Source organism: Pseudomonas mendocina (assembly GCF_900636545.1).
Lineage (GTDB): Bacteria > Pseudomonadota > Gammaproteobacteria > Pseudomonadales > Pseudomonadaceae > Aquipseudomonas > Aquipseudomonas mendocina.
Genome location: NZ_LR134290.1, coordinates 340754 through 802126, shown reverse-complemented (window position 1 = coordinate 802126; position 461373 = coordinate 340754). Strand labels below are relative to the sequence as shown.

413 protein-coding genes, 2 tRNA genes, 1 other RNA gene, 3 pseudogenes and 2 riboswitches (2 of these 421 only partly in view) are annotated in these 461373 nt (G+C 63.4%); of the genes and pseudogenes, 204 read left to right on the top strand and 215 right to left on the bottom strand.

Annotated features, from left to right (window positions below):
- The 7 genes from dnaB to rnr all read right to left on the bottom strand — a co-directional run.
- Positions 1–425: the 5' portion of a replicative DNA helicase gene (gene dnaB / locus EL191_RS03695; RefSeq protein ID WP_004423263.1), read on the bottom strand. Its footprint begins 970 nt before the window's first position; only the first 425 of its 1395 coding nucleotides appear in the window; its start codon is at positions 423–425; its stop codon lies beyond the left edge, outside the window.
- A gap of 118 nt (positions 426–543) precedes the next feature.
- Positions 544–990 (bottom strand): 50S ribosomal protein L9, encoded by a 447-nt coding sequence (rplI, locus tag EL191_RS03690; protein WP_013713867.1) that lies wholly within the window; start codon positions 988–990, stop codon positions 544–546.
- Positions 991–1011: 21 nt separating this feature from the next.
- A complete protein-coding gene (locus tag EL191_RS03685; protein WP_041976579.1) occupies positions 1012–1893 on the bottom strand; it encodes a DUF2232 domain-containing protein in 882 nt (293 codons plus the stop codon).
- Between the two features lie 36 nt (positions 1894–1929).
- Positions 1930–2160: a 30S ribosomal protein S18 gene (rpsR, locus tag EL191_RS03680; RefSeq protein WP_003246847.1), complete on the bottom strand. Its 231-nt coding sequence runs from the start codon at positions 2158–2160 to the stop codon at positions 1930–1932.
- Between the two features lie 28 nt (positions 2161–2188).
- On the bottom strand, positions 2189–2611 hold the full coding sequence (gene rpsF / locus EL191_RS03675; RefSeq protein WP_003246846.1) for a 30S ribosomal protein S6: 423 nt from the start codon (positions 2609–2611) through the stop codon (positions 2189–2191).
- A gap of 175 nt (positions 2612–2786) precedes the next feature.
- Positions 2787–3539 carry a 23S rRNA (guanosine(2251)-2'-O)-methyltransferase RlmB gene (rlmB, locus tag EL191_RS03670; protein ID WP_041976576.1) on the bottom strand — a complete coding sequence of 251 codons (753 nt, stop codon included), beginning with the start codon at positions 3537–3539 and terminating at the stop codon, positions 2787–2789.
- Positions 3536–6019, bottom strand: a complete 2484-nt coding sequence (rnr, locus tag EL191_RS03665; RefSeq protein WP_041976574.1) for a ribonuclease R — start codon at positions 6017–6019, stop codon at positions 3536–3538. The genes rlmB and rnr overlap by 4 nt, the downstream gene beginning before the upstream one ends.
- A 207-nt stretch (positions 6020–6226) precedes the next feature.
- On the opposite strand from rnr, the gene EL191_RS03660 reads away from it, so the two are divergent.
- Both EL191_RS03660 and EL191_RS03655 read left to right on the top strand, forming a co-directional pair.
- Positions 6227–6313 (top strand) — tRNA-Leu (locus EL191_RS03660).
- An 83-nt stretch (positions 6314–6396) separates the two neighbouring features.
- Positions 6397–6483, top strand: a tRNA-Leu gene (locus EL191_RS03655).
- A 112-nt stretch (positions 6484–6595) separates the two neighbouring features.
- Here the strand turns inward: EL191_RS03655 and EL191_RS03650 are convergent.
- From EL191_RS03650 to EL191_RS03590, 13 genes are all read right to left on the bottom strand, one after another.
- Positions 6596–8530, bottom strand: a complete 1935-nt coding sequence (locus EL191_RS03650) for a methyl-accepting chemotaxis protein (protein WP_041976572.1) — start codon at positions 8528–8530, stop codon at positions 6596–6598.
- A gap of 220 nt (positions 8531–8750) precedes the next feature.
- Positions 8751–10046 (bottom strand): adenylosuccinate synthase, encoded by a 1296-nt coding sequence (locus EL191_RS03645; RefSeq protein WP_013713862.1) that lies wholly within the window; start codon positions 10044–10046, stop codon positions 8751–8753.
- Between the two features lie 57 nt (positions 10047–10103).
- Positions 10104–11291 carry an ATP phosphoribosyltransferase regulatory subunit gene (locus tag EL191_RS03640; protein ID WP_013713861.1) on the bottom strand — a complete coding sequence of 396 codons (1188 nt, stop codon included), beginning with the start codon at positions 11289–11291 and terminating at the stop codon, positions 10104–10106.
- A 37-nt stretch (positions 11292–11328) separates the two neighbouring features.
- Entirely contained in the window at positions 11329–11514 is a 186-nt protein-coding gene (locus EL191_RS03635) for a DUF2065 domain-containing protein (protein WP_013713860.1), read from the bottom strand.
- 105 nt (positions 11515–11619) lie between these two features.
- Positions 11620–12489 (bottom strand): protease modulator HflC, encoded by an 870-nt coding sequence (gene hflC, locus EL191_RS03630; RefSeq protein ID WP_013713859.1) that lies wholly within the window; start codon positions 12487–12489, stop codon positions 11620–11622.
- Positions 12489–13658 carry an FtsH protease activity modulator HflK gene (gene hflK, locus EL191_RS03625; protein WP_013713858.1) on the bottom strand — a complete coding sequence of 390 codons (1170 nt, stop codon included), beginning with the start codon at positions 13656–13658 and terminating at the stop codon, positions 12489–12491. The genes hflC and hflK overlap by 1 nt, the downstream gene beginning before the upstream one ends.
- Positions 13659–13755: 97 nt before the next feature.
- On the bottom strand, positions 13756–15057 hold the full coding sequence (gene hflX, locus EL191_RS03620) for a ribosome rescue GTPase HflX (RefSeq protein WP_017363287.1): 1302 nt from the start codon (positions 15055–15057) through the stop codon (positions 13756–13758).
- Positions 15058–15071: 14 nt separating this feature from the next.
- Complete coding sequence (gene hfq / locus EL191_RS03615; protein WP_013713855.1) at positions 15072–15332, bottom strand: RNA chaperone Hfq; 261 nt, start codon at positions 15330–15332, stop codon at positions 15072–15074.
- 100 nt (positions 15333–15432) lie between these two features.
- Positions 15433–16404: a tRNA (adenosine(37)-N6)-dimethylallyltransferase MiaA gene (gene miaA, locus EL191_RS03610; RefSeq protein ID WP_013713854.1), complete on the bottom strand. Its 972-nt coding sequence runs from the start codon at positions 16402–16404 to the stop codon at positions 15433–15435.
- Positions 16405–16457: 53 nt separating this feature from the next.
- Entirely contained in the window at positions 16458–18329 is a 1872-nt protein-coding gene (mutL, locus tag EL191_RS03605) for a DNA mismatch repair endonuclease MutL (RefSeq protein ID WP_013713853.1), read from the bottom strand.
- 8 nt (positions 18330–18337) lie between these two features.
- Positions 18338–19765, bottom strand: coding sequence for an N-acetylmuramoyl-L-alanine amidase (locus EL191_RS03600; protein ID WP_197721705.1), 1428 nt, complete (start codon positions 19763–19765; stop codon positions 18338–18340).
- A gap of 10 nt (positions 19766–19775) precedes the next feature.
- The gene (gene tsaE / locus EL191_RS03595; RefSeq protein ID WP_013713851.1) at positions 19776–20243 is read right to left on the bottom strand and encodes a tRNA (adenosine(37)-N6)-threonylcarbamoyltransferase complex ATPase subunit type 1 TsaE; all 468 of its coding nucleotides are present in this window, start codon (positions 20241–20243) and stop codon (positions 19776–19778) included.
- Positions 20231–21730: a bifunctional ADP-dependent NAD(P)H-hydrate dehydratase/NAD(P)H-hydrate epimerase gene (locus tag EL191_RS03590; protein ID WP_041977154.1), complete on the bottom strand. Its 1500-nt coding sequence runs from the start codon at positions 21728–21730 to the stop codon at positions 20231–20233. Before EL191_RS03590 ends, tsaE begins: the two co-directional genes overlap by 13 nt.
- A gap of 61 nt (positions 21731–21791) precedes the next feature.
- On the opposite strand from EL191_RS03590, the gene queG reads away from it, so the two are divergent.
- A complete protein-coding gene (queG, locus tag EL191_RS03585) occupies positions 21792–22856 on the top strand; it encodes a tRNA epoxyqueuosine(34) reductase QueG (RefSeq protein WP_041976569.1) in 1065 nt (354 codons plus the stop codon).
- 85 nt (positions 22857–22941) lie between these two features.
- Here queG and orn read toward each other — a convergent pair whose 3' ends face one another.
- On the bottom strand, positions 22942–23484 hold the full coding sequence (orn, locus tag EL191_RS03580; protein WP_041976567.1) for an oligoribonuclease: 543 nt from the start codon (positions 23482–23484) through the stop codon (positions 22942–22944).
- 16 nt (positions 23485–23500) lie between these two features.
- Complete coding sequence (locus EL191_RS03575) at positions 23501–24310, bottom strand: class I SAM-dependent methyltransferase (RefSeq protein WP_041976565.1); 810 nt, start codon at positions 24308–24310, stop codon at positions 23501–23503.
- A gap of 88 nt (positions 24311–24398) precedes the next feature.
- On the opposite strand from EL191_RS03575, the gene rsgA reads away from it, so the two are divergent.
- The gene (gene rsgA, locus EL191_RS03570) at positions 24399–25430 is read left to right on the top strand and encodes a small ribosomal subunit biogenesis GTPase RsgA (protein ID WP_041976563.1); all 1032 of its coding nucleotides are present in this window, start codon (positions 24399–24401) and stop codon (positions 25428–25430) included.
- Here rsgA and motB read toward each other — a convergent pair.
- Positions 25424–26428, bottom strand: coding sequence for a flagellar motor protein MotB (gene motB, locus EL191_RS03565; RefSeq protein ID WP_041976561.1), 1005 nt, complete (start codon positions 26426–26428; stop codon positions 25424–25426). The two genes, rsgA and motB, sit on opposite strands and share 7 nt — an antisense overlap.
- A gap of 3 nt (positions 26429–26431) precedes the next feature.
- Positions 26432–27283 carry a flagellar motor stator protein MotA gene (gene motA / locus EL191_RS03560; protein WP_013713844.1) on the bottom strand — a complete coding sequence of 284 codons (852 nt, stop codon included), beginning with the start codon at positions 27281–27283 and terminating at the stop codon, positions 26432–26434.
- Positions 27284–27402: 119 nt separating this feature from the next.
- Between motA and EL191_RS03555 the strand changes: the two genes are divergently transcribed.
- From EL191_RS03555 to EL191_RS03535, 5 genes are all read left to right on the top strand, one after another.
- Complete coding sequence (locus tag EL191_RS03555; protein WP_041976558.1) at positions 27403–28926, top strand: HDOD domain-containing protein; 1524 nt, start codon at positions 27403–27405, stop codon at positions 28924–28926.
- A gap of 43 nt (positions 28927–28969) precedes the next feature.
- Positions 28970–29785, top strand: a complete 816-nt coding sequence (locus EL191_RS03550) for a rhodanese-like domain-containing protein (RefSeq protein WP_013713842.1) — start codon at positions 28970–28972, stop codon at positions 29783–29785.
- Positions 29786–29853: 68 nt separating this feature from the next.
- On the top strand, positions 29854–30714 hold the full coding sequence (gene asd, locus EL191_RS03545; RefSeq protein WP_013713841.1) for an archaetidylserine decarboxylase: 861 nt from the start codon (positions 29854–29856) through the stop codon (positions 30712–30714).
- A 167-nt stretch (positions 30715–30881) separates the two neighbouring features.
- A complete protein-coding gene (locus EL191_RS03540; protein WP_013713840.1) occupies positions 30882–32684 on the top strand; it encodes a hypothetical protein in 1803 nt (600 codons plus the stop codon).
- A gap of 62 nt (positions 32685–32746) precedes the next feature.
- The gene (locus EL191_RS03535; RefSeq protein WP_041976556.1) at positions 32747–34816 is read left to right on the top strand and encodes an EAL domain-containing response regulator; all 2070 of its coding nucleotides are present in this window, start codon (positions 32747–32749) and stop codon (positions 34814–34816) included.
- A 64-nt stretch (positions 34817–34880) separates the two neighbouring features.
- Here EL191_RS03535 and serB read toward each other — a convergent pair whose 3' ends face one another.
- Positions 34881–36095, bottom strand: coding sequence for a phosphoserine phosphatase SerB (gene serB / locus EL191_RS03530; protein WP_013713838.1), 1215 nt, complete (start codon positions 36093–36095; stop codon positions 34881–34883).
- A 174-nt stretch (positions 36096–36269) separates the two neighbouring features.
- Between serB and EL191_RS03525 the strand changes: the two genes are divergently transcribed.
- A complete protein-coding gene (locus EL191_RS03525) occupies positions 36270–37802 on the top strand; it encodes an AhpA/YtjB family protein (protein WP_041976554.1) in 1533 nt (510 codons plus the stop codon).
- A gap of 15 nt (positions 37803–37817) precedes the next feature.
- On the opposite strand, the gene EL191_RS03520 is transcribed toward EL191_RS03525, so the two are convergent.
- The 4 genes from EL191_RS03520 to EL191_RS03505 all read right to left on the bottom strand — a co-directional run bounded on the left by EL191_RS03520 (position 37818) and on the right by EL191_RS03505 (position 41247).
- Positions 37818–38726, bottom strand: coding sequence for a hypothetical protein (locus tag EL191_RS03520; protein WP_013713836.1), 909 nt, complete (start codon positions 38724–38726; stop codon positions 37818–37820).
- A gap of 143 nt (positions 38727–38869) precedes the next feature.
- Entirely contained in the window at positions 38870–39679 is an 810-nt protein-coding gene (locus EL191_RS03515) for an aldo/keto reductase (protein WP_013713835.1), read from the bottom strand.
- Positions 39676–40851 carry an NAD(P)/FAD-dependent oxidoreductase gene (locus EL191_RS03510; RefSeq protein WP_041976552.1) on the bottom strand — a complete coding sequence of 392 codons (1176 nt, stop codon included), beginning with the start codon at positions 40849–40851 and terminating at the stop codon, positions 39676–39678. The genes EL191_RS03515 and EL191_RS03510 overlap by 4 nt, the downstream gene beginning before the upstream one ends.
- Before the next feature lie 63 nt (positions 40852–40914).
- Entirely contained in the window at positions 40915–41247 is a 333-nt protein-coding gene (locus tag EL191_RS03505; protein WP_041976549.1) for a DMT family transporter, read from the bottom strand.
- 89 nt (positions 41248–41336) lie between these two features.
- Between EL191_RS03505 and EL191_RS03500 the strand changes: the two genes are divergently transcribed.
- Positions 41337–42224 carry a LysR family transcriptional regulator gene (locus EL191_RS03500; RefSeq protein ID WP_013713832.1) on the top strand — a complete coding sequence of 296 codons (888 nt, stop codon included), beginning with the start codon at positions 41337–41339 and terminating at the stop codon, positions 42222–42224.
- 43 nt (positions 42225–42267) lie between these two features.
- Positions 42268–43533 (top strand): lipid IV(A) 3-deoxy-D-manno-octulosonic acid transferase, encoded by a 1266-nt coding sequence (gene waaA, locus EL191_RS03495; protein WP_041976547.1) that lies wholly within the window; start codon positions 42268–42270, stop codon positions 43531–43533.
- A gap of 209 nt (positions 43534–43742) precedes the next feature.
- Here waaA and EL191_RS03490 read toward each other — a convergent pair whose 3' ends face one another.
- A complete protein-coding gene (locus tag EL191_RS03490; RefSeq protein ID WP_013713830.1) occupies positions 43743–45185 on the bottom strand; it encodes a TolC family outer membrane protein in 1443 nt (480 codons plus the stop codon).
- A 223-nt stretch (positions 45186–45408) separates the two neighbouring features.
- Positions 45409–45515, top strand: a riboswitch (TPP riboswitch).
- A gap of 96 nt (positions 45516–45611) precedes the next feature.
- Here EL191_RS03490 and thiC point away from each other — a divergent pair.
- The 10 genes from thiC to EL191_RS03440 all read left to right on the top strand — a co-directional run bounded on the left by thiC (position 45612) and on the right by EL191_RS03440 (position 56907).
- A complete protein-coding gene (thiC, locus tag EL191_RS03485; protein ID WP_041976545.1) occupies positions 45612–47495 on the top strand; it encodes a phosphomethylpyrimidine synthase ThiC in 1884 nt (627 codons plus the stop codon).
- 104 nt (positions 47496–47599) lie between these two features.
- Positions 47600–48199, top strand: a complete 600-nt coding sequence (locus tag EL191_RS03480) for an NUDIX domain-containing protein (RefSeq protein WP_041976544.1) — start codon at positions 47600–47602, stop codon at positions 48197–48199.
- Positions 48190–48642, top strand: a complete 453-nt coding sequence (locus tag EL191_RS03475) for a DUF1249 domain-containing protein (protein WP_026042178.1) — start codon at positions 48190–48192, stop codon at positions 48640–48642. The genes EL191_RS03480 and EL191_RS03475 overlap by 10 nt, the downstream gene beginning before the upstream one ends.
- A gap of 214 nt (positions 48643–48856) precedes the next feature.
- Positions 48857–49672 (top strand): 3',5'-cyclic-AMP phosphodiesterase, encoded by an 816-nt coding sequence (gene cpdA / locus EL191_RS03470; RefSeq protein ID WP_041976541.1) that lies wholly within the window; start codon positions 48857–48859, stop codon positions 49670–49672.
- Positions 49673–49732: 60 nt separating this feature from the next.
- A complete protein-coding gene (locus tag EL191_RS03465; protein WP_041976539.1) occupies positions 49733–50344 on the top strand; it encodes a YqiA/YcfP family alpha/beta fold hydrolase in 612 nt (203 codons plus the stop codon).
- Positions 50345–50359: 15 nt separating this feature from the next.
- The gene (parE, locus tag EL191_RS03460) at positions 50360–52258 is read left to right on the top strand and encodes a DNA topoisomerase IV subunit B (protein WP_041976537.1); all 1899 of its coding nucleotides are present in this window, start codon (positions 50360–50362) and stop codon (positions 52256–52258) included.
- Positions 52258–53241, top strand: coding sequence for an esterase-like activity of phytase family protein (locus EL191_RS03455; RefSeq protein ID WP_041976535.1), 984 nt, complete (start codon positions 52258–52260; stop codon positions 53239–53241). Before parE ends, EL191_RS03455 begins: the two co-directional genes overlap by 1 nt.
- 35 nt (positions 53242–53276) lie before the next feature.
- Entirely contained in the window at positions 53277–53762 is a 486-nt protein-coding gene (locus tag EL191_RS03450; RefSeq protein WP_394298141.1) for a retropepsin-like aspartic protease family protein, read from the top strand.
- A 7-nt stretch (positions 53763–53769) separates the two neighbouring features.
- Complete coding sequence (gene parC / locus EL191_RS03445; protein ID WP_041976531.1) at positions 53770–56019, top strand: DNA topoisomerase IV subunit A; 2250 nt, start codon at positions 53770–53772, stop codon at positions 56017–56019.
- 165 nt (positions 56020–56184) lie between these two features.
- Positions 56185–56907: a PqiC family protein gene (locus EL191_RS03440; protein WP_013713819.1), complete on the top strand. Its 723-nt coding sequence runs from the start codon at positions 56185–56187 to the stop codon at positions 56905–56907.
- Between the two features lie 51 nt (positions 56908–56958).
- On the opposite strand, the gene EL191_RS03435 is transcribed toward EL191_RS03440, so the two are convergent.
- From EL191_RS03435 to msbA, 6 genes are all read right to left on the bottom strand, one after another.
- On the bottom strand, positions 56959–58170 hold the full coding sequence (locus tag EL191_RS03435; RefSeq protein ID WP_041976528.1) for an acyl-CoA dehydrogenase family protein: 1212 nt from the start codon (positions 58168–58170) through the stop codon (positions 56959–56961).
- Positions 58171–58183: 13 nt separating this feature from the next.
- Positions 58184–59464, bottom strand: a complete 1281-nt coding sequence (locus EL191_RS03430) for an acyl-CoA dehydrogenase family protein (RefSeq protein ID WP_041976525.1) — start codon at positions 59462–59464, stop codon at positions 58184–58186.
- A 149-nt stretch (positions 59465–59613) separates the two neighbouring features.
- Positions 59614–61035 carry a bifunctional D-glycero-beta-D-manno-heptose-7-phosphate kinase/D-glycero-beta-D-manno-heptose 1-phosphate adenylyltransferase HldE gene (hldE, locus tag EL191_RS03425; RefSeq protein WP_041976523.1) on the bottom strand — a complete coding sequence of 474 codons (1422 nt, stop codon included), beginning with the start codon at positions 61033–61035 and terminating at the stop codon, positions 59614–59616.
- A gap of 55 nt (positions 61036–61090) precedes the next feature.
- Complete coding sequence (locus EL191_RS03420; protein WP_041976520.1) at positions 61091–62473, bottom strand: PIG-L deacetylase family protein; 1383 nt, start codon at positions 62471–62473, stop codon at positions 61091–61093.
- Positions 62474–62478: 5 nt separating this feature from the next.
- A complete protein-coding gene (locus tag EL191_RS03415) occupies positions 62479–63375 on the bottom strand; it encodes a GNAT family N-acetyltransferase (protein ID WP_013713814.1) in 897 nt (298 codons plus the stop codon).
- The gene (gene msbA, locus EL191_RS03410) at positions 63375–65213 is read right to left on the bottom strand and encodes a lipid A export permease/ATP-binding protein MsbA (RefSeq protein WP_041976518.1); all 1839 of its coding nucleotides are present in this window, start codon (positions 65211–65213) and stop codon (positions 63375–63377) included. The genes EL191_RS03415 and msbA overlap by 1 nt, the downstream gene beginning before the upstream one ends.
- Before the next feature lie 153 nt (positions 65214–65366).
- Between msbA and EL191_RS03405 the strand changes: the two genes are divergently transcribed.
- Complete coding sequence (locus tag EL191_RS03405; protein ID WP_041976516.1) at positions 65367–65939, top strand: BUD32 family EKC/KEOPS complex subunit; 573 nt, start codon at positions 65367–65369, stop codon at positions 65937–65939.
- A gap of 126 nt (positions 65940–66065) precedes the next feature.
- Here EL191_RS03405 and EL191_RS03400 read toward each other — a convergent pair whose 3' ends face one another.
- The 16 genes from EL191_RS03400 to glnE form a co-directional block, all read right to left on the bottom strand.
- Complete coding sequence (locus EL191_RS03400; protein ID WP_232005507.1) at positions 66066–67091, bottom strand: O-antigen ligase family protein; 1026 nt, start codon at positions 67089–67091, stop codon at positions 66066–66068.
- A gap of 5 nt (positions 67092–67096) precedes the next feature.
- On the bottom strand, positions 67097–67855 hold the full coding sequence (locus tag EL191_RS03395; RefSeq protein ID WP_013713810.1) for a glycosyltransferase family 2 protein: 759 nt from the start codon (positions 67853–67855) through the stop codon (positions 67097–67099).
- Positions 67856–67858: 3 nt separating this feature from the next.
- Complete coding sequence (locus tag EL191_RS03390) at positions 67859–68731, bottom strand: DUF6625 family protein (protein ID WP_013713809.1); 873 nt, start codon at positions 68729–68731, stop codon at positions 67859–67861.
- A gap of 2 nt (positions 68732–68733) precedes the next feature.
- Complete coding sequence (locus EL191_RS03385; RefSeq protein WP_041976510.1) at positions 68734–69690, bottom strand: glycosyltransferase family protein; 957 nt, start codon at positions 69688–69690, stop codon at positions 68734–68736.
- 17 nt (positions 69691–69707) lie between these two features.
- The gene (locus EL191_RS24640) at positions 69708–70418 is read right to left on the bottom strand and encodes a CatB-related O-acetyltransferase (RefSeq protein WP_013713807.1); all 711 of its coding nucleotides are present in this window, start codon (positions 70416–70418) and stop codon (positions 69708–69710) included.
- A gap of 23 nt (positions 70419–70441) precedes the next feature.
- Positions 70442–71575 carry a glycosyltransferase gene (locus tag EL191_RS03375; RefSeq protein WP_041976507.1) on the bottom strand — a complete coding sequence of 378 codons (1134 nt, stop codon included), beginning with the start codon at positions 71573–71575 and terminating at the stop codon, positions 70442–70444.
- Positions 71562–73316, bottom strand: a complete 1755-nt coding sequence (locus EL191_RS03370; RefSeq protein ID WP_013713805.1) for a carbamoyltransferase family protein — start codon at positions 73314–73316, stop codon at positions 71562–71564. Before EL191_RS03370 ends, EL191_RS03375 begins: the two co-directional genes overlap by 14 nt.
- A 12-nt stretch (positions 73317–73328) precedes the next feature.
- Positions 73329–74774: a lipopolysaccharide kinase InaA family protein gene (locus tag EL191_RS03365; RefSeq protein ID WP_013713804.1), complete on the bottom strand. Its 1446-nt coding sequence runs from the start codon at positions 74772–74774 to the stop codon at positions 73329–73331.
- Positions 74774–75517 carry a lipopolysaccharide kinase InaA family protein gene (locus EL191_RS03360; RefSeq protein WP_041976504.1) on the bottom strand — a complete coding sequence of 248 codons (744 nt, stop codon included), beginning with the start codon at positions 75515–75517 and terminating at the stop codon, positions 74774–74776. The genes EL191_RS03365 and EL191_RS03360 overlap by 1 nt, the downstream gene beginning before the upstream one ends.
- The gene (locus EL191_RS03355; RefSeq protein ID WP_041769330.1) at positions 75514–76248 is read right to left on the bottom strand and encodes a lipopolysaccharide kinase InaA family protein; all 735 of its coding nucleotides are present in this window, start codon (positions 76246–76248) and stop codon (positions 75514–75516) included. Before EL191_RS03355 ends, EL191_RS03360 begins: the two co-directional genes overlap by 4 nt.
- The gene (gene rfaP / locus EL191_RS03350; RefSeq protein WP_041976501.1) at positions 76248–77054 is read right to left on the bottom strand and encodes a lipopolysaccharide core heptose(I) kinase RfaP; all 807 of its coding nucleotides are present in this window, start codon (positions 77052–77054) and stop codon (positions 76248–76250) included. The genes EL191_RS03355 and rfaP overlap by 1 nt, the downstream gene beginning before the upstream one ends.
- Positions 77051–78175 (bottom strand): glycosyltransferase family 4 protein, encoded by a 1125-nt coding sequence (locus EL191_RS03345; RefSeq protein ID WP_041976498.1) that lies wholly within the window; start codon positions 78173–78175, stop codon positions 77051–77053. Before EL191_RS03345 ends, rfaP begins: the two co-directional genes overlap by 4 nt.
- A 9-nt stretch (positions 78176–78184) precedes the next feature.
- Positions 78185–79189: a lipopolysaccharide heptosyltransferase I gene (gene waaC / locus EL191_RS03340; RefSeq protein WP_041976496.1), complete on the bottom strand. Its 1005-nt coding sequence runs from the start codon at positions 79187–79189 to the stop codon at positions 78185–78187.
- A 1-nt stretch (position 79190) separates the two neighbouring features.
- Complete coding sequence (gene waaF / locus EL191_RS03335; protein WP_041976494.1) at positions 79191–80234, bottom strand: lipopolysaccharide heptosyltransferase II; 1044 nt, start codon at positions 80232–80234, stop codon at positions 79191–79193.
- A gap of 60 nt (positions 80235–80294) precedes the next feature.
- Positions 80295–81218: a branched-chain amino acid transaminase gene (locus EL191_RS03330; protein WP_041976492.1), complete on the bottom strand. Its 924-nt coding sequence runs from the start codon at positions 81216–81218 to the stop codon at positions 80295–80297.
- A 63-nt stretch (positions 81219–81281) separates the two neighbouring features.
- Entirely contained in the window at positions 81282–84224 is a 2943-nt protein-coding gene (gene glnE / locus EL191_RS03325; RefSeq protein WP_041976490.1) for a bifunctional [glutamate--ammonia ligase]-adenylyl-L-tyrosine phosphorylase/[glutamate--ammonia-ligase] adenylyltransferase, read from the bottom strand.
- A 271-nt stretch (positions 84225–84495) separates the two neighbouring features.
- Between glnE and aceE the strand changes: the two genes are divergently transcribed.
- The 3 genes from aceE to EL191_RS03310 all read left to right on the top strand — a co-directional run bounded on the left by aceE (position 84496) and on the right by EL191_RS03310 (position 89709).
- Positions 84496–87141 carry a pyruvate dehydrogenase (acetyl-transferring), homodimeric type gene (gene aceE / locus EL191_RS03320; protein ID WP_041976487.1) on the top strand — a complete coding sequence of 882 codons (2646 nt, stop codon included), beginning with the start codon at positions 84496–84498 and terminating at the stop codon, positions 87139–87141.
- 11 nt (positions 87142–87152) lie between these two features.
- Positions 87153–89111 (top strand): dihydrolipoyllysine-residue acetyltransferase, encoded by a 1959-nt coding sequence (gene aceF / locus EL191_RS03315; protein WP_041976485.1) that lies wholly within the window; start codon positions 87153–87155, stop codon positions 89109–89111.
- A 157-nt stretch (positions 89112–89268) separates the two neighbouring features.
- Positions 89269–89709 carry a CopD family copper resistance protein gene (locus EL191_RS03310; RefSeq protein WP_026042185.1) on the top strand — a complete coding sequence of 147 codons (441 nt, stop codon included), beginning with the start codon at positions 89269–89271 and terminating at the stop codon, positions 89707–89709.
- Positions 89710–89737: 28 nt separating this feature from the next.
- Here EL191_RS03310 and EL191_RS03305 read toward each other — a convergent pair whose 3' ends face one another.
- Complete coding sequence (locus EL191_RS03305; RefSeq protein WP_041976482.1) at positions 89738–90244, bottom strand: hypothetical protein; 507 nt, start codon at positions 90242–90244, stop codon at positions 89738–89740.
- A gap of 164 nt (positions 90245–90408) precedes the next feature.
- On the opposite strand from EL191_RS03305, the gene EL191_RS03300 reads away from it, so the two are divergent.
- The 4 genes from EL191_RS03300 to EL191_RS03285 all read left to right on the top strand — a co-directional run bounded on the left by EL191_RS03300 (position 90409) and on the right by EL191_RS03285 (position 95356).
- Positions 90409–93114 (top strand): putative bifunctional diguanylate cyclase/phosphodiesterase, encoded by a 2706-nt coding sequence (locus EL191_RS03300; RefSeq protein ID WP_041976480.1) that lies wholly within the window; start codon positions 90409–90411, stop codon positions 93112–93114.
- Between the two features lie 50 nt (positions 93115–93164).
- The gene (gene msrA, locus EL191_RS03295) at positions 93165–93818 is read left to right on the top strand and encodes a peptide-methionine (S)-S-oxide reductase MsrA (RefSeq protein ID WP_017363347.1); all 654 of its coding nucleotides are present in this window, start codon (positions 93165–93167) and stop codon (positions 93816–93818) included.
- Between the two features lie 16 nt (positions 93819–93834).
- Positions 93835–94032 carry a putative motility protein gene (locus EL191_RS03290; RefSeq protein ID WP_041976478.1) on the top strand — a complete coding sequence of 66 codons (198 nt, stop codon included), beginning with the start codon at positions 93835–93837 and terminating at the stop codon, positions 94030–94032.
- A gap of 70 nt (positions 94033–94102) precedes the next feature.
- Positions 94103–95356 carry an HD-GYP domain-containing protein gene (locus EL191_RS03285; RefSeq protein ID WP_041976476.1) on the top strand — a complete coding sequence of 418 codons (1254 nt, stop codon included), beginning with the start codon at positions 94103–94105 and terminating at the stop codon, positions 95354–95356.
- A 102-nt stretch (positions 95357–95458) separates the two neighbouring features.
- Here the strand turns inward: EL191_RS03285 and EL191_RS03280 are convergent, their stop codons facing one another.
- A complete protein-coding gene (locus EL191_RS03280) occupies positions 95459–96313 on the bottom strand; it encodes a 23S rRNA (adenine(2030)-N(6))-methyltransferase RlmJ (protein WP_013713787.1) in 855 nt (284 codons plus the stop codon).
- Positions 96314–96431: 118 nt separating this feature from the next.
- Between EL191_RS03280 and EL191_RS03275 the strand changes: the two genes are divergently transcribed.
- From EL191_RS03275 to EL191_RS03225, 10 genes are all read left to right on the top strand, one after another.
- On the top strand, positions 96432–97478 hold the full coding sequence (locus tag EL191_RS03275; protein WP_041976473.1) for an NAD(P)H-dependent flavin oxidoreductase: 1047 nt from the start codon (positions 96432–96434) through the stop codon (positions 97476–97478).
- A gap of 133 nt (positions 97479–97611) precedes the next feature.
- The gene (locus tag EL191_RS03270) at positions 97612–99417 is read left to right on the top strand and encodes an acyl-CoA dehydrogenase (RefSeq protein ID WP_041977152.1); all 1806 of its coding nucleotides are present in this window, start codon (positions 97612–97614) and stop codon (positions 99415–99417) included.
- 162 nt (positions 99418–99579) lie between these two features.
- Entirely contained in the window at positions 99580–101325 is a 1746-nt protein-coding gene (locus EL191_RS03265) for a potassium/proton antiporter (RefSeq protein WP_017363353.1), read from the top strand.
- A 107-nt stretch (positions 101326–101432) separates the two neighbouring features.
- Entirely contained in the window at positions 101433–104783 is a 3351-nt protein-coding gene (gene mscK, locus EL191_RS03260; protein WP_041976471.1) for a mechanosensitive channel MscK, read from the top strand.
- A gap of 18 nt (positions 104784–104801) precedes the next feature.
- Complete coding sequence (gene selO, locus EL191_RS03255) at positions 104802–106265, top strand: protein adenylyltransferase SelO (RefSeq protein WP_041976468.1); 1464 nt, start codon at positions 104802–104804, stop codon at positions 106263–106265.
- Positions 106266–106522: 257 nt separating this feature from the next.
- Entirely contained in the window at positions 106523–108313 is a 1791-nt protein-coding gene (locus EL191_RS03250) for an SLC13 family permease (RefSeq protein WP_013713781.1), read from the top strand.
- Positions 108314–108435: 122 nt separating this feature from the next.
- On the top strand, positions 108436–109713 hold the full coding sequence (locus tag EL191_RS03245; protein WP_041976465.1) for a bifunctional O-acetylhomoserine aminocarboxypropyltransferase/cysteine synthase: 1278 nt from the start codon (positions 108436–108438) through the stop codon (positions 109711–109713).
- A gap of 203 nt (positions 109714–109916) precedes the next feature.
- Entirely contained in the window at positions 109917–110351 is a 435-nt protein-coding gene (gene trxC, locus EL191_RS03235; RefSeq protein WP_041976463.1) for a thioredoxin TrxC, read from the top strand.
- A gap of 143 nt (positions 110352–110494) precedes the next feature.
- Positions 110495–110938 carry a PaaI family thioesterase gene (locus tag EL191_RS03230; protein ID WP_041976461.1) on the top strand — a complete coding sequence of 148 codons (444 nt, stop codon included), beginning with the start codon at positions 110495–110497 and terminating at the stop codon, positions 110936–110938.
- Positions 110939–111059: 121 nt separating this feature from the next.
- Entirely contained in the window at positions 111060–111857 is a 798-nt protein-coding gene (locus tag EL191_RS03225) for a universal stress protein (RefSeq protein ID WP_041976459.1), read from the top strand.
- Between the two features lie 46 nt (positions 111858–111903).
- Here EL191_RS03225 and EL191_RS03220 read toward each other — a convergent pair whose 3' ends face one another.
- The gene (locus tag EL191_RS03220; RefSeq protein WP_013713776.1) at positions 111904–112674 is read right to left on the bottom strand and encodes a ParA family protein; all 771 of its coding nucleotides are present in this window, start codon (positions 112672–112674) and stop codon (positions 111904–111906) included.
- Between the two features lie 247 nt (positions 112675–112921).
- On the opposite strand from EL191_RS03220, the gene EL191_RS03215 reads away from it, so the two are divergent.
- From EL191_RS03215 to EL191_RS03105, 23 genes are all read left to right on the top strand, one after another.
- Positions 112922–113638: a beta-ketoacyl synthase chain length factor gene (locus EL191_RS03215; protein WP_041976457.1), complete on the top strand. Its 717-nt coding sequence runs from the start codon at positions 112922–112924 to the stop codon at positions 113636–113638.
- Between the two features lie 44 nt (positions 113639–113682).
- Positions 113683–114420, top strand: coding sequence for a lysophospholipid acyltransferase family protein (locus tag EL191_RS03210; RefSeq protein ID WP_013713774.1), 738 nt, complete (start codon positions 113683–113685; stop codon positions 114418–114420).
- The gene (locus EL191_RS03205; RefSeq protein WP_013713773.1) at positions 114401–114661 is read left to right on the top strand and encodes a phosphopantetheine-binding protein; all 261 of its coding nucleotides are present in this window, start codon (positions 114401–114403) and stop codon (positions 114659–114661) included. Before EL191_RS03210 ends, EL191_RS03205 begins: the two co-directional genes overlap by 20 nt.
- Before the next feature lie 12 nt (positions 114662–114673).
- On the top strand, positions 114674–114940 hold the full coding sequence (locus EL191_RS03200; protein ID WP_013713772.1) for an acyl carrier protein: 267 nt from the start codon (positions 114674–114676) through the stop codon (positions 114938–114940).
- Positions 114941–114944: 4 nt separating this feature from the next.
- On the top strand, positions 114945–115490 hold the full coding sequence (locus EL191_RS03195) for a COG4648 family protein (protein WP_041976454.1): 546 nt from the start codon (positions 114945–114947) through the stop codon (positions 115488–115490).
- Positions 115487–117151 (top strand): acyl-CoA synthetase family protein, encoded by a 1665-nt coding sequence (locus tag EL191_RS03190; RefSeq protein ID WP_041976451.1) that lies wholly within the window; start codon positions 115487–115489, stop codon positions 117149–117151. The genes EL191_RS03195 and EL191_RS03190 overlap by 4 nt, the downstream gene beginning before the upstream one ends.
- Positions 117144–117890: a glycosyltransferase family 2 protein gene (locus EL191_RS03185; RefSeq protein WP_041976449.1), complete on the top strand. Its 747-nt coding sequence runs from the start codon at positions 117144–117146 to the stop codon at positions 117888–117890. Before EL191_RS03190 ends, EL191_RS03185 begins: the two co-directional genes overlap by 8 nt.
- Positions 117887–118834 carry an LpxL/LpxP family acyltransferase gene (locus tag EL191_RS03180; protein WP_041976446.1) on the top strand — a complete coding sequence of 316 codons (948 nt, stop codon included), beginning with the start codon at positions 117887–117889 and terminating at the stop codon, positions 118832–118834. The genes EL191_RS03185 and EL191_RS03180 overlap by 4 nt, the downstream gene beginning before the upstream one ends.
- Positions 118815–120356, top strand: coding sequence for an HAL/PAL/TAL family ammonia-lyase (locus EL191_RS03175; RefSeq protein ID WP_041976443.1), 1542 nt, complete (start codon positions 118815–118817; stop codon positions 120354–120356). The genes EL191_RS03180 and EL191_RS03175 overlap by 20 nt, the downstream gene beginning before the upstream one ends.
- A gap of 89 nt (positions 120357–120445) precedes the next feature.
- The gene (locus EL191_RS03170; RefSeq protein ID WP_041976441.1) at positions 120446–120871 is read left to right on the top strand and encodes an acyl-CoA thioesterase; all 426 of its coding nucleotides are present in this window, start codon (positions 120446–120448) and stop codon (positions 120869–120871) included.
- A gap of 47 nt (positions 120872–120918) precedes the next feature.
- Complete coding sequence (locus EL191_RS03165; RefSeq protein ID WP_041977149.1) at positions 120919–121545, top strand: outer membrane lipoprotein carrier protein LolA; 627 nt, start codon at positions 120919–120921, stop codon at positions 121543–121545.
- Entirely contained in the window at positions 121529–123856 is a 2328-nt protein-coding gene (locus EL191_RS03160) for an MMPL family transporter (RefSeq protein ID WP_041976439.1), read from the top strand. The genes EL191_RS03165 and EL191_RS03160 overlap by 17 nt, the downstream gene beginning before the upstream one ends.
- A complete protein-coding gene (locus EL191_RS03155; RefSeq protein ID WP_041976436.1) occupies positions 123853–125001 on the top strand; it encodes a cation:proton antiporter in 1149 nt (382 codons plus the stop codon). The genes EL191_RS03160 and EL191_RS03155 overlap by 4 nt, the downstream gene beginning before the upstream one ends.
- On the top strand, positions 124988–126235 hold the full coding sequence (locus EL191_RS03150) for an NAD(P)/FAD-dependent oxidoreductase (protein ID WP_041976434.1): 1248 nt from the start codon (positions 124988–124990) through the stop codon (positions 126233–126235). Before EL191_RS03155 ends, EL191_RS03150 begins: the two co-directional genes overlap by 14 nt.
- Before the next feature lie 156 nt (positions 126236–126391).
- A complete protein-coding gene (locus EL191_RS03145) occupies positions 126392–127111 on the top strand; it encodes a class I SAM-dependent methyltransferase (RefSeq protein ID WP_017363371.1) in 720 nt (239 codons plus the stop codon).
- Positions 127111–127605: a hypothetical protein gene (locus EL191_RS03140; RefSeq protein ID WP_041976432.1), complete on the top strand. Its 495-nt coding sequence runs from the start codon at positions 127111–127113 to the stop codon at positions 127603–127605. Before EL191_RS03145 ends, EL191_RS03140 begins: the two co-directional genes overlap by 1 nt.
- Positions 127605–128807 (top strand): beta-ketoacyl-[acyl-carrier-protein] synthase family protein, encoded by a 1203-nt coding sequence (locus tag EL191_RS03135; protein ID WP_041976430.1) that lies wholly within the window; start codon positions 127605–127607, stop codon positions 128805–128807. Before EL191_RS03140 ends, EL191_RS03135 begins: the two co-directional genes overlap by 1 nt.
- Positions 128804–129277 (top strand): ApeP family dehydratase, encoded by a 474-nt coding sequence (locus tag EL191_RS03130; RefSeq protein ID WP_041976427.1) that lies wholly within the window; start codon positions 128804–128806, stop codon positions 129275–129277. The genes EL191_RS03135 and EL191_RS03130 overlap by 4 nt, the downstream gene beginning before the upstream one ends.
- Complete coding sequence (gene fabG / locus EL191_RS03125) at positions 129270–130013, top strand: 3-oxoacyl-ACP reductase FabG (RefSeq protein ID WP_041976425.1); 744 nt, start codon at positions 129270–129272, stop codon at positions 130011–130013. The genes EL191_RS03130 and fabG overlap by 8 nt, the downstream gene beginning before the upstream one ends.
- Positions 130013–131239, top strand: a complete 1227-nt coding sequence (locus tag EL191_RS03120) for a beta-ketoacyl-ACP synthase (protein ID WP_041976424.1) — start codon at positions 130013–130015, stop codon at positions 131237–131239. The genes fabG and EL191_RS03120 overlap by 1 nt, the downstream gene beginning before the upstream one ends.
- Before the next feature lie 26 nt (positions 131240–131265).
- Entirely contained in the window at positions 131266–131655 is a 390-nt protein-coding gene (locus tag EL191_RS03115; protein WP_169746328.1) for a hypothetical protein, read from the top strand.
- Between the two features lie 98 nt (positions 131656–131753).
- Positions 131754–132194: a hypothetical protein gene (locus tag EL191_RS03110; protein WP_041976419.1), complete on the top strand. Its 441-nt coding sequence runs from the start codon at positions 131754–131756 to the stop codon at positions 132192–132194.
- Between the two features lie 64 nt (positions 132195–132258).
- On the top strand, positions 132259–132852 hold the full coding sequence (locus EL191_RS03105; RefSeq protein WP_013713753.1) for an Sbal_3080 family lipoprotein: 594 nt from the start codon (positions 132259–132261) through the stop codon (positions 132850–132852).
- Between the two features lie 6 nt (positions 132853–132858).
- On the opposite strand, the gene EL191_RS03100 is transcribed toward EL191_RS03105, so the two are convergent.
- Positions 132859–133413, bottom strand: coding sequence for a methyltransferase family protein (locus EL191_RS03100; RefSeq protein ID WP_013713752.1), 555 nt, complete (start codon positions 133411–133413; stop codon positions 132859–132861).
- Between the two features lie 63 nt (positions 133414–133476).
- Between EL191_RS03100 and EL191_RS03095 the strand changes: the two genes are divergently transcribed.
- The 6 genes from EL191_RS03095 to EL191_RS03070 are packed head-to-tail and all read left to right on the top strand — an operon-like array spanning position 133477 to position 137850.
- The gene (locus tag EL191_RS03095; RefSeq protein ID WP_041976417.1) at positions 133477–133881 is read left to right on the top strand and encodes a hotdog family protein; all 405 of its coding nucleotides are present in this window, start codon (positions 133477–133479) and stop codon (positions 133879–133881) included.
- Complete coding sequence (locus EL191_RS03090) at positions 133874–134758, top strand: ABC transporter ATP-binding protein (RefSeq protein ID WP_041976414.1); 885 nt, start codon at positions 133874–133876, stop codon at positions 134756–134758. Before EL191_RS03095 ends, EL191_RS03090 begins: the two co-directional genes overlap by 8 nt.
- A 5-nt stretch (positions 134759–134763) precedes the next feature.
- Positions 134764–135945, top strand: coding sequence for an ABC transporter permease (locus EL191_RS03085; RefSeq protein WP_232005529.1), 1182 nt, complete (start codon positions 134764–134766; stop codon positions 135943–135945).
- Entirely contained in the window at positions 135927–136193 is a 267-nt protein-coding gene (locus tag EL191_RS03080; RefSeq protein ID WP_013713748.1) for an acyl carrier protein, read from the top strand. Before EL191_RS03085 ends, EL191_RS03080 begins: the two co-directional genes overlap by 19 nt.
- Positions 136190–137299, top strand: a complete 1110-nt coding sequence (locus tag EL191_RS03075) for a beta-ketoacyl synthase N-terminal-like domain-containing protein (RefSeq protein ID WP_041976406.1) — start codon at positions 136190–136192, stop codon at positions 137297–137299. The genes EL191_RS03080 and EL191_RS03075 overlap by 4 nt, the downstream gene beginning before the upstream one ends.
- The gene (locus EL191_RS03070; RefSeq protein ID WP_041976404.1) at positions 137296–137850 is read left to right on the top strand and encodes a hypothetical protein; all 555 of its coding nucleotides are present in this window, start codon (positions 137296–137298) and stop codon (positions 137848–137850) included. Before EL191_RS03075 ends, EL191_RS03070 begins: the two co-directional genes overlap by 4 nt.
- 78 nt (positions 137851–137928) lie before the next feature.
- Here the strand turns inward: EL191_RS03070 and EL191_RS03065 are convergent, their stop codons facing one another.
- Genes EL191_RS03065 through EL191_RS03050 form a run of 4 tightly spaced genes read right to left on the bottom strand, consistent with a single transcriptional unit; the run spans position 137929 to position 141418 of the window.
- Positions 137929–138930, bottom strand: coding sequence for a BtrH N-terminal domain-containing protein (locus tag EL191_RS03065; RefSeq protein ID WP_041976401.1), 1002 nt, complete (start codon positions 138928–138930; stop codon positions 137929–137931).
- A complete protein-coding gene (locus EL191_RS03060) occupies positions 138927–139334 on the bottom strand; it encodes a hypothetical protein (RefSeq protein WP_017363388.1) in 408 nt (135 codons plus the stop codon). Before EL191_RS03060 ends, EL191_RS03065 begins: the two co-directional genes overlap by 4 nt.
- Complete coding sequence (locus EL191_RS03055) at positions 139324–140481, bottom strand: beta-ketoacyl-ACP synthase III (protein ID WP_041976399.1); 1158 nt, start codon at positions 140479–140481, stop codon at positions 139324–139326. The genes EL191_RS03060 and EL191_RS03055 overlap by 11 nt, the downstream gene beginning before the upstream one ends.
- A 19-nt stretch (positions 140482–140500) precedes the next feature.
- Positions 140501–141418 (bottom strand): hypothetical protein, encoded by a 918-nt coding sequence (locus EL191_RS03050; protein WP_041976397.1) that lies wholly within the window; start codon positions 141416–141418, stop codon positions 140501–140503.
- A gap of 32 nt (positions 141419–141450) precedes the next feature.
- On the opposite strand from EL191_RS03050, the gene EL191_RS03045 reads away from it, so the two are divergent.
- Positions 141451–141933, top strand: a complete 483-nt coding sequence (locus tag EL191_RS03045) for a DUF2141 domain-containing protein (protein WP_041976394.1) — start codon at positions 141451–141453, stop codon at positions 141931–141933.
- Between the two features lie 36 nt (positions 141934–141969).
- Here EL191_RS03045 and hemE read toward each other — a convergent pair whose 3' ends face one another.
- The 5 genes from hemE to EL191_RS03020 form a co-directional block, all read right to left on the bottom strand.
- Complete coding sequence (hemE, locus tag EL191_RS03040) at positions 141970–143037, bottom strand: uroporphyrinogen decarboxylase (protein ID WP_041976391.1); 1068 nt, start codon at positions 143035–143037, stop codon at positions 141970–141972.
- A 104-nt stretch (positions 143038–143141) separates the two neighbouring features.
- Positions 143142–143582: a cyanase gene (gene cynS / locus EL191_RS03035; protein ID WP_041976388.1), complete on the bottom strand. Its 441-nt coding sequence runs from the start codon at positions 143580–143582 to the stop codon at positions 143142–143144.
- A complete protein-coding gene (locus EL191_RS03030) occupies positions 143575–144483 on the bottom strand; it encodes an ABC transporter ATP-binding protein (RefSeq protein ID WP_041976387.1) in 909 nt (302 codons plus the stop codon). Before EL191_RS03030 ends, cynS begins: the two co-directional genes overlap by 8 nt.
- Before the next feature lie 4 nt (positions 144484–144487).
- Positions 144488–145324: a nitrate ABC transporter permease gene (gene ntrB / locus EL191_RS03025; protein ID WP_041976385.1), complete on the bottom strand. Its 837-nt coding sequence runs from the start codon at positions 145322–145324 to the stop codon at positions 144488–144490.
- Positions 145324–146691, bottom strand: coding sequence for a CmpA/NrtA family ABC transporter substrate-binding protein (locus tag EL191_RS03020; RefSeq protein ID WP_041976382.1), 1368 nt, complete (start codon positions 146689–146691; stop codon positions 145324–145326). The genes ntrB and EL191_RS03020 overlap by 1 nt, the downstream gene beginning before the upstream one ends.
- Positions 146692–146959: 268 nt before the next feature.
- On the opposite strand from EL191_RS03020, the gene EL191_RS03015 reads away from it, so the two are divergent.
- Entirely contained in the window at positions 146960–148891 is a 1932-nt protein-coding gene (locus EL191_RS03015; protein WP_041976379.1) for a sigma 54-interacting transcriptional regulator, read from the top strand.
- On the opposite strand, the gene EL191_RS03010 is transcribed toward EL191_RS03015, so the two are convergent.
- From EL191_RS03010 to EL191_RS02965, 10 genes and pseudogenes are all read right to left on the bottom strand, one after another.
- Positions 148876–150294 (bottom strand): FAD-dependent oxidoreductase, encoded by a 1419-nt coding sequence (locus EL191_RS03010; RefSeq protein WP_041976377.1) that lies wholly within the window; start codon positions 150292–150294, stop codon positions 148876–148878. The two genes, EL191_RS03015 and EL191_RS03010, sit on opposite strands and share 16 nt — an antisense overlap.
- Before the next feature lie 34 nt (positions 150295–150328).
- Positions 150329–154777, bottom strand: a complete 4449-nt coding sequence (gltB, locus tag EL191_RS03005) for a glutamate synthase large subunit (protein WP_041976374.1) — start codon at positions 154775–154777, stop codon at positions 150329–150331.
- 241 nt (positions 154778–155018) lie between these two features.
- On the bottom strand, positions 155019–156620 hold the full coding sequence (locus tag EL191_RS03000) for an AAA family ATPase (protein ID WP_041976371.1): 1602 nt from the start codon (positions 156618–156620) through the stop codon (positions 155019–155021).
- Between the two features lie 10 nt (positions 156621–156630).
- Positions 156631–157734, bottom strand: coding sequence for a 3-dehydroquinate synthase (gene aroB / locus EL191_RS02995; RefSeq protein ID WP_017363395.1), 1104 nt, complete (start codon positions 157732–157734; stop codon positions 156631–156633).
- Between the two features lie 51 nt (positions 157735–157785).
- Positions 157786–158304, bottom strand: coding sequence for a shikimate kinase AroK (gene aroK / locus EL191_RS02990; RefSeq protein ID WP_026042192.1), 519 nt, complete (start codon positions 158302–158304; stop codon positions 157786–157788).
- 5 nt (positions 158305–158309) lie between these two features.
- Positions 158310–160390 (bottom strand): annotated as a pseudogene (pilQ, locus tag EL191_RS02985) (type IV pilus secretin PilQ).
- A gap of 54 nt (positions 160391–160444) precedes the next feature.
- Positions 160445–160972 (bottom strand): type 4a pilus biogenesis lipoprotein PilP, encoded by a 528-nt coding sequence (gene pilP, locus EL191_RS02980; RefSeq protein WP_017363397.1) that lies wholly within the window; start codon positions 160970–160972, stop codon positions 160445–160447.
- The gene (gene pilO, locus EL191_RS02975) at positions 160969–161592 is read right to left on the bottom strand and encodes a type 4a pilus biogenesis protein PilO (RefSeq protein WP_017363398.1); all 624 of its coding nucleotides are present in this window, start codon (positions 161590–161592) and stop codon (positions 160969–160971) included. Before pilO ends, pilP begins: the two co-directional genes overlap by 4 nt.
- Positions 161579–162163, bottom strand: coding sequence for a PilN domain-containing protein (locus EL191_RS02970; RefSeq protein WP_017363399.1), 585 nt, complete (start codon positions 162161–162163; stop codon positions 161579–161581). Before EL191_RS02970 ends, pilO begins: the two co-directional genes overlap by 14 nt.
- Positions 162163–163227: a pilus assembly protein PilM gene (locus EL191_RS02965; protein ID WP_013713726.1), complete on the bottom strand. Its 1065-nt coding sequence runs from the start codon at positions 163225–163227 to the stop codon at positions 162163–162165. Before EL191_RS02965 ends, EL191_RS02970 begins: the two co-directional genes overlap by 1 nt.
- Before the next feature lie 181 nt (positions 163228–163408).
- Here EL191_RS02965 and EL191_RS02960 point away from each other — a divergent pair, with 181 nt between their 5' ends.
- On the top strand, positions 163409–165820 hold the full coding sequence (locus EL191_RS02960; RefSeq protein ID WP_041976365.1) for a penicillin-binding protein 1A: 2412 nt from the start codon (positions 163409–163411) through the stop codon (positions 165818–165820).
- A 175-nt stretch (positions 165821–165995) separates the two neighbouring features.
- On the opposite strand, the gene EL191_RS02955 is transcribed toward EL191_RS02960, so the two are convergent.
- From EL191_RS02955 to rpmE, 4 genes are all read right to left on the bottom strand, one after another.
- The gene (locus tag EL191_RS02955; protein WP_041976362.1) at positions 165996–167264 is read right to left on the bottom strand and encodes a malic enzyme-like NAD(P)-binding protein; all 1269 of its coding nucleotides are present in this window, start codon (positions 167262–167264) and stop codon (positions 165996–165998) included.
- A gap of 104 nt (positions 167265–167368) precedes the next feature.
- Positions 167369–168805, bottom strand: coding sequence for a M48 family metalloprotease (locus EL191_RS02950; RefSeq protein ID WP_041976358.1), 1437 nt, complete (start codon positions 168803–168805; stop codon positions 167369–167371).
- Positions 168802–169602 (bottom strand): thermonuclease family protein, encoded by an 801-nt coding sequence (locus EL191_RS02945; protein ID WP_041976355.1) that lies wholly within the window; start codon positions 169600–169602, stop codon positions 168802–168804. The genes EL191_RS02950 and EL191_RS02945 overlap by 4 nt, the downstream gene beginning before the upstream one ends.
- A gap of 26 nt (positions 169603–169628) precedes the next feature.
- The gene (gene rpmE / locus EL191_RS02940) at positions 169629–169841 is read right to left on the bottom strand and encodes a 50S ribosomal protein L31 (protein ID WP_003459015.1); all 213 of its coding nucleotides are present in this window, start codon (positions 169839–169841) and stop codon (positions 169629–169631) included.
- A gap of 158 nt (positions 169842–169999) precedes the next feature.
- On the opposite strand from rpmE, the gene EL191_RS02935 reads away from it, so the two are divergent.
- From EL191_RS02935 to EL191_RS02890, 10 genes are all read left to right on the top strand, one after another.
- On the top strand, positions 170000–172219 hold the full coding sequence (locus EL191_RS02935; protein ID WP_041976352.1) for a primosomal protein N': 2220 nt from the start codon (positions 170000–170002) through the stop codon (positions 172217–172219).
- A gap of 191 nt (positions 172220–172410) precedes the next feature.
- A complete protein-coding gene (gene argS, locus EL191_RS02930; RefSeq protein ID WP_041976350.1) occupies positions 172411–174150 on the top strand; it encodes an arginine--tRNA ligase in 1740 nt (579 codons plus the stop codon).
- The gene (locus tag EL191_RS02925) at positions 174151–174825 is read left to right on the top strand and encodes an SPOR domain-containing protein (protein ID WP_013713719.1); all 675 of its coding nucleotides are present in this window, start codon (positions 174151–174153) and stop codon (positions 174823–174825) included.
- A gap of 238 nt (positions 174826–175063) precedes the next feature.
- Positions 175064–175594 carry an ATP-dependent protease subunit HslV gene (hslV, locus tag EL191_RS02920; RefSeq protein ID WP_024306625.1) on the top strand — a complete coding sequence of 177 codons (531 nt, stop codon included), beginning with the start codon at positions 175064–175066 and terminating at the stop codon, positions 175592–175594.
- Between the two features lie 179 nt (positions 175595–175773).
- Entirely contained in the window at positions 175774–177114 is a 1341-nt protein-coding gene (gene hslU, locus EL191_RS02915; protein WP_013713718.1) for an HslU--HslV peptidase ATPase subunit, read from the top strand.
- Between the two features lie 145 nt (positions 177115–177259).
- On the top strand, positions 177260–177631 hold the full coding sequence (locus tag EL191_RS02910; protein ID WP_041976345.1) for a gamma-butyrobetaine hydroxylase-like domain-containing protein: 372 nt from the start codon (positions 177260–177262) through the stop codon (positions 177629–177631).
- A 289-nt stretch (positions 177632–177920) separates the two neighbouring features.
- Positions 177921–179600, top strand: a complete 1680-nt coding sequence (gene phaC / locus EL191_RS02905; protein WP_013713716.1) for a class II poly(R)-hydroxyalkanoic acid synthase — start codon at positions 177921–177923, stop codon at positions 179598–179600.
- Between the two features lie 144 nt (positions 179601–179744).
- Positions 179745–180602, top strand: coding sequence for a poly(3-hydroxyalkanoate) depolymerase (gene phaZ / locus EL191_RS02900; RefSeq protein ID WP_013713715.1), 858 nt, complete (start codon positions 179745–179747; stop codon positions 180600–180602).
- A 204-nt stretch (positions 180603–180806) separates the two neighbouring features.
- Positions 180807–182489 (top strand): class II poly(R)-hydroxyalkanoic acid synthase, encoded by a 1683-nt coding sequence (phaC, locus tag EL191_RS02895; protein ID WP_041976342.1) that lies wholly within the window; start codon positions 180807–180809, stop codon positions 182487–182489.
- 70 nt (positions 182490–182559) lie between these two features.
- Positions 182560–183174, top strand: a complete 615-nt coding sequence (locus EL191_RS02890; RefSeq protein WP_041976339.1) for a TetR/AcrR family transcriptional regulator — start codon at positions 182560–182562, stop codon at positions 183172–183174.
- An 83-nt stretch (positions 183175–183257) separates the two neighbouring features.
- Here EL191_RS02890 and EL191_RS02885 read toward each other — a convergent pair whose 3' ends face one another.
- The 3 genes from EL191_RS02885 to EL191_RS02875 form a co-directional block, all read right to left on the bottom strand.
- Positions 183258–184157 (bottom strand): phasin family protein, encoded by a 900-nt coding sequence (locus EL191_RS02885; protein ID WP_041976336.1) that lies wholly within the window; start codon positions 184155–184157, stop codon positions 183258–183260.
- A 10-nt stretch (positions 184158–184167) separates the two neighbouring features.
- Positions 184168–184614, bottom strand: a complete 447-nt coding sequence (locus tag EL191_RS02880; RefSeq protein ID WP_013713711.1) for a phasin family protein — start codon at positions 184612–184614, stop codon at positions 184168–184170.
- Between the two features lie 206 nt (positions 184615–184820).
- Positions 184821–185096, bottom strand: coding sequence for a polyhydroxyalkanoic acid system family protein (locus tag EL191_RS02875; protein WP_013713710.1), 276 nt, complete (start codon positions 185094–185096; stop codon positions 184821–184823).
- Between the two features lie 147 nt (positions 185097–185243).
- Between EL191_RS02875 and ubiE the strand changes: the two genes are divergently transcribed.
- The 9 genes from ubiE to EL191_RS02830 all read left to right on the top strand — a co-directional run bounded on the left by ubiE (position 185244) and on the right by EL191_RS02830 (position 191107).
- Entirely contained in the window at positions 185244–186014 is a 771-nt protein-coding gene (gene ubiE, locus EL191_RS02870) for a bifunctional demethylmenaquinone methyltransferase/2-methoxy-6-polyprenyl-1,4-benzoquinol methylase UbiE (RefSeq protein WP_013713709.1), read from the top strand.
- A complete protein-coding gene (locus tag EL191_RS02865; RefSeq protein WP_041976334.1) occupies positions 186014–186631 on the top strand; it encodes a ubiquinone biosynthesis accessory factor UbiJ in 618 nt (205 codons plus the stop codon). The genes ubiE and EL191_RS02865 overlap by 1 nt, the downstream gene beginning before the upstream one ends.
- Positions 186628–188214, top strand: a complete 1587-nt coding sequence (ubiB, locus tag EL191_RS02860) for a ubiquinone biosynthesis regulatory protein kinase UbiB (protein WP_013713707.1) — start codon at positions 186628–186630, stop codon at positions 188212–188214. Before EL191_RS02865 ends, ubiB begins: the two co-directional genes overlap by 4 nt.
- Before the next feature lie 70 nt (positions 188215–188284).
- The gene (hisI, locus tag EL191_RS02855) at positions 188285–188683 is read left to right on the top strand and encodes a phosphoribosyl-AMP cyclohydrolase (protein ID WP_017360538.1); all 399 of its coding nucleotides are present in this window, start codon (positions 188285–188287) and stop codon (positions 188681–188683) included.
- Entirely contained in the window at positions 188676–189011 is a 336-nt protein-coding gene (locus EL191_RS02850) for a phosphoribosyl-ATP diphosphatase (protein ID WP_013713705.1), read from the top strand. Before hisI ends, EL191_RS02850 begins: the two co-directional genes overlap by 8 nt.
- A 22-nt stretch (positions 189012–189033) precedes the next feature.
- Positions 189034–189267, top strand: a complete 234-nt coding sequence (gene tatA, locus EL191_RS02845; RefSeq protein WP_013713704.1) for a twin-arginine translocase TatA/TatE family subunit — start codon at positions 189034–189036, stop codon at positions 189265–189267.
- Between the two features lie 3 nt (positions 189268–189270).
- Positions 189271–189609 carry a Sec-independent protein translocase protein TatB gene (gene tatB, locus EL191_RS02840; protein ID WP_017360540.1) on the top strand — a complete coding sequence of 113 codons (339 nt, stop codon included), beginning with the start codon at positions 189271–189273 and terminating at the stop codon, positions 189607–189609.
- Complete coding sequence (gene tatC, locus EL191_RS02835; protein ID WP_013713702.1) at positions 189606–190400, top strand: twin-arginine translocase subunit TatC; 795 nt, start codon at positions 189606–189608, stop codon at positions 190398–190400. Before tatB ends, tatC begins: the two co-directional genes overlap by 4 nt.
- Entirely contained in the window at positions 190397–191107 is a 711-nt protein-coding gene (locus tag EL191_RS02830) for a 16S rRNA (uracil(1498)-N(3))-methyltransferase (protein WP_041976330.1), read from the top strand. The genes tatC and EL191_RS02830 overlap by 4 nt, the downstream gene beginning before the upstream one ends.
- Positions 191108–191314: 207 nt before the next feature.
- Here the strand turns inward: EL191_RS02830 and dtd are convergent, their stop codons facing one another.
- Both dtd and pip read right to left on the bottom strand, forming a co-directional pair.
- A complete protein-coding gene (gene dtd / locus EL191_RS02825; protein WP_017360542.1) occupies positions 191315–191752 on the bottom strand; it encodes a D-aminoacyl-tRNA deacylase in 438 nt (145 codons plus the stop codon).
- A complete protein-coding gene (pip, locus tag EL191_RS02820) occupies positions 191749–192720 on the bottom strand; it encodes a prolyl aminopeptidase (RefSeq protein WP_041976327.1) in 972 nt (323 codons plus the stop codon). Before pip ends, dtd begins: the two co-directional genes overlap by 4 nt.
- A gap of 77 nt (positions 192721–192797) precedes the next feature.
- Here pip and EL191_RS02815 point away from each other — a divergent pair, with 77 nt between their 5' ends.
- On the top strand, positions 192798–193235 hold the full coding sequence (locus tag EL191_RS02815) for a hypothetical protein (RefSeq protein WP_017360544.1): 438 nt from the start codon (positions 192798–192800) through the stop codon (positions 193233–193235).
- A 66-nt stretch (positions 193236–193301) separates the two neighbouring features.
- On the opposite strand, the gene EL191_RS02810 is transcribed toward EL191_RS02815, so the two are convergent.
- The 8 genes from EL191_RS02810 to EL191_RS02775 form a co-directional block, all read right to left on the bottom strand.
- Entirely contained in the window at positions 193302–193844 is a 543-nt protein-coding gene (locus EL191_RS02810) for a lipocalin family protein (RefSeq protein WP_041976324.1), read from the bottom strand.
- Between the two features lie 12 nt (positions 193845–193856).
- On the bottom strand, positions 193857–194108 hold the full coding sequence (gene bamE / locus EL191_RS02805) for an outer membrane protein assembly factor BamE domain-containing protein (protein ID WP_017360545.1): 252 nt from the start codon (positions 194106–194108) through the stop codon (positions 193857–193859).
- Between the two features lie 69 nt (positions 194109–194177).
- Entirely contained in the window at positions 194178–194780 is a 603-nt protein-coding gene (locus EL191_RS02800) for a DUF924 family protein (RefSeq protein WP_041976321.1), read from the bottom strand.
- Complete coding sequence (locus EL191_RS02795; RefSeq protein WP_013713694.1) at positions 194780–195787, bottom strand: class 1 fructose-bisphosphatase; 1008 nt, start codon at positions 195785–195787, stop codon at positions 194780–194782. The genes EL191_RS02800 and EL191_RS02795 overlap by 1 nt, the downstream gene beginning before the upstream one ends.
- Before the next feature lie 146 nt (positions 195788–195933).
- Positions 195934–197778: an esterase EstP gene (estP, locus tag EL191_RS02790; RefSeq protein ID WP_041976319.1), complete on the bottom strand. Its 1845-nt coding sequence runs from the start codon at positions 197776–197778 to the stop codon at positions 195934–195936.
- A gap of 89 nt (positions 197779–197867) precedes the next feature.
- Entirely contained in the window at positions 197868–199499 is a 1632-nt protein-coding gene (locus EL191_RS02785; RefSeq protein ID WP_218874452.1) for a histidine kinase N-terminal 7TM domain-containing diguanylate cyclase, read from the bottom strand.
- A 235-nt stretch (positions 199500–199734) separates the two neighbouring features.
- Complete coding sequence (locus EL191_RS02780) at positions 199735–201084, bottom strand: DUF3999 domain-containing protein (protein WP_041976317.1); 1350 nt, start codon at positions 201082–201084, stop codon at positions 199735–199737.
- Complete coding sequence (locus EL191_RS02775; protein ID WP_041976316.1) at positions 201081–204710, bottom strand: DUF2339 domain-containing protein; 3630 nt, start codon at positions 204708–204710, stop codon at positions 201081–201083. Before EL191_RS02775 ends, EL191_RS02780 begins: the two co-directional genes overlap by 4 nt.
- A gap of 256 nt (positions 204711–204966) precedes the next feature.
- On the opposite strand from EL191_RS02775, the gene EL191_RS02770 reads away from it, so the two are divergent.
- Complete coding sequence (locus EL191_RS02770) at positions 204967–205362, top strand: YkgJ family cysteine cluster protein (protein WP_013713689.1); 396 nt, start codon at positions 204967–204969, stop codon at positions 205360–205362.
- A 34-nt stretch (positions 205363–205396) separates the two neighbouring features.
- On the opposite strand, the gene EL191_RS02765 is transcribed toward EL191_RS02770, so the two are convergent.
- The 4 genes from EL191_RS02765 to choX form a co-directional block, all read right to left on the bottom strand.
- Positions 205397–205870, bottom strand: coding sequence for a thioesterase family protein (locus EL191_RS02765; protein WP_041976314.1), 474 nt, complete (start codon positions 205868–205870; stop codon positions 205397–205399).
- A 137-nt stretch (positions 205871–206007) separates the two neighbouring features.
- A complete protein-coding gene (locus tag EL191_RS02760; RefSeq protein WP_041976312.1) occupies positions 206008–206973 on the bottom strand; it encodes an L-carnitine dehydrogenase in 966 nt (321 codons plus the stop codon).
- A gap of 116 nt (positions 206974–207089) precedes the next feature.
- Positions 207090–207977 (bottom strand): BKACE family enzyme, encoded by an 888-nt coding sequence (locus tag EL191_RS02755; RefSeq protein WP_013713686.1) that lies wholly within the window; start codon positions 207975–207977, stop codon positions 207090–207092.
- A gap of 98 nt (positions 207978–208075) precedes the next feature.
- On the bottom strand, positions 208076–209008 hold the full coding sequence (choX, locus tag EL191_RS02750) for a choline ABC transporter substrate-binding protein (RefSeq protein ID WP_041976309.1): 933 nt from the start codon (positions 209006–209008) through the stop codon (positions 208076–208078).
- Positions 209009–209294: 286 nt separating this feature from the next.
- Here choX and EL191_RS02745 point away from each other — a divergent pair, with 286 nt between their 5' ends.
- The 8 genes from EL191_RS02745 to EL191_RS02710 all read left to right on the top strand — a co-directional run bounded on the left by EL191_RS02745 (position 209295) and on the right by EL191_RS02710 (position 218895).
- Positions 209295–210242, top strand: a complete 948-nt coding sequence (locus tag EL191_RS02745) for a GlxA family transcriptional regulator (protein WP_017360554.1) — start codon at positions 209295–209297, stop codon at positions 210240–210242.
- A 196-nt stretch (positions 210243–210438) separates the two neighbouring features.
- The gene (locus EL191_RS02740; RefSeq protein WP_013713683.1) at positions 210439–211416 is read left to right on the top strand and encodes a dipeptidase; all 978 of its coding nucleotides are present in this window, start codon (positions 210439–210441) and stop codon (positions 211414–211416) included.
- Positions 211417–211586: 170 nt separating this feature from the next.
- Positions 211587–212117, top strand: coding sequence for a 4-vinyl reductase (locus EL191_RS02735; protein WP_041976306.1), 531 nt, complete (start codon positions 211587–211589; stop codon positions 212115–212117).
- An 85-nt stretch (positions 212118–212202) separates the two neighbouring features.
- The gene (gene dgcA / locus EL191_RS02730; RefSeq protein WP_013713681.1) at positions 212203–214263 is read left to right on the top strand and encodes a dimethylglycine demethylation protein DgcA; all 2061 of its coding nucleotides are present in this window, start codon (positions 212203–212205) and stop codon (positions 214261–214263) included.
- Between the two features lie 174 nt (positions 214264–214437).
- Positions 214438–216399: a dimethylglycine demethylation protein DgcB gene (gene dgcB, locus EL191_RS02725; RefSeq protein ID WP_041976304.1), complete on the top strand. Its 1962-nt coding sequence runs from the start codon at positions 214438–214440 to the stop codon at positions 216397–216399.
- A 37-nt stretch (positions 216400–216436) separates the two neighbouring features.
- Positions 216437–217669, top strand: a complete 1233-nt coding sequence (etfA, locus tag EL191_RS02720; RefSeq protein ID WP_041976301.1) for an electron transfer flavoprotein subunit alpha — start codon at positions 216437–216439, stop codon at positions 217667–217669.
- Between the two features lie 116 nt (positions 217670–217785).
- The gene (etfB, locus tag EL191_RS02715; protein ID WP_013713677.1) at positions 217786–218559 is read left to right on the top strand and encodes an electron transfer flavoprotein subunit beta; all 774 of its coding nucleotides are present in this window, start codon (positions 217786–217788) and stop codon (positions 218557–218559) included.
- Positions 218560–218643: 84 nt separating this feature from the next.
- Complete coding sequence (locus tag EL191_RS02710; protein WP_013713676.1) at positions 218644–218895, top strand: hypothetical protein; 252 nt, start codon at positions 218644–218646, stop codon at positions 218893–218895.
- A 162-nt stretch (positions 218896–219057) separates the two neighbouring features.
- Here EL191_RS02710 and gbdR read toward each other — a convergent pair whose 3' ends face one another.
- The gene (gbdR, locus tag EL191_RS02705; RefSeq protein WP_041976298.1) at positions 219058–220155 is read right to left on the bottom strand and encodes a choline metabolism transcriptional regulator GbdR; all 1098 of its coding nucleotides are present in this window, start codon (positions 220153–220155) and stop codon (positions 219058–219060) included.
- Between the two features lie 629 nt (positions 220156–220784).
- Here gbdR and EL191_RS02700 point away from each other — a divergent pair.
- The 10 genes from EL191_RS02700 to betA all read left to right on the top strand — a co-directional run bounded on the left by EL191_RS02700 (position 220785) and on the right by betA (position 231909).
- Positions 220785–221681 (top strand): glycine betaine ABC transporter substrate-binding protein, encoded by an 897-nt coding sequence (locus EL191_RS02700; RefSeq protein ID WP_041976295.1) that lies wholly within the window; start codon positions 220785–220787, stop codon positions 221679–221681.
- Positions 221682–222638: 957 nt separating this feature from the next.
- Positions 222639–223844 carry a quaternary amine ABC transporter ATP-binding protein gene (locus EL191_RS02695; protein ID WP_017360558.1) on the top strand — a complete coding sequence of 402 codons (1206 nt, stop codon included), beginning with the start codon at positions 222639–222641 and terminating at the stop codon, positions 223842–223844.
- The gene (locus EL191_RS02690) at positions 223837–224715 is read left to right on the top strand and encodes an ABC transporter permease (protein WP_013713672.1); all 879 of its coding nucleotides are present in this window, start codon (positions 223837–223839) and stop codon (positions 224713–224715) included. Before EL191_RS02695 ends, EL191_RS02690 begins: the two co-directional genes overlap by 8 nt.
- 29 nt (positions 224716–224744) lie before the next feature.
- Positions 224745–225689, top strand: a complete 945-nt coding sequence (locus tag EL191_RS02685) for a choline ABC transporter substrate-binding protein (protein ID WP_017360559.1) — start codon at positions 224745–224747, stop codon at positions 225687–225689.
- Between the two features lie 207 nt (positions 225690–225896).
- Complete coding sequence (locus EL191_RS02680; protein WP_013713670.1) at positions 225897–226748, top strand: glycine betaine ABC transporter substrate-binding protein; 852 nt, start codon at positions 225897–225899, stop codon at positions 226746–226748.
- Positions 226749–226907: 159 nt separating this feature from the next.
- Positions 226908–227267, top strand: coding sequence for a hypothetical protein (locus tag EL191_RS02675; protein ID WP_041976293.1), 360 nt, complete (start codon positions 226908–226910; stop codon positions 227265–227267).
- A 106-nt stretch (positions 227268–227373) separates the two neighbouring features.
- Positions 227374–227631: a hypothetical protein gene (locus EL191_RS02670; RefSeq protein ID WP_169746327.1), complete on the top strand. Its 258-nt coding sequence runs from the start codon at positions 227374–227376 to the stop codon at positions 227629–227631.
- Positions 227632–227714: 83 nt separating this feature from the next.
- Positions 227715–228305, top strand: coding sequence for a transcriptional regulator BetI (gene betI, locus EL191_RS02665; protein WP_013713667.1), 591 nt, complete (start codon positions 227715–227717; stop codon positions 228303–228305).
- Positions 228306–228567: 262 nt separating this feature from the next.
- Positions 228568–230040 carry a betaine-aldehyde dehydrogenase gene (gene betB / locus EL191_RS02660; RefSeq protein ID WP_017360561.1) on the top strand — a complete coding sequence of 491 codons (1473 nt, stop codon included), beginning with the start codon at positions 228568–228570 and terminating at the stop codon, positions 230038–230040.
- Between the two features lie 162 nt (positions 230041–230202).
- Entirely contained in the window at positions 230203–231909 is a 1707-nt protein-coding gene (betA, locus tag EL191_RS02655; RefSeq protein ID WP_041976290.1) for a choline dehydrogenase, read from the top strand.
- Here the strand turns inward: betA and torT are convergent.
- A complete protein-coding gene (gene torT / locus EL191_RS02650) occupies positions 231898–232917 on the bottom strand; it encodes a TMAO reductase system periplasmic protein TorT (RefSeq protein ID WP_041976287.1) in 1020 nt (339 codons plus the stop codon). The genes betA and torT overlap by 12 nt on opposite strands.
- 143 nt (positions 232918–233060) lie before the next feature.
- Here torT and mdtD point away from each other — a divergent pair, with 143 nt between their 5' ends.
- From mdtD to EL191_RS02635, 3 genes are all read left to right on the top strand, one after another.
- A complete protein-coding gene (mdtD, locus tag EL191_RS02645) occupies positions 233061–234482 on the top strand; it encodes a multidrug transporter subunit MdtD (protein ID WP_041976284.1) in 1422 nt (473 codons plus the stop codon).
- A 49-nt stretch (positions 234483–234531) separates the two neighbouring features.
- Positions 234532–235908 (top strand): ATP-dependent RNA helicase DbpA, encoded by a 1377-nt coding sequence (gene dbpA, locus EL191_RS02640; protein WP_041976282.1) that lies wholly within the window; start codon positions 234532–234534, stop codon positions 235906–235908.
- Positions 235909–236008: 100 nt separating this feature from the next.
- Positions 236009–237244 (top strand): GGDEF domain-containing response regulator, encoded by a 1236-nt coding sequence (locus EL191_RS02635; RefSeq protein ID WP_041976278.1) that lies wholly within the window; start codon positions 236009–236011, stop codon positions 237242–237244.
- On the opposite strand, the gene EL191_RS02630 is transcribed toward EL191_RS02635, so the two are convergent.
- Positions 237245–237976, bottom strand: a complete 732-nt coding sequence (locus tag EL191_RS02630) for a substrate-binding periplasmic protein (RefSeq protein ID WP_041976276.1) — start codon at positions 237974–237976, stop codon at positions 237245–237247. It lies immediately after the preceding gene.
- A 204-nt stretch (positions 237977–238180) separates the two neighbouring features.
- On the opposite strand from EL191_RS02630, the gene EL191_RS02625 reads away from it, so the two are divergent.
- Together EL191_RS02625 and EL191_RS02620 are read left to right on the top strand one after the other, a co-directional pair.
- Entirely contained in the window at positions 238181–239365 is a 1185-nt protein-coding gene (locus tag EL191_RS02625) for a BaiN/RdsA family NAD(P)/FAD-dependent oxidoreductase (protein WP_041976274.1), read from the top strand.
- A gap of 112 nt (positions 239366–239477) precedes the next feature.
- Positions 239478–241289, top strand: a complete 1812-nt coding sequence (locus EL191_RS02620) for an SLC13 family permease (protein WP_013713658.1) — start codon at positions 239478–239480, stop codon at positions 241287–241289.
- A 32-nt stretch (positions 241290–241321) separates the two neighbouring features.
- On the opposite strand, the gene ald is transcribed toward EL191_RS02620, so the two are convergent.
- From ald to EL191_RS02600, 4 genes are all read right to left on the bottom strand, one after another.
- On the bottom strand, positions 241322–242443 hold the full coding sequence (gene ald, locus EL191_RS02615; protein ID WP_041976272.1) for an alanine dehydrogenase: 1122 nt from the start codon (positions 242441–242443) through the stop codon (positions 241322–241324).
- Between the two features lie 92 nt (positions 242444–242535).
- Positions 242536–243219, bottom strand: coding sequence for a glutathione S-transferase N-terminal domain-containing protein (locus EL191_RS02610; RefSeq protein WP_041976269.1), 684 nt, complete (start codon positions 243217–243219; stop codon positions 242536–242538).
- The gene (locus tag EL191_RS02605; protein WP_013713655.1) at positions 243216–243917 is read right to left on the bottom strand and encodes a glutathione S-transferase family protein; all 702 of its coding nucleotides are present in this window, start codon (positions 243915–243917) and stop codon (positions 243216–243218) included. Before EL191_RS02605 ends, EL191_RS02610 begins: the two co-directional genes overlap by 4 nt.
- 61 nt (positions 243918–243978) lie before the next feature.
- Positions 243979–244518, bottom strand: coding sequence for a TetR/AcrR family transcriptional regulator (locus EL191_RS02600; protein ID WP_080764240.1), 540 nt, complete (start codon positions 244516–244518; stop codon positions 243979–243981).
- Between the two features lie 166 nt (positions 244519–244684).
- Between EL191_RS02600 and yccS the strand changes: the two genes are divergently transcribed.
- The 4 genes from yccS to EL191_RS02580 all read left to right on the top strand — a co-directional run bounded on the left by yccS (position 244685) and on the right by EL191_RS02580 (position 249637).
- Entirely contained in the window at positions 244685–246856 is a 2172-nt protein-coding gene (gene yccS / locus EL191_RS02595) for a YccS family putative transporter (protein WP_041976264.1), read from the top strand.
- Positions 246857–246913: 57 nt separating this feature from the next.
- Positions 246914–248719: a diguanylate cyclase gene (locus EL191_RS02590; RefSeq protein ID WP_041976262.1), complete on the top strand. Its 1806-nt coding sequence runs from the start codon at positions 246914–246916 to the stop codon at positions 248717–248719.
- Positions 248720–248762: 43 nt separating this feature from the next.
- Positions 248763–249245: a GreA/GreB family elongation factor gene (locus EL191_RS02585; protein WP_013713651.1), complete on the top strand. Its 483-nt coding sequence runs from the start codon at positions 248763–248765 to the stop codon at positions 249243–249245.
- A gap of 158 nt (positions 249246–249403) precedes the next feature.
- Positions 249404–249637 carry a DUF2789 domain-containing protein gene (locus tag EL191_RS02580; RefSeq protein ID WP_013713650.1) on the top strand — a complete coding sequence of 78 codons (234 nt, stop codon included), beginning with the start codon at positions 249404–249406 and terminating at the stop codon, positions 249635–249637.
- A gap of 93 nt (positions 249638–249730) precedes the next feature.
- Here the strand turns inward: EL191_RS02580 and EL191_RS02575 are convergent, their stop codons facing one another.
- The 3 genes from EL191_RS02575 to EL191_RS24460 are packed head-to-tail and all read right to left on the bottom strand — an operon-like array spanning position 249731 to position 251861.
- Positions 249731–250222: a YgjP-like metallopeptidase domain-containing protein gene (locus tag EL191_RS02575; RefSeq protein WP_041976260.1), complete on the bottom strand. Its 492-nt coding sequence runs from the start codon at positions 250220–250222 to the stop codon at positions 249731–249733.
- A 48-nt stretch (positions 250223–250270) separates the two neighbouring features.
- On the bottom strand, positions 250271–251371 hold the full coding sequence (locus EL191_RS02570) for a PQQ-dependent sugar dehydrogenase (RefSeq protein WP_041976258.1): 1101 nt from the start codon (positions 251369–251371) through the stop codon (positions 250271–250273).
- Between the two features lie 13 nt (positions 251372–251384).
- Positions 251385–251861 carry a hypothetical protein gene (locus tag EL191_RS24460; RefSeq protein WP_017360573.1) on the bottom strand — a complete coding sequence of 159 codons (477 nt, stop codon included), beginning with the start codon at positions 251859–251861 and terminating at the stop codon, positions 251385–251387.
- A 372-nt stretch (positions 251862–252233) separates the two neighbouring features.
- Between EL191_RS24460 and EL191_RS02560 the strand changes: the two genes are divergently transcribed.
- Positions 252234–252917, top strand: coding sequence for a polysaccharide lyase family 7 protein (locus EL191_RS02560; RefSeq protein ID WP_017360574.1), 684 nt, complete (start codon positions 252234–252236; stop codon positions 252915–252917).
- 86 nt (positions 252918–253003) lie between these two features.
- On the opposite strand, the gene fba is transcribed toward EL191_RS02560, so the two are convergent.
- The 7 genes from fba to EL191_RS02525 form a co-directional block, all read right to left on the bottom strand.
- Positions 253004–254068 (bottom strand): class II fructose-bisphosphate aldolase, encoded by a 1065-nt coding sequence (gene fba, locus EL191_RS02555; protein ID WP_003458863.1) that lies wholly within the window; start codon positions 254066–254068, stop codon positions 253004–253006.
- 123 nt (positions 254069–254191) lie between these two features.
- Entirely contained in the window at positions 254192–254518 is a 327-nt protein-coding gene (locus tag EL191_RS02550) for an MliC family protein (RefSeq protein WP_013713645.1), read from the bottom strand.
- 13 nt (positions 254519–254531) lie between these two features.
- Positions 254532–254717 carry a hypothetical protein gene (locus EL191_RS02545; protein ID WP_041976255.1) on the bottom strand — a complete coding sequence of 62 codons (186 nt, stop codon included), beginning with the start codon at positions 254715–254717 and terminating at the stop codon, positions 254532–254534.
- A gap of 104 nt (positions 254718–254821) precedes the next feature.
- A complete protein-coding gene (locus EL191_RS02540; RefSeq protein ID WP_041976253.1) occupies positions 254822–255982 on the bottom strand; it encodes a phosphoglycerate kinase in 1161 nt (386 codons plus the stop codon).
- Between the two features lie 3 nt (positions 255983–255985).
- Positions 255986–257053, bottom strand: coding sequence for an erythrose-4-phosphate dehydrogenase (gene epd, locus EL191_RS02535; RefSeq protein ID WP_041976250.1), 1068 nt, complete (start codon positions 257051–257053; stop codon positions 255986–255988).
- Between the two features lie 63 nt (positions 257054–257116).
- Positions 257117–259117, bottom strand: coding sequence for a transketolase (gene tkt, locus EL191_RS02530; protein ID WP_041976247.1), 2001 nt, complete (start codon positions 259115–259117; stop codon positions 257117–257119).
- 109 nt (positions 259118–259226) lie between these two features.
- The gene (locus tag EL191_RS02525; protein WP_041976245.1) at positions 259227–260381 is read right to left on the bottom strand and encodes a TDT family transporter; all 1155 of its coding nucleotides are present in this window, start codon (positions 260379–260381) and stop codon (positions 259227–259229) included.
- A 110-nt stretch (positions 260382–260491) separates the two neighbouring features.
- On the opposite strand from EL191_RS02525, the gene EL191_RS02520 reads away from it, so the two are divergent.
- The 3 genes from EL191_RS02520 to metK all read left to right on the top strand — a co-directional run bounded on the left by EL191_RS02520 (position 260492) and on the right by metK (position 263669).
- Complete coding sequence (locus EL191_RS02520; RefSeq protein ID WP_013713639.1) at positions 260492–261373, top strand: LysR family transcriptional regulator; 882 nt, start codon at positions 260492–260494, stop codon at positions 261371–261373.
- Positions 261374–261476: 103 nt separating this feature from the next.
- The gene (locus EL191_RS02515; RefSeq protein ID WP_041976243.1) at positions 261477–262478 is read left to right on the top strand and encodes an ArsR/SmtB family transcription factor; all 1002 of its coding nucleotides are present in this window, start codon (positions 261477–261479) and stop codon (positions 262476–262478) included.
- Entirely contained in the window at positions 262479–263669 is a 1191-nt protein-coding gene (metK, locus tag EL191_RS02510; protein WP_013713637.1) for a methionine adenosyltransferase, read from the top strand. It begins immediately after the preceding gene.
- A gap of 61 nt (positions 263670–263730) precedes the next feature.
- On the opposite strand, the gene EL191_RS02505 is transcribed toward metK, so the two are convergent.
- On the bottom strand, positions 263731–264042 hold the full coding sequence (locus EL191_RS02505) for a hypothetical protein (RefSeq protein WP_041976241.1): 312 nt from the start codon (positions 264040–264042) through the stop codon (positions 263731–263733).
- Between the two features lie 217 nt (positions 264043–264259).
- On the opposite strand from EL191_RS02505, the gene ligB reads away from it, so the two are divergent.
- The gene (gene ligB, locus EL191_RS02500) at positions 264260–265954 is read left to right on the top strand and encodes an NAD-dependent DNA ligase LigB (protein WP_041976238.1); all 1695 of its coding nucleotides are present in this window, start codon (positions 264260–264262) and stop codon (positions 265952–265954) included.
- Positions 265955–266037: 83 nt separating this feature from the next.
- Positions 266038–266433 (top strand): DUF1090 domain-containing protein, encoded by a 396-nt coding sequence (locus tag EL191_RS02495; protein ID WP_013713634.1) that lies wholly within the window; start codon positions 266038–266040, stop codon positions 266431–266433.
- Here EL191_RS02495 and EL191_RS02490 read toward each other — a convergent pair.
- The 3 genes from EL191_RS02490 to EL191_RS02480 all read right to left on the bottom strand — a co-directional run bounded on the left by EL191_RS02490 (position 266427) and on the right by EL191_RS02480 (position 269136).
- Positions 266427–266876, bottom strand: a complete 450-nt coding sequence (locus EL191_RS02490; RefSeq protein ID WP_017360581.1) for a c-type cytochrome — start codon at positions 266874–266876, stop codon at positions 266427–266429. The genes EL191_RS02495 and EL191_RS02490 overlap by 7 nt on opposite strands.
- Positions 266877–266987: 111 nt before the next feature.
- On the bottom strand, positions 266988–268577 hold the full coding sequence (locus EL191_RS02485) for a methyl-accepting chemotaxis protein (RefSeq protein WP_041976235.1): 1590 nt from the start codon (positions 268575–268577) through the stop codon (positions 266988–266990).
- Positions 268578–268749: 172 nt separating this feature from the next.
- Positions 268750–269136: an MAPEG family protein gene (locus EL191_RS02480; RefSeq protein WP_041976233.1), complete on the bottom strand. Its 387-nt coding sequence runs from the start codon at positions 269134–269136 to the stop codon at positions 268750–268752.
- Between the two features lie 222 nt (positions 269137–269358).
- Positions 269359–269443: riboswitch (S-adenosyl-L-homocysteine riboswitch) on the top strand.
- Positions 269444–269464: 21 nt separating this feature from the next.
- On the opposite strand from EL191_RS02480, the gene ahcY reads away from it, so the two are divergent.
- The 7 genes from ahcY to EL191_RS02445 all read left to right on the top strand — a co-directional run bounded on the left by ahcY (position 269465) and on the right by EL191_RS02445 (position 279098).
- The gene (gene ahcY, locus EL191_RS02475) at positions 269465–270856 is read left to right on the top strand and encodes an adenosylhomocysteinase (RefSeq protein WP_041976230.1); all 1392 of its coding nucleotides are present in this window, start codon (positions 269465–269467) and stop codon (positions 270854–270856) included.
- Between the two features lie 90 nt (positions 270857–270946).
- Complete coding sequence (gene metF / locus EL191_RS02470) at positions 270947–271792, top strand: methylenetetrahydrofolate reductase [NAD(P)H] (RefSeq protein ID WP_017360584.1); 846 nt, start codon at positions 270947–270949, stop codon at positions 271790–271792.
- Between the two features lie 46 nt (positions 271793–271838).
- Positions 271839–274001, top strand: a complete 2163-nt coding sequence (locus tag EL191_RS02465) for an outer membrane protein assembly factor BamD (RefSeq protein ID WP_041976228.1) — start codon at positions 271839–271841, stop codon at positions 273999–274001.
- Complete coding sequence (locus EL191_RS02460; RefSeq protein ID WP_041976226.1) at positions 273971–274735, top strand: DUF3142 domain-containing protein; 765 nt, start codon at positions 273971–273973, stop codon at positions 274733–274735. The genes EL191_RS02465 and EL191_RS02460 overlap by 31 nt, the downstream gene beginning before the upstream one ends.
- Positions 274736–274832: 97 nt before the next feature.
- Positions 274833–276206 (top strand): nucleotide 5'-monophosphate nucleosidase PpnN, encoded by a 1374-nt coding sequence (ppnN, locus tag EL191_RS02455; protein WP_013713626.1) that lies wholly within the window; start codon positions 274833–274835, stop codon positions 276204–276206.
- Between the two features lie 48 nt (positions 276207–276254).
- Positions 276255–277010 carry a substrate-binding periplasmic protein gene (locus EL191_RS02450; RefSeq protein WP_041976224.1) on the top strand — a complete coding sequence of 252 codons (756 nt, stop codon included), beginning with the start codon at positions 276255–276257 and terminating at the stop codon, positions 277008–277010.
- A 189-nt stretch (positions 277011–277199) separates the two neighbouring features.
- Entirely contained in the window at positions 277200–279098 is a 1899-nt protein-coding gene (locus EL191_RS02445) for a DEAD/DEAH box helicase (RefSeq protein WP_041976220.1), read from the top strand.
- A 123-nt stretch (positions 279099–279221) separates the two neighbouring features.
- Here EL191_RS02445 and EL191_RS02440 read toward each other — a convergent pair whose 3' ends face one another.
- Both EL191_RS02440 and EL191_RS02435 read right to left on the bottom strand, forming a co-directional pair.
- Entirely contained in the window at positions 279222–279797 is a 576-nt protein-coding gene (locus tag EL191_RS02440) for a YceI family protein (RefSeq protein WP_017360590.1), read from the bottom strand.
- Positions 279798–279857: 60 nt separating this feature from the next.
- Positions 279858–280403, bottom strand: coding sequence for a cytochrome b (locus tag EL191_RS02435; protein ID WP_041976218.1), 546 nt, complete (start codon positions 280401–280403; stop codon positions 279858–279860).
- Between the two features lie 259 nt (positions 280404–280662).
- Here EL191_RS02435 and EL191_RS02430 point away from each other — a divergent pair, with 259 nt between their 5' ends.
- The 3 genes from EL191_RS02430 to EL191_RS02420 all read left to right on the top strand — a co-directional run bounded on the left by EL191_RS02430 (position 280663) and on the right by EL191_RS02420 (position 284559).
- Entirely contained in the window at positions 280663–282066 is a 1404-nt protein-coding gene (locus tag EL191_RS02430; RefSeq protein WP_041976216.1) for an adenosylmethionine--8-amino-7-oxononanoate transaminase, read from the top strand.
- 80 nt (positions 282067–282146) lie between these two features.
- Complete coding sequence (locus EL191_RS02425; RefSeq protein WP_013713620.1) at positions 282147–282866, top strand: 16S rRNA (uracil(1498)-N(3))-methyltransferase; 720 nt, start codon at positions 282147–282149, stop codon at positions 282864–282866.
- A gap of 211 nt (positions 282867–283077) precedes the next feature.
- Positions 283078–284559: an alanine/glycine:cation symporter family protein gene (locus EL191_RS02420; protein WP_017360593.1), complete on the top strand. Its 1482-nt coding sequence runs from the start codon at positions 283078–283080 to the stop codon at positions 284557–284559.
- 79 nt (positions 284560–284638) lie between these two features.
- On the opposite strand, the gene EL191_RS02415 is transcribed toward EL191_RS02420, so the two are convergent.
- From EL191_RS02415 to pilG, 8 genes are all read right to left on the bottom strand, one after another.
- On the bottom strand, positions 284639–285109 hold the full coding sequence (locus EL191_RS02415; protein WP_013713618.1) for a chemotaxis protein CheW: 471 nt from the start codon (positions 285107–285109) through the stop codon (positions 284639–284641).
- Between the two features lie 10 nt (positions 285110–285119).
- Entirely contained in the window at positions 285120–286139 is a 1020-nt protein-coding gene (locus EL191_RS02410) for a chemotaxis protein CheB (RefSeq protein WP_041976213.1), read from the bottom strand.
- On the bottom strand, positions 286136–293530 hold the full coding sequence (locus EL191_RS02405) for an Hpt domain-containing protein (protein WP_041976211.1): 7395 nt from the start codon (positions 293528–293530) through the stop codon (positions 286136–286138). Before EL191_RS02405 ends, EL191_RS02410 begins: the two co-directional genes overlap by 4 nt.
- A gap of 25 nt (positions 293531–293555) precedes the next feature.
- Positions 293556–294416 (bottom strand): protein-glutamate O-methyltransferase, encoded by an 861-nt coding sequence (locus tag EL191_RS02400; protein WP_026041865.1) that lies wholly within the window; start codon positions 294414–294416, stop codon positions 293556–293558.
- Positions 294417–294476: 60 nt separating this feature from the next.
- On the bottom strand, positions 294477–296513 hold the full coding sequence (locus EL191_RS02395; protein WP_013713614.1) for a methyl-accepting chemotaxis protein: 2037 nt from the start codon (positions 296511–296513) through the stop codon (positions 294477–294479).
- Between the two features lie 80 nt (positions 296514–296593).
- Positions 296594–297133: a chemotaxis protein CheW gene (locus EL191_RS02390; protein WP_013713613.1), complete on the bottom strand. Its 540-nt coding sequence runs from the start codon at positions 297131–297133 to the stop codon at positions 296594–296596.
- A 45-nt stretch (positions 297134–297178) separates the two neighbouring features.
- Positions 297179–297544 (bottom strand): twitching motility response regulator PilH, encoded by a 366-nt coding sequence (gene pilH / locus EL191_RS02385; protein WP_013713612.1) that lies wholly within the window; start codon positions 297542–297544, stop codon positions 297179–297181.
- Positions 297545–297591: 47 nt separating this feature from the next.
- On the bottom strand, positions 297592–297999 hold the full coding sequence (gene pilG, locus EL191_RS02380) for a twitching motility response regulator PilG (RefSeq protein ID WP_003458788.1): 408 nt from the start codon (positions 297997–297999) through the stop codon (positions 297592–297594).
- A gap of 242 nt (positions 298000–298241) precedes the next feature.
- On the opposite strand from pilG, the gene gshB reads away from it, so the two are divergent.
- From gshB to EL191_RS02340, 8 genes and pseudogenes are all read left to right on the top strand, one after another.
- Positions 298242–299198 (top strand): glutathione synthase, encoded by a 957-nt coding sequence (gene gshB / locus EL191_RS02375; protein WP_013713611.1) that lies wholly within the window; start codon positions 298242–298244, stop codon positions 299196–299198.
- Positions 299199–299286: 88 nt separating this feature from the next.
- Entirely contained in the window at positions 299287–300183 is an 897-nt protein-coding gene (locus EL191_RS02370) for an energy transducer TonB (RefSeq protein ID WP_041976209.1), read from the top strand.
- Between the two features lie 94 nt (positions 300184–300277).
- Positions 300278–300847, top strand: coding sequence for a YqgE/AlgH family protein (locus EL191_RS02365; protein WP_041976207.1), 570 nt, complete (start codon positions 300278–300280; stop codon positions 300845–300847).
- Positions 300844–301282 (top strand): annotated as a pseudogene (gene ruvX, locus EL191_RS02360) (Holliday junction resolvase RuvX). Before EL191_RS02365 ends, ruvX begins: the two are co-directional and overlap by 4 nt.
- A gap of 30 nt (positions 301283–301312) precedes the next feature.
- Positions 301313–301816, top strand: a complete 504-nt coding sequence (gene pyrR, locus EL191_RS02355) for a bifunctional pyr operon transcriptional regulator/uracil phosphoribosyltransferase PyrR (RefSeq protein ID WP_041976204.1) — start codon at positions 301313–301315, stop codon at positions 301814–301816.
- Between the two features lie 11 nt (positions 301817–301827).
- Positions 301828–302835, top strand: coding sequence for an aspartate carbamoyltransferase catalytic subunit (locus EL191_RS02350; RefSeq protein WP_011920651.1), 1008 nt, complete (start codon positions 301828–301830; stop codon positions 302833–302835).
- Positions 302835–304106, top strand: a complete 1272-nt coding sequence (locus EL191_RS02345; RefSeq protein ID WP_041976201.1) for a dihydroorotase — start codon at positions 302835–302837, stop codon at positions 304104–304106. The genes EL191_RS02350 and EL191_RS02345 overlap by 1 nt, the downstream gene beginning before the upstream one ends.
- A gap of 256 nt (positions 304107–304362) precedes the next feature.
- Entirely contained in the window at positions 304363–306270 is a 1908-nt protein-coding gene (locus EL191_RS02340; protein ID WP_041976199.1) for a beta-ketoacyl synthase, read from the top strand.
- Between the two features lie 98 nt (positions 306271–306368).
- On the opposite strand, the gene cysQ is transcribed toward EL191_RS02340, so the two are convergent.
- Together cysQ and nudE are read right to left on the bottom strand one after the other, a co-directional pair.
- Complete coding sequence (gene cysQ / locus EL191_RS02335; RefSeq protein ID WP_013713604.1) at positions 306369–307193, bottom strand: 3'(2'),5'-bisphosphate nucleotidase CysQ; 825 nt, start codon at positions 307191–307193, stop codon at positions 306369–306371.
- Positions 307190–307756 carry an ADP compounds hydrolase NudE gene (nudE, locus tag EL191_RS02330; protein WP_041976195.1) on the bottom strand — a complete coding sequence of 189 codons (567 nt, stop codon included), beginning with the start codon at positions 307754–307756 and terminating at the stop codon, positions 307190–307192. The genes cysQ and nudE overlap by 4 nt, the downstream gene beginning before the upstream one ends.
- Positions 307757–307880: 124 nt before the next feature.
- Here nudE and yrfG point away from each other — a divergent pair, with 124 nt between their 5' ends.
- Positions 307881–308543, top strand: coding sequence for a GMP/IMP nucleotidase (yrfG, locus tag EL191_RS02325; protein ID WP_041976192.1), 663 nt, complete (start codon positions 307881–307883; stop codon positions 308541–308543).
- A gap of 72 nt (positions 308544–308615) precedes the next feature.
- Here the strand turns inward: yrfG and fdhD are convergent, their stop codons facing one another.
- From fdhD to EL191_RS02300, 5 genes are all read right to left on the bottom strand, one after another.
- Positions 308616–309440, bottom strand: a complete 825-nt coding sequence (gene fdhD, locus EL191_RS02320) for a formate dehydrogenase accessory sulfurtransferase FdhD (protein ID WP_041976190.1) — start codon at positions 309438–309440, stop codon at positions 308616–308618.
- Positions 309441–309510: 70 nt separating this feature from the next.
- Positions 309511–309759: a formate dehydrogenase subunit delta gene (locus EL191_RS02315; RefSeq protein WP_013713600.1), complete on the bottom strand. Its 249-nt coding sequence runs from the start codon at positions 309757–309759 to the stop codon at positions 309511–309513.
- A gap of 76 nt (positions 309760–309835) precedes the next feature.
- A complete protein-coding gene (gene fdhF, locus EL191_RS02310) occupies positions 309836–312670 on the bottom strand; it encodes a formate dehydrogenase subunit alpha (protein ID WP_041976187.1) in 2835 nt (944 codons plus the stop codon).
- A gap of 15 nt (positions 312671–312685) precedes the next feature.
- Positions 312686–314257 carry a formate dehydrogenase beta subunit gene (locus EL191_RS02305; protein WP_041976185.1) on the bottom strand — a complete coding sequence of 524 codons (1572 nt, stop codon included), beginning with the start codon at positions 314255–314257 and terminating at the stop codon, positions 312686–312688.
- A complete protein-coding gene (locus EL191_RS02300) occupies positions 314254–314748 on the bottom strand; it encodes a formate dehydrogenase subunit gamma (protein WP_017360604.1) in 495 nt (164 codons plus the stop codon). Before EL191_RS02300 ends, EL191_RS02305 begins: the two co-directional genes overlap by 4 nt.
- A 198-nt stretch (positions 314749–314946) precedes the next feature.
- Here EL191_RS02300 and EL191_RS02295 point away from each other — a divergent pair, with 198 nt between their 5' ends.
- Positions 314947–316035 carry a substrate-binding domain-containing protein gene (locus tag EL191_RS02295; RefSeq protein WP_041976182.1) on the top strand — a complete coding sequence of 363 codons (1089 nt, stop codon included), beginning with the start codon at positions 314947–314949 and terminating at the stop codon, positions 316033–316035.
- A 102-nt stretch (positions 316036–316137) separates the two neighbouring features.
- Positions 316138–316581, top strand: a complete 444-nt coding sequence (locus EL191_RS02290; protein ID WP_013713595.1) for a YMGG-like glycine zipper-containing protein — start codon at positions 316138–316140, stop codon at positions 316579–316581.
- Here the strand turns inward: EL191_RS02290 and EL191_RS02285 are convergent.
- The 6 genes from EL191_RS02285 to EL191_RS02260 form a co-directional block, all read right to left on the bottom strand.
- The gene (locus EL191_RS02285) at positions 316575–317330 is read right to left on the bottom strand and encodes a DUF4824 family protein (RefSeq protein ID WP_041976180.1); all 756 of its coding nucleotides are present in this window, start codon (positions 317328–317330) and stop codon (positions 316575–316577) included. The genes EL191_RS02290 and EL191_RS02285 overlap by 7 nt on opposite strands.
- Positions 317327–318382, bottom strand: a complete 1056-nt coding sequence (locus EL191_RS02280) for a DUF2157 domain-containing protein (protein ID WP_041976178.1) — start codon at positions 318380–318382, stop codon at positions 317327–317329. Before EL191_RS02280 ends, EL191_RS02285 begins: the two co-directional genes overlap by 4 nt.
- Before the next feature lie 42 nt (positions 318383–318424).
- On the bottom strand, positions 318425–318859 hold the full coding sequence (locus EL191_RS02275) for an acyl-CoA thioesterase (RefSeq protein WP_013713592.1): 435 nt from the start codon (positions 318857–318859) through the stop codon (positions 318425–318427).
- Between the two features lie 84 nt (positions 318860–318943).
- Entirely contained in the window at positions 318944–320107 is a 1164-nt protein-coding gene (locus tag EL191_RS02270; protein ID WP_041976176.1) for an iron-containing alcohol dehydrogenase, read from the bottom strand.
- A gap of 267 nt (positions 320108–320374) precedes the next feature.
- Positions 320375–322165, bottom strand: a complete 1791-nt coding sequence (locus EL191_RS02265) for an acyl-CoA dehydrogenase C-terminal domain-containing protein (protein WP_041976173.1) — start codon at positions 322163–322165, stop codon at positions 320375–320377.
- Positions 322162–323403 (bottom strand): 3-hydroxyacyl-CoA dehydrogenase, encoded by a 1242-nt coding sequence (locus tag EL191_RS02260; protein ID WP_041976171.1) that lies wholly within the window; start codon positions 323401–323403, stop codon positions 322162–322164. The genes EL191_RS02265 and EL191_RS02260 overlap by 4 nt, the downstream gene beginning before the upstream one ends.
- 98 nt (positions 323404–323501) lie before the next feature.
- Here EL191_RS02260 and EL191_RS02255 point away from each other — a divergent pair, with 98 nt between their 5' ends.
- A complete protein-coding gene (locus EL191_RS02255) occupies positions 323502–324401 on the top strand; it encodes a LysR family transcriptional regulator (RefSeq protein ID WP_041976169.1) in 900 nt (299 codons plus the stop codon).
- Between the two features lie 18 nt (positions 324402–324419).
- Here EL191_RS02255 and EL191_RS02250 read toward each other — a convergent pair whose 3' ends face one another.
- The 4 genes from EL191_RS02250 to EL191_RS02240 all read right to left on the bottom strand — a co-directional run bounded on the left by EL191_RS02250 (position 324420) and on the right by EL191_RS02240 (position 328658).
- The gene (locus EL191_RS02250) at positions 324420–325703 is read right to left on the bottom strand and encodes an NTP/NDP exchange transporter (RefSeq protein WP_041976167.1); all 1284 of its coding nucleotides are present in this window, start codon (positions 325701–325703) and stop codon (positions 324420–324422) included.
- A gap of 1 nt (position 325704) precedes the next feature.
- Entirely contained in the window at positions 325705–326625 is a 921-nt protein-coding gene (locus EL191_RS02245) for an aldo/keto reductase (protein WP_041976164.1), read from the bottom strand.
- A gap of 233 nt (positions 326626–326858) precedes the next feature.
- The gene (locus tag EL191_RS24360; RefSeq protein ID WP_013713585.1) at positions 326859–327026 is read right to left on the bottom strand and encodes a hypothetical protein; all 168 of its coding nucleotides are present in this window, start codon (positions 327024–327026) and stop codon (positions 326859–326861) included.
- 150 nt (positions 327027–327176) lie between these two features.
- On the bottom strand, positions 327177–328658 hold the full coding sequence (locus EL191_RS02240; RefSeq protein ID WP_041976162.1) for a flavin-containing monooxygenase: 1482 nt from the start codon (positions 328656–328658) through the stop codon (positions 327177–327179).
- A gap of 158 nt (positions 328659–328816) precedes the next feature.
- On the opposite strand from EL191_RS02240, the gene EL191_RS02235 reads away from it, so the two are divergent.
- From EL191_RS02235 to EL191_RS02220, 4 genes are read left to right on the top strand one after another with little or no spacing between them, the layout of a single operon-like run.
- Complete coding sequence (locus EL191_RS02235) at positions 328817–329956, top strand: ABC transporter permease (protein WP_041976160.1); 1140 nt, start codon at positions 328817–328819, stop codon at positions 329954–329956.
- On the top strand, positions 329953–330738 hold the full coding sequence (locus EL191_RS02230; protein WP_013713582.1) for an ABC transporter ATP-binding protein: 786 nt from the start codon (positions 329953–329955) through the stop codon (positions 330736–330738). The genes EL191_RS02235 and EL191_RS02230 overlap by 4 nt, the downstream gene beginning before the upstream one ends.
- Positions 330739–331656, top strand: coding sequence for an MlaD family protein (locus tag EL191_RS02225; protein WP_017360615.1), 918 nt, complete (start codon positions 330739–330741; stop codon positions 331654–331656).
- Complete coding sequence (locus tag EL191_RS02220) at positions 331653–332252, top strand: ABC-type transport auxiliary lipoprotein family protein (protein WP_041976158.1); 600 nt, start codon at positions 331653–331655, stop codon at positions 332250–332252. Before EL191_RS02225 ends, EL191_RS02220 begins: the two co-directional genes overlap by 4 nt.
- 40 nt (positions 332253–332292) lie before the next feature.
- Here the strand turns inward: EL191_RS02220 and EL191_RS02215 are convergent, their stop codons facing one another.
- The 3 genes from EL191_RS02215 to hslO all read right to left on the bottom strand — a co-directional run bounded on the left by EL191_RS02215 (position 332293) and on the right by hslO (position 337084).
- On the bottom strand, positions 332293–334209 hold the full coding sequence (locus tag EL191_RS02215) for a RecQ family ATP-dependent DNA helicase (RefSeq protein WP_041976156.1): 1917 nt from the start codon (positions 334207–334209) through the stop codon (positions 332293–332295).
- A 288-nt stretch (positions 334210–334497) separates the two neighbouring features.
- Complete coding sequence (locus EL191_RS02210; protein ID WP_013713578.1) at positions 334498–336039, bottom strand: phosphoenolpyruvate carboxykinase; 1542 nt, start codon at positions 336037–336039, stop codon at positions 334498–334500.
- A gap of 157 nt (positions 336040–336196) precedes the next feature.
- Entirely contained in the window at positions 336197–337084 is an 888-nt protein-coding gene (hslO, locus tag EL191_RS02205) for an Hsp33 family molecular chaperone HslO (RefSeq protein WP_041976154.1), read from the bottom strand.
- Between the two features lie 216 nt (positions 337085–337300).
- On the opposite strand from hslO, the gene EL191_RS02200 reads away from it, so the two are divergent.
- A complete protein-coding gene (locus EL191_RS02200) occupies positions 337301–338095 on the top strand; it encodes a phosphatase PAP2 family protein (protein ID WP_041976152.1) in 795 nt (264 codons plus the stop codon).
- Positions 338096–338249: 154 nt separating this feature from the next.
- Here EL191_RS02200 and EL191_RS02195 read toward each other — a convergent pair whose 3' ends face one another.
- Positions 338250–338678, bottom strand: coding sequence for an RNA-binding S4 domain-containing protein (locus EL191_RS02195; RefSeq protein WP_041976150.1), 429 nt, complete (start codon positions 338676–338678; stop codon positions 338250–338252).
- 112 nt (positions 338679–338790) lie between these two features.
- On the opposite strand from EL191_RS02195, the gene rimB reads away from it, so the two are divergent.
- The 3 genes from rimB to EL191_RS02180 are packed head-to-tail and all read left to right on the top strand — an operon-like array spanning position 338791 to position 341056.
- Positions 338791–339261, top strand: coding sequence for a retropepsin-like aspartic endopeptidase RimB (gene rimB, locus EL191_RS02190; RefSeq protein ID WP_041976147.1), 471 nt, complete (start codon positions 338791–338793; stop codon positions 339259–339261).
- Complete coding sequence (rimK, locus tag EL191_RS02185) at positions 339258–340163, top strand: 30S ribosomal protein S6--L-glutamate ligase (RefSeq protein ID WP_017360621.1); 906 nt, start codon at positions 339258–339260, stop codon at positions 340161–340163. The genes rimB and rimK overlap by 4 nt, the downstream gene beginning before the upstream one ends.
- Entirely contained in the window at positions 340160–341056 is an 897-nt protein-coding gene (locus tag EL191_RS02180) for a S66 peptidase family protein (RefSeq protein ID WP_041976144.1), read from the top strand. Before rimK ends, EL191_RS02180 begins: the two co-directional genes overlap by 4 nt.
- A gap of 6 nt (positions 341057–341062) precedes the next feature.
- Here the strand turns inward: EL191_RS02180 and EL191_RS02175 are convergent, their stop codons facing one another.
- The 3 genes from EL191_RS02175 to ompR form a co-directional block, all read right to left on the bottom strand.
- Positions 341063–344827 carry a bifunctional diguanylate cyclase/phosphodiesterase gene (locus EL191_RS02175; RefSeq protein WP_041977141.1) on the bottom strand — a complete coding sequence of 1255 codons (3765 nt, stop codon included), beginning with the start codon at positions 344825–344827 and terminating at the stop codon, positions 341063–341065.
- 189 nt (positions 344828–345016) lie between these two features.
- Positions 345017–346333: an ATP-binding protein gene (locus EL191_RS02170; RefSeq protein WP_041976142.1), complete on the bottom strand. Its 1317-nt coding sequence runs from the start codon at positions 346331–346333 to the stop codon at positions 345017–345019.
- Positions 346334–346414: 81 nt separating this feature from the next.
- Positions 346415–347152: an osmolarity response regulator transcription factor OmpR gene (ompR, locus tag EL191_RS02165; protein WP_013713569.1), complete on the bottom strand. Its 738-nt coding sequence runs from the start codon at positions 347150–347152 to the stop codon at positions 346415–346417.
- Positions 347153–347353: 201 nt separating this feature from the next.
- On the opposite strand from ompR, the gene EL191_RS02160 reads away from it, so the two are divergent.
- The 4 genes from EL191_RS02160 (at position 347354) to rmf (ending at position 352142) form a co-directional block, all read left to right on the top strand.
- The gene (locus tag EL191_RS02160; protein WP_041976140.1) at positions 347354–349684 is read left to right on the top strand and encodes a Tex family protein; all 2331 of its coding nucleotides are present in this window, start codon (positions 347354–347356) and stop codon (positions 349682–349684) included.
- Positions 349681–350067: a PaaI family thioesterase gene (locus tag EL191_RS02155; RefSeq protein WP_036994811.1), complete on the top strand. Its 387-nt coding sequence runs from the start codon at positions 349681–349683 to the stop codon at positions 350065–350067. The genes EL191_RS02160 and EL191_RS02155 overlap by 4 nt, the downstream gene beginning before the upstream one ends.
- A gap of 102 nt (positions 350068–350169) precedes the next feature.
- Entirely contained in the window at positions 350170–351750 is a 1581-nt protein-coding gene (gene gshA / locus EL191_RS02150) for a glutamate--cysteine ligase (protein ID WP_041976137.1), read from the top strand.
- A 200-nt stretch (positions 351751–351950) separates the two neighbouring features.
- Entirely contained in the window at positions 351951–352142 is a 192-nt protein-coding gene (gene rmf / locus EL191_RS02145; RefSeq protein WP_013713565.1) for a ribosome modulation factor, read from the top strand.
- Positions 352143–352230: 88 nt separating this feature from the next.
- Here the strand turns inward: rmf and argA are convergent, their stop codons facing one another.
- From argA to EL191_RS02125, 4 genes are all read right to left on the bottom strand, one after another.
- Positions 352231–353529: an amino-acid N-acetyltransferase gene (argA, locus tag EL191_RS02140; RefSeq protein ID WP_013713564.1), complete on the bottom strand. Its 1299-nt coding sequence runs from the start codon at positions 353527–353529 to the stop codon at positions 352231–352233.
- Between the two features lie 63 nt (positions 353530–353592).
- Positions 353593–354759, bottom strand: coding sequence for an acetylornithine deacetylase (gene argE / locus EL191_RS02135; RefSeq protein ID WP_041976135.1), 1167 nt, complete (start codon positions 354757–354759; stop codon positions 353593–353595).
- 68 nt (positions 354760–354827) lie between these two features.
- The gene (locus EL191_RS02130) at positions 354828–356099 is read right to left on the bottom strand and encodes an inorganic phosphate transporter (RefSeq protein ID WP_013713562.1); all 1272 of its coding nucleotides are present in this window, start codon (positions 356097–356099) and stop codon (positions 354828–354830) included.
- A 38-nt stretch (positions 356100–356137) separates the two neighbouring features.
- Entirely contained in the window at positions 356138–356815 is a 678-nt protein-coding gene (locus EL191_RS02125; protein ID WP_013713561.1) for a TIGR00153 family protein, read from the bottom strand.
- Between the two features lie 112 nt (positions 356816–356927).
- Between EL191_RS02125 and EL191_RS02120 the strand changes: the two genes are divergently transcribed.
- Positions 356928–358292, top strand: a complete 1365-nt coding sequence (locus EL191_RS02120; RefSeq protein WP_041976134.1) for a CYTH domain-containing protein — start codon at positions 356928–356930, stop codon at positions 358290–358292.
- 121 nt (positions 358293–358413) lie between these two features.
- On the opposite strand, the gene EL191_RS02115 is transcribed toward EL191_RS02120, so the two are convergent.
- From EL191_RS02115 to EL191_RS02085, 7 genes are all read right to left on the bottom strand, one after another.
- The gene (locus EL191_RS02115; protein ID WP_013713559.1) at positions 358414–359301 is read right to left on the bottom strand and encodes an ABC transporter permease subunit; all 888 of its coding nucleotides are present in this window, start codon (positions 359299–359301) and stop codon (positions 358414–358416) included.
- Between the two features lie 82 nt (positions 359302–359383).
- Positions 359384–360292, bottom strand: coding sequence for an ABC transporter permease subunit (locus tag EL191_RS02110; protein WP_013713558.1), 909 nt, complete (start codon positions 360290–360292; stop codon positions 359384–359386).
- Positions 360289–361443, bottom strand: a complete 1155-nt coding sequence (potA, locus tag EL191_RS02105) for a polyamine ABC transporter ATP-binding protein (protein ID WP_013713557.1) — start codon at positions 361441–361443, stop codon at positions 360289–360291. The genes EL191_RS02110 and potA overlap by 4 nt, the downstream gene beginning before the upstream one ends.
- 53 nt (positions 361444–361496) lie before the next feature.
- The gene (locus EL191_RS02100) at positions 361497–362588 is read right to left on the bottom strand and encodes a polyamine ABC transporter substrate-binding protein (protein ID WP_041976133.1); all 1092 of its coding nucleotides are present in this window, start codon (positions 362586–362588) and stop codon (positions 361497–361499) included.
- A 208-nt stretch (positions 362589–362796) separates the two neighbouring features.
- Positions 362797–363894: a polyamine ABC transporter substrate-binding protein gene (locus tag EL191_RS02095; RefSeq protein WP_013713555.1), complete on the bottom strand. Its 1098-nt coding sequence runs from the start codon at positions 363892–363894 to the stop codon at positions 362797–362799.
- Between the two features lie 131 nt (positions 363895–364025).
- Complete coding sequence (locus EL191_RS02090; protein WP_041976132.1) at positions 364026–365399, bottom strand: aspartate aminotransferase family protein; 1374 nt, start codon at positions 365397–365399, stop codon at positions 364026–364028.
- An 85-nt stretch (positions 365400–365484) separates the two neighbouring features.
- Positions 365485–366843, bottom strand: a complete 1359-nt coding sequence (locus EL191_RS02085) for a glutamine synthetase family protein (RefSeq protein ID WP_013713553.1) — start codon at positions 366841–366843, stop codon at positions 365485–365487.
- Positions 366844–367637: 794 nt separating this feature from the next.
- On the opposite strand from EL191_RS02085, the gene EL191_RS02080 reads away from it, so the two are divergent.
- From EL191_RS02080 to aguA, 5 genes are all read left to right on the top strand, one after another.
- Positions 367638–369017: a glutamine synthetase family protein gene (locus tag EL191_RS02080; RefSeq protein WP_013713551.1), complete on the top strand. Its 1380-nt coding sequence runs from the start codon at positions 367638–367640 to the stop codon at positions 369015–369017.
- A 174-nt stretch (positions 369018–369191) separates the two neighbouring features.
- Positions 369192–370250, top strand: a complete 1059-nt coding sequence (locus EL191_RS02075) for an extracellular solute-binding protein (RefSeq protein ID WP_041976131.1) — start codon at positions 369192–369194, stop codon at positions 370248–370250.
- 72 nt (positions 370251–370322) lie between these two features.
- Positions 370323–370964, top strand: a complete 642-nt coding sequence (locus EL191_RS02070) for a TetR/AcrR family transcriptional regulator (protein WP_017363831.1) — start codon at positions 370323–370325, stop codon at positions 370962–370964.
- Between the two features lie 314 nt (positions 370965–371278).
- Positions 371279–372160: an N-carbamoylputrescine amidase gene (aguB, locus tag EL191_RS02065; RefSeq protein ID WP_041976130.1), complete on the top strand. Its 882-nt coding sequence runs from the start codon at positions 371279–371281 to the stop codon at positions 372158–372160.
- Between the two features lie 70 nt (positions 372161–372230).
- Entirely contained in the window at positions 372231–373328 is a 1098-nt protein-coding gene (aguA, locus tag EL191_RS02060; protein ID WP_017363833.1) for an agmatine deiminase, read from the top strand.
- Between the two features lie 60 nt (positions 373329–373388).
- Here aguA and EL191_RS02055 read toward each other — a convergent pair whose 3' ends face one another.
- The 13 genes and pseudogenes from EL191_RS02055 to EL191_RS01995 form a co-directional block, all read right to left on the bottom strand.
- Positions 373389–374378 (bottom strand): cytochrome-c peroxidase, encoded by a 990-nt coding sequence (locus tag EL191_RS02055; protein ID WP_013713546.1) that lies wholly within the window; start codon positions 374376–374378, stop codon positions 373389–373391.
- Between the two features lie 193 nt (positions 374379–374571).
- Complete coding sequence (locus EL191_RS02050) at positions 374572–374991, bottom strand: DUF6691 family protein (RefSeq protein WP_013713545.1); 420 nt, start codon at positions 374989–374991, stop codon at positions 374572–374574.
- 2 nt (positions 374992–374993) lie between these two features.
- The gene (locus EL191_RS02045) at positions 374994–375428 is read right to left on the bottom strand and encodes a YeeE/YedE family protein (protein ID WP_017363835.1); all 435 of its coding nucleotides are present in this window, start codon (positions 375426–375428) and stop codon (positions 374994–374996) included.
- A 103-nt stretch (positions 375429–375531) separates the two neighbouring features.
- Positions 375532–375738: pseudogene (locus EL191_RS02040) on the bottom strand (ArsR/SmtB family transcription factor); the annotation flags it as partial.
- 316 nt (positions 375739–376054) lie between these two features.
- A complete protein-coding gene (gene gcvH / locus EL191_RS02035; RefSeq protein WP_026042245.1) occupies positions 376055–376444 on the bottom strand; it encodes a glycine cleavage system protein GcvH in 390 nt (129 codons plus the stop codon).
- Between the two features lie 95 nt (positions 376445–376539).
- Complete coding sequence (gcvT, locus tag EL191_RS02030; RefSeq protein ID WP_041976129.1) at positions 376540–377622, bottom strand: glycine cleavage system aminomethyltransferase GcvT; 1083 nt, start codon at positions 377620–377622, stop codon at positions 376540–376542.
- A 267-nt stretch (positions 377623–377889) separates the two neighbouring features.
- Positions 377890–379506 (bottom strand): ABC transporter permease, encoded by a 1617-nt coding sequence (locus EL191_RS02025; protein ID WP_041976128.1) that lies wholly within the window; start codon positions 379504–379506, stop codon positions 377890–377892.
- A gap of 200 nt (positions 379507–379706) precedes the next feature.
- Positions 379707–380708 (bottom strand): extracellular solute-binding protein, encoded by a 1002-nt coding sequence (locus EL191_RS02020; protein WP_041976126.1) that lies wholly within the window; start codon positions 380706–380708, stop codon positions 379707–379709.
- A gap of 97 nt (positions 380709–380805) precedes the next feature.
- Positions 380806–381117, bottom strand: a complete 312-nt coding sequence (locus EL191_RS02015) for a YceK/YidQ family lipoprotein (RefSeq protein ID WP_013713538.1) — start codon at positions 381115–381117, stop codon at positions 380806–380808.
- A 39-nt stretch (positions 381118–381156) separates the two neighbouring features.
- Complete coding sequence (locus EL191_RS02010) at positions 381157–382374, bottom strand: 2-octaprenyl-3-methyl-6-methoxy-1,4-benzoquinol hydroxylase (protein WP_041976124.1); 1218 nt, start codon at positions 382372–382374, stop codon at positions 381157–381159.
- Between the two features lie 93 nt (positions 382375–382467).
- Entirely contained in the window at positions 382468–383652 is a 1185-nt protein-coding gene (gene ubiH, locus EL191_RS02005) for a 2-octaprenyl-6-methoxyphenyl hydroxylase (RefSeq protein ID WP_041976122.1), read from the bottom strand.
- Positions 383653–383656: 4 nt separating this feature from the next.
- Entirely contained in the window at positions 383657–384991 is a 1335-nt protein-coding gene (gene pepP, locus EL191_RS02000) for a Xaa-Pro aminopeptidase (RefSeq protein WP_080764239.1), read from the bottom strand.
- A 19-nt stretch (positions 384992–385010) separates the two neighbouring features.
- Entirely contained in the window at positions 385011–385565 is a 555-nt protein-coding gene (locus tag EL191_RS01995; RefSeq protein ID WP_017363842.1) for a YecA/YgfB family protein, read from the bottom strand.
- Positions 385566–385757: 192 nt separating this feature from the next.
- On the opposite strand from EL191_RS01995, the gene EL191_RS01990 reads away from it, so the two are divergent.
- The 4 genes from EL191_RS01990 to EL191_RS01975 all read left to right on the top strand — a co-directional run bounded on the left by EL191_RS01990 (position 385758) and on the right by EL191_RS01975 (position 387161).
- The gene (locus EL191_RS01990) at positions 385758–385967 is read left to right on the top strand and encodes a TIGR02449 family protein (protein WP_013713533.1); all 210 of its coding nucleotides are present in this window, start codon (positions 385758–385760) and stop codon (positions 385965–385967) included.
- Positions 385964–386269 (top strand): cell division protein ZapA, encoded by a 306-nt coding sequence (locus EL191_RS01985; RefSeq protein ID WP_013713532.1) that lies wholly within the window; start codon positions 385964–385966, stop codon positions 386267–386269. Before EL191_RS01990 ends, EL191_RS01985 begins: the two co-directional genes overlap by 4 nt.
- Positions 386270–386336: 67 nt before the next feature.
- A non-coding RNA gene (gene ssrS, locus EL191_RS01980) (6S RNA) lies at positions 386337–386515 on the top strand.
- Positions 386516–386564: 49 nt separating this feature from the next.
- Positions 386565–387161, top strand: a complete 597-nt coding sequence (locus tag EL191_RS01975) for a 5-formyltetrahydrofolate cyclo-ligase (RefSeq protein WP_041976120.1) — start codon at positions 386565–386567, stop codon at positions 387159–387161.
- Between the two features lie 54 nt (positions 387162–387215).
- Here EL191_RS01975 and EL191_RS24635 read toward each other — a convergent pair whose 3' ends face one another.
- The gene (locus EL191_RS24635; protein WP_013713530.1) at positions 387216–387347 is read right to left on the bottom strand and encodes a hypothetical protein; all 132 of its coding nucleotides are present in this window, start codon (positions 387345–387347) and stop codon (positions 387216–387218) included.
- Positions 387348–387541: 194 nt separating this feature from the next.
- Between EL191_RS24635 and EL191_RS01970 the strand changes: the two genes are divergently transcribed.
- The 5 genes from EL191_RS01970 to EL191_RS01950 all read left to right on the top strand — a co-directional run bounded on the left by EL191_RS01970 (position 387542) and on the right by EL191_RS01950 (position 394861).
- On the top strand, positions 387542–387991 hold the full coding sequence (locus EL191_RS01970) for an EVE domain-containing protein (RefSeq protein WP_013713529.1): 450 nt from the start codon (positions 387542–387544) through the stop codon (positions 387989–387991).
- Positions 387992–388040: 49 nt separating this feature from the next.
- Positions 388041–389897, top strand: a complete 1857-nt coding sequence (locus EL191_RS01965) for a sensor domain-containing diguanylate cyclase (RefSeq protein ID WP_041976118.1) — start codon at positions 388041–388043, stop codon at positions 389895–389897.
- Between the two features lie 73 nt (positions 389898–389970).
- The gene (locus EL191_RS01960) at positions 389971–391035 is read left to right on the top strand and encodes an HlyD family secretion protein (protein ID WP_041976116.1); all 1065 of its coding nucleotides are present in this window, start codon (positions 389971–389973) and stop codon (positions 391033–391035) included.
- Positions 391032–393737 (top strand): ribosome-associated ATPase/putative transporter RbbA, encoded by a 2706-nt coding sequence (gene rbbA, locus EL191_RS01955; RefSeq protein ID WP_041976114.1) that lies wholly within the window; start codon positions 391032–391034, stop codon positions 393735–393737. Before EL191_RS01960 ends, rbbA begins: the two co-directional genes overlap by 4 nt.
- Entirely contained in the window at positions 393737–394861 is a 1125-nt protein-coding gene (locus EL191_RS01950) for an ABC transporter permease (RefSeq protein WP_041976112.1), read from the top strand. Before rbbA ends, EL191_RS01950 begins: the two co-directional genes overlap by 1 nt.
- Positions 394862–394943: 82 nt before the next feature.
- Here the strand turns inward: EL191_RS01950 and EL191_RS01945 are convergent, their stop codons facing one another.
- A complete protein-coding gene (locus EL191_RS01945) occupies positions 394944–395348 on the bottom strand; it encodes a flagellar basal body-associated protein FliL (protein ID WP_013713524.1) in 405 nt (134 codons plus the stop codon).
- A gap of 155 nt (positions 395349–395503) precedes the next feature.
- Between EL191_RS01945 and EL191_RS01940 the strand changes: the two genes are divergently transcribed.
- Positions 395504–396484 (top strand): NADPH:quinone oxidoreductase family protein, encoded by a 981-nt coding sequence (locus EL191_RS01940; protein ID WP_041977136.1) that lies wholly within the window; start codon positions 395504–395506, stop codon positions 396482–396484.
- 62 nt (positions 396485–396546) lie between these two features.
- On the opposite strand, the gene EL191_RS01935 is transcribed toward EL191_RS01940, so the two are convergent.
- The 5 genes from EL191_RS01935 to EL191_RS01915 form a co-directional block, all read right to left on the bottom strand.
- A complete protein-coding gene (locus EL191_RS01935; RefSeq protein ID WP_041976110.1) occupies positions 396547–397515 on the bottom strand; it encodes a CDP-6-deoxy-delta-3,4-glucoseen reductase in 969 nt (322 codons plus the stop codon).
- The gene (gene ubiD / locus EL191_RS01930; RefSeq protein ID WP_041976109.1) at positions 397515–398981 is read right to left on the bottom strand and encodes a 4-hydroxy-3-polyprenylbenzoate decarboxylase; all 1467 of its coding nucleotides are present in this window, start codon (positions 398979–398981) and stop codon (positions 397515–397517) included. Before ubiD ends, EL191_RS01935 begins: the two co-directional genes overlap by 1 nt.
- A 184-nt stretch (positions 398982–399165) precedes the next feature.
- On the bottom strand, positions 399166–400425 hold the full coding sequence (gene rho, locus EL191_RS01925) for a transcription termination factor Rho (protein ID WP_013713520.1): 1260 nt from the start codon (positions 400423–400425) through the stop codon (positions 399166–399168).
- 310 nt (positions 400426–400735) lie between these two features.
- A complete protein-coding gene (gene trxA, locus EL191_RS01920; RefSeq protein WP_004373332.1) occupies positions 400736–401062 on the bottom strand; it encodes a thioredoxin TrxA in 327 nt (108 codons plus the stop codon).
- Positions 401063–401172: 110 nt separating this feature from the next.
- A complete protein-coding gene (locus tag EL191_RS01915; RefSeq protein WP_041976105.1) occupies positions 401173–401877 on the bottom strand; it encodes a FadR/GntR family transcriptional regulator in 705 nt (234 codons plus the stop codon).
- A gap of 287 nt (positions 401878–402164) precedes the next feature.
- Here EL191_RS01915 and EL191_RS01910 point away from each other — a divergent pair, with 287 nt between their 5' ends.
- The 6 genes from EL191_RS01910 (at position 402165) to ppx (ending at position 407107) form a co-directional block, all read left to right on the top strand.
- Positions 402165–402950, top strand: a complete 786-nt coding sequence (locus EL191_RS01910) for a transporter substrate-binding domain-containing protein (RefSeq protein WP_041976103.1) — start codon at positions 402165–402167, stop codon at positions 402948–402950.
- A gap of 20 nt (positions 402951–402970) precedes the next feature.
- On the top strand, positions 402971–403636 hold the full coding sequence (locus tag EL191_RS01905) for an amino acid ABC transporter permease (RefSeq protein WP_013713517.1): 666 nt from the start codon (positions 402971–402973) through the stop codon (positions 403634–403636).
- Complete coding sequence (locus EL191_RS01900) at positions 403633–404283, top strand: amino acid ABC transporter permease (RefSeq protein ID WP_169886825.1); 651 nt, start codon at positions 403633–403635, stop codon at positions 404281–404283. The genes EL191_RS01905 and EL191_RS01900 overlap by 4 nt, the downstream gene beginning before the upstream one ends.
- Positions 404270–405001: an amino acid ABC transporter ATP-binding protein gene (locus EL191_RS01895; protein ID WP_041976101.1), complete on the top strand. Its 732-nt coding sequence runs from the start codon at positions 404270–404272 to the stop codon at positions 404999–405001. The genes EL191_RS01900 and EL191_RS01895 overlap by 14 nt, the downstream gene beginning before the upstream one ends.
- On the top strand, positions 404998–405507 hold the full coding sequence (locus EL191_RS01890; protein ID WP_041976099.1) for an ureidoglycolate lyase: 510 nt from the start codon (positions 404998–405000) through the stop codon (positions 405505–405507). Before EL191_RS01895 ends, EL191_RS01890 begins: the two co-directional genes overlap by 4 nt.
- Before the next feature lie 97 nt (positions 405508–405604).
- Positions 405605–407107, top strand: coding sequence for an exopolyphosphatase (ppx, locus tag EL191_RS01885; protein ID WP_041976097.1), 1503 nt, complete (start codon positions 405605–405607; stop codon positions 407105–407107).
- Positions 407108–407200: 93 nt separating this feature from the next.
- On the opposite strand, the gene EL191_RS01880 is transcribed toward ppx, so the two are convergent.
- The 3 genes from EL191_RS01880 to EL191_RS01870 all read right to left on the bottom strand — a co-directional run bounded on the left by EL191_RS01880 (position 407201) and on the right by EL191_RS01870 (position 410675).
- Positions 407201–408082, bottom strand: coding sequence for an alpha/beta hydrolase (locus EL191_RS01880; RefSeq protein ID WP_017363860.1), 882 nt, complete (start codon positions 408080–408082; stop codon positions 407201–407203).
- Positions 408072–408371, bottom strand: coding sequence for a DUF2218 domain-containing protein (locus tag EL191_RS01875; protein ID WP_017363861.1), 300 nt, complete (start codon positions 408369–408371; stop codon positions 408072–408074). Before EL191_RS01875 ends, EL191_RS01880 begins: the two co-directional genes overlap by 11 nt.
- A 93-nt stretch (positions 408372–408464) precedes the next feature.
- Entirely contained in the window at positions 408465–410675 is a 2211-nt protein-coding gene (locus EL191_RS01870) for a TonB-dependent siderophore receptor (protein ID WP_041976095.1), read from the bottom strand.
- Between the two features lie 161 nt (positions 410676–410836).
- Between EL191_RS01870 and EL191_RS01865 the strand changes: the two genes are divergently transcribed.
- The gene (locus EL191_RS01865; protein WP_017363863.1) at positions 410837–411805 is read left to right on the top strand and encodes a helix-turn-helix transcriptional regulator; all 969 of its coding nucleotides are present in this window, start codon (positions 410837–410839) and stop codon (positions 411803–411805) included.
- Between the two features lie 485 nt (positions 411806–412290).
- On the opposite strand, the gene ppk1 is transcribed toward EL191_RS01865, so the two are convergent.
- On the bottom strand, positions 412291–414474 hold the full coding sequence (ppk1, locus tag EL191_RS01860) for a polyphosphate kinase 1 (RefSeq protein WP_041976092.1): 2184 nt from the start codon (positions 414472–414474) through the stop codon (positions 412291–412293).
- A gap of 19 nt (positions 414475–414493) precedes the next feature.
- A complete protein-coding gene (hemB, locus tag EL191_RS01855) occupies positions 414494–415507 on the bottom strand; it encodes a porphobilinogen synthase (RefSeq protein WP_041976090.1) in 1014 nt (337 codons plus the stop codon).
- Positions 415508–415700: 193 nt separating this feature from the next.
- Between hemB and EL191_RS01850 the strand changes: the two genes are divergently transcribed.
- Positions 415701–416255, top strand: coding sequence for a DedA family protein (locus EL191_RS01850; protein ID WP_017361235.1), 555 nt, complete (start codon positions 415701–415703; stop codon positions 416253–416255).
- Here EL191_RS01850 and EL191_RS01845 read toward each other — a convergent pair.
- Positions 416223–417467 carry a sterol desaturase family protein gene (locus EL191_RS01845; RefSeq protein WP_041976088.1) on the bottom strand — a complete coding sequence of 415 codons (1245 nt, stop codon included), beginning with the start codon at positions 417465–417467 and terminating at the stop codon, positions 416223–416225. The two genes, EL191_RS01850 and EL191_RS01845, sit on opposite strands and share 33 nt — an antisense overlap.
- A 175-nt stretch (positions 417468–417642) precedes the next feature.
- Here EL191_RS01845 and elbB point away from each other — a divergent pair, with 175 nt between their 5' ends.
- The gene (gene elbB, locus EL191_RS01840) at positions 417643–418302 is read left to right on the top strand and encodes an isoprenoid biosynthesis glyoxalase ElbB (protein WP_041976086.1); all 660 of its coding nucleotides are present in this window, start codon (positions 417643–417645) and stop codon (positions 418300–418302) included.
- A gap of 167 nt (positions 418303–418469) precedes the next feature.
- A complete protein-coding gene (locus EL191_RS01835) occupies positions 418470–418937 on the top strand; it encodes a thioesterase family protein (RefSeq protein ID WP_041976084.1) in 468 nt (155 codons plus the stop codon).
- Between the two features lie 182 nt (positions 418938–419119).
- Here the strand turns inward: EL191_RS01835 and EL191_RS01830 are convergent, their stop codons facing one another.
- The 6 genes from EL191_RS01830 to EL191_RS01805 form a co-directional block, all read right to left on the bottom strand.
- On the bottom strand, positions 419120–419569 hold the full coding sequence (locus EL191_RS01830; protein ID WP_041976082.1) for a YaiI/YqxD family protein: 450 nt from the start codon (positions 419567–419569) through the stop codon (positions 419120–419122).
- A gap of 52 nt (positions 419570–419621) precedes the next feature.
- The gene (locus tag EL191_RS01825; protein ID WP_041976080.1) at positions 419622–419957 is read right to left on the bottom strand and encodes an enhanced serine sensitivity protein SseB C-terminal domain-containing protein; all 336 of its coding nucleotides are present in this window, start codon (positions 419955–419957) and stop codon (positions 419622–419624) included.
- 115 nt (positions 419958–420072) lie between these two features.
- A complete protein-coding gene (locus tag EL191_RS01820) occupies positions 420073–421962 on the bottom strand; it encodes a cytochrome c/FTR1 family iron permease (protein ID WP_041976078.1) in 1890 nt (629 codons plus the stop codon).
- Between the two features lie 151 nt (positions 421963–422113).
- Positions 422114–422746, bottom strand: coding sequence for a LysE family transporter (locus EL191_RS01815; protein ID WP_013713504.1), 633 nt, complete (start codon positions 422744–422746; stop codon positions 422114–422116).
- 76 nt (positions 422747–422822) lie between these two features.
- Positions 422823–423362 carry a mechanosensitive ion channel family protein gene (locus EL191_RS01810; RefSeq protein WP_013713503.1) on the bottom strand — a complete coding sequence of 180 codons (540 nt, stop codon included), beginning with the start codon at positions 423360–423362 and terminating at the stop codon, positions 422823–422825.
- Entirely contained in the window at positions 423362–425275 is a 1914-nt protein-coding gene (locus EL191_RS01805) for an ATP-binding cassette domain-containing protein (RefSeq protein ID WP_041976076.1), read from the bottom strand. The genes EL191_RS01810 and EL191_RS01805 overlap by 1 nt, the downstream gene beginning before the upstream one ends.
- 37 nt (positions 425276–425312) lie before the next feature.
- On the opposite strand from EL191_RS01805, the gene EL191_RS01800 reads away from it, so the two are divergent.
- Complete coding sequence (locus EL191_RS01800) at positions 425313–425756, top strand: TIGR02444 family protein (RefSeq protein ID WP_394298139.1); 444 nt, start codon at positions 425313–425315, stop codon at positions 425754–425756.
- Here the strand turns inward: EL191_RS01800 and EL191_RS01795 are convergent.
- On the bottom strand, positions 425753–426754 hold the full coding sequence (locus EL191_RS01795) for an AlgP family protein (RefSeq protein ID WP_041976072.1): 1002 nt from the start codon (positions 426752–426754) through the stop codon (positions 425753–425755). The genes EL191_RS01800 and EL191_RS01795 overlap by 4 nt on opposite strands.
- 136 nt (positions 426755–426890) lie before the next feature.
- On the opposite strand from EL191_RS01795, the gene EL191_RS01790 reads away from it, so the two are divergent.
- The gene (locus EL191_RS01790; RefSeq protein ID WP_041976070.1) at positions 426891–427538 is read left to right on the top strand and encodes an FKBP-type peptidyl-prolyl cis-trans isomerase; all 648 of its coding nucleotides are present in this window, start codon (positions 426891–426893) and stop codon (positions 427536–427538) included.
- A gap of 64 nt (positions 427539–427602) precedes the next feature.
- Here the strand turns inward: EL191_RS01790 and EL191_RS01785 are convergent, their stop codons facing one another.
- The 8 genes from EL191_RS01785 to EL191_RS01750 form a co-directional block, all read right to left on the bottom strand.
- Positions 427603–428076, bottom strand: coding sequence for an Rsd/AlgQ family anti-sigma factor (locus EL191_RS01785; protein ID WP_041769321.1), 474 nt, complete (start codon positions 428074–428076; stop codon positions 427603–427605).
- Between the two features lie 307 nt (positions 428077–428383).
- Positions 428384–428875 carry a disulfide bond formation protein B gene (locus EL191_RS01780; protein ID WP_013713497.1) on the bottom strand — a complete coding sequence of 164 codons (492 nt, stop codon included), beginning with the start codon at positions 428873–428875 and terminating at the stop codon, positions 428384–428386.
- A gap of 151 nt (positions 428876–429026) precedes the next feature.
- Complete coding sequence (locus EL191_RS01775; RefSeq protein WP_041976068.1) at positions 429027–430274, bottom strand: heme biosynthesis HemY N-terminal domain-containing protein; 1248 nt, start codon at positions 430272–430274, stop codon at positions 429027–429029.
- Positions 430271–431404 (bottom strand): uroporphyrinogen-III C-methyltransferase, encoded by a 1134-nt coding sequence (locus EL191_RS01770; protein ID WP_041976066.1) that lies wholly within the window; start codon positions 431402–431404, stop codon positions 430271–430273. The genes EL191_RS01775 and EL191_RS01770 overlap by 4 nt, the downstream gene beginning before the upstream one ends.
- A gap of 12 nt (positions 431405–431416) precedes the next feature.
- Entirely contained in the window at positions 431417–432187 is a 771-nt protein-coding gene (locus EL191_RS01765) for a uroporphyrinogen-III synthase (protein WP_041976064.1), read from the bottom strand.
- Positions 432184–433122 (bottom strand): hydroxymethylbilane synthase, encoded by a 939-nt coding sequence (hemC, locus tag EL191_RS01760; RefSeq protein WP_013713493.1) that lies wholly within the window; start codon positions 433120–433122, stop codon positions 432184–432186. The genes EL191_RS01765 and hemC overlap by 4 nt, the downstream gene beginning before the upstream one ends.
- Before the next feature lie 132 nt (positions 433123–433254).
- Positions 433255–434001, bottom strand: a complete 747-nt coding sequence (locus EL191_RS01755; protein WP_013713492.1) for a LytR/AlgR family response regulator transcription factor — start codon at positions 433999–434001, stop codon at positions 433255–433257.
- Positions 433998–435080, bottom strand: a complete 1083-nt coding sequence (locus EL191_RS01750) for a sensor histidine kinase (protein WP_041976062.1) — start codon at positions 435078–435080, stop codon at positions 433998–434000. The genes EL191_RS01755 and EL191_RS01750 overlap by 4 nt, the downstream gene beginning before the upstream one ends.
- Before the next feature lie 232 nt (positions 435081–435312).
- On the opposite strand from EL191_RS01750, the gene argH reads away from it, so the two are divergent.
- From argH to EL191_RS01715, 7 genes are all read left to right on the top strand, one after another.
- A complete protein-coding gene (argH, locus tag EL191_RS01745) occupies positions 435313–436707 on the top strand; it encodes an argininosuccinate lyase (RefSeq protein ID WP_041976060.1) in 1395 nt (464 codons plus the stop codon).
- Between the two features lie 34 nt (positions 436708–436741).
- A complete protein-coding gene (locus tag EL191_RS01740; RefSeq protein WP_013713488.1) occupies positions 436742–436984 on the top strand; it encodes a hypothetical protein in 243 nt (80 codons plus the stop codon).
- A gap of 21 nt (positions 436985–437005) precedes the next feature.
- On the top strand, positions 437006–437491 hold the full coding sequence (locus tag EL191_RS01735) for a GNAT family N-acetyltransferase (protein WP_041976057.1): 486 nt from the start codon (positions 437006–437008) through the stop codon (positions 437489–437491).
- A 10-nt stretch (positions 437492–437501) separates the two neighbouring features.
- On the top strand, positions 437502–437777 hold the full coding sequence (locus EL191_RS01730) for a hypothetical protein (protein WP_041976055.1): 276 nt from the start codon (positions 437502–437504) through the stop codon (positions 437775–437777).
- A gap of 86 nt (positions 437778–437863) precedes the next feature.
- The gene (locus tag EL191_RS01725; protein ID WP_041976053.1) at positions 437864–438682 is read left to right on the top strand and encodes a substrate-binding periplasmic protein; all 819 of its coding nucleotides are present in this window, start codon (positions 437864–437866) and stop codon (positions 438680–438682) included.
- Positions 438679–438933, top strand: coding sequence for a TIGR02647 family protein (locus EL191_RS01720; RefSeq protein ID WP_013713484.1), 255 nt, complete (start codon positions 438679–438681; stop codon positions 438931–438933). The genes EL191_RS01725 and EL191_RS01720 overlap by 4 nt, the downstream gene beginning before the upstream one ends.
- A 118-nt stretch (positions 438934–439051) precedes the next feature.
- The gene (locus EL191_RS01715; protein ID WP_041976051.1) at positions 439052–441910 is read left to right on the top strand and encodes a class I adenylate cyclase; all 2859 of its coding nucleotides are present in this window, start codon (positions 439052–439054) and stop codon (positions 441908–441910) included.
- On the opposite strand, the gene EL191_RS01710 is transcribed toward EL191_RS01715, so the two are convergent.
- The 5 genes from EL191_RS01710 to EL191_RS01690 form a co-directional block, all read right to left on the bottom strand.
- Entirely contained in the window at positions 441907–442707 is an 801-nt protein-coding gene (locus EL191_RS01710; RefSeq protein ID WP_041976049.1) for a lipase family protein, read from the bottom strand. The two genes, EL191_RS01715 and EL191_RS01710, sit on opposite strands and share 4 nt — an antisense overlap.
- Before the next feature lie 57 nt (positions 442708–442764).
- Entirely contained in the window at positions 442765–443172 is a 408-nt protein-coding gene (gene rnk, locus EL191_RS01705) for a nucleoside diphosphate kinase regulator (protein ID WP_013713481.1), read from the bottom strand.
- A 119-nt stretch (positions 443173–443291) separates the two neighbouring features.
- Positions 443292–443489, bottom strand: a complete 198-nt coding sequence (locus EL191_RS01700) for a DUF1289 domain-containing protein (RefSeq protein ID WP_013713480.1) — start codon at positions 443487–443489, stop codon at positions 443292–443294.
- The gene (gene cyaY / locus EL191_RS01695; protein ID WP_003458550.1) at positions 443479–443811 is read right to left on the bottom strand and encodes an iron donor protein CyaY; all 333 of its coding nucleotides are present in this window, start codon (positions 443809–443811) and stop codon (positions 443479–443481) included. The genes EL191_RS01700 and cyaY overlap by 11 nt, the downstream gene beginning before the upstream one ends.
- Before the next feature lie 60 nt (positions 443812–443871).
- Positions 443872–444918, bottom strand: a complete 1047-nt coding sequence (locus EL191_RS01690) for an AraC family transcriptional regulator (RefSeq protein ID WP_041976046.1) — start codon at positions 444916–444918, stop codon at positions 443872–443874.
- A gap of 169 nt (positions 444919–445087) precedes the next feature.
- On the opposite strand from EL191_RS01690, the gene lptM reads away from it, so the two are divergent.
- From lptM to EL191_RS01660, 6 genes are all read left to right on the top strand, one after another.
- Positions 445088–445213 carry an LPS translocon maturation chaperone LptM gene (lptM, locus tag EL191_RS01685; protein WP_017361215.1) on the top strand — a complete coding sequence of 42 codons (126 nt, stop codon included), beginning with the start codon at positions 445088–445090 and terminating at the stop codon, positions 445211–445213.
- Between the two features lie 13 nt (positions 445214–445226).
- Positions 445227–446474, top strand: coding sequence for a diaminopimelate decarboxylase (gene lysA, locus EL191_RS01680; protein ID WP_041976043.1), 1248 nt, complete (start codon positions 445227–445229; stop codon positions 446472–446474).
- Positions 446475–446484: 10 nt separating this feature from the next.
- Complete coding sequence (gene dapF, locus EL191_RS01675) at positions 446485–447315, top strand: diaminopimelate epimerase (RefSeq protein ID WP_013713477.1); 831 nt, start codon at positions 446485–446487, stop codon at positions 447313–447315.
- Complete coding sequence (locus tag EL191_RS01670) at positions 447312–448010, top strand: DUF484 family protein (RefSeq protein ID WP_017361212.1); 699 nt, start codon at positions 447312–447314, stop codon at positions 448008–448010. Before dapF ends, EL191_RS01670 begins: the two co-directional genes overlap by 4 nt.
- Positions 448011–448145: 135 nt before the next feature.
- Positions 448146–449042, top strand: coding sequence for a tyrosine recombinase XerC (gene xerC / locus EL191_RS01665; RefSeq protein ID WP_017361211.1), 897 nt, complete (start codon positions 448146–448148; stop codon positions 449040–449042).
- Entirely contained in the window at positions 449039–449740 is a 702-nt protein-coding gene (locus EL191_RS01660; RefSeq protein ID WP_041976041.1) for an HAD family hydrolase, read from the top strand. The genes xerC and EL191_RS01660 overlap by 4 nt, the downstream gene beginning before the upstream one ends.
- Before the next feature lie 286 nt (positions 449741–450026).
- Here EL191_RS01660 and sutA read toward each other — a convergent pair whose 3' ends face one another.
- From sutA to glnK, 4 genes are all read right to left on the bottom strand, one after another.
- Positions 450027–450350 carry a transcriptional regulator SutA gene (sutA, locus tag EL191_RS01655; protein WP_013713473.1) on the bottom strand — a complete coding sequence of 108 codons (324 nt, stop codon included), beginning with the start codon at positions 450348–450350 and terminating at the stop codon, positions 450027–450029.
- A gap of 77 nt (positions 450351–450427) precedes the next feature.
- Positions 450428–450853 carry a secondary thiamine-phosphate synthase enzyme YjbQ gene (locus tag EL191_RS01650; protein ID WP_041976039.1) on the bottom strand — a complete coding sequence of 142 codons (426 nt, stop codon included), beginning with the start codon at positions 450851–450853 and terminating at the stop codon, positions 450428–450430.
- Positions 450854–450951: 98 nt separating this feature from the next.
- Positions 450952–452205 carry an ammonium transporter gene (locus tag EL191_RS01645; protein WP_013713471.1) on the bottom strand — a complete coding sequence of 418 codons (1254 nt, stop codon included), beginning with the start codon at positions 452203–452205 and terminating at the stop codon, positions 450952–450954.
- A gap of 333 nt (positions 452206–452538) precedes the next feature.
- Positions 452539–452877, bottom strand: coding sequence for a P-II family nitrogen regulator (gene glnK, locus EL191_RS01640; RefSeq protein ID WP_003096476.1), 339 nt, complete (start codon positions 452875–452877; stop codon positions 452539–452541).
- Between the two features lie 410 nt (positions 452878–453287).
- Here glnK and EL191_RS01635 point away from each other — a divergent pair, with 410 nt between their 5' ends.
- Both EL191_RS01635 and EL191_RS01630 read left to right on the top strand, forming a co-directional pair.
- Positions 453288–453545 carry an accessory factor UbiK family protein gene (locus EL191_RS01635; RefSeq protein ID WP_041976024.1) on the top strand — a complete coding sequence of 86 codons (258 nt, stop codon included), beginning with the start codon at positions 453288–453290 and terminating at the stop codon, positions 453543–453545.
- A gap of 93 nt (positions 453546–453638) precedes the next feature.
- Positions 453639–455132 carry a YifB family Mg chelatase-like AAA ATPase gene (locus tag EL191_RS01630; protein ID WP_013713469.1) on the top strand — a complete coding sequence of 498 codons (1494 nt, stop codon included), beginning with the start codon at positions 453639–453641 and terminating at the stop codon, positions 455130–455132.
- 1 nt (position 455133) lies between these two features.
- On the opposite strand, the gene EL191_RS01625 is transcribed toward EL191_RS01630, so the two are convergent.
- Positions 455134–457110: a methyl-accepting chemotaxis protein gene (locus tag EL191_RS01625; RefSeq protein WP_013713468.1), complete on the bottom strand. Its 1977-nt coding sequence runs from the start codon at positions 457108–457110 to the stop codon at positions 455134–455136.
- 172 nt (positions 457111–457282) lie between these two features.
- On the bottom strand, positions 457283–458203 hold the full coding sequence (locus tag EL191_RS01620; RefSeq protein ID WP_013713467.1) for a LysR substrate-binding domain-containing protein: 921 nt from the start codon (positions 458201–458203) through the stop codon (positions 457283–457285).
- 139 nt (positions 458204–458342) lie between these two features.
- Between EL191_RS01620 and EL191_RS01615 the strand changes: the two genes are divergently transcribed.
- Positions 458343–459728 (top strand): NorM family multidrug efflux MATE transporter, encoded by a 1386-nt coding sequence (locus EL191_RS01615; RefSeq protein ID WP_013713466.1) that lies wholly within the window; start codon positions 458343–458345, stop codon positions 459726–459728.
- A gap of 9 nt (positions 459729–459737) precedes the next feature.
- On the opposite strand, the gene EL191_RS01610 is transcribed toward EL191_RS01615, so the two are convergent.
- A protein-coding gene (locus EL191_RS01610; protein ID WP_041769319.1) for a putative bifunctional diguanylate cyclase/phosphodiesterase crosses the window boundary here: on the bottom strand, positions 459738–461373 show its 3' portion. 35 nt of this gene lie beyond the right edge of the window; the window shows 1636 of its 1671 coding nt (coding positions 36–1671); its start codon lies off the right edge, out of view; the stop codon is at positions 459738–459740.

Below are 461373 nucleotides of genomic sequence, written 5' to 3'. Positions count from 1 at the left end.
GGCGCATAGGCGCTATCGGCGATCTCATTGCTGATGCTGATCAGTTTGCGCAGGGTGGCGCGCTCACGAATGATCTGCGCGTAGGCCTTGATGTTGGCCACCGACGGCGTGTTCTTGGCCAGCTCGGCGAGGTAGGCCAGGCCACCGACCTGTGACAACTGCCCTTCCTTGTCCAGCTGTTCCGAAAGAGTCACCACGTCAAAGGGCTCGTTACGCTCGGCCAGCTTGAAGATCGCGCGGAAGATCAGGCGATGGTCATGGCGATAGAAGTCAACATCGGAAACGCCATCGAGAACACGCTCCCAGGCATTGTTGTCGAGCATCAGACCACCCAGTACTGCCTGCTCCGCCTCGATGGAGTGCGGAGGCACTTTCAGGGCAGCTGTCTGCAGGTCGTATTGCTCGGGAATGCTGATGTCGTTCATAGGCTCGAGAGGAAAATGCTGCGATAGAAAAACAAAGGGCACGGATCGCCGAAGCGATGCCGTGCCCGATTGTCAGCAGACCGGCACCTGAGTGCAAGTCCGCCTGGCGACTGCTTAATTAAGCAGCAACCACGATCACCTTGACGGTGGCTTCGACGTCGGTGTGCAGGTGCACAGCTACGTCGTATTCGCCGACCTGACGGATGGTACCGTTAGGCAGACGAACTTCGGCCTTGGCCACTTCAACGCCGGAGGCGGTCAGGGCGTCAGCGATGTCGTGAGTACCGATCGAACCGAACAGCTTGCCTTCATCGCCAGCGGTGGCGGTGATGGTGACTTCCAGCTCAGCCAGCTGAGCAGCGCGAGATTCAGCGGAAGCTTTCTTCTCGGCAGCCAGTTTTTCCAGCTCGGCGCGGCGGGCTTCGAACGCAGCTACGTTCTCAGCAGTAGCAGCGGTGGCCTTGCCTTGCGGCAGCAGGAAGTTACGGCCGTAACCGGCTTTAACGTTCACTTTGTCGCCCAGGTTGCCCAGATTGGCGATTTTTTCCAGCAGGATGACTTCCATTTGGGTCTTACCTCTTAACTTTTAACCTTCACCGTCCGCGGGCCCGCTCTTGCGAGCGAGGCGACCGCGAAAATCAAACAGACTGTCGACGACAGCTAACAAACAGATCAGGTTCGCGGCCATCAGTAACGCCACATACAACCCTATCGACCAAAAGCTCGACAGCTGCTTCATCGCTATCAGGCCGTGCCCCAACGCCAGACCAGCCAGCATCAGCGGCAGCATGCAGATCAGGGTAAACGCCCACCCTGCATCCCCGAGCAATGACGGCGCCAAAAACACACCTGCGATCAATGCAAGTGCAAACGGCACCGGTAGGCGGATCTGGCGGAACTCCTCACCAAAACCACCCGGGTTGTATAACGACGCTTGCCAGTAACGCGCCAAAGCAAGACTCAGGATGCTCATCGTCAACAACGAGAACGTCATGAGGCCGCCCAGGAGCGGTACAAGCGATGCCTGTTGCATGCTCTGCAGCTGCTCGCTGCTGGGCCCTCCGGCTGATTGCGCAGGCAGTTCAGCAAGGGCCTGTCGAAACACTTCGGCCATCGCCTTAAGGTTCTCAACCAGCGCAACACTGACCACCAACGCAAACACCACGCCAACTGGCACCAACGCCATCAGCACTCGGACCCAGGAGGCACTGCGGCGCAGAACCTGCGCCAGTGCCAGCGTTCCCAGCAATACCATCAACACACTCGGATCACCGAGGTAGCAGAAGTAAGCGGCGGGCAACGCGGCCCAAATCACGATGCCGAGCGCATCACTCAAGCCTCTGCGCAGCAGCACCAGGGCCCCTGCAGCAGCGCTCAACCAGGCAAACAACGGCACAATGGCCGAACTCACCACCACAAGGGTGGCCTGCATACGGCCGCGCATGATGTATTCAGCCAGGGCGCGCATGCGATCTATTCCTTAACGCTTGTCGACTGTCCGATCTCAGCGGCCGTGGCTGTCGGTGTAGGGCAGCAGGGCCAGGAAGCGGGCGCGCTTGATAGCGGTGGCCAGCTGACGCTGATAACGAGCCTTGGTACCGGTGATACGGCTAGGAACGATTTTGCCGGTTTCCGAGATGTAGGCTTTCAGGGTGTTGAGATCTTTGAAATCGATCTCTTTCACGTCTTCAGCGGTGAAGCGGCAGAATTTACGACGACGGAAGAAACGTGCCATGTGATTGGCTCCTCAATAGATCCGTGGATTACTCGTCAGCGTTGTCGCTGTCGTTGCTGTCGCTGTCATCGCCGTCGTTGGACTCGGCGTTTTCAGGACGTTCACGACGCTCGCGGCGCTCACTGCGGTTTTCTTCGGCCTTCAGCATCTCGGACTGGCCAGTGACGGCCTCGTCGCGACGGATGACCAGGTTACGGATCACGGCGTCGTTGTAGCGGAAGTTGTCTTCCAGCTCGGCCAGCGCCTTGCCGGTGCACTCTACGTTGAGCATCACGTAGTGGGCTTTGTGGACGTTGTTGATGGCGTAAGCCAGCTGACGACGGCCCCAGTCTTCCAGGCGGTGAATCTTGCCACCGTCTTCTTCGATCAGCTTGGTGTAACGCTCGACCATGCCGCCGACTTGCTCGCTCTGGTCCGGGTGAACCAGAAAGATGATTTCGTAATGACGCATAAATGCTCCTTACGGGTTGTAGCCTGCCAACTAAGGTGGTCAGGCAAGGAGTGGGTTTTTCTCGTGATGAGCTTGCCAGGCGGTAGGCGCAAAAGGGCCTGCCGTCACGGCAAGGGGCGCCATTCTAGAGAAGCCCCCTGCCGCACGCAAGGCGAATTGGCGATTATTTGAACAATCAGCCCTGGCGCTTGGCCTGACGCTGGCGCACCGCCTCGAACAGACAGACGCCTGTGGCGACGGAGACGTTGAGACTGCTCACGCTACCGCCCATGGGCAGCTTGACCAGGTAATCGCAATGCTCGCGGGTCAGACGGCGCATGCCTTTGCCCTCGGCGCCCATGACCAGCACCGTCGGGCCGGTCATGTCGAGCTGGTACAGCTCCTGCTCCACCTCACCGGCAGTGCCGACCACCCACAAGCCTTTCTTCTGCAATTTTTCCAGGGTACGTGCCAGGTTGGTCACGGCCACCAGCGGAATCACCTCCGCTGCACCGCAAGCCACCTTGCGTACGGTAGCGTTGAGGGTGGCGGACTTGTCCTTGGGCACGATCACCGCCTGCGCCCCGGCCGCATCGGCGGTACGTAGACAGGCACCCAGATTGTGCGGATCGGTCACGCCATCGAGCACCAGCAGCAGAGGCACGCCCTCGCTACGCTCGAGCAGCTCGTCGAGTATGTTCTCGCCCCAGACCTGGCTCGGACTGACTTCGGCGACCACACCCTGATGCACACCCTCGGCCCACTCATCCAGTTCCTGGCGCTCCTTGTGCCCGACCGGCACGCGGTGCTGCGCCGCCAGTTCCAGCATTGGCTGGATACGCGGAGCCTGGCGGCTCTCGGCCAGCCATAGCTGCTTGACCCGCTTGGGATGATGGCGCAACAGCGCCTCCACGGCATGCACGCCGTAGACCTTTTCCAACTGACTCATCGTTTCGCCTTACGCTTGCTCGGCTTGCTACCAGTCGTTTCGGTCTTGCCCTTGGACGCAGGCGCGCCCTTGCGCTGACTGGAAGACTTCTTCGCCGGCGCTTTGCCGCCGCCTTTCTTGGCGCTCTCGAGCAGGGCCTTCTTCACTTCGCGGCTCTTCTGCACATCGGTGTTGCCCATGCCGGGCTTGCCACCACGGCGCGCATCATCGCCCTTGCCGGTCTTGCCCTGGCTCAGTTCGAAGTCGATCTTGCGCTCGTCCAGATCGACGCGCATCACCTTGACCTCGACGCTGTCGCCAAGGCGGAAGCTGCGACCGCTGCGCTCGCCGGACAGGCGGTGGTGAACCGGGTCGAAGTGGTAGTAGTCGGCCGGCAGCGCGGTCACGTGCACCAGGCCTTCGACGTAGATATCGCGCAGCTCGACAAAGATACCGAAACCGGTCACCGCTGTGATCACACCGGCGAAGGTCTCGCCGACGCGATCCTGCATGAACTCGCACTTGAGCCAGTTGACCACGTCACGGGTCGCCTCGTCGGCGCGGCGCTCGGTCATCGAGCACTGCTCGCCGAGCTTTTCCAGGGTCGCCTCGTCGTACGGATAGATGCGCGCCTTGGGCATGGTCGCTGCACCGGCACGCTCCACATGCTTGGTTTCACGCTTGGAGCGGATCACGCTGCGAATGGCGCGGTGCACCAGCAGGTCGGGGTAGCGACGGATCGGCGAGGTGAAGTGGGTATAGGCCTCGTAATTGAGGCCGAAGTGACCTTCGTTCTGCGCGCTATATACCGCCTGGCTCAGCGAGCGCAGCATCACGGTCTGGATCAGGTGGTAGTCCGGGCGCTCGCGGATGCTTTCCAGCAGGCGCTGATAGTCCTTGGGCGAGGGGCCATCCTTGGACTTGCCACGTTGCAGCGACAACCCCAGCTCACCGAGGAAGGCCTTGAGCTTCTCCAGGCGCTCGAGCGGCGGGCCATCGTGCACGCGATACAGCGACGGAATCTCGTGATCCTGCATGAAGCGCGCGGTGGCGACGTTGGCCGCCAGCATGCATTCCTCGATCAGCTTGTGCGCATCGTTACGCTGGGTCGGGCGGATCTCGTCGATCTTGCGATCGGTGCCGAAGATGATTCGCGTCTCCTGCGTCTCGAAGTCGATGGCGCCACGCTCGTGACGAGCGGCCACCAGCACCTGGTACAGGGCATAGAGCTGGTTGAGGTACGGCAGGACTTCCTTGTACTCGCTGCGCAGGGACTTGCCCTCGCTGCTCTTGGGATCTTCCAGCATCAGGCTGACCTTGTTGTAGGTCAGGCGCGCGTGGGAGTGGATCACCGCCTCGTAGAACTTGTAGTCGACCATCTGGCCGCTCTTGGACATGGTCATTTCGCAGACCATGGCCAGGCGATCGACGTGCGGGTTGAGCGAGCACAGACCGTTGGACAGCTCCTCCGGCAGCATCGGCACGACACGCTCGGGGAAGTACACCGAGTTGCCGCGCTCGACCGCCTCGGCGTCCAACGCCGAACCGACCTTGACGTAGTGCGATACGTCGGCGATGGCCACATAGAGCTTCCAGCCACCGGAGAACAGTTTCCAGCGGCTGCTGTTCTTCTCACAGTACACGGCATCGTCGAAGTCGCGGGCGTCTTCGCCGTCGATGGTGACGAAAGGCAGGTGGCGCAGATCGACGCGCTTCTCCTTGTCCTTCTCGTCCACTTCAGGCTTGAGCTTGCGTGCTTCCTTGATCACGCCCTCGGGCCAGACATGCGGGATGTCGTAGCTGCGCAGCGCCACGTCGATTTCCATGCCCGGCGCCATGTAGTTGCCGATCACCTCGACGATATCGCCCTGCGGCTGGAAGCGCTGGGTCGGCCAGTGGGTGATCTTGATCTCGACGAACTGGCCGACGCGCGCACCGGCGGTGCGACCGGGGGTGACCAGCACTTCCTGCTGGATCTTGGGGTTGTCGGCGACCACGAAACCGATGCCGTTCTCTTCGTAATAACGCCCGACGATGCTTTCGTGGGCACGGCTGATCACCTCGACGATACCGCCTTCACGGCGACCGCGACGGTCGAGACCGGCCACGCGCACCAGAGCGCGGTCGCCATCGAATACCAGGCGCATCTGCGCCGGGCTGAGGAACAGATCGTCGCTGCCGTCGTCCGGCACGAGGAAGCCGAAGCCGTCGCGGTGGCCACTGATGCGGCCGCAGATCAGATCGAGCTTGTCCACCGGCGCGTAGGTGCCGCGGCGGGTATAGATGAGCTGGCCATCGCGCTCCATGGCGCGCAGACGGCGGCGCAGCGCCTCGAGCTGGTCTTCGGTGTCGAGACCGAATTCTTCGACCAGCTGCTCGCGGCTGGCGGGCGAACCCCGTTCGGCCAGGTGGGCCAGAATCAGTTCGCGGCTAGGGATGGGGTTGTCGTATTTTTCCGCCTCGCGGGCGGCCTCGGGATCGAGGGATTGCCAATCGGCCATGTAGGAAGGATTACCTATGCTTATGTATAGAGGTGTATGCCATCTGCCTATTGAAGCGCGAAAACGTCATTCGCGGCAGCTTTTCCAGCGACAATAATTTTTTTGGGGTCAGGGGTTTACAAGGTAAATGCCCGCCCGTATAGTTCGCGCCCACAGCGTCGAGCAGACGTTGTAACACGAAGCCGATGATGATTCATCGTTTTCAGTGCCCAGGTGGCGGAATTGGTAGACGCGCTGGTTTCAGGTATCAGTGGTGGCAACACCGTGGAAGTTCGAGTCTTCTCCTGGGCACCAAATTTCGCGAAGTGGCTTGATAACCCACTTTGCAAATAACGGATGCAACGCTCCGTGTCGGCAACGACGAACATTGCTGCAGTGCCCAGGTGGCGGAATTGGTAGACGCGCTGGTTTCAGGTATCAGTGGCTTAACGGCCGTGGAAGTTCGAGTCTTCTCCTGGGCACCAAAATTCAAAAAACCGAGTCAGATGGCTCGGTTTTTTATTGCCCGAAGAAAAGCCTTACGCACCTTCACCCCCTGAAGAGCGAGGCGCACAAGGCGCCCCCCCGTTACCACGATCAAACCCTGAACTGCCCCAGACTAGCCTTGAGCTGCGCCGCCAACTCATCCAGCGCACGCGCGTTGCCGGCAATCGCCGCAACCGCCTCGGCCGCGTGCTGCGCTTCGGCGTGGATGACCTCCACGCGCCCACGCACCGCGCCCGCTCCTTCGGCCTGATGAGCCGCCGCCTGAGTGGCAGCATTGATGGCGCCATACACTTCATCTACCGACTGCTGCACCGATTGCTGCAGGCGGGCGCTGTCACGCAGCACTTCCAATCCTTCACCACCCTGCTCACCTGCCTGAGCAATGGCCGCCACCGCCTCCTGCGCTCCACGCTGCAGCGCGGTGATATGCGTCTGGATGTCGCCGGTCGACTGCTGAGTCTTGCTCGCCAAGGCTCGCACCTCGTCCGCCACCACCGCGAAGCCGCGGCCACTCTCCCCGGCGCGCGCTGCCTCGATGGCAGCATTGAGGGCCAGCAGATTGGTTTGCTCGGCGATGGACTGAATCACCGTCAGCACGACCTCGATCTGCTCGCTCTGCTTGGCCAGCCGCTCGATCACGGCTGAACCATCAGCGACCCGTGCGACCAACCCCTCGATCAGGGTAGACAGGCGCTGAGCAATAACAGCATTCTCATGCGCCGCCGCGCGGATGGTTTCCACGCGCTGCAAGGCCTCCTGCATGGCCTGGCTCTCCGCTTGCGCTTCATCGGCCATGCGCTCCAAGGCCTGCAGACTCCCAGCCACCTCGTCACGCTGACGACCGGCCGCCGACTCGGCCGCCGCCCCACGCTGGGTCAGACTGCGAATCTGCTCGCTCGTACGCAGAGCCACCTCACCGGACTCTCGCACGATGGGCTGCAGCTTATCCATGAAGCGGTTGACCGCACTCGCCATCTCCCCCACTTCATCCTGGCTGTGGATATCTACCCGCCGAGTCAGATCGCCCTCACCTGCCGCCAGATCGTTGAGCGCATCACTGAGCAGACGCACGCGACTCAGCACTCGCCAGCCCAATACCAGGGCGACCATTACCATTGCCAACGCCCCCACGATCAACAAGCCGAGGGCGATGTTCCAACGCAGTGAATCCGCCGCCACACGCACCGACTCGCCGCCGTTGCGCGCCATTTCCTGCGTGTAGCGCTCGGCGGACTGCAGGCGCTCGCGCAGCGCGCCGGTTGCCTCTTCGGAAGCACCGGCCAGACTGCTATCGACCAACTCACCGGCACCGCTGACCAAAGCAGCAAAGCGACCGTCCAGCGCGGTCAATTCCTTTTCCACCACATCCAACGACAACCCCATCTGCACCTTACCGATGCGCGAGCCCATTGGACTGATATCCGCCTCGACCACATACACGCGCGGATCGCGCGAAGCCGCGTCCACCAGCTTCTCCAGCGGCGAGTCACCCTGCCCAGCTGCAACCAGCTCACGTACCTGCGCGTTACTGCGATTGAAGTTGCGCGTCAGGCGCTGACCTTCGGCGTCATAGATGATGGCGAACAAGACCGCCGGGTCCTGCTGCGCGATTCGGGTAAGCGCCGTCAGCGCAGGAATGTCCAGGTCCCAGATGGACTTCGGCGCAACACCCGCCAATAGTTGCGCCAGCGCCTGACCGGATTGCTTGAGACTCCCCTCCAGCACCACACGCAGTTGCGCTTGCTCGCTCTTCAACTGAGCGGAAAGCCCTTCGCCCAGGCGAGTGCGGGTGCTGCTCGACAAAGCCGCCAGCCCTTGACTCATCTCGCGCTCAGCCATGTTCAGCTCTTCACCAAGGCGCCGGCTCTCACCGCCCAGGCGCAGCGCCAGATCCTCGACCATGCCGTCGACCGAGGCGCGCATCAGCCAGACAGCCAAACCAACCTGCACCAACATGGCCAGACCAAGCGCAACGAACACCGGACGCAGCAAACGGCTACGCAACATGGAAACGATGGCGAACACTGGGAACTCTCCTCAACGACCGTAACAGCTATAACGGCGACTTCCGGGATTTATTGAGTGCAAGCAAGCTACGTGCCCACGATCCATTGAAAAACAGCGATAAACCAACGAGAGCCTGCATTATGGCGACAGATCCACGCAACAAGGCCGGCGACCGGCAACAACAGCCAGCCACGAAAAAGCCGCCCGAGGGCGGCTTTTTTCAACTCGACAACAGCGATCAGGCGAACGGATGACGCAGCACGATGGTTTCGTTGCGATCCGGGCCGGTGGAGATGATGTCGATCGGCGCACCGACCAGCTCTTCGACGCGCTTGATGTAGGCGCGAGCAGCGGCTGGCAGGTCTTCCAGGGTCTTGGCGCCCAGAGTGGATTCGCTCCAGCCCGGCATTTCCTCGTAGACCGGCTGCAGGCCGATGTAGCTGTCGGCATCGGTCGGCGCATCGACCAGCACCTGGCCGTTGGCGTCCTTGTAACCGGTGCAGATGCGGATGGTTTCCAGGCCGTCGAGCACGTCCAGCTTGGTCAGGCACAGGCCAGAGATGCTGTTGATCTCGATGGCGCGACGCAGAATCACGGCATCGAACCAGCCACAACGACGGGCACGACCGGTGGTGGCACCGAACTCATGACCACGCTTGGCAAGGAAGGCACCGACGTCATCAAACAGCTCGGTCGGGAACGGACCGGAACCCACGCGGGTGGTGTAGGCCTTGGTGATGCCGAGGATGTAGTCCAGGTACAGCGGGCCGAAACCGGAGCCGGTAGCGATACCGCCGGCAGTGGTGTTAGAGCTGGTGACGTAGGGGTAAGTACCGTGGTCGATATCCAGCAGCGAGCCCTGGGCACCTTCGAACATGATGTCCTTGCCGCCACGACGCAGGTCATGCAGCACCGCAGTGACGTCGGCCATCATCGGCTTGAGCAGCTCGGCATATTCCATGCACTCATCGAGCGTCTTCTGGAAGTCGATAGCCGGCTCTTTGTAGAAGTTGACCAGCTGGAAGTTGTGGTAGTCCAGCAGCTCACCCAGCTTGGCGGCGAAGCGCTCACGATGGAACAGATCACCGACGCGCAGACCGCGACGGGCAACCTTGTCCTCGTATGCCGGGCCAATGCCGCGGCCAGTAGTGCCGATCTTGGCATCGCCACGGGCCTTCTCACGCGCCTGATCCAGGGCTACGTGATAGGACAGGATCAACGGGCAGGCCGGGCTGATGCGCAGGCGCTCGCGCACCGGCACGCCCTTCTCTTCCAGCTTGGTGATCTCGCGCAGCAGCGCGTCAGGCGCAACCACCACGCCGTTGCCGATCAGGCACTCGACGCCTTCGCGCAGGATGCCGGACGGAATCAGGTGCAGGACGGTCTTCTCACCGTCGATCACCAGAGTGTGGCCGGCGTTGTGGCCACCCTGATAACGCACGACTGCAGCAGCCTGCTCGGTGAGCAGGTCGACGATCTTGCCCTTGCCCTCATCACCCCACTGGGTGCCCAGGACGACGACATTCTTACCCATGATACTTGTCCTCTTCGCGCAAGCTTCGATGCCGGCCGCGGGCCGGCGAAAGTGAATTCAGGACGCCAGGGGCGCCACCTGCCAACGTCCATCGCGCAGCGCCAGCAGACGGTCACAGCCTGCTTCACGCGCATCCGCCTCGCTCTGCCCGGGCAACGCCTGTACCACACGCTCGCCCTCACCACGCAGACGACGAACGGCCTGCCACAGATAGAGGTCATGATTATCCGGCGCCCAAACGCCGCTGACGGATTCATCCAGGCGCATATCCCCGAGGGTCACCAGGGTCTTCAGGTCAGTGGAGAACCCGGTCGCCGGACGTGCCCGGCCGAACACCGCACCGGTATCGTCGTAACGGCCACCCTGAGCGATGGCACCGCCCTCGCCTGGTACGAACGCCGCGAACACCACGCCAGTGTGATAGTTGTAGCCGCGTAGTTCGCCCAGGTCGAAATACAGCGGCAGCTCGGGATAACGCAACTCTAGCGCATCGGCGATGGCTACCAGCTCATCCAGCGCCGCATGCACTGCATCCGGCGCCTCGACCAGTACCGCCTGGGCCAGGTCCAGCACCTCGCGACCACCACACAGCTCGGCGAGCGAGCGCAACATATTGCCCAGGCCAGCCGGCAACGCGGCAGTCAGGGTCTCGATCTCATCCATGGCCTTGCGCTGCAGCGCATCGAACAGCTGCTGCTCGGCCTCTCCGGATAGACCCGCGGCACGCGCCAGGCCGCGATAGATGCCGACATGACCGAGGTCCATGTGCACATCCGGCACGGCGGCCAGCTCCAGGGTCTCGACCAGCAGGCTGATCACCTCGATATCGCTGGCCGGGCTGGCGTCGCCATAGAGCTCGGCGCCCAACTGGATGGGACTGCGCGAAGTGGTCAGCGCACGCGGCTGGGCGTGCAGCACGCTGCCGGCGTAGCACAAACGACTCGGGCCTTCACGGCGCAAGGTGTGAGCATCGATACGCGCGACTTGCGGCGTGATGTCGGCACGAAAGCCCATCTGCCGACCAGACAGCGGATCGGTGACCTTGAAGGTACGCAGGTCGAGATCCTGGCCGGCGCCAGTCAACAGGGATTCCAGGTACTCGATATGGGGGGTAACGACGAACTCGTAACCCCAACGTTGGAACAGATCCAGCACCTGGCGGCGGGCCGCCTCGATGCGCGCCGCTTCCGGCGGCAGTACTTCTTCGATGCCATCTGGCAGCAGCCAGCGGTCTACCGTTGCCATTTCGCCATTCCCCTCTCGATCCGGGCGGCACAAGCCTTCAGTGAAGCAGATATAGAAGAGCAGTACCCAGCAGCATGCTGGCCAGCCCCATAAGACGCAGTCGGCGGTCAGGCAAGCGCGCTGCCTGCAATACCGCCCCGCGCCAATGACGCGGATAGAGGAAGGGCAGGATGCCTTCCAGCACCAATACCAGACACAGTGCGATGCCGAGTTCCTGCCACATGATTCCCACAGACGCAAAAAAGCCGGGATTTTCCCGGCTGCCGCATCATACCACGTTTTCCCCTGAGGTCACCCTGGCGACGCATCGCGCCGCCAGGGTTGCCGATCACGGCTTGGCCTTTTCCAGGTAGCGGAAGAAATCGCTACTCGGGTCCAGCACCAGAACATCGCGCTTGTCAGCGAAGCTTTCGCGGTACGCCTGCAGGCTGCGGTAGAAGGAGTAGAACTCCTGATCCTGGCCGTAGGCTCGAGCGTAGATGGCGGCCGCCTGGGCATCACCGTCACCGCGCAGCTCTTCCGCTTCACGATAGGCTTCGGCCAGCAGCACACGGCGCTGACGGTCGGCATCGGCACGAATACCTTCGGCCAGCTCACGACCCTTGGCGCGGTGTTCACGGGCTTCACGCTCACGCTCGGTGCTCATCCGCTCGAACACGCTACGGTTTACTTCACGCGGCAGATCGATGGCCTTGACCCGCACGTCGACCACTTCGATACCCAGTTCGCGCTCAGCAGCACGATTGAGGGTCGCGGTCACGTCGGCCATCAGCGCATCGCGCTCACCGGACACCGACTCATGCAGGGTGCGTTTACCGAACTGGTCACGCAGCGAAGCCTCCAGACGACGCGCCAAGCGCTCGTCAGCCACCTGCTTCATACCGGAGGTTGCCTGGTAGAAACGCTCGGCATCCTTCACCCGCCATTTGGCGTAGGCATCGACCATCAGCGCCTTCTTCTCCAGCGTCAGGAAACGCGAGGAAGTCGAATCCAGCGTCAACAGACGGCCATCGAAGATGCGCACCTGGTTTACGTAGGGAATCTTCACGTGCAGACCAGGCTGCACATCAGGATTGACCACGCGACCAAACTGCAGCAATACCGCGCGTTCGGTTTGCGCAACGATGTAGAAGCTATTCCATGCCACCAGGGCCAGAACCACGGCCACGATCAGGCCGATCAGGGACTTGTTGCTCATCAACGGCCCTCCCGGGTACGCAGGTTACGCTGCGACAGATCGCTGCTCAGCGGCACGGCCGGATCACGCGTCGTCGAATTGCTGCTGTTGGCGGAGCTGGAGGAAGAGGAACCACCACGGCTGTCGATCATCTTGTCAAGCGGCAGATAGAGCAGGTTATTCTGCCCCTTGTCGCCAGTGACCAGAACCTTGCTGGTGTTGCTCATCATTTCCTGCATGGTGTCCAGATACAGACGCTCACGAGTGACCTCCGGCGCCTTGCGATACTCGGCTACCAGCTTGGTGAAGCGGTCGGCCTCACCCTGGGCGCGCGCGATGACTTCGTCGCGATAACCGTTGGCTTCCTCCAGCAGACGCTGGGCCTGACCACGGGCTTCCGGAATCACGCCATTGGCGTAGGACTCGGCCTGGTTCTTCTCGCGCTGTTCGTCTTCACGGGCACGGATCACGTCATCGAAGGCCTCCTGAACTTCACGCGGCGCCGCAGCGCTCTGGATGTTCACCTGAGTGATGGTGATACCGGTGCGGTAGTTGTCGAGGAAACGCTGCAGACGTTCACGCACTTCGCTGGCCATCAGCTCACGACCTTCGGTCAGCACCTGATCCATCTCGGTGGAACCCACGACATGACGCACGGCGCTGTCGGTGGCGTGCTGCAGGCTGACTTCCGGCTGATCGACGTTGAGCACGAAGTCCTGCAGGTTGCTCACGCGGTACTGCACGGTCAACGGCACTTCGATGATGTTCTCGTCTTCGGTCAGCATGGCGCCCTGCTTGCTGTAGGCGCGCTCACGGGTGACGTTTTCCTGAAACTTGCGATCGATCGGCGGGAAGTAGATGTTCAGGCCCGGACCGACGGTCTCGTGATATTTGCCGAAGCGCAGTACCACGGCCTGCTCCTGCTCATCCACCACGTAGATCGCGCTGTACAGCCAGACCACTGCCAACAGGCCGAGGCCTACGAACAGCAGACCGAAGCCACCGCCGCCACCGCTGCGTCCGGAATCGTCGTCACCACGTTTCTTGCCGCCACCGAAAAGCCCATTCAGGCTTTCTTGCAACTTGCGGAACGCTTCGTCGAGATCCGGCGGGCCCTGCCGGCCACCGCCTTTGCGGCCACCCCAAGGGTCTTGATTGTTCGAGTTGCCACCCGGCTCATTCCAAGCCATAGCGTTCTCCGTACTGATAAAGCGAAGGCGCGCCCACGGCGCGCCGGCCAATGCTACCCAAAGCCTCAGGGTGACGGCAAAGCCGCCACCGCAGGCTTTATTGCAAAGTATGTTGCTCGATGAAGGCTTGAGGCTCCAGCCCCTCGCGACTCACCAGGCGATTGAGCTCGACTCGCGGCAAACGCACCGCCAGCAAACTGTGCCCCTGCTCGTCATGCGCTTCGCTCTGCACCGCCCCCAATGCGAAGAACTGCGCACGCAGTCTTCCCAGACGCTGCGGCAACTGCAACGTGGCGACGAACAAGTCCTCGCCCAATAGCTCTGCCACGGCCTGTCGCAACAGCTCCAGACCACGCCCCTCGCGCGCTGACAACCAGACACGAACCGGATTGCCATCACCATCGCGCTGGATCTGCGGCTCGACACCATCCAACAAATCCAGCTTGTTGTATACCTCGAGCATCGGCAGATCGCTCGCACCGATCTCCTTGAGCACTTCCTGAACCTGCTCGATCTGCGCCATGCGCTCCGGTTCATGGGCATCGATCACGTGCAGCAGCAGGTCGGAGTTGCTCGATTCTTCCAGCGTAGCGCGGAAGGCCTCGACCAGCTTGTGCGGCAGATGGCGAATGAACCCCACGGTGTCGGCCAGGACGATCGGCCCAAGGTCATCGAGCTCCAGGCGGCGCAAGGTCGGGTCGAGGGTGGCGAACAGCTGGTCAGCCGCGTACACCTCGGAAGTCGTCAGGGCGTTGAACAGGGTGGACTTGCCGGCGTTGGTGTAGCCCACCAGGGAAACCGACGGGATATCCGCGCGCTTGCGCCCGCGACGCGCCTGCTCACGCTGACTGCGCACCTTTTCCAGCTTCTGCTTGATCTGGCGAATGCGCACGCGCAACAGGCGACGGTCGGTTTCCAGCTGGGTTTCACCCGGGCCACGTAGACCGATACCACCCTTCTGCCGCTCGAGGTGAGTCCAGCCTCGCACCAGGCGCGTACTCATATGATCGAGCTGAGCCAGCTCGACCTGCAACTTGCCTTCGTGGGTGCGCGCACGCTGGGCGAAGATATCGAGGATCAACCCGGTGCGATCGAGCACACGACACTCGAAAGCGCGCTCAAGGTTACGCTCCTGGCTGGGTGTCAGAGTGTGATTGAAGATGACCAGATCGGCTTCGACGGCCTTGACCTGGTCGCGCAGCTCCTCGACCTTGCCGCTGCCGATCAGGAACTTGGCAGTCAGGCGACTGCTGGGCACGCTAAAGAAAGCGACCATGTCGGCGCCAGCCGACATGGCCAATTCTTGAAACTCCTGGGGATCTTCGCTCGCCTCGGAGTCTTGGCCTTCCAGATGAACCAGGATGGCCCGCTCACCGCCCTCATGACGCTCGAAGAACAATGCAACCCCCTTTTTTAGGCGTTACCCGGCTCGCCATCGGCCTGCTCGGAATCGCCAGCACTCGGCAGACGTACCGGACGGCTTGGCACGACGGTGGAAATGGCATGTTTGTAAACCATCTGGCTGACGGTGTTCTTCAGCAGGATGACAAACTGGTCGAAGGACTCGATCTGGCCCTGCAGCTTGATGCCGTTGACCAGATAGATGGAAACAGGGACGCGTTCCTTACGCAGGGTATTCAGGTAAGGGTCTTGTAGCGAATGCCCTTTTGACATGTGCCGCACTCCTTTCGAGGATCAATTTCAATAATTTTAGTAAGTAAACAATGGCTTCAGACCGCCTCACCCCCAAGGATAGACGGCCAGCGGCAAGGTCTCATTTCAATATGGAGACGCTTTCCAGGTATTTCAAGGCGCGAGACAGATTGTCGCAGGCCAGACTATCCAGCCAGTGCAAACCGTCCCAGCCACGTAGCCAGGTGAACTGCCGCTTGGCCAATTGCCGAGTGGCGATGACGCCACGCTCGACCATCTGCTCCCGGGACAGCTCGCCGTCGAGGTATTCCCACACCTGGCGATAACCCACCGCCCGTATAGACGGCAATCCCGCGTGCAAGTCACTTCGGCTACGCAGGGCTTCGACCTCTTCCACGAAACCCTGTTCCAACATCGCCCGAAATCGTTGAGCGATGCGGTCATGCAAAATCTGACGCTGCGCTGGTGCGATAGCAAGCTGAGCAACAGTATAGGGTAATTGCCCGCCACCCGATGTGCCCGTATCGGGATTTCCTGCGGCCTGACGCCGGCGATGCTCGGTCATGCTCAGACCGCTCACACGATAGACCTCCAGCGCCCGGGTGAGGCGCTGCGGATCATTGCGATGAATGCGCGCTGCGGACTCCGGATCGACCGCCGCCAGCTCGCGGTGCAGCACATCCCAACCTTCGGCCAGTGCGCGCGCCTCCAGCTCGGCCCGTATCGCCGGGTCGGCACTGGGCATATCCGCCAACCCCTCCAGCAGGGCCTTGTAATAGAGCATGGTGCCGCCCACCAGCAGCGGAATACGGCCGCGCGCCGCGCTCTCGGCCATGGCTGCCAGCGCATCGGCGCGAAACTCGGCCGCCGAATAGCTCTCGGACGGGTCACGAATGTCGATCAGGGCGTGGGGAAACTCATCGAGAACAGCGCGCTCGGGCTTGGCCGTGCCGATGTCCATGCCCCGATAGATCAACGCCGAATCCACGCTGATCAGATCGCACGGCAATACGCGCGCCAGCTCCAGGGCCAGATCGGTCTTGCCGGCGGCGGTCGGGCCCATCAGGAAGATGGCAGGTGGAAACGAAGACATGGACATGACTCGAAACGCGAAAACATGGAGACCCTAACGCAGGTCTCGCTCAATTACTGGCCACGCATGAACAACTTGTCGAGCTGATCCATACTGAGTTGCGTCCAGGTCGGACGCCCGTGATTGCACTGACCGCTGCGTTCGGTCTGCTCCATGTCGCGCAGCAAGCCGTTCATTTCGGGAATGGTCAGGCGCCGATTGGCGCGTACTGCGCCATGGCAGGCCATGGTTGCCAACAGCTCGTTGAGGTGCGCCTGGATGCGATCACTGGTGCCGTACTCCAGCAGATCGGCCAAGACATCGCGCACCAGCTGGGTGGCCTCGGCCTGCTTGAGCAGGGCCGGAATCTGGCGGATCGCCACGCTTTCCTCGCCCAGGCGCTGCAGCTCGAAGCCCAGGCGCTGGAACCATTCACCATGTTCTTCGGCGCAATCCGCCTCGCGCTGGCTCAGGGCGATGGATTCCGGCACCAGCAGCGGCTGGCCACGCAAACCCTCACTGGCCATGGCCTGCTTGAGGCGCTCATAGGTGATGCGCTCATGGGCCGCGTGCATATCCACCACCACCATACCCTGGGCATTCTCGGCGAGGATGTAGACGCCCTTGAGCTGTGCCACGGCGTAACCGAGCGGCGGAATGTCGCCCTGCTCCTGCGGCACGGACTGCGCCTGGGCAGTCGGTAGCGGCGAGAAGTACTCGCGATAGGCGGCCTGCGCTTCGGCGGCCGGCACGCCGGGATTGCCGACCGGCTGCTGATAGCCAGCACCGGCGCCACGCCAGGCGGGCTGCGGAATGGCCACGGGGGTTTCGAGCACGCTGGCGGCCAGGCCCATTTCGCCCTGCGGACCGAACTCGCCTGCGGCCAGACCAGTCGGGCGCAGCATCGGCGACACGGCAGCCGGCGCCGCGACCTGGTCCTCCGGGCGCACATCGGCCAGCGCACGATGCAGCGTACCGTAGAGGAAGTCATGGACCATGCGACTGTCACGGAAGCGGACTTCGTGCTTGGTCGGGTGAACGTTGACATCCACTGTCGCCGGATCGATTTCCAGGAACAGCACGAAGGTCGGGTGACGGCCGTTGAACAGCACGTCGCGATAGGCCTGGCGCACCGCATGGGCGACCAGCTTGTCGCGGACCATGCGGCCGTTGACATAGAAGTACTGCAGGTCCGCCTGGCTGCGCGAGAAGGTGGGCAAACCGACCCAGCCCCACAAGCGCAAACCGCCGCGCTCGATCTCGATCGGCAGCGCCTGCTCCAGGAAGGCGGGACCGCAGACCGAGGCGACGCGGCGCGCGCGACTGATCTCGTCAGCCGCCTCGTGCAGGCTGAACACGGTCTTGCCGTTATGGCGCAGATGGAAACCAACATCGAAACGCGCCAGCGCCAGGCGCTTGATCACTTCCTGCAGGTGATCGAACTCGGTTTTCTCGGCACGCAGAAACTTGCGCCGCGCCGGGGTATTGAAGAACAGGTCACGCACTTCCACCGAGGTGCCCACCGGATGCGCAGCGGGCTGCACACGTGGCTCCATGTCGCGCCCTTCGGTTTCCACCTGCCAGGCCTGATCGGCATCGGCTGTGCGCGAGGTCAGGGTCAGGCGCGATACCGAGCTGATCGAAGCCAGCGCCTCGCCGCGAAAGCCCATGCTGAGCACGGCTTCCAGGTCTTCCAACTCGCGAATCTTGCTGGTGGCATGACGCGCCAGGGCCAGCGGCAGGTCACCGGCCGCAATGCCGCCGCCGTCATCACGCACCTTGAGCAGCTTGACGCCGCCCTGCTCGACTTCGACATCGATGCGCCGGGCACCGGAGTCCAGACTGTTTTCCAGCAGTTCCTTGGCCACCGAAGCGGGGCGCTCGACCACCTCGCCCGCAGCGATCTGGTTGGCCAGGCGCGGGCTGAGCAAATGAATCCGGGACATGACACTCACTACTGGGCGGCCAGGGACGTGGCGGGTATCTGCAATGTCTGGCCGACCTTGATCACATCGCCATTGAGCTTGTTGGCACTGCGCAGGGCAGCCAGGCTGATCTGGTAACGCTGAGCGATCAACGCCAGGCTTTCGCCACGGGCAACCACGTGTTCGCGAGGGCCAGCGGCGATCTTGCCCTCGTCGCGCAACCAGGCAACGTAGGTGCCGGGCGGTGGGTTTTCGTGGAAGAACTGTTTGACCCCCGAAGTGATCGAGCGGGCCAGCGCCTGTTGATGACTGGCGGTGTGCAGCTTTCTCGCCTCGTTGGGATTGGAGATGAAGCCGGTTTCCACCAGGATCGAGGGAATATCCGGAGATTTGAGCACCATGAAGCCTGCCTGCTCGACACGGCGCTTATGCAGCGGAGTGATGTTGCCCATGTTCGACAACACCTTCTGCCCCACATTGAGACTGGAAGACAGAGAAGCGGTCATCGACAGGTCCAGCAGCACACCTGCGAGCATCTTGTCCTTGTCATCGAGGCTGACGTTGCCAGCGCCGCCGATCAGGTCCGACTGGTTCTCGGCATCGGCCAGCCAACGGGCTGTCTCGGAAGTCGCGCCGCGCTCCGATAGCGCATAGACCGATGCCCCGAAGGCTGAGGAACGCGGCGCCGCATCGGCATGAATGGACACGAATAGATCAGCGCCCTTCTTGCGCGCGATCTCGGTGCGCTTACGTAGCGGGATGAAATAATCCCCCGTACGCACCAGCTCGCCACGGAAGCCCTTCTCGGCATTGACCTGCCGCTGCAGTTCCTTGGCGATAGCCAGGGTCACGTTCTTCTCGTACTGCCCTTTGACCGGCGACAACGCGCCTGGGTCCTCGCCACCGTGGCCGGCATCAATGGCAACGACGATATCGCGCTTGCCATTGGGCACGGGCGTCAGCTTGGGTGGAGGCTGGGTCGGGGTAACCGGGACGGGCGGCGTACCGTCGGCAACGCTGGGCGCCTGCGTGGCGGGCGGCGCACTGCCCTGATCGAACAGGTCGACCACCAGGCGATGGCCATACTGCTGATTCGGTGCCAGGGTAAAGCTCTTCGGTGAAACCGGCGCCGAAAGATCGATGACCACGCGCAACTCTTCGGCACTGCGCTGAGCCGAGCGCACGCCGGTAATCGGGGTATTGGCGAGAGAAAGCTGATCGAGACTGGTGGCCAGTTTGGCGCCCGTAACGTCGATGACGATGCGGTCAGGCGCAGCCAGGGTGAACACGCTGTGCTGCACAGGCCCTGACAGATCGAAGACCAGGCGGGTATTGTCCGGGGCACGCCACAGGCGCACGCTGCGCACATCGGAGGCGGCCAGCGCCTCGGCAGCCAGGGCCGCCAACAATATTCCCACAGCGGTAACCAGCGCGCCTATGCGCATAACCAACCCCATCACGTCTTATTCATTGCTTGCCGCTCAGGGCCTTGCACCAGGCCTCCCCTCGAGCCCCATGCCCCTGCAGCAACAGCGAACGGCCGCTCGCTTGGGGGCTAATGGTAATGTCAAGGTCGGGCTTTGGCAAAACGCCCTCGCCGCGCTGCGGCCATTCGATCAGACACAAGGCGTTCCCCTCGAAGTAGTCGCGAATGCCTAGAAACTCCAGCTCCTCAGGATCGACCAGGCGATAGAGGTCGAAATGAAAGGCGTGCACATCACCGATTTCGTAAGGTTCGACCAATGTGAAGGTCGGGCTTTTGACCGCCCCGGCATGGCCCAGGCCGCGCAGAATGCCGCGTGACAGGGTGGTTTTACCGGCCCCCAGATCCCCGTGCAGATAGATGGTGCCCACGCCACCGCTGACTTTGGCGATCGAGGCGCCCAACGCCAGCATGGCAGCCTCATCGGCAGCCTCAAGTTTCACTTCACGCAAGGACACAACTCCTCCAGTACCTGACGAATGGCGCCGGGCAGATCACCAGCAGCCAGCCCGCGCCCCTGCACGGCCAGCACTTCACCAGCGCGTGCGTGCAACCACACTCCCAGGCAGGCGGCATCATAGGCCGCCATGCCCTGCGCCAAAAGCGCACCGATCAACCCGGCCAGGACATCGCCCAAGCCTGCGCCAGCCATTGCCGGGTGACCGCGAACGCACAACGCCAGACGCCCATCCGGTGCGGCAATCAGACTGCCAGCCCCCTTGAGCACCACGACCAGACCGAAACGCTGCGCCAGAGCCCGAGCTGCCGCTGGCCGGTCCGCCTGCAGCGCTGCCGTATCGATGCCCAACAAGCGCGCCGCCTCGCCTGGATGCGGCGTCAGCACGCCGTGACGTGGCGCAGCGAACTGGCCGGTTGCGAGCAGATTCAGCGCGTCGGCATCCCACACTTGTGGTTGGTCGATCCCCGCTACGCCAGACAACAGGCTACGCCCCCAAGTGCCCTGCCCCATACCAGGCCCGACCACGCAGACATCGGCGCGCTCGACCAGCGCCAGCAACTGATTGGCCGAGGCCACAGCGGTACACATGATTTCAGGCCGCCGCACCAGGGCCGCCGTGACGTGCTCGGCACGCGTCGCCAACGACACCAGGCCGGCGCCGGCTCGCAGGGCGCTGTCGGCACTGAGCAGCGCAGCGCCGCCCATGCCCAGATCGCCGCCGATCACCAACAGGTGGCCGAATTGTCCCTTGTGCGCCACCGGCGAGCGGGCCGTAAGCCGCGGCAGGTTAGCGGGATCGAGCAATTGTGCGACGCAGGGAGCAGTTGCCAGCAATTGCGCATCACCCTGCAGGTCATCGAACTGCAGCTCGCCACACAATTCAGGACCCAGGCCCGTGAAAAGGCCGAGCTTGAGCGCGATGAAGGTCACGGTCAGGTCGGCGCGTACTGCCACACCCAACCGTGCACCATTGTCGGCCTGCAAACCAGACGGAATATCTACCGCGAGCACCGGCAGACCACTCTGGTTGAGAATGCGGATCGCCTGGGCGTAGGGCTCACGCACCGCGCCGGTAAGCCCCGTGCCAAGCAAGGCATCGACCACGACACCAGCCAAAGGCGCGCACTCGCCCCAGGTCAGAATATCCACACCTGCCTGCCGGGCCTCGGCGCAGGCCAGGGCGGCGTCGCCAACCAGTGCGGCAGAATCGCCGACGGCCAAGACCCGCACACGCCAACCAGCACGCTGCGCCAGGGCAGCGACCAGATAACCATCACCGGCATTGTTGCCGCGCCCGGCCAGAACGGTGATTTCGCCCGCCTCCGGCCAGCGACGGCGCAAGGCACGCCAGGCAGCATGGGCGGCACGCTGCATCAGCTCGAAACCCGGCGTGCCGGCGGCGATCAGTTGCGCATCGAGTGCGCGCACCTGTTCGGCGCTGTGCAGGCTCAAAGGTAAAGACACGGAAAGTGAATGCATGGCTCGCTCGCGACGGATGTCTGGCAGAATTATACCCACCTCCACCGCCTGCGCCCGCCCCATGTCCGACCACCCCCTCGATCTCGACGCCCTGGCCCTGTCCATCAAGGACTGGGGGCGTGAGCTGGGTTTCCAGCAGGTCGGCATCACCGATGTCGAACTGGGCGAGCACGAGGCGCACCTCAAACGCTGGCTCGCAGCGGGCTATCAAGGCGAAATGGACTACATGGCCGCCCACGGTGACAAGCGCTCGCGTCCGCAGGAGCTGGTACCCGGCACGCTGCGTGTGGTGTCGCTGCGCATGGACTATCTGCCTGGCGATACGCAGATGGCCCAACGCCTGAGCGAGCCGGAACAGGCCTACGTGTCGCGCTACGCCCTGGGCCGCGACTACCACAAACTGATCCGCAAACGCCTGCAACAACTGGCCGAGCGCATTCAGCAGCAGATCGGCCCGTTCGGTTACCGCGCCTTCGTCGACAGCGCACCAGTACTGGAAAAGGCCATCGCCGAGAAGGCCGGGCTGGGCTGGATTGGCAAGAACACTCTGGTGCTCAATCGCAAGGCCGGTAGCTATTTCTTTCTCGGCGAGCTATTCGTCGATCTGCCGCTGCCGATCGATGCGCCGCATGGCAGCGAGCACTGCGGGCGTTGCAGCGCCTGCATGGACATCTGCCCCACCGCCGCTTTCGCCGGCCCTTACCAGCTGGATGCGCGGCGCTGCATCTCCTACCTGACCATCGAACTGAAAGGCTCGATCCCGGTGGAACTGCGCGCGCCCATCGGCAACCGGGTTTTCGGCTGCGACGACTGCCAGATCGTCTGCCCCTGGAATCGCTTCGCCCGCCCCACCGAGCAGGGCGACTTCCAGCCACGCCACGGCCTGGACAACAGCGCTCTGGCCGAGCTGTTCATGTGGACGGAGGAGGAGTTTCTCAGCCGCACCGAGGGCTCGCCGCTACGCCGTGCCGGCTATGAGCGCTGGCTGCGCAATCTGGCGGTCGGCCTGGGCAATGCGCCCTCGACCATCCCGGTGCTGCAAGCCCTGCAGGCGCGCCGCGAACACCCGTCGGAGCTGGTGCGCGAGCATGTGCAGTGGGCCTTGGAGCGACACGGCGTCCTTTAGCAGGCGACAGGCTGTCAGCGTGAAGATGAGCGCAGAGCCTTGCCACTCTTGCTCTGAGCCTGCAGCGTGCGGCCTGCAGCCGCTTTTAGACCTTGAGGAAATGCTCGCGATAGTGGCGCAGCTCGGCGATGGATTCACGGATGTCGTCCAGCGCCTGGTGCGTGGCGGTTTTCTGGAAGCTGTCCTTGACCTCCGGCGCCCACATGCCGGCGAGGATTTTCAGCGTCGAGACGTCCAGATAGCGGTAATGGAAGTAGGCCTCCAAAGCCGGCATGTACTTGTAGAGGAAGCGACGATCCTGGCCGATGCTGTTGCCACAGATCGGCGACTTGCCCTTCGGCACCCACTGCTCGAGAAAGGCGATGGTCTGTGCTTCGGCCGCCGCCGTATCGATCCGGCTCTCGCGCACGCGCTGGGTCAGACCGCTCTGGCCATGGGTACGGGTGTTCCATTCGTCCATGCCTGCCAGGGCCTCTTCGCTCTGGTGGATGGCGATAACCGGGCCTTCGGCTAGGACGCTCAGTTCGCTATCGGTAACGATGGTGGCCATCTCGATGATCACATCGCGCTCCGGCTCCAGGCCGGTCATTTCCAGATCGATCCAGATCAGGTTGTTGGGATTTTGCATGGTTAGGCTCCTTGGCTCAGGGGCCAATTCTAGCGGATATCGGCGCGTCCTTGATCCGCCAGAGAAACAGCGAGGTTTGCCGCCCCTCGTTGACCTCGAGCAGCCGATCAGCTGGCACACCGGGAATGTCGAAGGTATTGCTGACCAGCCAGCTACCGGCATGCATCTCCGCTTGCGCCTTGGCCCACAGGCGAGGCATGGGCACGGGGGACAGGAAGCAGTACACGACGTCGAACTCGCCGAGATCGACCTGCCACAGGCTGCGATAGCGAATGCTGCAATTTTCCTGAAACAGGCAGCGCAGCCAGGCGAGAAGGAAGAGCAGCGGCGCCGTTTCCACACCGACGAACTGCCCACGCGGAAACTGCCGGGCCAACCCCAACAGGGCGCCCGCCGTACCACAGCCAAGGTCGACGAAACGCATCGGCTGCTCCAATTCACTCAGGCATTGTTGCAGGCGTTGTTGCGCCTTGCGCCCGCTCAAGTAGAGCGGCACCTGCTCACGCAGGCTGTTCCAGTTGATCAGCAGCAACAGCACGAAGCCCAGCAGGAACAGCCAGGCCGGCAAGTCGGCGCGCTGTACCAGCAACAGCGTCGGCAGGAATGCCAGGTTGATCCACAGCCACCAACGCGACAGCCCCAGGCGCCAGCCTATTGCAGCGGCCAGCACACCCTGCAGCAACGCCACGGAAAACAGCGACATGCGCCAGGGCAACAGTGCCAGCAGGTACACCAGCACCACCACCAACGCAACGGCCACGCCCTGCGCCAGGAGCGCGCGCAACACAGGCAGCCGCAACACCGTTCTTTCCCCGTCAGTCGTCATTCCCGCCCCCGCCTCCGGCAGCCGAATGACCACCGAGCGCTCATGCTAAACTCGCCGCGATCAACACTCCACCACACCCGGATGTTTCATGGCCAAACGCCAACTCAACCGCCGCCAGAGCTGGCGCATCGAAAAGATTCAAGGCGAACGCGCCGCCCGCGCGGCCAAGCGCGAATCACGAGCCGTGGAAGCACTGGAAGGCGGCGACCTGGGCCCGGAGCAGACCGGCCTGGTGATCGCTCACTTTGGCGTACAGGTGGAAATCGAAGGTCTGCAGGGCGAACTGGCCGGCCAGGTGTTTCGCTGCCACCTGCGCGCCAACCTGCCGCCATTGGTCACGGGTGATCAGGTGGTCTGGCGCCCCGGCAACCAGGGCGACGGCGTGATCGTCGCGCAACTGCCGCGCAACAGCGAACTGTGCCGCCCCGACATGCGCGGTCAGCTCAAGCCGGTGGCGGCCAACGTCGACCAGATCGTCATCGTCTTCGCCCCCTTGCCCGAACCCCACGCCAACCTGATCGACCGCTATCTGGTAGCCGCCGAGCATGCCGGCATTCCTCCGCTGCTGCTGCTGAACAAAGCCGATCTGATCGACGAACAGAACCAGGTGGTGCTGGACGCCCTGCTCAAGGTTTATCGACAGCTGGAGTATCCACTGCTGGAAGTCTCGGCCCATCAGGGCGATGGCATGGAACAACTGAGAAAGCGCCTGGATGGCCACGTCAGCGTATTCGTCGGCCAGTCCGGGGTCGGCAAATCATCCTTGGTCAACGGCCTGCTGCCTGGCGTGGATACCCGCGTCGGCGCGCTGTCGGAACTGACCGGCAAGGGCACGCACACCACCACCACCGCGCGGCTGTTCCACTTCCCCGGTGGCGGTCAGCTGATCGACTCACCCGGTATCAGGGAATTCGGCCTGGGCCATGTCAGCCGCGACGACGTGGAGGCAGGCTTCATCGAATTCCATGACCTGCTCGGCCGCTGCCGCTTTCGTGACTGCAAGCACGACCGCGAGCCAGGCTGCGCATTGCTGCAGGCCCTGGAGGACGGTCGCGTACAGCCACAACGCATGGCCAGCTACCGGCACATCATTGCCAGCCTACCGGAAGACGATTACTGATTGTTCAGCTGGTCGAGCGGGCTGCCACCACTCTCGAAGATGTTCAGCCGTTCACGCAACTGATCGGCTGGTAACGCATCAGCGGGCGGCGCTGGTGGGGCTCCGGCAGGCGCCTGCTCTTGGGCTGCCGGCTCGGCACCGGCGCCCTGCGCGCCCTCGATCGCACGCTGCGCTTTCTTGGTCAGTACGACGATATCGATGCGTCGATTGACGGGATTGAACGGGTCCGCTCGGTCGAACAACGCCGACGAGGCGTATCCGACCACCCGCGCCACCTGCTCGTCCGGATATCCACCGGCCACCAGCGTGCGCCTTGCGGCATTGGCGCGGTTGGATGACAGCTCCCAGTTGCCGAAATCACCCCGCCCGGCGAAGGGCTTGGCATCGGTATGGCCGCTGATGCTGATCTTGTTCGGCACCGCTCGAATGGTGTCGGCCATCGCCAGCAGGATGTCTTCGAAGTAGGGCTGCAGCTCTGCACTGCCAAGGGCGAACATCGGCCGGTTCTCGGCATCCATGATCTGAATGCGCAAGCCATCCTGGGTGATCTCGAACAGGATCTGATCCTTGAAACGCTGCAGCTCGGGGTTTTCCTCGACCTTGTTCTGCAATTCCTGCAACAGCAGCTCCAGGCGCTCCTGCTCCATCTTCTCGGCCAGGGTCTCGATCTGATCGGTGCTGACGCCCGTCTCGTCCGGCTGACTCTCCGGCGTCTCGGAAACATCCGGATTGAGCGTACGCTCCGGTGCCGGCGTCGGCGTCCCACCCAGGTCGATGGCGTAGGGGCTGGCACTTTCGGTAAAGCCGATGGGGTCCTGGAAGTAACCGGAGATCGCGCGTTTTTGCTCCGGCGTGGCCGATGACATCAGCCACATCACCAGAAAGAACGCCATCATGGCGGTCGCGAAGTCGGCAAAAGCGATCTTCCAGGCGCCACCATGGTGCCCGCCCGCAGCCTTCTTGACCCGCTTGACGATGATGGGTTGGTTATTTTCCATGGCTTAGTTGCCGCGCATGGCCTGCTCGAGCTCGCTGAAGCTCGGGCGATGCGCCGGATACAGCACCTTGCGTCCGAACTCGACAGCCAGGGTCGGCGGCATGCCCGAAGCGGAAGCGACCAGCGTCGCCTTGATCGCCTCATAGAGGTTCAGCTCTTCCTTGGCGTCATGCTCCAGCGCGCCGGAAAGCGGGCCGAAGAAGCCGTAGGAAGCGAGAATGCCGAGGAAGGTACCGACCAGCGCCGTACCCACCTTCTCACCAATCTGGGCGTTGTCCGCCTCGGCCAGAATCGACATGGTGATCACGATGCCCAATACCGCGGCAACGATACCCATGGCCGGCATGCCGTCGGCGACCTTGGCCACCGCGTGCGCAGGGTGCTCCACTTCCTCCTTGAGACTGGCCAGCTCCATGTCGAACAACCCTTCGAGCTCGTGCGGGGCCATGTTCCCGGAGGACATGATGCGCAGGTAGTCACAGATGAACGCCGTCATGCGCGCGTCCTTGAGGACTCCGGGGTACTTGCTGAAGATCGGGCTGGCGTTGGGGTCCTCGACATCGGCCTCGATGGCCATCATGCCCTCGCGACGACTCTTGTTGAGGATCTCGTACAGCAGCTTGAGCACTTCCAGGTAGTAGGCATGGGTGAAGCGGCTGCCGAACATGCTCAGCGACTTCTTGAACACGGTCATGAACATACTGCCCGGGTTGGCCTGCAGGAATGCGCCCAGCGCTGCGCCGCCAATGATCATAACTTCGAAGGGATGGACCAATGCCATCAGCTTCCCGCCCGAGAGCATGAACCCGCCGAAGACGCAGCCGAATACGACAATGATGCCTATGATTTTTGCCATGAAAGAAACGCTTGCAGAGCCTAGAGGATGGGCTATTAAAAACAGCCCTTCTAATTATCGGAACTTATACGCCAGACTATAGCCAGTTATGGTCAAAAGCCAGTTCGACTCGAGCCAATATGTCGACGTCAAAGTCCCTGCCACGCACGTTGGACGCCTGGGTGCAACTACTGGGCAAGCTGCCACTGCCAATCGAGCAGCAGCAGCATTTGCGCCTGCGTCGCATCCTGGCCGACAGCCGCAAAACCTGGCGCGAGATCGCCGAGGCGATCGAGTCGAGCCCGTCCTTCGCCCTGCAGGTGCTGCGCGAAGCCAACCAGTCGAACAACAGCCTCAGCGATCCGGCCGAAAGCGTCGAAACTGCCCTGTCGCGACTGGGCCTGAGCCGCTGCGAAGCACTGCTCAATCAGGCACCGGCGCTGCCCGAGAGCGAAATCCCCCTGGCGTTTCGCCAGATCCTGCTGATCAGTCAGCATGCCAGCCAACAGGCTCGTGGCCTGTTCGGCGCACGCCTGGCACGTCTTTGGAACGAGCTGCATGGCTGCAGCCTGCTGTTTCTTGCACCGATCTGGCCGCTGCTGTGCGCCCACCCGCAACTGCTCGAAGCATGGGAACAGCGGGTGCTGCTCAAGGGCGAACGACCGGCGGCAGTGGAGAAGGACCTGCTGGGCGTCAGCCTGATCCAGCTGTGCGTCAAGCTGTCTGAACGCTGGCGCCTGCCGGAGTGGATCGTGCGCGGCTATCGCCTGCTGGAGCGCGACCGCCGCCAGTTGGTCAAGGCATTGCACATCGCCCGTGATAACGAGCACCCCCTGCATCAACAGCAGATGCTCGACGACGATACACCCCTGCGTCACTGGCTCACCCAGCCAAGCAATTGCGTATTGCTGGCCAACGGCCTGGCGGTGTCGGCCCACCATGCCTGGGACACCGCGCACAGCCTGCGCTGGCAACGTCTTACCGGGCTGTATCTGCAGATTCCACTGAGCGAGCTGCAGCAGGAGGTACACCAGCATGCCGTCAGCAGCGCCCGCCTGATCCATGACGCTGCGCTTTGGCATCCGGCCCAGGCACTGATCTGGCCGTGGGACGCCCACCGACTGAAGCCGGCCGTCACCACTGCACCTCCGCCCAAACGTGATGACCTTGCCGCCTGGCGGCAGCATTGCGCGCGCCTGCTGGCCGAACCCAGTAGCTTCGCCAATGTGTCGCAACTGACCGCATGCGCCCGTGACGCGTTGCAAGCCTGCGGCCTGAAGCGCGTCCTGCTGATGCTCGCCGATCGTCATCACACCCGCCTGCAGACACAGCAACAGGCGGGCCTCGATGCCAGCGCAGCGAGCCTCAGCCTCGATCCGACACAGAGCCAGGTCTTGAAACGACTGCTCAGCGAGCCAGGCCAACTGCGTATGACGCCCAGCAACATCGCGCAGTTTTCCGCCTTGCTGCCGGGCAACCTAAAGGCCCTGTTCCCTAGCGAGCATCTGCTGCTGCGCTCTCTCGCCAGCAATGGTCGCGTGGTAATGCTGGTCGTGGCCGACCAGGGCGGCCAGCCACTCAATGACGTCAGCCTGCAGGCTTTCGGCAAGACCGTGCAGTGCATCGAGCGCGCGCTGGGCTGCTTTTCCAGACGCGGACGCTGAAGAGTCCGCTACAATCGACCTCTTTTCATGCGAGGAGGCCGTGATGTCCGCCTTCGACAATCTACCTCTGGTGATCGAACCGGCCGAACTGGCCGAGCGCCTGGACGCGGCCGACCTGATCCTGCTCGACCTCAGCAGCGCGGCGCGCTATGCCGCCGGTCACATCCCGGGAGCGCGCTGGGTCGATGCCAAGCGCACGCAACTGGGCCAACCGCCCGCCCCCGGCCTGCTGCCCGACCGAGCGCAGCTCGAAGCACTGTTCGCGGATCTCGGCCACCGGGCCGAGGCCACTTACGTGGTCTACGACGACGAGGGTGGTCCCTGGGCCGGCCGCTTCATCTGGCTACTCGACGTGATCGGCCATCAGCATTACCACTTCCTCAACGGCGGCCTGCAGGCCTGGGTCGGCGACGGACTTGCACTGAGCCAGGATGTGCCCGCCATCACCCGCACCGAAGTGATGCTGACACTGAGCGATGCCCCCACCGCCACCCGCGATTACCTGCAATCACGCCTGGATGCAGCCGACCTCGCCATCTGGGACGTGCGCGGCGCCGACGAGTACCGCGGCGAGAAGCTGAGTTCGGCGCGCGGCGGTCACATCCCCGGCGCCACCCATTTCGAATGGACCGCGGGCATGGACCCTCAACGCGGCATGCGCATCCGCAGTGATATCGGCGAAATCCTGCAAGGTCTGGGCATCACACCGGACAAGGAAGTGATCACTCACTGCCAGACCCATCGCCGCTCCGGCTTCAGCTACGTGGTGGCCAAGGCGCTCGGCTATCCGCGCGTGAAGGCCTATGCCGGCTCGTGGTCGGAATGGGGCAATCTGCCCGACACGCCCATCGAGCGCTGAACTCGCTGACCGTTAATTGCACCCTGCGCTGGCCGCACCCGCGCAGGTTCAGACCTCAAGGAAACACGATGAAACAACGCCTCTTCATTCTCAGCCAATACCTGCTACCTCATCACCTGCTGTCGCGCCTGATCGGCTGCGTTGCCGAATGCCGTATCGGCTGGCTGAAGAATCCGCTGATCTCGTGGTTCGCCAAGCAGTACCAGGTCAACATGAGCGAGGCACAGAACGAAGATCTGCGTGCCTTCGAGCACTTCAACGCGTTCTTCACCCGCGCCCTGAAGGCTGGTGCACGGCCGCTGGACGAAACCCCCGGCGCCATTCTCAGCCCGGCCGACGGCGCCATCAGCCAACTCGGCGCCATCGAGCACGGCCGTATCTTCCAGGCCAAGGGCCACAGCTTCAGCGCGGTCGAACTGCTCGGTGGCGATGCCGAGCGCGCGGCGCCGTTCATGGGCGGTCAGTTTGCCACCGTGTACCTCTCGCCGAAGGACTACCACCGCGTCCATATGCCGCTGGGGGGCACGCTGAGAGAGATGGTCTACGTGCCGGGCCGCCTGTTTTCGGTCAACCAGACCACCGCGGAGAACGTGCCGGAACTGTTCGCCCGCAATGAGCGCGTGGTCTGTCTGTTCGACACCGAGCGCGGGCCGATGGCTGTGGTGTTGGTGGGCGCGATGATCGTCGCCAGCGTCGAGACGGTATGGGCCGGCCTGGTCACCCCGCCCAAGCGCGAACTCAAGAGCACGCGTTACGACGCACAAGCGCGTGAACCAATCGAGCTGGCCAAGGGCGCCGAAATGGGCCGCTTCAAGCTGGGCTCCACCGCCATCGTCCTGTTCGGTCCGAATCAGGTGCAGTGGGCCGAAGAACTGGGGGCCGGCAGCGCAGTGCGCATGGGCCAACTGCTCGGCAAGGCTCAGGGCTGAGCCGCTCAGAAGAGGAACCCGAAACTCGACCATTCGGTCATATATTCGTACTCTGCAAAGCCCGGCCATCCATGTGGACGGGCTGCGAGCGCAGACAGATGCTGCTAGAGTTCGAAAGATTATTGCTAGAGCCGCTTGTAATAGGGTGGCCGGAGTAACCGAGTTCGATGGATAGACAGAGTACCCACCTACAGCTACTACGCGTTCCCACACCGAGCAAGCAGAGCCTGAGCTTCTGCGACGGCAGTCCCCGTGACCTCAAACGCTGGATTGCTGGACTGCCCAAGGCGAACATCGGTGAAACCGCGCGGCAGTTGTATCAGAGCCTGGTGGAACTCAACCAGTTCGTCACCCCTTCGGAAAACCGCCTGCAACTGCTGGAGCTGCTGCGTCCTGAAGTCAGCTTCGTCTGCCAGCATCTGGAGCGTCACTTTCTCAACCAGGCCATCGTTCTCGACGAGCGCCCACGCAAGGTCGCGAATCTCTGCCAGGCACTGCAGAACCATCTGGCCGTCGGCTACAAGCTGATCATTTCCCGCGTCATCGCCCGCACCGGCAAGGACCGCGACCAACTCCTCGCCGTCTCCCTGCAGCGCGCCAGCCATAGCCTGTGTAGCCCCTTGATTCGTGCCAGCCAGCTTTACTGCCCGGTCCCGGAAGGACTCTGGCTGGAGTTGCACCAGCTTTACCAGATCGCCTGCGAGCAGCGCCTGCATCGCCAGGTCATTCGTGACCCGCTGGCTCGTCATACCCAGGGGTTGAGCACCGAACAAACCTACGTCATCGCACTGCTACTGGGCTGTGCTCGAACCAACCAGATGCGCCAGAACGGCATTGCGCGCCTGGCCGAAGCGCTGGAGCCGTGGAGCACGCTGATCAAGCTGCAGGCCGGCGATGATCCCGATAGCCTGTTCGTGCTGGCACCGCAGATCGACGGCCCGCCGCGCTACAAGTCGCTGTATCAGAGCAGCGAGCTGCACAACCTGTTGGGTATCGATACCCAGCCACTGGTCGACGCCATCAAGGAATACCTCTCGCTAGCCGAGGACGAGCGCAGCAAGTCACGCCTGATGATCCCGGATGGGGTCAGCCTCGACCTGCTGCAGCACGTTGCCGCAGCCTGGGGCGACATCGCCGAACGCACCTTCCAGCGAACACCAGGCCAGGGCAGCCTGACTCTGTGCATCGGCATGACTGCGCTGCATTTCTTCCTCTCCGGCCGCCGCTCGTTCGGCGAAGTGCTCAAGCGTCCCGTGGAGATCGGCGCAGCGGTGTTCAAGCCGGTTACCGGCGAGCCTGACGTCTGGTCGGGCGCCTTCGACGCTCAGCGCACCGCCGCTGACGAAATCCATTTCGAAGAGATTCAGTACACCAAGGTCACCCCAGGTGAGCAGGCGCAGCCTGAGAGCAACGGCGAAAACTATCCGACCTTCCCTCTGGCCATCGTCAATCACAGCCCCGGCGGCTATTGCCTGTCCTGGCCCAAGGACGTTCCCAGCCAGCTACAGGCCGGCGAGATCCTGGGTGTGCAGGACAGCCCCAGCCAGGGCTGGAGCGTCGCCATCGTGCGCTGGATTCGTCAGGTCCGCGGCGGCGGCACGCAGATGGGCATCGAGCTGATCGCACCGCACGCGCGCCCGTGCGGCCTGCAACTGCTGCGCAAGGGCGAGCAGAACAGCCAGTATCTGCGCGCCCTGCTGCTGCCGGAAATCAGCGCCATATCCCGTCCTGCCAGCCTCATCACGCCGCGCCTGCCCTTCCAGGAAGGCAGCAAGGTACTGATCAACGACCACGGCGAAGAGCACCGCGCGGTACTGACGCGCAAGCAAGTCAGTACCGGCAGCTTCAGCCAGTTCGAGTATCACCGAGTGGGCGTGGAAGAAGCCTCAGCCGGGACACCGGTCACAGCCTCGCAAAGCCAGAAGCCTGCTGGGGAGGAAGATTTTGACTCGCTCTGGAAGTCGCTGTAGGCTCCGGCGAACTCACCATTTGTCGCTTTTTCGCGTCCGTTCGGCGCGGTAATGACCCCTCTATGGCCATCGATAAAAAAACCATCCGCCTGCTGATTCTCGAAGACTCGCAGAACGAAGCAGAGCGCCTGGTCAGTCTGTTCCGCAACGCAGGGCACGCCACGCGCGTGCATCGCCTGACCTCCAGCGACGACCTTGCTGAAAGCCTGCAACAGACCTGGGACTTGCTGATCTGCGCCCCCAGTAGCGAGCACTTAGAACCCAGCGAGGCGATAACCGCCATTCGCCGCCAGGCCAAGGACATCCCGGTCATCCAACTGGTCGAGGACAACGACTCGGAGATGATCACCGAAGCCCTGCTGTTCGGTGCACAGGACGCCCTACCGCAAGGCGAAGACGAACGCCTGGTACTGGTGGCCAAGCGCGAGCTCGCCAACCTCGAAGAGCGTCGCGCCCGTCGTGCTGCGGAAGTGGCACTGCGTGAAGCGGAAAAGCGCTGCCAACTGCTGCTCGAAAGCTCGGTGGACGCCATCACCTACGTCCATGACGGCATGCATATCTATGCCAACCGCGCATATCTTGAGCTGTTCAGCTACGAGGATGGCGAAGAGCTCGAAGGCATGCCGATGATCGACCTGATCGCCAGTGCCGATCACGGGGCGTTCAAGGATTTCCTGAAGAACTACCAAAGCGCCGAAGGCCACGCCGAGCTCAACTGCCAGGGTGTACGCGCCGACGGCAGCAGCTTCGCCGCGCAAATGAGCTTCTCTCCCGCCACCTACGATGGCGAGCCGTGCATTCAGGTGGTTATCCGCGCGGAAACCTCCAACGCCGAGCTGGAAGAGAAGCTTCGCGAGATCAGCAGCCAGGACCTGGTCACCGGCCTGTTCAACCGCAATCACTTCCTCGAGCTGATGGACAACGCTGCCGAGCGCGCCGTCAGCACCGGCCAACCCTCGACGCTGGCGTATATCCGGGTCGACCGCTACGCCGGCATGCAGGGCGAAATCGGCCTGGCCGGCATCGACATGCTGCTGACCGACCTGGCCGGCCTGCTGCGCGCGCATTTCCCGGTGGAGACCCAGCTGGCCCGCTTCGGTGACGACGTGTTCGCCGCCCTGCTGCCGGGCCAGACGCCCGAGCAGTGCCAGGCCAACCTGGCGGCCCTGTTGAAGAAGGTCGAAGGCCATCTGTTCGATGTCAGCGGCCGTACCGTACAGACCACGCTTTCAGTCGGTGTGGCGGGCCTCAGCGAGAAAACCGCCAAGGCGCAGGAAGTCATCGATCGCGCGCACCGCTGCGCCGACGAGCTCAGCGACGGCAACGCCATCAAGCTGTTCAACCCGGCCGATGAGCTGGCCGCAGCCGCCAACCGCGGCAACCTGCTGGCGATGGTGCAGCAGGCACTGGAGAACAACAGCTTCCGCCTGCTGTTCCAGCCAATCATCAGCCTGCGTGGCGACGCCCACGAACATTACGAAGTGCTGCTGCGCCTGCTCAACCCACAGGGCGAAGAGGTGCCGCCGGCGCAGTTCCTCGCCGCGGCCAAGGACGCGGGCCTGGGCGAGAAAATCGACCGCTGGGTGATCCTCAACTCGATCAAGCTGCTGGCCGACCACCGCTCCAAAGGCCACAACACCCGCCTGTTCGTGCACCTGTCCAGCGCCAGCCTGCAGGATCAGACCTTGTTGCCCTGGCTAAGCGTGGCCCTCAAGGCCGCTCGCCTGCCATCGGATTCACTGGTGTTCCAGTTCAGCGAGCCCGATGCCATTACCTACCTGAAACAGGCCAAGGTGCTGACCCAGGGCCTGGCGGAGCTGCACTGCAAGGTCGCTCTGAGCCAGTTCGGCTGCGCCCTGAACCCGTTCAACACGCTCAAGCACCTGCAGGTGGACTTCGTCAAAGTCGACGGCTCGTTCTCCCAAGACCTGAGCAACGCCGACAATCAGGAAGCGCTGAAAACCCTGCTCAGCAGCCTGCATGCCCAGGCCAAGCTGACCATCGTGCCGTTCGTCGAGAGCGCCAGCGTGCTGGCCACGTTGTGGCAGGCCGGGGTCAACTTCATTCAGGGCTACTACCTACAGGGGCCGAGCCAGTCGATGGACTACGACTTCTCGGCCGGTGACGAATAAGCTCGCAACAACGAAAAAGCCGCCTGAACAGGCGGCTTTTTCATTTTCCGAAAGAACGCGACGCTTATTCCTGCCCCTCGCGATCACGAAAGCCCAGCAGATAAAGAATGCCGTCCAGACCGAGGGTGGAAATTGCCTGCTTGGCTGACTGCTTGACCAGCGGCTTGGCACGGAACGCCACCCCGAGGCCGGCCAGGCCAAGCATCGGCAGGTCGTTGGCGCCATCGCCGACCGCGATGGTCTGCTCCAGCTGCAGGCCTTCCTTCTGCGCCAGCTCGCGCAGCAGATCGGCCTTGCGCTGAGCATCGACGATGGGCTCTACGGCCACACCGGTGACCTTGCCGTTCTCGATCTGCAGCTCATTGGCGAACACGTAGTCGATGCCCAGCTTGGCCTGCAGCTGCTTGGCGAAGTAGGTAAAGCCACCAGAGAGGATCGCAGTCTTGTAGCCCAGCCGCTTGAGCTCGGCGAACAATACCTCGGCACCTTCGGTCAGGCGCAGGGACGCACCGATCTCCTCCAGCACGTCCTCCGACAGCCCCTGCAGCAAGCCCAGGCGCTCCTTGAAGCTGGCGCGGAAATCCAGCTCGCCGCGCATGGCCCGCTCGGTGATCTCGGCGACCTGCTCACCGACACCGGCGGCCTTGGCCAGCTCGTCGATCACCTCGGCTTCGATCAGCGTCGAGTCCATGTCGAATACCGCGAGACGGCGATTGCGGCGGAACACCGAGTCGCGCTGGAAGGCGATGTCGACGTTGAGCTCCTGTGCCACGCTGAGAAATTCGGCACGCAGGGCGACCGGATCAGCCGGCTCGCCACGCACGGAAAACTCGATGCAGCCCTTGCCCTGCTCGGCCGGCATGTCCAGCGGCATACGCCCGGAAAGGCGGTCGATATGATCGATGTTCAAGCCGTACTTGGCGGTAATCGCGCTGACCCGCTGCAGCTGTTCGGCACTGACCTTGCGCGTCAGCAGGGTAACGATATGGCGGGCCTTGCCCTGGCCACCGACCCACTGGCGGTAGTCATCTTCGGAAACCGGAGTGAAACGCACCTGCTGATCCAGCTCGTAGGCGGTGAACAACAGATCCTTGAGCACGGATTGGGAGCGGCCGTTATCCGGAATCTCGATGAGGATGCCGAACGACAGGGTGTCGTGGATCACCGCCTGACCGATATCGAGGATGTTCACCCCGCCCTGAGCCAGCACACCGGTGATGGCTGCAGTGAGTCCGGGGCGGTCTTCGCCGGTGATATTGATCAGGACGATTTCGCGCAAGACGCACCCTCCAAGGCAAACGATTGAGGCAGGCAGGCGACGAATTGGCCGCCGGCCGACGAAAAGGCGCACATTCTACCCAGTTTCCCTGCGATCCGGGCAGCCATGCGCTTTGCCCGCTCCAGACCGCTCGCTATACTGCGCGGCAACTTCAGTCGACAAGAGCCGTGCTCTGTGAACCGGCCCGCGCCCGTCAAACCCGACAATTTCTTCATCATGATCTTCCACGCGCTGCGCCAGCGGCGGGTGCCTCTGGTGCTGCGCATCGCCAGCCACAGCCTGTTGCTGGTGGCGCTGGCGATGGTCATCTATGCCTGGGTCATGGGCATGCAGTTCAAGCAGGCCATGCAGCAGCAGGCCGATGCGCTGGGCCAGGCGCTGATCACCCAGACGGCGGCCTCGGCCACCGAACTGCTGGTGTCCAACGACATCCTCAGTCTCAACGTGCTGCTCAGTAACCTGGCGAAGAACCCGCTGGTGGCCCATGCCGCCATCTACAGCGTGGACAGTCGCATCCTCGCCGAAGCGGGCCCCCGCCCGACACGCAGCGTGTTGGGCGAGACCGAGGGCCTGTATTCCACGTCCATCACCTTTCAGGAAGTGATGGCCGGGCAGTTACGCATCAGCCTGGATATGAGTCAGTTCCAGCAGCCGATGACCATCAGCCTGCAGAGCATGGGCATTCTCAGCCTGATCCTGCTGGCCCTGACGCTGTCGCTGAGCATGCGCCTGGGCCGGCATATTTCCACGCCCTTGCTGCAGATGCGCCTGTGGCTGCGCGACCCGGACGATCCGGCCCCCGGTGCAGGGCGCAACGATGAGATCGGCGACCTCGCGCGCCAGCTGCAGGCACGCCTGGTGCCGGAAAAGCCCGAACCCGAGCCGGAGCTGGATGACGAGCCGCTGCTCGACGATGTCGACGACTACCTCCCGGAAGAGAATGACGAACCAGTCGATGTTCCGCAGAAGCGCAGCACCGAGCATGAGTTCGATGAGACGGACCTGCATGAAGACGATGACGAACAGCTCAAGCCCTGGCCCGATTCGATAGAGCCCGACGATCCCTTTGCCGACCTGCGTGATGACGCCGAACCCGCAGAGCCCGCACCGGCGGCCAAGGCCCCACGCCAATCGCAGGCCAGCGCCGTGCTGGCCATTCAGCTCGGCGCCCAGGAACAACTGCGCCGCCTGCCGCGCACGCGCCTGCTGGATCTGCTGGATCGTTACCGGGGTTGCCTGGAGCAGGCCGCAGCGTTGTATCAGGGGCAGTTGCATACCCTCAAGGACGGCAGCAGCCTGATGCTGTTCCACGAGCGCGAGTGCGGCGAGGACTACCTGACTCACGCCATCTGCTGCGGCGAGCTGATGCGCGCCTTGGGCCACGCCCTGCAGATCGAAGTCGCCGACAGCGGCATCACCTTGCAATTGCAGTTGGGCCTGACCCTGGGCAGCGATCTGGAAGAGCTGGGCCAGGCCGAACTGCTGCTGAGCGACAGCGCCCTGGACGCGCTGGCATTGTCGCAGCACAGCCGCAACCTTCTGTTGGTGGAACAACGCGTCGCACAGGATGCCCTGGCACGCCAGCGCGCGCGCATCCGCCCGATCGCCAGCCCGGAAGGTGCCAGCTGCGTGGAGCGCCTGCTCGATCCTTATCCGGCGCTGTTGGAGCGACAACTCACGCGCATGCACGACAGCCGGGCGCACTGACGCCCGGCTTCTCAATCAGGCGCTGGCCAACGCCCGCCGCTGCGGCGTTTTCACACCGTGCCGCAGCAGCCAGTCCTTCCAGCGGACCCGCTCGTCACGTACCAGCCAGCCATCCTGCTCGGCGAAGCTCTCCGACAGCCACACACCGCGCGTGCTGGCAGCCTGCAACTCCCCCTTGCGCAAGGTGAACAGACCGCCACTGGGCGCGCCCCGATGCAGCGCCAGCAGGTAGATATCCGGCCGACGACGCTCCAGGCGCGCAACCAGACGACCATCCTCCAGGCACTCATCGACGTGGAACAGGCTCAACTGACGGGCATCACGCGGCAGCTCCAGACTCAGGTCGTAGACCAGTTGCAAGGACGCCGTCGGCAGATGCACGTAGGCGCGCGGTCTTTCCAGCAGGGTCAGATTGCCGCACTGCACCGGACGCGCCGCGCCGGATAGCGGGCTAAGGCGAAAATGGCTGGCCTCGCGATAACGCAGGGCGCCCTGATAGGGCGTCGGCAACCAGGTATCCCCGAAACGACCGGCCAACCAGCCCTCGGCACTTTCCAGCAGGCACTCCTCGGCCACTTCCTGAATCGCAGTGAGCAGCGGCAGGTTGAGCTCATGTGCCGGCACGTAGCCGGAAATCAACTTGAGCACGGTGTCGCCGCGATCAGGTCGACGCTGACGCACCAGCAACCAGTAATCACGCCCCTGCAGGCGCAGGGTCAGGCGCACCGAGACGCCAAGATTGGCGAGCTCTATGGAAAAACGCGAGCTATCCGCCACTTCGACCGGGCGGCGACGCTCGAGCATCTGCTGAAAGTTCAGCGGCTGCCCCAGGCTCTGGTAGCTCAGTCCATCCGGGCTGGCTTCGACGAACAGCGGTAGGGTCTTGAAGTTACTCGGGTCCTTGCGGATCAGCGTACGCGCCATCTCGACTCCTTGTTCCGTCTGGGCATGAGCCGGCTCGGCGGCCAGCGCTCACGCGAGGTCAGGTTGAAGCGAAAACCGCTCAAGGCTGCCCCAAGCCGGCCAACCAATACAACCCGAGGCTGTAAGAGGACGTGACCGCGGCCTCAGCCAAGGCCTTGCAGCACAGCTGCCACGGTCGCCACATTGGCCGCCAGGTGTGCGGGCGTGATGGTGCCGACGATGGCACTGCTGACCCCCGGATGCGCGAAGATCAGCTCGAAGCTGGCACGCACCGGGTCGACACCCTCGGCCAGGCAGGCATGCCCGCTGGCCAGTGCCTTCTTGATCAGAATCCCCTTGGCGTGACTGGCAGCGTAGTCCAATACCGGCTTTTCGCCCTGCTCGCCGAGGTTATAGGTGACCATGGCGCAGTCGCCTTGTTCCAGCGCCAGCAACCCGCCCTCGACGGTCTTCCCGGAAATTCCGTAGGCGAGAATCTTGCCCTCACGCTTGAGCTCGGCCAGCGTCTCGTAGACGCCGGTGTCTTGCAGCACCGCCAGGTCATTACCATCGGAATGCACCAGCACCAGATCGATGCGGTCGGTCTCCAGGCGCTTGAGGCTTCGCTCGACCGACAGACGCGTATGCGCCGGCGAGAAATCGAAATGCGACTGGCCCTGCTCGAACTCCTCGCCGGTCTTGCTGACGATGACCCACTCATCACGCTGGCCACGCAACAGCGGGCCGAGGCGCTGTTCGCTGACGCCGTAGGCCGGCGCGGTATCGATCAGATTGATGCCCAACTCGCGCGCCTGATTCAGCAGGGCACGAGCCTGGGCGTCGTCGGGAATGGTGAAGCCGTTGGGGTATTTGACGCCCTGGTCGCGGCCCAGTTTGACCGTGCCCAGGCCTAGCGGCGAGACCTTCAGGCCGGTGGAACCCAGCGGGCGATAGAGGTCATGCAGCGTGGTCATGGCAGCAGCGCCTCCCAGACTGGCTGACCCAGCGGCGGGTGCGGCAGCTCGGGCAGCGGCGCATGGCCGGCCGGCTGCACCTGCTCGCGCTGCAGCGTGGCCAGCACGCGATCGGCAAAGTCCGGCGCCAGCGCCAGCTTGGTCGGCCAGCCCACCAGCAAGCGCTTCTGTTCAGCGAGAAAGGCATTGTCCGGGCGCACCAGTCCTGACTGCGCGGGTTCGGCACGATCAACACGCAGCGTGGCCCAACGGGTCTGGCTCTGGTCGACCCAGGGCAGCAACGCGGCCATCTCCTTCTGCGCCGCCTGGACCTGAGCGGCTTCATCACGCGCGACGCCATCGGCTTCAGCCAGATCACCGCCGAGATACCAGACCCACTGGCCATCGGCCGCCGGATGGGTAGTCACGGTCACCCGTGGCTTCGGCCCACCACCGAGGCAATGCGCGTACAGCGGCTTCAGCGCCGGCCCCTTGGCCAGCACCATATGCAATGGACGCAGTTGCTGCGCGGGCTGTTCAACGCCCAGTGCGGCGAGCAAATCGGCGTTGCCGGCCCCCGCACTGAGCACCACGCGCTGCGCGCGAATCTCGCGACCATCGACGACCAGACCACACAGCTCATCGTCCTCACGCAGCGGTTCGATACGCTCGGCGGCCAACAGACCATCGCCAGCCAGCTCGGCCAGGCGCGCGATCAGGCTCGGTACGTCGAGCACCAGCTCGGCCAGGCGATAGACCTTGCCCTTGAACTTCGGATGCTGCAACGCCGGCGGCAATTGCTCACCCTTGACCTGATCGACCCGACCACGCACCGCCTTGCTGGCGAAGAAGCTGGTGAGGTTGCCGGCAAGAGTGCCTGGGGACCACAGATAATGGGCATCGGAGAGGATGCGCACGCCGGAGAGGTCCAGCTCGCCCGAGCCAGCCAACGCCTCGCGCCAGCGCCGCGGCATATCGGCGATGGCTTCGGAAGCACCAGTCAGCGCACCGTGCAGAGCGTACTTGGCGCCACCATGGATGATGCCCTGCGACTTCAGGCTTTGCCCGCCGCCCAGGCTGCCACGCTCAACCAGTACGGTGGCGAAGCCCTGCTGACGCAGGCGCGCGTTGAGCCAGAGGCCGGCGATACCGCCGCCGACGATCAGGACATCGGTGCTGAAAGACTGGGACATGAACGGGCCTCGGCGAAAAACAGGCGCGCAGTATAACCCTTCAACTCCCTCGCCCGCGGCCGATCAGTGCCCGGTCGATTGCGAGAACAGCTGGATCACCACCACGCCACTGACGATCAGTCCCATGCCGAGCACGGCCGGCAGATCGAGCTTTTGCTGGTAGATGAACATCGCCGCGATGCTGACCAGGACGATACCCAATCCCGCCCAGATAGCGTAGGCGATGCCCACCGGGATGGTGCGCACCACCAGAATCAGCATCCAGAAGGCGATCGCGTAACCGCCGATCACCAGCAGCAGCGGCAAGGGTTTGTTGAAGCCGTCGATAGCCTTCATCGAGGTGGTGGCAATCACCTCGGCCGCGACGGCGATAGCGAGATAGAGGTATCCGGGCATGGTGGCGACTCCTGAAAGATGGCCACGATTCTAAGTTCCTCCATGATGGGATAAAGTCATTACCTATCAGCTATCAAGATAGGTTGCCCATGAACTGGAATCTCGATCAGCTGCAACTGTTCGTCCTGACCGCCGAGAGTCGATCCTTCTCCGCCGCTGCTCGGCAAACCGGCCGCGCGCAATCGGCCGTCAGCACCGCCATCGCCCTGCTGGAAAGCGATCTCGGTGTCACCCTGTTCGAACGCAGCAGCGGGCGCCAGCCGCAACTGACCGAAGCGGGAACGGCGCTGCTCGAGGAAGCGCGCAGCGTACTGCAGCAATGCCAGCGCCTAGACGGCCGTGCGCTGGGGCTGGCCCGCGGCGAGGAAGCGCGGCTGCGTCTGGCACAGGACGAAGCCATGCCCTACCAACCGGTGCTGGCGAGCCTGGAAGCGCTGGCCGATGCCTTCCCCTTGCTTGAGGTCCAACTTTCCAGCGGCGCGCAGGGTGACGTGGCGCGCAAGCTGCTGCAGCGCCAGGCCGACCTGGGCCTGCTGTTCCATCACGAGCAGATGCCGCGGGAGCTGGAGAGCCAGCGTCTGGGCATGATCGAGATGGTCACCGTGTGCAGCCCAAACCATCCGCTGGCTGCACTCGACAGCGTGGAACGGCGGGATCTGGCCGAACATCGTCAGTTGCTGATGACGCCACAGGACAGCCATTACCCCGGCGGCGAGCAGATCAGTCCGCTGGTGTGGCGCGCCGACAGTTTCTACGTGATGGCCGAGCTGGTGATTCGTGGCGTTGGCTGGGCCTGGCTGCCGCGCCATGTGGCGCAGTACCCGACCTACCAGGGCCACCTGCAGGAACTGCGCAGCGACTGGGCGCCTCTGCCGCTGGTGGTCGAGCTGGTCACCCGGCGCGACGGCGCGCTCGGCCCGGCGGCGAGCTGGCTGGCCGACTGCCTGGCGCGCGAACTGTTACGACCGCAGACATGACTGCCCTTCCAGCGCATCGCCGGCGGCGATAAGCTGCGCGCCCATGAACAGACTCCTCTACACCCTGCTGCTGCACCTGGTCCTGCCCTTGATCGCCCTGCGTCTGGCGCTGCGCGCACGCAAGGCACCAGCCTACGCTCGGCGTATCAGCGAACGCTTCTCCCTCGGCCTGCCGGCAATGAAACCCGGCGGTATCTGGGTGCACGCGGTATCGGTAGGCGAAAGCATCGCTGCTGCGCCGATGATCCGTGCTCTGCAGGCACGCTATCCCGAACTGCCGATCACCGTGACCTGCATGACGCCGACCGGCTCCGAACGCATCCAGGCCATGTTCGGCAACAGCGTTCAGCACTGCTACCTGCCCTATGACCTGCCCTGGGCCTCCGCGCGTTTTCTCAACCGCGTACAGCCAACTCTAGCGGTGGTGATGGAAACCGAGCTGTGGCCGAACCACATCCACCAATGCGCCAAACGCGGTATTCCGGTCGCGCTGGCCAATGCGCGCCTCTCCGAGCGCTCGGCACGCGGCTATGCGCGTTTCGCCAGGCTTACCGCGCCGATGCTCGCCGAACTGTCGCTGATCGCCGTGCAGACCCAGACCGAGGCGCAGCGTTTTCTAGACCTGGGTGCACGCCCTGGCTGCGTGGAAGTGACCGGTTCGATCAAGTTCGACCTGAAGATCGATGCCGAGCTGCCGCAGCGGGCGGTTGAATTGCGCCGCCGGTGGCAGGCCGAACAGCGCCCGGTGTGGATCGCGGCCAGCACCCATGCAGGTGAAGACGAGATCATCCTCGCCGCCCATCGCCAGCTGCTGAAGTCTCGATCGGACGCACTGCTGATCCTGGTGCCGCGTCACCCCGAGCGTTTCAACTCGGTCCACGAACTGTGCCTGAGCCAGGACCTGAACACTCGCCGTCGCTCCACCGGCGAGGCTGTACAGCCTGGCGATCAGGTGCTGCTCGGCGACACCATGGGCGAGCTGCTGTTTCTCTACGCCTTGGCCGATATCGCCTTCGTCGGCGGCAGCCTGGTAGCCAACGGCGGCCACAATCTTTTGGAGCCGGCGGCACTGGGTAAGCCTGTGCTGAGCGGCTCGCACCTGTTCAACTTCCTGGAAATCGCCGCGCAACTGCGCGAAGCCGGTGCCCTGAGCGAAGTGGAAACTGCCCAGCAGTTGGCAGGCAGGCTTGCGACGCTGCTGGAAGAGCCTGGCGAGATGCAGCGCATGAGCCAGGCCGGCCTTGCCGTACTCAAGGCCAATCAAGGCGCGCTGGAGCGGCTGCTGGAAAGCTTGCGCGCACTCATCTAGCCAGGCTGCAATCCAGACTACGGTTATCACTCGGTAGGGTGGGCTGAAGTATCAGTAGGGTGGGCTTCAGCCCACCACATCAGGAGCGGCTGCTGTTGGTGGGCCGAAGCGGTTCGCTGCCCGGTCCCCCCTAGGCTCTGTCAAGTACGCCACCGCGCATAAAAACAAAAGCCCGACTCGTGTCGGGCTTTTTCGTCTCTGCGCCTGACTCAGAAATCCTGATTGTTCTGCAGGCGCTCTTCGGCGGCTGAGGCCAGATCCGGCGGCAGGAAGTCCTTGTCCGGGTTGTAGTCCGGCTTGAGGAAGCTACCCAGCGCTTCGAGGTCGGCCGGGCTAAGGGTGCCGGCTGCCTGCTTGAGGCGCAGGTTGTTGAGGATGTAGTCGTAGCGCGCATCGTTGTAGTTGCGCACGGCGCTGTACAGCTGACGTTGTGCATCGAGCACGTCGACGATGTTGCGGGTACCGACCTGATAGCCGATCTCGGTGGCCTCCAGCGCGCTCTGGTTGGAGATGATCGACTGACGACGCGCCTGCACGGTCTCCACATCGGTGTTCACCGCACGGAACAGGTTGCGGGTGTTCTGCACCACCTGGCGGCGCAGGCTTTCACGCAGCTGCTCGGTCTGGCCCAGACGCTGATAGGCCTCGCGTACCTGCGAGCTGGTCAGGCCGCCGCTGTACAGCGGGATGTTCAATTGCAGACCAATGGAGCGCTGCGAAACGTCGCCGCTATATCGCGGAGCACCAAATGCCCCGGAATTGGTGAAACCCAGGCTGTCGTTGTCGCCCTTCTGATAGCTGGCCACCGCATCCAGGGTCGGCGCATGGCCGGCCTTGCGCTGCCGCAGGTTTTCCTCGGCAGCGTTTACCGCGTACAGGCTGGCTTGCAGATTGAGGTTCTGCGCGGCAGCGGTGTCGACCCAGGACTTGGCATCATTGGGCGTCGGCGCCAGCACCGGCAGGGAGTGGACGATGCCTTCGACCGCCACGTAATCACGGTTGGTCAGGGTCACTAGGGCTTCGAAGGCATCATCCACCGCGCGCTCGGCGAGCAGGCGATTGGCACGGGCGGTGTCAAAACCGGCTTGCGCCTCGAGCACATCGGTCTTGTCGGACAGGCCGACGTCGAAGCGCTCGTTGGCCTGATCCAGCTGACGCTTGAAGGCCGCCTCTTCGGCCCTGGTCGAGGCCAGGTTGTCCTGGGCCCGCAGCACGGCGAAGTAGGTTTCGGCGCTCTGCAGGATCAGGTTCTGCTCGGTGGCAGACAGTTCCAGCGCAGCCTGCTCGCTGGTGGCCTCGGCCGCCTGCAGTTGGAACCAGCGGTCGGCACGGAACAGCGGCTGGCTGAGGTTGGCCTGATAGACCAGACCGCTACGCGAGACAGTGGCGCTGGGCGAATCGATTTCGGTGCGCGTATCGCCGTAGTTGGCGCCCGCGGACAGGTTGGGCAGCAGGCCGGCACGTGCTTGCGGCACCACTTCACGGCGAGCCTGATAATCGGCGCGCGCGGCAGCGATATCTGCGTTGTTCTTCGCCGCTTCCTGATACACGGTGACCAGATCGGTCTTGCTCGACAGAGGGGCCTCTGCGGCCTGAACCAGGCCCACCGAAGCGGCGGCCACGGCGATTGCCAGGGAAAGTCTGCGCAACATGATGGATGTCGATCCTTGAATAGGCGGTAATCGGCAAGGCTACGGGGCGCCACAGTCGGGGGTCAAGCGCCTCATGGACAGCATGAGTCTAGCCTGTGGCAAGCTATGTTGCCCGTCGGCAACAATCCAGCGTCCATAGCCTCAGAAGTCGCTTTCCGACGCACGGGTCGATCTTTATTGACCGCCGGGTTGGTTTTCTCCCACCAGCTTGTTTAGACTGCCCGAGTTCTTGTCGGGGTGCCCCAAATGCGGGGCTGAGATTGGCAGCTGCCGGATCCCGTTGAACCTGATCAGGTTAAGGCCTGCGTAGGGAACAAGATGTCCTCGCCCACACTCGGCGAGTCCTCTCGGCACCGCCCATGGTGTCTCTCGCGCCCTTCGTCCGCTCAGGTTCCAACTCCGACATCTATCCCGGAGAGAGCCTTGATGAGCGCACAACAACAAAAGAATCTGAGTGAGTCGGCACAGGTCGACCAGCAGTCGGTGCAACCCTTCCCCCGTTCGCAGAAAGTCTACGTACAAGGCTCGCGCCCGGACATTCGCGTGCCGATGCGTGAAATCAGCCTGGACGTGACGCCCACAGACTTTGGTGGCGAGATCAACGCTCCGGTCACCGTCTACGACACCTCCGGCCCCTACACCGATCCGAACGTCACCATCGACGTGCGCAAAGGCCTGGCCGATGTGCGCAGCGCCTGGATCGAGGATCGCGGCGATACAGAGAAGCTGCCGGGCCTGTCCTCCGAGTTCGGCCAGCGCCGCCTCAACGATGCCGAACTGTCGGCCATGCGCTTCGCCCACGTGCGCAACCCGCGCCGGGCCAAGGCAGGGCATAACGTCAGCCAGATGCACTACGCCAAGAAAGGCATCATCACGCCGGAGATGGAATACGTCGCCATCCGCGAGAACATGAAGCTGGCCGAAGCGCGCGAAGCCGGCCTGCTCAATGAGCAGCACGCCGGCCATAGCTTCGGTGCCTCGATCCCGAAGGAAATCACCCCCGAGTTCGTACGCTCCGAAGTCGCGCGCGGCCGCGCCATCATCCCCGCCAACATCAACCACGTGGAGCTGGAGCCGATGATCATCGGCCGCAACTTCCTGGTGAAGATCAACGGCAATATCGGTAACTCGGCACTGGGTTCCTCCATCGAGGAAGAAGTGGCCAAGCTGACCTGGGGCATCCGCTGGGGCTCGGATACGGTCATGGATCTGTCCACCGGCAAGCACATCCACGAAACCCGCGAGTGGATCATCCGCAACTCGCCGGTACCGATCGGCACCGTGCCGATCTACCAGGCGCTGGAGAAGGTCGGCGGCATCGCCGAGGACCTGACCTGGGAGCTGTTCCGCGACACCCTGATCGAGCAGGCCGAGCAGGGCGTGGATTACTTCACCATCCACGCCGGCGTGCTGCTGCGTTATGTGCCGTTGACTGCCAAGCGCGTGACCGGCATCGTCAGCCGCGGCGGCTCGATCATGGCCAAGTGGTGCCTGGCCCATCACAAGGAAAACTTCCTCTACACCCATTTCGACGACATCTGCGAAATCATGAAGGCCTACGACGTGTCCTTCTCGCTGGGTGACGGCCTGCGTCCCGGCTCGATTGCCGACGCCAACGACGCCGCACAGTTCGGCGAACTGGAAACCCTCGGCGAGCTGACCAAGATCGCCTGGAAACACGACGTGCAGTGCATGATCGAAGGCCCCGGCCACGTGCCGATGCAGCTGATCAAGGAGAACATGGACAAGCAGCTGGAATGCTGCGACGAGGCGCCGTTCTACACCCTCGGCCCGCTGACCACCGACATCGCACCGGGCTACGACCACATCACCAGCGGCATCGGCGCGGCGATGATCGGCTGGTTCGGTTGCGCCATGCTCTGCTACGTCACGCCCAAGGAGCACCTGGGCCTGCCGAACAAGGATGACGTGAAGACCGGCATCATCACCTACAAGATTGCCGCGCATGCTGCTGACCTCGCAAAAGGTCACCCGGGCGCACAGATCCGCGACAACGCACTGAGCAAGGCGCGCTTCGAGTTTCGCTGGGAGGATCAGTTCAACCTCGGCCTCGACCCGGACACCGCGCGCGCATTCCACGACGAGACGCTGCCCAAGGACTCGGCCAAGGTCGCCCACTTCTGCTCCATGTGCGGGCCGAAGTTCTGCTCGATGAAGATCACTCAGGAAGTGCGTGAATACGCCAAGGATCAGCGCATCGACACCGTCGACCTGGAAGCCGAGCAGGGCATGCAGGCCAAGGCCGAGGAGTTCAAGGCGCAGGGCAGCCAGCTGTATCAGAAGGTATAACGGCGTACTTTCCGTCAGCCAGGCTTGATCGGCGGGGCGGATGCTCGCTAGTGTGATGCGTAACGGGCCGCAGTTTGGCCCGTTACGACCATCTGGGGAACACAATGAACAAAGACGACATCGACATCATCGAGCGCGAGAACTGTTTTCGCGGTTTCTACCGCCTCGACCGGATCAAGCTGCGTCATCGCCAGTTCGCCGGCAACATGGGCCCGCAACTGACCCGTGAGCTGTTCGTGCGTCACGATGCCGTCTGCGTGCTGCCTTACGATCCGCAACGCGATGAGGTGGTGCTGATCGAGCAGTTCCGCGTTGGTGCCATGGACAAGGCGGTCAATCCCTGGCTGCTGGAGCTGGTCGCCGGACTGATCGACAAGGATGAACAGCCCGAGGAAGTTGCGCGGCGCGAAGCGGTCGAAGAGGCCGATCTGATTCTTGGCCCACTCTGGCCGATCACCCAGTATTTCCCTTCCCCTGGCGGCTCCGACGAGTACGTCCACCTGTTCCTTGGCCGCTGCGACAGCAGCGGTGCCGGCGGCGTGCATGGGCTGCCGGAGGAAGGCGAGGACATTCGCGTGCACGTGATGCCACTGGCCGACGCCCTGGCAGCGTTAGGCGACGGCCGCATCAATAACGCGGCGAGCATCATCGCTCTGCAATGGCTGGCACTGAACCGCGACGAAGTGCGGGGAATGTGGTCGTGAATCTGCTTCGCGAGCGCTATCGGGTCGACCTGGTCGAGCTGCAAGCAGCTTGCGAGGCCAACTATGCACGGCTGATGCGCCTGCTGCCGCATATGCGCGAGCGCTCGGAGAGCCGCCGTGTCGCCCTGAGCCAGGGCGAGCACCTGCTTGGAGTGCTGGCACTGGAAGTGCTGGAAAGCTGCCCCTATACCACCACCCTGTGCGTTCGCCAGGAGCACAGCCTGCCCTGGCTGCCGGTACCGCAGCTGGAGGTGCGGGTCTATCACGATGCACGCATGGCTGAAGTGGTGAGCGCCGAGAATGCGCGCCGCCTGCACATTCGCTACCCCTACCCCAATGCAGCGATGCATCAACCGGACGAAAAGAGCCAGCTCAACCTGTTCCTCGGTGAGTGGCTGAGCCACTGCCTGGCCTGCGGGCACGAGCCGCAGCCGGTGATGTAACACCTCGTCGATATCAAGCTTTTCTCCACAAGGCCGATAGCGGGTCGTCGCCCGCTCATATGGCCTGCCATTTCATGGCAGCCCTAAAGGTTTATTGCAAAGGATGGCAAAAAACGCTTTTGGCGTTTTTTCTGTGACCTGCGTCCGCTTACCGGGTTTTCCCTTTGTTGCGGCAACCACCATAATTCACTCGATAGAGCCCAAGGAGACGGTCTTGCCGAGCCTGCCCACCCCACCCTCTGATTCCTCGGTTCTGCTGGTGCAGTTGTCCGACAGCCATCTGTTCGCCGACGCGGACGGCAAGCTGCTGGGCATGGATACCTGCGACAGCCTGCAACGAGTGATCCAGCAGGTGCTGGAGGAGCAGCCACAGATCGACCTGATCCTGGCCACGGGCGATCTTTCCCAGGACGGCAGCGAAGCTTCCTATCAGCGCTTTCGCCAACTCACCGCAGCCTTCGGTACACCGAGCCGCTGGCTAGCCGGCAATCACGACGAAACACCACCGATGCAGGCGGCGTGCAAAGGCAGCGAACTACTGGAGCCGGTGATCGATGTCGGTGCCTGGCGTATCGTCATGCTCGACTCCTCGATCCCCGGCGCAGTGCCGGGCTTTCTCGCCGACGACCAGCTCGAACTGCTCGAACGCACCCTTAACGAAGCCCCGCAACGTCACCACCTGGTCTGCCTGCACCACCATCCGGTGCCGATCGGCTGCAAGTGGATGGAGCCCATCGGGCTGCGCAACGCCGATGCCCTGTTCGCCATCCTCGACCGCCACCCACAGGCGCGCGCGGTGCTGTGGGGACATGTCCACCAGGAATTCGACCAGATGCGTGGCAATCTGCGCCTGCTCGCCTCGCCCTCGACCTGCGTGCAGTTCGCGCCAGGCAGCGAGGACTTCCAGGTCGGCAACGAGGCCCCGGGTTACCGCTGGCTGCGCCTGCATGCCGATGGTGGGCTCGACACTGGCGTATCGCGCGTCAACGGCATCCATTTCGAAGTGGATTACAGCGTCAAGGGCTACTGACATACCCCAATCAGCTTGAAGCTTGCAGCTTGAGGCCCCGGACGAGTAGCCTCCCGCTCCATGACCGCATCCATCCTCTATATACACGGCCTGAACAGCTCGCCAGCCTCGCACAAAGCCAGCCAGCTGAGCCGCGCCATGGTCCATTTGGGCCTGGAAAACCAACTGCGCGTGCCAGCGCTGCATCACCACCCACGCCAAGCCATCGCCCAGTTACAGGCGCTGGTCGCCGAACTGGGCGATCCTGTTCTGGTGGGTAGCTCGCTGGGCGGCTATTACGCCACCTACCTGGCCGAGCAGCACGGGCTCAAGGCGCTGCTGATCAACCCAGCGGTAAAGCCGCACCTGCGCTTCGATGGTTATCTGGGGCCGCAGAAGAACTACTACAGCGGCGAGACCTGGGAGCTCACCCAGGATCACGTCCACGCCCTGGCCGAACTCGAAGTTCCTGCACCGAGTGACCCGACCCGTTATCAGGTCTGGCTGCAGACCGGCGACGAAACCCTCGACTATCGTGACGCCGGGCGTTACTACCGCGACTGCGCCTTGCGCATCCAGGCCGGCGGCGACCACGGTTTCCAGGGTTTCGCCGAACGCCTGCCGATGCTCTTCGCTTTTGCCGGTATTAACGCCACACTCTGGCGCGATATCGACTTTTCCGTATTCAATTGACGAACAAGAGACCCTATGGCCCAGCAGAACGCCTATAACGCAGACGCCATCGAAGTCCTTTCCGGCCTCGACCCGGTGCGCAAGCGCCCGGGCATGTACACCGACACCACACGCCCCAACCACCTGGCCCAGGAAGTGATCGACAACAGCGTCGACGAAGCCCTGGCCGGGCACGCCAAGTCGATCCAGGTGATCCTCCACGAGGACAACTCGCTGGAAGTGCTCGACGACGGCCGTGGCATGCCGGTAGACATCCACCCGGAAGAAGGTGTGCCGGGGGTCGAACTGATCCTCACCAAGCTGCACGCCGGCGGCAAGTTCAGCAACAAGAACTACCAGTTCTCCGGCGGCCTGCACGGCGTCGGTATCAGCGTGGTCAACGCCCTGTCGACGCGCGTGGTAGTCACCGTCAAGCGTGACGGCAATGAGTACCAGATGAGCTTCGCCGACGGCTTCAAGGCCAGCGACCTGGAAGTCATCGGCACGGTCGGCAAGCGCAACACCGGCACCAGCGTGCATTTCTGGCCGGACGCCAAGTATTTCGACTCTTTCAAATTCTCGGTCAGCCGCCTCAAGCACGTGCTCAAGGCCAAAGCCGTGCTGTGCCCGGGCCTGAGCGTCACCTTCGAGGACAAGGCTGCCGGCGAGAAGGTCGAGTGGCTGTATGAGGACGGTCTGCGCTCCTACCTGGTCGACGCCGTCAGCGAATTCGAGCGCCTGCCTGCCGAGCCGTTCTGCGGCGCCCTGGCCGGCAACAAGGAAGCGGTGGACTGGGCCCTGCTGTGGCTGCCTGAAGGCGGTGACGCGGTGCAGGAGAGCTACGTCAACCTGATCCCTACCGCGCAGGGCGGCACCCACGTCAATGGCCTGCGCCAGGGCCTGCTGGATGCCATGCGCGAATTCTGCGAGTTCCGCAACCTGCTGCCGCGCGGCGTCAAGCTGGCACCGGAAGACGTCTGGGAGCGCATCGCGTTCGTCTTGTCGATGAAGATGCAGGATGCGCAATTCTCCGGCCAGACCAAGGAACGCCTGTCGTCTCGCGAGGCCGCCGCCTTCGTCTCCGGCGTAGTCAAGGACGCCTTCAGCCTGTGGCTCAACGCCAACCCGGAAACCGGTTTGCAACTGGCTGAACTGGCCATCAGCAACGCCGGCCGTCGCCTCAAGGCGGGCAAGAAGGTCGAGCGCAAGAAGATCACCCAGGGCCCGGCGCTGCCCGGCAAACTGGCCGACTGCGCGGGGCAGAACCCGCTGCGCTGCGAGCTGTTCCTGGTCGAGGGTGACTCCGCCGGCGGCTCGGCCAAGCAGGCGCGCGACAAGGAATTCCAGGCCATCATGCCGCTGCGCGGCAAGATCCTGAACACCTGGGAAGTGGACGGCAGCGAAGTGCTGGCCAGCCAGGAGGTGCATGACATCGCCGTGGCCATCGGCATCGACCCGGGCTCGAGCGATCTCTCCGGGCTGCGCTACGGCAAGATCTGCATCCTCGCCGACGCCGACTCCGACGGCCTGCACATCGCCACCCTGCTCTGCGCCCTGTTCGTGCGACACTTCCGTCCGCTGGTGGATGCCGGGCATGTCTACGTGGCCATGCCGCCGCTGTACCGCATCGATCTGGGCAAGGAGATTTTCTACGCTCTGGACGACGCCGAGCGCGACGGCATCCTCGACCGCCTGGTGGCCGAAAAGCGCCGTGGCAAGCCTCAGGTCACGCGCTTCAAAGGCCTCGGCGAGATGAACCCGCCGCAGCTGCGCGAAACCACCATGGACCCCAACACCCGGCGCCTGGTGCAACTCACGCTGGATGATTTCGACGGCACCCGCGAAGTGATGGACATGCTGCTGGCGAAAAAACGCGCCAGTGACCGTAAGAACTGGCTGGAAACCAAGGGCAACCTGGCCGAGGTATTGGCCTGATGCGCAATCACCTCCTTGCACTTGGTCTGTTGGCCGGCGTCGCCAATGCCGAGCCAGTTGTGCTGGAAGAGCTGCAACTGCAGGCCGAGTATCCGGTGACGGACATGCCCAGCGGCAACCTGTCCGGCCTGGCCATGTGTGGCGACACGATATGGGCGGTGTCCGACCGCGACGACGACCGTATCTACCAACTGCACCGTGAGGAGGGCTTGCTGCGCGCAGAGGCGGAAACCTTCGTTGCCCCCGAACCGCCCGAGAGCGCCCTGCCCTGGGGCCTGCGCATGCGCAACTGGGCAGCCGGCCTGGTCAGGGGAGGCAAGCTGGATTTCGAAGGCCTGTCATGCGACGCGCAGGGCAATCGTTACCTGGTCAGCGAAACCCGTGCCGCCGTTTTACAGGTGAGCAGCAACGGCAACGCCCATTGGCTCAACCTGCCCAGCGGCCTGGTACGCCAAGCCCGCGCCAGCGGCATGCTGCTGCACTTCAACCAGGGCTTCGAAGGCATCGCCATAGACCCGGCCGGTGACCGCCTGTGGCTGGCGGCCGAACAACGCCGCCGCGGTCTGACGGTGCTGCATCGACGCGGTAGCAGTTGGCGCTGCACCGGTGGCTGCGTGCTGACCAGTGAGAGCGGTGATGAACCCTCGCCGCAGGCACTCGGCGGCCATCCGGCACCGCGCGATTTCTCCGGCCTGGCCTATTTCGGCGAGAAACTGTTCACCCTGGAGCGCCAGGCTCATCGCATCTGCCGCCGCACCCTGGGGGACGGCGTCGCGGAGCTTTGCTGGTCGTTCGCTGACGAGGCCCTGAGCGAGCCACGCCGCTATACGCCGGACTACGGCATGGCCGAAGCGCTGTGGATCGACAAGGACGGCGCCTGGATCGGCGTCGACAATGGCAGCCAGGCCCGCGCCGATGGTGAAGAACGCCCCGTCGTATGGCGCTTCGCGGCTCCCAAGGGCGGCTGGAGCCGGCGTCCGTGAGTGAGCAGACGCCCGGCCGTCGTGCCGGACGCGTGATGTGGGTGCTCGCCTGGGGTGCCGGCCTGCTGCTGGCTACGCATTTCTTCGGCAACTGGGAAGATCGCCAGCGCAACCCGAACCAGGTGCCGCAGTCGGTGCATGGCGATGGTTTCGTCGAGGTGAGTCTGGCCAGCAGTCGCCAGGGACATTACGTGGTCAATGGGCAGATCGATGGGCATGACGTGACCTTCCTGCTCGATACCGGCGCCACCCAGGTGGCGATCCCCAGTACGGTGGCCGAACGCCTTGGCCTGGAGCGCGGCGCGCCGATCATTATCAGCACCGCCAACGGTCGCGCTACCGGGCATCGCACGCGCCTGGACAGCCTGCGTTTGGGCGATATCGAGCTGCGTGACGTCGCCGCACTGATCGCCCCCGGCATGGACGGTGACGAAGTGCTGCTGGGCATGAGTGCCCTGAAACAACTCGAATTCAGTCAGAAGGGCGGCACCCTGGTGCTGCGCCAATCAACCTTGCAATGAGGCCCGCATGAGCGAATCCCTCGATTTGAGCCTGGAAGGCGTTGAACGCCGGTCACTCGCCGACTTCACCGAGCAGGCTTATCTCAACTACTCCATGTACGTGATCATGGATCGCGCCCTGCCGCATATCGGCGACGGTCTGAAACCCGTACAGCGCCGTATCGTCTACGCCATGAGCGAGCTGGGCCTGGACGCCGACTCCAAGCACAAGAAATCGGCGCGTACCGTCGGCGACGTGCTCGGCAAGTTCCACCCGCACGGCGACAGCGCCTGCTATGAAGCGATGGTGCTGATGGCGCAGCCGTTCAGCTATCGCTACACCCTGGTCGACGGCCAGGGCAACTGGGGCGCGCCGGACGATCCCAAGTCCTTCGCCGCCATGCGCTACACCGAGGCGCGCCTGTCGCGTTATTCGGAAGTGCTGCTGTCCGAACTGGGCCAGGGCACCGTGGACTGGGTGCCGAACTTCGACGGCACGATGAACGAGCCGGCGACGCTGCCGGCGCGCCTGCCCAACCTGCTGCTCAACGGCACCACCGGCATCGCCGTGGGCATGGCCACCGACGTGCCACCACACAACCTGCGCGAAGTCGCTGCCGCCTGCGTGCGCCTGCTCGATGAACCGAGCGCCACGGTCGAGCAACTCTGCGAGCACGTCCAGGGGCCTGACTTCCCCACCGAAGCCGAAGTCATCACGCCCAAGGCCGACCTGCTGAAGATCTACGAAACCGGTCGCGGCTCGGTGCGCATGCGCGCCGTCTATCGCGTCGAAGATGGCGACATCGTCGTCACCGCCCTGCCGCACCAGGTTTCCGGGGCCAAGGTGCTGGAGCAGATCGCCGCGCAGATGCAGGCCAAGAAGCTGCCGATGGTCGCCGACCTGCGCGACGAGTCCGACCACGAGAATCCGACTCGCATCGTCATCATCCCGCGCTCCAACCGCGTGGATGCCGACGAGCTGATGACCCACCTGTTCGCTACCACCGACCTGGAATCCAGCTACCGGGTCAACACCAACGTCATCGGCCTCGACGGCAAGCCGCAGGTCAAGGACCTGCGCACCCTGCTCAGCGAGTGGCTGGTGTACCGCGTCGGCACCGTGCGCCGCCGCCTGCAGTTCCGCCTGGACAAGGTGGAGAAGCGCCTGCACCTGTTGGAAGGTTTGCTGATTGCCTTCCTCAACCTCGACGAGGTGATCCGCATCATCCGCACCGAGGATTCGCCCAAGCCGGTGCTGATGGAAACCTTCGGTCTCACCGACGTACAGGCCGACTACATCCTCGACACCCGCCTGCGCCAACTGGCTCGCCTGGAAGAAATGAAGATCCGCGGCGAACAGGACGAACTGGCCAAGGAGCGCGAGAAACTGCTGGCCCTGCTCGGCAGCGAAGCCAAGCTGAAGAAACTGGTACGTAAGGAAATCCTCGAAGATGCCGAGAAGTATGGCGATGACCGCCGCTCGCCGATCGTTGCCCGCGCCGAAGCCAAGGCCCTGTCGGAAACCGAGCTGATGCCGACCGAACCGGTGACCGTGGTGCTCTCGGAGAAAGGCTGGGTGCGCTGCGCCAAAGGCCACGACATCGACGCCACCGGTCTGTCCTACAAGGCCGGCGATGGGTTCAAGGCGTCAGCACCCGGCCGCTCGAACCAGTACGCGGTATTTATCGACTCGACTGGCCGCAGTTATTCACTTACGGCCCACAGCCTGCCATCAGCACGTGGCCAGGGCGAGCCGCTGACCGGCCGCCTGACACCGCCGCCCGGCGCCACCTTCGAATGCGTGATGCTGCCGGAGGATAGTGCCCTGTACGTGATCGCCTCCGACGCGGGCTACGGTTTCGTGGTCAAGGGCGAGGACCTGCAAGCCAAAAACAAGGCCGGCAAGGCCCTGCTGACCCTGCCCAACGGCGCCAAGGTGGTTGCACCCAAGCTGGTCAACAATCTGGAAGACGACTGGCTGGCCGCCGTGACCACCGAAGGCCGCCTGCTGCTGTTCAAGGTCACCGACCTGCCGCAACTGGGCAAAGGCAAGGGCAACAAGATCATCGGCATTCCAGGCGAGCGAGTGGCCTCGCGCGAGGAGTATCTGACCGATCTGGCCGTGCTGCCCAGCGGCTCGAGTTTGGTTTTGCAGGCCGGGAAGCGTACCCTGACACTCAAAGCCGACGACCTCGAGCATTACAAGGGCGAGCGCGGCCGCCGTGGCAACAAGCTGCCGCGCGGCTTCCAACGCGTCGACCAGCTTCTGGTGGAATAGCGTCGGCAACACGCCCCGTTCTTCCGGGATATCGCGCTACCGACAAGCAGGCAAGGCTGGAGTCGTAGCGCGGTTTGACGGATGATACGCGCCCTGGGTCATCCATGACCCCTGCATGATATGGGATCGATGTGCAGCTGCCCCAGAAGCGGCTGCCTGGAATTGATGATGACTGTAGTACGCCCTATCGCTCTGCTTCTGACCGCGCTGCTCGTGCTGAGCGGTTGCAGCCTGCTGCAGCAGAAGCCGGTACCTCTTTACCAACTCGACAGCGGCGATGCGGTAACGCCGACCAAGGATAACGGTGTGACCGTGCTGGTCGGCCCGATCAGCGTTGCCGACTATCTGCGCCAACAGCACCTGCTGCAGCGCCAGGCCGATGGCAGCCTCGTTGCCACGCAGGATGCGCGCTGGGCCAGCGGCCTGGCCAACGATATAGACCAGCAGATGCTGCGCCAGCTGGCCTGGCGCCTGGACAGCCAGCGCCTGGTGCTGGCCCCGGCAGCCCCCGGCTTCAGCGCCGATGCGCAGGTCATGCTGACCATTACTCGTCTGGACTCCGGACCGACTCAACCCGCCGTACTCGAAGCGCAATGGCGTCTGCTAGACCGTCGCGGGCAACTGCGCGATAGCCGCCTGATCCGCCTGGAACAGCCCCACGGAGGTCCGCTGGCCGAACAGGTCAAGGCACAGAGCACGCTACTGCAGCGCCTGGCCGCTGAAATGGCGGTGGCCATTCAACCTATCGCCGCAGCCGAACCGACACCCGAGCCTCCACGCAAGAAACCGCCAGTGGCCAAAGCCAAACCGCAGGAGCCGGCTACTGCCGGACCGAAGATTCCGGTGGCAGAACCCATCAAGATCGATACGGAAGTATTCCGTTTCTAGACAAAAGCCCGCTAATGCGGGCTTTTTCGTTTTCGCGGCGCGTTGCAGGTTCTACTTGAGTTCGCTGGAGCTCTTGCCCAACAACCGCCGCGCAATGATCAGCAGCTGGATCTGCTGGGTGCCCTCGAAGATGTCGAGAATCTTCGAATCGCGCGCCCACTTCTCCAGCAGTTCGTCCTCGCCATAACCGAGGGCGCCGGCCAGCTCCACGCACTTGAGCGTCACCTCGCTGGCGACCCGCCCGGCCTTGGCCTTGGCGATGGAGGCCTCTTTCGAGTTGGGTAGCTTGTTGTCGGCCATCCACGCCGCTTTCAGCGTCAGCAGACGCGCGGCCTCCCATTCCGCCTCCAGGCGATACAGCGTAGCCTCGGCATGACTGACGCTGAGCAGCGACTTGGCGTAATCGAAGCGACAGCCGGCCTTGCTCAGCAGCTCGCGAGTACGCTCCAGCGCAGCGCGAGCCACGCCGACGGCCATCCCGGCGACCAGCGGGCGGGTGTTATCGAAAGTCTCCATGACCCCGGCGAAGCCTTTCTGTACGTCGATCTCGGCATTGCCCAGCAGGTTGACTGCCGGCACTCGGCAATCGCTGAAGCTGATCGAGGCCGTATCCGAAGCCTTGATACCCAGCTTCTTCTCCAGACGGGTGACGGTCATGCCTGGCGTCCCCTTCTCCACCACGAAGGACTTGATCGCAGCGCGGCCAAAGCTTCTGTCCAGGCTGGCCCAGACCACCACGGCATCGGCGCGCTCACCGGACGTGACGTAGATTTTTTCACCGTTGATCACGTAGTGATCGCCATCCTGCACTGCAGTGGTGCGGATCGCCGCCGAATCCGAGCCACAACCAGGCTCGGTAATGGCCATGGCCGCCCAGGTCTTGCCGAAACGGGCCAGTTGTTCGTCATTGGCCACAGCTGCGATAGCCGCGTTGCCTAGCCCCTGCCGCGGCATGGCCAGCAACAGGCCGACGTCGCCCCAGCACAACTCCATCACCCCGAGCAGCGCCGCCATGTTGCCACCGTTCTTGATGCCATCCTGCTGCTCACGGGCAGCGCCGCGCTTGCTGGCCGAACCGGCGCCGACGGCATCGGGCGATCCTTCGTTCATGCCGTCGAGTAGCGCTGCGAGTAGATCCAGCTCCTTGGGATAGGCGTGCTCGGCCTTGTCGTACTTGCGCGAGATCGGCCGGAAATAATGCTTGGCCACTTGCCCGGCCTGGCGCTGCAGGCCGCGAAATTTCTTCGGGGTTTCCAGATTCATGATTCCCGCCTATTCAGAGATGAAGGCCGCCAGCCAGTACGGCCACGCTGCGCAGATCGCGATACCAGCGCTCGACCGGATGCTCCTGGGTAAAACCATGACCACCGAGCAGTTGCACCGCGTCGGAGCCGATCTTCATCGCCTTCTCGGCGCAGAGCAGACGCGCCAGGTAGGCCTCACGGCGAAACGGCAGGCCGGATTCTGCGCGAGCGCAGGCACGCCAGGCCAACAGACGCATGGCATCCAGTTCGATGGCGATATCGGCGACCATGAAGGCCACCCCCTGGCGATGGCTGATCGGCTCTCCGAACGCCTGGCGCTCGTTGCAGTAGGTGGTCACATAATCCAATGCCGCCTGCGCCGTGCCCACGGCAAGGGCGCAGAACGCCAATGCCGAGTAATCGAGAAAGGCTGGGAAGTCGAAACCCTCGCCGGCCAGGCGACAGTCACCCGGCACCTTGACACCCTTCAGTTGGATACGCGCCAAACCGCAGGCTTTGAGGCCCATGCCCGGCTCAGCACGACGGTTGATGCCCTTGCTTGCCGCATCGACGATGAACAATGCAGGACCATCACTGGCCTGGGCACTGACGATCAAACGGCTAGCATCCAGCCCGGCGATCACCAATGCCTTTTCGCCATCGAGCAGGTAATGCCTGCCTCGCTTGCGAGCCCGCGTGGCGGGCTGATCAGGATCGCTCAATACCCCAGGTTCGCTCACCGCCAGCGCAAAAGGCGGAGCTCCTTCCTCGCTGACGAATGCCGGTAACCAGGCAGCCTGCTGCGCCGAACTGCCCCAGCGACGAATGCAGTTGGCGGCGGACAGTGGCACCAGCAAGGCGGCGGCCAGGGAAAAGTCCCCTTGCGCCAGGCTCTCGGCGATCAGTGCATTGCTCAAGACGGTGCGCTCGCCGGCCAGCCCGCCATGGGTCTCGCCTACGCCATAGTGAGCCAGGCCCAGCTCACGCGCCTGATTGAGCAGCGCAGCCGGCACGCTCGCCTGGGCATCGGCCTCGTGCGCAGCAGGTCGCAGCACCTCCAGCGCGAAGCCCTGGAGCATGTCCACCAGCATCTGCTGCTCATCGGACAGTGACAGATCGAACAGGTCTTCCGCTGCAGGACGCGCATCCCGCGGTTTGCCGGCCGCTCGACCGGCGGCGAAGCGGAAGCTGGCGCGACTACCGCTATAGACGAGTTTCTCGAAGGTTTTGCGCACCTTGAGCCGATCCGGCCAATCGGCCTGGGCCAGCTTGCTCAACGCGCTCAGGGCCTGGCCCTGTACATCGACGGTCATGGCATCTCACTCCACATGAGGGATGCCACCGATGATGAAGTCAGGGCCGGCGAGTGCCTATGACCTTCAAGCCGCCGCGGGACGGCAATCGGGTCAAGAGCGGATATGGGTCATAGCCCGGCCAGTCCGGCTCCATGGCAGACGAACGGCTACTTGCTGCGAATCTTCTCGACGATGGCGGTGGTGGAGCTGTTCTCCACCAGACCAAGCACGCGAACTTCGCCGCCATAGGCCTGGACGATGTCGGCACCGACCACCTGGTCGATGCCATAGTCGCCTCCCTTGACCAGCACATCCGGCTGCACCTGCTTGAGCAGACGCTCGGGCGTGTCTTCACTGAAGCTCACCACCCAGTCCACTGCCCCCAGGCCGGCCAGTACCGCCATACGGCGGTCGACGGCATTGATCGGGCGACCCGGACCTTTGAGGCGGCTGACCGAGGCATCATCGTTGATCGCCACGATCAGGCGGTCGCCCTGGGCTCGTGCCTGCTCCAGATAGGTCACGTGACCAGCGTGAAGGATATCGAAACAGCCATTGGTGAAGACAATTTTCTCGCCGTGGGCACGGGCATCCTCGATGGCGATCAGCAGTTGATCGAGGCTCAGTACGCCACGCTCGGAGCCTTCCTCGCGCTGCACGGCACGACGCAACTCCGGCGCACTGATGGCAGCCGTGCCCAGCTTACCGACGACGATGCCGGCGGCCAGGTTGGCCAGAGCAACTGCTTGCGGCAGCTCCTCACCCGCGGCGATGGATGCCGCCAGGGTAGAAATTACCGTGTCGCCGGCGCCGGTGACGTCGAACACCTCGCGGGCTCGGGCCGGCAGATGCAGCGGAGCATGCTCGGGGCGCAGCAGGGTCATGCCATGCTCGCCACGGGTAACCAGCAGCGCGCCCAACTCCAGCTCGCGCATCAGTTTGGCGCCCTTGCTGACCAGTTCGGCCTCATCAGCACAACCGCCAACTATGGCTTCGAACTCGTGAAGATTCGGCGTGATCAGGCTTGCGCCGCGGTAGATGGAAAAATCCTTGCCCTTGGGGTCGGCGAGCACCGGGATGCCCTTCTTGCGCGCAGCCTGGATCAGTTCCTGGTGATTCTGCAGAGCCCCCTTGCCGTAGTCCGACAGCACCAGCACCTTGACCCCGGAGAGCAGCGCATCGACTTCACGCGCCAACGCAGCGGTGTCGGTATTGAAGGGCTCCTCGAAGTCCATACGCAGCAACTGCTGGTGGCGGCTCATAACTCGCAGCTTGACAATGGTGGGCTGGTCGTCGAGACGCTGAAAGTGCGCTTCGACGCCAGCACCGCGCAAGCTGTCGCTCAGGCTTTCGGCCGCTTCGTCTTCGCCAGTGACACCGACCAACAGCGCGCGTGCACCGAGCGCCGCGATGTTCAGTGCCACGTTGGCAGCACCGCCGGGGCGGTCCTCGATCTGGTCGACACGCACCACGGGCACCGGGGCTTCGGGAGAAATCCGCGAGGTGCCGCCATGCCAGTAGCGATCGAGCATCACATCGCCCACCACCAGAACGGCGGCTTGGTCATAGCGGGGCATGGTCAGTTTCATGGTGGCTCCAGAAGGGGAGAAAAACGGGAAAATCATAACATGACGTACACGCCGCTCAGCGCGGGCGCACCCAGAACAGCTCGTGGCGACGCACGGCCTTGCGGTAGAACTCGTCCTCACCAGTCGTCGGCCAGCGGCGCCCGGCCAGCGCGCATTGAATCATTCGACGCAGACGCCTTTTCAAAGGCAGCGGGCCTTGCAGATCATGCTGCATGCCCAGCGCCATGGCCTTGTCCAGTTGCCGTTCGGCATCGAGTAGTGGGCTCCACAGGCGATCAGCCGGCAGCGCCACGATGGCCGGCGGCAAGGCGATACCATTGCCCGCTGGCCCCATGGGCCAGCGGTCGTTGTCATGCAGGTGGTTGGCGTAGAGCAGCAGCGTTCTGGGTTGCCAACTGCTGTGCTCACACGCTTCGAGTACGGCGCGCGTGCTGGCGACATGATCGTGATGCGGGTCCAGTTCCGGGTGCGGTGTCAGCAATACCTCGGGTCGGTAGTGATCAATGACGGCAGCCAGATCCGCGATCAGGTTGTTCCAGGTCGGTTGGCCGTCGGCATCGGCTGGCAGAGTCAGCGGATTTTGACGGCGCACAGGGCGCACATCGCTTTCCCCCGACTCACGCGAGCCAAAGGGTACTTGCGGTTGCTCGGCCATGGCGGGCAGTTGCAGGCAGTAATAGCCAAGCTGCACGCAACGCTGCTGCGGTACGCCGCCCCAGAGTGGCGCGGCCAGGCTATCCCATGCGCGCAACCGGCCTTTCAGGCGAGCAGCGGCAGCCTTGTCCAGGCCGAGGCGCTCATAGTGCTCTGCCTCGATCTCACCTTGAGTCAGGGTCACGATGGCGGTATCGGCCGAGCGGCTGTACTGACCAAAAGCTGCCAGCTCGGCATCGTCGGCATGCGGCGCGATGATCAGCATGCGCTGCGCGGTGAAATCGGGATTGCGCATGGCATGCAGGCGCAACTCACCCGCAATGCGGCAGAAACGTGGGACGATGTTCAGCCCTCGCACCGACTGCCCCGAGAGATTGAGGTAGCGGCGCCCAGCCACGCCGCGCTCAAAATCCTGGCGGTCATCACCCACCAGTACATGGGGATCGAGCCAGCGCCCGAGCCAGGTCGCCGTCAGCCGTAGTTCGAGCACCAGCGTGTCGTAGCCATTCAGATCGGCCTCGACCTGCAGCGCCCCCTGCTCGATACGTGCTGGCACGCTGAGGCAGTCATCGGGAAAGTCGTAGCGGTAATCGTCGTGCGGCGAATAGAACAGGTGATCGGCGAACCAGGCCTCGTGCGCTACCCAGCCGAGCGCCAGTAACAGAGGTGGCAGCCACCAGGCGACGAAAATACCGAGCGCCAGCAAAGTCAGCAGCGCTAGCAATAGCGCGATGCGCTTGTTGCGCCGATGCTGTTTGAGCAGCTGTTGCTTGCGTCCATTCATGGGCTTCACACCTGATAGACCGGCACCCGGTTGCACCAGCGATCCTTGTATTCACGGTCGGCGCGGCCGAAGGAATAGCGCAGCGGCTTACCCAGCGCACGCGCATGTTCCCATTCGCCTTGTGTGTTGACGAAGCTGAGCACGCTGCCGGGGCTGAACTCGCGCTGCTGCGGGTCGACCCCGCCGTTGATGTACTCCAGGCTCACCCACTGGGGGGCCTCGACGCGATACAGCACCTGGATCGCCACCGGCTCGTCGTTGAGGTAGATCAGCGAGCCGGTCATGAACTCGCGCAGCAGGCCGAACACCTCCGCCAGATGACCCTTGCCGGTGGCCTCGAAGCCCCAACGGCGCTGGAACAGGTCGGCGTAGATGCGCGCCTGTTCCTCCGGCGTCAGCTCCAGCATCGGACGGATTACTCCGCCCGCTTCTTCCAGCAAACGTTGCTCGCGGCGCTGGTTGTAGCGGAACTTCTTGCTGTACTGCTCAGGCTCACGGGCAAGCGCCAGGCCCTCGGGCTGCTCACTGACACCGATCAATTGAGCGACATTGAGCTCGGAAAGGTAGCGGGCGCAATGGCGCAGCGGAACGCGCGCATCTGCAGCCACAGGCAGAATGATCTCCGCGTTGCCCAGATCGAACAGTCCTCGCCTGCCCTGCTGTTTCAATACGTCCTTGGACAGAGCCAGGTATCGGCCCCATGTCGGTATCGCCGCCTGCAACTGGTCATCCACGAGCCAACCCAGATAGCGCACGGGGATACCGGCCAAGTCGGCCAAGCGTGCAACCACCTCGGGATGGGTTGCCACGCTTCCGCCAAAACGCGCCCAGGCATCTGCATATTCAGTAGCAGAGATCGCGGTCCAGCCGCGCTCCCGCCAGAATGGTAGACGGTTCAGCATCAGGCGCCGTGCTCGCTGCCGGAGACATCGGAGGTCTCTTCGAATTGCTTGGCATGCAGCCGCGCATAGTAGCCGTTCTGCGCAAGCAGTTCGGCATGATTGCCGCGCTCGACTATCTGCCCCTGATCCATCACCAGGATCAGGTCGGCCTTCTCGATCGTGGTCAGGCGGTGCGCGATCACCAGCGTGGTACGGCCCTGCATCACCTGGTCCAGTGCAGCCTGGATATGCCGCTCGGACTCGGTATCCAGCGCCGAAGTGGCCTCGTCGAGAATCAGCAGCGGTGCATCCTTGAGCAGCGCACGCGCAATGGCAAGGCGCTGACGCTGGCCGCCGGAGAGCAATACACCATTCTCACCGACCAGAGTGTCGTAGCCTTGAGGCATTTTCTCGATGAATTCCGCCGCATAAGCGTCACCTGCCGCCTGTTGAACGGCCTCTAGCGATGCACCAGCCAGATCACCGTAAGCGATGTTGTTGCGCACGGTGTCGTTGAACAGCGTGACATGCTGGGTCACCAGTGCGATATGGCGGCGCAGGTTGCGCAGGGTGTAATCCTCCACATCAAGGCCATCGAGCAGAATGCTGCCCTGTTCGTGGTGATAGAAACGCGGGATCAGGTTGGCAAGGGTCGACTTACCGCTACCGGAGCGACCGACCAGTGCCACCATCTGCCCTGGCTCGGCAACGAAGGAGATGTCGTTCAGCACGGGCTTTTCCGAACCTGGGTAGCTGAAGCTCAGATCACGAACCTCGAGGCGACCGCTGATGCGCTCACGCTCCTGAGTGCCGTGATCCACCTCAGGAGACTCGTCGAGCTGCTCGAAAATGCTCTCGGCACCGGCCAGGCCCTTCTGGATGGTGGAGCTGACTTCCGACAGCTGACGGATGGGTTTGGGCAGCAAGCCGGCCAGGGTGATATAGGCGACCAGATCACCAGCAGACGAGTCACCGCGCAGCCACAATACCAGGAACATCAGCACCGCCATGGCACTGTAAATAACCAGTTGCAGCGACGGGGTATAGACGGCGTTGGTCTTGACCATCTTCAGCTGCTTGAGCTTGTTCTCTTCGCTGGCCTCGAGAAAGCGCTGCTTCTCGTAGTCCTCGCCGCCGAAGCTACGTACCACACGATACCCCTGGATACTCTCCGAGGTCACATGAGTGACGTCCCCCATACTGGTCTGAATTTTCTTGCTTTGCTTGCGAAACTTCTTGCTGGTGCTGGTCACCATAAGCCCGATGACCGGCAAAATGGCCACCATTACGAGTGTCAGCTTCCAGTTCATCCACAGCAGGGTGGCGAACAGGAAGATCACCGTCATCCCTTCACGAACCACCACCTTGATCGCATCCGTGGCAGCACCCGTGACCATGGTCACGTTATAGGTGATGCGTGAAATCAGGTGACCGGAGTTGTGGTTGTCGAAATAGCGATTGGGCAGCGTCAGCAGGTTGTTGAACAGCGCGATGCGCAAGTCCTGCACCAGTCCCATGGAGACCTTGGCCAGGTAATAGTTGCCCAGAAACGAGCCAATCCCCTGCCACAAAGCGATCAGTACGATCAACAACGGCACAGCCTGCAGCAGCTTCAGGTGCGCCAGCCAGGGAGCATGCTCCAACAACCACGGAACGCCCTCGAACAGGCTGGCCTCGGGATTGGACAGTCCATCGACGAAGTACTTGAGGATGTAGCCCAGCATAGGCTGGGTGGAAGCGAAGATCAGGAAGCCGACGATGCTAAGCAGGAAAAAACCAACATACGGCTTCACGTAAGCCAGCAACCGAAGATAAATAGCGACGCTGGTAGCAGCGTTCTGCTGGGGATTTTCTGTCATATCCGCTTTCAACCGTAAAGGGGCGACAATCTTAACACTCCCGATATCATGGCCGCGCCCTTGCAAGATCGGGCATCATATGCAGCTCCGCGACAAACAAGGCCCCCCAATGTGCTGACCTTCATCCATCTTCCCAACACATCGCTTAACGAAATGACCGAGGATGCCAGCATCTTGGAGCAGGACAGCTTTGGCCCGAAGGTGTATGAGCTTAGTGATGGGAACATGCTCAAGCTCTTCCGCCGCAAGCGCCTGTTTTCGTCTGCCTTGCTGCGCCCGCAATCGTTACGCTTCTGCACAAACGCTGTAAGCCTTCATCAGCGTGGTATTCCCACGCTCACTCCATTGAAGCTTTACCAGCTGGACGATCCAGCTTGGACGGCCGTACTTTACCGGCCACTGCCGGGCAAAACGCTCTCCCAAATTTTGAAAACTGATTCGGAAGCGTGGCCAAATTTGCTCCCCAAGCTAGCGCAGTTCATCAACCATCTGCACGAGAACGGTATCTACTTTCGCTCCCTGCATTTGGGCAACATCGTACTCACGCCAGATAGCACATTGGGCCTGATCGACATAGCCGACTTGCACGTCCGCCGCGGACCACTAGGCCCTGGCAGGATTCGCCGTAACCAAGAGCACTTCGACAAGTACCTGCGCAAAGAAGGTCTTACTCTCGATAGCACTGCGCTTTGGACCCACTGCGCGCTCATTCGCAAGACTCCTTGAGCCAGCCACCTCAAGTCGTATCCCGGCGCTGATTGGCAATTAATGCCATCGGCATAAGCACCAACAGCCAGAGTTCGTCTGGATTGCCTACCAGCTTGCTGCCATCGAAATTCAGGACGATCAGCGCTACCAGAAGATATAACCCCATGGATCACTGCGTAGCCAGGCACGCCGCAACACCAACGCTACCAATGCTAGAAAAATCAGCAGTGAGACCAAGCCGCTATAAAGCCCAAGAGCTAGAAAGATATTGTGCGGATGCTGAATAGGCTGCGAACGAAGAATCGTCGCCTCGCTGACGTGCTGCATCCCACACCCTAACCACAAACCACAATCAACCCACTCGCCCACCAAAATGCGCCATAACTGCAGACGCCCCGCGTCTGCGCGGATAAAAAGCCGGGCGACCTCGGGTATCTCGCGCGCGATGAACAGAGTCAATACAGCGAGCGAAAGGACGACAACCCCCAACAACAACAAATAGCGCGCACGCCTTAACAGCAGCCAGCCGGCTAAAAGAGCCGCAATGGCCACCATACCCAATAGACCAGAACGGCTCTGTAAAACATAAGCCATGCAAAATAGCGCCAATAATGCTGCAGCGCTCAATTCCAGCCAACGTCGCTGAGCCAGCCATGTGGGCAGCGCGAGTGCAAAACAGCAGGCCAACCACATACTCGTATATATAGGGCCAGTCATTCGACCCGGCAGCCAGAGCACGCGCTGCCCAAGTGCGTAGCGGCCGGTAGTCCAATAAATAATTGCCGAGCCCAGAATATAGATGAGCAGGCCCCAGAATAGACTGCGACTGAACGTAGACGTTCTAAAAAGCCGCGGATCAACCAACTGGCTAACGAGCAAAACGAACAGAGCTACATAAAGCAAATGCTTGAAGAACTGCGGTTCCGCAGACAGAGCGCCTATCAGTAAATACCACGCACCCAATAACCCACAAACATTCAAGATAGGGGACGGCTCAACGGCGCGACCAAGCGTCCTCAAAAGCACGAACAGTGCAGGTAGTGCCAGCAGTACGTAATAGACGTTGTTGACCATCTTGCTGGTCGGCAACAGCAGGAAACTGGCGATGAACACCAACAACGCCAGTGTGAAATAACCAAAACGCTCATGCAGTTCCTTCAGACGCTGCAAGGCCGTCACAGAAATACCCCAAGAAGCACCCCAACGATGAACACTGCCAACAGACGCAGCCGCTCGCGTCTCTTGCGCTGAGTCTTCTTGGTTCGCTCCTCGGGCACACTGACGTGTTCGCCAAAGCCGGTATGCAACACAGCATCATTTTCTAGAATCAATGCATGTCGCTGTGCTGATGCGTACAAACGTGACAGGTCCTTCTCTCCGTCATATTGGGCGTAAGGTGCGTACTGCTGATAGTCCGCGAGACGGCGCAACCCTGGATTGAATGAAAAGCCCTGCCAGTCCTGCTTATGCGAACCGACCCTGTAGTAGGGAATCCCGTGAGCGACCTTACGGTCATCCTGATAGACGTAAGGGCTGTGAACCGCAAGATCATGAGCGGCACTGCGAAGCCAAACCTGTAGCGCTTGTGGCTCGGCCTCGAGCAACAGAAGAGACTCTTCGACAAAACCAGGCCGGTAGAACGCCCAATCGTCCTCACAATGGAATATCCACCGTGTGTTGACGTGTGAATAGGCAAGATCAATGGAGCGTAACTGTCCCAAACGCGGGGTATTTATGAAGAACGTCGTATGATCACGCCAGTGTTCGGGAATGCAGGCTCGGACGGCCTCATCCCCGGAGTCCTCGGTGATGAACACCTCCCGGACTGGAGCGGTATTGAAATCATCGAAGCTTGCCAGCGTCCGCTTGAGCAAATCGAAACGCCCACAACTGGTTACGACTAAAGTGATTTCACTGTCCTGGGAAAAAATCAAGTTTCAAACCTCTCGAAAACCCTGTGGAGTGATGCTCCAGGCATCCTTGCTTGCCAGCATGGCGTCGGATATCAGCGTGGACTCAGGATGAGTCGGCCAAGCATCGCATTTCCAACCAATGAAATGAAAATATGGAAACTGCCTAGCCTCATCACGCTCGTTACTCAACCTACCCTGCCGCCAGATCCAACGGCGGGGAAAGTTGAAACTGCCATCGTGCCAAGGTAATCGACCATTCGGGGTACTAAACGCCTCGACAAACTCACTCTGGCGACGCCAGGGATTACAAATATCGACAAGCCATCGTACTGGCGACGGCCAGTTCTTGTAACGTATGAATAAACGACTGAAATCCGCCTCATCAAACGCATAGTGCTCACTCGATGCGAGCTTTTTCTGCCAGTTAGGGACCTGCATGAATGCTTCGCGCATTCTGTTGCTGTTGCGCAAAACACATAGGTGCCCGGAAACTCGCCGCTCGTGAGTCGATAGCAGATCGAAACGCCGCAGCCGCTCCGCTGAGAAATACTGGCGCAGGTCGCCGTAGATCAGATCGATATCACTGAACCCCCAAAAATCGAAGCCGTCTAGCTCTCCAGCATGTACATATCCCAGAGCCGGCTTCAGGTCGCATAGCTTGTATGGGGTACTGGGTTGGAAGTCGATCCCCAGGCGTGCAGACACCTCTAGGCAATAGTCGGAGAACGTAATATGTCGGAAGCGGACGTTTTCCGGGGCATTGGCCGGCTCGCCACAATCAGTGAAGAACAACCACTGGACATCAGGGTTAGCCTGACAGCTCCTCAAGAAGAAAGGCATCCAGAAAGGCCAACGACCGAAATAAGGAATCAGGAAGAGCATGCGAGGTATGGACATACTCAGATTCCTAGGCGGTTACGTACCCGGGACAACCAGCCAGGCGCCTCAGCTGGCCGCAGCGGTGCCTGCATGGCTCGCACGATTTCAGCTCCAATTCGATCGAAGCCATAACGCGACTCAGCTAGCGCTTTTCCAGAGGCCGCGATGCGCGTGGCCCACGCAGGATTGGCGCGCAGCTCCGCCAATTTTCCACGCAGTTCGTCGACAGTGCGGTATAGGACTAGATTCTCCATATCGACGAACCCCAGTGCTGCGCTCTCCCGTTCGCCGTGATCGTAAGCCAACAGGACGCAGCCGCAGGCCATGGCCTCGAAGTTCTTGATCATGTATTCACCCATACCAACATCGGCACTAACGAAGAAGCGGATGCGATTAAGTGTGTTGAGGTAGTCATCGCCTGACTTGGTTCGCGTGACGACCAGGTTCTCAACCTGACTCAACTCATCCAGCAGCGCCTTGCGTCCGCTGTAGGCAACACTTTTTGTACTACCAACGAATCCAAGCTCTATATCGCGCTCAAGCCCTAGATCACTGAGCAGTGCCTGATCGTACCCCTTGGGAACAAACACCGCGTCATGGCCTTCAGCGCGCAACCGCTCAGTGACCTCATACCCCGAGCTGATCACACGCGCCCAAGGCAACTTCCGGTAATGCTCGCTGAACTTTCCGGTGTACTTGCACGGGATATAGTTCTGATAAGCATCGTGCTCCAGAATCACCAAATTGGGTACGCTGCGAATAAAGCCCACCTGACGAATTTCCTGCTTGAAGCGCAGGAAAAACAGAATGCGATCGTAGCGAGCAACGTCCACATGATCGCGGAAGTAACGGCGTAAATTGGCCTGTTCCTTACTTCCCAACCAGCGCATGTCGCATTCACAGTTGTTCCGAATGCCATCGTAGAGCCGATCCAGAATCGCTCTCTGCTCAGCCTGCACAAGAAACAGAACTTTCATCTAATTAACTCACCCGTTCAGTTTGTGCTGGCGCGAAGCTCACGGCAGCCCTGCCGGCTGACCTCGACTTGCCTGTAGACAGCCAGCTCTCGCGATGACAATGCCTTGAGCTGGTCGAGGAAACGCTCCGGCACATCAAGTGACAGGCGCTGCAAGACATCGACGGGTAGCTCCCACCAGGCGCTTTCCAATAGCCCGGCAATCACATGATCGGCATGTCGATATCGAACGATTCGAGCAGGCGATCCTGCAACAATGCAATATGGGGGCACATCCCGAGTCACTACAGAACGAGTGGCGACAACAGCTCCGGTGGCGATCTTGACCCCCTCAAGGATCATTGCTTCGCGACCGATCCAGACATCGTGACCAACCTCGGCGGGAGCCGCAGTGGCACTGTAATGCAACTGAGTCCCCGTATATTGCATCGGATGAGAACTGACCCAATTCAATGGATGCCCGGCCTTTTCCTGGCCAATCACCACTGCGTTACTGATTGAACAAAAACGCCCTATTTTTGAAACATTCTGCAGTTCGGAGTCACTACGGATGTAAGTCATCGCCCCAACTTGCAAGTCAGCAAAGGTTGTTTCTACCTTGCCGATGGAACAGCCCTCTTCCATACGCAATACCGCTTTCTTCGGCAAGTCGGTTACGTCGACAGACAGCTTGACGCCACGCTGGCGCAGCCAGTGCCTGTAGTACGCTACCTTCAACGCCGTGATCACGATAAATGTCCTTGGAAAATGAACTACTTCAGCAACACTGATCTCAAGTCAGCAAGCATTTGCAAACTCCAGAAGTGTTCTCTGGCTGCGGCATCGCTGAATCGTTGCGGAACATGCTCTTCGCGAGCAGAAGACGAAGGGGACGCACAATACAACAAACGCTGAGCAAGAGCGTCGTTACTCCCCAGCGGGAAACGATTGGCTGCAGCGTCCACGACCTCCCTTGCACCTCCGCAGTCACTCGCCAATACAGGCACCCCGGCCGCCATCGCCTCCAGCAATACCATACCGAAGGGCTCATGGTCGGAGCTGAGGACGAACACATCGAACGCCTTGAAGTAGCGCCGTCCATTTGGCACCTGGCCGAGGAAGCATACGGCATCACTGACGCCCAGCTCCGCCGCCAAAGCCTTGAGCTGAGCCTCCAGCCGGCCACGCCCCATGATCGCCAGCAGGCTGCCGGCAGGTAGTTGCGGCAGCGCCTGGGCGAAACCACGAATCAGCGTGGCCTGATCCTTGTCCGGATGCAGTCGACCGACATTGCCGACCACCCAGGCCTCCTGCGGCAAGCCCAGATGTTCACGGGCAGCCTCCCGAGATACCTGTTCAGCCTGCACGGCCTCGACATCGATACGGTTGTAGAGGGTTTCGATGCGCTCGACCGGCCAGCTTGGCAAGCAGGCGCGCATGTCGTCACGCACCGCGTTGGACACGCCAAGCAACGCCAGGCGCTTGCGGAAGAAGTTGGCGAATAGCTGGCGGGAGCGACGCTTGTAGTCGCCGAAGGCATGATGCACGCCGATCACCGGCAGATCGCTGCCGAGCAGCGCGACGTAGATCGGCTTGAAGCGGTGCGCAATACAAAGCGCAAAGTCGCGCGAGGCGGCAATCCGCCTAAAATCGCGGATCGCCCCAAGCTTGAGACCCCGCACCTGGGCGCTGGAATAATCGAGGAAAATCACCTCGTCGGAGGCCGAACCTTGCTCGACCTCGACGCTCGGCTTACCGGTCAGATAGACGGTGCAGACCTTGTACGACGTCCCTTGGAACAACACCGCGTATTGCCGGGCGCAATCCAGAAAGGGGCCGTCATAGCCGTGGCAGAACTGCAGAACCCAGCGCTGCGCCTGGCCGTCCGCCTGCTCAGACGCCGTCATACCAGTCCTTGCCGTCCTTGACCACGAGTACGTCTTCCATGATGAGATACTGCAGGTCCGAACCGTAGAACATGTTCAGCGCGTCGGTCGGCGAGCAGATCATCGGCTCGCCACGGCGGTTGAGCGAGGTGTTCAGCGACACACCGTTGCCGGTCAGTTTCTCCAGCTCAAGCATCAAGTCGTACCAGCGTGGATTGAAGCGGCGCTCCAACACCTGGGCACGCGAGGTGCCGTCCTCGTGCACCACTTCGCCAACGCGCTCCTTCCACTCCTCGTTGACCTCGAAGGTGAAGGTCATGAACGGGCTCGGGTGATCGACCTTGAGCATCTTCGGCGCAACGGTGTCGAGCATCGACGGGCAGAAAGGTCTCCAGCGCTCACGGAACTTGATCTGCTCATTAATGCGATCAGCAACGCCCGGTACGCTCGGACAGCCGATGATCGAGCGGCCACCGAGGGCACGCGGACCAAACTCCATGCGCCCCTGGAACCAGGCCACCGGATTGCCGTCGACCATGATCCTGGCAATGCGCTCGGGCATGTTGTCGATGCGCTTGAACACCGGCTTGTTCGGGTGTTTCGCACAGGCAGCGATGACATCCTCATTGCTGTACGAGGGGCCGAGGTAGACGTGCTCCATCTTCTCCACCGGCACGCCACGCTTGTGCGAGACGTAGGCCGCGGCACCGACAGCCGTGCCCGCGTCGCCAGAAGCCGGCTGCACGAACAGTTCCTTGACGTCATCGCGCGCGATGATCTTCTGGTTCAGCTTGACGTTCAGCGCACAGCCGCCAGCGAAAGCGATCTTGCCGGTTTCCTTGAGGATGTCGCCGAGGTAGTACTCCATCATCTGCAGCGCCAGCTTCTCGAAAAGCGCCTGCATGCTGGCCGCATAATGGATGTACGGGTCGTCGGCGATATCGCCTTCACGTTTCGGACCGAGCCACTCGATCAGCTTGGGCGAGAAGTAGTAGCCCTTGCCGTTTTCCTTGTAGCGACGGAAACCGATGACGTTGGCGTACTCGGTATTGATGATCAGCTCGCCGTTCTCGAACTTGGCAAGGCGCGAGAAATCGTACTTGGCGGCATCGCCATAGGGCGCCATGCCCATGACCTTGAACTCGCCATCGAGCATCTCGAAGCCCAGGTACTCGGTGATCGCACCATAGAGGCCGCCGAGCGAATCCGGATCGTAGAACTCCTTGATCTTGTGGATCTTGCCGTTCTCGCCGTAACCGAAGAAGGTGGTGGCGTACTCGCCCTTGCCGTCGATGCCGAGGATCGCGGTCTTCTCCTTGAAACCCGAGCAGTGATAGGCACTGGAGGCGTGCGCCAGGTGGTGTTCGACCGGCTCGATCTTGACCTTCTTCAGGTCGAAGCCGAGTTGCACCAGGCACCACTCGATACGCTTCTTGTAGCGCTTGTAGCGACGGTTGCCGAACAGGATCGCATCCAAGGCACGATCCGGCGCGTAGGCGTAGCGCTTGGCGTACTGCCAGCGGGCCTTCTCGAAGATGCTGATGGGGGCGAAGGGAATCGCCACCACGTCGACGTCCGACGGTTTGATCCCGGCTTGTTCCAGGCAGAACTTGGCCGACTCGTAGGGCATGCGGTTCTTCGCGTGCTTGTCGCGCACGAAGCGCTCCTCTTCCACGGCCGCGATCAGCTTGCCGTCGATATACAGCGCGGCGGACGGATCGTGACTGAGGGCGCCGGACAGGCCGAGAATGGTCAGTGCCACAGGTTTGAGCCTCTAATTCGGGCAGGTGCCGGGCACCTGCGGTAAACGTTGGTCGAGCAACTGGTGCAGGGCAGAGTCCGCCGGCCAGTTGCGCAGAAAACGGGCGCGGTCGCGGGCATAGGCCCGAGCGAAACTACGCGTACTGCGATGCTGGCACATGGCGTCGAGGTCGATCAGCGACCAGGCGCCCTGCGCGTCATCCCAGAACAGGTTGTGCCCCTTGAAATCACCGTGACTGATGCGTTCGCGCAATAAGGCAGCGAACAATCGATCCAGGGCCAGAAGCTCGGTTTCCGGGGGTGTTGCCTGCAGGTATGCCTCAAAACGCGCGATTATATCCTGCCCGCCGCAATAGTCGGTAATCAGGTAGGCACGCCCTCGCAGCCAGCACCAGCGCTGCTCGATCACGGCAAGCGGCGTTGGCGTAGTGATGCCCAGCAGTTGCAGGCGATTGCCTTCACGCCAGCTATGCCAGGCGCGACTGGGCCGCCAGAAGCGCTTGAGCCAGTGCAGCAGGTTCTTCACGTTGTAACGCTTGACCACCAGTGGGCGCCCGTCGAGCTCCACGCGCGCGACGGTAGCGGCGCCACCGGTCTTATAGATATGTCCAGCGTCGATCCGAGCATTGAGATCGCTCAACAGCGGCTGCAATGCTGGCTCAGCTTCGCGGCGTACCACGCGAAGGCCAAAAGCGCCAATACATGCGGCGAACAGGCTACAGTCACGCGCGACCTTCCTCAGGTAGTCACGTAGACGCCAACGGCGCACCTTGGATATCTCGGCCTGCAGCATTTCCAGTGGCAATGCATGCTCGCCATTGGCCAGCAGATAATGAATCAGTAGCTCTTCGAGAAAGGGATCCAGCTCGGCCGGTAACTGAGCGAAGAACACCCCGAGGTTTTCCAGCACATGCGCACGGGACAGCGGCTGTCCTGGCGTCTCGTAGCGCACGCCGCCGCCGTCGATCAGATACAGACGGCCTTCGTGCCGCAGCAGGTTGTCCAGATGCAGGTCGGACTGCCACAAGCCCTGAGCATGCATTTGCCCGATCGCACCCAGCGCCTCGGCCAGCACCGCCTGTTGCGCATCGCTTAGCAGCGGCTCGCGCGCTGCCTGACGCCAGGCATCCCAGAGGCTCTGCGCCCCGGAGAGATAGTCGAACAGCAGCCAACCGCCCTGCCCCTCGATAAAGCCCTGGGCCAGCAGCTCGGGTGTGACCAGCCCCTGCCCGACCATCAGCTCGGCGCCCTCCAGCTCCCGCTGAAAGTGCCGTTGCGATTTGCTGCCCACCAGCAGCTTGGCCAGCACCAGCCGCTCGTGCCAACGGGCAACCGCGACATAACGCTGCCCAGGCAACACGCGCAGCAGGCGCTCCAGTATCAGCGGCTCGCCGGCAACCTCCAGCATCAACGGCAGCTCAGGCGCACGCCCAACCTGACTCAGTTCACTCAACTGCATCAGCGCGCCTCCTTGTTACGCTGGCGTGCACTGAGCATGTGCCACCATCGATCAACATCCGCTGTGTCACCAAGATAGGCGGCAAGCAGCTCGCGAAACTCGGATTCACGCCAGATCCTGGCGCGGCGCAACAGTGGTTCGAGATCCTTGATTCGGTCACGGCGCCCAAGCAGCAAAGGCCGGGTTTTCTCCAGATCGATCAATTGCGCCTCGAACGCTGCGCCCTGTTCCTGCAGGAAGATGTGCTTGGGATAGAAGCAGCCATGCATCTGTCCAGCCTGATGGAGACGTCGCGCCAGCTCTCCGCACGCACGCAGGATCGCACTGCGCTTCGGCCAGTCGAGGCTCGACCAGCGTTCCAGCCAGTGGGCAAGGTCATTCCAGCCGTCCAGGGCACGAGTCAGCAGAACAGCGCGGCGCTCACCCGGCAGCGTACGCTGCCCGAAGAACGCGGCCTGCAGCGCGGGAATCCCTCGCTCGGCATAGCGGCGGATATTGCGAAACTCACGGGCAAAGGTGGGCTCACCGAACGGGCGCAGCAGGCTACGTGTCAGGTGATTGCTTTGTCGCTTGAGATAGAAAGCGCGCTCGCCCAGTTCCAGGCGATACACCGTGCTCCAGCCGCCGCGCTCGGTGTTGGGCTCGTCCACGGCCTCCAGCTTCAGCGCCCAAAGGGCATCGAAGCTGGACAGACCGTGGCGCTCGAGCAGAGCTCGATCCTGCGCCGCGATGAAGTCACTCATTCACGTCCCTCGAAGAATTTCAGCACCTGCCGCAGGCGCGTCTTATCGCCATCACTGAGACGGCTCCGACCACGATACTGCAAATAGAAACGCAGGCGCTGCGTGCGCGACAGCACCCGCTTGGCCACCTTATCCAGGCAGGCCAGATCCTTGACGATGCGATAGCGCAGCAGCGAGCCCCACCAGAAGCTGCCGGTGGGACAGTCGATGAAGAACAGCTCTGCCTTTTCGTTAACCAGCAGATTGCGCCACTTCAGATCATTGTGGGTGAAACGATGGTCATGCATCAGTCGGGTTGCACGGGCTAACTGACGACTCACACAGTCGACCCAGGCGGCATCATGCAAACGGACATCACCCGTGTTGGCTAGCTCGGCCAGATCCAACGTACCCTCAAGCTCGCGAGTGATGAGCGCACCTCGTACAAACGCCCCATATCGACGTTCCAGGCCGTGAGCGACGATAGGGGCTGTCGGAATTCCCCATTTGGCGAAATATCTGAGATTTTGCCATTCGGCCTTTACCCGAGGCCTGCCGACATAACGTCGCAGCCCCTTGCCAGCCCCCCAATAGCGCTTGACGTAATAGCGAATACCCTTGCGCTCGATGCGGATGACTTCCGAAAGTGGATCCTTGGTCAGGCGTTCGCCTTCAATGGCGAAAACAGCCTCCAGAGACCCGAAGTCCGCAGCGAGTGCATGATATTCAGGGGCAAGAGTCCAGCTAGCCATCAGAGCGCATCCCCATAACGCTGCTTACGCTCATAGAGTTTCGCCGCCTTGCGCTCCAGCCAGGCAAGCAGGCTTGCCTCTTCACGCAGAATCTGGCGCAGGGGCCGCTGGAAGTAGGTGCGCAGGAAACGCAGCTTGTCGCGGTGGGTCAGACCGATATCCAGCGCCGAGAAATACAGAGCGGCCAGATCCTTGTCGCGCCAGCGGCGGGGTACCGTGTCTCGAACCTGGGCCCGGTGCAGATCGATGACCGATAGGTGCAGGTCGCTGGCCTGGATCGGCCGATCAGTATGCAGCAGGAAGTGGCAGATATAGCAGTCGCGATGATTGACTCCGGCGCGGTGCATCTCGCCGGTCATCTGCGCCACTCGCTCGATCAGCGCCCACTTGAGCGCCGGCTTCGGCGCCTGCTGAGCCCAATTGAGGCTGAGCTGCTCCAGGTCGACGGTCGGCGCCAGTTCCTCGGTGATGATGAACGAGTGCTGGCTGGCCGGATTGCTGCCGCGCTCGCCGTAGGCCACGGCGGTCATGGTTGGCACGCCGGCTTCGGTCAAACGCTGAATGGCCTGCCATTCCTGTCCGGCGCCCAGTACCGGGGCCTTGGCCGTGAGCAGGTTCTTGGCGATCTCGCCCCAGCCGATGCCGCGGTGGATCTTGACGAAGTAGCCACGCCCGTCGACCTCGGTACGCAGCGTACGGCGACCTTCCAGCTCGCGATAGACCTGGCCCTGCAGCGCCTCGACGGCCTCGAACGCATCGCGGCCCGCCCACAGGCTCTTGAAGGGTTCGGCGAGAATCAGCTTCACGCGCGCTTCTCCGCGAGGATCACATCGGCAGCCTTCTTCGGCATCGAATACAGGTCGGCGCTGTCGGCGTAGGCCAGGCCGTTGCGCCCCCAGAAGGCACGGCGCTCGGGATCGGCGAGCATGTCGGCCAGGGTGCGGTTGAGCTGCTCCTGCTCGAACGGGCTGGGCAGCACGCGGCCGCAATCGGCATCGGCGATGTAGTGGGCGTAGCCGCAGACATCGGTGACTAGTACCGGCAGGCCGGACACCAGCGCTTCCAGCAGCACCGTGCCGGTATTCTCGTTGTAGGCCGGATGGATCAGCAGATCGGCGCCGAGCAGAAAGCGCGGAATGTCGCTGCGCCCCTTGAGAATCTGCACCTGATCGGACAGACCCAACGCCTTGATCTGCAGCAGGAAGGGTTTGGGATCATCCTGGCCGATAGCGATCAGCCGCGTACGCTTGCGCAGCTCGCGCGGCAAGGACGCCAGCGCCTTGAGGCTGCGATCCAGGCCCTTGGTCTTGAAGCCGGAACCGATCTGCACCAGCAGCAGGTCCTCGTCGGCCAGCTTGAATTCGCGGCGGAATTCGGCGCGAATCTCGGCTGCATTGGCCGGCGCGCGGCGATCCTGGGCAATCCCCGGCGGCAGCAGGTGGAAACGCTGCAGCGGCGTCTTGTAGTGCTTGATGAACAGCGGCTGCTGTACCTCGGAGATCATCAGGATCTCGGTCTTCGATTCGGGCGCGAACACCGCGCGCTCGTAGTCGGCGAAGTGCTTGTAGCGCCCCCAGCGGCGATAGATCGGGTTGCGCAGGGTCTGCGCCTTGTCCTCGAAACAGCCGTCGGCGGCGTAGTACACGTCAAGACCCGGCATCTTGTTGAAGCCGATCACCCGGTCGACCGGATCGCGCGCCAGATCGGCCTGCAGCCAGGCCGTGAATTTCTCGTTACGGCGGTGATTGAACAGCGCCCGCACTGGCGCCACGCGCACGTCGAAGCCGCCAGGGTTTTCCCCTTCCCAGATCGGCGTGTAGACGCGAATGGCATGGCCGCGCGCCTGACACTCCAGGGCGATACGCATGAAATCGCGCTGCAGCCCGCCGAACGGGAAGTACTTGTAGAGAACGAAGGCCAGTTGCATAGCCGCTCCTTAAAGGGTGCCGGGAGGCGCCAGCAGCAGCGCCTCCAGTTCCAGGCCGACGCGCTCGGCGCCGAGGCCATCGAAGCAGGGCTTGTCACGGTCACCGCTGCCGGCGTTCGGGCCGCTGGCACACAGGTGAATCTGGCTACGACCGTAGGCGCCCACCTTGCCAGGCAGGGTCGGGCCGTAGAGAGAAATATTCGGCACATCCAGCGCCGCAGCCAGATGACCCAGCCCGGTGTCGACCGAGACGCAGGCGCTGGCGCCGGCGATCACCTTGGCTACGCCGGCCAGGTTCAGCTTGGGCAGCACGGAGGCATGGGTGAGCCCGGCGACGATGCGCTCGGCACGTGCCTTCTCCGTCTCGTTGCCCCAGGGCAGGCGCACGGCCCAGCCCAGCTCGTCCATGCGCTCGGCCAGGGCGCGCCAGTCGGATTCCGGCCAATGCTTGCTGGCCCAGGTGGTGCCATGCAGGAACACCAGATAGGGTTGTGCGGTAGCGTCCATCATCGCTGCACGGTTAAGGCCGTAGTCACCGCTACCGGACGGCAGCGAATAACCCAAGGCCTTGGCGAACAACTGGCGCACGCGCTCCAGCGCGTGCTGATCCTTGGGTACCGCATAGCGGCGATCATAGAAGCGACTGGCCAGCGGCTCACGCGCCGAATCGCGATCCAGACCGGCCACCGGCGCCGACACGTAACGCGTCAGCCAGGCGCTCTTGAGCAGGCCCTGGGCGTCGATCACCAGGTCGTAGCGGGTTTCACGCAGACGCTGCTTGAAGCGCGCCCATTCGCCACTGCGCCAGGTGCGCAGGGGGTGCTTGCGCCAGCGGCGGATGGCCACCGGAATCACCTGGGACACCGCCGGATGCCAGGCGGGAATCTCGGCGAAACCTTCTTCCACCACCCAGTCGAAACGGATGCCGGGAATGGCACGCGCAGCATCGGTCAGTGCCGGCAGGGTATGCACCACGTCGCCGAGCGACGAGGTCTTGATGATCAGCACCCGCAAATCAGTCGCCCTCGACCAGGGTCAGGGGCTCACCGACCAGTCGGTCCAGCGCCTCGATCACCGGCCGTGGCTTGAGTTCGCGCAGGCAGTTGTAGTGACCAAAGCGGCAGGTGCGCTCGAAGCAGGGGCTGCACTCCAGGCCCAGGCGAACGATCTCGACGTGATCGGCCAACGGCGGGGTGAAACCCGGCGAAGTGGAGCCATAGACCGCTACCAGCGGACGGTTCAGCGCCGCCGCCACGTGCATCAGCCCCGAGTCATTGGACACCACGGCAGTCGCCGCCGACATCAGGTCGATGGCCTCGGCCAGACTGGTCTGCCCGGACAGGTTGCTGACCTCCTCGCGCAGGCCCGGAATCAGGCGCAAGCGGATGTCCTCACCACCGGCATGGTCGTTCTTCGAGCCGAACAACCAGACCTGCCAGCCCTCACGGATCTTCACTTCGGCGACCTTGGCGTAGTGCTCGGCCGGCCAGCGCTTCGCCTCACCGAACTCCGCGCCCGGACACAGCGCCAGTACCGGACGATCAAGCTGCAGGCCGAACTTGGCCAGGGCAGCTTCACGGCTGGACTCGTCAATCTGCAAACGCGGCTGCGGATAGGGCTGAGGCAACAGAGCGCCGGGCTCATAGGCCAGCGCCATGAAACGCTCGATCATCAGCGGGTAGCGCTCTTTATCCAAGGTGCGGATATCGTTGAGCAAGCCATAGCGCATCTCACCTTTCCAGCCAGTGCGCCTGGGTATACCGGCGAACCAGGGCACCAGCGCGGACTTGAGCGAGTTGGGCAGCAGGATGGCCTGATCGTAATGACCGGCCAGCGACTTGCCGATGCGCCGGCGCGTGGCCAGATCGAGGACGCCATGACCGAGCGGCAGGCTGAGCGCGGCGCGCACTTCGGGCATGCGCTCAAGGATCGGCCGGCTCCAGTCCGGCGCCAGCACGTCGATCTCGCACGCAGGGTGGCGCTGTTTCAGGCACTGGAATAGCGTCTGCGCCATCACCATGTCGCCTACCCAGCTTGGCCCAACGATAAGTATCTTCATAGTCTTTCCAGAAACGACCGGGGAGGCTTTCGCCTCCCCGTCGAGCCTTCGAGCAAGCGCTTATTTAACCAGCGTACGCCATTCGGCGTGGCCGCTGGTCTTGCCGGTGACCAGGTCGAAGTAGGCCTTCTGCAGCTTCTCGGTCACCGGGCCACGGCGGCCAGCGCCGATCTTGCGGCCATCGACTTCGCGGATCGGCGTGACTTCAGCGGCGGTGCCGGTGAAGAAGGCCTCGTCGGCGATATACACCTCGTCACGGGTGATGCGCTTCTCGACCACCTTGATGCCGTGCTCTGCGGCCAGGGTCAGGATGGTGCTACGGGTGATGCCGTTGAGGCAGGAGGTCACTTCCGGGGTGTACACCACACCGTCCTTGACCAGGAAGATGTTCTCGCCCGAACCCTCGGCCACATAGCCTTCCGGGTCCAGCAGCATGGCCTCGTCGGCGCCACCGGAAATGGCTTCCTGCAGCGCCAGCATCGAGTTGATGTAGTTGCCGTTGGCCTTGGCGCGAGTCATGGAGATGTTGACATGGTGGCGGGTGTAGGAGCTGGTGCGTACCTTGATACCGGCTTCCAGCGCCTCTTCGCCCATGTAGGCGCCCCAGTGCCAGGCGGCAACGATTACGTGCACCTTCAGACCCGCGGCGCGCAGCCCCATGCCTTCGCTGCCGAAGAACACCATCGGACGCAGGTAGGCGCTTTCCAGGCCGTTCTCGCGCACAGCCGCGCGCTGGGCTTCGTTGATCTCTTCCTTGGAGAAAGGAATCTGCATGTTGAAAATGTGCGCGGAGTCGAACAGGCGATCGGTGTGCGCCTGCAGGCGGAAGATTGCGGTGCCGTCCGGAGTGTTGTAGGCACGCACACCTTCGAACACGCCCATGCCGTAGTGCAGGGTGTGGGTCAGCACATGGGTGTTGGCTTCGCGCCACGGCACCAGTTTGCCGTCGTACCAGATCACGCCATCACGGTCGGACATCGACATCTTGCCTGCTCCTCAAATTCGCTTCACGGTTCGAACAATTCGGTGGGGCCGCAGCCCCGTCATTCAACTCAGCCCCAGCTCACGCCACAAGCGCATCACGGCACGACGCTCGTCCTGAAACTGATCACCCGGCACCACGCCAGGCTGCTTCTGCAGCGCCTGGCGATGAGCGGCCGAGCGGTAATTCTTGTAGACCTCACGCAGCAAAGCGGCATCCTCGGCGCCCATCAGACCGACCCGCTCCAGACCTTCCAGAATGCGGATGTTATCGGTGAACTCGAGTAGCTGCGGGTGTTGCCACGACCAGGCCAGAGCCGCGTATTGCACCATAAATTCGATATCGACGATACCACCGGCGTCCTGCTTCAGATCGAAGGAGGACGTGGCCTCGAAGGCGTTCGGTGCCGTTCCGGCCGCGGTATTTTTGTTGCCAAGGTTGTCGCGCATCTTCGCCCGCATCTCGCTGACCTCGACGCGCAGCGCCTCGATATCGCGCTGGCGCCCCAGCACCTCGGCGCGCACCCGGGCGAATTCGCCGGCCAGCCGCGAACACCCCACCAGCACCCGCGCACGCACCAGCGCCTGATGTTCCCAGGTCCAGGCCTCGTTTTCCTGATAGCGCTGGAAGGCGCCCAATGAACTGACCAGAAGCCCGGCTGCGCCCGATGGTCGCAGGCGCATATCCACCTCATACAAGGCGCCGGAGGTGGTCTGGGTGGTCAGCAGGTGAATGATGCGCTGACCCAGACGAGTGAAGAACTGCGCGCCGTCGATGGGTTTGGCGCCATCGGTCTCGGCCTGCGGATCGCCGTCATGAATGAACACCAGATCCAGATCCGAGCCGTGGCCGAATTCCAGGCCGCCGACCTTGCCGTAACCGACGATGATGAAATCCGGGTCGCACGGCGTGCCATCGACACGCTGCGGGCGGCCATGGCGCTGCACCGTGTGCTGCCAGGCCAGCGCCAGGACCTGATCGAGAATCGCCTCGGCCAGCCAGGTGAGGTAATCCGACACCTTCATCAAGGGCAGCGTGCCGGCAATCTCCGAGGCGGCCACGCGCAGGCTGTGGGCCAGCTTGAAATGACGCAGCGCCTCCATCTGCTGCTCCAGATCCTCCTCGGGAATGCGGATCAGCCGCTCGCGCAGCTCGGCTGCCAATTCCGGCGCCAGCGGCGGCGAATACAACCGGCCTTCATTGAGCAACTCATCGAGCAGCAGCGGGTAGCGGGCGATCTGCTCGGCGATCCAGGGGCTGGCTGCGCAGAGTGTGATCAGTCGCTCCAGCGCCCCCGGGTTTTCGCTCAAAAGAACCAGGTAGGCCGAACGTCGCGCGACCTTTTCCACCAGCGGCAGCACCCGCTCGAGCACCAGATCCGGTGTCTCGTGCTCTACCGTCTGCGCCAGCAGACGCGGAATGAAGGCGTCCAGTCGCTCACGCCCCAGGCGCTGCATGGCGCGCACTTGCGGCCCATTGCGCAAATCGGCGAGGCGCCGACTGGCCGTCACGGCCTCGGCAAAACCGGCCTCCTGCAGCTGCTGCTCGGCCGCCTCGTCATCCAGCGCGCCCTGCCACAAAGGCAGCCATTCGGCGCCGACTATGGCCTCGCTTGCCTGTGTTTCATCCTCATCGGGGTCGGCAATCACCTGCTGAAAATGCCATTCGATGCGGCCACGCCAATGCATCAGGCGCTCGTGAAAGCTTGCCCAGTCGGCAAAGCCCATGATCGCTGCCACGCGCGCCTGATCCTGCGCATCGGCCGGCAACATCTGCGTCTGCCGGTCACCGATGCCCTGCAGCGCATGCTCGGCATAGCGCAGAAACTCGTAACCCTCCTTCATCTCGGCGACCACGGCCGGCGGCAGATAGCCCTGCCCCTCCAAGGTCGCCAGCACCTTGAGCAGCGGCCGCTGCTGCAGGCTGAGGTCGCGCCCACCGTGGATAAGCTGAAAGGCCTGGGCGATGAACTCGATCTCGCGGATGCCGCCGGCGCCAAGCTTGATGTTCTCGCTCATGCCCTTGCGCCGCACCTCCTGCTGGATCAGCAGCTTCATCGCGCGCAGCGCTTCGATGGCGGAAAAGTCCAGATAACGGCGATAGACGAAGGGCCGCAGCATTTCCAGCAACTCGGCACCCGCCTTCTGATCGCCCCCCACGACGCGCGCCTTGATCATCGCGTAGCGCTCCCAGTCGCGCCCTTGGTCCTGGTAGTACTGCTCCAGTGCATTGAAGCTGAATACCAGCGCACCGCTGGAGCCATAGGGGCGCAAGCGCATGTCGGTGCGAAAGACGAAACCGTCGACGGTGATCGCATCCAGCGCCTTGATCAGCTTCTGCCCCAGACGAATGAAGAATTCCTGGTTATCCAGCGGGCGCTTGACGCCCTCGGTCTCACCGCCTTCGGGATAGCCGAAGATCAGGTCGATATCCGAAGACAGGTTGAGCTCATGCGCGCCGAGCTTGCCCATGCCGAGGATGACCATGTGCTGCGCCTGACCGGTGCGTCGCCCGACCGGCGTGCCGAACTGCGTGCAGTGGCGCGGATAGAGCCAGTGATAGGCAAGATCGATGCAGGCATCGGCAAGATCGGAGAGGTCGCGGCAGGTCTCCGCCAGCGCCGCCTGGCGACTGAAATCGCGCCAGATGATGCGCAACTGCTGGCGATTACGAAAACGCCGCAGACAACGCCCCAGCGCATCTTCGTCGCCACATTCGGCCAATTGCGCCTCCAACTGCTGACGCAGTTCGCCTGGCGCCAGGCTGCGCTCCAACTCACCTGATTCGGCCAACGCCACGAACATCTGCGGGTCACGCTGAGCCTGCTCGGCAACGAAGCCGCTCAAGGCCGACACCTGCCGCCAGGCATCGCGTCGCTCCTGCGGCCAAGCTGCAACGCGAGCAGCCAGCCCCTCATGCTCGGTAAACGCAGCGTGCAGCGACTGCTCGGCTCGCTCGGCCAGGGGGATCAGAGAAGGGGGCAACTCGACCAGCAACGGCAGGCTCATGGTCTATCCTTTTGGCGGACTGCCGGACGCACGGCGCGAACGCCCGGAGCCCCGCTCCTGCGGGGCACATGCGGCCGGCAGTGCCGCGGATTGTAGTTTTACTACGAAAGAATTGTATCCAGAGGGCTGAATCCGTCGTCGAAATGTAGTAAAACTACATACGGCCGGTCCTACCCCCGGTAAATCCAAGAATTTCAACTCGCCCGCCCAAAAAGCCGGCGAGACTCAACTGGCCTCCGATTCTGGAAGCCTTTCCGCCCTGGAGCAAGCCATGCAAGACCTCGATCCGATCGAAACCCAGGAATGGCTGGACGCCCTTGAATCCGTCCTCGACCGTGAGGGTGAAGACCGTGCCCATTACCTGATGACCCGTCTGGGCGAGCTGGCCACCCGTAGCGGTGCGCAACTGCCCTACGCGATCACCACGCCCTACCGCAACAGCATCCCGGTAACCCATGAAGCTCGCATGCCCGGCGACCTGTTCATGGAACGCCGCATCCGCTCGCTGGTGCGTTGGAACGCCCTGGCCATGGTGATGCGCACCAACCTGGACGACCCGGATCTGGGCGGCCACATCTCCAGCTTCGCCTCTTCGGCGACGCTGTATGACATCGGCTTCAACTACTTCTTCCAGGCCCCGACCGAAGAACACGGCGGTGACCTGGTGTTCTATCAGGGCCATGCGAGCCCTGGCGTCTACGCCCGCGCCTTCATGGAAGGCCGCATCAGCGAAGACCAGATGAAGAACTTCCGCCGCGAAGTCGACGGCAAAGGTCTGTCGTCCTACCCGCACCCCTGGCTGATGCCGGACTTCTGGCAGTTCCCGACCGTATCCATGGGCCTCGGCCCGATCCAGGCGATCTACCAGGCGCGCTTCATGAAGTACCTGGAAGCGCGCGGCTTCATCCCGGCCGGCAAGCAGAAGGTCTGGTGCTTCATGGGCGACGGTGAGTGCGACGAGCCGGAATCCCTCGGCGCCATCTCCCTGGCCGGCCGCGAGAAGCTGGACAACCTGATCTTCGTAATCAACTGCAACCTGCAGCGCCTCGACGGCCCGGTGCGCGGCAACGGCAAGATCATCCAGGAACTCGAAGGCGTGTTCCGCGGTGCCCAGTGGAACGTCAACAAGGTGGTCTGGGGTCGCTTCTGGGATCCGCTGTTCGCCAAGGACAAGGACGGTGCTCTGCAGCGCCGCATGGACGAAGTGGTCGACGGTGAATACCAGAACTACAAGGCCAAAGACGGCGCCTACGTGCGCGAAAACTTCTTCAACACCCCGGAGCTCAAGGAGATGGTCAAGGACCTTTCCGACGACGAGATCTGGAAGCTCAACCGTGGCGGCCACGACCCGTACAAGGTCTACGCGGCCTACCACCAGGCCGTGAACCACAGCGGCCAGCCGACCGTGATCCTGGCCAAGACCATCAAGGGCTACGGTACCGGCGCCGGTGAAGCGAAGAACACCGCGCACAACACCAAGAAGGTCGATGTCGACAGCCTGCGTCAGTTCCGCGACCGCTTCGATATCCCGGTCAAGGACGAGGACCTGGAAAACCTGCCGTTCGTGCGCCCGGAGCCGGGCAGCCCCGAGTACAAGTACCTGCACGAGCGCCGCAACGCGCTGGGCGGCTTCGTCCCGCAGCGCCGGCAGAAGAGCTTCAGCATCCCGACCCCGCCGCTGGATACCCTCAAGGCCATCCTCGACGGCTCGGGCGACCGCGAAATCTCCACCACCATGGCCTTCGTGCGTATCCTCGCGCAGCTGGTCAAGGACAAGGAACTCGGCCAGCGCATCGTCCCGATCATCCCGGATGAAGCCCGTACCTTCGGTATGGAAGGCATGTTCCGCCAGCTCGGCATCTACTCTTCGGTCGGCCAGCTGTATGAGCCGGTCGATAAAGACCAGGTGATGTTCTACAAAGAGGACAAGAAAGGTCAGATCCTCGAAGAAGGCATCAACGAAGCTGGCGCCATGAGCTCCTTCATCGCCGCCGGTACTTCGTATTCCTGCCACAACCAGCCGATGCTGCCGTTCTACATCTTCTATTCGATGTTCGGCTTCCAGCGTATCGGTGACCTGGCCTGGGCCGCTGGCGACAGCCGCACCCGTGGTTTCCTGGTCGGCGGCACCGCCGGTCGTACCACCCTCAACGGTGAAGGTCTGCAGCACGAAGACGGTCACAGCCACATGCTGGCAGCGACCATCCCCAACTGCCGCACCTACGACCCGACCTACGGCTACGAGCTCGCCGTGATCATCCGCGAAGGTATTCGCCAGATGATCGAAGAGCAGCAGGACATCTTCTACTACATCACCGTGATGAACGAGTCGTACCAGCAGCCGGCCATGCCGGAAGGCGTGGAAGACGGCATCATCAAGGGCATGTACCTGCTCGAGGAAGACAAGAAGGAAGCCGCGCACCACGTGCAGCTTCTGGGTTCCGGTACGATCCTGCGCGAAGTCCGCGAAGCGGCGAAGATCCTGCGCGACGAGTACAACATCGGTGCCGATGTGTGGAGCGTCACCAGCTTCAACGAACTGCGTCGCGACGGCCTGGCCGTCGAGCGCCGCAACCGCCTGCACCCCGGCCAGAAGCCGCAGCAGACCTACATCGAGCAGTGCCTGGGCGGCCGCAAGGGTCCGGTCATCGCGTCCACCGACTATATGAAGCTGTTCGCCGAACAGGTTCGTCAGTGGGTACCGAGCAAGGAGTACAAGGTTCTGGGCACCGACGGTTTTGGCCGCAGCGACAGCCGCAAACAGCTGCGTCACTTCTTCGAAGTGGATCGCAACTGGGTCGTGCTCGCCGCGCTGGAAGCCCTGGTAGACCGCGGCGAAATCGAAGCCAAGGTGCTGGCTGACGCCATCACCAAGTTCGGCATCGACGCCGATAAAGCCAACCCCCTGGACTGCTAAGGAGCGTAGCGATGAGTGAGTTGATTCGCGTACCCGACCTCGGCGGTGAAGGCGAGGTCATTGAACTGCTGGTCAAGGTCGGCGACCGCATCGAAGCCGATCAGAGCGTACTGACCCTGGAGTCCGACAAGGCCTCCATGGAAGTCCCCTCGCCCAAGGCCGGCGTAGTCAAGGAACTGAAGGTCAAGATCGGCGATCGCCTGAAAGAAGGCGACGAGTTGCTGGTGCTGGAAGTCGAAGGTGCTGCGCAAGCAGCGCCTGCGCCGAAGGCCGAAGCCGCACCTGCCGAAGCCCCTAAAGCGGCCGCTCCGGCAGCCGCGCCCGCCGCTGCAGCCACTGGCAGCAGCGTGCAGGACGTGCACGTGCCGGACATCGGCTCCAGCGCCAAGGGCAAGGTCATCGAGATCATGGTCAAGGTCGGAGATCGCATTGAAGCCGACCAGAGCCTGCTGACCCTGGAATCCGACAAGGCCTCCATGGAAATCCCCGCGCCGGCTGCCGGCGTGGTGGAGCAAGTGCTGGTCAAGCTCGATGATGAAATCGGCACCGGCGACCTGATTCTCAAGCTGAAAGTCGAAGGGGCTGCTCCGGCGGCCGCGCCGGCGCAAGCTGCCGCACCCGCCGCAGCCCCTACACCGGCCGCCGCAGCGAGCGGCAGCAGCGTGCAGGACGTGCACGTGCCCGATATCGGCTCCAGCGCCAAGGGCAAGGTCATCGAGATCATGGTCAAGGCCGGCGACAGCATCGAAGCCGACCAGAGCCTGCTGACCCTGGAGTCCGACAAGGCCTCCATGGAAATCCCCTCGCCGGCTGCCGGCGTGGTGGAACAGGTGCTGGTCAAGCTGGATGACGAAATCGGTACTGGCGACCTGATCCTCAAGCTCAAGGTCGCCGGCTCCGCTTCTGCACCCGCCCCGGCGCAAGCCAGCCAGGAAGTGCACCGCGTGCCGGAAGGTGCGGCGCCGGAAGTGGCCGCCGAAGTGCGCGCCATCGCCTCGCTGTCGGCAGCTGCCGCCGAAGTCGCCAATGCGCCCAAGCGCGATGGCGCCAAGGTGCATGCCGGCCCGGCCGTGCGTCAGCTGGCCCGCGACTTCGGCGTGGAGCTGGCGGATATCGCCGGCACCGGCCCGAAAGGTCGCATCCTCAAGGAAGACGTGCAGGCTTACGTCAAGGCGATGATGCAGAAGGCCAAGGCCGCACCGCAGGCGACTGCTGCAGCCGCTACCAGCAGCGCCGGCATTCCGCCGATCCCGGCGGTGGACTTCAGCAAGTTCGGTGAAATCGAAGAGGTGGCGATGACCCGCCTGATGCAGGTCGGCGCTGCCAACCTGCATCGCAGCTGGCTCAACGTGCCGCACGTGACCCAGTTCGACTCGGCCGACATCACCGACCTGGAAGCCTTCCGCGTCGCGCAGAAGGCCGTGGCCGAAAAGGCTGGCGTCAAGCTGACCGTACTGCCGCTGCTGCTCAAATCCTGCGCGCACCTGCTCAAGGAACTGCCGGACTTCAACAGTTCGCTGGCGCCGAGCGGCAAGGCGATCATCCGCAAGAAATACGTGCATATCGGCTTCGCCGTCGATACGCCGGACGGCCTGCTGGTGCCGGTGATCAAGAACGTCGATCAGAAGAGCCTGCTGCAACTGGCAGCCGAAGCGGCCGAACTGGCCGACAAGGCGCGCAAGAAGAAGCTGTCGGCTGACGACATGCAGGGTGCCTGCTTCACCATCTCCAGCCTCGGCCACATTGGCGGCACCGGCTTCACGCCGATCGTCAACGCGCCGGAAGTGGCGATCCTCGGTGTGAGCAAGGCCACCATGCAGCCGGTGTGGGACGGCAAGGCCTTCCAGCCGCGCCTGATGCTGCCGCTGTCGCTGTCCTACGATCACCGCGTGATCAATGGTGCCGCCGCTGCCCGCTTCACCCAGCGCCTGTCGCAGCTGCTGGCCGACATCCGCACCATCCTGCTGTAAATCGTTTCGAGCACGCCACGCTCGCATCCTCAACCCCGCCCATTTGGGTGGGGTTTTTTTTTCGCCTGCTCAAGCCACGGCCGACTTGATCCCGGTCATGGCATTTACCACAGCAGCCGCCATGATCGAGCCATCGATATCGATCCGGCGCATCCCCATGCTCTATCTGTTTCTGAAGTTCGCCCACCTGACTGCCGCCACCTTCTTCATCGGCGGCGTATTCTTCGAAGTGATGATCCTCAGCCGTGCCACGCGCGAGCTTCCGGATGACGCCAAGGCGGGGTTCTCACGTGCACTCGGACGGCGGGCGCGACAAGTCATGCACTGGGTAGTACTGGCGCTCTACGGCGCCGGCCTGGGCCTGGCATGGCACTACCGCGCAGCCCTGCATGCGCCGCTGGCCAGCAGCTTCGGCATCCTGCTCAGTCTGAAAATCACGCTGGCCCTGAGCATCCTCGGACATTTTCTGCTGGTGGTCTTCCTGATGCGCAGCGGCCGCATGACCGCAGTACGCTCGCGGCGCATTCACCTCAGCGTGCTGCTGCAGATGCTGGCCATCCTGTTCCTGGCCAAGGCCATGTTTCTGCTGAACCTGTAATCCGATGATCCTGGACCGACTGGAAAAATCATCCCTTCTGCACGTTGCGAATCAGAAAACTCAGCGCCTTGGCCAGCTCGCCCACGCCTTGGTAGTCACGCACGATGCTCAGCAGTTGGCTGCCATCGACCGGGTTGAGCAGCACACAGTGGATACCGCCGGTCGGACATTCATAGCGGATGAACGGATCGACGCCGAACACCGGGACACGCTGATTGCGTACAGAGATGGCCGTACCCTGCAGGCCGCGACTTTCCTCGCGCAGGATCAGTTCGCCAGCGTTGCCGACAGCGAAGTGGTACAACAAATCCTGTCGCTGCGCCTGTCCAACCTGGTAGCCGGCGCGCAGGGCGTAGGTTTCCAGCAGGGCATTGTTGTGTGCCAGCAGTGCCTGACGCTCGTTGTCGGTCAGGTAAAGACGCTTGAGTTCGTCCAGGTAAGCCGCCTGCTCGGCACCCTGCAATACGCCCTTGTCATCGGCGCTGACCTGGATGGGAACACCGGCAGAAAGCGCTGCTCCCAACAGCACAGCCATCAGTTTCCTTGTCAGTCTTGCTTGCATGATGCACCCTTGCCGAACGCTATAGTGAAGTAGGCCTGAGCCCTAGCCTCCGTCCACGCCGCTGCGCCCTGGCAGCAGCGGCTCTGTGCAGAGAACGGAAGCCTCGCCTGGTCAGCATACTGGAAGCCCAACGCCCAATGAAAAGCCATCCCGATGCTGGCACCCGTCCGGCAGCCGAGGTTGTGACGCAGTTGCCAGTGCCCTCGCGGCTCGGCATGTTGCGTTTCGAGCGCTTGAACGAGCCAAGCTGGGCCCTGCTTTTTCTCGACCCGACCTGTGAACGCAAACTCGGCATCAGTGCCGCCGATCTTTGCGCATTGGTCGACGCCCCCTACGCCAGCCTGATGGAGCCGGAGGCGCGCTATCGCCTGCACGATGCCATCCAGCAGCAGCTGGTTCAGGGCGCTCATTATCTGGTGCGCTATACCCTGCATACGCCGCAAGGCGCGCTGAACCTGCTGGAGATCGGCGAGCCGTTCAAGCAGCGTAACCGCCAGCTGCTACGCGGCTATCTGCTGATCGCCGATGACAGCTTCGATGCCTTCGCACCTGGCGAACAGGAACTGCACATACAGAATCAGAACCTGCGCAATTCGCTGCAGCAGCATCAGCGCACGCAGGAGAATCACCTGCAGCACCTGGCCCGCTCGCATACCCAACAGCAGTTGATCGTGCGCCTGGCGCGCCAGCGCTATGGTTCCAGCGATCCGCAACAGGAAGCCGCCGAGCTGATCACCCAGGCCGCCTGCGAAGTCTACGGCGTGGCCCGCGCGGGCATCTGGCGCGTGGGTACCCAGAGTCTCGACTCCATATCGCTGTATCGCCGCGATCTGGACCGCCATGAGCAATTGCCCTCGATAGACGCACGCAACTTTCCGCATTACCTGGAAGCGCTGCACAGTGGCCGCGCGATCGACGCTCACGATGCACAACACGATCTGCGCACCCGCGAGCTGGCCCCAGGTTACCTGGAGCCTCTAGGCATCACCTCGATGCTCGATGCCAGCATTCGCATCGAAGGCGAAGTGGTGGGCATTCTCTGTCTCGAACACATCGGTCCCAAGCGTATCTGGCAGGCAGACGAGATAGCCTTCGCCGGTGAGCTGGCCGATCAGTTCGCCCAGGTGCTGATCAATCAGGAGAAGCGTTCCGTAACCCATGCGCTGTACCTGTTCCAGCGCGCCGTCGAGCAGAGCGCCAGCGCCTTCCTGCTGGTCGACCGCGACGGCCGGGTGGAATACGTCAACCCCAGCTTCACCGCCATCACCCTGTACAGCAGCGACGAGGTCTGCGGCCATCGCCTGTCGGAACTGCCGGCCCTGGCCAACCTCAGCGACCTGTTGTTCGATACCGACTCGAGCCTGGCCGAGCACAGCAGCTGGCAGGGCGAATTCCGCAGCCGCCGTAAGAACCAGGAGCCGTACTGGGGCCACCTGTCGATCTCCAAGGTGTATGGCGACGACGGCGAGCTGACCCACTACATCGGCATCTACGAAGACATCACCGAGGCCAAGCTGGCGCAGCAGCGCATCGAGCGCCTGGCCTACACCGATAATCTGACCAACCTGGGCAACCGCCCTTCGTTCATCCGCAGCCTTGAAGAGCGCTTCGCGCGTCATACCCCGCAATCGCTAGGGCTGCTGCTGGTGGACATCGACAACTTCAAGCGCATCAACGACAGCCTCGGCCACCAGACCGGCGACAAGCTGCTCTCGGCGCTGGCCCGACGTCTGCGCAACAGCCTCGGCGCCAAGGGCACCCTGGCGCGCTTCGCCAGCAACGAATTCGCCATCCTGCTCGATGGCTGCGACCAAGACAGTGGCCTGCGCGTCGCGCATCAGGTGTTGCAGACCCTGGACAAGCCGCTGTTCGTCGACAACCAGCTGATCAGCATCACCGGCTCGGTGGGCCTGGCCATCGCCCCGGACCATGGCGACGACCCGCAGACCCTGATGAAGCACGCAGGCCTCGCGCTGCACAAGGCCAAGGCCAACGGCAAGCACCAGGTGCAGCTGTTCACCGAAGTGCTGAATGCCGAGGCCAACTACAAGCTGTTCGTCGAAAACAACCTGCGCCGCGCCCTGACCCAGAACGAGCTGGAAGTCTTCTATCAGCCCAAGCTGTGCCTCAAGAGTGGCCAATTGCTGGGCATGGAGGCGCTGCTGCGCTGGCAGCATCCGGAGAAGGGCATGATCCGCCCCGACCAGTTCATCGGCGTCGCCGAGGAAACCGGCCTGATCATCCCCATCGGCAAGTGGGTGGTACGCCAGGCCTGCCGCATGAGCAAGCAGATCGCCGCCATCGGCATGGGCGAACTGCAGGTGGCGATCAACCTGTCGCCCAAGCAGTTCTCCGACCCCGATCTGGTCGGCTCCATCGCCGCGATCCTTCACGAAGAGCAGCTCGACCCGCGCCTGCTGGAACTGGAACTGACCGAGAGCCTGCTGCTGGAAGCCACTGACGACACCCGCCACCAGCTCGGCCGCCTCAAGAGCCTGGGCCTGACCCTGGCAATGGACGACTTCGGCACCGGTTATTCCTCGCTCAGCTACCTGAAGAAATTCCCCATCGACGTGATCAAGATCGATCGCAGCTTCATCAAGGACATACCGGACAATCAGGACGACATGGAGATCACCTCGGCGGTGATCGCCATGGCGCACAACCTCAAGCTCAAGGTGGTCGCCGAAGGCATCGAGACCGGCGCCCAGCTTGGCTTTCTTCGTCGCCAGCGTTGCGACGTCGGCCAGGGCTACCTGTTCGACAAACCGATTCCCGGCCGCGAGCTCATCGACAGCCTGCGCCGCTATCCCTGCCGGCCACAGGCCGACCAACGGACGTAATACGCGGCACCGCGCGTAGTCCACACATCACTCACATTCAGGAGACCGCCATGGTTCTGCGCTCCCAGATTCTCGTCAACAAGAACGCCCTTCCGACTGCCGAACAGGCCCTGCCCGGTCGTGCCGAGCCGCTACCGGTGGCCGACACCCACTATGTCAACGGCAATCCGATCAAGGCGCCTTTCCCTGCCGGCCTGCAGCAGGCCGTGTTCGGTCTGGGCTGTTTCTGGGGTGCCGAGCGCCGCTTCTGGCAGCAGCCGGGCGTGTTCAGCACGGCGGTCGGCTATGCCGGCGGCATGACCCCCAACCCCACCTACGAGGAAGTCTGCTCCGGCCTGACCGGGCACACCGAGGTCGTACTGGTGGTGTTCGACCCGCAGCAGACCAGTTTCGAGGCATTGCTCAAGGTGTTCTGGGAAGTGCACAACCCCACCCAGGGCATGCGCCAGGGCAACGACCAGGGCACCCAGTACCGCTCGGCGATCTACTGCCACGACGAAGCTCAATGGAGCGCGGCAAAAGCCAGCCAGGCGCGCTTTCAGGCCGAGCTCGACAAGGCCGGCCTGGGCACCATCACCACCGAAATCCTCGAGGCGCCGACCTTCTACTACGCCGAGACCTATCATCAGCAATACCTGGCGAAGAACCCCAATGGCTATTGCGGCCTGGGCGGAACAGGCGTATGTCTACCCCCTGAGTCCTGAACACAGGTAAAGGGTCGTGGAGCTGAGCAACATTTCCAGCCAGGTATCGAGTCAGGCATCGACGCAGATTGCAGCGCAGATGTCGCTCCTGCTGCTGCGCAAGACGCTGGAGCTGCAGGCGGCCAACATCAGCGGGCTGGTACAGTCCGCTGCTCCGCTCAGCGCCCCCAGCAACCCGCCACATCTGGGCAACAGCATCGACGTGATGGCTTGAAGAACTACTGCCCTCTCGTCTTGAGCCGGACTAAACTGCGGGCAATTAGCCATCAAACGACGAGCCCGGCATGCCCGCCACTCTGCCCACCATCACTCCCGATCAGCTGTGCGTCGGCCTCTACGTCCATCTGGACCTGAGCTGGTGGGAGCATGATTTCGCCTTCAGCAACTTCAAGATCAAGGACGAAGCGCAGATTCGCGCGCTGCGTGCGCTGAAACTGAAGCAACTGCGTTACGACCCGGCACGCAGCGACTGTCCACCTCTGGAGCTCGCCGAAGACGTACCGACGCCCGCTTCCATCGAACCGCCCGTCGACCCGCAGGCCCAGGAGCGTCAGGAACGTGCACAGAAACTGCGCCACCTGCGTAGCCGTCTGGCCGATGTGGACCGCCGCTTCATCGAGGCCAGCCAACGCATCAAGGCACTCAACCAGACCCTGCGCAGCCGTCCGGAAGATGCCATGCGGCAAGCTGGCGCCATCGTCGGCGAAATGGTCGAGACGCTGCTCGGCGCCCCCGGCGTCGTACTCCACAGCATCACTGGCAAGGCCGCCGAGGACAGCTACTTTCACGCCCTCAACGTCACCGTGCTGTCCCTGCTGCTCGGGCGCCAGCTCGGCCTCGACAGTGAGGCCTGCCACAGCATTGGGCTCGGCGCGCTGCTGCACGATATCGGCAAGCTGGAAGTGCCGAGCAAGGTGCTGCTCAAGCCCGAGCCACTGACCCGCCCGGAGCAGCAACTGCTACAGATGCACACCGACTTCGGCCTACGCATGGGGCAGAAGCTGATGCTCGACGACGAGGTCCTGCGCATCATCCACGAACACCACGAGCATTGCGACGGCAGCGGCTACCCGCGAGGCCTGCGCGAAGCCGCTATCGGCCGCCTGAGCCGCCTGGTGGCCATCACCAATCACTTCGACGGTCTGTGCAACCCGCTCGACCCACGCCAGGCGCTGAGCCCGCACGAGGCCCTGGCGTTGATGTTCAAGCAGCAGCGCGAGCATTTCGACGACGTGATGCTCAAGGCCTTCATCCGCGTAATGGGTATCTACCCGCCGGGCAGCCTGGTACAGCTCGAAGATGAACGTTACGCACTAGTGCTGGGCATGAACCCGACCCAGGCGCTGAAGCCGACGCTGATCCTCTACGATGCAGACACGCCCAAGCAGGAAGCATTGATCCTCGATCTGGCCCAGGAGCCGAAGCTGGCCATCGCCCGCAGCCTGCGTCCCTCGCAGCTACCGCTGGAGGTACTGGAATACCTAAGCCCACGGCGCAACCTGAGCTATCACATCGAGCCCAACCACAAACCCGCCTGAACCCCTTGAGCCCGGATGCAATCCGGGGATCGGGGCCACGGCTCCCGGATTGCATTCGGGCTACGCGCTGCAGGCAAGAGCAGTGTGTGGCTCGCTTGCAGCTTATGGCTTGCCGCTTGCGGCTTCTTCTATCAGCCAGTCCAGGCGCCAACCACCCTGGCTTTGCCCCAAAGCATCGGCCAGCCAAGGCAACAGCTGCTTGAGCTCGTCCTCCAGCCCCCAAGGTGGATTACTGATCACCAGACCGGAACCGGTCAGGCGCGTCGCATCGTCGGGGGCGTGTACGTATAGCTCGGCGCGCAGCAGCTTGGGTGCGGCGCTCTTTTGCAGATCGCGGTAGAAACGTGCCAGCTGGCGCTCGTCCTTGATCGGATACCAGATCGCGACGATGGCCTGACGCATGCGGCCATGCGCCTCGTTCAGCGCTTCGACGCAGCGCTGCAGTTCATCCGTCTTCTCGAACGGCGGATCGATCAGCAGCAGCACGCGTTTCTCGCGGGTCGGCATCAGCGCTCGCGGCACATGCCAGCCTTCGCCCAAGTGCACGGCAACGCGGCGGTCGCCGCGCATGTTGTCCTTGAGCAGGCGGCCGTCCTCGGGATGTTTTTCGTTGAGTTGCAGGCGATCCTGCTCGCGGCTGAGCAGCCGCGCCAACTCGGGCGAGCCGGGGTAGTAGCGCAGCTCGCCATCCGGATTCATCGCCCGCACCACCTCCAGATAAGCCTCCACCGCATCCGGCAACTGCGAGGCCTGCCAAAGGCGACCGATGCCTTCCAGGTACTCGCCGGTGCGGCTGGCCTGATCACCCTGCAGATCGTACAGGCCAAGTCCTGCGTGGCTATCGAGGTAGGCGAAGGGCGCCTCTTTCTTCGACAGCAGGCCGATCAGGCGAGTCAGCACCAGGTGCTTGAGTACGTCGGCGTGATTGCCGGCATGGAAGGCGTGGCGGTAGTTCATGCGGGAGTCCTCGAATCAGGCGCGCAGTTTAACAGGGAGGCGACTCGCATTGCGGCTTGCTCGATCGTGTCTGCAAGGCCTAGGCTGCCTGCTCCTCAATGGACAGCGAGAACCCGCGATGTCTCTGCAACGATTGCTCGGCAGCGAACTCCCCCTGATCCAGGCGCCGATGGCCGGCTCGCAGGGTCACCGACTGGCTGCCGCCGTGTGCCAGGCCGGCGGTCTCGGCTCGATTCCCTGCGCCATGCTCACACCCGCAGCCCTGCGCCAAGAACTGGAGGCCATGCGTGGCCTGACCGCGCACCCATTCAATCTCAACTTCTTCAGCCATCTGCCACCCGAGCCGGATGCCGCTCGCGAAGCACTCTGGCGCGAAATGCTGGCGCCCTACTACCAAGAACTGGGTGTGGATCAGGCGAATATCGCCAATGGCCCGGGGCGTTTGCCCTTCAACCAGGAAGCCGCCGCACTGGTGGAGGAATTCCGCCCGGCGGTGGTCAGCTTCCATTTCGGTTTGCCGGACGAAACTCTTCTGCAGCGCGTACGGCGCAGCGGCGCGAAGATCCTGTCCAGCGCCACCACGCTGGACGAAGCGCTCTGGCTACAGGAGCGCGGCGTCGATGCAGTGATCGCCCAAGGACTGGAAGCCGGTGGCCATCGCGGACACTTTCTCGATCACGATCTGAGCCGACAACTCGGCATCTTCGCCCTGCTGCCGCAACTGGTCGATGCCTTGTCGGTGCCGGTGATCGCGGCCGGCGGCATCAGCGATGCACGAGGCGTGGCCGCAGCGATGGCGCTAGGCGCAGCCGGTGTACAGATCGGCAGCGCCTATCTGTTGTGCCCGGAGGCCAACACCAGCGCCATCCACCGCGCCGCCCTGCAGAGCCCGGCGGCGCGCCATACGGCGTTGACCAACCTGTTCAGCGGGCGCCCCGCGCGCGGTATCGTCAATCGCCTGATGCGCGAGCTGGGGCCGCTCAGCTCGCAGGCGCCAGCGTTCCCACTGGCCACTGCGGCCATCGCACCGTTACGGACGGCAGCCGAGGCGCAGGGCAACGGAGATTTCTCGCCGCTCTGGGCCGGGCAGAATATCGCCAACTGCCGGCCAATGCCGGCAGCCGAGCTGACCCGCGAGCTGGCGCGGGGCTTCGCTCAAGGTTGAAATTCGCGGCTGAAGCCGCTCCTACGAACGGACATTGGCGGCAGGATTTAGCGCTTTATCACGGCCGATGATGATGCTGGGCAGCCGGTCGGCTGGCTGCCTAGACTCGATGGATCATCTGGAGGCCCGTTCCATGTCCGAGACCCTGCTCAGCTCCCGCAACCTGGCGTTCGAACTCTATGAAGTACTCGACGCCGAAGCCCTGACCCAGCGCCCACGCTTCGCCGATCACAATCGCGAGACTTTCGACGCGGCCATCATCACCGCACGCGGCATCGCCGAAGAGCTGTTCGCCCCGCACAACCGCAAGAACGACGAGCACGAGCCGCAGTACGTCGACGGTGGCGCAGTGCTGATCCCCGAGGTCGAGCCCGCGCTGCGCGCCTTCCACGAAGCGGGCTTCCTCAATGCCACCCGCGACTTCGAGCACGGCGGCATGCAACTGCCCAATCTGCTGTCGCAGGCCTGCTTCGCGCATTTCCAGTCAGCCAATATCGCCACCAGCTCCTACTCGATGCTGACCATGGGCGTGGCCAACCTGATCGAGGCCTTCGGCAACGAGGAGCAGAAATCCCGCTACCTGCAACCGATCATCGACGGCCGCTTCTTCGGCACCATGGCACTGACCGAGCCGCACGCTGGCTCGTCGCTATCGGACCTCAGAACCCGCGCCGAACCGCATGTCGACGGCAGTTACCGGATCAAGGGCAACAAGATCTTCATCTCCGGCGGCGACCAGCCGATCTCCGAAAACATTGTGCACATGGTGCTGGCCAAGTTGCCGGACGCACCGCCCGGGGTGAAAGGCATCAGCTTGTTCCTGGTGCCCAAGTTCCACGTCAACGACGATGGATCGCTGGGCGCGCGCAACGACGTGACCCTGGCCGGGCTGTTCCACAAGATGGGCTGGCGCGGCACCACGTCCACGGCGCTGAACTTCGGCGACAACGGCGAATGCGTCGGCTATCTGGTGGGCAAACCGCATGCGGGCCTGTCCTACATGTTCCAGATGATGAACGAGGCACGTATCGGCGTCGGCATGGGCGCGATCATGCTCGGCTATGCCGGCTACCTGTATTCGCTGGACTACGCGCGTAACCGTCCGCAGGGGCGTCAGCCGGATGGCAAGGACCCGAGCAGTCCACAGGTTTCCATCATCGAGCACGCCGACGTACGGCGCATGTTGCTGACGCAGAAAGCCTACGTCGAAGGCGCTTTCGACCTCGGTCTGTATGCTGCACGCCTGTTCGACGACACCCATACTCTGGAAACCGCCGAAGACCGCACCCGAGCACTGGAACTGCTCGACCTGCTCACCCCCATCGTCAAATCCTGGCCGTCGGAGTTCTGCCTCAAGGCCAATGAACTGGCCATCCAGATCCTCGGTGGCCACGGCTATACCCGCGAGTACCCGGTGGAGCAGTACTACCGCGACAACCGCCTCAATCCGATCCACGAGGGCACGCAGGGCATCCAGTCGCTCGACCTGCTCGGGCGCAAGGTCTCGCAGAACGGTGGCGCCGCGCTCAAGCAACTGCTCAAGCTGATCAACGACTGCTGCCAGCGCGCCAGCGAACATGAGTCGCTCACATCCCTGCGTCAGCCACTCGAACAATTGCTGGCCCGCCTGCAGGCGGTGACCCTGGCCCTGCTCGGCGATCTGTTGAGCGGCAAGGTCAACCAGGGCCTGGCCAACTCGGCGCTGTACCTGAAGGTGTTCGGCCACACGGTGATCGGCTGGCGCTGGCTGGAGCAGGCGATCCGTGCCGAGCAAGGCCTGGCGAACACCGACAACGCCGACGAGCAGGCCTTCTATCGCGGCAAGCTGCAAGCCGCGCGCTACTTCCTGACCTGGGAAGTGCCCAGCTGCCACCACGACCTGGCCATTCTCGAAGCGCGCGACGACACCTGCCTGGGTATGCAGGACGCCTGGTTCTAAGGTTGCGCCAAGCGCCCCGGGGTGGCCCAAGGCGGGGCGCTTCGGGGCAATTTAGAAAAATGTAATAACCTTTTTGACAGCGGTACGAAGGCTACGGTTAGAATCCCTGGCACGCGCCATGCATAACGGCGCCCCGATTTCCCCAGCCAGGAGTAAGCGCACTTGGATGCCAGCGCCATCAACAATCTTTTCTTGATCGGTGCCCTGTTGGTTGCCTTCAGCATCATGGTCAGCTCGGTCTCCACCCGCGTGGGCATCCCGATTCTGGTCATCTTCCTCGGTGTCGGCATGCTCGCCGGCGTTGACGGCATTGGTGGCATCGTCTTCAACGACTACTCCCTGGCCTACCTGGTCAGTAACCTGGCGCTGGCTGTCATTCTTCTCGACGGCGGCATGCGTACGCGGGCCTCGACCTTCCGCGTGGCGCTGTGGCCGTCCATGTCACTGGCCACACTGGGCGTGGCCATCACTGCTGGTTTGACCGGCGTGGCGGCTGCCTGGCTGTTCAACCTGAGTCTGATCGAGGGCCTGCTGATCGGCGCCATCGTCGGCTCCACCGATGCCGCCGTGGTGTTCAACCTGCTCAACGGCAAAGGCCTCAACGAGCGTGTTGGCCCGACACTGGAAATCGAGTCGGGCAGCAACGATCCGATGGCCATGTTCCTCACTGTCACCCTGATCAGCATGATCGCCTCCGGGCAGAACAGTTTTAGCTGGGGCATTCTCAGCAGCCTGATTCAGCAGTTCGCTCTGGGCATCGCTCTGGGCGCACTGGGCGGCTGGCTGCTCCTGCAGCTGATCAACCGCCTGTCGGTGGCTGACGGCCTGTACCCACTGCTTGCTGTCAGCGGCGGCATCATGATTTACGCGATTTCCGGCATCATCGGCGGCAGCGGCATCCTCGCTGTCTATGTCTGCGGCCTGCTGCTGGGCAACAGGCCGATCCGTAACCGTCACGGCATTCTGCATATGTTCGATGGCCTGGCCTGGCTCAGTCAGATCGGCATGTTCCTGGTACTCGGCCTGCTGCTGACCCCGAGCAACCTGCTGCCGATCGCCGTGCCGGCGCTGCTGCTGTCGCTGTGGATGATTTTCTTCGCACGGCCACTGTCGGTATTCATCGGCCTGCTGCCCTTCAAGAGTTTCAACCTGCGCGAACGCGTGTTCATCTCCTGGATCGGCCTGCGCGGCGCAGTGCCGGTGATCCTCGCGGTGTTCCCGCTGATGGCCGGCCTGGAGAATGCACAACTGTTCTTCAACGTCGCCTTCTTCATCGTGCTGGTTTCCCTGCTGCTGCAGGGCACCACGCTGGGTTGGGCGGCGCGTAAGGCCCGGGTGGAAGTGCCGCCAGTGCCCTCGCCGATATCGCGTGCCGGCCTGGAAGTCCACCTGACCAGCCAGTGGGAGCTGTTCGTCTATCGTCTTGGTGCCGAAAAGTGGTGTATCGGGGCGCCACTGCGGGCGCTGAATATGCCGCAGGGCACGCGTATCGCCGCGCTTTTCCGTGGTCGCGAGTTGCTGCACCCATCCGGCAGTACCACACTGCAGGAAGGCGATATTCTCTGCGTCATCGGCCATGACGCCGACCTGCCGGCGCTGGGTAAACTCTTCAGCCAGGCGCCTAAACGCGGCCAGGATCTGCGTTTCTTCGGCGACTTCGTGCTTGAGGGTGATGCCGAACTGGCAGCAATCGCGGCCCTCTATGGCCTGAAACTCAATGATGTCGAAGGCAATCAACCCCTGGGGCGTTTCATTGCTCAGGCAATTGGCGGCGAACCTATCGTCGGCGACCAGACCGAATGGCAGGGGCTGACCTGGACAGTGGCGCAGATGGAAGGGAACAAGATACGCAAGGTCGGCGTCAAATTCCCCGAAGACAGCCGCCCGGCTCCCGGGTTGCACTTCTAGGAAGCTGCTAGCATCAGTCACCATCGCACGCGGGCCTCAAGGCCCGCGTGTTCGTTGTGTCGCAAACGGCCTAAACTGCCATCGTCAACTCACCAGATAGATCGACCATGTCCCTGTTGCGTCGCCCCCTTGTCGCTGCCGTACTCGCTCTGTGTCTGGGCGTCTCGCCTGTTTTTGCCGAAGAGCCGCCAAAAATTGAAAACGTGCAGCAGAGCCTCGACGCCTTGGCAGATCGCAAGCTGCCGGAAGCCGAGCAGTTGGTGCTCAAGCAAACGCTGGAGCAAACCCTGCGCATGCTGCAGGACCGCCAGACCGCCGATCAGCGCCTGAGTGACCTGCGCAAGCAACTGGACGAGGCGCCGCGCCTGATCAACGAAGCCCAGCGCGAACTGAGCCGACTCAAGGCCAGCCCGGAAGTGCCGATCGCAGAGCGTCATGCGCGCACCAGCCTGGCGCAACTGGAGCAACTGCTCACTGACCGTTCCAACCAGCTCACCGAGTGGAACAAGGCGATCATCGAAGCCAACAGCCTGGTGATCACCGCCCAAACGCGCCCCGAGCGCGCGCAAGCCGAGATCAGTCAGAACCAAGCGCGCAGCCAGATCATCAACGATGCGCTCAAGGCCGGTCGCTATGACGGCAAGACCCTGAGCCCGGAGCGCCGTGACCAGTTCAATGCAGAACTGGCACTGCTCGCCGCGCAGACGCAACTGCGACGCCAGGAGCTGGCAGGCAACAGTGTGCTGCAGGACCTGGGCAGTGCTCAACGTGCTCTGCTTGAGACACGTATCAACCGCGCCGAGCAGGAGCGTCAGGCATTGCAGAGCCTGATCAATGATCGCCGCCGCGCCGAATCGGAGCAAACCGTTGCCGAGCAGTCGCTGGAAGCTGAGCGCGCCAGTTCGGACAAACTCTTGGCCAAGGAAAGCACGCTAAACCTCAAGCTCTCTGACTACCTGCTGCGGGCGACCGATCGCCTCAACGACCTTACCGAACAGAACCTGAGAACTCGCCAGCAGTTGGATAACCTGGCGCAGGCGGACCAGGCTCTGGACGAGCAGATTCGAGTACTGCAGGGCAGCCTGCTGCTGTCGAAGATTCTCTATCAGCAGAAGCAGTCGCTACCGAAACTGAAGCTCGAAGATGGCTCGCTCGCTGACGAGATTGCGGACATTCGCCTCTACCAGTTCGAGTTGAACAAACAACGCGACGACATCAGTGACCCGAGTCGTTATGTGGATAGCCTACTGGCCGATCAACCAAACGAGGAAGTCACAACAGAGCTTCGGACGGCACTGCTGGAGCAACTCGATACCCGCCGAGAACTGCTCGACCGCCTGAACCGCTCGCTGAACGCACTGCTCAACGAATCGATCACCCTCCAGCTCAACCAGAAGGAGCTGGAAAGCACGGCCAGCAGCCTGCGCGCCACCATCGACGAGCAGATGTTCTGGATTCCCAGCAACAAGCCGCTCGACCTCGAATGGCTGAAGACGGCGCCGCATCACTTTCAGCAGCAACTGGCCGACATGCCCTGGGGCATGGCCATCAGCGAACTGGGCGCGGGCCTGATCGAGCGACCGCTGGTGTTCCTGCCGCTGATTCTGCTCTGCGCACTGATACTCTGGCGCCGCCAGTATCTGTTCGACAAGCTCAGCGCCCTGCACGGCGATATCGGCCATTACAAGCACGACAGCCAGCTGCACACGCCAATGGCGCTGGGGCTCAACATCATCCTGGCACTGCCGGTCGCACTGTTCCTGGCGCTGTGCGGCTACGCCCTGCTGCACGACGCACGCGGGCAAAACCTCTACCTGGGCGCCGCGCTCTACGAGATGGCAGAGGCCTGGCTGGTGTTCTACACCCTGCACCGCATCCTGTCCCCGGACGGCGTGGCCATCCTGCACTTCCACTGGCCACCCGCCAACGTCGCCTTCTTCCGCCAGCACCTGCGTCGCCTTGGGCTGGTGGTGATGGCCCTGGTGGCCGTGGTGAGCATCGCCGAACACCAGCCGGCGAGCCTGGCCAACGATGTGATCGGCATCATCGTGGTCCTGAGCTGCTATGCCCTGATGGCCTGGATGCTGTTCCACCTGCTGTTCAGCGCCCCCCTGCGCGAGCACACCTCGGGCCTGCGCACCACGGTCGGCGTGCTGTTCAACCTGCTGCCACTGGCACTGATCGGCGCCGTTGCATTCGGCTACTACTACACCGCGCTCAAGCTCACCGACCGGCTGATCGACACTCTTTATCTGCTGATCATCCTGTTGCTCGTCGAGGCCACCCTGGTCCGCGGGCTGAGCGTCGCGGCACGACGCCTGGCCTACCAACGCGCCCTGGCCAAGCGTCAGGCGCAAAGCAAGGAAAGCCTGGATGGCGAAGCGCCGGTGGAAGAGCCGACCCTGGACATCGAGCAGGTCAACCAGCAATCGCTGCGCCTGATCCGCCTGGCCCTGCTAGGCGGCTTCCTGGTTTGCCTGTACGCGGTCTGGGCCGATCTGATCGGCGTATTCACCTACCTCGACACCATCAACCTCTACGAATACAGCAGCGGTACCGGGGATAACGCGACACTGGTGCCCATCAGCCTGATGGACGTAATCGGTGCCCTGATCATCGTCGCCATCACCGTGGCACTGGCGCGTAACTTGCCCGGCCTGCTCGAGGTGCTGGTGCTGTCACGCATGCGCCTGGCGCAGGGCAGCGCCTACGCCACCACCACCTTGCTGTCCTACGCCCTGGTCGCCATTGGCATCGTCACCACGCTATCGACGCTGGGCGTCAGTTGGGACAAGTTGCAGTGGCTGGTGGCGGCGCTGTCGGTCGGCCTCGGTTTCGGCCTACAGGAAATCTTCGCCAACTTCATTTCAGGTTTGATCATCCTGTTCGAGCGCCCAGTGCGTATCGGTGACGTGGTAACCATCGGCAATCTGTCCGGCACCGTGAGCAAGATCCGCATTCGCGCCACCACCATCACCGATTTCGATCACAAGGAAATCATCGTTCCGAACAAGACCTTCATCACCGGCCAGTTGATCAACTGGTCACTGAGCGACACGGTCACCCGCGTCACCCTCAAGGTTGGCGTCGGCTATGGCTCGGACCTCGACCTGGTGCGCAAGCTGCTGCTGCAGGCGGCGCAGGAAAACCCGCGCGTGCTCAAGGAGCCGGGGCCCATCGTCTACTTCCTCAACTTCGGCGAGAGCACGCTGGACCACGAGCTGCGCATCCACGTGCGCGACCTCGGCGACCGCAACCCGGCCACCGACGAGATCAATCGTTTCATCGACCGCGAATTCCCCAAGCACGGCATCAACATCGCCTTCCGCCAGGTCGAGGTGTACGTGAAAAACCTGGAACATGGCGAGCAGAAGCTGGATCAGAAAGATCTGGCCAGGGTCGCAGCCGCCGGCGCCGCCAGTGTGCAGCAACCACCCAAACCGCCCGCAGTACCTTGAGCAGGTAGGAGCCACCCGGTGAAAAGCCTCGACCAGTTGATCTTCGACAACCGCTTCGCCCGCCTAGGCGATGCCTTCTCCACCGAGGTACTGCCCGAACCTATCGAGCAACCACGCCTGGTGGTGGCGAGCGAGTCGGCCATGGCTTTGCTCGACCTGGCTCCAGACGAAGCACAACGTAGCGAGTTCGCCGAACTGTTTGCCGGGCACAAACTGTGGGAAGAGGCTGAGCCGCGCGCCATGGTCTACTCCGGCCACCAGTTCGGCGGCTACACGCCGCGCCTTGGCGATGGTCGCGGCCTGCTGCTCGGAGAGGTGATCAATGACGCTGGCGAGCACTGGGACCTGCACCTGAAGGGTGCCGGCATGACGCCCTACTCGCGCATGGGCGATGGTCGTGCGGTGCTGCGCTCGTCGATCCGCGAATTTCTCGCCAGCGAACATCTGCATGCGCTCGGCATTCCCAGCTCACGCGCGCTTTGCGTCACCGGCTCCGACACCCCAGTGTGGCGCGAGAAGAAGGAAAGCGCCGCGATGGTGCTGCGCCTGGCGCAGAGCCATGTGCGCTTCGGCCACTTCGAGTACTTCTACTACACACGCCAGCACGAGCACCTGAAGACGCTCGGCGAGCATGTCATGGCCTGCCACTTCCCGGCATGCCTGGAACAGGACGAACCCTGGCTGGCGCTGCTGCGCGAAGTGATCGAACGCACCGCCTCGATGATCGCCCACTGGCAGGCCTATGGTTTCTGCCACGGCGTAATGAACACCGACAACATGTCGATCCTCGGCATCACCTTCGACTACGGCCCCTACGCCTTCCTCGACGACTTCGACGCCAATCACATCTGCAATCACTCCGACGACACTGGCCGCTACAGCTTCAGCAATCAGGTGCCCATTGCACACTGGAACCTCGCAGCCCTGGCCCAGGCGCTGACCCCTTTCGCCTCCGTCGAGAAGTTGCGCGAGGCGCTGGAGCTGTTCTTGCCGCTGTACCAGGCGCATTACCTCGACCTGATGCGCAAGCGCCTGGGTTTCACTAGCGCCGAGGATGAGGACGACGCATTGATCCAGCGTCTGCTGCAACTGATGCAGCAGGGCAAAGCCAGCGACTACAGCCTGTTCTTCCGTCGCCTGGGCGAGCAAGCCCCTGCCGAGGCGCTCAAGGTCGTGCGCGATGATTTCGTCGACCTCGCCGGCTTCGATGCCTGGGGACACGATTACCTGGCCCGCTGCGAGCTGGAGGGAGGGGAACAGAGCGAACGCCAGGCGCGCATGCACGCGGTCAATCCCAAGTACATCCTGCGCAACTACCTGGCGCAGCAGGCCATCGAAGCGGCCGAGGCCGGTGACTATGGCCCGGTGCGCGAACTGCACGCGGTATTGTCCCGCCCGTTCGATGAGCAGCCGGGTATGCAACGCTATGCCGAACGCCCGCCGGAGTGGGGTAAACATCTGGAGATTAGTTGTTCGTCTTGACTGGCTAGGTGTATGGGGCGAGTAGACGCCGTTCGGGGTTTATCTATTAAACCGAAAAGGCATATCAATCTACCCAAACATTCTTAGACTATCTAAGAGAACCTCTCTATCGTTGCGCTCAGCCAGGCCGCCCAGTGCGCGCCCGATACCTCACACGAGATTCGACGCAAAGAATCTGCCCACTATTCTGTAAGCTAAAACCTGCTGTCCAAGCGGTCAGGCAACCTTACGGAAAGAGGCCGGTTCTAAGGATTTTCATGCTCTGGGATTCCCTGCCCCTCCTGTTCGTGGGCGCCCTGCTGATCTGGGTGCTCTATGCCTTCGTCCGCGAGAAATGGAGCCCGGATATCGTCGCGGCCATCGCCGTCGCCGCCCTGCTGGTCACCCAGCTGCTGACGCCTGGTGAAGTGCTCAGCGTACTGTCCAACTCCGCACCGGTGACCATCGCCTGCATGTTCGTGCTCTCCGCCGCCTTGGAACGCACCGGCTGCATCGACGCCCTCGGCAACTGGCTGGGAGACCTGGTCGGCACCAGTCCGATTCGCGTCCTTACCGGCCTGACCGTCACTGCGCTGGTTGTCTCCGCCTGCCTGAACAACACGCCGGTGGTGGCCATTCTCACTCCAGTGGCGATCGCTCTTGCCCGCCGCGCCGGCACCCTGCCGTCCAAGCTGTTGATCCCGCTGTCCTACGCCACCATCCTCGGGGGCACGCTGACCATGATCGGTACCTCGACCAACATTCTGGTCGACGGTGTAGCACGCAAGGCCGGCATGGAGCCCTTCGGCATCTTCGAGATCACTGGCGTCGGTCTGGCCATGGCAGCCTTCGGCATGCTCTATCTGCTGACCATCGGCCACCGCCTGCTGCCAGAACGGGAAACCTTGTCACGCCAGTTGCGCCCGGATCTGTCTCGCACCTTCATGACCGAACTGCTGGTGCCGCACGACTCGCCAATGATTGGCAAGACCCTGCACGAGGCCAACCTTAACGGTGGTAGTGGTCTGCAAGTGCTCAAGTTGTTCCGCGATGAACAGGAGCTGACCGAGCCGGGCGCCGAAACGCTGCTCGCCAGCGGCGACCGTCTGGTACTGCATGGCCAGGTCAAGGATGTAGTGGAGTTGCGCGAGAGCGGCCACCTGAGTTTCAACCGTGGCGATGCCTTCGAAACCATCAGCAGCCACGACGTAATCCTCGCTGAGGCCATCGTCGGGCGTAACTCGCGCTACAGCCACCGACCGATGCGCGACCTCGACCTCACTGCGCGCTACGGCATCGCCGTGCTCGCCGTGCATCGCCAGGACGAGAACGTGCAGGGCAACCTCGACGAGTTCGAGTTGCAATTCGGCGATGTGATGCTGGTCGAGGGCACGCCAGCGCAGATCAAGCGTTTCGCCGACAACGGCGAGCTGATCAGCCTCAACGCCGTGCAGGAGCGCGCCTTCCGCCGCGACAAGGCGCCCATTGCCATTCTCGCGACCCTGGCCGTGATGCTGCTCGCTGCTTTTGGCGTGATGCCCATCGAAGGCCTGGCGATCATCGGCGCCGTCACCGTACTGGCCACCCGCTGCCTGGACGTGGAAGACGCCTACAAGGCGGTGGACTGGAAGATTCTCAGCCTGATCTTCGGCATGCTGGCCATCAGCATCGCCATGGACAAGGTCGGTTTGGTCAAGCTGCTGGTGGAGAACGTCATGGGCTGGCTGCCTTGGGCCGGACCACTATTGATGCTGAGTTTCATCTACCTGTTCACCTCGATCCTCACCGAGATGCTGTCCAACAATGCGGTGGCGGTACTGGTGACGCCCATCGCCATCGGCATGGCTCAGCACCTGGGCGTCGACCCGCGCGCCTTCGTGGTCGCGGTGATGTTCGCCGCCAGCGCCAGCTTCGCCACTCCGATCGGCTACCAGACCAACACCTTCGTCTACAACGCCGGCGGTTATCGCTTCACCGATTTCATGAGAATTGGCATTCCCCTGAATCTGCTGCTGTGGGGCGTGGCAACGCTGGTCATCCCTTGGTTCTTCCCGCTGACGCCAGTCTAAGGCATAAGCTACGAATACAACGATCTAACCCAAGGCCCGTTTCATTGCGCCAGCGCATTGACCGGGCCTCGTCGCTTTATCCATGCTGCGATCCTTTCAATCTGCCCTGAAGGAACGCTCGCATGAAATTGGAAACACTCGCCATCCACGCTGGCTACGACCCGGATCCCACTACCAAGGCGGTGGCGGTACCGATCTACCAGACCAGCTCTTTCGCCTTCGACGACACCCAGCACGGCGCCGACCTGTTCGACCTGAAGGTCGCTGGCAACATCTATTCGCGCATCATGAACCCGACCAACGCCGTGCTCGAGGAGCGCGTGGCGGCGCTGGAAGGCGGCGTCGGTGCGCTGGCCGTGGCATCCGGCATGGCCGCCATCACCTACGCCATCCAGACCGTGGCCGAGGCTGGTGACAACATCGTCTCGGTGGCCAAGCTCTACGGCGGCACCTACAACCTGCTGGCCCACACCCTGCCGCGCTTCGGTATCCAGACCCGCTTCGCCGCGCACGATGACATCGCCGCGCTCGAGGCGCTGATCGATGACCGCACCAAGGCGGTATTCTGCGAATCCATTGGCAACCCAGCCGGCAACATCGTCGACCTCGCGGCGCTGGCCGAAGCCGCACACCGCCATGGCGTGCCGCTGATCGTCGACAACACCGTGGCCACACCGATTCTCTGCCGTCCCTTCGAGCATGGCGCGGACATCGTCGTGCACTCGCTGACCAAGTACATCGGTGGCCATGGCACCAGCATCGGCGGCATCGTGGTCGACTCCGGTAAATTCCCCTGGGCCGACAACAAGGCGCGCTTCCCGCTGCTCAACACGCCCGATCCTTCCTACCACGGCGTCACCTACACCGAAGCCTTCGGCCCTGCTACCTTCATCGGCCGCTGCCGCGTGGTGCCGCTGCGCAACACCGGCGCAGCGCTATCGCCATTCAACGCCTTCCTCATCCTGCAAGGCCTGGAAACCCTGGCCCTGCGCATGGAGCGGCACACCGAGAACGCGCTGAAAGTCGCGCAGTACCTGCAAAGCCACCCGCAAGTAGCCTGGGTGAAATACGCCGGCCTGGCCGATCACCCCGAACATGAACTGGCCCAGCGCTACTTCGGCGGCAAACCGGCGGCGATTCTCTCCTTCGGCATCCAGGGCGGACAGGAAGCCGGGGCACGCTTCATCGACGCGCTGCAACTGGTGGTACGCCTGGTCAATATCGGCGACGCCAAGTCGCTGGCCTGCCACCCGGCGTCGACCACACACCGCCAGCTCAGCGACGAAGAACTGCATAAGGCCGGCGTACCGCGCGATATGGTGCGCCTGTCCATCGGCATCGAGCATATCGACGACATCCTCGCCGACCTGAGCCAGGCTCTCGAGGCCGCACGCGGCTGATCGCTTGAAAAGCCGCTGCTTCGGCTCCAGATAGCAGTCATAACCACTTGGAGGGCACTTCTAAAAACGTAGGCGAGGCAGTCAGCACAAGGCAAAAACAGGCGAGGAAGCGGAGTGTACTTTTGTACATGAGCATTCCGAGTCTGTTTTTAACGCAGTGATGGCAACGCAGGTAGTTTTTAGAGGTGCCCTGGAGCCGAATCATGAGCGATCCCCTGCTAGTCCCCTGCCCGCACTGCAACGGGCTCAACCGCATTCCCGCCGAACGCCTGGGCGATGCCCCACGCTGTGGCCGCTGCAAGAGCGAAGTGTTGCCAGGCGTACCCATCACCCTCACGCAGGCCAATTTCGCCAGCCAACTCAAGGGCGACCTGCCGTTACTGGTAGATGTCTGGGCCAGTTGGTGCGGCCCCTGCCAGTCCTTCGCCCCGACCTTCCAGCAGGCCGCCGTGCAACTGCAGGGACGCTGCCGCCTGGGCAAGCTCGATAGCGAAGCCAACCCGAATCTGGCCGGGAAACTGGGCATCCGCTCCATTCCCAGCCTGATCCTGTTCAAGGGAGGTATCGAAGTCGCCCGCCAGAGTGGCGCCATGCCACTACCGCAACTGCAGGCCTGGCTGCGCCAACAGGGCATTTAGGATGCACCTATAGCTCGGATGCAATCCGGGCTATGTGCCTGGAGCTCTTGAGCGCTTCGGCCAGTCACTACGGGCGCTGCGGTCAATTGCAGCCCACCACCGACCCCTTAGTCTGGCAAAGCGCCCGCCCAAGGAGTTTTGTCATGCCGCTACCCGTGGAAATCGCCCGCCAACTCACCGAAGAACAAATCGCCTTCGTCAAACGCAGTGGCCTCAAGGCCGAGGTCCTCGAGCCTGGCTTCGTGCGCCTGCGCATGCCGCTGCAAGGCAACCAGAACCATATCGGCAGCATGTACGCCGGCGCGCTCTTCACCCTCGCCGAAATTCCCGGTGGCGCGCTGTTTCTGACCAGCTTCGATGTCCAACGCTTCTATCCCATCATCAAGGAAATGAATCTGCGCTTTCGCCGTTCAGCTACGGGCGATATCCAGGTGGAGGCACGTCTCTCGGCAGAGGAAATCTCCCGTCTCGAAGCGCAAGCGAGCCAGCAGGGCAAGGCCGAGTTCCTGCTGGAGTTGCAACTGACCGACGGCAGCGGCGAAGTGGTCGCAGAAAGTCGCGGCCACTACCAATTGCGTTTACGCTGATGACGTCGCTATGCGGGTTCGCAATCGGAAACAGTCCCCGACCTTGCCACAGGTCAAAAGAGCGGCTATCTGAACAGGCACAATAAAATTGCCGACGGGTATCGGCAGGAGAGCCGCCACCATGTTCCATCACATCCTCATCGCTCATGACCTGCGCGATACCGCTGACATGGCCCTATGCCGCGCCACCCAGCTGGCCCGGCAACATGGCGCCCGCCTGACCATGCTCCACGTGCTTGATCCCAGCCAGAACAGCGAGCAACACGAAAAGGCGCGCCTGGCATTGGATCGCAGCCTGACCCAGTACGCCCCGCCCGGTACCGAACTGCGCATGCTCAGCGGCAAGCCTTCCGAGGTGGTGCTGCAACAGGTGCAGGACAGCGGCTGCGACCTGCTGGTCCTGGGTGGGCATCAGAAACGTCACGATTTCTTCTCCGGCACCAGCCTCGACCGTATCGCGCGGCGCTGCACCGTGCCGCTGCTACTGGTGGCGCGCAACGACTTCCAGCCTTACCAGCGGGCCTTGGCCGCCATCGACTTTTCCCTGTGCGCCTGCAGCGCACTCGGCCAGGCCTATCAGCTGCTGCCTGGCGATGCCGAACTGCATGCCCTGCATGTATTCGAGCCGGACAAGGGCACGCCGCAGCAGGTAGAACTGCAGCTACAGACCCAGCAGGGACTGATCGATCAGTTGCTGCATGACGAAGCGCAGAAGCTCCCGGCCGAAGGTCCCAAGCTGAGCCACGAGGTGCTGCAGGGTGGCATCCTGCGTAGCCTGCAAGAGCAGATCAAGATGCGTCGATCAGAACTGTTGGTGCTCGGCAGCCACGGCCGCAGTGCCTTTTCCCAGGCCTTGCTGGGCAGCCTGGCGCAGCACTTCCTGCACAAGGCGCCCTGCGACGTATTCGTGGTGCGCTAGCGGCAGCCGCCCAAGAAAAAGGCGCCTCCAGGCGCCTTTTCCATTATCAACTGGCGTTGAGCAGATCGTGCAGCTCGACGAACTGCTGGGTCAGCTTGTGCCGCGCATCGAGATGGATCAGGGGTGTGCAGACCTGGTGCGACTCGCGCATCTTCACCGAGCTCATAAGATTGACCGGCAGCACCGGCAGCCCTTCGGCAATCAGCTCATCCAGCAACTGCTGCGGCAGCGTCGCACGTGGCTGAAACTGGTTGACCACGATGCCCTCCACTTCCAACGCCTCGTTATGGTCGTCCTTGAGCTCTTCGATCTCGGCTAGCAGACCGTACAGGGCATTGCGCGAGAAGCTGTCGCAATCAAAGGGAATCAGCACTCGGTCAGCCGCGATCAAGGCGGAAACCGTATAGAAATTCAGCGCTGGCGGCGTATCCAGGTAGATGTGGTCGTAGTCTTCGGCCAGCTCGTCGAGCAGTTTGCGCAGCTTGTTGATCTTGTGCTTCTGCTCGAGTTTGGGCTGCAGCTCGGCCAGTTCGGCCGTGGCCGTGACCACATGCAGGTTGTCGAACGGCGTTTCGTAAATATCGACCTTGCCCTTCTTCGCGAACGGCCCGGACGACAGGGTTTGCTTGAAGAAATCGGCGATGCCCATGGGAATTTCCTCGCCGGTCAGCCCAGTAAGGTAATGGGTCGAGTTAGCCTGAGCATCCAGGTCGATCAGCAGTGTGCGATAGCCCTGCGCCGCACTCACTGCCGCAAGATTGCAGGCGATACTGGACTTGCCTACGCCGCCCTTCTGGTTAAACACCACACGTCGCATCGTCGCTCTCCCTGATTTCGAATACCGCGGATTCTATGCAAAGCCCATGACAGACACGAGAAGCAGACCACAACGCCATCATCCGCCCATCAGAAGAAGCTGCACAACATTTGCACAGTGCCGTGCGCATCTAGATAATGCCCGACCGAACAGATACCGGCACTATGCCATGGACGCTGATTGACCTCTCTTTCAGGCGTATCGTCGTGCCGACCCGTATGCCCGGAGTGGCGAAAAGCCTCGTGCTATGAATTTCCAGATCGAAGGATTGCGCGCCTGGGCCCCCGGCCTGGAGTCAGAGGATGATTGGCGTGCCTGGTGCAGCGCCCCTGTGGTCCTGCCCGACGACCAGCAACAGCCGGATGTGAGTTTTCTGCCTGCCATGCAGCGCCGCCGCCTCAGCCGGCTGGCGCGCATGCTGTTCCATGTCGCCTGGTCCCTGGCCGAAGGGCAAGGCCCACTTCCCCTGGTGTTCGCCTCGCGCCACGGCGAAACGCCGCGCACGCTTGCCATTCTTACCGAACTCGCCAAAGGTGAGCCGCTGTCGCCTACCCAGTTCAGCCTCTCCGTGCACAACGCGATCATTGGCCTGTGGTCGATCCTGCGTGAGGACAGCAGCGAGATGACTGCTATGGCTGCGACAGGAGACGGTTTGGAGCAAGCCATGCTTGAGGCCGGCGGGCTACTTGCCGAGGGTGCCCCCGGCGTCTTGCTGGTCGTCGCAGAGGAATCGCCGCCCGACCTCTACACGCCCTATATAGATGACGTACCCTTTTCCTACGCGCTGGCCCTGCTGTTGAAACCGGGCAAAACCTGGACCTTGAGCCTCGCGCCCGCCGAACCTGGCTTACCTGCCGCCTGGCCACACCCCCTGAACCTGCTGCGCGCCTACCATGGCGGGCAGCGAACGCTGACTCACTACTGGAAAGACCGCCAATGGATCTGGTCACGCAACGAGGACTGAGTCCCTACAGCCCGCCGTATGCATGGAGACTCATCGCGACGGCATTGAGCTTCGCCCTCTTCGGGGTCGGCGGCGTGTTGCTGCGCGTGCTGGTTTTCCCTGTGCTTGGCTTGCTGCCTGGCGATGTCCTGCAGCGCCGCACCCGGGCGCGTGCAGTGGTCAGCTGGACCTTTCGCGTATTCGTGCAATTCATGTTCCGCACGGGTGTACTTACCTATGAGGTGGAGGGCGCCGAACGCCTGGGCCGTCCCGGCCAGATGGTGATTGCCAATCACCCCTCGCTAATCGACGTAGTGGTGCTGATCGCCTTCATCCGCGACGCCAACTGCGTGGTCAAGCAGAGCCTGTGGGAAAACCCCTGCATGCGTGGCCCGATTCGCGCCGCTCAGTACATCAGCAACAGCGGCAGCATGGACATGCTCGACGAAGCAGCCGGCGCCCTGCAAAGCGGCGAGACCCTGATCATTTTCCCTGAGGGCACCCGCACGGTGCCCGGCACCAACCCGGAGTTTCACCGCGGTGCAGCTGCAATCGCGGTACGCGGCGCCAGCGTGGTCACCCCCGTGGTGATCAGCGTGACACCGACGACCCTGACCAAGGCCGAGCCCTGGTACAGCATTCCGTCGCGCCGCTTTCACTTTCGCCTGCGGGTCGGGGAGGATATCGACCCGCGGCAATTCACCGAGCAGGCCCCATTGCCGATTGCCTCGCGCAAGCTCAACGACCATCTGCATCAACACTTTATGAAGGAGCTCGCCTCAGATGAGCGATCTGCAACGTGAAATCAAGAACCTGATCATCGATGCCCTCGGCCTCGAGGACATGAGCGCCGACGATATTGGCGCGGAACAGACGCTATTCGGCGAAGGCCTCGGCCTGGACTCGGTGGACGCGCTGGAGCTTGGGCTGGCGATCCAGAAGCGCTTCGGCATCAAGATCGACGCCGAAGCCAAGGACACTCGCAAGCACTTCGCCAATGTCGCGAGCCTGGCTGCGTTCGTTTCCGCCCAGCAAACCGCTTGAGGATTACTCCAGATGCAAAGCCGCGAAGAAATCTTCGTCACCCTGCGCAGCGCCCTGGTGGAGCTGTTCGAACTGGATGCCGAGCGCGTCACCCTGGAAGCCAGCCTGTATGAAGATCTGGAAATCGACAGCATCGACGCCGTCGACCTGATCGACCACATCAAGCGTCAGACCGGCCGTAAGCTCGCCGCCGAGGAATTCAAGAGCGTGCGCAGCGTGGGTGACGTGGTCGAAGCCGTGTACCGCCTGATCAACGAAACGCCCCAGGCCCAAGCCTGATCAAATGGCTCGCTTGTTTGGCCTGCTACTGCTGATAGCCGGCGTGCTCTATCCCTTCGCCGTCTATTACGGCATGGAGCACTGGTCGCCACGTTTGTTCGCTGCTCTGCTGGGCGGGCTCTGGCTCGCCCGTGCGCTGACTGCCCGTCACCGGCCGGGAGGCCTGTGGCTGGCCGCTGCGGCCCTGCTGTTCTGCCTGGTGCTTGGCCTGGCGGACGAACCGGCCCTGTTGCGCTGGTACCCGGTGCTGCTCAACCTGATGCTGCTGGCACTGTTCGGCCTCAGCCTGAAGTTCGGCCCGCCGCTGGTAGAGCGCCTGGCGCGCCTGCGCGAGCCTGAACTACCTGAAGTCGCAGTGCGCTATACCCGCAAGGTCACTCTGGTCTGGACCCTGTTCTTTCTCGGCAACTCCTTCCTGTTGATGGCTCTCTCGGCCTGGGCGCCGCTCTCCTGGTGGACGCTGTACACCGGCTTTATTTCTTATGGCCTGATTGGCCTGCTGTTCGCTGGCGAATGGTTGATCCGCCAGCAGGTAAGGAAACACGAATGATTTGGCTGCCCCTCTCCGATCTGTTGCTGGAGGCTCAGCCCGAGCGCCAGGTGACCCTGGAGCCCGCGCTGTTTCATCCAGCGCTGCGTGAGCGCGCCTTGCGTCTGGCTGCCGCCCTGCAAAAACAAGGCGTACAACGCGTGGCGCTGTATCTGGAAGATGCTGGTGAGCTGGCCATCGCCCTGCTCGGCGCCTGGCGCGCCGGGGTGCAGGTGTTGCTACCGGCCGATGCCCAGGCGCAGACACGCCAGCGGCTGGCGGCCCAGGTCGACCTGTGGCTCGATGACCTGGCGGGGTTGGATGCAGCGCCTCTGCCTGGCGCACGCCTGCTGCCCGAGCAGTGCCGCCTGACCCTGTGCACCTCAGGCTCCAGCGGCGAACCCAAGCTGATCGACAAGAGCCTGGCGCAGCTGGCCAACGAGGTCGAAGCCCTGGAGCGCTTGTGGGGTCCGCACCTGGGCCAGGCTTGCGTGCTTGGTAGCGTCGCCTGCCAGCATATCTACGGCCTGCTGTTCCGCCTGCTCTGGCCGCTCTGCGCCGGCCGCCCGGTGCACCGCCGCGCCCTGCCATTCCCTGAAGACCTGCAGCAGGTCAGCCTGAGTCAGACCCATTTCGTCTGGGTCGCCAGCCCGGCCCTGCTCAAGCGCATGGGTGACAACCTCGACTGGCCGGCGCTGAGCCGGGTGAAGCAGGTGTTCTCTTCCGGCGGTGCCCTGCCCGCCGAAGCAGCGCAAGCCCTGCATGACCGTCTGGGCCAATGGCCGACGGAAATCTATGGCAGCTCGGAAACCGGCGGTATCGGCTGGCGCCAGGGTGACACGCCTTGGCAACCGTTCACCGGCGTCGAACTGAGCCTGGATGAGGCAGGAGCCTTGCGCATCGCCTCGCCGTATTTGCCAGCCGGACATATCGAACAGAGCGCGGATGCCGCCGAGATCGGTGACGACGGTCGTTTCGTCCTGCGCGGACGACTGGATCGCATCGTCAAGCTGGAGGAGAAGCGCATCTCCCTGCCCATGATCGAGCAGGCACTGGTCAATCATGACTGGGTTGCCGATGCCCGCCTGGGTGTCGTTCAGGAGGGTCGCGCCTACCTCGGGGCCTTGCTGGCACTGAGCCCGACCGGCGTACACGCCCTGCGCAACCAGGGCCGTCGCACCGTGACCGATACCCTGCGCCGGCACCTGGCCGATCATTGCGAAGCCATCGCTTTGCCGCGCCGCTGGCGCCTGCTGCTGGAGCTGCCCTACAGCAGCCAGGGCAAGCTTCCGCAAAGCCAGGTCGACAGCCTGCTGAGCGCACCGAGGCCGACGCGGGTGGAGCCCGTCAGCGCCGAAGAGCGCGACGGCGAATGGCTGCTGCAGTTGCAGGTACCGCTTGACCTCGCCCACTTCACCGGCCATTTCCCACAGACCCCAGTGCTGCCTGGAGTGGTGCAGGTGGACTGGGCGCAACAACTGGCACGCCAGTTGATCCCTCATCTGCCGCCACGCTTCGCCGGTATGGAAGTGCTCAAGTTCCAGCAACTGGTGCGCCCCGGCGACACCCTGCAACTGACCCTGCGCTTCGACAGCGAACGCGGCAAACTCTATTTCGCCTATCACAATGGCGAAGCGGCCTGTTCTTCTGGTCGTATCCTGCTGGAGCCGGCCCATGGCTGAGTCAGGCTTCAAGCCCTGCGCGGTGATCCCGGTCTACAACCACGAGCGGCCGTTACCCGGTGTGGTCAGCGAACTGCGCCGCGCCGATCTCCCCTGCGTACTGGTTGACGATGGTTCCAGCGCCAGCTGCGCGGCCGTCATGGACGATCTGGCGCAGCAGCCCGGCGTCCATCTGCTGCGCCTGCCCAGCAATCTGGGCAAGGGCGGCGCGGTGATGGCCGGTCTGCGCGAAGCGGCGCGCCTCAGTTACAGCCATGCGCTGCAGGTCGATGCTGACGGCCAGCATGACCTGAGCAGAATCGATGATTTCCTCGACACCGCTCGAGCGCATCCAGAGGCCATGGTCTGCGGCTACCCGCAATACGATGCGAGCGTGCCCAAGTCGCGCCTCTATGCACGCTACCTGACCCACGTGTGGGTCTGGATCAACTGCCTGTCGCTGCAGGTTCGCGACTCGATGTGCGGCTTCCGCGTCTATCCGCTGCCACCCACCCTGGCCCTGCTCGACAGGGTGAAACTTGGCCGACGCATGGATTTCGACACCGAGATTCTGGTACGCATGGCCTGGCGCGAGCAGCCGATGCACTGGCTGCCGACCCGCGTGCATTATCCGGCCGACGGCCTTTCGCACTTTCGCCTGTGGCACGACAACCTGTTGATCTCCGGCATGCATGCGCGGTTGTTCTTCGGCATGCTGCTGCGCGCGCCACGCATTCTCTGGCGCAGGCTGGTCGCATGAGCGCTGCCGAACAAAACGAGCACTGGGCCCGGCAGAAGGAGCGCGGCAGTTTCCTGCTGATGCGTTTCACCGTCGCGGCCGCGCGCCTGCTCGGCCGTCGCCCCCTGGTGCCGTTGCTGTATCTGATCGTGCTGTACTTCTACCTCTTCGGCCGCAGTGCGCGCACCAGCATTCATCAGTATCAGCACAACCTGGCCGCCTGGAGCGCACGCCCCGACTTGCGCCCGAACCGAGGCTCGGTGCTGCGACAGTTCTTCGCTTTCGCCGACAGCCTGCTGGACAAGCTCGACGTCTGGAACGGCCGCTTGCCACTGCAGCAGTTGCAACTGGACGATCCCCACGACATTCGTGGGCAACTGCATAAAGGTGGTCGCGGACGCCTGCTGGTCGGCGCGCACCTGGGTAATCTGGAAGTCTGCCGCGCCCTGGCCGAACTCGGCGAGCAGGTATGCATGAACGTGCTGGTGCACACCAAGCATGCCGAGCGCTTCAACCGCCTGCTGGGCGAGTCTGGCGCCAGCAATCTGCGCCTGATCCAGGTCAGCGAACTGGACCCGGCGATCATGCTGCAACTGGCCGAACGCCTGGAACGCGGAGAATGGCTGGCCATCGCCGGTGATCGCGTGCCCCTGCATGGCGGGCGCCGCGTGGTGGTGGATTTTCTCGGCCTACCGGCTGCCTTTCCCCAGGGCCCCTGGCTGCTGGCCGGCCTGCTGCATTGCCCGGTCGAGCTAATCCACTGCCTGAAAATCGATGGCCGCTACCAGGTACGCCTGGAGCACTTCGCCGACGCGGTGACCTGGAAGCGCAGCGAGCGCGATCAGGTGATCCGAGATTGGGCGCAACTCTATGCGCAACGCCTGGGCGAACGCTGCCTGGACGCCCCCCAACAATGGTTCAACTTCTACCCTTTCTGGAAGCGAGATGACGACATACCAGCCTGAGCCGGTGATCTTCGGCGAGCGCGCCCTGACCATCGAGAACATCGTAGCCCTGTCGCAGCGCAAGGCCCATGCCCAGCTGCAGGACGATGCCGCCTACCGGGAAAAGATCGCCAAGGGCGCACGCTTCCTCGACACCCTGCTGGATAAGGAAGGCGTGATCTACGGGGTCACCACCGGCTACGGCGACTCCTGCGTGGTCGCGGTGCCATTGCATCAGGTCGAGGCGCTGCCCAAGCACCTGTTCACCTTCCACGGCTGCGGCCTGGGCAAGCTGCTCGACGCGCCAAGTACCCGCGCCGTGCTCGCTGCCCGCTTGCAGTCGCTGTGCCACGGTGTGTCCGGGGTGCGCGTGGAACTGCTGGAGCGTATCCAGGCGTTCATCGACCATGACGTGCTGCCCTTGATCCCGGAAGAAGGCTCGGTCGGCGCCAGCGGCGACCTCACGCCGCTGTCCTACGTCGCCGCCACCCTCAGCGGTGAGCGCGAGGTGCTGTACAAGGGTGAACGTCGCAGCGCCGCCGAGGTGCATGAAGAACTCGGCTGGACGCCGCTGACCCTGCGCCCGAAGGAAGCTCTGGCACTGATGAACGGCACCGCGGTGATGACAGCCCTGGCCTGCCTGGCCTACGCCCGCGCCGACTACCTGCTGAAACTGGCAACGCGCATCACCGCGCTCAACGTAATCGCGCTGGAAGGCAACCCGGAGCACTTCGACGAGCGCCTGTTCGCCGCCAAACCGCACCCGGGCCAGACCCAGGTCGCCGCCTGGATTCGCCAGGATCTGGCCGTCGAAGCGCCGTTGCCGCCGCTGCATCGCCTGCAGGATCGTTATTCGATCCGCTGCGCGCCGCACGTGCTCGGCGTGCTGGCCGACAGTCTGGGCCTGCTGCGCCAGTTCATCGAGACCGAACTCAACAGCGCCAACGACAACCCGCTGTTCGATGCCGAGACCGAGCGCACCCTGCACGGCGGCCACTTCTATGGCGGGCATATCGCCTTCGCCATGGATAGCCTGAAGAACCTGGTCGGTAACGTCGCCGACCTGCTCGACCGTCAGCTTGCCCTGCTGGTCGACACGCGCTACAACCACGGCCTGCCGAGCAACCTGTCCGGCGCGCCAGTCGAGACGGCGATGATCAACCACGGCTTCAAGGCCGTGCAGATCGGTGCCAGCGCCTGGACCGCCGAAGCGCTGAAGAACACCCTGCCGGCCAGCGTGTTCTCGCGCTCCACCGAGTGCCACAACCAGGACAAGGTGAGCATGGGCACCATCGCCGCCCGTGATGCACTACGCAGCCTGGAGCTGACCGAGCAAGTCGCCGCCGCCACCTTGCTGGCGGCCAACCAGGGCGTCTGGCTACGCGAGCGCGCCGGCAAGCGCGACATCCCGGCGCCGCTGGCGGCGATGCGCGAGCAACTGGCCAGCGACTTCCCGCCGGTGATCGAAGATCGCGCGCTGGAAGGCGAGCTGCGCCTGTGCCTGGAACGTATCCGTGCCCAGCACTGGAGGCTGTATGCGTAAGCAGCCTGTAGGGTGGGCTTCAGCCCACCGTAACCGCCGACTGTGACATTTACTGGTGGGCTGAAGCCCACCCTACGGGAGTATTCGCCATGCGTAGCAAGGGCGTATTGCAGGCGCAGATCGAACTGCAGGTGCAGTTCTATGACGTCGACATGATGGAAATCGTCTGGCATGGCCACTACGTCAAGTACTTTGAGCAGGCGCGCTGCGCCTTGCTCGACAAGCTCGACCACAACTACCGGCAGATGCGCGACTCCGGCTACGCCTGGCCGGTGATCGACCTGCAGCTGCGCTACATACGCGGTGCCCAGTTCGGCCAGCACATCATCGTGCGCGCTGACCTGGTGGAGTGGGAGAGCCGCCTGAAGATCAACTACCTGATCAGTGATGCCGAGACCGGTGAACGCATGACTCGCGGCAGCACCGTGCAGGTCGCCGTGGAAATCGCCACGCGGGAAATGCAGTTCGCCTCGCCACAGGTCTTCATCGATGCCGTGCAGAGGGCCATCGCGTGAAACGCCTGCTCAGCGCCACCCTGGCTGGCATCGGCTGCGTAGCCCGGATGAAATCCGGGAGAAACCCCATTGCCCGTTACATTTCCCGGATTGCATCCGGGCTACTGCTGGCGAGCATTGCCCAGCTGGCGCTGGCCTTCGATCTCGACCAACTCAGCGAGCAGCTCGGCAAACCCGAGGTGGTGCGCGGCAGCTTCATTCAGGAGAAGCACCTGCGCGCCCTGCCGCAACCGTTGACCAGCCGCGGCACCTTCGTGCTGGCCAAGGACTACGGGCTGCTTTGGCTGCTCGAACGGCCTTTGCAACAGGACTACCGTATCGATGATCAGGGCATTGCCCGACGTACCGAGCAGGGCTGGCAGTTCGTCGCCCAGCAGAGCGCCACTGCCCAGCAGAACCGCCTGTTCCTCGCCGTTCTGAAAGGGGACAGCAGCGGCCTGCGTCAGGACTTCGACCTCAGCCTGAGCGGCAGCGCTGACAACTGGCAGCTCGATCTGACGCCCCGCAGCGTGCTGCTCAAGCAGGTATTCAAGGCCATCGTGATCAGCGGCGGCGCGCTGGTGCAGCGTATCGAACTGCAGGAAACCCAGGGCGACAGCACCGTGCTGCGCCTTCAGGACAATCAGGCCGGTCAATCCCTGAGCGACGCGGAGCAACATGACTTCCAGAGTTGAATACTGGGGTTCACGGCTCTTTCCGCTCGCCCTGCTCCTGCTTCTTGCCGTCGCCGCCTGGCAGTGGCGCGGTGGTGCGCCCATCTCGGCCAACCTGCTGGAGCTGGTGCCCAGCGGCAAGCCGGACGCCCTCGAAGAGCTGGCCGTGCAACGCATGCAGGAGCCGCTGAACCGCGAACTGCTGATACTGATCAGCCACCCGCAACGCGAGCAGGCCTTGGCGCTGGCTGCGCAACTGGGCGCACGCTGGCAGCAACAGACACTGTTCGAGAAGGTGCAGTGGGATCCGCAAGCCGACCTGAACAACATCAGACAGCAATTGCAGGATCAGCGCCTGGCGCTGCTGCCAGCGGCCGACCGCCAGCTGCTGATCGACGATCCTGCGGCGTTCGTTGCCAGGCGCACCCAGGACCTGTTCGACCCGTTCCGCAGCCAGGGTGTCGTCGCCACCAATGACGATCTGCTCGGCCTGAGTACGCTGGCCGAGAAGAATCTCCCGCATCATCACAATATTCAGGTCGATCTCAGCGGTGCGCTGATCGCCGAAAGCGAGGGAGCCACCTGGGCCCTGCTGCGCGCCCGAACCAATGCCGACGCCTTCGACGGCAACCTGGCTCTGGCAGTGGACGATCTGGTCACCCAGGCACGTGACGAGGTGCAAGCACGCGGCGGCCAGTTGCTCGCCAGTAGCGGGCTGCTGTATTCCGCCCACGGCCAGCGCGAAGCTACGCGTGAAATCAGCCTGATGGGCGGCATCGCCAGTGCCGGCGCCCTGCTGCTGATGCTGCTGGTGTTTCGCCGGGTACGCGTATTGCTGGCCTTCATCCCCGCCGCCATCGGCGTGTTCGCCGGGCTCACGGCTTGTGTCGCGGTATTCGGCCATGTGCACGTGATGACACTGGTGCTCGGCGCCAGCCTGATCGGCGTGGCCATCGACTATCCGCTGCACCTGCTGTCGAAAAGCTGGACATTGCAGCCCTGGGACAGCTGGCGAGCCCTACGCGCCACGCTGCTCGGCCTGACCCTCGGCCTGCTGACCAATGTCATCGGCTACCTGGCCCTGGCCTTCACGCCCTTCCCGGCGCTGAAACAAGTGGCGATCTTCTCTGCCGCAGGCCTGCTCGGCGCCTATCTGAGTACCCTGTTCCTGCTGCCAACCCTATTGGGCAAGACTGCGATCCGCCCGTGGCAACCACCCCACACCTTGGCGCAGCGTCTGCTCGACTGGCGGGAAGCCTTGCTGCGCCGCCTGTCGACACCCTGGCTGCTGTTGATCTTCGCTTTGTTCTGCGCGGGCGGCCTGCTGCAACTCTCGCACAAGGACGACCTGCGCCAGTGGGCCAGCGTGCCATCACAGTTGCTGGAGCAGTCGAAAGCCATCAGCCAGATCGTCGGCGCCCAGCCCACCAGCCAGTTCTTTCTGGTACGCGGCGACGACGAAGAACAATTGCTGCAACGCCAGCAACTGCTGAGCCAGCGCCTGAACAAGCTGGTTGAACAAGGCCAGCTGAAGAGCTACCTGGCGTTGAGCCAAGTTATCGCCCCACTCACACAACAGGAAAAACTGCGCCAGGCCGTGGCACAGCTGCCGCAACACAGCGCCGCGCTCACCGAACTGGGCATTCCCCTCGCCGCCATCGAGCAAGAGGCGCGGCAGCTGCAAGCGCTGCCGTTGTTGAATATCCAACAGGTGCTCACCGAACCGCTCGGTGAACCCTGGCGACCGCTCTGGCTGGGCCAAACAGCCAACGGTCAGGTCGCCGGCTTGATCAGCCTGCAGGGGCTGAGCGACAGCGGCCTGCTCGCGGCGCAGGCCGCCGGACTGGAGGGCGTGAAGCTGGTCGACCGCCTTGGTGAGCTCAACCGCCTGTTCGCTGCTACGCAGGTCAGCGCCGCCGAACTCAAGCTGGCCTCATGCCTGCTGATCTTCGTCTTGCTGTGCTTCTCGTTCGGCGCGCGCGGCGCAGCTCGGATACTGGCCGTCTCCTTGCTGGCTGCACTGGCCAGCCTGGCCAGCCTCGGCTGGCTCGGCCAGCCACTGACGCTGTTCAGCCTGTTCGGCCTGCTGCTGGTCACGGCCATCGGCGTGGATTACGCCATTCTGATCCGTGAGCAGGTAGCCGGCGCGGCCACCAGCCTGCTCGGCACACTGCTGTCGGCGCTGACCACCTGGCTGTCGTTCGGCCTGCTGGCCGTGTCGAGCACCCCGGCGGTGAGCAACTTCGGCCTGACCATCAGCATCGGCCTGGCCTTCAGCTTTCTGCTCGCGCCCTGGGCAGCTGATGCGCAGGCAAGGGAGCAGCATCCGTGACCGTCGCTCTGTTCTGGCTATTGGCCCTGGCCCTCTACGCGATGGTCAGCGTCATCGGCGGGCGGCGCCTGATTCCCATCGTCGGCCAATTGCTGGTGGCTGCGCTGGCCATCCCGGCGCTGCTGTTACTGTGGGCCGAGCCGCACTGGCAATTGAGCGCCAGCGACCTGCTCGCACCTGGCTGGCTGGAGCCTGCCTACGGTCTGTGCTTTGCGCTGCTACTCGGTTATATCCTCAGCGACGTGATCGATCTCGACCTCAGCCCGGCGTGCGTGAAGATCGCCCTGCCCAGTTTCCTCGTACCGATGCTCGCTGGCCTGGCCTGTTCGCTCTGGTTGCTGCCCGGCGAGCGCGGCTGGCTGAGTGCAGTCGGCATCGGCCTGCTGTTCTCCATCACCGCCATTCCCGTGCTCTACCTGTTTCTGCAGAGCATCGGCTACCCGCCTGCCGACAGTAAACGTCTGCTGCATGCGGCGATCCTGATGGATTTCATGTGCTGGAGTCTGTTCGGCCTGGCCCAGGGCAGCAGCCAGCCGGCAACGCTGCTGTGGCCCTTGTTGGCGGCATTGCTGCCCCTGTTGCTGCGTGCCGCCAGGCTGCGTCATCCGTCGTTCTACAGCCTGCCATTCTTCGCCTTGATGCTGGCGTTGCAGCAGCTTGAACTGAATGCGCTGGTGTTCGGCATCGGCTACATGCTGTGTCTGGGTTACCTGCGCCAGCCCTTCGTCCTGCCACTCGCGGAGCGTCACTGGAAACGCGCGATGAATGGGCTCGCAGTCCCACTGATCCTCACCTATGGCGTGCTGCGCGTCGATTTCCATGGCCTGGATCAACACCTGTCCTGGTTGGTAATGGGTACCCTGCTGGCGCTGCCGGTCATCAGCAAGGTGCTTGGTAGCTGGCTGGGTCTGCACTGGGCAAATCCGGCCGCGTCGGCACGAATCAAGTGGCGTGAAAGCCTGCTGCTGAACATCCGCGGCCTGACCGAAATCGTGTTCCTCAACCTGCTCCTGCAGCTCCAGCTGATTGATTCAACGGTGTACTTCGGCCTGCTGCTGATGAGTCTATTCTCTACTCTGCTGCCTGCCCTGCTGGGCCGGCATGCGGCCAATCATGAAGCGAAAGCCCGCTATGAAATCTCCTGAACTCGAACAACGCCAGATCGTCGTCATCGGTGCCGGCCCGTCCGGCGCCATCGCAGCCGCCATCCTCAAACGCAAGGGTCATGACGTACTGGTGCTGGAGCGCCAGCGCTTCCCGCGCTTTTCCATCGGCGAAAGCCTACTGTCGCACTGCCTGGACTTCGTCGAAGAAGCCGGCATGCTCGGGGCCGTGCAAGCCGCCGGGTTCCAGACCAAACACGGTGCTGCGTTCGCCTGGGGTGATCGCTACACCAGCTTCGACTTCCGCGACAAGTTCACCGAAGGCAAGGGCTCGACCTACCAGGTAATCCGCGCAGACTTCGACAAGCTGCTGGCCGACGAAGCCGAGCGCCAGGGTGTGGAGATCCGCTACGAGGAAGAAATCTTCGCCGCCGACTTCAGTGGTGATTGTCCGCGCCTGTCGGTACGCCGCCTGGCCGACGGCGTCGAGTACCAGGTCGAGTGCGCCTTCGTCCTCGACGGCAGTGGTTATGGCCGCGTGCTGCCGCGCCTGCTCGATCTCGACACGCCGTCGGCCTTCCCGGTCCGCCGTGCGGTGTTCACCCATATCGAGGATCGCATCGACCCGGCCTCGGGCTTCAACCGCGAGATGATCCTCATCACCACTCACCCGACTCTGCGCGACGTGTGGTTCTGGACCATCCCATTCAGCAACGGCCGTTGCTCACTGGGCGTGGTCGCCGCAACCGAGCACTACGAGAATTCTCCGAAAGATCTCGATGCCTGTCTCAAGCAGTTCGTCGCCGAGACGCCGTCGCTGAGCAAGGTGCTCGGCAATGCCGTGTGGGATACCCCGGCGCGCGAGATCAACGGTTACTCGGCCAACGTCAAGAGCCTGCACGGCCCAGGCTTCGCCTTGCTGGGCAACGCTGCCGAGTTCCTTGATCCGGTATTCAGCTCCGGCGTGACTATCGCCATGCGTTCGGCGAGCATGGCCGCCGGGCTGTTGCATCGCCAGCTGGGTGGCGAAACGGTGGACTGGGAAAACGAGTTCGCCATCCCGCTCAAACGCGGCGTGGATACCTTCCGCGTCTACGTCGAAGGCTGGTACGAGGGTTCCTTCCAGGACGTGATCTACTACGAGAACGCCTCGCCGGAGATTCGCCGCATGATCAGCTCGATCCTTGCCGGCTACGCCTGGGACGGTAAGAATCCCTACGTGTCCGAACCACGCCGCCGCCTGCGAGTGCTCGCAGAACTTTGCTCCCAACCCTGAGAACCTACTTACGATCAGCTGCGCGTCGGCCCTACGGCGTTAGAAACAGGCTCGGAATGCTCATTTACAACTCGTAAACTCCGCTTCCTCGCCTGCTTCTGCCTTGTATGGCTCTAGCTCGCTAGCTCGTAAATAGGTTCTAAACAAGGATCGTCGATGAACGCCCTGCGCCCCGTCTCGCCCACCTACGTCGAAGAAACCCGCTTCGGCTTCTGGTTCCTGCAGAGCCATGTCTGGCAACACCATGTACTGCGGGTCGCGATCAACGACCTGGTGCGCCTGATCGGCGAACCATTGCCGCACGCGCCCGTGCTGCTGGATGCGGGTTGTGGCCAGGGGCGCTCCTTCGGCCTGCTCGACGCAGCGCTCTCGCCCACGAGAATGATCGGCCTTGACGCTGACCCACACAGCCTCGAATGCTCGCGCCGCGAGGCCGAGCGCCTGGGCCTCGACGTCGAGCTGATCGCCAGCGACTGCGCCGCCATCGACCTGCCCGACGCCAGCGTCGACCTGTTGTTCTGCCACCAGACACTGCATCACCTGGTGGAACAGGAGAAAGCCCTCGCCGAGTTCTGGCGCGTGCTGAAACCGGGTGGCCGATTGCTGCTGGCCGAGTCGACCAAGTACTACATCGACACCTGGGTGATCCGCTGGCTGTTCCGTCACCCGATGCACGTGCAACGCAGCGCCGAGCAGTACCTGCAAATGCTCAGCGCGCAGGGTTTCCAGTTCGAAGAGAGCAGTGTTTCGTACCCCTATCTGTGGTGGAGCCGCTCCAAGGACTTCGGCCTGCTGGAGCGCTGGGGACTGATGCGACCAAAGCCGGTCGGCCAACGCGACGAAACGCTGCTCAACGTAGTGGCGCGCAAACCGTGATGCCACGCATACTCCTGCTCGTCGCCAGCCTGTTGCTGGGCGCCTGCGCCGCACATACCCCCGTGCCGCAGACGCCACCAGCACTGGTCGCGCCCTTGCCGCTCAACCTGCAGATCCAGCGCGAGCAGGCACAGGTGCGACAGGACTGGCTGTTGGTGATCCAGCGCGAGGGTTCGGCCCTGCGCTGGTCACTGATGGATCCGCTCGGCATACCACAGGCGCGTCAGCTACTGGACGCCGGGCACTGGCGTAACGACGGCCTGCTGCCACCCAATACCGAAGCGCGAGAACTGTTCGCCGCGCTGCTGTTCGCCCTGACCCGAGGCGACGCGCTGCAGGCCTACCCGGCCGGCAGCTGGCAACAGGTGCGCGATGACCAACGCCGCCTTGCGCCGGACTGGACCGTCGACTACCACGGCCCACTGAATTTCACCCTTGGCAAGACCGGCCTGAACTACCGGATACATGCACTGAACCTGGAAGAAAGCGATTGATGTCCCGTGCCCCTACCCCCGGCTACCTCAATGCACTCGGCGTGATCTGCGCCCTGGGCGAAGGCAAGCAGGCCGTTGCCGATGCGCTGTTCGCCGGCGACACCTCGGGCATGCGTGCCGAAGACGGCTGGGTCAGTGAACGCTGCCTGACGGTCGGTGCCGTGCATGCCGATCTGCCAGCCATGCCAGCTGGTTTCGAGCGCTCGCACAGTCGCAACAACCAACTGCTGCTTGCAGCCGCGCTGCAGATCGAGCCCGAACTACGCGCTGCCATCGCCCGCCATGGTGCTCACCGCGTCGGCCTGGTGCTGGGTACGAGCACCTCGGGCATTCGCGAAGCGGGCGAGCATATCGGGCGCCAGCTCGACGATGGCGAGCTGCCAGCCGAGTACGACTACATCCAGCAGGAGATGGCCGCGCCAGCGAACTTCCTGGCGGACTGGCTGAAATTGAATGGCCCGGTCTACTGCCAGTCCACCGCCTGCACATCCAGCGCCCGCGCCCTGCTCAGCGCCCATCGCCTGCTGCGCATGGGCCTGTGCGACGCGGTGATCTGCGGCGGCGTGGACAGCCTGTGCCGCCTCACCCTTAATGGATTCTCATCGCTGGAGGCGGTTTCCGCCGAGCCCTGCAATCCGTTCTCGGTAAATCGCAACGGCATCAATATCGGCGAAGCGGCGGCCCTGTTCCTGATGACGCGCGAACCTGCGCCCATCGCCTTCTTCGGCGGTGGCGCCACGTCCGATGCCCACCATATTTCCGCCCCACATCCAGAAGGGGTCGGCGCCCGAGCCGCCATGGAGAAGGCCCTGGCCAGCGCCGGCCTGACGCCGGATCGGATCGACTACCTAAACCTGCACGGCACTGCCACCCGCCACAACGACGCGATGGAGAGCAAAGCGGTGCACGCCATGTTCCCCAACGGCCTGCCTTGCTCGTCGAGCAAGCCCATGACCGGCCACACCCTGGGCGCCGCAGGTGCACTGGAGGCGGCCTTCTGCTGGCTGACGCTGAGCGAGTACAACCGTGACGGACTGCTGCCACCGCACCTCTGGGACGGACAGCGCGATCCCGAACTGGCACCGATCGAGCTCGTCCAAGCCGGTGCCCAGCTTCCGCGCAAACAGGGCCGCCATCTGATGAGCAACTCCTTCGCCTTTGGCGGCAACAATGTCGCCCTAATTCTGGGGGATGCGCCATGAAACTCTGGCCCGTCGCCGAACTGGTGCCCCATGCCGGCAACATGGTGCTGCTCGACGAAGTGTTGAGCTGCGATACGGAAGCGATCGAGGTGCGCCTCGTGGTGCGTCCGGATGGCCTGCTCAGCGATGCCGACGGCAATCTGCCAGCCTGGACCGGTATCGAGCTGATGGCGCAGGCCATCGCCGCCTTCGCCGGCATCCAGGCCAGACGCGCAGGCCTGCCGGTGGAACTGGGATTCCTGCTTGGCACACGCAAGTACGCCTGCAACGTCGAGTACTTTCCAGCCGGCAGCGAACTGCGCATCCGCGCCCTGTGCTCGCTGCAGGACGACAACGGCATGGGCGTGTTCGAATGCCACCTGCAAGGCCCCGACATCCAGGCCGAAGCCCGCCTCAATGTGTTCCGTCCGCCACAACCGGCGGTCTATTTACAAGAGCCACAAGAATCGCAAGAACAATCCCATGACTGAAACTACTTCCGCCGCCACCGTACTGGTCACCGGCTCCAGCCGTGGCATCGGCCGCGCCATCGCCCTGCGCCTGGCGCGTTCGGGCCATGACATCGTCCTGCACTGCCGCTCGCGCCGCGATGAGGCCGAAGCCGTACAGGCGCAGATCGCCGAACTGGGCCGCCAGGCGCGCATCCTGCAATTCGACGTGTCCGACCGCGCAGCCTGCCGCGAAGCGCTGGAAGCCGATATCGAGGCCCATGGTGCCTACTACGGCGTGGTATGCAACGCCGGCCTAACCCGCGATGGCGCCTTCCCGGTGCTCTCCGAAGACGACTGGGATCAGGTGCTGCGTACCAACCTGGACGGTTTCTACAACGTACTGCACCCACTGACCATGCCGATGATCCGCCGTCGCGCGCCAGGCCGTATCGTCTGCATCACCTCGGTGTCGGGGCTGGTCGGCAACCGCGGTCAGGTCAACTACAGCGCCTCCAAGGCCGGCGTGATCGGCGCCGCCAAGGCCCTGGCGATCGAACTGGCCAAGCGCAAGATCACCGTGAACTGCGTGGCACCCGGCCTGATCGACACCGAGATTCTCGACGAGTTGGTGCCGGTGGAGGAAATTCTCAAGATGATTCCGGCAGCGCGCATGGGCACCCCGGAGGAAGTCGCCGGTGCGGTGAACTTCCTGATGTCCAGCGAGGCGGCGTACATTACCCGCCAGGTTCTCGCAGTGAATGGCGGTCTGTGCTGATGAAACGTGTAGTAGTTACCGGCATGGCCGGCATCACCTCGCTGGGCAGCGACTGGCCAACCATCTCGGCCGCGTTCAAAGCCGGCAAAAGTGGTATCCGCCGTATGGACGAATGGGATCGTTTCACCGAGCTCAATACCCGTCTGGGTGGACCGGTGGACGACTTCGTCCAGCCCAAGCACTGGAATCGCAAGCAGACCCGCAGCATGGGCCGGGTATCCAAGCTGGCGGTGTTCGCCGCCGAGCGCGCGCTGGAACACGCCGGCCTGCTCGGCGATCCGTGCATCGCCGACGGGCGCATGGGCGTGGCCTGCGGCTCGTCCACCGGCAGCACCGAGGAGGTCAAGGCCTTCGGCAACATGCTGCTGAACTCGGTGGCCGACGGCCTCAACGCCAACTCCTACATCCGCATGATGCCGCACACCACCGCGGCCAATATCAGCATCTTCTTCGGCCTCAAGGGTCGTCTGATCCCGACCTCCAGTGCCTGCACCAGCGGCAGCCAGGGCATCGGCTATGCCTACGAGGCGATCAAGTTCGGCCGTCTGAAGATGATGCTCGCCGGTGGCGCCGAAGAGCTGTGCCCGACCGAGGCCATGGTCTTCGATGCGCTCTACGCCACCAGCCTGAAGAACGACGCCCCGCACACTAGCCCACGCCCCTACGACAGCGGCCGCGACGGCCTGGTGATCGGCGAAGGCGCCGGCATTCTGGTTCTGGAAGAACTGGAGCACGCCCTGGCCCGTGGCGCCACCATCCATGCCGAAATCGTCGGTTTCGGCTGCAACTCAGACGGCCAGCACGCCACCAAGCCGGTACAGGAGACCATGCGCGGCGCCATGCAGTTGGCGCTCGATGACGCCGGCCTGGAACCTTCCGCCATCGGTTACGTCAACGGCCATGGCACCGCGACCGAGCAGGGCGACGTGGCCGAAACCCTGGCCACCAGCAGCCTGTTCGGCCCGCGCATGCCCATCAGCTCGCAGAAAAGTTATTTCGGCCACACATTGGGCGCCTGCGGCGCACTGGAGTCCTGGTTCAGCATCGAGATGATGAACCAGGACAGTTACGTGCACACCCACAACCTGGATGCCATCGATCCGGCTTGTGGCGAGCTGGACTACCTGCGCGGCGAGTTCCGCCAGATGAGCCACGAGTACGTGATGAACAACAACTTCGCCTTCGGTGGCGTGAACACCTCGCTGATCTTCAAGCGCTGGCACTGATCTTCAACTGACAAGGAACACGGATGATGTCTCGTTTCACTCGCTTTGGTCTTATTCTCGCCCTGCTGCTCGGCGTCGCGGCCTGTACGTCGAAACCGGTGATGAACATTGAGAACCGCACACCAGTGGTTGCGGTGCGAAGCGAGGATGATATGCGCCGGGCCATTCTCGCCGGTCTGCAGAGCCGCCAATGGACGGTCGAGCGTGCCGACCGCGGCAACATCATGGCGATGATCCAGCGCCGCAGCCACCAGGCCGAGATCACCATTCCCTACAGTGCATCGAGCTACTCGATTCGTTATCGCGATAGCCAGAACCTCGGCTACAAGAACGGCAAGATCCACCGCAACTACAACAAGTGGATTCATAATCTGGATCGCAGCATCCAGCAGGAACTGAACAGGGCTTCCTTCTAGAAGGTGCCAGGTAGGTAAAGGCCTGTTCTACACGACAGGCCTACGCGCAGCAGACGTTGAACGAGCTTTTACATACAGTGATATTCAAGGAGATAACCATGAAAGCAAAAATCTGGACCACTGCCGCACTTCTGTCCGTCGCCCTGCTACCCGGCCTCAGCCAGGCGCGCGATACCGCACACTTCCTCGACTTCCAGTCGGTGGTCAACGAAGCCACCCAGGCTGGCCGCCTCGACGGTTCGGTGAAGTTCTACCTGAACAAAACCCCGGCCGGTGCTCAGATCATCAACGCCAATGTCACCACCAGCCAGAAGACCAACGCCTTCAACAAGAGCGATGAGGAAGCCTGCAGCTGGGTTCTGCAATCGGCGCTGATCAAACTGCAGAACTCGGCCAAGGCCGCAGGCGCCAATGCCGTGGTCGACCTTGCCAGCAACTACAAGAACAAGGAATACCGCGACGACAGCAAATACGAGTGCCATGCCGGCGCCATCATGGCCGGCGTCGCACTGAAGGCCAAATACGCCAAGGTGAAGTAATCGCTCACCAGTAGCAAAGGCCACCTCACGGTGGCCTTTGTTTATCCAAGGAAGACCATTGCCCATGCTGCCCGTTCGTTTCTCTTTACCCTTACTTGCCGCCGCCACGCTGGTCGGCTGCACCTCCACGCAAGTCACGCCACTGCAAAGCGCAGCGGATCAGATGTGCATCGAGGAGAACCCAAAGGTTCAAGTCAGTGATTTCGTAGCGGTGCTGCAAGAGGGATTCGCCAGACATGGCATCGAGACACAGCTGTACGCGAAAATTCCCCGAGAGCGATGCCCCTATGTGGTGACCTACACAGCCCGCCGTTCATGGGACATGGCGCCGTATCTTTCCACCGCTGAAATCACCATTCTCGGCCCACGTCGTCAAACCCTGGCTAAGGCCAACTACCACCTACGCGGCAAAGGCGGTTTATCGCTGATGAAATGGCAGGGAACCAAGAGCAAGATCGACCCGGTCATCGACGAGTTACTGGCGAGTTCACAACTAAGCGCCACCGGACCCACTGAGACGCGACACGAAAACACTCCGGCGATACGTAGTAAAAGCTTGGATGAGCAGATACGCGAGCTGCAACAGCAGAAGCTCGGCTATGAAGACTATCAACGTGCTTACCAGAAACTTCTGCTGGAAAATCAGGCTTCAGACTGATCCCGCTCAGAACACGTACGGCACGAACATTCGCGTACGCCCCATGTACTCGCGGTAGGCATCACCGAAATAGGCCAGGCACTCGCGCTCCTCGCAGCGCGCCGAGCACCACAGCAGCACACTGGAGAGCAGCGCCAGCAACACGATCAGCGCATCGATACGCTTGAAGGCTATTCCCCACGCCAGCAACAGCAACGAGCAGTACATGGGATGCCGGATATAGTGGAAGATGCCGCCTGTCACCAATTGCGAGGTGCGCTCGAAGGCGAACAGCTCCTCATCCTGGCGTTGTGTTCCGGCGTTGCCGAAGCGGCGCATCTGGTAGATCCCGGCGAACAGCACCAGCAGCGAAAGGCTGAGCACAACCCAGGCGATGCGCTGGTTCCATTCGCCGCGGTCGCCAAACCAGGACTCAGCGTTGAGCACCAGCATCACCGCCATCGCCTCCCAAGCGAGAAAACGGTAGAACCCGTGGCTACGCGGATTGCCCAGCGTACGCCAGGAAATTCCCACCAGCACCCCGCTGATCGTCCCAAAAGCCAGCCACTGCCAGATCGTCACGCCATCCTCCCTCTGTCCTCGCCTCTGTTACACTGCGTCGCCCAAATTTCCTGACCGCCCGCCATGGATCGCACCCAACTGCACACACTGCTGCCGCACCAGGGCGATGCTCTCTGGCTGGATGCATTGGTCGATCACGACAACCTCACTATCCGCGGTCTCAGCGCCTGGCATCACCTCGACAAGCTTGGCGAAAATGCCTCGCCTTGCCTGCTGTTCGAAGCTGCGGCCCAGCTTTGCGCCGCACATGGTGCCCTATACGGCGAAGCGGATGCCATTGAAATGGCCCTGGTCGGCAAACTTTCTCAGCTCCACCTGCACCCGGTCACAGCGCGCGAAGAACCGCTGTTGATCAGTGCGCGGCAGGAAGCGCTGAGCCCGGCCGGCGCGCTCTACGCTTTCGCCATCCAGGCCGGCAGCCAGGCACTGCTGGATGGCAAACTGCTGCTGGTACTCGTCCGTGCTTGAGCTACGCGGCGTCAGTTTCCGCTACCCGTGCGCAGACACCTTCGCCCTGCATGGCATCGACCTGCAACTGCAGGAAGGCCAATGCCTGGGCCTGCTCGGCAGTAACGGTGCTGGCAAGACCACGCTGCTCGCCCTGCTCAGCGATACCCTGGCCGTGCAGCAGGGTGAAATTCGCTGGGACGGGCCGCGCAGCCTTGGCCTGGTGCCGCAACAACTGGCGTTCTACGCCGAGCTGACGGTGGCCGAGAACCTCGCGCTGTTCGCCGATCTCTACCGCCTGCACGGTGCCCAGCGCCGCCAGCGTCTGGAGTTGTGCATCGCCAGCAGCGCCCTCGAAGACAAGCTGCAACGCCGCGCCGCGCGCCTTTCCGGCGGCGAGCAACGGCGACTGAATTTCGCCATCGGGCTGCTGCAACCTGCGCGCCTATATCTATTCGATGAAGCCACCGTCGGTGTCGACGCCGGCAGCCGGCAGTTGCTGCTGGATGCCGTCGCGCGACTGACCGACGAGGGCCATGGCGTGATCTACACCAGCCACTACTTGGACGAGGTTGAGCGGGTTGCCGGACGCATCCTGCTGCTGCACGAAGGCCGGGTGCGCCTCGACGTTGATAAACAGCAACTGCTCGATGGCGGACACGGGCTGCTGCTGGAATGGCCAGAACAGGTTCCCGAAGGTTTTGAGGCACTGCTTGGCCAACTGCAACTGAACGCCGATGCGCTACCCACTGGCCTACGCATCGACAATCTGGACAGTCAGCAATTACTGGCAATCACTCAGTTCATCGCCGCGCAGCCGACTCCGCCGAGCCTGTTACGCTTCGGCCGCCCCTCGCTGGAGCAACTCTACCTGAGCCTCAACGGAGGCCGCCTGTGAGCCCGATGCTGGCGCTGATCCGCAAGGAATGCCTGCTGCTGCTGCGCGACCCGCATGCACTGGCCGTGCTGTTCATCATGCCGATCCTGTTTCTCGTGCTGATGGCGGCAGCCTTGTCCAATTACCTGCGCGACGAAGCACCGCCTCTGGACCTGGTGCTCGAAGCCCCACAGCAAAGCGAGGCCAGTCTGTTTTTCCGGCAAGCCTTGCAGGAGCAGTTGCCCGGCAGCCGGGTGCTCGCCAACAGCGATGAGGCCCTGCCGCACATCATCCTTGCCGAAGACTTCAACGAGACGCTGCTGGACACACCGCATATCGGCCCTGCACTGAGCTATCCCGCGCGCATCGACAAGCAGACCCGGCAGCGCCTGCGCGCCGCCGTCAACATTGCTCTGGCCCAGACCCGCCTGCTCGCCTACCTGGAAGACGGCGACGCCCTGCCGCAAGACATGGATGCAGAGCAGCGCCTGCAACTGATCCGCCAGCGCACCCAAAGCCAGATCAGCGAACTGCAGGTGCTGGCCAGCGGCGAGCTGAGCGGCAAAGCCAACGCCAGCCAGCTGAGCGTGCCGGCCTGGCTGATCTTCGGCATGTTCTTCGTCGCCCTGCCGATGGCCGGTGGTTTCCAGCGGGAACAACAAAGCGGTGCCCTGCTGCGATTCCGCGCGCTGGGACTGAGCCCTAGCATCCTGGTGCTGAGCAAGTTGCTGCCCTACGTGGCCATCAATCTGGTGCAATTCGCCTTGCTGCTGACTATCGGCATACATGTACTGCCCTTGCTCGGACTCAGTGGCCTGAGCCTGCCGGGCGCCCCTGCAGCTTACTTGCTGCTGGCACTCAGCCTGAGCCTGGCCGCCTGTAGCCTGGGACTGTTCCTGGCTTCACTGGCGCGCAGTGGCGAGCAGGCGTTGCTGCTGGGGGGCGGCATCAATATCATCCTCGCCGCGATCGGCGGCATCATGGTGCCCAAGAGCGTGATGCCCGAGGCCATGAGCCAACTGGCGGAAATTTCACCGATGAGCTGGGCGCTGGACGCCTTCCTGACCCTGCTGGTGGGCCAGGGCAGCCTGGCCGATATCGCCCCTGACTGTGCCCGTCTTCTGCTGTTCGCCCTGGTGCTGGGCGGTGGCGGGCTTTACCTGTTCCGCAAACGAGTGCAGCAAACGCAATGGACGACACATTACTAGAACAAGAACTCAAGCAGCTGCTGATCCGTGAATGCGACAAGGAAGACGACATAGACTGGCAGAGCATCGCCAATGACGAGCCGTTGTTCGGCCAGCAGAGTCGAATCGCCATGGACAGCCTCGATGCCCTGCAGGTCTCGTTGGCCCTTCAGCAGCGCTATGGCGTGCGCATCGAAGGCGCAAAGGATGGCCGACGCATTCTCAACAGCATTGCCAGCATCGCGGCCTTCATCAGGCAGAGAAAGTGATCCCCATCTACCTCCAGCGTGGCGCCCTGCACAGCGCCCTTGGCGCCGACCTGCGTGCCGCCAGCGCAGCCTTGCAAGACGGCAGCCTGCCTGTGCCCGGCGCGTTCCTGCTGCACGAACTGCAGCAGCCGCGCCCCTACCTCGCTGTAAGCTGCAGCGGTGAAAGCCGCCAGCAGCGCTGCGACCGTCTGCTCGGCGAAACCCTGGGCGAACAGCCGGGTGCGCTGGATGACTGCCTGTTGATCATCGCCAGTACCAGCCTGGATATCGACGATCTCGAGCAACTGATCGCTGCAGAAGGCGGCTTTCGCCCAGAACATTCGACCTCACTCGACCTGCTGGCCGAAGACCTGCGCCAACGCTGGGGTTTCGCTGACGCGTTCACCCTCAATACCGCCTGCACCAGCGCGGCCAACGGCCTGCTGTATGGCGCACGGATGCTCGCCGCCGGCCTCTACGAACGCGTGCTGGTACTGGCCTTCGAAACACCCAGCGTCATCGCCCAGCAAGGCTTCGGCGCCCTCGACCTGACCAGCCCCAGCGGCGCCTACCGGCCCTTCCATCCGGAGCGCGACGGCCTGATTCTTGGAGAGGCGTATGCTGCCACCCTGCTCTCGCGCGAACCTGGCACGGCGCCCCTGGCGAAGCTGCTCGGCGGCTTCAGCGCCTGCGACACCAGCAACCTGACCACCACCCGCGAAGACGGCAGCCATATCGACTGGGTCATGCGCGAGGCCCTGCGCAGCGCTGGCGTCGACGCCGGGCAGATCGGCCTGGTGAAACTGCACGGCACCGCCACCGGTGCCAACGACCGCGCCGAGAGCAATGGCGTGCGCCTGCTGTTCGGCGACGCGTTGCCGCCACTGTGCGTGCTCAAGCCCTGGCTCGGCCATACCCTGGGCGCCTGCGGCCTCAGCGAAACCCTGCTGCTGGTGGAAAACCTCACCCGCCTGCCAGGCGTGGACTATGCCGCCGATGCCGTGCTGCCGCTCAGCGCCGAGCCGCCCCCCGTGGCAGCTGACAGCCTGCTGCTGGCCAACTTCTTCGGTTTCGGTGGCAACAACGCCAGCCTGCTACTGCAACGCTGCGCGGAGAGCCAGACATGAAGCCAGTCATCGCTGCCTGCAGCGTTCGCGGGGATGCGAGCTGCTCCGACAAGGAGCTCAAGGCCGCCCTGGGCCAATGGCTGGACGCGCCGCCACGACGTATCGACCGCATGATCCTGCAAGCACTGCTGTGCAGCGCCCCTCTCAAGGCGCAGGTACGCAGCGATTGCGGCCTCTATCTGGCCTCGCGCCACCCGGCCCGCGCCACCATGGGTGCACTGCTCGACGCCGTTTGCGTGCATCAGCGCCAACCCAAGCCCTTCGAATTCGTCAACAGCGTGAGCAACGCCGCAGGTTTCCACGTCGCCGCGCAACTAGGGCTGGAGGGGCCTAACCTGTTTATCGGTGCCGGCACCAATGCATGGCAACAGCTACAGATGCTGGCAGCCCTGGATCTGGCCGATGGCGCGATCAGCCAGGCGTTGCTGGTGGTGATCGACGAGAACGGAGATTTTCAGGCGCAGGCGGTGTTGGTCGAGGCCCCCACGAAGGCACAGGACTTTACCGAGCTGACAGCGAACATCGAAGTCCTGCACCTACAGGCTTGTTGATGACATTGGTGGGCTGAAGCCCACCCTACAACCGAGATGCACCTCCGTAGGGTGGGCTTCAGCCCACCTCAACCAACCTCAGCCTTTGCGCTTGGCCCAGGCGCCCAGCTCTCTCATCAGCACCCGCTCCTGCCCGGCGATGCCCCGGAGCATCTCGGCGATCGGCCGGAAGTCCGGCGCCTCGCCCTTGCTGCGGCTGGCGCGCACACAGGCCGAGGCGAACTGGCGCCAGTCGTCGCCCACCGCAGTCAGACGCGACGATGCCTCCTGCAGGCTGGCGTCGCCGATCTTCTCACCGGCCTCCTGCAGGAAGCTGGCGTACATGAAGCGGAAGCCCGCACCGCCAGTGCCGATCTCTTCCTGCATGCGCACGATATGGGTGAGGTACAGGCGGTTGTACTTGGCCTGCGCCGGGTCGAGCGCCTCGACGCATTTGGCCAGGTGCTGGATGCCACGAATGCCGATCCACGGCAGCGGCATGCCGTCTAGGATGCGCGAGGTGGACAGCACGCTCTGGCGGATCAGGCGCTCCCAGTCCTGCTCCGGCGACACGTCGTCGAGGTAGTACATCAGGCCCTTGGCCGCCAGCGCGCCCTTGGCGAAACGCGCCTTCTGCAGATCGGCACTGGCACAACGCACCGGCTCCTCGAACACCGGGTCGCTGAGCAGGTACTCGTCGCCGTCGCGGCCGTAGGCCAGCAGGTTGTGCGCATTGAAGTGAAAGCGCATCTCCGGCGGGAAATACGGCAGCCAGAACACCGAACTCTGCAGACCAGCCAACCGGCCACTATCGAGTACCCGGTCGAGTGCGACACGCCCCTGCTCGGGTTTGGCGAAGGTGCGGCTGGTCAGGCGTACGCCCAGGCGTTTGCTCAGCGTCTTGATCAGGTGGCGCGGCGGCATGCGATAGGCAATCAGTGGCATGCCACCGATCTTGACGATGGGCAGGTAGGCGAAGGCCAGACCAGACGCCAGGCCGAAGGCCATCGGCTCGCTCATCGGCAAACCGGCATGGGTGAGCAGGCTGGCCATGACGCCACTTTCGCAGTGGGCGCTCTGGCGGTGCTGGAACGCAGTCATGGCAACTCTCTCTGGTAGCGACGCAGCTCGTCGACGGTGAGGCCGAAGGCTTCGGCGTAGCGCGCCAGCACGGAGACGCTCAGGCGGCGATAGATTTCCGGACGAAAGTGCCGGCGCACCCGCCACTGCCACAGACCGGTGATCTGCGACAGCGCCGGCTCGTCCATGCGGTAGCGGTACATCAGGCACTTGAGCGGCGACAGCTCGCCACGCTGCCAGAGCGCCAGGGCCTCGGCCTCCTGCGCCTCCAGCTCGGCGACGGCCAGTTGCGTGGCATAGGATTCAGGATCCCAGCCGACGCTCTGCGCGCCCTGGTAGTGGCCGCTTTCATCGACCGCATAAAGCAGCTTGCTGTGCCCGCCATAGGCGGAGCCGGGATCCTGCGGAACTTCGTCAAGCTTCATCGCCAACCACCGTCAGGTGCATGAACGCACTGGAAAAGCGCCCGCTCTCGGGCACGTAGCAGAGCAGCTTCTGGCCGATGCGCAGGCGCCCACCGTTGAACAGCTCTTCGAGGATGATGAAGATCGACGCCGCGCCGGTGTTGCCCTTGCTGGTCAGGTTGGTGAACCAGCGCTCCATCGGAATCGGCAGGTCGACATTGGCCAGGCCCACGGCCAGCGGCTCGCGGAAGAACTCCGAGGAGTAGTGCGGCAGGAACCAATCGATGTTCGCCACGCGCAACTCGCGGCGCGCCATGATTCGGCGCAGCGCCTCTTCCACGGTGTATTTGACGATGTTCTCGTTGAGCAGTTTGACGTTCTGCTTGATCGCCATCACCGACTGCTTCGCGCGCTCGTCGGCGTCGTAGCGGCTCCAGCCACGTAGGGTATCGTCCTGCATGTCGGCACCGGCATACATGCAGGGCGGCATCTGATCGGCGAAGGAGTAGATGTCCAGCCAGTCTATGCGCAGGCTCAGGCCGTTCTGATTCGGGCGATCCTGTAACAACACCGCACCCGCGCCATCGGACAGCATCCAGCGCAGGAAATCCTTCTCGAAAGCGATCTCAGGATGCTTTTCCAGCTCGTCGACGCGGCTTTCGTATTCGGCGTTGAAGTTGCGCGCCTGCATCAGGGTCGAGGCGACCTCCGAACCACAGGCCACGGCCGTGCGGCTCTCGCCACTGGCCACGCTCATCCAGGCGTATTTCAGCGCGGTCATCCCGCACAGGCAGATGCCGGCGGTGGTCGCCACCTCGCAGGACGGATTGCCCAGCTCGCCATGCACCATCACCGCATGGCCCGGCATCACCTGATCCGGCGACGAGGTGCTGGCCACCAGGCAGTCGAGCTGGTTCAGCTCGAACCCCTCGCCCTGCAGGCCACGAATAGCTTCGGCGCTGAGCTGCGCATTGCTCATGCTCGGCTCGCCCGTGTGCGGGTCGATCACGTAGTGGCGCTGCTGGATGCCATTACGGCGCAACACCAGCTTGCGCGCACGCGACGGCTTGCCGCCGACCATGCCCAGGCGCGCTTCCATCTGCTCGTTATCCACAGGCTCGTGCGGCAGGCAGGCACTGATGCGGTTGATGAATACAGGGGTTACCACGGTCTTACCTCGGGTCACTTCACTCGCCGGATGGGCCGGCAAAGTAGGCCTTCTCTCTCTGGATACGCCCCTTGAACAGCGGCGCCAGCAATTTTTTCAACACCGCCGTGATCGGCACCACGGTCAGAATCAGGCAAATCAGAAACAGGATATACAGCACCAGCCCGGCGCCGCGCCGCCGACTCTGCTGCGGGCCGAGCGCCGAGAGCAGTCGGCTCCACAGGGTGAAACTACGATTGCCGACCTTTTCGCTGGCGATCAGTTTTTCATCCACTTTCACCGCGCCCAAGCCAGCGAGCATCGGTGTCTCGATAGGCTGTTGGTCAGCGAGCAGCCGCCGCGCCATAGCGTCGCCGAAACGGCTGGCTGCCGCCAATTCCCGCTCGTCGATGCCCGCGCGCGGTACCCAGCTATAGGGCTTCTGCCGGCCAGTGAACATCCACAGCGGCGTGGCCAGGAAGCTCGCCGCCGTACCGCAGGCATCGGTCAGCACGACGTTGTCCACCAGCTTCGCGCCCAGCGCCTGCAGGCGCGCCTTGACCTTCTCCTGGGCCATCAGCCACATGTTGCGGCAACCGATCAGCGTGACCACCGGCGTGTTTTTCAGCAAGCGTGCGGCCTCGGGCGAGGCGAGAAAACTGGTGCAGGGCAGCGAGGGCGAGAGGAACCACACCTGATAGGCCAGGATCACCAGGTCGTAGCGCTTGTCAGCGTCCACAACCAGCGGCAGCAAGGGCTGCGGCTTCATCAGCACGGTTTCCGGGAAGATGCGAAAGAAACCGAGAAAGGGCCAGGGAAAGGGAAAAGGCTGGGCAGGTTGCAGCGCCAGGAAATCCACTTCGATGCCGTCGCACTCGCGCAACGGCGCACAGACCGATTGCGCCAAGCGGTCTAATTGGCCAGTCTGTGAGAAGTGGACGACTAAAACATGACGCATTCGCGGCGCATTCCCTGCAAAATGTGCAAATTATGCCACAGAGACTTCTTCAAACCGTAACCCGCCTGTGCCAACTTTGCCTATTTGTTCCGCTACTCGCCTGCCAAGCGATCCAGGCCGGCGATCTGCTGATCGAGGTGGAAGGCGTACAGGATCAGGCAAACCTGTATCTGGCCTTGGTGCCAGCCGACCAGCCAAACTGGCAGCCCAGCCTGCGCGAACTGCAGGGTACGCAAACACCACTGCGACTGAGCGATCTGCCACCCGGCCGCTATGCCATACAGGTGTTCCAGGACAGCAACAGTAACGGCCAGCTGGATCTCAGCCCGCGCGGCATCCCGCAGGAACCCGTGGGGTTCTCCGGCAATCCATCACTCTTCGGCGGCAAACCCAAACCCAGCGACAGCCTGTTCGAGCACGGCACGACGGACAGCGTGATCAGCGTGCGCCTGATTCCACCGCGCAAGAAAAAGGAACGCCTGGCTCCCGTTGCACCACGCACCGGGGATCGCTAGCGGCCAGGCGTACAGGCCTCGCCGCTCGTCTAAGGCTTACTGGTGATACTGCGCGGACAGCTCGTGCACGGCCTCGAAGAAAGCGCCAGCGTGGGCCGGGTCGACTTCCGGGGTGATGCCATGGCCAAGGTTGAACACATGGCCGCTGCCTGCACCGTAAGCCGCCAGGATGCGCGCCACCTCGGCACGAATCGCCGCCGGCTTGGCGTAGAGCACCGCCGGATCCATGTTGCCCTGCAGGGCAACCTTGGCACCGACACGGGCGCGGGCGCTGCCGATGTCGCATGTCCAGTCCAGACCCAGCGCTTCGGCGCCACTGTCGGCCAGGGATTCGAGCCACAGGCCGCCGCCCTTGGTGAACAGGATCACCGGCACCTGGCGACCGTCGTGCTCGCGGATCAGGCCGTCGACGATCTTCTTCATGTAGGCCAGGGAGAACTCCTGATAGGCCGCAGCCGACAGCGCACCGCCCCAGGAATCGAAGATCTGTACCGCCTGCGCCCCGGCCAGGATCTGCCCGTTGAGATAGGCAGTGACCGACTGCGCCAGCTTGTCGAGCAGCGCGTGCAAGGCCTGGGGATTGTCGTAGAGCATGGCCTTGGTTTTGCGAAAATCCTTCGACGAGCCGCCTTCGACCATGTAGGTGGCCAGCGTCCAGGGACTGCCGGAAAAACCGATCAGCGGCACACGACCGTTCAGCTCGCGGCGGATGGTACGCACCGCGTCCATCACGTAGCCCAGATCCTTCTCGGCATCCGTCACCGGCAGCGCCTCGATGTCGGCCAGGCTGCCGATCACCTTCTTGAAGCGCGGGCCCTCACCCGTCTCGAAGTACAGGCCCTGACCCATCGCGTCAGGGATGGTGAGGATGTCGGAAAAGAGAATCGCCGCATCCAGCTGCGGGTAGCGATCCAGCGGCTGGATGGTGACCTCACAGGCCAGCTCGGGATTCTTCATCAGGCTCACGAAGTCGCCGGCCTTGGCCCGGGTCGCGCGGTACTCCGGCAGATAGCGACCGGCCTGGCGCATCATCCAGATCGGCGTGACATCCACGGGTTGCTTGAGCAGGGCACGAAGGAAACGGTCGTTCTTCAGGGCGGTCATGGCGGCATCCGGCGAAAAAAGTGCGGGCATTTTCGCAGAGCGCAAAACAAAAGGCACGGCGAGTGCCGTGCCTTTTGTCCATCGCGACGATATGCCGCGACGATCTACCAGCTGCGATAGGGCAGGAACTTGCCGTTGAGCACGATCTGCACGCGGTCACCCTTGGGGTCGGCGACGCGCGAAATGTCCATGCTGAAGTCGATGGCGCTCATGATGCCGTCGCCGAACTCCTCGTGGATCAGTTCCTTGATGGTCTCGCCATAGACGTTGATCATCTCGTAGAAGCGATAGATCAGCGGGTCGGTGGGGATGGCCTTGTCCCAGTGCTTGTGCGGGAAGGCCTGTAGAGCGGTGGAGACCTCCGCCGGCAATTCAAGCATCTCGCACAGGGCGTCGGCCTGCGCCTTGGGCATGCTGTTCATGCCCAGGCAGGCCGATGTCGTCCACACCGGCGACATGCCGATGCCCTGGCCAAGCGCAGCCCAGTCCAGGCCAAGGCGCTCCTTGGCGGCGGTGATGGTGGTGCGCATCTGTTGCTTATCCATGGTGAAACTCCTTCACGGGGGTCAGAGGTACGACCCTGGCGGCAGGTGCCGGCTCGTCCAGGGCGGGGTTGATTTCGGGCGGGAAGCCTTGCTCGTCGGCCACGGTGCGGCCGCGCAGCTCGTGCGAGCGGTTCACCAGAAAGTCCACGAGGTGGTTACGGATGCGGTAGTACGCCGGGTGATGAATGACCTGGTCGCGCTGCCGTGGCCGTGGCAGGTCGATGCGCACCGACTCGGCGATACGTGCCTGCGGGCCGTTGGTCATCAGCAGGATGCGGTCCGAAAGCAGGATCGCCTCGTCGATGTCATGGGTGATCATGAACACCGTCTGCCTGGTAGCGCTCCAGATCTTGATCAACTCGTCCTGGATCACCCCTCGGGTCAGGGCATCCAGCGCACCGAAGGGTTCATCGAGCAGCAGCAACTGCGGCTGGGTGGCGAAGGCACGGGCGATACTCACGCGCTGACGCATGCCGCCCGACAGCTGCGCCGGCTTGCGCGCCTCGGAGCCGCCCAGGCCGACCATTTCCAGGTACTTGCGGCTGTGTGCGCGGCGCTGCTCCTTCGACCACTGCGGGAAACGCGCACGCACGCCGAACTCGACGTTCTCCAGCGCGCTGAGCCAAGGCAGCAGGCTGTAATTCTGGAACACCACGCCGCGTTCGAGGCTGGGCCCGGCGACTTCCTTACCGGCCATTTCTAGTGTTCCTTCGCTGAAGCTGTCGAGCCCGGCCAGGGCGTTGAGGATGGTCGATTTACCGCAGCCGGAATGGCCGATGATGCAGACGAACTCGCCCTGATCGAGGCCGAAGTTGACGTTTTCGAAGACCGTCAGCGGCTCGCTGCCAGGATGCGGGAAGCGCTTGGCCAGACGGCGTGCATCGAGAAAATAGCGGGACATGACATCACTCCTGATAGCTGACGAGACGGGCGACGCTGCCCAGCAGAAGGTCGAGCAGCATGCCGACCACGCCGATCATCAGAATCGAGAAGATCACGCTGGCCAGGTTGAGGTTGTTCCACTCGTTCCACACGTAGTAGCCAATGCCGGTGCCACCGACGAGCATCTCGGCGGCGACGATCACCAGCCAGGCGATACCGACCGAGATGCGCATGCCGGTGAGGATGGTCGGCATGGCCGCAGGCAGAATCACGCTGAACGCCGTGCGCAGCGGGCTCAGCTCATGGGTGCGGGCAACATTGATCCAGTCGCGGCGCACGCCGGCGACGCCGAAGGCGGTGTTGAGGAGCATCGGCCATACCGAGCAGATGAAGATCACGAAGATCGCCGAGGTCTGCGAATCCTTGATCACGAACAGCGCCAACGGCATCCAGGCCAGCGGCGAGATCGGTCGCAAAATCTGGATGAAGGGGTTGAGGGCGCGGTACATCAGCGGCGACATGCCGATGACGAAACCGATGGGGATCGCCACCAGCGCCGCCAGCAGATAGCCGGTCAACACCCGGTACAACGAGTGTGCAAGCTGGATGCCGATGCCCTTGTCATTAGGCCCGTTGTCATAGAACGGCTGGCTCAGCTCGGCGTAGGCATGCGCCAGCACCACCGAAGGCGGTGGCACACGGGCCTCCTGCTCGGCTTCGCCCATGAGCAGGGCGTATTCGTCATCAGCACTGACTGCGGCGCTGGCGGGCACACGGCAGAGCACCTCCCAGACCACCAGCAGCAGCACCAGCAGCACAACGGAAAGAATCGCCGCGCGCAGGGAAATGGACGCTTTCATCACGACCTCCGCATGGCGAAGCTGGCCAGGTAACCGTCCGGATCAGCCGGATCGAAGGGTTTGCCCATCACACTGAAGGTTTTGTAGGCATCGGCTGGCACCGGTAGGCCGAGCTCTTTCATCACCTTGCCGGCGTCAGCCGCGAGGAACACCCGCTCGGCGATGTTGCGGTAGTCGACATCCCCCTGCAGATAGCCCCAACGTTTCATTTGGGTGAGGATCCACACTGCCATCGACAGCCAGGGGAACGGATCGAAGTCGATGCGCTGTGGCTCGTCATGAATGTTGCCCAGGCCATCGGCATAACGCCCGCTGAGCACCTGCTGCACGACCGGCACCGGCTGATTGAGGTAGTTGCGGGTGGAGATCGCCTCGGCCACCGCCTTGCGATTCTCGGCCTTGGAGGAGTATTGCGTGGCATCGATCAGCGCGTGCAGCAGTGCGCCGTAGGTGTTGGGGTTCTCGCTGGCGAAGCGCTGGCTGCAGGCGAAGGCGCAGCATGGATGGCCCGGCCACAGCTCCTTGGTCAGCAGGTGGATGAAACCAACCTTCTCCCACACCGCACGCTGGTTGAACGGGTCCGGCGAGAGGAAGCCATCGAGATTGCCGGCACGCAGGTTGGCGACCATCTCCGGTGGCGGCACCACGCGAATCTGGATGTCGCGATCCGGGTCCAGGCCGTGCTCGGCCACGTAATAGCGCAGCAGGAAGTTGTGCATCGAGTATTCGAACGGCACACCGAAGCGCATGCCCTTCCACAGTTTCGGATCGCGTTTGTCCTGGTGCTGCATGCCGAGCACGATGGCCTGGCCGTTGACGTTTTCCAGCGCAGGCATGACGAAAGGCGTCTGCGTCGACCCCAGCCCCAGGCTGATAGCCAGCGGCATCGGTGAGAGCATGTGCGAGGCGTCGTATTCGCCGGCCAGCGACTTGTCGCGCGCCACCGCCCAGCCGGCGGTCTTCACCGTTTCCACCTCCAGCCCGTACTTGGCGTAGAAGCCCATCGGCCCGGCCATGATGATCGGCGTGGCGCAGGTGATGGGCACGAAGCCAATCTTCAGCTTGGTCTTTTCCAGCGGGCCAAGGCTGTCCTTGACCGCCGCCTTGACCGCATCCAGCGGGATCATGCTGCCCAGAATCGCCGCCGCGACGCCGCCACCGATCATCCCCATGAAACTGCGACGGGAAAAATCGTTATGGCCGAACACGCCGCGCACGATGGCGTTCTCCACCGCGCGATCGAGCATGGCTTCGCTGCTATCCGGCAGCGCAGCGGCACTCGGCGTGCAACGCTGGCAGGCGCACCCGGCGGCATGAGACAGCTCGCTGTCGGGGCTGAATGGATCGTCCAGACTGTTGACGCTCATCGTGATCACTCCTGCGATGGCCTGCCCCAGATTGGTGAGGCGGGCGCTGACTGGGCTGAGCCATTGCTGGCCGGTTCATGTCAGTTATTGCAGGAGCTGTACCAGCTCAAAACTCTACATAAGCGATTGAAAAATATAAATTTTTAACAAAACCAATAAATACGAAATCTCGTTATTCACGAAATTTCGTCACCTTAAAAAACGATATTTCGTCAACTGGCACGTCCTTTGGATAACGAACTGAAAGGCCAATCCCGAGAGTTCCACGATGCCCGATCCCAATGCCGCCAGTCAGTTGTTCTTGCAACATATGCAGAGCGCCAGCCTGGTCATCGACCCTACCTGCGACCGTATCCTGCATGCCAATCCAGCCTGTTGCGCCCTGCTCGGCTGGCCACAGGAAGAGTTGCTCACACTGCGCGCCAGCCGTCTCTGGGCGCATGACCTCGGAGCACTGGTCACCTTCACCGAGGAAGTGCAGGTGCGCGGCGCTGCCTGGCGCGACGGCCTCGGGCTGCTACGTCGCGATGGCGAGCGCCTGGAGGTGGAAATCGACGGCAGCCGGCTGGAACATGACGGCGCTAGCCTGCTCGGCCTGCTGATCCAGCAGCGCCGTCGCCTGGATGCCCTGCGCGGGCTGGCCGAAGCCGAGCGCTATCAACGCCAGGGACTGCTCGAATGGCAGGGCGTGGAACGCATCTTCCGCCAGTTCGAGCGGCAGAATCAGCTGATCCTCGGCGCCGCTGGCGAGGGCATTTATGGCGTCAACCGCAATGGCGAGACCACCTTCGTCAATCCGGCAGCCGAACGCATTCTCGGCTGGCGTGCCGACGACCTGATCGGCCACAACATTCACGACCTGATTCACCACCACCATCCCGACGGCAGCACCTACGACGGCCATACCTGTCCGATCTATGCCGCCTTCAACGACGGCGAGGTGCACCAGGTGGCCGACGAGGTGTTCTGGAACAAGGATGGCAAGCCGATCCCGGTGGATTACACCAGCACGCCGCTGCGCGACGACGGCGAACTGGTCGGCGCCGTGGTGGTGTTTCGCGACATCAGCGAGCGCCTGGAAACCGAGTGCCGGCTGCGCCAGGCCCTGAGCGAGGTACAGCAGCTCAAGCAACGCCTGGAACTGGAGAATGCCTACCTGCAGGAGGAAATTCGCGGCGAGTACGCCCAGCACGATCTGGTCGGACGCAGCGCTGCCATGCAGCAGGTGATCCACCAGATCGAACTGGTCGCCCCCACCGGCGCCAACGTGCTGATCACCGGCGAGTCAGGCACCGGCAAGGAGCTGATCGCCCGCGCCATTCACGACAACAGCGGGCGCAGCCGCCGCCCGCTGATCCGGGTGAACTGCGCGGCGGTACCGCGCGAGCTGTTCGAGAGCGAGTTCTTCGGCCATATCCGCGGCGCCTTCACCGGCGCACTGAACGACCGCGTCGGGCGTTTCGAGCTGGCCGACGGCGGCACGCTGTTTCTCGACGAGGTCGGCGAAATTCCTCTGGAGCTGCAGAGCAAGCTATTGCGCGTGCTGCAGGAACAGCAGCTGGAACGAGTCGGCGACAACCGCACCCGCCAGGTGGATGTACGCGTGATCGCCGCCACCAACCGCGACCTGCGCCAGGAAGTGCGTGCCGGCCGCTTCCGTGAAGACCTGTACTTTCGCCTCAACGTCTTCCCCATCGAGTCGGCGCCGCTGCGCCAGCGCCCGGAAGACATTCCGCCGCTGGCCCAGCACTTTCTCGGCCGCGCCTGTCGTCAGCTCAACCGCCCCGAGCCCAGCCTGCGCCTGGCCGACATCCAACGCCTGCAAGCCTATTCCTGGCCGGGCAACATTCGTGAGCTGGAGAACCTGATCGAGCGCGCCGTGATCATTTCGCCCGGCACCCGGCTGCGCCTTGATCTGCCCAACGACAGCGGCAACGACGCGCCGTCACAGCCACAGGTGGAACAGGAAATGCGGATTTTCACTCAGGGCGAGCAACGCCGGCAGATGCGCGAAAACCTGATCGCAGCATTGAAGGCCTGTGCGGGCAGGATATCGGGGAAGGACGGCGCGGCGCGGTTGCTGGAGCTGAAGCCAACGACCCTGCGCTCACGCCTGGAGAGCTTCGCCATCGACCCGCGCGACTACCGACCGCGTAAGTCGCAGCCGCGCAGGTACGAGACGAATCAGACGCCCAGGTAGTCGAGGATGCCTTCGGCGGCGTTCCTACCCTCGAAGATCGCCGTCACCACCAGGTCGGAGCCACGCACCATGTCGCCACCGGCGAAGATCTTCGGGTTGCTAGTCTGGTGCTTGAACTGCGACTGCTCGGGCGCCACAACGCGACCCTGGCTGTCGGTCTGGATCTCGAACTGCTCGAACCAGGGCGCCGGGCTCGGACGGAAACCGAAGGCGATCAGCACGGCCTCGGCCGGGATGACTTCCTCGGAGCCCGGGATCGGCTCGGGGCTGCGGCGGCCACGGGCATCCGGTTCGCCGAGACGGGTCTCGACCACCTTGATGCCTTCCACCTTGCCGTCGCCGACGATGGCGATGGGCTGGCGGTTGAAGAGGAACTTCACGCCCTCTTCCTTGGCGTTCTTCACTTCCTTGCGCGAGCCCGGCATGTTCTCTTCGTCACGACGGTAGGCGCAGGTCACGGCCTTGGCGCCCTGACGGATCGAGGTGCGGTTGCAGTCCATCGCGGTGTCACCACCGCCCAGCACCACGACGCGCTTGCCCTTCATATCGATGAAATCTTCCGGCGACTTCTCGAAACCGAGGTTGCGGTTGACGTTGGCGATGAGGAAGTCCAGCGCGTCATAGACGCCCGGCAGATCCTCACCCGGGAAGCCACCCTTCATGTAGGTGTAGGTGCCCATGCCCATGAACACGGCATCGTACTCATCCAGCAGTTGCTGCATGGTCACGTCCTTGCCGATCTCGGTGTTCAGGCGGAACTCGATACCCATGCCGGTGAAGACTTCACGACGGCGGCTGAGCACGGTTTTTTCCAGCTTGAACTCGGGGATGCCGAAGGTCAGCAGGCCACCGATTTCCGGGTTCTTGTCGAACACCACCGGGGTCACGCCGTTGCGCACCAGCACGTCGGCGCAGCCCAGGCCGGCCGGGCCGGCACCGATCACCGCGACACGCTTGCCGGTCGGTTTGACCTTGGACATGTCCGGGCGCCAGCCCATGGCGAAGGCGGTGTCGGTGATGTACTTCTCCACCGAACCGATGGTCACCGCGCCGAAGCCGTCATTGAGGGTGCAGGCACCTTCGCAGAGGCGATCCTGCGGGCACACGCGGCCGCAGACTTCCGGCAGGGTGTTGGTCTGGTGCGAGAGCTCAGCGGCGGCCAGGATGTTGCCTTCCGACACCAGCTTCAGCCAGTTCGGAATGAAGTTGTGCACCGGGCACTTCCACTCGCAATAAGGGTTGCCGCAGCCCAGGCAGCGATGCGCCTGGTCTGCAGCTTGCGCCGGCTTGAAGTTGTCGTAGATCTCGACGAACTCCTTCTTGCGCTGACGCAGCAGTTTCTTCTTCGGGTCTTTGCGCCCGACTTCGATGAACTGGAAGTCGTTATTCAGACGTTCAGTCATTGCATTACCTCATCAAACCACTTCAGGCGCATTCTTATTGCGGGTTGGCACGGGTGCTGGACAGCAGCGACTTCAGACTGGCCGCTTTCGGTTTCACCAGCCAGAACTTGCGCAGGTAATCGTCCAGGTTTTCCAGCAGGTTCTGGCCCCACTCGCTACCGGTTTCCTCGACATACTCGGCCAGCACGCTTTCCAGGTGGCTGCGGTAGGCCTCCATCGCTTCGTTGTTGATGCGTTGGATTTCCACCAGCTCGTGGTTGACGCGGTCGTAGAAGCCGTTGTCCAGATCGAGCACGTAGGCGAAGCCGCCGGTCATGCCCGAGCCGAAGTTGTAGCCGGTCTTGCCCAGCACGCAGACGAAACCGCCGGTCATGTACTCGCAGCAGTGGTCGCCAGTGCCTTCCACCACGGCGTGGGCGCCGGAGTTACGCACAGCGAAACGCTCACCCGCGGTACCGGTGGCGAACAACTTGCCACCCGTGGCGCCGTACAGGCAGGTATTGCCGATAATGGCGCTGTCCTCGGTGGCGAACGGGCTGCCGGCAGGCGGGGTGATGACGATCTTGCCTGCAGTCATGCCCTTGCCGACGTAGTCGTTGGCGTCGCCTTCCAGGCGCAGGTGCAGACCACCGGCGTTCCACACACCGAAGCTCTGACCGGCAGTGCCCTTGAAGCGGAAAGTGATCGGCGCATCAACCATGCCCTGGTTGCCATGCACACGGGCGATCTCACCGGAAATGCGCGCACCGATGGAGCGGTCGCAGTTACCGATGTCCAGCTCGTACTCACCACCGGTCTTGCCGGCGATGGCGTCCTTGGCCATTTCCACCATCTTCTCGGCCAGCAGGCCTTCGTCGAACGGCGGGTTCTTCGGCACCTGGCAGAACTGCGGCTTGTCAGCCGGGATGTGTGCGCTGGCCAGCAGCGGCGACAGATCCAGGTTGCCCTGTTTGGCGGTTTCGCCCGGCAGCACTTCGAGCAGGTCGGTACGGCCGATCAGCTCTTCCAGGCTGCGCACGCCCAGCTTGGCCAGCCACTCGCGGGTTTCCTCGGCGACGTAGGTGAAGAAGTTCATCACCATCTCGACGGTGCCGATGAAGTGATCCTTGCGCAGCTTGTCGTTCTGCGTGGCCACGCCGGTGGCGCAGTTGTTCAGGTGGCAGATACGCAGGTATTTGCAGCCCAGGGCCACCATCGGCGCAGTACCGAAGCCGAAGCTCTCGGCACCGAGGATGGCTGCCTTGATCACGTCCAGGCCGGTCTTCAGACCACCGTCGGTCTGTACCCGCACCTTGCCGCGCAGGTCGTTGCCGCGCAGGGTCTGGTGGGTTTCGGCCAGGCCCAGTTCCCAAGGCGCACCAGCGTAACGGATGGAGGTCAGCGGCGAGGCGCCGGTACCACCGTCGTAACCGGAGATGGTGATCAGGTCGGCGTAGGCCTTGGCCACACCGGCGGCGATGGTGCCAACACCGGCTTCCGCCACCAGCTTGACCGATACCAGCGCCTTCGGGTTGACCTGCTTGAGGTCATAGATCAGCTGCGCTAGGTCTTCGATCGAGTAGATGTCATGGTGCGGCGGCGGCGAGATCAGGGTCACGCCCGGTACCGCGTAGCGCAGCTTGGCGATCAGACCATTGACCTTGCCGCCCGGCAGCTGGCCGCCCTCGCCGGGCTTGGCACCCTGGGCCACCTTGATCTGCAGCACTTCGGCGTTGACCAGGTATTCCGGGGTCACGCCAAAGCGGCCGGTGGCCACCTGCTTGATCTTCGAGCTCTTGATGGTGCCGTAGCGGGCCGGGTCTTCGCCGCCCTCACCGGAGTTGGAGCGACCACCCAGGCGGTTCATAGCCTCGGCCAGCGCCTCGTGCGCCTCTGGCGACAGCGCGCCGAGGGAGATACCAGCGGCATCGAAGCGTTTGAAGATCGACTGCAGCGGCTCGACTTCGTCGAGACTGATCGGCGTGGCGGATTCCTTGACCTTGAGCAGGTCGCGGATCATCGATACCGGACGGGTATCGACCAGCGTCGAGTATGCCTTGTACTTCTCGTAGTTGCCCTGCTGCACGGCTTCCTGCAGCGTGCGCACCACGTCGGGGTTGTAGGCATGGTATTCGCCGCCGTAGACGAACTTGAGCAGCCCCCCCTGCTGGATCGCCTTGCGGTTGTTCCAGGCCTCCTGGGACAGCAGCTTCTGCTCGCTCTCGATATCGACGAAACGCGCGCCCTGGATGCGGCTGGCCACACCCCGGAAGCACAATTCGGTGACTTCGTCAGCCAGACCAACCGCCTCGAACAGTTGCGCACCGCGGTAGGACGCGACCGTGGAGATGCCCATCTTCGACAGGATCTTCAGCAGGCCCTTGGAGATGCCCTTGCGGTAGTACTTGAAGACTTCGTACAGATCGCCCAGCACTTCGCCGGTGCGGATCAAGTCGCCCAGCACTTCGTAAGCCAGGAACGGATACACCGCCGAGGCGCCGAAGCCCAGCAGCACGGCATAGTGGTGCGGGTCACGCGCAGTGGCGGTTTCCACCAGGATGTTGCAGTCGCAGCGCAGACCTTTCTCGGTCAGGCGGTGATGCACGGCGCCAGTGACCAGCGCGGCATGCGCCGGCAGCTTGCCAGGAGCAATGTGACGGTCGGTCAGTACCAGCAGCACCTTGCCGGCACGCACGGCTTCCTCGGCCTGGTCGGCCATATTGCGCACGGCGGCTTCCAGCCCCAGCGACTCGTCGTAGTTCATGTCGATGACATGACGGTCGAAGCCGGGGCGATCCAGGTTCATCAGCGCGCGCCACTTGGCCGGCGAGATCACCGGGCTGCTGAGGATCACGCGAGTGGCGTGCTCCGGCGACTCGCTGAAGATATTGCGTTCGGCGCCCAGGCAGATTTCCAGGGACATGACGATCGCCTCGCGCAGCGGGTCGATCGGCGGGTTGGTGACCTGCGCGAACTGCTGGCGGAAGTAATCGTAGGGCGAGCGCACGCGCTGGCTGAGCACGGCCATCGGCGTGTCGTCACCCATGGAACCGACAGCTTCCTGCCCCTGCTCACCGAGCGGACGCAGCACCTGGTCACGCTCCTCGAAGGTGACCTGGAACATCTTCATGTACTGCTTGAGCTGATCCGGGTCATAGAAGGCCGAACCATGGTCACGGTCTTCCAGCGTCGCCTTGATGCGCTGGGCATGCTTGCGCAGCCACAGTTTGTAGGGGTGACGCGACTTCAGGCGGCTGTCGATGGACTCGGTATCCAGCACCTGGCCGGTCTCGGTATCGACGGCAAGAATCTGCCCCGGGCCGACACGGCCCTTGGCGATGACGTCCTCGGGCTGGTAGTCCCACACGCCGATTTCCGACGCCAGGGTGATGTAGCCGTTCTTGGTGGTGACCCAGCGCGCCGGGCGCAGACCGTTACGGTCGAGCAGGCACACGGCATGGCGGCCATCGGTAAGCACCACGCCGGCCGGGCCATCCCAGGGCTCCATGTGCATGGAGTTGTATTCGTAGAACGCGCGCAGGTCGGCGTCCATGGTTTCGACGTTCTGCCAGGCCGGCGGAATGATCATGCGCAGGCCACGGAACAGGTCGATGCCGCCGGTAACCATCAGTTCGAGCATATTGTCCATGCTCGAGGAGTCGGAGCCGACGCGGTTGACCAGCGGGCCCAGCTCGTCGAGATCAGGGATCAGCTCGTTGGCGAACTTGGTGCGACGGGCCTGCGCCCAGTTACGGTTGCCGGTGATGGTGTTGATCTCGCCGTTGTGCGCGAGATAACGGAACGGCTGCGCCAGCGGCCACTTCGGCAGGGTGTTGGTGGAGAAGCGCTGGTGGAAGACCGCGATGGCGGTCTTCAGGCGCTCGTCACCCAGATCCGGATAGAACTGCTGCAGATCCGCCGGCATCATCAGACCTTTATAGATGATGGTCTTGTGCGAAAAGCTGCAGATGTAGTGATCGCTGTCGTCGGCATTGGCCACCGACGAGCGACGGCGTGCGCTGAATAGCTTGATGGCGAATTCCTGGTCGCTCAGACCTTCACCGCCGATGAACACCTGCTCGATCTGCGGCAGGCGCTCCAGCGCCAACTGGCCAAGCACGCTGGTGTCGATCGGCACCTTGCGCCAACCCACCAGTTGCAGACCGGCCGCGAGGATTTCGCGGTTCATGTTTTCGCGCGCGGCTTCGGCCTTGGCCGAGTCCTGATTGAAGAACACCATGCCCACGGCATATTGCCCGGGCAGTTCGACACCGAATTGCTCCTGGGCGATGGCACGCAGGAATTGATCGGGCTTCTGGATCAGCAGGCCGCAGCCATCACCGGTCTTGCCGTCGGCGTTGATACCGCCGCGGTGAGTCATGCAGGTGAGGGCCTCAATAGCGGTCTTGAGCAGGTGATGACTAGCCTCACCTTGCATGTGGGCGATCAAGCCGAAGCCGCAGTTATCCTTGAACTCATCAGGACGGTACAAACCTGCTTTCATAGGGGAAACTCTCACCAGGCTGCCTAGACTTCAGGCAAATTACTTTCTAATTCAATTACTTAAACCCGAAAAGCGGGCACGGGCCAGCTTTGCACAGGGCAAAAGGGAGGTCATTGTACATATCCACCCATCCCGTCACAAATTTTCGTGGCGAAGGGGTGAAAATTTATGTCGCAAAAACGAAGGATAAGACTGCAAGGTCGTGCTAACGACCATGCAGTCATGCTGAGGAAGGAGACTTCTAGCGGCTCATCTCCTGCTGGATGCTGCCCAGCGTACGCGGCCAGGGCTTGCCCGCCTGCAGCTTGGCCGGCAAGGTTTTCACTGCCGCCTGCGCGGCATCGCGACTGGAGAAACTACCGTAAGTCAGCACATACAGCGGCTGGCCCTGATGGATCTTCTTGAAGTAGTGATACTCGCTGCCCCCCTCACGCACCAGCGCCTGAATATTGGCCTCCGAACGCGATCCAACCACCTGCAAGGCGTAGCGGGACGCCGGCTGCTGCGCATACCAGCCACCCGCTGCCGCGCTTGACGCCGCGGCCGGAGCAGGCGCTGGTTTAGGCGCAGGAGCTGGAACCGGAGCGGGCTTGGACTCCGCAGGTTCGGGCTGCTTCACCACTGCAGGTGCAGGTGCAGGTGCAGGTGCAGGTGCAGGTGCAGGTGCAGGTGCAGGTGCAGGTGCAGGTGCAGGTGCAGGTGCAGCAGCGATTGGGGCAGATGGCAAAGTCACTGTCGAGGACTCAGGCGAAGCCGGTGGCTCGAAGTCATCCAATTCTTCTCCAGCCGCTTCAGCCAACGGCTGGCGAATCACAGCCTGCGACTCCCCTACCAGCGGCAAAGGCAGCGGCTGGCTTGCACCCGCGAACTCGATGGCGGGCGCACGGCTCTCTGCAGCTGGCGCCTGCACAGGCTCTTCAGCCTCGACGGCCGGAGTGGAAGATTGCAAGGGTAGAGATGTATTGCTGGCTACCGGCGCAGACGAGGAAGATTCGCGCCCCTGCATGAACCAGGCGGCAGCGACACCCACCAGGACGACTGCAAGTGCCAGCAGATGCTTCTTCGGCAAGGCGAAGCCACCACCTGCGGCACCTCGCCCGGCAGCCCGCTGCGCAAGCATCTGCTCGACCAGCAACTCACGCGCTTCCTGATTGATCGCACCCGGCCACCCCTGGGAGCGCGCGTGGATATCCTCGATCTGCTCATCGGTCAACAGACCAATATCCTGCCCGGCCCCTTCCAGCCGCTGCGCAAGGTATTCGCGCGTTTCGTCCTCGGCATAGGGCTGGAGCTCGATCGCGTGATAGCACTCTTCGCCTCCCGCCAGAGCCTCCAGCCGAGCCAGCAATTCATGCTCGGCAAATAGAAAAACGTGCGGACGCCCCTCGTCGCCGCCGGCAGCGAGCACCAGGAGATTCTTTAGCGCGACATCATCCAGCTGGTCCGCATCATCGACCAGCAGGTAAACCTCCTGGCCAGTCAGCGCCAGCTGTCCGACCTGCGCCAGAATCGAGCGAACATCGGCCTGAGCGATGGACAAGCCCTGCGCCACCTGGCGTAGCAGCGACTCGCTATCCGCGACACCCTGCGCAATCACGACGCTCTGCACCGCCTGCTTGTTGGTGCTCGCGACCAGCGCCTGACGCAACAGCGTCTTGCCGCTGCCCTCAGGCCCCACCACCGCGAGCAGGAGCTGGCTGTAGCGCGCCAGGTGATGCAACTGCCCCAACACCGGCTTGCGTTGCGCAGGGAAGAACTTGAAGCCAGGTACTCGAGGAGCAAAAGGGTCGTGGCTGAACTGGTAATGGGCCAGGAAAGCTTCGTCAGCATGCAAACTGGTCATGAATCACTCTTCAAGAGTTGGACGACTGAGCCAGCGCGGCGTAGTCGCTACGCAACGTGGCGTCGAGAATTTCGCGCGGGTAATCCGCAGTCACTACCGCCTCACCCAGACGCTTGAGCAACACGAGGCGCAACTGACCATCAAGTACTTTCTTGTCCACCGCCATATGATCCAGGAACTGCTCGGGTGTCATGTCTTGCGGCGGCACCACCGGCAGACCGGCAGCCTGCAACAGGCGCACGCCACGGTCCCGATCAGCAACGGACAACCAACCAAGCCGATGGGACATTTCCAGCGCCATCACCGTTCCGGCGGCAACGGCCTCGCCGTGCAGCCACACGCCATAGCCCTGCTCGGTCTCAATGGCATGGCCGAAGGTGTGCCCCAGATTCAGGGTGGCGCGCACTCCAGACTCACGCTCGTCAGCGCCCACCACTCGCGCTTTGGCTGCGCAAGAACGCTCGATGGCATAGGTCAGTGCGACGCCATCCAGTGCGCGCAGCGCATCCATGTTGTCTTCGAGCCAAGCCAGGAAAGGTTCGTCACAGATCAGACCGTACTTGATGACCTCCGCCAAACCGGCGGACAACTCGCGCCCAGGCAAGGTATGCAGGCTGGCGGTGTCGATCAGCACAGCCTTGGGCTGGTAGAAGGCACCGACCATGTTCTTGCCCAGCGGGTGATTGATCCCGGTCTTGCCACCCACCGAGGAGTCCACCTGCGACAACAGAGTCGTCGGGACCTGAATGAAATCCACACCCCGCTGATAACAGGCAGCTGCGAAGCCGGCCATATCACCAATCACACCACCACCAAGAGCGATAACGGTCGTACGCCGATCATGCCGAGCCGTCAGTAAACCATCGAAAATCAGCTGTAGGGTTTCCCAGTTCTTGAAGACTTCGCCATCAGGCAACACCACCGAGGCGACCTTGAAGCCTTCCAAGGAGCGCATCAGCGCATCTAGATACAGAGGCGCAACGGTTTCATTGGTAACCACTGCCACCTGCCGCCCGGCAATATGACGCGCGAGCAACTCGGGGCGTGCCAGCAGGCCATCCCCGATATAAATGGGATAGCTGCGCTCGCCGAGATCAACGTGAAGAGTCTGCATGAGGCCCCCAGAATAAAAAGGCCTCTAGGATAGCGCAGTTCGCCCCGCGCTTTAACGGGGCGACAAGGCTTCCAGACGCGAGAGAATTTCCTGAACCACCATACGCGGCGGACGCTCGTCCGTTTCTATGACGATATCGGCCACCTCTCGGTAGAGGGGATCACGCATCGCCATTAGATCCCTGAGCACCTGAGCCGGATTGGCCGTGCGCAACAGCGGGCGATTACGATCACGCGAGGTCCGGTCGATCTGCTGCTCCACGGAGGTGTGCAGGTAAACGACTCGCCCACCAGCATGCAGAGCCTGACGGTTCTCCGGACGCATGACGGCTCCACCACCAGTGGCCAATACAAGACCGTCCTGCATCGACAGCTCAGCGATCACCGCCTGCTCTCGCTCACGAAAGCCCTGCTCTCCCTCGACATCGAAGATCCAGGGAATATCGGCGCCGGTACGCTGCTCGATCTCCTTGTCGGAGTCCTTGAAAGGCAAACGCAGCTCTTTGGCAAGCAAACGCCCGATGGTGCTCTTTCCAGCACCCATCGGGCCTACGAGGATTACATTCCGCACTTAGATCATTGATTCACGGCTATGGCTTGGTTGTTCATGATACGCGGAGTAAGGAAAATCAACAGCTCTTCCTTGTTATCCTGCACGAGATCACGTCGGAACAAACGCCCCAGATATGGCAAATCCCCCAAGAACGGAACCTTATCAACCGACTTGCTCTGCGTATTAGAGAAGACACCACCAATGACGATTGTTTCACCATCAGACACAAGAACCTTGGCATTGACTTCATTTTTTGCAATTGAAGGCACGCCCCCGGTCTGAGCAGCCTGCGAAAAGTCAGGCGCATCCTTGGTCACTTTTACCTCAATAAGAATACGATTATCAGGTGTAATCTGAGGAGTAACTTCAAGGGAGAGCGCAGCCTCTTTGAACGAAGTACTAGTAGCACCACTTGAACTAGCTTCTTGATAGGGAACCTCAGAACCCTTGAGGATCTTGGCAGTCTCCTTATCAGAGGTTACAACCTTGGGCTGAGAAACAACCTCCCCATTACCACTTGCTTCCATTGCAGAAAGCTGAAGATCAAGAATGGTGTTGTCAGTAATGAATCCTATACCAAAACCAGAAGTAGGACTGGAGGCACCAAGGTCGACGAAATTACCCAGTGATGTAGTCGGGTTCTGCACCCCCGGATTTTGACCATACCCTGGCGCACCTGGTCTATTACCACCCTGACCACCGATTACAAAATTATTATCCCCAACCCGTGCCCCACGCCAGTTCACACCAATCTGCTTCTCATAATCAACATTAGCCTCGACGATGCGCGCTTCTATCATGACCTGTCGAACAGGTATATCCAGCTGAGCAACAATACGTCGCAGCTCATCTAGACGATCTTGAGTCTGATAAGCAATTATGCTGTTCGTGCGATCATCAACTGTGATAGACCCACGATCCTCTGCAGCACCATCAACACTGGTTACAGATTGAAAGAGCTTCGCCATATCCGCAGCTTTGGCGTAGTTGACTTGGATCAGCTCCCGCCTCAGAGGAGCAAGCTCTGCAATCTGCCGACGAGACTCTAGCTCTTGCCGCTCGCGTGCAGCAATTTCGTCGGCCGGCGCAACAAGAAGAACATTGCCAACCTTGCGCTGATCAAGCCCCTTGGTTTTTAGAACCAAGTCAAGAGCCTGATCCCAAGGAACATTCTGCAATCGCAGAGTAATATTGCCCCTGACAGTATCACTAGCAACCAGATTCAGATCAGTAAAGTCCGCAATTAACTGCAGAACAGACCGGACGTCAATGTCTTGAAAATTCAAAGACAATTTCTCGCCCGAATATGCAAACTGATCAGCTTTTCTCTGTTCCTGATCCGCAGCACTCAACGGTTTAACACTGACAGTAAGCTTATTGTCGGCTTGATACACCAGATAATCATACATACCGACAGGCTCAATCAGGATACTAGCCTTATCAGAAGTAGCACTAGCATTTACAAACTGCACTGGCGTAGCGAAATCTTTTACGTCCAAACGAACTCTTAGCGATTCAGGCAACTGAGTCCCTGCAAAATCCAAACGAATCTTTCCTCCCTGATCTTGAATATCAGGACTAATAGAGGAATCAGCAAGATCAATGACAACATTACCCTCGCCCTGCTCCCCTCTCTGAAAATCAAGATTACGAATAGCCCTGCCAGTCACGACCGGCGGTTTGATCGACGAGACCGAGCGCGACGCCCCCCCCCACGCACTCCCGATCCTTCACCCACCAAAATGAAGAGATCATTACCCTCAACACGGGTGCTATAAGGAGCCAGCGAGGTAAGATTAACTATCAGGCGGGTACGATCCTTTGCCTCCACAATAGTTACGCTTCTAGCGTTACCCATCCCAAGCTCGCGGCCCTTACTACCCAATTGACTGGTTACGCCTGGAAGATCAAGTGCGATCCGAGCTGGCTGCTCGATTGTATATCCCCTAGGCGCAGCAACAGGTTCATCAAACCGTAGCTTAAGCTCAACGCGATCACCGGGCAAAGAAGCCACGTCAAGATGCTGCAAATTGGCCGCCAGCAATGCTGGAGACAGAAACAGCATTGACAACGCATAACCAACTTGCGAGAGCGAGATATTCATTATGTGTTTCCGTTGCGCAGACTGATATTTTTTTTTCATGTGAACTCCGCCTTTCTAAGAGCGCTCTTTGAGCGCAAGGCTTCGCGGTCGCTCCAACCAACCACCATCACCATCAGGGACTATTTCGACAACCTCGATAGCGGCAGCTTGCACCGCCACTATTCGGCCATGATTTCTTCCAAGGTAATCCCCCACCTTAACTCGATGCACCCCGCCTGCACCGCTAACCAGAGCAAACGTACCGGCATCGTTAGAAAGAGTACCAACCATCTCGAAACTCTCTATATTAAACCCTTCAAGAAACTCTCGAGCACGTCGTTCATCAGGCTTGATCTCTTTTGAACCTTTTGGACGACTCACAGCCTCTACCTTAATCGGAGGCTGAAATGGGCTGCGAAGGGAAGAAGCGCTGTAGGAAAAAGCCTCATAGGGCTGAAACTTGGGTAAGGGCTCGATAGAGCCTTTTGGCCTCGCCTTAACTTCCGCCATGAAACCTTGCAAGTCGGAGAAATCCTCACGCCCACCACACCCCAACAGTGCCACTGAAAGAAGAAAAAGCAAAACAAATCTGACAAACCTCACTTTTCCACCCCCTTATCGTTATAACGATAAGTCTTCGCCAGAACAGTCATGCGCAAAACAGATGACCCTTCTTGAGCTGCAGGCTTTATTTCAAAGTCGTGCAACGTTACTATTCGAGGAAGGCTAGCCACACCACTAACGAATGTAGCAAGATCATGATAGCTACCCTCCACTGCAATTTGTATCGGCAACTCTATGTAGAATTGCTGCACAACCTCAGGCAGCAGCTTAATCTCCTCAAACTCCAAGCCACTACCCAGACCGGTACGAGTAATATCCTCCAAAAGCCCAGGCACTTCAGTGTCACTTGGCAACTGCCGAAGCAAAGCACCAAAAGACAACTCCATTTCCGCCATCTGCTCTTTATAAGCCTCGAGATTTGCAGCTTGAAAGGCTTTAGTTGAAAACTGCTGCTTAAGCGATTCCTCCTGAGCCTTAGTAGCATCTAAAGAATTTTGTAAATCGCTAAGATGAAAGTAATACCCACCACCAACAACCAACAAGAAAAACAACGAACAAATGATCACTTTCACAGCCGCAGGCCAGCTGCCTATATTATTTAGATCCAGATCATTCAGATCAAAGTTACGCAAACTCTCGATAGATTCAGCGAGGCTCATTTTTATCACCTTCAACCACATCAACTGGAGGCTGGGTCTGCTGCACACTCAACTGAAAGATATTGGCCTGATCCATAGCCCCCGCCGTCGTAGCCTTGACCTGGGTCAGATTGGGCGACTCCAGCCACTCGGACGACTCCAAATTACGCATGAGATTAGACACACGATTATTGGATTCAGCCGCCCCCAAGATAGCAATATTCTTACCCGTCATCTTGACGCTAGTAAAATAAACCCCGTCAGGCAAAGTCCTCACTAATTGATCAAATACACGACCGATTATTGGTCGATTACCCTGTAGGTCTTGGATAATTTTCATTCGCTCCAAAAGCTGCTGACGGCGAGTCTTCAGCTCACTGATTTCTTTTATTCGTGCATCCAGCACAGAAATTTCAGACTGAATGAAGTTATTACGAGCATTTTGCTGATCAATCGCACCGTTGAGCAATTGATCTCCTAGAAACACCACCGCAACTGCCAGGACTAGCACGCCAGCCAACGTAACCAAGAACCGCTGCTTACGCTCTTCGCGCAGCTGTTCGCGCCACGGGAGTAAGTTAATCCGCGCCATCAGTCGAAACTCCTCATCGCCAGACCACAGGCAATCATCAGTGCCGGCGCATCACTGGCCAACGCACCGGCGTTGACCTTGCTGCTGAGCGCCATGTCGGCAAAGGGATTGGCCACTAGCGTCTGCGTACCGATCTTCTGCTGGATCAGCCGATCAAGATCAGGGATGGACGCAGTGCCGCCAGCCAGGAGGATGTAGTCAACATCATTGAACTGCCCAGCAGCGAAGAAGAACTGCAGCGAGCGAGAGACCTGCTGAACGACCGCCTCTTTGAACGGTTGCAATACTTCACTGTCGTAGTCATCTGGAAGACCACCTTGCTTCTTGGCAAGACCAGCTTCCTCGACGGACAGGCCATAACGGCGCTGGATTTCTTCCGTCAGTTGCTTGCCGCCGAATAGCTGCTCACGGGTATAGATGGTGCGGCCGTTGTGCAGAACGCTAAGCGTGGTCATGGTCGCACCGATATCCACCACCGCAACCGTCAGTTCGTCGTGCCCACCACCCAGCTGCGCCTCCAGCAGGCTGTAGGCACGCTCCAGCGCGTACGCCTCGACGTCCACCACTTTTGCGGTCAAGCCGGCAAGCGCCAGCGCCGCTTCGCGGACCTCGACGTTTTCCTTGCGGCATGCAGCCAGCAGCACTTCGACTCGCTCGGGGTTACGCGGCGCGGGCCCCTGCACTTCGAAGTCGATGGCGACCTCTTCCAGCGGGTAGGGAATGTACTGGTCGGCCTCAATCTTCAGCTGGTTCTCCAGATCATCCTCGGAAAGCCCGGCTTCCATCTCGATGGTCTTGGTGATGACGGCTGAACCAGCAACGGCAACGGCTGCTGTCTTGACACCACTCTTGGCCTTGGCCAGTACGCGAGAAAGCGCCTGACCGACCCCCTCCAGCTCGGCGATGTTCTTCTCGACCACTGCGTTTGGCGGAAGCGGCTCGACTGCGTATGCCTCTACCTTGTAGCGGCTTCCCGAGCGACTCAGTTCGAGGAGCTTGACCGAAGTCGAGCTGATATCGATCCCCAGCAGCGTATTCGCTTTCTTAGTGAAGAGCCCTAGCACGACCGTTTTCCTATTGGCATCCGCGACTTACGGACTATTTATGTTTTTCCACATTAAATATCAGTCTTGACAGAAGCGCAAATGGCTCCCTGGGAAAAAAAACGCTTATAATGTGATCAGCTTTTCCCTTTGAGCCATGGCTCCTGCTTAACTCATTCTTTTACTTGGAATTCCGAACATTTTGATACGCCTGCTGAAGTTCATCTGGTGGTCTTGCGTTGCCGTTTTTTGTGGGCTGTTGCTCAGTTTCAGCGGTGCGTTTCTTTATCTTAGCCCGACCCTTCCGTCCGTCGAGTCGCTGCGCCAGGTCCAGCTGCAGATTCCCCTACGCGTCTACAGCAGCGATGCCAAGCTGATCGCCGAGTTCGGCGAGATGCGCCGCTCGCCTATTCGCTTCGACGAAATTCCCAAGGAATTCATCAGCGCCCTGCTGGCAGCAGAAGACGATAATTTCGCCAATCATTATGGCGTCGATGTGACCAGCCTGATGCGCGCTGCCACGCAATTATTGAAAAGCGGTCAGATTCAAAGCGGTGGCAGCACCATTACCATGCAGGTGGCGAAGAACTTCTTCCTCACCAGCGAGCGCAGCTTCTCGCGCAAGGCCACCGAAATCCTCCTGGCCCTGCAGATCGAGCGCGAGCTGAGTAAGGACGAAATCCTCGAACTGTACGTCAACAAGATCTATCTCGGTCATCGCGCCTATGGCATCGAGGCCGCAGCCCAGGTCTACTACGGCAAGTCGATCCGTGACCTGAACCTGGCACAGATGGCGATGATTGCCGGCTTGCCGAAAGCTCCCTCGCGCTACAACCCACTGGTCAACCCGACTCGCGCCAAGGAGCGCCGCGACTGGATTCTGGGCCGCCTGTATCGCCTTGGCCGCATCGACCAAGCCAGTTACGAGCAAGCGCTGGCCGAAGAAGTCGATGCACGCTACCACGTGCCCGCCCCCGAACTGAGCGCGCCTTATATAGCGGAGATGGCACGTGCGGAAATGGTCGGTCGCTATGGCAGCGAGGCCTATACAGAAGGCTTCAACGTCACCACCACCGTCCCCAGCCACCTGCAGGAAGTGGCCAACACTGCGCTGCGTGACGGACTGATCGCCTACGATCAGCGCCATGGCTACCGCGGCCCCGAGAGCCGCCTGCCAGGCATGACACGTGACACCTGGCTCACCGAACTGGGCAAGTTCCGCAGCATCGGCGGCCTGGAGCCTGCCGTGGTGACCCAGGTCGAGAAGAGCGGCATCCTGGTGCTGACCCGCAATGGCGAAGAACAGGCTGTGGCCTGGGACAGCATGAAGTGGGCGCGCCCCTTCCTTAATACCAACAGCCTTGGCCCACGCCCGCAGCAACCCGGCGATGTCGCCCAGGTCGGCGATATCGTCCGTGTGCAGCGCCAGGAAGATGGCAGCCTGCGCTTTACGCAGGTACCGGCGGCGCAAAGTGCGCTGGTTTCCCTCGATCCCTACAGCGGCGCCATTCAGGCACTGGTCGGCGGTTTCTCTTTCGACCAGAGCAACTACAACCGTGCCGTACAGGCCAAGCGCCAGCCGGGCTCCAGCTTCAAACCTTTCATCTACAGCGCGGCACTGGATAGCGGCTATACCGCGGCAACGCTGGTCAACGATGCGCCGATCATCCTCTCCGACGACTACCTGTCGCAGAAGTGGCGACCGAAGAACGACAACAACACCTTCCTCGGCCCGATCCGCATGCGCGAGGCGCTGTACAAGTCGCGCAACCTGGTCTCGATCCGCCTGCTGCAGGATATGGGCATCGACCGCAGCCTGCGCTACATCGAACGCTTCGGTTTCGCCCCACAGGACCTGCCACGCAACCTGTCACTGGCCCTAGGCACCGCCAGCCTCACGCCAATGGAAATTGCCGAAGGCTGGGCGACCTTCGCCAACGGCGGCTACAAGATCGAGCCTTACCTGATCGAACGCATCGATGATCGCAACGGCAAGCCGCTGTTCCGCGCCAACCCGGCGCGCGTCCCGGGCAGCCAGCCGACCGAGGAGAATGCCAACCTGACGGTTAACGCCGCCGACGATCTGCCCCTGGAGGAACCCAAGGTAGCCGAGCAGATCATCGACGAGCGCACGGCCTACATCATGACCAGCATGCTGCAGGACGTGATCAAGCGCGGAACTGGTCGCCGCGCCCTGGCACTGGGCCGTAACGACCTGGCGGGCAAGACCGGCACCACCAACGAGTCCAAGGACAGCTGGTTCTCCGGCTACAACGCCGACTACGTCACCACTGTCTGGGCCGGCTTCGACCAGCCGGAAAGCTTGGGCCGACATGAGTACGGCGGCACTGTGGCGCTGCCTATCTGGATGAACTACATGGGCCCCATCCTCAAGGATCGCCCGAGCCATCTACCCAAGGAACCCAAGGGCCTGCTGACCCTGCGCGTTGACCCGGTGAGCGGACGTGCCGCCGCACCCGGCACGCCGGACGCCTACTTCGAACTGTTCAAGAGCGAGGACTCGCCGCCGCCGATGAGCGAGTTCGAACCCGGCATGGGCATCCCGGGCAGCCCGCTGCCGGCTGATGAGATGGCGCCGATCGATCTGTTCTAGGGGCGGCGGTAAGCCCAGGCTGCAAGCCGCAGGCAAGAGCCTGTAGCCTGTAGCCTGTAGCCTGTAGCCTGTAGCCTGTAGCCTGTAGCCTGTAGCCTGTAGCCTGTAGCCTGTAGCCTGTAGCCAAGATGAAAATAAAAAACCCGCCGAAGCGGGTTTTTTATTGCTCGACGGCTTAGCCGTTGAACACATCATCCACCGAAGTCAGCGGATAGTGCTTCGGATAAGGCAGGGTCGCTACACCGGACTCGATAGCGGCCTTGGCCACGGCGTCGCAAACTACGGTGATCAGACGCTGATCCATCGGCTTCGGAATGATGTACTCACGACCGAACGACAGCTCGATACCACCATAGGCGTCGCAGACCTCCTTCGGCACCGGTAACTTGGCCAGGTCGCGCAGCGCCAGGGCGGCGGCGATCTTCATTTCTTCGTTGATGCGAGTGGCGCGAACGTCCAGAGCACCGCGGAAGATGAAGGGGAAGCCCAGCACGTTGTTGACCTGGTTCGGGTAGTCGGAACGACCGGTAGCCATGATCACGTCGTTGCGGGTCTCGTGCGCCAGCTCCGGCTTGATTTCCGGGTCCGGGTTGGAACAAGCGAAGACGATCGGGTTGGCCGCCATGCGGCTGAGATCTTCCGGGCTCAGCAGGTTGGCACCGGACAGGCCGACGAACACATCAGCACCGTCGAGAGCGTCGGACAGCGTGCGCTTGTCGGTCTCGGTGGCGAACACGGCCTTGTACTGATTCAGGTCATCGCGACCGGCGTGGATCACGCCCTTGCGATCGATCATGAAGATATTTTCGACCTTGGCACCCATGCTCACCAGCAGCTTCATGCAGGAGATGGCGGCTGCACCGGCGCCCAGGCAGACGATCTTCGCCGCTTCCAGGGTCTTGCCGGCGATTTCCAGAGCATTGAGCATGCCGGCAGCGGTCACGATGGCGGTGCCGTGCTGGTCATCGTGGAAGACCGGGATGTCGCACTGCTCGATCAGTGCGCGCTCGATCTCGAAACACTCGGGGGCCTTGATATCTTCCAAGTTGATGCCGCCGAAGGTAATGGAGATGCGCTTTACGGTGTCGATGAAGGCCTGCGGGCTCTCGGAATCGACTTCGATATCGAATACGTCGATACCGGCGAAACGCTTGAACAGCACGCCTTTACCTTCCATCACCGGCTTGGAAGCCAGCGGGCCGAGGTTACCCAGGCCGAGGATGGCGGTACCGTCGGAAATCACGGCGACCAGGTTGCCTTTACCGGTGTAACGGTAGGCCAGCTCGGCATCACGCGCGATTTCGCGCACCGGCTCGGCGACACCCGGGCTGTAGGCCAGCGACAGGTCGCGGGCGGTAGCAGTGGCTTTGGTCAACTCGACACTCAGCTTACCGGGACGGGGCTGGGCGTGATATTCGAGAGCGGCAGTTTTTAGATCTGACATAGTGGCATTTCCGCTTTTGTTGGCTGTTGAACGGGCAGGCGGCCGAGGATACGCAAGTTGTATACACCTGCACAAGACCGTTCGGTCGCGATTGAAGCACCGCACTAGCGCAGCGTTTTCAGCCACTCGCCAGGGCGCGGCTCACCGCTTGGGTAGAGCCCGTTGAGCAGGCGCAACTGGGCCTCGCCGTCGGCCGGCAGCGGCGAGTCCTTGGCCAGAGCCGACAGGCTCTGACCGGCCTTAGCCCTGACCAGATGCAGGCGCACCGGCTCGGCCAGCTTGCGTTCGGACGCCTTCAGCGGCCGATAACTGCGGATAACCTCAAGGAACCGTTGGTCCTCGGCTTCCAGCGAGGCACGCCCTTTCACTGCCGCCACGAACAGGTAGGCGCTGTCGCCGCGATAGATCACCGCTACGCGACGCGCCGACTGCCCCTGCAACACCGCCGTATAACCTTGCAGGGCGCCCACTCGCAGGTCCTCACCGGCAACCAGACGCTGATTGCCGACTCGCCTGCGCAGGAATTCGGCGGGCGAAAGCTGCTTGTCCGCCGCCTCCAGCGTCATGGCGATAAAGGCTTGCTCATCCTGGGTGTGACCGATCAGCACATCGGGGCGATTGACCAGTTGCCAGCCCTGCGGATAGGTCAGGGTGAAGTCCAGTTCGCCGTGATAGAAATGGCGCCCCCGGCGAATACCGCTGGCTGCCGAATCGCCGAATACCAGGCCGTCGAGCATCTGCAGAAAACTGTCTCGCCCCACTTCCTGATTACTGCCGACCAGCGCGCTCGCCGGGCCAATCACTTCCTGCAGACGCCGATCATTGTCCGGGTGGGTGTCGAACAAACCGTGATAACCACCCGCTGCCGGAGCCTCACCGCGCCTGGCAGCCTGCTCGCGGGCGAAATCCTCCTGCGCCTTGAGCACCTTGACCACCTCGATCATCGCCTGCGGGTCGTAGCCGCTGCGCGCGAGGTACTGCGCGCCCAGGCCATCGGCCTCGAGCTCCATGTCGCGCCCGTAGCCGCGTACGAAGGCATTGCCCATGACATTGGTCAGATCGCCCACTGCGCCGACGCCGGTACCGATGGCGGCGGCCTGGCCGAGCAGCCCCCAGGCAGTGGACTGACTTTGCTGACGCACGCTGTGACGCGCCGTCACGTGACCAACCTCGTGGCCAAGCACAGCGGCCAGCTCCGCCTCGGAATTGAGATAGGCGAGCAGGCCACGATGGATATAGATGTAGCCGCCCGGCAGCGCGAAGGCATTGACGTCCGGGCTGTCGACCAAGGTGAAGACATAGTTCAGCTGGTTGCGATGACTGCTGCGCGCTACCCGCTCGCCCACGCGCTGTATATAGGCCTGCAGTTTGGCGTCTTCGTAGCGCGGGTATTGCTTGAGGATTTCCTGATTATAGCGCGCGCCGAGATCCAACTCCTGACGCTCGCTCATCATCACGAAGTCGGTGCGACCGGTCGCGGGATTGACCGCACAACCCGCCAACCAGCCGCAGAACAGACACAGCATCAATGCACGAATCATGGCAACACCTCCAGCATCGCCGAATGGGTAAGCGGCAGCATCCAGCGCGCCTGCCCGGACTTCAAGCCGCCGCGACTCTGGCGATCGATGACCCAGCCACGCGCCTCCACCCGCCGCCCCTTGAGTTTTTGCAAAGCGGGCAGATCGAACTCGCCGAGCAGTTCAGGCGCGACGCGCAGCACCCGACCGCCATCGAGATCGATCCACAGGCCGCCGCGATTGCGCTGCACGCTGGTGACTCGCCCACCGAGCAAGGCGAAGCCGCCACTGCGTAGCTGGCCAGCCGTCTTCACCTGCTCGTCACGCCACACGCCAAGCCGCTTGCTGCGAGCCAGACGCTCGGCCTGCGCCTGACAGGTCACCAGCGCACTGTTGGGCGCCACCGCCACCATGAAGCCAAGGCCTTCGCCCAACAGTTGCGCCTCGAGATTACGCCCCTGGCGGTCATAGAGATGGGCCAGGGTACGGCCGTAACGATCCTTGCGCTGCGCGCCGTAGAGCAGACCGACACGTCCGTCACTGGCATCGACCAGCGCCTGCAGTCGACGCTTGGCCTGCACTGCGTAGGGTTCGTCACTGCGGCCCTTGCGCCCCAGTTCGGGCGTGTTGATGCCGATCAGGCGAATGCTGCGCCCATCGACCAGGCGCACCGTATCGCCATCGACCACCTGGCGCACGACGACCTGAACAAGATCGGCACGCTGCGGACAGAAGGCCTGGGCCAGGCCGGCACAAAGCAGAGAAACGAAAAAGGCGCCCACCAGGGACGCCTTTTTCAGTATCACGGAGTGGCACATGCCAGTTTCCGTTATCGTTCGGTCGCTTACTTGGCGCCGAATACGCCGAAGCGCTGCTTGAAGCGATCGATACGGCCGCCAGTGTCCAGCACTTTCTGCTTACCGGTGTAGAACGGGTGGCACTCGGAGCAAACGTCCAGGCTCAGGTTCTTGCCAAGGGTGGAGCGGGTCTTGATCACGTTACCGCAAGAGCAGGTAGCGTCGATTTCGACGTAGTTCGGATGGATATCGGCTTTCATCGTGCTTTCCTCAGGGTAGTCGTGCCGCCACCCGACCAATGTCAGGCACCGCACAGAAATAGGCCGCGCATCTTACCAGACGCATGAGTCGATGCAAGCTGCGCAAGGCGCCGGTCGTCGCGTGCTAAGATCGCCGGCCTGTCAAAGGAGCTCCTGGCTTGCCCAACCTGATCCTGCGCCTTGCCCTGCCCTCGCCGTTGCGCCGTCTGTTCGACTACCTCGCCCCCGCTGGCGTATCGCGCAGCGCCTTGCAGCCAGGCGTGCGCCTGCGCGTGCCCTTCGGCCGGCGCGAGATGATCGGCGTGCTGGTTGAAGTCGACAGCCAGAGTGAGGTACCACTCGACAAGCTCAAGCCCGCCCTGGAATTGCTCGATGCTCGCCCACCGCTGCCGGGGCCGCTATTCAAACTGTGCCTGTGGACAGCGCAGTACTACCAGCACAGCCTCGGCGACACCCTGAGCTGGGCCTTGCCGGTACTGCTGCGTCAGGGCGAGCCCGCCGAAACCCGCCAGGAACGCTATTGGCTGGCCAGCAAAGGCGCCAGTGTCGACGACCCACGCCTGGCCCGCGCCCCGCGCCAGCGCGACGCACTCAAGGCACTGGCGCAACATCCGCATGGCGTGGCCCACAGCCTGCTCAGCCAGCTGCAACTTAACCGCGACAGCCTGCAACTGCTGCATGAGAAGGGGCTGGTGCGGGTCGAGGTGCGCCGCACCCAGCCGCATGCCAAGCCTGCGCACTGGCTGGCACAACCGGAACTGCCGCTGAACGCCGAGCAGCGCGCGGCCGTCAACGCCGTGGCGTCAGGTTGGGACCAGTTCAATGCCTTTCTGCTCGCAGGCGTCACCGGTAGCGGCAAGACCGAGGTGTACCTGCAGCTTATCCACCAATGCCTGGAGGCCGGCAAGCAGGCCCTGGTGCTGATCCCCGAGATCAACCTCGGCCCGCAGACCTTCGACCGCTTCGCCCGACGTTTCAACGCCCGCATCGCCATGCTGCATTCGGCGGTGAACGATCGAGATCGCCTTGACGCCTGGTTGGCGGCGCGCGATGGCGAGGCCGACATCATCATCGGCACCCGCTCGGCACTGTTCACGCCGATGAAGAACCCAGGGCTGATCATCGTCGATGAAGAACACGACGCTTCCTATAAACAGCAGGAAGGTCTGCGCTACCACGCCCGCGACCTGGCGCTGGTTCGCGCACGCCAGGAAGAGGTACCGATCGTCCTCGGCTCGGCCACACCGTCGCTGGAAAGCCTGCACAACGCCTACACCGGTCGCTACGCCCTGCTCAAGCTGACCCAGCGCGCCGGCGGCGCCAGCCAGCCGCGCTTCCTGCGCCTGGATGTGAAGAGCCGGCCACTGGACTCGGGCATCTCCGGGCCGATGCAGCAGGCCATCGCCCAGACCCTGGCGGCCGGCCAGCAGGTACTGGTGTTTCTCAACCGCCGCGGCTTCGCCCCAACGCTGCTCTGCCACGACTGCGGCTGGCTGTCCGAATGCCCACGTTGTGATGCACGCATGACCGTGCACCAGCGTTATCAGGAACTGCGCTGCCATCACTGCGGCCATGTCGAGAAGCAGCCGAGCAATTGCCCGAAATGCCAGCACGTCGACCTGCGTCCGGTCGGCGCTGGCACCGAGCGCGCCGAAGAGCGTCTGGCGGTGCTGTTCCCCGACTACCCGGTGCTGCGCATCGACCGCGACAGCACCTCGCGCAAGGGCGCGATGGATCGCCTGTTCGCCACCATTAACAAGGGCGAGCCGTGTATCCTGGTCGGCACGCAGATGCTCGCCAAGGGGCACCACTTCCCGCGGGTGACGCTGGTGTCTATCCTCGATGCCGACGGTGGCCTGTTCTCCGCTGACTTTCGCGCTAGCGAACGCATGGCGCAGTTGATCGTACAGGTCGCCGGGCGTGCTGGACGTGCCGAGGAACCAGGCAAGGTGATCATCCAGAGCCACCTGGCCGACCATCCGCTGCTGGTGCAACTGACCGAGCAGGGCTACTTCGCCTTCGCCGAACAGGCGCTGAGCGAACGCCGCAGTGCCGGCCTGCCGCCGTTCTGCCATCTGGCTCTGCTGCGCGCCGAAGCGCACAAGCCTGGCCAGGCAGAAAGCTTCCTCGATGATGCCTGCAGCGAGGCCGAGCATCTGCTGGGGGAGTTGGGCTCGTCCGGCATCGAACTGTTAGGCCCGGTACCGGCGCCCATGGAACGTCGCGCCGGCCGCTTCCGCGCGCAACTGCTGGTGCAGGGCAACGCTCGTGCACCGCTGCACCGCTTGCTCAACCACTGGCTGCATGCGCTGGAACAAATGCCTAGCGGTCGTGCAGTGCGCTGGTCGCTGGATGTCGACCCGATCGACCTATTCTGAGCGGTACGCTGCAAGCCTCTAGTCAGCAAGGTGGGCTTCAGCCCACCAACAGCGGCCTGTCTTGGTGGGCTGAAGCCCACCCTACCCACTAAACGCGGCACGCTTTTCCTTGCCGCTTGTGGCTTGCCGCTTGCTGCTGCTCTTATAATGCGCAGTTTTCGACCAAAGCCCCAAGGCAACACGAGCCGAACATGAAAGACAGCATTCGCCACCTGATCCAGCAAGCCCTCGACCGCCTGACCGCCGAAGGCGTGCTGCCAGCGGGCCTGACGCCGGCCATCCAGGTGGAGAACACCAAGGACAAGAGCCACGGCGACTTCGCCAGCAACATCGCCATGATGCTGGCCAAACCAGCCGGCATGAAGCCACGCGACCTGGCCGAAAAACTCATTGCTGCCCTGCCGGCCGACGAGCAGATCACCAAGGTGGAGATCGCCGGCCCCGGCTTCCTCAATTTCTTCCAGAACAGTGATGTACTGGCCCAGCACCTGGAAGCGGCGCTGGCCGATGCCAAGCTGGGCGTACGCAAGAGCGGCCCGACGCAGCGCGTGGTGGTCGACATGTCCGCACCCAACCTGGCCAAGGAAATGCACGTCGGGCACCTGCGCTCGACCATCATCGGCGACGGCGTGGCACGCGTGCTGGAATTCCTCGGCGACACCGTGATCCGTCAGAACCATGTCGGCGACTGGGGCACCCAGTTCGGCATGTTGCTGGCTTACATGCAGGAAAACCCGGCGGCCGCCGAAAGCGAGCTGGCCGACCTCGAAGGCTTCTACCGCGCGGCCAAGAAGCGCTTCGACGAATCCCCCGAGTTCGCCGACCGCGCCCGCGAGCTGGTGGTGCAGCTGCAGGCCGGCGACGCCGAGTGCTTGCGCCTGTGGCATCGTTTCAACGACATCTCCCTGTCGCATTGCCAGGCGCTGTACGACCGCCTCGGAGTCAAGCTCTCCATGGCCGACGTCAAGGGCGAGAGCGCCTATAACGACGACCTGCCGCAGGTGGTCGCCGACCTTGAGGCCAAGGGCCTGCTGACCGAAGACAACGGTGCGCAGTGCGTGTTCATGGACGAGTTCAAAAACGCCGAAGGCAACCCGCTGCCGCTGATCGTGCAGAAGGCCGGCGGCGGCTATCTGTACGCCACCACAGACCTGGCAGCCACCCGCTACCGTGCCAACGCACTCAAGGCCGACCGCGTGCTGTACTTCGTCGACCAGCGCCAGGCCCTGCACTTCCAGATGGTCTTCGCCTGCGCACGCCTGGCCGGCTTCGTCCCGGCCAGCATGGAAATGGAACACATGGGCTTCGGCACCATGAACGGCCCGGACGGTCGTCCGTTCAAGACCCGCGACGGCGGCACCGTGAAACTGGTGCAACTGCTCGACGAAGCCGAGCAGCGCGCCTACAGCCTGGTCAAGGACAAGAACCCGGAACTGGCCGAGGACGAGCTGCGTCAGATCGCCCGCGTGGTCGGCATCGCCTCGGTGAAGTACGCCGACCTTTCCAAGCACCGCACCAGCGACTACAGCTTCAACTTTGACCTGATGCTGAGTTTCGAGGGCAACACTGCGCCCTACCTGCTGTACGCCTACACCCGCGTCGCCAGCATCTTCCGCAAGCTGGGCAAGGGCGTTGATGAAATCGGCGGGCAGATCACCCTGGTCGCCGATCAGGAACAGGCACTGGCTGGCAAACTGGCTCAGTTCAACGAGCTGCTCGGCAATGTGGCCGACAAGGGCACGCCGCACATGCTGTGCGCTTACCTGTACGACATCGCCGGGCTGTTCTCCAGTTTCTACGAGAACTGCCCGATCCTGACCGCCGAAGACGAAGCCACGCGCAACAGCCGTCTGCGCCTGGCCGCCCTCACTGGCCGCACCCTCAAGCAGGGCCTGGAGCTGCTCGGCCTGGAAACTCTGGAGCGGATGTAAATGGCAGCGCGCAAGAAGCCGGCGCCGAAACGCGGCGCCAGTCGCTATCAGGCCCCGGCGAAGAAGCCCGTACCGGGCTGGATCTGGCTAGCCTGCGGCCTAGTGGTTGGCGGTTTCTTCATGTTCCTGTTCAGCCTCGAGCCGGGCCGTGACGAGATCAAGCGCGACAAGGGCGAGCAGGTGCGCAGCACCAAACCAGAACCGAAACCGACGCAGCCCGAGCCGGCCAGGCCCAAGTACGACTTCTACACCCTGCTGCCGGAATCGGAGGTGATCCTGCCGCAAGCGCTGGAGGAAACACCGACTCCTGCGCCAGAGCAAAAGCCGGTCACGCCGGAAGAAGCCGCGAAGATCGACACCGCACGCGCCGAAGCTGCGCTCAATGGCCAGGTGCCGCCGCCTCCACCACCGGTGCTGGCCAATGCTCCGGTCACTACGCAGTTCTTCCTCCAGGCCGGCTCGTTCCGCAAGCGTGACGACGCCGACGCCGTGCGCGCGCAGATAATCCTGCTCGGCCAGAACGTACGCGTGGAAACCGGCAAGGTCCGCGACGAGACCTGGCACCGCGTACTGGTTGGCCCCTTTGCCAGCCGCGAGCAACTGGCGACAGCGCAGAAGACCCTGGCCGGCAACGGTTACAGCAACCTGCTGTTACAGCAGCGCCAGGTCCGCTGATCGCCCAACAGGCCGTTGAAAAACGTAGACGAGGCAGGCTGGCCGAGGCAAAAACAGCCGAAAAAGCGCAGTTTACGCGTTGTAAATGAGCATTTTGAGGCTGTTTTTAACGACGGCCAGACAACGCAGGTAGTTTTTCAACAGCCTGTTGAGCCCGCCGCCGGTTGAAAAGCTGGGGCGGGCACCCCATCTGAGTTTCCATCCGGGCAAGTTCGCCCCGCAGCGTGGAGATTCACCCTTGACCACCATCGTTTCAGTGCGCCGCCACGGCAAGGTCGTGATGGCAGGTGACGGCCAGGTATCCCTCGGCAACACCGTCATGAAGGGCAACGCCAAGAAGGTGCGCCGCCTTTACCACGGCCAGGTACTGGCCGGCTTCGCCGGCGCTACCGCCGACGCCTTCACCCTGTTCGAGCGTTTCGAAGGCCAGCTTGAGAAACATCAGGGCCACCTGGTGCGCGCCGCCGTCGAGCTGGCCAAGGACTGGCGTACCGATCGCAGTCTGAGCCGCCTGGAAGCCATGCTGGCCGTGGCCAACAAGGACGCCTCGCTGATCATCACCGGCAACGGTGACGTCGTCGAACCCGAGGAAGGCCTTATCGCCATGGGCTCCGGAGGCAATTTCGCCCAGGCCGCCGCCCGTGCCCTGTTGATGAAGACCGACCTGTCCGCCCGCGAAGTGGCCGAGACTGCGCTGGGCATCGCCGGCGATATCTGCGTCTTCACCAATCACCACCAGACAATCGAGGAACTGGACGCGCCCGAGTGAGGCCTATCTAAAAACTACCTGCGTTGCCATCGCCGCGTTGAAAACAGGCTCGGAATGCTCATTTACAACAGTAAACTCCGCTTCCTCGCCTGTTTCCGCCTTGCGCTGACTGCCTCGCCTACGTTTTTAGAGAGCCCCAAGCGTCCACTTTTTATTGATTCGATAGCGAGCCAGATTCCATGTCCATGACGCCCCGCGAGATCGTCCACGAACTCAACCGCCACATCATCGGCCAGGACGACGCCAAGCGCGCCGTCGCCATCGCCCTGCGCAACCGCTGGCGGCGCATGCAGCTGCCGGCCGAACTACGCCAGGAAGTGACGCCAAAGAACATTCTGATGATCGGCCCGACCGGTGTCGGCAAGACCGAGATCGCCCGTCGCCTGGCCAAGCTGGCCAATGCCCCGTTCCTGAAAGTCGAAGCGACCAAGTTCACCGAGGTGGGCTACGTCGGCCGCGACGTCGAGTCGATCATCCGTGACCTGGCCGACGCCGCGGTGAAGATGCTGCGCGAGCAGGAAATGACCAAGGTACGCCACCGCGCCGAAGATGCCGCCGAGGAGCGCATCCTCGACGCCCTGCTGCCGCCTGCGCGCCAGGGCTTCGGCGACGAGCCAGCGCGCAGCGAGGATTCCAATACGCGTCAGCTGTTCCGCAAGCGCCTGCGCGAAGGTCAGTTGAACGACAAGGAAATCGACATCGAAGTAGCCGACGCCCCCATGGGTGTGGAGATCATGACCCCGCCAGGCATGGAGGAAATGACCAACCAGCTGCAGAACCTGTTCTCCAGCATGGGCAAGGGCAAGAAGAAGAGCCGCAAGCTCAAGGTCGCCGATGCCATGAAGCTGGTACGCGACGAGGAAGCCGCGCGCCTGGTCAACGAGGAAGAACTCAAGGCCCGTGCGCTGGAGGCTGTCGAGCAGCATGGCATCGTCTTCATCGACGAGATCGACAAGGTGGCCAAGCGCGCCAACGCCGGCGGCGCCGACGTCTCGCGTGAGGGCGTACAGCGCGATCTGCTGCCGCTGATCGAAGGCTGCACGGTCAACACCAAGCTGGGCATGGTCAAGACCGACCATATCCTGTTCATCGCTTCGGGCGCCTTCCACCTCAGCAAACCGAGTGACCTGGTGCCCGAGCTGCAGGGCCGTCTGCCGATCCGTGTCGAGCTCAAGGCCCTGAGCCCACAGGATTTCGAACGCATCCTCAGCGAGCCACACGCTTCGCTCACCGAGCAGTACAGTGCACTGCTGAAGACCGAAGGGCTGGATATCGAATTCGCCGAAGACGGCATCAAGCGCCTGGCGGAGATCGCCTGGCAGGTCAACGAAAAGACCGAGAACATCGGTGCCCGGCGCCTGCACACCCTGCTCGAACGCCTGCTGGAAGAGGTATCCTTCAGCGCCGGCGATCTGGCTGGCCAGCAGAACGGCGAACCGATCCGCATCGACGCGGCCTACGTCAACGGCCACCTCGGCGAACTGGCGCAGGACGAAGATCTGTCGCGGTATATTCTGTAAGTCCAGTCGCCGGTGACCGGCGCCATTCTGTAGGAACGGATTTATCCGCGAATTTCGCGGCTGAAGCGGAATGCCGCCCAGCCGCGCCTACAGAATGGCGGGATCACTCAACCGGTTATGCCTTAAAAGATCACGGAAATCAGCCATGCCCATCCCCAACGCGATCAAACTGCACAAGGCGTCGAGCACGCTGGAGCTGCGTTACGGCGAACAGAGTTACTCGCTCAGCGCCGAGTTCCTGCGCGTGCACTCCCCCTCGGCCGAAGTGCAGGGGCACGGCCAACCGATTCTGCAGACCGGCAAACTCAATGTCGGGCTCGAACGCATCGAACCCGCCGGCAACTATGCACTGAAATTGTGCTTCGACGACGGCCATGACAGCGGCCTGTTTACCTGGGAGTACCTGCACGAACTGGCCACCCGGCAGGACGAGCTGTGGGCCGACTACCTGGCGCAACTCAGCGCTGCCGGCAAGTCCCGCGACCCCAACGAGTCCGTCGTGCGCCTGATGCTCTGACTCGAGGCGCAAGCCTCGTCGCAGAGCGCCCGCACGCATTTCCCCGCCCATTACCCGGTAGTTAGAACGATTTTTCTAAACTATCGCGGCATACTCCTGCCCCATCGATCAGCTTGCCTAACGGCAAAAACTCGGGTAACCAAGGAACTGGCAGGTTCCCTGCATTTGGCCCAGTCAGATGCAATGCATGACGCGGACTTGATCCGCCCCCGGCAACCCGAGCAGTACCTGGCCCTTGTTTCGCCGCGAGCACGGCCAGTGCGCGACTCAGGACATTGGAGCGTCGTAGATGAGTGACAAGAATAACGAAGACCTGAAACGCCAGGCCTCGGAAAACACGCTGGGCCTCAACCCGGTGATTGGCATCCGCGGCAAGGATCTTTTGACCTCTGCCCGCATGGTGCTCGCCCAGGCACTCAAACAACCCTTCCACAGCGCCAAGCATGTCGCCCATTTCGGCCTCGAACTGAAGAACGTCATGCTCGGCCAGTCCGCGCTAAAGCCCGAAGACGGTGACCGCCGCTTTGCCGATCCGGCCTGGAGCCAGAACCCGCTGTACCGCCGCTACCTGCAGACTTACCTGGCCTGGCGCAAGGAGCTGCACGACTGGGTCGAGCACAGCTCGCTGTCCGAGCAGGACGCCAGCCGCGGCCACTTCGTGATCAACCTGATGACCGAAGCCATGGCACCCTCCAACAGCATGGCCAACCCGGCAGCGGTCAAACGTTTCTTCGAAACCGGCGGCAAGAGCCTGCTCGACGGCCTGTCGCACCTGGCCAAGGACATGGTGCACAACGGCGGCATGCCGAGTCAGGTGAATATGGAGGCCTTCGAGGTCGGCAAGAACCTGGCCACCACCGACGGCGCCGTGGTGTTTCGCAACGATGTGCTGGAGCTGATCCAGTACAAGCCGATCACCGAGAGCGTGCATGAGCGCCCGTTGCTAGTGGTGCCGCCGCAGATCAACAAGTTCTATGTCTTCGACCTGTCGCCGGACAAGAGCCTGGCGCGCTTCCTCCTGCGCAGCCAGGTGCAGACCTTCGTGGTCAGCTGGCGCAACCCGACCAAGGCGCAGCGCGAGTGGGGCCTGTCCACCTACATCGAGGCGCTCAAGGAAGCCATCGACGTCATCTGCGCCATCACCGGCAGCAAAGACGTGAACATGCTCGGCGCCTGCTCCGGTGGCCTGACCACTGCTTCGCTGCTCGGCCACTACGCCGCGCTCGGCCAACCTAAAGTCAATGCCCTGACCTTGCTGGTCAGCGTGCTCGACACCCAGCTCGACACCCAGGTAGCGCTGTTCGCCGACGAGAAGACCCTGGAAGCGGCCAAGCGCCGCTCCTACCAGGCCGGAGTGCTGGAAGGCAGCGACATGGCCAAGGTTTTCGCCTGGATGCGCCCCAACGACCTGATCTGGAACTACTGGGTCAACAACTACCTGCTCGGCAACGAGCCGCCGGTGTTCGACATTCTCTACTGGAACAACGACACCACACGCCTGCCGGCTGCGCTGCACGGCGAGTTCATCGAAATGTTCCAGACCAACCCGTTGACCCGTCCCGGCGCGCTGGAAGTGTGCGGTACGCCGATCGACCTCAAACAGGTCACCTGCGACTTCTTCGTCGTCGCCGGCACCACCGACCACATCACGCCATGGGATTCCTGCTACAAATCGGCTCATCTGTTCGGCGGCAAATGCGAGTTCGTGCTCTCCAACAGCGGCCATATCCAGAGCATTCTCAACCCGCCGGGCAACCCCAAGGCGCGCTACATGACCAATAGCGAGATGCCGCTGGACCCGAAAGCCTGGCAGGAAAGCTCGACCAAGCATGCCGACTCCTGGTGGCTGCATTGGCAAAGCTGGCTGGCCGAGCGCTCGGGCGAAACCAAGAATGCTCCACGGGCGCTGGGCAACAAGAAATTCCCGGCCGGCGAAGCCGCCCCGGGCACCTATGTACACGAACGCTGATCATCCACCTCAACCGCAGCGGCACCGGGAAGTGCCGCACGCCACGCGCCAGCCAGGCCGTGGCTAACCAGGTTTTCATCCTGGTAACTCTGGAGGCAGCCCGGACGGCCATCTCCAGCGCTCAACTCCACAGGGGCTGCGCCCATGCCGCAACCATTCGTATTCCGCACCATCGATCTCGATGGGCAGACCATCCGCACCGCGGTGCGGCCGGGCAACAGCCAGCTGGTGCCACTGCTGATCTTCAACGGCATCGGTGCAAACCTGGAATTGGTGATGCCCTTCGTCGCCGCCCTGGATCCGGAGCTGGAGATCATCGCCTTCGACGTCCCCGGCGTCGGTGGCTCATCGACACCGGCCACGCCCTACCGGTTTCCCGGTCTGGCCAAGCTGGCCGCACGCATGCTCGATTACCTCGACTACGGCCAGGTCAACGCCATCGGCGTGTCCTGGGGCGGCGCCCTGGCCCAGCAGTTCGCCCATGACTATCCCGAGCGCTGCAAGAAGCTGATTCTCGCCGCCACCTCGGCTGGCGCGGTGATGGTACCGGGCAAGCCCAAGGTGCTCTGGCGCATGGCCAGCCCGCGGCGCTACGTACAGCCGTCTTACGGTGTGCGCATCGCCCCCGATATCTATGGCGGCGCCTTCCGGCGCGATCCCAAGCTGGCCATGGCGCATGCGAGCAAGGTGCGCTCGGGCGGCAAGATGGGCTACTACTGGCAACTGTTCGCCGGCCTCGGCTGGACCAGCATCCATTGGCTGCACAAGATTCGCCAACCGACCCTGGTGATGGCGGGCGACGACGACCCGCTGATCCCGCTGATCAACATGCGCCTGCTCGCCTGGCGCATTCCCAACGCTGAGTTGCACATCATCGACGACGGCCACCTGTTTCTGGTGACCCGTGCCGAAGCGGTGGCGCCGATCATCATGAAATTTCTCGAAGAGGAGCGGCACCGTGCGGTGATGCACCCGCAGCCCACCCCGGTTCGCCAGCATTGACGGCACCGGCATGGTGCGCAATGTTCTGCATGCTCGAGAAAGGGGCCGGTGACGGCCCCTTCGCTTTTCGGTGCGGCGCTCTGGAATGCACGTTCCGCGCGCCTGGTACAGGGCTTGCTGCACGACGTGCATAAGCACAAGGTGCGTGTCAGGCAGTCCGCGCCATGAAAGTCTCTAGACGGATTGACGACGGAGTGTTGCCCCATGCGAGACAAGTCGAACCCGGCCTCACTGCCGGCACCTGCCACCTTCATGAATGCCCAAAGCGCAGTAGTGGGCGTACGCGGGCGCGATCTGTTATCGACCATGCGCCTGCTGGCCGCCCAGAGCCTGAAGAATCCAGTACGTAGCGGCCGGCATCTGCTGGCCTTCGGCGGCCAGCTGGGTCGCGTGCTGCTCGGCGATACCCTGCACAAGGTCAACCCGCAGGATGCACGTTTCGCCGATCCGACCTGGCACCTCAACCCTTTCTATCGACGTAGCCTGCAGGCCTATCTGGCGTGGCAGAAACAACTGGCGGCGTGGATCGACGACAGTGACCTGTCGGCCGATGATCGCGCCCGCGCACGCTTTCTCGCCTCGCTGATGAGCGACGCCCTGTCGCCGTCCAACAGCCCGCTCAATCCGCAGGCGGTAAAGGAGCTGCTCAACACCGGTGGCAGCAGTGCCTTCAAGGGTTTGCGCCACCTGCTCGACGACCTGCTGCATAACGACGGCCTGCCCAGCCAGGTCAGCAAGCACGCCTTCGAGGTCGGCCGTAATCTGGCCTGCACACCCGGCGCCGTGGTGTTTCGCAACGAGCTGCTGGAGCTGATCCAGTACAAGCCGATGAGCGAGAAGCAGTATCTGCGCCCACTGCTGATCGTGCCGCCGCAGATCAACAAGTACTACATATTCGACCTGTCCAACGACAAGAGCTTCGTCCAGTACGCGCTGAAGAACGGCCTGCAGACCTTCATGATCAGCTGGCGCAACCCCGATCCACGGCATCGCGAGTGGGGTCTATCGAGTTACGTGCAAGCCGTCGAGGAAGCCGTCGACGCCTGTCGCACCATCACCGGGGGCAAGGACGTCAACCTGCTCGGCGCCTGCGCGGGCGGCCTGACCATCGCGGCCCTGCAGGGCCACCTGCAGGCGCGCAGGCAGCTACGCAAGGTTGCCAGCGCCACCTATATGGTCAGCCTGCTCGACAGCCTGATCGACAGCCCGGCCATGCTCTTCGCCGACGAGGAAACCCTGGAGTCGGCCAAGCGCCGCTCCTATCAACATGGCGTGCTGGACGGCCGCGACATGGCCCGGGTGTTCGCCTGGATGCGCCCCAACGATCTGATCTGGAACTACTGGATCAACAATTACCTGCTCGGCAAGCAGCCACCGGCGTTCGACATCCTCTACTGGAACAACGACAACACCCGCCTGCCCGCGGCCCTGCATGGCGACCTGATCGACTTTTTCAAGCACAACCCGCTCAGCCGCGCCGGCGGGCTGGAGGTGTGCGGCACGCCGGTCGACCTGGCCAAGGTCAACGTCGACACCTTCAGCGTGGCCGGTATCAACGATCACATCACGCCCTGGGACGCGGTTTATCGCTCGACCCTGCTACTCGGCGGCAACCGCCGCTTCATCCTCTCCAACAGCGGGCATATCCAGAGCATTCTCAACCCGCCGGGCAATCCCAAGGCCAACTACTACGAGAATACCAAGCTCACCTCCGACCCGCGCGCCTGGTACCACGACGCCCAGCATCAACAGGGCAGCTGGTGGCCCCAGTGGCTGGAGTGGATTCAGGCGCGTTCCGGCGAGCAGCGGGAAACTGTGATGGCGCTGGGTAACCAGAACCATCCGGCCATGGAGGCGGCACCGGGCACCTACGTGCATATCCGCTGAAAGCGATGGCCGGCAGCGCAGCGGCCGGTTATCGTCAGCTCTTCGCGCCCAATCGAACAAGAAGCCAAGGATGAAAACCCGCGAACGCATTCTGCAAGCCGCCCTGCAGCTGTTCAACGAGCAGGGCGAGCCCAACGTCTCCACGCTGGAAATCGCCAACGAACTGGAGATCAGCCCGGGCAATCTCTACTACCACTTCCACGGCAAGGAACCGCTGGTGCTGGAGCTTTTCGAGCGTTTCCAGAGCGAGATGGCACCGCTACTCAACCCACCTGCCGAGGCCGAACTGGATGTCGAGGACTACTGGCTGTTCCTGCACCTGATCGTCGAACGCCTGTCGCAGTACCGCTTTCTCTTTCAGGACATGTCCAACCTGGCAGGACGCCTGCCGAAACTGGCGCGGGGCATTCGCCACTGGCTGAACGCGCTGAAGCGCACCCTGGCCGCTCTGCTCGCCCGCCTGATGGCGGACGGTCAACTCAACAGCTGCACCCAGGCACTCGGCCAACTGGTCGAGCAGATCACCCTGACCCTGCTGTTCTCCCTCGACTATCAGCGCATCCTCGATCAGGACGGAGAAGTCCGCCTGGTGGTGTACCAGATCATGATGCTGGTCGCGCCGCACCTGAACCAGCCATCACGCGGCACCGTCGAACACCTGGCACAGCGTTATCTGGAAGCCTGACGCACATCCGCAGTTGCTCGGCCACTTATGGCCTGAAATGAAAACGCCCGGCACCAGGCCGGGCGTTTTTGTTCCCGCGAAACTCAGGACGAGGCGGCGGGAGTTGCCGGAGTAGCTGCCGGAGCCGGTGCAGCTGCCGGGGTCGCAGCGGCCGTCGGGGCCGGAGCCGGTGCTGCCGGCTTCGGTGCAGCGGCCTTAGGCGCAGCTGGCTTTTTCGCCGCCGGTTTCTTCGCTGCAGCGGGTTTCGCGGCTGGTTTGGCCACTGCCGGCTTGGCGGCGGTCGCAGGCTTGGCTGCAGCGGCTGGCTTGGCAGCGGGTTTCGCTGCGGCCTTGGCTGCCGGCTTAGCTGCGGGTTTGGCAGCAGGTTTAGCGGCTGGCTTTGCAGCTGCAGGTTTCGCGGCAGCCTTAGCAGCGGCTGGTTTCGCTGCCGGCTTGGCTGCAGCTTTGGCGGCCGGTTTCACAACAGGTTTGGCAGCTGCTTTCGCGGCTGGCTTGACGGCGGCCTTGGCAGCAGGCTTGGGCGCAGCTTTGGCAGCGGGCTTGGCGACCGACTTGGCCGATACACCGGTGATTTTCTCCAGCTGCTTGGTCAGGCTGTCGACCTTGTCGTTCAATGCCTTGACCTCATTGCGGCTGGGCACGCCCAGGCGCGAGATGGCATTGTTCAGGCGCTTGTCGAAGGCTTCTTCCAGCTCGCCCCACTTGCCGATCGCCTTGCCCCGGACTTCGTCGACCTTGGACTTGGCAGAACCCACCTTGCTGCCGACGCCGGCTTTCACCGCGCCAACCTGCTTGTCGACTTCGCTCTTGGCCTGCTTCTCGGCCTTCTCGCCGTCCTTGACCAGAGTATCGAACAGCTTGGTGCCGTCCTTGCTGACCTTGGAGTAAGCGCCCAAGCCTGCCAACCAGATCTGACGCGAGTATTTCTCGACCTCGCCGATCCAGGAGCTGGTCTGTTTCTCGGTTTTCTTCTTAACAGCCATCCTGATCTCCTTATTTGGTACGCGCGACATGCTCGAGCAACGCGCTCAGCTCATCCAGCTTAGCAGAGAGTGCTTCAACATCCTGCTTGGACGGAATGCCGATGCGGTTCAGAGCGGAAGCCACACGAGTATCGAAAGCCTTCTCGATCTTGTCGAGTTGAACTTCGACCTTGCCTTTAACGCTGGTGACATTGGAGTTGACCGACTGTTTGACCGATTCGATCTGACTATTGGCGGCCTCGACCTGCTCGTCGACCAGCTTCTTGCCTTTGTTCTCGACACCTTCACCGGCCTTGACCAGCTCCTTGAAGTACTCGGCCCCCTCGGCACCCGCCTTGGCATACGCACCCAGGCCAGCGAGGTAGATCTTGCGGGCATAGCCCTTCACGTCGTCGAACAGACCGGCTTTGTCTTCGACCACGGCTTCGACTTTTTTCTTCACGGCGACTTTCGACATGGTGCACCTCACGCGCTTTGACAGTTAGCGGAAACGCCCACGGAATGCAGGCTTGGGTACACCCTAGGGAGAAAAATTAGAAATCACATACTAGGAGCAGCGGCAAGCTTCAAGCCGCAAGTTGCAAGCCCGCCCGAAGCCTATCAACCACTCCGTATCGCTTCTGCCCTTACTTGAAGCTAGTGGCTTGCCGCTTGAAGCTGCTTCTACGCCAAAGATTTGTCCAACACCTGCTCGATCTCGCGCTGGATCATGCCGCCCATGGGCGACAGCAGCAGCCCGAGCTTGAGCTCCACACGCACGGTATCTTCACCGACTGCGATGCTGCCGTCGGCGCCGCTGCGCTTGAACTCCAGGGTGTCGCCGTTCCAGCGATAGCGCACGTCGTACTCGCTGGCCAGACGTTCGGCCAGCCGCTCGGCCTTTTCACGGGCGCCCTCGCGACCGAGGGAATGGGATCGTTCGACACGAATGCGGGACATGGCAACTCCTTGAACTGGCAGCGCGCCGCAAGGCTGCGGCATGAGGTCACATCACTCTACCAGCCCGCTGCACGGCCGGGCACCCGAGCAAGACAAAGACTGCATGCAGCTTTAGAATGGGGCGGTTTTCTATCCGGTGAGAGCGACATGAGCGATCCACGCAAGGCCCAGGAGCAGGAACCCACCACCCACTTCGGTTTCCAGGACGTGCCGGAAAGCCAGAAGGCGGAGAAGGTAGCCGAAGTCTTCCACTCCGTGGCGGCCAAGTACGACCTGATGAACGACGTGCTGTCCGGCGGCCTGCACCGCCTGTGGAAGCGCTTCACCATCGAGCTGTCAGGTGTTCGCCCGGGCAATCGCGTGCTGGATATCGCCGGCGGTACCGGTGACCTGACGCGCAAATTCTCCAGCCTGGTCGGTCCGACCGGCGAAGTGGTGCTGGCCGACATCAACGACTCCATGCTCAAGGTCGGTCGTGATCGCCTGCTGGACAAGGGCGTGGCCGGCAACGTGCAGTTCGTCCAGGCCGACGCCGAGAAGCTGCCCTTCCCGGACAACCACTTCGACGTGGTCACCATCGCCTTCGGCCTGCGCAACGTAACGCACAAGGAAGATGCCCTGCGCTCCATGTTGCGCGTGCTCAAGCCGGGCGGGCGACTGCTGGTGCTGGAGTTCTCCAAACCAGGCAACCCGCTGCTGGCCAAGGCCTACGACACCTACTCGTTCAGCTTCATGCCGCTGGCCGGCAAGCTGATCACCAATGACTCGGACAGCTACCGCTACCTCGCCGAGTCGATCCGCATGCACCCGGATCAGGAAACTCTCAAGGCGATGATGGTCGACGCTGGTTTCGAGCGCGTGACCTACCACAACATGACCGGCGGCATCGTCGCCCTGCACAGAGGCATAAAGCCTTAATGCTGATCACGGGTTTGCTGGCTGGCGTCGAGACGGGCCTCAATCGCGTCCTGCGCCTCGATGGCACGGCACTGCCACGTCTCCAGGCACTCAGCGGCAAGGTTATCGCCGTGCACTGCCAGAGCCCGGCAATGGAGCTGTTCATCCTGCCCAGCGGCGACGGCCTGCAACTGGCTTCGCAGTGGCACGCCCCGGCCGACTGCACCCTCACCGCACCGGCTGCCAGCCTGGCACGCCTGGCGCTGAGCCGCGAGAAGACCGCCGTGCTGCATCGCCCGGAAGTATCGCTCGATGGCGACAGCGCCGTACTGCTGCAACTGGCTGGCGTCCTGCAGGATCTCGAGCTGGACTGGGAATACGAAATTTCGCGCTGGCTCGGCCCGGTAGCCACTACCCTGCTCGCCGGCCATTTGCGCAGCCGGGTGAACCTGGCCAGCAACGGCGCCGCCAGCCTCAAGCAAGACCTGGCCGACTACCTGGCCGAAGAATCACGAACCCTGGTGGGACAGCGCGAAGCCGATGTGCGCTTCGCCGAGCTGGACCAACTCAAACTCGCCCTCGACCGCCTGGAAGCACGCATCGAGCGCCTCACTTCTGCCAATAAGCCCGACGCATGAAGCTGCTTGCCGTTCGCCGTCTGCTGCGCATCCAGCGCGTAGTGATTCGCTATCAACTGGACGAGATGCTCTTCGAGCTGCCGCTGCCATTCTGGCTGCGCACCCTGTCCTGCCTGCTGCCCTGGCGCTGGCTGCCACGCAAGCCGCTGGCGCTGTCGCGTGGCGCACGCCTGCGCCTGGCGCTGGAGGACCTGGGGCCGATCTTCATCAAGTTCGGCCAGTTGCTGTCCACCCGTCGCGATCTACTGCCTCCGGACATCGCCGACGAGCTGGCGCACCTGCAGGATCGCGTACCGCCGTTCCCGGAGGATCAGGCCATCGCCCTGATCGAGCGCCAGCTGGGCGCGCCGGTGAGCGAGGTGTTCGCCCGCTTCGATAGCCAGCCGCTGGCCTCGGCCTCGGTAGCACAGGTACACGCCGCGCAGCTCAAGACCGGCGAGGAAGTGGTGGTCAAGGTCGTACGCCCTGGCCTCAAGCCGGTGATCCGCCAGGACCTGGCCTGGCTGTTCCTGATCGCCCGCATCGCTGAGAAGGCCTCGGCCGACGCTCGCCGCCTGCATCCCGTAGAAGTGGTCGGCGACTACGAGAAGACCATCTACGACGAACTCGACCTACTGCGCGAGGCGGCCAACGCCAGCCAGCTGCGGCGCAACTTCGAAGGATCGCCACTGCTCTACGTGCCGCAGGTGTACTGGGACCTGTGCCGCCCTCAGGTGTTGGTGATGGAGCGCATCTATGGCATTCCGGTGACCGACCTGGCCACCCTGGCCGACCAGCGCACCGACATGAAGCTACTGGCCGAGCGTGGCGTGGAAATCTTCTTCACTCAGGTGTTCCGCGACAGCTTCTTCCACGCCGACATGCACCCCGGCAACATCTTCGTCAGCACCCGCACACCCTGGAGCCCGCAGTACATCGCCATCGACTGCGGCATCGTCGGCAGCCTCACCGACGAGGATCAGAACTACCTGGCGCGCAACCTGCTGGCCTTCTTCAAGCGTGACTACCGCAAGGTCGCGCAGTTGCACATCGACTCGGGTTGGGTACCGGCAGAAACCAAGGTCAACGAATTCGAGGCGGCCATCCGCACCGTGTGCGAGCCTATTTTCGAAAAGCCGCTGAAGGACATCTCTTTCGGCCAGTTGCTGCTGCGCCTGTTCCAGACCGCGCGTCGCTTCAACATGGAAGTGCAGCCGCAGCTGGTACTGCTGCAGAAGACCCTGCTCAATATCGAAGGCCTGGGCCGCCAGCTGTATCCGGATCTGGACCTGTGGAGCACTGCCCAGCCCTACCTCGAACGGTGGATGCGCGAGCGCATCAGCCCGCTGCACCTGCTACGCAACCTGCAGCAACAGGCCGAGCAAGTGCCGCACCTGTCGCAGATCGCCCGCGATACCCTGGAACGCCTGCAGAGATCGCAGCAACGGGAAGAACAGCGCCCCAACCGCGACCAATGGCCGCTGCGCCTGCTCGGCGCTGCACTGATCGGCGCCGGCACCCTTCAAGGCCTGGCACCGCTGCTGGCCGCCTGGCCCGCCTGGCTGATGGTCGGTGGCGGACTCTATCTGGTGCTGCGCCGATAGCCAGCTAGCCACGGCACTGGCACACTTGGCGAATTGACAGTCCGGCAGCCCCGGCAGACTTGGAACACCGATGAACGATTGGCTCGACGAAATCCACTGGAACGAAGACGGCCTGGTGCCGGCCATCGCCCAGGACCACCAGACCGGCCGCATCCTGATGATGGCTTGGATGAACCGTGAATCCCTCGCCCTCACCGTCAGCGAACAGCGCGCCATCTACTGGTCGCGATCGCGCGGCAAACTGTGGCGCAAGGGCGAGGAATCCGGCCATGTCCAGAAGCTGCACGAGCTGCGCCTCGACTGCGACGCCGACGTCATCGTGCTGATGGTCGAGCAACTGGGCGGCATCGCCTGCCATACCGGACGTGAGAGCTGCTTCTACCGCGTATACGAGAATGGCAGCTGGAAAACCGTCGACGCCGTGCTGAAAGATCCGCACGCCATCTATGCAGGACATAGCCATGAGTGACACCCTGAGCCGACTGGCCGAAGTACTGGAAGCGCGCAAGGGTGCGGCACCCGACAGCTCCTACGTCGCCAGCCTGTATCACAAGGGCCTGAACAAGATTCTGGAAAAGGTCGGTGAGGAATCGGTGGAAACCATCCTCGCCGCCAAGGACGCCGCCACCAGCGGTGACTGCAAGGACCTGATCTACGAAACCGCCGATCTGTGGTTCCACAGCCTGGTCATGCTCGCCGCCCTTGGCCAGCATCCTCAGGCCGTGCTGGATGAACTGGATCGCCGTTTCGGTCTCTCCGGCCACGCGGAAAAAGCCGCGCGACCGCAATCCGAATAACTTTCACAACGGAGAACTCATCATGGGTTTCGGCGGCATCAGCATCTGGCAACTCCTGATCATCCTGCTCATCGTGGTCATGCTTTTCGGCACCAAGCGCCTGAAGAATCTGGGCTCGGACCTGGGTGACGCGATCAAGGGCTTCCGCAAATCGATGGACAACGGCGAAGCCGAAAAACCGGCCGTTGAGGAGCCCAAGGGGCAGACCATCGACGCCCAGGCACGCAAGGTCGAAGAGCCGGCGAAGAAAGACTAAGCCATGTTCGACATCGGTTTCAGCGAACTGCTGCTGGTCGGTCTGGTGGCCCTGGTGGTGCTCGGTCCCGAGCGCCTGCCCGGTGCCGTACGCACGGCCGGCCTGTGGGTCGGCCGGATCAAGCGCAGCTTCAACTCGATCAAGGCCGAGGTGGAGCGCGAAATCGGCGCCGACGAGATCCGCCGCCAGTTGCACAACGAGCGGATTCTCGAGCTGGAGCGGGAAATGAAGGCGATGAAGCAGGACATCCTCGACACCGCCAACCTCAAACCGGGTAGCGAGGCGAGCAAGAGCGCCGAAACCACGCAGCCCGCCGCCCAGGACAAGAATCCCCAGCCATGAGCAAACTGCCGGACGCCGACCAGGAAATGCCCCTGGTCTCGCACCTGACCGAGCTACGCACACGCCTGTTGCGCTGCGTCGTGATCATCCTGCTGATCTTCGCCGGGTTGTTCTACTTCGCGCAGGACATCTACGCCCTGGTCGCAGCGCCGCTACGTGCCTACCTGCCGGAAGGCGCGACGATGATCGCCACTGGCGTCGCTTCGCCCTTCCTCACGCCCTTCAAGCTGACCCTGATGTGCGCGCTGTTCCTCGGCATGCCGGTGATCCTGCACCAGGCCTGGGGCTTCATCGCACCGGGGTTGTACACCCACGAGCGACGCATCGCTGTGCCGCTGCTGATCTCCAGCATCTTCCTGTTCTACGCCGGCATGGCCTTCGCCTACTTCGTGGTGTTCCCGATCATGTTCGGCTTCTTCGCCAGCGTGACCCCGCAAGGGGTGGCGATGATGACCGACATCGGCCAGTACTTGGACTTCGTCCTGACCCTGTTCTTCGCTTTCGGCGTGGCCTTCGAGATCCCCATCGCCACCTTCCTGGTGATCTGGGTCGGCTTGATCGACGTCGCCACGCTGCGCAAGAGCCGCCCCTATGTGATCGTTGGCTGCTTCGTGGTCGGCATGGTGCTGACGCCGCCGGACGTGTTCTCGCAGACGCTGCTGGCCGTGCCGATGTGGCTGCTGTTCGAAAGCGGCCTGCTGGCAGGCGCACTGGTCAAGCGCAAACGCGACGAGGAACAGGCCGAGGAAGACGCCAAGCCCGAAGATCAGCCCCCCGCACCACTGTCGTGAATCTGCTGCTGCTGGAAGACGCCGACTTCGTCGACGTCGATTGGGTCCGCCTCACTGGCAGGCGCCTGAAGCACCTACATGAAGTGCATCGCGCCGAAGCGGGTGATCGTCTGCGCGTCGGCCGCCTTGGCGGGATGATGGGCGAAGGTCGACTGATCGCGCTGGATGCCGGACAGGCAGAGCTGCAGGTCAACCTCGACCAACCTCCACCGGCCAAGCTGCCGCTGACGCTGATCCTCGCCCTGCCCCGCCCGAAGATGCTCAAGCGCGTGCTGCAGACGGTCAGCGCCATGGGCGTACCACGCCTGGTGCTGGTCAACAGCTATCGCGTGGAGAAGAGCTTCTGGCAGACGCCATTTCTCGAGGCAGAGGCCATTCGCGAACAGCTGATCCTAGGTCTGGAACAGGCGCGTGACACGGCGCTGCCTGAGGTGAGCATCGAGAAACGCTTCAAGCCCTTCGTCGAGGACCGCCTGCCGGCGTTGGCAGCCGGCACGCTTGGCCTGACCGGCCATCCCGGTGATCACCCAGCCTGCCCGCGTGCAGTGCAGGAGCCAGTGACCTTGGCCATCGGCCCGGAAGGTGGCTGGATTCCCTACGAAGTCGAGCTGCTGCGTGAAGCCGCAGGCCTACAGCCGGTGCAACTCGGCGAGCGCATCTTGCGGGTGGAGACGGCGGTGCCGGCATTGCTGGCCAGGTTGTTCTAATCGCGTTCTTTGAACCGCTGAAGCGCGCGACGCACCCTACGGGCGGTGGACAAGTTTCGCATTGTCCACCCGATGCACAGCGCTGATTGCAGTCGCGGCTGAAGCCCCTCCCACAGGGAGGTGACATGCCTGCTTTTGCCAGCGCATCCACACTCTTGTGGGAGGGGCTTTAGCCGCGAAAGCTGTGAAGGTCCCTCAACGCCAGGCTCACACCTCGAGCAGAAATGTCACCGGCCCATCGTTGACCAGATGCACCTGCATATTGGCGCCGAAGCGTCCGGTAGCGACCTGCGGGTGCTGGGCCTTGGCCAGTTCGACCAAGCCGTCGAACAGAGCTGCACCTTGCGCCGGCGGTGCAGCGCTGGAGAAGCTGGGGCGCATACCGCTCTTGGTGTCAGCCGCCAATGTGAACTGCGAGACCAGCAACAGTCCGCCCTGCACATCCGTCAGCGAGCGATTCATCTTGCCCGCTTCATCGCTGAACACGCGGTAGTTCAGCAGCTTGTGCAGTGCGCGCGACAGACTGGCCTGATCGTCCTGCGGCTCGATGCCGACCAGCGCCAGCAGGCCCTGATCGATGCGGCCGACCACTTCCCCCTCCACCTCCACCCGCGCCTCACTGACGCGCTGGATCAGCAGCTTCAAGCATCCTCCGGCGGCAGATCGAGCAGGCGGCGGGCCATCTGCTCAGCGGCCCGGATCAGTGCATCGGTGATACCAGGCTCCGCAGCCGAGTGGCCGGCGTCACGGATGATCTGCAATTCACTGTTGGGCCAGGCCTGATGCAGCGCCCAGGCGTTGTCCAGCGGACAGATGGCGTCGTAGCGACCATGCACGATGATGCCCGGCAGGTGGGCGATCTTCGCCATGTCGCGGAGCAGTTGGTTCGGTTCGAGAAAGGCATCGTTGACGAAGTAGTGACACTCGATCCGGGCGATTGACAGCGCACGATGTGCATCGCTGAAGCGCTCCACCACCTGGGTGTTCGGGCGCAACGTGGCGGTGCGCCCCTCCCAGGTCGACCAGGCCTTGGCTGCATGCATCTGGGCGATCTGATCGGTACCGGTCAGGCGCTTGTAGAAGGCCTGCATCAGGTCGCCGCGCTCCTCTGGCGGAATCGGCGCGACATAGTCCTCCCAGTAATCGGGGAACAGGCGGCTGGCGCCTTCCTGATAGAACCAGCTGAACTCCTGAGGCCGGCACAGGAAGATGCCGCGCAGAATCAGCCCGTGCACGCGCTGTGGATGTGCTTGCGCGTATGCCAACGCCAGGGTGGAACCCCAGGAGCCGCCGAACAGTACGAACCTGTCGATCCCCAGGTGCTCGCGTATACGCTCGATATCGCCGATCAGCGCCTGGGTGGTGTTGTTCTCCAGGCTTGCGTGAGGTGTGGAACGGCCACAGCCGCGCTGGTCGAAGGTAACGATGCGATATAGTGCAGGATCGAAATAGCGGCGACTGGCAGAATCACAGCCGGCTCCTGGGCCACCATGAATGAACAATACCGGCAACCCATCCGCCGAACCGCTCTCGTCGACGTACAGCATGTGCGGCGCCTCGACCGCCAGCTCATGGCGTGCGTAGGGTTTGATCTCCGGATACAAAGTCTGCATGGTTGGCTCCTGTTCGATGGGCTACAACTGCCGTGTCCGCTCTGCCCGGCATCATAACCATGAAAAGGAAGTTCAGCATGTCGATGCGTCATCTATCCTGGTCGCTGTTTGTTTCCCTCACCCTCCTGCTCGTCGGCTGCGGTGGTCGTGACGACCCGCAGGCTGCACTGGAAGCTGCCGTACAGCAGTTGCAGGACAATATCGAAGCCAAGAGCACCAGCGCGGTGATGGACCAGTTGCATGATGATTTCCTGGCCCGCCAGGAGCTTGACCGCGAATGGGCCAAGCGCACCATGACCCTACTGTTCCTGCGCCACAAGAACATCAAGGTGCTCGCCCTGGGTAAGAACAGCTGGATCGACTCGGCGATCAGCAGCAAGGGCTACACCGAGGCTCAAGTGGGCCTGAGCGGTGCCGAAGGGTTGATTCCCGATAGTGCACGGCACTATTCGGTGAAACTGGAGTGGTGGCTCGACGGTAGCGAATGGAAGCTCGCCCGCCTGGATTGGGAGTGACGGCGTAGCCCGGATGCGATCCGGGGATATTCCCCCGGGACGCATCCGGCTATGGTCAGCTGTGGGTCAGTCAGCCTGGCGCCAGATCAGATCCGAGGTCACGTAACCTTGCTCACGTGCGATGCTGAGCAGCTTGTCCCGGGTTTCCTGGTCAATTTCCGGGGTGCGCGACAGCAGCCACAGGTACTTGTGCTCCGGGTGGCCAACCAGCGCCACGCGGTAATCCTCGTCGTGGTAGATCACCCAGTAATCGCCCTTAATCGGCAGCAACTTGCTGGCCCAGTTATCGAAGCGTACCCACAGCTTGTCGGTCTTGCCCTCGACCTGAGGCTCGGCAACGCCATTGGCCTCGATCCACTCACCGCCCTTGTCGCGGCAGCGGTTGGTGACGTCGATGCGGCCATCGTCACGCAGAGCGTAATGCGCTTCGGACTGCACGCAGTTGCGCTGGAAGAACATCGGCAGGCGCGCCAACTCGTACCAGGTGCCCTGGTAGCGCTGCAGGTCAACCTGCATGGTCTGCGGTGGCGGTTTCTGGATACTGCCGGTACCCGAGTTGGCGCAACCGGCGAGGGCGAGAATGGCGCTGGCGATTAGGATCGAACGCATGGAAGCTCCTGTTTACTTGAGTCCCTTGCCGGAGAACAGCATGACCTTGTCCCCGGCGTACTGGACGCTGATGTAAGCCTTGTCGTCACCCCAGGTGCAGCTGGTCATCCCCAGCGCACCGGCGCACTCGCCCGGCGCGCCGAGCAGGCTTTCCACTTCCTGCTTGCTCATGCCCGCTTTGAGCTTGGAATAGTTTTCCTGATTGATCTTGCTGCAAGCGGCGAGCAGGCAGCAGGCGAGCAACGCGACGATACGCATCGACATGGATGAAGCTCCTGATGGGAAGGTGCCAGCAAGCTTGGCATAGCCGGCGGCGACTTGCCCGGTTGGAGTTCAGAAACGCGAGCCGGGTTCCCGCAGGAAGGCCAGTTCTTCGTCAGTGGAGGCGCGCCCCAAAATCGCATTGCGATGGGGAAAACGAGCGAAACGGGCGATTATCCGCTGGTGGCGCTGGGCAAAATCGAGAAAATCGGCGAATACCGCGTGGTCGTCGACGGCGGCCTCGTCGAGCAGCTCACTGAACAGCTCCACGGCGCGATCCTGCAACCACAGGTCTTCGGCGTGCTCGTAGACCAGATAGGCGAAGACCCGCTGGATCGGCGTCAGCCGACGATCCCAGCCGCGCTCCAGCCCCTTCTGCAACAGCGGTCGGGCCAGGCTGTCACCGGCGAAGGCGCGTGGCGTATCGCGATAGATCATGCGCGGCAGTTGGTCGAGCAGGATCAGTTGCGCCAGCCACCCCTGCGGCTCGTCCGCCCAGCCCGGCAGTTCGCCGGTCAGCGCCTGCTCGACCAGCGCACCGAAACGCACCTTGGCCTCATGGTCCTGACTGTCGCGCTTGCCGAACCACAGCCTCTGGCGCGCCGCCGCCACCTCGGTGGCCGTGCCGGGATCGGCACCGAACCACCAGTCGAGCAGCGACTGCCAGGCGTGCATTAGTCGCGGTGGTAGGCGGTGATACGCAGCACTTCTTCCTTGGAACCAAGGAATACCGGCACGCGCTGGTGCAGGGAAGTGGGCTGGATATCGAGGATGCGCTGGCTGCCATCGGTAGCAGCGCCACCCGCCTGCTCGATGATCATCGACATCGGGTTGGCTTCGTACATCAGGCGCAGCTTGCCGGGTTTCTCAGGCTCGCGAGCATCTCGCGGATACATGAACACACCGCCACGGGTGAGGATGCGATGCACGTCAGCCACCATCGAGGCGATCCAGCGCATGTTGTAGTTACGCCCCAGCGGCCCGGTTTCACCGGCCAGCAGCTCGGAAACGTAACGCTGCACCGGGGCTTCCCAGTGGCGCTGGTTGGACATGTTGATGGCGAATTCCTTGGTCGACTCCGGCACCTTGATGTTGTCGTGGGTGAGCACGAAGCTGCCCAGCTCACGATCCAGGGTGAAGCCCTTCACGCCATCACCGAGGGTCAGCATCAGCATGGTCTGCGGACCATAGATGGCGTAGCCGGCCGCGACCTGCTGGGTGCCCGGCTGGAGGAAGGCCTCTTCGCCCAGGTCGCCGGTTTCACCGTTGCGCTCAGGGCAACGCAGCACCGAGAAGATGGTGCCGACCGAGACGTTGACGTCGATGTTGCTGGAGCCGTCCAGCGGGTCGAATACCAGCAGGTAGGCGCCCTTGGGGTACTTGCCGGGAATCTGGTAGGCGTTGTCCATTTCCTCGGACGCCATACCGGCCAGGTGGCCGCCCCATTCGTTGGCTTCGAGCAGAATCTCGTTGGAAATCACGTCGAGCTTCTTCTGCACCTCACCCTGCACGTTCTCGCTGTCCAGGCTGCCCAGTACGCCGCCGAGGGCGCCCTTGGAAACCTGATGGCTGATCGCTTTGCAGGCACGCGCCACGACTTCGATAAGGAAACGCAGGTCGGCCGGGGTGTTGTGGCTGCGAGTCTGCTCGATCAGGTAGCGGCTCAGGGTGACACGGGACATGGACGGCTCCGGAAAGGGAAAAAACGCGCGCAGTTTAACCCGTTCCCGCCATGGCCGCCTCCCTGAGGCCACGACGAGCAGGAGAAAATGACAAAGCGCACTTAGGACCGACTAATAGGAGAGTAAGTTGGCCTCGAAAACGACCCTTAGAGCTCTAGTGACAAGGAAAGATTCAAACCATGCTGGGCTTCATCGTCTGCATGCCGGTAGCTATAGCTACCACGTAGCGACAAGCCGTTCCCCAAGCTGTGGCTAACGCCGACATGGCCACGCCACATCCGGTCATCGGGTTGATAGCCTGGTAGTTCAAAACCAATCCCAGGCAGGCTATTCAGAGCCATACGCACTTCGCTTGGGTCGTTTTCATATTCTCTCTCCATCGCCAACTCACCGAACAACCGAGTTTGCGGAGTGAGATCGTAAAGACCCTGCAGGCCTGCACCCAGACGTTTGGATTTACGCACTTGGTCAGAGTAAGTCAGGGCCGTGGAGCGTTGACCAGCCTCAGCATAGCCGTCCACTTCGATCCGCACATAGTCGGCGCTCAGGAAAGGGCTCAAGTGCCACTGGCTGCCCGGCTGAGCGATGTCGTAGCCGAAGCGACCACTAACCGCCCACAGATTGCCATCGGTATCGCCCTTTTCCGAGTTGGTGGCAGGACCAATAGCAAATTTCCGCTTGAGATCATCGTAGTCGAGACGACCGACACTGGCAGACAGATCGCCCCACCAGCGATTGTGCTGATACTGCGCAAATGCGGTACCCAAGTAGCTACGCAGATCGTAATCGGAGTCTGCGGCACCCGCTTCCAGACTCTGCTGGTAGAGGCCGGCAGCCACCCCCAGACGCCAAGCGTCATCGAGTCGATAACTGGTTCCGAAGTTGAGGCTGTAGCCATTGCCATCGGCATCGCCACGCTGCAGATCGTAATCCAGTCGTTGGCCGCCCGTATTGATGAAAGCACGCCACTGCCCTACCCCTTGCCACGCTTCCCAATCGGCAAGCCATTGAGCTCGCAATTGGTCCTGGTGACCACGAAGCGTCCCCATCGCCATTTCAGGCAGAAGCGTGACCTCCCACGGTGCCGCGAGAAGCGAGTAGGCATAGTCTGCAATGATACGCTGCCCAGCGATCGTCGGATGAACGCTATCGTTGAACAGTAGCTTGGTCGGGTCAGGGGCAGTGCCATTAATCCCGTAAACCGGATGTGGGTTGCTGCAACCATCGAAGCAGCTCCCGATTACCGCATCGCGGTCATTGACCAGGCCGTAACGACCGGGATCAGCCAAAGTTTCCGAAAGATTGAGCGGGATATTCAGCGGAATCACATTGGCATTGACCGTTGCCAACTGACTTACCACCTCTTGGTTGAAGTCGCTTCCCAGGCCGGAAACGAAGTCCTGCAGTCCACCACCGTAGAAATTCGGTGTCAGACCGATATCCGGCAGCAGCCACACCATGATGTAGCGCGCACCTGCCTGCTGCAGAACCTCGACGCTTTCGACCAGTCGACCGGCAGCCGCTTGCGCGCTGGCAGTGTCGACTACACGGAACTGAAGAAAGTCGTTACCGCCCCCGGTGAGGTAGTACAACGCATTGGGGTCGGCACGCCCGCCGCTGGACGCCAGGTATCCACCTGGACCAGTAATGCTATTGAGTATCTGGTCTGTACGATAACCACCAACCGCCCAGTTGTTGCCACCCTCAACCGAATTTGCCGGCCCCAGACCTGCTCCGTCCAAGCCAAGAGCATCGCCAAGCAGCATGGGCGCCACCGGACCGAACACTTCGCCACTTCCGTCCTGATAGGTAGGGCCAACTCGATTGGTGAAACGGGTAGTAGCACCAGCAGGGCCGTCAGCATCAGCAAACCAGCCTGCATCACTGAGGCTGTCACCAAATACATACAATGCACTGTAGGGAGCAGCGTAAAGAGGATAAGCGCTAGCCAGCAAACAGGCAGCTGCCAGCGGTTTGAGCAGACGTTTCATGGCAAGTCCTTATTGTTGTTGGAATGAACTTCACAACAAATGTAGCGACTCCTGCGCTGAAAAACATCCAGTTGGCTGCGATATTCACTCTATGAAGCCAAAGCTATACGGTTCCTTCCTCCTCGCTTGGCTGAATAAAGAGCCATATCTGCTGCTTGCAACAGCTCATCAAGTTTCTCGCCATTGGTGGGCCATACGGCTATTCCAGCAGACAGTGTCACTGGCAGCGCGCCTATGCGCGTCGGCTGGTCCATGTCGGCCAACTGCAGGCGCAACGATTCGAGGCGCACTTCCGCAGCCTGGGCATCCAACCCTGGCAATATCAGCAGAAACTCCTCACCACCGATACGGAACACGGCATCGGTGCTGCGCAGGTTGTCCAGCAGGTGCTGCGCCACGGCCTTGAGTACATCGTCGCCGACCAGATGGCCACACTCGTCGTTGAGTCGTTTGAAATGGTCGAGGTCGATCAGCGCCAGTGCCAAGGGCAGACTTTCGCGCTGCGCCCTGGCCAGTTCACGGTCGAAGAATTCATCCAGATAGCGGCGGTTGTAGAGCCCGGTCAGCGGGTCGCACAACGCCTGCTCACGCAGTTGCTCGTGCAGTACGGAAATGGTGCGCAGGCGCTCCTCACTGACGGCCAGGGCCTCGGCCAGCTTCAGTTCGGCGAGATGCCGCAACGTGACGTCACGCACGTAGAGCATGCGCCCAAGCAGAACCGGACCGTTGCGTGTGGCGCGCTCGATCCCGCGCACACGCACTTCGTAGTAGCGCGCGGCGCTGGTCAGGCTGAGCATCTGCTCGCTCGCCTCGCCTTGGTGCTGTTCGAGCAAGCGTTGCAGATCGGCACCGAATACCGGCCAGTCGACCAGTGCTCGCCCCTGCCAGCCCTGCTGCAGGCCGGCCAGCTTGAGCGCTGCCGGGTTGGCCTCGATCACCCGCCCGCGCGGATCGACCACCAGCACCGGATCGATCAGGGCCTCGAGCAGCAGGTGACGCGCCACCGGCAGCAGGTCGAACAGGCGCACACCGAGAATCAGCCAGGCGAAGGCGACCAGGGTGAAAGCGAAGCAGAACGGCGTGGGGTCGACGCCAAATACGGTCCAGCCGAACACCACGTAGGCGATGTTGGCCGTCCAGGGCGCTGCCGTGACCAGTACGAAGCCCAGATAATGCCGCCGATGCAACCCGTGGCTGAGTACCGCTGCACGCACTACCACGCCCATGCAGAACGCCATCAGCAGGTAGACATAAGCAGCGGTGGCGTAGAACAGCGGACCATGTCGATAACGCACCGGAGCCCCTGGACTGTCATCGATTGGGCCGGTGCTGGCAAGGTAGAACAGGTTGTGCCAGGGGTTACTCAGCGCAATGATCCAGACCAGCACCGGCATGAGGCTCAGCGCCAGCACCCCGGCACGCGGCACCGGCGTGCGCACGCTATTGACGTACTGCCATAGAAATACCGCCCAGAACGTGGGCGTGAAGAGGATGCCGAGCCAGGCCAGGCCGGAGAGGAACATCTTGCACTCTGCCGACATCACGCTCAGTTCAAGTGAGGCGCAGGCCATCCACCAGAGGCTGGAAAGATGCAGCAGTATGAAACTGTCGCGTCCGGGAAAGTCGCGCTGACGGGTCATCCAGTGCGCCAGCAGGATGACGCCGAAGCACACCAGCAAAGTGACGAGAACCGGCGGCGACGGTGACCAACCTGGCGCCATGCAGGCCTGTATCAACGGAGCCTCCGTTGGCAGACGCCCTCGACGGAGGAGGCGACGAAGCGAGTCGAGATACGCAAGCGGGCCTTCCTGACCAGAGTAGAGGGCGCCGGCGCCCGAAACTGCTCACGACTCACAACGCGGTGATACTTCCCAACCGAAGAAACCGTGAACGCTGCCTACGATACTGCAAAAGCATGGCTTGAACAGTAATGACATGCATTCCCGACCATGGCACTCAGCCTTTGTCGGGGCGCCGCAGAAGGCTCGCCGCCATCGCGGCCAACAATGCCACGCCGAGCAACAGTACAGCCCAAAGTCCCCAACGCTTCCAGTCCATCGCCGCAGTCGCCGGTGCATCCACCTCAGTCGACTGCACGGCAGCGACATCGACCTGTGCCACTGTCAGCGAAGCCAGACGCTCATCCGAATATCCGGGGATCAGGGTGCTGACGGGAAGCGCGGCCGATGTGACATCGCCCCTTCCTACCGCGAGTCGATAGGGCGGCTCGCCACGCGCCAGGAAAACCAGCTGGGTGGCGCGCACAGCGAAGGCCGCGGTCGGGGCCTGATCGCCCAGGCCGCCACCACGTGCATCGACCTTCAGGCGCACCTGGCGCACCGGCCAGGCTGGCAGGGCCAATTCATCCTGTCGCACTTCGCGACCGTCCTGCGGCAGTCGATAGAACACACCACTGGCAAGCACTCGCCAGGGGTCCTTTTCCACCGAGCGCGCCTCGAACAGGACAGGAGCCAGGGTGTTGGGCTCGTCCAGATGGATGCGTAGGCGCTCTACCGGCAGCGCTTGCGGCAATTGCCATTGGTAATGTCCGTCGTTCGTGATTTGCGCCTGCATCGGTTCGGACCAGACCAGCGGCGCCGGGCTGCTCGCCTTGCGGCGACTGCGCAGCGTCACCGCGTCCAGCTCCGGCACCTGCCGCGGGCTGTCCCAGAGCAGTCGGATGTAGCGTGCCGAGCGAGCGGGCAGTTCTACCTGACGCTGATCGATTCTGTCGCCTGCAAAGCTCAGGCGCGCCACCTGCCCCTCGCCCCAACGACGCCAGTGCTGCAGGTCGTCGCTGGCCTCGATGGAGAAACTCTGAAAGCCCTCCTCGCCGCCGCTCCAGCTGAGGTCGAGGCGCACCAGTGGCGCATCGATGGCGCTGGCGTCGAGCAGCCAGCCACGCAGCTGGCGCTGCGCGGGCGACGGCTCGTCACCACTCAACTCGATCAAGGTACCGTCGGTGCTGCGTTGCACGCGCAGGCGCGGCGCATCGTTCTGCTGTGCATCGGCATACAACGGGAACCAACGCACCCCGTGCTCCTGCTCTTCATCACGCGACTCGCTCCGGCCTGGCAGCAACGCATAGGCCTGAGCCTGACCGGCACCGTTGAAGATGCGCAGGTCACGCAGATCGGCATGCCGAGCGGCGTAGTGCACGGCCATCGGCAACTCGACCCGATACCAGGGGCCTGCCCCGTCCAGCGTAAGCGGCAACAACTGGCGATAGTCCTGCGGGCGCTCTTCGGCTTGTACGCTGGAGAGCAGCGACAGGCCTAGGGTCAGAAGGGTGGCGATGATTCTCACGACAACGACTCCTTGTTCGCAGGGATTTCATCGGTCTTGCGCGGCGGTAGCGGGGCAAAATAGCCCACGACCAGGAGCAGCACGCCGACACCGATGAACGACACGATGCGCTCCAGCCCGCCACGATTGCCCAGTTCGATGAAAAACAGCTTCGCCACTACCAGGGCGATTAGCGCGGCGCCAACCAACCACAGCTCGCGACGCGCACGCAGGTGGCCGAACAGCATCAGCGCCAGGGCGATCAGGGTCCAGACGATGGACAAACCGGCCTGCACCAGCATCGAATCGAACAGCGCCGGGCTGCTCCAGACGACACCGCCCCAGTGATGAGCCGTACGCATCACCATCACCGTCAGCAGGGCGAACAGCGACAGTCCAGCCACGCACTGAGTGATCTGTAGCGCCCGCGCAGGCTCCAGGCCGAAACGTGGCAGGGCAAATCGTCCCCAGACCACCAACGCCCCCAGGCACAGCAGCAGGCCGAGTTCCAGCGGGTTCAGCAGCGGCAGGTAGGGCAGCGGGTCGCTGTCGCCGGCACTGTTGGCGTTGGCCAGCCAGAACCAGACAAGCATCGATGCCGCCAGCGGCGCAGCGGCCCAGAGCCGGTATTCGCGCTCGAAAGCGACCACCGGCCATGGCAGGCGACGTGCCTGCGCCATGCCCCACAGATAGGCGGTCGGCAGCAAGGCCCAACCCAGCCAGCGCCAGGCGTTGTAGTGGTCGGCCAGGCTCAACAGCAGATAGCGCAATTCCAGCGCCAGTACGGCAATCAGCAGCCAGCAGCCGAGCACATGGGCGACACTGGCCGCCTGGCTCGGCAGCAGATCGGCGAGTCGCCTCAATGCCAACAAATGCACGACCAGCACCGCTGCCCAGCCCAACCAACCAAGGTTCGCAGCAGGATGGTAGAGCGAATGCCAGGCATGGATCAGGACCACCCCGGCTACCGGGGCCAGCAGGCTGCACAGCACCGCCAGCTCGCGCCAGCCGGTGCGCAAGGCCAGCGGCATCCAGATCAGCACCGACAGTGCCGCCAGCACCAGCAACGCGCCGGCTTGTAGATCCGGCGCCACGAAACGTAGCACTTCGCTGCTCACTGCCAGCGCCCACCAGCCGGCGCCCCAGGCCAGCAACAACTGCCCCAGACGCCTCAGGCTGACGCCGTCAATGCCAGTCTCTCGCCCGCTACGGGCCAGGCTGTGCAGGCGCCAGGCACCGATTTGCGCGGCCAGCCCCAGCACGGCCGGCGTCCAGAAACCGGTGTGCGCCAAGGGTGAAAGACCGTCACCACTGATGCCCGCCAGCAACAGCGGCCCAGCAGCAAGAAAGGCCAGGCCGGCGAACACCTGCAGCACCAGGCTGAACAGGAAGGCCGCACGCTGCTGCAGATACAGCCCCAGCCAGAGAATCAGCAGCCCCGTACCGCCCCATACCGCGGCAGCCGCCACCCAGGGCAGGACGAACAGCACGGCCAGGTTGATGAACGCCAGGCCTACCAGCATGACCGCCGACAATGCGCCGAGCAGCCGGCGGTTCTCGCGGATGTGCGGATCACGCGCCGCCAGCAGCATGCCGGCAATCAGGCCGAAACCGACCATGGACGCAGCCAGCAGGCCAAACCATCCGGCGCTGAAACCACCGCTGCCAAACAGAGAATCCAGCGCCATCTGGCCGAGGAACAGCAGGCCACCGAGCAACTGGATGGCGAAAGCGCTGTAGACGAAGCTCGGCGCGGCCAGGCGCAGGCCCACAAATAGCGTCGCCAGCCCGGCCAGCGCCCAGGCAATCGCCGTACCGGGCGCCTCGAACAGCAGCGGAGCGATCAGATAGAGGAAAGCCAACCCAGTCAGCCCCAGCCAGGGCAGCAGTCGGTTCTCCCAGGCGTTGGCGAGCCCTGGCGCCTGGCGCAGTTGCCAGTAGCTGAACAGCAACGCCATACCGAGCATCAGTGCACCTAAGGGTGAGCCATCGAGCAGGCTGTCGTAGCCGAAACCCAGGCCAGTGACGAACGCCAAGGCCGCACCGACCTGCAACAGCAGGGCAAACGCACGCGCCAACGGCCGCCCTTGGCGCAGGCCCAGCCAGAAGATGCCAGCGCCTTCCACGGCCCAGGCAGCGCTCGTCCAGCGCGCATCGAGGCCGAGCGGAATGGCCAGGCTGGCGAATACCACGCCAAGCGCCAGGCTGGTTTCCACCAGCAGCAACGCTCGTTCGCCGGCACGCGCCTTGAGTACGCGCGCCAGCAGCAGATAGAACAAGCCAAGACCAAGGGCGCTGAAGGCAGCGGCGAACTCGATATGGCGGACCAACGCCACCTGCAGGCCAAAGCCGACCAGCGGCGGGCCGAACAGCGTGGTGGCATCGACATAGTCGCCACGGCGCAGCGACCAGCGCAGCAGCTCGTCACGCGCCTCGGGCGCATCCGCTGCGTCACGCAGGGTGCGACGAGCGAACAGCAGGCCGATGGCCACGTACATCAGGAAGAACAGGATCAGGAAGGGCTGGGTGCTCCACAACAGCCCGGGCGTGTAGGAACGCAGGCCCCAGGCGAAACCGATACCGAAGGTGCCGACGAAACCGATCAGGTTGAGCAAGCGCCAGGCCTTGAACCAGGCGATGGCGAAGATGCCGGCATTGAGCAGGGCGAAATAGGAGAACAGCGCGACATGGTTGCCGCTGCCGGTCGAAGTGAGGATCGGCGCGGCAAAGCCCCCCAGCGCCGCCGCAGCTGCCAGGCCAAGCGCATTCTGCTGCACCGAGAGAATGGCCGAGAACAACGTGACCGCGACCAATAGCCCCAGCGCCATGCCAGGGTCGAGCAACGGATGCAGGCGCATGGCAGCGAACACGGTCAGATACAACACGGCGATACCGGTACCCTGCAGCACCAGGGCGTAGTTGCGGTTACGCCGGCGCAGCCACCAGCCCAGGCCCAGCAGTGCAAGAGCACTGGCCGCCACGCCCATGTAGCGCAGCTCGATCGGCACCTCGACGCCTTCGGTGGCGTAGCGCAGGAGGAAGGCCAGGCCAAGGAACAGCAGCACCACGCCGACCCGCAATAAGGTGTTGCCACCCAGTAGCCAGGCCTTGGCAGCGGCGAAGCCCCGTTCCAGCAGATTCGGTTCGCGCGGCTCGCGGGGTTTCCAGGGGCCGGCCTGGGGCGCCGACTGCGGCTCATGGGCGACCTGTGCGGCCCGCTGGGGCGTTGGCGCTTCGGCGGGCTGCTGCAGCGCCGCTTCGATTTCCGGCTCCAGCGTCCAGTCCAGCTCCACCTCTGGCGCCCGCTCGGTGGTGGCGGCCTCGGCCACAACCGGCTCGAGCGGCGGTTGGGGCTCGAGCTCGGCCGCGACGGGTGAGGTCTGCTCGGTGGGCGCCGGCTCGGGATCAGCCCGTTCGCCCTGCTCCACCTTGACCAGGCGCTCGTGCATGGCGCGGGTGCCGCGCTCGAAGCGCTCGGCGAATTCCTTGAGCTGCGCAGTCAGCTGCGCATTGCGCGTCTCCAGCCCGTGCAGGCGCAGCGCCTGCCCCAGACTGAGGCCGAGCAGGCCGCCGAGAATGGCGCCCGTGACGGATTCGCTGACGCCCGCGCCGAGCACCAGTCCGACCAGCATGAAGATCCATTGCATGCGTTATGTCCTACCGCTGTGGAAGTGTCCTCGCGTCCCTGCCGGCAGCCCGAGGTGGCTGCCAGTATAGGAGCAGCGAGCGTCCAGCCACAGAGAGACGACTGCCACACAGGTCACAGGCACAACGCAAAGTAGCCAACTGCCAGCCGGTGCTTCACAAACGCCACGCGCCCGCTATTATCGCCGCCCCGTGACCGTAGGCGGACTCGAGCGCGAAGCAAACAGTCCGCCGACAAGACAGGCCTAGCCAAGCATCATGATCAAACCCCGCCTGATAGCCGCTGCAGAGATAGACCGCCTGGAAACCTGGGCCAAATATACGGCCGATATGTGCCACAGCTGCATGTCCAGCTGCTGCACGCTGCCGGTTGAAGTGCGCCTGAACGATCTGATCCGCCTGGAACTGGTGGACGAGTTCGAACGCAGCGAGCCACCGAAGAACATCGCCAAGCGCCTGCAGAAGGATGGAGTGGTCGAACGCTTCAACCAGAAGTCGGGCATCTTCACCCTGACGCGCATGTCCAACAACGACTGCCTGTTCCTCGACCGCAAGACACGCCTGTGCACGGTCTACGAGAAGCGCCCGGACACCTGCCGCCATCACCCCAAGGTCGGACCACGGCCAGGGTATTGCGCGTACAAGCCCAAATAAATCTTAGGCACTGGGGCGAAAGACCTAGGCGGCCCTACGCAGCGCGGCGCAGGCCTATGACCCGGCCGACGCAGGCCGGCTGTGGCAGTCCCTGATGCCCGCTGGCCAACTGCGCGACCTTTTCGGCCACTTGGGCGTCGAACGGCGCCGCGCGGCCAGCGGCACTGTCGATGTTCATCAGCATCTGCTCGCTCTCCGCGAGGCTGGCGCTCTCGCCAGGTCGATACAGCGCATGGTGGATATGCAGGCGTTTCGCGTCATGCGCCAACAGCTGCGTGCGCACTTGCACCCGCTCGCCCTCTTTCACTTCGGCCAGAAAGTTGAGGTGACACTCCAGGGTGTAGAGCGTGTGTCCAGTACGGGCACGACCGGCTTCGTCCAGTCCCAGCTCGTCCATCAGCGCATCGGTGGCATGACTGAAGATCAGCAGGTAGAAGGCGTCACGCAAGTGGCCGTTGTAGTCGACCCAGTCGGAATGAATGCTGGTTTGGTAGGTGGCAAGGGTCATGTTTCGTATCCCATGGTCTAGCCCGCTGGGCAGGCAGAGGTGATCTCTGCGGGAGCGGACTTGTCCGCGAAAAATGACCAGACACAGTGCCAGACCATTCGCGGACAAGTCCGCTCCCACACACAGTTCACTTCGACTCAGTCGGCGAACGCGAAGCCGTGCCTGGCCTTGGTCTGGCGGATCGCCTCCAGTACCGCCAGCAAGCAGTCGTCGCGGTAGCGTTCCAGGGCATCCAGGCTGCGTTCGCCCTGCTGTTCAGCCGTGCCTTCGACCACCGCATCGATCAGCCCTTCGGTCAGCTCCGGCGCCTCCAGATATGTCCAGGGCAGTTTCAGCGCCGGGCCGAACTGGGCCATGAAGTGACGCATCCCAGCCGGGCCGCCGGCCAGGGTGTAAGTCAGAAAGGTGCCCATGAACGACCAGCGCAGGCCGGCGCCAAAGCGGATCGCGTCGTCGATCTCGCCAGTGGTCGCCACGCCGTCGTTGACCAGATGTAGCGCCTCGCGCCAAAGCGCCTCTAGCAGGCGATCAGCGATAAAGCCTGGCACCTCCTTGCGTACATGCAGCGGGCGCATACCCAGCGACTTGTACACACTGATCGCCGCCTGCACCGCCTCGGGCGCAGTCTTCGCCCCACCCACCACCTCCACCAGCGGCAGCAGGTACACTGGATTGAACGGATGACCGACCACGCAGCGCTCAGGGTGCGTGGCATCTGCGTAGAACTCACTGGGCAACAGGCCCGAGGTACTGGAGCCGACCAGCACCTCGGGGCGCGCGGCAGCGCTGATCTTGGCGTGCAGCTCGCATTTGAGGTCGAGGCGCTCGGGGGCGCTTTCCTGGATGAAATCGGCATCGCGCACGCAGTCCTCGATGCTGTCGACGAAGCGCAGGCGCTCCAGCGAGGCACCGGGCGCCAGGCCCTTTTTCTCCAGCGCCGGCCAGGCATTGGCCAGACGGGTACGCAACGCAGCCTCGGCCCCAGGCGCCGGGTCCCAGGCGATCACGTCGAGGCCGTGGGCCAGGGCACGGGCTATCCAGCCGGCGCCGATGACGCCGGTGCCGAGAGCGGCGAAGGTCTTGATATCGGTGGCGAAGGTCATGGTGAACTCCGGTAGCCCGGATGCAATCCGGGGAATTGGCGTCAGGGAATGTCCCGGATTGCACCCGGGCCAGGGTTGTCGCGGCTAAAGCCCCTCCCACAGGGAGACGCTGGGCTTCAGCCGCGCCGCTTGAGCTTCATCTTTTCCCGCCCCTCGGCCGGGCTCAGGGCTCGGCCGCCTAAGCGTTCGATGATCTCGATGGCGCGTTCGACCAGTTGGCCGTTGCTGGCGTGCACACCGCGATCCAGCCAGATGTTGTCCTCCAGCCCGACGCGTACGTGGCCGCCAAGCAGCATGGCCTGGGCCACCATGGGCATCTGCATGCGGCCGATGCCGAAGCCGGCCCAAGTGATGCCCGGCGGCAGGTTGTCGGCCATGGCCTTCATGGTCGTGGTGTCAGCCGGCGCGCCCCAGGGAATGCCCAGGCACAACTGGATCAGCGGGTCGTCCAGCAGGCGTTCCTTGATCATCTGCTTGGCGAACCACAGGTGGCCGGTGTCGAAAATTTCCAGCTCGGCCTTCACGCCCAGCTCGGTGATGCGCTTGGCGCCAGCGCGCAGTTGCGCCGGAGTGGAGACGTAGATGAAGTCGCCGTCGCCGAAATTCAGCGTGCCACAGTCCAGGGTGCAGATTTCCGGCAGCAGTTCCTCGACATGCGCCAGGCGGGTGAGCGGCCCGACCAGATCGGTACCGGCGCCGAACTCCAACGGCTGCTCGCCGCGGCCAATCTCCAGGTCGCCACCCATGCCGGCGGTGAGGTTGATGATGACGTCGGTGTCGCTTTCGCGGATGCGCTCGACCACCTCGCGGTACAGCGCCACGTCGCGACTCGGCTTGCCGGTCTGCGGATCACGCACATGACAGTGGGCAACGGTAGCGCCGGCCCTGGCCGCTTCGATGGCAGCCGCCGCGATTTCCTTGGGCGTGACCGGGATCGCCGGGTGCTTACCGACGGTGTCGCCAGCGCCGGTCACCGCGCAGGTGACGATAACCTCGTAGTTCATTTTCGACTGTCCTTTCCAGGGGCGAACGGAAGCCAACGGCATTGCCGCAGGCATGAGCAAATAGGGAAATCAGCGCCGGTCGATCCGGCGCTCGTGTATCAGTTGCCGGCGACCAGCGAAACGCTGGCGGGCTTGCCGTCCAGGGTGGTGACGCCATCGAGCCAGGCCTCGACCACCTGCGGATTGGCCTTGATCCAGTCACGCGCCACCTGAGCTGGTTGCTTGCGATCCATGATCGGCTGCATCAGCTCCGCTTCCTGCTGACTGGTGAAGCGCAGGCTGGTGAGCAAGCGGTTGGCGTTGGGGCAGCGTTCGGCGTAGTCCGGCGCGGTAACGGTGGAAACCGTGGCGGCACCGTCGTTGGGGCCGAACACGTCTTCGGTGCCGGTCAGATAGGTAATCTGCATGGACAGGTTCATCGGATGCGGTTTCCAGCCGAAGAACACCACCGGTTTCTCGTTGCGCACGGCACGGCCCACTGCGGCGAGCATGCCCGCTTCACTGGATTCCACCAGTTTGAAGCCGCCGAGGCCGAACTGGTTGGAGTCGATCATCTTCTGGATTGCCGTATTGGCCCCAGAGCCGGCCTCGATGCCGTAGATCTTGCCGTCCAGCTGATCCTTGAACTTGGCGATATCGGCCAGGGTTTTCAGGCCCTTGTCGGCGGTGTAGCTGGGCACGGCGAGCACGGCCACGGCGTCATCCAGCGACGGCTCGGCGGCGACCTTCACCGCGCCGGCATTGAGGAAGGGTTTGATGTTGTCGTCCATGATCGGCTTCCAGTAACCGAGAAAGGCGTCGATCTGGCCCTTCTGGATACCGGCGAAGATGATCTGTTGCGAAGCCTGGGTCTGCTTGGTTTCGTAACCGAGGCCCTGCAGCAACTCGCTGGCGACGGCGGTGGTGGCGACCACGTCGGTCCAGCCGACGGCGCCAATGCGAACGTTCTTGCAACTGGCATCGTCGGCCAGCAGGGAGGTACTGAACAGGCTCAGGGTGCAGCACGCGGCCAGTGCGGTAAGACCTTTCATCTGGGTGCTCCTCATCGTGTCACAGCGGTTTTATTTCGTTTTTCTAGAGGCCATGGTGGCCCCCACCGTGCTCGGGGCTTTCGCTTCCCGATGTAAACACCTTACGCTCGGTAATAACGCTTGATTCGCACCTGAGCGACTATTTATTGACCTGAATCGACTACTTAGTGGCACAAGCGCTCTGATGCCGTATTAATCTCTTCGCTTACCCGTAGCCCGGCAGCCACCCGCGAATCCACCTCCCGGATTGCATCCGGGCTGTCAGCCCCCTGGCGTAGTGATCCATATGCCCCAGATCTTCTGTTTTCTGCTGCTGCCCGGTTTTTCCATGATGGGACTGATGTCGGCCATCGAGCCGTTGCGCGTGGCCAATCGCTTTCGCGGCGAGCTGTATCGCTGGCGCTTGCTCAGCCGGGACGGTAACGCCGTGCAGGCGAGCAACGGCATGTCGCTGAACGTCGATGGCGCACTGGAACTTCCGGAAGCAACCCGCGCGCTGTTCGTGGTGGCCGGTTTCGAGCCATTGGCACACTACGACCATCACCTCGCGCACTGGCTGCAACGGCGCGAGCCGGAGCTGGCTGTACTTGGCGGCATCGACACGGGCAGCTTCGTGCTGGCCGAGGCCGGGCTGTTCCAGCACCAGCGCCTGACCCTGCATTGGGAAGCCATCGATGCCTTTCGCGAGCGCTACCCAGCGCTACTGGTGACCCAGGAACTGTTCGAAATCGACGGCAAGCGCATCACCAGTGCAGGCGGTACCAGCAGCCTGGATCTGATGCTGGGGCTGATCGGCCAGGAACACGGCGAGACGCTTGCGGTGCAGGTGTCGGAACAGTTCGTGGTCAGCCGGATCCGCACGCGCCTGGATCACCAGCGCATGCAGGTGGCCAGCCGCTACGACCTGCACAACAAGAAGCTGGTGCGGGTGATCGGCGAGATGGAGCGCCAGTGCGAACAACCACTGTCCAGTGAGGCACTGGCCGAGCAGGTAGGTATCAGCGTGCGTCAGCTGGAACGCCTGTTTCGCCATCATCTGGACACCACGCCATCGGCCTTCTACCTCGACCTGCGCCTGGACAAGGCGCGCCAATTGCTGCGCCAGAGCGACCTCAGTGTGCTGGAGGTGGGCCTGGCGTGCGGCTTCGACTCGGCCTCCTACTTCTCGCGCAGCTACCGCAGGCGCTTCGCCGCCAGCCCCAGCCAGGATCGCCGCGAGCGGTCAAACAGCTAGGCCAAACGCAGCCCGGATACCATCCGGGCGACCTGTTAACGGGTCGCCGAGGCCTCATATCCAATCGCGACCTCGGCTTGACGCTTTCGGCAAACCCCCAGTCGTTTTTGTACCGGGTCGGCCAGCCCCCCAGGGATAAGCTCTCCCCAAAGCGCCGACAGCCGTCTCGGCGCATCAGTATTAGGGGACAAGCCTGATGAGCCCAGCCGAATTGCACGCCGACAGCATCGTCATCGACGGTCTGATCATCGCCAAGTGGAACCGTGAACTGTTCGAAGACATGCGCAAGGGCGGCCTGACCGCCGCCAACTGCACCGTGTCGGTATGGGAAGGTTTCCAGGCCACCGTCAACAGCATCGCCGCCAGCAGCAAGCTGATCCGCGAGAACAGCGACCTGGTGATGCCGGTACGCACCACCGCCGACATCCGCAAGGCCAAGGAACTGGGCAAGACCGGCATCATCTACGGCTTCCAGAACGCCCATGCGTTCGAGGACCAGATCGGCTACGTCGAGGTGTTCAAGCAGCTCGGCGTGGGCATTGTGCAGATGTGCTACAACACCCAGAACCTGATCGGCACCGGCTGCTACGAGCGTGACGGCGGCCTGTCCGGCTTCGGTCGCGAAATCGTCGCCGAGATGAACCGCGTGGGCATCATGTGCGACCTGTCCCACGTCGGCAGCAAGACCAGCGAGGAAGTCATCCTCGAATCCAAGAAGCCGGTCACCTACTCCCACTGCCTGCCTTCGGGCCTTAAAGAGCACCCGCGCAACAAGTCCGACGAAGAGCTGAAGTTCATCGCCGACCACGGCGGTTTCGTCGGCGTGACCATGTTCGCGCCGTTCCTGGCCAAGGGCATCGACTCGACCATCGACGACTACGCCGAAGCCATCGAGTACGTGATGAACATCGTCGGTGAAGACGCCATCGGCATCGGTACCGACTTCACCCAGGGCCACGGCAAGGAATTCTTCGAATACCTGACCCACGACAAGGGCTACGCCCGTCGCCTGACCAACTTCGGCAAGATCATCAACCCGCTGGGCATCCGCACCGTGGGCGAATTCCCCAACCTCACCGAAACCCTGCTCAAACGCGGCCATTCCGAGCGCGTGGTGCGCAAGATCATGGGCGAGAACTGGGTGCGCGTACTCGCCGACGTCTGGGGCGAATAAGCCTTTTTAACAGCCCCTCTCCCCCGGCCCCTCTCCCATAAATGGGAGAGGGGAGCAAAGCGGCCGGTATGCATTTGCAGTCATGCATGCACGGACAGCCCCCTCTCCCGCTTGCGGGAGAGGGTTGGGGAGAGGGCAAAAAAAACCAACGAATTCTGGAGTTTGAACACATGGCCACCCACGCCCCCGAAATGCCCATCCTGGTCGACGACGAAACCGGCGTCTGGACCACCGACGCCCTGCCGATGCTGTATGTGCCGCGTCACTTCTTCGTCAACAACCACATCGGCATCGAGGAAGTGCTCGGCGCCGAGAAATACGCCGAGATCCTCTACAAGGCCGGCTACAAGTCCGCCTGGCACTGGTGTGAGAAGGAAGCCGAATGCCATGGCCTGTCCGGCGTGGCGGTGTTCGAGCACTACATGAAGCGCCTGTCGCAGCGTGGCTGGGGCCTGTTCAAGATCCAGTCGATCGACCTCGACGCCGGTACCTGCGAAGTGCGCCTGGATCACTCGGCCTTCGTCTACGTCTACGGCAAGTGCGGGCGTCCGGTCGACTACATGTTCACCGGCTGGTTCGCCGGCGCCATGGATCAGATCCTGCAGGCTCAGGGCAGCAGCACCCGCACCGTCGCCGAGCAGGTCTACGGTGCCTCGCAGGAAGGCCACGACCACGGCCTGTTCCGTGTCAAACCGCTCTAAACAATAAAGACAGGAGGGAGGGCTTCACACCACTGAAGCACCTCCAACCAGAGACCCCAGGCCGCTTTTCCGTGAGGGTGCCGCAATGGCTTTTGAAGCAATGTTCCAGCCGATCCAGATCGGCAAACTGACTATCCGCAACCGTGTGCTCTCCACCGCGCACGCCGAGGTCTACGCCACCGACGGCGGCATGACCACCGAGCGCTACGTCAAATACTACGAAGAGAAAGCCAAGGGCGGCATCGGCCTGGCCATCTGTGGCGGCTCGTCCGTGGTCGCCATCGATAGCCCGCAGCAATGGTGGAGCTCGGTGAACCTGTCCACCGACCGCATCATTCCGCACTTCCAGAATCTTGCTGACGCCATGCACAAGCACGGCGCCAAGATCATGATCCAGATTACCCACATGGGCCGTCGCTCGCGTTGGGATGGCTATCACTGGCCAACCCTGATGTCGCCGTCCGGCATCCGTGAACCCGTACACCGCGCCACCTGCAAGACCATCGAGGTCGAGGAAATCTGGCGCATCATCGACAACTACGCGCAAGCCGCACGTCGTGCCAAAGAGGGCGGCCTGGACGGCGTCGAGCTGTCCGCCGTGCACCAGCACCTGATCGACCAGTTCTGGTCGCCACGGGTGAACAAGCGTACCGACGAATGGGGCGGTACCTTCGAGGGCCGCATGAAGTTCGGCCTGGAAGTGCTCAAGGCCGTGCGCAAGGAAGTCGGCGACGACTTCTGCGTCGGCATGCGCATCACCGGTGACGAATTCCACCCGGACGGTCTGTCCCATGAAGACATGAAGCAGATCGCGGCGTACTACGACGCCACCGGCATGCTCGACTTCATCGGCGTGGTGGGTTCGGGCTGCGACACCCACAACACCCTGGCCAACGTCATCCCCAACATGAGCTTCCCGCCGGAGCCCTTCCTGCACCTGGCGGCCGGCATCAAGGAAGTGGTCAAGGTTCCGGTACTGCACGCGCAGAACATCAAGGACCCGAACCAGGCCACGCGCATCCTCGAAGGCGGCTACGTCGACATGGTCGGCATGACCCGCGCGCACATGGCCGACCCGCACCTGATCGCCAAGATCAAGATGGGCCAGATCGACCAGATCAAGCAGTGCGTTGGCGCCAACTACTGCATCGACCGCCAGTACCAGGGCCTGGACGTGCTGTGCATCCAGAACGCCGCCACCAGCCGCGAATACATGGGCGTGCCGCACATCATCGAGAAAACCACCGGCGTCAAACGCAAGGTGGTGATCGTCGGCGGTGGCCCGGCCGGTATGGAGGCCGCTCGCGTCGCCGCAGAACGTGGCCATGACGTGACCCTGTTCGAGAAGCAGGAACAACTCGGCGGCCAGATCACTATCGCTGCACGTGCACCGCAGCGCGACCAGATCGCCGGCATTACCCGCTGGTACCAGCTGGAGCTGGCGCGTCTGGGCGTCGATCTGCGCCTGGGTACCGGCGCCGATGAGGCAAGCATCCTCGACCTGCGTCCGGACATCGTGGTGCTGGCCAACGGCGGTCACCCGTTCCTCGAGCAGAACGAACACTGGGGCGCCGCAGAAGGCCTGGTGGTGAGCAGCTGGGACGTGCTCTCGGGCAAGGTTGCTCCGGGCAAGAACGTGCTGGTGTACGACACCATCTGCGAGTTCACCGGCATGTCCGTGGCCGACTACCTGGCCGACAAGGGCGCGCAGGTGGAGATCGTCACCGACGACATCAAGCCGGGCGTGGCCATCGGTGGTACCAGCTTCCCGACCTACTACCGCAGTCTGTACCCGAAAGAAGTCATCATGACCGGCGACCTGATGCTGGAGAAGGTCTACCGCGAAGGCGACAAGCTGGTCGCCGTGCTGGAGAACGAATACACCGGCGCCAAGGAAGAGCGCGTGGTCGACCAGGTGGTGGTGGAGAACGGCGTGCGTCCTGACGAATCGCTGTACTACGCACTCAAGCAGGGCTCGCGCAACAAGGGCCAGATCGACGTCGAGGCACTGTTCGCGATCAAGCCGCAACCGTGCCTGAGCGAAACGGGCGACGGCTACCTGCTGTTCCGCATCGGCGACTGCGTGGCCCAGCGCAACACCCACGCGGCGATCTACGACGCCCTACGGTTGTGCAAGGACTTCTGATGCTGGTCTCCCCTCTTCCGTCGTTCTGTTACAGAAAGCCGGGAGAGGGGTCGGGGGATAGCGGCCGTTGGGCGATGACTTGCGGTATCTGCTCCCCCTCTCCCTAACCCTCTCCCCGCAGGGGCGAGGGGACTGAACCGTGATGTTTTCCGGTCCCGCGAAGGAGACCACAAGATGTTGAACACCCTGCTCCCCATTCTGCTCTTCGCTGCCCTGGCACTGGCCGTGCTGGGTGCGCTGAAGCGCTTTTTCATGTGGCGTCGCGGTCGTCCTGCCAAGGTCGACTGGATCGGCGGCCTGCTGAAGATGCCGCGCCGCTACCTGGTGGATCTGCACCACGTGGTCGAGCGCGACAAGTACATGTCCAAGACCCACGTGGCCACCGCCGGTGGCTTCGTGCTGGCGGCCGTGCTGGCCATCGTCGTGCACGGTTTCGGCCTGCACAACCGTATCCTCGGCTTCGCCCTGCTGGCGGCCACGGTGCTGATGTTCGTCGGCGCCCTGTTCGTCGCCAAGCGCCGCCTGAATCCGCCCTCGCGCCTGTCGAAAGGCCCGTGGATGCGCCTGCCGAAAAGCCTGCTGATGTTCGCAGCCAGCTTCTTCATCGCCACCTTGCCGGTGGCAGGCATCCTGCCGGCCGACTTCGGCGGCTGGGTGCTGGCGGCGATCCTCGCCGTCGGCGTGGCCTGGGGCGTGTCCGAGCTGTTCTTCGGAATGACCTGGGGCGGGCCGATGAAGCACGCCTTCGCCGGTGCCCTGCACCTGGCCTGGCACCGCCGCGCCGAACGCTTCGGCGGCGGTCGCTCGACCGGCCTGAAAGCCCTCGATCTGGATGATCCGAAAGCGCCGCTGGGCGTGGAAAAACCCACTGACTTCACCTGGAACCAACTGCTCGGCTTCGACGCCTGCGTGCAGTGCGGCAAATGCGAAGCCATGTGCCCGGCCTTCGCCGCTGGCCAGCCGCTGAACCCGAAGAAACTGATCCAGGACATGGTCATCGGCCTGGCCGGCGGCAATGACGCCAAGTTCGCAGGCAGCCCCTACCCCGGCAAGCCACTGGGCGAACACAGCGGCGGCCCGCATCAGCCGATCGTGTCGCTGCAAGGCAAAGCCCTGGTGGATGCCGAGACCCTGTGGTCATGCACCACCTGCCGCGCCTGCGTCGAGGAGTGTCCGATGATGATCGAACACGTCGATGCCATCGTCGATATGCGCCGTCATCTGACCCTGGAAAAGGGCGCCACCCCGAACAAGGGCGCCGAGGTGCTGGACAACCTGATCGCCACCGACAACCCGGGCGGCTTCAACCCGGGCGGTCGCCTGAACTGGGCAGCCGACCTGAACCTGCCGCTGCTGGCCGACAAGGGCGAAACCGACGTGCTGTTCTGGGTTGGCGATGGCGCCTTCGACATGCGCAACCAGCGCACCCTGCGCGCCTTCGTCAAGGTGCTCAAGGCTGCCGACGTCGACTTCGCCGTGCTCGGCCTGGAAGAGCGCGACAGCGGCGACGTGGCCCGTCGCCTGGGTGACGAGGCGACCTTCCAGAACCTGGCCAAGCGCAACATCGCCACCCTGGCCAAGTACCGCTTCAAGCGCATCGTCAGCTGCGACCCGCACAGCTTCCACGTGCTGAAGAACGAATACGGCGCGCTCGGCGGCAACTATCAGGTTCTGCACCACAGCACCTTCATCGAAGAGCTGGTGCGCAAGGGCTCGCTGAATCTCGGCCAGAGCAAGGCCGCCAGCGTCACCTATCACGATCCGTGCTACCTCGGCCGCTACAACGGCGAGTACGAAGCGCCGCGCGCCGTGCTCAAGGCCATCGGCATCGAGGTCAAGGAGATGGAACGTTCGGGCTTCCGTTCACGCTGCTGCGGCGGTGGTGGCGGCGCGCCGATCACCGACATCCCCGGCAAGCAACGTATCCCCGACATGCGCATGGTCGACATCAAGGAAACCGGCGCCGAGCTGGTGGCCGTCGGCTGCCCACAGTGCACTGCGATGCTCGAAGGCGTGGTCGCACCACGTCCGGAAATCAAGGACATCGCCGAGCTGGTGGCAGAAGTGCTGATCGAAGCCACCGAAGTACCGGCCAAGCGCCCGACCACCAAGCGCGAAGCGGCGGAGGTGCAGTGATGAAACAACAATCCCAGCGCATCCAGGAGGCCCAGGCATGAGCGACATCATCCGCCGCGACCCTCGCGCCGAGTGGATCGCCCGTAACCGCCTGCACCCGCTTCATGCGGCCATGCAGAGCCAGAACCAGACCAGCTGGATGGGCCCCAACGGCGTCATCCGCAAGAATCCGCACGCCATCGCTGCCGGCTTCATCGGCCCGGCTGGCCTCAAGCGCATCGACCGCAGCGGCGCCCAGCAGGGCACCAGCGGCAAACGCAGCAGCGCCAGCGTCGAGGTGCAACTGCCGCTGCATGTCGTCGAGCAACCGGCCTTCCACATCTGCGTGGTACCGGACATGGTCGGCGGCCGCCTGTCCAGCCATGACAAGGACCTGCTCGGCCTGGCTCGCAAGCTGGCCGGCGACAGTGGCGCCGTGGTTGCCGTGGTGTTCGGCGAGGACAAGGAAAGCGCCTTCGACACGGCCGGCGTCGACCGCTTGCTGCGCATCGGTGGTGACACCTTCGATGGCTATGCCCCGGAAGCCCGCGTACTGGCGCTGAGCGCCGTGGAGAGCCAACTGGCGCCACGCCACTGGCTGCTGCCAGACAGCCGCACCGGTGGCGGCGAACTGGGCCGTCGCCTGGCCGCCAAGCTCGGCGAGCGTCCTGCAACTCGCGTCTGGCAGGTTGCCGGCGAACAGGCCATTGGCCGTGCCGGCAGTGGTCAGCAGGATATCCAGCGCGCGCTGCCACGCCTGATTCTGGCCGCGGCCGAATGCGCCGAGCCGGTCAGCGAAACCCGTCATGAAGCTCGCTCGCTGGAACTGGCCGAAAAGGTCGCCCACAGCCTGCCGCGCATCGAGGACCTGGGCCCGGTGGCCGTGGACCCGGCGCAGATTCCCATGGCCGAGGCCGAATTCATTCTTTCCGGCGGCAACGGCATGAAGGACTGGGACCTGTTCCACCAGGCTGCCGTCGCCCTTGGAGCAACCGAAGGCGCCTCGCGCGTGGCGGTCGACGATGGCTTCATGCCGCGTGATCGTCAGGTCGGTGCCACGGGGACCTGGGTCACCGCTCGCGTCTACCTGGCCGTCGGTATTTCCGGCGCCATTCAGCACCTGCAGGGCATCGGCGCCTGCGACAAGGTGGTGGCGGTGAACATGGATCCCGGCTGCGACATGATCAAACGCGCCGACCTTTCGGTGATCGGCGACTCGGCGGCGATCCTTCGCGCGCTGATGGAGCGTGTCGCCGTCTGGCGCCAGGAGGGCAAGCGTGAAGCGGCCTAATCCTTACCACTACGCCCTCGTGGGAGAGGCTTCAACCGCGGCAGACTGCGCGCATGGCCATATCGCGGCTAAAGCGGAGTGCCGCCCAGCCGCTCCCACTGTTCGAGGTTGCCCAAATGACTGATCTGAATATCGTCGCCCTGGTCTCGGTCGGCGCCCACCCGACCTCCGCTCGCGCACGCCGCGCCGAGCAGGACGCCCGCGCGGTGGAGCTCGGCCTGCGCCTGGCCGGCCAGAATCTGCAATTGCTGCATGCCGGCGACCCGCAGGCCGAAGCCCTGCGCGGCTACCTGGGCATGGGCCTGGAACAGCTCGACGTGCTGGAACAGCCGGAAGGCGCCGACGCTCTGCCCCTGCTGGTCGATTACCTGCAAGGCAGTCGCACGCAGTTGGTACTCACCGGCAGCCAGGCTGAAACGGGCGAAGGTTCGGGCATGCTGCCGTTCCTGTTGGCCGAGCGCCTGGGCTGGCCCATGGTGGTCGGCCTGGCCGAAGTGGAGAAGGTCGAGAACGGCGTGGCCCAGGTGCTGCAAGCCCTGCCACGTGGTCAACGTCGTCGCCTCAAGGTACGCCTGCCGTGCGTAGCGAGCGTCGACAATGCCGCCCCGGTCGCGCGCCAGAGTGCCTTCGGCCCGGCTCGCCGTGGCCAGGTCGAAGCCCACGAAGTCACCGTGATAGACGATCCACTGCTGGCGCAAGCCAGTCTGCTGCCGGCCAAGCCGCGGCCGAAACGCCTGAAGGTGATCAAGGCCAAGACCGGTGCGGAACGGATGAAGGCGGCGACGGCCAAAGCCAGTGGCGGCGGCGGTCAGGTGCTCAAGGATGTCTCGCCACAGGACGGCGCGGAGGCTATCTTCAAGCTATTGATCGAAGAAGGCGTCCTGCGCTAGCGGGCGGTTGGAAAACTGCCTGCGTTGCCCTTGCCGCGTCGCCTACGTTGTTAAACGCCAGCTTTGCCACAAGGAGTCATGACCATGATGCACGCCGACCTGATCGACCAGGAGGATTTTCGCGAACGCCTGGTTGCACTGGGCCTGAGTATTCCCGCAGGTGCCACGCCGGAGCAATCCTGCGAGCTGGCCGTCAGCGGCCTCAGTCCGGAGCGTGCCGTGGCCCTGCGCCGACTGGTGGAAGAGCTGCTCGGCGGCAGCGCCACCCTGCTGCCGAATGTGCGCGAAGCCATCAGCCGTCATCTGCTACCGGCACTGGTGCCGAAACCCGCCTGACTTAAATCGGTGGGCTGAAGCCCACCCTACAACTTAAATCCGCTTCAGACGTAGAGTGGGCCGGGCGGGGATACGCTTCAGACCACCGCAAACAGCCAACACAGATCACCACTCAAAACGAAACGGGGCGCCAGTGGCGCCCCGTTTTCATTGCGTATCGTGTCAGATCCGCACACTGGCGAAGGTCGACTCGCCCTGAGCGCGATTCAATGCCAGTACCGCACTGGAATTGACCTGCTGCTGCTCGGGAATCGGCAGCAGCACCACCAGATTGTGGCCCTGCTGGCCGGCACGTTCGTCGCGCGGCGGAATACCGAAGTACTCGCGATAGCACTTGGAGAAGTGCGGGGTGGAAACGAAGCCGCACACCGAGGCCACTTCGATGATCGACATGCTGGTCTGCTTGAGCAACTGACGCGCACGGATCAGACGCAGCTTGAGGTAGTAGCGCGATGGCGAGCAGTGCAGATACTTCTGGAACAGACGCTCGAGCTGACGACGGGAGATGTCGACGAAGCAGGCCAACTCGTCGAGGTCGATCGGCTCCTCCAGGTTGGCCTCCATCAGTGCGACGATCTCCTGCAGCTTCGGCTGATTGCTGCCGAGCATGTGCTTGAGCGGTACGCGCTGGTGATCCTGTTCGTTGCGGATACGTTCGTAGATGAACATCTCGGAAATGCCGGCCGCCAGTTCGCGGCCATGCTGCTGGCCGATCAGGTGCAGCATCATGTCCATCGGTGCAGTACCGCCGGACGAGGTGTTGCGATTGCGGTCGATGGAGAACAGACGGGTGGTGATGGCCGCACGCGGGAAGGCTTCCTGCATCGAGGCGAGACACTCCCAGTGCACGCTGCAATCGTAACCATCGAGCAGACCGGCCTTGGCCAGCGCCCAGCTACCGGTACACACGGCGCCGAGCTGGCGACCCTGGCGTGCCTGCAATTGCAGCCAGCTGACATGCTCACGCTTGACGCTGTGCTGGATGTCCACCCCGCCGCAGACGATCACTGCATCCAGTGCCGGGGCATCCTGCATGGCAGCATCGGGGGTGATCTGCAGGCCGTCGCTGGCGCTGACGGGCAGACCGTCGAGGGTCAGCGTATGCCAGCGATACAGCTCCTTGCCGGAGAGCTGGTTGGCCATACGCAGGGGCTCCACCGCCGAGGCAAGGGAAATCAGAGTGAAATTGTCCAGAAGCAGGAAGCCGATGGACTGGGGGGCACGGTTTTGGGGCTGCGACCCTTGGCTGGACTGCGACATCGATGAAACCCTCACGCTAAGCACGGTATCGATCCGACTATGACGGACCGTAGTTTTGTTATGGCGCTGATTCGAGACCAGCTGGTCACTTAAATGAGGCAAAGCTCATGCCTAAATTGATCAGGCCATCAATAAAAAATCCTGTCCGCGCCACCCGGGCTTTCCAAGCCTCGTCACAGCTTCTGCAAACGCCCCAGAAGGCCCGATCTCAAGGGGCTCTGTGCATTTCGGTAGCACTGCTGAGGATAGCCCCTACACAGACCATCAGAGGCAGTAACGGATAGGCGGTAACAGGCACTTGATACGGCCGCTCAAGGCAACGTCGACACGCACCAAAAGCTGGCGAGAAACGCTGCGTTCGCCCCAGCTCGACTCAAATCCGGCTCACCATGAAAATGACGATTCGCGACCATTCACTCGGGCACTCACAGGCGCAATGCGGCGACGTAAAGCCAGTCGTCAATTGACTGTCACCCACTATGCAACTAGCCCACTTACGCGTGGAAATAGGCAAGCGATGGAGAACGGCCACCCTGGGTATGTAGAGGTCGTTTTTCACGATGCACACGGCCCGCCATTTGCTTTCTAGTCAGCAACTGAATCCTCTATCGAACAGGCAGGTGTGATCCATGAACAAACTCGCTCATTGGCTACTCGCAGTCGGCCTGTTTTACGGCGCCACCTTGCAGGCTGCTGAGGCCGAACGCTGTGAGCTGATCACCCTTGCCGATGTCGGCTGGACCGATATCACCATGACCACAGCGGTCGCTCGCCTGGTATTGACCGACCTCGGCTATCGCACCCAGGTAAAGCGGCTGTCATTGCCCGAGACCTATCAGGCGCTCGCCGACGGCAATGTCGATGTCTTTCTCGGCAACTGGATGCCGGCACAGAGCCAGTTGGTGGAGCCTCACATGCAAAGCGGCCGCATCGACAAGCTGCAAACCAATCTGCCTACCGTGCGCTACACCCTCGCGGTACTGCAGCCTGCGCATGAGGCAGGCCTGAAGGACTTCGCCGATATACATCGTTTCAAGGACGAGTTGCGTGGCCAGATTTTCGGTATCGAGCCTGGCAACGAAGGCAACGAAATGGTCAAGACCATGATCCGCGAGAACGTCTTCGGCCTGCGTGATTTCACCCTGGTGGAGAGCAGCGAGAAGGGCATGCTCAACCATGTCGAGCGCGCCCAGCAGATGGGCCGTTCCGCGGTGTTTCTCGGTTGGGAGCCGCACCCGATGAACGACCGGCTACGTATGTTCTACCTCTCCGGCGGCGATCAGTATTTCGGCCCCAACTATGGCGCGGCGCAGGTCAATACCGTGACACGCGGTGGCTTCGCCAACGAGTGCCCGAACGTGGCCCAGCTGTTTCGCAACATGGTTTTCACCATCGCAGCAGAAAACCAGTTGATGAGCGGCGTACTCGAGGGCAACACCAACCGGCGGCGCGTAGCCAAACAATGGATGGACAAGAACCCCGAGCTGGTCAACGGCTGGCTCGCCGGCGTAAACCGTCGCCCGTGAAAAGCCTAGAAAATCACGAAAAAGCAGATTAACTTCGGACAATCGTCAGGATATCGCCAGGCCGCGCAGGTCCGAGGCCAAGCGACTTTCCCGCGCCTTTACTGATTGCGGCCACGACCAGCAACGATCGCTCTGCCCACGAACCTTTTCGGTGCAAGATGGTCTTTTTCGACTCGCCGCTGTCAATTTTTTTCAACACAAGCGCAGCCCCCGTGACACGGTGGCTACAGCCGGATCAGCGAGCGGAGCACCGCGCCGCACGCGGCTTTCAGGGTTGACCTGGGGGTAAAAAAGTCTGTTAAGGTTTTTTACGCGTGTGCCGCACCACTCATTCGAAACCTTACCCAGGGAGGGATCAAAAGATCGTGGACTCACCTATATCGACAACTCGATAGCGGGTGAAAAACCGGTAAACACGCAGCGGACAGCGCTATGTCGTCGCCCAACATGTCAGAGTCGCAAACCGATAATTGCGCAGGCTCCAAGGCTATATCGTTGAGTCAGCCGATGACGTCGCTGCCGACTCCCAGGGGGAGCGGCAGACTGGGGACCCACAACCCCGGACCGAAGAACAGATAAGCGCTGGCCCACCACTACGGGCGCCAGCCCAACAAGAAATTTCGGATGTACGCATGCTCCAGGAAGGAGCATGAACCCCCAACGGACTGGATTTCGAAACACTGCCAGAGGGTTTGGAAAGCGGTTTGCAGCACGGCAAGGCAACGATCACTCATCCACACGATTCAACGGCGCGACGGGCTGCGACAGCAACCGCCAGCGTGTCGTCTGAACGTGCCCGAGTGCCGGCACCGGACAGCGCAGCGAAACGTTCGCCAACCTCGACTTTCAGAAAACACCCACAGATATCAGAGGTCTGTCACCGCTGTTCTACGCTTCGATGATGCGTGCCCAGCCGTGCCAGCGCCAACTGGATGCCGATTGAAGGGGAAACGTCCCATGCAGTCTGGAAAGATCGTGGTCGAAAACCTGTACAAGGTTTTCGGCTCAAACCCACAAGAAGCCATTGGCCTGCTCAAGGAAGGCTGGAGCAAGGAAAAGATCCTTGCTGAAAAAGGCGCGGTAATCGGAGTCAGCGACGTGTCGTTCAGCGTCGAGGAGGGCGAAATCTTCGTTCTCATGGGCCTGTCCGGCTCCGGTAAATCGACCCTGATTCGCCTCATCAACCGCCTGGTCGAACCCAGCGCCGGTGATGTCTACATCGACGGCCAGAACGTGGCCAAGCTGCCACAATCGCAGTTGATCGACCTGCGTCGTCGCGACATGAGCATGGTCTTCCAGTCCTTCGCCCTGATGCCTTCGCGCAGCGTGCTGGACAATGCCGCCTTCGGCCTGGAAGTGGCCGGCGTCGGGCGCAAGGAGCGCGAGCAGCGTGCGATGGAAGTGCTCAAGCAGGTCGGTCTCGACACCTTCGCCCATAAATACCCGAACGAGCTCTCCGGCGGCATGCAGCAACGCGTAGGCCTGGCTCGCGCGCTGGCGGTCAACCCGTCGATGATCATCATGGACGAGGCCTTCTCCGCCCTCGACCCGCTCAAGCGCCGCGAGATGCAGGACGTACTGCTGGAGCTGCAGAAGACCCACCGCCGCACCATCATCTTCGTCTCCCACGACATCGAAGAAGCCATGCGCATCGGTACCCGTATCGGCATCATGGAAGGCGGCAAGCTGATCCAGGTCGGCACCCCGCAGGAACTGATCGAGAAGCCGGCCAACGAATACGTACGCAACTTCTTCGATACGGTCGACACCAGCCGTTATCTCACCGCCGGCCAGCTCAAGGCCGACAGCGTGCCGACCTACGTGCACAACGGCAAGGCACCGGACGCGGCGAAAATCTGCAAGGAGCTGCAGGCGCTGGACAAGCACTACGCGTTCATCGTCGACGAGCAGAACAACTTCCAGGGTTCCATCAGCCTCGAGAAGATCGCCCTGATGGTCGATGGCGACGAGCCGCGACCGCTGGAGACCAATGCGCTCAAGCAGGTGGTCCCGGTCCCTGAAAACATGCCACTGGAAGACGTCATCACCCGTCTGGTGGACAACGAAGGGCCGATCCCGGTGGTGGATGCCGAAGGCCATTACTGCGGTGCCATCAGCAAGGGCCGTCTGCTGACCCGCCTGCAGGGGGAATCCCATGAGTGACAAGAAACTCGACCTGGGCAGCTGGGTCAACGACGTGGTCCAGCACCTGCTGGACAACTACAGCGGTGTGTTCGACAGCATCGGCAAACTGGTCAGCGGCTTCTCCGAAGGCATCGAGGCGCTGCTGATGCTGCCGCCGGCCTGGCTGCTGATTGCCATCTTCGTCGGCCTCGGCCTGTGGCGCATCGGTGTACGCTTCGCGATCTTCACCGCGGTGGCGTTCGTCCTCATCGTCATGACCGGTTTCTGGGAGCAGACCGTGGTCACCCTCGGCCTGACCTTCTCCTCGACGCTGATCAGCCTGCTGCTGGGCATCCCGCTGGGTATCTGGGCCGCACGCAGCGAGCGCGTGGCGACCATCATCCGGCCGATTCTCGACTTCATGCAGACCATGCCGGCATTCGTCTACCTGATCCCGGCGGCGATGCTCTTCGGCCTGGGCCGCGTGCCCGGCATCATCGCCACGGTGATCTTCGCCATGCCGCCAGCCGTGCGCCTGACCAGCCTGGGTATCCGCCAGGTGAACAAGGAAATCGTCGAGGCCGGCCAGTCGTTCGGCTGTACCAGCCGCCAGTTGCTGTTCAAGGTCCAGTTGCCCAACGCCATGCCGTCGATCATGGCCGGGGTCAACCAGACCATCATGATGGCGCTGTCGATGGTGATCATCGCCTCGATGGTCGGCGCCGGCGGCCTGGGTAACGACGTGCTGGCGAGTATCCAGCGCCTGGATATCGGTCTAGGCTTCGAGAGCGGCATGGCCGTAGTGTTGCTGGCGATCATCCTCGACCGCATCACCGAAAGCTTCGGCACCAAACAGACCGCCAAGCGCGGCGTGTTCGCCTGGTTCAGCGGCAAACTGCAGCGCCAGTAAATACTTTTTCACTTCACAGGGAACCGCAGATGAAATCGTTCAAGACCACCGCCGCCATTGGCCTGCTGTCCTGCGCACTGATGCAGGGCGCCATGGCCGCGGAGCCGGCGAGCTGCAAGCAGGTACGTTTCGCCGAAATCGGCTGGGCCGACATCGCCGCCACTACCGGCGTGGCCATGACCCTGGTCGAAGGCTTGGGCTATCAGCCACGCAAGATCATGGCTTCGGTACCGATCGCCTTCACCGGCGTGAAGAGTGGCCAGGTCGACGTGTTCCTCGGCTACTGGGCACCCTCGATGGACTCGGTGATCGAGCCCTTCCTCAAGGACGGCGGCGTCAAGGTGCTGGAGAAGGCCAACCTCGAAGGCGCCAAGTACACCCTGGCGGTGCCGACCTACGCGGCCGAAGCCGGGCTGAAGAGCTTCCAGGATATCGCCAAGTTCAAGGACCAACTGGGCGGCAAGATCTACGGTATCGAACCGGGTAACGACGGCAACCTGCTGATCGACGGCATGATCAAGAACAACCAGTTCGACCTGGGCGACTTCCGCATGGTCGAGTCCAGCGAAGCTGGCATGCTGGTCCAGGTGTCGCGCGCCATCAAGAAGAAAGAGCCGGTGGTCTTCCTCGGCTGGGCGCCACACCCGATGAACACCCAGCACGACATCACCTACCTGTCCGGTGGTGACGATGTGTTCGGCCCGGACTACGGTGCGGCCAAGGTCTACACCGTGGTACCGCCGGATTACGAAGCGCGCTGCGAAAACGTCGGCAAGCTGCTGAACAACCTGCAGTTCACCGTCGATATCGAAAGCCAGCTGATGGAAAAGGTACTGGAGAAGGAAAATCCGCAGGACGTCGCCAAGGAGTGGATCAAGGCCAACCCGGCGATCCTCGACCAATGGCTGAGCGGTGTGACCACCTTCGACGGTCAGGACGGCGTCGCTGCCGTGAAGAAACACGTCGGGCTGTAACAGGCCACGACCCGATTCAGGCTCGAACCTTGGGGTTCGAGCCTGGAAATCTCCTCGCTGAACGCTAGCGGCCGATTTGGCCGTGACGGCGAGGCTTTGCCCGCGAACCGGCAATCTGCTGCGCAACACGGTTTCGCAAGGCCCGCAATGAGAACGAGCCAGTCAACGATTTTGCAACTGCCACTCAACTGACGGAGCAACACCACAATGCGCGTACTCAAACACCTCTGCCTCGGCGCCGCCGCCCTGGCCATCGGCATGGGCAGCGCCTTTGCTGCCGATAAACCCACGCTGAAGATCGGCTACGTGAATGGCTGGGACGACAGCGTCGCCGTCACCCACGTTGCCGGTGAAATCCTGCAAAGCAAACTTGGCTACACAGTCGAGCTGAAGCCTGTCGAACCCGCCATCATGTGGCAGGGCGTCGCCCGCGGCGACCTCGATGCCACGCTGTCCGCCTGGCTGCCGGCCACCCATGGCGAGTACTACGAGAAACTCAAGGACAAGGTGGAGGTTCTAGGCACCAACTATTCCGGCGCCAAGATCGGCCTGATCGTGCCGGACTACGTCCAGGCCAAGAGCATCGAAGACCTGGAGAAATACGCCAAGGACTTCGACGGCAAGATCACCGGTATCGATGCCGGTGCCGGCGTGATGCGCCGCACCGAAGAGGCCATCAAGGAATACAACCTGGCCAGCATCAAGCTGATGCCGAGCTCCGGTCCGGCCATGGCCACCGCCCTGACCCGTGCCGAGAAAGCGCAGAAGCCGATCGTGGTCACCGGCTGGATCCCGCACTGGATGTTCGCCAAGTGGAAACTGCGCTTCCTCGAAGATCCGAAGAAAGTCTTCGGCGACGACGAGCGCGTCGACACCGTGGCCAACCCGCAGCTGAAGGGCAAGGCTGCCGATGCTGCCGCCTTCCTCAGCAAGATCTCCTGGAGCGGTGAAGAAGTCGGTTCCGTAATGCTGGCCATTCGTGAAGGGGCCAAGCCGGATGAAGCCGCCAAGGACTGGATCGCCAAGAACCCGGATCGCGTTGCCGAGTGGCTGAAGTAAGGTTATCCAACCTCAAGACGAAGCGGGCTAAGGCCCGCTTCTTCGTTTCTGGTGAGTTCGCGATGCCACGCAGATCAATTTTTCGGGTATTTCCGCTGGGGCATGCGCGGCATGAGCGATAGACTCTCGCCGACTACAACGAAAAGCCCCGCAAGCTAGATGAAAAACACCTCCATCGTCTTCGCCACCATCGGCTGCCTGACCCTACTGACATTCCTGCTCGTCTACACCAGTTCGGTCAACATCTTCCTGATCTGGGACGCGAAGGCCTACCGCTACCTGGCCACCTGTGCCGGGTTGATGATCGCAGCCATCGCCGGGACGGTTCTGCTGGCAGCAGGCAAGACTGCAACCTCGGGGCTGGCTATCGCGGTCCTGCTGCTAACGGCACTGATCACCCAGTTTCTGTTCGGTTTCGATCTGTACACCTGCCTGGCTGTCGGACTGCTCTATGTCGCAGCACTGATCGAATGCACCGTCCTGCCCTCGGATGCTGTCGAGGAGTCGCAACAGCAGTGAGCGACGCCGCATGAGCAGGTATCACCATCTCTCCAGGCGGCCGTCCCGCAATGGCCTGGAGAGCAGGATACAGGCCCTTGCCGCCCGTCCAGAGGGCTATAAGTTAATGCTTCTGCCCTATCTTCCTGCATGGCTTGCGCCCGCATCCTGGAGCCTGTGGGGGGCCGGCGCCGGCGCGTTTGGCATGTTCATCTGCGTGATGGTCGCCCTGTATTCCATGCGCTGCAACGAGCGCACGCTGGCTGCTGTGCTGTACGTCGGGGACACACGTAGTGTTACCAGGCTCTTCTTCAGCCACCTGTTGCAGGGCCTGGGCCTGAGCATCGCCCTGTTTCTGCCACATCTTCTGCTTACAGGCCGCTGACTGCAGAAACCGCAGCACGCCTTGATTGATCGCTCAGTCAAAAAATGCCTAGACTTCCGCTCCCCCGTCCCATGGAGAGCCCCATGCCCAAGGTCGGCATGCAGCCCATTCGCCGCTCGCAACTGATCGCCGCCACTCTGGAGGCTGTCGATCAGGTCGGCATGGCCGACGCCAGCATCGCCTATATTGCTCGCCTGGCCGGTGTGTCCAACGGCATCATCAGCCACTACTTCAAGGACAAGAACGGCCTGCTCGAAGCGACCATGCGCCACCTTATGCAGGCGTTACGCGAGGCGGTGGCCAATAGGCGCCAGGCACTGGACGACGACAGCCCACGCGCGCACCTGAAGGCGATGATCGATGGCAACTTCGATGACAGTCAGGTCAGCGGCCCGGCGATGAAAACCTGGCTGGCGTTCTGGGCCAGCAGCATGCACCAGCCAGCCCTGCAGCGCTTGCAGCGGGTCAACGATCACCGCCTGTATTCCAACCTCTGCGGCCAATTCCGCCGCGCCCTGCCACAGGATCAGGCACGCCTCGCCGCCCGTGGCCTGGCCTCGCTGATCGATGGTCTATGGCTGCGCGGCGCGCTGTCCGGTGAAGCGTTCGACACCGCTCAGGCACGCCGCATCGCCTACGACTACCTCGATCTGCAACTGGCCAAGGCCCGCTAGGGGGTTGCCAGCGGCAAGGCCTCATACGCCTGACTTTGGTGGGCTAAAGCCCACCCTAGGAGCCATGTAGGGCGGGTGCAACCCGCCACCCAGACAGCGGGGTCACCTGCCCTGCCGAGCGCACGTATCCACGTCCCATCTGCCCGTCATGCTGCGCCCATGTCGTGTTTGACTGCGTCCCGTCGCTTTTATTGATTGATCGTTCAATTTAAATAAAATAGGCTGTTCTCCAAGCAGATTGACCGAGTTCAGAGGACAGCCCATGCCCCGTTTCGCCGAACAGCAGCTCTACATCGGTGGCCAGTACGTCGCCGCCAGCAGTGGAGAAACCTTCGACAGCATCAACCCGGCAACCGGCGAGGTGCTGGCCAAGGTGCAGCGCGCCAGCCAGGCGGATGTCGACCGTGCCGTGGCCAGCGCTGCCGAGGGGCAGAAGGTATGGGCGGCGATGACCGCCATGCAGCGCTCACGCATCCTGCGCAAGGCGGTGGACATCCTGCGTGAGCGCAACGACGAACTGGCCGAACTGGAAACCCTCGACACCGGCAAGCCACTGTCCGAAACCCGCTACGTCGACATCGTCACCGGCGCCGATGTGCTGGAGTATTACGCGGGCCTGATCCCGGCCATCGAGGGCGAACAGATCCCGCTGCGCGAGACCTCCTTCGTCTACACCCGCCGCGAGCCGCTGGGCGTGGTCGCCGGCATCGGCGCATGGAACTACCCGATCCAGATCGCCCTGTGGAAATCCGCACCGGCCCTGGCTGCCGGTAACGCCATGATCTTCAAGCCCAGCGAGGTCACCTCGCTGACCGCGCTGAAACTGGCCGAGATCTACACCGAGGCTGGCCTGCCCGCAGGCGTGTTCAACGTGCTTACCGGCAGCGGCCGCGAAGTCGGCCAGTGGCTGACCGAGCATCCGGGCATCGAGAAAATCTCCTTCACCGGCGGCACCGTCACCGGCAAGAAAGTGATGGCCAGCGCCTCCAGCTCCAGCCTCAAGGAAGTGACCATGGAGCTGGGCGGCAAGTCGCCCTTGATCATCTTCGAGGACGCCGACCTGGACCGTGCCGCCGATATCGCGGTGATGGCCAACTTCTACAGTTCCGGTCAGGTGTGCACCAACGGCACCCGCGTATTCGTGCCGCGCATGCTGCAAGCGCGTTTCGAGGCCAAGGTGCTGGATCGGGTCAAGCGCATCCGCCTTGGCGATCCACTGAACGACACCACCAATTTCGGCCCGCTGGTCAGCCATGCGCACATGGAAAGCGTGCTCGGCTACATCGACAAGGGCCGCAGCGAAGGTGCCCGCCTGCTGATTGGCGGTGCACGGGTGACCGACGGCGAGTACGCCAACGGCGCCTACGTTGCGCCGACCGTGTTCACCGATTGCACGGATGCCATGACCATCGTGCGCGAGGAAATCTTCGGTCCGGTGATGAGCATCCTCATCTACGACGACGAAGAGGAAGTGATTCGCCGCGCCAACGACACCGATTACGGCCTCGCTGCCGGCGTGGTGACCCGCGACCTCAACCGTGCACACCGGGTGATCCACAAGCTGGAAGCCGGCATCTGCTGGATCAACACCTGGGGCGAGTCGCCAGCCGAGATGCCAGTGGGCGGCTACAAGCAATCCGGTGTCGGCCGCGAGAACGGTCTGGTCACCCTCGGCCACTACACCCGCATCAAGTCGGTGCAGCTGGAAATGGGCGATTACGCGTCAGTGTTCTGAACACCGTTTTGTGGGAAGGGCTTCAGCCGCGACCCATTTCGCGGCTAAAGCGGTTCACCGCCCGGCCCGCCCATGGATTGAATCGCCGCCCCGCAGCCCGGATGCCATCCGGGGACATTCATCCAGGTTTACCCGGCGGGCAGCCGGGCAACAGGAGGAAGCATGACCCAGGAATTCGACTACATCATCATCGGCGCCGGCTCGGCCGGTAACGTCCTGGCCACTCGCCTGACCGAGGATGCCGACGTCAGCGTGCTGCTGCTCGAAGCCGGCGGCCCCGACTATCGTCTCGATTTCCGCACTCAGATGCCCGCTGCCCTGGCCTTCCCACTGCAGGGTCGACGCTACAACTGGGCCTACGAAACCGATCCAGAACCTTACATGAACAACCGCCGCATGGAATGTGGACGTGGCAAGGGCCTGGGCGGCTCGTCGTTGATCAACGGCATGTGCTACATCCGCGGCAACGCGCTGGACTTCGACAACTGGGCCAAGCAGCCAGGCCTGGAAGACTGGAGCTACCTCGACTGCCTGCCGTACTTCCGCAAGGCCGAGACTCGCGACATTGGCGCCAACGATTACCACGGCGACAGCGGTCCGGTCAGCGTGACCACGCCCAAGGCCGGCAACAACCCGCTTTTCCACGCCATGGTCGAGGCCGGCGTGCAGGCCGGCTACCCGCGTACCGACGACCTCAACGGCTACCAGCAGGAAGGTTTCGGGCCGATGGACCGCACCGTGACCCCGGAAGGTCGCCGCGCCAGCACCGCCCGCGGCTACCTGGACCAGGCCCGCGAGCGGCCGAACCTGACCATCGTCACCCACGCCACCACCGACCGCATCCTGTTCGAAGGCAAGCGCGCGATTGGCGTCAGCTACCTGCGCGGCAATGGCAACACCACCATCCGCGCCCGCGCTCGCCGCGAAGTCCTGCTGTGCGCCGGTGCCATTGCCTCGCCACAGATTCTGCAGCGTTCCGGCGTCGGCCCCAGCGACCTGCTGCTGGGCCTGGACATCGACGTGGTGCATTACCTGCCCGGCGTCGGTGCCAACCTGCAGGACCATCTGGAAATGTACCTGCAGTACGCCTGCACCCAGCCAGTGTCGCTGTACCCGGCACTCAAGTTGCTCAACCAGCCGGGCATCGGCGCGCAATGGCTATTCACCGGTAACGGCATCGGCGCCAGCAATCAGTTCGAGGCCGGCGGCTTCATCCGCACCCGCCCGGAGTTCGCCTGGCCCAACATCCAGTTCCACTTCCTGCCGGTGGCGATCAACTACAACGGCAGCAACGCGGTGAACGAGCACGGATTCCAGGCCCACGTCGGCTCCATGCGCTCACCGAGCCGTGGCCGCGTGCGCCTGAAGTCCAAGGACCCGCGCCAGCACCCGAGCATCCTGTTCAACTACATGAGCCATGAGCAGGACTGGCAGGAATTTCGCGACGCCATCCGTATCACCCGCGAGATCATGGCGCAGCCGGCACTGGACCCTTACCGCGGCCGCGAGATCAGCCCCGGCATTGACTGCCAGAGCGACGCCGAACTGGACGCCTTCGTCCGCGAGCACGCCGAAACCGCCTTCCACCCATCCTGCTCGTGCAAGATGGGCGAGGACGACATGGCGGTGGTCGACGGCCAGGGCCGTGTGCACGGTGTGCAGGGCCTGCGTGTGGTGGATGCGTCGATCATGCCGGAGATCATCACCGGCAACCTCAACGCCACCACCATCATGATCGCCGAGAAGATCGCCGACAAAATCCGCGGTCGCCAACCACTGCCGCGCAGCACAGCGCCCTACTTCGTCGCAGGCGATCGCCCCGTGCGTGGCACGCCGCTGCGCAGCCAGCACGACAGGCTAGTCGGGTAATTCCTGACGAATCATCCAGTGCCCCTCGGGCGGCATCAACCGACCGAGGTCGAAGCGCTCCAGCGATCCGGCATCGAGCATCTCGATGCGCGGGCTCACCAGTTGCGGCAGCTTCTCGCCTTGCAGGCCACGCACCACCAGATCCAGTGCAATACGCGCCTGAATCACCGGTGAGTCGGTCGGCGCTGCCAGCACCTGGCCTTCGCGAATCTGCTCCAGTACCCGCTCGGTGGCGTAAAGCGACAACACCTGAGCATCGGAGCCGATGTTGCGCACCAGTTGCGCGGCGAAGGCCGCCGCTTCAGCATTGGCGATCACGTAATCGAGATGGGGATGCTGCTTGAATAGCTCCCGCGCCAGTTGCGCCTGCCGGCTGCGATCCACCGGGCCGTAACCGCCATGGGCCAGGGTCACCCTGGTTCCGGGCAGCGCGTCGCGCAGACCGCGCTCGGCATCCTGCACCCAACCAGCATCGGCCGGCCCCGGCAGCCAGCCGACCTGTATCGGTCGACCATCGCTGAGGCGCACCAGGTATTCGAGCGTGGTACGCGCCATATCGGCGAAATCGACCCGCGAATGTGCACTGAGCCCTGGGCACTCCAGGCGGTTGACCAGGTCGACCACCGGCCGACCAGCCTTGATCTGCACTTCTGCCAGGCTACACAGGTCATAGGTGTTGATGCTGGCGACGACGAAGGCATCGGCGCCCTCGGCCACGCAATGCTCGAACTGCTCGACCTGTACGTCGGCATGCTCGTAGCCCCCGGCTTCGTAGATGCCCAGGCGCACACCCAGGCGATTGGCCTCCTGGTCCAGCCCCCAGGCCACGCCCCACCAGTAGCGGTCCTTGCCATGGGGCAACAGCGTACAAATGCGCCAGGGCTGGCCTGCCACCGGTAGCGGTCGATAGTCCAGCATGCGGCCGTCGGCACGTACCGGATAAGGAAACCACTCGGCCGCCAGCAGCGGCTGGCAGGCCAGTGAAAGCCACAGAGATAACCAGCGCATGAAGCCGTCCTTAGCCCTTGCGGGGCGATGTGCCAGTAACCCCAGCGTAGCAATCCCTCGGGCACACGCCTGCACTCGCTGTCCCGCAGTTGCCCCTGCTGAGCCGGCGGCCTAGAGTGAAGCGCACAGACCAAGAGAACAGCATGACCATCCCCGCCCCGCTCGACCCACGTACCGCCCGCCTGTTGCCATGGATAGTGGCCATCGCTTTCTTCATGCAGACGCTGGACGGCACCATCCTCAACACCGCGCTCCCGGCCATGGCCGGCGATCTCAACGAAGACCCGCTGCGCATGCAGTCGGTGGTGATCGCCTACATGCTCACGGTGGCCCTGCTGATTCCCGCCTCGGGCTGGATCGCCGACCGTTTCGGTACACGGCGCATCTTCTTCGGTGCGATCGCCCTGTTCAGCCTCGGCTCGTTGCTCTGTGCAATGTCGGAATCGCTGAGCATGCTGATCGGTGCGCGGGTCATCCAGGGCCTTGGCGGCGCACTGATGATGCCGGTCGGGCGCCTGGTGGTGCTGCGCGCCTATCCACGTTCGGAGCTGGTGCGGATCATGAGCTTCATCACTCTGCCCGGCCTGCTCGGCCCGCTGATCGGCCCGACCCTTGGTGGCTGGCTGGTGGAAGTGGCGAGCTGGCACTGGATCTTCCTGATCAACCTGCCAGTCGGGCTGCTCGGTTGCTGGGCGGCGCTGCGACATATGCCGGATCTGCGCGGGCCGGAACGCAGTCGCTTCGATACCGCCGGGTTCCTGCTGTTCGGCGCCGCCATGCTGCTGATCACCGTGGCCCTCGAAGGGCTCGGTGAGCTGCACCTGCCGACCATGCGCGTGGTGCTGCTGTTGCTCGGCGGCATGGCCTGCCTGGCCGCTTACTGGCTGCGCGCCGGACGCATCGAGCACCCCTTGTTCGCCCCGTCGCTGTTCCACACCCGCAGCTTCGCCGTGGGCATCATCGGCAACCTCTTCGCTCGCCTTGGCAGCGGCGCACTGCCCTTTCTCACACCGCTACTGCTGCAACTGGCGATGGGCTATTCGCCCGCCCAGGCCGGCATGAGCCTGATCCCTCTGGCACTGGCCGCCATGGCGGCCAAACCACTGGCCAGGCCGCTGATCGAACGCCTCGGCTACCGCAACATCCTGACCAGCAACACCCTGCTGCTCGGTGCACTGATCGCCAGCCTGGCGCTGGTGGACAGCGATACGTCGACACTGCAACTGATCATTCAGCTGAGCCTGATCGGCGCCTGCAACTCGCTGCAGTTCACCGCGATGAACACCGTGACCCTGATCGATCTGGACAACCGTGACGCCAGCAGCGGCAACAGCCTGCTGTCGGTGGTGGTGCAGTTGGCGATGGGCCTTGGCGTTGCCTCGGCGGCGGCGCTGCTCAGCGGTTTCAGCCGCGAGATGGGCGGCAGCGAGCACGTGCTGCAGGCGTTCCAGGCCACCTATCTGTGCGTCGGCCTGTTGTCGATGCTGGCAGCGGCGATCTTCCTGCAACTGGATGCGAAAGACGGCCGCGGCGGGGGCAATATCGAGGTTTCAGCGGACGAATGATCGGGCCTGCTACACTGCCGGCCTGTTTCTCCATGCCCGAGCCACTGCCGTGACCGCCAACGCCTTCGCCAGCCTGCCCCTTTCCGCCGCCATGCAGGCCAACCTCGCCGCCATCGGCTATGCCGAGATGACGCCGATCCAGGCCGCCAGCCTGCCGCTGATTCTCAAGGGCCGCGACCTGATCGCCCAGGCCAAGACCGGCAGCGGAAAGACCGCCGCCTTCGGCATCGGCCTGCTGCACCCGCTCAACCCACGCTACTTCGGTTGCCAGGCGCTGGTGCTGTGCCCGACACGCGAGCTGGCCGACCAGGTGGCCAAGGAAATCCGCCGGCTGGCCCGCGCCGCCGATAACATCAAGGTACTGACCCTGTGTGGTGGCGTGCCCTTCGGCCCGCAGATCGGCTCGCTGGAGCATGGTGCCCACGTAATCGTCGGCACGCCGGGCCGGGTGCAGGAACACCTGCGCAAGGGCACGCTGAAGGTCGACGGGCTCAATACCCTGGTGCTCGACGAGGCCGACCGCATGCTCGACATGGGCTTCGTCGACAGCATCAGCGAGATCATCGAACAGACCCCGGCGCGCCGGCAGACCCTGCTGTTCTCCGCCACCTATCCGGCCGGCATCGAGCAACTCGCCGCGCGCTTCCTGCGCACACCCGAGCGGGTCGAGGTCGAGGCGATGCACGACGATGATCAGATCGAGCAACGCTTCTACGAAATCGCGCCCGGCCAGCGCATGCAGGCAGTCAGCATCCTGCTACGGCATTTTCGCAAGCAGCCGGTGGTGGCCTTCTGCGCCACCCGCCAGCAATGCGATGAGTTGGCGGCACAACTGGAGGCAGAGAAGATTTCCGCCGCCGCCCTGCACGGCGATCTGGAGCAACGCGAGCGCGACCAGATTCTCGCCCTGTTCGCCAACCGCAGCCTGAGCGTACTGGTGGCCACCGACGTCGCAGCGCGCGGCCTGGATATCGCCGGGCTGGAAATGGTGATCAACGTCGAGCTGTCGCGCGATGCCGAAGTGCATATCCACCGCATCGGCCGCAGTGGTCGCGCCGGTGACAAGGGTCTGGCGCTGAGCCTGGTGGCGCCCGCCGAAGCCAGCCGTGCCCAGGCCATCGAAACCCTGCAGGGCAAGACACTGGCCTGGTATCCGCTGCCTGCCACCAAGTCTGGTGGCGAACCGCTGCTGCCACCCATGCACACACTGTGCATCGGGGCCGGGCGCAAGGAGAAACTACGCCCGGGCGACATCCTCGGCGCCCTGACCGGTGAAGCCGGCATCCCAGGCGATCAGGTCGGCAAGATCGCTCTGTTCGATTACCAGGCCCTGGTCGCCGTGCAGCGTGATGTGGCGCGCCAGGCTCTGAAACGCCTGAGCGAAGGCAAGATCAAGGGCAGAACGCTGCGTGTGCGGCTATTGTAAGAGCCGCCTCGTGATCGACCGCACTCGTTCTAGGTCGCAAGATCGCGAACGGCCTCCTAGGCTGATATAAAGGATCAAACGGCCTGGGCCGGAGTTACCCATGCGCAATATTCTGGTCATCGAAGACAGCCCTCTGGTCCTGAAGATCCTCGAGCATCTGTTCCGCCAGGAAAACGATCTGGAGCCGATCTTCTGCGCCTCGCTGGCCGAGGCCGAGGTCATGCTGGAGACCTCCGCTTCGCTGTTCTTCGCCGCCATCGTCGACCTGCACCTGCCGGACGCACCGGACGGCGAAAGCGTCGATCTGGTGATGCGCTACCACCTACCCTGCATCGTGCTCAGTGGCAGCTACAACGAACAGCGGCGCGACGACCTGCTGATGAAAGGCGTGGTCGACTACGTGCTCAAGGAAAGCCAGCACTCCTACGAGTACGCCTTCCGCCTGCTGCACCGGCTCGATCACAACAGCCATATCAAGATTCTCATCGCCGACGACTCTGCAGCGCAGCGCCATTACATCCGCCACATTCTCGAAGCGCACCACTACCAGATCATCGAAGCCAGCGACGGCAAGGAGACTCTGCGCCAGCTGAACGAGCACCCCGACCTCGACCTGCTGGTCCTCGATCATGCCATGCCGGGCGTCAGCGGCTTCGAGCTGGTCAAGCTGCTGCGCCAGAAGCTGCGCCTCAATGACCTGATCATCATTGGCGTTTCCGCCGACCCCAAAGGCTCGCTCAGCGCCCAGTTCATCAAGCATGGCGCCGACGATTTCCTGCGCAAGCCGTTCTGCCCGGAAGAGCTGAACTGCCGGGTGATGTCGACTCTGGAGCGCCGCGACCTGTTGCGCGCCCTGAAGAAGGCGGCGCAGTTCGATGCCCTGACCGGCTTGAACAATCGCCGGGCCTTCTACGAACAGGGCCTGAAGATACTGCAGCAGGCGCAACGGGAAGGCCGCGAGATCAGCGTGGCGATGCTCGACCTCGATCACTTCAAGCAGATCAACGATGGCTTCGGCCATGCCAGCGGCGACAGCGCCCTGGTGGTATTCGCACGGGCGATGAGCAATGCCTTCCCCGACATGCTGCTCGGCCGCCTGGGTGGCGAGGAGTTCGCCCTGCTCACCCTGCATGGCGCGGAGCACGTAGCCCAGGCGCTGGATAGATTGCGCCGCCAGTGTGCCGGGCTGCACTACACCGTAGGCGCCCCACCGTTATCGTTCAGCGCCGGGCTGTATCAGGGTGAGCCGGAAGACCTGGAGAGCCTGCTGCACGAAGCCGACATTCGCCTATATCGGGCCAAGCAGCAGGGCCGCGCGCGCACTGTCCTGGCCTGATCAGGGAGCGTGCCGCTGTAGCGTCGTGGCATAGCTGCCATCGTCGCTCATCGCCTGAATCGCTGCATCGAAGCGTCTGGCGATCTCGCGAAAATGGGGATGGCTGCGCCTCACCAGTATGTGCAGGCCATTCTCGCTCAGCGGCAAGGGCAAGAACTCCAGCTCATCGCGAATGGAGTTCAACTCTCGCACGAGAACATGACGCGCCACCAACTCGTCTTCCAGCGCGAGCTGCACTCGCCCGGCATGCAACATGCGTGCGGCAATCTCGAAGCTGCCGACACCCACCTTGAGCAGGCGCGGGTCGCTGTCGAACTCCTTGGAATAGGCGTAGCCGCGAATCACCGCGATGCTATACGGGTAGAGATCGGCCAGGTTTTCGAAGCGAATCGAACCGCCCTTGCGCTGCATCAGGCGGATGCGATTGACCAGATAGGGCTGGGAAAAATAGCCGTACTCGGTGCGCTCGGCGCTGTACCAGGCGTTGATCAGCACGTCGTAGTCGCCGCGCTTGAGACCCAATACCGCTCGTTCCCAGGGCACTTCCACATAACTGGTGCTGTAGCCCGCGCGCTTGAGCGCCTGTTCCACCAGGTCACTGGCCAGCCCCTTGCCGGGAAGTTCCTGGTCATTGAAAGGCGGCCAGGGATTGGCCACCAGACGCAGCAGTTCGGCCGAGGCCAGCGCAGGCGACAGCAGGAGGAGCAATAGCCAGACGCGTACTGCAGGCATGGGTGGCAATCCATCCGAAATCTTCGTTCTAGTGATAGCAGGCGCAGGGCCACTCGTCACTGTCTCAAATTCGAGACAGCCACCGGAGCATGCCACTGGTGCCAGTCGCATGCCGACAGAACCGGTTGTACAGAGCGGCTTCGGGTAAACTTGCAGGATTTTCACGCAGCCTTTGTGCGGCAATGAACCACCCGGGGACCTCTCGTGTTGCAAACCGACGTACTGATCATCGGCGCAGGCGCCGCCGGCCTCATGTGCGCTGCCACCGCCGCCGCTCGTGGCCGTCGGGTGCTGGTGCTCGACCACGCCAACAAGGCCGGCAAGAAGATTCTCATGTCCGGTGGTGGCCGCTGCAACTTCACCAACCTGTACTGCGAGCCGGGTAATTTCCTCTCCGGTAACCCGCACTTCTGCAAGTCTGCCCTGGCGCGCTTCACTCAATGGGACTTCATCGGCCTGGTGGCCAAGCACGGCGTGCCCTACCACGAGAAGAAACTCGGCCAGCTGTTCTGCGACAACAAGTCCAGCGACATCCTCGAGTTGCTGCTGGCCGAGTGCGCCGAGTCGGGTGCGGAGATTCGCCTGAACACGGCGGTGCAGCGCATCGAGAAACGCGAAGGCGGCTTCCTGCTGCACAGCGATCTTGGCGAGGTGACTTGCCAATCCCTGGTGATCGCCACCGGCGGGTTGTCGATTCCAACCCTCGGCGCCACCGGCTTCGGCTATCAGGTGGCCAGGCAGTTCGGCCACGAACTGCTGCCGACTCGCGCCGGGCTGGTGCCCTTCACCATCACCGAACCGCAGCTCAAGGCGTTGTGCACGGAGCTGTCCGGCACCTCGGTGGAAGACTGCCGGGTAAGCTGCAACGGCCAGAGCTTCGTCGAGAACATCCTGTTCACCCATCGTGGCCTGTCCGGTCCGGCGATTCTACAGATTTCATCCTACTGGCAGCCAGGTGACACCCTGCACATCGACTTGCTGCCGCATATCGACCTGCCCGAGTGGCTGGCCACGCAGCAGCGCGAACGCAGCAACAGCGAACTGAAAACCCTGCTGGCCGAGCTGTTCACCAAGAAGATGGCAACGCTGCTGGTGGACAGCTGGTTCACCAACAAACCGATGAAGCAGTACACCGCTGGCGAGCTGAAGGCGATTGCCGAGCGCCTGTCCGACTGGCAACTGGTACCAGCCGGCACCGAAGGCTACCGCACCGCGGAGGTAACCCTGGGTGGAGTGAACACCGACGAGGTGTCGTCGAAAACCCTGGAATCGCTGAAGGTGCCGGGTCTGTACTTCATTGGTGAAGTACTGGATGTCACCGGCCACCTCGGCGGCTTCAACTTCCAGTGGGCCTGGGCATCCGGTTACGCGGCCGCGCAATACGTCTGAAGCCAAAAAATTTGCGCCCCAGCCGATGGCGCGACGGGAACTGCTAACGCGGCGCAGACTCTGCTATGAACAGCAGACGCGAAGCTGCGTACAACAGGGACGGCCCCGCCTCATGACGCTCGAACAAGGCCAGATATTCGTCATTCTCATCGCCAGCATGGGCTTGTTCATCTGGGGGCGCTGGCGTCATGACGTCGTGGCGCTCGGCGCATTGCTGGCCTGCGTCATCGCCGGCCTGGTGCCTGAACGCGAGGCCTTCGCCGGCTTCGGCCACCCGGCGGTGATCACCGTTGCCTGCGTGCTGGTGCTCAGCCACGGCTTGCAGCGTACGGGCGCGGTCAATCGGCTGGCGCAGCGCCTGCTGCCCAGCGGCGCTGGGGTGCTGCTTTCGATCACTGCCCTGACCAGCCTCGGCGCGCTGCTTTCGGCATTCATGAACAACGTCGGCGCGCTCGCGCTGTTGATGCCCATCGCCCTGCAAATTGCCGCACGCCTGGAGTTGCCACCGGGGCGCGTGCTGATGCCGCTGGCTTTCGGCACCATTCTCGGCGGCATGACCACACTGATCGGCACACCACCGAACCTGATCGTCTCCAGCTTCCGCGCCCAGCATGGCGGCGGCCCCTTCGAGATGTTCGACTTCAGCCCGGTCGGCGTGGCCGTGGCGCTGGCTGGCGTGCTGTTCATCGCCCTGCTCGGCTGGCGCCTGGTACCCAAGCGCGAGGTAGGCAACGCTGCCAGCTTCGACACCGGCCACTACCTGACCGAGGCGCGCGTCAAGGAAGGCGGCAAGGCCCAGGGCAAGACCCTGCGCGAGATCGAGCAATTGCTCGACGAGGCCGATGCCCAGGTGGTGGCCATGGTACGCAACAAGCTGCGCCTGACCGCGCCAAACCCACGCCGCGTGCTACAGGCCGACGACGTGCTGGTGATCGAAGCCGACCCACAGGAACTGGGCGAGGTGCTCGGCCAGCTGGATCTGCTGCTGGAGGCCGAACGTGAAGCCAAGGAGGCCGAGCAGAAGGAAGACAGGGAAGGTGAAACCGAGAAGAAAACCAGCAACAGCGAAGACCGCGCGTTGCAGGAGCTGCTGGTCAAACCCGATTCCTCGCTGATCGGCCGCTCCGCCAGCAGCACGCGCCTGCGCAGCCGCTATTCGATCAACCTGCTGGCCATCTCAAGGCAAAGCCATCGCTCGATCAAGCGCCTGCGCTCGACCCTGATCCAGGGTGGCGACGTGCTGCTGATGCAGGGCAGTGCCGAGGACATTGGCGAATTCGCCAGCGACTACGATTGCGTGCCGCTCGCCGAGCGCGCCATCAACATTCCTGATCCGCGTCAGGCCAACCTCGCCCTTGGCATCATGATCCTGGCCATCGTCACCGCGGCCTTTGGCTTGCTATCCACCGCGATCGCCTTCGCCTGCGGGGTGCTGGCCTACATGCTGCTGCGCCTGGTGCCGCTGCGCGCCGTTTACGAATCCATCGACTGGCCGGTAATCGTTCTGCTCGGCGCCTTGATCCCGGTGGCGGGGGCGATGTCCACCACCGGCGCGGCTGACCTGCTGGCACGGGTACTGATGGAAAACCTGGCGCAGGGCAACGCCATCATCACCCTGACCCTGCTGCTGATCGTCACCATGACCCTGTCGGACTTCATGAATAACGCGGCAACCGCAGCGGTGATGTGCCCCATCGCCCTGAGCGCGGCCAGCCAACTCGGCGTCAGCCCGGATGCCCTGCTGATGGCGGTGGCCATTGGCGCATCGTGTTCGTTCCTCACCCCCATCGGCCACCAGAACAACACGCTGATTCTCAGCCCTGGCGGCTTCCGCTTCGGTGATTACTGGCGCCTGGGACTGCCACTGGAAATACTCGTGGCGCTGGTCAGCGTCCCCCTGCTGCTCTGGGTGTGGCCGCTGTAGTAGCCAGCGACAGCGGCGCCCCGAACTCGGACCTAGAGCCGCTCGAGCACGCTGGCCGGCGGTTGGAAGGGTAGCCCGTGAGCCTCGGCGACACTGGCGCAGGTGATGGCGCCGCGCGCGACATTGAGACCGGCCAGCAGGTGCGGATCGTCTTCCAGCGCTCGCCGCGTGCCCTTCTGCGCCAGCGCCACGACGAATGGCAAAGTGGCGTTGTTCAGCGCCAACGTCGAGGTACGGGCCACCGCACCGGGCATATTGGCCACGCAGTAATGCACCACATCGTCGACCACGTAGGTGGGCTCGGCATGAGTGGTGGCCCGCGAGGTTTCAGCGCAGCCGCCCTGGTCGATGGCCACATCCACCAACACCGCGCCGGCCTTCATCTGGCGCACCATGTCCGCACTGATCAACTTGGGCGCAGCCGCCCCGGGAATCAACACGCCGCCGATGACCAAGTCGGCCGCCAACACCTGCTCCTGCACTGCAGCGCGAGTGGAATAGAGCGTGGTGATGCGGTTGCCGTACTGCGCATCGAGCCGGCGCAGGGCATCGACGCTCTTGTCCAGTACCGTGACATCGGCGCCCAGGCCAACGGCCATGGCCAGAGCATGACTGCCAACCACACCACCGCCGAGGATCACCACCTTGCCCGGCGCCACCCCAGGCACGCCGCCGAGCAGTACGCCGCGACCGCCACGCGCCTTTTCCAGGCAACCGGCACCGGCCTGGATCGACATGCGCCCAGCCACTTCCGACATCGGCGCCAACAACGGCAGGCGGCCCTGCGCATCGGTCACCGTCTCGTAGGCGATACAGATGGCGCCGCTGGCCATCAGCTCATCGGTCTGCGGCCGGTCCGGCGCAAGGTGCAGGTAGGTGAACAGCGTATGCTGCTCGCGCAGCTTGGCCCGTTCCACCGCCAGAGGCTCCTTGACCTTGACGATCAGCTGCGCCTGCTGGAACACCTCGCCGGCGCACGGAGCGATCTGCGCCCCGGCCTTGCGGTAATCCTCATCGGCAAAACCGATGGCGGCGCCGGCCAGGGTCTCGATCCACACCTCATGCCCCAGCGTGGTCAGTTCGGCCACGGACTGCGGCGTAAGGCCGACACGGTACTCGTGATTCTTGATTTCCTTGGGTACGCCGATTCGCATGACTCTCTCCCAGCGTTCAGGATCAACACCCTGAAGTCTAGAAAAGCGCCACGCGCCTCACCGGGAAAAACGTCAGAAAAGCTGTCCGTCCGTCACTGCCCGAACAACAGCCGCCGCGCTTCGGCAGTGAGCAGCGCCTGCGAATCGGCATTCACCTGCTCCACCAGCGCATAGGCACGCTGTACAGCCGGGCGCGCTTCGATGCGTTCTAGCCAGGCGGCCATGTTGGGCAAGTCCTCCAGCTTCTGCTGCTGCGTCTGCCAGCCCCTGGCCCAGGGATAGATGGCCATGTCGGCGATGGAATAGTCGCCTGCGACGTACTCGCGCCCGGCCAGTTGGCGATCCAGCACGCCGTAGAGGCGGGCGGTTTCCTTCACGTAGCGATCGATGGCGTACGGAATCGGCTCCGGTGCGTAGCGCACGAAATGGTGGTTCTGCCCGGCCATCGGGCCGACGCCGCCCATCTGCCAGTACAGCCACTGCAGGACGTTGAAGCGTGCCCGCGTCTCGCGCGGCAGGAACTGCCCGCTCTTGTCGGCCAGGTACTCGAGAATCGCACCGGACTCGAACAGAGCGATGGGCTCGCCGCCACCGGCCGGCGCATGATCGACGATGGCGGGAATGCGGTTGTTCGGTGCGATCTTGAGAAACTCGGGAGCGAATTGCTCACCCTTGCCGATATGCACCGGGACGATGCGGTATTCCAGCCCAGCCTCTTCGAGGAAGATGCTGACCTTGTGGCCGTTCGGTGTGGTCCAGTAGTACAGGTCGATCATTGCTTTTCCTCCACCTGGATCGCGGCCCGCTTGACCGGGCCGTGAGTCGCCTCGTAAGCCTGCAGGATGCGCATGAACCAAGCGCCCAGGGCCGAATTGTCGGCCCAAGGCTGCGCCCCAAGACACCAGGCCCAAAGCAGCATGCCCGCCAGCAGATAGTCACAACCGCCAGGCGCCTGGCCTTCGAGGAATGGTTGTTCACGCAGCCACATTTCCAGCGGCGCCACACCTTCACGAAACAGACGTTCCCCGATCTCGGGATCGGCGAACGCCTCCAGGCTCATGCCCAGCGCCTGCTCGCGGCTACTGCGGAAATACTCACGGTCAGCCGGGTCGATCACCTGCCAGACGCGCGGGATCAGTATCTTCAGCAGTGGGACGCGAACCATATGAAAGCTCAGGCGTTCTACCAGGCGGGCGCGCTCGGCCGCCAGCCCTTCACCGAGCAACGGGCGTTGCGGGTAACGCTGATCCAGATAGGTGAAGATGGCCAGGCTGTCGTGCAGCGTTTCGCCGTCATCGCTCAGCACCGGCACCAGCTTCTGCCCGGAAAAGGCGATCAGCTCCTTGTCGGTGAAGCGTATCGGCCGGCTCTGCCAGTCCAGCCCCTTGTGCGCCAGGGCCAGACGTACGCGCCAGCAATATGGCGAGAACAACAGCTCACGATCGGCGCCGCACAGTTCGAACAACTCCCGCATATCACCCCCATTAAGAACCAGTCAGTCCAAAATTAAACGAACGAAAACCGCGCGGGCTTGCTCACTGGCTGCCCAGGCTGGACATCACCACCGCCACGGTGGCGCGGATCGACTCCGCCGGCACCGCGGATTTCACCTGCGTGCGCAGCCCGCTCATCACGCACTGCAGGTAGCCCGCTCGAGCCGCGAGGTCCTGGCCGTTGCGCAGCTCCCCGCAGGCCACGGCACGCGCCAACGCCTCTTCGAACACCTGGCAGAAACCCGCCGTGGCCTGCCGCAGAACCGGTACCAGCGCCGGCTCCGAAAGAGAAAACTCGTTAGCGACGTTGACCAGCATGCAGCCTCGCGGCACACCACCGGGGCCGTCATCTTCGAGCACACTGAGCAGGCGCTCATGGATGAAGGCAAGCGGCGAGGCGCTGGCCTGCAACTGCTCAAGCAGCAAAGCGCGGCGCTGAGCGACGTAGCGGCTGAACGCAGCGATGAACCAGGCCTGTTTGCTCGGGTAGGTCTGATACAGGCTGCTCTTGGACAGCCCGGTGGCCGCCTGCAGGTCCTGTAGCGATGCGGCCTCGTAGCCGCGCTGCCAGAACAACTGCATGGCGTTTTCCAGGGCCTGGTCCGGGCAGAAGCTTTTGGGTCGTCCACGTGTCGTCATGGGGCATATTTGGAACCATTCAGTCCAAAACGTCAATCACGTGCCCGCCCAATACCCAGCGACCAGCGAGTCGGGTAGTCTGCCCGCAATGCTTCAGACAAGGCCCCGTATGCCTCGCCCTAGACTTCGCCAATCGCTACGCCGCCTCTGGGCACTGGACAAGTTCAGCACAAGCCTACGGGTGTTCATCGCCCTGGCCGGAGCCCTTGCGCTGTGCTGGTGGCAGGGCTGGATGCACGGGCTGATTCCGTTGTTCCTCGGCATCATCGCCAGCGCCCTGACCGAGACCGACGACAGCTGGCAGGGCCGCCTGGGTGCGGTGCTGGTGACCCTGGCCTGCTTCAGCGCAGCCGCGTATGCAGTGGAGTTTCTCTTTCCCTACCCCTGGCTGTTCGTCATCGCCCTGGCGCTATCGGCGTTCTGCCTGACTCTGCTCGGCGCCCTAGGCGAGCGTTTCGCCACCCTGGGCTCCGGTACGCTGATTCTCGCCGTGTACAGCATGATCGGCGTCGAGCAGCGCGGCGGCGTCGCCGGCCTGTGGCTGGAGCCGCTGCTGCTGGTCGCTGGCGCCGCCTGGTACGGACTGTTGTCGGTGATCTGGCATGGCCTGTTCGCCCATCAGCCGGTGCAGCAGAGCCTGGCCAGGCTGTTTCGCGAACTGGGCAAGTACCTCAAGCTCAAGGCAGCCCTGTTCGAACCCGTGCGCCAGTTGGACGTCGAGCAGCGCCGCCTGGAGCTGGCGCAGCAGAACGGGCGCGTGGTGTCGGCGCTCAATGCGGCCAAGGAGATCATCCTGCACCGGGTCGGCAACGGACGCCCCGGGCCCAAGGTCAATCGCTACCTGAAGCTGTACTTTCTCGCCCAGGACATTCACGAACGCGCCAGCTCCTCGCACTACCCCTACAACGAGCTGGCCGAGGCCTTCTTCCACAGCGACGTGCTGTTCCGCTGCCAGCGCCTGCTGCGCCTGCACGGTGAAGCCTGCCAACGCCTGGGCAGCGCCATCGAGCTGCGCCAGCCCTTCGAGTATCGCGAACTGTGCAGCCAGGCACTGGAAGACCTGCATGCGTCGCTCGACCATCTGCATCTGCAAAGCAACCCGGCCTGGCGCCGCCTGCTGCGCTCACTCGGCGCACTGGCCGGCAACCTGGCCAGCCTCGACCTGCTGCTCGGCAACGCCAGCAACCCCGATGCCCTGGCCGATGAACAGGACAGCAGCCTGCTCGACCGCGAACCGCATTCGCTGCGCGAAGTCGCCGAGCGCATCGGCCAGCAGCTGACACCCACCTCGTTACTGTTTCGCCACGCCTTGCGCCTGTCCCTCGCCCTGGCCGCCGGTTACGGCCTGCTGCACCTGATTCACCCGGCCCAGGGCTACTGGATTCTGCTGACCACTCTGTTCGTCTGCCAGCCGAACTATGGCGCCACGCGCCTGAAGCTGGTGCAGCGCATCGTCGGCACCTTGCTCGGCCTGGGGCTTGGCTGGGCGCTGTTCGACCTGTTCCCCGATCCGCGTATCCAGGCGCTGTTCGCCGTTGTTGCCGGGGTCGCTTTTTTCGCCACGCGCAGCACCCGCTACACCCTGGCTACGGCGGCGATCACCCTGCTGGTGCTGTTCTGCTTCAATCAGGTCGGCGATGGCTACGGCCTGTTCCTGCCGCGCCTGGTCGATACCTTGCTGGGCGGCATGATCGCCGGGCTGGCGGTATTCCTGATCCTGCCGGACTGGCAAGGCCGGCGCCTGGGCCGCATGCTCGCCGGCACGCTGAGCTGCAATAGCGCCTACCTGCGGCAAATCATCGCCCAGTACGCACGCGGTAAGCGTGACGACCTCGGCTACCGCCTGGCCCGACGTAACGCGCACAATGCCGATGCCGCACTGTCCACCACCCTCGGCAACATGCTGATGGAGCCGGGGCACTTCCGTAAGGATGCCGACCTCGGCTTTCGCTTCCTGGTGCTGTCGCACACCCTGCTCAGCTACCTCTCCGCACTCGGCGCACATCGCGGCGAGCAGTTGCCGCAGGCGGCCCAGGCACAACTGCTGGAACAGGCCGAAGCGCTGGCGAGCAGTCTCGATGAAATCGCCACCGGCCTGCGCGGCGAGCAACCCCTGGCCATTCACAGCGACGAGGAACAGGCGCTGGCGCAGAGCCTGGAGCAGATCGCCGATGATGTCGACGAACGCCAGCGCCTGGTGCAAACGCAACTGGCGCTGATCTGCCGCCAACTGGCGCCGCTGCGTACACTGGCGGCACACCTGCAGAAGGATGCCCACTAGCCGCACCGCTTGGCTTTCTGCCACTATCTGACGACGCCTATTTCCCAGGCCTTGCCCATGCCAGCCAACCGACACGCCGCCCCTGCCTTCCCGGTCTCGTTGCCGGGTCTGCTGCTGGTGTGCTGCCTGCTGCTGGCCAGCCAGCTCTCCCTGGCCGCCACGCACCTGGACGACACCAGTGCGCCGCAGGATCTTTACGGCCTGGTGGATTTTCTCGCCGACCCACAGGGCACCCTGAGCCTGGACGACGTCCGCGCCGCCGATGCGCCATTTGAGCCCTCACTGAAGCGCCGCGATCTGAGCTTCGGCTATGTGCCGGGGGTGATCTGGCTGCGCCTGCCCCTGCAATCGGAGGCCCAGCAAGCACGTACCTGGCGCCTGGAACTGAACTACGCGTCGCTGGATGAAGTACGCCTCTACGACATCGGCGCCGACAGCGTGCGCGAGTCGCGCAGTGGCGATACCGTGCCCTACGCCGAGCGCGCCGTTGGTCATCGCTATCCGGTATTCGAGATCACTCTGCAACCTGGCGAACAGCGCACGCTGTACCTACGCGTCGATTCGCGGGGCAGCATGACCCTCAGCGGCGCACTGATGTCGCTGCGCGATTTCGAGCAGCACAGCCAGAATGGCTATCTGGTACACGCCATCTACTTTGGCGTCCTGATCGCGCTAGGTCTGTACAACCTGTTGCTGTTTCTCGCCCTGCGCGAACGGCCCTTCCTCAACTACGTGTTGTTCATGTGCGCCTTCGCCCTCAGCGTGCTGTCGCTCAACGGTCTTGGCGCGCAGTATCTGTGGTCCGAGGCGGCGCCCTGGAGCAACCGCATGCTGCCGGTCAGCCTGACGTCGGCGGCCCTGCTGTCGGTGATTTTCGCCCGCAGCTTTCTCGACACCCGCCAGTGGCTGCCGCGCTGGGACAGGGGCCTGCTGGTGCTGTGCATCGCCATCGGCGGCGCTGTATTAGCCACGGTGCTGCTGCCGGTGCAGCACGCGCTGCAGCTGATGTCGATGACCGGCCTGATCGCCACCCTGACGCTGCTGGTCACCAGCTTCGTCTGCGTCGGCTATCGGGTGCCCGGTGCGCGCCTGTTCGCCCTGGCCTGGCTGATGCTGCTGACGGGCGCTGTGCTGCTGGCACTGCGCAACTTCGCCCTGATTCCGTCGAACTTTCTCACCCTGTACGCCATGCAGATCGGCTCGGGGCTGGAGATGATCCTGCTGTCCTTCGCCCTGGCCGCGCGCTTCAATGAACTCAAGCGCCAGCGCGAGGCGGCGCTGCAACTCAATGAGCAGGTGCTCGCCAAGCGGGTCACCGAACGCACCCTGGCGCTGGAGCAGGCCAATCAGCGTCTCAGCGAACTGGCGCTGCAGGACCCGCTGACCGGCCTGGCCAATCGCACCGCACTGCAGCAACATCTGGATCAGGCCCTGGCACGCAGCCTGCGTCGCGACGAATTGCTGGCCGTGATGCTGATCGACCTCGATGGTTTCAAGCCGATCAACGATCAGCACGGGCACGGATTTGGCGACCAGGTGCTGGCGGAAATCGCCGGACGCTTGCGCCAGTACATTCGCGACGCCGACCTGCCCGCGCGCCTGGGCGGTGACGAGTTCGTGGTGATCTGCGAGAACGTACAGTCGGCTGAGGATGCCCAGGACCTGGCCAAGCGCCTGCTGGAAGGGCTGGACACGCCGATGTATCTGGAAGATCGTGCCGTGCGCGTCGGTGCCAGCATCGGCATCGCCCTGACACGCGGCGGCGATGATGCCACCACGCTGATTCGCCTGGCCGACGCGGCCATGTACCGAGCCAAGGCCGAAGGCCGCAACCGCGTGCAGCTGGCTACCCAGAATCCTTGAAAATGGGCATGGCCCATCGCCTCACCCGAACCGATAACGCTCCATGGACAAGAATCTGCTGCTGCAAGACGTGCTCACCCATCTGCAGGCCGACCTCGAGCAGGCCAGCCTCGCCGCCCTCACCGCCCATGAAGCGGCCACCCATGAGGAGAACGTCGCCGAGAACAAGTACGACACCCTGGGCCTGGAGGCCGCCTACCTGGCCAGCGGGCAGGCGCGCCGAGTCGAAGAGTTGCGCCAGACCCTGATCACCTGGCGCCAGTTGCGCCCGCGGCCATTCGACGCGGCGCAAGGCATCGAACTGGGCGCGCTGATCCTGCTGGCCAGCGAAGACGGTCACGAGCAGTGGCTGTTCCTCGGCCCGCAAGGCGCCAGCATGAAACTGCAGCATGCTGGGCAGAGCATCCAGGTACTGGGCAATGCTGCACCGCTGGGACGCCTGCTGCTCGGCAAGCATCCCGGCGACGAAATCAACCTGCCGATGGGCCAGCGGCTGCAAGCCTTCGAGGTATTGACGGTCGATTGAGGGCGCCTCTAGAAACGTAGGCGACGACTGCATGGATGCAGGAGGTAAAGCGACGCAGGAAGCCAAAGCCGAGGTAGTTTTTAGAGGTGCCCTTGAGCGGAACTATCTGCGCCTGGGTTGGGTAATTAAAGATGAACCTCTCGTTTGGAGCCCCCATCATGGAAAAGCCCGTCCACAGCCTGCCCGCGCTGTTCAAGCAACTCGGCTTGCCCGACGATGCCGACAGCATCAACGCCTTCATCAGCACCCATTCGCCGCTGCCTGATGCCTGCAAACTGTCCGATGCGCCGTTCTGGACGCCAGCTCAGGCCGCGCTGCTGCGTGAGGAAATTCTCGAAGACGCCGACTGGGCGCCGGTGGTCGACCAGCTCAACGTGCGCCTGCACGGCTGAGCCTATAGGGTGCGCTGTGCGCGCGAAAGACGATGTCCGTGGTGCGCATAGCGTCCCCTACGGATCGTGTCGTACCGCTGATCCTGCAGGCTATCAGGCCGAGCCCGTCATCTCGCGCCAGGTCAGGAACATGCGCAGGTCGAACTCGATCTGCACGTAGCCTGGCAGCATATGATCGCAAAGCTTGTAGAAGGCCTTGTTGTGCTCGGCCTCCTTAAGGTGCGCCAACTCGTGCACCACGATCATCTCCAGAAAGGCTGGCGCGGCATCGCGAAACAGCGAGGCGACGCGAATCTCCTTCTTGGCCTTGAGCTTGCCACCCTGCACCCGCGAGATCGCCGTGTGCAGGCCCAGGGCGCGATGGGTGAGGTCGAGGCGATTGTCGTAGAGCACCTTGTCGATAGCCGGCGCGTTCTTCAGGTGCTCCTGCTTGAGTGCCATCACGTAGCCGTACAGCGCCTTGTCACTCTGCACTTCGTGTCGCCCCGGATAACGCTGCGCCAGGTAGTCACCCAGCCGATCATCGGCGATCAGCTGGCGGACCTGCTGCTGCACGGTAACCGGATAACCCTGTAGATACTTCAACGATACGATCCCGCTTTCATCTGGACCGTCAGTGTACCGGATGGCGCCTCACTCGCTGGGAACCACACGCAACAGACGCCCCTCTGGGTTATCGGTGAGCAGATAGAGCGCGCCATCCGGCCCGCCTCGCACATCGCGAATACGCTCGTCCAGCTCCTCGAAGAGAATTTCCTCGCCGGCCAGCATGCCGTCGCGCACTCGGATACGGCGTACGCTGCGTTCGGCCAGGGTGGCGGCGAACAGGTCACCCTTCCAATCGGGGAACAGCTCACCGCGATACAGCGTCAGGCTCGACGGCGCGACTGAAGGCGTCCAGTGCAGCAGCGGCGAGATCAGCCCCGGCAACTCGGTGTAGGGGCTGACCCGCGCGCCGGTGTAGTCGATGCCGAAGGTCGCCAGCGGCCAGCCGTAGTTGTTGCCGGGCTCAATCAGGTTGAGCTCGTCGCCCCCGCGCGGTCCGTGCTCGTGGCTGTAGAGGCGATTGTGCTCGGCGTCGAAGAAGATGCCCTGAACGTTGCGGTGACCGAGGCTGTAGATCTCCGGCGCGGCCCCATCCTGCTCAACCAGCGGGTTGTCCTGCGGCACGCTGCCGTCGCGGTTCAGACGTACGATCTTGCCCAGGTGATTGGCCGGATTCTGCGCCTCCTCACGCCAGTCGAAGCCGTCGCCTAGCGTCAGCACCAGGGTCTTGTCGGCCAGGAAGGCGATACGCCCGCCATAGTGTGCAGCGCCGGCCTTGAGCGGCTGAGCGGTAAACAGCACTTCGAAGTCATGCAGCTCGTCGTCCACCAGGCGAGCACGCGCCAGCCGCGTGTTGTTGGCCTCCAGCGAGCCGTGCGCGTAGCTCAGGTACAGCCAGCGGTTGTCGCTGTAGTCCGGGTCCAGCGCCACTTCCATCAGCCCGGCCTGGGCCGCGATGAAAGCCTCGGGCAGGCCCGCGACGGGCTGGGGGTCGACACTGCCATCGGCTTCGACGATGCGCAGGCGCCCGACCCGCTCGGTGACCAGCAGGCGGCCATCCGGCAGGAAGGCCATCGCCCAGGGGTTCTCCAGGCCTTCGCTGAAGGTTTCGATGCGGTAATCCAGCGCCTGCAAGGGCGTACTGACCAGCAGGGCGCCGAACAATAGCGCGCGGGTACTTCTCAACATGGGCAACGCCTTGTCACAGAGAGTCGGAAGAGGTCGGCTGCGTCCGATAGCGCACGCGTCGGCCCAGCAGGCCGAACAGCAGCGCGCCGACACTGCCGCAGGCCATCAGTCCAAGCGTACCGAACGGGCTGCGATCAGCGGCGATCAGCGTCGGCATCGGCGCTACGGCGTTGGCCAAGGCCAGAGCCGACCAGATGGCCATCGCGCCAGCCAGCACGAAGATCAGCCAGCGCAGGGTCGGCATGCGCCGGGCGAACCAGGCGGCCATCGGCAGGGCGACGAGAAAGCCCAGCGCACTGAGCAGGATGAAGGTTGGGGCAAAACCGAGCAGGTCGAGGCAGGTGGTGCCAACGCGCACCTCCATTGGCACCGGAGCCCCCAGGGCTTGCAGGGCGGCGAGGTTGGTCTGGGTCTGGAAGATCGAGGCAAGCAGCGAGGCCAGCAACACGGCGAGGACGAAAGCGAGCAACAGGCGCGGCTTACTGGACATGGAGAGAGTTCCCGGAACGACAGTGCACGAATTATGGCGTACCCCACCGGCCGTCATGCCCTGGGTGTTTTACAGGGTTTTACCTGTGCCGAATGTCGCCGACACCCCTCGCTTTCGTCGGGCTTTACCGCGGACCGAAAGCGCCAATGATAATGACTTTATATTGGCGCCAACAAACCGACAGACGGCTATCACGCTTTTACCCCGGATGCCGCTATAAAGCGCGCCACGAGCACACTCGCTGCTCGTGACCGGCAGCCCTGCCACCCTTCTAGCTCGCGCGTCACCGGCCGGAACGCCAAGTAAGCCGTTACTGACTCCTGGATGAGATGTGTCCTCGACTGAAGTTTCCGTCTTTCAGGAGCTTTGAACATGATCGAACTTGCCATGTGGAATCTCAGCATTCCAGTCGGCGTCCCTGCGACCACCATCGAGACCCGTGTGCTGGCCGGTGGTTACCAGGATCATTATTTCCAGTCCAGGGATGGCGCCATCTTCTTCTGGTCACCGGTCAACGGCACCACCACCGAAAGCGCCACCTATCCGCGCAGCGAGCTGCGCGAGACCTACGCCGATGGCAGCCTGCGCAACTGGACCTACCCGGGCGCCGATCACGTGCTGAGCGCCAGGCTGAGCGTCAGCCAGGTACCCTCGACCGGCAAGATCGTCATCGGCCAGATCCACGCTCACAAAAGCTCGATGCCGCTGCTCAAGCTGGAGTACCAGTACAAGACCAAGACCGCCAACGGCAATATCGTCGCTAAGATCCGCATGACGCCGGATGCGGAAATTCAGACGGTCACCGTGGCCAGCGGCATCGCGCTCGATCAGGCGTTCAGCTATGTGATCAACCTCAAGCACGACGGCACCCTGGCGATCCAGCTCGACAGGAACAACTGGAGCACCCGCCTCGACTCATCCTGGGCGACCAAAGCGCTGTACTTCAAGGCTGGCGTCTACACACAGGACAACACCGGCTACGAAACCGAAGCCGGCGCCGCACGCTTCGACCAGTTGAACATCGAGCATCGCGCATTGCTCAGCACAGCGCCCTGAGACCTGAACGGCAGGCATGAAAAAACCGCGACGCTTGCGCAGTCGCGGCTTTCGGCTGGTCCAAGCGGGCCTTGGCCCGCGTCGGATCAGTTGACCTTGGCGTTCAGCTCGCCGCTGGCATAGCGCTGGTACATACCTTCCAGGGAGATCGGCTTGATCTTGGAGGCGTTGCCTGCGGTGCCGAAGGCTTCGTAGCGGGCGATGCAGATGTCACGCATGGCGACGATGGTCTTGGCGAAGAACTTGCGCGGGTCGAACTCGCTCGGGTGCTCGGCCATCATGCGGCGGATCGCGCCGGTGGAAGCCAGGCGCAGGTCGGTGTCGATATTGACCTTACGCACGCCGTGCTTGATGCCCTCGACGATTTCCTCGACCGGCACACCATAGGTTTCCTTGATGTCGCCGCCGAATTCGTTGATCACCTTCAACCATTCCTGCGGAACGGAGGAAGAACCGTGCATCACCAGGTGAGTGTTGGGGATGCGCTTGTGAATTTCCTTGATGCGCTCAATGGAGAGCACGTCACCGGTTGGCGGCTTGGTGAACTTGTAGGCGCCGTGGCTGGTGCCAATGGCGATGGCCAGGGCGTCGACCTGGGTCTTTTTGACGAAGTCGGCAGCCTCTTCCGGATCAGTCAGCAGTTGGCTGTGATCCAGTACGCCTTCGGCGCCGACGCCGTCTTCTTCACCGGCCATACCGGTTTCCAGGCTGCCCAGGCAACCCAGCTCGCCTTCCACGGACACGCCGCAGGCATGGGCGAACGCCACGGTCTGCTGGGTCACGCGGACGTTGTAGTCGTAGTCGGCCGGGGTCTTGCCGTCTTCCTTCAGCGAGCCGTCCATCATCACCGAGGAAAAACCCAGCTGGATGGAACGCTGGCACACGTCAGGGCTGGTGCCGTGATCCTGGTGCATGCACACCGGGATGTGCGGGAATTCTTCGATGGCAGCCAGGATCAGGTGGCGCAGGAACGGCGCACCGGCGTACTTGCGGGCACCAGCGGAGGCCTGGACGATGACCGGCGAATCGGTCTTGTCGGCGGCTTCCATGATGGCGCGCATCTGCTCGAGGTTGTTGACGTTGAAGGCCGGCACGCCGTAGCCGAATTCGGCGGCGTGGTCGAGCATCTGGCGCATGCTGATAAGTGCCATGGTGTTTCTGTCTCCCGGTTTGGAGGTCGTTAATCGTGCAAGCCTGCCGCAGGGGCAGGCGTTGTTCAAGTTTCGTGAAGCTGGGACATGCCCGCCGCTCCCTCCTCGGCATCACCGAGGATGTTACGGAGCCTTGCAGCCGCGGCCTATCAGGTCATCGGTGGCCGTCCAGTAGACCAGCCCTTCCTCTCCCTTGGTGTGAAAGGACAGGCGTCCATCGCTGTACAGCGCACCGGACGCGGCCGGTTCCTGCGTCAAGCGATAGACAATGTCATCACCACCCAGGCGCACGTCCACCTGGTCGAAGCTGCCATTGGCGAAGCGCCACTGGACTTCGGCCTGGCTGTCGCACACCCAGCGATTCCACTGATCCGGCGCGGCCGGCTGGCTGCTGCAGGCTGCCAGCAGCAGGGCGATGGCAGCGAGCCCCGCCAGTTTGATCCCGCTCAATTGCCTCTCCTCGTCAGCAACGCTGTTCCGGCGCCGGGCCAGTAGGCTGGCCAGTACTTTCCTCGACACGCTGATCATCCTGAGTGGTCGGGGTTTCGATCTGCGCAGGGCTGAAGACCTCGCAGGCCGCATCCCGACCACCGCTGGCACAACCGGCCAGCAACATACCAATCACGCTCAATGCGGCTAACTTGTCCATGACACGACTCCTTGTACGATGATCCGGTTTTCTACAGACCACCCGTTCGCGTCAGGGTTTAATCAGCCGGGGCGCAGGGTGACACCCATCACCCTAGCTCGCCTTTATTGTGCGCGCTGCTCCAGCACTTCCACGGCCGGCAATACCTTGCCCTCGACGAACTCGAGGAAGGCACCGCCACCCGTGGAGATGTAGGAAATCTTCTCGGCCACGCCGTACTTGTCGATGGCCGCCAGCGTATCGCCACCACCAGCGATGGAGAACGCCGGGCTTTCGGCGATGGCCTGGGCCAGGGCCTTGGTGCCATTGCCGAACTGGTCGAACTCGAACACACCGACCGGACCGTTCCACAGGATGGTCTGCGAGGCCTTGAGCATCTCGGCGAACTGCCTGGCGGTCTGCGGGCCGATGTCGAGGATCATGTCGTCCTCGGCGACGTCCTTGACCGACTTGACGGTAGCCTCGGCGTCTTCGGCGAAGGCCTTGGCCACCACCACGTCGACCGGCAGCGGCACGCTGACCTTGGCTGCGATGGCCTTGGCGGTGTCGACCAGATCGGCCTCGTACAGCGACTTGCCCACCGGCAGGCCGGCTGCGGCGAGGAAGGTGTTGGCGATGCCGCCACCGACGATCAGCGAGTCGCAGATGTCGGCCAGGGAGTTGAGCACGTCGAGCTTGGTCGACACCTTGGAGCCGGCGACGATGGCCAGCATCGGCCGCGCCGGTTTGTCCAGGGCCTTGCCCAAAGCATCCAGCTCGGCAGCCAGCAAGGGACCTGCGCAGGCGACCTTGGCGAACTTGGCCACGCCATGGGTCGAGCCCTGGGCACGGTGGGCAGTACCGAAGGCGTCCATGACGAACACGTCGCACAGGGCAGCATACTGCTGAGCCAGCTCGTCGGTGTTCTTCTTCTCGCCCTTGTTGAAGCGCACGTTCTCCAGCAGCACCAGTTCGCCGGCCTTGACCTCGACGCCACCGAGGTAGTCCTTGACCAGCGGCACCTCACGGCCGAGCGCCTTGCTCAGGTAGGCAGCCACCGGTGCCAGGCTGTCTTCTTCGCTGTAGACACCCTCTTCCGGGCGCCCGAGGTGCGAGCAAACCAGTACGGCCGCGCCTTTTTCCAGCGCCAGCTTGATGGTCGGCAGCGAGGCGAGGATACGCGCGTCGCTCTTGACCACACCGTCCTTCACCGGGACGTTGAGGTCTTCGCGGATCAGCACGCGCTTACCGTTGAGGTCGAGGTCGGTCATCTTCAGAACGGTCATGGATCAGTCCTTCACGGGGGCTGGTTGTACGGGGGAAGTGGATACAGCGAGAAAATGTTCGGCGACATCGAGCATACGGTTGGCGAAGCCCCACTCGTTGTCGAACCAGGCCAGCAGGTTGACCAGACGCGGGCCGGACACGCGGGTCTGGCTGCCGTCGACGATGGCCGAGTGCGGGTCGTGGTTGAAGTCGCAGCTGGCATGCGGCAATTCGGTGTAGGCCAGCTGCCCCTTGAGCGGGCCGCTTTCCGCTGCCAGGCGCAGCACGCGGTTGATCTCTTCTGCCGAGGTGTCGCGTGCGGTCTGCAGGGTGATGTCCAGGCAGGAGACGTTCACCGTCGGCACGCGGATGGCCTTGGCCTGGATGCGCCCGGCCAGCTCCGGCAGCAAACGCTCGATACCACGGGCCAGGCCGGTGGACACCGGAATCACCGACTGGAAGGCCGAGCGCGTGCGGCGCAGGTCTTCGTGGTGATAGGCATCGATCACGGGCTGGTCATTCATCGCCGAGTGGATGGTGGTAATGGAGACGTACTCCAGACCCACCACCTCGTCGAGAAGTTTCAACAGCGGCACACCGCAGTTGGTGGTACAGGACGCATTCGACACCAGGCGCTCGGCACCGCTCAGGCACTGCTGATTGACGCCAAAGACAACGGTGGCGTCGATATCCGTCTCGCTCGCCATCGGCTGCGACAGCAACACGCGCGGCGCGCCGGCATCGAGAAAACGCTCGGCATCGGCGCGCGTGGTGTACTGCCCGGAGCATTCGAGCAGCAGGTCGATATCCAGCGCCGCCCAGTCGATGGCCTCCGGCTCGCTTTGACGCAACACCTTCACGCAGTCGCCATTGATGTGCAGGCAGTCGCCATCGACCTTCACCTCACCGGGGAAACGGCCGTGGGTAGAGTCGAAGCGGGTCAGGTATTCGACGCTGGCCTGGTCGGCCAGGTCGTTGAGCGCGACGATTTCCAGGCTCGACGAGTTGCCACGCTCATGCAACGCGCGCAGCACGCAACGGCCAATACGGCCATAGCCGTTGAGGGCGACACGAAAGGGGCGATTGGACATGGTGTCTCGCAGGTTCGCAGTTCGGCGCCCTCCCCCGTTCGCGGAGGAGGGGGGGCCGAAGCATCAGGCGTCCAGCAGTTCTTCGGCGGTGCCGACGACGTTGTCGACAGTGAAGCCGAATTCTTCGAACAGCGCAGCCGCCGGGGCCGACTCACCGAAGGTAGTCATGCCGATGATGCGCCCTTCCAGGCCGACGTACTTGTACCAGAAGTCGGCATGCGCGGCTTCGATGGCGATACGCGCGCCCACTTCCAACGGCAACACGGCCTGTTTGTAAGCGGCGTCCTGCTGGTCGAACACGCTGGTCGACGGCATCGACACTACGCGCACCTTACGGCCGGCTGCGGTCAGCTTGTCGTAGGCAGCCACGGCCAGGCCGACTTCCGAGCCGGTGGCGATGAGGATCAGCTCCGGCTCACCGGCGCTGTCCTTGAGCACGTAACCACCACGGGCGACATCCGCCAGTTGCTGGGTATCGCGCTGCTGGTGCGGCAGGTTCTGGCGGCTGAATACCAGGGCACTCGGACCGTCGGCGCGCTCGATGGCGTATTTCCAGGCCACGGCGGACTCAACCGCATCGGCTGGACGCCAGGTGTCGAGGTTTGGCGTACCACGCAGGCTGGCCAGTTGCTCGATTGGCTGGTGGGTCGGGCCGTCTTCGCCGAGGCCGATGGAATCGTGGGTGAACACGTACAGGACGCGCTTTTTCATCAGTGCGGACATGCGCACCGCGTTGCGCGCGTATTCCATGAAGATCAGGAAGGTCGCACCGTACGGTACGAAACCGCCATGCAGCGCGATGCCGTTCATGATCGCGCTCATGCCGAACTCGCGCACGCCGTAGAACATGTAGTTGCCGGATGCGTCGTCGGCAGATACGCCCTTGCAGCCTTTCCACAGGGTCAGGTTGGAACCGGCCAGGTCGGCGGAGCCACCGAGGAACTCCGGCAGCAGCGGGCCGAAGGCGTTCAGCGCATTCTGGCTAGCCTTGCGACTGGCGATGGTTTCACCCTTCTCCGCCACTTCACGCACGTAGGCAGCGGCCTTCTCGGCGAAGTCGGCCGGCAGCTCGCCAGCGATGCGGCGCTTGAACTCGGCAGCCAGCTCGGGGAAGGCAGCCGCGTAGGCGGCGAATTTTTCGTTCCAGGCGGCTTCGGCGGCAGCGCCTGCTTCCTTGGCGTCCCACTCGGCATAGATATCAGCCGGGATTTCGAACGGACCGTGGTTCCAGCCCAGGGCAGCGCGGGTCAGAGCGATCTCGTCGTTGCCCAGCGGCGCGCCGTGGCACTCTTCCTTGCCCTGCTTGTTCGGCGAACCGAAACCGATGGTGGTCTTGCAGCAGATCAGAGTCGGCTGGTCCACGCTCTTGCGCGCGGTCTCGATGGCCATCTTGATCTCTTCGGCATCATGGCCGTCGACATTGCGGATCACCTGCCAACCATAGGCTTCGAAACGCTTCGGCGTATCGTCGGTGAACCAGCCTTCGACCTCGCCGTCGATGGAGATGCCGTTGTCGTCGTAAAAGGCGATCAGCTTGCCCAGGCCGAGGGTACCAGCCAGCGAGCAGACTTCATGGCTGATGCCTTCCATCATGCAGCCGTCGCCGAGGAACACGTAAGTGTTGTGGTCGACGATATCGTGGCCTTCACGGTTGAACTGCGCGCCCAGTACCTTCTCGGCAATGGCGAAACCGACGGCGTTGGCGATGCCCTGGCCGAGCGGGCCGGTGGTGGTTTCCACGCCCGGGGTGTAGCCGTATTCCGGGTGACCCGGGGTCTTGCTGTGCAGTTGACGGAAGTTCTTCAGATCGTCGATCGACAGGTCATAGCCGGTCAGGTGCAGCAGCGAATAGATCAGCATCGAACCGTGACCGTTGGACAGCACGAAGCGGTCACGATCAGCGAAGTTCGGGTTCTGCGGGTTGTGCTTCAGGTAATCGCGCCACAGCACTTCGGCGATGTCCGCCATACCCATGGGGGCACCGGGGTGGCCGCTGTTGGCTTTCTGCACAGCATCCATGCTGAGGGCACGAATGGCATTGGCTCGCTCACGACGGCTGGGCATCGCTGAATCTCCTACGGGGGCTGCTTCTGAATGAAGGGGGCGAAAAAAGGCGTCCATTTTCGCCCAGCCTGACCCCGCGGGGCAATGACAGATGGTCGTAGAGACCAAATCAGCCGGCTTGCTCGCTGAGAACAGTCACTGCCGGGCTGCCCGGCCCACCCAGGCAGGGCGCCCGAAACAGCTCACCGTGCCAGATACCGGCGAGGGTGCGACTGAACACCAGCGACCACACCGCCGCCAGTTGCACCGCCAGCACCAGGCCGACGAAAGTGAAGAAGCTCAGCCCGGTCACCGCCTGCAGCTCAAAAGTGGCCAGGGCGAACACCCCCAGGGGAAAGGTGAAGCCCCACCAGCCGAGATTGAACGGGATGTTGTCGCGGATGTAGTGGCGGGTGAACAGGGTGGCGATCACCAGCCACCACAGCCCCGCGCCCCACAGCGCCAGGCCGCCGATCAGGCCAAGGTCACGCGCCAGCTCGGCAGCGCTCGCCAGGGGCGTGCCCGCGAAAGCCAGCGGCGCGGCCTGCCCCATGCTCAGCAGACCGAGGCATCCGGTGGCCAAAGGCCCCAGCGGCAACCAACTGGTGGCGGCAAAATCGGTATCCGGCAGTTTGTGCAGGGCCAGGCGCAGCAGCACCAGGGTGATCAGCGAGAACGCCAGTGACAGCGACAAACCCCAGAGTATGAAGCCAGCCACCAACAGCTGCTGCGCAGCCACAGCACCGAGGTGCGGGGCCAACGCTCCTGCCGTGCTGGCAGCGACCTCAGGTGCGACGATAGGTAGCAGCCAGACTGCGGTGAGCTTTTCCAGCGCATGATGCTGGCGGGTGAACATCAGGTAGGGCACCAACAGCGCGCCAAGCAAGGCCAGTGCAGCATCCAGCCACCACAACAGATGCGCCAGCGCATAGACGCCCTCGCCCCAGCGCGGCACGCCGAACAGCAGCAGCCCCTTGATCAGTACCGCCAGGCCCATGGGAATGGCGCCGAGAAACATCGACTGCACCGGATGCAGCAGCATCGGCCAGACAGTTTCGCGAAACAGCATCAGGCGCAGCAGAAACAGAATGCTGAACAGGGCGAACAGGCCGACTGCAACGAACCAGAGCCCTTCGGCAAGCGGCGACAGCCCCGGCATGCTCCAGGGCAGATGAGCGATCACCAGCGCCAGTACGCCGGTGCCCATGGTCATGGCGAACCAGCCAGGGATGAAATGACGTATGACAGCCAGGGGCTCGGGTAAACGACTGAAAGGGCGCAGCATGAGTCGGGTGGTCCCGTGACATGAGTGACGACGCCAGATTAAGAATTGGCTTGCCATATGAAAAATACATATTCAGCATCCACTGCATGCCTTTCATTTATGCCTAAGCCATGAACCTGCATCACCTCAAGGTCTTTCTCGCGGTCGCCGAAGCCGGCAGCATCAGCGCCGGTGCAGAACGTCTGCATATCAGCCAGCCGGCGGTGACGCGCGAAATACGCGATCTTGAAGCCAGCCTCGACCTACGCCTGTTCGACCGCCTGCCACGCGGTGTACAGCTGACCGAAGGCGGCCTGCGCCTGCTGGACTATGCCCAACGCATCTTCAACCTGGAGCGCGCGGCCGAACGCGATCTGCGAGATTTCGCCCAACTCGAGCAGGGCGAACTGCACCTGGGCGCCAGCGCCACGCTCGGTTCATACCTGCTGCCGCCACTGCTCATCCGCTTCCGCGCCATGCACCCGCACATTTTCGTCAGCCTGGAAGTGAGCAATACCGATGTGGTGACCCGGCAACTGGATGAGGGTCGCATCAGCCTAGGCTTCGTCGAAGGCTCTTTCGCGCAGGGCGACTATGCACATCGCCTGCTGGCACGTGACGCCCTGCTACCCGTGGTATCGCCTCGCCACCCCCTGGCCAGCAGCGCCGCTCTGAAGGCCGAAAGGCTGCAGGACTATCCGCTGTACATGCGCGAGCCTGGCTCCGGCGCACGCGTCAGTATCGAGCAGGCCTACCGGGCCCATGGCCTGGAACCGCACGCTGGCATGGCCATCGGCAGCACCGAGACCCTCAAGCGCCTGCTCGCCGACGGTCAGGGCATCGCCTGGCTGTCGCAACGCGTGGTGGAGCGCGAACTGGCCAGCGGCGAACTGCATCACCTGCCCGTGCAAGATCTGCAAATCGAACGCGACCTGCACGTGCTGTGGCGCCTCGGCGCCAGCCTGAGCCCGGCGCCTGCGGCGTTCCTGGAACTTAGCCAGACACCAGACTGACAGCAACAGCAACAGCAACAGCAACAGCAACAGCAACAGCAATATCAAAACTTTTTGATATTGCTGTTGCTGTATGAAAATTGACCGACTAGACTGCGCCACCATGACTCTGCGCGCATCCCAGCTGCACTTCGACCCCTGCGACGAGCTCGCCGCCCTGTGCAAGGCCGGCGGCGACCCGCTGCGGCTGAATGTGCTGCGCGCGCTGAGCAACGATTCGTTCGGCGTGCTGGAACTGGCGCAGATTTTCGCCATCGGCCAATCGGGCATGAGCCATCACCTCAAGGTCCTGGCCCAGGCCGGGCTGGTCGCCACGCGCCGCGAAGGAAACGCGATCTTCTACCGCCGCGCACTGCCCAATGGCCGTCTGCATGCTGCCTTGCTGGACGATATCGACGAACTGCCGCTGCCCGACGACGTGCAGGCGCGCATCGCCACCGTGCATCAGCAGCGCGCCACCGTCAGCCGCGACTTCTTCGCACGCATGGCCAGCAGTTTCCAGGCGCAGCAGGACCTGATCGCCGGCCTGCCTCAGTATCGCGACAGCCTGCTGGCCCTGCTCGACGCGCTGCATTTCGCGCCTGGCGCTACAGCGCTGGAAATCGGCCCGGGTGACGGCGCCTTCCTACCCGAGCTGGCGCGTCGTTTCGCCCAGGTCACGGCACTGGACAACAGCCCGGCTATGCTCGAACTGGCCAGCCAGCGTTGCGCTGCCATCGGTCTGCACAACGTCGAGCTGAAGCTGGCCGATGCGCTGCAGGACGAGCAACGGCCCGCTGACTGCGTGGTGCTGAACATGGTGCTGCACCACTTCGCCACGCCGGCCGAGGCCTTCCGCAAGCTGGCTGGGCTGGTCGCCCCAGGTGGCAGTCTGCTGCTCAGCGAACTGTGCAGCCACGACCAGAGCTGGGCCCGCGAAGCCTGTGGCGACCTGTGGCTCGGCTTCGAACAGGACGACCTGGCGCGCTGGGCAACGGCCGCCGGCCTGACGCCCGGCGAAAGCCTCTACATTGGCCTGAAAAACGGCTTTCAGATTCAATTACGGCACTTTGCCAAACCCGATGCGCACAGCGCCTTCAGCCTCCGGCAAGAAAGGAACCGATAGATGAGCGAATATTCCCTGTTTACCTCCGAGTCCGTGTCCGAGGGGCATCCGGACAAGATCGCCGATCAGATCTCCGATGCGGTGCTCGACGCCATCATCGCCCAGGACAAGCACGCCCGCGTGGCTGTGGAAACCCTGGTCAAGACGGGCGTAGCCATCGTTGCCGGTGAAGTCACCACCAGCGCCTGGGTCGACCTGGAGCAGATCGTCCGCGACGTGATTTGCGATATCGGCTACACCAGCAGCGACGTCGGCTTCGACGGCGCCACCTGCGGCGTACTCAACATCATTGGCAAGCAGTCCCCGGACATCAACCAGGGCGTCGACCGCGCCAAGCCGGAAGATCAGGGCGCTGGCGACCAGGGCCTGATGTTCGGTTACGCCAGCAACGAAACCGACGTGCTGATGCCTGCCCCCATCGTGCTGTCGCACCGTCTGGTCGAGCGCCAGGCGGAAGCGCGCAAGTCCGGCCTGCTGCCGTGGCTGCGCCCGGATGCCAAATCCCAGGTCACCTGCCGCTACGAAAACGGCAAGGTCGCCGCCATCGACGCGGTCGTGCTGTCTACCCAGCACAACCCGGAAGTGAAATACGACGACCTGCGCGACGGCGTGATGGAGCTGATCGTCAAGCACGTGCTGCCGGCCGAACTGCTGCACAAGGACACCCAGTTCCACATCAACCCGACCGGCCAGTTCATCATCGGCGGCCCGGTGGGTGACTGCGGCCTGACCGGACGCAAGATCATCGTCGATAGCTACGGCGGCATGGCCCGTCACGGCGGCGGCGCCTTCTCCGGCAAGGACCCGTCCAAGGTCGACCGCTCGGCCGCCTACGCCGGCCGCTACGTGGCCAAGAACATCGTCGCCGCCGGCCTGGCCGAGCGCTGCGAGATCCAGGTGTCCTACGCCATCGGCGTGGCCCAGCCGACCTCCATCTCGATCAACACCTTCGGCACCCACAAGATCGCCGAAGAGAAGATCATCCAGCTGGTGCGCGAAGTGTTCGACCTGCGTCCTTATGCCATCACCCGCATGCTCGACCTGCTGCACCCGATGTATCAGGACACCGCTGCCTACGGCCACTTCGGCCGCACGCCGCAGTCCAAGACCGTCGGCAACGACAGCTTCACCACCTTCACCTGGGAACGCACCGACAAGGCTGCCGACCTGCGCGCCGCTGCCGGCCTGTAAGCCACGGCCAACAAAAAGCCCCGCCAGATCGCTCTGGCGGGGCTTTTTCGTGCCTGAGGGCTTATTTGCCGAACATCGAGCTCAGACCCTTGAGCGCATCCTTGGTAGCGCTCAGCTGGTCGGGTGTAGCAGCCTGAGTGGACGTATCAGCCTCGGCAGCCAGACGCTCACAACCGACATCGAGCGAAGCCAGGGTTTCATTGGCCTTGTCGTTACCTGCCAGTTGCGCCAGTTGCTTGAGCTGGGCCAGACCGTCCTGATTGGCAGCCAGCTGCTGCTGGCATTTGTCCTGGAGCGAGGCGACCTCGGCGGCATGGGAAGAAAGGCAAGCGAAGGCCAGAGCGGCGAAGCAGGCAATAGACGCAATACGCATTGTGAAGACCTCTATGGGTTTGAGGCCCGGCTGTCCATGCGCCCCCGCCGGGCAAATCCATTTGTTGGGGGTGGAAAAAGGCGCGGCAATCTATCACCCACCCCAAATAGCGACAAGCGAAAGCGAATAGCAACGTGAAGTCGTTGATGCCCGCAATTCGAACACTTGGTACAGGCCTGCTAGGCTGACCAGGTACCTTGAGCAAGGAAGCTCCGTCATGAAACTCATGCTGATGTCGCTGCTACTGCTGCCGCTGACCGTGCTGGCCGAACCCTGCCCGAACTGGGCGGATGCACGTGCAGCCATGGAACTGGGGGCCCTCTCACGGCAGATCGCCGAATGGGACGACGCCTATCACAACCAGGGCCATTCGCTGGTCGCCGATGAAATCTACGATCAGGCACGCGGGCGCCTGCAGGCCTGGCACCAGTGCTTCCCAACAGCACTCGACAACCTGCCGGAACCGCTGGCGGGCAGCACGGGCAAGCTCGCCCACCCGGTTGCACAAACCGGGCTGCGCAAACTGAACGATGCGGCGGTAGCCGAATGGATCGCCAGCCGCAGCGACCTGTGGATTCAGCCCAAGGTCGATGGTGTCGCCGTCACGCTGGTCTATCGCCACGGCGTTCTGCAGCAGGCCGTCAGCCGTGGCGACGGGCGCCATGGGCAGGACTGGACCGCCCGCGCCCGACAACTGCCGGGCGTACCGACACGCCTGCCGGAGCCGCTCGACGCCGTACTGCAGGGCGAGCTTTACTGGCGTCTGGACGAACACGTGCAAAGCCGTGACGGTGGTGCAGGTGCGCGGGGCAAGGTAGCCGGACTGATGGCACGACAAACACTGGACGAGTACGAGGCCGACGCCATCGGCCTGTTCGTCTGGGACTGGCCGGACGGTCCGGCGCAGATGCCCGAGCGCCTGCAGGCCCTGCACAGGCTCGGCTTCAGCGACAGCCTGCAGTACACCCAGGCGCTTCGAAGCCCGGACCAAGCTCGCCTCTGGCGTCAACGCTGGTTCGATCAGCCGCAGCCATTCGCCAGCGACGGCGTGGTACTCCGCCAGGGCACGCGTCCCTCTGGCGAACGCTGGCAAGCCGAGGCGCCACACTGGGCAATTGCCTGGAAATACCCAGCCAGCCAGGCACTGGCCGTGGTACAGGCGGTGCACTTCAGCATCGGCCGCACCGGGCGTATCACGCCGATCCTGCACCTACAGCCGGTCGATCTCGATGAACGCCGCATCAGCCGCGTTGCCCTCGGTTCGCTGCAAAGCTGGGAGAAGCTGGATATACGCCCGGGCGATCAGGTGTCGATACGCCTGGCTGGCCTGACCATTCCGCGTCTCGACCAGGTGATCTGGCGCAGCCCGGAGCGAGCAGTGGTGCACGCTCCCGACCCAGACCAGTACCACGCCCTTAGCTGCTGGCGGCTCAGCGCCGAATGTCGACAACAGTTCCTCGCACGCCTGAACTGGCTCGCCGGCAAGCAGGGTCTGAACCTGAACGGTATCGGGCCAGGCACCTGGAGCACGCTGCTGGCCAGCGAGCAACTGGACGGCCTGCTCGATTGGCTGGAGTTCGACAGCCAGCGACTGCAACAACTGCCCGGCATCGGTCCACGGCGCGCCTCGCAGTTGCAGCAGTCCTTCGCTCAGGCTCAGCAGCGCTCACTGCAGCAATGGCTGCAGGCGCTCGGCGCACCGCCCGACCTGAAGCTCGGTGCGGAGGATGACTGGGCGACCCTGCTGACTCGCAATCGCGCCGAGTGGATGCAGCAGCCCGGCATGAGCCAGAAGAGCGCAGAGCGCCTGCTGGCCTTCTTCAGCCACCCCGAAGTCCAGCGCCTGGGCGAGCGCCTGCAGCGGGCAGGCATCGCCGGCTTCCAGCCCCGGGAACATTCACCACAAGGCTGATGTGGATCAGCCAATCGCTCAAGCCGGTCGAACCTCGCGCTACCACGGGGGTCACTTCGAAAGAGACCTAAAGAGGAAAGATCATGATTCGCCAAACCGCTTTGCTCGGCCTGCTGCTGGCAGCCAACCTGAACGCCACTGCCCTGCTCGCCGCCGACGGCGAAGGTGGCTGTGCCGTCAAACGCCAGGTGCTTCAGGAGAAGATCGAGGCCGCGCAGAAGAGCGGCAACTCAAGAGAACTGGACGGGCTACAGCGAGCTTTGGGCAACGTCGATGCCCACTGCGATGACGCATCGCTGCATGAGGAGCGCCTGGCCAGCGTCAAGGAAGCGCGTGAAGAGGTGCAGCAACGCGAGATGGATCTACGCGAAGCCATGGGCAAGGGCGATCAGGAGAAGATCGCCAAGCGTCAGGCCAGACTGGCCGAGGCTCGCGCCGAACTGGAGCAGGCCGAGGCCGAAGCACGCGCCGATCAGTAAGCGCGGAAAGCCTTATGGCAAGCTTCGCAGCTATCCTCGACGGCCTGCACGGCAGGCTCCAGCTCGGAGCGGCGTAGCGGCGGAGCGGTCGTTGCCTGCACCAATGCAGCAGTGGCCTGCTCCAGGTCACGCGCCATCTTCTGGAACTGCTCCTGGCGCTGCCAGACCTCGGGATTGGCCTTGCTGCGCTCGTCATCCGCCACCGCAGGAAAATGCTGCCAGGGCTCATGCGACAGGCGGTCGAGCTCGGCGGCGCCGCTGATGAACGCGGCTTCATCGTAGGGAATACGATTGCGCAACATGCCACCGAGGTCTTCGCTGACCTTCAACATCTCCTTGAACAATGCCTGGCGCTTGCCCAACGGCGAGTCAGGGTCGACCCCGCCACACGCGACCAATGTCACGCAGACGCAGGTGAGCAGGAGGAGTTTCTTCAGGGCCATCGAGCGACTTCCGGCAGTACAAAGGGCCGTCAGTATCGCGGCTCGACTCGACCGGGCCAAGCGACCTCTTGTCACAACGGCGCAGTTTCGCGCCCCTCGGTCAGCCAGGGTTCAGGTACGGAAACGCCCCAACTGGCTGTTGAGCTGCCGGACCTCGCCCTGGATTTGCGCACTGACCTGCACCACGCTTTCAGTCTCGCCCTGGCTGCGCTCGGCCAGGCTGGAAATGTGCGTCACGCGCTGATCGATCTCCTGCGCCACCTGGCTTTGCTGCTCGGCAGCCGTAGCGATCTGCGCGTTCAGGGCATTGATCCCGTCCACCGCGCCGACGATGGTCTCCAGCGCCTCGCTGGCCTGGAGGATGTGTTTCAGGTTGCCGTCAGCCAGGGTCGCGCTTTGCTGCATTGCCAGTACGGCATCGCGCGCACCGCCCTGGAGCCGCTGGATCATCGCCTGGATTTCGCCAGTCGACTGCTGGGTACGACTGGCCAGGGTGCGCACCTCATCGGCGACCACGGCGAAGCCGCGCCCCGCCTCGCCTGCACGCGCTGCTTCGATGGCCGCGTTGAGCGCCAGCAGGTTGGTCTGTTCGGCAATCCCGGTGATGACCTCGAGCACCTTGCCCACGCCACTGGTTTCGGCCTCCAGGCGCTGCACCTGCTCGCCACTACGTTGCAGTTGCGCCACCAGCTCGGTGATCTGCGCCGCACTGCGTTGCACCACCTGCTTGCCGCTCTGCACGCAGTCATCGGCACTGCGCGCCGATTCCGCGGCGTGGGCCGCATGACGCGCCACCTCGGCAACGGTGGCGCTCATCTCATTCATCGCAGTGGCGACCTGATCGAGATCCTCGTACTGGCGACGCACACCATCGCCCGCCGACTGCGCAGCACCGACCACGCTGCCAACATGCTCGCCAGTGCGCTCACCACTGCGCTTGACCTCGGCCAGCAGACCACGCACCTGTTCCTGCATGCGGTTGTAGCCGGCGAAGATGCGGCCGATCTCGTTGTTGCCGTGCTGACCGTCCAAAGCACGGGTGAAATCGCCGGAGCCGACTCGGGTCAGCGCGCCCTCTACCGCATTGAGATTGTGCATCAGCGGCCGCAAACCGAACTGGCGCCCCAGCACCACCAGCGCCAGAATGCCCAGCACGCAGCCGAACGCCAACCACATCTGGCGCCGCTGGCTACCCTCGGCGTGCGCGGCCATCAGGCCAACCGCCTGGTTCATCTCGCGCAGCAACTCGACCGACTGCTGTTCCAGCGCCTTCAGGTCGACCGCCGTATCCCCCGCGACCACCCGCTGCAGCTGGCTGCGAAAACCCTGCCAAAGCCCGCCGACCTTGTTCATCTGCGCCTGTACATTGGGCTCGGCGATGGCGCTGATATTGCGCGCAGGGTTGCCGCTGAGCAGATCGCGATGCGCCGCATCGAATTGGGTCATGGTGGCTTCGAGCGTCGCCGCCGGCAGTACGCCCTCGCGTAGCAGTAGCGCCTCCTTGGTCATCTTCTGGCTGAGCATGCGCTGGGCACCCGCGACATTGATAGTCTCCGGCGAGACCGACATGCTCAGGTACAGCGCCACCGAAGCGACGACCGCGAGCAGGAACATCAGTGCATAGGAAAACAGGAACTGCTGATTCAGCGTACGCAGGCCGATGGCACTGAGCATGCGGTCGAAGAGGATAGTGATGGACATGGCGGGCTCCCTGGCAGTCGGCGGGACTTCCCGCCCAATGACCGATGGCTAGCAAGAACATGGCCAGCCGACAGCCCCCCGGAAAACCGATCACTCACGGAAAACGCACCAAAATAGCGCAAGCCATCCAGAGCCGGCGCCATTTCAACTCACTGCAGTCACCACGGGTCGGCTATGCAGAAACCACGAAAAGCGCAACGATCAATCCCATCCCGGCGAACCACACCAGCGAACGTACCGGCCCCCAATCAGCCAGGTAGCAGACGAAGTACAGCAGGCGACTGACGATGAACGCTACGGCCAACTGATCGAGCAGAGTCTGCTCGGCGCCACCAGCCTGGTGGGCGATGATCACCGCAGCAGCGAACGCAGGCGTCACCTCGAAGCCATTGAGCTGGGCGTTATTGGCCCGTTTGCGCCAACCCTCCAGGGTGCCCAGGAATGCGCGTGGATCCTGGTTGGCACGCGGCCCGTAGCCGGGGCCGAGGAACTTGGCAGTGGCTGTGCTCAGATAGGGCAGAAGGATGGCGATCAGTACACACCAGTAGGCGAGGGTCATGGAAGCTCCGCAATTTGCTCGAGAAAGTACGCAGCTTGTGCGCTCGTCAGTTCAAGGTCCATGACCCACACGTGGGTATCTGAGCGGCGATCCGGCCAATGCTCCGGCGACAGCTGCCAACCACACGGCATGCAGGCGACGGAAAACCTTGGGCGCGGGCGTTTGGCTCGCTATAATCTGCGAGTTTAACGCGACCGGCACCGCTCCGGTCGCTCCCGCCACCCGGTCGAGGGGCGCTGCAGCAGCCTGAAAGGCTGTCAGGCTCGCCCGGGGCGTTATCCAAACGCATCAACGGCGCCCATTCGCAGACAACGAATGGAGAGCTTTAATGAGCGCTTTCAACGACTACAAGGTCGCCGATATTTCCCTGGCCGATTGGGGCCGCAAGGAACTGACCATCGCCGAATCCGAGATGCCGGCACTGATGGGCCTGCGCCGCAAATACGCCGCCAGCCAGCCGCTCAAGGGCGCGAAGATCCTCGGCTGCATCCACATGACCATCCAGACCGGCGTACTGATCGAGACGCTGACCGCCCTGGGCGCCGAGGTGCGCTGGTCGAGCTGCAACATCTTCTCCACCCAGGATCAGGCCGCTGCAGCCATCGCCGCCGCCGGCATCCCGGTGTTCGCCTGGAAGGGCGAAACCGAGCAGGAGTACGAGTGGTGCATCGAGCAGACCATCCTCAAGGACGGCCAGCCGTGGGACGCCAACATGGTGCTGGACGACGGCGGTGACCTGACCGAGATCCTGCACAAGAAATACCCGCAGATGCTCGAGCGCATCCACGGCATCACCGAAGAAACCACCACCGGCGTGCACCGCCTGCTCGACATGCTCAAGGCCGGCACCCTGAAAGTCCCGGCGATCAACGTCAACGACGCGGTCACCAAGAGCAAGAACGACAACAAGTACGGCTGCCGCCACAGCCTCAACGACGCCATCAAGCGCGGCACCGACCACCTGCTGTCGGGCAAGCAGGCGCTGGTCATCGGCTACGGCGACGTGGGCAAGGGCTCGGCCGCGTCCCTGCGTCAGGAAGGCATGATCGTCAAGGTTTCCGAGATCGACCCGATCTGCGCCATGCAGGCCTGCATGGACGGCTACGAGCTGGTTTCGCCGTACATCGACGGCATCAACGACGGCACCGACGCCTGCATCGACAAGGCGCTGCTGGGCAAGATCGACCTGATCGTCACCACTACCGGCAACGCCAACGTCTGTGATGCCGGCATGCTCAAGGCCCTGAAGAAGCGCGCCGTGGTCTGCAACATCGGTCACTTCGACAACGAGATCGACACCGCCTTCATGCGCAAGAACTGGGCGTGGGAAGAGGTCAAGCCGCAGGTGCACAAGATCCACCGCACCGGCGCCGGTAGCTTCGATCCGGCCAACGACGACTACCTGATCCTGCTGGCCGAAGGCCGCCTGGTGAACCTGGGCAACGCCACCGGCCACCCGAGCCGCATCATGGACGGCTCCTTCGCCAACCAGGTGCTAGCGCAGATCTTCCTGTTCGAGCAGAAGTTCGCCGACCTCTCCGCCGAGAAGAAGGCCGAGCGCCTGACCGTCGAAGTGCTACCCAAGAAGCTGGACGAGGAAGTCGCCCTGGAAATGGTCAAGGGCTTCGGTGGCGTGGTCACCCAGCTGACCAAGCAGCAGGCCGAGTACATCGGCGTCAATGTCGAAGGCCCGTTCAAGCCCGACACCTACCGCTACTGATGCGTAGGGCAGGCAGACCGCCTCGCGGCCTGCCTGCCAAGAACCCCGGTGGGCTGGACCTTCGGCCAGTCCACTCTACGGAATTTTGTTATGTCTCAAGAACGCCGCTACAGCTTCGAGTTCTTCCCCACCAAGACCGAAGCCGGGCATGAAAAACTGATGGACGTGGCGCGCCAGCTGGCAACCTACAAGCCCGATTTCTTCTCCTGCACCTATGGCGCTGGCGGTTCGACCCGTGACCGCACCCTCAACACCGTGCTGCAACTCGATGGCGAAGTGAAGGTGCCCACCGCACCGCACCTGTCCTGCGTCGGCGACAGCAAGGCCGAGCTGCGCGAACTGCTGAACCTGTACAAGAATGCCGGCATCAAGCGCATCGTCGCCCTTCGCGGCGACCTGCCTTCGGGCATGGGCATGGCGAGCGGCGAGCTGCGCTACGCCAACGAGCTGGTCGAGTTCATCCGCAGCGAAACCGGTGATCACTTCCACATCGAGGTAGCCGCCTACCCGGAGATGCATCCGCAGGCACGCAACTTCGAGAGCGACATCGCCAACTTCGTGCGCAAGGCCAAGGCCGGTGCCGACAGCGCCATCACCCAGTACTTCTTCAACGCCGACAGCTACTTCTACTTCGTCGAGCGCGTGCGCAAGCTGGGTGTGGATATACCGGTGGTGCCGGGCATCATGCCGATCACCAACTACAGCAAGCTGGCGCGTTTCTCCGACGCCTGCGGTGCCGAGATCCCGCGCTGGGTGCGCAAGCAGCTGGAAGCCTACGGCGACGACAGCGACAGCATTCGCGCCTTCGGCGAGCAGGTGATTACCGAGATGTGCGAACGCCTGCTGCAAGGCGGCGCGCCGGGCCTGCACTTCTACAGCATGAACCTGGCCGGCCCCAGCCTGGCCATCTGGAACAACCTCGACCTCAAACGTTGACGGGCAGGGAGCCGCCCAACGGCTCCCGCGCTCAAGGATGAGCCCTATGACAATCAAGCGCCTCTTCCCCTTCGCCTTGCTCGCTGGCCTGCACGCGCCCGCGGTACTGGCCAGCTCGGACATGACCTGCACACCGAGCTGGAAGCTGATTTCCGACCAGCTTTCGGGGTGCAACAACCTGGCCTTCCTCAGCCCCGGCAACGACAGCCGCGTCAACCTGCAACTGCTGCTAGACGACGCCGGGCACCTGAAGCTGACGCGCGAACCGCTGGCACTCGAAGGCTACGAATACGGCTACGGCCTGGTGCCCTTCAGCCTCGGCATGCTCGACCCGAGCCGCGCTGGTAGCGAAGCAGCCGAGAGGGACGAGCAAACTGCCGATCCGGACGTGGCGTACCTGACCCAGGCCCTGCAGCGCCTGGGCATCGACAGCGACGCAGGTGCTTTCGCCGTGCACCATTTCGCCGAAGGCGAGGGCAACCGCTGCCGCAGCAATGACCTGCAGGCCATGCGCGGCTTCGTCGATGCGCTCAGCGCCACGTCTGAGCTGGCCTCGAGCGAGGCACAGGCGCTGGCCCGTTCGCGGCGCAGCCTGCTAAGCCTGTGCGGCGAGGGCGATCCGCAAACGCAGGACATCCTGCCGCAGGCGGAGCAACTGCAGTCGCCCGCCGCCCAGGCCTTCCGGGACTACCTGCGCGGCGCCGACGCGTTCTATCGCGGCGACTTCGATCAGGCGCGTGAACGTTTCGCCGAACTCGCACACAGCGAGCAGCCCTGGCTGAGCGAAACCGCCCAGTACCTGCTCGGCCGTGTCGCGCTGAACCAGGCGCAGCTCAATGCCTTCGATGAGTACGGTTTCTTCAGCCCCGAGCAGGTCGATAAAACCAACCTCGACGCCAGCGCGAAGGCCTTCGAACAGTATCTGAATAACTATCCACAGGGGCTCTACAGCGACTCGGCGCGCGGCCTGCAGCGCCGCGTGTACTGGCTTGCCGGTGACACCCGGCGATTCGCCGAGGCCTTTGCCCGGCAATTCGAGCGTGGCGCGCAGCAGATCGACATGCCTGCGCTGATCGAGGAACTGGACGGCAAGCTGTTGCCCAGCCTCGCCCCGGATGCCATCGATGACCCGCTGCTGCTGGCCATGGTCGACCTGATCCAGCTGCGCGACCCCGGCGCCAATAGCGAGCCGCGTCTCTCCCTCGAACAACTGCAGGCGCAGCAACCGCGCTTCGCCAGCCAGCCCGGCTTGCACGCCTACCTGGTCGCTGCCTGGCACTTCTACCGCGGCGACGATGCCGAGCAGACTCTCGCCGCCCTGCCGGATACCGGTGCTGGGCCACTGAACGCTCTCGCCTTCAGCCAGGAAACGCTGCGCGGCCTGGCATTGGAAGCCAAGGGCGAGACGACCAAGGCACTGCAGCACTGGCAGGCGCTACTGGCACGCAGCCAAGACCCGCTGCAGCAGGCCCAACTGCAATTGGCACTGGCCTTGAACTACGAGCGTAGTGGCGAACTGGAGAAAGTGTTCGCCGCCGATTCGCCGATCACCACCGCGCCGATCCGCGAACGCCTGCTGGCCTATGGCGCCGGCCCCGAGCTGCTGCGCCAGCAAGCTGGTGACGCACAGGCGCCTGCAAGCGAGCGCGCAACTGCGCTGTATACCCTGCTCTACCGTGACCTGGATTACGGCCGCTACGCCGACTTTCTCAGCGATTTCGCGCAATTCCCGTCCAAGCCCGCACAGCCTGGGCAGCGTCTCGATCCAGGCGTATTTGCCTGGAGCGGCGACAGCGATGCCGGCTATGCATGCCCGAGCCTGACCAATATTGCCGAGCGCCTCGCCGCCAATGCCGAGGACGCGCAGGGCACGCTGTGCCTGGGCGACTTCATCCGCGTCCATGGCCTCGACGAGCACTGGTTGAACCGCCCACCGGCCGTCGGCGAGCTGGGCAGTGCGCCGAGCCTGTTCCAGGGCAGCTCCTTTTCCCGCCTGGCCGGCTACCAGAGACTGCTGGCCACGCCGCAGGTCAGCCGCGAAGACAAGGCCTACGCCCTGTTCCGCGCAATCAACTGCTACGCCCCCAGCGGCTACAACAGCTGTGACCGCCAGGACATCAGCAAGGATCAGCGCAAGCAGTGGTTCCAGACCCTCAAGCGTAGCTACGCGGACACCCAGTGGGCACAGCGACTCAAGTACTACTGGTAGGCCTGCTCCTGCTGGCAGCCGGCCTGCCAGTGCAGGCCGCGCGCGTCGACGCCAGCCAGCATCAGGCGTTCTGGCTGTGGGCCGGCGTAACGCCGCAGCCGGTACTGGCCCAGGCCAGCACCCTGTACGTGCTGCAAGGACAGATCGACGGCCCGCGCCGCGCCGGCGACCCACCGGCGCGCATGCAGGCACAGAACCCGGCCACGCCCAGGCTGTCGAAGGACATCGAGCTCTGGGTGGTGTATCGCGCACATACCCTGGACTGGAACGAGGAAGTGTTCGCCCTGCTGCTGAGCCAATTGCAGCGCTGGCAGCGTTCCGGCAACCGGGTCAGCGGGGTGCAGATCGACTTCGATGCGCAAACGCTGCGCCTGGATCGCTACGCCGCCTTCCTCGAAGACCTGCGCCAGCGCCTGCCGCAGCAGTACCGCCTAAGCATCACCGGCCTGCTCGACTGGGCCGGCAACGCCGACCCGGCGGCGCTGAACCGCCTCGCCGGAGTGGTCGATGAAGTGGTCATGCAGACCTACCAGGGCCGCCATAGCATCGTCGGCTACCAGCGCTACCTGCCGAGCATCGCGCGGCTGCAGTTGCCGTTTCGCATCGGCCTGATACAAAACGGCGAATGGCAGGCACCGGATTACCTGCAAAGCAGTCCCTGGTTCCGCGGCTATGTGGTATTTCTGCTGAACCCGAGCGAACCCGCAACCGACACACCAGCCACCAGGCACTGAACGCCCGATACCGACAACCGCAACACCCACTGCAACAACCTATTCGAACGCCTCCGCGCCAACCTTCGGCGCAAGCTTGCCACCAGGACCACATTTCATGCTCAAACGCGCCACGATCAACGCCTCCGTCAGCCCCAAGGGCAGCCTGGAAACCCTCTCCCAGCGCGAAGTGCAGCAACTGCGCGAAACCGGCTCGGGCAGCGTCTACCGCCTGTTCCGCCAGTGTGCCCTGGCGATCCTCAATACCGGTTCGCACAGCGACAATGCCAAGACCATCCTCGAGGCCTATCCGGACTTCGAAGTGAAGATTCACCAGCAGGATCGCGGCATCCGCCTGGAACTGATCAACGCACCAGCCGACGCTTTCGTCGACGGCGAGATGATCGCCAGCACCCGCGAGATGCTGTTCAGCGCCCTGCGCGACATCGTCTACACGCAGAGCGAGCTGGAGAACAAACGTATCGACCTGGATAGCTCAGAAGGCATCACCGACTACGTCTTCCACCTGCTGCGCAACGCCCACACCCTGCGCAGCGGCGTAGAGCCGAAGATGGTGGTGTGCTGGGGCGGCCACTCGATCAGCACCGAGGAATACAAGTACACCAAGAAGGTCGGCCACGAGCTGGGCCTGCGCGGCCTGGACATCTGCACCGGCTGCGGACCGGGCGTAATGAAGGGGCCGATGAAGGGCGCCACCATCAGCCACGCCAAGCAGCGTAACCTCACTGGCCGCTATTTGGGCCTGACCGAACCGGGGATCATCGCCGCCGAAGCGCCGAACCCGATCGTCAACGAGCTGGTGATCCTGCCGGACATCGAGAAGCGCCTGGAAGCCTTCGTCCGCGTCGGCCACGGCATCATCATCTTCCCGGGTGGCGCCGGTACTGCCGAGGAGTTCCTCTACCTGCTGGGTATCCTCACCCACCCGGACAACCAGGACCTGCCCTTCCCGGTCATCCTTACCGGCCCGAAGAGTGCTGGCCCGTACCTGCAGCAGTTGCACGACTTCATCGGCGCCACCCTGGGCGAGGCGGCGCAGCAGCGCTACCGCATGATCGTCAACGACCCGGCCGAAGTAGCCCGCGAAATGGCCGTAGGCATCAAGGCCGTGCGTCAGTTCCGCCGCGAGCGCAACGATGCCTTCCACTTCAACTGGCTGCTGAAGATCGACGAGAGCTTCCAGCACCCGTTCGAGCCGACCCATGAAGCCATGGCCAGCCTCAACCTCACCCGCGAGCAGCCCCTGCATCAACTGGCCGCCAACTTGCGCCGTGCCTTCTCCGGCATCGTCGCCGGCAACGTCAAGGAGAACGGCATTCGCCTGATCGAGGAACACGGCCCCTACGAGATCCGTGGCGAAACCACCATCATGCGTCCGCTGGATCGCCTGCTGCAGGCCTTCGTCGAGCAGCACCGCATGAAGTTGCCGGGCGGCAGCGCCTACGAGCCTTGCTACCGCGTTGTGGACTGAGCGATGACCGGGCTTTCGAGGCTGGGTCAAAATCGCTAACCTGCCGCGATGCCGTCAATCCAGCGCGTTATCGCCACACTACTGCTGTGCTGCCTCACCTTTGCCGTTCGCGGCGAGACGCTGCGCCTGGTCACGGATGCCTGGGCGCCCTACGTCTACGAAGAAGACGGCCAGGCCACCGGCCTCGATTATGAAATAACCCGCGAGATCCTGCGCCGCCTGGGCATGCAACTGGAGTTGCAGTTCATGCCCTGGAAGCGCTGCCTGCTGTCGCTGGAACAGGGACATACCGACGGTATTCTGGACATCTTCCACCTGCCCGAACGCGAAGCGCAGATGCTCTTCGTCGAGGAGCCTCTGAGCGACGTCGAGTTCGTGCTATTCCATGCACGTAACCGTCCTTATCCTTATGAACGCCTGGAGGACCTGCGCGGACGGGTGATCGGCATCTCGCCCGGGTACTGGTACAACGATGCAACCTTCCGCACCTCGACGTTGTTCCGCCGCGAGGAGGCCCCGACTCACGAAGCCAATCTGGGCAAGCTGATTCGCCATCGCGTCGATCTTGTGGTCAACGACCGCCGCGCGGGGCTCTACCTCAGCGCGCAACTGGGCCTGCAGGAGCAGGTCGGCTACAACCGCAAGGCCGTTGGCCATGACCGCATGTACCTGGTGCTGCGCCACGACCCCAGGCTGGCGCGCCTGGCCAAGGACTTCGCGGACGAACTGCGGCGCTTCAAGCGCGAGCCAGCCTACGCCGAATTGCAGCAGCGCTACGCCAACCCCGAGCCGCTCAAGCCGTGAACCAACCGACAGGCTGGTAGCTGCGTATGCCACAAGCTCTGTTATACTCGGGACTTCCCGCCAGGCTTGCGCCCGGATGCTAGCTCTCTGAAGCCAGCAGTACCGGACGGGATCACGCGCCCCACGCATGATTCAAGCCAGGCAATATCACCCCATAGGGCCACGCCCTCACTACGTACAGGATTGCCCATGTCCTTTGCTTCCCTCGGTCTCTCCGAGGCTCTAGTCCGTGCGATCGAATCCGCCGGCTACACCCAGCCCACTCCGGTGCAACAGCGGGCCATTCCCGCCGTGTTGCAAGGTCGCGACCTCATGGTGGCGGCGCAGACGGGCACGGGCAAGACCGCAGGTTTCGCCCTGCCGATTCTCGAGCGTCTGTTCCCCGCCGGTCACCCGGACCGTGAACAGCGCCACGGCCCGAAACAACCGCGCGTGCTGGTGCTGACCCCCACCCGCGAGCTGGCCGCCCAGGTCCACGACAGCTTCAAGATCTACGCACGTGACCTGAAATTCGTCAGCGCCTGCATTTTCGGCGGTGTCGGCATGAACCCGCAGGTTCAGGCACTGGCCAAGGGTGTCGACGTCCTCGTTGCCTGCCCGGGCCGCCTGCTCGACCTGGCAGGCCAGGGCAGCGTCGACCTGTCCCACGTGGAAATCCTGGTGCTGGACGAAGCCGACCGCATGCTCGACATGGGTTTCATCCATGACGTGAAGAAGGTCCTGGCCCGCCTGCCGGCGCAGCGCCAGAACCTGCTGTTCTCGGCGACTTTCTCCAAGGACATCACCGACCTGGCCGGCAAGCTGCTGCACAACCCCGAGCGCATCGAGGTCACCCCGCCGAACACCACGGTCGAGCGCATCGAACAGCGTGTATTCCGCCTGGCGGCCAGCCACAAGCGTGCCCTCCTCGCCCACCTGATCACTCAGGGTGCCTGGGAACAGGTGCTGGTCTTTACCCGCACCAAGCACGGTGCCAACCGCCTGGCCGAATACCTCGACAAGCACGGCCTGCCGGCTGCCGCGATTCACGGCAACAAGAGCCAGAACGCGCGCACCAAAGCACTGGCCGACTTCAAGGCGAACAAGGTACGTATCCTGGTTGCCACCGACATCGCTGCCCGTGGCCTGGACATCGACCAACTGCCGCACGTGGTCAACTTCGAGCTGCCCAACGTCGAGGAAGACTACGTCCACCGTATCGGCCGTACCGGCCGCGCCGGGCGTAGCGGTGAGGCCATTTCGCTGGTCGCCCCGGACGAAGAGAAGCTGCTGAAAAGCATCGAGCGCATGACCAAGCAGAAGATCCCCGATGGCGATCTGATGGGCTTCGATGCCAGCGCCGTTGAAGCGGAGCGCCCGGAAGTGCGTGAGCCGCGCCAACCGCGTAATGCAGGCCAGCAGAAGAAGCAGAAGGCCGAAGGCGGCGACAAGCCCAAGGGCGAGCGCCACAGCGGTGGCCGCAAGGATAAGGGTAAGGACGGCGGCAAGGAACAGAAGGCCAAGCCGCAACAAGCCCAGAACCGCAGAGGCCAAGGCCCGCGTAGCGGCGGCCAGGGCCAGGCTGTGGCAGCCATCCCGGCGCTGCCGCCGGATCGTGATCCGGAAGAATTCCTCGACGACGAGATCGACAACTTCGGCAACCGTGTCGACTACGTCAGCCCGAACCAGAACAAGCAGCAGGGTCGTGGTCGACGCTCCGGTGGTGCACCAGCCAATGGCGCTGCACAGGGTCAACCACGCCAGAACGGCAAAGGGCCGCGCAACAACAATAACGGCGGCAGTAATGGCGCGGGCAAGAACCGTCGCCAGGGTGGCGGTCAGGCCGGCCAAGGTGGTCAGGGCCGTAACGGCGGCAATCGTGGCCGCGGTCGCCCTGCCAGTGACGGCCGGATCACCTCGCTCGACCGCGACGAGCTGCCACGTTCCGATGCGGCCGTGCGCAACCCACGTGAAAAGCAGCCGATCATCATGCACAAGGGCTCGCGCCTGGATCGCTTCCCCACTGCCGAGCAACTCGACGAACTGAGCAACAACTCTCGCCCGCGCGGCGAGAAACCGGCCCTGCTGACGCGCAACCGCGACGAGTAAGCTGCCACGCAAACAAAAACGCCACCCCATGGGTGGCGTTCTTGTTTAGGGGGAGAGGCCAGTGGAGAACCAACCCTCTCCCGCCCTTCGGGCAAATCAGCTGGCCGCTAGCGGCCGCTTCCTTTACTGACGAATACCTTCGACCGAGATGATCAGCTCGACGGTTTCCGAAGCCGGGCCGAGGTCCATGGCGATATCGAAGTCTTTCAGTTTCAGGGTGGTGGTGCCTTCGAAGCCGGCGCGGTAGCCACCCCACGGGTCCTTACCTTCGCCGATGAACTTGGCCGCGATGACGACCGGCTTGGTCACGCCGTTCAGGGTCAGGTTACCGGTAATGTCAGCGGTGCCTTCGCCAGTGGACTTGACCGAGGTGGACTCGAAGGTCGCGGTGTCGTGCTTGCTCGCATTGAGGAAGTCGGCGCTACGGATGTGCTTGTCACGCTCGGCGTGGTTGGTGTCGACGCTGGCGGTCTTCAGGGTCACGCTGACCTTGCTTTCTTCGGGCTTGGCAGCGTCGAAGCTGAACTTGCCGTCGAAATCCTTGAAGGTGCCATACAGCCAGCTGTAACCCAGGTGGCTGATCTTGAAGTTGACGAAAGCGTGCTGGCCTTGCTTGTCGATGACGTAGTCGGCCGCCATGGCCTGACCGCCGATCAGAGCGGAGCCCAGAACCAGTGCAGCGAGGGCGTTCTTCAACATGGGGTGTTCTCCTTGCGAGGTTGTCGATCTATGTGGGCCTTGGCCCGGTTATGAAATGCTTCAGCGCCCGAACATCCGCAGCAGGGTGCTGTCGCGGTCGATGAAATGATGCTTGAGTGCAGCCAGACCATGCAGGGCGGCGAAGATCACCAGGCCCCAGGCCAGGTATTCGTGGATGGCGCCGGCAATGTCTTCCTGTTGCGGGATGCCGCTCAGGGTGGCCGGCACGCTGAACAGCCCGAATACCTCGATGCCACGACCATCGGCGGTAGAGATCAGGTAGCCGGAGATCATCACGCCGAACAGGCCGAGATAGAGCACGCCATGCCCCAGCTTGGAGGCCAGGCGAGTGAGCTGACCGTGACTGGCCAGAGCAGCCGGCGCCGGATTGAGCAGGCGCCACAGCACACGCAGCAGCATGACGGCGAACAGCAGGATGCCGATGCTCTTGTGCAGGTCGGGCGCACTCTGCCGCCACGGGTCGTAATAGCTAAGCCCCACCATCCAGAAGCCAAGGCCGAACAGGCCGAATACGGCCAATGCGACCAGCCAGTGCAGCAGCACGCTGACCAGACCATAACGAGCAGAGGTGTTGCGCCATTGCATGGGGGTTTTCCTAATTCAGATTCCGAGCAAGACTAACGGCAAATATATCGATTTAAAGCGGAATTTTTCGCTATGAAACATCGAGAAATGCGATATCTCCTCCTAGCCATTCGTCACAGTCGACCCGCTTAGTAGCAACCCCTGGCACAAAGTTCGTCAGCAATGGCATCGGCGGTACAGGAGGCCGGACCGACGGCCGCTGCCACGCCTGCGCTGCGGCTTCTGGTAGGCTGTGCCGCCGAACATTGGGAGATAGCTCATGAGCCTGAACGATCACTGGATGCAACGCGATCTCGACGTGTTGTGGCACCCCTGCACCCAGATGAAGGATCACGAGCGCCTGCCCCTGGTGGCAATTCGCAAGGCCTCCGGTGTGTGGCTGGAAGACTTCGAAGGCAAGCGCTACCTGGATGCGGTCAGCTCCTGGTGGGTGAACGTCTTCGGCCATGCCAACCCGCGCATCAATGCACGCATCCGCGAGCAGTTGGAAAGCCTCGAACATGTGATGCTGGCTGGCTTCACCCATCAGCCGGTGATCGAGCTGTCCGAACGTCTGGTGCAGATCACCCCGGCAGGCCTGAACAAGGTGTTCTATGCCGACAACGGCTCCTCGGGCATCGAGGTGGCGCTGAAGATGAGCTTCCACTACTGGCTCAACAACGGCCAGGCCGGCAAGAAGCGCTTCGTCACCCTGAGCAACAGTTATCACGGCGAAACCGTGGCGGCGATGTCGGTGGGCGACGTGTCGCTGTTCACCGATACCTACAAGGCGCTGCTACTCGACACGATCAAGGTGCCCAGCCCGGACTGCTACCTGCGCCCACAGGGCATGAGCTGGGAGGAACACTCGCGCGTCATGTTCGCCCATATGGAGCAGACGCTGGCCGAGCATCACCACGAAATCGCCGCAGTGATCGTCGAGCCGCTGATCCAAGGCGCCGGCGGCATGCGCATGTACCACCCGATCTACCTCAAGCTTTTGCGCGCGGCCTGCGACCGCTACGGCGTGCACCTGATCCACGACGAGATTGCCGTCGGCTTCGGCCGCACCGGCACGATGTTCGCCTGCGAGCAGGCCGGCATCACTCCAGACTTCCTGGTTCTGTCCAAGGCGCTGACCGGCGGCTACCTGCCGATGGCGGCGGTGCTGACCACCGATGAGGTCTATGGCGCTTTCTATGACGACTACGCCACCTTGCGCGCCTTCCTGCACTCGCACACCTACACCGGCAACCCGCTGGCCTGCGCCGCTGCACTGGCGACGCTGGACATCTTCCGCGATGACGATGTGATCGAACGCAACAAGGCTCTCGCTACACGCATGGCCAGCGCCACGGCGCACCTGGCCGTCCACCCGCACATCGCCGAAATTCGCCAGACCGGCATGGCCCTGGCCATCGAGATGGTCGCCGACAAGACAAGCAAGACCGCCTACCCCTGGCAGCAGCGACGCGGCCTGGCGGTTTATCAGCACGCGTTGTCGCGTGGCGCGCTGCTGCGCCCACTGGGCAGTGTGGTGTACTTCCTGCCGCCTTACGTGATCACGCCGGAGGAGATCGATTTCCTCGCCGAGGTGGCCAGTGAAGGCATCGATATCGCCACCCGAGAGTCGGTCAGCGTGGCGGTAGACAATCGTTATCCCGACCATCGCGATCCGGGCTGAAGCGGCCACAGGCTTCAGGCCGCAAGCTGCAGGCGGTAGACTGCGCGCCTAAAGCCTGCCGCCTGTAGCCTGAAGCCCCTATGCGCCTATCCCGTTTCTTCATCGACGCTCCACTTTCCCTTGGTCAGCACGAACTGCCCGAGGCCCAGGCCCACTACATCGGTCGTGTGCTGCGCCACGCGGTGGGCGATGCCGTGCAGCTGTTCGACGGCAGCGGCCAGGAGTACCTCGGCGAGCTGATCGAGGTGGGCAAGAAGAGCGTGCGCGTCGAGCTGCGCGAATCTATCGCCGGCCTGGCCGAGTCGCCGCTGCGCATTCATCTGGGTCAGGGCCTGTCGCGCGGCGAGCGCATGGACTGGGCGATCCAGAAGGCCACCGAGCTCGGCGCCAGCGAAATCACTCCGATCGTCTCGACACGCTGCGAGGTGCGCCTGAAAGACGAGCGCGCCGACAAGCGCATGGCGCACTGGCGCCAGGTGGCGATCAGCGCCTGCGAGCAGTGCGGTCGCTCGGTGCTGCCGCTGATCCATGCGCCGCTGGAACTGGACGCCTGGCTGCAGCAGATCGAAGCCGACCTGAAGCTGGTGCTGCACCCGGTCGCCGAGCCCTGGGTCGGCCATGCCCCGCCACGCGCCCTGGCTTTTTTGATCGGCCCGGAAGGTGGTCTGAGCGATGCTGAAGTCGATCAGGCTAAGGGGGCCGGCTTCCACGCCGCACGCCTCGGACCTCGCGTTTTGCGCACGGAAACGGCGCCAGTAGTGGCCCTGAGTGTCGCTCAGCAGTTGTGGGGCGACCTGTAAGCGCAAAATGTCGCCTTGACGTAACAAATTGTGACCTCAAGAGATTGCAAGACCAGCAGTCTTTGTCATGCTCTGCGCGCCGCACGCGCGACCTGCTCACCAGCAACCCGCGCGCGGCCGAGGCCGGCGCCCCGCAGCGTCGTTCTCTTCCAATAACAAACAACGGGCCTCGGCCCCGCCCAAAAGGCGGCCGCATGCCCAGGAGCATTGCATGAACGAACTGGTCTCGACCCTAAACGGTCTGGTCTGGAGCCCGGCGCTGATCTATCTATGTCTCGGCGTTGGTCTCTACTTCTCCCTCCGCGGACGCTTCCTCCAGGTTCGCCACTTCAAAGAAATGATTCGCCTGATGTTCACCGGCAAGACCGATGAACATGGCATCACCTCCTTCCAAGCCCTGACCATGACCCTCGCCGGTCGCGTCGGTACCGGCAACATCGCTGGTGTGGCCACCGCGATCACCTTCGGTGGTCCGGGTGCCGTGTTCTGGATGTGGATGGTGGCTTTCCTCGGCGCCAGCTCGGCGTTCGTCGAGTCCACCCTCGGCCAGGTGTACAAGGAAAAGCTCAACGGTGAATACCGTGGTGGCCCAGCCTTCTACATCGAGCGTGGCCTGGGTCTGAAGTGGTACGCCTGGCTGTTCGCCATCGTTACCGTATTCGCCTGCGGCCTGCTGCTGCCGGGCGTACAGGCCAACTCCATTGCCTCCAGTGCGCAAACCGCTTTCGGCATTGACCCTAATGTGACCGCAGCTGCACTGGCGGTACTGATCGGTCTGATCATCTTCGGTGGCGTCAAACGTATCGCCCACTTCACCCAGGTAGTCGTGCCGTTCATGGCGCTGGGCTACATCCTGGTGGCGCTGGTGATCATCCTGCTGAACATCAGCCAACTGCCGGACGTCATCGCTCTGATCTTCAAGAGCGCCTTCGGCCTTGAAGCTGGCTTCGGCGCGATCGTCGGCATGGCCATCCAGTGGGGCGTCAAGCGTGGCGTGTACTCCAACGAAGCCGGCCAGGGCACTGGCCCGCACGCCTCGTCCGCCGCTGCTGTCAGCCACCCGGCCAAGCAGGGTCTGGTACAGGGCTTCTCGGTTTACGTCGACACCCTGTTCGTCTGCTCCGCCACCGCGTTCATGCTGCTGATCACCGGTCAGTACAACGTCCAGGCGCCTGATGGCAGCGCGATCTTCACCGGCATTGCCGGCGTCGCCGCAGGCCCGGGCTACGTGCAGACCGCGATGGAGAACATGATGCCCGGCTTCGGCAACGCCTTCGTCGCCATCGCCCTGTTCTTCTTCGCCTTCACCACCATCCTGGCGTACTACTACATCGCCGAAACCAACATTGCCTACATCAACCGCAAGGTGAATCGCCCCATTCTCACCCTGCTGCTGAAGTTCGGCATCATCGCGGCTACCGTCTACGGCACCGTGCACACTGCCACCTTCGCCTGGGATCTGGGTGACCTCGGTGTGGGCCTGATGGCCTGGCTGAACATCATCGCCATCCTGCTCATGCACAAGGTCGCCTACAAGTGCCTGAAGGACTACGAGCAGCAGCAGGACGAAGGCAAGGACCCGGTCTTCCACCCGGAGAAGCTCGGCATCAAGAATGCCGACTACTGGGGTAGCAGCACCTCGGAAGAAAACCTCACTGCAGAGAAGGCCGAAGCGCAGCAACCGCAGCGCTGATCAGCTAACGGCAGTAACGAAAAAGCCCCGGCCAGTGCCGGGGCTTTTTCATGGGCGCTCGCCTGAGCGCCTGGTGACTTCAGATCAGGCCGGCATCGGCGAGCAGTTGCTCCAGGGCAGCCAGGTCAGGAATACGCACCACATCGTCACCGACGCGCGCAGCCCCTAGTTCCAGCGGTGCCAGTTCGACATCCGCCGCCGCCAGGTCGGAGCCAACCTTCAGCGAACGTGGAATGCCCTGCACCAGCAGGGCGATAAACTTGACCTTGGGCCGACCACCCAGGGCGTTGATCACTGCCACGCGGGCACCGCTGGCGACCTGTGCCTGGCCACCGCTGGCGGCCTCGAAGGACAGCAGCGGTAAACGCAGATCACGCCAGGCGATCTGGCCGAGAAACCACTCGGGCGTACCTTCGCTGACCTGGGGCGCGCGATAGGGGATCAGTTCGGCCACCGCCACGTTGGGCAGTAACAGGGTGCGGTCGACCAGGGGTACCAGCAGCCCGGTGAGACCGGCGGCGCTGTTCTGGGTAGCGACGGCTTGGCTCATTGAAACGTCCTCAACTGCAATGTTCGGCGAGGTGATTGACCAGCGCCACAGCCAGCTCTCGCGGGTCAGCGCTGAAACTGCTGTAGCCGCCCTCACGCAGGCTGTCAGGCATGCTCGGGCTGGCACAGCTGTCGGCGCGCTGGGTCCAGATCACGCCGCCCTGGCGTTTGACGTAAGCGGCGGCGGCGCTGCCATCGCTGCCCATGCCGCTGAACGCGATCACGCCGCACAGGGCACCGAACTGCTGCGCCAGGTTGAGCATCATCTGGTCGATGGAGGGGCTGTACGGCTCAGGCCAGCCGCGCTCGGCAAGCTGCATCGCGCCGTCTTCGGCGAAACCCAGCTCGCGGGTGATCGGCGCCACCACCACCTCACCACAACGCACCGGGTCGCCATGACGCGCGGTATTCACGTGCCACTGGCTGTGGCGGCCGACTGCCTGCGGCAATGCTGCCTCGAAACTGGCGTCGATGTGCTGGGCATAGATGAAGCCGATCGGCAGACCACCCGGCAGGGCATCGAGGAACGCCTTGACCGCCGCCGGGCCGCCCAGCGAGGCGGCCAACAACCATACCTGGCGCGCCGGCTCGCCAGCTTTCAACGGAGTATTGGCCAACGCCTGCGGCAGTTCCAGGCGCGCCGGACGCTGCGCCTCATCGAACAGTGCCTGCAGGCTGGGACCGACTGCCTGGGTCGGGTCTCCAACCAGGCGCTTGAGCTTGCCGAACAGGCTGCGCTCCCAACGCGGATAGTTTTCCGAATGACGCTCTGGGGCGTGGCCCTCGCCGAACAGGACTGGGGCGCTGGCACGTTCCAGCAGGCTGTCGACCAGCGGCGAATCTTCCGACTGCGCCAAGTCCACCAGCCACAGGTCGGTCTCGCAGGCTGCCAGCGCCTCCTCATCGAGGCGCGCCGGGTCGCTGTTGAGGACCACCTGATAGCCGCCACCGGCCAAAGCCTGCTGCAGCACATGGCGCTGCAGCGAGGTGTCGGCGATTACTGCGATACGCGCGGAGGATTTGTCTGTCATGTCCGTTTGACCCGGTGGCTATCCACCAACTGTGCAATGGTGTCGAGCAGCAAGGACTCCTGATAGGGCTTGCCGAGGTACTGGTTGACGCCAATGGCCATGGCCCGCTCGCGGTGCTTCTCGCCGGTACGCGAGGTGATCATGATGATCGGCAGGTCCTTCAGGCGCTCGTCGTGACGCACCAGGGTCGCCACTTCGAAACCGTCCATGCGCGGCATCTCGATGTCCAGCAGCATGATGTCGGGCTTGTGTTCCTGCAGCTGGGCGATGGCGTCCACGCCATCCTTGGCGGTGACCACGTTCATGCCGTTACGCTCGAGCAGGCGGCTGGTGACCTTGCGCACGGTGACCGAGTCGTCCACCACCATGACCAGCGTCGGACGATCGACTTCCACTTCCTCGTTGGCAGCCGCCTGACGCGAAGCCAGGCGCGGCGTCAACTGGTTCTGCAGATGTGCATGCAGCACACGAATGGTTGCCAGCAGATCGAGAATCACCACCACGCGACCGTCACCGAGGATGGTCGCACCGGAGATCCCGCTCACCCCGGCGAACTGCGGGCCGAGACTCTTCACCACGATCTCGCGCGAGCCAGCCAGGCTGTCCACCTGCACCGCCACGGCGTGCTCGCTGGAGCGCACCAGGATCACCGGCAGCGGCAGGCTCTGACCCACCAGCTTGGGATGCTGGCCATTGTTCAACAGATCGCCCAGGTACTTCAGCTCGTAGGCCTGCCCGGCGTATTCGAAGCGTGGCGCATCAGGAGCGTAGTAGGCCTCCAGCTCATAGGGCGAGACGCGTACGATACCTTCGATGGTGTTCAGCGGGATGGCGTAGAGGTCTTCGCCGGAGTACACCATCAGCGCGCGGTTGACCGACACGGTGAACGGCAGGCGAATGGTGAAGCGCGTGCCCTGGCCCAGGGTCGAGTCGATGCTCATCGAGCCACCGAGCTGCTTGACCTCCGAATGCACTACGTCCATCCCGACGCCACGCCCGGAAATCTGCGTGACCTTCTCCGCCGTGGAGAAACCGGCCTCGAGGATGAACTGCAGCACCTCGTGGTCGCTCAGGTCGCTGTCGGCATCCATCAGGCCACGCTCGATGGCCTTGCGACGCACGGCCTCCAGGCGGATACCGCCGCCGTCATCGTCCAGGGTAAGAACGATATCGCCGCCCTCACGGCCGAGATTGAGGCGGATGGTGCCAGTGTCCGGCTTACCGGCAGCGCGACGCACCTCGGCCAGCTCGATGCCATGGTCGACGGCGTTGCGCAACATGTGCTCCAGTGGCGCGACGATGCGTTCGAGCACGGTGCGGTCCATTTCCCCTTCGGCGTTGCCGACGACGAACTCGACCTGCTTGCCCAGCTCGCCGGCCACCTGGCGCACGATGCGCCGTAGACGCGGCACCAGGCGATCGAACGGCACCATGCGGGTGCGCATCAGACCTTCCTGCAGCTCGGTGTTGACCCGCGCCTGTTGCAGCAGCAGGGTCTCGGCGTCGCGGTTCTTCGCCGCCAGGGTTTCCTTGAGGTCGAGCAAGTCGGAAGCGGACTCGAACAGCGCACGCGAGAGCTGCTGCAGTTGCGAGTGACGGTCCATCTCCAGCGGGTCGAAATCCTCATAACCAGCGCGCTCGGCCTCGGCCTGGTAACGGCTGAGAATCTGCGCCTGGGTCTCGGTATCGAGACGGCGCAGCTGATCACGCACCCGGTCGATGGTCGCTTCCATCTCGCTCAGGGTGAAGCTGACATCGCTGACCTGCTGCTCGACACGACCACGGAAGATCGAGGTCTCACCCGCCAGGTTGACCAGACCCTCGAGCAGCTCGGCCGGCACCTTGACCAACTCCTGCGGCGCGCGGCGGGCAGCAGCCTCCTGGGCGGCGGCCTGGGCACGCTGGACGAACGGCAGCACTTTCGGCGCCTGCACCTGAGCCGGCACTTCGCTGGCGGCGACAATCGGGTTGCGCAGAGTCGCGACTGTGATCGACTCAGGCTCTGCGTCGATCACAGTCGCGGCCACCGGCTCATCGGCAAGGCTGGCGCTAAGGCGCTGGCGCAGCAGATCGAGTTCCTGTTGCAGCCCTTCGAAACCAGACTGCACATCGAGCAGCAGGCTGTCAGGCCATGGGGCGCCCTGTTGCAGCGCCTCGCTGAGATGCTGCTCCAGATCGTGACTCAGGTCGCCAAGACGCTTTTGCCCGGCCAGGCGTGCACCGCCCTTGAGGGTGTGCAGGATGCGTAGCATCTCGTCGATGGCGCTGCTGTCGTCGCGTTGTTCTTCCCAGCGACCGATGGCGGTTTCCATCGCCTCGAGCAGGTCGTCGCCTTCTTCGAGGAAGATATCGAGGATGTCACTGTCCGCTTCTTCGGCTTCGTCGCGCTCGACCACCGCCTTGAGCTGCACCGACGACGGCATGCTCAGCTGCTCGTCAGGGTTGGCCCGGAAGCGCTTGATGGTCTCGATCAGGGCATCGCCCTGCGGCACGGCACGCTGACCACGCACGGCTTCGAGCATTTCGGCCAGACGGTCGTGGCAAGCCTGCAGCAGGTTGAACAGCTCCGGGCTGGCGCGCAGGCGACCGGCGCCGAGGCCTTCGTAGAGGAATTCCAGTTCGTGAGCCAGATCGCCGATCTCGCGAATCTCGGCCATGCGTGCACCGCCCTTGAGGGTGTGCAGGTCGCGCTGCAGGGCTTCCAGCTCGAGGCTGTTGTCGACATCGCCCATCCAGCGCTGCAGCGCGGCGCCGGCGCTGTCGATGATGTCAAAACCTTCCTCGAGGAAGATTTCCACCAGTTCGGGATCGCGCTCGTCGTGCCAGTTGGCCAGCGTGCCTTGTGGTTCTGGTTCTGGCTCTGGCTCTGGTTCTGGCTCTGGCTCTGGCTCTGGCTCTGGCTCTGGCTCTGGCTCTGGCTCTGGCTCTGGCTCTGGCTCTGGCTCTGGCTCTGGCTCTGGCTCGACGATAGCCCCAGCCAGAGGCGACAGCTCGTCCTCGGGCAACACCAGTTCGACTTCGTCGATCAGTGGCAACTCCGCCTCAGGCGCTGCCGGTAGCGCTTCGTCGAGCACGATTTCGTCTTCGACCAGTGCCAGAGGCGGCAGCTCGAAACTATCGGGCTCCACCGCTTCGATCGACTCGACGAGCTCGTCGTCCAGCGCCGGCTCATCCTGAGCCACTGCGGCTGACAGGCTTTGCGGCGTGCCGCCCTGGCGAAACTCGCGGATGGCCTGAATCAGGTCGTCACCAGAAATCAAAGGCCGGCGTGCCTGCAGTTGGTCGAGCATCTGCGCCAGGCGATCATGGCTTTGCTGCAGCAGGCTGCCCAATGCTGGCGAGTAGTTGTAGCGGCGGTCGACCAGGCCTTCGTAGAGCGACTCCAGCTCGTGGCCCAGGTCACCGATCGGGCGAATCGCGGCCATGCGCGCACCGCCCTTTAGGGTATGCAGATCGCGCTGCAGCGAGGACAACGGCAGGGTGTTGTCCGGCTCGCCGAGCCAGCGCTCCAGCGCCTGACCGGCACTCTCCAGAATGTCCACGGCCTCTTCGAGGAAGATCTCCACCATTTCTTCGTCGAGTTCGGCGTCGGCCGAGCTCGGGTCGTCTTCGACCTGCGCTTCGGCCTGCGGCGCTTCGACCGCGTCCTCGATGAACGCTGCCTCGGCAACCTGCTCATCCTGGCTCGGCAGCTCGCTATCGGCCTGCTCCAGCTCGACCATGGCCTGATCGAGCTCGATGATGTCCAGCCCATCGGCGCCAGGCGTCAGCAAGGCCAGGGCATTGGGATCGATGGCTTCGCTGAGCAGGTCGCGCAGCGCCTGCACTCGCTCGGGTTGCGGGCTGACCTGCAAGGCGGCGGCGACCTGATCCATCATGCCGATCAGCGCTTCGTGGGCTTTTTCAGCCTCGTCGAAGAAGCGCTCGCTGACGGCCAGGCTGCCTTCTTCGACGGCACCGTAAAGGTCCAACAGGGCCTCGCACAGCTCGTCGATCTGCGGCAGCTCGGCCATCTCGGCACCACGGCCAAGTGTGGTCAGTTCTTCCAATAGTGCAGAGAGTTCCTGGCGCTCGGATGGATGCTCGCGCCATTTACGCAGCAGGTCCTCGGCGTCCAGCAGGATGTCCATGCCTTCGGCGAGGAAGATGCTGATCAGTTGTGGATCGCGGCTCTCGCCACTATGCGCCATACGCTCGTTTTCGGCGTTGGCCAGACGCTCCTGATGCAGCGCCTGCACGCGCGCCAGAAACGCCTCGGCACCGGGAATCGGCGCCAGCGGCTGGCTTTCCAGATTATCCAGGCCAGTGCGGAACAGGCCTTCAGCGCTGCTGAGCAGCTCGGCGGCTGCCAGGTCGATCTGAATCAGGTTGGTCTTGAACTCCTTGACCAGCTTCTCCAGCGGCGCGGCGATTTCCGCCACTGGCAGGATACCGGCCATATAGGCACTGCCCTTGAGGGTGTGCAGGGCACGCTGCAGATCATCGGTCACCGGTTGCGGCAGCTCCTGCGCGCAGTCGGCGAGAAAGCCCACCAGGGTGTCCAGATGGGTCTCCGCCTCGTTGCGGAAAATTTCCAGCAACTGCGGGTCGAGGGGCTCGCTCTCGAGAGACTCAACATCGGCGGGCGCGCCTTCGAGCGCTGCGTCGTCGCCCGCAGCGGCCTGCTCGACAAGCTCGGTAGCTTCATCAACGCCCTCGGGCTCGGCTACCTGGGTGGCCGGGGCGTCAGATTTTGGGGGCGTCAGCCCCTTTGCCAGCGCATGTGCGGTGGCAGCCAACAGGTCGACATCATCACGCTGGCGCTGCGCCTTGGCGGCGAACTCCTCGACCAGCGCCGGCATCAGCGCCACGACGTCGAGCACCACCTGCTGTACCGGCTCGTTCGGTTCGATGCTGCGATCCAGCACGCGGTTGAGCAGGTTCTCGATGGACCAGGCCAGCTCGCCGATGACCAGCGCACGCACCATGCGCCCGCTGCCCTTGAGGGTGTGGAAGGCACGACGCACTTCGATCAGCGCGTCCTTGTTGGCGGTATCGGCCTGCCACTGTGGCAGGTACTCGGCGATGGTCTCCAGCACCTCGCCGGCTTCTTCGATGAAGACTTCCAGCAGCTCTTCGTCCACCAGTTCTTCATCGGCGGGTGGCGGCAGCAGGCTCGGCGGCACGTCGGCGGCCGGTGGGTTGATCGCCTGCACCGGGGCGGCCATTACATCGGCCATCGACAGCGGTTTCTCCACGGCCGGGGCTTCGACCTCGGCTGTGACCTCGGGCGCACTGGGCAGCTCGACTTCCGGCAGCTCCAGGTCCGCCAGTTCCAACTCGTCCCACTGCGGGGGTTCAGCCAGCTGTTCCAGGCTCAGCTCTTCGAACTCGAGCGCCGGCTCGGGCTTGGCATCGAACAGCGGTGCAGCAATGGTCTCTTCGTTCTGCAGCGAGGGCAGCTCTTCGAGCTCGCCCAGTTCGAAGGTGAAGCTATCGGCAGTCTCGTTGGCAGCTGGCAGCTCGGGCTGGTCCTCCAGGGGCGGCAGATCCACGGCGATATCGTTTGCAGGCTCGTCCAGCTCGAACGCCAGCGGCTCGACTTCACCCAACGGTTCTTCGAGCTGCTCGTCCTCCGCGCCCAGCAGTTCGATTTCCTGCAGCGGGTCAGCCAGCGGTGCCAGACTCTCTTCCTGCGGTTCGACGCGGTCGAGAATCGAGGGTTTTTCCTTGAGCGGATAACCCAGGGTTTCCAGACTCTCCTCGGCGACATCGAGAATCAGGTCACCCTGCGTGCCATGGTCTTCGGCCAGGCGTTCGAGGTAGTACTCAACGCTGGTGATCGCGTCGGCCAGGGTATCCAGGCTCTGCCAGTTGGGCACGGCCTTGCGCGCCAGCAGTTGTTCCTGGATGTAGCGGTTACAGGCATTGAGCAGGTCGGCGGCGCGCTGCAGCGGGATCATCGCCAGACCGCCACGGACCTGGGTCAGCAGCTCGGGCACGCGAGCCAGGTGCTCGTGGTTCCACTGCGAGGCGATGAACTCGATGATCGCATCCTTGGCCTGCTCCAGGCCGTTGCGCGCTTCCTTGATCACCAACTGGTGAATCTGCGCCACGTCGGTGGTCGGCAGATGGCTCTGCTCGTTCTGGCTGTCATCGCTCGGGCCGACCATGCCGGCCAGGGTCGCCTCGACATAGAGCAGCGCACCGGCAACGTCCATCAATACGGCATCGTTGGGCTCGCGCTGGCCGAGGGACAGGCTGTGGACCACATCGATCTGGTCGAGGATCACCTTGCGCGGCTGACCGAAGCCCAGCACCGCGAGGGTATCGGCGATTTGCTTGAGTGGCGCCAGCAGCGCATCGAGTTCGCCAGGTTGGCTGCGATCGCTGCGCACGAACAGGTCGAGGCTATCCTTGACCCGCACCAGCTCTTCGCACAGCGCGGCGACCACAGAGCGCATGGCATCGCGGTCAGGGCCTGCCAGACGAGCGCGCTCTTCGTCCACCACTTCGTTGTCGGGCAGCGCTTCGTCGAGACGGTATTGTTCCTTGAGGGCACGGATACGCGGCGACTGCGCCGGCGCCTTGGCCACGTAGAACAGCAGGTTCTTGGTCAGCTCGTCCGGCGCAGGCTGGTTGATCCCGTCGGCGCACTGCTCGACCAGGCGCTTGAGTTCCTTGTCGACCTGACGCAGCAAGGTACGCACCGAGGTGCCATTGACCACGCTGCCATTGGCCAGTCCTTCGATCAGGCCGGAGGCGATCTGCCACAGGCCGCCCAGCGGGGCGTCCTTGCACAGGCTTTCCAGACGGGCGAAAACGCGGGCCATGTAGCCGAGGTTGGTAGCCAGGTCCTGGTTGCGGATAACACCGACCAGAGCCATCTGCAGCATCTGCCGCAGCTTGCGCAGCAGCACCGGCAACTCGGCAGTACGCAGGCGCGCCAGGCTGTCCGACGGCAACGCCGGCAGGCGTGCGGACATGTCCGGGGAGAACAGGCTGGTTTCCGACAGCAGCTTCTCGCCGCGGGCGGCGCGCAGGTCGTTGAGCAGCGGCAGCACAACCATCGGCAGGTCGCGGCGAGCAGTCTGGATACGGTCAAGGTACACAGGCAGTTGCAGAATGGCCTGCATCAGCACTTCCAGGGCTTCGCCCTGGTTGGCTACGCGACCTTCCATCAGCGCCTTGGCCAACTGCTCCATTTCTTCGGCGAGCAGCGCAGCGCCGTAGAACTCGACCATCTGCAAGGTGCCGTGAACCTGGTGCACATAGGTCAGGCAGAAGCGCATGCGCGTGGGGTCCTGCGGGTTCTCGACGAACGCCTCCAGGGCCTGCCGCGCCTGCTTCAGGGTTTCCCCGATCTCGCCTTTGACCCACTCCAGGGCGACATAATCATGCCGATCACCCATAGCCACTCCACTCATAAACTTGGCCTTATCCCTTGCGGGTAAACGCCAGAACTCGCTCGTCGGCAACCGGCACCAGTTGCGGGTGCTGCCAACCGGCTACTTCGCCCACGCCCACGACCAGCAGGCCACCCGGCGCCAGGCTCTCGGCCAGGCGGTTGAGGATGTCGCGGCGACGCCAGCGGCGGAAATAGATCAGCAAGTTCTGACAGAAAATCACGTCCATGCCGGACATCGGCGCCTTGGCCAGTTCCAGCACATTGAGCCGGGCGCTGCATACGCGCGCCGCCAGACTCGGTACCACCTTGAAACGTCCATCGGCCTGCGCGAGAAAGTAGCGCTCGCGCAGCTCGTCACTCACCTGTTCCAGGCGCCGTGCCGAATAGCACGCCTCACGCGCCTTGCTCAGTGCACCCTGGCTGATATCCGTACCGGTCACCGCAAAGTGTTCGGGCATTTCGCTGCCCTGCAGAGCTTCGGCGGCCATGATCGCCAGCGAATAAGGCTCCTCACCACTGGAGCAACCCACGCTCCATAGCTCCCAGGGCTTGCCCAGCCCTGCCGCCAGACGCTCCTGCAGGTACTGCGAGAGCACCTCGAAGGAAGGCGGATGACGAAAGAAACGGGTTTCCTGCACAGTCAGCCGGTCCAGCAGGGTCGACCACTCCACCGCGCCACGCGGGCCATCGGTGACCTGACGGTAGTAGCTGGCGTAATCCTCGACGCCCAGTTCACGCATGCGCGCACTCAGGTTGGTCTGCAGGAACGCGCGCCGCTGCTCGCTGATCACCACACCGGTACGCGCCTCGAGCAACGTCTGCCAGTCGTGGAAATCGGCTTGCGACATATCGGTCACAGGGCGTAATGCCCAAACGCCCGCTGACTGCATACCTTCGCCCTGGGTCATGGCTGTGTTACGGAGGCTGCAGCCAGCCTCCGCGCTCCTTTATCAGGCGTCTGGCAGGGTGAAGCCGGACACCGACTTGCGCATCTCGCTGGCCATCTTGGCCAGGTTACCAATGCTCTTGGCGGTGGCGGTGGTACCCGAAGACGTCTGCGAGGTGATCTCCTGGATCACGTTCATGGTGTTGGAAATGTGGCCGGCCGACGAGGCCTGCTGGCGAGCGGCGTTGGAAATGTTCTGGATGAGGGCTGCGAGGGTTTTCGATACCTTCTCGATCTCTTCCAGTGCCACACCGGCGTCCTGCGCCAGGCGGGCACCACGCACCACTTCGGAAGTCGTCTGCTCCATGGAGATAACGGCTTCGTTGGTGTCGGTCTGAATGGTTTTTACCAGCGCCTCGATCTGCTTGGTCGCCGCCGAGGAACGTTCTGCGAGGCGTTGTACCTCGTCCGCTACCACGGCGAAGCCGCGGCCCGCATCACCGGCCATGGAGGCCTGGATCGCGGCGTTCAGTGCGAGGATGTTGGTCTGGTCGGCAATGTCGTTAATCAGGCTAACGATGTCACCGATCTCCTGGGACGATTCACCGAGGCGCTTGATCCGCTTCGAAGTGTCCTGGATCTGCTCACGGATGTTATCCATGCCGGTGATGGTGTTGTGTACGACTTCGTTACCCTTGTTGGCGATGGCTACGGAACGTTCCGCTACCGCGGAGGATTCCGAGGCGTTCGCCGATACCTGGTCAATCGACACGGCCATTTCGTTGATCGCCGCGGAGGCGCCGGCAATTTCCTGCGCCTGGTGCTCGGAAGCTTCCGCCAGGTGCATCGCCGTGGCCTGGGTTTCCTGGGCAGCACCAGCTACCTGAACGGCGGTCAGGTTGATGGTGGCTACCAGGTCGCGCAGCTGGTCGATGGAGTAGTTGATGGAGTCGGCGATGGCACCGGTGAAGTCTTCGGTTACCGTCGCGGCCACGGTCAGGTCACCGTCGGCGAGGTCGGCGATCTCATCGAGCAGACGCAGAATCGCAGCCTGGTTACGTTCGTTCTTTTCGGCGGTTTCGGCCAGACGACGGTTGGTTTCACGCACCATCACCAGACCGATGAGAATGATCGAACCCAGCGCCAGACCACCCAGCACATAGCCGAACAGGGTGTTGATGGCACGGCCGTCAGCCAGGTCTTCGAAGCCGGCAGCCAGCTCGGAGGCCTTGTCCAGCAGGGTCTGCGACACGGTGAAGATGGAGTTCGCCGATTCACGTACCTGGAACAGTTCCGGCGAGGTTTCGAGAATTTCGTCCACCGAGCCGGATACGAACTCGAACAGCTCGGAAATCTCGGCCAGACGCTCGAGGGCTTCCTCGTCGGTCACCTGGCTGATTTCCATCGCGGCGTTGCCTTCGAGCATTGCAGCCAGTACACGGCCAAACAGGCTGGCGTCACGACCGAACATGTCGGCGGCCTGAACCGAGTCTTCGTCACCGGCCAGCACCTTGTTCACCGAACCGAGGATACGTTCGGCCAGCAGCGACTGACGCTGGGCCACGGAAACCTGGGCGGCCGGCGCACCGCTTTCCAGCAGGATGTCGACCACTTCCTCGTACTCGACCTGCAGTTGCGGAATGGTTTCCGCCAGGGTGGCAGCTACCTGGTGCAACGACAGTACGGTCTGCTCACTGGCGAGAATGGCGTCGGTGTTCTGCCGCAGGCTATCCCAGTCCTGCTGTACCGCAGCCATCTGCGCCTGCACCGACTCGGGCGCTGGCGGCAAACCGCTGTTGGCATCGCCATCGGTCAGGTAGCCCCAGCGCTGCTGGAAGTCGTTACGTGCGTCGCGCAACAGACCGAAGGCTTCGGCAGTACCCGCCGCCGCTTCCGTGGCGTTCTTGGCGATACGCTGGGACAGTACGCGCAGCTCACCGGAGTGACTGATGTACTCGGTATCGTAGTTGGACTGGGTGTTGATGTAGGCGAAGTTCGCGAACAACAGCACGATGGAAACGATAAGCACGACGAACAGCGCTGCGATCAGCGTACTGCTCCGTGCCCCCGCCAACAAATTGCCTGCATTTAGTTTTTTCATTATCTGGCCCCCGCCTGGACCGACCGCACTAGGGTTCCCATGTAACGCCAAAGAGCCGGCAGAGCCGGCCCAACCGAAATCTACTGATAGGACACGTCGAGAAAGCCCGGATCAGCCGTCAGCGCATGAGGGCTGAACACCAACCAGGGCTGTTCCCGTTGAAAAACACCGTGGATGAACGGCGCAATGCTCGCCTCGAGAGGCGGCAGTTGTTCTGAGAAGGCATCCACGGGGAAATGCTGCATACCGAAGACTTCATCGACCGTCAGGCCGGCGAAGATTTCCTGGTGATCGACCACCAGGATTCGCCGCAGCTTGCGCAGCGGCGACAGTTCACTGCCGAAGAACCCGCACAGGTCCATGATCGGCAGCAGGCGGCCACGCACATTGGCCACCCCTTTGACCCAGCCTTTCACACCCGGCAGCAGGGTGTAGCGCGGCTCGTGCAGCACCTCGCCCACCTCCCCCATCGGCGCGACGAAGAATCGCTCGCCCATGCGAAAACCGATACCGCTCCAGGTTTGCACCGCCGCTTGTTGCGACGGCAGGCCGGCCGCCAAGGCTCGGCAGCGCTGGTCGATCTCGAGGAGAATCTGGAAAGGAGTCTGCGCGTCCGACATGCCAGCCGTGGCCTTCTTCTTATTCAATCAACGGACGGCACGGCATCAGCCGGCCAGTACCGCATTGAGAGTTTTCAGCAAGGTGTCTTCATCGACCGGCTTGGTCAGGTAGTCCTTGGCGCCCTGGCGCTTGCCCCAGACCTTGTCGGTTTCCTGATCCTTGGTGGTGACGATGATCACCGGGATGTGACTGGTTTCGGCGTCCTTGGTCAGTTGACGAGTCGCCTGAAAGCCATTGAGGCCGGGCATGACGATGTCCATCAGGACCGCGTCCGGCTTCTCCTGGCGGGCCAGGGCCACGCCGTCGGCGCCGTTTTCCGCTTTCAGTACCTGATGGCCGTGCTTCTCCAGCATGGCAGTCAGCTTGTACATCTCGGTCGGGGAGTCATCAACAATCAGAATTCGAGCCATGGTGTTTCCCAATGCAGAAGAGACGCAGGGGCCGTAGGGCCGGTGCGTCAGGAGGCTTGTTCCACCGGGGTGAAGTCCGGCACGTGGGCTTTGATCGCACCGAGCAGCTCTTCCTTGCTGAAGGGCTTGGTCAGGTATTGATCGGAGCCGACGATGCGACCCTTGGCCTTGTCGAACAGGCCGTCCTTGGAGGACAGCATGATCACCGGGGTGGATTTGAAGGCACTGTTGTTCTTGATCAGGGCACAGGTCTGATACCCATCGAGACGCGGCATCATGATGTCGACAAAGATGATACTGGGGTGAGTGTCGGCAATCTTGGCCAGGGCATCGAAGCCATCGACCGCGGTGATGACGTCACAACCCACTTTTTTCAGCAGAGTTTCGGCGGTGCGACGAATCGTTTTCGAGTCGTCGATCACCATCACTTTCAAACCCTCGGAATGCTGTTCCATGTTCGCCCTACCATCGCCTCGGTGAGTCGTTATATTTCGCGTTATCAGTATGCCTGAGGCCCAGTCGCCGATGGGGCTTGACCCAATCGTCGGGCCTTTTTAGCACACTCTCCAGATGCAATCTATAAGGCTGCCGGGGCAGCGCCAGCCCTTGACCAAGGCCCCGGCCAACGCCACCCTGACAGCCTCTTACGGCATGGCCAACCCGGCCTCTACCTTCTATCTCGCGGAGAGTTACCCCCATGAGCCTTCGTCTCGGGATCGTCATGGATCCGATTGCCAGCATTTCCTTCAAGAAGGACAGCTCGCTGGCCATGTTGCTGGCCGCTCAAGCACGCGGCTGGTCGCTGTTCTACATGGAGCAGCAGGATCTCTACCAGGTTCGCGGCCAGGCTCGTGCCCGTGTGCGCCCGCTGGAGGTATTCAATGACCCGCAGCGCTGGTTCACCCTTGGCATGGAACAGGACACGCCGCTCGCCGAACTGGACGTGATCCTGATGCGCAAGGACCCGCCCTTCGATAATGAATTCGTCTACTCCACCTACCTGCTCGAGCAGGCGGAGCGCGACGGCGTACTGGTGGTCAATCGGCCGCAGAGCCTGCGCGACTGCAATGAAAAGTTCTTCGCCACCCAGTTTCCCCAATACACACCGCCGACCCTGGTCAGTCGGCGCGCCGATATTGTGCGCCAGTTTGCCGATGAGCACCGTGACATCATTCTCAAACCCCTTGATGGCATGGGCGGATCGCAAATCTTTCGCCACCGCGCGGGCGACCCCAACCTCTCGGTGATTCTGGAAACCCTGACGCTGCACGGCCAGCAGCAAATCATGGTGCAGGCCTACCTGCCGGCCATCAAGGACGGCGACAAGCGCATCCTGATGATAGACGGCGAACCGGTACCCTATTGCCTGGCGCGTATTCCAGCGGCCGGGGAAACGCGCGGCAATCTGGCTGCCGGCGGACGCGGCGAGGCCAGGCCCCTGACCGAGCGTGATCGCGAGATCGCCGCGGCGGTCGGCCCGACTCTTCGTGAAAAAGGGCTGATATTCGTCGGACTCGATGTAATCGGCGACCATCTGACGGAAATCAACGTTACCAGCCCGACCTGCATCCGCGAGATCGACGCCGCCTTCGATACCCGTATCGGCGAACGCCTGATGGACTGCATTGCCAACAAGCGCGGGCTAAAAGCTTGACGAAAGTGGCAGCCTGGCGCCTGCAACTTGCAGGCCCCCACTGCTACCCGGCAGACTGCGCCACATTCGAAAGCAGACCCGATACGCGATGAACGCAGCAGCCACCCCAACCACCGTATCCTCCGCCACCGTCCGTCCGGCGGATCGCCTGGGGTTCACCCTGTTTCTCGCCGCAGCACTGCATGTGGCGCTGATTCTTGGCGTCGGCTTCACCCTGGAGTCGCCGCCAGAGATCAGCAAGACGCTGGAAATCACCCTGTCCACCTTCAAGAGCGAAGAGAAGCCCAAGGAGGCCGACTTCCTCGCCCAGGACAACCAGCAAGGCAGCGGTACGCTGGAACATGCCGCGGCCCCCAAGACCACCGAGCAGGCGCCCTTCCAGGACAGCGAGGTGCGCAAGGTCACACCGCCGGCAACGCCGCAACAACCCGCCACCAAGCAGGAAGCGCCCAAAGCCGCAGTCGCCACTCGCGCGCCACAGCAGCAGAAAACACCGGTAAAACACGAAGAAGCCAAACCGGTCCCGGAAACGCGCCCGGCACCGGTATTCGACTCCGCACAACTTTCAGCGGAAATCGCCAGCCTTGAAGCCGAACTGGCGCAGGAAGTTCAGGCCTACGCCAAGCGACCGAAGATCCATCGCCTCAACGCCGCCTCGACCATGCGCGACAAGGGCGCCTGGTACAAGGACGAGTGGCGCAAGAAGGTCGAGCGCATCGGCAACCTCAACTACCCGGACGACGCCCGCCGCCAGCGCATCTATGGCAGCCTGCGCCTGCTGGTTTCGATCAACCGCGATGGCTCACTGTATGAAGTGCAGGTACTGGAGTCCTCGGGCCAGGCCGTACTGGACCAGGCCGCGCAACGCATCGTGCGCCTGGCCGCACCCTATGCCCCCTTCACCGGCGACCTGGCCGATATCGACCGCCTGGAAATCATCCGCACCTGGCGCTTCGAGCGCGGCGATCGACTGTCGAGCAACTAGAGCGTCGATCGAAACGGCCTGCATACGAAGCCGCGGGCGCCCTGCGTTGCCCTATGGCTTGAAGCCCGGCGGCTTAAAGCCGAAACTAGCCGCCATGAAGAACTCAGCCCCCACCTCGCTCAAGCACCACTTCCTGATCGCCATGCCGCACATGGCTGATCCGAACTTCGCGCAAACCGTCACCTACCTGGTCGAACACAACGAGCAGGGGGCGATGGGCCTGGTGATCAACAAGCCCAATGGCCTCAACCTGGCTGATGTGTTGGAGCAATTACGCCCTGACGAGGAGCCCGCGACGCTGTGCCACAGCCTGCCGATCTTCGCTGGCGGCCCGGTACAGACCGACCGCGGCTTCGTCCTGCATCCGGCTGGCCCGCAGTTCCAGGCGACCCTGGATTTGGGCGAGCTGGGGCTTTCGACCTCACAGGACGTGCTGTTTGCCATCGCCGATGGCACTGGCCCGGACAAGTACCTGATCACGCTCGGTTACGCCGGCTGGGAAGCCGGACAACTGGAAGCGGAGCTGGCCGACAACGCCTGGCTGACCTGCCCCGCCGACAGCGCCATTCTCTTCGACCTACCTTATGATCAGCGCCTCAATGCCGCTGCAGCACGCCTGGGGGTCAACCTCAGCCTGCTGACCTCGCAGGTCGGGCACGCCTGATGAACGACAAGCCACTGCGCCTACTGCTGGGCTTCGACTACGGCACCAAGCAGATCGGCGTCGCCGTCGGCCAGGTGATCACCGGCCAGGCTCGTGAGTTGTGTGTGCTCAAGGCGCAGAACGGCGTGCCGGACTGGAGCCGTGTCGAAGCCTTGATCAAGGAATGGCAGCCGGACGCCGTGGTGGTCGGCCTGCCGCTGAACATGGACGGTACGCCCAGCGAGATGAGCGCCCGCGCCGAGAAATTCGCCCGCCGCCTCAACGGCCGCTTCAACCTGCCGGCCTACACCCACGACGAACGCCTGACCACCTTCGAGGCCAAGGGCCAGCGCCTACGCGAAGGCCAGAGTGGCGGCTATCGCGAGCGCCCCGGTCGATGCCATTGCTGCAGCCTTGTTGCTACAGGGCTGGCTAGAGGAAAACTGCACGGGCTGATCGAATTGGCTCGCATCAAGGAGTTTCGCCATGCTACCCAACCCCAACGACCTGCTGCCGGCCATGGCCCGTGCCCTGACTCAGCACCTCAACCAGCGCCAGATCAGCGAGCCGCGCTTCATCGGCATCCGCACCGGCGGCGTCTGGGTCGCCCAGGCCCTGCTGCAAGCGCTCAATCGTAACGACGCGCTGGGCATCCTCGACGTGTCCTTCTACCGCGACGACTTCACCCAGAACGGCCTGCACCCACAGGTGCAACCGTCCGAGTTGCCGTTCGAGATCGAAGGCCAGCACCTGGTGCTGATCGACGACGTATTGATGAGCGGCCGTACCATTCGCGCCGCCCTGAACGAACTGTTCGACTACGGCCGCCCGGCCAGCGTGACCCTGGTCAGCCTGCTCGACCTCAATGCCCGCGAGCTGCCGATCCGCCCCGACGTGGTCGGTGCCACCCTGTCGCTGGCAGCCAACGAGCGGGTAAAATTGTCCGGCCCCACGCCGCTGACCCTCGAACTCCAGACGCTCGCCAACTGAGACTCCCTGCGATGACGCCACTCGCCGCCAAGCGCCCGCTGCAGCTGAACGACCAAGGTCAGCTGCGCCACTTCCTCTCACTCGACGGTCTGCCCCGTGAGCTGTTGACTGAAATCCTCGACACCGCCGACTCCTTCCTCGAAGTCGGCGCGCGGGCGGTGAAGAAAGTCCCGCTGCTGCGCGGCAAGACCGTGTGCAACGTGTTCTTCGAGAACTCCACGCGCACCCGCACCACCTTCGAGCTGGCCGCCCAGCGCCTCTCGGCCGACGTCATCAGCCTCAACGTGTCGACCAGCTCCACCAGCAAGGGCGAGACACTGTTCGACACCCTGCGCAACCTCGAAGCCATGGCTGCCGATATCTTCGTGGTGCGCCATGCCGACTCCGGCGCCGCGCACTTCATCGCCGAGCACGTGTGCCCGAACCTGGCAATCATCAACGGTGGCGACGGCCGCCACGCACACCCGACCCAGGGCATGCTCGACATGCTCACCATCCGGCGCCACAAGGGCGACTTCGAGAACCTCTCGGTGGCCATCGTCGGCGATATCCTGCATTCGCGGGTGGCACGCTCGAACATGCTGGCGCTGAAGACCCTGGGCTGCCCGGATATCCGGGTGATTGCGCCGAAGACCCTGCTGCCCATCGGCCTGGAAGAAAGCTACGGCGTGCGCGTGTTCAGCGACGCCAACGAAGGCCTCAAGGACGTCGACGTGGTGATCATGCTACGCCTGCAGCGCGAGCGCATGCAGGGCGGCCTGCTGCCCAGCGAGGGTGAGTTCTACCGCCTGTTCGGCCTCACCGAGCAGCGCCTGAAACTGGCCAAGCCGGATGCCCTGGTGATGCACCCGGGCCCGATCAACCGCGGCGTGGAGATCGAGTCGGCGGTGGCCGACGGCCCGCAATCGGTGATCCTCAACCAGGTCACCTACGGCATCGCCATCCGCATGGCCGTGCTGTCAATGGCCATGAGCGGGCAGAACGCCCAACGTCAACTCAACGCCGAGGAGGCCAACTGATGCGTACCGCAATCCTCGGCGCCCGCGTGATCGATCCGGCCAGCGGACTGGATCAGGTCACCGACCTCTATATCGACGGAACCAAGCTGGTCGCCACCGGCCAGGCGCCTGCCGGCTTCACTGCCGACAAGACTCTCGACGCTCAAGGCCTGATTGCCGCGCCTGGCCTGGTCGACCTGTCCGTGGCCCTGCGCGAGCCGGGCTACAGCCGCAAAGGCAGCATCGCCACGGAAACCCTGGCCGCTGCAGCCGGCGGCGTCACCAGCCTGTGCTGCCCGCCGATTACCAAACCGGTGCTGGACACCTCGGCGGTGGCCGAGCTGATCCTCGACCGCGCCCGCGAAGCCGGGCACACCAAGGTGTTCCCCATCGGCGCGCTGAGCAAGGGCCTGGCTGGCGAGCAGCTTGCAGAACTCGTGGCCCTGCGCGACGCCGGCTGCGTCGCCTTCGGCAACGGCCTGGACAACTTCCGCAGCGCCCGCACCCTGCGCCGCGCGCTGGAATATGCAGCCACCTTCGACCTGCAGGTGATCTTCCATTCGCAGGATGCCGACCTGGCCGAAGGTGGCCTGGCCCACGAAGGCCCGACCGCCAGCTTCCTCGGCCTGGCCGGCATCCCGGAAACCGCCGAAACCGTGGCCCTGGCTCGCGACCTGCTGCTGGTGGAACAAAGTGGCGTGCGCGCACACTTCAGCCAGATCACCAGCGCCCGTGGCGCCGAGCTGATCGCCGCCGCTCAGGCCCGCGGCCTGCCGGTGACCGCCGATGTGGCGCTGTACCAGCTGATCCTCACCGACGAAGCGCTGATCGATTTTTCCAGCCTCTATCACGTGCAACCGCCGCTGCGCTCGCGGGCCGACCGCGACGGTCTGCGCGAAGCGGTGAAAGCCGGGGTGATCTCGACCATCGCCAGCCATCACCAGCCGCACGAGCGCGATGCCAAGCTGGCGCCCTTTGCCGCTACCGAGCCTGGCATCAGCAGCGTGCAGCTCCTGCTGCCGCTGGCCATGACCCTGATGCAGGACGGCCTGCTGGATCTGCCGACGCTGCTGGCACGCCTCTCCAGTGGCCCGGCTGCCGCCTTGCGCCTGCCGGCCGGCACGCTGAGCGTCGGCGGCGCTGCCGATATCGTGCTGTTCGATGCGCAGGCCTCCACCGTCGCCGGTGAACAGTGGTACTCCAAGGGCAGCAACTGCCCGTTCATCGGCCATTGCCTGCCCGGCGCGGTGCGCTACACGCTGGTGGATGGACATATCAGCTACCAGAGCTGACCCCTTCGAGCCCACCGCCTGGCGGGCTCGCTGTTCGAGGGTGCGCCAGGCGCACCCTCGGCCCTTGCAAAGTCCCATCCCATCCGCGACACGCGCCGCACTTGCCACGACATTGGACGAATGAGTGACTCGACGGTCATGATCCACGTCAGGTTAGGCAGCCGAAATTTTCCAAATGCCACCGCCCTATGACCCCGCTCGCGCCCACTGGCGCCGGCCTGGCGTCGCGCTGGCCTTGTTCAGGAGCTTTTGAGTTATGTCGCGCTTACCTGTGATCGTGGGTTTTGGGGGTTACAACGCAGCCGGGCGCAGCTCCTTCCACCATGGTTTTCGCCGTACCGTGCAGGAGTCGCTGGAACCCCAGGCGCGCCAGGAAACCTTGGCCGGACTGGCGCAGATGATGAAGCTGGTGCGCGTGGTCGATGGCCAGTATCAGGATCAGGACGGCCAGCCGCTGAGCCTGGCCGATATCGAAAGCCGCTACGCCAAGCAAATCCTCGCCGGCACCCTGGTGCGCCGCATCGAGAAGCAGCATCTGGACCCGGACGCCGCCCACTGGCAGAAAAGCATCGGCGTCACCCCTGCCGATGGCACCAGCCTGAGCTTCCTCACCCAGCGCAAGCAACTGCCCGAGCCGCTGCCGGCCAATTGGTCGATCGAAGAACTCGAAGGCAACGAAGTACGCGTCACCCTGCACGACAGCTGCGAATTCAAGGTCGACAGCTATCGCCCGTTGGCAGTGAAGTCCGCCGGCCAACTGCCCACCGGCTTCGAGCCGAGCGAGCTGTACAACGCCCGCTTCCACCCGCGCGGCCTGGCCATGACCGTGGTCGGCGTCACCGACGCGCTGCGTTCGGTGGGCATCGACTGGCAACGCATCGTCCAGCACGTTGCCCCGGACGAGATCGCCGTGTTTGCCAGCTGCATCATGAGCCAACTCGACGAGAACGGTTTCGGCGGCATGATGCAGTCGCGCCTCAAAGGTGGCCGCGTCACCGCCAAGCAACTAGCCCTGGGCCTGAATACCATGCCGGCGGACTTCATCAACGCCTACGTGCTCGGCAGCGTCGGCACCACCGGCAGCATCACCGGCGCGTGCGCCACCTTCCTCTACAACCTGCAGAAGGGCATCGAGCAGATCGCCTCCGGCAAGGCACGCGTGGTCATCGTCGGCAGCAGCGAGGCGCCGATCAACCAGGAATGCATCGAAGGCTACGGTGCCATGGGCGCGCTGGCCACCGAAGAAGGCCTGCGCCAGATCGAAGGCAAGAGCGAGGTGGACTTCCGCCGTGCCAGCCGCCCATTCGGCGACAACTGCGGGTTCACCTTGGCCGAGGCCTGCCAGTTCGTAGTGCTGATGGACGACGAGCTGGCCCTGGAACTGGGTGCCGACATCCACGGCGCGGTGCCGGACGTATTCATCAACGCCGATGGTTTCAAGAAATCCATCTCCGCCCCCGGCCCGGGCAACTACCTGACCGTGGCCAAGGCCGTGGCCAGCGCCGTGCAACTGCTCGGTCTCGACGCCGTGCGCAATCGCAGCTTCGTCCATGCCCATGGCTCCAGCACCCCAGCCAACCGCGTTACCGAGTCGGAGATTCTCGACCGCGTCGCCGCGGCCTTCGGTATCGAGCAATGGCCGGTCACGGCGGTTAAGGCCTTCGTCGGCCATTCCCTGGCCACCGCCAGCGGCGACCAGGTGATCGGCGCACTCGGCGCCTTCAAGTACGGCATCGTGCCGGGCATCAAGACCATCGACGCGGTCGCTGGCGACGTGCATCAGGATCACCTGAGCCTGTCCACCGAGGACCGTAAAGTGGGTGAGCACGCGCTGGACGTGGCTTTCATCAACTCCAAGGGTTTTGGCGGCAACAACGCCAGCGCCCTGGTGCTGGCCCCGCAAGTGGTCGAGCGCATGCTGCGCAAGCGCCACGGTCAGGCCGCCTTCGACGCCTACCTGGCCCGCCGCGAGTGCACCCGCGCCGCCGCAGCCGCCTACGACCAGCAGGCGCTGCAGGGCAAGCTGGACATCATCTACAACTTCGGCAACGACATGATCGACGACCAGGCGATCTCCATCACCACCGAAGAAGTGAAGGTGCCGGGCTTCGACCAGCCGCTGGTGTTCAGGAAGGATGCGCGTTACAGCGATATGCTCGATTGAGCACAGCACAAGCGTAGGAGCGGCTTCAGCCGCGATTCCTTCCCAAGGGGCGGCGTACGGCAAATTTTGCGGCTGAAGCCGCTCCTACGCCAAGGGCCTCAGGATTGTAGGTTGCGCGCCAGCTCGATCAACGCGCCACGCCACTCGACGGCAGCGGGCAGCGCCAGGAAAGACGGATTGAGGAAGGATTCACGCGCCTCATAGGTCAGCGCCTCGCCGGCCAGATTCAGCACTTCACCGCCCGCCCCTTCCAGCACGCCCTGTGCCGCAGCGGTGTCCCACTGCGAGGTGGGCGCCAGGCGCGGGTAGCAGTCGGCATTGCCTTCGGCCAGCAGACAGAACTTCAGTGAGCTGCCGATATTGGCCAGAGCCGGCTCGCCGAAACGTTCAACCAGGCCTGCGAGCAGGGTTTCCTGCGCCGGGCTCGAATGGCGCTTGCTGGCCACCAGGGTAAAGCCCTGCGCCGGTGCCAGGCGTACGCTGATCGCCGCTTCCTCTCCCGGTGCGTCACTGCGCCAGGCGCCCAGGCCGGCACCGCCGTAATAACAACGACCGTTGGCCGGGACGCCGACCACACCGAAGATCACACGGCCACGCTCGATCAGCGCGACATTGACAGTGAACTCCTCTGATCCGGCGATGAACTCCTTGGTGCCGTCGAGCGGATCGACCAGCCACCAGCGCGTCCAGGCGGCGCGCTCGGCCAGTGGAATGTCGGCGGCCTCTTCCGACAGCACCGGCACATCCGGCGCCAATGCCTGCAGGCCATCGAACAGGATATGGTGCGCAGCCAGGTCGGCAGCGGTGACCGGCGAGGCATCGGCCTTTTCCGTCACCGCCACATCGCTGCGCCAGTACGGCAGGGTCGCCGCGCCAGCAGCACGTACCAGGTCGATCACCTTAGGGATATAGGGATGACTCACGGACGGTACTCCCCACGCTGGGTCAGCAGGTCGCGCACCAGATACAGCGCTGCCAGTGCGCGGCCCTCGCTGAACTGCTCGTGCTGAGCCAGGCTGGACAGCTCGCGCAGGCTGATGCGGTCGACCCGCATCGGCTCGGGCTCGTCGCCGGGGAGGCGCTCCTCGTACAGATCGCGCGCTAGCACCACCTGGATCTTCTGGCTCATGTATCCGGGCGACAGGCTCAGCTCGGTGATGTACTCCAGTTCATGCGCGCCGAACCCTGCCTCCTCCTTGAGCTCGCGATTGGCCGCCACCAGAACGTCTTCCCCCGGCTCGATCAGACCCTTGGGCAAGGACAGCTGATAGTCATCGGTGCCGCCGCAGTATTCCTCGACCAGCACGGCGTGCTCGGCATCGAGCATCGCCACCACCATCACCGCACCATAACCGGCGCCCTTGCCTACCAGGCGCTCATAGGTGCGCTCGGTACCGTTGGAAAAACGCAACTGCACCTCCTCGACACGGAACAGGCGGCTGCTGGCGACGATCTCGCGGGCGAGAACCGTGGGTTTTTGACGCATGGGGCGACTCCTTGGCGAGACCTGGTCGGTTATCATACAGCGGCTTTTGCGATTATCCCCGGCGCAGATTGCGCGTTCGCGACGCGCGCCGGCAGATTCACGACTTTCATCACCTGGCGCGCCCATGCCTTCACTACCCTGGCACCAGATCGACACCGTCCTGCTGGATATGGACGGCACTCTGCTCGATCTGCATTTCGACAATCACTTCTGGCTCAAACACCTGCCGCAGCGGTATGCCGAACACCATGGCATCAACCTGGCGCTGGCCGAGGCCGAGCTGCTGCCGCTGTTTCGCCAACACGCCGGCACGCTGAACTGGTACTGCACGGATTTCTGGAGCCGCGAACTGAAGCTATCGATCCGCGAGCTCAAGCGAGAGGTCGCCGACCTGATCGCCCTGCGCGCGGATGCCGAACTGTTCCTACGCGCCCTGCGCGAGGCCGGCAAGCGTGTGGTGCTGATCACCAACGCGCACCGCGACTCGCTGTCGTTGAAGATGGAACGGGTCGAACTGGCTCCCTGGTTCGAGCGGCTGATCAGCTCTCACGACTATGGTTTCCCCAAGGAGAACCAGCAGTTCTGGTTCGCCCTGCGCCAGGACGTCGGGTTCGATCCCGCTCGCAGCCTGTTCATCGACGACAGCCTGCCGATTCTGCGCAGCGCTGGCCAGTTCGGTGTCGCCCACCTGCTAGCCGTGCGTCAGCCGGACAGCCAGGCCGGGCCGAAGGACACCGAGGAGTTCGACGCAGTGGAGGACTACCAGGAGTTGCTGCAGGGCCTGTAGCCCGGATGCAATCCGGGCATAGCCTCGAGGCGCAAAGCGTCCCCGGATTGCATCCGGCTACCAAGCGGGAGCCTAAGGCGCCGGGCTGTAGACGCGTGGCGCGCTGTGGTGTGGCAGGTGGATGAGGTTGAGACGGTGCCGACGCGCCCAGCGCACGCACAGATCGGTCGGCGCGGAGAGGCTGACCAGGCTGGCGAAGCCGGCGCGCACCGCCTTGTGGATCAGCTCCAAGCTGCAGCGACTGGTGACCACGGCAAAGCCGCGGCGGGCGTCGCGTTTTTCCCGGCTTAGCGCGCCGATCAGCTTGTCCAGGGCGTTGTGCCGGCCAATGTCCTCGCGGCACAGGACGATCTCACCACATTCATCGACGAACAGCGCCGCGTGCAGCGCGCCGCTCTGGCGCGCCAGCTTCTGCACCTCGCCGATGCGCGTACGCAGGTCGACCAGATGCGCGGCCGGTGGCAACGGGTTGACGCTCAGGGTATCGAGTTGCGGCAGCGCCTGCTCCAGAGCCTCGACGCCGCACAGGCCACAACCACTGGTACCGGCCAGAGTGCGCCGCTGTTGCTTGAGCGCCCAGAAGGCACGGCTGGCGATCTCCACCTCGGCACTGAATGCCTCACCCGCGCGCTTGAGCTGGATGTCGTAGATATCCTCGGCCGCCCCGACCACTGCAGACGTCAGGCTGAAACCGACGACGAAGTCCTCCAGCGCACTGGGCGACACCATCATCACTGCATGGCTGATGCCGTTGTAGGCGATAGCCAGCGCACATTCCTCGGCCAGCACTGCATACCCGAGGCTGGCGGTCTCGTCCAGCTCGGCATAGGCGTAGCCGCCCGCTGCCGGGCTGGCGGCAATTTCATCGGCAAGTGGTCGTGGTGCACGGTGAGTCATGTGATGCGGATTCCTCGCGATGATCGAAGAGCGCCCGGTGGCGCCCTGCGAAAAAGCTGGATTGCAGCACTCAGACAGTAACAGCCTGCGGCTCGATCTGCTCGCGCGAATCACGCAGCACCTGCAACGCGAACTCACTCAGGCCTTCGCCACCGCTGGCGTCCAGATGAGCGTAGAGCGCCGTGCGCATCTGCGGGTCCCATTGACGCCGCAGATGCTGGGCATACTCGATGCGCGCCTGAACAGGATCGGGTTGGGAAGAGAAGAAGGCGCCAATCTGGTTGGCCATCTTGATCAGTTGCGTGGCATTCATGCCCATGGCTGTGCTCCGCGAATGGAACGGTACAGGTTGGCGCAGTGCGGGTGCGCACGGCGCACCCTACCGATCAGAGATGTCATAGCTGCACCACCGGCAGCAGGTTGACCTGCTCGCGGGTGAAGGCATCGAACTCCTGCTGCCAGTCGGACGGCGTCTCGACCTTGCGCACCTGCACCGCGGTGACCTTGTACTCCGGGCAGTTGGTGGCCCAGTCGGAGTTGTCGGTGGTGATCACGTTGGCGCCGGATTCCGGGTGGTGGAAGGTGGTGTACACCACGCCCGGCTGCATGCGCTCGGTGACCTTGGCACGCATTACCGTCTCGCCGGCACGGCTGTTGATGCCGACCCAGTCGCCATCCTTGATGCCGCGATCCTCGGCGTCCACCGGGTGCAGTTCGAGGATGTCCTCGGCGTGCCAGGCCTTGTTGGCGGTACGTCGGGTCTGCGCGCCGACGTTGTACTGCGAGAGGATGCGCCCGGTGGTCAGCACCAGCGGCCGCTTGCGCGAGGTGCGTTCCTCGGTCGGGATGTACTCGGTGACCATGAAGCGTCCCTTACCGCGCACGAAGGCGTCCTCGTGCATGATCGGCGTACCGTCCGGCGCCTCGTCGTTGCACGGCCACTGGATGCTGCCCATGCGGTCGAGCTTGGCGTAGCTGACGCCGGTGAAGGTCGGCGTCAGCGCGGCAATCTCGTCCATGATCTCGGACGGATGCTTGTAGGTCATCGGGTAGCCCAGGGCGTTGGACAACGCCACTGTCACTTCCCAGTCTTCCTTGCCAGCCAGTGCCGGCATCACCTTGCGCACCGGCGAGATGCGCCGCTCGGCGTTGGTAAAGGTGCCGTTCTTTTCCAGGAAGGAGGCGCCAGGCAGGAACACGTGGGCGTACTTGGCGGTTTCGTTGAGGAACAGGTCCTGGATCACCACGCACTCCATGGCCTTGAGCGCATCGGTGACGTGCTGGGTGTCCGGATCGGACTGCGCCGGATCCTCGCCCTGGATGTACATGCCCTTGAAGGTGCCGGCATGTGCCGCCGCCAGCATGTTGGGGATGCGCAGGCCCGGCTCGTCGAGCAGCTTGACGCCCCAGGCGGCTTCGAATTGCGGCCGCGCCACCGGGTCGGAAACGTGGCGGTAGCCCGGCAGCTCGTGGGGGAAGGAGCCCATGTCGCAGGAGCCCTGCACGTTGTTCTGTCCGCGCAGCGGGTTCACGCCGACACCCGGACGGCCGATGTTGCCGGTGGCCATGGCCAGGTTGGCGATCGCCATCACGGTGGACGAGCCCTGGCTGTGCTCGGTGACGCCCAGGCCGTAGTAGATCGCCGCGTTACCGCCAGTGGCATACAGCCGCGCAGCCGCGCGCACCGAGGCGGCCGGGACGCCGGTCAGGGCTTCCATGGCCTCGGGGCTGTTGCGTTGTTCACTGACGAAGGTGCGCCATTGCTCGAAGCCTTCTGCCTCGCAGCGCTCGGCGACGAAGGCTTCGTTGACCAAGCCCTCGGTGACGATCACGTGGCCCAGGCTGTTGAGCAGAGCAACGTTGCTGCCGGGACGCAGTTGCAGGTGGTGCTCGGCACGGATGTGCGGGCTGCGCACCAGGTCGATACCACGTGGGTCGGCAACGATCAGCTTGGCGCCCTGGCGCAGGCGGCGCTTGAGCTGCGAGCCGAATACCGGGTGGCCGTCGGTGGGGTTGGCACCGATCACCAGCACCACATCGGCGGACAGCACCGAGTCGAAATCCTGGGTACCAGCGGACTCGCCGAGGGTCACCTTCAGACCGTAACCCGTCGGCGAGTGGCAGACGCGTGCGCAGGTATCGACGTTGTTGTTGCCGAAGGCGGCGCGCACCAGTTTCTGCACCAGGTAGGTTTCCTCGTTGGTGCAGCGCGACGAGGTCAGCCCGCCGACCGCATTGCGGCCGTACTGCGCCTGGATCTCCTTGAAACGCCGGGCGGCGTAGCCGATGGCCTCGTCCCAGCTCACCGAGCGCCACGGCTCGTGGATGCTGTCGCGGATCATCGGGGTCTTGATGCGGTCCGGGTGGGTCGCGTAGCCCCAGGCGAAGCGGCCCTTGACGCAGGCGTGACCGTGGTTGGCGTGGCCGTTCTTGTTCGGCACCATGCGCACCACGGTGTTGCCCTTGACCTCGGCATTGAACGAGCAGCCAACGCCGCAGTAGGCGCAAGTGGTGGTGACGCTGCGCTCGGCCTGGCCCAGCTCGATCACCGACTTTTCCATCAGTGTGGCAGTCGGACAGGCGTTGACGCAGGCGCCGCAGGACACGCACTCGGAGTCGAGGAAATCCTCGTCCTGGCCGGCGGCCACGCGCGAGTCGAAGCCACGTCCGTCAATGGTCAGGGCGAAGGTGCCCTGCACTTCCTCGCAGGCGCGCACGCAGCGGTTGCAGACGATGCACTTGGACGGGTCGTAGCTGAAATAGGGGTTGGACTCGTCCTTGGTCTCGGCCAGGTGGGTCTTCACCGGGTCGTAGCGCACCTCGCGCAGGCCGACCACACCGGCCATGTCCTGCAGCTCGCAGTTGCCGTTGGCCGAGCAGGTCAGGCAGTCCAGCGGGTGGTCGGAGATGTACAGCTCCATGGTGCCGCGACGCAGTTCGGCCAGTTTCGGGCTCTGCGTGCGCACCACCATGCCCGCCTCCACCGGTGTGGTGCAGGAGGCGGGGAAGCCGCGACGGCCTTCGATTTCCACCATGCACAGGCGGCACGAGCCGAACGGCTCCAGGCTGTCGCTGGCGCACAGCTTGGGTACGGCGATGCCGGCCTCCTGAGCCGCGCGCATCAGCGAGGTGCCGGCCGGCACGGTGATGGCGTTGCCGTCGATTTCCAGGGTTACCGGAGCACCGCTGCGAGCAGGGGTGCCATAGTCGAGTTCACGATACAGGGCCATGGGGACGCCTCCGGATCAGCGGGCTTCGGCGCTGTCTTGCGACACGCCGAAGTCCTCGGGAAAGTGGTTGATGGCGCTCATCACCGGATAGGGTGTCATGCCGCCAAGGGCGCAAAGCGAGGCGCCGAGCATGGTGTCGCAGAGGCTCTTGAGCAGTTCGATGCGCCCCGGCTGCGGGCCTTCGGAACGGGCCACGATGATCTGCGACAGCAGCTCCTCGCCGCGGGTCGAGCCAATCCGGCAGGGCGTGCACTTGCCGCACGACTCAACTGCGCAGAACTCCATGGCGTAGCGCGCCATGTCGGCCATGTCGACGGTGTCGTCGAACACCACGATGCCGCCGTGACCAAGCACCGCGCCAAGGGCGGCGAAGGCCTCGTAATCCAGCGGTGTGTCGAACTGCGACTCGGGCAGATAGGCGCCGAGCGGGCCGCCGACCTGCACCGCGCGGATCGGCCGGCCGCTGGCCGATCCGCCGCCATATTCGTAGAGCAACTCGCGCAGGGTGATACCGAAAGCCTTCTCGATCAGACCGCCACGGGCGATGTTGCCGGTCAGCTGGATCGGCAGGGTGCCGAGCGAGCGGCCCATGCCGTAGTCCTTGTAGTAGGCGCCGCCCTTGTCGAGGATGATCGGCACCGAAGCCAGCGAGATCACGTTGTTGATCACCGTCGGTTTGCCGAACAGGCCCTCGATGGCCGGCAGCGGCGGCTTCGGCCGCACGGTGCCGCGCTTGCCCTCGATGCTTTCCAGCAGGGCGGTTTCCTCGCCGCAGATATAGGCGCCGGCGCCGCGGCGCAGCTCCAGGTGGAAGGCCTTGCCGCAGCCGAGCACGTCATCGCCCAGGTAACCGGCGGCCGTGGCACGGGCGATGGTCTCCAGCAGCACCGCCTCGGCGTGCGGGTATTCAGAACGCAGGTAGATATAGCCCTTGGTGGCGCCGACAGCGAGACCGGCGATGGTCATGCCTTCGATCAGCACGTAGGGGTCGTCTTCCATCACCATGCGGTCGGAGAAGGTGCCCGAGTCGCCTTCGTCGGCGTTGCAGACGATGTACTTCTGCTCCGCCTGACAACCAAGCACGGTGCGCCACTTGATGCCGGTGGGGAACGCCGCGCCGCCACGGCCACGCAGGCCGGATTCGGTGACCTCGGCGACGATCGCCTCGGGCGTCATGCCGAGGGCGCGCTTGAGGCCGCGGTAGCCGTCGTGGGCAATGTAGTCCTCAAGCGACAGCGGGTCGGTGATGCCGACACGGGCGAAGGTCAGGCGCTCCTGGCGCTTGAGGTATTCGATTTCATCGGTCAGGCCATGGCCCAGCGCATGCGCCTTGCCCTCGTGGAAACCGGCGTCGAACAGGCCGGCAACGTCCCTGGCCTTGACCGGGCCATAGGCCACGCGACCGGCCGGCGTGGCGACCTCGACCAGCGGCTCTAGCCAGAACAGCCCACGCGAGCCGTTGCGCACCAGTTGCACCTCGATACCACGCGCCGCGGCCTCGGCGATCATGGCCTTGGCTACCTTGTCGGCGCCCAGGCTGAGCGCGGTGGCATCGCGCGGGACGAAGATCTTGATCGGTTCGCTCATGCCTGGGCCTCCTGTTCGGCCAGCAGCGCCAGCACTTCCTCGGCGTCGACACGACCGTGCAGTTCGCCATTGAGCATCACGCTCGGTGCGCAGGCGCAGTTGCCCAGGCAGTACACCGGTTCAAAACTGAGACTGCCGTCCTCGCGGGTCTCACCCAGGGGCAGGCCGAGCTTGCTTTCCAGTTCAGCAGTCAGCGCCTTGACGCCCATCGACTGGCAGGCCTCGGCCTGACACAACTTGAGCACCTGGCGACCCGGCGGCGTAGCGCGAAAATCGTGATAGAAACTGACCACCCCGTGCACCTCGGCACGTGACAGGCAGAGGTCCTCGGCGATCAGCGGCAACAGCTCGGGCGGCACGGCGCCGAGCCGATCCTGGATGTCGTGGAGAATGGGTAGCAAGGCGCCGGGCTGACCGCGGTGGGCGGCGAGCACCTCACGTGCGACGGCCTCGCACTGCTCGGGGGCGAAGCGCTGGGGAAGAAGAGCCATGTTCGATGCTCCAGCCGGCGGCTATACCGGTACTGTCAGGAGATAACCCGGCCAGTCACGGCTGCCGGTCGGCTTATCCCAGGCGCAGCCGCAAGGCTCGCCACATATGAAGTAAAGTTCTTATACTGGGTCATAAAGCGCCCATGTACCGCAAATTAACATGGGCAATCGGCCGAACAAATATGAAGTACTGAGCATATGATCCGTATCGATATTCAACCGCGTTGGCGCTTTCACCAACGCGACGGCAGTAGCCTCGACCCGCAGGGACTGGAGTTGCTGCAGGCCGTGCACGACACCGGCAAGCTGACCGAGGCGGCTGCCCGCGTCGGCTATTCCTACCGCCACGCCTGGAACTTGCTGGGCAAGTGGCAGGCGTTCTTCGGCAGCCCGCTGATCGAGCTGGAGCGCGGCAAAGGTGCGCGGCTGGCACCGCTGGGAGAAAAACTGCTGTGGGCCGACCAGCGCATCCGCGCACGCCTGTCGCCACAACTGGACAACCTGGCCGGCGAGCTGGAGCTTGAACTGAACCGCGTGTTGCAGGCCAGCAACCCGGGCCTGCGCATCCATGCCAGCCACGGTTTCGCCGTCGCGGCGCTGCGCGAGTGGCTGGAACGCGACCCAAGCTGGCAGTGGGACGTACAGTTTCGCAGCGGCAGCGAGGCGATGATCGCCCTGCAGCGCCACGACTGCGAGGTGGCCGGCCTGCACGTGCCGGCCGGACCGCTCGGCACGCTGAGCATGAACCGCATCCAGCCCTGGCTGCGTCCCGATCAACGGGTGATCACTTTCGTCGTACGCACCCAGGGGCTGATGCTCGCCCCCGACAACCCGCACGGCGTACAAGGCCTGCCGGACCTGGCGCGCGGCGAGCTGCGCTTCGTCAATCGCGAGCAAGGTTCCGGAACGCGTCTGCTGCTGCAGGACCTGCTGCAGCAAGGTGGTCTGGACAGCACGACCATCAAGGGCTTCCACAACGAGGAGTTCACCCACGCAGCCGTGGCGGCCTATGTCGCCAGCGGCATGGCCGATGTCGGCTTCGGTGTCGAAGCGGCGGCGCGCCAGTTCGGCCTGGACTTCATCCCCATGGCGCGCGAGCACTATTGCCTGCTGTGCCGCGAAGACAGCCTCGAACTGCCAGCCATGACCGCGCTGCTGCGGGTGCTGCAGAACCCCGAATTCCAGGCGCGTATAGCTCAGTTGCCCGGTTATGCCCTGAGCCGTCCTGGCGAAGTACTGCTCCTGGCCCAGGCGCTGGAGCAGTGGGGACGCGAGAGCCTGCTATAAGCCCTCAGCCAGGCGCTTGCCGACGGAAGGCGGGAACCACGGGCGAGCCGCCTGGGTCAATGGAGCATCCCGCCGCATAGCGGCTCCGTGATCGAGAAGCCTATGAAATCTCTACAGTTCCTCTTCCTTTCCCTTGGTCTGGGCAGTGGCGGTTTCGCCTTTGCCGGCAATACCGAAGCGGGTTTGGGTGGCGCCCTCGGCGGCGCAGTGGGCGCAATGGTTGGCGAGCAGGTCGGTGGCAGCACCGGGGCAGCAGTCGGTGCCGGCCTGGGCGGCGCGGCCGGCAGCATGGTCGGCGCTGATCGCCGCAGCCGTACCGAAGCGGCCATCGGCGGTGCACTAGGCGCAGCGGGCGGCAACGTTGTCGGTCAACGAGTCGGCGGCAGCACCGGCGGGGTTGTTGGCGCCGCGGTAGGGGGTGGCGCCGGCGGCGCGCTGGGCAACTACATGGGCAATGCCAGTTACGACGATGACCGTCGTGGCAAGCATCGCCATCACCACGGTAAGAAGCACAAGAAGCACCACAAACACTGGCGTCGTCACTGACCGACGCCGATCAACCAGGGCTCATGGCGCCGGCCGAAGGCAACCTCGACCTGCACCTTGGGCCTTTTTTCGTCGTAGGCGTGCAGTCGCCATTCGGCGAAGGCCTCCCGGTAGCGTTTGGGCACGCTGATGCGATCACTCTCCAGCGCGACGCTGGCACTGTAGTGGGGCATATCGCCGTAGCGATAGGGCGTCAGGCGACCGGCCAGGATGACCTGACGCTGACGATCCGGCCAGGCTTGGCGCAGAGCCTCGGCGTCCAGGCCGGCATCCACCAGCAACAGCCGCGTAGCCTGCCGCTGCTCATGCCGCAGTTCCAGCCGACGCTGATCGCGCTGCTGGCGCAAGGTCTCGTCTTTCGGCTGCACGGCGACCGCAGCCTGGGCACTGGCCAGTGCAGCCCTGGCCCGCTCGACCTGCTTTCGATAGCTCGGCCCGTCCAGCTCCAGCACCAGCCATAGCGGCCGCTCCGCGCTGCGGCCCAGGTCGCTGGGCGCAAAGCCCAATTCCCGCAGCTTGGCCTCGTCCAGCCAGGACCAGGTGGCATCCGCCTCACGCCAGGCCAGCTGCAGGCGTAGGCCGCTGTTTTCCTCACCGCGCAGCCAGCTGTCGTAGGGCAACTGGATCTCCCGCTCGCTCAATTGCAGTTGCGCCTGCGGCTCACCGCTGCGGTTGTACCAGACGCCCGCCAGCGCAATGGCGTTGCTCGCCAGGATCAGCCCAAGGCCGAGCCAAAGTGGACGATTCATGCTGCACCTCCACGGCGCCAGCGCTGCAGCATGACCAGCAACAACAGCGCAATCAGCCCGAGCAGAAGGAAGAACAGGTAGCGTGGCAGCAGCTCCCACCACCAGTCGAACAGCTTGCTGAACAGCAGCACCAGGGCGAAGCCCAACCCGGTATTGACCACCTCGGCCCAGCCGCGGCGCACCCCCAGCCAGATCACCAGCCCCGCCAGGACGAATCCCAGCGTCTGGTAGAACGCCTCCACCCAGCGCGCCGGCCAATCGAGGTAGCTACCCTGGCCCCAGTAGCTGAGGATCAGGACCGGCCCGAACAGGTAGAGCAAGCCGACCACCCGATAGCAGGCGGCGAAACCGATCCGTCGCGTCTGATCGATGAACTGCGGCAGCACAAACAGCAGCGCAGCAGGCAGGAAGTTCTCCGGGTGGTCATCCAGCGACCACCAGTACCAGCCCGTCCAATCGTTCAACCGAGCCGCGAGGAACAGGCCGAAGCACAGCAACGCCGTGACCAGCAGCAGACGCTGGCGGCATTGATAGGCCAGCAGTAGCGCCAGCGCACCCCAGGGCAACAGGGCTTTGTCCGAGGGCGTGATATTGAAAATCTGCCCGAGCATCGACAGATTGAGCACGAAGCAGACGAAGGCCAGCACCGCGGCCAGCTTGGCGTAGTAACCGGAGGCATCGCGCGCCTGCCGCCAGAAGCACAGCAGCAGGCTGCCCAGCGAGCTGCCGACCAGCACAGCGACCTGCATACGGGCGTCGAACAAGCCCCAGAACTGGTAGAAGAGGAAGAACAACCCGGCCGCCAGCGCCAGTGCACCAATCAGCGAGGCCAAGCGCATGCCCAGCGACAGCTGGCGAGCGCGGGCATCGGCGTCGATGTCCAGAGTTTGTCGGTAGTGCGCCAGCAACTGCTCGTGGTAGGCAGTCAGGCCCTGCTCCTGCTCGGCGCTCAACTGCAACACCTGCTCGCGGCGCAGCTCGGCCAACTCGGCGCGGAACGCAGCGATGCGCTCGGCACGGCGTTGTGCCTGCTCACGTTGCAGATCGGACATGGGCACTCCCTGGCGGCATGAATCGCCACAGCCTAGCACGCCTCAGTCGGCCAGCAGACGCTCCAGCGCCGAGCGCAGCGGCTCGGGAATGCTCACCGGGCGATTACTCGCGCGGTCGACGAACACATGGACGAAACGCCCGGCGGCGCAGGCCTGCTCCTCGCCGGCCCTGAAGATCGCCAGCTCGTACTGCACCGAACTGTTGCCCAATTTGCCGACGCGCAGGCCGACCTCGATGGCATCGGGGAAGGCGATTGAGGCGAAGTAGTCGCACGCCGAGCTGACCACGAAGCCGACCACGTCACCGCCATGGATATCCAGGCCGCCCTCGGCGATCAGGTAGGCATTCACCGCACTGTCGAAGTAGCTGTAGTAGGTCACGTTGTTGACGTGGCCGTAGATGTCGTTGTCGTGCCAGCGCGTGGTGATCGGCTGGAAGTGGCGGTAATCGCCACGCAGGTGTTGGGGTTGGCTCATGATGTTCCTTGGGTTGGTATCGCGGCTAAAGCCCCTCCCACAGAACCGGAACCTTAGTGGGAGGGGCTTTAGCAGCGACCTGAATCAATAGGCAGCCTGATAAATGGCCAGCGCCTGCTGCTCATTCATCTCGCGCGGATTGTTCACCAGCAGGCGCTGCTGCAGCATGGCGTCCGCCGCCAGCGTGGGCAACATGGCCTCGCTCACTCCGGCATCGCGCAGCCGCGTCGGCAGGCCGCTGCGCTGACTGAACGCTGCCAGCGCCTCGATCAGTTGCTCGGTCTGCGCCGCTGCACTGCCCGCACGCAGACGCTCCCCCAGAACCAGCGGGGCCAGTTCGGCATACAGCGGCGCAGCCACCGGCGCGTTGAACGCCAGTACCTGCGGCAACACCAGGGCGTTGGACAGCCCGTGGGGAATATGGAAATGCCCGCCGAGGGGATAGGCCAGCGCATGCACCGCCGCAACCGGAGCATTGGCGAAGGCCTGCCCGGCCAGGCAGGCGCCGAGCAGCATGGCCTGGCGCGCCTCGCGGTTGCTGCCGTTTTGCACCACCTTATCGAGATTGGCCGCCAGCAGACGCAGCGCTTCGCGCGCCAGCAGGTCGGACAGCGGGTTCTTCTTCAGCGCGCTGGTGTAGGCCTCGATGGCATGCACCATGGCGTCGATGCCGGTGGCGGCGGTTACCGCAGGCGGCAGGCCGAGGGTCAGGTCGGCATCGAGCAGGGCCAGATCCGGCAGCAGCAGCGGCGAAACCACGCCCATCTTGGTGGTCTCGCCGGTGGTGACGATGGCGATCGGCGTCACCTCGGAACCGGTGCCGGCGGTGGTCGGCACCTGGATCAGCGGCAAGCGCCGGCCGCGGGCGTTGCCGACACCGTAGATCTCGCTCAGGGCCTGGCCGCACTCAGGATGCGCCAGCAAGGCCACCAGCTTGGCCACGTCCATCGAACTGCCACCGCCAAAACCGATCACCAGTTCTGCCTGCAGCTCACGCGCCTGGGCCACAGCTGCGAGCACTACGGCTTCGGGCGGGTCAGCCAGTACCTGATCGAATATCCGCACGTTCATGCCGGCGCGAGAAAAACCCGGCAGCAGCGGCTCGAGCAGACCGAGACGGGTGATACCAGGGTCGGTGACGATCAGCACGCGCCGGGCGCCGCGCTCGTGGCACAGTTCGGCCAGCCGCAGGCTGGCACCGGATTCGCACAGAATCTGCGCGGTGGTGGCGAAGCTGAAGGGATGCATGCAGTGCTCCTCTTGTTGTAGCCCGGAGGCAATCCGGGATCAGTCAGGCAAATTTCCCCGGATTACATCCGGGCTACGATCCCTCTCCCCAGCCTTCTCCCATGAATGGGAGAGGGAGCTGTCCGTGGTGGACCTGAATCAGGCGTTATTACTCCCCTCTCCCGATTGCGGGGCGTAAGCGGAAAGAGCGAAGCACCGCTTCGCTCGCTGAGCGCCCTGAGCTCTGCGAAGGACAGGGGCGCAAAGCGGGGGCCGGGGGAGAGGGTTCTAAAAGGCAAAACTGTCCTCGGCCATGGCCATCAGGCAGTCCGCGCCGCCCAGCAATGCATCGCGGTGCGCGCTGGCGCGCGGCAGCACGCGGCGCAGGTAGAAATCGGCACTGTGCAGCTTGGCCTGGTAGAACGCGGCCTCGCCACTGCCCGACTCCAGCGCATCCTGCGCCCGCGTGGCGGCTTGCAGCCAGAATCCGGCGAGCAACACGTACGCCGAATACTGGAGGAAATCCACCGAAGTAGCGCCTATCTCCTGCAGGTCACGCTGGCAGGCGGTGATCACTTCTGCGCTTAGCTCGCGCCATTCACCCAAACGGGCCTGCACGACGGTTGCCATGTCCTGCAACGCCGGACGCGTGGCCTGGGCCTCGCACAGCGCACTGAACTCGGCCTGCAGCGCAGACAGCTCGGCCCCACCATCGCCGAGCAACTTGCGGCGAATATAGTCCAGAGCCTGAATGCCGTTGGTGCCCTCGTAGAGCTGGGTGATGCGGCTGTCGCGCATCAGTTGTTCCATGCCCCATTCACGGATGAAGCCATGCCCGCCGTAGACCTGCACGCCATGACTGGCCACCTCCTGGCCCATATCGGTAAAGAACGCCTTGACGATGGGGATCAGCAGCGCCGCGCGCTTGCCAGCGGCCTTGCGCGCCTCAGCCGACTCGGCGCCGTGCTCCAGGTCCAGCTGGCGCGCGGTGTAGGCAGCAAGCATGCGACTGCCCTCGACCAGGGTCTTCTGCGTGAGCAGCATGCGTCGCACATCGGGATGATTGATGATCGGATCGGCCGGCTTTTCCGGCGCCTGCACGCCGGCCAGGCCACGCGACTGCAGGCGCTCACGGGCATAACGCAGCGCGCCCTGGAACGCCGCCTCGCCAATGCCGAGCCCCTGTAGACCGACCTGAAAACGCGCGTCGTTCATCATGGTGAACATGCAGGCCAGGCCCTGGTTGGCCTCGCCCACCAGCCAGCCGGTGGCGCCGTCGAAGTTCATCACGCAGGTGGACGCACCCTTGATGCCCATCTTGTGCTCGATGGCGCCGCACGACAGGCTGTTGCGTTCGCCTGGCGTACCATCTGCAGCGGCGATGAACTTCGGCACCAGCAGCAGCGAAATGCCCTTCACGCCAGCCGGTGCATCGGGCAGACGCGCCAGCACCAGATGGATGATGTTCTCCGAAAGATCCTGTTCGCCGCCGCTGATGAAAATCTTGCTGCCGCTAACGCGATAGCTGCCATCGGCCTGCGGCTCGGCGCGGGTACGCAGCAGCGCCAGGTCGGTGCCGGCCTGCGGCTCGGTCAGGCACATGGTGCCCGTCCACTGGCCGCTGACTAGCTTGCCCAGGTACTGCTGCTTGAGCATTTCGCTACCGTGCTTGTGCAATGCCAACACGGCGCCCTCGGTCAACCCGGAGTAGACGCGGAAGGACAGCGAGGCGCCCATCAGCATCTCGTGAAAGGCGAAGGCCACCAGTTGCGGAAAGCCCTGACCACCGTATTCCACCGGGCCGGTCATGCTCGCCCAGCCGTTATCCACGTATTGCTGGTAGGCCTCGGCAAAGCCCTTGGGCGTGCTGACCTGGCCATTTTCCAGGCGGCAGCCCTCTTCGTCGCTGTTGCGATTGAGCGGCGCGACCTCGCCTGCGGCAAAGGCTGCGGCCTCCTCCAGCACACCGTCGATCAGTTCGCGATCCAGGCCGTTGCCCAGGCGCTCGCAGTGAGCAGCAGCGTCGAACAGTTCGTGCAGCACGAAACGCATATCGCGCAATGGCGCCTGATAGCTCATAGCCGACCCTCCTGAACGTCGCTGAATCGCTTGTTTTCGGCCGCCAGGCGCTCGATCAGCGCCGACGGTTGCCAATGCACACCGAAACGCTCGGTCAATTGCAGCAGGCGCCGATGAATCGCCGCGACACCCTCGCAATCGGCCCAGGCCATGGGGCCACCGCGCTCGGCGGGAAAGCCGTAGCCATTGAGATAGACCAGATCGATGTCATGACTATGCGCAGCGATGTTCTCCTCGAGAATCTTCGCCCCCTCGTTGACCAGCGCCAGCAGGCAGCGCTCGAGAATCTCCTCGTTGCCGATATCGCGGCGGGTGAAACCCAGACGCTCCGACTGCATCTGCACCAAGCCGTCGACGACCGGGTCATGCTCGGCCTGGCGACTGCCGGGCGCATAGAGGTAGTAGCCCTTGCCACTCTTCTGGCCGAAGCGACCCAGCTCGCACAGGCGGTTATCTACCTGTACAGCCGGATCATCCTGCCCCTGGCCGGCCAGCTCGCGAGCGCGCCATTCCAGATCGATGCCGACCACGTCGTACATGCGAAACGGCCCCATGGCGAAGCCGAAACCCTGCAGCGCCGCATCCACCTGATGCGGCCAGGCGCCCTCGAGCAGCAGCATGCGCGCCTCGCGCACGTAGGTGTGCAGCATGCGGTTGCCGATAAAGCCATGGCAGTTACCCGCCACCACCGCCACCTTGCCCATGCGCTCGCCCAGCTCTTGAGCAGCGTCCAGCACGGCTGGTGCGGTCTTGCCGCCGCGCACGATCTCCAGCAGCTTCATGATGTGCGCCGGGCTGAAGAAGTGCAGACCCAGCACGACTTCCGGCCGCGCGGTGACGGCGGCGATGGCGTCGATATCCAGCGCCGAGGTATTGCTGGCGAGAATGGCGCCGGGCTTCATCACCGCGTCCAGCTCGCGGAAGATGCTCTGCTTGAGTTCGAGGTTCTCGTACACCGCCTCGATCACCAGGTCAGCATCGGCCAGCGCCGCATAGCTTTGCACCGCATTGATTCGGGCGCGTCGCGCCGCGGCTTCGGCCTCATCGATACGGCCCTTGGCGACGTTGTGCGCCCAGGTTTCCTCGGCCATCGCCAGGCCCTGCTCGACCATCTGCGGGTTGTTGTCCAGCCACAGCACCTGCAGGCCGGCATTGGCCAGGCTGATGACGATGCCACGGCCCATGGTGCCGGCGCCGATCACGGCGGCACAGCGAAGCGGCGAGACGACTTGAGTCATTGTTGTTCCTCTCGAGCACCAATAGAAAAGCTTGGGTCACGATAGGCAAGCCGCTACTATTTTTGAAATTTAGTCTTGTGATACGACGTATTCAGTAGATGAATTTCAGCAATTTCGACCTCAACCTGCTGCGGGTGCTGGACGCTCTGCTGCGCGAACAGAACGTCTCACGCGCCGCAGAACGCCTGGCACTGAGCCAACCGGCGGTAAGTAATGCACTCAATCGCCTACGCGAGTTGCTCGGCGACCCGCTGCTGGTGCGCGTGGGCAGACGCATGCAGCCTACCCCTCGGGCGCTGGCGCTGGAGGCGCCGATTCGCAGCGCACTGCGTCAGCTGGAACAGAGCCTCAGCGCCGGCGAGGCCTTCGAGCCTGGCGAAAGCCGCCAGCGCTTTCGTATCGCAGTTACCGATTACGTCGAGCTGGTGTGCATGCCGCGCCTGCTCGACCGCCTCAGCCAGAAGGCACCGGGTATCGGCATCGACATTCGCCACCTCAGCCCGAGCCTGCCGATGGAGGCGCTGGACAAGGGCGAGCTGGATCTGGTGCTGGGCCGCTTCGACGAGCTACCCGCGCGCTTCGCCCGCCGGCACTGGATGAGCGAGACGCTCAAGCTGGCGGTGCGCCGCGATCATCCGCTGCTGCGCCAGGGCAACCTGGATCTGGAGATCTTCCTGCGCCTGCGCCACCTCTGGGTACACGGTGGGCAGACCCGCGGCATGGTCGATCAGTGGCTGGGCGAACAGGGCCTGTCGCGGCAGATCTTCTACACCACGCCGAACTACCTGCAAGCCGCGCATATCGTCGCCGGCAGCGAGCTGGCGGCGGTGCTGCCCACTGCCCTCGCCCGGCATTTCGCCACGCTGCTGCCACTGCAACTGTTCGATCTGCCCTTCACCCTCGGCCCTTTCCATCTGGAGGTGGTCAGCCTGGCGCAACGTCAGCGCGACGCCGCACTGCAATGGCTGATCGAGGAAATCGTCGCTGTACCCGGATAAGTGCGCAGCGCCCCCACGCTACCTCTCTGCCTGCCTGTCCGCGCGCCCGCCCAGATACCAGCCGAGCACACCCCACAGCGCGGCGCACAGCGCGCCGACCATGGCCACCAGCCAGGCACCGTGGCCGAGCATGTCCAGGCCGGCCTTGGCCCAGCCGCTGAGGGCATCGCCGCCGCGGTAGACCACGGTGTCGATGAAGTTCTTCGCCTTGTATTTGCTTTCAGCATCCAGCGGGGCGAAGAGCATTTCCCGGCCCGGCCGAACGAAGGCGTATTCACCGATACGGCGCACGACCATCAGGCCCGCCAGCATGGCGAAGGTCGGCGCCAGGGCCAGGCCGATAAAACCCAGACAGACCAACGCCGGCACGGCGGATAACAGCAAGCGCACGCCGAGCTTCTGCGCCACCCGGCCGGTGATGAACAACTGAGTCGTCAGGGCGCCGGCCTGCACGACGAAGTCGATGACGCCGAACACCCGTACCTGCGCGGCGCGATCCGGGAACAGTTCGGCCACCAGGCGCGCCTGCTCGAAGTAGAGGAAGGTGCTGACCGAGGTCAGCAGCAGGATGAACGCACCAATGCCCAGCAGATAACGCGAGCCGAGCATGCGCGTCAGACCGCTGAAAGGATTGCCCGGCACCGGCCTGCGCGGGCTTTCGCTGGGCAGCGCTCCCGGCCGCCCGGCGCCCTGGCGTTCACGCCAGACCATCAGATAGCGCTTGAGCCCCATGGCCACCCCGAGCAGCACGGCGGCGATCAGCATCAACCCGGACTCCCCCACCACGCCAATCAGCAGCGCGCTCAACAGCGGCCCACAGAGCCCACCGACACTGGCACCTGCGGCGATGAAAGCGAACAACCGGCGTGCCTGGGCCCCATCGAACACATCGGCCATCAGGCTCCAGGCCACCGAGACGACGAACAGGTTGTAGACCGAGATCCACACGTAGAACACCCGCGCCAGCCAGATGCTGTCGTGATCCAGGCGAAACAGCAGAACGAAGGCCAGCAGGTTGAGGCAGAAAAAGCCGTATACCCAGTCAATGAAATGGATGCGCGGGACTCTCGAGTTGAGCCAGGCGAATAGCGGCACAGCCAGCAGCATGACAACGAAGGTGGCGGTGAACAGCCACTGGAGGTTATGCACTCCACCCGTGATACCCATCGCCTCACGGATCGGCCGCAGCATGAAGTAACCGGCGAACAGGCAGAAGAACAGGGCAAAGCCAGCCAGCACCGCTGCCAGTTCCTCAGTCTCGGCATTGATTGCCCGCGCCAGGCGCCGCGAGAGCGCCTGCATATCAGGCAAACAGCTCGATGATGCGCTTGCGCTGCGCCGCGTCAGGCAAGCGACCCTGCCCGGCGAGAATGTTGTCGGCCATGTAACGCGGGTTGGAGGTGGCCGGAATCACGGCGGTTACCGCCGGGTTGGCGAGGATGAACTTGAGCATCAGTTGCGCCCAGGAGGTGACATCCAGCTCAACCGCGGCCCAGTCAGGCAGGTTCTTCCCCTTTACCCGATCGAACAGCGCCGAACGTTGGAAGGGCCTGTTGATGAGCACCGCGATGCCCTTGTCGGCGCAATAGGGCAACAGCTCGCGCTCGGCGTTGCGTTCGCCGATGGAATAGTTGAACTGGACGAAATCCACCGGTTCCTGGCGCAGCACCTCGAGCAGGCGCTCGTGAGCGGAATCGAGGTAGTGAGTCACGCCGATGTAACGCACCCGTCCCTGCTCTTTCAGCTCGCGCAGCAGACCGAGCTGGGTGCTGGTGTCCTGCAGGTTGTGCACCTGCATCAGGTCGACGGTGTCGGTGCGCAGGGCGGCGAAACTGGCCTCGGCCTGACGCTCACCCGCGGCACGCCCGGAAGAGGAAACCTTGCTGGCCAGGAACAGGCGTTTGCGCATGCCGTCCTCCGCAGCCAACGCCCCGCATACCGCCTCGGCACGCCCGTAACTGGGCGCGGTATCCACCAGGCTGGCGCCGCCGTTGACCAATGCTTGCAACACCTCGCGCAGAGGTTGCAGGGCTTCGTCGCTCATCGCCACGTCATGGGTACGCGAGGTGCCTAGGCCAATCACCGGCAGTTGCTCGCCGCTGCTGGGAATAGCCCGGCTCAGCAGGGTGCCGGAGGCGAAGGCCGACGATGGCAACCAAGGCATCAGGGCAGCGAGCGCAGCCAGGCTGGCGCCACCTTGCAGGACTCGACGACGACTGGGCATGACGTGGCTCCTCTCACAGTGAGTGGTTGGTTATAGGCACTGACCACGCGCTGACCAAGGCGTTACATCAACAAAGGGTTCTGCTAAGAGAAGCGGCGAGAGACCGGCGATACGGCCGCAGCCCGCTTGTAACGGGACGAAGAGGAGATATGAGGCGGGGTTCGGACGCAATATCCGGTAACCAAAAACGCCACTGCGCCGGATGAGGTCGAAGCGCAGCGTTCGAGAAACGCTCAAGCCGCGTGCGAGGCAGACTCGCTGATCAACATGCCGTGGGAAACGAGATAACAGCGATGGCCGTTCTGCAGCATCAGAGGACTGCGACTGGAAATGATCCAGCCCTTGCTCAGCAGGTGCTCGATATGAGCACGCAGTGCGGGTAGATGGCGCTGTTCCTTCATGGCCGACCTCTGGTTGATTGGGCGCTTGGCATCTTGTTGTTCTTCCGTGACACAGCTCGCAAAAGTGTAGTGGCGCTATGCCAGGAAAGTAAGCGGCGCGATTGTGTAATATTTTGTAGGACATTCGCTATAGCCCCCGCCACACAAGGGCTACGCCAACTCCGCCTGCGCCTCTTCCCGAGGTGTAGAGAACTCCAAGTAGTCATCTTCCAGCTTGCCGTAGCGCAGCAGCGCCAGATCGAGCAGATAGTTCTGATGCAGCTTCCACGGCACCCGGTCGCCCTGCGCCGGTAACAGGTGCGAGGCTCGCTCGATATAGCCTGACTGCAGGTCGAGAAAAGGTTCCGGGCAGACGCTGCCAGTGCTGTCACGCGGGGTCACCTGGCGCATGCCGATGGTGTCCAGATGATTGATCAGACGGCAAAAGTACTCGCTGGAAAGATCGGCCTTGAGCGTCCAGCTGGCGTTGGTGTAGCCCATCACCACCGCCAGGTTGGGCAGGTCGCGCAGCATGATGCCTCGGTAGCCCATGCTCTTCGGCGCCTCGAAGGGCACCCCATCGACCTGCACAGCGATGCCGCCGAACAGCTGCAATTGCAGGCCGGTGGCACTGACGATGACATCGGCAGCCAGCTCTTCGCCACCCTTGAGTCGAACGCCCTGGGCAGTGAAAGACTCGATCTCGGCGGTAACCACTTGCGCCTTGCCCTGGCGCAGCACGCGGAACAGGTCGCCATCCGGCACAGCGCAGACGCGCTGATCCCAGGGTTTGTAGCGGGGGCTGAAGTGGCGCAGGTCGACTCTATCGCCCAGTTGGCGCCGCACCAGCGCCAGCAATATCCGCCGCACCAGACTGGGGAAGCGCTTGGCCAGCTTGTAGAAGGCCAGTTGCAGGGTCACGTTGCGCCCGCGTGCCAGGCGATACACCCAGGTCTCCGGCAGTACCCGCCGCAGTGCATTGGATAGCCCGTCACGCTGCGGCAGGTTGATCACGTAGCTGGGCGAACGCTGCAGCATGGTCACCTGCGCGGCGCGCTCGGCCAAGGCCGGTACCAGGGTCACCGCAGTGGCGCCGCTGCCGATCACCAGCACGCGTTTGCCGCTGTAGTCGAAGCCCTCGGGCCACAACTGCGGATGGATGAAGACGCCCTGATAGTCCTCCCGCCCAGCGAACTCGGGCGTGTAGCCGGCCTCGTAGCGGTAGTAGCCGGTGCACATCATCAGGAACTGGCAGCTCATGCGCAGCAGCTCGCCCTCCTCGCCGCGCTGTACCAGCAGCTGCCAGGTGGCGCTGGCACTGCACCAATTGGCCTCGATCACCCTGTGCCGATAGCGAATCAAGCGGTCGACGCCATGCTCGGCGGCCGTCTCCTGGATGTAACGGCGAATAGACGGACCATCGGCAATGGCCTGCGGATCGCTCCAGGGTTTGAAGTTGTAGCCGAGGGTGTACATGTCCGAGTCGGAGCGGATACCCGGATAACGGAACAGGTCCCAGGTGCCGCCCATGGCCTCGCGCCCTTCGAGAATGGCGAAACGCCTGGACGGGCACAGCCGCTTGAGGTGACAGGCGGCACCCACGCCGGACAGGCCGGCACCAATGATCAGGACATCCAGATGTTCAAAGGACATGGCTCAGCCTCGCTCGCCTCGGGACAACGAGCATCACCCTAGTCCATGCGCCTGTCATCCGATCTTTGGTGCAGCCTGGTGGCTGATTCGTCACTCCATTTACATCTGCTACAAGTCGTGACTGGCTTGAGACGCTCGTGCAGAGCTAAGCTGTGGCGATGACCACTCCCTACCTGACCTCGCAGCAGACCAGCAGCACGGACGCCGCCAGCGGGCTGCGGCTGGGTGGCGACTGGACATTGGCCCACTACAGCCAGCTCGAACCCCAGGTGCGGGCCCTGCGTGAACGCCTGCACGGCAAGGAAAGCGTCGATCTCGGCGACCTGGCCGCGCTGGACACCGCTGGCGCGGCGCTGCTGGTGGAGCTGTTCGGCAGTGAGCGCCTGCGCCAGTTGATCCAGCAGGCCGAACTCGACGAACGACGCCGCGCCCTGCTGCTGACAGTGGCCGATGCCATGGCAGGCAGCGCCCCGGCGCAGGCCGCAGCGGAGCCTTCGGTACTGCGAGAAGTGCTTGGCCACATCGGCGAAGTGGTCGAAGGCATGTGGCACCAGGGCCGTGCACTGCTCGGTTTCATGGGCCTGACCCTGACCAGCATGCTGGCGATCCTGGTGCGCCCGATGCGCTGGCGCCTGACTTCGCTGGCCGCGCACCTGGAACAATGCGGGCTCAACGCCGTACCCATCGTCGCCCTGCTGACCTTTCTGGTGGGCGCTGTGGTGGCTTTTCTCGGCGCCACCATCCTTGCCGACTTCGGCGCCACCATCTACACGGTGAATCTGGTGGCCTTCTCATTCCTGCGCGAGTTCGGCGTACTGCTGACCGCGATCCTGATGGCCGGGCGTACCGCCAGCGCCTTCACCGCGCAGATCGGCTCGATGAAGGCCAACGAGGAAATCGACGCCATCCGCACCCTTGGCCTAAGCCCCATCGAACTGTTGGTACTGCCGCGTGTGTTCGCCATGCTCATCGCGCTGCCGATCCTGACTTTCATCGCCATGCTCAGCGGCATAGTCGGCGGCGGCTTGGTCTGTGCCGTGTCGCTGGACATTCCGGTGACGATGTACCTGTCGATCCTGCAGGACAGCGACCTGCTGCGGCACTTCCTGGTCGGCCTGCTCAAGGCGCCGATCTTCGCCTTCCTGATCGCCCTGATCGGCTGCCTGGAAGGTTTCAAGGTCAGCGGCAGCGCACAATCGGTGGGTGAACACACTACCTCGGCAGTGGTGCAGTCGATCTTCGTGGTCATCCTGCTCGACGCCCTGGCCGCGCTGTTCCTGATGGAGATGGGCTGGTGAGCCGGGACAAGGTCATCGAGGTGCGCGACCTGAGCAACCGCTTCGGCAGCCAGGTGGTGCACGAACATCTGGATTTCGACCTGTATCGCGGCGAGATACTAGGCGTGGTCGGCGGCTCCGGCACCGGCAAGTCGGTGCTGCTGCGCAGCATCGTCGGCCTGCGCCAGCCCAACGCCGGCACCGTGCGGGTATTCGGCGAAGAGCTGCTGAGCCTGCCGGCCGAGCGGCGCTCGCAACTGGAGCGGCGCTTCGGCGTGCTCTATCAGCGCGGCGCACTGTTCTCCTCGCTGACCGTCAGCGAGAACGTCGCCCTGCCACTGATCGAGCATGCCGGCTTGTCACGCGCCGAGGCCGAACGCCTGGCTCGGGTCAAGATCGCCCTGGCCGGTCTGCCCCAGGATGCCGGCAGCAAATACCCCAGCTCCCTGTCCGGTGGCATGGTCAAGCGCGCCGCCCTGGCCCGTGCCCTGGCGCTCGACCCGGAAATCCTGTTCCTCGACGAGCCCACCGCCGGCCTCGACCCGATTGGTGCGGCGGCCTTCGACCAGTTGATCCGCACCCTCAGTGACAGCCTGGGTCTGAGTGTATTTCTGGTGACCCACGACCTGGACACGCTCTACAGCATCTGCGACCGGGTCGCGGTATTGGCGCAGAAGAAGGTGCTGGTAGCCGACCGCCTGGACGTGGTGGCCGCTACCAACGATCCCTGGATTCAGGAATATTTTCACGGCCCGCGTGGACGCGCGGCCGCAAAGGCCGCTGCGGCGGCAGGGAGGCAATGAATGGAACCCAAAGCCCATCATGTGCTGATCGGTCTGTTCACCGTGCTCACGGTAGGCGCGGCGCTGCTGTTCGGCCTGTGGCTGAACAAGGCCGGGGCGGATCGTGCATTCACCGACTACGAGGTGATCTTCAACGAAGCGGTCACCGGCCTATCGCAGGGTAGCGCCGTACAGTACAGCGGGATCAAGGTCGGCGACGTGGTCAGTCTCGGGCTCGACCCAGATGATCCGCGCACGGTGCGCGCACGCATCCGTATCGTCGGCAATACCCCAATCAAGCAGGACACCCGTGCCCGCCTGGCTATCACCGGCATCACCGGCCTGGCAGTCATACAGCTGCACGGTGGCAGCCCCGAGAGCCCACCACTGGAGGGCAAGGACGGCCAACCCGGCATCATCATCGCCGACCGATCGCCGTTATCACGGCTGATGGCCAACGGCGAGGACCTGGTCAGCAACATCACCCGCCTGCTCAACCGCGCCAACCGCATGCTCTCGCGCGAGAACGCCGAGCGTGTATCACGCACCCTGGAAAACCTCGAGCAGGCCACCGCCGGCATCGCCGACCAGCGTGAAGAACTGGGCGAAGCCCTGCGCCAGACCAGCGCCGCCACACGTGAAGCCGCCGCACTGATGAAGAACGCCAATCAGTTGCTCGACAGCCAGGGCAGCCAGGTGCTGGAAAGCGCCGAACGCCTGATGGTCTCGCTGGAACGCAGCAGCCAAACCATCGAGCAGTTGCTGCAGAACAATCGCGGCGCACTGGACAGCGGCATGCAGGGCCTGAGCGATCTGGGCCCGACGATCAGCGAGCTGCGCGAAACCCTCGGCGCCCTGCGCGGTTTCTCTCGCCGCCTGGAGCAGGACCCCAGCGGCTACCTGCTGCGCAGCGACAGCATCAAGGAGTTCCAACCATGAAGCGTCTTACCCTGTTGCTGGCGGCCGCCCTGCTCGGCGCCTGCTCGATCTTGCCGCAGAGCGAACCGCTGGATATCTACCTGCTACCGGCCACGACGCTGCCGGCACAGACACAGCGTGTCGACTGGTCGCTGCGGGTCAACAGCCCGGTCAGCAACCAGTTGCTAGACGGTACACGTATCGTCGTGCTGCCCGAACCCGGACGAGTCAACACCTATCAGGGCGTGCGCTGGAGCGAGCGCACGCCACAGTTGTTGCGTGCGCGACTGCTCGATGCATTTCAGGATGATGGCCGGATTCAGGCGCTGAGCAACGAGGACCAGCGCCTGCAGGCCGACCTGGAACTGGTCAGCGATCTGCGCAGCTTCCATAGCGAATACCGTGACGACATCCCTTCCGCGCTGATCCGCCTCGAGGTCAACCTGGTGGATACGCGCAGCCAGAAGATCATCGCCAGCCGCCGCTTCAGCGTCAGCCAGGCAGCAGGCGATACCTCGATTACCGCAGTAGTGACTGCGTTCGGCAAGGCTGCCGATCAATTGTCCCGCGAACTGGTGGACTGGACACTGGCCGAAGGCCAACGCGTCGCCCAGTAGGGTGCGCCGTGCGCACCAGGCATTTCACAGGCGATCATCCCTACGATAGCCAGTTGCGCACTTCGGCATAGGGGTAATCCTCAAGCGCAGCGAAGCCGGCCAGCTGGCGTGCCTTGAGCTTGGTGAACAAGGGCGTGGTCACGCCGCAGAGAAAACGCGTCAGGCACTCGGGGCTCGGTTCGTGTCCAGCGTACTGCAGGTGCTTCTCGACGAAGGCGGCGCACAGCGCCTTCGCATCCCGACCGCTCAGCGACGGCAGTTCAGATGGCGAAGGCAATGTGGCGACCTGGCCCCGGCACACCGAACAGTGCCCACAATGCTCGGGCGCTTGCCCGTCACCGAAGTACAGCGCCAGACGGCGACTGAGGCACTCGTTGCTTTCGAATAGCGCGAGCATGGCCTGGATACGGGCGATCTCGCTGGCCTCGTGGCTGCGAAAATGTGCGTGCAGATCATTGGCCAGAGCATCGACATCGAAGTCGCCATCGAGCACGGCATAGACCTCGGTCATCTGCTTGCTTTCCAGCTCCAGCCAACCCCTTTCCTGGAAGTAATCCAGCGCCTTGACCACCCGCGCGCGCTCGGCGCCGTACTGTTGATACAGTGCGTCGAAGTCCAGCGTCGACCAGGTGCGCGCCCGTTTCGAGCAGGCCAGTATCGCCTCGACGAACTGGCGCCGCTCGCCCTCGAACTGTCCCAGCAAGGCCTCGTCGTCCAGCAACAGCTTGAAGCGATACTCGGCGAAGTAGGCATAGCGTGGCGCGATGATGCCGCGCAGCTCCAGCTGCACCAGCAGGGTCTTGAGCGGCAGCGCACGGATATTGCTCAGCTCGGACAGCTGATTGAGCATCAGCTCCCATTGCCCGCCCGTGCCGACCACACGCAAGTCGTCGAGCACGGCGCGAATGCCGGAGAGCTCTGGCGTATCGCCATAGACGAAGTTCTCCAGCACGCTGAGGCCATCGCGGCTGGCCAGCACCAGGCAGTCCGAAGCCTGACCATCGCGCCCGGCTCGGCCTATCTCCTGGCTGTAGTTCTCCACCGACTTGGGTAGGTCGAAGTGCACCACGTTGCGGATGTCACGCTTGTCGATGCCCATGCCGAAGGCGATGGTGGCGACAATGCATTCCAGCTCACCGGCCATGAAACGGCGCTGGATCGACTCGCGTACCTCATGGGCCATACCGGCGTGGTAGGCGCTGACCGCCAGACCATCGCGCGCCAGGTGCTCGGCCACCTGCTCGGCGGTCTTCTGCTGGGTGACGTAGACGATGCTCGCCTGGCCGCGTCGCGGCGCCAGCCATTGCTGCAGACGCTGCATCTTGGCGCCGCCAGGCACCGGCTCGACCAGCAGGTTGAGGTTGGGCCGGTAAAAACCGGTGGTGACCACGTCCGCCTCGGCGATGGCGAACTTCTCGCGCATATCGGCGATCACCTTAGGCGTGGCCGTGGCGGTCAGCAGCAGCACCTGCGCGATACCGAACTGGCGCTGATAGTCGGGCAGCTTGAGGTAATCCGGGCGGAAGTTGTGACCCCATTCGGAGATACAGTGCGCCTCGTCGACCACCAGCAGGGAAATCGGCACCTGGGCGATGAAGTTGCGAAAGCGCTCGTTCTTCAGGCGCTCCACCGAGATCATCAGAATCTTCAGCTCGCCGCTGCGCGCACGATTCATCACCTCCATCGCCTGCTCGCGGCTTTGCGCCGAATCGATGCTGGCCGCTGCAATGCCGTGAGCATGCAGGAAGGCGAGCTGATCCTGCATCAGCGCCAGCAGCGGCGAGATGACCAGGGTCAGGTGCGGCAGGTGCAGGGCCGGCAGCTGGTAGCACAGCGACTTGCCCGAGCCGGTAGGGAAGATCGCCGCCGCCGAACGACCGGCGAGCACGGCGCTGATCACCGTTTCCTGGCCGGGGCGCAGCTTATCGAAACCGAAGACGCGTTTGAGGGTGGACATGCGCTGTCACTCCTTTGACCGCTGAATGGCACCTGACCATAACGCGGTTGCGTGGGGTGCGCCATGCGCACTGACGTGTTGCACCTGTGTAGGCCGGGCTCAGGAGCGCCAGCGAACAGCCCGCCGCCCGTTCCAGGCTCGGCGTCGCAACTTGAACCTGACACCCATGGCGTACTGCCTGCGGCGAGTACGCCCTACTCCGCTGCGTGTACCCACGCTAAGTTGGACGCAGTCTTCAACAACGACAAAGCCGCCCGAAGGCGGCTTTGTCAGAGAGCGCGGCTCAGCTTACAGCTGCGGGCCGGCGCTCTTGATGGCGTCGCTGACATCGAACTTCTGGAAGTTGTCGATGAACAGCTTGGCCAGGCCCTTGGCGGCTTCGTCGTAGGCATTCTTGTCAGCCCACGTGTTGCGCGGGTTGAGCAGGTTGGTCTCGACGCCCGGAACGGCCTTGGGCACGTCTAGGTTGATGATCGGCAGGTGCTCGGTCTCGGCACCGATTAGCGCGCCACTCTGGATGGCAGCGATCACGCCACGAGTGGTGGGAATGTTGAAACGCTTGCCGACGCCGTAGCCGCCGCCAGTCCAGCCGGTGTTGACCAGGTAGACCTTGGAGCCGAAGGCATTGATGCGCTTGATCAGCAGCTCGGCGTAGACACCAGCCGGACGCGGGAAGAACGGTGCGCCGAAGCAGGTGGAGAAGGTTGACTTGATGCCGCCGCCCGAACCCATTTCGGTGGAACCGACCAGCGCGGTGTAACCGGACAGGAAGTGGTAGGCCGCCTGCTCGTTGTTGAGGATCGACACCGGCGGCAGTACGCCAGTCAGGTCGCAGGTCAGGAAGATCACCGCGTTCGGCTCGCCGCCCAGGTTCTTCTCGCTGCGCTTCTCGACGTACTCCAGCGGGTAGGCTGCGCGGCTGTTCTGGGTCAGGCTGTCATCGGCGTAATCAGGAACGCGCTGCTCGTCGAGCACGACGTTTTCCAGCACGGTACCGAACTGGATGGCTTTCCAGATCACCGGCTCGTTCTTCTCGGACAGGTCGATGCACTTGGCGTAGCAACCACCCTCGACGTTGAACACCACGCCTTCGCCCCAACCGTGCTCGTCGTCACCGATCAGGTAACGCGACTCGTCGGCGGACAGGGTGGTCTTGCCGGTGCCGGACAGGCCAAAGAACAGGGTTACATCACCCTCTTCGCCAATGTTGGCGGCGCAGTGCATCGGCAGCACGTCTTTTTCCGGCAGCAGGAAGTTCTGCACGGAGAACATGGCTTTCTTCATTTCACCGGCGTAACGCATGCCGGCGATCAGCACTTTCCTGGCGGCGAAGTTGATGATCACGCAGCCATCGGAGTTGGTGCCGTCACGCTCAGGCACGCACTCGAAGTTGGCGACGTTGAGAATCTGCCACTCGGCCTTGCCAGCCTGGTTGTAAGTAGTCGGGTTGATGAACAGCTGACGGCCGAACAGGTTCTGCCAAGCGGTAGCGGTGGTCATCTTCACCGGCAGATAGTGCTCTTCGGCGGAGCCGACGTGCACATGGGAAACGAAGTGTTCCTGGGCGTTGTTGAAGGCAGCGACGCGATCCCACAGGGCATCGAACTTGTCAGCCGGGAACGGACGGTTGATGTTGCCCCAGGCGATCTGCGCCTCGGTGCTCGGCTCCTGAACGATGAAGCGGTCGGCCGGCGAGCGGCCAGTGCGATGACCGGTACGAACGACCAGCGCGCCGTTGGCGGCCAGTTCCCCTTCACCACGGCGAATGGCTTCTTCGACCAGTTGCGCGGCGCTGATGTCGGTGTACACGGCGTTGTTGGCTTGCGTCATGAGGGTCCCCGTCGGCCGCTGGCCGAGTCTTCCGAACGTTGTGTAGTGCAGGGGCAACTGCACTACACGGTAAAAAAGTCGCGGGAGTATGCCAGAAAAGCGAACTGCTTGGCAGCCTCCGATCTGATAGAGAACGTCTATCGTTTCGAAAAATTCATCAATGGCGGGTCTGCGACGGCGCTTCGCTACCGGCACCGGCAAACAGCTGGGCGATGTCGGCGGCATCGAAGGCATAGCGCTCGTTGCAGAACTGGCAATCGATCACCACGCTGCCGCCCTGCTCGGCCAGCAGCAGCTCGGCATCGGCCTGGCCGAGGCTGGCCAGGGCACTGGCGGAGCGCTCGCGCGAGCAACTGCAGCGGAACTGCAGCGGCTGCTCATCGAACAGACGGACGTTTTCCTGGTGATAGAGGCGGTGCAACAGGGTCGGGTTGTCCAGGCCCAGCAGCTCTTCGGCAGTCAGGGTATCGGCCAGGGTCAGCACATGGTTCCAGCTCTCGGCGCGCTCCTGCGGCCCGGTCTGGTGGTGCGGCGGCAGTTGTTGCAGAAGCAGGCCACGGGCACGTTGGCCGTCGGCCTTGAGCCAGAAGCGGGTCGGCAACTGCTCGGAACTGGCGAAGTAGTTGGTCAGACACTCGGCCAGGTCCACGCCATCCAGATCGACGATGCCCTGGTAACGCTGGCCACGAGTCGGGTCGATGGTGATGGCCAGCACGCCATTGGGCATCAGACTCTGCAGGTCGGCATCGGTACCGATCTGCTCGGCCTCGTAGCGGGCGATACCGCGCAGCTCACGAGCGCTGGAGCATTCGACCATCAGCAGCGACAGCGGGCCGTCGGAACGCGCCTGCAGTACCAGCAGGCCGTCGAACTTGAGGGTGCCGACCAGCAAGGCAGCGGCAGCCATCATCTCGCCAAGCAACTGGGCCACCGGCTGCGGGTAAGCGTGCTTGGCCAGCACATGGGCATAGCTCTCGCGCAGCGCGACCATCTCACCACGCACATCGGTGTCGTCGAACAGGAAACGTTGACTGAAGTCGTTCATAGCGGCTGGCCCGAGGTCTGAAAAAGGCTGGCGATTTTATGCACAAACGCCAGCACAACCAAGGCCCGACCGTCATGTGCAGTCGTTCACGTCCCGGCCATCGCCCCCTGAACCTGGACTGAACGACAGTGCTTCTGGCCTTGTACTGTCGCCAGCACTGCCTATCATCCGCGCGCCTGAGGTAGGGCCTGTCATAAATCTGCAAAGGGATCTTCCATGTCGAGCACGTTCATCAATCGCCACTGGCATCCACGCGCCATGCTGGTCTGCCATGTCGTGGCTGTCGTGCTGCTCGCCAGTTGGCTGTGGCAGCCCACCCGCGAACTATGGAACGTCTTCGATCTGTGGCTGTTCAAGCTGCTCAACGACCCGGTACACGCTGGCGGCCTGTGGGCCCATATCTGGGCCATCGGCAGCATGCGCCCGGTCGATGCCGGGGTCGGCGTGGTGATGCTGGCGGTGATGCTCAAGGCCAACCTGGTTTTCACCGGAGCCCAGGTGCGCCGCGCGCTGTTCGCCTTTCTGGTCGCCCTGGTGGTGATGCTGCTGATGCGCGTGCTGTTCGCCGACCTGGTCGAATACATGGGCTGGCAGCACGCCAGCCCGTCGCTGGTAGTGGAAGGCAGTGCACGCCTGACGGAAATGTTCCCGGCCTGGGAAGAGCGCTGGGACCTGAAGGACAGCGCCAGCCGCAGCTTCCCCGGCGATCACGCCTCGGTGCTGCTGATCTGGGCCTATTTCATGAGCTTCTTCGCCCGCGGCTGGCGCCTGCTGCTGGTTTGGGCAATTACCACGATCGGCATCCTGCCGCGCCTGGTAGCCGGCGCCCACTGGGGCGCCGACGCCTTCGTCGGCGGCGTATTCCTCAGCCTGCTGGCCCTGGCCTGGAGCTGCTACACCCCGCTGGGTTATCACGCCAGCGAATGGCTGGAGAAGATCACCCTGCCGATCACCTCACGCCTGGCCAAGCTGCCATTACTGGGCCGTATGAGCATCGTCAGCGGGCGCTGAACGAGGTAGCCCAGATGCAATCCGGGAGGGGTCGATACGATTCCCCGGATTTCATCCGGGCTACAAACTGAACGAGAAAGTGGGAGCGAGCTCTGCTCGCGAAGCTTTACCGCAGTTCGCATTCGCGAGCAGAGCTCGCTCCTACAGGCTTGCGCTATTCCTCATCCGCCCAGGGGTGGCGCAAGCCGCCGCCCTGCTGTTCGTTGAACTGATGGATCTGCCGGCGCTGCTTCTTGCTCGGCCGGCCATCGGTCTGTACCCCCACAGCCCCCGCCTTGCGCATGGCCGCGGCCTGCTCGCGGCGGGCGATGCTCTCTTGGGTCTCGCGATACAGCAGTTGCGCCTCGGGGGCCCCGCGACGGACGGCGGAGAGCGCCAGCACGACCACGGTGCGCTCGTCGAAGCCGGTGCGCAGCACGTATTCATCGCCGACCTTAGGCTCCTTGCCCGGCTTGCAGCGGTCGCCGCGGTGATGCACCTTGCCGCCTTCTATAGCCGCCTTGGCGAGGGCGCGGGTCTTGTAGAAACGCGCCGCCCACAGCCATTTGTCCAGGCGCACCTTGTCGTCGTCTTTTTCGCTCATCTCGTACTCTGAAGGGGTTGGCATTCGCATCCATCGCGGATGCAGTTGTCACACGACACAACTAGAATGCGCGGAATCATAGGCGTTGTACGCCGCAGGGGACACTCTCACCTTGAAGACTTTCGACCAGCTCAACGTGATCGGCCTGCGTGAGTGGATCAATCTGCCCGAGCTCGGCATCATCGGCCTGCGCGCCAAGATCGACACCGGCGCCAGCACCTCCAGCCTGCATGCCAGCGACATCCAGCCATTCCGGCGTGACGGCGAGGACTGGGTACGCTTCACTGCCTACCTCGGCACTCAGGTGCAGCGCCGTCATCGTTGCGAGGCGCCGCTGGTGTCGGTCAAACGTATCAAGAGCTCCAACGGCCAGGCGCAGAGCCGCTATGTGATCCGCACTCATCTGGCCCTCGGCGATCTGCTGTGGCCGGTGGAATTCACCCTGGCCTGTCGCAAGACCATGCGTTATCGCGTACTACTCGGTTCCAAGGCGCTGATCACCGGCCAACTGGTGGTCAATCCGGCACTCAGCTATGTGCAGGACAAACCCTCACTCTCCTCAGCCCCTCCAGGTGCCCAATGAAGATCGCCGTGCTGTCGCGCAACCCGCGTCTGTATTCCACCCGCCGCCTGGTGGAGGCCGGTCAGCAGCGGGGCCATGAAATGGTGGTGATCGACACCCTGCGCGCCTATATGAACATCGCCAGCCACAAGCCGCAGATCCATTATCGCGGCCAGGCCATGGAGGGCTTCGATGCAGTGATCCCACGCATCGGCGCCTCGGTGACCTTCTATGGCTGCGCGGTGTTGCGCCAGTTCGAGATGATGGGTGTTTACCCGCTCAACGAGTCGGTGGCCATCAGCCGCTCGCGCGACAAGCTGCGCGCCCTGCAATTGCTGTCACGCAAGGGCATCGGCCTGCCAGTGACCGGTTTCGCCCACTCGCCGGACGACATTCCCGACCTGATCCAGATGGTCGGCGGTGCGCCGCTGGTGATCAAGGTGCTGGAAGGCACCCAGGGCATGGGCGTGGTGCTGGCCGAAACGGCAAAGGCCGCCGAGTCGGTGATCGAGGCCTTCCTCGGCCTCAAGCAGGACATCATGGTCCAGGAATACATCCAGGAGGCTGGAGGTGCCGACATTCGCTGCTTCGTGGTCGGTGACAAGGTGATCGCGGCGATGAAGCGCCAGGCCAAGGCCGGTGAATTCCGCTCCAACCTGCACCGTGGCGGCACTGCCAGCCTGATCAAGATCACCCCGGAAGAACGCATGACCGCAGTACGCGCAGCCAAGGTCATGGGCCTTAACGTCGCCGGGGTGGACATCCTGCGCTCCAACCACGGGCCGCTGGTGATGGAGGTCAATTCCTCGCCGGGCCTGGAAGGCATCGAGACCACCACAGCCAAGGACGTCGCCGGCATGATCATCCAGTATCTGGAAAAGAACGCCGAGCCCGGCCAGACCCGCACCAAGGGTCGCGGATGAAGCAAACATTCGACGGCCGCCTGGCGTTGATCGCCCCCGCAGCGGCCATTGCCGAAGACGTACTCGAGGCGACCCTGGCACAGCTCGAGGTGCTTGGCGTGCACTATCACCTGGGCCAACACGTGCGCGCTCGCCATCGCTACCTGGCCGGTACGCCCGAGCAACGCCTCGAGGATTTGCACCAGGCCTTCGCCATGCCCGATATCGCTGCTGTCTGGTGCCTGCGTGGTGGCTACGGCTGCGCGCAGTTGCTGGCCGATATCGATTGGCCGCTGCTGCACCAGGCCAGTCCACGCCCACTGATCGGCTTCTCCGACTTGTCGATTATGCTCAGCGCTTTTGCGCAGCAGGGCCTGCCGGCCATTCATGGCCCGGTTGCCACGGCGCTCGGCCATCAGGTGCTGTCGGCGCCCAGCGGCCAGCGCGAACGCCTGGCCTCGATGCAGGCATTGTGGGATCTGCTCAAGGGCCAGCATCGCCAATTGCCGCTGCGTCATATCAGCGGCCCGCAACATCCGATTGACGGCACCCTGCAGGGCGGCAACCTCACGGCCCTGGCCAGCGTCTGCGGTACCGACGCGGGGATGCGCCTGGCAGAGGATGCGATCCTGATCCTGGAAGACGTCGGCGAGCCCTATTACCGCCTCGAGCGCAGTCTCTGGCAACTACTGCGCAGCTTCGCCGGGAGAAAGCCACGCGCGGTGTGCCTGGGTAGTTTCACCGACTGCCCGCGGCGTGGCGTACACCACAGTCTGGAGCAGATCATCGGCGAATACCTGACGCCGCTGGGCGTACCCTTGTATGGCGATCTACCCAGCGGTCACGGTGACGCCAATTATCCCTGGCCCTACGGCCAGCGGGCGCGGATCGGCGCTGACAGCCTGAGCTGGTAGCGAGTTTTAGCGCGGGCGCGCCTGCATCCAGGCCAGAAACTCGCTCTCCATCATCGGCCGGCCGAACAGATAGCCCTGGCCCAGGGCGCACGCCTGCTCACGCAAAAATGCCAGCTGACTGTCCTGCTCGATGCCTTCGGCCACGCATTCCAGATCCAGGTTACGCGCGATCATCAGGATGGTTTGCACCAGCATGCGCCCGCTCGCGGCGCCGTCCAGATCGGCGACGAAGCTGCGGTCGATCTTCAACCGGTCCAGCGGCAAACGCTTGAGGTAGGTCAGCGACGAGTAGCCGGTGCCGAAGTCGTCGATGGCAAAGCGTACGCCCTGCGCCTTGAGTCGTTGCATGTTGCCGATGCAGCGTTCGACGTCTTCGAGCAGCACGCCCTCGGTGATCTCCAGTTCCAGAGCATGCGCCGGGACACCATGAGCACGCAGGCACTGCTCGACCCGCTCGACGCATCCGGCCTGGCGCAGTTCGCGCGGGCTGAGGTTCACCGCCAGCACCAGTTGCGGCCACTGCGCCTGCCAGCGCGCCAGGGTCGCGCAGGCCTGCTCCAGCACCCACTGGCCGATGTCCTGAATCAGCCCGGTTTCCTCGGCCAGCGGGATGAACTGGTCCGGGCCGATCTCGCCGCGCTCGGGGTGCATCCAGCGCAGCAGCACCTCGGCACCGGCCACCCTGTCATCGGCCAGCGTCAGTTGTGGCTGGAACACCAGCTGCAGTTGCTGGCGGGCAATGGCCTGACGCAGCTCACCCTGCAGTTGCAGGCGCTGGTCGATGGCCGCCTGCATCTCCGGGGCGAAGAAATGCAGGGCGTTGCGTCCGGCGTGCTTGGCCCGGTACATGGCGGTGTCGGCCTGCTTGAGGATATCCGAGGCGCGCTGCAGGCCCATCGGATGCAGGGCAATGCCGATGCTGGCGCTGATCGCCAGCTCATGCCCGTCGATCAGGCAACTACCCTGCAGCCCACGCAGCAGCTTTTCCCCCACTGCGGCAGCGTGCTCGGCCACGGCCTGCGGCTCGCTGCCCAGGGCTTCGAGCAGCACCACGAACTCATCTCCACCCAGTCGTGCCAGGGTGTCCTCGGTGCGCAGCTCGCGCGCCAGGCGAGTGGTGACCTCCACCAGCAAGGCATCGCCGACCAGATGGCCGAGGCTGTCGTTGACCGTCTTGAAGTGATCCAGATCGATGAACAGCAACGCACCCAGACTGCCCTCACGATTCTCCCGGTCCATGGCGTGCTGCAGGCGATCGAGCAGCAGACGGCGATTGGGCAAACCGGTCAGCTCGTCACTGTAGGCCAGGCGCTCGATCTCGCGCTGGTAGCGCTGACGCTCGGAAATATCGGTGACGCTGGCGCGAATCAGCAGCCCCTCGCCCGGCATGCGCACCAGACGCACCTCGCAGGGCAACTGGCGTCCGGCACTGTCGCGGTGGTTCCACTCGAACACCGGCGCTTCACCGGCCACGGCCTGACGCATGAAGGTCTTGCCGGCCCGTGAAGACAGGCGGCCATCGGCCTGCCGTAGCGGGCTGATGCTCTGGATCGACCGGCCAAGCAACTCTTCACGGCGATAGCGGAACAGTCGCAGCGCGTTCTCGTTGCACTCGACGATGCCGCCATCCGGGTTGAACAGCAGGATCGCCTCGGGCGCATGCTCGACCAGCGTCCGATAACGCGCTTCGGCCTCCTGCCGGGCGCTGATGTCCTCGACCAGCAACAGGAAGATGGTCTGCCGACCACTGCCGCCGCGCACCGCTCGCAGGCTGACGCGGGTGAACACCACCTGTCCATCGGCGCGCAGGAAGCGCTTGTCCATCTCGAAACCGTCACTGCTGCCCAGCAGGACCTGCTCCACACTGGCCTGCTCGGCCGGCAGGTCGTCCGGGTGCGACAGTTGCTGCCAACTGCTGGCCAGGACTTCATCGCGGCTCCGGCCAAGAATGCTGCACAGCTTCTGGTTCACCTCTTCCCAACCGAAGCTCTGGGTGGTCAGCGCCATGCCGATCAGTGGCGCCTCGAAGAACAGCCGCAGGCGCTCGTCGCGCTCGCGCAGCTGCGACTCGGTACGCTTGCGCTCGCTGATGTCCTGCACCACGCCATAGATACGCACCAGGCTGCCGTCCTCGTCGCGCTCGGCCATGCCACGCAGGCGCACCAGCCGGCCGCCCAGCCGCGCCACCAGACGCACCTCGATATCCAGATCGTCCATCCCGCTCGAGGCCGCCTGCAGCGTCTGCATGATCAGCGCCTGGCTCGGCGTGTCGTAATAGTCCAGCACCTCGCGCAGATCGGGCGGGCCCTGCTGAATGTCGCGATCGACGATGCGGTAGCAGCCATCGCTCCAGAACATGCTGTAGTCGCTGGTCTCCAGCACCCAGCCGCCCAGGTTGGCGATGTCTTCGGTCTGGCTGAACAGATGACTCTGACGTAGCAGCTGCGAGCGTTGCTGCTCGACCTTGGCCGCCAGCTCAACCCGCTCGGTGACGTCGTGCTGCAGGCCGACGAAATGACTGATGCCCTGCTCGTCACGCATCGGCGCCAGCACCACCTCGTTCCAGAACGGCTTGCCGTCCTTGCGATAGTTGCGCACCACGGCGTGACCGCTACGGCCGTCGCGCAGGGCAGCGCGCAAGGGTTGCAGTTCCAGTTGCACACGATCCTTGCCGAGCAGGAAACGACAGTTGCGTCCCAGTGCCTCATCGGCGCGATAGCCGGTTATCTGGCTGAACGCCGAATTGCAGTACACCAGCGGTAGGTCGGGCTGGCGTGCGTCGGCGATGGTCACGCCCAGCGGGCTGGCCTCCATCGCCAGGTTGGCTCGGGCCAGTTGCCGCTGCATCTGTGCACTGCGCGCCAGCGCCTGGCGCAGATCACTGAGCGCGCGCCCTACCACCAGCGTGGCGCCCATCAACAACAGAACGGCGAAATGCAGCTGATTACGCTGCAGGTCCAGCTCGGCGAAACTCAAACTGCCGCGCCAGAGCGGCAACGGCAGGGTGGCGGCGAACACCAGCAGCACACCGTACAGCGCTCCCGCGAAGGCATGCCGAAGCGCCAACACCAGCATGCTGAGCCCCAGCAGGGGCAAGGCGAGCTGTGCAGGCAGGCCAGCACTGAGCAACATCAACACCAGAAATACGCTCGTCGCCAGCAGCCAGCCAGCCAGCGAGCGGCTGACGGGCAGCGCCGGGGCGACCACGCTGCTTCGCGTACGCAGCCAGCCGCGACGACGCAGCCATGGCGTGCAGAAGGCCAGCAAGGGCGCCGTCAGCGCCAGCAGGTTGATGGTGTCGCTCAGCCATACCGCCAGGCTCGACTGCGCCCAATGGTCGCTGACCTGAAAGCCGGTTAGCCAGAGATTGCTCTGCAGACCAAGGGCCACCAGGGTGGCCGGCATCAGTACGGCGAAGGCGAGAAATCTCAGGACATCACTCAGGCGCCCCAGCGCAGGGTCGAAAGACTGGCGCCGCAGCAGCCACCAGCCCAGGGCCACGGCAGCGGTTTCCGGTACTGCGTAGAGCGGTGCCCACTGCCAGGGCAGGCCCCACAGCGGCACGCTGAACAGGGCGTTGAGGTACAGCGCCGGCAGCACGCGCGGGCCCCACCACAGGCAGAACGCCAGGCCTAACACCATGGGCAGATAGCACAGCGCCACGCCGTCGTTCAGACGGGTCGCCAGGGAAATCCAGGTTGCCAGGTGGAAGATCGGCAGCGGCAGCCACCAGGTCCAGTTGGGCAAGCGGTCGGGGAAGGCGGCGGGCATGCAGGCCTCGAAGTGATGCGCTGGCACAGCATAGCCCAGCGCCAAAGCGCTTGGCAGCATATTGCCAGCACTCCGACGCGGTAATTGGACAGCCGGTTGGCTGGCCGCCGAAAAACGCAGACGACGGCCTGATCCCGAGAGGTAGAACGCGGCGGGAAACCAACGGCGAACTGGTTTTTCGGCGCCCCGTCAGACGGCGTCGCGTGGCAACAGCAAACCCAGCGGCAAGCGCACCCGCGCCTCCAGGCCCCCGCCACTGCGATTGCGTAGCTCGACGCTGCCACCATGCAGCGCCGCGATGCGCTTGACGATAGCCAGGCCGAGGCCGGTACCGCGCCCACCGCGAGCCCGATCACCGCGGATGAAAGGGTTGAAGATGCTGTCGAGCTCGGCCGGATCGATACCATTGCCACGGTCCAGCACACTCAACACCACATAGGGCGCGCTTTGGTCTCCAGCCAGGCTGGCGACCACCTCGACGGCATCGCCACCACCGTGGTTGAGCGCGTTCTCCACCAGATTGGTGAGCAGACGCTTGGTCGATACCCGACGCAGCGGGAAGGGTGGAATGTCTTCCAGGCACAGACGCACGCGCTCGCCGCCCTGGTTGTAGGGCGCGAGAGTTTCACGCACCAGCTCGGGGAAATCGGCCTCCTCCACCGGCTCGTCGCGCCCATCGCGGATGAAGGCGAGGAACTGATCAAGGATGGCGTCCATGTCCTCGATATCGCGCACCATGTCCTCGGTCAGCTCGGAGTCGTTGTCCATGAACTCCAGCGCCAGGCGCAGACGCGTCAGCGGCGTGCGCAGGTCGTGGGAGACACCCGCCAGCATCAACTCACGCTCACGGCCGGCCTGCTCGACGTCCTCGGCCATCTGATTGAAGGCGCGGTACACCTCGGTCATCTCGCTCGGCGTATCGCTCACCGGCAGGCGCACGCTGCGCCCCTGGCCGAGTTGACGAGCGGCGAAGACCAGGCGCTTGAGTGGCGCATTGAGCTGACGCACGAAAATCCAGGCAGCCGCAGTGGACAGCAAGCCGATGCCGAGGAACCAGCCGAGCACGCTCCAGATCCGCTGACCGCGCAGTGGGTGCGGGTACATTGGCACCCGCACCCAGCCATCGCCGAGGCTCGGTGCATGCACCCAGAGCGCCGGCGGCGTCGTGGCGCGTACACGGGTTTCGGTATCCGGGCCGAGTTCGGTCTGCATCTGCCGCTGGAATATTTCGCTGTAGGGCCAGTGCTGTTCGCTGGCCGGCACCTTGTCACGCGGGATGCGCTTGAGCCCGGCCGCCTGAGCGATATGGTCGCGGTCATCGGGGTTGGCCGCCCAATAGGCCCGCAGGGTCAGCGCAGCACCGTGGCTGTACTGGCGGTCGACCAGCACGTCCTCGTTCATCATCAGGTACACCAGCGTCAGTGCCTTGGAAAACAGCACGACGACGAGCACCAGCCAGAGGGTGCGGGCGAAGAAGCTCTGCGGGAACCACAATGGAGCTTTCATAAGAGCGGCATCAGGCCCCAGGCTTCAGGCTGCAGGTGTCCCCGCCTTTAGCCTGAAACCTGTCGCTGGCGGCCTGCGGCCTCACTTGTTGCCGTCCGGCACGAACACGTAGCCAACGCCCCAGACGGTCTGGATATAGCGCGGTTTCGACGGGTCCGGCTCGATCAGGCGGCGCAGGCGACTGATCTGAACGTCGATGGAGCGCTCCAGTGCATCCCACTCGCGGCCACGGGCCAGGTTCATCAGCTTGTCGCGGGTCAGCGGCTCGCGCGCATGCTGCACCAGCGCCTTGAGCACGGCGAACTCGCCAGTGGTGAGCATGTGCACTTCCTCACCCTTCTTCAGCTCGCGCGTGGCCAGTGACAGTTCATAGTCACCGAAGCTGACGCTTTCATCCTCGGCACCCGGCGCACCAGGCACCACCGGCGCCTGACGGCGCAACACGGCCTTGATGCGAGCCAGCAATTCGCGTGGGTTGAAAGGCTTGGCCAGGTAATCATCGGCGCCCAGCTCCAGGCCCTGGATACGGCTGGACTCATCGCCCTTGGCGGTGAGCATGATGATCGGGATCTGGTTGTTCGATTCGCGCAGGCGGCGGCAGGCGGACAATCCGTCCTCACCGGGCAGCATCAGGTCGAGCACCACCAGGTTGAACAGCTCGCGGGCCAGCAGGCGATCCATCTGCTCGACGTTCTCCACTGCACGTACCCGGTAGCCCTGCTCGTCGAAGAAGCGTTCGAGCAGGCGGCGCAGACGGGCGTCGTCATCGACGATGAGAATCTTCTCGCCTTCGGTGGCAGGGGCAGCGGACTGGGTCATGGCGTCTCCTTGGACAGCCGTACTGTGGACGGCAAGTGGCGGCATTATCGCTCAGGCGCATGGATGGGCGCTTTAGCCATTGTTAGCAGATTTTTCCCCAACGGTGCCCAGTACTTATGAATGCGGTGTTTATAATGCGCCGCTTTCGTATCTGGCCGGCATGTTTACGGCCGCCCTGTCGCTTCAGTGGGTAGTTTTCATATGGACAGCATCAACAATCGCATCGCCGATGAACTGGGCGTGCGCCCGCAACAGGTTGCCGCCGCCGTGGCCCTGCTCGACGAAGGTTCCACCGTGCCCTTCATCGCCCGTTACCGTAAAGAAGTGACCGGTAGCCTCGATGATACCCAGTTGCGCCACCTGGAGGAGCGCCTGCGCTACCTGCGCGAGCTGGACGAGCGCCGCGTGGCGATCCTCGCCAGCATCGAGGAACAGGGCAAGCTGACCCCCGAGCTCAAACGCGAGATCGACCTGGCCGACACCAAGACGCGCCTCGAAGACCTCTATCTGCCGTACAAGCAAAAGCGCCGCACCAAGGGCCAGATCGCCCTGGAAGCCGGCCTCGGCGAGCTGGCCGATGCGCTGTTCAACGACCCGAGCCTGACACCGGAGCAGGAAGCCGAGCGCTTCATCGACGTCGACAAAGGCTTCGCCGATGTGAAGGCCGTGCTCGAAGGCGCCAAGTACATTCTCATGGAGCGCTTTGCCGAAGACGCCGCGCTGCTCGACAAGCTGCGCAGCTTCCTCAAGGACAACGCCACCCTCAGTGCCCGCCTGGTGCCGGGCAAGGAAAACGAAGGCGCCAAGTTCAGCGACTACTTCGAGCATGACGAAGCGCTCAAGGGCGTGCCGTCTCACCGCGCGCTGGCGATCTTCCGTGGCCGTAACGAAGGCATCCTCAGCGCCAGCCTCAAGGTCGGCGAAGAACTGCCCGGCACCCTGCACCCGTGCGAGCTGATGATCGGCGAACGCTTCGGCCTGGAGAACAAGGGCCGCGCTGCAGACAAGTGGCTGGCCGAGGTGGTGCGCTGGACCTGGAAAGTCAAGCTGTACAACCACCTGGAAACCGACCTGCTCGGCGAGCTGCGCGAGAAGGCCGAGGACGAGGCAATCAGCGTCTTCGCCCGCAACCTGCACGACCTGCTGCTGGCTGCCCCGGCCGGCCCGCGCGCCACCCTGGCGCTCGACCCGGGTCTGCGCACCGGCTGCAAGGTGGCGGTGGTCGATGCCACCGGCAAGGTGCTGGAAACCGCCACCGTCTACCCGCACGCCCCGCGCAACGACTGGGACGGCACCCTGGCGATCCTCGCCAAGCTGTGCGCCAAGCACGGCGTCGACCTGATTTCCATCGGCAACGGCACCGCCAGCCGCGAAACCGACAAGCTGGCGGCCGAGCTGATCAAGAAGGTGCCGGGCCTCAAGCTGACCAAGGTGATGGTCTCCGAGGCCGGCGCCTCGGTGTACTCGGCCTCGGAACTGGCCGCCCGCGAATTCCCCGATCTCGACGTGTCGCTGCGCGGCGCCGTCTCCATTGCCCGCCGCCTGCAGGATCCGCTGGCCGAGCTGGTGAAAATCGACCCGAAATCCATCGGCGTCGGCCAGTATCAGCACGATGTGTCGCAGCTCAAGCTGGCGCGCAGCCTGGACGCCGTGGTCGAGGATTGCGTGAACGCCGTCGGCGTGGACGTCAACACCGCCTCCGCCGCCCTGCTGGCGCGCATCTCCGGCCTCAACGCGACCCTGGCGCAGAACATCGTGCAGTACCGCGATGCCAACGGCGCCTTCGCCTCGCGCGCCGAGCTGAAGAAGGTGCCGCGTCTGGGCGAGAAGACCTTCGAGCAGGCTGCCGGCTTCCTTCGTGTGATGAACGGCGACAACCCGCTGGATGCCTCGGCGGTGCACCCGGAAACCTATCCGCTGGTCGAGCGTATCGCCCAGGACACCGGCCGCGACATCCGCTCGCTGATCGGCGACTCGGGCTTCCTCAAGCGTCTCGATCCGGCCAAGTTCACCGACGAGCGCTTCGGCCTGGTTACTGTCGGCGACATCCTCAAGGAACTCGACAAACCCGGCCGCGACCCGCGCCCGGAGTTCAAGACCGCCGAGTTCCAGGAAGGTGTGGAAACGCTCAATGACCTCAAGCTGGGCATGGTGCTCGAAGGCGTGGTGACCAACGTCACCAACTTCGGCGCCTTCGTCGACATCGGCGTGCATCAGGACGGTCTGGTGCACATCAGCGCACTGTCGGAAAAGTTCATCAAGGACCCGCACGAAGCGGTCAAGGCCGGCGACGTGGTCAAGGTCAAGGTGATGGAAGTGGATATCCCGCGTAACCGCATCGCCCTGTCCATGCGCATGGGCGACACCCCCGGCGAGAAAGTCGAGGGCGCCCGTGGCGGTCAGTCGCGCGGCAACGGCAACCGCGGCGGCAACACACCGCGCAGCGAGCGCTACTCGAGCCAGGAAAAGCCGGCTCCCGCCACTGGCGGCATGGCCGCCCTGTTCGCCAACGCCAAGCAGTTGAAGAAATGAGTACGGACGGCAACATCGGCGCCAGCAGCGCCTTCTCCCGTCTGCTCGGCCTGGAGATTCTCCAGGTCGGCGGCGGCGAGGCGCGCGTGCGCCTGACCCTCACCGACGAGCTGCGCAACCTGCACGGCAAGCTGCACGGCGGCGCGCTGTTCTCGCTGATCGACACCGCCATGGGTCAGGCCAGCCACAGCCTGGGCGATGGCGGCCCGAGCAGCGTGACCCTGGAGTGCAAGATCAACTACATCCGCCCGGTTTCCGAGGGCAGCGTGCTGTGCCATGCCAAGGTGCTGCACGCCGGTCGCCGTACCCAGGTGGTGGAAGCCGAGGTGCTGCAGGGCGACAAGCTGGTCGCCAAGGCACAAGGCACCTTCGCCTGCGTGTAATCGACCGGGCTCGAAGTCGTCTAATGTGGCTGCATCGTCGCCCCTTGCAGAGTGCGGGGGCGATCCCCATATTGTGGCGACTGCCCAGTTAGGAATTGCATCTTGAGCGATCTTCTCTCCCGCCGCCTGGCCCAGCTCGGCGAGCCGGCCAACCTGTCCCTGCTGGGTGAATGCCTGCATGGTATCGAGCGCGAGTGCCTGCGCGTCGACCGCGACGGCCAGCTGGCCCTGACCCCGCATCCGCAGGCGCTGGGCTCGGCGCTGACCCACGCGCAGATCACCACCGACTATTCCGAGTCGTTGCTGGAGTTCATCACCGGCACCGCCAACGATCCGGCCGCCACCCTCGCCGAACTGGAAGACATCCACCGTTTCGCCTACGACAAGCTCGATGGTGAACTGCTGTGGAGCCCATCGATGCCCTGCCAGTTGCCGGACGAGGAGACCATCCCCATCGCCCGCTACGGCAGCTCCAACATCGGCCGCCTCAAGTACGTATACCGCAAGGGCCTGGCACTGCGTTACGGCAAAACCATGCAATGCATCGCCGGCATCCACTACAACTTCTCCCTGCCGGAAAAACTCTGGCAACTGCAGCAGCAGAGCGAAGGCAGTGAGCAGAGCCCGCGTGACTACCAGTCGGCACGCTATATCTCGCTGATCCGCAATTTCCGCCGCTACAGCTGGCTGCTGATGTACCTGTTCGGCGCCTCGCCAGCACTGGACAAGGGCTTCATGCGCGGCCGCCCGCACCAGTTGCAGGAGCTGGATGCCAGCACCCTGTACCTGCCTTACGCCACCAGCCTGCGCATGAGCGACCTGGGCTACCAAAGCAGCGCGCAGTCCGGCCTGACCCCTTGCTACAACGACCTGTCCAGCTACACCGACAGCCTGCGCCTTGCCGTTGGCACACCCTACCCGGCCTATGTCGAAGCCGGCACCAAACGCGGCGACGAGTGGCTGCAGCTCAATACCAACATCCTGCAGATCGAGAACGAGTACTACTCGAGCATCCGCCCGAAACGCGTCACCCACAGCGGCGAACGGCCGATCCAGGCGCTGATGAGCCGCGGCGTGCAGTACGTGGAAGTGCGCTGCCTGGACATCAATCCCTTCCTGCCGCTGGGCATCGACGTGGCGCAGGCGCGCTTCATCGACGCCTTCCTGCTGTTCTGCGCACTGGAAGACAGCCCGCTGCTGGAAAGCGGCGAATGCAACAGCTGCACCAGCAACTTCCTCAAGGTGGTCAAGGAAGGCCGCCGTCCTGGCCTGCATCTGCACAAGGGCAGTCAGCAGGTGGAGCTCAAGGTCTGGGCCAGCGAGTTGCTCGAACGCATTCTGCCACTGGCCGAGCTGCTCGACAGCGCTCAGGGCAGTGGCCCCCATGTCGAGGCCCTGGCGCAACAGCAGGCCAAGGTCGCCGATGTGGAAATGACGCCATCGGCGCAAGTACTGGCAATCCTTCGTCAGGGCCAGAGCTTTACCGACTTTGCCTTGCAGCAGAGCCTGCGCCATGCCGAGTACTTCCGCGCGCAACCGCTCAGCGTGCAGCAGCAACAGGCTTTCGAGATGGCCGCACATCGATCGCTGGCCGAGCAGGCAGAGCTGGAGGCGCAGCCCACGGGCGACTTCGACGCCTTCGTCGCAGCCTACCAGGCCAGCATCCTGGCGCTGGCGGTGTAGTCGGCAATCAATCGCCGGGAGCGATTTTGGCGTCAGCTCCAGCGTCAGCACGAAGGTTGGCGGCCAGGGATGGCACGCCACAGAAAGTCGACTACATCACAAAGCCAACCAGCGGAGCAAAAGCCAGGATGGGCGGCCACTCTCGGAGCCGCCCGGCCAGCTAGCATTGCCAGGTAAAGGACGATAGACGAGCAGCGCCCATGGCCGAAGACGCCACGCCGCAATGGAGCCTGGAGAGCCTGACCAAGGCCTACCAGCAAGGCTATATGGCCGGTCTCACTGGCCAGGCCCGAACCCGCCAGCCCTACCCGGACGAAATCCCCGCAGCAGCGTGGGAAGCCGGCTGGGACGATGGTTTCGAACAGATGCGCCTGCAGCAGCACAGCGCCTGACACTCTGAACGCATTGTGGGAGGGGCTTTAGCCGCGACTGGTTCATCGCTCGCGGCTAAAGCCCCTCCCACTCATCGCATTTGTCTCCCTACAACATCTTCTCGAACACCTTCGAATTGCGCTGGTAGTTGTAAAGCGACGCTCGCGCGGTGGGCATGCGCTCGACGCTGCTCGGCTCGAAGCCGCGCTCGCGGAACCAGTGGGCGGTGCGGGTGGTGAGCACGAACAGGGTCTTGATGCCCTGCGCCCTCGCCCTGGCCTCGATGCGCTCCAGCAACTCGTCGCCACGGCCGCCATGCCGGTAATCGGGATTGACCGCCAGGCAGGCCAGCTCGCCACAGTCGGAATCGGCGATGGGATAAAGCGCCGCGCAGGCGATGATCAGGCCTTCGCGCTCGACGATGCTGAACTGCTCGATCTCGCGCTCCAGCACCTCGCGCGAACGGCGCACCAGGATCCCCTGCTCTTCCAGCGGACTGATCAGTTCGATCAGACCGCCAACATCCTCGATGGTCGCCTCGCGCAGGGACTCGAACTGCTCCTGGGCCACCAGGGTGCCGTTGCCGGTACGGGTGAACAACTCGCTGAGCAGCGCGCCATCGGTGGCATAGCTGACGATGTGGCTGCGCTTCACTCCGCCGCGACAGGCTTCGGCGGCGGCATCGAGTAGCTCGCCCTGATAGTTGCTGCCCAGGCGCGCAAGATGCGCTGGCACCTGCTGCGGACGCAGCTCGCGCACCAGCTTGCCGCTCTCGTCGAGCAGGCCATCCTCGGCGCCGAACAACAGCAGCTTGTCCGCACCCAGGTCGATGGCAGCGCGGGTGGCGACGTCCTCGCAGGCCAGGTTGAAGATTTCCCCGGTAGGCGAATAGCCCAGCGGCGAAAGCAGCACGATGCTGCGCTCGTCGAGCTGGCGGTTGATGCCCTTGCGGTCGATGCGCCGCACTTCGCCGGTGTGGTGATAGTCGATGCCATCGAGCACGCCGATCGGCCGTGCGGTCACGAAGTTGCCACTGGTCAGGCGCAGGCGCGAGCCCTGCATGGGCGAAGCGGCCATATCCATCGACAGACGCGCCTCGATGGCGATGCGCAGTTGGCCGACGGCATCGATCACGCACTCCAGGGTCGGTGCATCGGTGATGCGCAGGTCGCGATGATAGTGCGGAGTCAGGCCGCGGGCGGTCAGGCGCGCCTCGATCTGCGGGCGCGAACCGTGCACCAGCACAAGACGCACGCCGAGGCTGTGCAGCAGCACCAGGTCGTGGACGATATTGGCGAAATTCGGGTGGGCGATACCCTCGCCCGGCAACATGACCACGAAGGTGCAGTCACGATGAGCGTTGATGTAGGGCGAGGCGTGGCGTAGCCAGTTGACGTAGTCGTGCATGAGCAATCCATTAACGTAGAGACTAAGACGGCATGGCCGTCATGTTCGGTCAGAAGGTCGGTCTCATCGTCGCTGCACGTCTTCGCTCCGGGTCAGGCAATAGTGTTGAATCAGTTGACGCAACAGCGCCACGCTAGGTTCGATCCGGGCCAGTTCCAGGTGTTCCCCTGGCTGGTGTGCGCAGTCGATGTCGCCAGGGCCGAGCACCAGCGTCTCGCAGCCCAGGCGCTGAAGATAAGGCGCCTCGGTGCCGAATGCCACCGCCTGCGCGCTATGCCCGGTCAGGCGCTCGGCCAGACGGACCAGCTCGGCATCGGCGCGCTGCTCGAACGGCGGTACTTCCGGGAACAGCGGGCCATAGTCGATGCGTACCTGATGCTTGAGCGCCAGCGGCTGCAGCTTGCCGCGAATGGCCTCACGCAGCTGCTCCGGGTCCATGCCCGGCAGCGGTCGCAGGTCGAACTCCAGCGCGCACTGCCCGCAGATGCGATTGGGATTGTCGCCACCGTGAATGCAGCCGAGGTTCAGCGTCGGTTGCGGCACACCGAATTGCGGGTTGTTGTATTCACGTTGCCACTGGGCGCGCAGGCTGCGCAGCTCGCCCATCACATCCTGCATGGCCTCCAGCGCACTGTGGCCAAGCGCAGGGTCGGAGGAGTGGCCGCTGCGCCCGAGGATGTCGATGCGCTCCATCATCACGCCCTTGTGCAGGCGAATCGGCTTCAGGCCTGTGGGCTCGCCAATCACCGCCGCACGGCCAAGCGGCCGGCCGGCATCGGCCAGGGCACGGGCGCCGGCCATCGAGCTTTCCTCGTCGCAGGTGGCGAGGATCAGCAGCGGTTGCTTGAAGGGCTGATCGAGCAGCGGCCGCACGGCTTCGATGACCAGGGCGAAAAAACCCTTCATGTCGCAACTGCCCAGACCCACCCAGCGGTCGCCCACTTCGCTCAGCTTGAGCGGATCGGTCTGCCACAGAGCAGCATCGAAGGGCACGGTATCGCTATGCCCGGCCAACACCAGGCCACCCGGGCCGCTGCCATAGCTGGCGAGCAGGTTGAACTTGCCAGGGGCGATCTGCTGAGTTTCGCAGGTAAAACCCAGATCACCGAGCCAGGCGGCCAGCAGTTCGATGACCGGCGCGTTGCTCTGATCCCAATTGGGCTGGGTACAGCTCACAGAGGGCGCTGCGATCAGCGCGGCGAACTGCTCTCGAAAGGACGGCAAGGGCATCGGCGCTCTCCTGGGTCGGAGCCCCATCATAGGGGCATCCAACCTCAGGGGAAACCGTCAGGCCGGGATCAAACCCCGCCGAACAGCGAGCGCAGAATGAAGAAGAAGATGATCGACAGGATCGCACCAGCCGGCAGAGTGATGATCCAGGACAGGAAGATCTTGCCGATCATGCCCAGGTTCAGCGCACCGATGCCGCGCGCCAGGCCGACGCCCAGAATGGCACCGACCAGGGTGTGGGTGGTGGATACCGGCAGGCCGAGGCCCGAGGCACTGACCACGGTGGTGGCGGCAGCCAGTTCGGCGGCGAAGCCGCGGCTGGGGGTCAGCTCGGTGATTTCCTTGCCGATGGTGGCGATTACCTTGTAGCCGTAGGTCGCCAGGCCGACCACGATGCCCAGCGCGCCCAGCAGCAGGATCCAGCCCGGTACCAGCGACTTGTCGCCAGCGGCCAGGTCACCACCGCTCTGGATCACACCGACGATGGCCGCCAGCGGGCCAACGGCATTGGCCACGTCGTTGGAGCCATGAGCGAAGGCCATGGAGCAGGCGGTGAAGATCATCAGGATGGCGAACACCTTCTCCACGCTGGAGAAGTGGAAAGCCTTGTCAGCTTCGGCATCGACATGGATGCGGCTGAGCAAGGCGATACCGATCAGCATGACCAGCACCCCGACGCCCAGCGAGAGCATGAAGCCTTCGGTGCTGGAGAGGTTCAGGCCGACGTGCTTGAGCCCCTTGGTCATGGTCATCAGCGAAATCATGAAGCCGGTTATGAACATGTACAGCGGCACATAGCGCTTGGCGTTCATGAACGGATTGTCGGTATCGATGATCAGCTTCTGCACGCTGACGAAGAGGCAGAAGGAGATGATCCCGGCCAGCATCGGCGTGACGACCCAGCTGGCGACGATGGGGCCGACGCCGCTCCAGTGCACGGCATCAACCGATACACCGACTGCGGCGAAACCGATCACCGCACCGACGATGGTGTGGGTGGTGGACACCGGCCAGCCGCGCATCGACGCCACCAGCAGCCAGGTGCCTGCCGCCAACAGCGCCGACATCATGCCCAACACCATGAGGTTGGGGCTGATCAGATTGGCATCGACGATGCCGTTCTTGATGGTTTCGGTCACCTCGCCGCCGGCCAGGTAGGCACCGGCGAACTCGAAGACCATGGCGATGATGATCGCCTGCTTGATGGTAAGTGCACGCGAGCCAACGGATGTACCCATAGCATTGGCTACATCGTTGGCTCCAACACCCCAGGCCATGAAAAAACCGAAAAGGCAGGCAAGAACGAGCAGAACCAGCCCGTAGTCCGCAATCAGAGACATAAATTAGTTTCCGTAGATCCCAGAAAGGACACTGGCGCTTAGCGCGCCAGCAGTTGTTCCAGTCGGTTGCCCACTCGTTGGGCACGGTCGGCGACATCGCCGATCCAGTCGATGATCTGATAGAGGAACATCACATCGACCGGGGGAAGGTCCTTCTCCAGCTTGAACAGGTTGCGGCGTACCTCGATCTGCAGACGGTCGGTATCGTTTTCGATCGAACCGAGCTCCTCGATAAGATTTTCCACCAGCACCGCTTCACGGCCGGCGAAACCGGTCTCGAGCAGCTCGTCCAATTCGTTCATTGCCTTCAGCGCCTGGGCGCTGGCGTCCACACTGCGCTGTACGTAGGTACGTACCAGCGGCTGCAGCGCCTGCGGAATGGCCATCTGCCGGCCGAGCATCAGACCGGCGATGTCCTTGGCACGGTTGGCGACTTTGTCCTGTACACTGAGCAGTTCAAGCAGGTCCGAACGCGGCACCGGCAGGAACAGGCTCTTGGGCAGGTGCAGGCGCACGCTTTTCTTCAGCTTGTCGGCCTCGTGCTCCAGCCGGGACATCTCCTGTTGCACCTGTTCAACCTTGGCCCAATCCTCGGCCATCACGGCTTCGAAGAAAGGAACAAGGTTCGCCGCGCACTCATGGGCCTTGGCGATATGCTGTTGCATGGGGCCGATGGGTGAACGGCCGAACAGGCTGACAAAGGGATTGATAGGCATAGGGTAAGCCCCCGTTTTGAGAAGGCCGCAAGTATAGGGACCGGCTTCGTCATTCGCCAGCGCGCGTCATCGGTCTGTCACATTTTCATAAAAGGCTATCTAGCTCTCGACCATGGTCAAAGAAACCGAAATCAAACTGCGCGCCAGCCGCGCCACCCTGGCCGCCCTGCGCGAGCACCCGCTGCTTAAAAAACGCAACAAGAGCGGCTGGCAGCGCGGCGAGCTGTTCAATCAGTACTACGATACGCCGGACCGCGACCTGGCCAGCGCCAAGGTCGCCCTGCGCCTGCGCCGTGATGGCGAGCAGTTCATCCAGACCCTGAAAAGCCGCGGCCAGAGCGTTGCCGGCCTGTCCGAGCGCAACGAGTGGGACTGGTACCTGAGCAAGGCCAAGCTCGATCTGAAAAAGCTCGACGACAGCTGCTGGCCGGCCAGCCTAGCCGAGCTGGACAAGAAAACCCTGCAGCCGCTGTTCACCACCGACTTCGTCCGAGAGAAGGCCGAGATCGCCTGGGGCCGCGGCAAGGCCAAGGTGGTCATCGAGGCCGCGCTGGACCTGGGCAAGGTGATTGCCGGCGAAGGCGAAGAAGAGATTTGCGAGCTGGAACTGGAGCTGCGCCAGGGCGAGCCCGCAGCCCTGCTGGAGCTGGCCTGCGAACTGGCCGCCGAGCTGCCGCTGATGCCCTGCGATATCAGCAAGGCCGAGCGCGGCTATCGCCTGTTCGATGCTGGCAGCTACAACCTCAGCCTGCCGGCCCCCGAGCTGACGGCCGAGATGCATCTGGACGATGCCTTCGCCGCGCTGGCCTGGCACCTACTCGGCGCCAGCCAGCGCCTTGCCGAGCAATATCGCTGGAACGGCCACTGGAGTCTGTTGCAGCAGTGGCTCGAGCAACTGATCGACCTGCGCGCCCTGCTCGCTAGCCTTGGCCAGGCCGCGCCGCGTGCCAGCTCACGTGAACTGCGCGAAGCACTCGACGCCCTGCTCGACGATTGGCGTCCGCGCCTGGCGGCAGGCCAGGACGACGACAGCATGCGGCGCAACGCTCCGGCGCTATTCGCCGCCGAACTCGATGGCTGCCGCTGGGGCCTGCTGTCGCTGAAACTGTCGCACTGGCTGCTGCAACGCAGCTGGACCGCCGAACGCAACAACCGTGGCAACCGCCAGGGCAATGCCGCGCTGGGCAACTGGCTGCCGACCCTGTTGGGCGAAGAAGGCGCCGCCCTGCAGCTGCGCCGCTATCAGCAGCAGCCGGAGGATCTGGCCGAGCAGATGCCGCGCCTGGAGCGCCTGCTGGTCTGGCTGCGCCTGGCCCGCGGCGTGCTGGAAGTCCCCGAGGTCGACCGCCTGTATGGCGAGCTGAACAAGCTCTACGAACTGGCGCAGCAGGCCCTGGACGACGAGCAGCGCCAATTGCGCGCGACTCAGACGCAGATCGTGAGCAGCCTCAAGGGGTGGAAGGCGCTGGTGAAATAATCGGGCACACAGCCGTGGGAGGCGCTTCAGCGGCGAGCGTGGACGTCGCGGCTAAAGCCCCTCCCACACACCCATGAAAAACGGGCCCTGCGGGGCCCGTTTTTGCTTTCAGCCAGAAACCTTAGTTGCTGCTGGCGCTGCGACGGCTGTCGACGACCTGCTGCCAGGACGGATTGGTGGTCTCGTCCATGGCCTGCTGCATGGCCTTCTTGCGCTTTTCCTCGGCGCGATGGGCGAAGAACCAGGCGAGGAAGGTGGCGAACGACACCGCCAGCAGGATCAGGCTGGCCACCGCGTTGATTTCCGGCTTAACCCCCAGGCGCACGGCGGAGAAGATCTCCATCGGCAGGGTCGTCGAACCCGGACCGGATACGAAGCTGGCCAGAACCAGATCGTCCAGCGACAGGGCGAAGGACATCATCGCCCCCGCAGCCAGCGACGGCGCGATCATCGGCACGGTGATCAGGAAGAACACCTTCCACGGCCGCGCACCCAGGTCCATGGCCGCCTCTTCGATGGACATGTCCAGCTCACGCAGACGCGACGACACCACCACCGCCACATAGGCCGAGCAGAAGGTGGTGTGGGCGATCCAGATGGTGGTCATGCCGCGCTGCATCGGCCAGCCGATCAACTGCGCCATCAGCACGAACAGCAGCAGCAGGGACAGACCGGTGATCACTTCCGGCATCACCAGCGGCGCGGTGACCAGGCCACCGAACAGGGTACGCCCCTTGAAGTGGGTGATGCGGGTCAGCACGAAGGCCGCCAGGGTGCCCAGCGCCACCGCCGCGATGGCGGTGTAGCAGGCGATTTCCAGCGAGCGCATCACCGAGTTCATCAGCTGGGTGTTGTCCAGCAGGCCGACGTACCACTTCACCGACCAGCCGCCCCACACCGTTACCAGCCGCGAAGCGTTGAACGAGTAGATGACCAGAATGACCATGGGCAGGTAGATGAAGATCAGGCCGGCCCAGAGCATGATGCTGGAGAAACTGAAACGCTTCATGGGCGGCCCTCCAGTTCTTTAGCCACGCTTCTGGTTAAAAAGCCGGTTGAACAGGATGACGGGCTCATTGCGATTAGCTCAGTCATGGCCGGCCCTCCAGCTCTTTCGCCTGGTTACGGTTGAAGAGAATGATGGGCACGATCAGGATCGCCAGCATCACCACCGCCAGGGCGGACGCCACCGGCCAGTCGCGGTTGTTGAAGAACTCCTGCCACAGCACCTTGCCGATCATCAGGGTCTCCGGACCGCCGAGCAGTTCGGGGATGACGAACTCACCGACCACCGGAATGAACACCAGCATCGAGCCGGCAATGATGCCGTTCTTCGAGAGCGGTACGGTGATCTTCCAGAAGTTGTTGAAGTTGCTCGATCCCAAGTCGGATGCGGCCTCAAGCAGGCTGAGGTCGTGCTTCACCAGGTTGGCGTAGAGCGGCAGGATCATGAACGGCAGGTACGAGTAGACCACGCCGATGTAGACCGCAGTGTTGGTGTTGAGAATCTGCAGCGGCGTATCGATCAGGCCGATGCCCAGCAGCAGGCTGTTGAGCAGGCCGTTGTTGCCGAGAATGCCCATCCAGGCATAGACGCGGATCAGGATCGCGGTCCAGGTCGGCATCATGATCAGCAGCAGCAGAACGGTCTGATGCGACTTCGGCGCACGGGCGATGGCGTAAGCCATCGGGTAGCCGATCACCAGGCACAACAGGGTGCTGAAGAAGGCGACCTGCAGCGAGCCCAGGTAGGCCGACAGGTACAGGGCATCCTCGGTGAGGAAGATGTAGTTGCCGAAGTTCAGCAGCAAGGTCAGCTTGTTGTCAGCCCACTCGTAGATTTCCGTGTACGGCGGGATTGCCACGTCGGCCTCGGCGAAGCTGATTTTCAGCACGATGACGAACGGCAGCAGGAAGAACATGAACAGCCAGAGGAAGGGTATGCCGATCACGGCATGCCGACCTCCAGGCAGATGACGCGTCAGTTTGCTCAGTTTCATGATTGCAGTACCACGCCGCTGTCGTCTTCCCAGTACACCACTACCGGATCGTCCCAGGTCGGACGCTTGCCACGACGCTCGGCGTTGGCGATGAAGCACTGCACGATCTGCCCGGAGGTGAGCTTGACGTGATACACCGAGTGACCGCCAAGGTAGGCGATGTCATGCACGTGGCCACGGCTCCAGTTGTACTCGGGGTGCTCGTGGTCTTCCGGCAGCGCGGTAGCCATCAGCAGCTTCTCGGGGCGCAGCGCGTAGCTGACGGACTTGTTCTCGGCGCGGGTACTGACGCCGTGACCGATATAGATCGGCCTGTCCAGCTGCGGGCAGTCGATAATCGCGTGGTCGGCCTCATCGCTGGTGATTTGCCCATCGAACAGGTTGACGCTACCGATGAACTCGCACACCAGGCGGCTGGTCGGCGTTTCGTAGATGTCCACCGGGCTGCCCGTCTGGGCGATCCACCCCAGGTGCATGATGGCGATGCGCTGGGCCATGGTCATGGCCTCTTCCTGGTCGTGGGTCACCATCACGCAGGTCACGCCGACGCGCTCGATGATCTCAACCAGCTCCAGCTGCATCTGCGAACGCAGTTTCTTGTCCAGCGCGCCCATCGGCTCGTCGAGCAGCAGCAGCTTGGGACGCTTGGCCAGGGAGCGGGCCAGGGCCACACGCTGACGCTGGCCACCGGAAAGCTGGTGCGGTTTGCGCTTGGCGTACTGGGTCATGTGCACCAGCTTGAGCATCTCGGCCACGCGCTCGTCGATCTCGGCCTTGGGCAGCTTGTCCTGCTGCAGGCCGAAGGCGATGTTCTGTGCCACGGTCATGTGCGGGAACAGCGCATAGGACTGGAACATCATGTTGATCGGCCGCTGGTACGGCGGCATATCGGTGATGTCGACACCATCGAGGATGATGCGCCCTTCGGTCGGGCGCTCGAAACCGGCGAGCATGCGCAGCAGCGTGGATTTACCGGAGCCGGAGCCACCGAGCAGGGCGAAGATCTCGCCCTTGTTGATGGTCAACGAGACGTCGTCGACCGCCACGGTCTCGTCGAACTTCTTGGTAACCCGATCGATCTTGACCAGCACCTCTTTCGGTGTCTGATCCCCCTCGAGGGCTTTTTTGTAGGCGCTGGAGGCAACAGCCATTTAGGAAAACTCCCGGAAGATTGTGCCCGACCCCTGCGGCCGGGCAGGAACGATTACTGACCCGACTTGATCTTCGTCCAGGTACGGGTCTTGAGACGCTCAATTCGTGCAGGCAACTCGGCGGAAATAAACAACTTGTCCAGCACCGCTTGTGGCGGGTACACGGACGGGTCGTTGCGCACTTCCTCGTCCATGAATTCGTCCGCCTTGGTATTGGGGTTGGCATAACCGACGTAGTCACTGACTTCGGCGATCACCTCGGGCTCGAGGAGGAAGTTGATGAAGGCATGCGCCTGCTCGGCGTTGGCTGCATCGACGGGAATGGCCATCATGTCGAACCAGAGGTTGGCGCCTTCCTTGGGAATGCTGTAGGCGATTTCGATGCCCTTGCCGGCCTCTTCGGCGCGGTCGGCAGCCTGCAGGATGTCGCCGGAGAACCCGGCCGCCACGCAGATGTTGCCGTTGGCCAGATCGCCGATGTACTTGGAGCTGTGGAAATAGGTGACGTAGGGACGCACCTCCAGCAGCTTGGCTTCGGCTTTGGCGTAGTCGTCGGGGTTGGTGCTGTTGGGGTCCATGCCGAGGTAGTTGAGCATGGCCGGAATCATTTCATCGCCCGAATCGAGGAAGGCGACGCCGCACTGGCTGAGTTTCTTGATGTTCTCCGGTTCGAACAGCACGGCCCAGGAATCGATCTCGTCGACACCGAGCGCGGCCTTGACCTTCTCGACGTTGTAGCCAATGCCATTGGTGCCCCAGAGGTACGGCACGGCGTACTGGTTGCCGGGATCGTTGGTTTCCAACTGCTTGAGCAGCGCGGGGTCCAGATTGCTCCAGTTCGGCAGGCGCGAACGATCGAGCGCCTGGAAGGCGCCAGCGCGAATCTGCTTGCCGAGAAAATGGTTGGTGGGCACTACCACGTCGTAGCCACTGCGGCCGGCGAGCAGTTTGCCTTCGAGGGTTTCATTGGAGTCGAAGACGTCATAGATCGGCTTGATGCCGGTTTTCGCCTCGAACTTGGCGAGCGTCTGTTCGCCGATGTAGTCGCTCCAGTTGTAGATGTGCACCGTCTGCTGAGCCAGAGCGGCTCCACTCAGGGTAGCGGCTGCCAGGGCGATCAGAGTCTTGGGCAGGGTTACTCGCACAGTTTCATCCTCGCTTTGGTGCGCCGCTGAAAAAAGCGCGGCACTTTATAGGAAAACGCGTTGGGAATCAGCGACCGCCAGTTCAAACCGTACCGGTATCACCCCAAGGCTCTCGGCCTGAATACGCGCACATCGATGGCCATCGTGGCCCTGTAAAGTGTCCCTGAGAAACCTGGCGGGCATGCCCGCCAGGTGGTACCGCTTTCGATCAGCGACCGGACTTGATCTTGGTCCAGCTGCGGGTCATGTTGCGCTGCACCGCCGGAGCCAGGTCCGGGAAGGTGTAGATCTTCTTCAGCACTTCCGGGCTCGGGTACACGCCCGGGTCGGTGCGCAGGGCTTCATCCACCAGCGGTGTAGCCGCGGCATTGCCGTTGGGGAATTGCACGTAGTTGGTGATGCTGGCCATCACCTCCGGCTTCATCAGGTAGTTGAGGAAGACGTGAGCAGCCTCGACGTTCTTGGCATCAGCCGGCACGGCCAGCATGTCGAAGAAGGAGCCTGCACCTTCCTTCGGAATGTTGTAGCCCACCTCTACGCCGTTCTTCGCTTCCTCGGCGCGCGCCTTGCTCTGATAGATGTCACCCGAGTAGCCGATCGCGACGCAGATGTTGCCGTTGGCCAGGTCGGAGATGTACTTGGAGCTGTGGAAGTAGGCCACCGACGGACGAATCTTCATGAACAGCTCTTCGGCCTTCTGCAGCTCGCCCTTGTCGCTGCTGTCCGGGGCATAGCCCAGGTAGTGCAGCGCGGCCGGCAGGATCTCGGTCGGCGAGTCGAGGAAGGAAACCCCACAGGACTTCAGCTTCTCCATGTTTTCCGGCTTGAACACCAGGTCCCAGGAGTCGACCGGAGCGTCTTCGCCCAGTGCCGCCTTGACCTTCTCGACGTTGTAGCCAATGCCGATGGTGCCCCACATGTAGGGGACCGAGTACTGGTTGCCCGGGTCGCTCGGGTCCAGCGCGTGGAGCAGGTCCTTATCCAGGTTCGACCAGTTCGGCAGCTTGGACTTGTCCAGCTTCTGGAATACGCCAGCCTTGATCTGCTTGGCCAGGAAGGGGTTGGACGGCACCACTACGTCATAACCGGAGCTGCCGGCCAGCAACTTGGCTTCCAGCACTTCGTTGCTGTCGAAGACGTCGTAGACGACCTTGATGCCGGTTTCCTTCTCGAAATTGGCCAAGGTGTCTTCAGCGATGTAATCGCTCCAGTTGTAGACATGCAGCACCTTGTCGTCAGCCTGAGCAGCGCCTGCCACGGCCGCGGTCAGGGACAACGCGAGAAGGGTCTTGCCGAATGTTTTCATGCGTACAGCTCCTGTTGTTGTGTCGAGATTCCAGAGGTCGCGCAAACCGTTCGAATCAGGCCGGTTCGCGCACTCTGGCGCAGTCTGGCAAGGTCATGGCACCGCTGACAACTTTCCGTGACTGCGGGCGTTCAGACCGACAGGTCACGCAAGGTCAGATCCAGGCACTTGCGTGCTTTTTCCACCAGTTCGTCTATTTCCGCCTGGCTGATCACCAGAGGCGGGGCGATGATCATGGTGTCGCCCACGGCGCGCATGATCAGACCGTTATTAAAGCAGTGGCCGCGGCAGATCATGCCAACCGCCTTGTCACCTGGGTAACGTTTACGCGTCGCCTTGTCCTGCACCAATTCGATGGCGCCGAGCATGCCGACACCGCGTACTTCGCCCACCAGCGGGTGATCCGCCAGCTCACGCAGACGACTTTGCAAATACGGTGCCGTTTCCGCTTTCACGCGTTCAACGATGCCTTCTTCCTTGAGAATGCGCAGGTTCTCCAAACCCACCGCTGCCGCCACCGGGTGACCGGAATAGGTGAAGCCGTGGTTGAAGTCGCCGTGCGCCTCGATCACTTCGAACACCTTGTCGCTGACGATCAGCCCGCCCATCGGCACGTAGCCGCTGGTGAGGCCTTTGGCGATGGTCATCAGATCAGGCTTGAGGCCGTAGTACTGGCTGCCGAACCACTCGCCGGTACGGCCGAAGCCGCAGATCACTTCGTCAGCGACGAAGAGAATGTCGTACTTGGCGAGGATTTCCTTGATGCGCGGCCAGTAGGTTTCCGGCGGAATGATCACGCCGCCCGCGCCCTGGATCGGCTCGGCAATGAAGGCTGCGACATTCTCCTCGCCCAGTTCGAGAATCTTCTTCTCCAACTGGTCAGCGGCCCAGATGCCGAAGGCTTCCGGCGTCATATCGCCACCTTCGCCGAACCAGTAGGGCTGCGGAATATGCGCGATGCCAGGGATCGGCAGGTCGCCCTGCTCGTGCATGAACTTCATGCCGCCGAGGCTGGCGCCGGCCACGGTGGAACCGTGGTAGCCGTTTTCACGGCCGATGATGATCTTCTTCGCAGGCTGCCCCTTGCACGCCCAGTAGTGGCGTACCAGACGCAACATGGTGTCGTTGCCTTCGGAGCCCGAACCGGTGAAGAACACGTGGTTCATGCCGGCCGGCGCCAGCTTGGAGATCGCGTGGGCCAGCTCCAGCACCGGCGGGTGCGCGGTCTGAAAGAAGGTGTTGTAGAACGGCAACTGGCGCATCTGCGTAGCGGCAGCCTCGACCAATTCCTCACGGCCATAGCCAACGGCCACGCACCACAGGCCGGCCATACCGTCGAGGATCTTGTTGCCCTCGCTGTCCCACAGGTGCACACCCTTGGCCTCGGTGATGATGCGTGGGCCTTTTTCGGCCAACTGCTTGTAGTCACTGAACGGCGCCAGGTGGTGAGCCTGGCTCAGGGCCTGCCACTGGGCAGTCTTGGGGTTGCTCGCTTGCTTGTTCATTACCAACACCTTGCTAATACGCAGCGCCCTCGGCGCTACGCAGAGATTCGTGGCAGCGGCCGCGCCAGACGCGGCCGACCGCCCGTTACACCGACAACAGGAGGAACTCACGCTCCCAGGAACTGATCACCCGCTTGAAGTTCTCGTGCTCGGCACGCTTGACCGCGACATAGCCACGGATGAACTTCTCACCGAGGAATTTCTCGGCGTCCTTGCAGGCTTCCATGCGCTCAAGGGCGCTCTCGATGGTCACCGGCAGGCGCAGATTGCGGCGCTCATAACCACGCCCCTTGACCGGCGCACCGGGTTTGACCCCGCCGACCATGCCCATGTAGCCGCACAGCAGCGTCGCCGCCAGCACCAGGTAGGGGTTCGCGTCCGCGCCAGCCAGGCGGTTTTCCACGCGGCGGTTCTGCGGACTGGCCTCCGGTACGCGCAGGCCAACGGTGCGGTTCTCCTCGCCCCACTCCACGTTCACCGGCGCCGAGGTGTCGGGCAGGAAACGGCGGAACGAGTTGACGTTCGGCGCGAACAGCGGCAGCAGCTCGGGGATGTACTTCTGCAGGCCGCCGATGTGATGGAGGAACAGCTCGCTCATCGTCCCATCTTCGTTGGAGAAGATGTTCTTGCCGGTTTTGATGTCGACCACGCTCTGGTGGATGTGCATGGCGCTGCCCGGCTCGTCGGTGATCGGCTTGGCCATGAAGGTGGCCGCCACGTCATGCTTGAGCGCGGCCTCGCGCATGGTGCGCTTGAACACCAGAATCTGGTCGGCCAGGTGCAACGCGTCGCCGTGGCGGAAGTTGATTTCCATCTGCGCCGGGCCTTCCTCGTGGATCAGCGTATCCAGGTCCAGGCCTTGCAGTTCGCACCAGTCGTACATGTCTTCGAACAGCGGGTCGAACTCGTTCGCCGCATCAATGGAGAAGCTCTGGCGACCGGTTTCCGGCCTGCCGGAGCGCCCAACCGGCGCAACCAGAGGGAAATCCGGATCGCTGTTGCGCTTGGTCAGGTAGAACTCCATCTCCGGTGCGACGATGGGCTTCCAGCCTTTGTCGGCGTACATCTGCAGCACTTTCTTGAGGATGTTGCGCGGCGACAGCTCGATGGGGTTGCCCTGCTTGTCGAAGGTGTCGTGGATCACCATCGCGGTCGGCTCGATAGCCCAGGGCACGACGAATACAGCATTGGCGTCCGGACGGCAGAACATGTCGATGTCCGCCTCGTCCAGCAGGTCGTAATAGATGTCGTCCTCGACGTAGTCGCCGGTCACGGTCTGCAGCAGCACGCTCTCTGGGAGGCGCATGCCCTTCTCGTCGAGGAACTTGTTGGTCGGCGAGATCTTGCCGCGGGCAATGCCGGTCAGGTCGCTGATCAGGCATTCGACTTCGGTGATTTTGCGTTCTTTCAGCCAGCTCGTGAGCTGGTCTAGCTTGGTACTCATAGAGACCTCAGGGTTGTAGAACCTGCTTTTGTTATAGCGGGTTCAGCGTTGCCCCGCCCTCTCCCTGCAAGCCTCACCAAAGGCCTGGAAGAAGGCGAGATATTCGTGTGGATGCTACTAGGGGTGCGACACCTCCGGTACCTTGCATGTCACTCCACCGAAATAAAATCGCTCACCCTTGTATTCGAACATCGGGCCGTCTATCTCGCGGCATAGAACACGCCCGACGAAACAGGCGAGTGCCTTGTGCATTGCAGGACGCGGGCCAAGGCGCGCAGCAGACAGCGTCACACGGCCGCGTACGCTATCGTGCAGGGGATGCAATGAACGAAAAACCGGATCAGGCAGGTCGTGCGACGCGCCGGGCGCAAAGAAAGGATGTTGCCTCAGTGCAGCGGTCATGCTCATGACCACTCGGGCCCGCATGATATGCAGACTCGCCTCGCTGTTGCGGGAAGAGGTAGCGTAACCGATGGTCCTGGCACAAGCGCTGACGCCGATGGCCGGCAGGGAAAGCATGAGACACCCGTATTATTGCTGTTATGGGTTTGAACCGAGCTTAGCCTTGTTCATTTTTTTACACAATAGCTCTGTAAAAAATTGAACACACCCCGCTGAGCACCCTGAAAGATCAAGGTTTGGAGCCCCCTGAAAGGCCTTGAAATGCCCCAAAAATGGCCATCACGCCCCACTAGAGGGCACCATGTGGCCTGCTTGACAGTAAAGTGCGTTTCGGATTGACTCACACCCATGCAGTCGCATGATTGATATATTTAACAAAAAGGTGTTGCATCATGTCGGTACCCCCGCGTGCCGTTCAGCTTAACGAAGCGAACGCGTTCCTCAAGGAACATCCCGAGGTCCAGTTCGTCGACCTTCTTATTGCAGATATGAATGGTGTGGTGCGTGGCAAGCGCATCGACCGGAACGCCCTTCATAAGGTGTACGAGAAAGGCATCAACCTGCCCGCCTCGCTCTTCGCCCTCGACATCAATGGCTCCACCGTCGAGAGCACCGGCCTTGGCCTGGACATCGGCGACGCCGACCGTATCTGCTTCCCCATCCCCAATACCCTGTGCAACGAACCCTGGCAGAAGCGCCCGACCGCGCAGCTGCTGATGACCATGCACGAGCTGGACGGCACGCCTTTCTTCGCCGACCCGCGCGAGGTATTGCGCCAGGTGGTACAGAAGTTCGACGAACTGGGCCTGCGTATCTGCGCAGCTTTTGAACTGGAGTTCTACCTGATCGACCAGGAGAACGTGAACGGTCGTCCGCAGCCGCCGCGCTCGCCGATCTCCGGCAAGCGCCCGCACTCCACCCAGGTCTATCTGATCGACGACCTCGACGAGTACGTCGACTGCCTGCAGGACATGCTCGAAGCCGCCAAGGAGCAGGACATCCCGGCAGACGCCATCGTCAAGGAAAGCGCCCCGGCACAGTTCGAGGTCAACCTGCATCACGTCGAAGACGCCATCAAGGCCTGCGACTACGCCCTGCTGCTCAAGCGCCTGATCAAGAACATCGCCTACGACCATGAGATGGACTCCACCTTCATGGCCAAGCCCTACCCGGGCCAGGCGGGCAACGGTCTGCACGTGCACATCTCGCTGCTGGACAAGAAGACCGGCAAGAACATCTTCGCCGCCGAAGATCCGCTGGAGAACACCTCGTTGCGCCACGCCGTCGGCGGCATCCTCGACACCATGGCAGCATCGATGGCGTTCCTCTGCCCCAACGTCAACTCCTACCGCCGCTTCGGTGCGCAGTTCTACGTACCCAACGCGCCAAGCTGGGCGCTGGACAACCGCACCGTGGCCGTTCGCATCCCCACCGGCAGCCCGGATGCCGTGCGCATCGAACACCGCGTGGCCGGCGCCGACGCCAACCCCTACCTGATGCTGGCCTCGATTCTCGCCGGTATCCACCACGGCCTGACCAACCAGATCGAACCGGGCGAACCGATCGAGGGCAACTCCTACGAGCAGCTCGAGCCCAGCCTGCCGAACAACCTGCGTGACGCGCTGCGCGAGCTGGACGACAGCGAGGTGATGAACAAGTACATCGACTCGAAGTACATCGACATCTTCGTCGCGTGCAAGGAAGCCGAGCTGCAGGAGTTCGAGACCACCATCTCCGACCTCGAGTACAACTGGTACCTGCACACCGTGTAACCCCGAAAGCCGGCCGCAGAGCCGGCTTCTTTTTGCCTGCCAACTGCCAACCGACAACTCCGACGCCCGCGTCGGGGCCAGCGGTTCGTCGCACGGCGACTCCGCTGACATGAATCAACCGCCGGCGCCCACGGCCGCCGGATACTGTTGCCGTCATCCATCAGGGAGCTACTCATGCAACGCGCCATTGCCGCCGTCCTGCTTGGCCTCATCTCTGGCCTGACGCAGGCCGCCGACAGCATTCGTGTCTACAACTGGAACGACTACATCGCACCACAGGTGCTGGAGAACTTCACCCGCGATACCGGTATCGCGGTCGACTACCACACCTTCGCCAGCGCTGAAGAACTGGCAGCCGCGCTGCAAAGCGGCCAGCCCATCGACATCGCCGTGCCCTCGCACAACGAGCTGCCGGCGCTGATCGCCAGTGGCCGCATTCGCCCACTGGACTTCAACCTGCTGCCCAACCGCGCGCACCTGGACAAGCAGCTGCTGAGCAAGCTGGCTGCGGTCGACCCACAGAACCAGCACGCCATTCCCTACCTGTGGGGCGCGGTCGGCCTGGCGATCAACACGTCGCAGGCCGAGGCTGCCTATGGTGGGCCGCTGCCCCACAGCTGGAGCCTGCTGTTCGATGCCGAGCAGAGCAAACGCCTGGCCAGCTGCGGCATCAGCGTGCTGGATGCGCCGGATGAAACCCTGTCACTGCTGCTCAACTATCAGGGTCGCAGCCTCGCGCGCAGCGCGCCGAGCCGCGTCGAACGAGCCGGCAGCGTGCTCGCGGCACTGCGCCCGAATCTGCGCTACGTCGACAGCGAACGCTATATCGCAGACCTCAACAACGGTCGCCTGTGCCTGGCCATGGCCTGGGTCGGTGACGCGCTCGCCGCCGCCCAGGCCGGCCAGCCGGTAAGTTTCGTGGTGCCCGATGAAGGCTCGGTGCTGTTCATCGACAACCTGGTGATCCCGGCCACTGCCAGTCGCCCGGATCTCGCTCACCGCTTCATCGACTACCTGATGCAGCCTCAGGTCATTGCCCAGGTTACCGCTGAAACGCTCTACCCCAACGGTAATGCCGATTCGATGTCGTTCATCGATAAAGCCCTGCTGGAACAGCCCGGCCTTTATCCGGACCAGGACACCAAGCGCCGCCTGTATCCGCTGGAAGTGCTTTCGGAGAAGCATGCCCAGGTTCGCAGCGATGTCTGGCAGCGGTTCCGCGACGGTAGCTGATGACGGCGGCGAGGCTTGCCTCGCCGCCGCCGACTGACGTCCAATAGCGCCTCGCCCACCGAGGAGCTCACCATGTCGCGCCCCGCCAGCCCCCGCAAGCCGCGCGCCAGCAGCCAGGCCCGTATCGCCGTGATCCTGACGGCAGCGCGCGAGCTGCTGGCCGAGCAGGGCATGGCCAACCTGTCGATCTACTCGGTGGCCGAGCGTGCCGGCATTCCGCCTTCTTCGGTGTATCACTTCTTCGCCAGCGTGCCGGCTCTGCTCGAAGGGCTGACAGCCGACGTACACGCAGCCTTTCGCGCCAGCCTGCAGGAGCCGGTCGAGCACGCCGCCCTGCGCAGCTGGCATGACCTTTCGCGCCTGATCGAGCAACGCATGCTGGCCATCTACGAAGCGGATGCCGCCGCACGCCAATTGATCCTGGCCCAGCATGGCCTGGCAGAAGTCACCCAGGCCGATCACCAGCACGACCTGGAGCTGGGCCGGCTGATGCATGCGCTGTTCGACCGCCACTTCCCCCTGCCGCAATTGCCGACGGATATCGACGTCTTCAACCTGGCGATGTCACTGGGCGATCGTGTTTACGCCCGCTCCGTGCAATTGCACGGGGAGATCACTCCGCGCCTGGCCGAAGAAGGCATGCGTGTATTCGACGCCTACCTGGGTCTGTACCTGCCTGCTGCCCTGCCGAAAAGAGCCGAACCGCTAGGTTAATCGGTATATCCCACGCCTGCCTCCATGCCCTGTGGGAGCGGACTTGTCCGTAAAGGAGGCGACGCGATACCTGTCTTGATTCGCGGACGAGTCCGCTCCCACACACGTCCACTCCCGCCAAGCCTGTCCAAACAGCTCTCGATCAATCTCGATAGAAATCCGCTATTTTTCAAAAAATCGACTCAACGCATCTTCTAAAATCGATATTTATCGGATATAAATCGAACATCCAGCCTTGATCGATATTCAACCAAGGCACTCCGAAAGGGCCCCGGGAAGCCGGATTGGCCTGCGAACGAGCCAAGAGGTGCTTCATGTCCCGTATCGTTACCGTTGCCGCGACCCAGATGGCCTGCTCCTGGGATACCCCCGCCAACATCGCCAACGCCGAAAGGCTGGTACGCCAGGCGGCGGCCCAGGGGGCGCAGATCATTCTGATCCAGGAGCTGTTCGAGGCCCCCTACTTCTGCCAGAAGCCGAATGTCGATTACACCCAGCTGGCCACTACGGTCGAGGAAAACCCGGCCATCGCGCACTTTCAGAAAGTGGCCGCAGAGCTGAAGGTGGTACTGCCGATCAGCTTTTTCGAGCGTGCCGGCCGTGCTCGCTTCAACAGCATCGCCATCCTTGATGCCGACGGCACAAACCTCGGGATTTATCGGAAAAGTCATATTCCCGACGGCCCCGGCTATCACGAGAAGTACTACTTCAATCCGGGCGATACCGGCTTCAAGGTCTGGGATACCGCCTATGCACGTATTGGCGTGGGCATTTGCTGGGACCAGTGGTTCCCGGAGTGCGCACGCAGCATGGCGCTGATGGGTGCGGAAATCCTCCTCTACCCCACCGCCATCGGCAGTGAGCCACACGACGTCAGCATCAGCTCGCGCGAACACTGGCAACGCGTGCAGCAGGGCCATGCCGGCGCCAACCTGATGCCGCTGGTGGCAAGCAACCGTATTAGCCGCGAGGAACAGGACGGCTACGACATCACCTTCTATGGCAGCTCGTTCATCGCCGACCAGTACGGTGCCAAGGTCAAGGAGCTGAACCAGACCGAAGAAGGCATCATCGTGCACAGCTTCGACCTGGATGCATTGGAGAAGACGCGCACCGCCTGGGGTGTGTTCCGCGACCGCCGGCCGAACCTATACTGGCCTCTTTCCACGCTCGACGGCGAAAACCGCTGCGAGTGAACGTAGCCCGGATGCCATCCGGGGCTTTTTCTCACGATTCCCCGGATTGCATCCGGGCTACAGGTGAAACATGACCACGCTGACCACCACTCCACGCGCCGATGGCTTTCGCATGCCGGCGGAATGGGAAACCCACAGCAAGACCTGGATGGTCTGGCCCGAACGCCCGGACAACTGGCGTAACGGCGGTAAGCCGGCGCAGGCAGCCTTCACTGCCGTGGCCAAGGCCATCGTCCAGTTCGAGCCGGTGACCATCTGTGTCTCCGCTGCGCAGTACGAAAACGCCCGCGCACGCCTGGACGACGACGCCATCCGCCTGGTGGAAATCACCACCGATGATGCCTGGGTGCGCGATACCGGGCCGACCTTCGTGACCAATGCCAATGGCGAAGTACGCGGCGTGGACTGGACCTTCAATGCCTGGGGCGGCTTCGATGGCGGCCTTTACTGGCCGTGGCTGCGTGACGACCAGGTGGCGCGCAAGGTTCTGGAGATTGAAGGCTGCAAGCGCTACCGCACGGAAGGTTTCGTCCTCGAAGGCGGCTCGATCCATGTTGACGGCGAAGGCACCCTGATCACCACCGAGGAGTGCCTGCTGAACAAGAACCGCAACCCGCACCTGTCGCGTGAAGAGATCGAGAATGTGCTGCGCGATCACCTCTCCATCGATACGGTGATCTGGCTGCCGGACGGTCTGTATAACGACGAGACCGATGGCCACGTCGATAACTTCTGCTGCTACGTGCGCCCCGGCGAAGTGCTGCTGGCCTGGACCGACGATGCGAATGATCCCAACTATCCGCGCTGCCAGGCCGCCATGCGCGTGCTGGAAAACGCGCGCGATGCCAAGGGCCGTCAGCTGACCGTACACAAGATGCCGATTCCCGGCCCGATTCATGCTACTGCCGAAGAGTGCGCGGGCGTCGACATCGTCGATGGCAGCCAGGAGCGCAGCCCGGAGGTACGCCTGGCCGGCTCCTACGTCAACTTCCTGATCGTCAACGGTGGCATCGTCGCGCCGAGCTTCGATGACCCGAAGGACGAAGAGGCGCGCGCCATTCTTGAGCGTATTTTCCCCGAGCATCGCGTGGTGATGGTGCCAGGCCGCGAAATTCTGCTTGGGGGTGGCAATATCCACTGCATCACCCAGCAGCAGCCAAAGGGCTGACCCCTCCCTGCACGAAACGCAAACGCCCGGCACATGCCGGACGTTTGCGTTACAGCCAACTCACTCGAATGGCTGCGGCCGCGGTGTGTCATTGTTAGACGGCGGCAGGATCGGCAGGGCGAAACTCGGCTGCTCGCCAGTCAGGGTCTTCAGAAAGGCAGTGATCTTGCCGATCTCATCGGTGCTCAGCTGCCGCCCGAGCTGCAGACGCGCCATGATGTCCACCGACTCTTCCAACTTCCAGTAGGCGCCATCATGGAAGTAGGGATAGGTCAGCTCGACGTTGCGCAGAGTCGGCACCTTGAACTTGAAGCGGTCCGCATCCTTGCCGGTCAGACCCGCCACGCCCTCGGCCGGGTTGCTGGTTTCATAGGGTTCGACCAAGCCCATCTTCTGGAACGAGTTGCCACCCAGCGCCGGGCCGTTGTGGCAGGCGACGCAGCCGATGGACTTGAACAGCTGGTAACCCTCCAGTTCAGTCTGGGTGATGGCCTGCTGGTCGCCCTTGAGCCACAGATCGAAGCGCGAGTTGGGCGTGACCAGGGTCTTTTCGAACTCGGCGATTGCATCGGTCACCTCATCGAGGGTGATTTCGTCGGTCTGGTACACGGCCTTGAACGACTCACGGTACTGCGGGATCGAACGCAGCACGTCGATAGCCAGAACGTGAGTGAACGCCATCTCCATCGGATTGGCGATAGGTCCAGCGGCCTGTTCCTTGAGATCAGCAGCACGACCATCCCAGAACTGCGCGAGATTGAGGCTGGAATTGAGCACGGTCGGTGAATTGATCGGTCCTTGCTGCCAGTTATGGCCGATGGAGCTGGGCAGGTTGTCGCTGCCGCCCATCGACAGGTTGTGGCAGGAGTTGCAGGAGATGAACCCCGAGCGCGACAGGCGCGGGTCAAAGAACAGCTGCTTGCCCAGTTCCACCTTGGCCGGATCGGTGATCTCGGCCGGTGCGATCGGCGCGACAGGTTCGTTGGCCGGTAGATTGGCCCAGGCGCTGGCGCCCAGGCACAATCCGGCCAGCAGAGTCAGAGTGCGCATGTGTGTATCTCCTCAGGTATTGGCTGTTCTGGTTATGGCCTGACCATGCCCAGCGCAAACCCGGCTCAGCTTGATCTGCATCAAGCGGCACATGCATCTCTTCTCAGTCGATTTGTTTCATTTCATTTGCGGACAGCGATGTGCAAGCGGCGACCGAGCGTTCCTCACATCGGTAGCATCGAGGCGATTCATATCAAGCTCTGCGCCTCCCCTCCAGCGCGGCAAAGATCAGCATGCCTGCCAGCATCGCGGCAACGAACAGCAGCGGCTGCCAGTGCCCGGACAGCAGGACGGCCAAGGCCGGCCCCGGGCAGATGCCGGCAATCCCCCAGCCAACACCAAACAGCAGACTGCCAAGCACCAGCCGGGCATCCAGATCGCGCCGGGTCGGCATCTGCATGGTGCCACCGAGCAGGCTCCTGGCACGCCGCTGGGCCAGGTTCAGCGGTAGCGCGGCAGCGCCAATGGCACCGGCCATAACCAGCGCCAGCGACGGGTCCCAGTCGCCGGCCAGATCGAGAAACGCCAGCACCTTGGCTGGGTCAGCCATGCCGGCCAGCAGCACACCGAGACCGAACAGCAATCCGCAGACGAAGGCAGTGAGCTTGGCCATGTTCAGCTCTCCAGCAGGTGACGCAGGACGAACACCGTGGCGAACCCAGTGGCCATGAAGCACAAGGTGGCCACCAGCGAACGCGGCGACAGGCGGGAAATGCCACAAACACCATGGCCGCTGGTGCAACCCGAGCCATAGCGAGTACCGATGCCGACCAGCAAACCGGCCACGATCAGGCCGAGGCTGCCGGTTTCGAAATGAATCATCGGCAAGGCAGCGAACATCACCCAAAGCCCTGGCGCCAGTAGCAGGCCAAGCAGAAAGGCGGCCTTCTCGCCCCGCCCTTCGGCCTGACGCTGCAGCAGGCTTCCGAGCAGGCCACTGATACCTGCTACCCGGCCATTGACCAAAGCAAACACGGACGCTGCCAGGCCGATCAGCGCACCACCAGCCAAAGCGCTCCAGGGTGTGAAGCTGGTCCAGTCGATGTTCATCGCCCCCCTCGCAGAACAGCCGGTAGAGCGTCTCGATCACCGCCAGCGCCGCCGGGCTGCTGATGCGATAGAAGATCTGCTTACCGTCGCGACGGGTTTCCACCAGCCCCTCGCGACGCAGCACCGCGAGCTGTTGCGACAACGTAGGCTGCTGAATGCCGAGTAGCATCTCCAGATCGCTGACGTTGCGCTCGCCCTGCGACAGCTGGCAGAGCAGCAGCAGACGATCCGGGTTGGCCAGTGCCTTGAGCAGTTGCCCAGCAGCATCGGCATTGGCGCGCAATTGCTGGATATCGATGGATTCGGCCACGGGACACCTTCACTTAATACAATATGTATTTTTATATATTGTATTTCAGATAAGTGTTAGCCCAACCGACCAGCGGTTAAAGAGGGAATTGAACGGGCCTTGCCAGAGCACGCCTACCTGCATCAACCGATACATGCACAGTACAAATCGTGGGAGGGGCTTTAGCCGCGACAAGAGCTCGCCGCTGAAGCGCCTCCCACACGGGATATCGTCGGTTACATACGGCTACCACTGACGCCCTACATGCGAATTCATTAGCAGAACCCAGAAACGCAGAAACCCGCCTTGGCGGGTTTCCGGGTCGAAGCCAGATGAATCAGGCGTCGGCGTCAGCAGCAGCCTCATAGGCCGCGGCGTCCAGCAGCTTGTCCAGCTCGCTGGCATCGCTTGGCTTGAGCTTGAAGAACCAGCTGCCGTACGGGTCGCTGTTGACGCTTTCCGGGCTGTCTGCCAGTGCTTCGTTGATCGCGATCACTTCGCCGCCCACTGGCGCGTAGATGTCGGAGGCCGCCTTGACCGACTCCACCACACCCGCCTCCTGGCCAGCGTTCAGTTGCTTGCCGACTTCCGGCAGTTCGATGAATACCACGTCGCCGAGGGCTTCCTGGGCGTGGTCGGAAATGCCCACGGTCACGCTACCGTCAGCTTCCAGACGAGCCCACTCGTGGCTGGAGGCATAACGCAGATCGGCGGGGATATTGCTCATGTTCGATTCCTCGTAGGCGATGACGGCAGGTGGGCCGTCAGGACAATTTAGCAGGCCGCGGCAGGAGGGAAAGGCCTGCGCCGCGGCCTGATCATTCAAATTAGCGTTTTGCCGTGACGGACGAAGCTCGGCCTGACCACACGCACCGGGTACCACTTGCCACGGATTTCCACCTCGGCACGGTCCCCGGTCGCGGCCGGAACCCGTGCCAGCGCGATGGATTTGTTCAGCGTTGGCGAGAAACTACCACTGGTGATCTCACCCTCGCCAATGCCCTCGACACGCACGACCTGGTGCGCGCGCAGCACACCGCGCTCTTCCAGCACCAGGCCAACCAGCTTGCTCGGACAACCTGTGGCGCGCTGCGCCTCCAGCGCCGAGCGACCGATGAAATCTCGCGCAACGGGCTCCCAGGCGATGGTCCAGGCCATGTTGGCAGCCAGCGGGCTGACCTGCTCGTCTATGTCCTGGCCGTAGAGGTTCATGCCCGCTTCCAGGCGCAGGGTGTCGCGGGCGCCCAGGCCGATGGGCGAAATACCGGCGCCGACCAGATCGTTGAGGAAGGACACCACCTCGGTCACCGGCAGCACGATTTCCAGACCATCCTCACCGGTATAACCGGTTCGGGCGATGAACCAGTCACCCTCTGGCAGCCCCTGGAACGGCTTGAGTTCATGGATCAGCGCCGCACGTGCCTGCGTCAGCAGCTCTGAGACACGCGCCCGGGCTTTCGGCCCCTGAATGGCGAGCATGGCCAGATCGCGACGCTCGTGCAGCTGCACATCGAAGTCACCCGCTTGCGCATGCATCCATGCCAGGTCCTTGTCACGGGTACCGGCGTTGAGCACCAGGCGGTAGCCGCCTTCGGTGAGGTAGACGATCAGGTCATCGATCACGCCGCCCTGCTCATTGAGCATGGCGCTGTACAGCGCCTTGCCGGGGTTCTCCAGGCGGGCCACGTCATTGGCCAGCAGACGCTGCAGGTAGGCTTGCGCCTGACTGCCGCTCAGGTCCACCACACACATGTGCGAGACGTCGAACACGCCGCAGTCGCGGCGCACCTGATGATGCTCCTCGACTTGCGAACCGTAGTGCAGCGGCATGTCCCAGCCGCCGAAGTCCACCATCTTGGCCCCCAGCGCCAGGTGCAGGTCATAGAGGGGGGTGCGCTGTCCCATGGGTAAATCTCCTTCCGGGCTTGGCGAAGCGATTCAGACCCCCGAGAAGCTAGCTGCGTTGCCATTGCTGCGTTACAGCCAGGCTCAAAATGCTCATGTGCAAAAGCACACTCCGCTTTTTCGCCTGGCTGCGCCTTGCACTGGCCGCCTCGCCTACGCTTCTCGACACGTCTGCCGGATGGGCCGGCTCGCGAATGGCGCGCATTGTAGCCGCAAGGTCGGCGGGGGTCATCTGACCAAAGGTCGCCCCCGTGGCAAGGACTCGCCTCAACCGAAGCTGCGGGCCGAACGCCTTATCAGCAAAATCACCGGCAGCAGGCCGACCAGCACCAGGGTCAGCGCCGGCAGCGCGGCGCGCGCCCATTCGCCTTCGCTGGTCATTTCGAATACTCGTACCGACAGCGTGTCCCAGCCGAACGGACGCATCAGCAGGGTCGCCGGCATTTCCTTGAGCACGTCGACGAACACCAGCAGCGCGGCGGACAGGGTGCCCGGCAACAGCAGCGGCAGGTAGACCTTGAAGAACAGCCCGACGCCGCCGACGCCGAGACTGCGCGACGCCTCTGGAAGCGACGGACGGATCCGCGCCAAGCTGGTTTCCAGCGGCCCGAAGGCCACTGCCATGAAGCGGATCAGGTAGGCCACCAGCAACGCCGTCAGGCTCCCCATCAGCAGCGGTTTGCCCGCACCGCCCAACGCCGTGGACAGCGGAATCACCAGCTCGCGATCGAGAAAGCTGAACGCCAGCATGATCGCCACCGCCAGCACCGAACCTGGCAGGGCATAGCCCAGGTTGCCCAGCGCGACGCCAAGACGCACACCGCGCGTCGGCGCCTGTCGGCGGGCGAAGGCCAGCAGCATGGCCACGCTGACCGTAATCAGCGCCGCCATACCGCCCAGATAAAGGGTGTGCAGGATGAGCCCGGCGTAGCGTTCATCGAGGTCGAAGCGACCGCGCTGCCAGAACCAGGCCAGCAACTGCAGCAACGGAATGACGAAGGCGCAGGCGAACACCAGACCACACCAGGCGCTGGCGGCGAAGGCCTTCCAGCCGCGCAGGTGGTACAGCGCCTTGCCGCGCGGCCGCTCGTTGGCCGGCCGCGCGGCGCCACGAGCGCGACGCTCGCCATAGAGCACCAGGGCCACAGCCAGCAGCAGCAGGCTCGCCAGCTGGGTTGCACTGGTCAGACTGTAGAAGCTGTACCAGGTCTTGTAGATCGCCGTGGTGAAGGTATCGAAGTTGAACACCGATACCGCGCCGAAGTCGGCCAGTGTTTCCATGATCGCCAGTGCCAGGCCGGCACCGATGGCCGGGCGTGCCATCGGCAACGCCACACGCCAGAAGGCTTGCCAGGGGCTCTGCCCGAGCACCCGCGCCGCCTCCATCAACCCCTTGCCCTGAGCCAGAAATGCGCCACGAGCGAGCAGGTAGACGTAGGGGTAGAACACCAGCACCAGGACGATGATCACACCGCCAGTGGAGCGCACTCGCGGTAGGCGCAGGCCACTGCCAAACCACTCGCGCAGCAGCGTCTGTACGGGACCTGCGAAATCCAGCAGACCGACGAAAACGAAGGCCAGCACGTAGGCGGGAATGGCGAAGGGCAACATCAGCGCCCAGTCCAGCCAGCGCCGGCCGGGGAACTCGCAGAGACTGGTGAGCCAGGCCAGGCTGACGCCCAGCAGCGTCACACCGACGCCAACGCCAAGCACCAGAGTCGCCGTGTTGCCGATCAGCCGCGCCATCTGTGTCTGCCACAGATGCGTCCAGATCTGCTGATCGACCTCATGCCAGCTCAGCAGCAAGACCGACAGCGGCATCAGCACCAGAGCGGCGACGGCAAGGACGATGGGGTACCAGCGACGCTGGACGGGATGCGGCACGCGGATTCCTCGACTACGGAAAAGACAACGCCCCGGCTAGGCGGGGCGTCGCAGTATAACGGCAGCGCTGTGCTCGTCGATGATCGTTCCCACGTTCCTTGTGGGAATGCAGCTCTCGACGCTCCAGCGTCAGAAACCAACAGGCGTGACGCGGAGCGTCACTGGCGACGTACCCACGCGGAGCGTGGGCACGATCCCCTTTACTGCCAGCCGGCGCGATCCATCAGCATGGTCGCCTCGGCCTGGCGCTTGCCGGCCACTTCGGTGGCGATGGAATCGGCCTTGAAGGTACCCCAGGCAGCCACCTCTTCAGACGGTGCGACCGCCGGGTTGGCCGGGAACTCCTGGTTGACGCCGGCGAAGATGCTCTGCGCTTCCGGGGTGGTCATCCACTCCAGCAGTTTCTTGGCTTCTTCGGCGTGCGGGGCGTGCTTGGTGACGCCGGCGCCGGCCAGGTTGACGTGTACGCCACGGTCGTTCTGGTTCGGCCAGAACGGCTTGACCTTCAGGTCCGGCTGCTGCTTGTGCAGGCGGCCATAGTAATAGGTGTTGGTGATGCCCACATCGCACTGGCCCGCATCGATGGCCTGCAGCAGCGCGGTGTCATCCGGGAACACGTCGGTGGCCAGGTTGTTGACCCAGCCTTTGACGATCTCCTCGGTCTTCTCGGCGCCGTGGGTTTCGATCAGGGTGGCGGTCAGCGACTGGTTGTAAACCTTCTTGCTGGTACGCAGGCACAGGCGGCCTTCCCAGTTCTTGTCGGCCAGCGCTTCGTAGGTGGACAGCTCTTCGGGCTTGACGCGCTCGGTGGAGTAGAAAATGGTCCGCGCACGCAGCGACAGGCCGGTCCAGCTGTAGGTGCTGGAGCGATACTGGGCAGGGATGTTGGCATCGATCACGTCGGACTTGGTCGGCTGCAGCACGCCTTCCTGCTCGGCCTGCCAGAGGTTGCCGGCATCGACGGTGATCAGCATGTCGGCTGGGGTGTTTGCGCCTTCGGCCTTGAGGCGCGCGATCAGCGGAGCTTCCTTGTCGGTGATGAACTTGACCTTCACGCCGGTCTTGGCGGTGTAGGCATCGAACACCGGCTTGATCAGCTCATCGATTCGCGAGGAATAGACCACTACTTCATCGGCGGCCTGGACGGCAGTCGCCAGGGTGCTGAGGGTGAATGCAGCGAGCAGAGCGTTACGAGCCTTCATTGAACCAGCCTCATTGAGTTGAAATCTAAAGTGGCTGAATAGTAGTGAATGCTATTTGCCTTCTCAATGTAAAAGCTGAAGCGAAGGACGCCAGTTATTACAAGGTATTTTCGGGCTCACGGGCCGCCATCAGATCCGCCGGCAACAGCAGTGTGTCGATCACTGCATCGACTGGCAGCGACACCACCACCATAAGCGGACAGACGATGCTAATCAGGCAGATGACCGCCCCGGCATTGCCGCTACCGCTGGGGCCAGGGCGCAATCCCAACAGGTGAAGATCGCCATTGACGCTCTTATAGGTCTCCACTGGCATCGGCTCTGCGGCGCCGCCGCGGCCGGCCATGGTGCCGCAGCCCGCAGAAAATGAAATTGCCGCCACAAGCAGGTATTGCACTAGGTGCTTCATTGCACACTCCTCATTCATCCATGACAGGTAAAGCGGTGGTCAGGCCTTCGCCAGCTTCGGCAGGTCGCCAGACAGCCCAAGCGCCTGGCGCACGAACAGTGCCTTGGCTTCGGCCTGGCCATCCACCAGATCGAGCCCGACGTTGCGCAGCAGACGCAACGGCAGCGGATCAGCCTGGAACAAGCGCTGAAAGCCTTCCATCGCGGCCATCATCGCCAGATTGTGCGGCATGCGCCGACGCTCGAAGCGGCTCAGCACACGCTCCTCGCTCAAACTCTCGCCGCGCTCGGCGGCGTGCAGCAACACCTCGGCGAGCACCGCGGCATCGAGGAAGCCCAGATTGACACCCTGCCCCGCGAGCGGGTGGATGGTGTGCGCGGCATCGCCGATCAACGCCAACCCCGGTTCGACATAACGCTTGGCATGACGCTGGCGAAGTGGGATGCACAGCCTGCGGTCGGCATGCAGCACCTTACCGAGGCGCTGCTCGAAGGCCTTACCCAGTTCGGCACAGAAGCCCTCATCGTCCAGCGCCATCAGACGCTCGGCCTCGACAGGGATGGTGGACCATACGATCGAGCACCAGTGCTCACCAGCCGGCCCTGCAAGTGGCAGGAAAGCCAGCGGACCGTCATCGGTGAAGCGCTGCCAGGCGGTGGCCTGGTGCGAGCGCTCGCAGCGGACGCTGGTGACGATGGCGTGATGCAGATAATCCCACTCTCGGGTGGCACAACCGGCCAGACGCCGCACTGCGGAATTGGCCCCATCGGCCGCTACCAGCAACGGTGTGCGCAGTTGACGGCCATCGGTGAGAGTCAGCAGCCAGTCGTCACCGCTACGGCGCAACTGCTCCAGGCGTGCGCCCGGTAGCAGGCCGATCTGGCTGTCGTGCAGGCGTTCGAGCAGGGCGTCCTGCACCACACGGTTCTCGACGATATGGCCCAGCGTATCGGCATGTACGCTGGCGGCCGCGAAGTGGATGCTGCCGGTACCGGTACCGTCCCACACGCGCATTTCGCCATAGGGGCAGGCGCGCCGCGCTGCGATGCCTTGCCAGGCGCCCAGGCGCTCGAGGATGCGCTGGCTAGCCATCGACAAGGCACTGACACGCGGCTCGAATGGCGCCTGCGCATCGAACGGCGATACGCTGAGCGGGCTGCCGTCGACGATCAGGATATCCAGGCCGCTGCGCTCCAGCGCCAGGGCCAGCGTGCTGCCGACCATTCCGGCGCCGACGATGATCAGATCCGCGCGCATATCACTCCTTAATCCGTAGGGTGTCGCGGGGCCGCCCAGGCTGTGCGCAACATGGCTTCCGATTGGCGCGCTCGAGGCACTCTACGGAGCTTTTCATAGATTACGGGTCCCCATACCCATTGCCTGGCGGGCAAACCAGCGCTTGGCCGGTGGCAACAGGTCGAGGCCGAGCAAACCCAGGTTGCGCCCCGCTGCCAGCAGTGGCTGGGCGTTACTGAACAGACGCGTCACCTGGTCTGAGAAGCCGACGGTCATTTGCTGATCGAGCTGCTGCCGCTGGCGGTAGCGCTGCAGCGTGGCGAAATCGCCCAATGGCGCTTCGCTGGCGATCAACACCTCAGCCAGCGCCAGGGTGTCGCGCAGCGACAGGTTGTAACCCTGACCTGCGATGGGGTGCAGGCTGTGCGCGGCGTTGCCCAGTACCACCAGATGCGCCCGCACCTGCTCCTGCGCCTCGACAAGACTCAGGGGATAGAGGTGCCGGGCGCCGACCTGCTGCAAGGCGCCCAGACGATAGCCGAAGGCCTGCTGCAATTCGGCGAGAAATTGTGCCTCGCTGACACGCAACAAGCGCTCGGCATCAGCGTTGGTACGCGTCCAGACCAATGCACAACGGTTGCCTTCCAACGGCAGCATGGCCATCGGGCCGTCATCGGTGAAGCGCTCGAAGGCCTGGCCGCGATGCGCCTCCAGCGGGCTGACGTTGGCGATCAACGCGCTCTGCCCATAAGGCTTGTTGCTGACGTTGATGCCGAGCTGCTCACGCAGAGCGGAGCGCCCGCCATCGGCGAGTACGGCCAGGTCACAGTCGAGGCAGGTTTCATCGTTCAGGGTCAGGCGATAGCCGTCGCCCTGGCGCTGCATGCCGACCACCTCGGCCGGACAGCGCCATTCGATCACGTCCTGATCCAACGCCTGCCACAGGCAGTGGCCGATCCAGGCGTTTTCCACCACGTAGCCGAGCGCCGGCACGCCTTCCTCGATGGCCTGCAGACGCGCGGCGCCGAAACGGCCGCGGTCGGACACATGAATCTGCAAAATCGGCTCGGCCCGCTGGGCGATGCCTTGCCACAGACCAAGGCGTTCGTAGATCAGCCGGCTGCCGTAGGACAGCGCGGTGGAGCGGGCGTCGTAGCTGGGCTGGTATTCGCTGCCCGGGGCGAAGGGTTCGATCAGGGCGATGCGCCAGCCACGCTGGCGCGCAGTGTCCTGCAGGGCCAGCGCCAGGCTGGCACCCACCAACCCACCACCGATGATCGCCAGGTTCACACGGGACATGGGCTCAGGCCGCCTCGGTGCGTGCAGCAGCCATCAACGCCTCGATCTCGGCGACGGTCTTGGGCACGCCGCCGGTGAGAATCTCGCAGCCCTTCTTGGTCACCACCACGTCATCCTCGATGCGCACGCCGATGCCGCGCCATTTCTTGGCGACCTTGTCGTTGTCGGGGGCGATGTAGATGCCCGGCTCGACGGTCATCGCCATGCCCGGCTCCAGCACGCGCCACTCGCCGCCGACCTTGTAATCGCCGACATCGTGCACATCCATGCCCAGCCAGTGACCGGCGCGATGCATATAGAAAGGTTTGTAGGCTTCGCCGGCGATCAGTTCGTCGACGTCACCACTGAGCAGCCCAAGCTCCACCAGACCTGCAGTGATCACCCGTACGGTGGCCTCATGCGCTTCGTTCCAGTGCTTGCCTGGGGCGATCTCCTTGAAGGCTGCCTCCTGCGACGCCAGCACCAGCTCGTAGATGGCCTTCTGCTCTGGAGAAAACCTGCCGCTGACCGGGAAGGTGCGGGTGATGTCGCTGGCGTAGCAATCGATCTCGCAGCCTGCGTCGATCAGCACCAGATCACCGTCCTTGAGCGCTGCATCGTTCTCGCGGTAGTGCAGGATGCAGGCATTCCTGCCGGCGGCGACGATGCTACCGTAGGCCGGCATCTTCGCCCCGCCCTTGCGGAACTCGTAATCCAGCTCGGCTTCCAGGTGGTATTCGTACAGACCGGCACGGCTGGCCTGCATCGCGCGTACATGGGCGCGCGCACTGATCTCGGCGGCCTCCTTCATCACCTTCACTTCCGCGGCCGACTTGTACAGGCGCATGTCATGCAGCAGGTGATTGAGGGCGACGAATTCGTTCGGCGGCGTGGCGCCCTGACGAGCCTTGGCGCGGATGTGGTTGACCCACTCCATCAGCCGATGATCGAACTCCTGGTTGCAGCCGATGGCGTAGTAGACACGCTCGCGGCCTTCGATCAGCCCGGGCAGGATGTCGTCGATATCGCCAATGGGGAACGCGTCGTCGGCGCCGAACTTGCTGATCGCACCGTCCTGGCCGGCGCGCAGGCCATCCCAAAGCTCGCGCTCGGGATCACGCTCACGGCAGAACAACACGTATTCGCCATGCTCACGCCCCGGAATCAGCGCCATCACAGCCTCTGGCTCGGGAAAGCCGGTGAGGTACTGGAAGTCGCTGTCCTGGCGATAGACGTGCTCGACGTCACGGTTGCGGATATACACCGGCGCCGCCGGCAGGATAGCGATGCTGTTGGGTTCCATCTGCGCCATCAGCGCCTTGCGCCGACGGGCATATTCGGACTTGGGGATGCTGATCAAGGCAGGCTCCGGCGGGCAATCAGTGCAGGGAGGGTTTGGCAGCGGGCACAGCGGGCTTGGCACACTCGGTAAACAGCAGCAGCGGTGCCACGCGCAGGTACTCCATGACCTCCATGTAGTCGCTCTCACCATCTTCGGATTCTTCCAGGGCACTCTGCACCTGGGCGATGGCGGAGAGATCCTGCAACACTTCCATGGCCTCGGCACTCAGCGCGCCGTCCCGGGCAGTCAGGCCGAAGCCGCCGAGAAAGCCCTGGCACCATTGGCCCAGAGCGGCAGCACGCTGCGCCAGCGGGGTTTCGTCATCGGGCAACAGCAGCACTACGGTGATGTCCTCGCTGCACAGCTCACCCTTGACCATTTCCTGCAGCCCGATCAGCGCCTGGCGCACGTTGTCCTGCGGCTCGCCGCCGAGCAGGTCGGCAGCGTCGAGCAGCCAGGCGTCGGCATCGAAGCCGGCACCCGCGCAGCTACGGCCGAGCAGCAGACCGTGCAGTTCGGCAGGAGAAACGGAATGCCCGGCACTGTTCAACAGAGCGGCGAAGGCGGCGTAGGGAGAACTTGGAATCGACATAGATAGCTAGGCGCCAGGCGGCGCAATCTCTAGAATGGAGGCCTCGTATCCTAGCACCGGCAAGCGCGCCAAGACCATCCGAGGCCGCCGGTGTGATGTCGTCATCTGCATCACATCACTGCCAACCGTGGTTTGACCCGTAACCGGGACAGGCCTATATAGTCCAGCCATTCCCTCCCATAGCGAGAGCCCATGGAAGACGCCGAACTGCACGCATTGACCGCCAAGCTGGAACTGCTGATCCAGCGTGTCGAGCAGCTAAAGGCTCACAACCGACTCCTGCTGGCGAATGAACAGGCCTGGCGCGAGGAACGCGCTCATCTGATCGAAAAGAACGAATTGGCCCGGCATAAGGTCGAATCGATGATTTCGCGCCTCAAAGCCCTGGAGCAGGACTCATGACCCAGTCGAACACCGTGACCGTCCACATTCTGGACAAAGAATATTGCATCGCCTGCCCGCAGGATGAACGCGCCAACCTGGAAAGTGCCGCCCGCTACCTGGACGGCAAGATGCGCGAAATCCGCACCAGCGGCAAAGTGATCGGCGCTGATCGCGTTGCCGTCATGGCCGCGCTGAACATCACCCACGACCTGCTGCACAAGCAGCAGCGTCTGGACCAGGACGCCAACTCCACCCGCCAGCAGGTGCGTGATCTGCTCGATCGCGTCGACCAGGCCCTGACCGACGACTCGGCATCCTGAGCACCGGCATGCCTGCCTGTTCGTCGCAGGCCGCCCCTCAAGTGCTCCATTGGGGTATACTGGGCGCAACTTCCTGGGGTGTGCGCCAGTCGGGGATGTCCCTGAGCCGATACGCACAACCACGGGGGTTGCATGTTGGGGCCGGTGTGCATGTCCGCCCGACGGAAAGCCTTAACGCCTCCTGCAACCTCCACCTTGAACTTTCGGGTTCAAGGGCTAAACCGACAGCGGCACGCTGGGAAGTCACCCTCTCTCCCGGTAGCTGTCACTACCTGTCCCGCTCCATTCTTTGCTCATGACTACTCCCCCCCCACTCAGTCGCCCGCAACTGCGTCGTGTGCTGCGCCAACGCCGCCGTGCGCTCAGCCGCAGCCAGCAACGCATTGCCGCACGCAACCTGTACCGGCAACTGGTGCAGAGCCCGGCGTTTCGCCGAGCCAGGCATATCGCGCTGTATCTGCCCAACGATGGCGAGATCGACCCGCGACCGCTGCTGGCCGCCGCGCAGAAACGCGGCAAACGCACCTACCTGCCAGTACTCAGCGCCTGGCCACGCACCAAGATGGTGTTTCAGCAGGTTACCCGGCACGAGAAACTGGCGGGCAATCGCTTTCGTATCCTCGAACCGCGTCCACAGCCCAAGCGTCAACGCAAGGTCTGGGCACTGGATCTGGTGCTGCTGCCGCTGGTGGGCTTCGATGATCGCGGCGGGCGCCTGGGCATGGGCGGTGGCTTCTATGACCGCAGCCTGGCCTATCTGCGCAGGCGCAAAAATTGGCACATGCCGACACTGCTGGGCCTGGCGCATGAATGTCAGCGAGTGGACGAGCTGGCGATGGCCAGTTGGGACGTGCCCTTGCAGGCGACGGTGACGGACAGGGCGTGGTATTGAGTGGAGCGATGCGGCACCGCGTTCCCTGCGGCGCTTACGCTGGCTGCCCGCGAATCAGGGCTGCTGCGTTACATTGATCGGAGCGTCGCTCTGGCGCTCCCAAAGGCTCTGGGTGTAACCCGTGGTAACCACACCCAGGCTGAACAGTACGACGAGAACCCACAAAAGATCTGGCTTGCGTTTCATCTATTGCCTCCCCCTTCAAGGCAATGCGCGCGTTGGTCGCGCGTTATTGTTGTGTGCAACAAGACGGCGCCAAGCGTTTAGCCGGGCATTTTCCGCCAGTACAAGGCGCTGCGCAATTTCCGACGCCAACCGGCCGTCGGAGACTTCACCCAAACGAGCGTCCGCTTACGGACAGACCTGCAGGAGCAAAGTTCATGCCTTACTGGCTGATGAAGTCCGAACCCGATGAACTGTCCATTCTCGACCTGCAACGCCTGGGCAAAACCCGCTGGGATGGCGTGCGTAATTACCAGGCGCGCAACTTCATGCGGGCGATGAAACCGGGCGACCTGTTCTTCTTCTATCACTCCAGTTGCCCACAACCGGGCATTGCCGGCATCGCGCGTATTGCGGGCGAGGTCTACCCGGACCCTACTGCGCTCGACCCGCAAAGCCACTATCACGACCCCAAGGCCAGCGCCGAGAAAAACCCCTGGAGCGCCCTGGACGTGGAGTTCGTCGAGGCTTTCGGCGAAGTGCTGCCTCTGCAACACCTGAAAAACAACCCTCTGCTCGCCGACCTGGCATTGGTTCAGCGCGGCAGTCGCCTGTCAGTGATGCCGGTGACCGAGGCCGAGTGGACAGCGATTCTCGCCATGCGTTGAGCCGAACGCGGCACTGTGCTATCACCACACAGAGCCTCGGGAGTTATCCATGCCGGCATCCTCCGCCTGGCCAGCGCGCCTTGCGCTGGCCTTCCTGTTATTCGTCCTGAGCAGCGCCAGCGTACTGCTCTGGCGACAAATCGAAGCCGTTCAGCAGCAACGCGTCGATGAGCGCGTCGGCTACCAGGCACGTAGCCTGGCACGCCAGCTGGAAAGTACCTTGCACCTGGAGGTCGCCAGCCTCGAACGCATTGCCCGCCTGTGGAACAACCTGGGCCGCCTGCCACGCGCCAGCTGGGATGAAGAAGTACGGCGCGTCCTGCAAGGCTTTCCCGCCTACCAGTCGATCCAGTGGGTCGGTGACGATCTGCACATGCGCTGGCTGCTCCCGGTGGAAGGCAACGAAGCGGCGCTGAATTTTCACCTGTACCCGGAACATCCCAACTACCCGCTGGCCATGGAGGCCCGCCAGACCGGCGAACAGCGCTTCTCCAACAGCTTCGACCTGGTTCAGGGCGGTCGCGGCTTCGTGCTCTACACCCCGCTTTACCGCAAGCAGGAGGGAACCAGGGTCTTCGACGGCTTTCTCCAGGGGGTGTTTCGCGTCGAACCGCTGATGCAGCAGTTGCTCACCCAGATCGATCGCGAAGACTTCAACCTGGAGTTGCTGGAGAACGGCCATAGCCTGTTCCGCCATGGCACGGCGGATACCGATGATCGGAACAGCCTGCAACTGGGCCTGAACCTGCTCAACAACCAGGGTTTCAGCCTGCGCCTGAGCCCGACTGCGCAGTTGCTCGACCAACTGGAGACGCCACTACCCGGCGTCGCGCTCGGCGCCAGCCTGGCAATCAGCCTGTTATTGGTCGCAGCCCTGGCACTGGCCCTGGAAAACAGCCGCCGCGCTCATGCCCTGCAGCAGGCCAACCGGCGTTTCAAGCAGGAGGCCGAGCGCCGTGAAGAGACCGAGCAGCACCTGCGCGAGAACCGCGAGCGCCTGCAACTGGTGCTCGACCTGACCGACTCCAGCCACGATGGCCTGTTCATCTTCGACAGCGACAGCCGCGAGCTGCTGCACATGAACCAGGCCACCTACGCTACGCTCGGCTACCGTCCCGAACAGTTCGCCGAACTGCTGCGCGACGCCCCTGAAAAGCTCATGCCGGATTTTCATCGCTGGCTTGAGCAAGCACGTCAGGCGCAGCGCGACAACCTCTCGCGGATTTTTCAGCGCGAGCTGATTCGCCGCGACGGCAGCCGCCAACCAGCGGAGATCAACACTCAACTGGTGCAGTTGCATGATCACGAGTACCTGATCGCCGTGTCTCGCGATAACAGCGAGCGCCTGCAACTGGAGGCGCAACTGCAGCGCCTGTCGCAACTCGATGGCCTGACCGGGTTGTACAACCGTCGCTATTTCGACCAGCAACTGGCCGCCGAATGGCGTCGATTGCGCCGCATAGACGCGCCCCTGGCTCTACTGATGCTGGATATCGACCACTTCAAGGCCTACAACGATGCGCTAGGCCATCTGGCTGGCGACGACGCCCTGCGCAGGGTCAGCTCCGCATTGCGCGAAAGCCTGCAACGCGAAGGCGACACGGCTTGCCGCTATGGCGGAGAGGAATTCGCCATCATCCTGGCCAACACCGGCCTTGAGGGTGCCGAGCAGGTCGCCGCGCGTATCCATACAGCCCTTGCCAGCCTGGATATTCACCACCCGGCCAGCCCATTCGGCCGGCTGACCCTGAGCATCGGCATCATGGCGGCCGACCCGGTCAGCGACGAACAGCCAGGCGAGCTGGTCGCGCACTGCGACCAGGCGCTCTATCAGGCCAAACACCTCGGCCGCAACCGCACCGCCTTTTGGCAGCAATCCCCGGTTGACCTGCATCAAACCACCTAGACTGGTGGCGACGGACAATGGAAACCTGTTCATGGCCTCTCTCCAGGGAGAGGCTCACGAAAGGATATGACCGATGAATACACAACGTCGCCTGCCTTTTCTGATCGCCGCCGGTGTCGCGGTACTCGCCGCCCTGGCCTGGTGGCAACTACGCCCACAGGGCCTGGGCGAAGGGTTCGCCAGCGGTAACGGGCGTATCGAAGCCACCGAAGTGGATGTGGCGACCAAGCTCGCCGGGCGCGTCGCCAGCATCGAGGTCGACGAAGGTGACTTCGTCGAGCCAGGCCAGGTTCTCGCGCGCATGGACACGCAAGTGCTCGAAGCCCAGCTGGCCCAGGCCCGCGCCCAGTTGCGCCAGGCCGAAAATGGCCAGAACACGGCGGCCAGCCAGATCCGCCTGCGCGAAAGCGAGAAACTCACTGCCGAGGCCGTCGTGCGCCAGCGCCAGGCCGAGCTGGATGCCGCGCGTAAACGTCATGCGCGCAGCGAAACCCTGGTCAAGCGCAACGCCATGGCTCAGCAACAGCTGGATGACGACCTGGCCCGCCTGCAAAGCGCCGAGGCCGCGCTGGCAGCCGCGCGCGCGCAAGTCAGCTCGGCCGAGGCCGGTATAGCGGCAGCCCAGTCGCAGGCCATCGAGGCGCAGTCGGCGACCGACGCCGCACGCGCCAGCGTCGAGCGCCTGCAAGTGGATATCGACGACAGCCAGCTAAAGGCGCCACGCGCCGGGCGCGTACAGTATCGCGTCACCCAACCCGGCGAAGTGCTCGGTGCCGGCGGCAAGCTGCTCAATCTGGTGGACCTCACCGACGTCTACATGACCTTCTTCCTGCCCGAGCGCCAGGCCGGTCGCGTCGCCCTCGGCAGCGAAGTGCGCCTGGTGATCGACGCCGCACCGCAGTACGTGATCCCGGCCAAGGTCAGTTATGTCGCCAGCGTCGCCCAGTTCACCCCGAAGACCGTGGAGACCGCGAGCGAACGCGAGAAGCTGATGTTCCGAGTCAAGGCGCGCATCGATCCGGAGCTCTTGAGCAAGCACCTGCAGCAGGTCAAGACCGGTGTGCCCGGCATGGCCTACCTGCGCCTCGACCCAGAGGCCGAATGGCCCGCACACCTGGCGATCAAGGTCCCGCAATGAACGCGCCGGTCGCACGCCTGAGTGGCGTCGGCCTGCGCTACGGCCAGACCCGCGCCCTCGACGCCATCGATCTGCAATTGCCGGCCCGAAGCATGGTCGGCCTGATCGGCCCGGACGGCGTCGGCAAATCGAGCCTGCTAGCGCTGGTCGCTGGCGCGCGCAAGATTCAGGGCGGCCAGGTCGAGGTGCTCGGTGGCGATATGGCCGATGCTCGTCATCGGCGCACTGTATGCCCTCACATTGCCTATATGCCGCAGGGCCTGGGCAAGAACCTATATCCAACGCTGTCGGTGTTCGAGAACCTCGACTTCTTCGGCCGCCTGTTTGGCCAGGATACTGCCGAGCGCGAGCGGCGCATCGACGACCTGCTACGCAGCACCGGCATGGCAGCATTCCGTGAGCGCCCGGCCGGTAAGCTGTCCGGCGGCATGAAACAGAAACTCGGGCTGTGCTGTGCGCTGATCCATGACCCGGATCTGCTGATCCTCGACGAGCCGACCACCGGCGTCGATCCGTTGTCGCGCAACCAGTTCTGGGAGCTGATCGAGCGCATTCGCCGGCAGCGCCCGCAGATGAGCGTGATCGTGGCGACCGCCTACATGGAAGAGGCCGACCGCTTCGATCACCTGGTGGCGATGGATGCCGGCCGCGTGCTGGCCGAAGGCAGCCCGGCCGACCTGCGTGCACGCACCAGCACCGCGAGCCTTGAGCAGGCCTTCATTGCCCTGCTGCCGGAGGAACGCCGACGCGGCCATCAGCAGGTGGTGATTCCGCCCCTGCATGGCAGCAACGAGATCGCCATCGAGGCCAAGTGCCTGACCATGCGCTTCGGTGATTTCGTCGCTGTCGATTCGGTGTCGTTTCGCATCCGTCGTGGCGAGATCTTTGGTTTTCTCGGCTCCAACGGCTGCGGCAAGAGCACCACCATGAAGATGCTCACTGGCCTGCTGCCGGCCAGTGAGGGCGAGGCGCTGCTGTTCGGCCAGGCCGTCGACCCTCGCGACATGGCCACGCGCAAGCGGGTCGGCTACATGTCCCAGGCGTTCTCCCTGTATGGCGAACTGACCGTAAGGCAGAACCTGGTGCTGCATGCGCAACTGTTCCATGTCCCGACCGAGGAGATCGAACCACGCGTGGCGCAGATGGCCGCACGCTTCGACCTCGGCGAGGTTATGGACATGCTTCCCGAGCGCCTGCCGCTGGGCATACGCCAGCGCCTGTCGCTGGCCGTGGCGGTGATCCACAAGCCGGAGATACTGATCCTCGACGAGCCCACCTCGGGCGTCGACCCGGTGGCCCGCGACGGCTTCTGGCAACTGATGCTCGACCTGTCGCGCCAGGACGGCGTGACCATCTTCATCTCCACCCACTTCATGAACGAGGCGCAGCGCTGCGACCGCATCTCGCTGATGCATGCCGGCAAGGTGCTCGACAGCGACACGCCGCAGGGTCTGATGGAAAAACGCGGGCTGGATAGCCTCGAAGCCACCTTCATCGCCTACCTGCAGGAGGCGGTTGGCGAACAGCCCGCCAGCGAGGCGCCGCCGCTTGAACAGGCACCACCACCGCAGCGCCAGCTGTTCAGTTTGCGCCGCCTGCTCAGCTACGCCCGGCGCGAGGCGCTGGAACTGTGCCGCGACCCGATTCGTGGCGGCATGGCACTGCTCGGCACGGTGCTGCTGCTGTTCATCATCGGCTACGGCATCAGCCTCGACGTGGAGGATCTGAGCTTCGCCGTACTGGATCGCGACCAGACCACCACCAGCCAGGAGTACCACCTGAACCTGTCCGGCTCGCGTTACTTCCTGGAGAAGGCGCCGCTCCCCGATTACGACGAGCTGGAGCATCGCCTGCGCAATGGCGACATCAGTCTTGCCGTGGAGATTCCGCCGAACTTCGGCCGTGACCTCAAGCACGGCGACAACCCGCAGATCGGCATGTGGATCGACGGCGCCATGCCGACCCGCGCCGAAACCATCAAGGGCTACGTTACCGGCCTGCATCAGCACTACCTGGCGGAACTGGCGCGCCGCTCACCCCAGCCACAAGCTGCCAGCGCCGCCGAACTGGAAGTGCGCTACCGCTACAACCCGGACGTGGAAAGCCTCAAGGCCATGGTGCCGGCGGTGATTCCGCTGCTGCTGATGCTCATCCCGGCGATGCTCACGGCGCTGGGCGTGGTGCGCGAGAAGGAGCTGGGCTCGATCATCAACCTCTACGTCACCCCGGTCACCCGCCTGGAGTTCCTGCTCGGCAAGCAGTTGCCCTACATCGCCCTGGGCCTGTTCAACTTCATCCTGCTGATGCTGTTGGCGGTCACCGTGTTCGACGTACCGCTCAAGGGCAACCCGCTGACCCTGCTGGCCGGCGCCCTGCTCTACCTGGCCTGCGCCACCGGCCTCGGCCTGCTGATGTCGACCTTCACCAAGAGCCAGATCGCCGCGGTGTTCGGCACCGCCATCGCCACCCTGCTGCCGGCCATCCAGTTCTCCGGGCTGATCTACCCGGTCGCCTCGCTGGAAGGATTCGGCGCCCTGGTTGGCCAGCTCTACCCTACGTCGCAGTTCCTAGTGATCAGCCGCGGGCTGTTCTCCAAGGCGCTCGAATTCCATGACCTGGTCGGCTACTTCCTCACCCTGGCGCTGACCATCCCGCTGCTGACTCTGCTCAGCGCCAGCCTGCTGCGCAAACAGGAGGTCTGATGGAACGCCTGGCCAATATCTTTCATCTCGGCATCAAGGAGCTGCGCAGCCTACAGCACGATCTGGCGCTGGTGCTGCTGATCCTCTGGGCGTTCAGCATGGGCATCTACTCGGCTGCCACCAGCATGCCGGAGAGCCTGCACAACGCCGCCATCGCCGTGGTCGACGAGGACCAGTCGCAACTTTCCGAACGTCTGATCCAGGCCTTCCAGGAGCCCTACTTCCGCACGCCGGAGCGCATCGACCTGAGCGAAATGGATCGCGGCATGGATTCCGGGCGCTACACCTTCACCCTGAACATTCCGCCGGACTTCCAGCGCGACGTACTCGCTGGCCGCAGCCCGGCGATCCAGCTCAATGTCGACGCCACCCAGGTGAGCATGGCCTTCACCGGTGCCGGCTATATCCAGAACATCGGCGCCAGCGAGGTGGCCGAGTTCGTCCGCCGCTACCGTGGCGAGCTGCAGCAGCCGGCCGAACTGGCGCTGCGCATACAGTTCAACCCGAACCTGACGCGCGCCTGGTTCGGCTCGGTGATGGAGGTGATCAACCAGATCACCATGCTGTCGATCATCCTCACTGGCGCGGCGCTGATCCGCGAGCGCGAGCACGGCACCGTGGAACACCTGCTGGTGATGCCGGTGACGCCGCTGGAAATCATGCTGGCCAAGGTCTGGTCGATGGGGCTGGTGGTGCTCACAGCTGCGGCGCTGTCGCTGCTGCTGGTGGTACAAGGCTGGCTGCAGGTGCCGATCGAGGGTTCCATCGCGCTGTTCCTGGCCGGCGCGGCGCTGCACCTGTTCGCCACCACCTCGATGGGCATCTTCTTCGGCACGGTGGCGCGCTCGATGCCGCAGCTGGGGCTATTGATCATCCTGGTGCTGCTGCCGCTGCAGATCCTCTCCGGCGGCACCACACCGCGCGAGAGCATGCCTGAGCTGGTACAGCAGATCATGCTGGCGGCGCCGACCACCCACTTCGTCGCGCTGGCCCAGGCCATTCTCTATCGCGGCGCGGGGTTCGCGATCGTCTGGCCCTACATGCTGGCCATCGCCGGCATCGGCGCGCTGTTCTTCATCGCGGCACTGAGCCGCTTTCGTAAGACCCTGGCACAGATGGCCTGAATAACAGTTGGAGCGGCTTCAGCCGCGAATCGCTTTTACCCTCACCGCTAACACAGCGTCCAAAAGCAAAGAGAATTCGCCGCTACTGAATGATCAGGTTGTTGAACAGCAGGTCTTCGACGATGGGCTTGCCCTCTTCGCCATTGATCGCGTCCTGCACCTTCTTCAACGCTTCCAGGCGCAGGTTCTCACGGCCATCGGGGGCATTGATGGTCTCGCTGGTCTGGGCCGAGAACAGCATCACCATCTGATGACGGATCAGCGGCTCATGCTGTTTGATCTTCTCCTCCGCCTCGGTACCGGTCACACGCAACGACACATCGGCCTTGAAGAATTTCAGGCGGTTGCCGGTATCGGCCAGGTTACCGATCAGGGCTGGCGTCAGGTTGTAGTAGAGCGTCGTCGGGGCTTCTTCCTTCTTCTCCGAAGACGCCAGGGCAGGCAGGCAGATCGACAGGCTCAGCAGCAGGGCGGTCAACAGTTTCACGTTCGGCACTCCATCGGGGATGTGCCTAGCATAGCCATCCCCAGGCCAGCACCCAAGCCCGACGCTTATGCCGACCTATCAGGCATGGGCATGCTCGTTGACCCTCGACGGGCGCTTTCTACACTGCATGGCACCCTGCAAGAGGAATGACCTTCATGAAAGCCCTGCTGTGCAAAGCCTTCGGCCCCGCCGAGACCCTGGTACTGGAAGATCTGCCAAGCCCCGAGCCGAAAAAGAACGAAGTACTGATCGAGGTGCAGGCCGCCGGGGTCAACTTCCCCGACACGCTGATCATCGAAGGCAAATACCAGTTCAAACCGCCCTTCCCTTTCGCCCCAGGCGGTGAAGTAGCCGGCGTGGTCAAGGCCGTTGGCGAGAAGGTCAGCCACCTGCGCGCCGGTGACCGGGTTATGGCGCTGACCGGCTGGGGCGGCTTCGCCGAAGAGGTCGCCGTGCCGGCCTACAACGTGCTGCCGGTGCCCAAGAGCATGGACCTGACCACTGCGGCCGCCTTCGGCATGACCTACGGCACCTCGATGCACGCCCTCAAGCAACGCGCCAACCTGCAGCCCGGCGAAACCCTGTTGGTGCTCGGCGCCTCGGGCGGCGTCGGCCTGGCCGCGGTGGAAATCGGCAAGGCCATGGGCGCCAAGGTGATCGCCGCGGCGAGCAGCGCCGAGAAGCTGGAAGTGGCGCGCAACACCGGCGCCGACGAACTGATCAACTACAGCGAGCAGAGCCTCAAGGACGAGGTGAAGAAGCTCACCGGCGGTCAGGGCGTGGACGTGATCTACGACCCGGTAGGCGGCACGCTGTTCGAGGAAGCCTTCCGCAGCATCGGCTGGAACGGCCGTTTCCTGGTGGTGGGTTTCGCCGCCGGCGGTGGCATCCCGGCCCTGCCAGCCAACCTGCCACTGCTCAAGGGCGCCTCCCTGGTCGGCGTATTCTGGGGCTCCTTCGCCCAACGTCAGCCACAGGACAACGCCGAGAACTTCCAGCAGCTGTTCGCCTGGCATGCCGAAGGCAAGCTCAAGCCGCTGGTCTCGCAAACCTTCCCACTGGAGCGTGGTGGCGAGGCCATCGATGCACTCGGCCAGCGCAAGGCAGTGGGCAAGCTGGTGGTGACTGTGCGATAGCAGTGAGCAGGGCGAGTGCAACCCGTCGAATCAGTCAGTGGCGGGTTGCACCCGCCCTACCACTATGAACGCGGCGCGTAGGCGAACACATCGGCGCGCATCTGGTGGGCATCCATCCCGGCTTCGACCAGCGCATCGAGCGTGGCGTAGACCATGGCTGGTGAACCGCTGGCGTAGACGTGCAGCGACTTGAGGTTGGGGAAGTCTTCACGTACCGCTTCATGCAGCAGGCCGCAACGACCCTGCCAGCCGCACTGGTCGCTGACCACCTGATGCAGGTGCAGGTTGTCCAGTTGCTGCCACTCGGCCCAATGCGGCAGTTCGTAGAAGTCTTCGGGCCGGCGCGCACCCCAGTAAAGGTGCACCGGGTGGGCGAAACCAGCGGCGCGGCAGTGCTCGATCAGGCTGTGCATCTGGCCCATGCCGGTGCCCGCGGCGATCAGCACCAGCGGGCCATCAGGCAGATCGGCGAGGTGAGTGTCGCCATAAGGCATCTGCACGCGAGCCATGCCGGTGCTGCGCAGATGCTCCAGCAGGGCGATGCTGCTGTCCTCGCGGGCGAGGATATGCAGCTCCAGCTCGCGCCCGGCATGCGGCGCCGAGGCCAGGGAGAAGGCCGCCATCTCGCCATCCGGGCGCTGCAGCAACAGGTACTGCCCGGCGTGGTAGCGCGGCGCCTTGCCTGCAGGGGTGCGCAGCCATACACGGAACACATCACCACCCACCGCCTGGCATTCGATTACCTGGCAGCTCAGTTCGCGCACCGGCAGCTCGCCCGGCGCCAGCACGCCATCCCAGTGCAGCACGCAATCCTCCAGCGGCTCGGCCAGGCAGGTGAACAGCTCGCCATGGTCCAGCTCGGCGCCGTTCTGCCGCACCCGCCCCTCCACCAACAAGGCGGCGCAGATATGGCAGTTGCCATTGCGGCAGCTTTGCGGGCAGTCGTAACCCAGACGGCGGGCGCCATCGAGGATACGTTCGCCCGGTTGCAGGGCGAGGGTGATGCCCGAGGGTTGCAGGGTGACGTTCATCAATCGATTCCCAGCTCGCTCCACAGCGCGTCGACACGCGCCACCACGGCCGGATCCTTCTCGATGGCGCGACCCCATTCACGCGAGGTCTCGCCTGGCCACTTGTGGGTGGCGTCCAGGCCCATCTTCGAACCCAGGCCGGAGATCGGCGAGGCGAAGTCGAGGTAGTCGATCGGCGTGTTGTCGATCATCACCGTGTCGCGCTTGGGGTCCATGCGCGTGGTAATCGCCCAGATCACGTCGTTCCAGTCCCGTGCGTTGATGTCGTCGTCGGTGACGATAACGAACTTGGTGTACATGAACTGTCGCAGGAACGACCACACACCGAGCATTACGCGCTTGGCGTGGCCCGGGTACTGTTTCTTCATGGTCACCACCGCCATGCGGTAGGAACAGCCTTCCGGCGGCAGATAGAAGTCGGTGATTTCCGGGAACTGCTTCTGCAGGATCGGCACGAACACTTCGTTCAGCGCCACGCCGAGAATCGCCGGCTCATCCGGCGGGCGGCCGGTGTAGGTGCTGTGATAGATCGGATCGCGGCGCCGGGTGATGCGCTCGACGGTGAACACCGGGAAGGTGTCGACCTCGTTGTAGTAGCCGGTGTGGTCGCCGTAGGGGCCTTCCGGCGCGGTCTCGCCCGGATGGATCACGCCCTCGAGGACGATCTCGGCGCTGGCCGGCACCTGCAGGTCGCTGCCAACCGCCTTGATCAGCTCGGTGCGGTGGCCACGCAGCAGACCGGCGAAGGCGTATTCGGAGAGGGTGTCCGGCACTGGCGTCACGGCGCCGAGGATGGTCGCAGGATCGGCGCCCAGAGCCACGCAAACCGGGTAAGGCTTGTCCGGGTGCTTCTGGCACCAGTCGCGGTAATCCAGCGCGCCGCCGCGATGGCTGAGCCAGCGCATGATCACCTTGTTGCGGCCGATCACCTGCTGGCGATAGATGCCAAGATTCTGCCGCTCCTTGTTAGGGCCTTTGGTGATGGTCAGGCCCCAGGTGATCAACGGCGCCACGTCGCCCGGCCAGCAATGCTGGATCGGCAGTTTGCCCAGGTCGACGTCGTCGCCCTCCTCGATCACTTCGTGGCAAGGCGCGTCCTTGACCACCTTGGGCGCCATGCTGATGACCTTCTTGAAGATCGGCAGCTTGCTCCAGGCGTCCTTGAGCCCCTTTGGCGGCTCCGGCTCCTTGAGAAAAGCCAGCAGCTTGCCGATTTCACGCAGCTCGGAGACATCCTCGGCGCCCATGCCCAGCGCCACGCGCTTGGGCGTACCGAACAGATTGCCGAGCACCGGCACATCGAAGCCCGTGGGCTTTTCGAACAGCAACGCCGGGCCGCCCTTGCGCAGGGTGCGGTCGCAGATTTCGGTCATTTCCAGAACGGGCGATACCGGGGTCTGGATGCGCTTGAGTTCGCCGCGCTTTTCCAGTTCACGGATGAAGTCGCGCAGGTCGCGATACTGCATGCAGGAGCCTCGTGTCGGACAGGCAGGAGTCGGCCGCAAAGTTTAGCGCCGAAGTCGGGCTTTCAGAAGGCTTGAAGCCGGCAGAAACGACAAGGCCGGGTTTCCCCGGCCTCGCAGCAAGTTGACTACAAGCCTCAAGCGCAAGCCGCTTGCAGCTTGCAGCTTGTGGCCTGTAGCTTGCGGCTTACTTGCGCTTCATCGACAGGAAGAACTCGTCGTTCGTCTTCGTCGCTTTCAGCTTGTCGATCAGAAACTCGATGGCCGCGATCTCGTCCATCGGGTGCAGCAGCTTGCGCAGAATCCACATGCGCGACAACTCTTCCTCGCCGGTCAGCAGCTCTTCGCGGCGGGTGCCGGACTTGTTGATGTTGATCGCCGGGAAGGTGCGCTTCTCGGCCACGCGGCGATCCAGGATCAGCTCCATGTTGCCGGTGCCCTTGAATTCCTCGTAGATCACTTCGTCCATCTTCGAGCCGGTTTCGATCAGCGCGGTAGCGAGGATGGTCAGGCTGCCGCCTTCCTCGATGTTACGCGCGGCGCCGAAGAAGCGCTTGGGCTTCTCCAAGGCGTGGGCGTCGACACCACCGGTCAGGACCTTGCCGGAGCTCGGGATCACGGTGTTGTAGGCGCGCGCCAGACGGGTGATGGAGTCGAGCAGGATGACCACGTCCTTCTTGTGCTCGACCAGGCGCTTGGCCTTCTCGATCACCATTTCGGCGACCTGCACGTGGCGGGTCGGCGGCTCGTCGAAGGTGGAGGCGACCACTTCGCCGCGCACGGTGCGCTGCATCTCGGTCACTTCTTCCGGGCGCTCGTCGATCAGCAGAACGATCAGGTGCACTTCCGGGTTGTTACGCGTGATGTTCGAGGCAATGTTCTGCAGCATGATGGTCTTGCCCGCTTTCGGCGGGGCAACGATCAGGCCGCGCTGGCCCTTGCCGATCGGCGCGCAGAGGTCGATCACGCGGCCGGTGATGTCCTCGGTGGAGCCGTTACCGGCTTCCATGGTCAGGCGCTGATTCGGGAACAGCGGCGTCAGGTTCTCGAACAGAATCTTGTTCTTGGCGTTTTCCGGGCGGTCGAAGTTGATGCTGTCGACCTTGAGCAGGGCGAAGTAACGCTCGCCTTCCTTCGGCGGACGGATCTTGCCGACGATAGTGTCACCGGTACGCAGGTTGAAACGGCGGATCTGGCTGGGCGAGACGTAGATGTCATCAGGGCCCGCCAGGTAGGAGGAGTCGGCGCTACGCAGGAAGCCGAAACCGTCCTGGAGGATCTCCAGCACGCCGTCACCGGAAATTTCCTCGCCGCTTTTGGCATGCTTTTTCAGCAGGGCGAAGATGATGTCCTGCTTGCGCGAACGGGCCATGTTTTCCAGGCCCATCTGTTCGGCCATGTCCAGCAGTTCGGCAATCGGCTTTTGCTTGAGTTCGGTCAGATTCATAGGAATGACGTGATCATCGAGAGGAGAAGAAAGCTGTTAGCTTGAGAGGCCGCGCCGCAGAGAAGGCGACAGGATCGCGAACGAGTTCGTATAGGAATGAATCGGCGACGGCATGCAGAGAGCTGCATAGAAGATGCAGCGAGGCCGAATTTAACACCGTGAAAAAACAGCGTCTAGCCCCGAAAACGAAAAACCCCGCAATTTAGCGGGGTTTCTTGCAGTGCTGTAGGGTGGGCCAGGCGGCGCTCCGCTTCAGCCCACCACCACGCTAACTGCAACCAGCTCGATGGGCCGAAGCCCACCCTACTTCTTAGATGTTGCTGTCGAGGAACGCAGCCAGCTGCGACTTGGACAGTGCGCCAACCTTGGTCGCCTCGACGTTGCCGTTCTTGAACAGCATCAGGGTCGGGATACCACGTACGCCGTACTTCGGCGGGGTTTCCTGGTTTTCGTCGATGTTCAGCTTGCAGATCTTCAGCTTGCCTTGGTAGTCCTTGGCGATCTCGTCGAGCACCGGCGCGATCATCTTGCACGGACCGCACCATTCAGCCCAGTAGTCGACCAGAACCGGACCCTCAGCCTGGATGACGTCCTGGTCGAAGCTGGCGTCGCTGACGTTGGTGATGAATTCGCTCATGAGGGGTCTCCGTATATTCGGAAGCAAAAAAGTGGCGCCATCATAGCCCGGCTTGAGTGACACCGAAAGGCGCTGACGATTGAGCCTTTCAATAGCCGTTAATGTACGCCTCAATCGCCAAGTGTGGCGAATGCGATGCCGGTGCGCAGCGCAGCGGCGCGGATGTGCTGCTGCATGGCCTTCTGCGCCGGGCCAGCGGCGTGCCGGGCCAGGGCTTTGAGAATCTTGCGATGCTCCTGCCAGGTTTCCATCGCCCGCTCCGGTCGGATGAACGGCAGCTTCTGACTTTCCAGGAAAATGTCCGCACTGGAGGTCACCAGAGCGAACATCGCCTGGTTGCCGCTGGCGGCGAGGATGCGCTGATGGAACTCGAAGTCCAGGCGCGTCGCCTGCGCGAAGTCGCCCGCGCGCAGCTCACGGCGCATCTGCTCGACGTTGTCTTCGAGGATGTCCAGCTCCTCGGCGGTCATCACTCCGGCTGCCAGGCCACAGGCGAAGCCCTCCAGAGCGAAGCGCAACTGAAAGGTATCGGCGGCGGATACCTGAGCAGCGAACGGCCAGACGAAAGTACCGGCGGCCTCCACTTTCGGCGCCTGCTGGACGAACACGCCCTTGCCGGCCTGCACGCTGACCAGGCCCAGCGCACTGAGCGATGACAGCGCCTCGCGCAAGGATGCCCGGCTGACCCCCAGGCGTTCGGCCAGGTCGCGCTGCGAAGGCAGCGCATCACCGGGGCGATAGCTCTCCTCCTCGATCAGACGGCGGATCGCCTGCAGGGCGTACTCGGGTACCGCGCGGGGAGCAGAAGCATTCATGGCTGTTCGGGCCGGTCAGTCCAGTCAAGCCGCCTTTGTAAGGCCTCAATGCCCCTCCAGGCAAGCGGCGCCCCCTTGTGGCACAGCCCGGCAGCAGAACGCACCGAGATGGCACAGAAGCGCTTCTGACCACTTGGCCAGCAACGCCAACTGTTCAGACCAGTAAGACCTTGCCCTTACTCGCCTGTAGCGATGAAAGCCCTGATTTCCCTGAACCTGGCACAGCCGATGCAGTGCATGAGCCAAGCAAAACGCTTGAGTTTTCCTTCATTGATCGGGAGTTCGACATGCGCACCTTTCACCGCAAACTGCTGGGTACCCTCTTCGCCGCACTGGCCTTCGGCGCCAGCACCGCTCACGCCGATGCGCTCGAAGACATCGGCAAGGCCGGCGTACTGAAAGTCGCCGTACCGCAGGATTTCCCACCGTTCGGTTCGGTCGGCCCGGACATGAAACCGCGCGGCCTGGATATCGATACCGCGCAACTGCTGGCCGACAAGCTAGCGGTGAAGCTGGAGCTGACCCCGGTCAACAGCACCAACCGCATTCCCTTCCTCACCACCGGCAAGGTCGATCTGGTGATCTCCAGCCTGGGCAAGAACCCCGAGCGTGAAGCGGTGATCGACTTCTCCGCTGCCTACGCGCCCTTCTACCTCGGCGTGTTCGGCCCGGACGACGCCGCCATCGCCAGCCTCGACGATCTCGCCGGCAAGACCATCAGCGTCACCCGTGGCTCCATCGAAGACATCGAGCTGAGCAACGTTGCCCCGAAAGGCGCCACCATCAAGCGCTTCGAGGACAATAACTCGACCATCGCCGCCTACCTCTCCGGCCAGGTCGAGCTGATCGCCAGCGGCAACGTGGTGATGGTGGCCATCTCCGAGAAGAACCCCAAGCGTGTGCCGAGCATGAAACTCAAGCTCAAGGACTCGCCGGTGTACGTCGGCGTGAACAAGAACCAGGCCGCGCTGCTGGACAAGGTCAACGCCATCATCGCCGACGCCAAGGCCGACGGCAGCCTCGATGCGCTCAGCCAGAAGTGGCTGAAGCAACCGCTGCCAGCCGGTCTCTGAGCCACGCGGGGAACTGAGCCATGGCATACCAGTTCGACTTCGCCGCCGTCCTGCAGCACAGCGACCTGCTGCTGCAGGGCGCGGCCTTCACCCTCGGCCTGACGGCGATCGGCACCCTGCTGGGCGTCGGTCTCGGCATCGTCGGGGCGATACTGCGCGCCTGGCGCATCCGCCCGTTCGACCGGATATTCGGCGTCTACGTGGAGCTGATCCGCAACACGCCATTTATCGTCCAGCTGTTCTTCATCTTCTTCGGCCTGCCGTCGCTCGGTGTACGCCTGAGCGAATGGGAGGCCGCCATACTGGCCATGGTGATCAATCTCGGCGCCTACTCGACGGAGATCATCCGTGCCGGCATCCAGGCCATCCCGCACGGCCAGCTCGAGGCCGCCAGCGCACTGGCGATGAGCCGCTTCGAGACGTTCCGCCATGTGGTGTTGCGACCGGCGCTGGGCAAGGTATGGCCGGCGCTGTCGAGCCAGATCATCATCGTCATGCTGGGTTCGGCGGTGTGCTCGCAGATTTCCACCGAGGAGCTGTCGTTCGCCGCCAACTTCATCCAGTCGCGCAACTTCCGCGCCTTCGAGACCTACCTGCTGACCACCGCGCTGTATCTGCTCATGGCCATCGGGATTCGCCAATTGCTGGCCTGGGTCGGCCGCCGCTTCATCATGGGAGCCCGCTGATGGACTTCACCCTCTGGGACATCCTGCGCAATCTGCTCACCGGCCTGCAGTGGACGCTGCTGCTATCGTTGGTGGCCTTCGTCTGCGGCGGCATTGCCGGGCTGCTGGTGTTGCTGGCGCGGCTGTCGCCACTGTCGGCGCCGCGCATCCTGGCCCGTGGCTATATCGAGCTCTTCCAGGGCACGCCGCTGTTGATGCAGCTGTTTCTGGTGTTCTTCGGCATCGCCCTGCTCGGCATCGACGTGTCGCCCTGGCTGGCTGCGGCCACTGCACTGACGCTGTTTACCAGCGCCTTTCTCGCCGAAATCTGGCGCGGCTGCGTCGAGTCGATCAGCCGTGGCCAGTGGGAGGCCTCCGAAAGCCTGGCCATGAGCCGCCTGGAAACCCTGCGTCATGTAGTGCTGCCGCAGGCGCTGCGCATCGCCGTGGCACCCACCGTTGGTTTCTCCGTACAGGTGGTCAAGGGTACCGCCGTGACTTCCATCATCGGTTTCACCGAGTTGACCAAGACCGGCAGCATGCTGGCCAACGCCACCTTCGAGCCCTTCATGGTCTACGGCTTCGTCGCCCTCGGTTACTTCCTGCTCTGCTACCCGCTCTCGCTCGCCGCATACCGCCTGGAAAGGAGGCTGAATGTCACTGCTTAACGTCACCGCACTGCACAAGTATTACGGCGAAAACCATGTGCTCAAGGGCATCGACCTCAAGGTCGAGGAAGGCGAAGTGGTCGCCATCATCGGCCGCAGCGGCTCGGGCAAGAGCACCTTCCTGCGCACCCTCAACGGCCTGGAATCGATCAACGACGGTGTGATCGAAGTCGACGGCGAGTACATCGACGCCGCCCGCGCCGACCTGCGCAGCCTGCGGCAGAAGGTCGGCATGGTGTTCCAGCAGTTCAACCTGTTCCCTCATCTCACAGTCGGCGAAAACGTCATGCTGGCGCCGCAGGTGGTGAAGAAGACTCCGCGCGCCGAGGCCGAGCAGATCGCCCGGCAGATGCTCGAACGGGTGGGCCTAGCGGAGAAATTCGACGCCTACCCCGAACGCCTTTCCGGCGGCCAGCAACAGCGCGTGGCCATCGCCCGCGCTCTGGCCATGTCGCCCAAGGTGCTGCTGTGCGACGAGATCACCTCGGCGCTCGACCCGGAGCTGGTGAATGAGGTGCTGGCGGTGGTCAAGCAACTGGCCAGCGAGGGCATGACCCTGATCATGGTCACTCACGAGATGCGCTTCGCCCGCGAAGTGGGCGACAAGCTGGTGTTCATGCACCAGGGCAAGGTGCACGAGATCGGCGCCCCCAAGGAGCTGTTCGCCGCCCCGCAGACAGAGGAACTGCGCAATTTCATCGGCTCGGTGAACCTGTGAGCGTGCCAGCGCCCCTACCGCTGCGCATCGAGCCGCTGACCCGCGAAGCCTTCGCACCCTTCGGCGACGTGATCGAAACCGCCGGTGCCGCGGCCTTCCCGATCAACGCCGGCACCACCACCCGCTACCACGACCTGGCACAGGTGGAACTGGCCGGCGAGGCACCGCGCACCCTGGTCAACCTGTTCGAAGGCAAGGCCTGGCACGCGCCCATCGAGATTCGCATGCTCGAACGCCACCCGCTGGGCAGTCAGGCGTTCTACCCGGTGGATGGCGGGCGCATGCTGATCGTCGTCGCGCCGCCCGGTGAGCTGGACGAGTCGAAAATTCGCGCGTTCATCAGCGCGCCAGACCAGGGCGTGAACTACGCCCGCGGTACCTGGCATCACCCGTTACTCTGCCTGCAACACCCTGGACGCTTCCTGGTGGTGGACCGCGGCGGCGAGGGTCACAACTGCGACGAGCAGCTTCTAAAACAGCCGCTGAGCGTGCTGAACCTGCGATAACCACAGGTCTAGACCAGTTTCGTGCGACATCCGAATGCGTTGGCTCATGCGCTCAGTCGTGGCAGGATGCGCGGAAATCGAACGAGATGCCGCAATCATGCCCCAAGCCCCTGCCGAGAGTTTTCCCCTGATCGCCGCCATCGACCTGGGCTCGAATAGTTTCCATATGGTGCTGGCCAAGGCCGACAATCACGAAATCCGCGTCCTCGAGCGCATCGGCGACAAGGTCCAGCTGGCGGCAGGCCTGGATGACGAGCGCCAGCTCAGCGAAGAGGCGATGCAGCGCGGCCTGGATTGCCTGCGCCGTTTCGCCCAGTTCACCAACAGCCTGCCGGAAGGCGCCGTGCGTATCGTCGGCACCAACGCCCTGCGCGAAGCACGCAACCGCGCCGTGTTCATCCGCCGCGCCGAAGAGATTCTCGGTCACCAGGTCGAGGTGATTTCCGGCCGAGAGGAAGCACGCCTGATCTACCTGGGCGTCTCCCACAGCATCGCTGACACGCCCGGCAAGCGCCTGGTCGCCGACATTGGTGGCGGCAGCACCGAGTTCATCATCGGCCAGCGTTTCGAGCCGCTGCTGCGCGAAAGCCTGCAAATGGGCTGCGTCAGCTTCACCCAGCGTTACTTCAAGGACGGCAAGATCACCCCGGCGCGCTATGCCCAGGCCTATACCGCCGCTCGTCTGGAACTGATGGGCATCGAACAGGGGCTGCGCCGTCTTGGCTGGGAAGATGCCGTCGGCGCCTCTGGCACCATCAAGGCCATCGGCCTGGCGACCAAGGCCGCCGGCCTGGGCAATGGCGAGGTCACGATCGAGGGCCTGGCCTGGCTCAAGCGCAAGCTGTTCAAGCTCGGCGAGGTGGAGAAGATCGACCTCGACGGGATCAAGCCGGATCGCCGCGGCATCTTCCCCGCCGGCCTGGCGATTCTCGAAGCCATCTTCGATGCCTGCGACATCCAGCGCATGAGCCACTCCGAAGGTGCGCTGCGCGAAGGTGTGCTGTACGACCTGCTCGGCCGTCACCAGCACGAGGACGTGCGCGAGCGCACCCTCGCCGCGTTCATGGAGCGCTACCACGTTGATACCGACCAGGCCGCCCGGGTCGAGGCCAAGGCGCTGGCGGCGCTGGACAAGGTCGCCAGCGACTGGGGGCTGACCGATGTCTGGCACCGCGAGCTGTTGAGCTGGGGCGCCAAGGTGCACGAGGTGGGTCTGGATATCGCTCACTACCAGTACCACAAGCACGGTGCCTACCTGATCGAGCACTCGGACCTGGCCGGTTTCTCCCGCCAGGATCAGCAGATGCTCGCACTGCTGGTGCGTGGCCACCGGCGCAACATTCCCAAGGACAAGTTCGCCGACTTCGGCGAGGAAGGCATCAAGCTGATGCGCCTCTGCGTGCTGCTGCGCTTCGCCATCCTTTTCCATCACATCCGCGGCACGCAGGACATGCCCCAGGTGCAGTTCAAGGTTGGCGACGACAGCCTGGAGATCGTCTTCCCCGAAGGCTGGCTGGCGGCCAACCCGCTGACCCAGGCGGATTTCGAAGCCGAGGCCGAGTGGCTCAAGCGCATCGACCTGACCCTGAGCGTGCGCTGATCAGGCGGTGCGCGCGGCGCACCCTACCGGCTGACATTGAGCGTGCGTTGATCGGGAGTGCCGTAGGGCGGGTGAAACCCGCCATCACCCGCCCTAGCGCTGCAGCGCGAAATCCAGCACCTGCAGGCTGCTGACGAAGGCGTTGCCGGCGTGATCCTCGCCAGGCGTCAGCAGCAATTGGGCGTTCACGCCCAGCGCGCCGAGGCGCTTCTGAAATTCCCGAGTGTTATCGACCATGCGCCGCTCGGCCAGGTGTTTTTGTCGCGCTTCCAGCAGCGGCGCATCGGCCGCCGGCTGCTCGGCCGCACCGACGCTGAGCATCAGGCGAACGTTTGGACGCGGCTCCTGACTGGCGAAGGTCTCCAGCAGATCGAAGGCGTAGCGCCGGTGCCACCACAACGACGGGCTGGCAGCAACGTAGCGCTGGAACGCCTGTGGCCGTGACAGCAAGGTGTAGAGCGTGAACAGGCCGCCGTAGGAGTGGCCGAACAGGGTCTGGCGCCGTGTATCGACCTTGTAGCGTGACGCCACCAGGGGTTTGACCTCACCCTCGATAAAGTCCAGAAACCGTTCGCCGCCGCCCTCGCGGGCATGGCTATCGCCGAGGTTCGGCGCTGGCGGCGTGTAGTCCTCGGCCCGCGCCGGAATGTCGAAAGGCGCATCCCCCGGATAGCCGATGCCAACCACCAGCACCGCCTCGCGCCCGTCACGCGCCGCGTGCGGCGTATGCATCAGCGCCTGTTGCGCCAGCAGCGGGAAGAACAGCTCGGCATCGAGCACATACACCACCGGGTAACCCTGCGCCGGCGCCTCACCTTGTGGTTTCGACAGATACAGTCGATAGCTGCGCCCGGTGTGCCGCGACTGCAGCTCGCGCATCTCGGCCTGCACCAGCGTCGCCGGCTGCCAGCTTTCGGCAGCCACGCCGAGCGACCCGCACAGCCCCAGGACGAACAGGGCAACGCTAGCTCTCATCGTCGGCCTCTTCGCTCCAGATGACCGCCAGGCCCTCCTTGCGGGCGAAACGCACCAGATGATCGTCGAGGACGAAACGGATGCGCGCGGCAGCCTCGGCATCGTCGGCCTGACAGTCGAAATGCAGCGCATCGGCTTCGGCATGCATCAGGCAGCGGCCAAAGGGAAATTGCGCATCGGCGCTGCGCTCGTCGAGCTCCACGGCGATCTTGTGGCGAAAGTGCTTGCACAGCTTGGTCATGTACAGCGAGGCCGAAGCGGTGGTCGCGGTACCTTGAAATCGAATCATGCAGTAAGGCTCATCAGGTGGTGGCGGGTGGGCCCGCTTTTGTCGTGGTTGTCGCAAGGGCGAGGGAGTGGCTTGAACCACTCCCTCGTCCGCTCAGAAGCTGGTGCTGATGCTGGCGTAGAAGGTGCGCCCCGGTTCGTTGTAGGTGTAGGCACCGGCCTCACGGGCGTTGCCCTCGCGGTACAGGCGCTTGTCGAACAGGTTGCTGATGCCGGCGCCGACGCTCCAGTTCTTGTCGATGGCATAGTTGCCACCGATGCCGACCAGGGCGTAGGGCGAGATTTCGCGGCGCGCGTCGCCCGTCAGCACGTTGCCCTGATAGTCGTACTTGCCCGGCGTCTGCCGGCCATACCAGGTCACTGTGGTCTGCAACGACAGCGGGTCGCTGACCTGCCAGTCCAGCGTCGAGTTGACGGTGAACTCGGGGATGATCGACAGCGGCTCGCCGGTCTCCTTGTTCTTCGATTGCAGCATCCAGGTGAAGTTGGTGTTCCAGCTCAGGCTGCTTGCCAGCGGCATCTTCAGGTTGCCCTCGAAACCCTCGACCACCGCACGCGGAATGTTGCTCCACTGGAACACGTTGGCCACTCGGGTAGCGCTGCCCTGCGTGAAGTCCACCGTACCGACCGGAACGCGGCCGGCCTCGACCTTGTCGCGGTAATCGTTGCGGAACCAGGTAAGGCTGGCCTGATATTCACCAGACTCGAACTCCAAACCAAGCTCCTTGTTGACGCTGGTTTCCGCCTCAAGATTCTCGTTGCCCACCAGGAAGCAGCCCGGGCCTCCGGCGACGAAATCCCAGCAACCGATGCCGTTGCTGTACAGGGCATAGGACGGGTTGCTCTGATACAGGTTGGGTACCTTGTAGGCGCGGGCGATACCGGCCTTGAGGGTGAAGTTGTCGTCCAGGCGATGCGACAGGTTGAGCGAAGGGCTCCAGTTGCTGCCGCTGATGCTGTTGTGGTCGTAGCGCAGCCCTGGCGTGAGCATGGTGCCCGGGCGCAGTTCGATATTGTCCTCGACGAACAGCGATGCGGTGCGCATGGCGATGTTGCCGGCGAAACGAGTCGGATAGCCAATGCTCTGGATCGCAGCGAGATCGGACACGCCATCCTCCATGCGTTGCTCGTTCCACTCGGCGCCGAGGGTCAACACCTGCTCGAACGGGGCTGTCAGCGGCAGGCTGACTTCGCTGTGCGCGGTCAGGCTTTGCAGCTCGATGGTGCCGAACTCGTTGCCATTGATAGCACCTTCGGGACCGCCGGCCAGGCCTTCCTTGAGGCGGTTGTTGCGCGTGCGCTCGTATTGCAGGTAGTTCAGCGTGCTACCGAAGTCCCAGTCGCCGTGATGGGTGATGGCGTAGGTGTTGCGCAGCATGCGATTGGTTTCACGGCCGATCCAATCGGCGCGCGCGCTGTTGATCCCCGCGTTGCTGCTCAGGTTGTTCATGCTGTCGCCGGTGTAGATGTTGCCCTGGCGGCTGAAGCCGGCCTGCAGGTCGAGGGTCTGCGATTCGTCCAGACGCCAACTGAGGGTGCCGTCGACATCGCGGTTGCGCACACCTTCGCGGCCCGCCAGCGCGGCGTTGCTGGTGCTGACGGCGCGGCCTTCGTTGATGTCCGCGTCGTCCGAGTCGGTCTTGTTCAGGTTGCCGTAGATGCGATAGGAAATGTTCTCCGCCAGCGGGCCGCTGAGACCGAAGTTGAAACGCCGGGTGGCGCCTTCCTCGCTGTGCTGCGGCATGTTGGCGTACAGGCTGAGGTTGCCGTGATGCTCCAGGCCGGCCTGCCTGGTGATGATGTTGACCACGCCACCGGCAGCGCCGCTGCCATAGCGCGCAGCGGCCGGGCCGCGCAGCACTTCGATACGCTCGATCTGCTCGGCCGGCACCCAGTTGGTATCGCCGCGGGTGTCGCGGTCACCGCGCCAGCCATAGCGCACGGCATTGCGTGAACTCACCGGTTTGCCATCGATCAGGATCAGGGTGTTCTCCGGGCCCATGCCACGGATATCGATCTGGCGGTTGTTGCCACGTGCGCCCGAACCGCTGTTGCCGGTCAGGTTGACGCCCGGCTGCTTGCGGATGATCTCGGCGATGTCGTTCGCGGGTGGTGCTTTCTGGATGTCCTCGGCGGTGATCACCGATACGCCGAGCGCCTGCTTGAGCTCCTCCTGCGCGGTGCCAAGCACCTCGGTGGCCTGCAGTTGCAACGGCTCCTCGGCAGCCGCTGCCAATGCCGGCACAACCAGCAGCATGGCGATGGCTAAGGGTTTGAGTGAATGATGACGCGTTTGCAGGTACATGCCCCCTCCCCGATGTGCACGGCATGATCCGCCGGCACAACATTCAATGCGAATGATTTGCATCAATAAATAGCGAGGCGTAGTCTGCCACCCTGTTTGTAACAAGAGGTTTGTGCGCGGGGATTTGTTCTTTGCGCCAGAGGCATGCAGAGGTGTCATCGATGACCAGCCACGCTCCCATCGTCCGCGCCGCAGAACTGGCCAACCTGGCCGATGAGCGCATTCGCCTGGTGGACGGCGAGCGCACGCGTGACCGTCTGTTCCAGGGTCACCTGAGCTGGCGCAGGCTGCGCAGCGGCCTGTCGCTGCACTGCTCGGACTGCCAGGAGCTGCAGGACTTCGCCACCCAGACCGAAGCGCGCCCGCACCTGAATTTCATCCTCTTCCTGCAGGGGCGCAGCGAGGTCAGCTACGACGGTCGGCCCTTCACCTTCGGTGCATCCGGCGCTGCCGGCGAGGGAGTGACCATCGCGCTCAACGAGCCGATGCTGTTTGCCCGTCGCGCGCGCCGCGGCCAACGTATCCGTAAGGTCTCGGTGAGCCTGGCGCCGGAGTGGTTCGAATCGAGCGGCTTCGATGGCCAGGCGCAGCTGAAGGCGTTGCTGCAGGGCAATTACCGGCCACTCAATGTACTGCGCTGGCAACCGTCCCCACGCCTGCTGACGCTGGCCGAACAGGTACTGCATCCCGGCTGCGGCAATCGCCTGCTGGAAAATCTCTACCTGGAAAGCCGTGCCCTGGAGATCGCCGGCGAAGCGTTGAGCCTGATGACCCGGCAACCGACTCAGGCAGTGCCGAATCTGCGCCCGCACGAACACCAGCGCATCCGCCGCACCCTGGAACTGCTGCACAGCGGCGAGGCCGATGGCTGGTCACTGGAAGATATCGCCCACGAGGTCGGCTGCTGCGCCAGCACCCTGCAGCGTCAGTTCCAGGCGGCGAAGGGTACCTCGCTGTTCGAGTATCAGCGCCAGCGCAAGCTGCAACAGGCACGCGAGGCGCTGGAGCGGCAGGGCGTGAGTGTCGGCCAGGCCGCCTGGATCGCCGGCTACAGCAGCGCCGCCAACTTCTCCACGGCGTTCAAGCGTGCGTTCGGCATCAGCCCGAAGCAGGTGCGGGCACGGTTGTAGGGAAGGCGTAGCCCGGATGCAATCCGGGAAAGGCGAAGGGCAAGGTTCTGGTCTTGCTCTCCTCTCCCATTCATGGGTGAGGGCTGAGAACACCGCAAAGCTGCCGGTTTTCCCTGTGCCCGGAGAGGTAAGGGACTGCGGCCGCACATCGGTGTAGGGGGCAGCGCACCCTACGGAGCATGCGGCCGGGCTGCTTTCTCCCCTCTCCCGCTTGCGGGAGAGGGGCCGGGGGAGAGGGCTAGCGATTTAGCCCTCAACGGCGCAGGAGCAGTTATCCAAACTATCGCACGCGGCCTTCCCAGCCCTCTCCCGCCCTTCGGGCACCCTCTCCGCGCCCCGGCCCGATCGCCAGTGATCAGGCGCTCATCGGCGCAGGGAGCAGTGTCTTCAAAAGCGTCAACACGCGGCCTCAACCCTCTCCCGGCCTTCGGCCACCCTCTCCCGCAAGCGGGAGAGGGTCATCAGAAGGCCGCAAGCGGCCGCTTTTAACGAGCGACGACGACCGGGGCGGTGAGCTTTTCCAGCAAGCCGGACTGCGCGCTGCGCGGGTTCTGGTTGCCGGTGGGCTGCTGACGCAGATAGCGCCCGTCGGACTGCAGCACCCAGGCCTGGGTGTTGTCGGTCAGGTAGCTTTCCAGCTCCTTCTTCACCCGGGTGATGAGCTTCTTGCCCTCCACCGGGAAGCAGGTCTCCACGCGCTTGTCGAGGTTGCGCTCCATCCAGTCGGCGCTGGACAGGTAGATTTTCTCGTCACCGCCGTTGAGGAAGTAGAACACCCGCGTGTGCTCGAGGAAGCGGCCGATGATCGAGCGCACCTGGATATTGTGCGACACCCCGGCGATGCCCGGGCGCAGGCAGCACATGCCGCGCACCACCAGGTCGATCTTCACCCCGGTCTGGCTGGCCTTGTACAACGCGCGGATCACCTTGGGGTCGGTCAGCGAGTTGAACTTGGCGATGATGTGCGCCGGCTTGCCTTCGGCTGCCGCTGCGGTTTCCTTGGCGATCAGGTCGAGCAGGGTCTTCTTCAGGGTGAAGGGCGCGTGCAGCAGTTTCTTCATGCGCAGGGTCTTGCCCATGCCGATCAGTTGGCTGAACAGCTTGGCCACGTCCTCACCGAGGGCGACGTCGGCGGTGAGCAGGCTGTAGTCGGTGTACAGCTTGGCGTTGCCGGCGTGGTAGTTGCCGGTGCCCAAGTGTGCATAGCGGACGATCTCGCCGTTCTCGCGACGCAGGATGAGCATCATCTTGGCGTGGGTCTTGAAGCCCACCACACCATAGATCACTACCGCCCCGGCAGCCTGCAGGCGGCTGGCCAGGGCCAGGTTGGACTCTTCGTCGAAGCGCGCACGCAGCTCGATCACCGCGGTGACCTCCTTGCCGTTACGTGCCGCTTCCACCAGTGCATCGACGATCTCCGAGTTGGCCCCTGAGCGATACAGGGTCTGCTTGATCGCCAGCACGTGCGGGTCTTTCGCCGCCTGGCGCAACAGGTCCACCACCGGGGTGAAGGACTCGAAGGGGTGCAGCAGGAGGATGTCCTGCTTGCTGACCACGTTGAAGATGTTCTCCGCGTTCTGCAGCAGCTTGGGGATCACCGGGGTAAACGGCGCGTACTGCAGATCCGGGTGGTTATCCAGGCCGGTGATGCTGAACAGGCGGGTCAGGTTGACCGGGCCATTGACCTGGTACAACTCGCTCTCGGTCAGGCCGAATTGCTTGAGCAGGTGATCGCGCAGGTGTTTCGGGCAGGTATCGACCACCTCCAGGCGCACCGCATCGCCGTAGCGGCGACTGAACAGCTCACCACGCAGGGCACGCGCCAGGTCTTCGACGTCCTCGGTGTCCACCGACAGGTCGGCGTTACGGGTCAGGCGGAACTGGTAGCAGCCCTTGACCTTCATGCCCTGGAACAAATCGTCGGCGTGGGCGTGGATCATCGACGAGAGGAACACGTAGTTGTCACCTGCCCCTCCCACGTCTTCAGGCACCTTGATGATGCGCGGCAGCAGGCGCGGCGCCGGGATGATGGCCAAACCGGAGTCGCGACCGAAGGCATCGATACCCTCAAGTTCGACGATGAAGTTCAGACTCTTGTTCACCAGCAGCGGGAAGGGGTGCGTCGGGTCGAGGCCGATGGGGGTGATGATCGGCGCGATCTCGTCGCGGAAGTAGCGGCGTACCCAGGCCTTGAGCTTGGTGGTCCAGAAGCGCCGACGGATGAAGTTGATGTTGTGCTTGGCCAGCGCCGGGAACAGCGTGTCGTTGAGAATGGCGTACTGCCGCTCGACCTGCTCGTGCACCAGTTCGCTGATGCGCGCCAGCGCCTGGTGCGGCTGCAGGCCGTCGGCACCGGCCTGTTCACGGGCGAAATTGATCTGCTTCTTCAGGCCGGCGACGCGGATCTCGAAGAATTCGTCGAGGTTACTGGAGAAGATCAGCAAGAACTTCAGACGTTCGAGCAGCGGGTAGGACTCATCCAGCGCCTGCTCCAGCACCCGGATATTGAACTGCAGTTGCGACAGTTCACGGTGGATGTACAGGCTGCTGTCATCCAGGCTGGGAATCGGCGCCGGCGGCGGGGTTTCCACCACTGGCGTCTCGGCGACCACCTCGGCCTGAGGCGGGTTGTTGTCGAGCACTTCGCTGTTGAGTCCTTCGCTGTTCATTACTGGGTTCCTGAGGGCGTCATCGCCCTTGTTTTAGCAGTTCTGCCGCCCGTACGGCTAAATAGGTGATGATGCCATCGGCACCGGCACGTTTGAAGGCGGTGAGCGACTCCAGTATGACCGCCTCGCTGAGCCAGCCGTTCTGGATCGCGGCCATGTGCATGGCGTACTCGCCACTGACCTGGTAGACGAAGGTCGGCACCTTGTAGGCATCCTTCACTCGCCAGAGGATGTCCAGGTAGGGCATGCCAGGCTTGACCATGACCATGTCGGCGCCTTCGGCCAGGTCGGCGGCCACTTCATGCAGCGCCTCGTTGCCGTTGGCCGGGTCCATCTGGTAGCCGAGCTTGTTGCCCTTGCCGAGGTTCGCGGCCGAGCCCACCGCATCGCGGAACGGGCCGTAGTAGGCGCTGGCGTACTTGGCCGAATAGGCCATGATGCGCACGTTGACGTGCTCGGCCAGCTCCAGCGCCTCGCGGATCGCCTGCACGCGACCGTCCATCATGTCCGAAGGTGCCACCACCTGCGCACCGGCCTCGGCATGGGACAGCGCCTGCTTGACCAGCGCATCGACGGTGATGTCGTTCTGCACGTAGCCGGATTCGTCGAGGATGCCGTCCTGACCGTGGGTGGTGAAGGGGTCGAGGGCGACGTCACTGATCACCCCGAGCTCGGGAAATTTCGCCCGCAGGGCACGGATCGCGCGCTGGGCGATCCCGTCTGGGTTCCAGGCCTCGGCCCCATCAAGGGATTTCTTCTCCAGCGGAGTGACCGGGAACAGCGCCAGCGCCGGAATGCCCAGCTCGACCCAGTGCTCGGCCTCCTGCAGCAGCAGATCGATGGACAGACGCTCGACACCCGGCATCGACGGCACGGCTTCGCGGCGGTTTTCGCCGTCGAGGACGAACACCGGCAGGATCAGGTCATCGACGCTCAGGCGATGCTCGCGCACCAGGCGACGAGAAAAGTCGTCACGACGGTTGCGACGCAGACGGGTGGCAGGGAACAGACGATTGGCGGGGGTAACGCTCACGGCAGACTCCAGAGCCCGCACGGGCGGGCCAGTGTGACGGTTATAAGCGACCATTATGACCAAATGATGACGGTCAAATGACCGCGTGCGACGGCGAGTCGCACAGCCAGTCGCGCATTGTGGCATGAGCCGCCACCTTCCGGGTTCCTCGCGGTCAGAGTAGTCTTCAGCACCCCCACATCGAGCGCACGGCATGCTCCAAGATCTGATCCGCCAGTTCGGCTATCCGGCATTGGTACTGGGCACCTTCCTCGAGGGTGAGGTATCCCTGCTGCTAGCGGCCTACATGGCCGTGCGCAACGTGCTGGAGATCGAATGGGTGGCGCTGTGCGCCTTCCTCGGCACCTTCGCCAGCGATCAGCTGTGGTACTACCTCGGCCGCCGCCATGGCCGCGCGCTGCTGGCACGCAAACCACGCTGGCAACCGCTGGGCGAACGCGCCAGCGCGCTGATCAGGCGTTATCCGGACCTGTGGGTCCTGTGTTTCCGCTTCCTCTACGGCCTGCGCACGGTGATGCCACTGACCATCGGCCTGTCCGGCTATTCCTGGCGCCGTTATCTGCTGCTGGACGCCATCGGCGCCGCTGTCTGGGCTGGCGGCATCAGCCTGCTGGCCTACAGCCTGGGCAATGCCATGGGCGGCTTGCTGGAAGAGCTGCGCAACTATCAGGTCATCCTGCTCGCCGCGGTGGTGCTGCTACTGGCCCTCGCCTGGCTATACCGGTGGCGTCAGCGCCGGCGCGGCTGAACCGCGGGCCAGCCAGATGCCCAGCAGGCTGGCCAGGCTGTAAGCGACAAGCCAGGTCCAGGCGCCGACATCCAACGTCAGCATGCCCAGTTCACCGGCCAGCCAGAATGCCGGCAGGTTGCTCGCCAGGCGCAGGTACTCCATCTGCCTGGCATTGCTGCGGTTTTCCAGCCACATGCCGATACTGCACAGGCCCAGCGCCATCCACAGACAGGCCAGCAGCAACGCACCGATCGAAAGCGCATCGCCCTGCGCCAATAGCCATACGCCGGCTAGCAGGTAACAGACGAACTGCAGCAACGCGTAAACCTGCGCGCCACGCCCCAGCGGCACATCGAACTTGCGGAAGTTGCCCAGGTCCGCCTTGGCTTGCGGATAGCGCGCGGCCACGTCGGCCGGGCGCCACCCCGTGGGCATGAACCAGATGCGCAGGCGGTCCCACCAGGAGCTGGCGCGCCTGGCGTCGCTCCACAGCACGGCGTAGACCTGCAGGTTGGCCCACAAGGGGTTCCAGCTGGCCAGCGGTACGGTTACGCCGAAGATCACCGGTTCCTCGTCGAGCTCCTCCTGGAAGGTGCCGAAAATTCGATCCCAGACAATGAACACACCGCCGTAATTGCGATCCATGTAGATAGGATTCTGCGCATGGTGAACCCGGTGGTTGGATGGCGTGATGAACAACCACTCGAACCAGCCCAGCTTGGGAATGTGGCGGGTATGCACCCAGAACTGATAGAGCAGGTTCAAGGCTGCGACAGTGAGAAAGACCAGCGGCGGCACACCAACCACGGCCATCGGCAGGTAGAAGATCCAGCCGAAGATGAAACCGGTGCTGGTTTGCCGTAACGCAGTGGAGAGGTTGTAGTCCTCGCTTTGATGGTGCACGGCATGCGCAGCCCACAGCACATTGCGCTCGTGGCCCAGGCGGTGGTTCCAGTAGTAGCAGAAATCGTAGAAGACGAAGGCGAAGATCCAGACCCAAAGGCTGCTTTCAGACAACTCGACCAACGCCAGGTGCTCCCAGGCGAAGGCATAGGTGAGCAGGCCGACCACCCTGGTGAGAATCCCGGTGGCCTGCGACAGCACGCCAGCACTGAGGCTGTTGAGCGCATCGGCCAGGCGATAGGTACGCATGCCGCGCCAGCGGTCTGCGAGCAGTTCCAGAGCGATCAGCAGAAAGAAGAAGGGCACTGCGTAGAGAACGTAATTCATGACTGCGCCGTATCGTTGTACTTGTGTCGGGAATGAGCTGTTATTCATCCTATGCGCAGCTTCGCCAGGCTTCGCGGCGGCAAATGACAGCCCGAGTGGCATTTGGCGACAACCCAGGAATCGGTAACACCCGCGCCCGCTTCACGGTCGCGTCTTTCCTCACCAGGAGTCGAGCATGAGCAAGAAAGTGGCAGTGATTCTGTCCGGCTGTGGCGTCTACGATGGCGCCGAGATCCATGAAAGCGTGATCACCCTGTTGCGCCTCGACCAGCGTGGCGCCCAGGTCCAGTGTTTCGCCCCCAACGTGCCGCAGCTGCACGTGGTCGACCATTACAGCGGCGATGAGATGAACGAGACGCGCAACGTTCTGGTGGAGTCGGCCCGCATCGCCCGCGGCCAGATCAAGGACGTCAAGCAGTTGCACGTCGACGAGTTCGACGCGCTGATCATGCCCGGCGGCTTCGGCGTGGCGAAGAACCTTTCCGACTTCGCCACCAACGGTGCCGGCTGCACCGTGCAGCCAGACGTACTGGCCGCATGCAAGGCCTTCGTCGATGCCGGCAAGCCGGTCGGCCTGATGTGCATAGCGCCGGCACTGGCGGCGAAAATCTTCGGTGCCGGCGTGGTGTGCACCATCGGCACCGATCACGACACCGCCACCACCCTGACCCAGATGGGCGCCGAGCACCATGAGTGCGAGGTCAGCGACATCATCGAGGATGAGCAACGCAAGCTGGTGACCACACCTGCCTACATGCTCGCGCAATCCATCGCCGAGGCGGCATCGGGCATCAACAAGATGGTCGACCGCGTACTGGAGCTGGCGCACCACTGACCGTAGGAGCGGATCGGCATTGGTGTGCTAAAGCCCACCCTACCTATCGTCTTCAGGCGCCGTTTACAAGGCGCTTCGGTCATTGGCCAGGGCACTCCGGCCGCAGCCCTGGCCAAGCCAGCCAGGCTGCGGCAGCGTGACAGTCACTTGACTTCCGGAGCGCCACGATGCCGCAAGCCTTCACCCTGGATACCGACCTGCAACAGGCGGTGACTGCCTTCTTCCAGCGCATCCCGTTCAACCAGTTGCTCGGCATCGAGATCGCCGAACTGAGCGAGGAGCAGGTGACCATGTGCCTGCCGATGAAACCCGAGCTGATCGGCAACTTCGTCCATGGCATCCTGCACGGCGGGGTGATTTCTTCCCTGCTCGATGTCTGCGGCGGCGCCATGGCGCTGATCGGCGCATTCGCCAACCACCAGCACCTACCGGCAGCCGAGCGCATGAGCAAGCTGTCCAAGCTCGGCACCATCGATCTGCGCATCGACTACCTGCGCCCCGGACGCGGCCAGCGCTTCACCGCCACGGCCATGCCGCTACGGGCCGGCAACAAGGTGGCGGTGATCCGCATGGAACTGCATAACGATGAAAACGTGCTGGTGGCCGTGGGCACCGGCACCTATCTGTGTGGCTGAAGGGCGTCTGTAGGAGTGCATCAACTCGTAGGGCGGACCGGGACGCCGGCCGCTCGTAGCGCCAGCGAACAGTCCGCCAGTCCGTGCAGGATTCAGCACAGTACCCACGCCCGACACACCCATCACGGCGCACTGCTTCGCGAGTACGCCCTACGCGGTTCCCACAAAGTCATCCTGGGCCGCTAGCGACTCAAGCGCGTGAGAATCCGATCCAGCGCATTGGCGAAGGCCTGGCGATCCTTCTCCGAATAGGGTGCCTGGCCGCCGCCGACCTGACCCTGCTCACGCAAATCGGTGAACAGATTACGCACCGCCAGGCGCTCGCCCATGTTGCGCTCGTCGAACTCGCGGCCTCGCGGGTCGAGCGCGGCAACGCCCTTCTTCACCAGGCGGTCGGCCAGTGGTACGTCACTGCAGATTACCAGTTCGCCAGGGACGGCATGCTCGACCAGATGATCGTCCGCCGCATCCGGCCCGCTGGGTACCACGATCAGTTTCACGCAGGCGAAACTCGGCCGGGCCACGGCCTGCCCGGCCACCAGCACTACCTCGAACCCTCGTTTGAGGGCGAACTTGACCACCTGATCCCGCGCCGCCCGAGGGCAGGCGTCGGCGTCGATCCATACGCGCATGCAGCAACTTCCGCAGAGAAACCAGCGCCCAGTATGCCAGCAGGCGGACGCCTCAGGACTTATAGAACGGCTCGCAGCGCTCGCGTACGGCGCGTGACAGGTTGTCGTCGGCCAGCTCGATCAGGTCCAGTTCCACCTCATCCGGCAGCAGTTCCGCTACCAGCGCAGCCAAGCGCCGCTGACCTTGCAAGTCGGCACCGGAAACCGCCAGTAGCAACCTAGGCTGCGGGCCGATGGCCGGATCACGCAACGCAGCGAGGAAGGCTTCGCGCACGGCCAGTTGAGCACAGGCTACAGAGAGCGCCTGCTCCAGAGAGGGATGACGCAGAGCAGCCAACGCCAGGTCAGGACTGTCGGCGTAATGAGTGGAATGGATCGTGGAAGACATGCGTGCACTCGGCAGAGGAATTGCAACCAGCCTAGGTGCACAGAGACTCGCTGTCGTGGCAGCGGTTCACGCTATGAGGCAACGGGGGCGGTGAAACCGCCCCCGTGTCACGCCATCAGGCCTGCTCGGCCAGGCGTCGGCGCTCACCCAACAGGCTGCGGCCGTAGAGCAGCGCGATGCCGGCCAGCGCCAGGCCCTGAGCGGACAGACTCCAGGCGTCGGCGTGGATACCCAGCCAGTCGAACTCGAAGAACGCCACCGGGCGCGTGCCGAGCACGCCGGCCTCCTGCAGTGCCGCCACGCCATGACCCGCGAAAACCACGGACAACACGCACAACAGCACCGCATTGATGCCGAAGAAGGTCGCCAGCGGCAGCTTGCGCGAGCCGCGCAGGATCACCCAGGCCAGCCCGATCAGCATCACCAAAGCGGCCGCTGCGCCGGCCAACACCGCACCGTGCCCGGCAGGCCCGGCCTGCAGCCAGAGGGTTTCGTAGAACAGGATGACCTCGAACAGCTCACGATAGACCGAGAAGAACGCCAGCACGGCGAAGCCGAAACGGCCACCGCCGCCAACCAGGCTGCTCTTGATGTAGTCCTGCCAGGCTGCGGCATGGCGGCGGTCATGCATCCACACGCCGACCCACAGCAGCACCACGCTGGCGAACAGCGCGGTGATACCTTCGAGCAGTTCGCGCTGCGCGCCACTGACATCGATCACGTAAGCCGCCACCGCCCAGGTGCCAACCCCGGCAAGCAACGCCAGGCCCCAGCCGACGTGAACGCTGCGCACCGCCTGCTGCTGCCCGGTGTTGCGCAGGAAGGCGAGGATCGCCGCCAGCACCAGGATGGCTTCCAGGCCCTCGCGCAGCAGAATCAGCAGGCTGGCGAAGAAGCTCAGGCTGCCGTCCATGGAGCCATCGGCGAGCAGCGCGGCGGACTTGTCCAGCTCGACCTTGGCCTGCTCCAACGCCTGGGCCGCCTGCGCGACACCCGCGCCATCCTGCAGCGCCTGCCGGTAGGCCATCAGGGCGCGCTCGGTGGTCTTGCGCTGTACGGCATCGAGGTTGTCGAGCGCTCCTTCGACCAGCTCGAAACCTTCCAGGTAGGCGCCGACGGAAAGGTCATAGGCCTGCTCGCGATCACCATCGCGATAGGCCTGCAGACTGCGTTCCAGGGTTTCACGGGTGTAGCCGATCAATTGCTGCGGGCCACGCTGCTCCAGCACCGGATGAGCCCGCTGAGCGCGGAACGCGGCGATATCGCCGCCAGCAGCCGCAATCTCGGCAGGCGTGCGGCCGGCCAACTCGCTCATGGCGAAGCGCGTCTGGCCCGGCACCGATGCTGCGGTGAAGCCGGCGATATAGACCGCCAGATCCCAGCGCTGACGGTCGTCGAGCTGGTCGGCGAAGGCCGGCATATCGGTGCCCTCAATGCCTAGGCCGAGGGTGTTGTAGAGATCGTAAAGACTCAGGCGATCCAGGCGCCCCGCGTCGCGCAGATTGGCTGGCGGCGGTTCCAGGCCAATGCCGGCCGGCCCGTCGCCCAGTCCGGTGTCGCCATGGCACACCGAGCAGTGCTGGGCGTAGAGTGGCGCGCCCCGCTCCGGGTCCGGTGTCAGCACCGGCGTCAGCGACACCTCATAAAGATCGGCCAGACGCGCGCCCAACTGGCGGGCCGCGCTGGACACCTCCTCGCCAGGTTGGCGCTGGGTAACGGCCTGGCGCAGATCAGCCACGCCCTGCTCCAGCTCGGCACGCCCAGCCTGAGCCGGCAGGGCGACGACCAAGCCTTGCAGCACATCGAGAAATTCCAGTTGCTCCTGGTATTCGCCAGCATCGACGACCTGGCCACCTGCAACGGTGGCAGGGTAATCAGCGCCGATATAACCGATCAGGTGCAGCGCCTGGGCGGCGCCGTCCAGGGGCTCGCCAACGGCAAGAAAGCTGAGGCAGGCCAGCAGCGGCAGCATCAGCCAGGAAAGGGGGGAACGAAAGCGGATCATTAATGCATCCCAAACGAGAATGGGTGGCATTAAATTGTTGCCGGCCGAGCGGCTCAGCACAAGAACAATATGAAATATCTCGTAACATTCAGCCGAACGGAGCGCTGCAACGTTGGGCCTCGACCGGCATCCGGTCGAGACCCGAAGAGACTCAGACGGCGGCGCGCTTGACCGTTGCCAGCAGGCCGGCGGCAGCGGCGAACAACGCAGCGAAACTGCGATTCATCACCCGCTGCTGGCGCGGCGTGCGCAGCAGGCGCAGTACGCGCGAGGCGAGACCGGTATAGCCGGCCATGACGATCAGGTCAACAGTGATCATGGTCACGCCCATCACCAGGTACTGCGCCACCAGCGGCTCATGCGGGTTGATGAACTGCGGCAGCACCGCGAGCATGAAGACGATCGCCTTGGGGTTGCTGAAGTTGACCAGGAAACCACGCAACACCAGGCTCAGCGGTCGACCAATGGGGCGCTCGGCCGCACCGGCATCCAGATCGCTGGGCAGGGCAACCCATTGCTTGTAGGCGAGAAACACCAGATAGGCCACGCCAAACCACTTGATCAGGCTGAAGGCCAGTGCCGAGGCCGCCAGGATGGCGCCCACGCCCGCGGCGACGATGGCGATCTGCAATGCCAGGCCGAGCTGCAAGCCGAGCGCGTTCCAGTAGCCGCGCCAGAAGCCATACTGCATGCCGGCCGACATCGAGGCCACGGCACCGGCACCTGGCGACAGGCTGATCACCCAGCAGGCGACGAAGAAAGCGAGCCAGGTTTCCAATGCCATGATGCGTACCTCGAAAAGCTGAAATCAGGGAGAGAGCGATACAGCCTACTCCTGCTCCAGCGCCTCGAACAGTGGCTCAGCGCCAGCGGCGGACCGACTTCTGGAAGAACAGGCTGTTGGGCACCTGCAGCAGCGCACCGGCTGCATCTTCGCTGAGATCCTGCAAGGTGGTGTAGAACAGGTTGATGGCGATCACCCGCCCCTTCACCCCGGGTTTGTCGGCGCTCTCGATGACTTCGACGGTATCGCCCAGGCGAAACGGGCCCATGGTGAAGATCAGCAGCGCGCAGAACATGTTCGACAGCACGCTCCAGATGGCGAAGAACGCCACCGCGGCGACGGCAGTGAAACCGGTCAGCGCCGTCCACAGCACATTAGCCGATACGCCCAGCCGCTCCAGCACCATGAGCAACGCGCTGCCCATGATCAGCCAGCGCACCAGGCCGCGCAGCGGCTGCAGTACCTCTGCCGGCAGCAGGCTGTAGCGCGCGCCAAGGCGGCTGATGGCGCGGGTAAGAATTCGCTGAGCGATCCACGCCAGCAGGATGATCAGCAGTACCTGGCCGGTGCGAATAAGCGGATCGCGCCAGGCCGCCAATAATTCAAGCTGTTCCATTACTCGGCTTCCTCCAGTTGCTGCTGCAACGCCTCCAGGGTCTCCAGCGCCAGCAGCCAGGCTTCCTCCAGCTCGGCCTCGCGGGCCTTGAGCTGCGCCTGCTCCGCCAGGCGCTCACGCAGTTCGTCCTTGCGCGAGGACTCGTACAGGCCGCTGTCGCCCAACTGGGTTTCCACGGCGGCGAGTTTTTCCTGCACCTTGCCCAGTTCCTGCTCGAGCTTTTCCGCCTGTTTCTTGTGCGGCGCCAGTTGCTGACGCAGCGCGGCCGCCGCCTGGCGCTGGGCACGCTTGTCGGTCTTGTCCGCGGCACCTTCAGCCGGTGCGCTTGGCGGCGCCTGGCGCTGACGGTAGTCGACCAGCCAACGGGCATAGTCATCGAGATCGCCGTCGAAGGGCGCCACGCGGCCATCAGCGACCAGGAGGAATTCGTCGGTGGTGCTCTTGAGCAAATGGCGGTCGTGGGAGACCACCACCACAGCGCCGGCGAACTCCTGCAGGGCCATGGTCAGCGCCAGGCGCATTTCCAGGTCTAGGTGGTTGGTCGGCTCATCGAGCAGCAGCAGGTTGGGCTTGCCCCAGGCGATCAGCGCCAGGGCCAGGCGCGCCTTCTCACCACCGGAGAAATTCACTACCGGCTCGTCGCAGCGCGCACCGCGGAAATCGAAACCACCAAGGAAGTCGCGCAGTGTCTGCTCGCGCTCGGTCGGCGCGATGCGTTGCAAGTGCAAAAGCGGGCTGGCCTTGTCGTCCAACGCGTCCAGCTGGTGCTGGGCAAAGTAGCCGATCACCAGGTTCTCGCCGCGGGTCAGGCTGCCGCTCAGCGGCTGCAGCTCGGCGGAGAGGTTCTTGATCAGCGTCGACTTGCCCGCACCGTTGGGGCCGAGCAGGCCGATACGCGCGCCCGGCACCAGGCTCAGCTTGACCTGCTGCAGGATGGTCTTGTCGCCGTAGCCCAGGCGGCCTTCGCTGAGGCTGAGCAGCGGCGTGGATATCTTGTCAGCCTCGCGGAACACGAAGTCGAAGGGCGAATCGACATGGGCGGCGCTCAGCTCCTCCATGCGTTCCAGGGCCTTGATGCGGCTCTGCGCCTGGCGGGCCTTGGTGGCCTGGGCCTTGAAGCGGGCAATGTACTTTTCCATGTGCGCGCGCTGCGCCTGCTGCTTCTCGTACGCCTGTTGCTGCTGGGCCAAACGTTCGGCGCGGGTGCGCTCGAAGGCCGTGTAGCCACCGCGATAGAGGGTCAGCTTGCGCTGCTCGACATGGGCCACGTGGTCGACCACCGCATCGAGAAAATCGCGGTCGTGGGAAATGAGCAGCAAGGTGCCCGGGTAGCTCTGCAGCCAGCCTTCGAGCCAGAGGATTGCATCCAGATCGAGGTGGTTGGTCGGCTCATCGAGCAGCAGCAGATCGGACGGACACATCAACGCCTGGGCCAGGTTCAGACGCATGCGCCAGCCGCCGGAGAAGTCGCCGACGCGGCGGTCCATCTGCGTGTTCTCGAAGCCCAGGCCGGCCAACAGCTTGCGCGCGCGGGCATCGGCGGTGTAGCCGTCTGCGCTGTCCAGTTCACTGTGCAGGCGGGCGATGGCGGCACCATCATGGCTCTGCTCGGCGGCGGCCAGCTCGGCCTGCACACGGCGCAGGTTGTGGTCACCATCGAGCACGTAGTCCACAGCCAGCCGCTCGAGGTTGTCGACCTCCTGGCGCATATGGGCGATACGCCAGTCACCGGGCAACAGGCAATCGCCGGCGTCCGACGTCAGCTCGCCACGCAGCAGGGCGAACAGGCTGGATTTGCCGGCGCCATTGGCACCGATCAGGCCGGCTTTGTGACCGGCGTGCAGGGTCAGCTCGGCGCCTTCGAGCAGGCGTTGCGGACCACGCTGTAGAGTGAGGTTCTGGAGTCGGATCATAATGGCGGCGGAGTCTATCAAATCGCCCGGAGGCCGCGTGCAGGATCTGTGGAATTTCGCCCTCGAACTCTACGCCAAACCGGGCGTGGAGCAGGCCTGCCTGCAATTGCAGGAAACGGGCAGCGACGTTTGCCTGTTGCTAACTGGCGCCTGGCTGCAGCAGCGCGGTGTGCGCTGCCTGGAAGAGCGCCTGCGCGCCCTGACGGAAGTGACAGCACCCTGGCAGCGTGAGGTGATCTCGCCCTTGCGCCAGACACGACGCGACTGGCGCACGGCAGCAGGCGAGGACACCGACTTGGCCGTCCTGCGCGAGCAGATCAAGAAACTCGAGTTGCAGGCCGAACGGGTACTGCTCGAACGGCTGCAGAAACTGGCCGGAACATGGCCTGGCGAGACGAATGGAGAGGAATGGTTAATTCGCTTGGCCGGCTATGACAGCGCCGCGCTGCAGGTGCTGCGCGACGCCGTCAATCTGCCTTAGGACGCGCTCGGGGTACCGCTGCCGCCGCTCGCGGCAGGCGTGGCGGGCGCCGCCGGGGTGGCCGGTGCAGCCGGTGCGGAGGCTGGCTTGGCTGCAGCGGGCTTCGCCGGAGCCTTCTTCGCAGGTGCTTTCGCCGCAGCCGGCTTCTTCGCCACAGCGGGCGTGCTGGCAGGTTTGGCAGGCGCAGCCTTGGCAGCGGGTTTCGCAGCGGGCTTGGCAGTTGCCGGTTTAGCGGCTGCTGGTTTTGTAGCAGCTGGCTTGGCGGCTGGTTTACTGGCCGTCGCGGGCTTCGCCGGTGCCTTTGTTGGGGCAGATTTCGCGGCCGGCTTGGCAGCAGCAGGTTTGACAGCTGGCTTGGGCGCGGCGGGTTTGGACGCTGTTGGCTTGCTGGCGGCAGCTTTAGCCGCTGGTTTGCTGGCTACCGCCGGCTTTGCAGCTGGCTTGCTGGTCGCGGCTGGCTTGGCGGTTGGCTTACTGGCCGGTTTGGCTGCGGTGGGCTTGGCCGGGGCCTTCTTAACTGGTGCCTTTGCGGCAGCGGGCTTCTTCGCCGCGGAGGGCTTGCTTGCAGGCTTGGCTGCCGGTGCGGCGGCCTTGGCTTCACGTGCATCCAGCGCCTTGCTGGCGGCTTCCTTCACTTTGCCAACGCCCTGCGCCAACTTCAGGCTTTCCTGAGCGTCACGCTTGAGTTGGGCGATGTAGCCACGGGTTTCGCTCTGACTGGCCTTGAGCGCATCGAGCAACTCTTCCAGCTCAGCGACGGCATCCTTGGCCTTGGCTTGCGCCTTGGCCTTGCCGGCAACAGCGGCGTCCTGCAGTTTGCTGCGGGCCTTGTGCAGTTTCTCCTGAGCCTTGCCGCGCTGCTTCTCCAGTTTGGCGAGCAGTTTCTCGGCGTCGATCAGCGCTTGCGAGCAGGCATTTTCCAGATGTTCGAGCAGGCTGGCAGACAGTTGGTGCAACAGGTGCAACGGTGTGGTCACGGACTTCTTCTTGGCCGACATGGCGCGCCTCCAGGCGGATGTGGATGCGCCCATACTAGACCCAGGCGAGACGCCTCGCCATAGGCCTTTTGGCGATCACAGCGCGGGTACCGCTTGCCTGGCATAATCGCCGGCATATTCATCGGGAGACATCGTCATGAGCCGCGCCGTACTCGCCGCCTTCGCGCTCTGCTGCAGCTTGGGCGTGCAGGCCGACCAGCACCAGCAGGACCTGGCCTACAGCCTCGGCGTACGCCTTGGCGAGCGCCTGCACGAAGAAGTGCCCGACCTGCCACTGAGCGAACTACTCGAAGGCTTGCGCCAGGCCTACGAGGGCAAGCCACTGCGCCTCGAGGCAGGCCGTATCGAGCAACTGCTCGATGAGCACGAGGCGCGTATCGAAGCGTCGCCACAGCGCCATACCAAGGCCATCGAAGCGGAACAACGCTTTCTCGCTGGGGAAAGTCGACGCCCCAACGTGCGAGCGCTGGCCAATGGCGTTCTGATAACCGAACTGAGCCCTGGCAGTGGCCCCAAGCCTACCGCTCGCAGCCGGGTGCAGGTGAGTTATCGCGGAGAACTGGCCGACGGCAGCGTGTTCGACGAGAGCAGCACGCCACAGTGGTTTCGTCTGGACAGTCTGATCTCCGGCTGGCGCAGTGCGTTGCTGCAGATGCCAAAGGGCGCGCACTGGCGCTTGGTGATTCCGTCGGATCAGGCGTATGGGGAAGACGGCGCAGGAGATCTGATACCGCCCTATGCACCGCTGGTGTTCGATCTACGCCTGCTGGACGTGGCCGACTGAGCGACGCCGCGGTCCACAATCAAAAGCCCGGGCGCCAGACCCAGGCTTTTTTGACATCGAGCGGTCAGAGCGCCTCGGCGGCCTGTTCCTGATGGGCGTTGTGCAACACCTCGATCAGGCAATCTTCCAGCTCGAAACGTTCGTGCAACAGCTGGCCCAGACGATTGAGCTCGGCTACCAGTGAGGCATTGTCGCGGCTGTCACCATTGTCACAGCGATCATTGAAGGCCAGCGCGACCTCGGTGATGGCTTCGATGCGCGGATAGATCTGCTTGGCCAACTCCAGACCACGCTGGTCATTGAAAGCCTTGGCCTCGCTGGTGAGCTGCTCGTAGACCTCGAAGTGGCCGGCCGAGACATAGTCAACCAGCAATTCGCAGAAGCCCTGCAGGGACTCACAATTGATGGCCGGAGCCTGCGGCGCCTTGGTGAGGGCGGTATAGGCCAACACCAGTTCGCGGCGCTCACCCAGCCAGCGATCGATCAATTGGTGAACCCCGCCCCAACGTTCCTGTGCGTTCCGACATTTCTCGAGCATGATGAACCTCGCTTCCCTTATCGATAATGCCTGTTATACGTCCGCTCCCGAGACGTTCTTTATGGCTGCTCCTTGGCGGCCAGCCTTCGGGCTATCGCTGCGCGACGTTTAAATTCATTCCCGACGATTTTTTGTCAATCGATGCTTGGTCTTGGGAAGGCAACCGCAAAATGGCGTTTTTCCGGCGGTGCGTGCGAGCCAGATTATGCCCGCGGGCACACACCATCAAGGCATAGCCACGAGAAAATTTCATACGAGCGTTTAATCGAGAAGCCACGAGCAGCGTGGCTTCATGCAATTCGCATTCTCAGTTGCGACGCAGCAACTGGAGCAGGCAGAAGGCGAGCATGCCGATGAAGCCAAGCAGGCTCCATTCGGGAATGCTCATGCCGAACAGCGTCCAATTGACTTCTGCACAGTCCGCAGTGCCGCGGAAGACCTTACTGACGATTTCCTGCAGCGGGAATGCCTCAATCATATATTCGAGGCCTGGCAGGCAAGCCTCCAGTTGCTCAGGCGGCACGCTTTGCAGCCAGATCTGCCGGCCAGCGGTCGCCGCCCCGCCGAAAGCGAACAGCAGTGCCAGCAACGAATAGACACGCTGACCGCCGCGCGCCGGACCATGAATGGCCGCCACTAGACAGGTCAGACCGAAGCCGATCACGCAGATACGCTGGACGATGCACAGCGGGCAGGGTTCAAGCCCCACCACGTGTTCCAGATACAGAGCCACTGCCATGAGCAGTACGCAGCCGATGAATGCCAGGAAAAACAGGGGACGCGGGCTGGCCAAGTGCATGGTGGCTCCGGAAGGGAAATCGAGGGCCGTACGGTAGAGGAAAGCGAGGGCGCCTTTCAAGGCGCCCCGCAGCTCATTACAGGCTGTTCATCATGCCGGAACGCCCCTCCGTCCGCACGGCAGGCCTGCCGCGGCAATCGGCCGCATCCATTCAGGCTGTGGCGCCCTGCGGTTGCGGCAGCGGCGGCAGCCCTTGATGCAACAGGCCCAAACTCTCCAGCAGCAGCTGGTTGCTGCGTTCGAGTTCCCCCAGTTGCGCCAGCAAACGCGCCAGTTCGGCACAGGTCTCGGGATGACGTTCGAGCTTGAGGCTGGTTTCGAAATAGTCACGCGCCTTGCCCCAAAGCTGGTTCTGCAGGCACAGGCGCCCGAGGGTCAGCAGTAGCGCCGGGTCCTGAGGATGCTGCTTCAGCCAGAGCTCGGCCGTCTGCAGCTGACGCGCCGGATCGGCGCCGCGCAGCACACCATAGAAACGCGCCAGACGGCTGTCGTAACTGCGCTTTAGCGCACTGCGCAGCACTTCTTCCGCCTCTTCCTGCGCGCCCAGGCGACGCAGTTGTTCGACATAGGTGGCGATCAGTTCTGGCTCGTTGCGCAGGCTGACCGACAACTGGTTCCAGGCCTTGCTCAATGGTTGCAGGGCGGTTTCTCCCTGCGCCAATCCATACTCGCCGACTTCTGCCAGGCGACCACGCCAGGTTTCGCGTTCCAGTTCGTCAAGCTCTGCGGCCGGCAACGCCTTTTCCTTGCGCAACTCCGGGAGCAGGCCGAGCAGTGCCGACCAGTCCTGGCGCTGCAAATACAGACGCTGCAATTGCCGCAGTACCAGGTGATGGCCTGGGTGGCGCTCACGCATTGCCTGCAGGGTTTCCAGCGCCGCATCACTGTCGCCACGGCTGCGCTGCAACTCGGCGTGGGTCAGAGCTATCGCCAGCTCGGCCTGCGGCTGCTTGTTAAGTGCGCGTTCGAGCAACGCATCGCTCTGCTCATATTCGCCAAGCTTGTTGGCTGCCCGGGCAGCGCCGAGGTAATACATCAGCGGCTGGCTGTCGGCTTCGGCGGCGCGGGTCAGCTGGCGCTGTGCACGGGCCCAGCGGCCTTCGGCGAGATCCAGCATGCCTTGCTCGGAAGCCTGTCGTACACGGCGAGTCCGATGCAGGCGCGACCAGGGGTTGGCCAGACGCGTCGAGCTAAGCAACAGACGCAACGTCCACTTGATCAGGTAGTAGAGCACCACCACGACCACCAACAGGCCAAGGAATGCCCACAGGCCGGACTGGTAACGGAAGCCCTTGTAGGCGAACAGCACGTAGCCGCGGTCAGCCTCGATGGCCAGGCTGAGCAGGTAAAGCCCGACAGCGATGGCCAGCAATAGCAGAAGCCAGATGAGGCGTTTCATTGCGCCTCCCCGGCCGCTGCGGCCCCCTGCCGACGTTGCGCCTGCTTGCGTTGCAGGTAGGCCTGCAGTGCATCGAGCGACTCGCTCAGATCCGGCACCTTGACCTCGACACTGGCGTCGGCCAGCTCACTGAAGCGCTGGCGCAGCGCGCGACTATCCGGATTATCCAGGTTGAAGTGCGCGTCGAGGATTTCCTCGGCCTGCTTCAGCGACTGCCGGTAAACACCGGTCTGCCCGTGCAACGCAGCCCACTGCGCCTGCTCCAGCGCCAGCGAAAGGCTCAGGCGAACCTGCGACAGGCTCTGTCCGGAAAGCAGTGGTCGCACGTTGCGATCAGCGTCGAACTCGATACGGAAATAGTCGGAAAGCTTTTTCGCCCATTCGCTCCACCAGGCGCTGCCATCGCCTTCGGCGGCCAGATCCGAGAGCACATCGCCCTGCCCCTCGAAGGTCGGCGCCAGGGGATTGAGCGTGGCAGCCTGCTCACGCAGGGCGCCCAGTTGCAGGAACAGTCCGACGCGATCCGGCCGCGCCGTGGTGCGCAGCGCTTCAAGGCTGCGACTGAGCTGCTCACGGGCAGCGAAGGCGGCTGGATCGTCCTGCTCACGAAGGATGTCGTCAGCCGCAGATACCAGCGCCTCGGCACTGGCCACGTCCTGCAATGCCGACAAGCGCAAGGTTGCCAGGCGCAGCAGGTGCTCGGCCTCATCCAGGCGCCAATCCTGGCGGCTGCCGTCGAGCACGCTTTCCAGACGCTGGCTCAGGCGCTGCTGATCGCTCTGCAGGTTGGCCAGCAGACGGCGGCGCTCGTCCAGCTCGGCGGCGCTGGGCAACGCGGACAAACGCGAATCCAGGCGCTGGGCCATATCCTTCACATTCTTCGCAGTATCGTCGCGGGTACTCTGTAGAGCATCAGCCTGCTGCTGATCCCTACCCTGCATTTCATGCAGTTGCCAGAGGCTCCAGCCGCCGGCACCTGCGCCCGCCAGGCCGATCAGCAAGGCCAATGCGGCAAGAGCGCTGCCGCCACCACTGCGAGATGCCTGGGTAGGCGGGGGGGTTGGCGTGGTCTTCACGGCTTCGCTGGCCGGTTTTTCTTCTGGCGTCTTCGGGGTGGATGCTTCGCTCACGTATCCGTCCTTTTAGAGGGCGGCAGCCGGAAACTGCTCCAGCGCTGCCTGCAAGGCCGCGGCGCTGGCGCCGCGACAGTCCACAACGATTTCCGCACCCGCTTTGCGCGCCTGCTCGGCAACGCGCGGGCTGGGTACGAACAAGGGTAGCCGAGCCAACGCTGGCCAGTCATCGCCAGCCAGTTGCAGCAGGTGTTCGAAACCCTGTCCACTGCTGACAACCAGGCCGTTCAGGCGTTCCGCTCGCACGCACTGGCCGAGCTCACCCGGCGCGTACTGCGGCAGCACACGGCGATACAGTGGCAGATAGTCGACCGTCACGCCTTGGCCGCGCAAGCGTTCGGCGAGGAATTCTCGGCCACCTTCGCCACGCAGAATCAAGACGCGTGGAGCCGCTGTCGTGGCGATAGCCTGGTGCAGAGCAGGTAGCGCGAGTAGCGCTTCGCTGTCATCGCCAGAGTCGGGAAAATGCACACGCAAGCCCTGCTCGGCGAGCACTGCGGCGGTAGCGGCTCCGACACTGAACCAGGGCAAATCAGGTGTCGGTACCGCATGGCGCGCCAATAGCTGCAGAGCAATCCTGGCGGCCGGCTTGCTGACCACGATCACCGCACAATAGCGCTGAAGTTCGGCGAAAGTGCTGCGCTGCTCAGCGGTTTCGGCCAACGCCTCGATGGCCAGCAGCGGCATGCAGTGACTGACGACGCCCTGAGCGGCCAGGGTCTGCGCCAGCACCGCACAGTCCTCGGCAGGACGCGTCAGCAACAGGCGCCAGGCGCTCAAGGGTGACCGGCCTCACCGTAGACGGCCTTGAGAATGGCATCGGCGCCCTGCGCCAGCAGTGCCTCGGCGACACGCACCCCCAGGGCTTCAGCATCACCACTGGCAGCGCGCTCTTCGGCGCGCAGCAACAGCCCCCCGTCGGGTTGGCCGACAAGGCCGCGCAGCCACAGCTGGTCGTCCTCGAGCAGCGCATAGCAGGCGATAGGCACCTGGCAGCCGCCATTGAGGTGTTTGTTCAGCGCCCGTTCGGCGGTGACGCGCAACGCGGTCTCACGGTGATGCAGGGGCGCCAGCAAGGCGTGTACGTCGCTGTCGGCGCTGCGGCATTCGATGCCAACGGCGCCCTGGCCGCCGGCCGGCAGGCTGTCTTCGGCGCTGATCGAGCTGCGGATGCGATCTGCGAAGCCCAGGCGGATCAGGCCGGCAGCGGCAAGGATGATGGCGTCGTACTCGCCGGCATCGAGCTTGGCCAGGCGGGTATTGACGTTGCCGCGCAGGAACTGGATTTTCAGATCGGGCCGGCGTGCCAGCAATTGGGCCTGGCGGCGCAAGCTGGAGGTGCCGACCACGCTGCCGGCTGGCAGCGCATCGAGGCTGTCGTAGGTATTGGAGACGAAGGCGTCACGCGGATCTTCACGCTCACAGATGCAGTACAGGCCCAGCCCTTCGGGGAAGTCCATCGGTACGTCTTTCATCGAGTGCACGGCGATGTCGGCCTCGTTTTCCAGCAGCGCGGTTTCCAGTTCCTTGACGAACAGCCCCTTGCCACCGATTTTCGCCAGCGGCGCGTCGAGCAACTTGTCGCCGCGGCTGACCATGGGCACCAGGCTGACCTTCAGGCCAGGGTGGGCCTGCTCCAGACGGGCTTTGACATATTCGGCCTGCCACAGGGCCAGGGCGCTCTTACGGGTGGCGATGCGAATTTCGCGGGACATGGGACAATTCCAGAAAACGGATTGCCGCGAATCATAACAGGCTCGCCCATCACGGCGCTGCCAGGCGGCCATAGGCCGCAGGTCTGTCGGTCACTGCGAAGAGGATGACGCCCTGGCGCGCAGGACAGGGTGTCAGAGCGACTGCATCAACTTGCGCACGCCGGCGACATGACGCCGGCTGACCACCAGCGAATCACCCTCCAGCCCTTTGAGGAACAGCTGGAAATGCCCGAGCGGCGTGCGCTGCAGACGTTCGATGCGCTCGCGCGCTACCAGCGCATTACGGTGGATGCGCACGAAGCGGTCACCAAACTCGTCTTCCAGCGCCTTGAGCGGCTCATCCAGCAGCACTTCGCCGCCCTCGTGACGCAAGGTGACGTACTTGTGATCGGCAATGAAATAAACCACGTGATCCAGCGGAATCAGCTCGATGCCCTTGCGGGTACGGGCGCTGATATGGGTTCGCGGACCACCTCCTGTCTCGGCGGCTGGGCGAGTCAGGGCGGCCAGTTGCACGCGATTGGGCCGCTCGGCCTTTTTCAAGGCTTCGCTGAGGCTTTCGGGGCGTACGGGTTTGACCAGATAACCAACGGCACTGACCTGAAAGGCCTCCAGGGCGAACTCGTCATGCGCCGTGCAGAAGATCACCGCAGGCGGTGCTTCGCGCTCACACAACTTGGCAGCGACCTGCAAGCCGTCGAGGCCAGGCATGCGGATATCCAGCAGGACCACATCTGGCTTGAGGCTATCGATCAGGGTCAGGGCCTCCTCGCCATTGCTGGCGGCGGGCTCCAGGACCCGGTAACCCTCGAGCTCACCGACCATGCGGCTCAGGCGCTCGCGGGCAAGGGGTTCGTCATCGACGATCAGGACATTCATATTGCTCTGGCTTCCTGCGTGAGTCTCGCACAAGGATAGCGTAGACAGCTGTAATGACGGCCGTCACGGCGCTCCACGCTGAGACTCGCGCGCGGCCCAAAAAGTGCCGCTAGACGCGCATCGATATTACTCAGCGCTTGGTGCGTTCCCCGCGACGGGTGCTGCTCGCCCCGCTCTTCATACGGATTGCTGACACACAAGCTGAACACACCATCCTGGTAATCCGCTTCGACCCGCACCAGGCCACCTTCGATACGTGGCGCGATGCCATAGATCAGCGCATTTTCCAAAAGAGGCTGCAGGGTCAGCTGGGGAATCGGCAGATCCTCCGGCACACCTTCGACCTCCCACTGCAACTGTAGTCGCTCACCGAGCCGATAGTGTTCGATAGATAGATATCGTTTCGCCAGTTCCAGTTCCTCTTTCCACGGCACCAATGTGCCGGGCTTGGCCAGGCTGGCGCGAAACAGATCAGACAAATCCAGCACCGCCTGCTCGGCCTTGTACGGATCGAGCGTGACCAGGCTGGCGATACTGTTGAGGCTGTTGAACAGGAAATGCGGGCGAATCCGCGCCTGCAACGATTCGATGCGCGCACGCAGCTCAGCCTGCTCCTGTCGACGCCATTGGCTCTGCAGATAGAAATAGCGTAGCAGCAGTGCAGACATGATCAGGCTGATCAGCGCGTGACGCAGATAAAGATTTACCTCACCACTACGCGGCAGCGGCCCACCCAGCTCGTAATAGTCGGCCACCGCGGTGCAGCTCAGGGTCAGCACCACCACCAGAGCACAGCACAGGCAGCCCGCCAACGCCGGGCGCAGGCGCGCCAGCAGCGGCCGCAGACGGCACAGCACGGCTGCCGAGAGCAACACGATCCACTGTACGAACAACGAAGTCAGGGCCAGGCGTACCCAATCGAAGCCAGGCGTCATCGGTTCGGCGAGCACCAGCACCAGTACCAGCAGCTCGGCCAGCAACACCATGCTCAGCAGGGCTTCCGGCTGACACAGTTCCGGGACGAAGAAGTCGTCGATGGCGACGTTGGGTTTATTCTTGGCAAGCGATTGTGTGTGCATCGACGCAGTTTCCGTGTCGCCTTGCAGGCCGGCAAGCCAGACGGCTCCCGCCGGACAAAATAAAGCACCGAAATGCCGCCTTCAGTGCAAAATTGTGAAGCAACCGACAGCACCGCCGGCCGCCCGACGGCGAACGCGGCCCGGCGAAACGCCTGCCGACCCTGTTATTATCGACGCACTTTGTCCGCCATGCTGGCCGCCAACGTGGCCTGCCCGATCCAGAGCCCATATCATGAGCAGCGAAAAAACCAATCAGTCCTGGGGCGGCCGCTTCAGCGAGCCCGTCGACGCCTTCGTCGCCCGCTTCACCGCCTCGGTGGAATTCGACAAGCGCCTGTACCGCCACGACATCATGGGCTCCATCGCCCACGCCACCATGCTGGCCAAGGTCGGTGTGCTGAGCGACGCCGAGCGCGACGCGATCATCGACGGCCTCAAGCAGATCCAGGGCGAGATCGAGGCCGGCACCTTCGACTGGCGCGTCGACCTGGAAGACGTGCACATGAACATCGAGGCGCGGCTGACCGACCGCATCGGCGTGACCGGCAAGAAGCTGCACACCGGCCGCTCGCGCAACGATCAGGTGGCCACCGACATCCGCCTGTGGCTGCGTGACGAGATCGACCTGATCCTCGCCGAAATCACCCGCCTGCAGCAGGGCCTGCTGGAACAGGCCGAGCGCGAAGCCGAGACCATCATGCCCGGCTTCACCCACCTGCAGACGGCCCAGCCGGTGACCTTCGGCCACCATCTGCTGGCCTGGTTCGAAATGCTGTCGCGCGACTACGAGCGCCTGGTCGACTGCCGCAAGCGCACCAATCGCATGCCCCTGGGCTCTGCCGCGCTGGCTGGCACCACCTACCCGATCCAGCGCGAGATCACCGCCGAACTGCTGGGCTTCGACGCCGTGGGCGGCAACTCCCTGGACGGCGTGTCGGATCGCGACTTCGCCATCGAATTCTGCGCCGCCGCGTCGCTGGCGATGATGCACCTGTCGCGCTTCTCCGAAGAGCTTGTGCTGTGGACCAGCGCGCAGTTCCAGTTCATCGATCTGCCGGATCGTTTCTGCACCGGCTCCTCGATCATGCCGCAGAAGAAGAACCCCGACGTGCCCGAGCTGGTACGCGGCAAGACCGGCCGCGTGTTCGGCGCCCTGACCGGCCTGCTGACCCTGATGAAAGGCCAGCCGCTGGCCTACAACAAGGACAACCAGGAAGACAAGGAACCGCTGTTCGACGCCGCCGACACCTTGCGTGATTCGCTGCGCGCCTTCGCCGACATGATCCCGGCGATCAAACCCAAGCACGCCATCATGCGCGAAGCGGCTCTGCGCGGTTTCTCCACCGCCACCGACCTGGCCGACTACCTGGTGCGCAAGGGCCTGCCGTTCCGCGACTGCCACGAGATCGTCGGCCATGCGGTGAAGTACGGCGTCGACAGCGGCAAGGACCTGGCCGAAATGAGCCTCGACGAGCTGCGCCAGTTCAGCGACCAGATCGAGCAGGACGTATTCGCCGTGCTGACCCTGGAAGGCTCGGTGAATGCCCGTAACCACATCGGCGGCACCGCACCGGCTCAGGTGCGTGCAGCGGTGGCGCGCGGTCGCGAACTGCTGGCCAGCCGCTAAGCGCGGCTCGGCGAGAAACGGAAAAGGAGTTCCCATGCCGGAATTATTGCTGCGCGGCTTGGCGCTACTGGCCGAGATCGCGCTTGAAATCATCATCGGCTACGTCTTCTACACGACCGGCTGGCTGGCACTACGACTGCTGACATTAGGGCGCTACCCGCGCCTGCCGCTGCGCGTGGCCGACCCGATGGGTTCGCGCAGCGCCTGGGTCGCAACGTTCGGCTTTCTCTGCCTGGTTGGCCTGCCCCTGACGTGGCTGACCGTCACTTACAGCTGAACGCTGCCACGAGACATTTCCATGCCTATAGACATCCGCCCCGCCACTCCCGACGACGCCGAGTTGATCCTGCGCTTCATCACCGACCTGGCCATCTATGAGAAGGCCGAGCACGAGGTGAAAACCGACGCCGCCGGTATCCGCGACAGCCTGTTCGCCGACGGTAGCACCGCTCACGGCCTGATCTGCGAACACGACGGCAAGCCCATCGGCTATGCAGTGTATTTCTTCAACTACTCCACCTGGCTGGGCAAGCACGGCCTTTACCTGGAAGACCTTTACGTCAGCCCCGAGGCTCGAGGCCTGGGCGCTGGCAAGGCGCTGCTGCGGCACCTGGCGCAGCTGGCCGTGGCACGAGATTGTGGCCGCTTCGAATGGTCGGTGCTGGACTGGAATACGCCCGCCATCGACTTCTATGAATCCTTCGGCGCCCGCCCACAAAGCGAGTGGACCACCTACCGTCTGACCGGCCAGGCCCTGATCGACTTTGCCGCCGGCCATCAATGAGGAATCCGACATGAGCCAGAACAACGACCAGGAAGACGAAGACTTCGCCGAAGCCACCTTGATCCAGGCGATCGAGAACCAGCTGGAGAGTGGCGAGCCGGCTGCCGCCAAGGCGGTGTACAACAAGCTGACGCTGGTCGGTTACGAGCGTGAAGAGATTCTCGAATTGATGGCGCTGGTGCTGGCCCATGAGGTCGACGCCATGCTGCGCGAGGATCGCCCCTTCGATGGCGCCTGGTACGAGCAGGCCCTGCGCGCGCTACCCGGCCTGCCGGAAGAAAACTGAGCAGGGATTGACTCAGGCCACTGGTCGGGCTGGCAGGCAGATTGCTACTGTCACCTCCAGTCCCGTCCGAGAAGGTACCGCCTTCGATGGCCTGCCCGCCGCCACGCATCGCCGTCTTGCTCGCCCAGCTGCTGTCATTGCTCTGGGGCGGCGCAGCATTGGCCGATTTGCCTCGCATCGGTGCCGAGGACGACTGGTATCCCTATACCGCGTGGCGTAACGAGCGGATCGAAGGCATGTCGGCGGACATCGTGCGCGCCGCTTTCGCCGCTAGCGAATCGCCCATCGAACTGGCGCCCTACCCGTATTCGCGGTGCATGGAACTGACGCGCTCGGGCAGCTTGGCGGCCTGCTTCAATACCACGCCCGATTCGAGCATCCGCGCCGAATTTCTATTGCCACAGGAGATGCTGTTCAGCGACGACATTCTGCTCTGGGGTCGCAATAATGCGGACATGGTCGATGATCTGGACGCCATTCGCGGCAAACGCGTGGCGGTGACCATCGGCTACACCTACGGTGAGTACTTCGACGGCTATGCCGATATCCGGCGTATTCCGGTACGACGCGATATCAACGGCTTTCTCATGCTGCAGCGCGACCGCGTGGATTACGTGATCGCCTTTCGCGGCACCACCGAAGCGCTGCTACGCGACAATCCCGAACTGGTCGGCGAGTTCAAGGCACTGGCGCGGGTACATCGTCCGCGACTCTACCTGAGCTTTTCCCGCCACCATCCACAGGCCGCGGCGCTGTTGCAAGATTTCGACACCGGTATGCGCCAGATCAGGCAGGATGGCACTTACCAGCGCATTCTCGCCAACTGGCAACTCACCGATGGGCAGAGCCCCCTGCAAGGCTCTACACTGCAAGAGCGCCACAACAACAAGACGGAGTCACCATGAAGTCATTCAACGCTGACCTGATCGACGAGCTGGAAATCCTCGCCCTGTACAACCTGGACAACCATCAGGAAGGGCTGAAGGTGCATAACAACGCCTCATTCAAGGCACAGGGCGCCATTACTCGCCTCCACGAAAAAGGCCTTGTGAGCCAGGCCGATGGCGGCTACCTGACCAGTCTGGGCATCGATGCTGCCGAGCATGCACAGGCACTACTGACCATTCTTTCGACCCACCAGACCACCCCCGCTTAATCCCGGTTGCCCGCCGGCCGCCCTTAAGGGAAAGGCGCGGCGGGCGATATAGCGTCAAGGCACTGCACTGGCGAGCACGCCGCTGATAGGCTTGCAGCATCCGCAGTTGAGTTCGAGCATGACGCGCACGCAGGAAATACGCCCCGATATCGATGACGGCATCGACCGCAAGGTGCTGGCGCAGTTGCGCGCGCGCTTTCTACAGATCAACCAGGGGCGTCTGCAGCGAGCCATGGAGGCGCTGTCCACGCGCCAGCAACTGGTCCTCAAGCTGTTGCCGCTGCTATTGCACGTCAACCATCCGCTGTTGCCAGGCTACGTCTCGGCCAGCACACCCGCGGGCCTCAGCGGATTCGAGCCGGATGATGCCAGCCTGGCAGAAGTGCAACGCCTGACCCGCTCCTTCGTCTACAGGCCGCGCCGCGGCCAGGGCGCCGCCCCCTTGCATGGGTTGTTCCTGATGGGCAGCCTGGGCACCGTGGCGCAGGCCGAGCAGAGCGATATGGACCTGTGGCTGTGCCACTCGCCCAATCTCACTGCGCAGGAACTGCAAGACCTGCGCAAAAAATGCGATCAACTGGAGAGCTGGGCGGCCACTCAAGGCGCCGAAGTGCATGTCTTTCTGGTCGACCCGCAGCGCTTTACCCAGGGTGCACGCGAGGCGCAGCTGACCTCGGACGACTGCGGCACCACCCAACACTACCTGTTGCTCGACGAGTTCTACCGCACCGCGATCTGGCTCGGCGGGCGTACGCCGATCTGGTGGCTGGTGCCGGTCTACGAGGAGGCGCGCTATGACGATTACTGCCGCACTCTGCTGAGCAAGCGCTTCGTGCGCGCCGAAGACGTTCTCGACCTCGGTCATCTGGCACGCATTCCACCGGAAGAGTTCATCGGCGCAGGTATGTGGCAGCTGTACAAGGGTATCGAGTCGCCCTACAAGTCCGCGCTCAAGCTGCTGCTCACCGAGGTCTACGCCAGCGAACACCCGAAGGTCGAATGCCTGGCACTGCGTTTCAAGCAGGCAGTATTCGAGGGCCGCCTGGACCTCGACGAACTCGACCCCTATGTCGTCGTCTACCGTCGCCTTGAGGAATACCTCAGCGTCCGCGGCGATCACGAACGGCTCGAACTGATCCGCCGCTGCCTGTACCTGAAGGTGAACAAGAAGATCAGCCGCCCGCCAACTCGTGGTCGCGCCAAGAGCTGGCAGCGCCTGCTACTGGAACGCCTGACTGGCGAGTGGGGCTGGCATAACCGCCAGCTCAGCGTGCTCGACAGTCGCAGCCAGTGGAAGGTGCGCCAGGTCGCCGCCGAACGGCGCGTGCTGGTCAATGAGCTGACTTACAGCTACCGCTTCCTCTCGCAGTTCGCGCGCAGCGCCCAGGCTGGCAGCTCACTGAACAACCGCGACCTGAATGTGCTGGGCAGGCGCTTGTACGCGGCGTTCGAGCGCAAGGCCGGCAAGGTGGAGTTCATCAACCCCGGCATCGCTCCAGACCTGGCCGAAGACACCCTGACCCTGGTCCAGTACCCCAGCCCCGAGGCCCCGAACGAATATCTCTGGGCGCTGTTCAATGGCAGCCTGGGAGCTCAGGAGTGGGCAGACTTCGCGCCATTGAAGCGCTCCCGCGAGCTGATCGAGCTGCTCGCCTGGTGCCACCGCAACGGCGTAATCGACAGCAGCACACGCCTTTCCCTGCACCCGGGTACCAGCGACCTGACCGAGTATGAGCTGTCCAACCTGATCGGCAGTCTGCAGCAGAGCTTCCCGTTGCCCCCACAGGCAGTGGAAGAGGCCGCCCTGCTGCGTGCCAGCGTTCCCGATCAGGTTTTGCTGCTGGTCAATGTCGGCGTCGACCCGCTCAAGCAGCACAGCCAGATGAACGTGCACATGACCACCGGGCGCACCGATGCACTGGGATACTCCGGAGTCCGCGAGAATCTGGTGCAAACTCTCGACCAGGTCGTACTCAACAGCTGGAACGAGCTGCAGGTCAGCCGCTATGACGGCCAGGATGCCCTGCTCGACTGCCTGCGCGACCTGCTCAACAGCCTGCCGGTGGGCGGCCCGCAACCCAAGGTGGTGGTGCGCTGCTATTGCCGCAACCGCGCGCAGCCCATCGCCGAACGGGTCGAGGAATTGCTGCGCGACCTGCTCGAAAGCTACTCGGAAGGTCGCCAGTCGCGCTATCTGGTGCAGGTGCGCCAGCACTATCACGTTCTGCAACTGGCGCCCGGCCAGGTCAGCCATACCGCCCTGGGCGATCTGCCCGCGCTGCTCGATCACCTGGGTGCCGAGCAGGCGCTCTACAGCCCGCTGCGCGTGGATCGCCATGCACTCGATGGCGATGACCTGGCGTTGATCCTGCCCATGGGCCGGCCGCAGTGCATCCAGGTGTTCTACCGCCTGCACGAGACCAGCGGCGAAGCGGAGCTGACGCTGCTCGATGAACGCAACGCCCTGTGGCGCCGACGTCTGCTATTCAGCAACGAGCAGAGCCTGCTCACGCCACTGCAGCGCTTCCTGCAGTCGCTGCTGTACAGACGCAATGCGATATTGCCGCTGGATGCCAAGGACAACGAACCACCACTGGAAATCCTCTATTACCAGCTGCTGCCGGATGCCCCCTTGCGCGCCCAGCGCCTCGAGCGCAGGCCGGCACCCGAGTCTCAGGTCAGCCATCCATTCTACGATGTGCAGGCTATCGTCGAGCCGGGCGACGGCCGCCAGCGCCACGTCACGCTGTACTGTAACCATCGCGAGTTTTCCGAGCTGGAGTACGGGCGCGAACTGTATCGCGCCGTCGCTCAGCACATCCTCGCCCAGCGTGCCGGTGGCGAGCGCTACCCCTGCTACATCACCGACCTCGACCTGTCGGCCGTACTGGCCGGTCAGCAGGCGCAGACGGTGCATTACCTGCACTATAAGAGCGGGTTGGAAGATGCCCTCAATGCGGCGCTGCAGCAGGTCTAGCCCTTCATCGGCGCATCGGGATTGTTCAACGCATAGAGGTAGCAGCCACCCATGCTGTGGTTGGCGGCGACACCTCCGTAACTGGCGGTGAAGGTCACCGGCAAGCCCAGGTGCTGATAGAACCAGCGATCGCTGTCTGCTGGTGGCACCTCGGGCACCAGATCGCTGTCGTTGACCAGCCGGTAAGTCGGCACGGCGAGCCCGTTGTAGAAGCTGGCGAAGGCCGGAGAAGCAAGGCGTGGGCTGGCGAAGTTGTAATGCTGCAGCAGCAACGATGGCCAGCGCCGCAGCAGATCCGGTACCGCCAGCGTACTCAGGGTACTGCCCAGACTGTGACCACAGACCCACAGCCGAGCCTGTGGCTGCAAGCCGTCCAGGGCCAGCAGAGCCTGATCACGCAGCGACGCATAGAGTTTGACAAAGCCGTCATGCACCAGCCCGGCACTGCTCTGCCAGGGATAATCACGCTGATCCAGGTCGAGATCATCGAGCCAGTCCTGCACCGACTCGGTGCCGCGGAACACCAGGTAGCAATCGCCCTGCGGGTCTCGGGCGGCAAAGCCAAAAGGCTCGGACTCGTTGAGCACATGCCACTCACTGAGCACACTCCAGACAGGCGCAGAAAGCTGCCAGCCGTCCAGTTCAGGCTGTTGCCAGTGAAAGTGCTCGGGCGAGCGTGGACGCTGCTGCGCCAGCCATTGCTCGTACTGATCGTAGGCGGCCATCAGCAGCTCGGCGCAGAGCAGGGCACGCGACAGCTGGTAGGACGGCGGGAAATACAGCGGAAGACTGGGCATGGCGAGGCCTCCTTGCCATTGGCGGAAACCTCACTCTAGCCCAGCCCGGGGAGGGCGTCAGCGGTCGTAATCGCCCGCTGCTTCAGGCTGGTATTCGACTTCCAGCAGGGTCAGCTTGAGCTGCTTGCCACCCGGTACCGGCCAGTCGATGTGCTGACCAACGGACAGGCCGAGCAAGGCGCTGCCGACCGGTGCGAGGATGCTGACCTTGCCATCGCCACCGGCGTCCTGCGGATAGACCAGAGTCAGGTGATAGTCCTTGCCACTGCTCTCTTCACGGCAGTGCACGCGCGAATTCATGGTCACCACCCCTGCCGGCACCTCGTCGTGCCCCACCACTTCGGCACGATCCAGCTCGGCCTGCAGCGCTTCTGCGCCAGGTCCGAACTCGTCCAGGCTGTCGAGCAGGCGCTCCAGACGCTGCAGATCGAGGCGGGTAATGGTGATGGTAGGTGTGCTGTTCATGATGCCGGGCGGTCTCCTCGCGTAAGCCATAAAAAAGCAAAACCCCGCCCGAAGGCAGGGTTCAGCTGAATGTTCTCCCGAACCCTAACACAGCCGGACAAATAAACAAGACTGCTGGGTCAACGGCCCTGCTGGCGCTGTTGCAAACGCTGCTGCGCCGCCTGGCAGATCAAGCGTCGGCGGGCGTTATCGGCCACGCCCCAGTCAAGAATCTCCTGCAAGGTGCGGCCACAGCCCAGGCACTCATCGTGCTCGTCCAGACAGCACTGGCGCCGGCATGGCGAGGCCTGGGGCGCCTCGTCCGGCTCAGAGTTCATCGAACTCCAGTTCGGTACCGCACTGCTCGAGGGTGATGCGCACCAGCATCTCGCCCAACTGCTCGTCGCTGGTGTCACAGATCCAGCGCCCCTCGGCCTCGTCATAGTCGAAATGGAAGCCACCGGAACGAGCCGCCAGCCACAGCTGACGAATCGGCTCCTGGCGGCTGAAGATCAGTTGGCTGCCGTTATCGAAACGCACCGTCAACACACCGGCACTGTTCTCCAGATCGACGTCCAGGCCGCTGTCGTCGAAGATGTCCTCCACCGCCTGCTGGGTGGCATCGACCAGGTCGTGAAAGCGGGCTTCGCTCAGGCTCATTGGGGTGTCCTCACTAGATGCAGCAACTGCATAAAAAATAGTTGTAAACGACAGGCCAGGTTAGCCGGCCGGCGTACAAAGGTGGCGACGGTACTCGCCCGGACTCGTTCCCGTCCAGCGACGAAATGCACGCGCCAGAGAACCGGGCTCGCTGAACCCGACCAGAAAGGCGATTTCCGCCAGTTCCAGCGCAGGGTCGCGCAGGTAATGCAGCACCAGTTGCTGGCGCGTCTCGTCGACCAGTTGGCTGAACGACAGCCCCCCCTCACGCAGACGCCGCTGCAAGGTTCGCGGACTCAGCGCCAGGGCAGCAGCGATGGCCTCCAGATCCGGCCCCTGCTCCGGAAGCTGACGAGCCAACTCCAGGCGCGCGCGATCCAGCACACTGTTGCCCTGATTGAGCTCGGCCAGCAGCCGATCGGCATAGGCATCGAGCATGCCACGCACCTGTGCATCGGCCTGGTTCAGCGGTACCGCCAGCAGACGCTTGGGAAAGATCAGGGCATTGTCGGGTTGATCGAACAGCACCGGGCAACGAAAGATCCGCGCATGTTCAGAGGTGTCGGTCGGCGCCGAATGCTGGAAACGCACTTCGGTCGGCGCAATGTCCAGGCCACTGATCCAGCGCCCGAAACTGACCCAGCCGGCCAGCGTTTCCTCGCTCAACTGCCGTTGTTGCTGCGCCAGCAATGGCTGCCAGGTATGGGCCACCAACGGTTCGCAGTCGGGCCTGGCGGGTTCATCATCGAGTACGACCAAACCAAGGTTGCCGACCAGCGAAGCGTAGCGCGCCTGCCGGTGCAACGCGTCAGCCAGGGTGGCGCAACTCATGATCAGGGAGCCAAGCACGCCGTAATAGCCCGGGCGCACCGACTCGCCCAGGTGCAGGCCCAGACATTGATCGCCGGTCAGGCGCACGCCCTCGCCCAGCAACGTCAGATAGGCACTGGCGGCGATGCGTTGGTCGCGTTGGCTCAGGGCCTCCGGACTCAACTGGGCATAGGCGAGCAAGGCGTCGGGCGCTACCCCCTGACGTTGCAGGTGTTCGATCAGGCCTTGCAGGTAGGCGACCGAGACCGAGCCGGCCAGAATCGCGGGATTGTCCATCGGGGCTCCTCGTTACTCGCCGCATGCTAACCCAAGCTGGCACGAATGCCTTCGGCGTGCGCACGTAAATCGAGCCAGCGCCCCGCCAGGCGGGCGCCGCGCGCATAGGCAAGGTGGCAGGGGGTCGGTATACTCCGGCGCAATTCACGCTTATTTCAAGGACTGCCCCATGAAGCGACTGACCCTCGCGCTCCTCGCCGCCGTTTGCCTGTTGGCCGGCTGCGGTCAGAAAGGCCCGCTGTACCTGCCGGGCGACGACAACGCCGGCAACAGCCGAGACCGTTTCGAACTCTGACAGGAGCTGCCCCATGGAAGCCTTCAACTACCGCGACGGCGAGCTGTTCGCGGAAGGCGTTGCCTTGTCCGCGCTGGCCCAGCGCTTCGGCACGCCCACCTACGTCTATTCGCGCGCCCACATCGAAGGGCAGTACCGCGCCTATGCCGATGCCCTGGCCGGCATGCCGCACCTGGTCTGCTTCGCGGTCAAGGCCAACTCCAACATCGGCGTGCTGAACGTTCTGGCGCGTCTCGGCGCCGGCTTCGACATCGTTTCCAGCGGTGAGCTGGAGCGCGTGCTGGCGGCCGGTGGCGAGCCGAGCCGTATCGTTTTCTCCGGTGTCGGCAAGAGCCGCGATGACATGCGTCGTGCACTGGAGGTCGGCGTGCATTGCTTCAACGTCGAGTCCAGCGTCGAGCTGGAGCGCCTGCAGAAGGTTGCCGCCGAACTGGGCGTCAAGGCGCCCGTCTCGCTGCGGGTCAACCCGGACGTGGACGCCGGCACTCACCCGTACATTTCCACCGGCCTCAAGGAAAACAAGTTCGGCATCGACATCGAGCAGGCCGAGGCGGTCTACGCCCGCGCCGCCGAGCTGCCGAACCTGGACGTGATCGGCGTCGATTGCCATATCGGCTCGCAGCTGACCACCCTCGACCCCTTCCTCGATGCGCTGGATCGCCTGCTGCTGCTGGTCGACAAGCTGGCCGAGCGCGGCATCACCATCAAACATCTGGACCTGGGCGGTGGCCTCGGCGTGCAGTACCGCGACGAGCAACCGCCGCTGGCGGGGGACTACATCGCCGCCGTGCGCAAGCGTCTGGCGGGCCGCGATCTGTCGCTGGTGTTCGAGCCCGGCCGTTTCATCGTCGCCAACGCTGGCGTGTTGCTGACCCAGGTGGAATACCTCAAGCACACCGAGCACAAGGACTTCGCCATCGTCGACGCGGCGATGAACGACCTGATCCGCCCGGCCCTGTACCAGGCCTGGATGGACGTGTCACCGGTGCAGCCGCGTGAAGGCGAGGCGCGCAATTACGACCTGGTCGGGCCGATCTGCGAGACTGGCGACTTCCTGGCCAAGGATCGTCAACTGGTGCTCGAAGAGGGCGACCTGTTGGCCGTGCGTTCGGCGGGCGCCTACGGTTTCGTCATGAGCTCCAACTACAACACCCGCGGCCGCGCCGCCGAGGTGATGGTGGACGGCGAGCAGGCCTTCGAAGTACGCCGCCGCGAAACCGTTCAAGAGCTCTACGCCGGCGAAAGCCTGCTGCCAGCCTGAGGGTAAAGCCATGCTATTGCGCTTTACCAAGATGCACGGCCTGGGCAATGACTTCATGGTCCTCGACCTGATCAGTCAGCATGCCCACGTGCAGCCCAAGCACGCCAAGCAGTGGGGTGACCGCCACACCGGCGTCGGCTTCGATCAGTTACTGATCGTCGAGCCGCCGAGCCACCCGGATGTCGACTTTCGCTACCGCATCTTCAACTCCGACGGTTCGGAAGTGGAGCAATGCGGCAACGGCGCACGCTGCTTCGCCCGCTTCGTGCTGGACAAGCGCCTGACCACCAAGAAGGTCATCCGCGTCGAGACCAAGAGCGGCGTGATCGAGCTGCGCGTGCAGAACGATGGCCAGGTCTGCGTCAACATGGGCGCCCCGCGCCTGCAGCCGGAACAGGTGCCGTTCCAGGCCGAACAGGCAGCGTTGAACTATCGCGTCGATGTCGATGGCCAAAGCGTCGAGCTGGCCGCACTGTCGATGGGCAACCCACACGCCGTGCTGCGTGTCGACAACACCGATGACGCGCCGGTGCACACGCTCGGGCCAAAGCTGGAGCATCACCCGCGCTTCCCGCAGCGAGTCAATGTCGGCTTCCTTCAGGTGCTCGACCGCAAGCATGCGCGCTTGCGGGTATGGGAGCGCGGCGCCGGCGAAACCCAGGCCTGCGGCACCGGCGCCTGCGCCGCTGCAGTCGCGGCGATTCGCCAGGGCTGGATGGATTCGCCCGTGCAACTGGAGCTGCCGGGCGGCAAACTGTCCATCGAATGGGCAGGCGAAGGTCAGCCGGTTATGATGACCGGGCCCGCTGCCCGCGTATACGAAGGACAGGTTCGCCTATGACCGACCAGCAGGATTCGCCCAAACCGCTCGATTCGGAAACGGTTGCAGCCTATCTGCGCCTGCACCCGGAGTTCTTCATCGACCATGAAGAACTGATCCCCGAACTGCGCATTCCACACCAGCCCGGCAACGCCGTGTCGCTGGTCGAGCGCCAGGTCAAGCTGCTACGCGAGCGCAACATCGAGATGCGCCACCGCCTCGGCCAACTGATGGACGTGGCCCGCGACAACGACCGCCTGTTCGACAAGACCCGCCGCTTGGTGCTCGACCTGCTCGATGCCGGCAGCCTTGAGGAAGTGGTTGGCGTGGTCGAAGACAGCCTGCGCCACGAGTTTCAGGTGCCCTTCGTCGGCCTGATCCTGTTCAGCGACAACAAACTGCCGGTCGGTCGCTCGGTCAGCTCGGCCGAGGCGCATCAACAGGTCGGCGGCCTGCTCAGCGGCGGCAAGACCATCTGCGGCGTGCTACGCCCGCACGAGCTGGAGTTTCTCTTCGGCAAGGAAGACGCGGCGCAAGTCGGCTCCGCTGCCGTGGTCAGCCTCAGCCATCAGGGCCTGCATGGCATTCTCGCCATCGGCAGCGCCGACCCGCAGCACTACAAGAGCTCGCTCGGTACGCTGTTCCTTGGCTATATCGCCGAAGTCCTGGCGCGCGTGCTGCCCAGTTTCGCCACACCGCTGCGCTCGGTACGCTGACGCAGCGCTTGCCCCATCGAACGCGGGCTCATAGCTTGCCGACTTTGTAGGAGCGAATTCATTCGCGATAGGGTGGACGCCGAGCCAGCCATGATCGCTAATGAATTCGCTCCTACATGACCTCTGGGAGCATCGATGCACGATCGACTCGACGCCTACCTCGAACACCTGCGCCGCGAGCGCCAGGTGTCGGTGCATACCCTCGACGGCTATCGCCGTGACCTCGGCAAGGTGCTGGCATTCTGCGAAGCCGAAGGCCTGAGCGACTGGGCCGAGCTGGATACCCGCAACCTGCGCCGCCTGGTCGCCCGCCTGCATCAGCAAGGCCTGTCCAGCCGCAGCCTGGCACGTCTGCTCTCGGCCACCCGCGGCCTCTATCAATATCTGTTGCGTGAAGGCCTGTGCCGCCACGACCCGGCCACCGGCCTCAGCCCTCCGAAACGCGAACGCCGCCTGCCGCGCACGCTGGACGCCGACCGCAGCGCACAACTGCTCGATGGCGCGGTGGAGGACGACTTCATCGCCCGCCGCGACCAGGCCATGCTCGAATTGTTCTATTCCTCGGGGCTGCGCCTGTCCGAGCTGGTTGGCCTTGATCTCGACGGCCTGGACCTGCCAGCCGGTCTGGTGCGCGTACGTGGCAAAGGCAACAAAGTGCGCGAACTGCCGGTCGGAAGCCTGGCACGCCAGGCGCTGGAGCAGTGGCTGCCCCTTCGCAAGCTGGCCAACCCGAGCGATGGCGCGGTGTTCATCAGCCAGCAGGGCCGCCGCCTCGGGCCGCGTGCGGTGCAGCTGCGCGTGCGTCAGGCCGGCGTACGCGAGCTCGGCCAGCATCTGCATCCGCACATGCTGCGCCACAGCTTCGCCAGCCATATGCTGGAGTCCTCGCAGGATCTGCGCGCCGTACAAGAGTTGCTCGGACACGCCGATATCGCCACCACGCAGATCTACACCCACCTGGATTTCCAGCACCTGGCCAATGTCTATGACCAGGCCCACCCCAGGGCCAAACGCAAAGGCGGTTCCGAATGAGCATTGAACTGATCACCTTCGACCTCGACGACACGCTTTGGGACGTCACGCCGGTCATGCAGGACGCCGAAGCAGCCCTGCGCAACTGGCTCGCCCTGCACGCGCCGCGTCTGGGTGCGGTACCGGTCGAACACCTCTGGGCCGTGCGCAGCCGCCTGCTCGAAGCCGAACCGATGCTCAAACATCGCCTCAGCGAACTACGCCGGCGCATTCTGTTTCACGCCCTGGAAGACGCCGGCTACCCGCACAGCGAGGCGCAGACGCTGGCCGAGGCCGGATTCCAGGTATTTCTCAGCGCCCGCCATCAGGTCGCGCTGTTCGCCGAGGTACACCCGACGCTGGAGGCGCTGGCCGAACGGTTCATGCTCGGCGTGATCACCAACGGCAATGCCGATGTACGGCGCCTGGGCCTGTCGGAATACTTCCGCTTCGCCCTGTGCGCCGAAGAATTGGGCATCGGCAAGCCTGACCCGAAGCCCTTCCGTGAAGCCTTGAGCCGCGCAGGCGGCGTAGCAGCAGAGCGCGCCGTGCATATCGGCGATCATCCCAGCGACGATATCGCCGGCGCTCAGGCGGCCGGCATGCGGGCGATCTGGTTCAACCCGCAAGGTCGACTCTGGGAGGGCGAAACCACGCCGGATGCGCAGATCGCCAGCCTGGCCGAACTACCGGCATTGCTGGGTAGCTGGACGCGCTGACCCGCAGAGTGGACCTGAGCTCCTGAGAACAAGCCGCGCACGGCGTCGATACTCACGACACAACCGCTGCCCAGTGATCAGGTAGCCGGCAGATTTGCGTGGTTTTCGGCCCCATCCCCCAGCCCCTCTCCCATAAATGGGAGAGGGGTGCCAAACGCGCACGACCGCAAATGAACAGCCTGGCCGTCTCACCGAAGAGCCGCGGACGGTGTGCCCGAATCGTCGCCAGGGATGACGGGCAACAAAAAACCCGCCACAGGGGCGGGTTCCTTGCAGCGAGCCGTCCTCAGATGGGGCGGCTGCCGTATTTGCTGTCGGGCTTCTTGGGTGGGTCGGCGACCACGTTGGGCTCCACCTCCTGCACCTTGCCGCCACGGGCGAGGAACTCTTCCATGGCACGGGCCAGGGCATCGCGTTCCTTCTGCTTGGCTTCGATGCTGGGCATCTCGTCGACTTCGACGGCTTTGGCCTTGCTCTTCTTGCCGCTGGCTACGACCTCGCCGTCGCCTTCGTCATCGCTGCTGTCGCCGTCATCGGCGGCAGCCAGCTCCTCGCCATCGTCCTCGTCGGCCCCTTCCAGATCATCTTGTTCCAGGTCTTCGTCGCTCATGTTCAACCTCATGACTTGCGAAAAGCAGGTTAGTTATAGCCCAGCCACACGGTGTACACCGCACGACCAGAAAAAATTCAAATCACCTCGCCGTGCAGGGTCGCCACCACTTGCCGAGCGCCGCCATGATCGCGGTGCTCGCCTAGGTAGATGCCCTGCCAGGTCCCAAGCGCCAGCTGTCCCTGCTGTATCGGCAGCTGCAGCTGAAAGCCCAGCAAACTGCCCTTGAAGTGCGCCGGCAAATCATCCGGCCCTTCGTAATCGTGTTCGTAGCCCGCCTCACCCTGTGGCACTAGACGGTTGAAAAAGCGCTCGAAATCGCGGCGTACCGCGGGGTCGGCGTTCTCGTTCACCGTCAACGATGCCGAGGTGTGCTGCAGCCACAGATGCAACAGACCAATACGGATCTGCGCCAGTTCCGGCAATTTAGCCAGCACCTCTTCGGTCACCAGATGAAAACCTCGTTCGCGCGGGCGCAGGCTTATGATGCGTTGCTGCCACATGCCGCTTCTCACTCTTGATGGCTCCAGCGCGCGCATTCTAGCGTGCTGTCAGAAAAAACAAAGGGCGCCAAAAGGCGCCCTTGTCATTCCGGCGAAGCTTACTTCTTGCCGGTGAACTCCGGGTAGGCTTCCATACCGCACTCGGCGATATCCACACCCTCGTATTCCTCTTCCTCGCTTACGCGCAGGCCGATCACTGCCTTGATGATGCTCCATACGATCAGGCTGGCGATGAAGACCCAGGCGAAGATGCTGACGATACCCAGCAGCTGAGCACCCAGCGAAGCGTCACCGTTGGTCAGGCAGACAGCCAGCAGGCCCCAGATACCGACCACGCCGTGTACGGAGATGGCACCGACCGGGTCGTCGATCTTCAGCTTGTCCAGACCCAGGATGGCGAACACCACCAGCACACCGCCGACACTACCGATCAGGGTGGCCTGCAGCGCGCTCGGGGTCAGCGGCTCGGCGGTGATGGCCACGAGGCCGGCCAGGGCACCGTTGAGCGCCATGGTCAGGTCGGCCTTGCCGAACAGGATGCGAGCCACGACCAGCGCGGCGATCAGGCCACCGGCAGCGGCCATGTTGGTGTTGGTGAACACCTGAGCGACGGCGTTGGCGTCTTCGATGGTGCTCATCTTCAGCTGCGAGCCACCGTTGAAGCCGAACCAACCCATCCACAGGATGAAGGTACCGAGCGTGGCCAGCGGCAGGTTGGCACCGGGAATGGCATTGACCTGGCCATTGGCACCGTACTTGCCCTTACGAGCGCCCAGCAGCAGCACACCAGCCAGAGCGGCGGAAGCACCTGCCATGTGCACTACGCCCGAACCGGCGAAGTCGAGGAAGCCTGCTTCGTTGAGGAAGCCCGAGCCCCATTTCCAGAAGCCCTGAACCGGGTAGATGAAACCGGTCATGACCACCGCGAAGGCCAGGAAGGCCCACAGCTTCATGCGCTCAGCCACTGCACCGGACACGATCGACATGCAGGTTGCGGCGAACACCACCTGGAAGAAGAAGTCCGAACGCGCCGAGTAGTAGGGGGCATCGTCGCCACCGGCCAGAACGGACTCGACGGTGTTCTCGTCACCGATCAGGAAACCCAGGCTCGGCAGGATGCCGCCTTCCGGGCTGGAGTACATGATGTGGTAGCCGATCACCAGGTACATGACGCTGGCAACGGCGTACAGGGCCACGTTCTTGGTCAGGATCTCGGTGGTGTTCTTGGCACGCACCAGGCCGGACTCGAGCATGGCGAAGCCCGCTGCCATCCACATCACCAGGGCACCACAGATCAGAAAGTAGAAGGTATCGAAGCCGTACTGCAATGCAGTCAATGCTGTGTTATCCATTTTTCACCTCTTGCCGGCGCTTTCGTTGTGCGCTGTTCGGTTGAAACGTCCAGGTTGGCGCCGGACGCGTTCCGCATGCTTTACAGGTCGTTGCCACGCTCGTTCTGGATCACCGGAACCCCTGCGCCGTATGGCGACCAGGCATTCCCATCACTAGGCCGGGCGCGAGACCTGAAGAGGGTCTGGCACAGCAGAGTGGCGAGGGTATCGCCAACTCCGGCATCGCCCTCGAAAACAGCACATGGCCAGAATTCGAGGACAAAAGGGCTCCTAGCCCTGCGAAAGTTCGCAGAGTCATGGGTTTACTCCTGGGGCGTGGGGTTCGGAGGCGGGTTAGATCGCGTCGGTATCGGTTTCGCCGGTACGGATACGAATCGCCTGTTCCAGGTTGACTACGAAAATCTTGCCGTCACCGATCTTGCCGGTGTTGGCAGCCTTGGTGATGGCCTCGATCACGCGATCCAGCTGATCGTCAGCGATGGCCACGTCGATCTTCACCTTGGGCAGGAAGTCGACTACGTACTCGGCACCGCGATACAGCTCGGTATGGCCTTTCTGACGGCCGAAGCCCTTGACCTCGGTGACGGTAATGCCCTGCACGCCGATCTCCGACAGCGACTCGCGCACGTCGTCGAGCTTGAACGGCTTGATGATGGCAGTGACTAGCTTCATGAAACTTTCTCCCGTGTAAGGTGGACTTGCCCCAGGAATTGCGAACCCGGCTCAAGTCTAAGCGCAGTGTCTGGCTTTTGTAATGCACCGACCGTTCCAGCCTGGCCTGGTCGATACCCACCAACCGCTCTAGACGAAACACTCCCCCGCTTCGCCTGCCGCACCGGTACTGCATCGGTGCATGCGTCGCTGGGGTCTAAGCAGAAAGCTTGCCAGCTCCTGTAAAAGCGCCATCTGTCAGGCTTTTACCGGCGCATGGGGGCTTTGCCCATAGATCAAGGCGAAATCTCACGCACAATCTTGGTGCAGCAGCGCGTCTTTGCATGCTCAAAAATCGTGCAACCAATGCCCAAACGTCCCGACTGGAGTCGCGTGCTACACTGCCGACCATCTGTTTACGGAACCTGATCATGCTGCCGCCCAAAGCCCTGCTCGACACCCTCAGTAGCCACGCCTCACGCCTGTTCGGCGGTGATAGCCCGTTGCCGCGCGCCGAGCTGGAGGCCCAGTTCAAAGCCCTGCTGCAAAGTGGTTTCAGCAAGCTGGAACTGGTCAGCCGTGAAGAGTTCGACAGCCAGATGGTGGTTCTCGCCCGTACCCGCGCTCGCCTCGAAGCATTGGAAGCCAAGGTCGCGGAGCTGGAAGCCAAGCTCACTGCCGCAGACTAAGGTTATGTTGTAGGAGCGGCTTCAGCCGCGCACAGGCTTCGCGGCTGAAGCCGCTCCTACAGGCACTGCACCCCACTTGATCAAGGAGCGATCATGTCCCTGGCCATCGTCCATAGCCGCGCCCAGGTAGGCGTAGAAGCACCGGCCGTCACTGTCGAAGCGCACCTGGCCAACGGCCTGCCCTCGCTGACGCTGGTGGGCCTGCCGGAGACCGCGGTCAAGGAAAGCAAGGACCGCGTGCGCAGCGCCATCCTCAACGCAGCCTTCGAGTTTCCGAGCAAGCGCATTACCTTGAATCTGGCGCCGGCAGACCTGCCGAAGGACGGCGGTCGCTTCGATCTCGCCATTGCCTTGGGCATTCTCGCTGCCAGCGGCCAGGTGCCGGCAGGGTCGCTCGACGAATACGAATGCCTGGGCGAGCTGGCGCTGTCCGGCGCGGTACGTCCGGTACAGGGCGTATTACCGGCCGCCTTGGCAGCGCGCGAAGCCGGGCGCACCCTGTTGGTGCCGCAAGCCAATGCCGAGGAAGCCAGCCTCGCTTCGGGGCTGAAAGTCATCGCCGTCGAACATCTGTTGCAGATCGCGGCACACCTCAACGGCAGCGCGCCACTCGAGCCCTATGCCGCACAGGGACTGCTCAGACAGAGCCTGCCTTACCCGGACCTGGCCGAAGTCCAGGGCCAACTGGCGGCCAAACGTGCGCTGCTGGTGGCTGCCGCCGGCTCGCACAATTTGCTGCTCAGTGGTCCGCCCGGCACCGGCAAGACACTGCTGGCCAGCCGCCTGCCCGGGCTGCTGCCACCGCTGGATGAAAGCGAGGCGCTGCAGGTGGCCGCCATCCATTCGGTGGCCAGCCATACGCCATTGCAGCATTGGCCGCAGAGGCCCTTTCGCACACCACACCATAGCGCTTCGGGGCCAGCGCTGGTCGGCGGCGGCAGTCGCCCGCAGCCTGGCGAAATCACGCTAGCGCACCAGGGCGTGCTGTTCCTGGACGAACTGCCGGAGTTCGACAGAAAGGTGCTGGAGGTGCTGCGCGAACCGCTGGAGAGTGGCCATATCGTCATTGCCCGGGCGCGCGACAAGGTACGTTTTCCCGCCCGCTTTCAGCTCGTTGCCGCCATGAATCCCTGCCCTTGCGGCTATCTGGGCGACCCGAGCAACCGCTGCCGCTGCACACCGGAGCAGATCCAGCGCTACCGCGCCAAGCTGTCCGGGCCGCTGCTCGATCGTATCGACCTGCACCTGACGGTGGCCCGCGAAAGCACAGCCCTGGAGATGCCCCTGCAAGAAGGTGAAAGCACCGCTCAGGCTGCGGCCAAGGTGGCCAACGCTCGTCAACGCCAGGTGCGGCGCCAGGGCGTGGCCAATGCCTTTCTCGACCTGCCTGGCCTGCGCCAGCACTGCGCGCTGAGCGACGCGGATCGCCAATGGCTGGAGAACGCCTGCGAGCGCCTCGGCCTGTCCCTACGCGCAGCGCATCGAGTCCTCAAGGTCGCACGCACCCTTGCCGACCTCGCGGAGCGGCAGTCGATCGGCCGCGAGCACCTGGCCGAAGCACTGCAGTATCGCCCCGCCGCAGGCTGAATCAGCGGAAGCGCTCAACCTCCTGACGCAACTGAGCGGCAAGGCGATCCAGCTCGCGGGCTGTGTCGGCCAGGTTGGCAACCACCTCACGCTGCTCGCCGTTGGCCTGGGCGATGCTCTGCAGGTTGGCACTAAGTACGGTGGCGGTGCTGCTCTGCTCACTGGTGGCAGTGGTGATCGCAGTGAACTGTTCGCCCGCTGCCTCGCTCTGCTCACTGATCTGCGCCAGCGCCGCAGCTACCTTGGCGTTGCGTTCCAGGCCGTCCTGCATCAGTTGGCGGCCCTGCTCCATGGTGACAATGGCGCTGCTGGTCTCACTCTGGATGCTGCCGATCATCGTCGAGATTTCGTTGGTCGCCTCGCGGGTACGTCCGGCAAGGTTGCGCACCTCGTCAGCGACCACGGCGAAACCGCGGCCCTGCTCACCGGCGCGCGCCGCTTCGATGGCTGCATTGAGCGCCAGCAGGTTGGTCTGATCGGCAATCGAGGTAATCACACTGACGATGCCGCCGATTTCCTGCGAGCGCTGGCCCAGGCTGTTGATCACGGTCGAGGTCTGCTCCAGCGCCTCGGCAATCTGCACCAGCGCCTCTGAGGCCTGATCCATCGAGGTGCGACCGATACGGGTCTGCTGGGCGTTGTCACTGGCCAGGCGCTCGGTGCTGCGCATGTTGTCGGCGATGTTCTGCGAGGTGGCGCTGAACTCCTCCACCGCACCGGCCATGCTGGTGATCTCGCCGGACTGCTGATCAATACCCTGATAGGCATCACGCGACAGCGTCGACATCGCCTGAGAGCGGGCGCTGACATCCTGAGCAGCGCTGCGAATACCCGCCACCATGCTCGCCAGAGCCTCACCCATGCGATTGAAACTGCGGGCAAGCTCGCCGATTTCGTCGTCACTGGACGGCGCCATGCGCGCACCGAGATGACCGGCGCCCAACGCCTGCGCCTGCTGCACCAGATCACCCAGCGGGCGCAGCTTGCGCCGTAGCAGCCAGACCACGGCGATCACCGCCAGCAGCAGGGTCAGCGCGCTGCCGATGGCCAACTGGGTACCGACCCGCCAGGTGACAGCCTGGATTTCTTCACGCGGCATGCTTGCCAGCACCGTCCAGGGGCCGCCGGCAAATGGCATGGCGACGCTGTAGAACTCGTCGCGCCCATCGCTCCAGAAACCACCCTTGCCTGGGTTGGCAATCAGCTCGGCGAGCGCTTCGGGCAGCGTGCTCATGGTCACTGCACCAGCCGGGGGCACGAGCCACTTGCCCTGTTCGTCGAGCAAGGCCAGCGAGCCCGTGCTGCCGATACGGAAATCCGTGAGGTTACGCATCTGCAGGTTCTGCGCGTCGGTGTAGTCGAAGCCGACGAACAGCACCGCGATCACTCTCCCGCCAGAATCGCGTACCGGGGTGTACTGGGTCATGTAGTAGCGGTCGAACAGTAGCGCGCGACCGACGTAGTTCTGGCCGGACAGCAAGCGCTGGTAGGCCGGGTGCTGGTGGTCCAGCACAGTACCGAGCGCGCGCGTACCGTCCTGCTTGGTCAGCGACGTGGTGATGCGCACGAACTCCTCACCGTGGCGTACGAACACGGTAGCGACGCCAGCAGTCATGCGGGTGAAGTCGTCGACTTCACTGAAGTCGTTGTTGAGTCGCGTCGCCCCCCAGTAGAGCGCCGGGGGCTGCAGGCTGCCGACGGTAATGCGCTCATCGTCGCGCACCTGCAGGCCGCTACTGAAGCGCTGCTCGAACAGCCCAGCCAGGCGCTGCGTACTGTCGCGCAGGCTGCCGTGGAAGGTGTCCAGTTGGTCAGCCAGCAGGCGCGCTTCGCTGCCCAGATGCTCGGCGCGGGTCACCAGGTTGGCGCTGTTCAGCGAACGCAGGGCGAACAGGGTGCTGATGCTGATCAGCAATACCAGCACCAGCGCCAAGGCAACTGCCAGTTGCAAAGCGATGCGGGAACGGGGAGGGGTCATTCAGGCCTCTCAAGGCCTGACTCAGGGTGGCAGGCCAACGGAACTAGGGATGGATTGGACCAGAGTCATCAGACGACTTGGAGCCGAGGGCGCGGCAGGATACCTGAGTAGTATGGTTGGTCAATTGGCGTCTGCCGAATGGCCATCATTAATTATCAAAAAGCCAGCATGGTCACAGCAAACGCTCCACCTGCGGGAGCTGCATCGCCGCCACTTCTGCCAACAGGTAATCGCGCAACCGCTGCAGACGCGCCTGGGCGCGATGGCCACGCGGCCATACCAGATAGTAGCTGTCACCACTGAATACCGCCGTTGGCCAGGGTAGACCGAGTCGACCAGCGTTTACGTCCTCGGCCACCATCAGCAGGTCGCCGATGGACACGCCATATCCCCGCGCAGCCGCGACGATACCCAGTTCGAGCATGTCGAACAGCTGACCGGTCTTCAGTGGCACCTGCTCCCCCAGGCCGGTGGCCTGCAACCAGCGCCGCCAGTCGCGCCTATCCGGCGTCGGATGCAGCTGTTCGGCAGCCTGCAGACGTGCCAGCGTCCACGGGCCGGCCACCGTATCAGCGGCCGCGCACACCGGGGTCAGCCATTCCTCGAACAGCAGCACGCTTTCCCACTCGTCAGGAAACTGGCCGTCGGAAAGAAGGACTGCGCAGTCGAATGGCTCGTGGCGAAAATCGACCTTGTCCACATCCATCCACGCGCTGGTGAGTTGCACTTCGCTATCCGCGTTGGCCAGGCGAAAGTGCGACAGACGGGCCAGCAGCCAACGCATGGTCAGGGTGGAGGGCGCCTTCAGGCGCAGCACCTGATCGTCGATGCGCAACGCGGCGCTGGCTCGCTCCAGTGCATCGAAGCCATCGCTCAACCCCGGCAGCAAGGCGCGACCTGGGTCGGTCAGTTGCAGGCTGCGGCCGCGGCGCTCGAACAGGCGGCAGGCAAAGTAATCCTCCAGCGTGCGGATATGCCGACTTACCGCACTCTGCGTAATAGCCAGCTCCTCGGCAGCCCGGGTGAATGAGGCATGGCGGGCGGCAGCCTCGAAGGCACGCAGTGCGTACAGCGGAGGAAGGCGGCGGGTCATTGCACTGCTCCATGAGTTTTAGTCATGCCTGGCATGGTTATTTTCCTTTTGTGGGCAATCACTATAAACCCGAGAATAGCGGCCATTGCTCACCCGACGACAGTCTGGGGATGCTTACCCTACCGAAGTTTTACTCATCATGAAGAATTCCCTTGGCCATGAGCTGGGTGCACTGCTGCGCCTGGCCGGCCCGCTGATCTCCGCGCAGTTGGCCCACGCGCTGATGATTTTTACCGACACGCTGATGATGGCCATGCTCGGCCCGGAGCAGTTGGCCGGGGGCGCGCTGGGTGCCACCTGCTATTTCATCTTCTCGATCTTCTGCACCGGCGTGATCGCCGCGGTAGGCAGCCTGGTCTCGATTCGTCATGGTGCCGGTGACCCGAGCGGCGTCACCCGTCTGCTGCGCAACGGACTTTGGCTGGCCATGCTGCTGGGCGTTGCCAGTGCACTGTGCCTCAATGGGCTGGGCCCGTTGCTACCGCATCTGGGCCAGGACCCTGCAGCGGCCAACCAGGCCATGGCCTTCCTGCGCCCGCTGTCACTGGCCCTGCCCGGCTACCTGTGTTTCATGGCCCTGCGCGGCTTCACCAGCGCCATCGGCCATCCTGGCCCGGTGATGGCCATCAGCATCGTCGGTACGGCCGCCAACTTCGCCATCAACTATGCGCTGATCAAGGGTTGGTTCGGCCTGCCGAGCCTCGGTCTGAGCGGTATCGGCATGACCACCGCGCTGGTCAGCAGCGCCATGGCACTGGCTCTGGCGCTGTATATCCTGATCTCACCAACTTACCGAGGGTACAAGCTAAGAGGCGGCCTGGGTCGCCCGCAGCGGGCCGAGATACGCGATCTGCTGCGCCTCGGTTTGCCGATTGGCGGCACCTACGCCGCCGAGCAAGGCCTGTTCACCTTCGCCACGCTGTGCATGGGTGCATTGGGCAGCGTGCAACTGGCAGCCCATCAGATCGCCATACAGACAGTTGCCCTGGCGTTCATCGTGCCGCAGGGCCTGTCCTATGCGGTGACCTTTCGCGTTGGCCTGCACTACGGCGCCAACCGCCTGCATCTGTCACGCCTGGCAGGGCATCTGGGCATGTGCCTCGGCGCGGCACTGATGCTGATGTTCGCTCTGCTGTTCTGGCTGCTGCCGGAGTGGATCATCGGCCTGTTCCTAGACCGGCATGATCCGGCGTTCGCCGATATCGTCACCCTGGCGGTGAGCCTGCTGGCGATCGCCGCCTGGTTCGAGCTGTTCGACGGCCTGCAGAGCATCGCCATGGGTGCGATCCGGGGGCTCAACGACGGTCGTACCACTCTGGTGATCGGCCTGACCGGCTACTGGTGCATCGGCGCGCCGCTGGCCTGGCTACTGGCCTTCCCGCTGGGCTGGGGCGCCCATGGCGTCTGGTGGGGTCTGGCTGCAGGCCTGGCGGCGACGGCTACCGGCCTGGTGCTGGGTTTCCAATGGAAGATCGCGCGCCTGCAACGGCCGAAAGGTCTCGAAGGCGACATCTGCCTGTCGTAACCCGGCGGTTCACGAACCACCGCCGAGCAGCGGCTGGCGCATGCCGAACACCAAAAAACGCGCCAGCTCGGCCAGCGGCACGGCCTTGCTGATCAGGTAGCCCTGCACCTGATCGCAGCCGAACTGACGCAGCATGTCGAGCTGCTCGATGTTCTCCACCCCTTCGGCCACCACTTCGAGATTGAGGTTGTGCGCCAGGTTGATCATCGCCCGTACCAGTTGACGGTTCTCAGCGCGCTCGCCCATGCCGCCGACGAAACTCCTGTCGATCTTCAACAGGGTGATCGGCAGGCTGTTGAGGTGGACGAAGGAGGAGAAACCGGTACCGAAGTCGTCCAGCGAGAAACGCACGCCGAGCCGCCCCAGTGCCAACATGGTCTGCTGCACCTGATCGCTGCGGCGCATGACTGCGGTTTCGGTCAGCTCGAACTCCAGCCATTGGGCATCGACACCGCGCTCTTCGATCAGGCGGCTGAGCGTCGGCAGCAACTGACTGTCCTGGAACTGACGGAATGACAGGTTGATCGCCATGTGCAGTGCCGGCAGGCCACGCCCACGCAACCATTGCATGTCGCGCAGCGCGCGGGAGATGACCCAGTAACCGAGCGGCACGATCAGCCCGGTTTCCTCGGCCAGCGGCACGAACTCGTTGGGCGAGAGCAGCCCGCGTTCACTGTGCTGCCAACGCACCAGTGCCTCCAGGCCAACGATGCGCCCGCTCTTCAGGCACAGGCGCGGCTGGTAGTGCAGCTCCAGCTCGTCCCGACGCAACGCGCGGCGCAGCTCGCTCTCCAGATCGGCCTGGCTACGTGCACTACGGTTGAGGCGCTCGTCATAGACGTGAAACACGCAACCTTGCTGACTCTTGGCGTGCTGCATGGCGATATGCGCGTGCCATAGCAGCGGGTCGGCGCCCTCCCCGGCGCGGGCATGAGCCAGCCCCAGGCTGCAACCGATCAGCAGGCTCTCGCCGTCGACCCAATAGGGCTCACCCAGCACTTCGGTGACGCGCTCGGCCAGACGCTCGACGCGCTGTGGGTCGCGACGCACGTCCAGTAACAGCGCAAATTCGTCGCTGCCCAGGCGGGCCAGTTGGTCGCAGGGCTGCAGCAGGTTCTTCAGACGCGCCACCACTTGCAAAATCAGGCGGTCACCGCCCTGGTAGCCCAGGGCGTCGTTGGCGTGACGGAAGTTATCAAGGTCGAGATGTCCCAGCACCAGGCCACGGCCGCCGCATTCGGCCAGGCGCGCAGCAAGCAGGGTCTGGAAACCCTGGCGGTTGGCGATACCGGTAAGCGGGTCCTGCTCGGCGAGACGCTGCAGGGTATGTTTGAGATTGCCCTGCTCACGCGCGTAGCGCAGGCAGCGGCGCAAGACATCGAGGTTGAGACTGCTGCGCACCAGCCAGTCACTGACACCGACCGGCTCCTCGTTGGGCTCGTCTTCGAGCAGCAGCACCATAGGCAACGGGCATTGACCGGCCTCGGGCATTCGCTGCGGCGTGGCCAGCAGTAGGCCACTGGCGTGATCATCGAACAGGTTGCTGGCCGCGTCCCAGGACGGTGCGGTGATCAACGGAGAGGGGCTGCCAAGGGCGCCCAGGTGCTCGCGCAACAGTTCGGCCCAGCCAGGCGAATCTGCCAGC

Excerpts from the sequence above, each read along its gene's own strand:
- EL191_RS02440 (WP_017360590.1), bottom strand. The coding sequence starts at position 279,797 with ATGTTGAAGAACGCCCTCGCTGCACTGGTTCTGGGCTCCGCTCTGATC.
- EL191_RS01630 (WP_013713469.1), top strand. The coding sequence starts at position 453,639 with ATGTCCCTGGCCATCGTCCATAGCCGCGCCCAGGTAGGCGTAGAAGCA.
- EL191_RS03375 (WP_041976507.1), bottom strand. The coding sequence starts at position 71,575 with ATGACGGCGTCTGAGCAGGCGGACGGCCAGGCGCAGCGCTGGGTTCTG.
- EL191_RS01690 (WP_041976046.1), bottom strand. The coding sequence starts at position 444,918 with ATGGACAATCCCGCGATTCTGGCCGGCTCGGTCTCGGTCGCCTACCTG.
- EL191_RS01775 (WP_041976068.1), bottom strand. The coding sequence starts at position 430,274 with ATGAAACGCCTCATCTGGCTTCTGCTATTGCTGGCCATCGCTGTCGGG.
- EL191_RS01905 (WP_013713517.1), top strand. The coding sequence starts at position 402,971 with ATGGCATACCAGTTCGACTTCGCCGCCGTCCTGCAGCACAGCGACCTG.
- rnk (WP_013713481.1), bottom strand. The coding sequence starts at position 443,172 with ATGAACAGCACACCTACCATCACCATTACCCGCCTCGATCTGCAGCGT.
- EL191_RS02670 (WP_169746327.1), top strand. The coding sequence starts at position 227,374 with ATGCTTCTGCCCTATCTTCCTGCATGGCTTGCGCCCGCATCCTGGAGC.
- EL191_RS01915 (WP_041976105.1), bottom strand. The coding sequence starts at position 401,877 with ATGAATGCTTCTGCTCCCCGCGCGGTACCCGAGTACGCCCTGCAGGCG.
- EL191_RS03000 (WP_041976371.1), bottom strand. The coding sequence starts at position 156,620 with ATGACCAGTTTGCATGCTGACGAAGCTTTCCTGGCCCATTACCAGTTC.
- ubiB (WP_013713707.1), top strand. The coding sequence starts at position 186,628 with ATGAAGCTGCTTGCCGTTCGCCGTCTGCTGCGCATCCAGCGCGTAGTG.
- orn (WP_041976567.1), bottom strand. The coding sequence starts at position 23,484 with ATGCAAAATCCCAACAACCTGATCTGGATCGATCTGGAAATGACCGGC.
- fdhD (WP_041976190.1), bottom strand. The coding sequence starts at position 309,440 with ATGACTCACCGTGCACCACGACCACTTGCCGATGAAATTGCCGCCAGC.
- EL191_RS02045 (WP_017363835.1), bottom strand. The coding sequence starts at position 375,428 with ATGAACATCGACTGGACCAGCTTCACACCCTGGAGCGCTTTGGCTGGT.
- EL191_RS02865 (WP_041976334.1), top strand. The coding sequence starts at position 186,014 with ATGCTGATCACGGGTTTGCTGGCTGGCGTCGAGACGGGCCTCAATCGC.
- EL191_RS02570 (WP_041976258.1), bottom strand. The coding sequence starts at position 251,371 with ATGTTGAGAAGTACCCGCGCGCTATTGTTCGGCGCCCTGCTGGTCAGT.
- EL191_RS02410 (WP_041976213.1), bottom strand. The coding sequence starts at position 286,139 with ATGACAGACAAATCCTCCGCGCGTATCGCAGTAATCGCCGACACCTCG.
- EL191_RS02280 (WP_041976178.1), bottom strand. The coding sequence starts at position 318,382 with ATGTCCGATCTGCAACGTGAGCAGGCACAACGCCGTGCCGAGCGCATC.
- EL191_RS01740 (WP_013713488.1), top strand. The coding sequence starts at position 436,742 with ATGCCGGAATTATTGCTGCGCGGCTTGGCGCTACTGGCCGAGATCGCG.
- EL191_RS02170 (WP_041976142.1), bottom strand. The coding sequence starts at position 346,333 with ATGAAAGCTCCATTGTGGTTCCCGCAGAGCTTCTTCGCCCGCACCCTC.
- xerC (WP_017361211.1), top strand. The coding sequence starts at position 448,146 with ATGCACGATCGACTCGACGCCTACCTCGAACACCTGCGCCGCGAGCGC.
- EL191_RS02695 (WP_017360558.1), top strand. The coding sequence starts at position 222,639 with ATGCAGTCTGGAAAGATCGTGGTCGAAAACCTGTACAAGGTTTTCGGC.
- pilH (WP_013713612.1), bottom strand. The coding sequence starts at position 297,544 with ATGGCTCGAATTCTGATTGTTGATGACTCCCCGACCGAGATGTACAAG.
- cynS (WP_041976388.1), bottom strand. The coding sequence starts at position 143,582 with ATGGATAAGCAACAGATGCGCACCACCATCACCGCCGCCAAGGAGCGC.
- EL191_RS02945 (WP_041976355.1), bottom strand. The coding sequence starts at position 169,602 with ATGTGCCACTCCGTGATACTGAAAAAGGCGTCCCTGGTGGGCGCCTTT.
- EL191_RS01755 (WP_013713492.1), bottom strand. The coding sequence starts at position 434,001 with ATGAATGTCCTGATCGTCGATGACGAACCCCTTGCCCGCGAGCGCCTG.
- EL191_RS02545 (WP_041976255.1), bottom strand. The coding sequence starts at position 254,717 with ATGGACAAGTTAGCCGCATTGAGCGTGATTGGTATGTTGCTGGCCGGT.
- EL191_RS02970 (WP_017363399.1), bottom strand. The coding sequence starts at position 162,163 with ATGGCGCGGATTAACTTACTCCCGTGGCGCGAACAGCTGCGCGAAGAG.
- EL191_RS03505 (WP_041976549.1), bottom strand. The coding sequence starts at position 41,247 with ATGCCCGGATACCTCTATCTCGCTATCGCCGTCGCGGCCGAGGTGATT.
- EL191_RS03045 (WP_041976394.1), top strand. The coding sequence starts at position 141,451 with ATGCCACAGAGACTTCTTCAAACCGTAACCCGCCTGTGCCAACTTTGC.
- motA (WP_013713844.1), bottom strand. The coding sequence starts at position 27,283 with ATGGCAAAAATCATAGGCATCATTGTCGTATTCGGCTGCGTCTTCGGC.
- EL191_RS02740 (WP_013713683.1), top strand. The coding sequence starts at position 210,439 with ATGAGCCCAGCCGAATTGCACGCCGACAGCATCGTCATCGACGGTCTG.
- EL191_RS02155 (WP_036994811.1), top strand. The coding sequence starts at position 349,681 with ATGAGTACGGACGGCAACATCGGCGCCAGCAGCGCCTTCTCCCGTCTG.
- fdhF (WP_041976187.1), bottom strand. The coding sequence starts at position 312,670 with ATGGCCCTGTATCGTGAACTCGACTATGGCACCCCTGCTCGCAGCGGT.
- msrA (WP_017363347.1), top strand. The coding sequence starts at position 93,165 with ATGGTTCTGCGCTCCCAGATTCTCGTCAACAAGAACGCCCTTCCGACT.
- fabG (WP_041976425.1), top strand. The coding sequence starts at position 129,270 with ATGACTGAAACTACTTCCGCCGCCACCGTACTGGTCACCGGCTCCAGC.
- tatA (WP_013713704.1), top strand. The coding sequence starts at position 189,034 with ATGGGTTTCGGCGGCATCAGCATCTGGCAACTCCTGATCATCCTGCTC.
- waaF (WP_041976494.1), bottom strand. The coding sequence starts at position 80,234 with ATGAAGATACTTATCGTTGGGCCAAGCTGGGTAGGCGACATGGTGATG.
- aroB (WP_017363395.1), bottom strand. The coding sequence starts at position 157,734 with ATGCAGACTCTTCACGTTGATCTCGGCGAGCGCAGCTATCCCATTTAT.
- EL191_RS02580 (WP_013713650.1), top strand. The coding sequence starts at position 249,404 with ATGGAAAAGCCCGTCCACAGCCTGCCCGCGCTGTTCAAGCAACTCGGC.
- EL191_RS02815 (WP_017360544.1), top strand. The coding sequence starts at position 192,798 with ATGTCGATGCGTCATCTATCCTGGTCGCTGTTTGTTTCCCTCACCCTC.
- EL191_RS02495 (WP_013713634.1), top strand. The coding sequence starts at position 266,038 with ATGATTCGCCAAACCGCTTTGCTCGGCCTGCTGCTGGCAGCCAACCTG.
- EL191_RS02095 (WP_013713555.1), bottom strand. The coding sequence starts at position 363,894 with ATGAAAACATTCGGCAAGACCCTTCTCGCGTTGTCCCTGACCGCGGCC.
- hflK (WP_013713858.1), bottom strand. The coding sequence starts at position 13,658 with ATGGCTTGGAATGAGCCGGGTGGCAACTCGAACAATCAAGACCCTTGG.
- EL191_RS01880 (WP_017363860.1), bottom strand. The coding sequence starts at position 408,082 with ATGAGAGCTAGCGTTGCCCTGTTCGTCCTGGGGCTGTGCGGGTCGCTC.
- EL191_RS02250 (WP_041976167.1), bottom strand. The coding sequence starts at position 325,703 with ATGCAGGCGCTCTCGCGGCGCCTGGCGCGGGCAATCAATGCCGAGACT.
- rpsR (WP_003246847.1), bottom strand. The coding sequence starts at position 2,160 with ATGGCACGTTTCTTCCGTCGTCGTAAATTCTGCCGCTTCACCGCTGAA.
- EL191_RS24360 (WP_013713585.1), bottom strand. The coding sequence starts at position 327,026 with ATGAAGGAACAGCGCCATCTACCCGCACTGCGTGCTCATATCGAGCAC.
- EL191_RS02365 (WP_041976207.1), top strand. The coding sequence starts at position 300,278 with ATGAAGAACTCAGCCCCCACCTCGCTCAAGCACCACTTCCTGATCGCC.
- EL191_RS02225 (WP_017360615.1), top strand. The coding sequence starts at position 330,739 with ATGGAACCCAAAGCCCATCATGTGCTGATCGGTCTGTTCACCGTGCTC.
- yrfG (WP_041976192.1), top strand. The coding sequence starts at position 307,881 with ATGCCTTCACTACCCTGGCACCAGATCGACACCGTCCTGCTGGATATG.
- EL191_RS02255 (WP_041976169.1), top strand. The coding sequence starts at position 323,502 with ATGAATTTCAGCAATTTCGACCTCAACCTGCTGCGGGTGCTGGACGCT.
- EL191_RS03590 (WP_041977154.1), bottom strand. The coding sequence starts at position 21,730 with ATGCATTCACTTTCCGTGTCTTTACCTTTGAGCCTGCACAGCGCCGAA.
- EL191_RS03385 (WP_041976510.1), bottom strand. The coding sequence starts at position 69,690 with ATGAAAGTTCTGTTTCTTGTGCAGGCTGAGCAGAGAGCGATTCTGGAT.
- hldE (WP_041976523.1), bottom strand. The coding sequence starts at position 61,035 with ATGAAACTGACCATGCCCCGCTATGACCAAGCCGCCGTTCTGGTGGTG.
- parE (WP_041976537.1), top strand. The coding sequence starts at position 50,360 with ATGGCCCAGCAGAACGCCTATAACGCAGACGCCATCGAAGTCCTTTCC.
- tkt (WP_041976247.1), bottom strand. The coding sequence starts at position 259,117 with ATGCCCAGCCGTCGTGAGCGAGCCAATGCCATTCGTGCCCTCAGCATG.
- EL191_RS01825 (WP_041976080.1), bottom strand. The coding sequence starts at position 419,957 with ATGTCTTCCACGATCCATTCCACTCATTACGCCGACAGTCCTGACCTG.
- EL191_RS01795 (WP_041976072.1), bottom strand. The coding sequence starts at position 426,754 with ATGTCGGCCAAGAAGAAGTCCGTGACCACACCGTTGCACCTGTTGCAC.
- EL191_RS03015 (WP_041976379.1), top strand. The coding sequence starts at position 146,960 with ATGCCCGATCCCAATGCCGCCAGTCAGTTGTTCTTGCAACATATGCAG.
- EL191_RS03175 (WP_041976443.1), top strand. The coding sequence starts at position 118,815 with ATGACGACATACCAGCCTGAGCCGGTGATCTTCGGCGAGCGCGCCCTG.
- ppk1 (WP_041976092.1), bottom strand. The coding sequence starts at position 414,474 with ATGAACAGCGAAGGACTCAACAGCGAAGTGCTCGACAACAACCCGCCT.
- etfB (WP_013713677.1), top strand. The coding sequence starts at position 217,786 with ATGACTGATCTGAATATCGTCGCCCTGGTCTCGGTCGGCGCCCACCCG.
- EL191_RS03280 (WP_013713787.1), bottom strand. The coding sequence starts at position 96,313 with ATGAACTACCGCCACGCCTTCCATGCCGGCAATCACGCCGACGTACTC.
- EL191_RS03030 (WP_041976387.1), bottom strand. The coding sequence starts at position 144,483 with ATGTCCCGCTATTTTCTCGATGCACGCCGTCTGGCCAAGCGCTTCCCG.
- argE (WP_041976135.1), bottom strand. The coding sequence starts at position 354,759 with ATGCCCTTGCCGTCCTTTCGAGAGCAGTTCGCCGCGCTGATCGCAGCG.
- gshB (WP_013713611.1), top strand. The coding sequence starts at position 298,242 with ATGAGCCTTCGTCTCGGGATCGTCATGGATCCGATTGCCAGCATTTCC.
- EL191_RS02350 (WP_011920651.1), top strand. The coding sequence starts at position 301,828 with ATGACGCCACTCGCCGCCAAGCGCCCGCTGCAGCTGAACGACCAAGGT.
- EL191_RS02075 (WP_041976131.1), top strand. The coding sequence starts at position 369,192 with ATGCAACGCGCCATTGCCGCCGTCCTGCTTGGCCTCATCTCTGGCCTG.
- EL191_RS03310 (WP_026042185.1), top strand. The coding sequence starts at position 89,269 with ATGCTCTATCTGTTTCTGAAGTTCGCCCACCTGACTGCCGCCACCTTC.
- asd (WP_013713841.1), top strand. The coding sequence starts at position 29,854 with ATGAAACAACGCCTCTTCATTCTCAGCCAATACCTGCTACCTCATCAC.
- EL191_RS03115 (WP_169746328.1), top strand. The coding sequence starts at position 131,266 with ATGTCTCGTTTCACTCGCTTTGGTCTTATTCTCGCCCTGCTGCTCGGC.
- EL191_RS03230 (WP_041976461.1), top strand. The coding sequence starts at position 110,495 with ATGCCGCTACCCGTGGAAATCGCCCGCCAACTCACCGAAGAACAAATC.
- EL191_RS02795 (WP_013713694.1), bottom strand. The coding sequence starts at position 195,787 with ATGTCCCGTGTCACCCTGAGCCGCTACCTGATCGAGCAGACTCGCAGC.
- EL191_RS03145 (WP_017363371.1), top strand. The coding sequence starts at position 126,392 with ATGAACGCCCTGCGCCCCGTCTCGCCCACCTACGTCGAAGAAACCCGC.
- gcvT (WP_041976129.1), bottom strand. The coding sequence starts at position 377,622 with ATGGGACAGCGCACCCCCCTCTATGACCTGCACCTGGCGCTGGGGGCC.
- EL191_RS02420 (WP_017360593.1), top strand. The coding sequence starts at position 283,078 with ATGAACGAACTGGTCTCGACCCTAAACGGTCTGGTCTGGAGCCCGGCG.
- fba (WP_003458863.1), bottom strand. The coding sequence starts at position 254,068 with ATGGCACTTATCAGCATGCGCCAGATGCTCGACCACGCCGCCGAATTC.
- EL191_RS02610 (WP_041976269.1), bottom strand. The coding sequence starts at position 243,219 with ATGATCGACCTGTACTACTGGACCACACCGAACGGCCACAAGGTCAGC.
- EL191_RS02785 (WP_218874452.1), bottom strand. The coding sequence starts at position 199,499 with ATGGCGCCAGGTTGGTCACCGTCGCCGCCGGTTCTCGTCACTTTGCTG.
- EL191_RS02910 (WP_041976345.1), top strand. The coding sequence starts at position 177,260 with ATGCCCATCCCCAACGCGATCAAACTGCACAAGGCGTCGAGCACGCTG.
- ubiD (WP_041976109.1), bottom strand. The coding sequence starts at position 398,981 with ATGCAGTATCGCGACCTGCGCGACTTCATCCGTGAACTGGAAAAGCGC.
- EL191_RS02735 (WP_041976306.1), top strand. The coding sequence starts at position 211,587 with ATGGCCACCCACGCCCCCGAAATGCCCATCCTGGTCGACGACGAAACC.
- EL191_RS03510 (WP_041976552.1), bottom strand. The coding sequence starts at position 40,851 with ATGTCCCAGTCTTTCAGCACCGATGTCCTGATCGTCGGCGGCGGTATC.
- EL191_RS01895 (WP_041976101.1), top strand. The coding sequence starts at position 404,270 with ATGTCACTGCTTAACGTCACCGCACTGCACAAGTATTACGGCGAAAAC.
- EL191_RS03415 (WP_013713814.1), bottom strand. The coding sequence starts at position 63,375 with ATGCTGAACCGTCTACCATTCTGGCGGGAGCGCGGCTGGACCGCGATC.
- EL191_RS03465 (WP_041976539.1), top strand. The coding sequence starts at position 49,733 with ATGACCGCATCCATCCTCTATATACACGGCCTGAACAGCTCGCCAGCC.
- EL191_RS02240 (WP_041976162.1), bottom strand. The coding sequence starts at position 328,658 with ATGTCCTTTGAACATCTGGATGTCCTGATCATTGGTGCCGGCCTGTCC.
- lptM (WP_017361215.1), top strand. The coding sequence starts at position 445,088 with ATGAAGCGACTGACCCTCGCGCTCCTCGCCGCCGTTTGCCTGTTGGCC.
- elbB (WP_041976086.1), top strand. The coding sequence starts at position 417,643 with ATGAGCAAGAAAGTGGCAGTGATTCTGTCCGGCTGTGGCGTCTACGAT.
- EL191_RS01785 (WP_041769321.1), bottom strand. The coding sequence starts at position 428,076 with ATGCTCGAGAAATGTCGGAACGCACAGGAACGTTGGGGCGGGGTTCAC.
- EL191_RS03435 (WP_041976528.1), bottom strand. The coding sequence starts at position 58,170 with ATGAATCTGGAAACCCCGAAGAAATTTCGCGGCCTGCAGCGCCAGGCC.
- EL191_RS01725 (WP_041976053.1), top strand. The coding sequence starts at position 437,864 with ATGGCCTGCCCGCCGCCACGCATCGCCGTCTTGCTCGCCCAGCTGCTG.
- EL191_RS01830 (WP_041976082.1), bottom strand. The coding sequence starts at position 419,569 with ATGCGCGTATGGATCGACGCCGACGCCTGCCCTCGGGCGGCGCGGGAT.
- EL191_RS02390 (WP_013713613.1), bottom strand. The coding sequence starts at position 297,133 with ATGTCGGACGCGCAGACTCCTTTCCAGATTCTCCTCGAGATCGACCAG.
- EL191_RS02490 (WP_017360581.1), bottom strand. The coding sequence starts at position 266,876 with ATGGCCCTGAAGAAACTCCTCCTGCTCACCTGCGTCTGCGTGACATTG.
- EL191_RS02810 (WP_041976324.1), bottom strand. The coding sequence starts at position 193,844 with ATGCGTTCGATCCTAATCGCCAGCGCCATTCTCGCCCTCGCCGGTTGC.
- EL191_RS02465 (WP_041976228.1), top strand. The coding sequence starts at position 271,839 with ATGACAATCAAGCGCCTCTTCCCCTTCGCCTTGCTCGCTGGCCTGCAC.
- EL191_RS02775 (WP_041976316.1), bottom strand. The coding sequence starts at position 204,710 with ATGCAATGGATCTTCATGCTGGTCGGACTGGTGCTCGGCGCGGGCGTC.
- EL191_RS03130 (WP_041976427.1), top strand. The coding sequence starts at position 128,804 with ATGAAACTCTGGCCCGTCGCCGAACTGGTGCCCCATGCCGGCAACATG.
- EL191_RS02120 (WP_041976134.1), top strand. The coding sequence starts at position 356,928 with ATGGTCAAAGAAACCGAAATCAAACTGCGCGCCAGCCGCGCCACCCTG.
- EL191_RS02400 (WP_026041865.1), bottom strand. The coding sequence starts at position 294,416 with ATGCAGTCAGCGGGCGTTTGGGCATTACGCCCTGTGACCGATATGTCG.
- EL191_RS03515 (WP_013713835.1), bottom strand. The coding sequence starts at position 39,679 with ATGACCACGCTGCATGACCTCTATCGCCCGCTGGGTTCCACCGGCCTG.
- glnE (WP_041976490.1), bottom strand. The coding sequence starts at position 84,224 with ATGAGCCTGCCGTTGCTGGTCGAGTTGCCCCCTTCTCTGATCCCCCTG.
- etfA (WP_041976301.1), top strand. The coding sequence starts at position 216,437 with ATGAGCGACATCATCCGCCGCGACCCTCGCGCCGAGTGGATCGCCCGT.
- EL191_RS02290 (WP_013713595.1), top strand. The coding sequence starts at position 316,138 with ATGAAATCTCTACAGTTCCTCTTCCTTTCCCTTGGTCTGGGCAGTGGC.
- rsgA (WP_041976563.1), top strand. The coding sequence starts at position 24,399 with ATGGCCAAACGCCAACTCAACCGCCGCCAGAGCTGGCGCATCGAAAAG.
- EL191_RS01815 (WP_013713504.1), bottom strand. The coding sequence starts at position 422,746 with ATGGCATTGGAAACCTGGCTCGCTTTCTTCGTCGCCTGCTGGGTGATC.
- EL191_RS02070 (WP_017363831.1), top strand. The coding sequence starts at position 370,323 with ATGTCGCGCCCCGCCAGCCCCCGCAAGCCGCGCGCCAGCAGCCAGGCC.
- phaC (WP_013713716.1), top strand. The coding sequence starts at position 177,921 with ATGAGTGACAAGAATAACGAAGACCTGAAACGCCAGGCCTCGGAAAAC.
- EL191_RS01935 (WP_041976110.1), bottom strand. The coding sequence starts at position 397,515 with ATGAACGTCACCCTGCAACCCTCGGGCATCACCCTCGCCCTGCAACCG.
- EL191_RS02210 (WP_013713578.1), bottom strand. The coding sequence starts at position 336,039 with ATGACGCAAGCCAACAACGCCGTGTACACCGACATCAGCGCCGCGCAA.
- msbA (WP_041976518.1), bottom strand. The coding sequence starts at position 65,213 with ATGACAGAAAATCCCCAGCAGAACGCTGCTACCAGCGTCGCTATTTAT.
- EL191_RS02890 (WP_041976339.1), top strand. The coding sequence starts at position 182,560 with ATGAAAACCCGCGAACGCATTCTGCAAGCCGCCCTGCAGCTGTTCAAC.
- EL191_RS01845 (WP_041976088.1), bottom strand. The coding sequence starts at position 417,467 with ATGAATTACGTTCTCTACGCAGTGCCCTTCTTCTTTCTGCTGATCGCT.
- EL191_RS02680 (WP_013713670.1), top strand. The coding sequence starts at position 225,897 with ATGCGCGTACTCAAACACCTCTGCCTCGGCGCCGCCGCCCTGGCCATC.
- EL191_RS03330 (WP_041976492.1), bottom strand. The coding sequence starts at position 81,218 with ATGTCGATGTCCGACCGTGATGGCGTGATCTGGTACGACGGCAAACTG.
- phaC (WP_041976342.1), top strand. The coding sequence starts at position 180,807 with ATGCGAGACAAGTCGAACCCGGCCTCACTGCCGGCACCTGCCACCTTC.
- rbbA (WP_041976114.1), top strand. The coding sequence starts at position 391,032 with ATGAACGCGCCGGTCGCACGCCTGAGTGGCGTCGGCCTGCGCTACGGC.
- trxA (WP_004373332.1), bottom strand. The coding sequence starts at position 401,062 with ATGAGCGAATTCATCACCAACGTCAGCGACGCCAGCTTCGACCAGGAC.
- EL191_RS03095 (WP_041976417.1), top strand. The coding sequence starts at position 133,477 with ATGGATCGCACCCAACTGCACACACTGCTGCCGCACCAGGGCGATGCT.
- queG (WP_041976569.1), top strand. The coding sequence starts at position 21,792 with ATGTCCGACCACCCCCTCGATCTCGACGCCCTGGCCCTGTCCATCAAG.
- EL191_RS02480 (WP_041976233.1), bottom strand. The coding sequence starts at position 269,136 with ATGACCCTCGCCTACTGGTGTGTACTGATCGCCATCCTTCTGCCCTAT.
- EL191_RS03355 (WP_041769330.1), bottom strand. The coding sequence starts at position 76,248 with ATGGCTAGCTGGACTCTTGCCCCTGAATATCATGCACTCGCTGCGGAC.
- EL191_RS01995 (WP_017363842.1), bottom strand. The coding sequence starts at position 385,565 with ATGTCGATTCCAAGTTCTCCCTACGCCGCCTTCGCCGCTCTGTTGAAC.
- EL191_RS03205 (WP_013713773.1), top strand. The coding sequence starts at position 114,401 with ATGAGCGATCTGCAACGTGAAATCAAGAACCTGATCATCGATGCCCTC.
- EL191_RS02300 (WP_017360604.1), bottom strand. The coding sequence starts at position 314,748 with ATGGCTCTTCTTCCCCAGCGCTTCGCCCCCGAGCAGTGCGAGGCCGTC.
- EL191_RS03405 (WP_041976516.1), top strand. The coding sequence starts at position 65,367 with ATGACCGAGGATGCCAGCATCTTGGAGCAGGACAGCTTTGGCCCGAAG.
- EL191_RS03600 (WP_197721705.1), bottom strand. The coding sequence starts at position 19,765 with ATGGGGTTGGTTATGCGCATAGGCGCGCTGGTTACCGCTGTGGGAATA.
- EL191_RS02505 (WP_041976241.1), bottom strand. The coding sequence starts at position 264,042 with ATGCGTATTGCGTCTATTGCCTGCTTCGCCGCTCTGGCCTTCGCTTGC.
- argA (WP_013713564.1), bottom strand. The coding sequence starts at position 353,529 with ATGCACGACTACGTCAACTGGCTACGCCACGCCTCGCCCTACATCAAC.
- EL191_RS02620 (WP_013713658.1), top strand. The coding sequence starts at position 239,478 with ATGACGCTCGAACAAGGCCAGATATTCGTCATTCTCATCGCCAGCATG.
- EL191_RS03245 (WP_041976465.1), top strand. The coding sequence starts at position 108,436 with ATGAAATTGGAAACACTCGCCATCCACGCTGGCTACGACCCGGATCCC.
- EL191_RS02220 (WP_041976158.1), top strand. The coding sequence starts at position 331,653 with ATGAAGCGTCTTACCCTGTTGCTGGCGGCCGCCCTGCTCGGCGCCTGC.
- ligB (WP_041976238.1), top strand. The coding sequence starts at position 264,260 with ATGAAACTCATGCTGATGTCGCTGCTACTGCTGCCGCTGACCGTGCTG.
- glnK (WP_003096476.1), bottom strand. The coding sequence starts at position 452,877 with ATGAAGCTAGTCACTGCCATCATCAAGCCGTTCAAGCTCGACGACGTG.
- parC (WP_041976531.1), top strand. The coding sequence starts at position 53,770 with ATGAGCGAATCCCTCGATTTGAGCCTGGAAGGCGTTGAACGCCGGTCA.
- EL191_RS03150 (WP_041976434.1), top strand. The coding sequence starts at position 124,988 with ATGAAATCTCCTGAACTCGAACAACGCCAGATCGTCGTCATCGGTGCC.
- motB (WP_041976561.1), bottom strand. The coding sequence starts at position 26,428 with ATGGAAAATAACCAACCCATCATCGTCAAGCGGGTCAAGAAGGCTGCG.
- rnr (WP_041976574.1), bottom strand. The coding sequence starts at position 6,019 with ATGGCCGATTGGCAATCCCTCGATCCCGAGGCCGCCCGCGAGGCGGAA.
- EL191_RS01615 (WP_013713466.1), top strand. The coding sequence starts at position 458,343 with ATGAAGAATTCCCTTGGCCATGAGCTGGGTGCACTGCTGCGCCTGGCC.
- EL191_RS01730 (WP_041976055.1), top strand. The coding sequence starts at position 437,502 with ATGAGCCAGAACAACGACCAGGAAGACGAAGACTTCGCCGAAGCCACC.
- EL191_RS01660 (WP_041976041.1), top strand. The coding sequence starts at position 449,039 with ATGAGCATTGAACTGATCACCTTCGACCTCGACGACACGCTTTGGGAC.
- EL191_RS02055 (WP_013713546.1), bottom strand. The coding sequence starts at position 374,378 with ATGCGCACTCTGACTCTGCTGGCCGGATTGTGCCTGGGCGCCAGCGCC.
- EL191_RS02235 (WP_041976160.1), top strand. The coding sequence starts at position 328,817 with ATGACCACTCCCTACCTGACCTCGCAGCAGACCAGCAGCACGGACGCC.
- EL191_RS03550 (WP_013713842.1), top strand. The coding sequence starts at position 28,970 with ATGTCCGCCTTCGACAATCTACCTCTGGTGATCGAACCGGCCGAACTG.
- EL191_RS02215 (WP_041976156.1), bottom strand. The coding sequence starts at position 334,209 with ATGTCCACCCTCAAACGCGTCTTCGGTTTCGATAAGCTGCGCCCCGGC.
- EL191_RS03575 (WP_041976565.1), bottom strand. The coding sequence starts at position 24,310 with ATGACGACTGACGGGGAAAGAACGGTGTTGCGGCTGCCTGTGTTGCGC.
- argS (WP_041976350.1), top strand. The coding sequence starts at position 172,411 with ATGAAAGACAGCATTCGCCACCTGATCCAGCAAGCCCTCGACCGCCTG.
- EL191_RS01950 (WP_041976112.1), top strand. The coding sequence starts at position 393,737 with ATGGAACGCCTGGCCAATATCTTTCATCTCGGCATCAAGGAGCTGCGC.
- EL191_RS01990 (WP_013713533.1), top strand. The coding sequence starts at position 385,758 with ATGGAAGACGCCGAACTGCACGCATTGACCGCCAAGCTGGAACTGCTG.
- EL191_RS02685 (WP_017360559.1), top strand. The coding sequence starts at position 224,745 with ATGAAATCGTTCAAGACCACCGCCGCCATTGGCCTGCTGTCCTGCGCA.
- EL191_RS03225 (WP_041976459.1), top strand. The coding sequence starts at position 111,060 with ATGTTCCATCACATCCTCATCGCTCATGACCTGCGCGATACCGCTGAC.
- EL191_RS02590 (WP_041976262.1), top strand. The coding sequence starts at position 246,914 with ATGCCAGCCAACCGACACGCCGCCCCTGCCTTCCCGGTCTCGTTGCCG.
- EL191_RS03180 (WP_041976446.1), top strand. The coding sequence starts at position 117,887 with ATGAGCGCTGCCGAACAAAACGAGCACTGGGCCCGGCAGAAGGAGCGC.
- argH (WP_041976060.1), top strand. The coding sequence starts at position 435,313 with ATGAGCAGCGAAAAAACCAATCAGTCCTGGGGCGGCCGCTTCAGCGAG.
- EL191_RS02745 (WP_017360554.1), top strand. The coding sequence starts at position 209,295 with ATGCCCCAGATCTTCTGTTTTCTGCTGCTGCCCGGTTTTTCCATGATG.
- EL191_RS02560 (WP_017360574.1), top strand. The coding sequence starts at position 252,234 with ATGATCGAACTTGCCATGTGGAATCTCAGCATTCCAGTCGGCGTCCCT.
- EL191_RS02755 (WP_013713686.1), bottom strand. The coding sequence starts at position 207,977 with ATGAACTACGAGGTTATCGTCACCTGCGCGGTGACCGGCGCTGGCGAC.
- EL191_RS02430 (WP_041976216.1), top strand. The coding sequence starts at position 280,663 with ATGAGCCTGAACGATCACTGGATGCAACGCGATCTCGACGTGTTGTGG.
- EL191_RS02275 (WP_013713592.1), bottom strand. The coding sequence starts at position 318,859 with ATGAGCCAACCCCAACACCTGCGTGGCGATTACCGCCACTTCCAGCCG.
- EL191_RS24460 (WP_017360573.1), bottom strand. The coding sequence starts at position 251,861 with ATGTCCAGTAAGCCGCGCCTGTTGCTCGCTTTCGTCCTCGCCGTGTTG.
- EL191_RS03535 (WP_041976556.1), top strand. The coding sequence starts at position 32,747 with ATGGCCATCGATAAAAAAACCATCCGCCTGCTGATTCTCGAAGACTCG.
- EL191_RS02315 (WP_013713600.1), bottom strand. The coding sequence starts at position 309,759 with ATGGGCATGAATGCCACGCAACTGATCAAGATGGCCAACCAGATTGGC.
- betB (WP_017360561.1), top strand. The coding sequence starts at position 228,568 with ATGCCCCGTTTCGCCGAACAGCAGCTCTACATCGGTGGCCAGTACGTC.
- EL191_RS02710 (WP_013713676.1), top strand. The coding sequence starts at position 218,644 with ATGATGCACGCCGACCTGATCGACCAGGAGGATTTTCGCGAACGCCTG.
- hemC (WP_013713493.1), bottom strand. The coding sequence starts at position 433,122 with ATGTCCCGCGAAATTCGCATCGCCACCCGTAAGAGCGCCCTGGCCCTG.
- EL191_RS03645 (WP_013713862.1), bottom strand. The coding sequence starts at position 10,046 with ATGGGTAAGAATGTCGTCGTCCTGGGCACCCAGTGGGGTGATGAGGGC.
- EL191_RS02160 (WP_041976140.1), top strand. The coding sequence starts at position 347,354 with ATGGACAGCATCAACAATCGCATCGCCGATGAACTGGGCGTGCGCCCG.
- EL191_RS01865 (WP_017363863.1), top strand. The coding sequence starts at position 410,837 with ATGACCAGCCACGCTCCCATCGTCCGCGCCGCAGAACTGGCCAACCTG.
- EL191_RS02265 (WP_041976173.1), bottom strand. The coding sequence starts at position 322,165 with ATGAGCTATCAGGCGCCATTGCGCGATATGCGTTTCGTGCTGCACGAA.
- EL191_RS02015 (WP_013713538.1), bottom strand. The coding sequence starts at position 381,117 with ATGAAGCACCTAGTGCAATACCTGCTTGTGGCGGCAATTTCATTTTCT.
- EL191_RS02600 (WP_080764240.1), bottom strand. The coding sequence starts at position 244,518 with ATGCAGTTGTTCTGGCAGCGCGGCTACGAGGCCGCATCGCTACAGGAC.
- ompR (WP_013713569.1), bottom strand. The coding sequence starts at position 347,152 with ATGACCCAGTCCGCTGCCCCTGCCACCGAAGGCGAGAAGATTCTCATC.
- EL191_RS01850 (WP_017361235.1), top strand. The coding sequence starts at position 415,701 with ATGCTCCAAGATCTGATCCGCCAGTTCGGCTATCCGGCATTGGTACTG.
- betI (WP_013713667.1), top strand. The coding sequence starts at position 227,715 with ATGCCCAAGGTCGGCATGCAGCCCATTCGCCGCTCGCAACTGATCGCC.
- ntrB (WP_041976385.1), bottom strand. The coding sequence starts at position 145,324 with ATGAAAGCGTCCATTTCCCTGCGCGCGGCGATTCTTTCCGTTGTGCTG.
- EL191_RS03300 (WP_041976480.1), top strand. The coding sequence starts at position 90,409 with ATGAAAAGCCATCCCGATGCTGGCACCCGTCCGGCAGCCGAGGTTGTG.
- EL191_RS03440 (WP_013713819.1), top strand. The coding sequence starts at position 56,185 with ATGATGACTGTAGTACGCCCTATCGCTCTGCTTCTGACCGCGCTGCTC.
- EL191_RS01985 (WP_013713532.1), top strand. The coding sequence starts at position 385,964 with ATGACCCAGTCGAACACCGTGACCGTCCACATTCTGGACAAAGAATAT.
- gltB (WP_041976374.1), bottom strand. The coding sequence starts at position 154,777 with ATGAAAGCAGGTTTGTACCGTCCTGATGAGTTCAAGGATAACTGCGGC.
- betA (WP_041976290.1), top strand. The coding sequence starts at position 230,203 with ATGACCCAGGAATTCGACTACATCATCATCGGCGCCGGCTCGGCCGGT.
- sutA (WP_013713473.1), bottom strand. The coding sequence starts at position 450,350 with ATGAGCGACGAAGACCTGGAACAAGATGATCTGGAAGGGGCCGACGAG.
- EL191_RS03185 (WP_041976449.1), top strand. The coding sequence starts at position 117,144 with ATGGCTGAGTCAGGCTTCAAGCCCTGCGCGGTGATCCCGGTCTACAAC.
- EL191_RS02925 (WP_013713719.1), top strand. The coding sequence starts at position 174,151 with ATGGCAGCGCGCAAGAAGCCGGCGCCGAAACGCGGCGCCAGTCGCTAT.
- EL191_RS03140 (WP_041976432.1), top strand. The coding sequence starts at position 127,111 with ATGCCACGCATACTCCTGCTCGTCGCCAGCCTGTTGCTGGGCGCCTGC.
- EL191_RS24635 (WP_013713530.1), bottom strand. The coding sequence starts at position 387,347 with ATGAAACGCAAGCCAGATCTTTTGTGGGTTCTCGTCGTACTGTTCAGC.
- miaA (WP_013713854.1), bottom strand. The coding sequence starts at position 16,404 with ATGTCTTCGTTTCCACCTGCCATCTTCCTGATGGGCCCGACCGCCGCC.
- aguA (WP_017363833.1), top strand. The coding sequence starts at position 372,231 with ATGACCACGCTGACCACCACTCCACGCGCCGATGGCTTTCGCATGCCG.
- EL191_RS03065 (WP_041976401.1), bottom strand. The coding sequence starts at position 138,930 with ATGACTGCGTTCCAGCACCGCCAGAGCGCCCACTGCGAAAGTGGCGTC.
- EL191_RS03390 (WP_013713809.1), bottom strand. The coding sequence starts at position 68,731 with ATGTCCATACCTCGCATGCTCTTCCTGATTCCTTATTTCGGTCGTTGG.
- EL191_RS02885 (WP_041976336.1), bottom strand. The coding sequence starts at position 184,157 with ATGGCTGTTAAGAAGAAAACCGAGAAACAGACCAGCTCCTGGATCGGC.
- estP (WP_041976319.1), bottom strand. The coding sequence starts at position 197,778 with ATGAAACGTCTGCTCAAACCGCTGGCAGCTGCCTGTTTGCTGGCTAGC.
- EL191_RS02525 (WP_041976245.1), bottom strand. The coding sequence starts at position 260,381 with ATGCTGCGCCCTTTCAGTCGTTTACCCGAGCCCCTGGCTGTCATACGT.
- waaA (WP_041976547.1), top strand. The coding sequence starts at position 42,268 with ATGAACAGACTCCTCTACACCCTGCTGCTGCACCTGGTCCTGCCCTTG.
- EL191_RS03275 (WP_041976473.1), top strand. The coding sequence starts at position 96,432 with ATGTCTCTGCAACGATTGCTCGGCAGCGAACTCCCCCTGATCCAGGCG.
- EL191_RS02370 (WP_041976209.1), top strand. The coding sequence starts at position 299,287 with ATGAACGCAGCAGCCACCCCAACCACCGTATCCTCCGCCACCGTCCGT.
- phaZ (WP_013713715.1), top strand. The coding sequence starts at position 179,745 with ATGCCGCAACCATTCGTATTCCGCACCATCGATCTCGATGGGCAGACC.
- EL191_RS02020 (WP_041976126.1), bottom strand. The coding sequence starts at position 380,708 with ATGAAGGCTCGTAACGCTCTGCTCGCTGCATTCACCCTCAGCACCCTG.
- EL191_RS03050 (WP_041976397.1), bottom strand. The coding sequence starts at position 141,418 with ATGCGTCATGTTTTAGTCGTCCACTTCTCACAGACTGGCCAATTAGAC.
- mdtD (WP_041976284.1), top strand. The coding sequence starts at position 233,061 with ATGACCATCCCCGCCCCGCTCGACCCACGTACCGCCCGCCTGTTGCCA.
- hslO (WP_041976154.1), bottom strand. The coding sequence starts at position 337,084 with ATGAACGACTTCAGTCAACGTTTCCTGTTCGACGACACCGATGTGCGT.
- thiC (WP_041976545.1), top strand. The coding sequence starts at position 45,612 with ATGAGCGCACAACAACAAAAGAATCTGAGTGAGTCGGCACAGGTCGAC.
- metF (WP_017360584.1), top strand. The coding sequence starts at position 270,947 with ATGTCTCAAGAACGCCGCTACAGCTTCGAGTTCTTCCCCACCAAGACC.
- EL191_RS02415 (WP_013713618.1), bottom strand. The coding sequence starts at position 285,109 with ATGAGCCAAGCCGTCGCTACCCAGAACAGCGCCGCCGGTCTCACCGGG.
- EL191_RS02435 (WP_041976218.1), bottom strand. The coding sequence starts at position 280,403 with ATGCAATGGCGCAACACCTCTGCTCGTTATGGTCTGGTCAGCGTGCTG.
- rplI (WP_013713867.1), bottom strand. The coding sequence starts at position 990 with ATGGAAGTCATCCTGCTGGAAAAAATCGCCAATCTGGGCAACCTGGGC.
- EL191_RS02450 (WP_041976224.1), top strand. The coding sequence starts at position 276,255 with ATGCCGTCAATCCAGCGCGTTATCGCCACACTACTGCTGTGCTGCCTC.
- EL191_RS02770 (WP_013713689.1), top strand. The coding sequence starts at position 204,967 with ATGATCAAACCCCGCCTGATAGCCGCTGCAGAGATAGACCGCCTGGAA.
- EL191_RS03020 (WP_041976382.1), bottom strand. The coding sequence starts at position 146,691 with ATGAGCGTCAACAGTCTGGACGATCCATTCAGCCCCGACAGCGAGCTG.
- EL191_RS02260 (WP_041976171.1), bottom strand. The coding sequence starts at position 323,403 with ATGACTCAAGTCGTCTCGCCGCTTCGCTGTGCCGCCGTGATCGGCGCC.
- EL191_RS02245 (WP_041976164.1), bottom strand. The coding sequence starts at position 326,625 with ATGCCCAGTCGTCGTCGAGTCCTGCAAGGTGGCGCCAGCCTGGCTGCG.
- EL191_RS01910 (WP_041976103.1), top strand. The coding sequence starts at position 402,165 with ATGCGCACCTTTCACCGCAAACTGCTGGGTACCCTCTTCGCCGCACTG.
- EL191_RS03135 (WP_041976430.1), top strand. The coding sequence starts at position 127,605 with ATGTCCCGTGCCCCTACCCCCGGCTACCTCAATGCACTCGGCGTGATC.
- EL191_RS03250 (WP_013713781.1), top strand. The coding sequence starts at position 106,523 with ATGCTCTGGGATTCCCTGCCCCTCCTGTTCGTGGGCGCCCTGCTGATC.
- gcvH (WP_026042245.1), bottom strand. The coding sequence starts at position 376,444 with ATGAGCAATATCCCCGCCGATCTGCGTTATGCCTCCAGCCACGAGTGG.
- EL191_RS02180 (WP_041976144.1), top strand. The coding sequence starts at position 340,160 with ATGAAGCAAACATTCGACGGCCGCCTGGCGTTGATCGCCCCCGCAGCG.
- hemE (WP_041976391.1), bottom strand. The coding sequence starts at position 143,037 with ATGACCGCCCTGAAGAACGACCGTTTCCTTCGTGCCCTGCTCAAGCAA.
- aceE (WP_041976487.1), top strand. The coding sequence starts at position 84,496 with ATGCAAGACCTCGATCCGATCGAAACCCAGGAATGGCTGGACGCCCTT.
- EL191_RS02425 (WP_013713620.1), top strand. The coding sequence starts at position 282,147 with ATGCGCCTATCCCGTTTCTTCATCGACGCTCCACTTTCCCTTGGTCAG.
- EL191_RS01650 (WP_041976039.1), bottom strand. The coding sequence starts at position 450,853 with ATGTGGCAGCAACGCATCATAAGCCTGCGCCCGCGCGAACGAGGTTTT.
- EL191_RS02080 (WP_013713551.1), top strand. The coding sequence starts at position 367,638 with ATGTCGGTACCCCCGCGTGCCGTTCAGCTTAACGAAGCGAACGCGTTC.
- EL191_RS02540 (WP_041976253.1), bottom strand. The coding sequence starts at position 255,982 with ATGACCGTTCTGAAGATGACCGACCTCGACCTCAACGGTAAGCGCGTG.
- EL191_RS03640 (WP_013713861.1), bottom strand. The coding sequence starts at position 11,291 with ATGGCAACGGTAGACCGCTGGCTGCTGCCAGATGGCATCGAAGAAGTA.
- ubiE (WP_013713709.1), top strand. The coding sequence starts at position 185,244 with ATGAGCGATCCACGCAAGGCCCAGGAGCAGGAACCCACCACCCACTTC.
- EL191_RS01720 (WP_013713484.1), top strand. The coding sequence starts at position 438,679 with ATGAAGTCATTCAACGCTGACCTGATCGACGAGCTGGAAATCCTCGCC.
- EL191_RS01750 (WP_041976062.1), bottom strand. The coding sequence starts at position 435,080 with ATGCACACACAATCGCTTGCCAAGAATAAACCCAACGTCGCCATCGAC.
- bamE (WP_017360545.1), bottom strand. The coding sequence starts at position 194,108 with ATGTCGATGCGTATCGTCGCGTTGCTCGCCTGCTGCCTGCTCGCCGCT.
- EL191_RS02690 (WP_013713672.1), top strand. The coding sequence starts at position 223,837 with ATGAGTGACAAGAAACTCGACCTGGGCAGCTGGGTCAACGACGTGGTC.
- EL191_RS01790 (WP_041976070.1), top strand. The coding sequence starts at position 426,891 with ATGAGCCGCGCCGTACTCGCCGCCTTCGCGCTCTGCTGCAGCTTGGGC.
- pilO (WP_017363398.1), bottom strand. The coding sequence starts at position 161,592 with ATGAGCCTCGCTGAATCTATCGAGAGTTTGCGTAACTTTGATCTGAAT.
- EL191_RS02200 (WP_041976152.1), top strand. The coding sequence starts at position 337,301 with ATGTCGAGCACGTTCATCAATCGCCACTGGCATCCACGCGCCATGCTG.
- EL191_RS03220 (WP_013713776.1), bottom strand. The coding sequence starts at position 112,674 with ATGCGACGTGTGGTGTTTAACCAGAAGGGCGGCGTAGGCAAGTCCAGT.
- dgcB (WP_041976304.1), top strand. The coding sequence starts at position 214,438 with ATGTTGAACACCCTGCTCCCCATTCTGCTCTTCGCTGCCCTGGCACTG.
- EL191_RS02115 (WP_013713559.1), bottom strand. The coding sequence starts at position 359,301 with ATGAAGCGTTTCAGTTTCTCCAGCATCATGCTCTGGGCCGGCCTGATC.
- potA (WP_013713557.1), bottom strand. The coding sequence starts at position 361,443 with ATGGCTGTTGCCTCCAGCGCCTACAAAAAAGCCCTCGAGGGGGATCAG.
- nudE (WP_041976195.1), bottom strand. The coding sequence starts at position 307,756 with ATGCGTCAAAAACCCACGGTTCTCGCCCGCGAGATCGTCGCCAGCAGC.
- EL191_RS01940 (WP_041977136.1), top strand. The coding sequence starts at position 395,504 with ATGAAAGCCCTGCTGTGCAAAGCCTTCGGCCCCGCCGAGACCCTGGTA.
- EL191_RS01620 (WP_013713467.1), bottom strand. The coding sequence starts at position 458,203 with ATGACCCGCCGCCTTCCTCCGCTGTACGCACTGCGTGCCTTCGAGGCT.
- EL191_RS02405 (WP_041976211.1), bottom strand. The coding sequence starts at position 293,530 with ATGGGTGATCGGCATGATTATGTCGCCCTGGAGTGGGTCAAAGGCGAG.
- rho (WP_013713520.1), bottom strand. The coding sequence starts at position 400,425 with ATGAATCTGACCGAACTCAAGCAAAAGCCGATTGCCGAACTGCTGGAC.
- EL191_RS01805 (WP_041976076.1), bottom strand. The coding sequence starts at position 425,275 with ATGATCCGACTCCAGAACCTCACTCTACAGCGTGGTCCGCAACGCCTG.
- EL191_RS02520 (WP_013713639.1), top strand. The coding sequence starts at position 260,492 with ATGAACCTGCATCACCTCAAGGTCTTTCTCGCGGTCGCCGAAGCCGGC.
- EL191_RS03110 (WP_041976419.1), top strand. The coding sequence starts at position 131,754 with ATGAAAGCAAAAATCTGGACCACTGCCGCACTTCTGTCCGTCGCCCTG.
- EL191_RS02675 (WP_041976293.1), top strand. The coding sequence starts at position 226,908 with ATGAAAAACACCTCCATCGTCTTCGCCACCATCGGCTGCCTGACCCTA.
- pilG (WP_003458788.1), bottom strand. The coding sequence starts at position 297,999 with ATGGAACAGCATTCCGAGGGTTTGAAAGTGATGGTGATCGACGACTCG.
- ahcY (WP_041976230.1), top strand. The coding sequence starts at position 269,465 with ATGAGCGCTTTCAACGACTACAAGGTCGCCGATATTTCCCTGGCCGAT.
- EL191_RS03080 (WP_013713748.1), top strand. The coding sequence starts at position 135,927 with ATGGACGACACATTACTAGAACAAGAACTCAAGCAGCTGCTGATCCGT.
- EL191_RS02340 (WP_041976199.1), top strand. The coding sequence starts at position 304,363 with ATGTCGCGCTTACCTGTGATCGTGGGTTTTGGGGGTTACAACGCAGCC.
- EL191_RS02395 (WP_013713614.1), bottom strand. The coding sequence starts at position 296,513 with ATGAAAAAACTAAATGCAGGCAATTTGTTGGCGGGGGCACGGAGCAGT.
- pyrR (WP_041976204.1), top strand. The coding sequence starts at position 301,313 with ATGCTACCCAACCCCAACGACCTGCTGCCGGCCATGGCCCGTGCCCTG.
- EL191_RS03345 (WP_041976498.1), bottom strand. The coding sequence starts at position 78,175 with ATGCAACTGGCCTTCGTTCTCTACAAGTACTTCCCGTTCGGCGGGCTG.
- EL191_RS01820 (WP_041976078.1), bottom strand. The coding sequence starts at position 421,962 with ATGATCCGCTTTCGTTCCCCCCTTTCCTGGCTGATGCTGCCGCTGCTG.
- EL191_RS01710 (WP_041976049.1), bottom strand. The coding sequence starts at position 442,707 with ATGCCCAGTCTTCCGCTGTATTTCCCGCCGTCCTACCAGCTGTCGCGT.
- torT (WP_041976287.1), bottom strand. The coding sequence starts at position 232,917 with ATGCGCTGGTTATCTCTGTGGCTTTCACTGGCCTGCCAGCCGCTGCTG.
- EL191_RS01670 (WP_017361212.1), top strand. The coding sequence starts at position 447,312 with ATGACCGACCAGCAGGATTCGCCCAAACCGCTCGATTCGGAAACGGTT.
- EL191_RS01870 (WP_041976095.1), bottom strand. The coding sequence starts at position 410,675 with ATGTACCTGCAAACGCGTCATCATTCACTCAAACCCTTAGCCATCGCC.
- EL191_RS02305 (WP_041976185.1), bottom strand. The coding sequence starts at position 314,257 with ATGAGCGAACCGATCAAGATCTTCGTCCCGCGCGATGCCACCGCGCTC.
- EL191_RS03105 (WP_013713753.1), top strand. The coding sequence starts at position 132,259 with ATGCTGCCCGTTCGTTTCTCTTTACCCTTACTTGCCGCCGCCACGCTG.
- EL191_RS03490 (WP_013713830.1), bottom strand. The coding sequence starts at position 45,185 with ATGTTGCGCAGACTTTCCCTGGCAATCGCCGTGGCCGCCGCTTCGGTG.
- EL191_RS02110 (WP_013713558.1), bottom strand. The coding sequence starts at position 360,292 with ATGAAACTGAGCAAACTGACGCGTCATCTGCCTGGAGGTCGGCATGCC.
- tatB (WP_017360540.1), top strand. The coding sequence starts at position 189,271 with ATGTTCGACATCGGTTTCAGCGAACTGCTGCTGGTCGGTCTGGTGGCC.
- EL191_RS01960 (WP_041976116.1), top strand. The coding sequence starts at position 389,971 with ATGAATACACAACGTCGCCTGCCTTTTCTGATCGCCGCCGGTGTCGCG.
- hfq (WP_013713855.1), bottom strand. The coding sequence starts at position 15,332 with ATGTCAAAAGGGCATTCGCTACAAGACCCTTACCTGAATACCCTGCGT.
- EL191_RS03215 (WP_041976457.1), top strand. The coding sequence starts at position 112,922 with ATGAATTTCCAGATCGAAGGATTGCGCGCCTGGGCCCCCGGCCTGGAG.
- EL191_RS02635 (WP_041976278.1), top strand. The coding sequence starts at position 236,009 with ATGCGCAATATTCTGGTCATCGAAGACAGCCCTCTGGTCCTGAAGATC.
- EL191_RS02270 (WP_041976176.1), bottom strand. The coding sequence starts at position 320,107 with ATGCATCCCTTCAGCTTCGCCACCACCGCGCAGATTCTGTGCGAATCC.
- EL191_RS01700 (WP_013713480.1), bottom strand. The coding sequence starts at position 443,489 with ATGAACTCTGAGCCGGACGAGGCGCCCCAGGCCTCGCCATGCCGGCGC.
- hslU (WP_013713718.1), top strand. The coding sequence starts at position 175,774 with ATGTCCATGACGCCCCGCGAGATCGTCCACGAACTCAACCGCCACATC.
- EL191_RS01965 (WP_041976118.1), top strand. The coding sequence starts at position 388,041 with ATGCCGGCATCCTCCGCCTGGCCAGCGCGCCTTGCGCTGGCCTTCCTG.
- EL191_RS03270 (WP_041977152.1), top strand. The coding sequence starts at position 97,612 with ATGTCCGAGACCCTGCTCAGCTCCCGCAACCTGGCGTTCGAACTCTAT.
- aceF (WP_041976485.1), top strand. The coding sequence starts at position 87,153 with ATGAGTGAGTTGATTCGCGTACCCGACCTCGGCGGTGAAGGCGAGGTC.
- ubiH (WP_041976122.1), bottom strand. The coding sequence starts at position 383,652 with ATGTCCCGTGTGAACCTGGCGATCATCGGTGGTGGGTTGGTGGGTGCC.
- EL191_RS02485 (WP_041976235.1), bottom strand. The coding sequence starts at position 268,577 with ATGTCCATCACTATCCTCTTCGACCGCATGCTCAGTGCCATCGGCCTG.
- aguB (WP_041976130.1), top strand. The coding sequence starts at position 371,279 with ATGTCCCGTATCGTTACCGTTGCCGCGACCCAGATGGCCTGCTCCTGG.
- EL191_RS03685 (WP_041976579.1), bottom strand. The coding sequence starts at position 1,893 with ATGCGCGCCCTGGCTGAATACATCATGCGCGGCCGTATGCAGGCCACC.
- EL191_RS02605 (WP_013713655.1), bottom strand. The coding sequence starts at position 243,917 with ATGCGGGAGTTGTTCGAACTGTGCGGCGCCGATCGTGAGCTGTTGTTC.
- EL191_RS02850 (WP_013713705.1), top strand. The coding sequence starts at position 188,676 with ATGAGTGACACCCTGAGCCGACTGGCCGAAGTACTGGAAGCGCGCAAG.
- EL191_RS02955 (WP_041976362.1), bottom strand. The coding sequence starts at position 167,264 with ATGTCAGATCTAAAAACTGCCGCTCTCGAATATCACGCCCAGCCCCGT.
- epd (WP_041976250.1), bottom strand. The coding sequence starts at position 257,053 with ATGTCCAATCGCCCCTTTCGTGTCGCCCTCAACGGCTATGGCCGTATT.
- ald (WP_041976272.1), bottom strand. The coding sequence starts at position 242,443 with ATGCGAATCGGCGTACCCAAGGAAATCAAGAATCACGAGTACCGTGTC.
- trxC (WP_041976463.1), top strand. The coding sequence starts at position 109,917 with ATGAGCGATCCCCTGCTAGTCCCCTGCCCGCACTGCAACGGGCTCAAC.
- EL191_RS03305 (WP_041976482.1), bottom strand. The coding sequence starts at position 90,244 with ATGGCTGTGCTGTTGGGAGCAGCGCTTTCTGCCGGTGTTCCCATCCAG.
- ppx (WP_041976097.1), top strand. The coding sequence starts at position 405,605 with ATGCCCCAAGCCCCTGCCGAGAGTTTTCCCCTGATCGCCGCCATCGAC.
- EL191_RS02090 (WP_041976132.1), bottom strand. The coding sequence starts at position 365,399 with ATGAACAAGCAAGCGAGCAACCCCAAGACTGCCCAGTGGCAGGCCCTG.
- EL191_RS03430 (WP_041976525.1), bottom strand. The coding sequence starts at position 59,464 with ATGACCGTCGATGTACAGGGCCAGGCCCTGAGCGCGTTGAGCAAGCTG.
- EL191_RS02765 (WP_041976314.1), bottom strand. The coding sequence starts at position 205,870 with ATGACCCTTGCCACCTACCAAACCAGCATTCATTCCGACTGGGTCGAC.
- tatC (WP_013713702.1), top strand. The coding sequence starts at position 189,606 with ATGAGCAAACTGCCGGACGCCGACCAGGAAATGCCCCTGGTCTCGCAC.
- EL191_RS03010 (WP_041976377.1), bottom strand. The coding sequence starts at position 150,294 with ATGACTGAACGTCTGAATAACGACTTCCAGTTCATCGAAGTCGGGCGC.
- EL191_RS02130 (WP_013713562.1), bottom strand. The coding sequence starts at position 356,099 with ATGTCTCTGATTGCGGACTACGGGCTGGTTCTGCTCGTTCTTGCCTGC.
- EL191_RS03555 (WP_041976558.1), top strand. The coding sequence starts at position 27,403 with ATGTCGACGTCAAAGTCCCTGCCACGCACGTTGGACGCCTGGGTGCAA.
- dapF (WP_013713477.1), top strand. The coding sequence starts at position 446,485 with ATGCTATTGCGCTTTACCAAGATGCACGGCCTGGGCAATGACTTCATG.
- EL191_RS03085 (WP_232005529.1), top strand. The coding sequence starts at position 134,764 with ATGCTGGCGCTGATCCGCAAGGAATGCCTGCTGCTGCTGCGCGACCCG.
- gbdR (WP_041976298.1), bottom strand. The coding sequence starts at position 220,155 with ATGTCGCAGTCCAGCCAAGGGTCGCAGCCCCAAAACCGTGCCCCCCAG.
- EL191_RS01635 (WP_041976024.1), top strand. The coding sequence starts at position 453,288 with ATGCTGCCGCCCAAAGCCCTGCTCGACACCCTCAGTAGCCACGCCTCA.
- EL191_RS01625 (WP_013713468.1), bottom strand. The coding sequence starts at position 457,110 with ATGACCCCTCCCCGTTCCCGCATCGCTTTGCAACTGGCAGTTGCCTTG.
- EL191_RS03360 (WP_041976504.1), bottom strand. The coding sequence starts at position 75,517 with ATGAGTGACTTCATCGCGGCGCAGGATCGAGCTCTGCTCGAGCGCCAC.
- hflC (WP_013713859.1), bottom strand. The coding sequence starts at position 12,489 with ATGAGCAACAAGTCCCTGATCGGCCTGATCGTGGCCGTGGTTCTGGCC.
- EL191_RS02515 (WP_041976243.1), top strand. The coding sequence starts at position 261,477 with ATGACTCTGCGCGCATCCCAGCTGCACTTCGACCCCTGCGACGAGCTC.
- pip (WP_041976327.1), bottom strand. The coding sequence starts at position 192,720 with ATGCAGACTTTGTATCCGGAGATCAAACCCTACGCACGCCATGAGCTG.
- ppnN (WP_013713626.1), top strand. The coding sequence starts at position 274,833 with ATGCTCAAACGCGCCACGATCAACGCCTCCGTCAGCCCCAAGGGCAGC.
- EL191_RS02630 (WP_041976276.1), bottom strand. The coding sequence starts at position 237,976 with ATGCCTGCAGTACGCGTCTGGCTATTGCTCCTCCTGCTGTCGCCTGCG.
- EL191_RS03070 (WP_041976404.1), top strand. The coding sequence starts at position 137,296 with ATGAAGCCAGTCATCGCTGCCTGCAGCGTTCGCGGGGATGCGAGCTGC.
- EL191_RS03120 (WP_041976424.1), top strand. The coding sequence starts at position 130,013 with ATGAAACGTGTAGTAGTTACCGGCATGGCCGGCATCACCTCGCTGGGC.
- EL191_RS03365 (WP_013713804.1), bottom strand. The coding sequence starts at position 74,774 with ATGCAGTTGAGTGAACTGAGTCAGGTTGGGCGTGCGCCTGAGCTGCCG.
- EL191_RS03285 (WP_041976476.1), top strand. The coding sequence starts at position 94,103 with ATGCCCGCCACTCTGCCCACCATCACTCCCGATCAGCTGTGCGTCGGC.
- EL191_RS02010 (WP_041976124.1), bottom strand. The coding sequence starts at position 382,374 with ATGCGCGCGGATCTGATCATCGTCGGCGCCGGAATGGTCGGCAGCACG.
- EL191_RS01715 (WP_041976051.1), top strand. The coding sequence starts at position 439,052 with ATGACGCGCACGCAGGAAATACGCCCCGATATCGATGACGGCATCGAC.
- EL191_RS02085 (WP_013713553.1), bottom strand. The coding sequence starts at position 366,843 with ATGAGTACCAAGCTAGACCAGCTCACGAGCTGGCTGAAAGAACGCAAA.
- EL191_RS03455 (WP_041976535.1), top strand. The coding sequence starts at position 52,258 with ATGCGCAATCACCTCCTTGCACTTGGTCTGTTGGCCGGCGTCGCCAAT.
- EL191_RS02050 (WP_013713545.1), bottom strand. The coding sequence starts at position 374,991 with ATGGCCAAGCTCACTGCCTTCGTCTGCGGATTGCTGTTCGGTCTCGGT.
- yccS (WP_041976264.1), top strand. The coding sequence starts at position 244,685 with ATGCCTCGCCCTAGACTTCGCCAATCGCTACGCCGCCTCTGGGCACTG.
- metK (WP_013713637.1), top strand. The coding sequence starts at position 262,479 with ATGAGCGAATATTCCCTGTTTACCTCCGAGTCCGTGTCCGAGGGGCAT.
- EL191_RS02175 (WP_041977141.1), bottom strand. The coding sequence starts at position 344,827 with ATGCCCGCCGCCTTCCCCGACCGCTTGCCCAACTGGACCTGGTGGCTG.
- EL191_RS02585 (WP_013713651.1), top strand. The coding sequence starts at position 248,763 with ATGGACAAGAATCTGCTGCTGCAAGACGTGCTCACCCATCTGCAGGCC.
- EL191_RS02445 (WP_041976220.1), top strand. The coding sequence starts at position 277,200 with ATGTCCTTTGCTTCCCTCGGTCTCTCCGAGGCTCTAGTCCGTGCGATC.
- EL191_RS02125 (WP_013713561.1), bottom strand. The coding sequence starts at position 356,815 with ATGCCTATCAATCCCTTTGTCAGCCTGTTCGGCCGTTCACCCATCGGC.
- EL191_RS03190 (WP_041976451.1), top strand. The coding sequence starts at position 115,487 with ATGATTTGGCTGCCCCTCTCCGATCTGTTGCTGGAGGCTCAGCCCGAG.
- EL191_RS03540 (WP_013713840.1), top strand. The coding sequence starts at position 30,882 with ATGGATAGACAGAGTACCCACCTACAGCTACTACGCGTTCCCACACCG.
- EL191_RS01975 (WP_041976120.1), top strand. The coding sequence starts at position 386,565 with ATGACTACTCCCCCCCCACTCAGTCGCCCGCAACTGCGTCGTGTGCTG.
- EL191_RS03165 (WP_041977149.1), top strand. The coding sequence starts at position 120,919 with ATGAAATCCGGGAGAAACCCCATTGCCCGTTACATTTCCCGGATTGCA.
- EL191_RS02345 (WP_041976201.1), top strand. The coding sequence starts at position 302,835 with ATGCGTACCGCAATCCTCGGCGCCCGCGTGATCGATCCGGCCAGCGGA.
- EL191_RS03060 (WP_017363388.1), bottom strand. The coding sequence starts at position 139,334 with ATGAAGCTTGACGAAGTTCCGCAGGATCCCGGCTCCGCCTATGGCGGG.
- EL191_RS03500 (WP_013713832.1), top strand. The coding sequence starts at position 41,337 with ATGAACTGGAATCTCGATCAGCTGCAACTGTTCGTCCTGACCGCCGAG.
- EL191_RS03195 (WP_041976454.1), top strand. The coding sequence starts at position 114,945 with ATGGCTCGCTTGTTTGGCCTGCTACTGCTGATAGCCGGCGTGCTCTAT.
- mscK (WP_041976471.1), top strand. The coding sequence starts at position 101,433 with ATGTCCCTGTTGCGTCGCCCCCTTGTCGCTGCCGTACTCGCTCTGTGT.
- EL191_RS02295 (WP_041976182.1), top strand. The coding sequence starts at position 314,947 with ATGATCCGTATCGATATTCAACCGCGTTGGCGCTTTCACCAACGCGAC.
- EL191_RS02700 (WP_041976295.1), top strand. The coding sequence starts at position 220,785 with ATGAACAAACTCGCTCATTGGCTACTCGCAGTCGGCCTGTTTTACGGC.
- rpmE (WP_003459015.1), bottom strand. The coding sequence starts at position 169,841 with ATGAAAGCCGATATCCATCCGAACTACGTCGAAATCGACGCTACCTGC.
- EL191_RS01875 (WP_017363861.1), bottom strand. The coding sequence starts at position 408,371 with ATGATTCGATTTCAAGGTACCGCGACCACCGCTTCGGCCTCGCTGTAC.
- EL191_RS02880 (WP_013713711.1), bottom strand. The coding sequence starts at position 184,614 with ATGTCGAAAGTCGCCGTGAAGAAAAAAGTCGAAGCCGTGGTCGAAGAC.
- EL191_RS03635 (WP_013713860.1), bottom strand. The coding sequence starts at position 11,514 with ATGTGGCAGGAACTCGGCATCGCACTGTGTCTGGTATTGGTGCTGGAA.
- EL191_RS02760 (WP_041976312.1), bottom strand. The coding sequence starts at position 206,973 with ATGACCTTCGCCACCGATATCAAGACCTTCGCCGCTCTCGGCACCGGC.
- EL191_RS02950 (WP_041976358.1), bottom strand. The coding sequence starts at position 168,805 with ATGATTCGTGCATTGATGCTGTGTCTGTTCTGCGGCTGGTTGGCGGGT.
- lysA (WP_041976043.1), top strand. The coding sequence starts at position 445,227 with ATGGAAGCCTTCAACTACCGCGACGGCGAGCTGTTCGCGGAAGGCGTT.
- rmf (WP_013713565.1), top strand. The coding sequence starts at position 351,951 with ATGGCCGAAGACGCCACGCCGCAATGGAGCCTGGAGAGCCTGACCAAG.
- EL191_RS03200 (WP_013713772.1), top strand. The coding sequence starts at position 114,674 with ATGCAAAGCCGCGAAGAAATCTTCGTCACCCTGCGCAGCGCCCTGGTG.
- EL191_RS02195 (WP_041976150.1), bottom strand. The coding sequence starts at position 338,678 with ATGAGCGAAAAAGACGACGACAAGGTGCGCCTGGACAAATGGCTGTGG.
- rlmB (WP_041976576.1), bottom strand. The coding sequence starts at position 3,539 with ATGAGTCAGTTGGAAAAGGTCTACGGCGTGCATGCCGTGGAGGCGCTG.
- EL191_RS01645 (WP_013713471.1), bottom strand. The coding sequence starts at position 452,205 with ATGGATAACACAGCATTGACTGCATTGCAGTACGGCTTCGATACCTTC.
- EL191_RS02875 (WP_013713710.1), bottom strand. The coding sequence starts at position 185,096 with ATGTCCCGCATTCGTGTCGAACGATCCCATTCCCTCGGTCGCGAGGGC.
- EL191_RS03480 (WP_041976544.1), top strand. The coding sequence starts at position 47,600 with ATGAACAAAGACGACATCGACATCATCGAGCGCGAGAACTGTTTTCGC.
- rimK (WP_017360621.1), top strand. The coding sequence starts at position 339,258 with ATGAAGATCGCCGTGCTGTCGCGCAACCCGCGTCTGTATTCCACCCGC.
- EL191_RS03170 (WP_041976441.1), top strand. The coding sequence starts at position 120,446 with ATGCGTAGCAAGGGCGTATTGCAGGCGCAGATCGAACTGCAGGTGCAG.
- EL191_RS03420 (WP_041976520.1), bottom strand. The coding sequence starts at position 62,473 with ATGAATGGACGCAAGCAACAGCTGCTCAAACAGCATCGGCGCAACAAG.
- EL191_RS03450 (WP_394298141.1), top strand. The coding sequence starts at position 53,277 with ATGTGGGTGCTCGCCTGGGGTGCCGGCCTGCTGCTGGCTACGCATTTC.
- EL191_RS01970 (WP_013713529.1), top strand. The coding sequence starts at position 387,542 with ATGCCTTACTGGCTGATGAAGTCCGAACCCGATGAACTGTCCATTCTC.
- EL191_RS02800 (WP_041976321.1), bottom strand. The coding sequence starts at position 194,780 with ATGCACGCCTGGCAGTCGCTGCTCGACTGGTGGTTCGGTGCCGATCCC.
- EL191_RS03520 (WP_013713836.1), bottom strand. The coding sequence starts at position 38,726 with ATGGCGCGTACGCTGATCCGCAAGGACCCGAGTAACTTCAAGACCCTA.
- EL191_RS02285 (WP_041976180.1), bottom strand. The coding sequence starts at position 317,330 with ATGAATCGTCCACTTTGGCTCGGCCTTGGGCTGATCCTGGCGAGCAAC.
- choX (WP_041976309.1), bottom strand. The coding sequence starts at position 209,008 with ATGAAAGGTCTTACCGCACTGGCCGCGTGCTGCACCCTGAGCCTGTTC.
- dgcA (WP_013713681.1), top strand. The coding sequence starts at position 212,203 with ATGGCTTTTGAAGCAATGTTCCAGCCGATCCAGATCGGCAAACTGACT.
- EL191_RS01780 (WP_013713497.1), bottom strand. The coding sequence starts at position 428,875 with ATGCACTTGGCCAGCCCGCGTCCCCTGTTTTTCCTGGCATTCATCGGC.
- cyaY (WP_003458550.1), bottom strand. The coding sequence starts at position 443,811 with ATGAGCCTGAGCGAAGCCCGCTTTCACGACCTGGTCGATGCCACCCAG.
- rpsF (WP_003246846.1), bottom strand. The coding sequence starts at position 2,611 with ATGCGTCATTACGAAATCATCTTTCTGGTTCACCCGGACCAGAGCGAG.
- EL191_RS01835 (WP_041976084.1), top strand. The coding sequence starts at position 418,470 with ATGCCGCAAGCCTTCACCCTGGATACCGACCTGCAACAGGCGGTGACT.
- EL191_RS03160 (WP_041976439.1), top strand. The coding sequence starts at position 121,529 with ATGACTTCCAGAGTTGAATACTGGGGTTCACGGCTCTTTCCGCTCGCC.
- EL191_RS01810 (WP_013713503.1), bottom strand. The coding sequence starts at position 423,362 with ATGGAACAGCTTGAATTATTGGCGGCCTGGCGCGATCCGCTTATTCGC.
- hisI (WP_017360538.1), top strand. The coding sequence starts at position 188,285 with ATGAACGATTGGCTCGACGAAATCCACTGGAACGAAGACGGCCTGGTG.
- EL191_RS01735 (WP_041976057.1), top strand. The coding sequence starts at position 437,006 with ATGCCTATAGACATCCGCCCCGCCACTCCCGACGACGCCGAGTTGATC.
- mutL (WP_013713853.1), bottom strand. The coding sequence starts at position 18,329 with ATGTCCCGGATTCATTTGCTCAGCCCGCGCCTGGCCAACCAGATCGCT.